This window comes from Streptomyces sp. RLA123 (assembly GCF_056270165.1).
The window spans coordinates 4,491,606-4,917,500 of the sequence record NZ_JBWDOR010000003.1; the positions used below are offsets into that span (position 1 = coordinate 4,491,606).

Here is a 425,895-nt window from a genome sequence, read left to right on the forward strand (position 1 = left end):
CACGAGCACGCTCCAGGCCTCCTCGGTCATCACCGGTGGCCTGTTCGCACTGATCCCGGGACGGGCCCTGGTGGCGGCCGTACAGGACGGCCTGACCGGCTTCTACATCACCGCCTCGGCCCGGCTGCTGGAGGTGATGTACCTCTTCACCGGCATCGTCATCGGCGTCACCCTGATCCTGTACGCCGGGGTCAGCCTGGGCGCCGAGCTGGATCCGGACCAGGCGCTGCGCGCGTACGAGAACCCGCCGCTGCAACTGGTGGCGGCGATGGTGCTGAGTCTGGCCTTCGCGGTGCTCCTGCAGTGCGAGCGCGGTGTGCTGGCGCTGGCCGCGCTGAACGGCGGGGTGGCCTGGACGGTCTACGCGGCGCTGCACCAGGAGTCCCTCGGCATCGGGATGTCGCCGGTGGCCGCGACCGCCGTCGCCGCGGGGCTGGTGGGCCTGTTCGGGCAGATGCTCTCCCGCTACCGCTTCGCCTCCGCGCTGCCGTACGTGACGGCCGCGATCGGGCCGCTGCTGCCCGGCTCGGCGACGTACTACGGACTCCTCGGGCTCACCCGGGGGCATCTGGACCAGGGTTTCGCCTCGCTCACCAAGGCTGCCGCGCTGGCGCTCGCGGTGGCCATCGGAGTGAACCTCGGCGGCGAGATGGCGCGGCTCTTCCTGCGCCTGCCCGGTGGCGCTGACCAGGCACGACGCCGTGCGGCGGCGAAGCGCACGCGCGGATTCTGAGCCCTGCGGGCCCACGGACGGCCGTTCCTGATGATGTGTCGGGAAATCTGATGTTAACTGTCCGTATCGTGGTCGTAGTTGACTGTAATCATTCCCGGGGGTTTCACTGCGTACGTGAGTGCCCGATCCGGGGCAAAACCGAACTTTCGGAGGCGAGGAGCCTTGGCTGACGAGCTGTTGAGCCCGCTGGATCTCGCCTTCTGGAATCTCGACTCACCAGGCCATCCCATGTACCTGGGCGCCGTCGCCGTCTTCGAGCGCGCTCCGGGGCACCCGGTCGACGCCGAGGGCCTGGCGGCCCTTATCGCCGCGCGCGCCGAGAAGGCCCCGCGCATGCGCCAGCGCGTACGCGACGTCTGGTACGGCGTCGGCGGCGCCGCCTGGGCCCCCGACGAGCACTTCGACGTCCGGCGCCATGTGCACGCCGTCCGGCGCGCCGACACCTCCGCGGCCGTCGCCGAGCTGATGTCCCGTCCGATGGACCGCGAGCACCCGCCGTGGGAGGTGTACGTCATCGAGGGCGCCCCCGACGCGCCCGTCTCCGTGCTCGTCAAACTGCACCACGCGCTGGCCGACGGCCTGCGCGCGGTGGAGTTCGGGGCGGTCCTGCTCGACCAGGGCGCACGCCAGGCGGCGGCCCCGGCTGCCCGGGCCACTCCGGCGCCGCCCGCGCCCCGGCAGCCGGCCGGCCTCCACCTTCCGGCCCTGCCGGGCCTGCCGGGTCTTTCAGGGCTCCCCGACCCGCGGCAGGTGGTCGCCTCCCTGCCGTCGCGGGTGCGCGAGGCGGGACGGGCGCTGGGCATCGGCTCGGCGGTGCTGCGGGCCTCGCTCGACCCCGGCGGGCCTGCCGCGCTCGGTGCCGCGCCGCGGCACGGCGGCGCGCCGCGCCGCTTCGCCGGCGCCTCGCTGGACGTGGACGACATGCACCGGGTCCGCAAGACCAGCGGCGGCACCGTCAACGACGTCGTGATGGCCGTCGTCGCCGGCGCCCTGCGGCGCTGGATGGAGTCGCGCGGCGACGACCCGGACGGGCCGGGCCCGCGCGCGCTGATCCCGGTGGCGCGCCGCCGCCGCAAGGGCGTACGCGGCGGGCGGGGCAACCGGATCTCCGGCTACCTGCTGCGGCTGCCGGTCGGCGAGGCCGACCCGCTGACCCGGCTGCGCGGTGTGCGCGAGGGCATGGACCGCAACAAGGCCGCCGGGCCCGACACCGGCCCCGGGGCGGTGGCGCTGCTCGCCGACAGCGTGCCGCCGCTCGCGCACCGCTTCGCGGCGCCGCTGCTGGCCGCCTCCGCGCGCCTGCTGTTCGACGTGCTGGTCACCAACGTGCCGATGCTCGACGTGCCGCTGACGCTGGACGGCTGCCGGATGACCGAGCTCCACCCGATCGCCCCGCTCGCCCGCGGCCAGTCGCTGGCCGTGGCCATCTCCACCTACCGCGGCCGGGTGCACATCGGGCTCTTCGCGGACGCCGCCGCCGTGCCGGACGCGGACGCGCTGGCCGCCGCGCTGCACGGCTCCCTGGCCGAACTGCTGGCGGCCTGCGGGGAGGGCGAGGACGCTACGCGACGGCAGCTCTGAGCACACACGAGGGCGGCGCGTCCCGGCAGGGAGCGCGCCGCCCTCGGTGCGGGCACGGCGTCAGTGGCCGCCGTGCTCCTTCAGGCGCTTGTAGGACGCGTCGATCTCGGCCTCGGCCTCGGCGCGGCCGACCCAGTTGGCGCCCTCGACGGACTTGCCGGGCTCCAGGTCCTTGTAGACCTCGAAGAAGTGCTGGATCTCCAGGCGGTCGAACTCGGAGACGTGGTGGATGTCGCGCAGGTGCTCCACGCGCGGGTCGGACGCCGGCACGCACAGCAGCTTGTCGTCGCCGCCGGCCTCGTCCGTCATGCGGAACATGCCGATCGTGCGGCAGCGCACCAGGACGCCGGGGAAGGTCGGCTCGTCCAGCAGGACGAGGGCGTCCAGCGGGTCGCCGTCCTCGCCGAGGGTGTTCTCCACGAAGCCGTAGTCCGCCGGGTAGACCGTCGAGGTGAACAGGTGCCTGTCCAGGCGGATACGACCGGTCTCGTGGTCCACTTCGTACTTGTTCCGGGAACCCTTCGGGATCTCGATCGTGACGTCGAACTCGAGCACAGCCTGTCCTCCATGATCAGCACATACTTCTGGTGATTAAGTGTCTCCCACGCTTGTGTGTGGTCGCGAAAGGGGCTGGTCCGGGGTGCCCGTCTCCAAAAACTGGCAGGTGGTGGCGGGGTCGACCGCCACCGGCCTCGCTGTGGCGCTGACGGTGGTGGCCCTCGCGGGACCGTGGGAGTCAGGCCAGCGTACGGCCGAACGGGTGAGGGCTGCCTCCTGGGAGGGAAAGCCCGGGGACGTGGCCGGACTCCGGCAGCCGTCCAGGAAGCCCGTGGGCGGCCGCAAGGGTGCCGCCGCGCCCGCGCCGGCGCCCGAGGTGCTCGCCGCCGCCACGGGGACGCGGGAAACCGTGCCGGCGGGCGCCGGCGGCCTCGCCGGCCGGCTCGCCCCGCTGCTCAAGGACGGGGCGCTCGGCCCGGTGACCACCGGGGCGGTCGTCGACGCGGCCACCGGTGAGGGGGTCTGGGGCCACCGGGAGGGCACCGCGGCCGTGCCCGCCTCCACCACGAAGATCGCCACGGCGGTCGCCGCGCTGTCGCTGCTCGGACCCGACCACCGGCTCACCACGGGTGTCGTCGCGGACGGCGACGCCCGCGTCGTGCTGGTCGGCGGCGGCGATCCCACCCTCACGGCCCGCAAGTCCGCCGGGGGCGGCTACGCGGCGGCCTCGCTCCGCACCCTGGCCGACGGCACCGCCCGCACCCTCAAGGCCCGCGGCACGCGCACCGTACGGCTGTCGTACGACACGTCGCTCTACAGCGGGCCCGCCGTCCACCCCATCGGGTACAACGACAACATCGCCCCGGTCGCCGCCCTCATGGCGGACGAGGGCCGCGCCGACGGCAAGAGCTGGAAGGGCCCGGCCGCCCGCGTCCGGGACCCGGCGGCCAAGGCGGCGACCGCCTTCGCGGGGATGCTCCGCGACCGGGGCGTGAAGGTCACCGGCGCGGTGGACCGGCGCTCGGCCCCCGAGGGGCACCCCGCCGACCGGCTGGCGGTGGTGCGCTCGGCGCCCCTGTCCGACCTGGTCGAGCGGATGCTGACCAACAGCGACAACGACATCGCCGAGGCCCTGGCCCGGCACACCGCCCTCGCCGCCGGACTGCCCGGCTCCTTCAGCGGCGGGGCGCAGGGCATCTCCTCCGCCCTGCGCGAGCTGGGGGTCCCGCTGAAGGGGGCCCGTTTCACCGACGGCAGCGGTCTCAACCGGGCCGACCGGCTCACCGCCGACCAGCTCGCCCGGCTCCTGGTGCTGGCCGGCGACCCCGAGTACCCCGAGCTGCGGCCCACCCTGACGGGCCTGCCGGTCGCCCACTTCACCGGCTCGCTGAAGGAACGCTTCACCGGGGACGACGCCGGGGGCGGCGGCGGCGTCATCCGCGCCAAGACCGGCACCCTCACCGGGGTCAACGCCCTGGCCGGCACCGTCGTGAACGCCGACGGCCGGCTCGTCGCCTTCGCCTTCCTCACCAACGGCACCACCAGCCCCGCGTCCGCCCAGCGCGCCCTGGACCGGCTCGCCTCCGCGGTGGCCCGGTGCGGCTGCCACGGTTGACCCGACACCCCGCGAACGCTCCCGGGCGCGGGGGACAGCACGTACCGTGAAGGAATGACGAGCATCGGTGGTGCGGAGATGGTCGACTGGAATCTCGCGGTCGCGACCGCGACCCGCTTCGTGCGGCCCGGACCCGAGGTCGGCCGGGACGAGGCGCGTGCGGTGGTCGCGGAACTGCGGGGGTACGCGAAGGAGTCGGAGGCCCACGTACGGGCGTTCACGCGGATGTTCGGGGACGAGGAGCCCACGGACGCCGGGACGCCCGTCCTGATCGTGGACCGCCCCGGATGGATCAAGGCCAATGTGGCCGGCTTCCGCGAGGTGCTGAAGCCGCTGCTGGACAAGATGCAGGCCCGCAAGCCCGGGGGTCCCGGCGGCGCCGTGCTCGGCACCGTCGGCGGCAAGGTGACCGGGGTCGAGGTCGGGATGCTGCTGAGCTTCCTGTCCTCGCGCGTCCTCGGCCAGTACGAGACGTTCGCCCCGGCGTCCCGGGACATGCCCGCCGGCCCCGCGGTGCCGGGACCGGGCGAGCCGCGGACCGGGCGGCTGCTGCTGGTGGCCCCCAACATCGTCCACGTGGAACGCGAACTCGACGTGGACCCGCACGACTTCAGGCTCTGGGTGTGTCTGCACGAGGAGACCCACCGCACGCAGTTCACGGCCGTCCCGTGGCTGCGCGACCACATCGAGCAGGAGGTCCAGGCCTTCCTCGGCGAGACCGAGATCGACCCCTCCACGCTGATCGAGCGGCTGCGCGAGGCGTTCCAGTCCTTCTCCGGCGGCCGCCCCGAGGCCGAGGAGGAGGCGATCGACTCCGGGCCCGAGGACGGCCCCAGCCTGATCGACCTCGTGCAGACCCCGAACCAGCGGGAGATCCTGGGCCGGCTGACCGCCGTGATGTCGCTGCTGGAGGGGCACGCCGACTACGTGATGGACGGCGTCGGCCCGGACGTGGTGCCGTCGGTGGCCGAGATCCGGGAGAAGTTCCAGCGCCGCCGGCAGAGCGGCGCGGGGCGGCTGGACCAGGCGCTGCGCAAGCTGCTGGGGCTGGACGCCAAGCTGCGCCAGTACCGGGACGGCGAGCGCTTCGTGCGGGCCGCGGTCGACCAGGCGGGCATGGACGGCTTCAACCGGATCTGGACCTCGCCCAACACGCTGCCGACGAAGCTGGAGATCGCCAAACCGGCGGAGTGGGTGGCGCGGGTGCACCGCAGGACCGGGACCTGACCCACGGAGGGCGTTCACGCCCCGGCTCCACCCGTTACCCCACCCCGGCCCCAGCCGTTGTTCCAGCCGCCCTTTGCCCGTCTTTTCGCCAGCCCTTTCACCCGTCCGAGGGACCGTCGGCGCAGCGTAAGCGTGCAATGCTCGGGTATTGCACGCTGTCTGTCACCATCTAGCTACCCTGCGTCACTCCACTGCCTCCACTGCTCCGCAGTGCTCTTCAGGAGGGAAACCGGACATGGGTCCCCACCCCGCGGTCGCGGCGATACGCCTCGCGGTCCGCCGCGTACTCCAGGACGTCCTGACCGACCACGCGGGCGGCAGCCCGCTGGTGCTCGCCGCCTGCAGCGGCGGCGCCGATTCCATGGCACTCGCCACCGCGCTCGCCTTCGAGGCCCCCAAGCTCGGCATGCGCGCCGGCGGTGTGACCGTCGACCACGGCCTCCAGGACGGCTCGGACGTCCGCGCCGTGGACGTGGCCGCACGCCTGCGCGGCCTGGGCCTGGACCCCGTGGACGCGGTCGCGGTGACCGTGGGCCGCCAGGGCGGCCCCGAGGCCGCGGCCCGCGACGCCCGCTACGCGGCCCTCGACGCCGCCGCGGAGCGCGCCGGAGCGTCCGCCGTGCTGCTCGGCCACACCCGCGACGACCAGGCCGAGACCGTGCTGCTGGGACTGGCGCGCGGCTCGGGCATCCGGTCGCTGTCCGGCATGCCGTCGGTCAACGGCCGCTACCGCCGGCCCTTCCTGCTGCTGGACCGGGACACGGTCCGCAAGGCCTGCCTGGCGCAGGGCATCGACGTGTGGGAGGACCCCCACAACCACGACCCGGCCTACACCCGCTCCCGCGTCCGCCACGAGGCCCTGCCCGTGCTGGAGAAGTCCCTCGGCAAGGGCGTGGTCGAGGCGCTGGCGCGTACCGCCCAGCTCTCCCGCGACGACGCGGACGCCCTCGACCAGTGGGCCGCCGAGGCGGAACGGTCCGCCGTCGCTGCCGAGGGCGGCCTGGACATCTCCCGCCTGCTCGTACTCCCCCCGGCCGTACGCCGCCGGGTCCTGCGCCGCGCGGCCGTCGCCGCGGGTTCCCCGCCCGGTTCGCTCTTCGCCCGGCACATCGAGGAGACCGACCGCCTGCTCACCGCCTGGCGCGGCCAGAAGCCGCTCAACCTGCCGGGCGGAGTCGCCGTCGGGCGGCGCAATGGCAGACTGTTCTTCCAGGCCTTGTAGACCGAGCCGGAAGTTGTACGGGTGAACGAGAACGACATGGGCACCGACCTCGAGAAGGTGCTCATCTCCAAGCAAGAGATCGACGCCAAGCTGGCGGAGCTGGCTGCGAAGATCGACCGGGACTACCAAGGCAAGGACCTGCTCATCGTCGGCGTCCTCAAGGGCGCGGTGATGGTCATGGCGGATCTCGCCCGCACCCTGTCCTCGCACGTCACGATGGACTGGATGGCCGTGTCCTCGTACGGCGCGGGGACCAAGTCGTCCGGCGTGGTGCGCATCCTCAAGGACCTGGACACCGACATCGCGGGCCGTGACGTCCTGATCGTCGAGGACATCATCGACTCCGGCCTGACCCTGTCCTGGCTGATCAGCAACCTCGGCTCGCGCCGTCCGGCCTCGCTGGAGGTCTGTACGCTGCTGCGGAAGCCCGATGCCGCCAAGGTCAAGATCGACGTCAAGTACGTCGGATTCGACATCCCGAACGAGTTCGTGGTCGGCTATGGCCTCGACTTCGCGGAGAAGTACCGGAACCTGCCGTTCATCGGCACTCTTGCGCCGCACGTGTACGGCGGCTGAGGTCTGCGGGAACCCTCACGCGCTCCGCGGCGTTGGAGGGTGGTAACGCTGTTTGTTAACGGTCTCCGGCGACTTCAGGTGACAATGCTGGGGTACCGTCCGAAGGTCGGTTCATACACCGGATGCACCGGCGGCTCACCCGCCGCTGTGCCTCACTGTGGCAGGAGGGACGGGGCCGTGATCGCCCCGCATGGATGGACGTAAAGCGCTATTTCCGTGGGCCAGTCATGTGGATCGTGCTGGCTGTCCTCGCCGTGGTCGTATTGATGCAGGTCGTCGGCTCGTCCGGCGGCTACAAGACGGTGGACACCGGCCAGGTCATCGCGGCGATCGACACCAATCAGGCCAAGTCGGCAGAGCTGACCACAGGTGACGAGAGCACCATCAAGGTCCAGCTCAAGGACGGCGCCAAGGTCAATGGCAAGGACCTCGGCTCCTCGAAGATCAAGGCGAGCTACATCGGCGACCAGGGCGTCGACATCGCGAAGACGCTGCAGACGAAGTCGGAGAACGGCCAGCTCCCGCAGGGGTACACCGTCGCTCCCTCGAAGCAGAACGCCTTCGTCGGCATCCTGCTCTCGCTGCTGCCCTTCGTACTGATCGTCGTCGTGTTCCTGTTCCTGATGAACTCGATGCAAGGCGGCGGCTCCCGGGTCATGAACTTCGGGAAGTCCAAGGCCAAGCTGATCACCAAGGACACCCCGAAGACCACCTTCTCCGACGTCGCAGGCGCGGACGAGGCGGTCGAGGAGCTCCAGGAGATCAAGGAGTTCCTCCAGGAGCCGGCCAAGTTCCAGGCCGTGGGCGCCAAGATTCCCAAGGGTGTGCTGCTGTACGGCCCGCCCGGTACCGGTAAGACGCTGCTCGCGCGTGCTGTCGCGGGCGAGGCGGGCGTGCCGTTCTACTCGATCTCGGGTTCCGACTTCGTCGAGATGTTCGTCGGTGTCGGTGCCTCCCGGGTCCGCGACCTGTTCGAGCAGGCCAAGGCGAACGCCCCGGCCATCGTCTTCGTCGACGAGATCGACGCCGTCGGCCGGCACCGCGGTGCGGGCCTCGGCGGCGGTCACGACGAGCGCGAGCAGACGCTGAACCAGCTGCTGGTCGAGATGGACGGCTTCGACGTGAAGGGTGGCGTCATCCTGATCGCCGCCACCAACCGCCCGGACATCCTGGACCCGGCGCTGCTGCGTCCCGGCCGCTTCGACCGGCAGATCGCCGTCGACCGTCCGGACCTGCAGGGCCGCCTGGAGATCCTCCAGGTGCACCAGAAGGGCAAGCCGGTCGCGCCGGACGTCGACCTCAAGGCCGTCGCCCGCCGCACCCCCGGCTTCACCGGTGCGGACCTCGCCAACGTCCTCAACGAGGCGGCGCTGCTCACCGCGCGCAGCAACAAGAAGCTGGTCGACAACTCGATGCTGGACGAGGCCATCGACCGCGTCGTGGCCGGGCCGCAGAAGCGCACCCGGATCATGTCCGAGAAGGAGAAGAAGATCACCGCGTACCACGAGGGCGGACACGCCCTGGTCGCGGCGGCTTCTCCGAACAGCGACCCGGTCCACAAGATCACGATCTTGTCGCGCGGCCGTGCGCTGGGCTACACGATGGTGCTGCCGGACGAGGACAAGTACTCCACCACCCGCAACGAGATGCTCGACCGGCTGGCCATGACCATGGGCGGCCGCGCGGCGGAGGAGCTCGTCTTCCACGACCCGACCACCGGTGCCGCGGACGACATCGACAAGGCCACCACCACGGCCCGTGCGATGGTCACCCAGTACGGCATGACCGAGCGGCTGGGCGCGATCAAGTTCGGGTCGACTGACGGCGAGCCGTTCCTCGGCCGGGAGATGTCCCACCAGCGCGACTACTCGGAAGAGGTCGCCGGGCTGGTCGACGAAGAGGTCAAGAAGCTCATCGAGACCGCGCACAACGAGGCGTGGGAGATCCTTGTCGAGAACCGCGACGTCCTCGACAACCTCGTTCTGGCCCTCCTGGAGAAGGAGACGCTGAACAAGGAGGAGATCGCCGAGGTCTTCAAGCAGATCGTCAAGCGTCCGCCGCGGCCGGCCTGGACGGGCTCCTCGCGACGTACGCCGTCGACCCGCCCGCCGGTGCTCTCGCCCAAGGAGCTCGCCCTGACCAACGGCACCCAGCCGTCGGCCAACGGCACGGCCACCACGGCCGGCTCGCTGAGCAAGTCCGCCGAGAGCGTCGAGCTCCCGGAGGAACCCGGCGCCGAGGGCTGACGCCCCCGGCGTGGGATCGCTCACGCCCAACGGAATGTCCGCCGTGCCCCCCAGGTTCCTATCCTGGGGGGCGCGGCTTTTCCCGCGCGGCACGGCGTACGAGGAACGAGGCACACCATGACCGACCCGGTGACCCTTGAGGGCGACCAGAGCCCCATCGGCGAGTTCGACGAGAAGCGTGCCGAGAACGCGATCCGCGAACTCCTCATCGCCGTGGGTGAGGACCCCGACCGCGAGGGTCTGCGCGAGACCCCGGCGCGGGTCGCGCGGTCGTACCGGGAGATCTTCGCCGGGCTCTACCAGGAGCCGGAGGACGTCCTGACGACGACCTTCGACCTCGGGCACGACGAGATGGTCCTGGTCAAGGACATCGAGGTGCTCTCCAGCTGCGAACACCACCTGGTCCCGTTCGTGGGGGTCGCGCACGTCGGTTACATCCCGTCGATGGACGGCAAGATCACCGGACTGTCGAAGCTGGCCCGGCTGGTGGACGTCTTCGCCCGCCGTCCGCAGGTGCAGGAGCGGCTGACCACCCAGATCGCGGAGTCCCTGATGCGGATACTCGAACCGCGCGGTGTGATCGTGGTCATCGAGTGCGAGCACATGTGCATGTCGATGCGAGGGGTCCGCAAGCCCGGCGCCAAGACCCTCACCTCGGCGGTGCGCGGGCAGCTGCGCGACCCCGCCACGCGGGCCGAGGCCATGAGCATGATCATGTCGCGCTGAACCGATCGCCCGCGGCGTCCGGCGAGGGTCCCCCCGGGCGGGTACGACATCCGGGGGGACACGGTTGTGCCACCGACGCAACCTGCGGGCGGGAGTTCACGTCCTACAGGGCGCACCTCTCTGTACGCGATTGGGGCGTACGGCACTTTTCCGCATCGCTGGAGCTTGGTGGGGCCATGTCTGTCGTCGCAGAGGAAGATCCCGGAGTACGGGTGTCCCGGGGAGCCGAGCGGAGGCTTCCCGCGGTGGTGCCCGCCGCGGCGTCACCTCGGGCGGTGGGGACGGCGTGTGCGCTGATCGGGCTGATGGACCTGGCGGCCGGGATCTTCCCCCGCTTCCGGAACAGCCGGATGCACGTGCTGGCGGGGGTCGTCCCCGGAACCGTCACCTCGGTGGCCGCGGCGGCGGCCGTGGTGACGGGCATCTTGATGCTGATGCTGGCGCACGGTCTCAAGCGGGGGAAGAAGCGCGCCTGGCGGGCGGCGGTGATCCTGCTGCCGATCGGCGGGGTGGCGCAGGTGCTGCACCGTCACTCCCTGGGCGGGGCGGTGCTGTCGGCGGCCCTGCTGGCCCTGCTGATCCGGTACCGGGCGGAGTTCTCGGCGCTCGGTGATCCGCGCACGCGGTGGCGGGCGGTGGCGGCGTTCGCGGGACTGAGCGGGCTCAGCGTGGTGCTGGGGCTGGTCATCGTCAGTGCGCACCCGGCGGCGGAGATGGGCGACCCGACGGCGTCGCAGCGGCTCACCGAGGTGGTGTACGGGCTGCTCGGCTTCGACGGGCCCGTCAGCTACGCCACCGACCAGGCGGCCGATGTCGTCGCGTACTCGCTGGGCGGGCTCGGCTTCCTGATCACCGCGACCACCGCGTACCTGGTGCTGCGCCCCGCCCACCCGGTCGCCGAACTGACCGAGGAGGACGAGGAGCGGCTGCGCGGCCTGCTGGTCCGGCACGGTGCCCGCGACTCGCTCGGGCACTTCGCGCTGCGCCGGGACAAGAGCGTGGTGTTCTCCCCGAGCGGCAAGGCGGCGGTCTGCTACCGCGTGGTGTCCGGGGTTATGCTGGCCAGCGGCGACCCGATCGGCGACGTCGAGGCCTGGCCGGGCGCGATACAGCGGTTCATGGCGGAGGCCCGCGCCCACGCGTGGATCCCGGCGGTGATGGGCTGCAGCGAGACCGGCGGCGAGGTGTGGACCCGGGAGACCGGGCTGGACGCGCTGGAACTGGGCGACGAGGCCGTCGTGGAGACGGCGGCGTTCTCGCTGTCCGGGCGGGCCATGCGCAATGTGCGGCAGATGGTGAAACGGATCGAGCGGGCCGGCTATGTCTGCAAGGTGCGCCGGGTGGGCGAGTTGGACGAGAGCGAGCGCGCGGCGATCCGGCGCGCGGCCGACGCGTGGCGGGGCACCGAGACCGAGCGGGGCTTCTCGATGGCGCTGGGCCGCATCGGCGACCCGTCCGACGCGGAGTGCGTGGTGGCGACGGCCTACGACGCGGAGGGCGAACTGCGGGCGGTGCTGCACTTCGTGCCCTGGGGGACCGACGGGATGTCCCTGGACCTCATGCGGCGCGACCGTGCCGCCGACCCCGGCCTGAACGAACTGCTGATCGTCGCGGCGCTGCAACGGGCGCCGGAACTCGGGGTGAAGCGGGTCTCGCTGAACTTCGCGATGTTCCGCTCGGCGCTGGCGCGCGGCGAGCGGCTCGGCGCCGGACCGGTGCTGCGCACCTGGCGCGGGCTGCTGGTCTTCCTGTCGCGCTGGTTCCAGATCGAGTCGCTGTACAAGTTCAACGCCAAGTTCCAGCCCGAGTGGCTGCCGCGCTTCCTGGTCTTCCGCGCCACGAAGGACCTGCCCCGGATCGGCCTGGCCGCGATGCAGGCCGAGGGGTTCGTCACCCTGGCCCTCCCCGCCTGGGCCTCCCGGCGTCTTCGGTGACCGCCGTCCGGCCCGCCCCATAGGCTGGCCCCATGGGTACGATGCGCGGCCACGTGGCCGGATTGCCGTCCTGGGACCGGTGCGCGGTCATGGGCGTGGTGAACGTCACGCCGGACTCGTTCTCCGACGGCGGCGAGTGGTTCGACCCGGAGCTGGCAGTGAAGCACGGGCTGGACCTGGTGGCGGCCGGGGCGGACCTGGTGGACGTGGGCGGTGAGTCGACCCGTCCGGGGGCGGCGCGCGTGGACGAGGCGGAGGAACTGCGCCGGGTCATCCCGGTGGTCAGGGAGCTGTCCGGCTCCGGGGTCGTGGTGAGCGTCGACACGATGCGGGCCGCGGTCGCGGAGAAGGCGGTCGAGGCGGGCGCGGCGCTGGTCAACGACGTCAGCGGCGGCCTCGCGGATCCGGCGATGATCCCGGTCGTGGCGGCGTCGGGCAGCCCGTTCGTGGTGATGCACTGGCGCGGCCAGAGCATCGACATGAACAACCGCGCGGTGTACGCGGACGTGGTCGGCGAGGTCACCGACGAGCTGCGGCGCCGCTTCGACGCCGCGGTGTCCGGCGGGATCGATCCGGAGCGGATCGTCCTCGATCCGGGCCTGGGCTTCGCCAAGGACGCGGAGCACGACCTCGCGCTGATCGAGCACATGGAGGACCTGCGGACGCTGGGCCGCCCGCTGCTGATCGCGGCCTCGCGCAAGCGGTTCCTCGGCAGGGTCCTGGCCGGAGAGGGCGGTGATCCGCCGCCGGCGCGCGAACGGGACGCGGCGACGGCCGCGGTGACCGCCATCGCCGCGAGCCGGGGGGCGTGGGCGGTGCGGGTGCACGAGGTGCACGACAGTGCGGACGCGGTCCGCGTGGCGCGGGCGATCGAAGGGGCGCGATGAACGAGCGGCGGCAGTGGGCTCAGCGGGGTCAGCGGAGTCGGCGGGACGCGGCGGCGCAGGGGCTGTCGCGGTGACGCCGCGCACGGCCGAGGCGGCGCAGGTCGAGCAGGCGAACCAGGCGTTCTACGACGCGGTGGAGCGCTCGGACCTGGACGCGCTGGAGGAGCTGGTACTGACCGGCCCGCTGGCGGAGACGGTGTCGGTGGTGCACCCGGGGTGGCCGGTGCTGCGCGGGCGCCGGGAGGTGATGCGCTCGTACGCGCTGATCATGGCGAACACCGAATACATCCAGTTCTTCCTCACGGACGTGGAGGTGGCGGTCGAGGGGGACACGGCGCTCGTGACGTGCACCGAGAACATCCTCACCGGCGGTCCCGCCGAGGAGGAGGGCGAGATGGGCTCGCTGGTGGGCGGTCTGGTGGTGGCCACGAATGTGTTCCGGCGCACACCGGAGGGCTGGCGGCTGTGGGTGCACCACGGTTCCCCGGTCATGGCCGGCGCCGGTGAGGACGACCCCGCCGGCGGGGACGGCGACGCCGACACCGGGGAGGGTGCGGCCTGAACGCCGCCTGGGCCACCCGTTCGTGGCAAGAAGACGACAAGGGCGGAATACGCGCCTCCGCCACGGGGTAAGCGCGGGTCGTCCGGACCCCGGAAGCCCTGGTACTGGGGGCTGTCCGTGGTCGCAGGTAGATTCGAATAAGGGCGTACTGTTACGTCCTGCCCCTTCGTCCATCCGTTCGACGACCAGCGGGAGTGCATCGTGGACAGAGTCGCGCTGCGAGGCCTGAGAGCCCGTGGGCACCACGGCGTGTTCGAGCACGAGCGCCGCGAGGGCCAGGATTTCGTCGTGGACCTCGTCCTCGGACTGGACACCGCGCCCGCCGCGGCGACGGACGACCTGACCAGGACCGTGCACTACGGGATCGTCGCCGAGGAGGTCGCGGCCGTCGTGCAGGGCGAGCCGGTGGACCTCATCGAGACCCTCGCCCAGCGGATCGCCGACCAGTGCCTCAAGCACGAGCTGGTCGAGGAGGTGGAGGTGACCGTGCACAAGCCGCAGGCACCGATCACCGTGCCCTTTGACGACGTGACCGTATCGATCATCCGGAGGCGCCCGTGAGCTACGACCCCACCGTGCAGCCCGTCCCGGCCTCCGTTGTCGCGCAGGTCGACGCGGCGGACTCCACGCTGCAGAACCCCAAGTTCGCCGTGATCTCCCTGGGAGGCAACCTCGGCAACCGCCTGGAGACCCTCCAGGGTGCGGTGGACGCGCTGGAGGACACTCCGGGCGTCCGCGTGAAGAAGGTCTCGCCCGTGTACGAGACCGAGCCCTGGGGCGTCGAACCGGGCTCCCAGCCGAACTACTTCAACGCCGTTGTCCTGATCAAGACCACCCTGCCGCCCTCCTCGCTGCTGGAGCGCGGCCGGGCCATCGAGGACGCCTTCGCCAGGACCCGCACCGAGCGGTGGGGACCTCGGACCATCGACGTCGACATCGTCGCCTACCAGGGCGTGGTCTCCGAGGACCCGGAGCTCACCCTGCCGCACCCGCGGGCGCATCAGCGGGCGTTCGTGCTCGCGCCGTGGCACGACATCGACCCCGTGGCGGAGTTGCCCGGCGCGGGCCCGGTGGCCGGGCTGCTGGCCGGTGTGGGCCGGGAGGCGGTCTGGTCCCGCGGTGACGTGGAACTCAGACTGCCCGAGTAATCGTTGACGACTTCGTCGTTGTGTCCGTTGATGTGGGGAGCGAGTACTCGGTGAAGGCGCTGCGTATCAGGACCCTGATCGGTCTTTTCGTCGTGGCCGGGGTTCTTTCCTGGGCCGGCGCCAAGCTCTGGGACTCGGTGGGCACGCTGCCCAGCGTGCCCGTGGCCGCCCCCATCGTGCTGGCGCTGATCGCGGTCGTGCTGGCCGCCACCGCGCTGTCGCTGCGGTCCCGGCTGCGGGCCCAGCGCGAGCGGCGCCCCGGTGCCAAGGGAGTGGACCCGCTGCTGGCCGCCCGCGCGGTCGTCTTCGGCCAGGCGAGCGCGCTGGTGGCCGCCCTGGTCGCCGGCATGTACGGCGGCGCGGTCGTCTTCCTGATCATGTTCGAGCTCGACAACCAGCCCCGCCGCGAGCAGGCGATCTACGGTGGCGCGGCGGTGCTCGCGGGCGTCGCGGTGTGCGCCGCGGCGATCTTCCTGGAGCGGGTCTGCCGGCTCCCCGAGGACGAGGACGACCACCGCAACGGCGTCACGGGCAGCCGCGCGTGAGCGGCCCCGGCACCGGTCGCGGCGGTCAGTAGCCGCGCCGGACGTTCTCCGCGTGGGCGTCCTCCTGCCGCCTCGCGCGGCGCAGGCGCTCGGCCGAGAGTTCGCCCACGGCGTCGTCGACGGCGGCGAGCACGCCCGCCGCTGCCGGATCTGCGGCCGGGGGCGCGCCGTCCCGCAGTCCCACGGCCGCCCCGAGGCGGGCCAGCACGGGCTCCTCCGCCGCCCAGCGCTCCGCCGCGCGGCGGCGGGCCGGGGTGTCGGCCGGCACGATCGAGGTCGTGCGCAGGACCACCCAGCGACGGTGCCGCTTCTCGACCAGTTCGCCGTCCGCCTCCAGTGCGGCCAGATAGGCCGGGGCCAGGGCCCGGCCCCGCCGCCACAGCCAGTCGGCGACCGTCTCGTACGGCGCCTGGCGGTTCAGCGCCGCCGCGGCACGGTCCAGCAGCGGGTCGGCCAGGGGGGACCGTTCTCCGGGCACCAGGCGGCCCTCCGCCAGCGTCACGGCTCCGGCGGCCAGGAGGTCGACCGCCTCGGCCCCGGCGAGCGCGAGCGACAGATCGCCCGGCTCGACGGAGCGGCCGGACGCCGGTTCGGAGGCGGTGATCAGCAAATCCCGCGGTGTGGTCATGTGACGACTCCCCGTCGGGACGCCGTCCGGCGGCCCTCCCGCCGATTGTCACGCGACCGCCGCCCACTCGCCAGTGATCTCCCCGGGGCGGGGGCGTCGATCGGCACGGCCGGTCAATGGCGATCAGCACCGGAACGGCCTCCGGTGAATTCATCGCGGCGCCGGTGCCGCCTGCTGCCGGGGCCGGAACAGCAGGTCGACGTGGAGCGGAGGAGGACAGCCGGTGTGTGGCCGCCGAATTCCCCAAGTCCGGGTTCCGGCCCTGCTGCTGGGCAAGATCGGAATTCATTCACGCAGCGCATTCGGGCAACGCATCGTATCGATACGGGTGCCCTCCGTATTTGTCGTGGGGTGTTCAGTGCGAAATCGGATGGCGGAGCCCCATGCGACTCACGGGCACGCTAAGTTCCTTGGCATGCCACGTGGACGCCACCGCCATTCCCAGCCGCTGCACAGGCTGCTGCCGCCCGTGACGGTCGCCGGTTCCGCCGCGGCCCTCGCGCTCGGTGCGCTGGCGATCGGCGATCCGGCGCTGCTCCATGTCCTCGTGTTCGCGGCGGCGGCGTCCGCCGGTGCCGGTGCCTTCCTGCTGCGCAGTTGGGACCGCTCGGCCGGCAAGCAGGTAGCCGACCTCAAGACCGCCCGCGTGCGCGACGAGTGGCGTGCCGACGAGCGCATCGCGGAGCTGGAGGTCGACCTCGAGGACTCCCGCGACCTGCGCGGCAAGCTGGAGAACAAACTGCGCGGCAAGCGCGCCGAACTGGCCCGGCTGCGCACCGAGCACGCCGATCTGCTGCGCCGTTACGCCACCGCCGAGTCCGAGCGCGCCCGCGCTTTGGAGGACGGCCGCGTCCTGGCCGGCCGGGCCGCCGGTTCCGCCCTGCCGGTGCCGGCGAACGCGGTGGGCCCCACGGCCTACCTGCGGGCCGCCTCGGCGCTCAAGGACCTGTCGCGCAATGCCGCCCGCCAGCAGGCCGCCGCCACCGTCGAGGAGGCCCGCCGCCGCGACGTGGCGGACTCCGACGAGCAGCACGGCCGGCACGCCGCCTCGGACGGTTCCGCGGCCACCGAGGGCGTTCTGGAGCTTCCCGCCGGCAACCCGGCCCTGCCGGTGCGGCAGCCCAAGGCGCTGCCGGCCGTCGCCGCGGCCGTCCTTCCGTACGCCAAGCCGCACAAGCAGGCTTCCCGGGCCCAGGGCGGGTTCGACTTCTTCGGCACGGCCAAGAACGCCAAGGGCCAGCCGAAGGAGCTCCCGCCGGGGGCGGACGGGGCCGCGGAGGCGGACCTCGCCGACGTCGTCGGGGACGAGGCGCTCGCCGCCCGCGCCGCCCTGCAGTCCGATGCCGCGGCCGAGGCGGGCGCCGAGGTCATCGACCTCACCGTGCACGACGAGACCGAGCAGTTCGACCTCAGCGAGCTGCGCGCCCAGTCCTCGTAGTCCTCCGCCCCTGATCCTGATCCTGATCCCGCGGGCCCCGGCCGATGCGGCCTGCCCGGCTCACTTGTCGATGTCGCCGACGACGAAGAACATCGAGCCGAGGATCGCCACCATGTCGGCGACCAGGGTGCCCGGCAGCAGGACGGCCAGCGCCTGGATGTTGTTGTAGGAAGCCGAGCGCAGCTTCAGCCGGTACGGCGTCTTCTCGCCCTTGGACACCAGGTAGTAGCCGTTGAGCCCGAGCGGGTTCTCCGTCCAGGCGTAGGTGTGGCCCTCCGGGGCCTTGAGCACCTTGGGCAGGCGCTGGTTGACCGGGCCGGGGGGCAGCTCGGCCAGCCGGTCCAGGCAGGCGTCCGCGAGGTCCAGCGCGTTGTGCGTCTGGTGCAGCAGCATCTCGAAGCGGGCCAGGCAGTCGCCCTCGGAGCGAGTCGCCACCTTCAGGGTGTCCTGCAACTGCCCGTAGGCCAGGTACGGTTCGTCGCGCCGCAGGTCGAAGTCGACGCCCGAGGCGCGCGCGATCGGGCCGCTGACGCCGTAGGCGTGGACGTCCCGAGCCGGCAGCACCCCGACGCCGCGGGTGCGGCCGCGGAAGATCTCGTTGCCCAGCACCAGGTCGTCGAACGTCCCCATGCGGGAGCGCACTTGGGCCACGGCGGCGCGCGCGCGTCCGTACCAGCCGTTCGGCAGATCCTCCTTGAGGCCGCCCACGCGGTTGAACATGTAGTGCATGCGGCCGCCGGAGACCTCCTCCATGACCGCCTGGAGGTCCTCGCGCTCGCGGAACGCGTAGAAGATCGGCGTGATCCCGCCCAGTTCCAGGGGATAGGAGCCGAGGAACATCAGGTGGTTGAGCACCCGGTTCAGCTCCGCGAGCAGCGTGCGGGTCCACACCGCGCGCTCCGGGACCTCCATGCCGAGCATGCGCTCCACGGCGAGGACGACGCCGAGCTCGTTGGAGAAGGCGGAGAGCCAGTCGTGGCGGTTGGCCAGCATGATGATCTGGCGGTAGTCGCGGGCCTCGAAGAGCTTCTCCGCTCCCCGGTGCATGTAGCCGATGATCGGCTCGGCCTCGCTGATCCGCTCCCCGGCCAGCTTCAGCCGCAGCCGCAGGACGCCGTGCGTCGAGGGGTGCTGGGGGCCGATGTTCAGCACCATGTCCGTGCCCTCGGTGGCGCCGCCGATCCCGATCGTGGTCTCCGTCATGCGCCTAGTTTCCCACCCGTACCGGCCGTCCGTGCGGCCCGGTTGGGCGGGACGGCCCGGCTGAGCCAGAGGAACGCGCCGAGGCCGGTGGGGGCGGTGAGTTCGGCGGCCTGGCCGGCGGCGGCCAGGGCGCGGACGTAGCCGGCGGGGTCGGTGGACGCCAGGGAGAGCGGGGGACGGGTGCCCGTGACGCCGAGGGCGTGCAGGGCCTCGCGCTGGGTGGTGAGGCGGGCCCCGGGGGCGGCGCAGGCGTCCATGGCCACGTGGGAGGTGATGTCGCTGGAGCCGTCGGGCACGGCGGGGGAGATCTCGCGGCCCTCGCGGAAGGCGGTGAGCGTCCCGTACGGCGGCCGGGCGCCGGCCGTGTGCCCGTAGTCGACCGCGACGGCGAGCCCCGCGTCGAGGCAGGCCGTCGCGTCCGCCCAGGCGGCATCCCGCCACCGGCCGATCTCCGCCCGCGTCCCCTCCTCGGCGCCCGTGAGCGGCCACCAGCGGTCGAGCCATTCGGCGTCGGCGCCGCCCACCGGGCCGCCCAGCCGCTCGGCTCCGTCACGGGCGCGGACCAGGACGTAACGGGCGACGCCCTCCGCGTCCGTCTGCGCGATGTCGGCCGGCACGTTGTCCAGCCACTCGTTCGCGAAGAGCAGCCCGCGCACGCCACGCGGCGGTTCCGCGCACCATTGGACGCGCTCGTCCAGCCCGGGCGGCCGCGGGGCCTTCTCGACCGCCCAGACCCGCAGCCGCGGCTCCCGGAAGACCTCCAGGACCCCGCTGACCAGCTCTCCGGCGCCCGCGCCGACGTCGACGAACGCGAGCTCCGGCGGGTGCCCCAGGTCGGCGTCGACGCGACGCAGCAGTTCCGCGACGGCGCCGGCGAAGAGCGGCGAGGCATGGACGGAGGTGCGGAAGTGGGCGGCCGGCCGTTCGCGCCGGAAGAAGCCGCCGGGCCCGTACAGCGCCCGATCGGTGGCCTCCCGCCACCCCGTCCACTCGTCTGCTTCCCGGGGCGCGTCTGCGCTTGTGTCTTCGGTCACGGCTCCACCGTATGGGCGCATCTCGGAGGGTTCGCGGCCCGCGGCCGCTCGTTTCGGACGGGTAGGCTACCCGGGGCAGGGATGTGTCCGCCCGTGACAGCCGCGGATGAATCGATCATGAACATTGACCATCCGGAGAGCGCAGTCCCTTATGCCGGGTCGCCCGGCACTGGTACGGCTGTGCAAGCGATAGGCAGTGGAAGGTGAAGAGCGGATGACGGCCGGCAACAACGGCGCCCCCGAGCCCGGGAACGACGACCCCTTCGGGTATCTGTACCGGCAGGACGGCGAGGACGCGGGTCAGACGTCCGTCGCGCAGCCGGGCGTGCCCCGCACGTCGTACAACCAGGTCCAGCGGGTCGGCGAGCGCCGCCAGCAGCAACAGCCCCCCGCCTACGGCTACCCGCAGCAGCAGCAACAGCAGCAGCGGCCCCAGCAGCCTGGTTACGGCCAGCAGCCCCCGCAGCAGCAGCCGGGCTACGGGCAGCAGTCGCAGGCGACCCAGGCCATGCCGCAGCCCGCCCCCGCCGGTTCCGGCGGCGGCCGCCGCGCCGCGGCCTCGCGCTCCACCGGCCCCAACAACAAGGGCCTGCTGATCGGCGCCGTCGCCGTGGTCGCGGCCGTCGCGATCGGCATCGGGATCGCCATGGCCAACGGTTCCGGCGATGATGCGCAGGCGGGGAACTCCCCTTCGGCGACCGCGTCCGCCGGCACCGGCGACGGCAACCCGGAGCCCTCCGGCAGCCAGGACGCGGGCGGTGAGCTGCCGGGCAAGACCGACGCGGCGAGCCTCCCCCTGTCGGGCGGCGCCCACATCGCGTCGGATGTGCCCGGCGCCAACGCCGCGGACGGCAAGTACGTCGCCGGGATGGAGACCGTGGGCGCCACCGCCACGTGGAAGTTCACCGCGCCCGACGACGGCGCGTACACCCTGTTCGTCGACTACTCCGTTCCCGGCGCGGACGGCAACGCGACCATAACGGTCAACGGCTCGAAGCAGGCACGGCCCATCAGCCTGTCGAACTGGTCGCACGCCAAGCCGGGTGACTACGAGCACGCCTGGACCAACTCCTTCAGCTACATCGCGCTGAAGAAGGGGGAGAACACGGTGGCGCTGTCCTGCGAGGCGGGCAACCAGTGCAACTTCTACCTCGACCGGGTGTGGGTGGAAGAGGGCCAGCACAAGAGCTGACGCGCCCGGGGCGGGTCGGCACGGACTAGCGCGGTTCTTCCTCCGCGCGGGTGACCTCGATCCGCCCGAGCAGGTCCGCGTACGTCCCGCGGTCGAACTCGCCCGCCACCGGCGCGGCCACGGTCGCCGCCGACAGCGCCACGGCGCGGGCGAGCCTGCGGGGCCAGTCGAGGCCCTCGACGAGACCGGACAGCAGGCCGGCGACGGCGGAGTCGCCCGCGCCGGCCGGGTTGCCGGAGACGGGCGCGGGCGGCCGGGCGCGCAGCACGGAGCCGTCCTCGGTGAGGACGAGGAGGCCGTCGGGGCCGAGTGAGGCCGCGACGGCGCGGGCACCGCGGCGCCGGGCGTCGCGGGCGGCGCGCAGGGGCTCCAGCGCTCCGGTGAGACCGGCCAGTTCGCCCGCGTTGGGCTTGACGAGGTCGGGCCGGGCGGCCAGTCCGCGCCGCAGCGGCTCGCCGCTGGTGTCGAGCAGCACGGGTATGCCCGCACCCCGCGCGTCCCGCACGAGGTCGGCGTAGCAGCCGACGGGCAGTCCGGGCGGCAGGCTGCCGCACAGCGCGACGGCCCGCGCACCGTCGTCCAGGAGCTTGCGGTAGGCCCCGAGGAAGGCCGTCCACTCCTCCGAAGTGATCGTCGGGCCGGGCTCGTTGAACATGGTCGTGTCACCGCCCGACACGTCCACGACGCCGACCGTGCGCCGGGTGGTGCCGGAGATCGGGACCAGGGCGTCGGTCACGCCGTCCACATCGGCCAGGTGGTCCCGCAGCAGGGCACCGGCGGGGCCGCCCGCGAAGCCGGTCGCCACGGCCTCGTGGCCGAGCGCGGCGAGCACGCGGGCGACGTTCAGCCCCTTGCCGCCGGGGCGTTCGGCGGTCTCCGACACCCGGTGGGTGGTGTACGGCCGCAGCCGGGGGACGCGGTAGGTCACGTCGAGGGCGGCGTTCAGCGTGACGGTGACGATCACCGCGTGATCCCTTCGAACAGCGGGTGCGATGGGAAGGGATCATGCCAAAGGAACGCTCCCGGGCACAGACCCCGCCCTCCGCCCGGCCGCCCTTGTTCGCGATGCCGGGCGGGGCCGTTCGGGTTGGGCGCGACGCGATCCGGCGGGCATGCCAAGCTTGGCCGGGTGGTGGTGCGCTTCCAGATCCTCGGGCCGGTCCGTTCCTGGCGGGACGGTGCCGAGATCACGCTGGGCCCGCCGAAGCAGCGGGCCCTGTTCGCACTGCTGCTGGCCCAGAGTGGGCAACCGGTGCCGTTGCACGCCATTTTGGACGCTCTGTGGGGCCAAGAGCCCCCCACGACCGCCGTCAACGTGGTCCATCGGCACATCGGCGGGCTGCGCCGGCTGCTCGAACCCGGGCTGCCGTCCGGGGCCGCCTCGCGCCGTCTGGTCCGTGACGCGGGCGGCTACCGCCTGGAGGTGGAGCCGGCGGAACTGGACCTGCTGCAGTTCCGGGCGCTGCGCACACAGGCGCGGAATCTGGCGCAGCGCGGCGACCGGGCGCGGGCCACGGGCCTGCTGGTCGAGGCGCTGGGTCTGTGGCGGGGCCCGACGGCCTCCGGTATCGCGCCCGAGGTGCGGGCGCACCCGGTCTTCGCCGCCGTGGACAACGAGCACCTGGTCGCCGTGAAGGAGGCCGCCGGGTACGCGCCGGCGGCGGGCGAGGTGCTGACGGAGCGGGTGCTGATCACCCTGCGCCAGGCCGCCGCGCACCACCCGCTGGACGAGGTGCTCCAGGCCCGGCTGATCGACGTGCTGGCCGCGACCGGGCACCAGGCGGAGGCGCTGGAGGTCTACCAGGGAGTACGGGCCCGGATCGCCGACGAGCTCGGCCTCGATCCGGGTCCCGAGCTGCGGGAGGCGCAGCACAGGGTGCTGGACGGCACGGCCGTGGACCGGCCGGCGCCGGCGGAACCGGCGCCCGCGTCCGGGGGCCCCGCCGCTGACGGAGCACACGCCGCACACGCCGCACACGCAGCGGACGTCACGGCGGACGCCCCGGGAGACACCGCGCTGCTGCGCCCGGCGCAGCTGCCCCGGGACCTCGCCGCCTTCTCCGGGCGGCGTTCGGAGCTGGAGCTGTCCCGGACGCTGCTTCCCGTCCCGGCGGAGCCGGCGCAGGCCGTGGTGATCAGCGGCATGGCGGGGGTGGGCAAGACCACCCTGGCCGTGCACTGGGCCCATCAGGTCGCCGACCGTTTCCCGGACGGCCAGCTCTATCTCGACCTGCGCGGCTTCCACCTCACGGGTGCGGCCATGGGCACGGCCGAGGCGCTGCGCGCGCTGCTCGACGCCTTCGGGACACCCGTCGGCCGTATCCCCGCGGGGCTGGAGGCGCAAGCCGCGCTCTACCGCAGCCTGCTGGCCGGCCGCCGTGTCCTGGTCGTGCTGGACAACGCCCGCGACTCCGAGCAGGTCCGTCCGCTGCTGCCGTCCGCGCCCGGCTGTCTGGCCGTCGTCACCAGCCGCCATCAGCTCCAGGGGCTGGTGGCCGCCGAGGGCGCCCGTTCGCTGACCTTGGACCTGCTCGGCGAAGGCGACGCGGAGGAACTGCTGGCCCTGCGGCTGGGTGCCGAACGGGTCGCCGCGGAACCGCAGGCCACGGCGGAGATCGTGGCGCTGTGCGGGCGGCTCCCTCTGGCGCTGGCCATCGTCAGCGCCCGCGCGGCCCTGAACCCGGGCTTCCCGCTGTCCGCCATCGCCGACGAGCTGCGGGAGAGCCACGGCAGCCTCGACGCCTTCACCGGCGAGCCGCCGCTGGGCGACGCGCGCTGCGTCTTCTCGTGGTCGTACCAGGCGCTGAGCCCGGAGGCGGCCCGGCTGTTCCGGCTGCTGGCCGTGCACCCCGGTCCCGACTGGTCGCCGGCCGCCGTGGCGAGTCTGGCGGCCCGGCGCGCCGGGCCGACGCGCGCGCTGCTCACGGAGCTGGTCCGGGCGCATCTGCTCTTCGAGAACGCGCCGTGCAGGTTCTCCTCGCACGGGCTGCTGCGGGCGTACGCGAAGGAACTGGCCGGCGAGCACGACGACCCGGCGGAGGCGGCCGCGGCCGGCGTCCGGCTGTTCGACCACTACCTGCACAGCGCGCACGCCGCCGACACCGCGCTCGCCCCGCACCGCGAACGGATCGCGCTGAGCCGCCCGGCGGCCCACACCGTTCCCGAGCGCTTCACCGACGAGCGCGCCGCGGCCGACTGGCTGGACGACGAACGGCCCGTGCTGCTGGCCGTCATCGAGCACGACGGCCGGTACGGGGACGGGGCGCACAGCTGGCGGCTGGCCGTCGTGCTGGAGCTGTACCTGGACCGCAACGGCCGCTGGCAGGAACAGAGGACGGCCCAGACCACGGCCACCACGGCCGCGCAGCGGCAGGGCGACGTCCTCGGCCAGGCCCACACCCACCGGGCGCTGGGCTTCGCGCTCGGGCGGCTCGACCGCTGGGAAGGCGCGCGCGAACATCTGCTGCGCGCCCTCCAGTTGTTCGGGGAGATCGGCGAACCCTGCGGTCAGGCCCGGGTCCACCGCTACTGGGCCTTCCTGTCCAACCGGCACGGACGGCACGCCGACGCGCTGCGACACTACGGGCTCGCCGGCGAGCTGTACCGCTCGGCAGGGCAGCTCAACGGCGAGGCCAGCGTGCACAACGAGGTCGGCTGGACGCACATGCTGCTCGGTGAGTACGACAAGGCCCTGAAGGAGTGCAGCCGTTCGCTGGCCATCCACCAGGAGACCGGCGACCGCAACGGCGAGGCCGCCGCGTGGGACAGCCTGGGCTGCGCCTACCACCAACTGCACCGTCACCAGGAGGCGCTGGACTGCTTCCGGCGGGCGCTGCTGATATTCCGGGAGATCAGGGACGCGTACCTGGAGGCCGACACCCTCGTGCACATCGCCGACACCCACATCGCCACCGGCGCCACCACCGGCGCGGCAGGCGCGCTGCGGCAGGCGCTGGCCATCCTGGACGGCATCGGCCATCCCGACGCCGAGGGGGTCCGCGAAAAATTGCGCGACACCGGACTGAACCCAGGGGTGCCACGGGTCCGTGTATAGCGGCGTAGCTCCAGCGCGGAGCGGACGTCTGGTGGACCTGAGGAAGTGCGATGAACAAGAACGCGCGGAACGCCCTGTTCCTGACCGGTACGGCCCTGGTGCTGACGGCTGTCACGGCCTGCGGTACGCAGACCGGCACGGGGGCCGCACCGGCGTCGGTGCAGCAGCCGGTGGTGAACGCGGTGTCCGGCTATCCCAGTGTGGGCGACACGGAGTCGGCCCCGCCGGTGACGGAGGCGGCGTCCGGACTGGCAGTGCGCACCGACGCCAAGCTCAAGACGATCGTCGTCGACGGCAAGGGCAGGACCGTCTACGTCTTCAACAAGGACACCACGCCCGGCACATCGAGCTGCGAGGGCGACTGCGCGGTGCAGTGGCCGCCGGTCCCCGCGGACGACACGCAGACCGCGAAGGGCCTGAACCAGGACCTGCTCGGCTCCATCACCCGCACCGACGGCTCCCAGCAGCTCACGCTCGCGGGCAAGCCGCTGTACTACTTCGCCAAGGACACCCAGGCCGGTGACACCAACGGCCAGGGCGTCAAGGGTGTTTGGTACGCCGCCGAGCCCGACGGCTGGAAGGCCGGGGTGGAGCGCCCGGCCCTCGGCGTGCTGAACGACCCGAAGCTCGGGAAGATCCTTCAGGACAAGAACGGCCACACGCTGTACCTGTTCACCAAGGACCAGCCGTGGCCGATGAAGACCGCGTGCGACGCGGCCTGCCTGCAGAAGTGGACTCCCACCGCCCCGGTCACCGCCGCCGACGCCAAGGCCGCGGGCCTCGGCGCCACGGCGCTGTTCACCTTCAACACGCCGAACGGCACCGCACAGGAGGCCTTCAACTGCTGGCCCGGTTACACCTTCAAGGGCGACAGCCGGCCCGGCGACACCAACGGCCAGAACGTCAAGGGCGTGTGGTTCGCGATCAAGAAGGACATCACGGTCGACCGCGGCAAGACCGTTCCGGCGGCCAAGGGCTGACCGCCCCGGCCCGGGCGGCGCGTCCGCGCCGGCCCGGGGGCGTGCCGGCGGCCCGCCCGGGGCAGCCGACGCCCCGGCGGGCCGTCGCCGCGTCCGGTCCCGCGGGGTTGCGGCGCCGGTCGTCAGAATCGCGTCAGCTTTTCGGCATCGGTGCCTGCCTACGATCGCGCCACGCGCTGCTTCCGCCAGGAACATCGCCGAAGCAGGCACGAACCTTCGTGCCCGTCGGGCGTCGGGCCCCACATCCGGTCCGGCCCGGCGCCCGCCCCGCCCCGTCCTTCGGCGATCCGCCGCACCGCTCAGGCCGTGCGACGGTGCCGGTACGAGAGCCGGGAGCGCTGACGGGGAACGAGCTGTGCCTTCCAGGACCGACCATGACTCATGCCGCTGCGCCGGGTGTCCGCCCCGCGGCTCGTTCCGGACATCTGCTGACCCTGCTGGTGGCCGACCACGGCAAACCGCTGCTCGCCTACGTCGAGCGCCTGCTGCGTGACCGCCACCTGGCCGAGGACGTCGTCCAGGAGACCCTGATCCGGGCCTGGCACCACACCGACCGGCTGTACGGCAGCGAGGGCTCCGTACGGGGATGGCTGCTCACGGTGGCCCGCAACCTGGCCATCGACCGCATCCGCAGCGCCCGCTCCCGTCACGAGACGGTGGGCGCGGAGCACCACGACGTGCTCCAGCCCGACCACGCCGACGCCGTCCTGGCCTCGGTCGACGCTCGGGCCCTGCTGCGGCACCTGTCGCAGGAGCACCGAGAAGTGCTGGTGCACACCTATCTGTTCGGCAGGACCGTCCAGGAGACGGCCCGGATCCTCGGGGTCCCGGCGGGCACGGTGAAGTCCCGGCAGCACTACGCGCTCAGCAGTCTGCGCAGCCGGGCCGGCGTCGCGGTGCGCTGACCGCACAGCCGGCCCGGGCCGTACACTCCGCTCGGGCCGTTCAGGCGGGGACCGTCAGCCGCAGCCCGAGCACGGGGATGTCCACGCCGCCGTCCGCGCCGGCCTGCCAGCGCCAGTGGGCGCCGCCGACGTCGCCGCAGACCAGTCCGGTCCACCCGGCCCCGCCGGGACCGCACAGCTCGGCCAGTTCGGCGGCCTCCGATCCGGTGGGCGTGCCGGCGATGACGACCAGGCCCCTGACCGGCCGGCGGGCGGCGGCGGCGCGCACCGTGCCGTGGGCCCCGGGCGCCGGAAACGCCTGCCTCCCCGCGCCCGCCTCGATGCGGACGACCTGCCGGAGACCGCCGGGCAGGGTCAGCAGCGAGGTGTCCTCGCTGCCGCGCAGGACGGTCACCGGGGTGCCGGGGCGGCTCCGGGCGACCTCTTCGAGCAGGCCGTTCACCACGTCGTGGGCGACGGCGCGGTCTCCGGTGACACTGAGGATCCCGTCGAGCCGGCTGAGGTCGTAGAAGACCGGCTCCCCGTCCGCTTCGACGCCGACGCGCACCAGGCAGGCCCGGTCGTCCGGGGCCCGGGACGCCGCCGCGGTGTCGGCGGTGCGACGCCACCGTGTGCCCTCCGGCCCGTCGAGTGCCGTCCAGGGGGCGCCCGGCACGTCTCCGGGGGTCAGCCACGCGGTCACGCCGGCGCTGTCCACGCGCAGGGCGTGCACCGGTCGCTCCGGGACGTCCCCGGGGCCGGACAGGTCGGCGGCGGCCGCGTAGGCGCGGTGCACGGAGCCGGCGTCGGCGGCGAAGCGCCGGCTCAGCGTACGGCGCAGGGCCAGCCGGCGCCGCCGGGCGACGGGATCGCCGAGCCGGCGCACCGTGCGGCCCGCGGCGGCCCACGCGGCGCGCACCCGGCGCCTGCCGACGATGCCCGCGGTCACCAGGGCGAGCAGCACCGCGCCCAGCACCGCGATCGCGGCCGGCAGCGGAATGGTGAACGCGCCGCCGGTCCCCGTCGCCGTCCCCGTGTCCGTGCCGGTGGCGGTCGGGGGCGCGGAGGCGTGCTGGGCGGCGGTGTCCCGGGCCAGCTGGACGTCGGGGCCGGAGGCGTCCTGCGGCAGGCGCAGGATCCAGCCGGGGTGCAGTTGCTCGTCCGGGCTGGTGAGGGCGGAGCCGTCGGCCTGCGCCTGCCCGCGGTTGAGGTCGAAGATCTCACCGGCGCGCGCGGGGTCGCCGAGGGTGCTCGCCGCGACGGACGACAGGGTCGCGGGGACGCCCCCGACCGTCGCGGTGTCCTGCACCACGAACACCTTCACCAGCTGGTCGTCGGCGCTCGCCGGGGCGGCGCTCGCCGCGAACAGGGCCCAGAGCGCGAGCAGTACCGCGGCCGCGGCGCGGCGTACGGCCGTCCCGTGGGCGGGTGCGGGTGCGGTCGTCGCGGCACCCGGCCGGTGCCGCCCTGTGGCGCTGACGCCGTCTCTCATCGTCTCCACCCAAGTCGTCGTGTGCGTGCCGGGCCCCCCGGTCCCCGGCTCCGTCACTTCCTACACGGAGCGCCGCGGGAAAAAGGTTCGAAAGAGATCTGAACCAAGTCCCGGTGGGTGCCGTGTGGCAAGCGACAACGAACACGGACCTGGGAGGGGCAAGGATGGGACGCCGGAACGCGAGCGACGAGGACTTCCGCCTCGTCGGGCTCGACCGCGACCCGACGCCGGGGGATCCCGATCTGATCCGGGGGGTCGTCAAGCGGTACCAGGACGTCGGCGACGCGGCGGAGAAGGCGCTGAACATCCTCAAGAAGGACGGCACCGTCTCCCGCGGCCGGGGCTCGGCCATGGACCAGCTCAAGGAGAAGATCGGCGACGACCTTCCCGACAAGCTGAACAAGACGGCGACGTCGTACCACGACGCGGCCCGCGCCTACAGCGACTACATCCCCCGCCTCCAGGACGCGCAGGACACCTTCGACCGCGCCGTCGACCAGGCCCGCTCCGCCGCGGCCAAGGCGGGCCAGACCCCCAAGGCGCTCGGCGAGAACCCCACCGACGAGGAGAAGTCGCAGGCCCGCGCGGTCCAGGACGACATCGACGCGGGCAGCAGCGAGCTCGGCGCGGCCAAGAGCCTGGCCCAGCAGGCCAAGCAGATGCGGGAGTCCGCCCAGCGCACCTGCGCCGACGTCCTGGACCGCGCGGCGTCGGAGGCGATTCCCGAGCGCAACGTCTTCCAGAAGATCGCCGACTTCTTCAAGGACTTCCCGTTCGTCCAGATCCTGCTGGCCGCGCTGATCGCCGTGGTGGCCGTGTTCTTCCCGGTGGTGGGCGCGCTGCTCGGCGGGGCGTTGTTCGTCTTCAACCAAGTGGTGGCGAGTCAGACGGGCGGCGTCAAGGCGGGCGACTTCGTCGCCGGACTGATCGGCATCATCCCCGGTGCCTCGCTGTTCCGGCTCGGCAGCAAGGCGGTCCAGGCGATCGCCCCGGGTGTGGTCGCCGCGATCAAGAACTCCGGGACCATCGCCAAGGTCTCCGGGACGATCACCAAGGTCGGCGACTCCGTCACCGCCAACAAGGCGGTCGGGGCGGTGCTGGCCAACCCGGTGGGCAAGACGGCCGTGGATGTCACCGGCAAGTTCCTGACCAACTCCGCGCTGGAGGCGGGCGCCAAGGCCGCCAACCACGACAAGATCACCGCGGCCGGCGTCTTCGCCGGGGCCGCGGCAGGCGCGGTGGCCGGGACGGCGTTCAAGGGCGGTATCGGCAGGATCGGTTCCGCGCGCGGCAATCCGCCGGTCCCTGCCGGAGGCGGCGGGCGGTTCGGCGACACCACCGATCCCGCGCTGGGCGACACGATCGGCAAGCGGGCCTCCGACCAGGTCGGCGGCTTCGTCGAGGAGGGCTCGACGCTCGGAGCGAAGATCGGTGTCGGGGTCGCCCAGGGCGGCGACCCCAACGAGGTCGCGGCCGGGGAGATCGCCAACTCCGCGCCCAAGCTGGGTTCGGGACCGGTCGGTGTCGCGGGGCTCGGACGCAAGATCGACGGTGTCGCCGACGGCATCCCCGTCAAGGGCTCCACGGGCCCGGGCGCCACCGCCCCGGCTTCCCACGCGGGCACCGGCCCGGCGCCCGCGGTGGACCCGGCGAATGTGCCGCTGCCGCCGTCGCCGACCTCGCCCACCGGGCCCGGCGCGCACACCCCGCCCGCTTCGCCGACCCCGCCCGCGGCCCCTGCCGCCCCGCACACGGGATCCGGCCCGGCGCCCGCGGTGGACCCGGCGAACGTGCCGCTGCCGCCGTCGCCGACCTCGCCCACCGGCCGACCGCCGCTGACCCCGCTGGACATCCCGCCGCAGAGCCCGGCGAGCCCGCAGGGCACCGGCGCCTCACCGGCCGGTTCCGGTTCCGGCAGCGACGGCTTGGCCACCGCGCCCACCAGCCCCGCCGGCAGCGACGGCTTCGCCACCGCGCCGAACAGTCCCGCCGGAGGCGACGGGACGACGGGCTCCGACGGCCGCTAGCGCCGCCCCGGACCCGCACCTTCACAGACCTCCGTCCCCCGGAGGGACGGATGCTTCACCCGATCACGCAAGGAGTACCGACATGCCCGACTACCGCGTCAACTCGGACGAGACCGCTTCCACCTCGCAGGCGCTGCTCAACGACTTCTCGCAGCTCCAGGACAAGCTGAGCGAGGTCAAGGGAAAGATCTCCAACCTGCTCGCCAACGGCTACAGCACCCCGGCGGCCCAGCAGAAGTTCTCGCCGTTCTTCGACGAGTTCGCCAAGGGCTTCGACCAGGTCAACCAGGGTCTGCAGGGCATCGGGCAGTACGTCCGGTCCGTCGGCGACGCATTCTCCCAGACCGACGACCAGCTCGGCTCCAACCTCGGCTGAGGCCGGTGCCCCCGTCGCCCCGTCCCGCCCCTTCGTGAGAAAGACGATGCATCGTGCGTTTGAACGTCAGCGTCCGTGACCCCCGGGTCGAGGGGGTGTCCACCACCGTCGTCGTCGAGACCGAGCCGACCGCGCGGGCCGGCGCCCTCGCGGCCGAACTCGCGCGGGCCGTCGACCACGAGGGGGCCGGCGGGACGGGGGCGGGGGATCCCGCCCTGTACACCGGGGCCGGGGAGATCGACCCGGAGGCCACGCTTCAGGCCGCCGGGGTGCGCGACGGCATGGACCTCGGGCTCGGGTCCGCCCTGCCGGCGGAGTCCGAGCCGGAGGGCCGCACCGAGATCCGGCTGGTGTCGGGGCGGGGCGCGGGCACGGTCTTCCGGCTGGTGCCCGGTGAGTACGACCTCGGCAGCGACCGCACCTGCCGCATCCGGCTGGCCGAGGACGCCCCGGCGTTCGCGGCCCGGATCCGGGTGCGGCTCGACGGCGGCGCGGAACTGCTGTCCGCCGCCGACGCGTTGCTCGACGGCAGGCCGCCGGCGGCCGGTACGGCCTGGCGCGAGGGCAGTCAGCTCGCCGTGGGCGACACCCTGCTGGAGCTGGCGTCGCGCGAGGCGGCGACCGCGCCGCTGACCCCGGCCGCCGATGGCCTGGGCCTGGAGTTCAACCGGCCGCCGCGCTTCCTGCCCGCTCGCGCGGGCGGCAAGTTCCGGCTGCCGACACCGCCCGTGCGGCCCGACAAGCGGCCCGTCCCGCTGCTGCCGATCCTGCTGCTGCCCGCGGGCAGCGCCGCGATCGCCGTCTTCGTCACCAAGAGCTGGGTCTTCGTCTTCATCGCCCTGCTCTCGCCGCTCGCCGCGCTGTTCACCCAGTTCGGCGGGCGCAAGCAGGCGATGCTGAAGTACCTGGAGAAGAAGGAGGAGTACGAGGGCACGCTGCGACGGGTCGAGGCGGACGTCGAGTCCGCCGTCCTGGAGGAGCAGCGCGGCCTGCGGCTGTCGCTGCCCGATCCGGCCTCCCTGCTGCAGATGGCCGTGCGGCCGTCCGAGCGGCTGTGGGAACGACGCTGGCAGGACCCCGACTTCCTGTCCGTGCGGGTGGGGACGGCGGATCTTCCCTCGTCGCTGAGCGTCGAGGACCCCACCCAGGACGAGCACCGGCGCATCACCGTGCCGCTCCTGGGCCAGGTGCCGGTCTCGGTGCCGCTGCGCAGGGCGGGAGTGGCAGGGCTCGCCGGTCCCGGCGCGGAGCGGCTCGCCGGGTGGATGACGGCCCAGGCCGCCGCCCTGCACAGCCCGGCCGACCTGCGGATCGTCGTGCTCGCCGGGCCCGACGGGGAATCGGCGTGGTCGTGGACCCGCTGGCTGCCGCACGCGCAGGCACAGGGCGAGGACGCCTATGCGCTGGTGGGCAGCACCGCGGAATCGCTGGCCCGCCGCATCGGCGAACTCGGCCAGATCGTCACGTCCCGTATGGCGGCGGGACCGGATCTGGTCCGCGGCGGCGTCCACGGCTACCCCGACATCCTGGTCGTGCTGGAGCAGGCCCGCAGGGCCCGCTCGCTGCCCGGCGTGATCGCCCTGCTGCGCGACGGGCCGTCGGTGGGTGTCCACACCCTGTGCATCGACCGCGAGGAGCGGCTGCTGCCCGAGGAGTGCGGCGCGGTCGTCGTCACCGGGGACGCCGCGAAGGGCGTCTCGCGGGTCCGCACCGGAACGGGCTCCGCCCTGGAGGGCGTACGCACCGACTCGCCGGAGCCGGCCTGGTACGACCGCTTCGGGCGGGCGCTGGCGCCGCTGCGTGGCGTCGGGGACGGCGACGAGAGCGCCCTGCCCGGATCGGTGCGGCTGCTGGACCTGCTGGGCATCGAACCGCCCACCGCGGAGGCGGTGGTGGCCGGCTGGTCGCTCGGCGGCCGCAGCACGCGGGCGATTCTGGGCACCGGCTACGACGGGGACTTCTCGGTCGACCTGGTCCGCGACGGACCGCACGCGCTGATCGCGGGCACCACCGGTTCGGGCAAGTCCGAGCTGCTGCAGACCCTGGTCGCCACGCTCGCGGTCGTGAACCGGCCGGACGAGATGACCTTCGTGCTCATCGACTACAAGGGCGGCAGCGCCTTCGCCGAGTGCGCCGACCTGCCGCACACCGTCGGTCTGGTCACCGACCTGGACACGCACCTGGTGGAGCGCGCCCTGGTCTCGCTCGGCGCCGAACTGCGGCGCCGGGAGACGCAGTTGGCGGGGGCCGGAGCCAAGGACATCGAGGACTACCTCGACAAGCGGTCCCGCGGCGGCGACGTGCTGCCGCCGCTGCCCCGGCTGCTCCTGGTCGTCGACGAGTTCGCGTCCATGGTGCGCGAACTGCCCGACTTCATCTCGGGCCTGGTCAACATCGCCCAGCGCGGGCGCTCGCTGGGCATCCACATGGTGCTGGCGACCCAGCGTCCCGGTGGCGCGGTCACCCCGGACATCCGGGCCAACACCAATCTGCGGATCGCGCTGCGCACCACGGACACCACCGAGAGCCGGGACATCATCGACGCCCCCGACTCCGGTGAGATCTCGCCCGCCAACCCGGGACGCGCCTACGCGCGCCTCGGACCGTCGGCGCTGCTGCCGTTCCAGTCCGGGCGGGTCGGCGGCCGGCGGCCCGGCGGTGCGGTCGCCGCGGGCACCGAGGTGCCGGTCCGGGCCCACGCGGTGACCTGGCGGGAGCTCGGCGGCCCGCTGCCCACCGGCCGCTCCCGCAAGGGCGGTTCGGGCCTGGCCCAGGCCGAGGCGGTCACGGACCTCGCGGTCCTCACCGCGGCCGTCGCCCAGGCCGCGCGACTGGCCGACGTGCCCCGGCAGCCCAGCCCCTGGCTGCCCGCGCTGCCGGAGGTGCTGGAGTGGACGGCTCCGCCCGCGCCCGGGCCGGCCGTCGACCGGGAAGCCGAACTGCCGTCCGTCGCCTACGGGACGGTGGACCTGCCCGCCCGGCAGACCCGCGCCCCGCTGGAGTTCGACATCGACCGGGCGGGCCATCTGCACCTCATCGGCTCGCCCCGCAGCGGCCGTTCCCAGTCGCTGCGCACCCTCGCCGCGGCACTGGCGCAGGCGCACGGCGCGGACGACGTCCATCTGTACGGGATCGACTGCGGCAACGGCGCGCTCAACGCGCTGACCGCGCTGCCGCACTGCGGAGCGGTCGTGGACCGCAACCAGGTGGAGCGTCTGGGCCGGCTGCTGGACCGGCTGAACGCCGAACTCACCGCCCGGCAGGGCGTGCTCGGCACCCGCGGCGCCGCCGACCTCGCCGAACTGCGCCGCAGTCAGGCCGCGGGGGAGCGACTGCCGCACATCGTGCTCCTGGTGGACCGCTTCGAGGTCTTCGAGCGCGAGTTCACCGCGTACGACAACGGCAGCCTCATGGAGCGCATGATCAGGCTCCTGCGGGACGGCGCCGGCGTCGGTGTCCACCTCGTGCTCGCGGGCGACCGGGTGCTGGGCTCCAGCCGGTTCTCCGGCACGACCGAGGACAAGATCGTCCTCAAGCTCAACGACCGCCAGGACTACTCGTCGGTCGGCGTGCCGTCCAAGTCGGCGCCGAGCGACCCGGCCCCCGGGCGCGGCATCCGCACCCTGGACCTCGCTGAGGCCCAGATCGCGGTCCTGACCGGCGACCTCTCCGGAGCGGCGCAGGGGCAGTTCCTCACCACTCTCGGCGCGGCGCTCGCCGAGCGCGAGGCCGGGGTGCCGCAGGAACGCCGGCCGCTGCGCCTGGACGTCCTGCCGGACCGGATCGCCTACCGCGACGCGATACCGCTGCACACCCGCCGCGGGCCGATGCGCCCGCTGGTGGCGGTCGGCGGCGACAGCCTCACCTCGCTGGGCCCGGACCTCGCCGACGTCCCCACGTTCGTCGTCGCCGGACCCCCGCGGACCGGCCGCAGCACGGTGCTGCTCACCGCGGCGCACTCGCTGCTGGCGGAGGGCACGGGCCTGGTCCTGCTGGTGCCGCGCCGCTCACCGCTGCGCGATCTGGAGGGCAGGCCCGGGGTGGCGGCCGTGATCACCGACGCGCAGGTGACGGTCGAGGAGTTCCGGCAGGTGCTCGGCGACATCCCGCAGGACAACGCGGTGGTCGTCGTGGACGACGCCGAGCTGTTCATGGGCGCCGACATCGACGCCGACCTGGCGCTGCTCGCCCGGGGCGGGGCGGGCAACGGCTGGGGCGTGCTGGCGGCGGGCAACGCCGAGTCGCTGGCGCTCAGCCTGGCCGGCTGGATGGGCCAGGTGAAGCGGAACCGCACCGGCATGCTGCTGTCGCCTCAGGGCCTGGCCGACGGCGAGGTCATCGGCGTCAAGCTGTCCCGCGGGGTGGTCGGCCAGGCTCCGCAGCCCGGCCGCGGTCTGCTGCACCTCGGCGACGGGTCGGTGCGGGCGGTGCAGGTGCCGCTGTCCGGCACGGAGGTCTGACGCCGGGTACGTACACGAAGGGCGGCCGGGACGCGATGTCCCGGCCGCCCTTCGTGTACGTACCCGGTCTCAGGAGGCGCGGGTCCACCAGCCCTTCGAGGAGTTGCCGGCCCGCCACTGGCGGCCGGTCTTCGAGTACGCGGAGTCGTGCGCCGTATCCGGGCACACCGCGGGCATCCTCGCGTCGGCGGCCTTCACCCGGGTCTTCGCCGGCGTCTGCGGCTGACCGGGCCGTCGGCGGCCTGGCGCCCGGAGCTCCTGGTCACCGTCCACCGCCGACGGGCACCAGCGGCTCGCCCTCCTCGGTGAGGAAGCGGAAGGTGCCGGTGATGGCGTCGAAGAGGTCGTACACCTCGTTCCTCAGCGGCAGGTTGGGGCTGGCGAGGGTGACGACCAGGAAGTCGTCGGTGCGCCCGGGGACCGGCATCATCGTGTGCATGGTCAGCAGCTCGACGTCGATGTCGCCGGTCAGCCGGGTGGTCTCGGTGCCGGTCACCCGGGCCACGGTGCCCACGTGGGGTACCTTCACGGAGCTGATCACCCGGTCCTTGGGCGCCGTCCCGTTCGCGGAGGAGACCCCCAGCTGCGCGGAGAGCACCGGGAGCGTCAGCTCCGAGCCCTCGGGTGTGGTGACGGCGAAGACCATGCCGTAGGCCATGAACAGGTCCTCGCCGTAGAGGGTCGCGGTGCCGGCGGCGAGCAGGGCGCCGTGCCGCCGCGCGGCCCGGCTCACCTCCCGCGCCTGCCGGAACATGTCGTTGATCCGGGCCTTCTCGCGGGGGTCGTCGGTGGTGGCGAGCGCCTTGGCGCGGGTCCTGGACAGCTCCTCCCCGCTGAGGTCGACGGTGTCCCACAGGTCGGGGATGTCGAGCAGGAAACGGTGCGCGGTGCTCACTGGCCACTCTTTCCGTCGTCGAGGTTCGCAGCGGCGTCCTGGTCGGTCTTGTCGAAGGAGTCCAGGATGCTCCCGATGGCGTCCCGGATCCCCTTGACCTGCTTCTGGAGCTGCTTCTTGCCGTCCTCCCACTTGTTCTCGAAGTGCTGCGCCGAGCCGTGGGAGAGCTCGGGGCCGAATGCCGCGTCGAAGTCGAACGTGTGGTGCCCGATGTCGATGAAGTCGTGGACGAAGTCCAGCATCTGCTGGGCCTCCCGCAGTTCGTCCCCCGGTATGTTGATGTCCTGGGCCATGCCGATCCCCTCGTGCTCGGCCGGTTGCGGCCTCACGGTTCACACGGGCGGGACGGGCCGCGGGGTTCAATCGGCTTCCCGGGGACGCCCGCGAAGAGGGGTGAACCGTTCCGGACGCGGCCTCGTGTACCGGGGGTGACCTCTCTCCTCCACTTCTCCGGCGCCGCCCCGCGCGGTCCCGTACGCCGCGCGGTCGTCGCCGGCGCGGTCGTCCTGTGCGGCGTGGCGGGCCTGGCCGGGTGCGGCAAGACCATCACCATCGGCGACACCTCGGCCCCGGCGGCCCCGGCCGCCTCCGCGCCTGCCGCGCCCGCCGCGACCCCGCCCGCGGCGCCCCCCGCCGCGTCGCAGCCCGCGGGCAACACCGCGCTTCAGGTCGTCGACCGCACGGCCGCCCAGGCCGGGCTGACCGGCGACGGCGGCACGGTCGTGGGGGCGGCCGTCCAGGAGAGCCCCCCGCGCTGGGTCCAGCTGTCCGCGGTCACCTCGCCGCCGGTGACGGCCCCGCACCTGATCAACATCAACCAGGCTGCGCTGTACCGCTTCGACCCGGACAGCGCCGACCCGACGCAGTCGCACTGCAACGACGCCTGCGCCGTCCAGTGGCCCGCGGTCACCATCCAGCAGGGCGGCAACGTCTACCTGGCGGGCGTGGACCGCGACCAGGTGGGCGCCATCCGCCGCCAGGACGGCCAGGTGCAGCTGACGGTGGGCGGCATGCCGGTCTACCGCTTCGCGGGGGACACCAGGCCCGGCGACCTCAACGGCCAGGGCGTCGGCGGGACATGGTTCGCCGTCGGGCCGAAGGGCGAGAAGGCCGGGCAGTGACGCCCCGCCTCCCATGACCGGGCGGGCCTCCGGCGCCGGACAGCAACGGCCGGAGGTCCGCCCGCACCACTACGGCTCGACGACCCACTGCCCCTTGCGCATGACGCCGACCAGGTCGAACGCCTCGTTCAGCACCACCAGGTCCGCGTCCTTGCCGGGCTCCAGCGAGCCGATCCGGTCGTACGCGCCCAGCAGCCGCGCCGGGTTGGCGCTCAGGGCGCGTACGGCGTCGGTGACCGGGATCCGATCCACCGTGACGGCCCGCTTGAAGGCGATGTCCAGGGTCAGGGTGGAACCGGCGATGGAGCCGCCCTCGACCAGCCGGGCGATGCCGTCGGTGACGTCGACCTCCATGGGGCCGAGCAGGTAGCGGCCGTCGCCGAAGCCGGCCGCGTCCATGGCGTCGGTGATGAAGGCCACCCGGTCGGCACCGGCGCTGCGGAAGGCCAGTTCGAGGACGGCCGGGTGCAGGTGGACGCCGTCGTTGATCAGCTCGACGGTGACCCGCTCGTCCTCCAGCAGCGCGGCGATGGGGCCGGGCGTGCGGTGCAGCAGGGTGGGCATCGCGTTGAACAGGTGCGTGGCGACGGTGGCACCGGCGTCGATGGCCTCCAAGGTGGCCTCGTACGCCGCGTCGGTGTGGCCGACGGCGGCGATGACGCCGTGCTCCGCCAGCAGCCGTACGGAGTCGAGCCCGCCCGGGAGTTCCGGCGCGAGGGTCACCATCCGCGCGGCGCCGCGGGCGGCGTCGATCAGCTTGCGGACGTCCGCGGGGTCCGGGTCGCGCAGCAGCGACGGCTTGTGGGCCCCGCAGCGGTGCGGGGAGATGAAGGGCCCCTCGAAGTGGATGCCCGCCAGGTCGCCCTGCTCGACCAGCTCGGACAGCAGCGCGGCCTGCCGGGCGAGGTCGTCCAGCTCGCCGGTGACCGTGGAGGCGACCATGGTGGTGGTGCCGTGCCGGCGGTGGGTGTCGACGCCGGTGAGGACGTCCTCCGCGCGGGCGGCAGAGAAGGACGCGCCGCCGCCGCCGTGCACATGGATGTCCACGAAGCCGGGGACGATCCAGTGCCCGGACAGATCGCGTGCGGCCACTCGCCGGCGCGGGTCGTCCGCGACGATCGAGCGGCCTTCGACCGTGATCCGGCCGCCGTCGACGACACCGTCCGGCAGCACTGCGCGGGCACCGGTCAGCACGGTTGGTTCCGCAGTCAAGCGGTCACCTCCAGGGAGAGAAGATCCCAGGCCAGCAGCCCTGCGCCCAGGCATCCGGCGGTGTCCCCGAGGGCCGCCGGCACGATGAGGGGGAGTTTCTGGAACGTCAGCCGCTCCTCGACGGCCGCGCGCAGCGGCGCGAAGAGCGTGTCACCGGCCTCGGCCAGCCCGCCGCCGATGATCAGCGTCTGCGGCGTCAGCAGGGTGATCCCGGTGACCAGGCCGTCCGCGAGGGCGGCGACCACCTCGTCCCATACGGCGACGGCCCGCGGGTCGCCCGCGGCGACGGCGGTGGCGCACTCGGCGGCCTCGGCGCCGAAGGCGCGGGCCACGCCGGAGGCGGAGGCGATGGTCTCCAGGCAGCCGTGCTGGCCGCAGCCGCAGGCCGCGCCGCCGGGACGGACGACGATGTGCCCGAGCTCGGTGGCCTCGACCCGCCCCTCGATGCCGATGGCGCCCGCGATGCCGGTGCCCAGGGCGACGAAGAGAAAGCGCTCCGCGCCGCGCCCGGTGCCGAGCCGGCCCTCGGCCAGGCCCCCGGAGCGCACGTCGTGGCCGAGGGCCACCGGCGTGCCGTCCAGGCGGCGGGAGAGCAGGTCGCGCAGCGGCAGGTCGCGCCAGCCGAGGTTCGCGGAGAACACCGCGACGCCCGCCCGCTCGTCGACCAGTCCGGGCACGGCCACGCCGGCCGCGGCGGCGGGCTCGCCGTACGCGTCCGCCCCGTACGCCCGCAGTTCCGCGGCGAAGTCCAGCACGGACGCGACGACGGCCTCGGTCCCGCGGTCCCGGCCGGTCGCACGGCGTGCCTCGTGGAGCAGCGTGCCGTCCGCCGCGACCAGAGCGGCCTTCATGCCGGTGCCGCCCACATCGAGGGCGATGACGTGTCTCACGGAGGACAGTCTCGCGTGAGACAGCGCAAAAGGTCTAGTCCACTCGGCGAAAGAGATCCCGTTCGGCTCGCCGCCAGGCACTTCGGTGCGGCCGCACAAGGGGAAGGCAGTGTGGTGCAGACCTCATATGTCCCTCACCACGGGGGCTATCGTGACGAGGTGACCCTCACCGACCAGGACCGTGCCGTCCTCGACATCGCCGGCCGCGCGTGGGCGGGCCCCGGCGCGAAGGAACGGGCGATACGGGAGCGGCTCGGGATCTCGCCGACGCGGTTCTACCAGCTCCTGAACGCGCTCCTCGACGATCCCGAGGCACTCGCCCACGCCCCCGTCACCGTCAACCGGCTCCGCCGCACGCGCGACACCCACCGCACCACCCGTTAGGCGGTGGCGGTGGGCGTCCGGCGTCCCTGACGTGCCCGCGGCTACTCCTGGGCCCTTCGGCCCAGCCGGCCGTGGGAGCGCGTGACCAGGGCGGCGAGCAGCGTCGCCCCCAGCGGCACCAGGACCAGCAGCATGCCGATGGTCGCCCACGGCACCACCACGGGTACGTCGACATGCGGGAGAAGAGCGCCGTGGCCCCCTTCCAACGCCTGCCTGGCGAGGTCCCGTTGCTGCTGCCGGTCGACGCCCCGCAGCGCGACCGCGGGCAGGATGCCCGCCGCCGTTCCCAGCAGCACGCCCATCGCCGCGACGACCCCGCACTGGAAGCCCGAGAGCGTACGCCGCACCCGGCCCGGGGCCCCCACGGCGGCCAGTGTCCTGAGGTCCGCCTCGGCGTCGGCCTGCGCCAGCCCCGTCGCGACACCCGCGGCCCCGATCGTCACCAGGCCCGCGAAGAGCGTCAGGGCGGCCAGGACGACGCCGTACCTGCCGGTGTATCCGTGTTCCAGGTAGATGTCGGACATGACGCCCAGTGTGGCGATGTCCTGGGCCAGCCCCTGCTGTTCGGCATCGGTGGGCATGCGCGAGGTGGTGAAGAGCGAGCCCAGCGGCACCGCCTTCAGCCCCAGGGACGCGGCGGCCCGCTCCGGCACCACCGCCCGCACTCCGTACGACCGGGCGCCGCTCCACCGCACCGGCAGCTTCTCGACCGTGCTCGCCGGCTTGGACACGTCCGGGGTCACCCGGAGCAGGAGGGAGCCGTGGTCGGCGTAGGTCCGGTCGAACAGCACCGTCGTCCCGCGGGCCAGCGCCCGCTGCGCGGCGGGGTCGTGGATGCCCAGCGCCTCCAGCACCTGCGGGCCGCCGACCAGGATGCTCCCCTCCGCCCAGATCGGCGGCGTGGCGCCGTCCTGCCGGCACCGCCAGTCCTTCGCGAAGTCCCGCAACTGGGCCGGGGTGAACGTCCCGGCGGCGCCCTCGGCGTCGGGCGGGCACTGGTTGGCCTCGGGCTGCACCGGCATGACGTCGCCGCAGCCCGCCTGCGCGCTGTACGCGTCGCAGATCCGTGTCCCGGTCACCAGCCGTGACACGTCCGCCCGCCGGCTGACCGGCAGGCGCTTGGTCACGCTCTGCCGCATCGCCGCGATGCCCCGGCCGCCCTCCGAGGGGAGGCTGACCGCGAGCACTCCGCGCGGCGCCCTGGCGACGTACGCGTCCCGGTTCTGCTGCTCCTGGCTCGCCGCGTACGTGGCGACGGCGACCGTACCGGCCACAGCGGCCAGCACCGCGGCCACCGCGGGCGCGGTGCGGCCGCGGTGGCGCACCGCGTCCCGCAGCGCCAGGCGCGGGGCGAACGGCAGCCACCGGCCGAGCCGGCCGAAGCCGCCGACCAGCAGGGGGGTGAGGCCGACCAGGCCCAGTTCGGCGAGAGCCGAGCCGCCGGCCACCACGTAGGTGCTGGTGCTGCGCGCCGAACCGTAGACGGCGATCAGCGCGCCCAGGCAGAGCGCCACGAGACCTGCCACCGGCAGCGCCCGTCCGGCCCGCCGTGTGTCGCGCCGCCCGGTGAGCGAGGCGAGCACGCTCTGCCGCGAGGCGGTGAACGCGGGCACGGCCGCGGCGAGCAGCCCGGTGACCACCGCGAGCGCGGCGATGCCCAGCAGCTCCGCCGGGCGCAGGGTGAATGCGCCGAACCGGCTGCCGGCGTAGTCCTCGAGCCTGGTCCGCAGCAGCAGCGTCAGCGCGATGCCGGTCACCGTGCCGGCGACCGCCGCCGCGCCCCCGATCACCAGGCCGCCGGAGAGCACGATCGCCCGGATGTGCCGGCGGTCGCCCCCGTTGGCGCCGACCAGTCCGAGCCGGCGCCGCGACCGCCGGGCGCCGACCGCGAACGCGGGGCCCGCCAGCAGGCAGACCTCCAGCAGGGCCATGCCCGCGACGGTCGCCCCTGCGGTCAGCGCCGCGTGGTCCTCGGCCGGAGCGGGCTTGCCGGAGCTCGGGAGGCGGTAGAGCGGCACCTCGGAGTCGGCGGGCGGATCGAGCATCACCGTCCGCGAATGGACCAGTACCCCGGCGGTGTTGGCGCGCCGCACCATGTCCCAGGTGAAGCCGCCGTCCACCGCGAGCAGGTACGACGACGCCGGCTCGCCCGCGTCCGAGCCGGCCGCCCTGCGGGCGGCGAGGTATCGGTCGATGAAAGCGCCCGGACGGAAGTCCAGTTGAGCGGTGTCGAGCTTGCTCGGCAGGTCGTAGGCACCGACGACACGGTAGGCGTGGTCCAGCCCGCGGGCCCGGACCTCGGACCCGACGCGCAGCCCGCTGCGCGCCAGGAACGCGTTGGTGGCGGTCACCTCGTCGGGCGAGGAGGCGAAGCGGCCCCGGGTCAGATCCATGATCCCGGCGGCGATGGGATCGGCCGCGTCCAGTTCCCTGACCTCGGTGCCCAGGATGCCGGACGCGGTCGTGACGTCGGCCCAGGAGGTCGTGTCGGGCACGGTGCGCGATCCCGCGGGCGCCGCCGTCCTGGGGTCGACGCCGGGCGGGGCCGTCTCCCCGGGACCGCCGGAGTCCTTGGCCGGTTCCGTCCGCCGCGCCGGTGCGAAGGTGTCGCCCTGGGGCGACTGGAGGATCGCCTGGCGGCCCTGGCCCGCGTCCTCGAGGCGCGCGTCGGCCGCCCCGATGTCGCGGTTGATCGTCTGCTGCGGGGTCAACTGGGAGCTGCGGATGGTGATGTCGGCGGCGCTGACTCCGATGACCGGTACGGCGATCATCGCCAGCACCATCAGGCTGCGGCCCTTGGCGCGCCAGGCGTCGCGGCGGGCGATCCGGATCGCGACCCGCCAGCTGTGGAACACGGCGGTCACTGGGCCGTCCCCCCGGTCAGCAGCGATTCGGCGGACGCCCGCAGCGTGATGTCGACCACCGAGCCGTCGCGCACGGAGACCACCCGGTCCGCCCAGGAGGCGAACCGCGACTCGTGGGTGACCAGCACACAGGCCGCTCCCGCGTCGCACCGGTTCCGCAGCAGCGCCAGCACCGCCTCACCGGTCTCCGAGTCCAGCGCGCCGGTCGGTTCGTCGGCGAGGACGAGCCGGCGGTCGCCCACCAGGGCCCGGGCGACGGCGACCCGCTGCTGCTGGCCGCCGGACATCTCGTCCGGGAAGCGGTCGGCGAGCTGCTCCAGGCCCATCTCCGACAGCAGCGCGAGCGCTTCGCGGCGGGCCGAACGGCTGCTGACGCCGTCCAGTTCACGGGGGAGCGCGACGTTCTCCGCGGCCGTGAGGGCGGGTATCAGGTTGTAGTCCTGGAAGACGTAGCCGATGCTGCGCCGGCGCAGCGCCGCCACCTGCCTGCGGCTCGCCACGGTCAGGTCGGTCCCCTCGACCACCACGCGTCCGGACGTCGGTTCGTCCAGCCCGCCGGCGAGGGTCAGCAGCGAGGACTTGCCCGATCCCGACGGGCCCATGACGGCGACGAGTTCACCCGGGCACACCGCCAGGTCGATGCCGCGCAGCGCGTGCACCTCGGTGGTTCCGGAACCGTGCACCCGGGTCAGCGCCTCGAGGAGCAGCACGGGCGCGGGCCGGGTCGGTGGCGTGGGCGGTGTGTTCTGGCTGGACATGAGCAGGTCTCTTCCCCGGTGGTGTGCGGCATGGTGGAGGTACGGAGGTACGGACGGACGGAGCCGGCGGTGCCGTCGCCGGGCCGGGAGGGCGGCACGGCCGTGCTTCGGCGGCCCCTCGGGCCAGTTCACGGTGCGATCGCCATGCGATGGCCATGGGCTCACTGTGTTCCGAAACGGCAACAGACCGCCCGCGCCCGCAGGCATCGGTGCCGCGCGGGGCCGACCCGGCCGCGCGACGTCCCCCACCGACCGGCTCACGACCGTCATCTCCGTCACCGGGACCGGGCGGTGCACCGTGGGCAACGTCGCAGAGCGCCGCCGGGCCGACTTCGCCCGCATCGTCGACGCGAGCCCCGGGCCGCCGAGCGGGACGCACGTCACGTGGGCTGGGGAGTCACCGCCCGGCGGCTCGCGGCGCGCCAGGTGAGCACACGCGAAGTGGGCGGACAGGGGAGCTGCCGGTTAATCCCCTCCTCAACTGTCACAGCGATGAAATACGCTGCGCATGCGGCCGCGCCCTTGGCGTCGTCAGGACATGGACGACGTTGGGGTGTCGCGCGGCCCGGTTCATCACCCGGTCCGTCCACGGGCTTCTTCATGGGGGTAGGAATCAACGTGCGCATGCGCACCGTGTCGACCGTGCTCGCGGTCCTCTTCAGCTCCACGGCCATAGCCGCCGGCACCATGGGTCCCGCCGCGGCGGACTCCAGCGCCGCCCTGTCGATCTCCTCGTACGGCGACATCGCCGTGGACGGGGTCCACAAGCGGGTCTACATCAGCGATCCGAACGGCAACAAGGTCGTCGTCACCGACTACGCGGGCAAACTCGTGGCGACCATTGCGAACCTCTCGGGAGTGCGGGACCTGGCGATCACGCCCGACTCCCGCACCGTCTACGCGGCCGTCCCGGGTGACGACGCCGTCGTGGCCATCGAGACGTCCACCGCGACCGCGGCGGCCCACTACTCGACCGGCGAGAACACCGACCCGCAGACCCTGGCGGTCGCGGGCGGCCGGGTCTGGTTCATGTACGGGCAGGAGACCGCGCACCACCTGGGCTCCTTCGACCCCTCGCTGGGCACCCCCGAGATCGCTCTCGACCAGCTCCCGGGCCAGTACTTCCGCGACGCCGCCGAACTGGAGGCGGCCGGGGACACCCTCGTGCTCGGCATCCACGGCACGTGGTCGGGCCTCGCCGTGTACGACGTGTCCTCCGGAGCCCCCGTGCTGTGCAAGGAGGGCATGCCACCCGAGGCCGCGAACGACATGGCCGACTTCGCGCTCAGTGCCGACGCCAAGAAGATCGTCGCCGCCTCCGCCGAATCGCCCTACGCGGCGACCGCGATCAACACCGCGGACCTCACCCGCACCGGCGCCTACCCGGTCGAGTCGAACAACCCCAACGGTGCCGCGATCGCACCGGACGGCACGGTCGCCGTGTCCACGTACAGCCCTTACGGCACGGACATCTCCGTCTTCAAGCCCGGCACGACGACGCCCTACCGGACCTACACCTACGATCTGTACGGCTCGGGCGGCGACACCATCGTCAGCCAGGGCCTCGCCTGGGCCCCCGACGGCAGCAGGCTGTTCGCCATCGCGGACGGCGGCAGCCGCGTCCAGCTGCGCGTCCTCAGCGACGCCGCCCGCTACCCGGTCAAGGTGGGCGTCTCGGCGCCGGCCAAGGCGACCCGCGCCAAAAAGCTCAGCGTCACCGGCAAGCTGACCTCCGGCAGGTCCTTCCCGTCCGGCTCGAAGGTCACCGTCACCCGCACCGACATCGACTCGCCCAAGGGCAAGTCGCTCGGCACGAAGACGGTCGGCTCCTCCGGCGCGTTCTCCTTCACCGACACGCCGCCGGCCGGCGGAAACGTCACCTACACCGCGCAGTACGCCGGTGACGCCACCCACGCCCCGGCGTCGGGCAAGGACACCGTCGCCGTGTCGCGCAACGCCACCACCCTCACGCTCAACCACAACAAGAGCGTGTACAACTACGGCACCGACGTGTCCTTCACGGCGCACATCGGTTCCACGTACAAGAACCGCACGGTCGAGATCTGGGCCGACCCCTACGGTTCGGACAAGCCGAAGAAGCTCCTCAGGACCGGCAAGGTCAATTCCCAGGGCAACCTGTCCGCCACGGTCGACATGACCCGCGACACCATCGTCACCGCGGTCTTCAAGGGCGACGCCCGCTCGGCCGGCAGGACGGTGAAGGTCACCACCTACGCCAAGGTCAAGGTCTCCACGGCGATCTCCAAGCAGTACAAGACCGCGAAGATCGGCTCGACCTCGTACGCGTACTTCCACAAGACGACGAACCCGGTCTTCACCACGACCATGACGTACTACAAGAACCGCTCGCAGCGGCTGAGCCTGGAGGTCTACTTCCGGGGCAAGTGGCTCGACGCGGGATCGCAGTACTTCGCGCTCGGCACCAACGGCAAGTCCGCCGTGACCCTGGTCGGCCCGCACGAGACCGGCTACCGGATGCGCATGCGCTCCTCGTACGTCGACCGCTCCTCCGGCGACAACATCAACTCCACTACGTACGGCGCCTGGAAGTACTTCTACTTCACCAAGTAGCACGGCCCGGCGGACACGGAAGGGCCCCGCGATGCGGGGCCCTTCCGCTTTTCCGGCGCGGCCGGGCTTGGAATGGCGCTCGGGCTCGTCCCGCGCGAACCCGTCGGCCGTCACCCTGGGTCCACTCGGTTCAAGAAGCCCACGTGGGGCTCTTGCTTGCGTGCGCGCATGGCCCGCACCAGTTGCCGCCCCTTGCAACCTCGTCGACAGCGCTGCTCAGGCGACGTCGGACAGCCCGGGCCGTCCGGGAAACCGTCCGGGGCCACGGGCGGGCGGGTGGGAGACGGCCCGCCGCAGGCGCAGCGGCGCCGCACACGGCAACGGCGGGCGGCCCCGAGCAGCGGCCCGTACCCGGTAGAGCCCCGGAGGGGCGATGCTGCCGTACGCCCGCCATGCTCCCCGTGCCGCTGGGTATGGTCGGGGCATGACCCTCAGGGATCCCAGGGACGAACTGCCCGAGCCGACGACGCCCGAGGGCGAGGACGGCCTGACCGCACTGCTGGCGGAGCCCCGCAGGGCCGTCGTGGCGCTGGACTTCGACGGGACGCTGGCCCCGATCGTGCCGGACCCGGACAGTGCGCGCGCGCATCCGGAGGCCGCGCGGGTGCTGGCCCGCCTCGCGCCGCGCATCGGCTCCGTGGTGGTCGTGACGGGCCGCCCCGCGGGGGTCGCCGTGCGGTACGGCGGGTTCGCCGGGGTGCCGGGACTGGAGCACATGGTGGTGCTCGGCCATTACGGCGCCGAGCGCTGGGACGCGCGCTCCGGTGAGGTGCGGGCGCCCGGCACGCACCCGGGGGTGGACGCGTTGCGCGCGGAGCTGCCCGGGGTGCTGGACGGGATCGGCGCGTGGCAGGGCACGTGGGTGGAGGACAAGGGCCGCGCCGTGGCGGTGCACACGCGCCGTACGGACGATCCGCAGGCCGCGTTCGAGGCGCTGCGGGGGCCGCTCGGGGATCTGGCGGAACGGCACGGCCTGATCGTGGAGCCGGGCCGGATGGTGCTGGAGATGCGTCCGCCGGGGATGGACAAGGGCGTGGCGCTGGGCGACTACCTGCGCGAGGTCGGGGCCGGACCGGTGCTCTACGCGGGTGACGACCTGGGTGATCTTGCGGCGTTCGGTGCGGTGGAGAAGCGCCGAGCGGACGGACTGCCGGGCGTGCTGGTGTGCAGCGGCAGCGCGGAGGTGGCGGAACTGGCCGCCCGCGCGGATCTGGTGGTGGACGGGCCGGAGGGCGTGGTGCGTCTGCTGGACGCCCTCGCGGCCGTACTCGAAGGTCAGGAGACCCAGGACCGCGTCATCGACTGAACGGCCGAGCCGTCGAGGTCGGCGAGCTTGGTGCCGGTGAAGGCGCGGGCGTTCGCGGACGTCTGGACGCGGAACGGCGGCTGCTCGGCCCCGAGGACGTCGACGATGGGCGCGGCGGCGTCCTCGATGCCCTGCGCGGCGTCGAAGGCCTGGGTGGCGCGGTCGAGGTAGCGCGTCACGGCGTCCGCGTACGGCCCGGCCGTGGCTGCGCGGCCGGAGCGAGCCGGTGGCGGCCTCCGACCTGGGGGCGAGGACGCTGCTCAGCCGCAGCCAGGTCTCCCGCGTCATGGACGCCCTCCAGGCGCGCGGCCTGATCGTCCGCGTGCCCTCGCCGACCGACGCCCGCTCCACCGGCGTCCGGCTGACCGAAGCCGGCCGCGAGGCATTCGACGCGGCCGACGCCACCCGCCGCGCGGCGCTGGCGGACGGTTTCGACGACCGTCTGGACGAGGCCGACATACAGGCGCTCAACGCCATCTGGGCCAAGCTCAAGGGGAAGGCCTCAGGCCCGGCCTGACCCGGCCCCGCCGGAGCCGCCGTCGGCGTCGGCATCGTGCACGATCAGGGCGATCTGCACCCGGTTGTTGAGGCCGAGCTTGCCCAGGACGCGGGAGACGTGTGTCTTGACCGTGGGCACGCTCATGTGGAGCGCCGCGGCGATCTCCGCGTTCGACCGGCCCTCCCCGACGGCGAGCGCCACCTCGTGCTCCCGCTCGCCCAGCGAGGCCAGTTGGCGGCGGGCCCGCGCGCCCGCGCTCCGCGACCGCGCCGCCCCGCCGGCGACCTGGGCGATCAACTGCCGTGTCACCGCGGGCGACAGCACCGGCTCCCCGGCGGCCACCTTCCGGACCGCCTCGACGATCTCGCGCGGCGGGGTGTCCTTGAGCACGAAGCCCGCCGCACCGGCGCGCAGCGCGCGCAGCACGTGCTCGTCGGTGTGGAACGTGGTCAGCACGATGACCTCCGGCGCCCCGGGCCGGGCCCGCAGTTCCTCCGTGGCGGCAAGACCGTCCACCGACGGCATCCGGATGTCCATCAGCACCACGTCGGGGGCGTGCGCCTCGACCAGCGCGGAGACCCCCGCCCCGTCGCCGGCCTCGGCCACGACCTCGATGTCCGGGGCCCCGCCCAGCATCAGGCGCAGGCCGGCGCGGACGAGGGGGTCGTCGTCGACGAGCATCAGACGCAGCACGGTCACGCCGCCCACCGTAGCCAGTCGGCCTGTCACGGCGTTCACCGCGCCCACGGCAGCCAGGCACGGACGCGGAAGCCGCCGCCCGCCGGGCCGTGTTCGAGCCGGCCGCCGGTGAGGGCGGCGCGTTCGGTGAGGCCGATGAGGCCCTGCCCTGCGCCGGGGATGGCCGTGGGGCGCGGGGCGCCGGGGGGCGTCGTGTCCGGCGCCGGGTTGCCGATCTCGACGGTCAGTCCGCGTGCCGGGCCGCCGGTGAGGCGTACGGTCACCTCCGCGCCGGGTGCGTGCTTGCGGGCGTTGGTCAGCCCCTCCTGCACGATGCGGTAGACGGTGCGCCCCGTGGCGGCCCCGCTCTCCTCCGCCGCGCAGTCCGTCTCCAGTACGACCCGCATGCCGGCCTCCCGCGCCTCCGCCACCAGCCGGGGCACGTCGGCGAGCGTCGGCTGCGGCCGCGCGCCCGCGCCCCGTCCGGCGGTGCCGTCCGCCCCGCCCGGCTCGCGCAGGACGCCGATGATCCCGCGCAGGTCCTCCAGCGCCTGGTGCGCGGCATCGCGGATCACGCCCGCGGCCCGTTCGATCTCGGCGGGCGAGGCACCCGGGTGGAACTCCAGCGCCCCCGCGTGGACGCTCAGCAGCGTCAGCCGGTGCGCCAGGACGTCGTGCATCTCGCGGGCGATCTCCTCGCGGGCCTGCCGCCGTCCGCGTTCGGCATGGGAGGCGAGCAACTGCCGCCGGGAGCGCACGTACAGCCCCCAGCCGATCGCCCCCGCCATGATGGCGAAGAAGGTGAGCGCGGAGCCGGTCTCCGGCAGGTCGGGGTCAGGCCCGTGGGCGAGGAACAACGGCAGCGGGGCGAAGGCGAGCGCCGCGATCCACGCCGTGGTCCGCAGCGGCCGGTACGCGGCCACCGTGAAGACGGCCACCGCCGTCGGCCCGCCCACCAGGTGCGCGAGCCATCCGGTCACCAGCAACGCCACCGCCAGATGCACCGGCCACCGCCGCCGCAGGAACAGCGCGGCGCACGCGACCGCGCTCACCGACTGCTCCACGCCCCCGGTCCCGGCGCCCGTGGGGCCCGCGGACAGCAGGGAGAAGGCCGCCGCGCCGAGGAAGATCGCGGTGTCGGCGCCGATGCCCTTCGGCAGGCGTCTCGGTATGCGTCGCATGTCCTCGAATCTACGGACCGCGGGCGCCGCCACCACCGGCCGCGTCCGAAGTCGGGACCTTCGGACGACAGGAGGGGGCGGATCGGCTACTTAGGACGACAGCCCGGCCGCGGCGCCGCTCCCTAGCCTTCGGGCATGAAGGGTCTCCGCGGGTTCATCGGCTTCATCGGGTTCATCCTGCTCTCCCAGGGCGTCGGCGGCATCGTCCACGAACTCACCGGCGGCTGGTTCCGTGTGTGGTCGCTCACCCAGCGGATCGGTTTCCTGGACGGCTACCGGATCTACGTGTGTGTCGTGCTGGTCGCATTGGGCCTGGCGGTGTGCGTGACGGCAGACTCGGTGGGCAAGGCGAAGAAGTAGTCCGCCCGTAGGTGGCCCACCCCGAGGAGCCGGTCCTGAGCACGTCGTACGCGGAGGCGCTGTCCGCCCTGCTGCTGGTGGTGGTGCTGGTCTGCGCCGTGGTGCGCCCCTGGGGCCGGCCCGAGGCGGTGTTCGCCGTCCCTGCGGCGGCCATCGTGATCGGGACCGGGGCGATCTCCCTTGAGCACGCCGGGGAGGAGGCCGCCCGGCTGGGGCCGGTGATCGGCTTCCTGGCGGCCGTGCTCGTACTGGCCCAACTCTGCGACGACGAAGGGCTGTTCCGAGCCTGCGGGGCGTGGATGGCGCGCACGGCGGCGGGCCGTCCGCGCCGGCTGCTGGCCCAGGTGTTCGTCGTCGCCTCGGTGATCACCGCGGTGCTGAGCCTGGACGCGACCGTGGTGCTGCTCACCCCCGTGGTCTTCGCGACCGCCGCGCGGCTCGGGGCGCGGGCCAAGCCGCACGTGTACGCCTGCACGCACCTGTCCAACACAGCGTCGCTGCTGCTGCCCGTCTCCAACCTCACCAATCTGCTCGCCTTCGCCTCCAGCGGGCTGTCCTTCGCCCGCTTCGCGGCGCTGATGACGCTGCCGTGGCTGGTGGCGATCGGGGTGGAGTACGTGGTGCTGCGGCGCTGGTTCGCCTCCGACCTGGACGCCTCCGCCGTCCCCGGGGCCGGGACCACCGGGGACACCCCCGAGATGCCGCTGTTCGCGCTGGTGACGGTGGTCTGCACACTCGTCGGTTTCGTCGCCACCTCCGCGTTCGGGCTGAACCCGGCATGGGCGGCGCTGGCCGGCGCGCTGGCCCTGGCGGTGCGCGCGCTGGTGCGGCGGCGGACCACGGTCCGTGCGATCGGCCGGTCCGCCGCCGTCCCCTTCCTGGCGTTCGTGCTCGCGCTCGGCGTGGTGGTCCGCGCGGTCGTCGACAACGGGCTCGCCTCGGTGCTCGCGCATGTCGTCCCCGACGGCACGGGCCTGCTCGCGCTGCTCGGGCTCGCGGCCCTGGCGGCGGTGCTGGCCAACGTCATCAACAACCTGCCCGCGGTGCTCGTGCTGCTGCCGCTGGCGGCGCCGGGCGGCCCGGGCGCGGTGCTCGCCGTCCTGCTCGGGGTGAACATCGGCCCCAACCTGACCTACGCGGGATCACTGGCCACCCTGTTGTGGCGGCGTATCGTCCACGCCCACGACGCGGCGGTGGACCTGCGGGAGTTCACGCTCCTCGGACTGCTCGTCGTGCCCGCTGCGCTGGCGCTGTCGGTGGTGGCACTGTGGGTGTCACTGCCGGTCTTCGGAGGCTGAGCCGGAAAGGGGACTGCGTTGACCGTCGTCGTCTGGACCGTCGAGGGCACCTGGCCCGCGTGTGTGGACGCCGCGCGCGCCCACGCGCCGGAGGGCGCCGACATCATGCTGCTCCACGTCAGCGGGCAGGACGTGCCGGACGCCGCCCACGGCGCGTTCGCGGGTCTGCTGGGCCGCGGGCACCCGCGCGCGCACGGCCCGGCGCACGGCTGGGGGCGCGATCCGGGGACCCGGATGGAGGAGCAGGCGACCGTCTCGGGACGGGAGTTGCTCGCGGCGGCCGCCGACCGGCTGGGCCGGGCGTGCGTCGTGCGGGAGCTGACCGGCCGGGTCGAACGGGAAGTGGTGGCGGCGGCGGAGGGCGCCGACCTGCTCGTCCTCGCCCGCGACGGCGACCGCAGCCACCTCGGCCCGCACAGCCTGGGCCCCGCCGCGCGCTTCGTCGTGGACCACGCGCCCTGCCCGGTCCTCCTCGTCTGGCCGGAACCGGCCCCGGACCTCGGCACGATCCCGCCCCCGCCGCCGCCCCAGGCATAGTGCCGGGTCGGCCCCCGCGCCGGGTGAGCAGTGAGACCTGGGCCCTGGGTCAGTCGGCGCTGCCTGCCGCGACCACCCATCGCACGGACTGACCCGTCACTCGCCCCGCGGGCCGTCGACCCGGGGCCGTGCGGATATTCCCGGGCGGCGGCGGCCGGGGGACATCGCCATCCAACGGTCACTCTCCGCTCATCGAGCGGCCGACTTCCCGCCGCTGGCTGACGAGTGCCATAAACCTTGGGCGGAGACCCGCATTCCGTTTGTCATCTGACGTATGCCCAGCCGGAGCCCCCTTCTCAGTAGCGTCGATGACGTTTGAAACCATCCAACCGGAAGGGCCCCCTTATGTGCACTCATGGTGACAATCCGTCACAGGAGTCGGCCGGGCACAGCCGACGAGGTTTTCTGCGCAACGCGGCGCTGGCCGGTGCGGGCGCGGCGGCCGTCGGCGTCGGCGGGGCCGCGCTCGGCGCGACGCCCGCGTTCGCCGCGGCGGGCGGGAACGCCGAGGACGCCGCCAGGCACGGCGGCAAGTCCGGTAAGTGGAACCCGGACCCGACCTCTCTCCAGTTCACCCTCGCGGTCATGCCGGACACCCAGTTCCTGTACTGGGGCAGCCAGGACAGCGTGAACCGGACTCCGCAGGAGGAGTCGTTCCGCTACATCATCAACAACAGCGGGAACCCCGACAACAACATCGTGTTCATGGCGCACCTCGGCGACATGACGCAGGACGCCGACCCGTCGTCCTTCGAGCAGGTCGACAAGGCGTTCGCGGTGCTGGACCAGCACGGCGCCGCGTACAGCGTGCTCGCCGGCAACCACGACGTGTCGGGCGACGACAGCCGCGGTGACACCCCGTACCTCCAGACCATGGGCCCGCGGCGGTTCCGGCACTCGAAGACCTTCGCCTCGGCGGACGAGACCGGCTACAACACCGCGCACATCTTCCAGGCCGCCGGCCGCTCGTGGCTGCTGCTGGCCCTGGACTGGCGCACCACCGACCAGGGTTACGCGTGGGCCAACAAGGTCATCAAGGCGCACCCGAACATGCCGGTGATCGTCACGTCGCACGACATCGTCGCCTCTCCGTACGATGACAACGTTTTCCCGTACGAGTCCGGCGACCCGGAGAACAACGCCGTGATCGTGGGCAACGGTCAGGTGATGTGGGACAAGCTCATCAAGGAGAACGACCAGGTCTTCCTGACCCTCAACGGCCACTACTGGCCGCCCGGGCGCATGACGCAGAAGAACGCCTCCGGCAACGACGTGCACATGCACATCACGAACTACCAGAACCGGTACTTCGGCGGCGGCGGCATGATCCGGCTGTACCACTTCGACCTGGTCCGCAACACGATCGACGTCGAGACGATCAACCCGTGGATCCTCGCCCAGGACCCGGAGTCCCGCACCGCGCTGGCCGCCGAGATCGCCCAGGTCACCGGCCCGGTCGACAACTTCTCGATGCCGATCGACTTCGACGAGCGCTTCGCGAGCTTCGCTCCGGTCGCGGTCCGGCCCGCCCGCCCGGCGAGCAAGGAGCTGGTGAAGGGCACGCTGGCGTACTGGCGCTTCGACGGGCAGGGCGCGCCCGGCACCGCGCTCACCGCGGGCCAGACGGTCCGCGACCTGTCCGGCAAGGGCAACGACCTGACGGTGGTGACCCTGCCGGGCACCGCCGCCGACGCGCTGACCTGGTCCGCCGACCACCACCCCGACCAGCCCGCGCACGCCAGCCTGAAGTTCGCCGGCGGCAGGAACCCGGTCAACGGCTCGTACCTGACCACCGGTCCGAAGGCCCCGCTGAACACCGAGACGTTCAGGAGCGGCTACACGATCGAGTCGTTCGTGATGATGCCGCTGGACTGGGACTCCGGCCGGAACGGCAACGCGTCGTTCCTCAGCCGCCGGGGTGCGTCCGGCGCGGCGGGCAAGCACGGCAAGAACACCGACCCGAACGAGCCCCTGGCCCAGTTCAACATCACGAACAACGGCCGCGAGCCGCAGTTCAACCACTACCCGACGAACACCACCTACCCGACGACCAACTGGGGTCACGGTCTGGTGGAGCTCAAGTGGTGGCACCTGGCGGTCGTCAACGACGGCCGCTACACCCGGCTGTACGTCGACGGCGCTCCCGTCGTCGACAACCCGAACCGGGTGTCGCAGGGCATCACCTCGCTCGGGCTGCCCTGGCTGGTGGGCGGCCACGAGTACGCGGGCGCCGTCGACGTCGTCTTCCACGGCAACGTCGGTGACATCCGCATAGTGAACCGTCCGCTGTCCCACGACGAGTTCCTGACCGCCGAGTAGGGCGGCCGGTCACCGTCTCCCGTCTCCGGCCCACAGCCGGAGGCGGGAGACGGTCCGTTCACAGGGCGAAGAGCCGCAGTTTGACGCCGATGGAGTCGGCGAGGTGGCTGAGATCCCCGGGATCGCTGGTGACCACTGCGGCCTGGTACTGGACGGCGGTGGCGACGACGATCGCGTCCACGACGTCGGCGGTCCCGGAGGCCGCGCGGGCGATGCCGGCGGCGCGGCCGGTGCGCTCGTCGTCAGGGCGGATGTCGCAGCCCTTGAGAACGCGCGAGATCTGGTGCTGGGGACCGCCGCGCCAAGCTTGGGCGAGGACCACCACCGGCACGATCGGCCGGATGCGCGCTGCGGTGAGTTCGTCGTGCAGCGCCAGGAAGTCGGAACTGTGCCGCTCGGCCGCCAGCAGGGCGCCGGTGTCGTAGACGATCGTGCGCACTACCCGGCCGCCCGCCACGGTTCGTCGTCGAGCAGTCCGGTTTCCCGCAGGAACTCGCGGGCACGCTGCCGGGACTCCTCGGGAAGTGTGCCGTGCTTGCTCTCGTACTCCGCGACCAGTTCCAGGGCGGCGGCACGGCCCGCCGCGTGGAGCGCCGCGACGTGCGCCTTCTCCACAGCGGCCTCGGCCAGCCACGTGGAGACCGGCTTGCCCTCTTCCGCGGCCGCTGCCTTGATCGTCTCCTCGACCTCCGGCGGTACCGAGATCGACAGTTTCCGTGCCGTCATGGTTCCACCATAGCGCGCGGTAGGAATGCGTTCCCACCGTTTGTCGGGCCCGGCTTCGGCCGCGCCCCTACAGGCGCCTGCCGGCTGCGTAGACGTCTTTGACCTCACAAGCCCCATGGCGAGGCCGTTGAGGCCCGTGCGGCCGGAACGGCGCCCGCCAGCGCCGCCCGCACCCGGTCCGCGCCGGATGGCCCGCCGGGGGCGGGCACGGGCACGGGCACGGCCCCCGTGCAGGGGGCGCACACCCCGGTGGCCTGCCCGCGCGGCAAGGGATCGCCGCAGTGCGCGCATTCGGGCAGTGGCGCGGCCGGGGCCGCCGGATCGGCGCAGGTGCGCGGCGCTGGGAGCTTGTCGCGCAGGCGGCGGGCGATGAAGCCGGCGGGGGAGTGCACGGCGGGCGGCAGCCCGGCGGTGACGGCGGTGCGCAGTTCGCGTTCGCTCGCGCCGTTGGCCAGCCAGCGCGCGGCCAGCGGCGCGAGTCCCGCCGCCTCGGCGACGCCCAGCGCGAGCCGGGCCTCCGTCCGCCCCACCCGGTGCAGCACGGCCGCCGCGCGGGCGACCAGTGGTGCGGCGGCGTGGGGGGTGTTCACCTCTTCGGTGTTCTTTCCCTTGGGTGATGTGCCGACGGCCCGTTCGGCCGGTGCGCCGACCGTCGGCATCCGCTCACCCGGCGGGGCGAAGGCGGCCTCGATCTCCTCGGGCGTCCGCAACGCGACATTGGAGACCAGCACCCGGGTCGTCCATCTCCCGGTGCTCGGGCACTGGTTGCGCCGGGTGTGGACGTAGCCCTCGGCTTCGAGTTGCTGCCGGGCCCGGCGCAGGGCGATGCGTCCTTCGGGCATCTTCTCGCCGATGGTCTGAAGGGTCTCCCGCGATCCGTCGGGCAGCGAGAGCGCCCACTGGAGCAGTCGTACGGCCGTTCCGTTCAGCCGCGGATGGCGGATGAGGTCGTTCGGCGTCTGGGAGAAGAAACGGGTCGGCGGGATAGCATGGCGCATCATTTACGGGGCTCCGTTGGCCTCGGGGATGTAGGCCCCCGGCCGGTGTTGGCGCACCACTGGGGGCCGCTCCGTGCGCAAGCACGAAGCGTGATCGGGAGGTCACTCTACCCGCACGGCGGCGGCGTGCCGCCAAGCGGCTGCGCAAGGCCGCCGAACGCCTGCGCCGGGTCACCCGGATCCTTGCCACCAGCACCTCCGTGTGGAGCGACGACGTATGGATCGTGGACTCCACACCCGTGGAATGCGGCCACTCACGGGAGACCGTGAAACGTTCCGACCTGGCCGGATGGGCCCAGTGCACGGCATGGCGCCTGAACCCAACCGCCACGGGGAACGCTTCACCACATCAATCGCGGGTCAGGGCGTAGGAAATCCGTGGACGGGCCCGCGATAGATCACCTAGCGTGTGGCTCCACGCCCTGAGATGGATGGAAGGAGGCGAGTGCCGTGCGGTTCACACCTTCCAGCGCTCCCTCTTTCCGCTGTCCCGGCGTGGTTCGTGAGTTCTGACCGGGAGCGCTCCAAGCAGCAGCCTGTATCCCGGAGGAATCCATGACCGATCCGGTCATCCGTGCGCTCTCCGCGAGCGACGCTCATCTCTTCGACGCACTCCCCGACCCCCTGGGCGCCCGTGAAGGCCATCGGCGTACCCAGTTCCGCCCCGACTGGAAGCGCGTCGCCCTGCGCGACGGCGAGGTCGTCGCACGCGGCGCGTGGTGGGGCGGCCTCGACGACTCGGAACCCGTCAACATCAACTGGTTCGACGTGGCCGAGGGCGAGGAGGAGGCCGGGGCCGAACTCCTGCGCTCCGCTCCCTGGCAGGTCGAACTCGAGATCAACCTGCCCGGCGGCTGGCGGGAAAAGACCGACCTGCGCGCCGCCGCCGAGGCGCGCTTCGCCGCCGCACGAGCCGCAGGGTACGAACTCCTGGTGGAACGCTTCCTGTACCGCTGGACCCCGGAGCGAGGTCTGCCCGAGCGGCCCGGACGCCTGCGCTTCAGCGCCGAACCCGACGACACCGTGTTCTTCGACGCGTTGCGCCGCATCCACTCCGCCACCCTGGACGCCCACGCGCTCAGGGCCATCGAGGAGGGCGGCCTCGACCAGGCCGCCCGGGAGGAACTCGACTTCTTCCACTGGTGCCCCTCCCCACGGGAGTGGTGGCAGATGGCGTACACGCCGGAGGGCCACCTGGCCGGCATCCACATCCCGGCCCACAACCCCTCCGGCCCGACCATCGGCTTCATCGGAGTCGTCCCGGAACAGCGCGGTCGCGGATACGCCTACGACCTCCTCGCGGAGTGCACCCACCTCCTCGTCGAGCAGGGCGCGGAGTTCGTCAGCGGAGCGACGGACCAGGGCAACTTCCCCATGGCCGCGAACTTTGCCAAGGCTGGCTTCCCCGTCATCAGTGAACGCATCAACTTTCACCCGGCGGGCCAAGCGGCCTAGCGAGGAGTAGCGCGCGCTGAGGGGTCCGGTCCGAGGGCAGGTCGGGACCCCTTGTCAGCGACATTCGGGATCTGCGCTGTGGCCGGCGGCCACCATATCGTCGTCAGACCACGTACCTCACGGTGATCAACGGTGGACGCACTCGTCTCTCGGACCAGCCCCCCAGCAAGATCACGATCTACAGCTGGAGTACTAGGCTGCTGCCGAGCCCGCGACCGTGCCGATCACCTCGTCCGCACCTCGTCGACGGCGACATCGCAACGCATGGGGGGATCGGCGTGAGGCGTCGATGGGTGAGGGTCCTGGCCGTCACGGTGGTCGTGCTGGCCGTGCTGTTCGTGACCGCCGACCGGCTGGCCGCGCACTTCGCGGACAAGGAGGCGCTCCAGCTCGCGAAGGAGAAGTACGGCTACGCGAACACCACGGACGGCCACATGAGCGTGGCGATCCAGGGCTTCCCGTTCGTGACCCAGGCGATCGACGGCGACTTCCGCCATGTCACGCTGGACGCCGAGCACTTCTACCTCGACACCGTCGACAACAGGCGGGGCGGCTATCTGTACGTCGCCCGTCTCCGCATCGACCTGCGCGGCGTGAGAGTGACCTCACTGACGGCGCGCAGCGCCGAGGCCGATCGCGCCACCGGCACCCTGACCCTCTCGTACGCGGACCTGTCCGGCGTGGTGACACGGCTGGCGAGGGGCGGCGGCCCGATCCAGATCTCGCAGGCCCCGGGATCGGACGGCCAGGCGGCACGCGTCCGGGTCTCGGGAACGGTCGGCGGAGCATCGCTGAACAGCAGGGGAACGCTCCTCGCGCAGGGCTCGGAGCTCACCTTGTCCGTTCCCGGCGCGGCACGCGCCGGTTGCGTGTGGAGGGTCGCCCTCCCGGTGGGCCTCGGCTTCACCGCGGCGCGTGCCACCGCTGACGGCATCGAGATCAGCCTTGTCGGGCACCAAGTGACGCTCGGCTCGTCACGCTTCGACGCCTGAAGCGCGCCGGCCCGGGGCGGGCGCGGTCACTCCACCGGTACGGCGGCGGCGAACGCGACGAACGCCGACCACTGCCCGGCCGTGAACGCGAGCACGGGCCCCGCGGGGTCCTTGGAGTCCCGGACGTGGACGGCGGCAGGACCGGCGGCGACCTCGATGCAGTCGCCACCCTCGCTGCCGCTGTAGCTGCTCTTGAACCATGCGAGTTCGGAGGTCATAGCTCCCCTGCAATCTGCTCGATCACCTTCGCGGATTCCCCGACGCTGAGGGCCTGCGACCGGATCATCGCATAGCGCTGGTTGAGCTTGCTGACCTCATGTCGTTCGCTCATCAGCACGCTGCGGCCCTGTACTTCGAGATAGGCGAGCAGCCGCAGATCGGGGGTCTCCAGCAGGGTCATGGGCCCGTCGAAACCGGCGTGTGCCTCGTGCGCGAGCGGCATGACCTGGACGGTGACGTTCCGCAGCACGCCTACCTCCAGCAGCCGTTCCAGCTGACGCCGGTTGACCTCCCGTCCGCCCACCGGGCGGCGCAGCACCCACTCCTCGATCACAAAGGCGAGCTGCGGCGCCGGCGCCCGGGTCAGCAGCGACTGCCGGGCCAGCCGGGCCCGCACCCGTCGCTCCACCTCGTCCCCCTCCAGGGTCGGGCAGTAGGCGCCGAGCACCACACGGGCGTAGTCCTCGGTCTGGAGCAGGCCGTTGACCACGTGTGCGTCGTATTTATAGAGGCACGCCGCCGTACGCTCCAGCTCCGCGTACTCCTCGAACCACGAGGGGAACTCGCCGCGCTCCAGATGCCGCGCCGCGGCCCGCAGCACCCCGCCCGCGTCACCGAGTAGCGCCTCCGCGCCCTCCACGAACGCCGGCGGAGGCATCCGCTCACCCCGCTCGATCTTGACCACCAGGGACTTCGAGTAGCCGACGCGTGCGGCCAGTTCGTCCGTCGTCAGCCCCCGTGCCTCCCGCAGCGACCGCGCGACCGAGCCGAACATCCGCATGCTGGCCGAGCCCTCGCCCTTCACCGCCGACACGGCGCCACCTCCCCGATACACAGCGCGTACACACGCACCCCGCCGCCCCGACACAGTTGACCCGGGGTCAGGTCGTCCCTGGTCAGGCTAGCCACGGCACGGAACCGTTGACCCCATGACGCAGGAATCCCCACCCGGAACGGCGATGCGCGTCGTCGCCGAGCCCGCCCGTATCGCCGCCGTGCGCACCGCCGTGCGCGAACAGCTCCGCGCCTGGGGCCGCGAGGACCTCGCGGCCGCCGCCGCGCTGTGCGTCACCGAGATACTCGCCAACGTCCACCGCCACGCGGGCTCCCCCGAGTGCGAACTGACCCTGCACGACCTCGCCGACGAGGGCGTGCGGGCCACGGTCAGCGACCGCTCGCACCGGCTGCCCGTCCCCGCTCCGCTGCCCCTCGACTGGTCGGCCGAACGCGGGCGCGGCATGCACCTGATCGCGACGGCCGCCCACCGCTGGGGCGCCCGCCCGACCCCCACCGGCAAGCAGGTCTGGGTGGTGCTGCGGTGAGGCCCGCCACCTGGGCCTGGCTCGACGACACCGCCTTCGGGCCGGTGGCCTTCCTGCTGCTGGCCCACCCGCGCGGGACCGGCGCGGCCGGGCTCGCCGCGCTGCTGGGCCTGACCGAACCGGGGCGGCGGCTGCCCGACCTGGGCGAGCGCGTCACCGCGCCCGCCCCCGGCCGGGCGGTCGTGCACGGTGACGGGGGCGGACGCCTGATCGAAGTGGCCGTCGGGGAACGGTGGTCCGCCTTCGTGGCGGACGGCGGCCCCGTCGCCCTCGTCGTCGGCCTCGAACCACTCGCCCGCCGCGCCCCGCTCGCGGAGGTCGAGCACTACCTCGCCACCGGTGCCCTGACCGCCCGCATCCGGCTGGGGATCAGCCGTGCGCGGGGGGCCGACCCACCTCGATGACCGCCTTTTCCCCGCCCGCCTTCCCTCCCCCAACCTTCGGCCGGAGGTGCCCCCAGCCCGGCGAGGTCACGCGCCCCGACGCGCGTTGTTGGGGTGTCGGGTTCGGGGCCTCCGGGCTGGCCATTCTGGACAGCACATTTCGGTGCCTCGGGTCCACCTCCCCCAGCCTTCGGCCGGGGGTGCCCCCACCTCCCCCGCCCCCTCAGGTGTGCTTTCGCGCCTGATCCCCGGTGGGGGGTGAGGGCACTCGTGCCTTGGGCATGCATCGGCGCGGCGCCAACAAGCGGCCTTTGCACGGTGCCGCTCACACCCCCCACCGGGGATCAGGCGCTTGCAACGACGGAGGGGGCGGGGTCGTAGGGGTGGATGTTCTGGACGTTCGGCATATTTGTGTGCGGTACCCGGGGCGAACAATGGTGAGGGCTGGAAACGCACGTAAATATCCAGTCCAGGACGTGCAGCCCCGGAGGCCCCGAACCCGGCCCCACACCACGTGCGCCGGGGCACCTGACTTCCTGGGGCACACGGGAGGGCGGGCGGGGGAATCAGTCCAGGGCGCGCAGCTGGTCCAGGAACCAGCGCTGCGGCGGCAGCGCGGTCGCCGCGGCCGCCAGCCGCTTGGTGGCCTCGGCGCGTTCCCCGTGGGAGACCGACAGCGCCTGGTGCAGCGCGCGGGCGGTGGCCAGGATGTCGTAGGGGTTGACCACGATGGCGTCGTCGCCCAGCTCCTCGTAGGCACCCGCCTCGCGGGACAGCACCAGGGCGACGCCGTCGTCGGTGACGACCGGGATCTCCTTGGCCACCAGGTTCATGCCGTCGCGGATCGGGTTGACCAGGGCCACGTCGGCCAGCCGGTACGCCGCGAGCGAGCGCGCGAAGTCGTCCTTGACGTGTAGGATCACCGGCTCCCAGCCCGGGGTGCCGAACTCCTCGTTGATCTCCTCGGCCAGGTCGGAGACCTCGTCGGTGTACTCGCGGTAGATCGCCAGATCGGTGCGCGAGGGGTAGGCGAACGCGACGTGCACCACGCGGCCCTGCCACTCCGGACGGTCGCGCAGCAGCTGCGCGTACGCCAGCAGGCCGCGCACGATGTTCTTCGACAGCTCGGTGCGGTCCACGCGCACGATGACCTTGCGGTCCGGTCCGCCCACGGCCTCCCGGAGCGCCGCCAGCCGCTCCTCCACGTCGGGGCGGTGCGCCCGCTCCCGCAGGAAGTCCGCGTCCGCCCCCAGCCCGTGCACCCCGATCCGGGTGGTGCGGCCCCGGTACGTCACCGACAGCGCGTCCTCGTCCCGGTTCACCGACGCGCCGAGCACGTCCGCGCAGCATGCGGCGAACGCCTCCGCCCAGCGCCGGGTCAGGAACGCCGCCCGGTCCGCGCCCAGAATGCCGCTGAGCACCTCGGCCGCCACGTCGTCCGGCAGCAGCCGGTAGTAGTCCGGCGGCGCCCACGGCGTGTGCGAGAAGTGGCCGATCCGCAGGTCGGGGCGGCGCGAGCGGAGCATCTGCGGCACCAGCGTCAGGTGGTAGTCCTGCACCAGGACGGCCGCGCCCTCCCCGGCCTCCTCCGCCAGCGCGTCCGCGAAAGCGCTGTTGTACGCCACGTACGCGGCCCACTGCTCGCGGAAGTCCTCGTCGAAGATCGGCTCCAGCGGCGTCTGGAAGAGCAGGTGGTGGACGAACCACAGCACGGAGTTCGCGATCCCGTTGTACGCGGAGGCGAACGTGTCCGCCGGGATGTCCAGCATGCGCACCCGCTGGTCGCCGGTGTCCTCCGCGGCCAGCCGCCCGCTCCCGTCCGGGGTGCGCAGCACCGCCGCGCGATCGCCGTCGCCGAGCGCGGCGCACACCCATACGGCGTCCGTGTCCGGCCCGATCGCGCTCAGCCCCGACACGAGACCGCCGCCTCCGCGGCGGGACTCCAGCGTCCCGTTCTCCCGGAGGCTGTACGAGACGGGCCCGCGATTGGACGCCACCAGAACCCGCGCGCCATGCGATGCGACCATGCGGCCAGCCTAGCCACGCATCCCCACCCGCAAACGTGTGCGCTACGCCACCCGGGCGTCCCGCCCCACCCCGCCAGCGGCGCGGGGAACTGCGCGCTCAGCCCCAACGCACCGGCAGCGTGCTCTGAAGGGGCGCGGGGACTGCGCGCTCAGCCCCAACGCACCGGCAGCGTGCCCTGAAGGGGCGCGGGGAACTGCGCGATCAGCCACAACGCACCCGCACCCGAACAAGCACCCGCACCCGGACAAGCACCCGCACCCGGACAAGCACCCGCACAACGCACCCGCACAGCGGCGCGTCACGCAACGTCGCGGCGCCGCACGTACTCCGGGATCGTGATCATGGGCGGCCGCTCCTCCGTCGTGACCTCGTGGACGCTCGGCTCGAAGCCCCCGTCCTCGGTGCGGTGGAACTGCGTGAGGACGGGCCGCACCAGGTGCCCCCGCGCCAGACGCGTCTGCGCGGTGCGGTAGATCGTCGCGGCCATGCGCCCGAGCGCCTGCCCGTCCTGGTGCCGATGGTGCCGCACGCCGACGTCGACCTGCGCGAGCGCGTCGAGCCCGGCCGCGCTGAGCGCGTCGATGAGAATCCCCAGCTCGACGCCGTACCCCACGGGAAACGGCAGCCGCTCCAGCAGCGACCGGCGCGCCGCGTACTCGCCGCCGAGGGGCTGCACGAAGCCCGCGAGCTGCGGCCAGTGCAGATTGAGCAGCGGCCGGGCGACCAGTTCCGTGACCCGTCCGCCGCCCCCCGGATCCACCGTGCCGCCGGACTCCAGGGGCCGGTCGTACATCGCCTTGACCAGCTGGAGGTCCGGGTCCGTGAGCAGCGGCCCGACGATCCCTGAGACGAAGCGCGCGTCGAACTCCCGCAGGTCGGCGTCGACGAAGCAGACGATCTCGCCGCGCGTCGCGAGCAGCGAGCGCCACAGCACCTCGCCCTTGCCGGGCACGGCCGGCAGCCGCGGCAGGATCGCGTCGCGGTGGACCACCGTCGCGCCCGCCTCCGCGGCGACCGCGGCGGTCCGGTCCGTGGAGCCCGAGTCCAGCACGAGGAGCTCGTCGACCAGCGGCACGGCCCCGGACATCAGCTCGCGGCGGATCTCCGCGACGATCGCCCCGACCGTGGCCTCCTCGTCGAGCGCGGGCAGCACCACGCTCACCGTCCCGCGCGGGCCCGCGGCCCGCTTCGCGGCGAGGAGCTGCGACAGCGGGCGGCGCTCGGCCGTCCAGGACCGCCGCCGCAGCCAGCCGGCTACCTCGTCCAGCACTGCGTTGCTCCGTTTCTGCCCCTCTTCGGCTCGTCTCGAAGGACGGACGGGCTGTGACCAGGGTCGAGGTCGTCGGTTACAGTCGTGAACACGAGGCATGACCATGGTATGTCCGCGATGATCGCGCCCCGTACGACAAATGCTCGGGCCCTGGGCCCGGTGCCATACCGCTCATCCAGAGGGGCAGAGGGAACGGCCCGTTGAAGCCCCGGCAACCCTCCCGCCGACCGCGAGGTCCAGGTGGGGAAGGTGCCAATTCCGTCTCGTGGCGAGATTCGCCGCGAGGAAGATGAGGAGAAAGGGCCTCGCCTGACATGGCTGCGCAGACTGTTGTCACCGACGTCGCGTCCACGAATTCCCCCTTCGGACCCGCTTCCGCACTGTCCTGCCGCGAGTGCGGCGAACGTTTCCCGCTGAGTCCGGTCTTCGCGTGCGAGAGCTGTTTCGGGCCGCTCGAAGTGGCCTATGACCTCCCCGCCGGCGATGCCGAGACGCTCCGCAAGCGGATCGAGTCCGGGCCGAACAACATCTGGCGCTACGCGCCGCTGCTGCCCGTCCCCGCCGACGTGGCCTCCAAGCCCAACCTGAACCCCGGGTTCACCAAGCTCGTCAAGGCCGACAACCTCGCCCGCGAGCTGGGCATCACCGGCGGCCTGCACATCAAGGACGACTCCGGCAACCCCACGCACTCCTTCAAGGACCGCGTCGTCGCCATCGCCCTGGAGGCCGCCCGCACCTTCGGCCTCACCACGCTGTCCTGCTCCTCCACCGGCAACCTCGCGGGCGCGGTCGGCGCCGCGGCGGCCCGCGCCGGCTTCCGGTCCTGCGTCTTCATCCCGCACGACCTGGAGGAGGGCAAGGTCGTCATGGCCGCCGTCTACGGCGGCGAACTGGTCGGCATCGAGGGCAACTACGACGACGTCAACCGCTTCTGCAGCGAACTGATCGGCGACCCGATCGGCGAGGGCTGGGGCTTCGTCAACGTCAACCTCCGCCCCTACTACGGCGAGGGCTCCAAGACGCTCGCGTACGAGATCTGCGAGCAGCTCGGCTGGCGTCTGCCGGACAACCTCGTCATCCCGATCGCCTCCGGCTCCCAGCTGACGAAGATCGACAAGGGACTGCAGGAGCTGATCAAGCTCGGTCTGGTGGAGGACAAGCCGTACCGCATCTACGGCGCCCAGGCCGAGGGGTGCTCCCCGGTCTCCACCGCCTACAAGGCCGGGCAGGACGTCGTGCGCCCGCAGAAGCCGAACACCATCGCCAAGTCGCTCGCCATCGGCAACCCGGCGGACGGCCCCTATGTGCTGGACATCGCCCGGCGCACCGGCGGCGCGGTCGAGGACGTCACCGACGAGCAGATCGTGGACGCCATCAAGCTGCTCGCCCGCACCGAGGGCATCTTCGCGGAGACGGCGGGCGGCGTGACCGTCGGCGTTCTGAAGAAGCTGATCGAGAGCGGGCAGTTGGACCCGGCCGCCGAGACGGTCGTCCTCAACACCGGTGACGGACTCAAGACCCTGGACGCCGTCGCCGCGACCTCCCGCCCCACGGCCACCATCCGCCCGAGCCTCGACGCGTTCCGCGCCGCCGGCCTGGCCGGCTGACGCCGTCCGCCGATCGCCGACCGTCCCGATACGAAGGTGAACCCCGCATCATGAGCGCGAACGTCCGCATCCCCACCATCCTCCGCCCCTACACCGGCGGCCGGGCCGAGGTCCCCGCCGACGGCGGCACGCTGGCCGAGGTCATCGAGTCGCTGGAGAAGGACCACCCCGGCATCTCGGCCCGTGTCCTGGACGACACGGGCAAGCTGCGCCGCTTCGTGAACGTCTATGTCAACGACGACGACGTGCGCTTCTCGGAGGGCCTTCAGACCGTCGTGGCCGAGGGCGCGTCCGTCTCCATCATCCCGGCGGTCGCCGGGGGCTGTTGAGCCGTCTGCGCCGCGGAACGCACAGGGGTGCCGGGAGTTGCTCCCGGCACCCCTGTGTGCGTGAGAGGTAGTTGAAGGGCTGTACAGTTACTTCGGAGGCTCGCAACCCCCTGCAACGCTCTGCGTAAACCCTCTTTCCGCGGCGTCCTTGTCGACGATTTATCGCCAAATTCCCGCGATGATTGTCGTGTTGGCGACATATGTCCCGCCCGACTTGCCCCGGTTTATTGGCCGTTGGAGCCGTTCTTCCCTTTTTCCGTGCCCGGATTTCTCGTCGGATTGACCTGTTGCAGACAGCGTCCGTGCAGATACATTCAGCCGCGGTCGACGCGTTCCGGCGCACGCCCCCTTGGCTGTAGGGGGTGAGGTCTGACCCGGGTCCGCGAGGTGTGGGCCTGCGAAGGGCCGGCAATAGGGGAGTAAGGAATGGCTCAGGGCACCGTCAAGTGGTTCAACGCGGAGAAGGGCTACGGCTTCATCGCGGTCGACGGTGGTGCGGACGTCTTCGTGCACTACAGCGCGATACAGATGGACGGCTACCGCACCCTCGAGGAAGGTCAGCGGGTCGAGTTCGAGATCTCGCAGGGCCAGAAGGGGCCGCAGGCGGACATGGTCCGCCTCGCTGCCGGCTGACGCCGCGCATCGGCCACGGAGCGCTTCGTACGAACGCGCTCAAACGTACATGTCAAGGCCCGCCCTCTTAACGGGGGCGGGCCTTCGTCTGTCCTCCCGCCGTCGCCCGCCACCGTCCGCCCCCGGTGGCGGGCGGGTGGATCCCCGGTAGGCGGCGGGCGACCGGCCGAGCGGCTTGCACTCTCCTAGGGCGAGTGCTAATCATTGGCGTTAGCACTCTGACGTTGAGAGTGACAAAGGACCGAGTGGGTGAGGCCCGTTCGACCGTCGGAAAGGAACCGGCGGGAGGGGGGCCGTCCGTCGCGGGCGCCGGCGCGGTCCTGGAGTAATCCTTCCCCGCAGCCGTGTGCCGCGAGGGGACCCCAAGTCCGGGAGGACCACTTCACATGGCCAAGATCATCGCGTTCAACGAGGAGGCACGGCGCGGTCTCGAGCGCGGGATGAACCAGCTCGCCGACGCCGTCAAGGTCACCCTCGGCCCCAAGGGCCGTAACGTCGTCCTCGAGAAGAAGTGGGGCGCCCCCACGATCACCAACGATGGTGTGTCCATCGCCAAGGAGATCGAGCTCGAGGACCCGTACGAGAAGATCGGCGCCGAGCTGGTCAAGGAGGTCGCGAAGAAGACGGACGACGTCGCCGGTGACGGCACGACGACCGCGACCGTCCTCGCCCAGGCGCTGGTCCGCGAGGGCCTGCGCAACGTGGCCGCGGGTGCGAACCCGATGGCCCTGAAGCGTGGCATCGAGGCGGCCGTCGAGGCCGTTTCCGCCGCCCTGCTCGAGCAGGCGAAGGATGTGGAGACCAAGGAGCAGATCGCCTCCACCGCCTCCATCTCCGCCGCTGACCCCCAGATCGGCGAGCTCATCGCCGAGGCGATGGACAAGGTCGGCAAGGAAGGCGTCATCACCGTCGAGGAGTCCCAGACCTTCGGTCTGGAGCTGGAGCTCACCGAGGGTATGCGCTTCGACAAGGGCTACATCTCGGCGTACTTCGCCACCGACCTGGAGCGTATGGAGACCGTCTTCGACGACCCGTACCTCCTGATCGTCAACTCCAAGATCTCCGCGGTCAAGGACCTGCTCCCGCTGCTCGAGAAGGTCATGCAGAGCGGCAAGGCCCTGCTGATCATCGCCGAGGACGTGGACGGCGAGGCCCTGTCGACCCTGGTCGTCAACAAGATCCGTGGCACCTTCAAGTCCGTGGCCGTCAAGGCCCCGGGCTTCGGCGACCGCCGCAAGGCCATGCTCCAGGACATCGCCATCCTCACCGGTGGCACCGTGGTGTCCGAGGAGGTCGGCCTCAAGCTGGAGAACGCCGGTCTGGAGCTGCTGGGCCGCGCCCGCAAGGTCGTCGTCACCAAGGACGAGACCACCATCGTGGACGGCTCCGGCGACGCCGACCAGATCCAGGGCCGGGTCAACCAGATCCGTGCCGAGATCGAGAACAGCGACTCGGACTACGACCGCGAGAAGCTCCAGGAGCGTCTCGCCAAGCTGGCCGGCGGCGTGGCCGTCATCAAGGCCGGCGCGGCCACCGAGGTCGAGCTCAAGGAGCGCAAGCACCGCATCGAGGACGCGGTGCGCAACGCCAAGGCCGCCGTCGAGGAGGGCATCGTCGCCGGTGGTGGCGTGGCTCTGCTCCAGGCGTCCAACGTCTTCGAGAAGCTCGAGCTCGAAGGCGACGAGGCCACCGGTGCGACGATCGTGAAGCTGGCCCTGGAGGCCCCGCTGAAGCAGATCGCGGTCAACGCCGGCCTCGAGGGCGGCGTCGTGGTGGAGAAGGTCCGCAACCTCACCCCGGGTCACGGCCTCAACGCCGCGACCGGTGAGTACGTCGACCTGATCGCCGAGGGCATCATCGACCCGGCCAAGGTGACGCGCTCCGCGCTGCAGAACGCGGCCTCCATCGCCGCGCTCTTCCTCACCACCGAGGCCGTCATCGCCGACAAGCCGGAGAAGGCTTCGGCCCCGGCCGGCGGCGGCATGCCGGGCGGTGACATGGACTTCTGATCCCGCGAGGGTTCAGCGGTACACGATCGAGGGCGGCACCCCGTGCGGGGTGCCGCCCTCGGGCGTTCCCGGGACCGCCCGGCTAGCCTGGCTCCGTGACGCAGCGAATGGGCACCGTGGTTCTCATGTGCGGCCTCCCGGGAGCGGGCAAGACCACCTACGCGATGGAACTGGTGCGTCGCGGATACGCGCGGCTCTCCATCGACGAGGCGGTCTGGCGGCGACTCGGGCAGCGCGATGCCGGCCGGGTACTGGAGGCGGAGGCGTTCGACCGCCTCAAGGAAGAGGTCCGCAGCGAGCAGCGGCAGGAGCTGGTCGAACTGATGCTGACGGGGCGGGACGTGGTGGTGGACTACAGCTTCTGGAGCCGCGCCGCACGTGATGACTACAAGACCCTGATCGAGCGGTACGGCTGCCGGTGGGAGCTGGTCCACCTCAAGGCCGACCGGGCCACGCTGGAACAGCGTCTCAAGCTCCGGAACGGCGAGGAGGGCGCCAACTCCGTCACCGTGGACGAGACGCTGCTCCTCCGCTATCTGACCGACTTCGAGGAACCGAGGGGCGAGGGCGAGCAGGTGCTCACGCAGGGACCGGCCTGAGGGCGCGGCGTGCCCGGGCCGCGTGTGTGGACGGGTTCGGTCACGGTGCCTGCGGCGGCCGGAGCGCTAGCCGACGGCGACCGGGGCGTCGAGCAGGTCGCGCCAGGTCCGCACGGCGGCCGCGTCGACGGGGCCCGCCCAGCCGCCGGGGCGGACCGCGCCGCCGACGTGGAAGGCGTCGATGCCCACGGCGAGCAGCCGGGGCAGGTGCTCGGCGCGCAGGCCGCCGCCGACCATCAGCTGCGGATCACCGGGCACGCCCTCGGCGGCCTCCGCGATCAGGACGTCCAGGCCGGTGTCGACGCCACGGGCCGATCCCGCCGTGAGGTACGTGTCGTGCCCGGGCAGTCCGCGCAGCGCCGCGCGCAGCGCCGTACGGTCCGCGCAGTGGTCGATCGCGCGGTGGAAGGTCCAGCGCGCGTCCGGGCCCACGGCGTCGGCCAGCAGCCGCACCGCCCGCAGGTCGGGGCCGCCGCCGGCGTCGAGGAAGCCGAGCACGAACTCGTCGGCGCCCTCCATGCGCAGGGCCGCCGCCGCGGCGCACAGCGCGTCGACCTCCTGGGCGTCGCCCGCCCCGAAGTCGGCCCGGCCGCGCAGCATCACGCGCACCGGTACGTCCGCGGCGGCCCGCACGGCCGCGAAGACCTCCCGGCGCGGAGTGAGTCCGTCGGCGGACATGTCGGTGACCAGTTCGAGGCGGTCCGCGCCCCCCGCCTGGGCCGCGCGGGCGTCGTCGGCGTCGAGCGCGATCACTTCGAAAATTGGTCTAGACATATATTCAGGATCCCACACGCCTCCGCTCGCCCGCGACCCCCGTGCTCCACAATGGCCCACATGGCCGCCACCGATCCCGAGCTGCTGACGCACTGGAGCGCGCTGCTGCGCCGCTGCCAGACCGAGTCCGTCGACCCGACGCCCTACGGCGAGGACCTGCTCGCCCGCTGGGCCGAGCCGCAGCGCCGCTACCACACCACCGACCACCTGGCCGCGGTGCTGGTCCACGTCGACTCCCTGGCCGAGTACGCCGAGGACATCGACGCGGTGCTGCTCGCCGCCTGGTTCCATGACGCCGTCTACCGCCCCGACCGCTCGGAGAACGAGGAGCGCAGCGCCCGCCTCGCCGAACGCGCGCTGCCCGAGGCTGCCGTCCTCGACACCATCACCGCCGAGGTCGCCCGCCTGGTCCGGCTCACCGTCACCCACCACCCCGGCGACGGCGACCGCAACGGCCAAGTGCTGTGCGACGCCGACCTCGCGGTCCTGGCCGGCGACCCTGTCGCGTACGCCGCCTACGCCGCGGCGGTCCGCGACGAGTACGGCTTCGTCCCCGACGACGCCTTCCGCGCCGGCCGCGCCGGCGTGCTGCGCCAGCTCCTCGCGCTGCCGCGGCTGTTCCGCACCACCATCGGCTACGAGCGGTGGGAGGACACGGCCCGCCGCAACCTCACCACCGAACTGGAACTGCTGCTCTCCGCCGATGACTCCGCGCCGCAAGACCGGTCTGCCCCTTGAGACATGCCGTTCCCCGCACCCACCGGAAGGGCGGAACCGCCATGACGGACGACGCCGTACTGCGCTCCGCGATCACCGCCGCGTATCTCTCCCTCGCCGACCTGCTCGACGGGGCGGGCACGGAGCGGTGGGACACCCCCTCGCTCTGCGAGGGCTGGAGGGTGCGCGAGGTCGTCGCCCACATGACCATGGCGGCGCGCTGGACCGAAGAGGAGTTCATGGCCGAACTGCGTTCCTGCGACTACGACTTCACCCGGCTGTCCAACTCCGTCGCCGGCCGCGACGCGGCGCTGCCGGAGGACTCCCTCGTCGCCGGGCTGCGCTCGCCGGTCATGCACCACTGGACCCCGCCGGGCGGCGGGGTCCGCGGCGCCCTCAACCACGTGGTGATCCACGGCCTCGACATCACCGTGCCGCTCGGCGCGGAACGCGGCGCCCCGGAGCCCGCCGTCGTCGCCGTCCTGGACGATCTGACGTACGGCGGCGGCCACGCCCACTTCGCGGTGGCGATCGACGGCCGCTCGCTGCGCGCCACCGACCTGGACTGGTCCTACGGCTCCGGCCCCGCGCTGCGCGGCGAGGCCGGCGACCTGGCGTCCGCGCTGTGCGGGCGCAGGCTCCCCGCGGGGCGGCTCCAGGGCGATCCCCTGTGACCGGCGCGGCGGGAGCGGCGGAGGAAACGGTCAGGATTCGAGAAGCCCCGGCCGCCGGTTCGCGGCTAGCGTGGCGGGCAGAGCGGTCGACGGCGGCATCGCCGCCGGTACGACCGGACCCACGACCTCAGGAGTGACCATGAGCGGCTCTTCCACCCAGGGCATCAAGACCGTGCTGCACCCCGTCTCCGACCTGGCGAAGGCCAAGGAGGTGTATGCCGCACTGCTCGGCACGGCGCCGCAGCACGACGGCGAGTACTACGTCGGTTTCGAGGCCGAGGGCCAGCACATCGGCCTGGTGCCGAACGGCGGACCGCAGGCCATGACCTCGCCGGTGACCTACTGGCACGTGGCGGACATCGAGGCGAAGCTCGCCGAGGTGACCGCCGCGGGCGGCACCGCGAAGGAGCCGGTGCACGACGTCGGCGGCGGTCGCCTGGTGGCCACCTTCACCGACCCCGACGGCAATGTCCTCGGGCTGCTCCAGGACAGCTGAGGCACCGGCCGGAAGCGAGGACAGGACGACCGGACGTACTGTTCGATGCCGGTGGGACACCCGCACCGACCCCGACACCGGCCCCGAGGGCCAGAGAGAGACACGATGAGCACGGACACGAGGACGGACCCGCGGTCGCCCGCGCTGCACGGTGCCGACAGCCACGATCTGATCCGCGTGCACGGCGCGCGTGTGAACAACCTCAAGGACGTCAGCGTCGAGATCCCGAAGCGCCGGCTGACGGTGTTCACCGGTGTCTCCGGCTCGGGCAAGAGCTCGCTCGTCTTCGGCACGGTCGCCGCGGAGTCGCAGCGGCTGATCAACGAGACCTACAGCTCCTTCGTGCAGGGCTTCATGCCGACGCTCGCCCGGCCCGAGGTCGACGTCCTCGAAGGGCTGACGACCGCGATCATCGTCGACCAGCAGCGGCTGGGTGCCGACCCCCGCTCCACGGTCGGCACCGCCACCGACGCCAACGCGATGCTGCGCATCCTCTTCAGCCGGCTCGGGCAGCCGCACATCGGCTCGCCGAACGCGTTCTCCTTCAACGTCGCCTCGGTCCGGGCGAGCGGTGCGATCACCGTCGAGCGCGGCGCCAAGAAGACGGTGAAGGCGACCTTCAACCGCCTCGGTGGCATGTGCCCGCGCTGCGAGGGCCGGGGCACGGTCACCGACATCGACCTGTCCCAGCTCTACGACGACGTCAAGTCGCTCAACGAGGGCGCGCTCACGGTCCCCGGCTACAGCATGGACGGCTGGTACGGCCGCATCTTCAAGGGCAGCGGCTTCTTCGACCCGGACAAGCCGATCCGCAAGTACACGAAGAAGGAACTGCACGACCTCCTCCACAAGGAGCCGACCAAGATCAAGGTCGAGGGGATCAACCTGACGTACGAGGGGCTGATCCCGAAGATCCAGAAGTCGATGCTCTCCAAGGACGTCGACGCGTTGCAGCCGCACGTCCGCGCGTTCGTGGAGCGGGCGATGACGTTCACCGTCTGCCCCGAGTGCGACGGGACCCGGCTGGGCGAGTCGGCCCGGTCCTCGAAGATCGGCGGGATCGGCATCGCCGACGCCTGCGCGATGCAGGTCAGCGACCTCGCAGAGTGGGTCCGGGGTCTGGACGAGCCGTCCGTCGCGCCCCTGCTGACGGCCCTGGTGGACACGTTCGACTCGTTCGCCGAGATCGGCCTCGGCTACCTCTCGCTGGACCGGCCGTCGGGCACCCTGTCGGGCGGCGAGGCGCAGCGCGTCAAGATGATCCGCCACCTCGGCTCCTCGCTCACCGACGTCACCTACGTCTTCGACGAGCCCACCGTCGGCCTGCACCCCCACGACATCCAGCGGATGAACGGCCTGCTGCTGCGGCTGCGCGACAAGGGCAACACGGTGCTCGTCGTGGAGCACAAGCCGGAGGTGATCGCGATCGCCGACCATGTCGTCGACCTCGGCCCCGGCGCCGGTACGGCGGGTGGCACCGTCTGCTTCGAGGGCACGGTCGACGGGCTGCGGGCGGCCGGCACGGTCACCGGCCGCCACTTCGACGACCGGGCCACCCTCAAGGAGAGCGTGCGCAAGCCCACCGGCACGCTGGAGATCCGCGGCGCGACGGCGCACAACCTGCACGACGTCGACGTCGACATCCCCCTCGGGGTACTGGCCGTCGTCACCGGCGTGGCAGGTTCCGGCAAGAGTTCGCTCGTGCACGGCTCGATCCCGCCCGGTGAGGGAGTGGTCTCGGTCGACCAGGGCGCCATCCGCGGCTCACGGCGCAGCAACCCGGCGACGTACACCGGGCTGCTCGACCCGATCCGCAAGGCCTTCGCGAAGGCCAACGGCGTGAAGCCCGCGCTGTTCAGCGCCAACTCCGAGGGCGCCTGCCCGGCCTGCAACGGCGCCGGCGTCATCTACACCGACCTGGCGATGATGGCCGGTGTCGCCACCCCCTGCGAGGAGTGCGAGGGCAAGCGGTTCCAGGCGGCGGTGCTGGAGTACCACCTCGGCGGCCGCGACATCAGCGAGGTGCTCGCGATGTCGGTGACCGAGGCGGAGGAGTTCTTCGGCGCGGGCGAGGCCCGCATCCCGGCCGCGCACGCCATCCTCGGCCGCCTCGCCGACGTCGGGCTCGGCTACCTCAGCCTCGGCCAGCCGCTCACCACGCTGTCGGGCGGTGAGCGGCAGCGCCTCAAGCTGGCCACGCACATGGCCGACAAGGGCGGTGTCTACGTACTCGACGAGCCGACCGCAGGGCTGCACCTCGCCGATGTCGAGCAGCTGCTCGGCCTGCTCGACCGGCTCGTGGACTCCGGCAAGTCGGTCATCGTGGTCGAGCACCACCAGGCGGTCATGGCACACGCAGACTGGATCATCGACCTCGGCCCGGGCGCGGGCCACGACGGCGGCCGCGTCGTCTTCGAGGGCACCCCCGCGGACCTCGTCGCCTCCCGCCCCACCCTCACCGGCACCCACCTCGCCCAATACGTCGGCGCCTGACCCGCAGGTGCGTGCCCCGTAGGGGCGCGGGGAACTGCGCGACCAGCACGAGGTACCCGCACTTGGGATACGGCCCTGGTGTGGTTGCGTGCCCCGTAGGGGCGCGGGGAACTGCGCGTTCAGCCACGGCGCGCCCGCACCTGGGAAACAGACCCGGCGCGGGCGCGCACCGTGAAGGGGCCGCGGGCACGCGGATGCGTGCCCCGTAGGGGCGCGGGGAACTGCGCGTTCAGCCACGAGGTACCCGCACTTGGGACACGGCCCTGGTGTGGTTGCGTGCCCCGTAGGGGCGCGGGGAACTGCGCGACCAGCCACGGCGCGCCCGCACCTGGGAAACAGACCCGGCGCGGGCGCGCACCGTGAAGGGGCCGCGGGGAACGCGCGACCAGCCCCACAGACCCGGGCCAGAAGCAGAACCTACGCCCCCGCGTCCGAAGGACGCCGCCGCTTCGGCCTGCGCAGCCCCGCCTCCGTGAGCCTGCGCAGCAGCTCCTTGCTGCCGACCTCGAACGCCCCCGCGGCCACCGCGGAGGCGTACCGCTCGCTGGGCAGGTCGTAGTGGTCGCCGTCGAAGGCCCGCCGGGGGGAGCCGATGGCCGCGGCGAAGGCGTGCAGCTCCTCGTAGGAGGCGTCGCTGACCAGGTGCGACCACAGCCGGCCGTGGCCCGGCCAGGTCGGCGGGTCGATGTAGAGGGCCACGGTCAGCGGGCCCCGCCCATCGCGGCGGCCAGCGAGCCGACGGGGGCCACGGCCTCGCCCAGTGATTCGCAGACCCAGTGCGGGTCGGGGCCGAGCTCGGGTTCGACGTCCAGGGCGTGCGGGTCCTCGCAGCGCGGGCACAGCGGCCACCGCCCCATCCGTTCCAGCAGCGCGTCCTTGACGTCCTGGGCGACCAGGCCCACGACGAACGCGGCGCCGTCCGGCCACTGCTCCACCCACCACCGGCGCTGCGCGACGGTGTCCTCGACGAGGGAGACGATCCCGGCGTCGGTCACGTCGGTGGCGGTGAGGTCGGCGAGGATGAGCGCTCGCGCTCCGTGCAGCGCGGCTTCCAGTGCGGCGGGGGCGCCCGGGGCACCGGGGACGTCGGGATCCATGCCCCCTATTGTCGCCCAGCGGCCGTCCGTACGTTCTTGACGCCGTTCGATGGCGAAAATAGCTTTCGCGGTGTGGCCGAGAAGATGAAGGAAAGTTTCAGCACCGGGGGGCTGGCCGCCAAGGTCAGGACCCTGGCCCCCTCCATGACCCGCTCCATGCAGCGCGTCGCGGAGGCCGTCGTCGCCGATCCGGGGGGCTGCTCCCGGCTCACCGTGACCGCGCTGGCCGTCCGCACCGGGACCAGCGAGGCCACGGTGGTCCGCACGGCACGGCTGCTCGGCTACTCCGGCTACCGCGATCTGCGGCTCGCCCTGGCCGCGTTCGCCGCCCGCGAGGAGGCAGGCGGCCGGCCCTCCGTCACCCCGGACATCGCTGTGGGCGACCCGCTCTCCGAGGTCGTCGCCAAGCTCGCGGAGGACGAGCAGCGCTGCCTCGCCGACACCGCCGCACAACTGGACGTCGCCCAGCTGGAGGCCGCGGTCGGCGCGCTGGCCGCCGCCCGCCGCATCGACGTCTACGGGATAGGGGCCTCCAGCCTGGTCGCCCAGGACCTCGTGCAGAAGCTGCTGCGCATCGGCCTCATCGCGCACGCGCTCGCCGATCCCCACCTCGCCGTCACCAACGCGGTGCAACTCCGGCAAGGCGACGTTGCCGTGGCCGTCACCCACTCCGGGCACACTCACGACGTGGTCGAACCGCTGCGCGCCGCCTTCGACCGGGGCGCCACCACGATCGCGATCACCGGCCGCGCCGACGGCACGGCCACGCAGTACGCCGACCATGTGCTGCTCACCTCCAGCAGCCGGGAGAGCGAGTTCCGTCCGGCGGCCATGTCCAGCCGCACCAGCCAACTGCTGGTCGTGGACTGCCTGTTCGTCGGCGTCGCACAACGGACCTACGACACCGCGGGGCCGGCCCTGGCCGCCTCGTACGAAGCCCTGGCCCACCGTCACAGCCCCCGAAGGAACCACCCGTCATGACGCACGCCGAGCTCCGCCGCGAACTGGACCGGCTGACCACCGAGGCCTTCCGCCCCGACCTCGCCGGCATCGACCGGCTCGCGACCCTCGACATCGCCCGCCTGATGAACACCGAGGACGGCTCCGTGCCGGCCGCCGTCGCCGATCAACTCCCGGCCGTCGCCGCCGCGATCGACGGCATCGCCGCCCGGATGGCCCGCGGCGGCCGCCTCGTCTACGCGGGCGCCGGCACCGCCGGACGCCTCGGCGTCCTGGACGCCAGCGAGTGCCCGCCGACCTTCAACACCACGCCCGGCCAGGTCACCGGGCTCATCGCGGGCGGCCCGCGCGCCATGTCCGACGCCGTCGAGGGGGCCGAGGACAGCCGCGAGCTGGCCGCCGCCGATCTCGACGCGCTCGCCGTGGGCCCGGACGACGCGGTCGTCGGCGTCTCCGCCTCCGGCCGCACCCCCTACGCCATCGGCGCCGTCGAGCACGCCCGCGCCCGCGGCGCCCTGACGGTCGGCCTGTCCTGCAACGCCGGCTCCCCGCTCGCCGCCGCCGCCGAGCACGGCATCGAGGTCGTCACGGGCCCGGAGTTCCTCACCGGCTCCACCCGGCTCAAGGCGGGCACCGCCCAGAAGCTCGTCCTCAACATGCTCTCGACCATCACGATGATCCGGCTGGGCAAGACCTACGGGAACCTGATGGTCGACGTCCGCGCCTCCAACGAGAAGCTGCGCGCCCGCTCCCGCAGCATCGTCGCCCAGGCCACCGGCGCCCCGGACGAGGAGATCGAGGCCGCCCTCACCGCCACTGACGGCGAGGTCAAGCACGCCGTCCTCGTCCTGCTCGCCGGCGTCGACGCGGCGACGGCCGCCCGCCTCCTCACGGACGCGGACGGCCACCTGCGGGCGGCTCTCCTCGCGGCGGCGTCCTCGCACTGAGGCCGCCGCCCCGCGAGGGGCTAGCGCAGCGCTTCCGGCAGCGGCGCGGAGTGCAGGACCGCGAGGCCGGAGACGGCGCGGGTGAGGGAGACGTACAGGCGGCGCAGGCCCGTGCGCTCGTCGGGTTCGCCGTCGACGACGGCGGCGGGCTCGTCGAGGACGACGTAGTCGTACTCCAGGCCCTTGGCCAGGGAGGCGGGGACGAGGGTCAGCCGGATGTCCGGGGTGGTCTCCTCACCGGGCGACAGGTACGTCAGCCCGGCCGCCGCCAGCGCCTCGGCCAGCACCGGGACGCGGGCGTCGGCGGCGATGAGGCCCGTGGAGCCCTCGCGCTCCAGGGCCTCGCGGCAGGCGGTGACCACGGCGCCGGTCAGCGCCTGCGCGGTCACCTCGGTGACGGAGAACGCGCCGGGGCTGTCGCGTACGGACGTGGCCTCGGTCAGGCCCGGCGCGATGGCGGGCAGCAGCCGGGAGGCGTAGGCGATGACCTCCAGCGGCACGCGGAAGCCCTGCGTCAGCTCCTCGACCTGGGAGCCCGGCTTGCCGAGGTGGGCGAGCGCCTCCTCCCAGGTCGCGGTGGCCCAGGGGGTCGTGCCCTGGGCGATGTCGCCCAGCACGGTCGCGGAACCGGTGGAGCAGCGCCGCCCGACGGCCCGGTACTGCATGGGGGACAGGTCCTGGGCCTCGTCCAGGACGACGTGGCCGAGCGAGCCGGTGCGGTGCACCAGGTCGTGGGCCTCGTCGATCAGCACGGTGTCGGCCGCCGACCACTTCGCGGAGGCGATGCCCCGGGCCGGCTTCGCCCAGAGGATCTGCTTCTGCTCGTCCTCGGTGAGCAGGCCCTCCGCGCAGCGCGCCAGGAACTCCGCGTCGGACAGCAGCCGCAGCACCGTCTTCGCCGGGTCCACCGGTGGCCAGACCTCCTTCACGGCCGCCTTGACCGCCGCGTTGCGCGCCACCGCGTCCTGCACGCGGTCGTCCGGTGCCTCCCCGGCGGCCTCCATCTGCACCAGCACGGCGTGCGCGATCCGCTGCGGCAGGGCCTCGCGGGCGGCGCCGTAGCGGATGTCGCGGTCCATCAGCTCGCGGACCAGCTCCTCCAGCGCGTAGGCGGGGACACGCCAGCGCCGCGAGCCGCGCACCACGACGATCGGCTCGGTGGGCATCCGGATGCCCGAGCGGACCGCCCGGCGCAGCACCTCCGCCATGCGCGCGTCGCCCTTCACCTGGGCGGCGGCCGCGCTGTCGGCGCCCCTGACGGGGACGTGCGCGACCAGGTCGTCGACGGTGGCCTGCTTGACGCTGAGCTCGCCGAGCGCGGGCAGCACCTGCTCGATGTAGTGCAGGAAGGACGCGTTCGGGCCGATGACGAGGGTGCCCGTGCGGGCCAGCCGTTCGCGGTGCGCGTAGAGCAGATACGCCACCCGGTGCAGACCGACGGCGGTCTTCCCGGTGCCGGGCGCGCCCTGCACGCAGACCGTGCCGCCGATCCCGGCGCGGACGATCTCGTCCTGCTCGGGCTGGATCGTGGCGACGATGTCCCGCATCGGGCCGACGCGGGGCCGCTCGATCTCCTGCTGGAGCAGCTTGCTGGAGGTCTGCGCCTCGCTCGGGTCCGTGAGGTGCTCGTCCTCGTACGCGGTCAGGTCGCCGCCCGTGTAGCCGAAGCGACGGCGCAGCGCGACGTCCTGCGGGTCCTTGCGCGAGGCGCGGTAGAAGGGCTGGGAGACCGGCGCCCGCCAGTCGATGACCATCGGGTCGCCGTCGGAGTCGTGGACATGGCGGCGGCCGATGTAGAAGCGGTGCTCCTCCTCCTCGTCGGCCCCGGCGTCGCCGGCCAAGGCGTCACCGTCCAGGTAGTCGAGGCGGCCGAAGAAGAGCGGGGTGTGGGCGAGGTCCGCGAGGGCCTTGATGCGTGCGTCGATGTTCGCCTGGAGCACCTCGGCGTTCACCCAGTTGGCGGTCACGTCCTTGATGTCGAGCGCCTCGACGTCGGCGCGCATGGCGCGCAGGGCGGAGCGGGACGCGGTGAGGTGGGCGCGTTCGCGGTCGAGCGGATTGTCGGTCGTGAGGGATTGTTCCCCGGGCACGGGTTGCCTCCGGCGGCACGTAGGGCATGGCTCAGCCGGCCCCGGACCGGCGCACGCGGTGGCGCGGGGGCGGGGCGCTGTCCTGATACGAATGCGAGTAACACCATGGACCGGCCGGTTTCCGTCCGGCCGGTGGCACCGTCCCCTCGGGGGCGGGCGGCAAGACGAAGGATCCTACGCCGCCGGGACGGACGGCGCGAATGGATTACCGGTCCCACCCGGACGCAGCTCTCCCCAAAGCATCACATGTGCGTACATTGGGGGCATGGCACGAGCCCGCACATCCCGCGTCCGGGGCAGCACCGCCTTGACGGCGGACGCGGCGCACCGCCGTCAGCGGTACCTGCTCGGCAATGCGCTGCGTGCCGCCAAGGTCTACGCGACGAGCGCCTGCCGCGTCGTCCTGCTCGGCCCTGACGGCACGCGCTACTGAAGGCCCTGGACAGCCGCCGTCAGAGCAGCTCGTCCGCGTCGACGATGCGGTACGCGTATCCCTGCTCGGCCAGGAAGCGCTGCCGGTGAGCGGCGAAGTCCTGGTCGATGGTGTCGCGCGCGACCACCGAGTAGAAGCGGGCCTCGTGACCGTCCGCCTTCGGCCGCAGCACGCGGCCGAGGCGCTGCGCCTCCTCCTGGCGGGAGCCGAAGGTGCCCGAGACCTGGATGGCGACCGTCGCCTCGGGCAGGTCGATGGAGAAGTTGGCGACCTTCGAGACCACCAGCACCGAGATCTCGCCCTGACGGAAGGCCTCGAAGAGCTTCTCGCGCTGCGTGTTGGTCGTCTCGCCCTTGATGACCGGGGCGTTCAGGTGCTCGCCCAGCTCGTCCAGCTGGTCGATGTACTGCCCGATGACCAGCGTCTGCTCGCCCTGGTGCTTGGCCACCAGGGCCTCGGTCACCTTGCGCTTGGTCGCGGTGGTGGCGCAGTAGCGGTACTTCTCCTCGGCCTCGGCGGTGGCGTACGCCAGCCGCTCGGAGTCGGTGAGGTTGACCCGCACCTCCACGCAGTCCGCGGGCGCGATGTAGCCCTGCGCCTCGATCTCCTTCCACGGCGCGTCGAAGCGCTTGGGGCCGATCAGCGAGAAGACGTCCGACTCCCGGCCGTCCTCGCGCACCAGCGTCGCGGTCAGGCCGAGTCGGCGGCGGGCCTGGAGGTCGGCGGTGAACTTGAAGACCGGAGCGGGCAGCAGGTGCACCTCGTCGTAGACGATCAGGCCCCAGTCGCGGGAGTCGAAGAGCTCCAGGTGCTGGTAGACGCCCTTCCGCCGGGTGGTCAGCACCTGGTACGTGGCGATGGTGACCGGGCGGATCTCCTTGCGCGTGCCGCTGTACTCGCCGATCTCGTCCTCGGTGAGCGAGGTCCGCTTCACCAGCTCGTGCTTCCACTGCCGGGCCGAGACGGTGTTCGTCACCAGGATCAGCGTCGTGGCCTTCGCCTCAGCCATCGCGCCCGCCCCGACCAGCGTCTTCCCTGCGCCGCAGGGCAGCACGACCACGCCCGAGCCGCCGTGCCAGAAACCCTCGACGGCCTGCTTCTGGTACGGGCGCAGCGCCCAGCCGTTCTCCGCCAGCTCGATCGGGTGCGCCTCGCCGTCCACGTACCCGGCCAGGTCCTCGGCGGGCCAGCCCAGCTTCAGCAGCACCTGCTTGATCTGGCCGCGCTCGGAGGGGTGCACGGCCACGCTGTCGGGGTCGATCCGGGCGCCCACCAGCGGGGCCACCTTCTTCGAACGGAGGATCTCCTCCAGCACCGGCCGGTCAGTGGAGCTCAGCACCAGGCCGTGCGCCGGGTGCTTGCTCAGCGTCAGGCGGCCGTACCGGCCCATGGTCTCGGCGATGTCCACCAGCAGCGCGTGCGGCACGGGGTAGCGGGAGAACTTCACCAGCGCGTCCACCACCTGCTCCGCGTCGTGCCCGGCGGCGCGCGCGTTCCACAGGCCGAGCGGCGTGAGGCGGTAGGTGTGGATGTGCTCCGGCGCGCGCTCCAGCTCGGCGAAGGGGGCGATGGCCCGGCGGCACTCGTCGGCCAGCTCGTGGTCGACCTCCAGGAGCAGGGTCTTGTCGCTCTGGACGATCAGACAGGACACACAAACCTCCGCATAGGGGCGGGCCGGGGCCGGGACCGGTGCCGGGCTGAACTACCCATGGTCCCTCATCGCCTCTCCACTAACGCTCCCCTCCCCGTTTTCCATGCCCGCGCCGTGCCGCTGCGGCTCGGCGGGCTCCGCCTTCCGCCGCACCGCTTGACAAAGCGGAACGATGTTCCGGATAGTAAGCGGAGCGGCGTTCCGCTTCGAGTCGACCGAACCGGACGCGTCCGACCACTCGCCCGCCGCCGCCCTGTCGGAACCGGCGGCGGCACAGGCCCCCGAAGGGAACCGCATCATGAGCACATCCACCGGCACCGCCGCCGGCTTCGGCCCGCCCGCTCCCGTCCTGTCGTACAGCCCGGTGGTCCTGTCCGTGCCCGGACGCCCCGTGGACCTCCAGGTCCGTGTCTCCGCCCCCGCGACCGGGACCGGCCTGCCCGTCATCCTGCTCTCCCACGGCCACGGCGGTTCCCACAACCTCTCCTCGCTGAACGGGTACGCGCCCCTCGCCAACCTCTGGGCGGCAGCCGGATTCGTGGTCGTCCAGCCCACCCACCTCAGCTCCCGGACGCTGAGCCGCCGGCTCGCCGGCACCCCAGGAGCCCCCTTCTTCTGGCGCTCGCGCGCCGAGGACATGAGCCGCGTCCTCGACCGGCTCGACGAGATCGAGAAGACCGTGCCGCAGCTCGCCGGGCGCATCGACCACGGCAGGATCGCGGTCGCCGGGCACTCCCTCGGCGGCCACACCGCCGCCCTCCTGCTGGGCGCCCGCGGTGCCGATGCCGACACCGGGGAGGAGGTGAACCTGACCGAGCAGCGGATCACGGCGGGTGTGCTGCTGGCCGCACCGGGCAGGGGCGGCGACGTCCTCAACGGACCTATGGCCGCGATGGTGCCGTTCTTCCACACCACCGACTTCTCCACGATGACCACACCCGCCCTGGTCGTCGCCGGCGACCAGGACGACTCCCGGCACTTCACCGATGCCGGCCCCGGCTGGCACGCCGACCCCTACCACCTCGCCCCCGCCCCCAAGACGCTGCTCACCCTGTTCGGCGCCGAGCACCTGCTCGGCGGCATCTCCGGATACGACGCCGAGGAGACCACCGACGAGAATCCCGGGCGGATCGCGGCCCTCGGGCGCCTCACCTCGGCCTACCTGCGCAGCCGGTTCCAGCCCGGCGACCACGCCTGGCAGACGGCGTGCGAGGCACTGACGACCGGGGCGGGCGCGGCCGGACGAGTCGAATCGAAGTAGACCGACACGGCGGGACGCCGCCGCGGTCCGCTTCGCCCGTCGGCCGCCGTCCCCGTCGGTGTCCGCATCACGATCGCCCCGCTACCGCCGATCCACGTTCCGGCACTCCCCGAGGGCCGTCTACGCGAGGTCGTCGGCGAGTTCGGAGACGCCCGTGATGCGGTGCAGCGCGAAGGTGCGGACTTCGTCGGCGGTGTGGTCGTACGCCGTCACGAAGCCGCCCTCGACGCGCACCGGTCCGATGACGCGCTGGCTGGCAGCGCCGTCCGCGTTGACGTAGCCGATCCACACCGACTCGCCGGTGAGCACCGCGGCCTGCATCGTGGCCAAAGTCTCCGCGGCGGCCGTGCGGGGCAGCCCCCGGTCGCCGCCCGTGGCGGGGCGCGGCACGTTCTCCCTGCGGACCGCCGTGGAGGCGCGGTCGCCGGCCCTTATCACCTTCACCGCGGCGCTCAGCAGCGTGCCGTCCGGGACCGGCGGGCCGTCGGTCACGGGGACGGGGGCGCTCCGCGGCGGCGTCCTGCGGGCGTCGGCGCGGGTGATCAGCACGTCCCCCTCGGCGGACTCGGCGGCCGGGGCCAGCCCCATCGCCCGCAGCCGCTCCAGCAGCGTGCCCGGGTCGGCCTGGGCGGCCAGCACGGTCGGCGCGAGGCGGCGCAGCCCGAGACCCGCCGCCCGGCGGTCCGCCAGCACCTCGCTGATCAGGGCGTCGTCGTCGCAGCGCAGATACGCCGAGGCCGCGCCGACCCGCAGCCTCCCGTGGCGGCGGGCCACGTCGTCGACGAGGTAGCTGAGCGGCTGCGGCACGGGGGTGCGCGAGTGTGCCGAGAGGAAGGCGTGCAGCTCGGCCGCCGTACGCCCGGCGTCCAGGGCGCGCCGCACGGACTCGGGCGTGAAGCGGTAGACGGTCGCGCCGCCCTTGGACTCGATGTCGGCCAGCACGTGCAGCGTCTCCGCCAGGTGCGGCTGAAGCGGGCCCGGCGCGACGGCGGTCAGGTCGGCCTGGAGCAGTACGTGGTCCAGCGGCTCGGGCAGCAGCGGCCGCAGCAGCGCGGCGGCCCGCGTGGCGCGGTCCCCGGCGGTGGACAGCAGCGCCCGGCCGTGCGCCGCCAGCGCGCCGCGTCCCGTCACGCCCAGCAGCTCCGCCTCCGAGACCGTCCACCGGACGAGGTCGGCGCGCAGCCCGTCCATCGACACCCCGCCGCGCAGCGGACGCTCCCAGCGCAGCCGCGCCAGCAGGGCGTCGGGCGTGGTGGAGGCGCCGGCCGTAGCAGCTCGGCCAGGAAGTCCAGGACCTGCCGGCGGATCTCGGGCGCGAGCGAGCGGTCCAGATCGGGGCCGAGCGCGGCCAGGGCGCGGCCTTTGGCGTCCCGGGTGCCCACCACACCGGAGGTGCGGGTGGCCGTCAGCCAGACCGTGACCAGCTCGGCCCAGCGCAGCTCGGCCGGCAGCAGCAGCCATGCGTCGTACCCGGGCGTGGGCGCGTACGCCTCGTCCAGCTCGCCGTCCGCGGCGACCAGGCCGGCGGCGTAAGCCAGTTCCAGCCAGAACGCGGCGGCCGGCTCCGTCGCGTCCAGGGCCGTCGCCACCCGCTTCAGGTCGCGCACGCTCAGCCCGCCCGCGCGCAGTATCTGCGGGCCGCCGGTCTCCCACTGCTTGACCAGTTCCTCGACCGTGCGGATGGCCGTGAACGCCTGGCCCGCCGCGGTCGCGTCCACAGCCTGTGGATCGTGCGCCCGCGATTCCACCACCGGCGGCACCGGCTCGGGCACACGGTGCGCGCGCCCGTCCCGCAGATGCAGGGCCACCTCGCGGGGGAGTACGACATTGCGGGCACCGGCGGGCAGCAGCAGCCCCCGCTCGAGCAGCCACCGCACCGGCGCCGGCGGGGCGCCGACGTCCGCCACCTCGCCGTACGGCGGACCCCACGTCAGCCTGCCCAGCACCGCGGTGGCCTCCGGCGGCGCCGCCTCCAGCAGTGCGGTCATCCGCGGCCGGTCCGCGAACAGCGCGGTCAGCGCGTCCACCGCGCTCACCGGGTCGTGCGTCGGCGGCATCCCGGCCGTCTCCAGGATCTGCTGCAAGAGGCCCGGCGACATCCCCGACGTCGCCTCCGCCACGCTCGGGCCGAGCCCGGTCGGCGAGAGGCTTCCCGCGGCCGGCGCCAGGATGTCCCGTGCGGTCCGCACCAGCCGCAGCCGGTCGTCCCCGCCCCAGAGCAGCGCCTGCGTCCGCAGCGTCTCCAGCGCCCCGGGCAGCGCGTCGGCCGCCTCCGGGCCCATCAGCGCCGGCAGCGTCCCGAGCGGCGCGCCGTCCGGCGCGATCGCGAGGGCCTCCGCGACCTGGAGCGTGAACCGGTCCAGCCGTTCCAGCGCCCGCACCACCGACGCCCGCGTCCCGGCCCGGGTCGCCAGCTGCGACAGGTCGTTCGGCACGGGACTCAGCAGATCCGGACGCGCTCTGAGCAGCGCGGACAACGCCCCGTCGCCACGGGCGCGGAGATCCTCCGCCAGCGTGCGCGGCTCCGCCGCGGGCCCTTCGGTGGTCATCTCACCCACACTAGCCGTGCCGCCCCCACCCGTGATCCCCCAGACCGCCTCGGCGGCCCTCCCTGACGCCCTCCCTGTCCCTCCCCGGGAGCCGCCGGCGGCGGGCCCGCCGCGGTCCGAGGGCGAACCCCGCTGACCGGGGCGGGTGTTGGGGCAGGGCGAGGCGGTAGTTTCGGGGGCATGGGTGCGGAGGGCGACCGGATGGTGCTGGATTACCTGAGCAGGGTGGGGGACCTGGCGCAGACGGCGCTGCCCGCCGATCGCCGGGCGGAGCTGGTGGCGCGGCTGCGGGAGGACATCGACCGGGAGCGCGGGCGGAGCGACGGTTCCGCGGCGGTGCGGCGGATCCTGAAGCGGCTGGGGTCGCCGGACGAGGTGGTGCGGGACGCCGCGGCGTTGCCGCATCAGCGCAGCGAGCCGAAGTCCGAGCCGAAGTCCGAGGCGGATTTCGAGGCGGCGCCGCGGCCCGCTGCGGAGCCGGACTGGTGGCGGCTGGCGGAGGCGCGGCAGCCGGCGCTGCGGCCGGTGGTGCCGGGGGACGAACTGGCCGGGCTGCCCGGGATGACGGGCGGGGTGACGATCCCGATGACGCCCCCCGAACCCGAAGCAGAGGCCGACGGGGAAGAAGGGCAGGAAGAGGCGCAGGAGGACCCCGGGCAGCCCGAGCGGACCCGGGCCCGGCCGAGGCGGCCGTGGCGGCCGTCGGCCGTGCTGGAGACGGCGGCCGCGCTGCTGCTGCTCGCCGGGGCGGTCCTCGGTTCCTGGATCGCCCTCCTCGCGGGGTGGGCGATCGCGTACTCCTCGCGGCGGCTGTCCCGCCGTGCGGCCCGCTTCGCCGCGCTCGGCCTGCCCGGGACGGTGGCGGCGGGGGCCCTGGTGTGGCTGTGGGGGCGGCTGGAGGGCCGTTGGGGCGAGCCCATCGCGCAGGGGCAGATGCGGGACGCGATCGGCGACGTCCTCCCCGTCGTTCTGCGTGTCGCGGCCGTGGCCTCGGCGCTGTTCCTGCTGTGGCGGGGACACCGGGCGGGCCGTTCGGGCCGGTAGCCGCTGGTTAAGGTGTCTGCTATGCCCATAACCGTCGGCTTCGACCTCGACATGACCCTGATCGACTCCCGTCCCGGCATCAAGGCCGCCTACGACCGCCTCTCCGCGGAGACCGGCGTCGCCATCGACTCCGCGCTCGCCGTGACCCGCCTCGGGCCGCCGCTGGACTGGGAGCTGGCCCAGTGGTTCCCCGCCGAGGACATCCCGGCGGTGGCCGACCGGTACCGCGCGCTCTACCCCGAGTACGCCATCGACCCCACCCCCGCCATGCCCGGTGCCCGGGAGGCCGTGGCCGCCGTGCGCGCGGCCGGTGGGCGGGTCGTCGTGGTCACCGCGAAGCACGGGCCCAACGCCCGGCTGCACCTGGACCACCTCGGCATCACCGTCGACGAACTGCGTGGCCGGCTGTGGGCCGAGGCGAAGGCGGAGGCGCTCACCGAGTACGGGGCGACCGTCTACGTCGGCGACCACGTCGGCGACGTCGTGGGAGCCCGTACGGCGGGTGCGCTGTCCGTGGCCGTCCCCACGGGGCCGGTCGGCGCGGACGAACTGCGCGCGGCCGGCGCGGACGTCGTCCTGGCCGATCTGACGGAGTTCCCCGCCTGGTTCGCCGGCTACGTCCCGGACGTCGTGGCCTGACGGCTCTGCGCCCGGGCCGACCGCAGCAGTCCGGCCAGCGCCAGCGCGAAGCCCACGCCCATCAGCATGGAGACCAGATAGGCGGCGGTCGGCAGCGGGTCCGAGCCGAGCAGCAGAGGTGCCACGGTGGCGAGTGTGGCCAGCGCTCCGACGGCGAAGACCACGCCGCCGACGCGCACCAGCACATCGCCCGGTTTCCGGGTTTCGTTACTCACCGCACCAGGGTAGATCGCGGGAGGAAGACGCAGCGCATCGGCCGGATGACGACCACCGGGGAGAGAAGCCGACGGCGTCTTGTCACACGCCCCGGGGCCATTAGCCTTGGGGGCAGCGGGTCTGCGAAGGGACCCGCTGTCTTGCTATCCAAGTGCTTTTCCTTCTACAGCGAGGACGAGGTCGGACGTGCCTACCGGCAAGGTGAAGTGGTTCAACAGCGAGAAGGGCTTCGGCTTCCTCTCCCGCGACGACGGCGGTGACGTCTTCGTCCACTCCTCCGTGCTGCCGGACGGGGTCGACGTGCTCAAGCCGGGCCAGCGCGTGGAGTTCGGGGTCGTCGCCGGGCAGCGCGGCGACCAGGCCCTCTCGGTGATCCTGCTCGATCCCGCGCCGTCCGTGGCCGCCGCCCAGCGCCGCAAGCCGGACGAACTGGCCCCGATCGTCCAGGATCTGACGACCCTGCTGGAGGACGTCGTCCGCTCGCTGCAGCGCGGCCGCTACCCGGACAAGGAGCACGGTCACAAGATCGCGTCCGTGCTGCGGGTCGTCGCCGACCAGCTCGACGTCTGAGCGACGCACGGGCCGGCCGGCCGATCTGCCGGCCGGCGACCGGCGTCAGAAGTCCAGCGCGCCGGGGCCGAGGGGCGGTACCAGTCCCTCGGCCGCCGCCCGGGTGAGCAGGCCGCGGATCGCCGCGTAGCCGTCCTCGCCGAGGGTCGAGGTGAACTCGTTGACGTACAGCCCGATGTGCTGGTCCGCCACCTTCGGGTCCATCTCCTGCGCGTGCTCCAGGACGTAGGAGCGGGAGGCGTCCGGGTCGTCCCAGGCCATGTGGACGGAGGTGTGGATCGCGTCGGCGAGTTCGCGCAGCCGGTCCTCGCCCAGCGAGCGCTTGGCGATGATCGCGCCCAGCGGGATCGGCAGGCCGGTGGTCCGCTCCCAGTGCTCGCCCATGTCGGCGAGCTTGTGCAGCCCGTAGTCCTGATAGGTGAAGCGTGCCTCGTGGATGACCAGGCCCGCGTCCACCCGGCCGTCGCGCACCGCCGGCATGATCTCGTGGAACGGCAGGACGACGATCTCGCCCACGCCGCCCGGTACTTCGGCCGCCGCCCAGAGCCGGAAGAGCAGGTAAGCCGTCGAGCGCTCGCTCGGCACCGCGACCGTACGCCCGCTGAGGTCGGCGCCCTTGCCCGAGCCCTCCCCGGCGGTCAGCACCAGCGGGCCGCAGCCCCGGCCGAGCGCGCCGCCGCCCGGCAGCAGCGCCCACTCGTCGAGGACGTACGGCAGCACGGCGTAGGACACCTTGAGCACGTCGAGTTCGCCGCGCTCGGCCATGCCGTTGGTGATGTCGATGTCCGCGAACGTCACGTCCACGTCCGGCGCGTCCGGCACGAGGCCGTGCGCCAGGGCGTGGAAGACGAACGTGTCATTGGGGCAGGGGGAGTAGGCGATGCGCAGCGCGGCGGATTCACTCATGTCGGTTCTCCAACGTCCAGCAGGTCCGGCTGCTTCCGGAGGAGCGTGAACGCCTCCGTGAGCGCGCCGAGCGCGTCGGGCACGCGCCAGGACGCGCGGTCGCGCGGCCCGACCGGATTGGCGACGGTGCGGATCTCCAGCACCGGCACGCGGTGCGCCATGGCCGCCTCGGCGACCCCGAAGCCCTCCATGGCCTCGCCCACCGCGCCGGGGTGCTGCTTGACCAGCTCGGCGGCCCGTTCGGCGGACCCGGTGACCGTGGAGACGGTCAGCAGCGGCCCGTACTCGGCGCCGAGTGCCTCCGCGACGCGCCGCGACAGTTCCGGCGGCGGCCGGTGGGCGGAGGTGCCGTACCCCAGCTCCGCGACCGGGATGAAGCCCTCCGGTCCCTCGGCGCCGAGGTCGGCCGCCACGATCGACTCGGCGACCAGGGTCGAACCGATCCGCGCGACGGGCTCGAAACCGCCGGCGATGCCGGCCGACACGACCAGGTCGTACGGGGCGCTGGCCAGCGCCGCCGCAGTCCCGGCGGCCGCGGCCGCCGGGCCCACGCCCGCGGCCAGCACCGTGGCCATCGGGGCACGCAGGGCCATCCGTCCGCCGGGCAGCGGGTGCTCGGCGGGACGACTGCTGAGGGCGCGTACGACCGCGTCCCGTTCCGCCGCTACGGCGGTGACGATCAGAAGGCGGGGAGTCATCCGCGGCGCGCCGATCAGTCCGCCATCTTCAGCTTGACCTGCCAGACACCCAGATACGCCTGGGTGCCGGACGTCTCGATGACGTTCAGCGTGACCTGCTGGGCGGTCTGCCCGGTCTGGGTGTCCGAGAACAGCGTCTCCGCGTCGAAGGAGCGGTAGGTCACGCCCTTCAGCAGGCCGGACTTGCCCGAGGTGCCGGTCGCCACGATCCAGCCCTTGTCGGCGATCGCCGGGTCGACGCCGACCCGCACCTTGTCGCCGGGGTGAACCGTGAGCGTCTTCTTCGGCGTGCCGCTGAGGCAGGCCAGGAAGACCTTCTCCGTCAGCTTGCCGCTATCGGCGTAGCAGTTGCCGGTTGCCTCGGTGGTCACGGTATCGCCGCCGACGGTCACGGTCGCCAGAGGCGTCGGCTTGTCGCAGGCGGAGAGGGCGATCAGCCCGAGGGACACGGCACCGAGGGCGGCGGCACGGCGGCGAATGCTCATGGGGGTGAGGCTACCGGGCGGGTGCGTCCACGCTGCGCGGGGGTCGGCCCGTGTCCCCGCCACCTCGGGTTTCCGTCGCCCGGCTGCCGCCCGTTTTCCCGCGGCACGGGGCCGCCGCGGGAAAACGCCGGGCCCTTTACACCGTCCGGGGGCGCGTCGCCCGGCCGCGCGAGGCGGAGACCAGGCCGCGTACGGAGAAGCAGAAGCCGACCGCGACCATGCAGGCGGCCACGGACATCCCGAGGGTGCCGTTGAGGGGGAGCACGATGCCGATGGCACCGCCGATCACCCACGCGAGTTGCAGCGCGGTCTCGGACCGGGCGAAGGCCGAGGTGCGTACCTCCTCGGGCACGTCGCGCTGGATCATCGCGTCCAGGGAGAGCTTGCTCAGCGCCTGGGCGACACCGGCCGCCGCCGCGACCAGCGCGATGGTCAGCACCCCGTACCGGGCCGCCGCGACACCCGTCGCCGTCAGCGCGCCGATCAGCGCGAACATGATGATCCGCTCAGGACCGCGGTCCTTCAGCCACGAGCCCAGGGCGGTGCCGAAGGCGTTGCCCACGCCCGCGCAGACGGCGGCGACGCCCAGCGAGACCGGGCCGGACAGGCCGCCCAGCGGGTGGTCGCGCAGCAGGAAGGCGAGGAAGAGCGTCAGGAAGCCGGACAGCGCGCGCAGCGCCGCGTTCGCCTGAAGGGCGTGCAGCACGGGACCGCCGACGCTGCCCAGTCCGGGCCGCCGCTCCTTGCCCAGGGCGGGCCCGCCGGCCGTGGCCGCCGCGCCGGCCGTGAGTTCCGCGCGCGCTTCGCCCTTGGCGGAATCCACCTTGTGCGGGAGCGAGAAGGACAGCAGCGTGCCGCAGGCGAAGACCACGAAGGCCCCGTACAGCGGCGCGCCCGGCCCCAGCAGGTGCAGCAGACCGCCGATGGGCGCGGCGGCGGCCGTGGCCAGCAGCCCGGCCAGCGTCACCCGCGAGTTCGCTTTCACCAGCGTCGTACGGGCGGGCAGCAGGCGCGGCACGACCGCGCTGCGCACCACTCCGTAGGCCTTCGAGGCGACCAGCACCCCCAGCGCGGCCGGATACAGCTCCAGTCCCGCCGTCGCCACCACGCTCGCCATCGTCCAGGCCAGGATGGCCCGCACGAGCATCGACACCGCCATCGCCGCGCGCCGCCCGTGCGGCACCCGGTCCAGCAGCGGGCCGATGACCGGCGCGAGGAGGGCGAACGGCGCCATCGTCACCAGCAGGTAGAGCGCGACCCGCCCGCGGGCCTCGCCCGTCGGCACCGAGAAAAAAATCGTGCTGGCGAGCGCGACCGTGATCAACATGTCACCCGCGCTGTTCACCGCGTGCAACTCGATCAGCTTCGCCAGGCCCGACTCGCCCGCGCCTCCGGCGTGGGTGTGACGCCGGACGCGGCGCACCACGGCGCCCGACGTACGCTGCGTGGCACGCGCGACAGCGGTCCCCGCCCTGCGGACCGGACCGGGGCCGGACGTCACTGTGCGTGCCACGCTCGCCAGTCTGCCCTACCGGGCGGCTTTCCGAACGGGGTGCGCACCGATAGCGTGCGATCGCGCAGAATGGAGTCAACAGGTGCGCCCGAGTTCGTTCGGGCCGGCAGCGTTGAAGCGGTCCTCGGGTCCGCTCCGCCACCGCCCGCGCGATCCTCGGCGGCGTACGCGTGAAACGGCGTAGGAGAGAATCGATTCTTGTGAGTGCTGCGATGCGAAGCCGTACACCTGACCGCGTGTGCGCCGAGGCGGTCGACGTCGCCTTCGGGGCGGCCGTCAAGGCCTTCGGTCCCGAGGCGGTGGGCGAGCACCTCGGAGCGGTGGCCGAGGGCGAGCGTGTCGTCACCCACCTCTTCGACTGCCGCGAGGCGGGCTACCGGGGCTGGCGGTGGGCGGTCACCCTCACCCGCGCCTCCCGGGCGAAGGCCGTCACGCTCGACGAGACCGTGCTGCTGCCCGGCCCGGACGCCGTCCTCGCGCCCGAATGGGTGCCATGGAGCGAGCGCCTGCGCCCGGGCGACCTCGGCCCCGGCGACCTCCTGCCCACCGACCAGGAGGACCTGCGCCTGGAGGTCGGCTTCTCCGGCGAGGACGCCCCGCCGCCGAACTCCCCCATCTCCGAGGAGATGGCCGAGCTCGTCGAGGCCGAGGACGCCGACGTCTCCGCCGGCCCGCCGGCCCAGCTGCCGATGGCGCCCACCTTCGGGACGATCGCCGCGGTCGCCGAGGAGATCGGCATGGGCCGCCCGCGCGTGCTCTCCCGCTACGGGCTGCACGTCGCCGCGGACCGCTGGGAGGACGAGTACGGCCCCAAGGCCCCCATGGCCCAGTCCGCCCCCGCCCAGTGCGTCTCCTGCGGCTTCCTCGTCCCCCTCGCGGGGTCCCTCCGGCAGGCCTTCGGCGTGTGCGCCAACGAGTTCGCGCCCGCCGACGGCCGCGTCGTCTCCCTCGCGTACGGCTGCGGCGCCCACTCCGAAGCCGCGATCATGCCCAAGACGCCGCGGCCCGCGCCGCCCGTCCTGGACGAGACCGCGGTCGAGCCGATGCCTCTCCACCCCGACCGTCAGGGGTCCGTCGAGGACACGACTCCCCAGGAGGAGCTGGGCCACAGCTAGGCGCTGCGCTTCGCTGTACCGGGTCTTTTCCCCGCCCGCCCGCCCTCCCGGGTGCCCTGTGAAGTCAGTGACCCCGGCGCCCGTTTACGTGGGTGCCGGGTTCGGGGCCTCCGGGGCTGGCCATTCTGGACAGCACATTTAGGTGCCTCAGGCGCCTTGTGCTGCGTACTCCGGGTTGTGCACCCAAATATGCTCCAGTGTCCAGAACGCCCACCCCTACGACCCCGCCCCCTCGGTGAGTTGTCGCGCCTGATCCCCGGTGGGGGGTGTTGAGCCGGTCCGGGGTGGTCGCGGTTGCCTGGATGCGGCCTTGCGGTGGGGGTCGGGGCGTGCAGCCGGCTGTGAGCCCATGGGGTTGCCGTCCCCTTCCGCCGTGTGTGCGGCGCCGGTGGGGGGTGTAGGGCCGCTCCGGGGTGGCCGCGGCTGCCTGGACGCGGCCTCGCAGCCGGCTGTGAGGCCATGGGGTTGCCCGGTGCCCCCTTCCGCGGTGTGTGCGGCGACGGACGCCCGATGGGGGGGTATGGAGCCGGTCCGGGGTGGTCGCGGCTGCCTGGATGCGGCCTTGCGGTGGGGGTCGGGGCGTGCAGCCGGCTGTGAGCCCATGGGGTTGCCGTCCCCTTCCGCCGTGTGTGCGGCGCCGGTGGGGGGTGTAGGGCCGCTCCGGGGTGGTCGCGGCTGCCTGGATGCGGCCCCGCGGCCGACCGTGAGCCCTCGGTGGGGGTACAGGGGGCGGTTGTGGCTCGTGTCATCGTCGGTGCAGCGCAGTCGGGTTGCGGGAATGATCACCCAGCGGCGCCGGGCTGCGGTGTGGCGGCCCCACTGTGCGGGCTGCGGTCGTCGGCCTGCGGAGTGGACGGGGTCCGGTCTGTCGAGGGGCTCCCGCGCCGTTGGCGCTGCGCCAACGGCGGCCCCAGGCACGGCGCCGCCCCCCCCCGGGGGATCAGGCGCGAACACAACGGAGGGGGCGGGGGTGTTGGGGGCACCCCCGGCCGAAGGTTGGGGGAGGGTGGGCGTTCTGGACACTGGAGCATATTTGGGTGCACAACCCCGGTGCGCAATGTGAAGGCCCTGAGGCACCTAAATGTGCTGTCCAGAATGGCCAGCCCCGGAGGCCCCGAACCCGGCACCCACCTGAACGCGCGTCGGGGCGCCCTGACTTCACAGGGCTGGGGGCACCCCCGGCCGAAGGTCGGGGGAGGGCGGGCGGGCGGGCGGGGAAAAAAACCCGGCACCGCGAAGCGCACCCCGCAGGCGCAAGCCGACCGTTGCGAGACCTTCGAACGTGGTGACCCGGTAACCGGGTCCCGGTCCGGGCGGCTCGCTCACCCGGTACCGACGGGCGGTCTGCGCGGTCAGGAGCGTCAGCATGGCCATGGCGAGTGCGGCCCCCTCACAGCCGTGCGGCCCGGTGCCGAAGGAGAGGAAGGCCCCGGGTTTCGCCGGTGAGCTCCCGTCGTCGAGCCAGCGCTCTGGCAGGAACCGGTCCGGCTCGGTGTATTCCCGTGCGTCGCGATGGGCGGTGTAGGGGCAGACGAGAACGGTGGACCCGGCGTCGATGGTGTAGCCGTCGAGCTGGGTCTCCCGGGGGGCGCGCCGGGTCAGCAGCCAGCTCGGGGGGTGCAGCCGGAGCACCTCGCGCACCAGTGCCTGGGTGTAGTGCAGGCCTTCGAGGTGGGTGCTGGTCGTCGCGGCCGGGTCCGCGGGCAGCAGGGCGGCCTCGGCCGCGACGTGGTCCGCCGCCTCGGGGTGCCGCGCCAGGTGGAGGAGGATCCATCCGGCTGCCCGTGAAGGTGTCTCGAAGGTGGCGACGACGATTCCCGGGAGGGTGTCGAGGACGGCCTCTTCCGGCAGGAGACCGTAGCGGGAGGAGGGCCGGAGCATCTGTCCCAGCATGTCGTCACCGAGCCGGCCCGACGCACGGCGCCGGGCGACGATGAGCGCCAGAGCGTCGGTGAAGGCGATTTGCTGCCGTGTGCGGAACCGCCGTGCCGGTGTGGGGATCCAGGGCGGCCATGCCCAGCGCGAGGGGCGTACGAGCATCTCCCGGGCCAGGAAGAGCTGTGCGGCCAGGGGCAGCAGTGCGGGAGCGTCGTCGGAGAAGAGGTAGCTCACGCCGATCTCCGCCAGGGCGTGCCGGACCGGGGGCAGGATCTCGATGTCCTGGCCGGGGGGCCACTGGTCGACGAATCGAGCGGTCCCGGGCGCGATCTCACCTATCCGGGCCGCGACCGCCTGTGGGCGCAGTCCGCGCATGCGGGCCACGTGGGCGCGCGCACGTTCCTCCGGGGTCGGCGCCCCGCTCGACCGCTTCAACGGCGGGAAGAGGGGCGAGGGCGCCTTGGGGAAATCCTGTGCGCGGCGCAGCACTGCTTCGCACGGCCCGGCCGCGGCGGCTACGTAGACACCTGGCTCCAACTGCCAGACGTCCCCGCACTCGTCGGCGCCACGCCGCGCCACCGACAGCCGGTCGCGGTTCCAGGTGGCGAAGCCGCCTTGGGACAACCGCGGCGGCTGGTTCGTTCGGTGCATGAGATCCAGGCCGGCGGGGCCCTGGGGCGCCCGCCGGTGGTGGGGGGTCAGACCGAGTCGTCGCCGGCGTACGCGTCCCATTCGTGGGCGCCGTACGCACCGTAGCGGCGGGTGAAGGACAGCTTTCCGAGCAGCTTTGCGATCATGATGGACTCCTCTCGCCTGTCTTCAGCAGGTCCCACGTCTCCCATGCTGCCACTTGTGCTCTCTGTGCGGATATGTCGAATCGGGGCATTGGTTCGGCATCCGGAGCGGTCGTCTCCCGAGACCCCGGCCCCGGCCGTACCGGGCCCTCGGGAGGGTGGAGGGGAAAGGCGGTAGCGTCAGGGCCACAGGCATCCGTGAGGGGAAGAGGCGACGTGAGCGGGACCGCGATGGACCGGGGCGCAGATCCGTTCGGGACGGGGCGGCTGCGGCGGGCGGTGCTGGACGCGTGGGCGGCGTCGCCCGCCCGGTTCCGTGAGGACGCCAACGCGGAGGAGGACCTCGCGCTCGGCGGCTACCGGGACCGCCTCGTCGTGGAGCTGGCCCAGAACGCCGCGGACGCCGCGATCCGCGCCGGGGTGCCGGGCCGTCTGCGGCTCACCCTCCGGGAGGGCGTGCTCGCCGCCGCCAACACCGGCGCCCATCTCGACGCCACCGGCGTGGAGTCCCTGTCGACGCTGCGCGCCAGCGCCAAGCGCGAGGCCGGTGACGCCACCGCGGTCGTGGGACGGTTCGGCGTCGGCTTCTCCGCCGTGCTCGCGGTCTCCGACGAGCCCGCGATCCTCAGCCGCACCGGCGGCGTGCGCTGGTCGCTGGCCGAGGCCCGCGACCTGGCGAACGAGACGGGCGGCGGGTCCCCCGGGCTCACCGACGAGCTGCGCCGCCGCGACGGCCACGTACCGGTGCTCCGGCTGCCGCTGCCCGCCGAGGGCACCGCGCCGGAGGGCTACGACACCGTCGTGGTGCTGCCGCTGCGCGACGGCGCCGCCGCCGACCTGGCCGGCCGCCTGCTCGCCTCGATCGACGACGCGCTGCTGCTGACCCTCCCCGGCCTCACCGAGGTCGTGGTGGAGACGCCGGAGGGCGTGCGCACGCTGACCCGCCGCACGGACGACGGCCTCACCGTGATCGAGGACAGCGCGAGCGGCACGACCCGCTGGCGCACCGTGACCGACGCCGGCGACCTGGAACCGGCGCTGCTGGCCGACCGGCCGGTCGAGGAACGGCTGCGCCCGGTCTGGTCGGTGACGTGGGCCGTGCCCGTCGGTGCGGAGGGCGAGCCGGAGCGCCCGCGCACCGCGCCGTTCGTGCACGCACCGACGCCCACGGACGAGCCGCTGGGCCTGCCCGCTCTGCTGATCGCCTCGCTTCCGCTGGACCCGACCCGGCGGCACGCCGCGCCGGGCCCGCTGACCGCCTTCCTGGTGGGCCGGGCCGCCGAGGCGTTCGTGCGGCTGCTCGGCGACTGGCGGCCGGTCGGCCCGGGCATCGTTGACCTCGTGCCCGGCCCGCTCGGCAAGGGCGAACTGGACGCGGAGCTGCGCCGCCGTGTGCTGGAACTGCTGCCCCGTACCGCCTTTCTGCCGCGCGCGGCGGACGTGCCCGCGAGCCCCGACGAGGAGGACGCCCTGCCGGCCGCGCTGCGCCCGATGGAGGCGGAGGTCGTGGAGGGCGCGGGGGCGGAGACCGTCCGCGTCCTGGCCGAGGTCTTCCCGACGTTGCTGCCTCCCGGCCTGGAGCGCCGTCCCGAGCTGCGCGTGCTCGGCGTGGCGCGGTTGCCGCTGGGCGACGCCATCGACCGTCTCGGCGGAGTGGAGCGCCCCGCGCCCTGGTGGCGGCGGCTCTACGACTCGCTGGCGGGTACCGACCCGGACCGTCTCAGCGGTCTGCCGGTGCCACTGGCGGGTGGCCGCACGGTCGTCGGCCCGCGCCAAGTGCTGCTGCCGCTGCCCGAGATGGACAGCGTGTACGGCGACGGTGACCAGGCGGCGGCCGGCACCGCCCTGCCCGCGGCCTCCGAACTGGCCCGGCTGGGCCTGAAGGTGGCCGATCCGGACGCCGCGCACCCGCTGCTGGAGAAGCTCGGCGCCGTCCCGGCGACCCCCCGCGCCGTCCTGACGACCCCTCAGGTCCGGGCGGCGGTGGCCGGCTCCCTGGAGGCCGGCGAGGTCTGGGACGAGGACGCCCTCGATCCCGAGGAACTGGCCGAGGTCGTTCTCGGTCTCGTCCGCGCCGCGAACCTCGCCCCCGGCGACGAGCCGTGGCTGGCGGCCCTCGCCCTCACCGACGACGAGGGCGAACTCGCCCCCGCCGGCGAGCTCGTGCTGCCCGGCAGCCCCTTCGAGCGGGTCATCCGGGAGGGTGAACTCGGGGCTGTGGACGAGGACCTCGCCTCCCGCTGGGGTGAGCAGCCGCTGACCGCGGTCGGCGTGCTGGCCACCTTCGCCCTGGTCCGCGCCACCGACGTGGTGCTCGACCCGGACGAGCTGGAGCCCCGGGAGAGCGACTGGGCCGAGCCGGACGACGCGGGCCTGCTCGACTCGGTCGACGTGTGGTGCGAAGACGTCCTCGACCAGCTGCCCGACACCGATGTGCCGCCGGTCGCCACCGAGATCGTCGCCGTCCGCGACCTCGACCTCGTCGACGACGACGCCTGGCCGCAGGCGCTCGCCATGCTCTCCGTGCCGCCCCTGCGCGACGCGATCACCCAGCCGGTGCGGGTGCTCCTGCCCGACGGCACGACGGAGTCCGTGAGCCCGTACACCGCCTGGTGGCTGCGGGACCACCCCGTGCTCGACGGGCGGCGCCCGGTCGGCCTGCGCGCCGCGGGCAGCGACCAGCTGCTCGCCGGGCTGTACGACGAGGCCGAGGCCGGTGCCGTGGACGACCAGGTGCTGCGCGCCCTCGGTGTGCGCACCTCCGCCGCCGCCCTGCTGGACGAACCGGGCGGCGCAGCCGAACTGCTCACCCGGCTCGTCGACCCGCGCCGCGCCGTCACCCCGGCCCAGCTGCACCGCCTCTATTCGGAGCTGGCCGCCCTCGACCCCGAGCAGGTGACGCTGCCCGACGACCTGCGCGCCGTCATCGACAGCCGGTACCCGGAGATCGTCGAGGCCTCCGACGCCCTTGTCGCCGACGCCCCCGACCTGCTGCCGCTCGCCGCGGGGCGCCCTCTGCTGCCTGTGCCGCCCATGCGCGCCGCCGCCCTCGCCGAACTTTTCCAGGTGCGCCGGCTCAGCGAGGCGTTCGCCGCCCCCGTCGTCTCCGAGGGCGAGCCCCACGACGTCGCCGAAGCGGTGCGCGAGCTCCTGCCCGGCGCGCCCCTCACGTACATCGAGCACGGGGAACTTCTCGTCGAGGGCCCCGACGGCGCCCGCGTGGAGCTCGACTGGCGCTGGATCGACGGCACCCTGCACGCCTCCACCCTGGAGGGCGTCGCCGCCGGCCTGTCCTGGGCGGCCGGCGCCTGGCAGCGCCGCTTCGAGGTCGCCGCGCTGCTGGAGGACGCGTCCCGCGCGGAGGAGCTGGCCCGCGACCGCTGGTTTGACTGATCCTTTGTCAGTGCATTCCCTCCGCTAAATCGCACGTGTATACACTGCGATCGCCATTCTCGGCTCTCACCTGGGGCTAGGCCCCTCGTTCCACAGTGTGGGGACTCATGCGTATACGAACTGCCGCTGTCGTGCTGGGCACGGCTGTGGCTCTCTCGGCCCTCGCTGTACCGGCGGCCAGCGCCGATACGGCCAAACCGGCCACGATCGGCAAGGTCGTCATCAACGGCGGCAAGCCCGTCGTCCTGGGGACAACCACCCAGACCTTCACCGCCTCGCTCACGGCGAGCGACGACTCCGGGATCAATCTCGCGGGTGTCGCTTATCTGCACCGCGGCACGAGCGCCGAACTCGACTCCCCGGACGACGACCCGGTGTGCAAGACCGTGAACAGCACGACCTCCACGTGCACCGTGACGTTCAAGGTCAACGCGAAGAGCAACATCGGCGACAGCAACGCGGCCCCGGCACCTGGTCCGCCTTCGGTGTGGTGATCCCGAACGACTTCGACGAGAACACCGGCGACGGTGTCGTCACCAAGGACAACGTCGGCACCACCAAGGTGCTGCGTGCCGCCAAGCTCACCGCCAACGCCACCCCGGAGCCGGTCAAGAAGGGTGCGACCATCACGGTCACCGGTGCCCTGACCCGCGCCGACTGGAAGACGGCCAAGTACGTCGGCTATGGCACCCAGTCCGTGGCCCTGCAGTTCCGCAAGGCGGGCACGACGAACTACGTGAACGTCAAGGGCATCAAGTCGAGCAGCACGGGTTCGCTGAAGACCACGGTCAAGGCGGCCCAGGACGGTTACTACCGCTTCGCGTACACCGGCTCCGCCACCACCGGCGCGGTCTCCGCCACCGGCGACTACGTCGACGTCAAGTAGCAGTCGGCACACTGAACAACACGTGCGGCCGGACCCCGGGAACGGGGTCCGGCCGCACGTGTGTGCGTCACATGAACGCGGCGGGAATCCCATCCACATGGGGGAGTCATACCTATGCGTATGCGCACCGTCGTCGCGGCCGTCAGCGGCGCCGCCATGCTCTCCGCCCTCGCCCTTCCGGCCGTCGCCCAGGCCGACGTGCGGACGAGCGGCCGGACCATCACCGGCTCCACGCCGAAGTCCCAGGTCCGGGCTCTGGACGAGGTGGGCGAGGACGTCATCTCGCGCGGAGTCGTCAACGGCGGCAAGGACATCGTCCTCGGCACCACGACCAAGACCTCGGTCGGCATCACCTACACCGTCACGAGCCCGAACGGTTTCGCGGGCTCCTGGGTCGCCTTGTGGCAGGGCACCGCGGTCACCGAGACGGGCATCAAGGGCGAGCTCGACGCGCCCTCGGACTCGGTCTGCAGCGCCACCTCCACCGCGACCGTCTACACCTGCAAGGCCACCCTCCCGATCGACGCCTACAAGGACCTGTACAAGAACGGCGCGGCCGGCACCTGGAAGCTGATCGCCTTCACGTTCGGCTCCGACGGCGTCGCCAAGGCCTACAACGACACGGCCGACACCATCAAGATCAAGCACATCGCGAAGGTGACGGTGAACGCCACCCCGGAGCCGGTGAAGAAGGGCAAGACCATCACGGTCACCGGCGCCCTGACCGTGGCGAACTGGGAGACGCACAAGTACGCGGGCTACGGCAAGCAGAAGGTCGCGCTCCAGTTCCGCAAGGCGGGCACGACCAACTACGTGAACGTCAAGGGCATCACCTCGAGCAGCACGGGTTCGCTGAAGACCACGGTCAAGGCGGCCCAGGACGGCTACTACCGCTTCAACTTCGCGGGTTCGCCCACCGCCGGCCCCGCCGCCGTCGCCGGCGACTACATCGACGTCAAGTAGCCCTCCACACGCGCGGTTGGCCCCTGAGGCGGGGCCGGCCGCGCGCATGTACGTCACAAGAATAAGTTTCCGAACCATGCGTATCGCGCGTACGATGCCTTCACAATTCACGATTCCCGCCGGGGGGAGACGCGGCGGGGGTCACCTTCACATGGGGGCTCATACACATGCGCATTCGCGCCACAGTGGCAGCCGTTTCGGGCGCCCTGGCTCTTTCCGCCCTGGCCGTGCCGGCCGCGCACGCCGACGGCAAGGCCCACGGTTTCTCTCTCCCGTCCTTCGCCAAGTCCTTCGCCAAGGGGACGGCCACCCCGGCTGACGACTCGGAGGGTGACACCACCATCTCCAGCGTCGTCGTCAACGCCGGCAAGCCCGTCGTGCTCGGCACGACCAGCAAGCTGACCGTCAAGGTCACGCTGACCGCCAAGGACCCGGCGGGCATCTACGACGCCGACGCGCTGCTGTACCACGGCTCCTACCCCGACACGGTCGACGGCGCGGCCGAGTCCACCAAGACGTGCGGCCTGCAGAACGTCGCGTCGTACACGTGCACGCTGAGCTACACCTTCACGTCCAAGGACACCGTCTACAAGAACGCCCTGGCGGGCACCTGGAAGGTCGCCGCGTACGCGGTGGGCCAGGACGGCGACTTCGTCGAGAAGGACGCGATCAAGACCTTCAAGGTGCTGCGCACCTCGAAGGTGACGGTCAACGCCACGCCGGAGCCGGTGAAGAAGGGCGGGACGATCACCATCGCCGGTGCCCTGACCGTCGCCAACTGGGACACCCTGAAGTACGGCGGCTACGCCAAGCAGAAGGTCGCGCTCCAGTTCCGCAAGGCGGGCACGACGAACTACGTGAACGTCAAGGGCATCACGTCCACCAGCACGGGCTCGCTGAAGACCACGGTCAAGGCGGCCCAGGACGGCTACTACCGCTTCAGCTTCGTCGGTTCGCCGACCGCTGCCGCGGCTGCCGTCGCCGGCGACTACGTCGACGTGAAGTAACCACCGCACCACGCACCACGACAGCCGGACTCCTGCATCGCGGGGTCCGGCTGTCGCGTGTGCGGCAGGCCCGCGAGGGGCGCCTGACATCAACGGCGGGTGCTGCCGTGCGGCAGATCCGGTGACGATGTCGAAGGTCGCCCTGCAGTTCCGCAAGGCGGGTACGGCGCATGACGTGAACGTGAAGGGCATCACGTCCAGCAGGGCGGGCTCGCTGAGGACCACGGTCAAGGCGGCCCAGGACGGTTACTACCGCTTCGCCGGTTCGCCGACCGGAGCCCCCGTCGCCGGTGCCGGCGACTACGTCGACGTCAAGTGACCGGGTGACAAGGGTGTTCCGGTGGACGCCTCAGGCGTCCGTCCGGGACACCCGGCGCCACACCACTTCCAGGACCGCCGACGCCGCGACCGCCACGGCGACGGCGGTCCACGGGCCCTGGGTGCCGGCGAGTCGGAGGGCGAAGAAGTCCTGGAGCCAGGGGACGACCAGGACGACGAGGAAGCCCGCCCCCATGGCGAGGACCAGGACGACCCGCCACCAGGTGTAGGGGCGGGCGACGATGGCCAGCACCCACATGGCGATCAGGAAGAGCGTCAGCGTGGCCGCGCTGGTCTCGGCGTCGAGGGCGTCCGCCCCCTGGTAGTGGTGGCGGGCGAGCATGTACGTCACAAAGGTGGCGGCGCCCGCGATCACCCCGGCGGGCAGCGAGTAGCGCATCACCCGCCGCACGAACTGCGGCTTGGCCCGCTCCGTGTTGGGGGCCAGGGCCAGGAAGAAGGCGGGGACGCCGATGGTCAGGGTGGACAGCAGCGTCAGGTGCCGGGGCAGGAACGGGTACGGCGCGTGCCAGATGACCACCAGCAGGGCGAGCAGCACCGAGTACACCGTCTTGGTGAGGAACAGCGTCGCGACGCGGGTGATGTTGCCGATGACGCGGCGGCCCTCGGCGACGACCGAGGGCAGGGTCGCGAAGCTGTTGTTCAGCAGCACGATCTGCGCGACGGCCCGGGTGGCCTCGGACCCGGACCCCATGGCGACGCCGATGTCGGCGTCCTTGAGCGCGAGCACGTCGTTGACCCCGTCGCCGGTCATCGCGACGTTGTGGCCGCGTGACTGGAGCGCCGCGACCATGTCCCGCTTCTGCTGCGGCGTGACGCGCCCGAAGACGGTGCCGCGGTCGAGGACGGCCGCCATCTCGCCGCGGTCGGCCGGCAGCCGGCGGGCGTCCACCGGGGCATGGGCGCCGGGCAGGCCGAGCTTGCCGGCGACCGCGCCGACCGAGACCGCGTTGTCGCCCGAGATGACCTTGGCCTGCACCTGCTGCTCGGCGAAGTAGCTCAGCGTCTCCCCCGCGTCGGGACGCAGCCGCTGCTCCAGCACGACGAGCGCGGCCGGGGTGACCGAGGCGGTGACCGCGGGGTCGGCCAGCCCCTTGCGGGCGCGGGCGAGCAGCAGGACGCGCAGCCCCTGGGCGTTGAGGTCGTCGATCTCGGCGAGGGCGCGGTCGCCGCCGGGGAGCAGCACGTCGGGGGCGCCGAGGAGCCAGGTGCTGCTGTCGCCGTCGGGTTCGGTGAAGGCGGCGCCGCTGTACTTGCGGGCGGAGGAGAAGGGCAGCGCCTCCGTCACGTGCCAGCCGTCGCCCGGGGCGGGGAAGGACTCGGCGACGGCGGCGAGCGTGGGGTTGGGCCGTGGGTCCGAGGCGCTGACCGCGCCGAGCACCTGCCGCACGTAGGGCTCGGGGAGGCCGTCCAGCATGCGCAGCGCGGAGACGTCCATACCGCCCTCGGTGAGCGTGCCGGTCTTGTCCAGGCACACCACGTCGACCCGGGCGAGCCCCTCGATCGCGGGCAGTTCCTGCACCAGGCACTGCTGGCGGCCCAGCCGGACCACCCCGATCGCGAAGGCCACCGAGGTCAGCAGCACCAGTCCCTCGGGCACCATCGGCACGATGCCGCCGACCATGCGGCGGACGGCCTCGCGCCAGTCGCCGTCCTCCAGCACCAGCTGGCTGACGATGAGGCCGATCGCGGTCGGCACCATCATCCAGGTCACGTACTTGAGGATCCGGCTGATGCCGCTGCGCAGTTCGGAGTGGACGAGGGTGAAGCGGCTGGCCTCCTCGGCCAGTTGCGCGGCGTAGGCCTCGCGGCCGACCTTGGTGGCGGTGAAGGCGCCGCCGCCGGCGACGACGAAGCTGCCGGACATCACCGGATCACCGGGGTGTTTGACCACCGGGTCGGCCTCCCCGGTGAGCAGGGACTCGTCGACCTCCAGGTTCTCGGCCTCGGTGACCTCGCCGTCGACCACCACCTTGTCGCCGGGCCCGAGCTCCACCAGATCGCCGAGGACGATCCCGGAGGTGGGGACGCGCGTCGCGACACCGTCCCTGCGGACGACCGGTCTGGCCTCACCGATGACGGCGAGCCCGTCCAGGGTCTTCTTGGCACGCCATTCCTGGAAGATCCCGATGCCGGTGTTGGCGATGATCACGAAGCCGAACAGCCCGTCCTGGACAGGGCCGACCACCAGGATGATCAGGAAGAGCACGCCGATGATGGCGTTGAAGCGGGTGAAGATGTTCGACCGCACGATTTCGGCCAGTGAGCGCGAGGACGTCACGGGGACGTCGTTCACCTCGCCTCGTGCCACCCGCTCCGCGACCTCGGCACCCGTCAGCCCCCGCAGTGCCGGCGGCACGGCACCCGCGGTGTGCCGCGCCTCTGCCCCCATGCGGTCCGTCATGAGTTCGACGGTACGTGCGGATCGCCGTGGACGCGTCGCGGGGTGGTGCGTCTGCGGGGCGTCTCCGGGATGCCGGGGCGGGCGTACGCCCTGAGGCGGAGGTCAGGCGTGCTCGGCGTGCTCCGGCTCGCCGGCCTGCTCGGCGGCCCGGGAGCGGGCGATCGCGTCCCGGCGGGCACGGACGTACCAGAGGCCGATCAGGCCGAGGCCGCCGCCGGCCAGGCAGGTCCAGATGATCCAGGCGTGCCCGTGGTCGGCGTACCAGCCGTAGAAGGGCAGCTGCAGGACGAAGAGCGCGAACCAGATGACGGTGCCGACGGTGACGGTCGCCACGTCGTTGGCCTCCAACGCCGCCGGTGCCTCACGCAACGCCGTGCCCTTGGCCGGAGGGGCCGTGCCGTCTGTGCCCGCGGTGTGTCGGGGGGTGCCGGGCTCGCTGCTGCTCATACCGCACAGCCTACTCATGCCCGCCAGGGGGTCTACGCGCGGAGATAGCGTTTGTTCCGCTCATATGTTCATACTGAAACCATCCGTTTCTGGCCGGATTTATTCGTAGGAACATCCAAGCGAGCTGCTCCACCGCTCCCCCCCCACGTCCGCCGCTCCCCCCACGCAAGGACCCGCATGTCCCCGTCGACCACCGCCAAGGTCGTGCCCAGCTCTCCACCCCCGCCCCCGGCGGCCGCCCGCGGCGCGCTCGACCGGTTCTTCCGGATCTCCGAGCGGGGGTCCTCGATCCCCCGCGAGATCCGCGGCGGACTGGCCACCTTCTTCGCGATGGCCTACATCATCGTCCTGAACCCGATCATCCTCAGTTCGGGCGTGGACAAGTACGGCCACCACCTCGACAACGGCCAGCTCGTCACGGCCACCGTCCTGACCGCCGCGTTCACCACGCTGCTGATGGGTGTCATCGGCAATGTGCCGATCGCGCTCGCGGCCGGCCTCGGCGTGAACACCATCGTCGCGCTGCAGCTCGCGCCGCGGATGAGCTGGCCTGACGCGATGGGCATGGTCGTCCTCGCGGGTCTGGCGATCATGGTGCTGGTCGCCACCGGACTGCGGGAGCGGGTCATGAGCGCGGTCCCGCTGGGGCTGCGCAAGGCGATCGCCATCGGCATCGGCCTGTTCATCGTGCTGATCGGCCTGGTCGACTCCGGGTTCGTGTCCCGCATCCCGGACGTCGCGCACACCACCGTGCCGTTGCAGCTCGGCGGGAACGGGCACCTGCTCGGCTGGCCGGTACTGATCTTCATCCTCGGTGTGCTGGTCACACTGGCGCTGCTCGCCCGCAAGGTCCCCGGCGCGATCCTCATCAGCATCGTGGGGATGACGGTGCTCGCGCTGATCGTGGACGCGGTCGCGAACATCAAGCCGGGCGCGTGGGGCCTGACCGTGCCGCACTGGCCGGGCAACCCCGTCTCGACCCCCGACTTCGGGCTGTTCGGCAAGGTGAGCCTGTTCGGCGGCTTCGGCGAGGTCGGCATCGTCACCGGCCTGCTCTTCGTCTTCACCGTGCTGCTGAGCTGCTTCTTCGACGCGATGGGCACCATCCTCGGCGTGAGCGACGAGGCGCACCTGCTGGACGAGAAGGGCGACCTGCCCGGGATGAGCAAGGTGCTGATGGTCGACGGCATCGGGACCGCCGCCGGCGGTCTCACGTCCTGCTCGGCCAACACCTGCTACGCGGAGTCCACCGCCGGCGCCGGAGAGGGCGCGCGCACCGGGCTCGCGTCGGTCGTCACCGGTCTGCTCTTCGTGGTGGCGCTGTTCCTCACCCCGCTGGCCACCATGGTCCCGGCCCAGGCGGCGACCCCCGCGTTGGTGGCGGTGGGCTTCCTGATCATGGCGGGCGCCGTCCGGGACATCGACTGGAGCGATGTCACGATCGCCGTCCCGGCGTTCCTGACGATGCTGCTGATGCCCTTCACCTACTCGATCACCAACGGCATCGGCATCGGTTTCATCACCTTCTGCCTGCTGCGGCTGGCGACGGGGCGTGGCCGTGAGGTGCCGGTGGCCCTGTACGGGGTGGCGGGTGTCTTCGTCTTCTACTACCTGATGCCGGCGCTGGGGCTGGCGTAGCCGTCCGCGTAGAACTGCTCGGTCTCGTCGACGGAGGCCTTGAGCCGTTCGTCGAAGTCGTCGCGAATGAGCGTCCGGACTATGTAGTCCTGGACGCTCATTCCGCGTTTCGCGGCGTGAGCCTGGAGACGGTCCAGCAGGTCCCCGTCTATGCGCATGCTGAGCACTCTCGAAGCCATGGGGTCAGGGTCCGCGCCCATCGGTCGTGCGTGCGTCGATTTCGGGGCGGAACTCACCCGGATGGGTGAGTTCGCTCACGAATGCGTTTGGCCGGGACGCCCGTTTTCTTTAGCGTGGGTAATGAGCTAGCCTAAGTAACGTGAGTGAACTGTCCGAGGACGACCGCACAGCGGTGAACACGCTGCGCGGAGCCGTGATGCGGCTGTCCCGTCGTCTGCGCCATCAGAGAGTCGACGAGACGCTGAGCCCAACGGAGATGGCGGTGCTGGCCACCCTGGCCCGCTGCGGCTCCGCCACACCCGGCGAGCTGGCCCGCAAGGAGCACGTCCAGCCGCCGTCGATGACCCGCATCGTCGCCATGCTCGAGTCCAAGGGCCTGGTCCACCGGGACCCCCACCCGGACGACCGCCGCCAGGTCGTCGTCCGGCAGAGCGAGGCCGCCGAGGCGATGCTCGAGGAGAGCCGGGCCAAAAGGAACGCCTTCCTTGCGCAGCTCATCGAAGGGCTGGACGACGACGAGCGCGCCCTGCTCAGGGCCGCGGCCCCCGTCCTGGAGAAGCTCGCTCACTCCGACATCAGCCCTCGATGAGGAGGCGAAACCCGATTGAGTTCGGCAGCCGCATCTGACGCCGCACCCGAACCGAACACCCCCGGCCCCGCGCCCGCCGGTACCGCGCCCGCCGGTACCGTGTCGCCGGCCCCGGCGTCCGGACCGGGCGGCTCTGCGGACCTCACTGGCCCGGTCGATGCCGCCGACCCCGCCGACCTGGCGAGCCCGGCGGGCGCCGACACCGCCGCGGGCGCCGCCGAGGCGTCCCGCGTCACCGGCCCGGCGGCCACCTCGCGAGGGGGCACCTTCAGTTCGCTGCGCAACCGCAACTACCGGCTCTTCGCCTCGGGCGCGCTGATCTCCAACACCGGCACGTGGATGTCCCGCATCGCGCAGGACTGGCTCGTACTGAGCCTGACCGGCTCCTCCTTCGCGGTGGGCATCACCACCGCGCTGCAGTTCCTGCCGATGCTGCTGTTCGGGCTGTACGGCGGCGTGATCGCGGACCGCTACCCCAAGCGCCGGATCCTGCTGGCCACCCAGGTGGCCATGGGCGCGCTCGGCCTGCTGCTGGCGGCGCTCACGCTGTCCGGGGCGGTGCAGGTGTGGCACGTCTACGCGATCGCCTTCGGCATGGGCATGGTCACCGTGGTCGACAACCCGACGCGGCAGGCCTTCGTGGTGGAGATGGTCGGCCCTGCCGACGTGCGCAACGCCGTCTCGCTGAACTCCGCGAACTTCCAGAGCGCCCGGCTCATCGGTCCCGCCGTCGCCGGCGTGCTGATCACCGCCGTCGGCAGCGGATGGGCCTTCCTCTTCAACGGACTGTCCTTCCTGGCGCCGCTCACCGGGCTGCTGCTGATGCGCGAGTGCGACCTGTACGCCGTGCCCACCGCCCCGCGCGGCAAGGGCCAGCTGCGCGAGGGCCTGCGCTACGTGGCCGGACGGCCCGAGCTGATCTGGCCCATCGTGCTGGTCGGTTTCATCGGCACCTTCGCGTACAACTTCCCGATCTGGCTGACCGCCTTCGCCGATCACGTCTTCCACGGCGACGCGGGCATGTACGGCCTGTTCAACTCCGTACTGGCCGTCGGCTCCGTCATCGGCGCACTGCTGGCCGCCCGGCGCGGCAGCACACGGCTGCGGCTTCTGGTGGGGGCCGCGTTCGGCTTCGGCGTGCTGGAGATGGCGGCGGCGCTGGCGCCGACGTACTGGGTGTTCCTGGTCCTCATGCTGCCGATCGGCATGTTCGGGCTGACCTTCAACACCACCGCCAATGCCAGCGTGCAGCTCGCGACGGACCCTGCCATGCGCGGTCGCGTCATGAGCCTGTTCATGATGGTCTTCGTCGGCGGCACCCCGGTCGGCGGCCCGCTCGTCGGGTGGGTGACCGACCAGTACGGCGCCAGGACCGGCTTCCTGGCCGGCGGCCTGGTCGCGGCGCTGGCGTCCGTCTCCGTGGGGCTGTTCCTGGCCCGGCTGGGCGGGCTCCGGCTCAAGATCGACCTGCACCGCGGCAAGGACCACAAGCTGATCGAGCTCGTCCCGAGGGAGTCGGTGGCCGCCTGAGCGCGGCGCCGGCCCGGGCGGGGATCAGGCCGCCACCAGGGGCCGGCGCCGACTGCGGAACTGCCGCATCAGCTCGGCCCACACCAGTAGCCCCGTGACCGGGGCGGCGGCGGCGAACAGCAGGTGCACGTAGTCCTCGCCCAGGCTCGAGGACGCCCACAGGCTCCACGCCGGCGCGGCCCCCACACCCACGGCGGTCAGGAACCACGAGGGCAGCTCGCGGCGCTCGTCGACGATGGCCGCCGCCCCGCCGAGGCCGCCACCGATCGCCAGGCCCGTGACCAGCACCGCCCGGGTCCGGTCCGGCGCCCCGATGACGTCCTGCAGGACGGGCGTCGTGTGCAGCTGGCGGTAGGTGATCAGCAGGCTCGCGACGTAGACCGTCGCCGGCGTTCCCAGGCTGAGCACTCTGACGAGCTGACCGAGCACACCGCGCTCTCCTCCGGACATGACGTTTCCCCCCCACAGTCTGAACTCGGCCGAAATGGCCGGTAATCGGGGTCTACGGAATGCCGTAAACCGGACGTACGGCACAGGGGGCAGCGGAAATCGGGCCGGGAGGGTCCCCCCGGGGGCCGTCAGGACGCGCCCGATCCGGCGTCGTGGCGCGCGGGGCCTCGAAGACCTCCGCCTCGACCAGCAGGAGCGCAGCTGCACCCTTGACGCGGAGCCGGGGGAGCCGGCTATCGGTCGGTGGACGGCCCGCACCCCTTCGGGGAGCCGCTGCCCTGCCCGAGCCGTTCGGACGGGAGCTGGACACCGCGGAGTTCAGGCTCCACTCGCCCCCCGCCCCGCTACCGCCCCGTCACAGCCCGTCGGCCAGCAGCTCCGCCAGGTGCCGGGCGGGTACGCCCGCGAGCTGGGCGATCTGGGTGCGGCAGGAGAAGCCGTCGGCGAGGACGGCGGTGCCGGGGCGGGCCGCGCGCAGCGCGGGGAGGAGCTGCTCCTCGGCGCAGGCGACGGAGACGTCGTAATGGCCGCGCTCGAAGCCGAAGTTGCCCGCGAGGCCGCAGCAGCCGGCGGAGAGCTCCCCGGTGAGGCCGGCGCGGGCGCGCAACCGGCGGTCGGCGGCGTCGCCGCCGACGGCGTGCTGGTGGCAGTGCGTCTGACCGGCGACGGGCGCGCCGAGCCGGGGCGGGGTCCAGCCGGGGGCGAACTCCTCCAGGGCTTCGGCGAAGGTGCGCACCGAGCCGGCCAGCGCGCGGGCCTCGCCGGTGCCCAGGAGTTCGGGCAGGTCGGTGCGGAGCGCGGCCGCACAGCTGGGCTCCAGGACCACCACCGGCAGCCCGGCGTCGAGGACCGGCCGCAACCGGTCCACGGTGCGCCGCATGACGGTGCGGGCCTGGTCCAGCTGTCCGGTGGTGACCCAGGTCAGGCCGCAGCAGACGGCCCGCGGGGGGAGCACCGGCCGCAGCCCCGCGGCTTCCAGGACGCGTACCGCGGCCCGGCCGACTTCGGGGGACAGCCGGTCGGTGAAGGTGTCGGGCCACAGGACGAGGTCGCCCGGGACCGGCGGGCCCGGCGGCCGGTGCGTCCGCCGCCACCAGCGGGTGAAGGACTCCTCCGCCAGTCGTGGCAGCGCCCGTTGCGGAGCGATGCCGGCCGCCCGCCGGGCCAGCGCCGCCACCGGGCGGACCCGGGCCAGCGTGTTGAGCGCGCCCGCGAAGGGGCCGGCCGCGCGCAGCCACACCGGCAGCCGGCCCATCGCGTAGTGGGCGGCGGGCCGCAGGCGCCGCCGGTAGTGGTGGTGCAGGAACTCGGCCTTGTACGTGGCCATGTCGACGCCCACCGGGCAGTCGGTGCGGCAGCCCTTGCAGGACAGGCACAGGTCGAGTGCGTCCAGGACCTCGGGCGAGCGCCAGCCGTCCGTGACGACCTCGCCCGCCAGCATCTCGTGCAGCAGGCGGGCCCGGCCCCGTGTGGAGTGCCGTTCCTCACCCGTCGCGCGGAACGAGGGGCACATCACGCCCGCGTCCTGCGGCGCCGCCGCCTCACGGCATTTGGCGACGCCGACGCAGCGGCGTACGGCCGCCGCGAAGTCCCCGCCGTCGTGCGGATACCCGAAGGCCACCTCGACGGGCTCCCTGGGCAGCACGGCGAACCGCAGGCCGGTGTCCAGCGGTTCGGGCCGCACGAGCATGCCGGGGTTGAGCCCGCCCGCCGGGTCGAGAAGGTCCTTGAACCGGCCGAACAGGCCGACCAGTTCGGGCCCGTACATGCGCGGCAGCAGTTCCGCGCGCGCCTTGCCGTCGCCGTGCTCCCCGGACAGCGAGCCGCCGTGCGCCACCACGAGATCGGCCACGTCCTGTGAGAAGCGGCGGAACCGCGCCACGCCCGCGTCCCGCACCAGGTCGAAGTCGATGCGCACGTGGATGCAGCCGTCGCCGAAATGCCCGTACGGGGCGCCGCGCAGCCCGTGTCCGGCCAGCAGGGCGCGGAAGTCGCGCAGATAGGCGCCCAGCCGGGCGGGCGGGACGGCGCAGTCCTCCCATCCGGGCCACGCCTCGGTGCTCCCGCCGGATCCCGCCGGGGAACGGTCCGGAATACGCGTCGCCGTGCCGGCCGCGTCCTCCCGCAGCCGCCACAAGGCGCGCTGCGCGGCGGGATCGGTGATCACGACGGAACCGGTGGTGCCGTCGGCGTCCGCGAGCCGGCGCAGCGCGTTCGCCTCCCCGACGCCCGGCATCTCCACGAAGAGCCAGGCCGCGCCCTCGGGCAGCAGCTCGGTACGGCTCCTCGTGGCGCTGTCCACCAGATCGGCGGCCATGCCCTCGACCGTGAGGGGCCCGTACGGCAGGAGCGCGGGAGCCGCGTCGGCCGCGGCGCCCTCGTCCGGGTACCCCAGGACGGCCAGCACCCGCACGGGCGGCGCGGGCACCAGCCGTACCTCCGCCTCCGTGACCACCGCGAGCGTGCCCTCGCTGCCGGTCAGGGCGCGCGCCAGGTCCCGGCCCCGCTCGGGCAGCAGCGCGTCCAGGGCGTAACCGGAGATGCGGCGGGGCAGGTCCTGCGGGTAGCCGGTGCGCAGCAGCGCCAGATGCGTGTCGGTGAAGGCCCGCACGTCCGCCCGGAGCGGGTCGCGGGTGCGCAGCTGGTCGCCGCCGTAGGTGAGCGCCTCCAGGCCGCGCACATTGTCCGCCGTGGTGCCCCAGGCCACCGAGTGCGCGCCGCAGGCGTTGTTGCCGATCATGCCGCCGAGGGTGCAGCGGCCGTGCGTGGACGGGTCGGGGCCGAACGTCAGCCCGTGGGCCGCGGCTTCCCGCCGCAGGTCGTCCAGGACGACGCCGGGCTGCACCCGGGCCGTCAACGCGTGCGGGTCCAGTGACACGATCCGGTGCATGTGCCGGGTGAAGTCCAGGACGACCCCCGTCCCCGTCGCCTGCCCCGCGATCGACGTGCCGCCGCCGCGCGGGACCACCGGCACGCCGTGCTCGCGGCACACCGCGAGCGCCGCCGCCACGTCCTCCGCGTCACGCGGCGCCACCACGGCCACCGGGACGCGCCGGTAGTTGGACGCGTCCATCGTGGTCAGCGCCCTGCTCTGGGCGTCGAACGCGACCTCGCCCCGTACGGCCCGCTCCAGCGCCCGGCGCAGATCCTCCGTCATGTCCCCAGCCTGCCCCACCCCGGCGCATGTCTCACCGCGTGGACTACTCCCCGAAACCGCGCCGTAACGCACTACGCTGCGAACGTGGCCGAGATCCAGATCCCCGCTGACATCAAGCCCGCCGACGGACGCTTCGGTTCGGGCCCCTCCAAGGTGCGGCCGGAGGCGCTCGACGCGCTGGCCGCGACCGGCACTTCGCTGCTGGGCACCTCTCACCGGCAGGCGCCGGTGAAGAACCTGGTCGGCCAGGTGCGCGACGGCATCAGGCAGCTGTTCTCCCTCCCCGAGGGCTACGAGGTGGTGCTCGGCAACGGCGGTTCCACCGCGTTCTGGGACATCGCCACGCACGGCCTGATCGAGCGGAAGTCCCAGCACCTCAGCTTCGGCGAGTTCTCCTCGAAGTTCGCCAAGGCCGCCAAGCTGGCGCCCTGGCTGGACGAGCCGACGGTGATCGCCGCCGACCCGGGCTCCCACCCGGACGCGGCCGCCGAGGCCGGTGTCGACGTCTACGCCCTCACCCACAACGAGACCTCCACCGGTGTCGCGATGCCGCTGCGGCGCGTCGCGGGCGCCGACGACGGCGCGCTGGTCCTGGTGGACGCCACCTCCGGTGCGGGCGGCCTGCCGGTCGACGTCACCGAGACCGACGTCTACTACTTCGCCCCGCAGAAGTCCTTCGCCGCCGACGGCGGCCTGTGGCTCGCGCTGTTCTCCCCGGCCGCGCTGGAGCGCGTCGAGCGGATCGCCGCCTCCGGCCGCCACATCCCGGCGTTCTTCGACCTGCCGACGGCGATCGACAACTCGAAGAAGAACCAGACGTACAACACCCCCGCGCTGGCCACCCTCTTCCTGCTGAACGAGCAGCTGGAGTGGATCAACGGCCAGGGCGGCCTGGAGTGGGCCGTCTCCCGCACCGCCGACTCCTCCTCGCGCCTGTACACCTGGGCCGAGAAGTCCGAGCACGCCACGCCGTTCGTCACCGACCCGGCCAAGCGCTCCCAGGTCGTCGGCACGGTCGACTTCTCCGACGGCGTCGACGCCGCCGCCATCGCCAAGGTGCTGCGCGCCAACGGCATCGTGGACACCGAGCCGTACCGCAAGCTCGGCCGCAACCAGCTGCGCGTCGCGATGTTCCCAGCCGTCGACCCGGCCGACGTGGAGGCGCTGACCGCCTGCGTCGACTACGTCGCCGAGCGGCTCTGACCCCAGCCCTACGCGAAGCCGGTGGGCGCCGCGCCCACCGGCTTTCGCGCGCTCAGGACGGCCGCCCGCCGCGGCGCAGCAGCCGGCGGGCCGCCAGGATGACCGCGGCCAGCGCGGCGATGGTCAGGGCGCCGACCGTGAACTGCCCCATCGACCGCGGCCCGCCGCCGTCCGGCGCCTGCGCCCCGCTGCCCGAGGCGGACGACGAGCCGGACGCCGGGGCGCCGGCCTTGCGGACGTCGTCGGGGCGGTCGTCCCCGGTGAGGGGGACGCGGTAGACCTCGCTGTCCTCGCCCTCGCTGCCGTACATCAGGGCGCGGCCGTCGGTGGTGAAGGTCACGGACTCGCCCTGCCGCTGCAACGGCACGTGCATCTGGTCGACGCGGTGCGGGGTGCCGTCGGACCAGCGGTACATCAGGGCGCCGAAGTAGCCGCGCAGCACCAGGCGGCTGCCGTCGGGGGAGAAGGCGCCGTCAGTGATCCACAGCGGGATGTCGGCGGTGCGCCGGAAGACGTTCGTGCCGGAGGAGCTCATCCGCGCCGGGCCCTCATAGAGCGCTCCGCCGTCCTCGTTCTTGCTGGCGATCCAGATCCGGCCGGTGCGCGGGTCGACCATCATCGCCTCGGCGTTCCGCGGCCCGGCGTCGTACTTCACGACGTACTGGGTGGCCGTCACCGTCTGGTCGGTCAGGTGCTTCGGCTCAGGGAAGCGGTAGATCCACACGTACGGCCAGGTGCCGCCGAGGTTGTCCCCGATGTCGCCGACGTAGATGTCGCCGTCCGGGCCGATGGAGATCGCCTCGACGTCGCGCGGGCGGCCGATGCCGCGCAGGGTCACCGTGGCGACGGTCTTCCCGGTCGCGGAGTCCACGGCGTAGACGTACGGGCCGTCGTCGCTGTCGTTGTGCGTCCAGTAGACGCCCTTGTGGAGCCGGCTGGCGGCCAGGCCGCTCGACTCGGTGATCCGCGGGTCCGTCATCGTGAAGGCCAGGGACTCGCCGTCGTCGGCCGCCGCACTCCCGGCGAGGCCGGGAACGCCGAGGAGCGGGACGGTGACGAGTGCGGAGGCCGCGGCCGCGGCGAGCAGAGGGCGCATGCGCATGCGCCCAGCCTGCCAGGTGAGCGGCTCAGCCGAAGTCGAGGGCGCCGGTACGGCTGTGCTTGAGTTCGAAGAAGGCGGGATACCCGGCCGGCGGCCGCACCCCCTCGAAGACCCGCAGAGCCTCCTCGCCGCGCGGCACGGAGGTCGGCACCGGCCAGAAGAACGCGACCCCGTCGATGTGGATCGTGGGGTGCCCACCTCCTCGCCGACCGGGTCCATGCCCTCGTGGTGGCCCTTGCGCGGTTCCTCGTCGTACGCGGTGCTCCCCCCGCCTCCGCGAGCGCCACCGGCAGCCCGCCTCGGCCGGCGCCTCACGCAGCAGCGCGCCGGAGACGGGCCGGTCCCGGACGTGCGGCCGGGTGCCCAGCGCTGTGTACAGGTCGCGGCGATGCACACCCGCACGGGGCCCCCGCCGGTGCGCAGCAGGCGCTCGTAGCGTTCGGGCAGTCCCTCGCGGCCCTCGTTGAGCACGGACAGGCTCATCACTCGGAAGCGCGGCCCCAGGTCGCGCTGCCGCTCGACCTCCAGGATCCAGCGCGAGGTGATCCAGGCGAAGGGGCAGACCGGATCGAACCAGAAATCCACCGAGTTCGTCACGGCCACGACGGCAGAAGCGGAACGACCCGTGCGGCAGGGCCACTTCGGCGGCAGAGCGGCGGGCCGACTCCCGGCCCGCCGGGAGTGCCTATCATCTCGTCCATGTCCCGGCTGTCCCGAGCGCCCCGCCCGCCCCGCGCCTCCCCCACCTCGTGGATGTTCGTCGGCGACTCCATGACCATCGGCAGCGCCGGCGACCTCACGTGGCGCTACCGCATGTGGCGGCACCTGAGCGCGATCGGCGAGCCGTTCGCGATCGCCGGTCCGCGCACGGCGCTGTACGACGCGGCGGCCGGCGCCGCGGTCTCCCACGCCTACGGCGACCCCGCCTTCCCGCCGGAGGCACGCCGCCACCTGGCGGGCTGGGGCGAGGGCTGGCTGCACATGGCGCCGCTGATCGAGGACGCGGTGCGCGAGCACCGGGCGGACGTGCTGCTGGTCTCCCTCGGGCTGATCGACCTCGGCTTCTACACCGACCCCGCGCAGACCGAGGAGAACCTGCGGCTGTTCGTCGAGCGGGCGCGAGCCGCCAACCCCCGTGTCGCCGCCGTGCTGTTGCCGGTCATCCCCAACACCCGCTGTGCGCAGGACCCCGGATTCGCCGCGCAGTGCGAGGAGTTCAACACCCGTACCGCCAAGGCCGTCGCCGACCTGGGCACGCCCGCCTCGCCGCTGCTGCTGGCCTCCCGCCCGGCCGGCTGGGACCTCGCCCGGCACACCTGGGACGGCACCCATCCCAACGCCGCCGGGGAGCACCTGCTGGCCGCCGCCTTCGTGGACGCGATGCACCAGGCCTGGGGAACCGGGACGCCGTACCGGGACGTCTGACGACCCCCAGGGGCGACGCTTGATTCGAGCGCACTCGAAGAGCTTGGCTTGTGGCCCATGGAGTACACACAACTCGGACGCACCGGACTCAAGGTCAGCCGGCTCGTCCTGGGGACGATGAACTTCGGCCCGCAGACGGACGAGGCCGACAGCCACGCGATCATGGACGCCGCGCTCGACGCCGGCGTCAACTTCTTCGACACCGCCAACGTCTACGGCTGGGGCGAGAACAAGGGCCGCACCGAGGAGATCATCGGCACCTGGTTCGCCAAGGGCGGCGGCCGCCGCGAGAAGACGGTCCTGGCGACCAAGGTGTACGGCAACATGGGCGCCGAGGGCGCCGCCTGGCCCAACCAGGACAAGCTCTCCGCGCTCAACATCCGCCGCGCGTGCGAGGCGAGCCTGAAGCGCCTGGGCACCGACCACATCGACGTCTACCAGTTCCACCACGTGGACCGCGCGACGCCGTGGGAGGAGATCTGGCAGGCCGTCGACGTCCTGGTGCAGCAGGGCAAGGTGCTCTACGCCGGATCGTCGAACTTCGCCGGCTGGCACATCGCCCGCGCCAACGAGGCCGCCGCGCGCCGCGGTTCGCTCGGCCTGGTCACGGAGCAGTGCCTGTACAACCTGGCCGAGCGACGTGCCGAGATGGAGGTCATCCCGGCGGCCGAGGCCTACGGTCTGGGCGTCATCCCCTGGTCGCCGCTGGGCGGCGGCCTGCTGGGCGGCGCGCTGCGCAAGGAGCGCGAGGGCGGCGGCTCCCGCTCGACCTCCGGCCGCACCGCCGACTCCCTGAAGGACGCCGCGGTGCGCGCCCAGGTCCAGTCGTACGAGGACCTGGTCGACAAGGCGGGCCTCCAGCCCGGCGACGTCGCCCTGGCCTGGCTGCTGACCCGGCCCGGCGTCACCGGCCCGATCGTCGGCCCGCGCACCCGCGAGCAACTCGACTCCGCCCTGCGCGCGGTCGAACTGGACCTGGCGGAGGAGCTGTTGGCCGACCTGGACGGCATCTTCCCGGGCACCGGCCCCTCCCCGGAGGCCTTCGCCTGGTAGCCCGGCCCCGCGGCGCGGGCGGCCCCGGCACGGACACCGTCCGGACCGGGCCGCCCCGTCCGGCGCAAGCGCCCCGGTCCGGTCGCAGATTCACCCGGTCGGGCGCACGATGAGGGTATGACGACAGCCAAAGAGATCATGCATCCAGGCGCCCGTGCGATCCCGGCGACGGAAAGCCTCGACCGGGCCGCGCAGCTCATGCGCGAACTCCACGTCGGCGCACTGCCCGTCCACGGACCGGACGACCGGATGATGGGCATCATCACGGACCGCGACATCGTCGTGAAGTGCGTGGCGGCCGGCCGTGATCCGTCGAAGGTCACCTGCGGGGACCTCTGCGAGGGCACTCCGCGGTGGATCGACGCCGGAGCGGACGTCAACGACGTGCTGAGCGAGATGGAGACCCACCGCATCAAGCGGCTGCCGGTCGTCGAGAACAAGAAGCTGATCGGGATGATCACCGAGGCCGATCTGGCCCGGCACCTCACCGATGAGCAGATCGCCGAGTTCGTCGCGAACGTCTACGCCGAGGCCTGATCCGGGATCCCGCCGTCCCCGGCCGGACGCCGCGGGCCCGCGTCAGCGGACCAGCGCGCTCACGATCACCACGATCACCAGCAGGGCGAGGGCGGCGGTCATCACTCGGGTTCGGGTCTTCGGGTCCACACACCGAGGTTAACCCCAGCGGTTCAGTGCCCCAGCGGGCAGGTCCGCAGTCTCTCGTAGCGGGGCTGGGCGCCCGGCACCCCGGGTGCGGGCGGATGGCTCCGCACGAGGGCGATGGAGTCGGCCGTCCACGGGGTCCCCCGGAAGGCGCCGAGCGCGTCCGTGAAGGGCCGCAGGCCCACGCGGCCGTGGTGGCCGCGCTGCCGGGCGAGGGTCAGATGGGCGTGGAAGCGGCCGTGCTCGTCCTCGTAGCGGACGCCGGCCCGCCGGGCCGCCGCTTGGGCGGCCTCCGCGACGCGCGCCATTTCCTGACCGTCCCGGCCGTCCTGCCCGTCCAGCCCCACCCACAGGGTGCGGTCCCCGAAGCGTCCGCCACCGGCCAGGCCGGTGCGGTACGGCTGGTGGCGCCGGGCCGCCCGGTCCAGGCGCTCGACGAGCCCGGGCACGACGTCCTCGCCGACCTCCCCGAGGAACGCCAGCGTCACGTGCCACCCGGCCCGTTCCGTCCACCTCAGCCCGTCGGCGTCCGGCAGGGCGCGCAGCGCGTCCACCGCATCGCCGAGCTCCGCCAGCGCCGCCCTGGGGGGCATGACCGCCACGAACAGCCTCATGCCCCCAGGGTGCCGCTGTGCATGCTAGTCCGCGATGTCGCCGTAGCCCTCGACGTCGCGCGGGTCGCGGGGGCCCGGGCCCATATAGCGGGCCGAGGGACGCACCAGACGCCCGGTGCGCTTCTGCTCCAGGATGTGCGCCGACCAGCCGGCGGTGCGGGCGCAGCTGAACATCGACGTGAACATGTGCGCCGGGACCTCGGCGAAGTCCAGCATGATCGCCGCCCAGAACTCCACGTTGGTCGCCAGCACGCGGTCGGGGCGCCGCGCGTGCAGCTCCTCCAGCGCGGCCTTCTCCAGCGCCTCGGCGATCTCGAAGCGGGGCGCGCCCAGCTCCCGGGCGGTGCGCCGCAGCACCCGCGCACGGGGGTCCTCTGCGCGGTAGACGCGGTGGCCGAAGCCCATCAGGCGCTCGCCCTTGTCGAGGGCCTGCTTCACGTACGCCGCGGCGTCGCCGGTGCGCTCGATCTCCTCGATCATCCCCAGCACCCGCGAGGGCGCGCCGCCGTGCAGCGGACCCGACATCGCGCCCACCGCACCCGACAGGGCGGCGGCCACGTCGGCGCCGGTCGAGGCGATGACCCGGGCGGTGAAGGTGGAGGCGTTCATGCCGTGCTCGGCGGCGGACGTCCAGTAGGCGTCCACGGCCTTGACGTGCTTGGGGTCCGGCTCGCCGCGCCAGCGGATCATGAAGCGCTCGACGACCGTCTCCGCCTTGTCGATCTCGCTCTGCGGCACCATCGGCCGCCCCTGGCCGCGGGCGGACTGCGCCACGTAGGACAGCGCCATGACCGCGGCCCGCGCCAGGTCCTCGCGCGCCTGCTCGGCGTCGATGTCCAGCAGGGGCTTCAGGCCCCACACCGGGGCCAGCATGGCCAGCGCGGACTGCACGTCGACACGGATGTCACCGGAGTGCACGGGGATCGGGAAGGGCTCGGCCGGCGGCAGTCCGGGGTTGAAGGCGCCGTCGACCAGCAGGCCCCACACGTTCCCGAAGGAGACGTGGCCCACGAGGTCCTCGATGTCCACGCCTCGGTAGCGGAGAGCGCCGCCTTCCTTGTCGGGTTCGGCGATCTCCGTTTCGAAGGCGACGACTCCCTCGAGTCCGGGTACGAAGTCGGACATCAGGCGGCTCCTCGTGATGCGGTCGACGATCGGCGGGGGCGGTGCTTGTGGCACACGGTGTGGCACGGAGTGCCCGAACGATATCTCCGGGTGTCCGTCGGCGCTGTGAGCCCACGGATACCCGGCCTGTAAGTCTGTCCCCTCCCGCTGACGGCGTGAAGCGTGAGGTGGGGCACATAGTTTGCGGCACACCGTGCCGCGGGGCCGGGCGCCGTACTGCAAGATGTGCGGGTGCAGCACCTCCACCACGATCCCGCCGCCATGCGCAAGCAGTACCGCGCCCGCGGACTGGCCGAGGCCGAGCTGGCCGCCGACCCGTACACGCAGTTCGCGCGCTGGTTCGCCGACGCCGTGAACGGCGGCATCGACGAGCCCAACGCCATGGTCGTCTCCACCGCGGACGCCGAGGGACGGCCCAGTTCCCGGACCGTCCTGCTCAAGAGCTACGACCACCGCGGCTTTGTCTTCTTCACCAACTATCGGTCCAGGAAGGGCCGCGAGCTCGGCGAGCGGCCGTACGCCTCGCTCCTCTTCCCCTGGCACCCGATCGCCCGGCAGGTCATCGCCGGCGGCCGGGTGGAGCGCGTGACGCGGGAGGAGACCGAGGCGTACTTCCGGACCCGGCCGCACGGCTCCCGCATCGGGGCCTGGGCCAGCGAGCAGTCCTCCGTGGTCGCCTCGCGGGAGGAGCTGGAGCGCCGGTACGCGGAGCTGGCCGGGCGCTGGCCCGAGGACGCGGAGGTGCCGGTGCCCCCGCACTGGGGCGGCTTCCGGGTGATCGCGCGAACCGTCGAGTTCTGGCAGGGCCGGGAGAACCGGCTCCACGACCGCCTGCTGTACGAGGCGGACGGCGGGACCCTCGCGGACGGGGACTGGACGGTACGGCGGCTGGCGCCGTAGCCCCGCCGGGGCCCGAGACGCAGGCGACCCGCGGGCTGCTCCCTGGACGGAAACCGTCCAGGCATCGGCCGGACGAATCCGACGAGCCCGCGGGTCGGGTGACTGCGATGGATTGGCCCGCGCCGCGCATCGCGCGCAGGCGAGGAGCGCGGTGCTAGCCCGCAGCCACCTCACGCGTCCGATGGGAACTCATTCTCCGGACCACCTCCCTTCGTGTGTGCCCGCCACTTTAGGAAGCGGTCCGCCGCGCCACAACCCATTTATCGCGCCCCCCTCTTAGACCGACCGGCAAATGGATCACTTGAGGCGTCGGGTGGTGGGTCGGCCGTCCCAGCGGTAGTGGCTCGTTGCTCGTCGGATCAGCATGCGGAGCGTGACGAGTGCGGCGGCGAGGTAGAGGTAGAAGTCCACGACCTCGCCGCTTCTCTCAGTGCAGCGCCGCAGCTTGCCGTAGTCGTTCATCCATGAGTGCGTGCGCTCGACGACTCGGGTGCTGCGAAACCCTCGGTGCCCATGGACGCAGTGGTGCGCCCGACCTTGGATGTGGTCCGCACCGTCGAGCGAGACGAAGGAGCTCGGCATCACCTCGAACACCGACTACCCCACCACCGGAATCACCCTTCCGCCGGGCGCCGGATGCGCTCTCTGCACCGAAGCCTCGTCGCGGTCCCCGGCACCGACATCGACGACACCACCGCCGAGGCCGGCGACCTCGCGCAGGTTGCGGTTGTTCCACGCCGGTCCGGTGTCCCGGACGATCGCCGGGGTGTCGATGCCCGGCGCGTACCAGCTGATGCCGAACCCGTCGCCGTTGGTTGTTTCGACGCCCATCCGGGAGCGCAAGCTCTGGTCGATCAGTGAGTGGGCGGGTTGGTACAGGACGTCGTCGAGCAGCGCCGGCGTCTCCGAATAGACGAGCCATCGGCACATGGAACACTCCCGCTCCGCACGCCCGGGTGAGTCGGGATTCATCTGGCCCCTGACCTCGCGAAGGGCCCTAGGGTGCCCCGAAGCGGCCCGGGACACTTCGGGGCGCATGGAGGCCGGCGAACCGCCTGGGAACGAGTCGCCGGGTCCGGGCCGCGCGAAACAATAGACGAAGGTATGAGTGCCGCCGCCGGTCGCGACTTTCGTCACCCGTGGAGCGCAGACTTTCTGCCGAAGTCCGGCGCCCGGCCCGCACCATAACTTCGTTTCCATGAACCGAACTTCGCTTACGGACACCGTCCCCCTGGCCCAGCGCCCCGCACTGCTCGCCGCCGGCCTGCTCGGTGTGGCGCTCCTCCTGCTGGGCGGTGTGCCACTGGCCGGGCGGCTGCTCGCCCATCTGACGTTGTGGGGCGCCGCCCTGACCGTCCCCGGACTGCCTCACCTGGCCCTCTTCGCCGTGGGCGCCGCGCTGCTGACCCTGTTCTGGCGCCGCCGGTACGCCGCGGCCCCGGCCCCCTCTCCGGCCGGTGAATGACCAGGACGCACAGGAAGACCACACGGGCCACCACGACATGACCGATTCCCCCAACGTCCCCGCCATCGAGACCATCGGGCTGGGCAGGCGCTACCGCCGCGGGTGGGCGCTGCGCGACACCTCCTTCCGCCTGCCCGCAGGCCGCGTCTGCGCGCTCGTCGGCCCCAACGGCGCGGGCAAGACGACCCTGCTGTCCCTGGCCGCCGACCTGATCACGCCGACCACCGGCACGATCACGCTGTCCGGGCACCGTCCCGGCAGCGCGCGGGCCCGCCAGAGCACCGCGTTCCTCAGCCAGCAGAAGGCCCTCTACCCGCGGTTCCGCGTCAGCGAGGTCCTGCGCATGGGCCAGGAGCTGAACCCCACCTGGCACCAGGAGACCGCCGAGTCCGTCATCGACGCCGGCGGGGTCCCCCTGAACGCCCGGGTCGGCACCCTCTCCGGCGGACAGGCCACCCGCGTCGCCTTCGCCCTCGCCCTGGGCAAGCGCCCCCAACTGATGCTCCTGGACGAGCCGATGGCCGACCTGGACCCCTTGGTCCGGCACCAGATGACCGACGTCCTCCAGGCCGAGGCCCGGCGGCACGGTTCGACCGTCGTGATGTCCTCGCACCTGGTCTCCGAGCTGGAGAGCGCCTGCGACTACCTCGTACTCGTCAACAACGGCACCGTCCGGCTGGCCGGCGAGGTGGAACTCCTCCTCGCCGAGCACCGGCAGCTCACCACGCGCCGACGGGAGGACCTGGACGGCCACCAGGCCATCGCGACCACCGGCAGCGACGGAGGGTTCACCTCGCTGGTGCGGATCCCCGACGCACCACCCCCGGACGCCGACCACCGCGCCCCCACCCTGGAGGAACTCGTCCTCGGGTACCTCAGGACGCCCGACGCGCCCGCGCTGCTCACCCCGAGCGCGCGGGTCACCACCGGCCGCGAGGTGGTGACGGCATGAGCACCGGCACCCGCACCGGCACGCCCATCGGCACGCGCACCGTCGTCCGCCGCGGACCGCGACTGCACGGGCTGACCTGGCTGATCTGGCGGCAGAACCGCACCGCCTTCTGGATCGGACTGGCGGCCGCGGCAGCCGTCGCCGTCTACGCCGTCGTACAGCACCAGCACATAGCCGCGGCCGTCGCCGCGCAGCACCTCGACGCATGCCACGGCCACGAGTACTCCGACTCGTGCCTCGGCCGCCTCAACATGTTCGGGCAGCGATACCAGTTCCCGATGCGGCGGCCGCTCCAGGCGATGCTGCTGCTCCCGTTCCTGTTCGGGCTGTTCCTCGGCGGGCCGCAGCTCGCGCAGGAGCTGGAATCGGGCACGTACCGCACGGTGGCCACACAGTCCGTGACCCGCATGCGCTGGTTCGCGGCGAAGCTGGGTGTGCCGCTCGCCATGACCGCGGTCGTCAGCGGCGTCATCGCCGCCGCCATGACCTGGTGGTGGCACCCCGTCGCCAAGGCCATGGGCCCCCTGTTCGACTGGCACATGTGGTACCCGTTCTACGGGGTGGGGCCCGTCGTCGTCGGCCTCAGCGTCCTGCTCTACCTCCTGGGGACGACCCTCGGCCTCGTCCTGCGCCGTACCGTCCTGGCCATGGGCGCGACCCTCGTCACCGGCGTCGGGCTGTTCGCCCTGCTGGAGGCGGTCAGGCCGGGCATCTGGCCGGTCAGGACCGCGTACGCGCAGCACACCTCGGAACCGCCGGCCCCCAGGACCGCCTGGCTGCTGGCGGACGGCCCGCTGTCCAAGGACGGGCGGCGGGTGCCCGAGGCCTGGGACTGCTACGCCGCCGGGAACGTGAAGCAGTGCCTCGCCTCACGCGGCATCACCGGCCGCTGGGCGGAGTACCACCCCGCCTCGGACATCTGGCCGCTGCAATGGTCGGCCACGGGCCTGTGCCTGGCGCTGGGCGTCGCGCTGGTCGCCCTGTCCGTGTGGTGGATCCGCCGGAACCCCGCCTGATCGGACCCGCGCTCCCGGGGCGACCCCGCTAAGGGGGACCGTCGCTCCCTGGATCGGTGATGCCTTCATCCGTGCGGCGCCCCCGCCGAACCTGTTGGTGAGCGGTCGGCCAGGGCCCCGGACCGCGGACCGAGGATGCAGGAGAGCTGAACACGATCGCGGTGATCACCAGCGGCAACCGGGGACTGGGCCGGGCCACCGCCCTCGCGCTGGACGCCGCGGGGACGGACGTCGTCCTCACCTACCGCAGCAACCGCGCCGTCTCCGGCCGCCGGATGCCACGACCGACTACGCCGGGGGGCCTTGCGCCGGCCGCGGTGGGTGGAGGCGGCGCCCCCCTCCACCCACCACTGCCCCACCTGTGCCGTCGTCATCGTCTCGAGTGCGTGGAGGAGCATCTCCAGTTCCGACTACCATGCCGCCGATGGCCCCCAGGCCGTCCGGATGGGGACTGAGACGTGCGCGACACCTCCGGTGGAGTGGGTGTTCGCGCGCCACCTGCCGGCAGAGGGCACGGGACCAGCAGGGCCGTCGACTGCGGCCGAGGACTTCCTCCGCCGCGTGTGGGCGAGGCGATCCTGCGCGGCGAGACCACTGGATGATGCGGTCGAGGCGTCCAGCCGCCACAGCGCCATGAGCAGCAGGTCGCGGACACACCGGCCTGCCCCACCGACGACTGGGGCTGCTCGACATCGTTTGCCGACTGCTGCATGTCCACCGCGACGTCGCACGGTCCGATCTGCGTTAACGTCGTACTTATTAATGCACCCGCCGCCGATGCGCACCGATTTCGGCGAACTGGCTGTGTCCTGGGTCACATCCGGGTTGAATGTTCCGACGTGCAGTCATTCGATGCGACGCCGCAGCTGCTCGCCGCGCTCCTCGACGGCATGGAGGCCGGACTCTGTGCCTTCGACCGCGACGGAGTGATCACGCACTGGAACACCGAGGCCGTGCGCATCCTGGGCTGGACGCCCGAGGAGGCCGTCGGCCGCAAGGGCTTCGCCGGGTGGGCGGCGCGCACGGCCGACGCCGAGGAGGTCCACTCCCGGCTGCTCGCCGTGATGGACGCCGCCGGGCGGCAGGTGCACGAGTTCGCCCTGCTCACCAAGGACGGCCGCCGGGTGCTGGTGCGCACCCAGTCCGCCGCCGTCCAGGGCGCCGACGGCCGGCCCGCCGGGGTCTACTGCGCGTTCTCCGAGGTGCACGCCCAGATCGACCTGGAGCGCTCGATCGCCCTGAGCGAGGCGCTGTTCGACGACGCCTCCTCCGGTGTCGTCCTGGTCGACGCGGACCTGCGCCCCGTCGTCGTCAACGCGTACGCCGCCCGCGTGCTGCACACCAGCCGGGACGCCCTGCTGGGGCGGCCGCTGGGCGACTTCCTCGACCAGGGTGTGGAGGAGCTGGAGTCCGCGATGCAGCACGTGCTCGCGGAGGGCGCCCCTCCGGCGCCGTCGGAGCTGTGGGTCGGCCTGCGCGAGGAGGGCGGCACCCGCTGCTGCTGGCGCAGCAGTTTCGTCCGGCTCGGCTCGCCGCTGGGGGAGGAGCCCGTGCCGCTGGGGGTGGGCTGGCTCTTCCACGACATCACCGGCGCCAAGCTCGCCGAGTCGGAGGCGGCGGTGCTGCGCTTCCGCTGCAACCAGTTGCAGCGGGCGGCCCGGGCGGTCGCCGAGTGCCGGGAGCCGATGGAGGCCGCCACCTGCTACGTGGACTTCGCGCTCGCGGGCTTCGCGGAGAACGCGCTGCTGGACGTGCTCACCGCGGACGGGACGCGGCTGGTGCGCGCCGCCGCCACGCCCGCCGGTGGCTCGGGCCCGTGTCTGCCCGTCGCGGGCGGCATCCCCGTGCGCTACGGGGAGGGCCACCCCGCGCTCCAGGCGGTGGCCCGCACCGGGGCCGTCCGCGCCTCCTTCGGCGCCCTCGCGGGCTCCGAGCCCGCCTCGCGCGCCCAGATCGACGCCTGGTCCGCCGCCCGCCGCTGGCCCGAGGCCACCGTGCACGGGCTGTGCGCCGTGCTGCGCAGCCGCGGCCGCACCCTGGGCACGCTCACCTTCCTGCGCGGCATGGGACGGCGCCCCTTCGACCGTGTGGACGCGGCCTTCGCGGAGGACGTGGCCCTGCGGGTGGCCGCCGCCCTGGATCTGGCGCCGCGGGAGCGGTAGGCGGGACGTGCGCTCAGCGGCGGTAGAAGATCCGGTCCCGGTACTCGTCGAAGACCGCCGCGTTCCACTCGTGACCGCCGTCCACGTTGCCCGAGCGCAGCATCGGAGGGGTGATCCCGCGCTCCGCGAGCCGCTGCGCCGCCGTCGCGACGACCGCCTGCATCAGTGCGCTGGTGACCACGGTGGAGGCCGGCCCGAAGGGCGCCGGGATCCCCTCGACGGAGAGTTCGGCGTCACCGAGGGCGATCTTGCTGTCGATGACGATGTCGCAGTGGTCCTTCAGGAACGTCCCGCTGGAGTGCCGCGACCGGGTCTCCTTCGTGTACGCGACCGAGGTGACGCCGACGACCGTGACCCCCATGGCCCGCGCGTCCCGCGCCATCTCCACGGGCAGGGAGTTGCGGCCGGACAGGGAGACGACCACCAGCACGTCGCCGGCGCGCAGCGGCGAGGTCCGCAGGACGACCCCGGCGAGACCGTCGACCTGCTCCAGGGCGCTGCCGAGCGTGGCGGGGACGACGTCCACCCCGACCGCTCCCGGCACCGCGAGCAGATTGACCAGCGCGAGACCGCCGGCGCGGTAGACGACGTCCTGGGCGGGGAGCGAGGAGTGCCCGGCCCCGTAGGCGAACACCCGCCCCTCGCCGGCCACCGCGTCCGCGACGGCGGTGGCGGCCGCCTCGATCCCCTCGGACTCCTCGTCCCTCACGCGCCGCAGGAGTGCGATGGCGGCGTCGAAATATGTGGTGGCCAGATCGGTCATGCCGAGAACCGTGGTGCGGACGGCGTCCGCCTGTCAACCGCGGGGGGCCGGTTGTCGGTCCGATGCGTCAGAATTGAGGCCAGGGCCACGCACGAGCCACCGAGGGGCACGCATGTCCGGACTCATCGACACGACGGAGATGTATCTCCGCACCATCTTGGAGCTGGAGGAGGAAGGCGTGGTCCCCATGCGCGCCCGAATCGCCGAGCGACTGGACCAGAGCGGTCCGACCGTGAGCCAGACCGTCGCGCGCATGGAGCGCGACGGCCTGGTGCACGTCGCCGGCGACCGGCATCTGGAGCTGACCTCGGAGGGCCGCCGCATCGCCACCCGCGTGATGCGCAAGCACCGGCTCGCCGAGTGCCTGCTGGTCGACGTGATCGGCCTGGAGTGGGAGCACGTGCACGCGGAGGCCTGCCGCTGGGAGCACGTGATGAGCGAGGCGGTCGAGCGCCGTGTCCTGGAGCTGCTGCGGCACCCGACGGAGTCGCCGTACGGCAACCCGATCCCGGGCCTGGAGGAGCTGGGCGACAAGGACGGCGCGGACCCGTTCCTGGACGAGGGCATGGTCAGCCTGAGCGAACTGGAGAACGACCACTCCGGCGCGAGCGTGGTGGTACGGCGGATCGGCGAGCCCATCCAGAACGACGCGCAGCTGATGTACACGCTGCGGCGGGCGGGTGTGCAGCCCGGCGCGGTGGTGTCCGTGACCCCCTCGGCGGGCGGTGTGCTGGTCGGCAGCGGCGGCGAGGCCGCGGAGCTGAGCAGCGAGACCGCCTCGCACGTCTTCGTCGCCAAGCGGTAGGTGTCCGGCGCACCGGGAGGCTGCCGTGGTGGGAGGGACTCCGGCGCCTCCCCGTGCGCCGGAATCCCCTCCTCCCCCTTTCCCCGCCCCCTCGTCCCCGTGGAGGCCACCCGGATCCCCGAGCTGTCCGGGTGGCTCCCCGCTGCCCGTCTTCCCCGCCGGGCCGCGTCCCGCTGAAGTCCTCCCCTCGGCACGCGCCGACAATCCTTGAGCGCTGTCACTCGAAAGAGCGGTGTTGCGCGTGTGAAGCTCCTTCTCGAACAGGAATTCGATAGCGTGGGGTTCTGAGAACGTCACGCACCAGGGGGCGCCACATGGCCAGGCGTAGGGAAATCACCGGAGCGGACGGCCTTCCGCTCACCGCGTGGGAGCACGCGGGCGGGCCGGGAGCGGCCTCCGGCCCCGCCGTACTGCTGCTGCACGGCCTGATGGGCCGTGCCTCCCAGTGGGCCGGCACCGCCCGGCGGCTCGTCGGCCGCCACCGCGTCGTCGCGCTGGACCAGCGTGGGCACGGACGCAGCCCCAAGCCCGAGGGGCCGTACTCGCGGGAGGCGTACGTCGGCGACGCCGCCGCCGCGATCGAACAGCTGGGGCTCGGCCCGGCCGTTGTCATCGGGCACTCGATGGGCGCCCTCACCGCGTGGCAGCTCGCCGCCAGCCGGCCTTCCCTGGTGGGCGCCGTGGTGCTGTGCGACATGCGCGCGGCAGCCGTCGGCGAGGCCGACCAGCGCTCCTGGGAGGACTGGTTCCGGGCCTGGCCGGTGCCCTTCGCCGACCTGGACGCGGTGCGCCGGTGGTTCGGCGAGGAGGACCCCTGGGTGGAGGGCCGCCGTCCGGCCCGCGGGGAGTTCTTCGCCGAGGTGATGGAGGAGGCCGGCGACGGATGGCGCCCCGTGTTCGACCGGCGTCACATGCTGCGCTCCCGCGAGCCCTGGGTCCACGACGCCCACTGGGAGGAGCTGGCCCAGGTCTCCTGCCCCGCGCTCGTGGTGCGCGGCCTGGACGGCGACCTCGGCCGCGCCGAGGCCCAGGAGATGGTCCGCGTCCTGCCCCGGGGCGCGTACGCGGAGATCCCCGACGCCGGGCACCTGGTTCCCTGGGACCAGCCCGAGGCCTGGTGCACGGCGGTCGAGACCTTCCTCGCGGACGTCGCGGAGACACCGGTCTGCCGCGCGGGGTAGGGCCCACCGGGCGGTGTTCGCCCCGCCGGACGGCGGCTGTCATGAGGCTGTGTGACGCCGTCGCGGGCAAAGGCGTGATGGGAAATCCGCTGCAATCCCCGAGATGGTGACCGCAAGGTCTGAGCCGGTTCGAGTCCGGTAGCCCGCGGCGGTGCCGCGAGGTCTGTGCCGGGTACCCGGGGACGCTCTGCCGGGGCGTCAGGCGAAGACGACCGTGCGGTGGCCGTTGAGCAGCACGCGGTGCTCGCTGTGCCACTTCACGGCTCGAGCCAGCGCCTGGCACTCCACGTCGCGGCCGACGGCGACCAGTTGATCGGGGGTCAGGTCGTGGCCGACCCGCTCGACCTCCTGCTCGATGATCGGCCCCTCGTCGAGGTCGGCGGTCACGTAGTGCGCCGTGGCGCCGATGAGCTTCACGCCGCGGGCGTGGGCCTGGTGGTAGGGGCGGGCGCCCTTGAAGCTCGGCAGGAAGGAGTGGTGGATGTTGATGATCCGCCCGGACAGCTCCTTGCACAGGTGGTCCGAGAGCACCTGCATGTAGCGGGCGAGGACGACCAGCTCCACGCCCTCCTTCTCCACCAGCGCGAGCAACTGGGCCTCGGCCTCGGCCTTGGTCTCCTTGGTCACCGGGATGTGGTGGAAGGGGATGCCGTAGGAGCCGACCAGCTCCGTGAAGTCGGTGTGGTTGGACACGACGGCGGCGATCTCCACCGGCAGCGCGCCGATGCTGGTGCGGAAGAGCAGGTCGTTGAGGCAGTGCCCGTACTTGCTGACGAGCAGCACGATCCGCATCCGCTCGCCGGACGGCGTGATCTGCCAGTCCATGCCGTAGGCGTCCGCGACGGCGGCGAAACTGGCCCGCAGCTTCTCCGCGCCGACCGGGTGGTCGGACGTGAAGTGCACCCGCATGAAGAACAGTCCCGTGTCCCGGTCACCGAACTGCTGGCTGTCCTCGATGTTGCACCCGGTCATGAAGAGGTAGCTCGACACGGCGTGCACGATGCCCGGCTTGTCGGGGCAGGACAGCGTGAGGATGTACTGCTCGGACGGCTGCGGTGACTCGTCGGCGGCGTTCACGGGCCTAGCCTCGCACACCCGGCGCCGGCTGATCCAAGACGTCCACCGGCCGGTCTCCGGGCGGTTTCCGTCAGGCGGTCCGCATGTAGATCTTGAGGACGTCCAGGGAACGCGGCGGCGTGTCCGGGTCCTCGCCGTCCGCGGCGGCCAGGCGCACGTGGGCCTCACGGGCCGCGCGGACCGCCTCGGGCCAGGCGTGGTGCTCCAGGTAGGCCGAGATCGGCGCCTCGGCGCCCACCTGGTGCAGGATCTTCAGGACGCGCAGTACGGCCACGTCGACGAGCGCGGCCTCCTGTGAGTCGCGGAAGACCGTCCCCACGTACTTCTCGGCGGACCAGTTGTCGAGCCAGGTGTCCTCGACCAGGCGATAGACGGCGTCCGTTATGTCCCCGTAGCCGGGCCGGCCGACCAGCCAGGTCTCCTGGTGGAAGACCGGGTCGCTGATCATGTGCAGCGCGGAGCGCACATTGGCGCGCCAGCGCCACCACGGCATGTCATTGAGTGGCATGTCTCCCATCGTGGAGGAGCGGACACGCCGGCGGGAAGACTTCTCGGCACTCTGCACAGTGCACGATCGTACGTGCTCCGGATAGGGGCACATTATTTTCACCCTCCCGTTGTCCTGCGTTCCCTCGCGTTCACCCTGAAGTTGCGGAACGAGCGGAATCGTCCCGTTCCATGAGTGATTGGCGTTCGCGAACGGCCGTTCCCCTTGTCAGCGCGGCGGCCGGTGTCGCTCTGCTGGTCGGCTGCGGCGTGCTCCCGGGGGGGACTGGGGGTTCGACCGGACCTCTCGTCGTGATGACGTGGGCCCCGCAAGGCACCAGTGCGACCAACATGCCGGGTATGCCGGCCATGGCGCAGACCTTCGCCAAGTACGTCAACGCCAAGGGCGGCATCGCAGGACGCGAGCTGAAGGTCATCGCCTGCAACGAGCACAACACCTCGCTGGGCGCACAGGATTGCGCGCAGCGGGCCGCGGACGAGGGCGCCGTCGCCGTCGTCGGTTCGTACAGCCAGTACGGCGCGGCGTTCACCTCCACGCTGGAGGCGGAGGGCATCCCCTACGTCGGTGGCTACGGCGTCACGCAGGACGAGTTCGAGAGCCCGCTGTCGTACCCGATCAACGGTGGTCTGACCGCGCTGATGGCCGGCAACGGCCGCCAGCTGGCCGGCAGATGCGACAAGGTGAGCCTGGTCCGGCCCGACACGGCGGCCGGCGATCTGTTCGCCCGTTCCCTCGACACGGGCCTGCAGGACGCCGGGCGTACGAAGGCTACGGACCTGCGCGCCAAGGAGGACTCCACCGACTACAACGAGATCGCCAAGCGGGCCGTCGGTGACAACAAGTCCGACGAGTGCGTCAGCGCGGCCCTCGGTGACAAGACGGCCACCTTCTTCGACGCCTTCCGCCGCACTACCACCTACAACGCGCTGACCGGCAAGGACGAGGAGCCCAAGGCCCTGATCGCCTCCGTGCTCGGCAGCGTGCAGCAGTCCACGCTCGACAGCACCGGCGGCCCGAGCAGCCCGCTGGAGGGCGCTTACGTCACCGGCTGGTACCCCCCGGCCTCCGACGCGCGCTGGGCGACGATGCGCGAGGCCATCGACAAGTACGCGTTCGGCAACAACGACATCGACCCCGACGACCCCGGCGTGCAGACGACGTGGATCGCCTACACGGCCTTCGCCGAGGTCGTCGACGAGATGGGCAAGGACACACCGGTCACCGCCGCCACGGTGAAGATCGCGTTCGACAAGGCGCACGGGATCTCCACCGGCGGGCTCACCCCGCCCCTGGGATGGCGCGAGCAGGATGCCGCCTCGATCATGGACCAGCCGCGCATGGTCAACGGCAAGGTGACCTACCAGAAGGTCGTGAAGGGCAAGCTGGTCGCCGTGAGCAAGGGCTTCGTCGACATGAAGAGCACGCTGGAGAACGCCCCGCGCGAATGACAGGGGAGTACCGGCGAAACGGGCTCCGGGCAGTGGCGAAAGTCGCAGTCCGGGGCCCGTTTCCCGTGTTGGCCAAGGGGGTGCGCCTGAGGGGGCGTTGTCCGCCGAGGGCCAGGTGTCCAGCCACGTCGTGATCTTCCGGCGGTCGGTATGGGCGACCGCGCCAGGGCACCTGTCCGGCCTCCACGCCCCGCAGCCGGCCGGCGGGGGCGCTTGTGCGGGTGGGGCGCCGCCGATCATCTGGCGTGAGCCGGTCCGTGGGAAACGACTCTGCCGACTCGATGGGATCCCCTGACCAGCGCATTTCGTCGGTGCCCCGATGAGCCGGAAACCGGCCCGGACCACGGCCGGCAGCGCAGGGAAAAGCCCCGGAGCCGTGTGCTCCGGGGCTCTTGCGCGGGCGGGCGGGACGCGCCCGGTCAGATCTGGGTGTACTGGTGCTCGGTGAGGTCGTACTTCTTGGCGATGGCGTTCCACAGGCCGACGGCCGTCTTCTTGGCCTGCGTGGCGTTGCCGCTCTCGTTGTCGCCGGCGGCGCGCTGGGGGGTGGTGCGGGCCCTGCCGTGCTTGCACATCCGCTTGCCCTGGCCCACCTGGTCGGCCCAGGCGGCGTAGTGGTTGTCGGCGGCGGCCGAGGCCGTCCACGCCTTGTTCAGCGCCTCCACCAGCCGCTGGTGATCGGGCAGCTGGTTCACGGAGAGGGTCTTCAGCCGCGCGATCAGGTCGCCGCGCTGCTTGGCGGCCGCCCGCAGGTCGGTGGCCGCCTGGCCGAGGTTGTCGCACTGGTTGATGTTCGCCACCGCGTTGATGACGGAGGTACGGCTGCCGCCGCTCTCCTTCAGCAGCGTGTCCAGCTCCCCGGCCTGCTTCTCCGCCGCGCTCGCGCCGCCGCCGGAGGTGTCCGGGGCGGTGGAGGAGGCGGGCGACTGGCTCGAGGCCGCCGCCGGACTGTCGTCGTCCCCGCCGCTCATGAGTGCTCCGGCGGCGAGGCCGGCTATCGCGCAGCCGCCCACGACGATGCCTATGACGGCCAGCGGGGAGAGCTTGCGGCTCCGGCGGGGCTCCTCGTACGCGTCGTACGTGTCGTACGCGGGGGCCTGCGGCTGCTGCTGGTAGACCGGCGGCTGGTACGCGGGCTGCTGCTGCGGCACGTTCTGCGGCTGCGACGGGCTGTCCTGGCGGTACAGGTGGCCGAAGTCGTCCTGCGGCTCCTGCTGGGGTTCCTGCGGGTAGCCGTACGCCGGCGCCGCCGGGGCCTGGGGCTGCGGCAGGTACGGCGACTGCTGAGGGGAGAGGTCCTCGTAGCGCGGCAGGTGCTGTGTCGCCTCCGCCGCGCCCGGGGCGCCCGGCCGGACGTCGAAGGACGCCTGCTGGGGCGACGCCGGGAACGGGGGCAGCAGCTGGGTGGCGTCGGCCTGGCCCTGGAACTGCGGCAGGGGCTGCCCGGCGTCGTGGGAGGCCGGGGGCTGCGCCTGCGGGTAGGGCGGGAACAGCTGCGTCGCGTCGCTGTCCGGCAGGGGCGCCTGGTGCCCGTAGTAGGGGTCCTGCTGCACCGGCTGGCCCCAGGGCCGGCCGCCGGCCGGCCCGCCGCCCCACGCCGGGGGCAGCTCGGGCTCGGGTGCGCGCCCCTGTGCGGGCAGCACCACGCCCTCGTGCACCTCCGGATACGCCTCGTCACCGCGTCCGCCGTGCATCACCGCTACCTCTGCCTTCTCCGTCGACACGGAATCGTCGGCTCACGCTACCGGGTCGGCATCACAAGGCAACACGCCGCGGGGGGTCCGCGAAGTACCCATCAGGTGCCCCGACGCAGAACAAGGTGCCCGCGGTGGTGGGTTGATGTCGTTCGCATAACGATTCGGTTCCGCCCCCCGGCAGGCCGGGGGGCGAATCCCCTTTACGCCGCCGCCTCCTGCTCCTCCGCACGGGCGTCGAACTCCCGGACCGCCGACTCCGCCGCATACGGCTGGAGGCGCATCCGCAGGTCCTCCAGATACTCCGCCCCGCGGTTGGAACGCAGCGTGGACAGCAGCTCCACGGCCTGCGCCCCGGTGTGGCAGGCCTGTTCGACCTCGCGCTGCTGCACCTGCGCCTGGGCCAGCACCAGGAGCCCGATCGCGCGCCTGCGCGCCTTCTCCGGGCCCAGGGCGGACAGCGCCTCCTCGGCGCGGCGCACCGCCTGCGGCGCCTGGTTGAGGTCGCGGTGGCAGTGCGCCAGTTCGTCGGCGAGATAAGCCTGGTTGAAGTGGGCGATCCAGTCCGGGTCGTCCTCCGGGACCGCGTGCTCCAGCGCCTCCACGGCCTGCCCGGCGACCGCGCCGCAGGCCCGCGCGTCGCCCATCAGCGCGTGGCCGCGCGCCTCGGCGGCGTAGAACATCGCCTGCGCGGTCGCGGTGACCTGGCCTCGCGCGCCTTCCTGTGCGGCACGGGCGAGTTGGGCGATCTCGCGCGGGTTGCCGAGCTGCGCGGCGAGGTGGCTCATACCGGCCGCCAGGACATAGCCCCCGTACGCACGGTCGCCGGCCGCCTGGGCCAGCCGCAGCGCCTGGATGTAATAGCGCTGGGCGAGTCCGGGCTGACCGGTGTCGACGGCCATGTAGCCGGCGAGTTCCGTCAGCCGCGCCACGGCGGAGAAGAGCTGACGGCCCGTCGCCTCGCGGTAGGAGCCAGCGAGGAGGCCGGAGACCACGCTGTTGAGGTAGTGCACCACCACCGGGCGTACGTGCCCGCTGCCGAACCGGTGGTCGAGTTCGTTCAGCGCCCGGGTCGTGGCCCGCACGGCTTCCACGTCGGACATGCCGACCCGCGGCCCGCCGGTGCGCGCCACCTGCGAGTCGGCGCGGGTGATCAGCCAGTCACGGCTCGGCTCGACCAGCGCGGAGGCGGCCACGGAGGAGCCGGTCAGGAAGTCGCGGCGGCCGACGTCGCTGCGCCACAGCTCGCAGACCTGCTCGATCGCGCCCAGGACGGTGGGCGAGAAGTGCAGGCCGACGCCGGTGGCGAGGTTCTTGCCGTTGGCCATGCCGATCTCGTCGATCGTCACGGTGCGGCCCAGCTTGCGGCCGATCGCCTCGGCGATGATCGCCGGGGCCCGGCCCCTGGGTTGCTGGCCGCGTAGCCAGCGGGCCACCGAGGTCTTGTCGTAGCGCAGGTCGAGGCCGTGCTCCGCCCCGCACATATTGACCCGGCGGGCCAATCCGGCGTTGGAGCAGCCGGCTTCCTGGATCAGTGCCTGCAGCCTCTCGTTCGGCTGACGTGCGACGAGCGGTCGTGCGGCCATGGGCTCCCCCTCATAGCTGCCGCTTGTGCGGGACCTCAAGATCCCTTGCTTGAAGATCCCTTCCCGGTACGCGCCTCTCGGATTCGCCGCAAACGACATAATTTGCGGCTGGATGCATGCCTACACACTCAAGAGTGATTACCCGGATCATGTACGACCTCCACCGCGCGCCCCCATGCGTGCATCCGTGCGCCCGTCATGACCCGCGAGGTGGACTCGTCACCGCCCGTAACCCGTGCTCAGCGCCGCAGTTGTGATGGTCGTGGAAAACACGGTGGACGACACCCTCGCAGCCCCCCGGCAGACCGCCGGCCCACTCCTCGACACCGCGGTCCGTTACGCGGAGGAGCGGCACTGGGATGTGCTCCCCGGAGCCTGGCTCATCGACGGGACCGGACCGGTGGCGGGCTCCGGCGGTCGGCGCACCGCGTTCTGCTCGTGCGGCGCGCCCCGGTGCCCGGTGCCCGGCGCGCACCCCCTCACGGCCGACTGGACCGGCCAGGCGAGCGGCAGCGCCGCCGCCGTGCGCCGGATGTGGCTGGACCAGCCGGACGCCTCCATCCTGTTGCCGACCGGTCGTACCTTCGACGCCATCGACGTCCCCGAGGTCGCCGGCTGCCTCGCGCTCGCCCGGATGGAGCGGATGGAGCTGCCGCTGGGCCCGGTGATCGGCACCCCGGACCGCCGGCTGATCTTCTTCGTGCTGCCCGGCGCCGGGGCGAAGGTGCCCGACCTGCTGCGGCGGCTCGGCTGGTCGCCGTCCTCGCTGGACCTGGTGGTACGCGGCGAGGGCGACTGGGTCCCGGCGCCGCCCACCCGGCTGGCCGGCGGCCGGAGCGTCCAGTGGGCCCGCAAGCCCACCGCGGTCAACCGCTGGCTGCCCGACACCGAGGAACTGCTCAGCCCCCTCGCCTACGCGTGCGGGCGGACCAGGTAGCCACCGGGGCGGCATAGGCTGGGCGGATGCCGAACGAACCCGCCACGCCGCCCGCCGTGCGCGTCCAAGGACTCTGGAAGCGCTTCGGGCAGCAGGCCGCTGTCGCCGGGATCGATCTGACGCTGCCCGCCGGGCACTTCGTCGGGCTCGTCGGCCCCAACGGCGCGGGCAAGACCACGACACTGTCCATGATCACCGGGCTGCTGCGGCCGGACGACGGCACGGTCGAGGTCGCCGGGGCCGACGTCTGGCGCGACCCGGTCGCCGTGAAGTCCCGGATCGGCGTGCTGCCGGAGGGACTGCGGCTCTTCGAGCGGCTCACCGGGCGCGAGCTGCTCGCGTACACCGGGCGGCTGCGCGGCATCCCGGGAGCCGAGACCGACCGCAGGGCGGCCCAGCTGCTGGACGTCCTGGACCTGGCCGGGTCCGCGAACAAACTGGTCGTCGACTACTCGACCGGCATGCGCAAGAAGGCCGGGCTTGCCGCGGCGCTGCTGCACAACCCCGAAGTGCTCTTCCTGGACGAGCCGTTCGAGGGCGTCGACCCGGTGTCGGCACAGGTGATCCGGGGCGTCCTGGAGCGCTACACGGCCTCGGGCGCGACGGTCGTCTTCTCCTCCCACGTCATGGAACTGGTGGAGAGCCTGTGCGACTGGGTCGCCGTGATGGCGGCCGGCCGGATCGTCGCGCAGGGACGGCTCGAGGAGGTCCGCGGACAGGCGTCGACGCTGCAGGACGCCTTCCTCACCCTCGTGGGGGCGCACGACCGGGCGGCGGGCGGCGAACTGGACTGGCTCGGCGGAGGCGGAACCGGCGGAACCGGTGGAGCCGGCGGCAGTGGGAAGCGCGGTCCCGGCGGGCAGGGAGCGGGACGGCCGTGACGGGGACCTTCGTACGCCTCAAGCTGTCCGTCATCCGCAACGGGCTGCGGCAGTCGACCGGCCGGACGGTGGGCTGGATCGTCGGCACGCTCGTCGCCCTGCTGTACGCGCTCGGCGTCGGCGCGGTCCTGGTCCTGCTGCACGGCAACCACTACGCGCCGGTCGCGGCCGTCGGCGCGGGGACCGTGCTCGCCGTCGCCTGGGCGGCGATGCCGCTGTTCGTCTTCGGCGGCGACGAGACCCTCGACCCCACCCGGCTGGCGATGCTGCCGCTGCGTCCGCGCCCGCTGGTCCGCGCGCTGCTGGTCTCCTCCCTGGTGGGCGTCGGACCACTGCTGACGGTGCTGGTGGCGGCCGGGGCAGCGGTGGCCGTGGCCCACGGCGCGGTGTCGGTGGTGGCGGCGTTCGTCGCCGTGCCCCTCGTGGTGGTGCTGTGCGTGGCCCTGTCGCGGGCCGTGGCGGCCGCCAACACCCGGCTGCTCACCAGCCGCAGGGGGCGCGACCTGGCGCTGCTGAGCGGCGTATTGGTGGCTGTCGGAGCCCAGTTGGTCAACCTCGGAGCCAACGCCCTCGCCTCCGGCAAGGGGCTGGAGCGGCTGGAGGGCGTCACCTCCGTGCTGCGCTGGCTGCCGCCCGCCTCCGCGCTGGACGCGGTGCGGGCGGCCGGCACGGGGGCGTACGCGCTCGCCGTCGCCGAACTCCTGTGGACGGGTGCGGTGCTGGCCGGTGTCCTGGTCTGGTGGCACCGCAGCCTGGACCGGCTGATGACCCGCCCCGACTCCTCCACGCTCCAGGCGTCGGGGCCGGCCCGGGTGCGCAGCACGCGCAGGCTGTTCCCCGAGGGCCGCGCCGGGACGGTGATGGAGCGTCAGTTCCGCTACGCCTGGCGCGACCCGCGCACCAAGGCCGCCTGGGCCACCGCGCTCGCCGTGGGACTGCTGCTGCCCGTGGTCTCGGCCGTGCAGCACGGCAGCGTGTACTCCGCGTGCTGGGCCGCCGGACTGCTCGGCCTCCAGATGTACAACCAGTTCGGCATGGACGGCTCCGCCTTCTGGACCGTCGCGGCGACGATCTCCTCCCGCGAGGACGCCTACGCCGAACTGCGGGCCCGCGCGCTGGCGATCGCGGTCGTGGCCGTCCCGTACGTCGCCGTGGTCACGGTCGGGGCGGCGCTGCTCCTGGACCGCCTCGACGCGGTGCCGGAGACGCTCGGGCTCTCCTTCGCGCTGCTCGGCGCGCTGATCGCCACGGGCGCGTGGGCCAGTGTCCGCTTCCCGTACTCCATGCCCAGGGAGAACCGCTTCGGCAGCTCCGCCGCGCCGGGCCAGGGCAGCCTGGTCTGGCTCAGCCTCGTCGGGGGCGCGGGCACGGGGACCGTGCTCACCCTCCCGGTGCTCGCCCTGCTGATCTGGCTGCACGTCGCGGACCTCCATGGCGCCCTGTGGCTCCTCCTGCCGGTCGGCTGCCTCTACGGGGCGCTGCTCGCGGCCGCGGGCGTGCGGTCGGCTGCGCCGCGCATGCACGCCCGGCTGCCGGAGATCCTCTCGGCGGTCAGCAAGGGGTAGCGCTCCGCCGCGCCGGGTGTCGTGGGCGCGGGTGTCCTGCGGCTGGTCGCGCGGTTCCCCGCGCCGCTCCGGGGGGCGTTTGGCCGGGTCGCCTGATGTCCAGGGGCGGCGCTGTACGGGTGGGCGCGGTCGGCGGTCGGCGGTCGGCGGTCGGCGGTCCCGGCGGGGACCGGCGCGGTCGGCGGTTCGGCGGGCGCCCGTTGCCTGGGGCGGGTTGGTCAGAGGCGGGACAGGGACGCGGTCGCGAACAGGACGTCGCGGATGGCGTCCGGATCGCCGCCGCGGCCCGCGGCGATGCGGGTGGGCGGCAGGTGGCCGGCGGCGAGCTGGCAGAAGTCGATCTGGTCGACGGCCAGTTCCGCGACGACGTTGTCAGGCGAGCCGAGGGCGCCCGGGGAGTCGAGGCAGATGAACCAGTGCCCGCCGCCCGCGCCCTCGACGTGCAGGTCCAGGGTGCGCCCGGGGGCGCCCGCGCGCACCAGGCGCGCCGGGGAGTCCGCCAGCCCGGCCTGGCGCAGGCCCGCGAGCGCCAGCGGGAGCATGCGTGCGGCGAGGTCGATCATGCTGTTGAGGTGCGCCGGCGCGGGCGGCCCGTACTCGGGGTAGTCCAGCGCCTGGGCGATGTCCTCGGCGTGGATCCAGCACTCGAAGGCACGGTCGATCAGGGCGTCCCGCATGGGCACCACGATGTCCGTGAAGTCGACGGGCAGGCCGCCGGTGCCCGTGCCCGCGAAGGACAGGGTGCGCACGATGTCCCGGGTCTGGTTGCGCCACTTGTTGCGCACGAAGCCGCGGGTGTGGTGGCGGCAGCGCTCTCCCGCCAGTTCGGTGCGCTCCAGGCGCGTGCGGGGCGCCCCGGGGCCGAGCGGGTCGTCGAGGCCGAGCGCGGTGGCCACGACGCCGTCCACCGAGCCGAGGTGGGCCAGGACCCCGCAGAGCGTCAGCTCGCGCTCGCCGCCGGCCCAGACGAGCTGGACCGGCAGATCCCACTCGTGGTCGCCGAGGTCGGACAGGAGCGCGTCGAGCCGGGCGGTCTCCGCGTCGTAGGGCGCGGCCCACTGGGGGACGGGGATACGGGCCGGGCGGCGCCCGAGGCAGCTCTCCAGGACGCGGGCGCGCAGCAGCGGATCGAGGTCGAGGGACTCCTCCTGGTGGAGGAGTTCGACGGCCCGGCGCAGCCGCAGCGCCTCGTCCGCGCACGGCGCGCACGAGGTGAGGTGCCCGTCGACGGCGAGCGACTCGTCGAGTGAACAGGCGGACAGCGCCCAGGCACCCAGGAGGGAGCGGAGCACGCGGTGGTCGTACCGGGGCTGTTCGGGCTGCATGGTCACGCTTTCCGGGAGCGGGCCGTCCTCGGCGGCACCGCGGGGCGTCGGCACACGGGGCGGGGTGGACCCGTGCGGGGAGGTGTCGCCGTCTCCGGCGGGTCCGGTCACAGAGCACGCCCCTCGGGGGCGGGGTCCTGCATGGCGGTGGAGAGCAGTTGCAGCCCGAGCCGCAGCCGGCGGCGGGCCTCGTCCTCGGTGACGCCGAGGTCGGCGGCGGCGGCGCGGTAGTCCATACGGCTGCGGTAGGCGAGGTCGAGCGCCTGGCGCAGGGGTTCGGGCATGGAGGTCACGATGTAGTCGGCGCGGGCGGCGGTGTTCGCCTCCCGGAGCCGGGTCTCGACCTCCTCGGGTGTGCCCTCGCCGACGCTCTCGGACAGCCGCAGCCGGTGCACGGCCTGCTTCTGCGTGAGCCCGGCGATCCAGGAGCGCAGCGAGCCCTGCTTGGGGTCGTAGGCGTCCGGGTTCTCCCAGATGTAGCCGAAGACCTCACGGGTGATCTGCGCGGCGGTCTCCTCGTCGTCCATGACGCGGTGGGCGAGGCTGTGCACGAGGGAGGCGAAGCGGTCGTACAGCTCCCCGAGGGCGGCTTCCTCGCCGCGGGCGAGCCGTTGCTGCATCTTGCGGTCCCAGCGGGGTGGTGCGGATGCCGCCATGCGTCGTCCCCCCTCTTCGCCTTTGTCGCCGTCGCCCGACTCCGGTCGTCCTGCCTCGCATCGAATGTATCCGCCCGCTGGTGTCGTGTACGCCGCCTTGAGGCAAGCTTCTGCCGAAAATGATCAATTCTGGTAACGCGTTATCCGTGTGTGACCGAAAGATTGCGAGGAAGTGGCTTGGGCAGGGCATAGGGACAACAGAATCGGTGACGGGAGAGGGGCCGGACAGTGGCGTTGAAGGTCACGCACGACGAACGGGGCGGCTGGACGATCCTGACCGTTTCCGGCGCATTGGACCTCGTGACCGCCCCCGCCGTACGCCAGCATGTGCACGATGCCGTCGCCGACGGGCGCCACAGCCTGGTACTCGACCTGGCGAGTGTGGACTTCTGCGACTCCAGCGGGGTCGGCGTGCTCATCGCCGCCCGGCGCCTGATGCGTTCCTGCGCGGGGCAGTTGCGGCTGATCCTGCCCTCCGACGTGCGGGGGAACAGTGCCGCGCACGTCAACAAGGTGCTGGCCGCACTGGGAGTGCGGCGGCTGTTCGAGGTGTTCCCCGACATCGAGGCGGCGACCGACGACGACGCGGAACCGCTGTCGGCCTGACGCGCCGGGGGCCGGGCGCCCGGCCCCCCGTGCGAGCCTCCCGCGGGAGGTCCTACGAGTCCGCGGGAGCCGGTCCCAGCGTCGTGGTGCCGATCGCGGCGCGGTGGCCGAGCCCCGTGCGGTAGGCGTCCAGCGCGGCCTCGACCCGTCCCGCCCGGCGCAGCAGATCGCCCAGCAGCCGGCAGATGTCCGCCAGGTCCCCGGCCGCGCCCGCGCGTTCCAGCAGGGCCAGGGCGGAGACGTAGTGCTCCTCCGCGGCCTCCGGGTCGCCGCGCTCCTCGGCCAGCAGCCCCAGCAACCGGTGCGCTCCGCCCGCGTGGACGGCGCCGCGCCACGGGCCGAGCTGGTCCAGCAGCCGGGTCAGCAACTCCTCGGCCTCGATGGACTTGCCGCGCCGGCGCAGCACGTCGGCGAGCTCGACCTCGACCTGCACGGTGAACAGCACCGAGCGCCCGGCCGCCAGCATGTCGCGGGCGGTGCGCAGTTCGCGCTCCGCCTGCTCCAGATCGCCGTCCTGGGAGTGGACGTAGCCGCGCATCCAGTGGCAGTGCGCCAGTTCCGTGTGCAGTTCCAGGCGCTGGAAGATCTCCTGGGCCTTGGCGAGGGAGGCCTCGGCCTCGCCGGTGCGTCCCGCCACGATCAGGGTGCGGGCGATGCTGCGGTGCATCAGCGCGACGAGGGCCGGGTCGGCCGCGTCGGGCGCGAGATTGAGCGCCTGCTCCGCGGCGTGGGCGGCGCGGGCGTAGGCACCCAGGTCGGTGTACGGGCCGATCGCCGCGACGTGCAGCATCAACAGGGCGTCGGGGTCGGGACGGCCGCCGGACGCCGCCTCCGTCTCGAGCCGCGCGATGCCCTCCTCCAGCAGGTGGGAGGCGTACCGCACCTCGCCGGCCAGCAGGTGCGAGACCGCCCGGCCGCGCAGCGCGGTGGCCCGGCGTGCCGGTACCGCCTCGGGGTCCGCCTCGAAGAGGCGCCCCGCGCTCTCGAAGTGGGCCCGGGCCTCCATGAGTTCGCCCGCGTCGAGTGCGGCCTCACCGAGGCGCAGCCGCACCTGAGGATCGTCCAGGTCCTCGTCCAGGACATCGTGCGTTCGGTCCCCGTCGTCCTGTGCGCCCACCGTGCCCCATTCCCTCCGGATCTCTTGCGGAGGAGGGTACGCGGCTTTGCACCGGCCAGGCCTCACGCTTTCGTAAAGCGTGCGGCATGCGGTACTTGCGCACCTCGCCCGGGGGTCCTTTCCCGCGCAGCCGCAGCCGCAGCCGCCGTCCGCCACCCGGATCCGGGGCGGAGGTGCATCCGCACGGGAAACGGGCATGGGTCCTGGGAGCGCGGGCGCGGGGCGGTCGGTCGCGGACGGTGGGGCGGTCCGCGCGGAGTGCCCGGCCAATGGCGCACGTTGCGGCATTTAATGAGGCATGTCGGATTCGTCCGAGATAAGTGGTGAGCGGTGTCGATATCGGGTTGTGTCCGAGGTGTGACTCGTCACGCCATGGAGTCGGGGGTCGCCTCGGGTACGCTCCATCGGGTGCGTGTGGTGCAGGAGCGCGACGTGAGCAGTCGAAGCACGGCCCAAGGGCCGGGCAGGCGACCGGTGTCGGGCTGTGCTCATTCGACCCGTGATAAGTCCCGCACAGTATGCAGCACCCCTCCCCCTTCGCGCTGGAATATGCCCGAAGCGCTTGTTGGGGTGACTGTCGGTCAATCATGCTGTGTTGCGAAGGGGTCACGCTTGGTGACCTTGCCGAGGCGCGAGGCGATGTGTCCGCCGGTTCGGATGGTGTGAGCAGTGCAGATGCTCCAGGTTCAGCTAGAGGTAGGTCCCGACCCGGCCGAGGTGGGCCGGGCCCGCAGCTGGGCGCGTTCGCGTCTGGTCGGCTCCGGCATAGGGGCCGATGAGCCCGTCGCCGAGACGCTGATCCTGCTGATCTCCGAACTGGTCACCAACGCGGTCGTGCACACGGGCTGCCCGGCGGTGCTGCGGATGCTCTTCCGGTCCTCCGGCGCCTCGCAGGGCCAGGAGCGCGACACCGTGCGGGTCGAGGTGGCCGACACCAGCGACGCCCCGCCGCGACCGCGGCACGCGGACAAGGACGAGACGGGCGGGCGCGGCCTGGAGCTCGTGGACGGCCTGGCGGACCGCTGGGGCTGGCAGCGCGAGGGCGCGGGCAAGCAGATCTGGTGCGAGATCGACCGCTGTGTCAGGGGCCAGGCGATCGTGCCGACGCAGGCGACCGGTGGACTGATCGGCCGCCCGGCGTTCTGAGCCCTACCGCCGCGTCCACGGCCACCTTCGCCGGCGCCCCCTTCCGCGCGCGCCGGGGCCTCAGCCGGTCGCCGTGTCCCGGAAGGTGCGCCGGTAGGCGGTCGGCGAGACGCCGAGCGCCGCCTGAAGGTGCTGCCGCATCGAGGCCGCGGTGCCGAACCCGGCGTCGCGGGCCACTTGGTCGACCGACAGGTCGCTGGACTCCAGTAGATGCCGGGCCCGTTCGACGCGCTGCTGCACCAGCCACTGACCGGGGCTGATACCGACCTCCTCGCGGAACCTGCGGGTGAAGGTGCGCACACTCATCGACTCCGTCCCGGCCAGCTCCCGCAGCGTCAGCGGACGGTCCAGCCGGTTCAGCGCCCACGCCCGCGCGGCCGCCGTCGTGGCCAGCTGCGGCTCAGGAACCGGCCGGTGGACGTACTGGGCCTGGCCGCCCTCGCGGTGCGGCGGGACGACGGTGCGCCGGGCGCTGGCGTTGGCGACGGCGGAGCCGTGGTCCCGGCGCAGGAGGTACAGGCACAGGTCGATGCCGGAGGCGACGCCCGCCGAGGTCAGGATGGAGCCGTTGTCGACGTACAGGACGTCCGGCTCCACCCGCACCCGGGGGTAGAGGCGCTGGAAGTGCTCGGTGCTGGACCAGTGGGTCGTGGCGCGCAGTCCGTCGAGATAGCCGGCCGCGGCGAGGAAGTACGAGCCGGTGCAGATGGAGACCAGTCGGGTGCCCGGGCGGATGCGGGCGAAGGCCGCCGCGAGGCCCGGGGAGAGCCGGCCGTCGCAGTGGGCGCTGTCGCGTTCGTGCGCCGCCGGGACGATGACGGTGTCGGCGTCCTCCAGGATCTCGGGACCGTGGGGCACGGCGATCTCGAAGTCGGCTTCTGCGCGCACGAGGCCGGGACCGCCCGGGGTGCAGGTGCGCACCTCGTACAGGTCGGTGCCGCACGCGGACCGCGCCCCGCCGAAGATGCGGTGGGGGATGCCGAGTTCGAACGGGATCACCCCGTGCTGCACCAGGACGGCGACACGGTGCGGCTTCACGGGGGCGGCGGATTCCCGGGCGGATTCACCGGTGGTCTCCAGGGGAGCGGCCATGGCCCGATCCTTGCACATCATGGCCATCCGGCCACTCGTTGCGGGCGAACCCGTGCCGGATGCTCGTCCTGTGACGCAGACTCCGGAGCTTCCCGCCCAGCCTCTGAGGGACATCGCCCTCCCCGCCCCCCGTCCGCCGCGCGGGCCGCGTGTGCACCGCGCCTGGTACGTCGCCGTCGCGGGCTTCGTCACGCTGGTCGGCGCGGCGGGCTTCGCCTCCCTGCCGGGCCTGCTGATCGAGCCGCTGCACGGCGAGTTCGGCTGGTCGCGCGGCATGATCGGGTTCGCGGTGTCGGTGAACCTGGCGCTGTACGGGCTCACCGCGCCGTTCGCGGCCGCGCTCATGGACCGCTTCGGCATGCGCCGGGTGGTCGTCGTCGCGCTCCTCACGATCGCCACGGGCGCGGGCCTGACCGTCTTCATGCGGCAGAGCTGGCAGTTGGTCCTGCTGTGGGGTGTGCTCGTCGGGCTCGGCAGCGGCTCCATGGCGCTGGCCTTCGCCACCACCGTCACCAACCGCTGGTTCGACAAGCGCCGCGGCCTGGTCACCGGCATCCTGACGGCGGCGGGGGCGGCCGGCCAACTGGTCTTCCTGCCGGGGCTGTCCGTGATCGTCGAGCACTCCGGCTGGCGGCCCGCCACGCTCACCGTCGCCGGTGCCGCGCTGCTGGTCGCGCCCTTCGTGTGGCTGCTGCTGCGCGACCACCCGGCCGACGTCGGGGTCGCCCCCTACGGCGCCGCGCAGTTCGTGCCCAAGCCGCCCCCGGTGACCGGCGCGGCCGTACGCGCGCTCAGGGCGCTGGCCAACGCCGCGAAGGGCGGGCCCTTCTGGCTGCTCGCGGGCACCTTCGCGATCTGCGGCGCGTCGACGAACGGACTGGTCAAGACCCACTTCGTCCCCGCCGCCCACGACCACGGCATGCCGGTGACGGCCGCCGCGTCGCTGCTCGCCGTCATCGGCGTCTTCGACATCGCCGGCACGATCGCCTCCGGCTGGTTCACCGACCGCTTCAGCCCGCGGCGCCTGCTCGCCACGTACTACGGGCTGCGCGGGCTGTCACTGATGTTCCTGCCGGTGCTCATGGCCGGCACCGTGCACCCGCCCATGGTGCTGTTCATCGTCTTCTACGGCCTCGACTGGGTCGCCACGGTCCCGCCGACCATCGCGTTGTGCCGCGAGTTCTACGGCGCCGACAGTGCCATCGTGTTCGGCTGGGTCCTCGCCTCCCACCAGCTCGGCGCCGCCCTGGTGGCCTTCCTCGGCGGCGCGGCACGCGACGCCTTCGGCTCCTACGACCTGGTCTGGTACGCCTCCGGGGCGCTGTGCGCGATCGCCGCGCTCATGGCGCTGGTGATCCGCCGCGGCAGTGGGACGCCCCTGGCGGCCCCGCTCGCGGCCGCCTAGGCCCCCTTGGCGGTACGTCACCCCAGGGCCCGGGAGAGGGCCGGCCGGGCACGCCGTAGCGTGGGGCGCATGGGGTGGGGGAGCGTACGCAGACAGGTGCCCGGAAGTCCCTGGGACGACGCGGGCCGGGCGGCGGCGGTCACCGCGTACTGCGCGGCCGCCGTGCTCGGGTGGACCGTCATGGCGGTCTTCGCTCTGTGGCCGGAGCCGCCCGCGGGGCAGGAGCCGGAGGACCCGGGCGCCCTCCTGATCTTCGTGCTCCCCTTCCTCTTCGCCGGTCTGTGGGCCGCCGCGGTGGCCGCGTCCCTGCTCCACGCGCTGCCCGCCGCCGTCCTGGGGCACGCCCTGGCGCGGCGCACCGGCCTGTCCCGCTACCCGTGCTGCCTGGTGGCGGAGGCGGCGCTCGCCGCCCTCTACGCCTGCGCGGCGCCCGCGATCGAACTGCCCTGGCCGACTGCGTGGCCGGCGCTCACGGCCGCCGGGGCGGCCCCGGTGCTCGCGGCCTCCTTCTACGCCGGACGGCACGACCCGCCGGGGAAGCGGGGCTGGGCGCGGCAGCGGCAAGTGGCCTTCCAGGTCTCGGTCGTCGCTCTTGCGCCGCTTGGCGCGGTCCTCGTGGCGGGCCTCCTGGCCTGAGGCGTTCGGGCGCGGTGCGAGGCGGCCCGGCCGGCTGAGGGGGAGAGGGCCGGCCGGTCCGCCGGACCGGGGGTGGTGCCGGGTCCGCGCCGGTGCGGCGCGGAGTGTGCCAGGGGTGCGCGCCGTGCACGGGGCGTGCACGCCCTGCCACTGCGGTACCCGGCGCGGCGGTCCGGCTACCGCCGGGCGATGGATTTGGCGATCCTGCGCGCATCGATGGCCATTTCGCGCAGGTTGCCGCTGATCGGGTTGGTGAAGCCGGTGAAGTACAGGCCGGGCGCGGTCTTGGGGGTCCGGCCGCCGTGCACCGAGGGCCGGCCGTGGTCGTCGAGCACGCCGAGATGGCCGACCAGCGGTTCCAGGGCCCGCCGGTAGCCGGTGGCCGCGACGACGGTGTCCGGGGTGAGCCGGGTGCCGTCGGCGAGCAGGACCTCGCGGCCGTCGAAGCCCTCGACGGCGGCCACGGGTTCGACCCTGCCCGCCTGCACGGCGGCGATCAGGCCGACGTCCTGGACCGGGATGGCGCCCTCGCGCACCCGGGAGTAGAGACCGGTCCGCGGGCGCGGCATCCCGTGGGCCGACAGGTCGGGCACCGAGATCCGCTCCACATAGGGCGCGATCCCGTCCACCAGCCGTGTCGGCAGGCGGCGGATCATGATGCCGGTGCGCTGCGCGGGCCACCCGGCCGTGGAGCGGCGCAGGATGTGCGGCGGGGTGCGCACCGCCAGGCGCACGCGGGCCGCCCCGGCCTCGACCAGGTCGACGGCGATCTCCGCACCGGTGTTGCCGACCCCGACGACGAGGACGTCCCGGCCCGCGTAGGCCTTGCCGTTGCGGTAGTCCGACGCGTGCAGCAGTTCGCCGCCGAAGGTGTCGCGGCCGGGCCAGGCCGGCAGGTGCGGGGTGTGGTTGAAGCCGGTGGCGACGACGACGCTGCGGGCGGTCAGCATGCGGCCGCCGGTGGCCGGGAGCGCCCAGCCGGTCGCGGGGTCCTCCGTGCGCTCGATGCGGGACACCTCGATCCCGGTGGCGACGTCGAGGTCGTGGAACTGCGCGTACTGCTCGAGGTAGCGCACGAGGTCGTCGCGGCCCACCCAGCGGCCGTAGGCCCGCGGGATGGCCAGGCCGGGCAGCGCGGACAGGCGTCTGGTGGTGTGCAGATGCAGCCGCTCGTAGTGGCCGCGCCAGGACGCTCCCACGGCGGCGGAGCGCTCGACGACCAGGGTGCGTACGCCGCGGTGCCGCAGTGAGGCCGCCACGGCCAGTCCGCCGGGCCCCGCGCCGACGACGATGGCGTCGGGGGCGGCCGCGCCGGGTATCGGGGCGACGGCGGAGGCGGAGGTGTCGGTCATGTCGTACTCCCGTGGCTGGCTGGGGGCGAGGTCACTCCGGAAGGTAGCGCGCTTCACCGCCCGTACCTCGCGGAGGAGCAACCGCATCCGGTCAACCGGTGTGCCGCCGACGGGACTCGGTGTGAGGTACGGGGCCGCCGGGCGTGAGCACCGACCCCCTGTCCGGGTGCCCGCGGCGGTTGGTTGAATGATGCCGTGCAGGAACCCGTGCTGGCACCCGTCGAGTTGCAGTCGTCCGGCCTGCTGCTCAGGCCCTGGCAGGACACTCCGGGCGATTTCGCCGCGGCCCTGCGCGGGCTGAGCGACCCGGACTTCCGGCGCTGGAACTCCGCGGTCGTGCCCCGGCCGGACGAGAGCGGCGCCCGCGACTTCCTGCGCCGGCGGCGGGACGGATGGGGTGCGGGCGACCTCGCGTCCTTCGCGGTGACCGAGGACGGCGCCGTGCTCGGGCAGGCCGCCATCGGCATGATCGACCGGCCGATGCGCACCGCCCGGGTCAGTTACTGGCTGCTCCCCGAGGCGCGCGGCCGCGGAGTGGCCTCCCGGGCGCTGGAGGCGGTCACCCGCTGGTCCTTCCGCGACCTCGGCCTGCACCGCCTCGAACTCGGCCACGCGGTCGGCAACGAGCCCTCCTGCGCCGTCGCCGGGCGCTGCGGCTACGTCCTGGAGGGTGTCCTGCGCGGGGCGATGGTCGACATCTCCGGCCGCCTCCGGGACGTCCACCTGCACAGCCGCCTCGCGACGGATCGCCGGCCGGCCGCCGGGGCCTGAGGCGTCCACGAGCCGCGCTGGACCGAACGGGTCTCCACGCCGCCGCGCTCCACACAGGGACCGCGGGGTGGGGAAAATGAAACGCGGGCGCCGTTCCGGCAACCTCCCCCGAGGACCGGTCGGCGCCCGCGTCATTGCAGGCAGGACTACGACGGCAAGGACATAAAAGGCCGCGAGCGGCGGGAATCAGCGGGTCGGCTTCTTTCCCGTCACTCCCAGGTGAACCAGCAGCGCCAGATTCGGCTTCAACTCGGCCTGTTTGACGCCCCAGCTCTGAAAGCCCTTTTGATGTGCGGCGACCGCCGCGAGCATGGTCACAAGAGACCCGGCGACGGCCGCCGGATTGATGTCCTTGTCGACGCGGCCCTTGCTCTGGAGCTCTTTGACCGAATCCGAAAGGGAGTTGGTGAGGGGGTTGAGGATCTTCATGCGGAGCTTGTAGAACCGCTTGTCCCCTTCCGCCGCGCCCAGATCCACGACACGCAGGATGGCGTCGTGTTTGCGCCAGAAGGAGAAGAAGCCCTCGACGAGTTCCTCCGCCGCCGTGGCACCGGCCTTTCCGGCCCAGGAACGACCGGCCACGAGGTCCGACAACGCGGCGCCCTCCTTGGCCATCTCCTCGGCCAGCTCGAGCACGGCGCCCTCGACGTCGGGGAAGTACTGGTAGAACGTTGCGGGGGAGGTACCCGCCATCCGGGCGACGTCGATGACCTTGACGTCCCGGTACGGCGACGTGCTGAGCATTTCGCTGAGGCAGTCGAGCAGCTTCTGCCGCGTCGCCTGACCCCGACGTCCTGCCACACGGCCGTCGACGGTGCGAACTTGTCCTGTCATGCCGTCAGTTTACGGGCTGGTGATCAGCGCGCGATTCGGTGCCTGCAAATGGGGAAGGCCATGTGTTCGAATTCTCCTCGGGCGGGGTTGAGGATCGGCCGATAACGTGTCAAGTCAGACACTCCGTCGATCCATGCGAATCACCGCGCGAATCACGACACGAATCGAGGACCAGATGGCCGGATACGCCGACGGCGTGCCCTGCTGGGCGGACGCCATGCTCAATGACGTGGAGGCGGGAAAACGCTTCTACGGCGAGCTGCTCGGCTGGACCTTCGGGGCGACCGATCCGGAGTGGTCCTCGTACACCCAGGCTTACGGTCCGGACGGGAAGAACGTCGCCGCGCTGGCGCCCAAGCCCGACGGCCGTATGCCGACCGTGTGGAACCTCTATCTCGCCTCGTCCGACATCCAGGACACCGCGCGCAGGATCCGCGACGCGGGCGGCCAACTCATTATGGAACCCATGCCCGTTGGGGCCTTCGGCTTCATGCTGACCGCGGCCGACCCGACCGGCGCGGTCTTCGGGGCGTGGCAGGCCGGCACCCACCCCGGCTTCGAGACGACCGACCAACCCGGCGCCTACGTCTGGGCGGAGATCTTCACCCGCGACGCGGCGAAGACCGACGCCTTCTACGAGGGGGTCTTCGGATACCGCGGCAAGGAGATCTTCGAGAAGGCCGCGGCCGCCGGGGACACCCAGAACGCCGCCGACCCCGGCACCGACTTCCGGATCTTCGCCCCCGCGGGCCGGGAGGTCACCGTCGCCGACGCCGTGCTCGGCCGCTTCCGGATGAGCGGGCGGTACCCCGAGGAGATGCCACCGCACATCCTCGTCTACTTCACCGTCGAGGACGCCGACCGGGCCGCGGAGACCGTCGTACGGCTCGGCGGCCGCGTCACACGCGGCCCGCTGGACTCGCCCTTCGGCCGGTTTGTGCTGGTGAGCGACGACCAGGGAGCCCAATTCGGGCTCATCGACACCACGACGAAGGTCGGCGAGAAGCCGTCCTGACAAACGGCCGATCCGCAAGCGAATCTCAGGTAATCGCGTGTCGACACCGCCCCGGGTTCGCAACTGATACTCATCCCAGGAAGAATCAGGGAACGGACCCCGGGATGGGGGGAACCCACGGGGAGGTGGCAGGGCAGTGGTGCAGCAGCTGACGCAGCACGATCCGAGACGGATCGGCCCTTTCGAGGTGCTGGGCCGGCTGGGCGCGGGCGGCATGGGCCTGGTCTACCTCGCCCGCTCGGCGTCCGGCCGGCGCGTGGCGATCAAGACCGTACGCGCCGAGCTCGCCGAGGACCAGCTGTTCCGCGTGCGCTTCGCCCGTGAGGTCGAGGCCGCCCGCGCGGTCAGCGGTTTCTACACGGCCGCGGTGGTCGACGCCGACCCCAGGGCCGCCGTGCCCTGGCTGGCCACGGCGTTCGTGCCGGCGCCCTCCCTCGAGGAGATCGTCAACGAGTCCGGGCCGCTGCCCGTCCAGGCCGTGCGGTGGCTGGCGGCCGGTATCGCGGAGGCGCTGCAGTCCATCCACGGGGCGGGCCTGGTCCACCGCGACATGAAGCCGTCCAACGTGCTGGTGGTCGAGGACGGCCCGCGCGTGATCGACTTCGGCATCGCCAGCGGGGTGTCCAACACCCGGCTGACGATGACGAACGTGGCCGTGGGCACGCCCGCGTACATGTCGCCGGAGCAGGCGAAGGACTCGCGCAGCGTCACCGGCTCGAGCGATGTCTTCTCGCTCGGCTCCACGCTGGTCTTCGCGGCCACCGGGCACGCGCCCTTCCACGGCGCCAACCCCGTCGAGACCGTCTTCATGCTGCTCCGGGAGGGCCCGAACCTGTCGGGGCTCCCGGCGGACCTGCGGCCGCTGATCGAGGCCTGCATGCGCATGGAGGCCGAGCGCCGGCCCAGCCCGGCGGACCTTCAGGCGCAGCTGGCGCCGCACCTGTTCTCCTCCGCCGGTGACGACACCGGCACCGCTTCCGCGTGGCTGCCGCCCGCGGCGGTGGGCCTGATAGAGGAACGGCGCAGCGGCGGCCGGGCCGGTGGCCCCGGTGGCCCCGGTGCGCCCGCCGTGCCCCCGATGCCGGCCAAGCCGCCCGTGGCCCCCGTACAGCCTCCCAGGGCCCCCGCGGAGGCTCCCGGCGGCCCGGTACAGCTCGCGGGCTCCGCGCCGATAGGACCCGGGATGCGGGTCGCGGAGCGCAAGAACCAGGCCGCCGCGGCGCCCGCCGGCGACGGACTCGGCTGGTCCGGCCGCGGCGGTGCCGCCGGCGCCCCGGCGGCCGTGCCCGGCCAGGGCCAGGGCGGCGGCGCACAGCCGCCCGCCGGGCCGCACGGGGAGTGGCGCCCATGGCGCTTCCGGATGTCCAACGACGTGTGGGGCACGCCCGTCGTCTCCGGGGGCCGGCTGTACGTCACCTCCTTCGAGGTGCACGCACTCGACGTCGCCACCGGCCGGCGGCAGTTCAAGACCCGTGACGTGGCGTGGACGATGGCCGTCTCCGAGGGCCGCATCCACGGCTCCGACGGGCCGAGCCTGTACGCCCTGGACGCCGCGGACGGCACCGAGCGGTGGCGTACCGGGGTCGACGGCTGGATCTACTCGCTGCGGGCCGAGGCGGGCACCGTCGTCACCGGTACGCGCGGCGGCGGCGTCCAGGTCTGGGACGCCGCGAGCGGGCGGCTGCGCTGGGAGCGCGGCGGCGCGCAGACGGAGTTCGAGACCCCCGAGTCGGGGCCGAGCGTCACCGGCGGCGTCGTCTACTTCCACGGCGGCGGCCGGCTGCACGCGCTGGACGTCGAGACGGGCGCCGAGCGGTGGTCCTACCCGACCGGCGACGGCGGTGCCATGCCGACCCGTCCGGTCGTCGAGGACGGCTCGGTGTTCGCGACGGCGGGCAACCGCGTGCTGGCGCTCGACGCCCGCAGCGGCGCCGAGCGGTGGCGCTTCGACGCCCCCGCGGTGATGTTCGGGCCTCCCGCGTACGTCCCCGGCCCCGGCGTCTCCGGCGGCGGCGTCTACATCGCCGACTACCTCGGCACCGTCTACGCCCTCGACCCCGCCGACGGGCGGGACCGCTGGCGCGTCGCCACCGAGCAGCGGCAGAGCGTCGAGCCCGTGCTGGTGGCCGGCGGCTCTGTCATGCTCGGCGCGGGCAGCGCGCTCTACACCCTCGACGCGGTGTCCGGCACCCCCAAGTGGCGCTTCGCGGCGCAGGGCGAGATCGTCGGCTCGCCCGTCGTCGCCGACGGGCGCGTCCACTTCGGCTCCAAGGACCACTGCCTGTACACCGTGGACGCCGGCGGCGGCCAGCTGCGCTGGAAGCTGGAGACGGGCGGCGAGATCACCGGCTCCCCGGTCGTCTCGGACGGCGTCGTCTACGCCAGCAGCAAGGACCGCTGCGTCTACGCCCTCAACGCGGTCAAGGGCACGGAAGCGGCAACCCGCCGCGCCTGAGCACTGTGTGCGGCCGGGGGCGGTTCGCCCGTCGGCCGCGTGGGGGCCCGCATCGGTTCGGGGACCGATGAGCGGCCGTCGCTGCCTCACACGGAAGGGGCGGGCGACGGCCGCCGCTATGCAACGTACGCCTTGCACGCCACAGGCGCCACGCGGGAGCGGCGAGCCCCCGGGCCGGCAGCGGAGGCAGTCGCGTTCCCGCCCCGCCCGTTACGCGCGGGTGGTGAGGGGCGTTGCTTCTTTCGGCTCCTCCTGGACGCGCGCCGCCCTGCCCGTCGGCAATCGGGCGCGTCCCGCACCGACGAAGGGACACAACGTCATGGCGACACCCCGGCAGATCGAGCACGAGCAGGCGACAGCCGGTCCGGGGCAGCAGGGCCCCGTCGTGCTCCCCCGGCGGAGGACCGCCCCCATCGACCCGGCACCCGTGATCGACGCGGGCCGCCTCGCCCGGCTCCCCCGCGGACTCGGCGACCAACTCCGGCGCACCCGCAACATCTGACGCGCCGGGGAGCGCGACGCCCCGTTCACACGGGGGGAGTTGCCCACGCGGGAGAACACGGATGTCCCTCCCGCGGGAACGGGAGGGACATCCGTGTCGGTCGGCCGAGTTCAGCTGGAGTGCCAGTTGTCCGGGGTGACGATGGTCCGGTGCCATGCGTCCGGGCTGTCCGCGGCGGCGGCCGGGGCTGCGGCGGCGAGGAATCCTGCGGCGACAACGGCGAGGACGACGGCGGCCTTGCGTACGAGCTTCACGATGCCTCCGGGAAGAGGCCGGGCGCGCGGCCCGGCGGTCATGTGCGGACAGGCGGTACCGGTGAGGGAGTGGAGCCGTTGGTGGCGGCAGGGCGATCGCGCTCGGGAGGACGTCTCCCGTCGGCGCGGCTCATGTCGCGAACGCCGCGTACGGCCCATGGCAAAGGCCGACTGCGGCGCCCCCTCCGCGTCGCAGTCGGCCCGTTGTACGTGTGCTGTCCCCCGCCGGATGACGCTCCCCCCCGGTGCGTCATCCGGTCGTGCTTCCCCCGTGTCCCCCCGTCGTGCACCCCCGTCGGCTTCGCGCTTCCCCCGAAGCAGCGGAGCCGGGAGATCAGGTCTGGTGCCAGTTGTCCGGCTTGACGACGGTGCCGTCGTCCTTGACGGTCACCTCTTCGGTGGTCTCCTCCTCGGTGGGAGTGACCTCGGGCTCCTCGACGGTGCCCGCCTCGGGTGTGGTCTCGCTCATGCTGTCTCCTCCTGCGAACTGGGCTGAGGCGAAGCCCGCCTGGCAACGACCCCCGTGCGCCACCAGGCGGGCGGCTTCGCACTGATGGAATCGTGACAGGGGACGATAATCAACTGATAAACGGAATTGTTGACGTCCTGTGCCTGGGGTGTTGCGCGGTCCGGACGTCAGACGGCGACCGCGGCCGGGTCGGCGGGATCCCCGAGCAATCGCCGTACGGACTCGGCCTCCGGGGATCCCAGGGCCGTGAACTCCGCGAGGGCGTCCCGCCAGCAGGCACGGGCCCGGTCGGGCTGTCCCATGCCGTCGAGGGACTTGCCCAGGACGGTGAGCGCGTGCGCCCGCCGCCAGGTGCCGCCCGTCTCGCGCAGGAGGTTCAGCGACTGCTCGGCGAGGGAAGCCGCCTGCCGGTGTCCACGGGAGGCGAGTTGGACTTCCGCCATCCGGAACAGCGTCATCCCCTCCCACAACTGCTGCCGCGCTTCACGGAATATGGGGAGCGCCTCGGTGAGGCACGCGTACGCCTCTTCCTCGCGGTGCGCGGCGGTCAGGGCGATGGCCAGGGCGTACAGGCCGTTGCCGAGGCGGAATCCCGCCCGCAGCCCGCGATAGATCGAGAGCGCCTCCTCGGCGGCGGCGACGGCGGCCGGGATGTCACCGAGATCGTTCCTGACCCGGGAGAGATTGCTCAGGGCCGCGGCTTCGCCGTGCTGGTTGGCGTCGGCACGGAAGCCGTCGAGGGCGTGCTGGTAATGGCCGGCCGCCTCCTCGAAGCGCTGTCCGTAGGCGGCGATCATGCCCCGCAGTATGGACGCGTAACTGCGCGTCAGCGGATCGTCGCAGGCGACGCTGAGAACGAGGGCGCGCCGGGCTTCCTGGTCGGCCGCGGGGAAGTGACCTGCCAGGCCGAGTAGTTGGCCGAGGAGGACCCGCGCCCGCGCCTCCACCAGCGGCTCGCCGCAGGCGTTCGCCGTGGCGACCAGGGCGCGTGTGGACTGCTCGAATTGGCGCGCGTAGATACCGGACTCCATCAGGTCCTGCGCGGTGAAGAGCAGGTCCACGGCCCGCCGCATCGGGCCCGCGCAGCCGCCGCCCGCGGCCTGCTGGACGGCGGCGAGCAGGCTGGGCGCCTCGTTGAAGAGCCAGTCCAGGCCCTCCTGTCTGGAGGCGAAGACCAGGCCGGGGCGGCCGACCGGGCTGAGGTGGTCCAGGACGCGGTCGCCGGGGTTCTCCAGCTCGTACGTCCGGGCGGCCGACGCGAGGTAGAAGTCGAGCAGCCGGGACAGGGCCGCGCAGCGGGCCTCGTCGCCCTCGTGGCGTTCGGCGCAGTCGCGCGCGTACAGGCGCAGGAGGTCGTGGAAGCGGTAACGGGCGGGCCCGGCCGACTCGATGAGGCTGATGTCGACCAGGGTCTCCAGCAGGTCCTCCGTGTCGTGGACGTCCATGTCGAGGACGGCCGCCCCGGCCTCCAGCGAGATGTCCGGGCCGTCGGCGAGGGCCAGCAGGCGGAAGGCGCGGGCCTGTTGCGGGGTCAGCTGGCCGTAGCCGAGTTCGAAGGTGGCCTTGACGGCGAGGTCGCCGGCCTTGAGCTCGTCCAGGCGGCGGCGTTCGTCGCTGAGCTTGCGGGCGAGGAAGGCCACGGTCCAGGTGCGGCGGGTGGCCAGGCGCGACGCGGCGATGCGGAGGGCGAGCGGCAGGAAGCCGCAGGCGGCGACGACATCGAGAGCGGCCTGGCGTTCGCCGGCGACGCGCTCGGCGCCCACGATGCGCGTGAAGAGCTGCAGCGCCTCCTCGGGGCTCATGACGTCGAGGTCGACCAGGTGCGCCCCCGCCAGACCGACCATCCGGACGCGGCTGGTGATCACGGCGGCGCAGCCGGGTGTGCCGGGCAGCAGGTGGCGGATCTGGGCGGCGTCGTGGGCGTTGTCGAGCAGGGCCAGGACGCGCCGCCCGGCGAGGGTGGAGCGGTAGAGCGCGGCGCGGTCGGCCAGGGATTCGGGGATGGCGGCATCGGTGACGCCGAGGGAGCGCAGGAAGGAGGCGAGCACCGTCTCCGGCTCGGCGGGGCGGGCGCCGGTGCCCTGGAGGTCGACGTAGAGCTGCCCGTCGGGGAAGACCCCCGCGACGGCGTGCGCCACATGGACGGCGAGCGTGGTCTTGCCGACGCCGCCGATGCCGGCGACGGCCGAGACCGCCATGACGCCGCCCTCGGCGGAGGCGCCGGCCAGGCGGTCGCCGAGTTCGCGGACGAAGGCGGCGCGCCCGGTGAAGTCGGACACGCTGGCGGGGAGCTGGGCCGGGCGCACCGGCTCCGCGGCCGACTCGGCCTGCGGTACGGGCGGCGGCAGCAGTGCCGGGTCGGCCTCCAGGATGCGCTGGTGGAGGTCGGTGAGCTCGGTGCCGGGGTCGACGCCCAGCTCGTCGTCGAGCAGTCTGCGGGTGTCGGCGAAGACGCCCAGCGCCTCGGCCTGCCGCCCTCCGCGGTACAGCGCCAGCATCAGCAGGGTGCGCAGCCGCTCGCGCAGCGGGTGCTCCGCGGAGAGCACGGTCAGCTCGGACACGGCCTCGGCGTGGCAGCCCGCCTGGAGGTCCAGGTCCAGGCAGGTCTCGGCCATCTGCAGCCGCCATTCGAGCAGCCGGACGCGCTGGGTCTCCGCGTACGGGCCGGGCAGTCCCGCCAGCGGCTCGCCGTCGAACAGGGCGAGGGCGGCCCGTAGTTCGTCACGGGTCGCCGTCAGGTCCCCGGCTGCGCGGGTCTTCTCGGCGGTGGAGCAGTGCCGTTCGGCGCGGAAGAGGTCGAAGTCGTCGCCGGGGTGCAGGACGTAACCGCCGTCGACGGTGGCCAGGGCGTCGGGGCCGAGGGCCTTGCGGAGCCGGAAGGCGTAACTGCGCAGCGCGGCCAGGGCGGTGGGCGGGGGCTCCTCGCCCCACAGGGCGCCCACCAGCTCCTGCGCGGTCGCGGTGCGGCCGCCGCGCAGCAGCAACGCGCCCAGGAGCGCTCTTTGCTGGGGTGGGCCGGCGGGGACGGGCTGTCCGCCGCGCCAGGCCCGCACCGGGCCGAGGACCGCGAAGCGCAGCGCTCCGCCAGGGTCCGTACCGCTTCCCATGTCTGCCCCCAGGTGCCGACTGCCGTCCGCGAACAGCGCGTATATCGATCGTTCATCGCGAACCGGAACAGTGTCTGCAGACGACAGTTCCGGTCTTTCGGAACCGCCGACTGTGCCAGTTTGCCGTGCCGACCTGTTCGCGGTCACCTATGGGTGATTTTCGGGGGGCGCGCTCTGAGGGGTTACGGGGAATGTTCGCCTTCTTTTCGCATGATCAGTGCTCATATGCCGTTGGCGTAGCAAGTGTTACTTCACGGGGGGTGAAGGGCCGCCGATGTGGTCACGAAGTGGACGGGAGCCTGTGAGCGGTGCCCGGGCCGGGATCGGTGGCCCCATGGTGAGCGTGTACCGCCTGCCGGGCCCCGCGCTGCGCCGCCGCGCGCTGCGGCAGCCGGACAGCCGCCCCTATGTGCCGTACGACTGCGATTTCGCCGGTCTCGATTGGCGCGCCCGCGCGGTCGCCGCGGGCCTGGGCCGCATGCTGCCGCCCGGCAGCCGCGTGCTGCTGGACTACCCCCAGGGCGCGGACCTGGCCGGCGCCTTCTACGGCTGCCTGTACGCGGGCATGGCGGCGGTGCCGCTGGTCGCCGGCGGCCCGGACGCGCCGGGCGCCGTCGCCGAGGCCGTCGAGCAGTGCCGTCCCGCGGCGGTGCTGACGGGGGCCGACGCGTGGACCGCGCTGGCGGTCGACCGCACCCGCACCCAGGTCGTGGAGGCCGACGGCCGCCGCGTAGGAGGGGAAGCGGTGCCGCGGCTGGCGGAGGAGTGGCGGCCGGTGGGGGTGCTGCGCACAGCGCCCGCCTACGAGCGGTACGTCGCCGACGGCCTCGGCGGCGGCCGCATCGAACCCGCCCTGCGCCACGGCGACCTCGCGGACGCCGTCGGCGAGCTGACCGCCGCGGCCGGCACGGGCACCCCGGAGGACAGCCTCGGCTGGATCGCCTCCGTCCACGGTCTGGAGGAGGCGGTCTGGCGCATGCTGCTGCCCGTGGAGGTCCTTCGCCGCCCCAGGCCGCTCGGCCCTGCCTGACGTGGGGACCGGCCCCGGGCCGCCGGAGTCGCGGGCCGTGGCGGGCGGGATTTCGCCCGCTGTTCGCCCGGCGGTCGAGACGCACGGAGCGGCCGACTGATGGGCTGGTCGCGCACAGCGGGAGGAGCGCGGCCGATGGGTCTGATCACCGAGTTGTGGCCGGCCGGCGAGGTCCCGGCCCACGACGGGCTGTACCGGGCGGACGGCACGGCGCTCGACGTGGACATCGACGGCCCGCGGTTGGCGGCATTCCGCATCGGCGAGCCCTTCGACGTGGCGGCGCTGCTGGCCGGGGACCCCGGGCTCATCACATCGGCCGGTCCGCACCCGCGGGGCACCGCCGAACTCCCCGACGGCACGGGATACGTGTGCTGCGGTGACGGCTCGGACGGCTCGGCGGGCTTCTTCGCCCGGCTGGACTCCGACGGCAACCTGGTGTGGGTCGTCGCGCTCGCGGACTCCGGTCCCTTCGTCCTCGCCGGGGCCGGGGGAGCGCATGCCACCTTCACCAACAACCTGGGCCGCGCCCTCACCGTGGATCTCACGGCTCCGGCGTTCGCCCTGCGGTGACACCGGGGTGGGCGCCATATCCGGGATGAGGCGTTCGCGCCGTTATCGCAGCACTGTGGGATTCCGGCCACCCAAAGGCCAACATCAGCTAACGGGCCGGAAATCGACGATTCTCTTCCGGTCGCCAGCATGCTGGCGCATGACGGTGCGGAAGGCGCGACGGCGACCTCGATCGATCTTCAGTGCCCTTCCCCGTCCCCTGCCGGGATGGCGGACCATCAGGGGCCGGGTGGCGGTCGTCATCGCCGTTCCCACCTGCCTGCTGCTCGCCTTCGTCGGGCTCGCCGTCGAGCTGCGCGCCGAGGACTACGGCGACGCCCGCACCACCCGCTCCGAGATCGAGCTGTCGCTGCGGCTGCGGTCCCTCGTCCACCAGCTCCAGCTGGAACGCGGCCTGACCAACGGCCTGCTGGGCGGTGAGGCCCGGTACGGCAAGCAGCTCACCGCCACCCGCAAGCTCGTCGACGTCCAGCTGCACGACCTGCGCGACCAGGCCGCCGTCGAGGACGTGATCCAGACGCGGCTGGGCCGGCTGGCCGGAACGCGGGCCGACGTCGACTCCGACATCGCCGGCCGGGACGCGACGATCACCTTCTACACCTATGCCATCCAGGGCCTGAACGCCGTCGACCCGGCGGCCGGTACCGCCACCCGCGGCGACCGGGAGCTGCGCGACGGCGTCGCCGCGCTCGAGGCGCTGGCCCAGGCCAAGGAGGCGCTCGCCAACGAGCGCAGCTCGCTCAACGGCGTGTTCGCCTACGGGGCCTTCCGCCGCGCGGAGTACCTGGAGTTCATCCAGGAGCGCGCCGAGCGGCTGGCCGCGATCGGCCGCTTCCGGCAGGTCGCCACGGCCGACCAGCGCCTCCTGCTGGACCAGGCCTTCGGCACCACCGCCGCCAATGACACCTTCACCTACGAGCAGCTGGCCGAGCGCGGCGTCGACGGCTCGCGCCTGAACGTCGACTCCCGGGCGTGGTGGAACGGCACCGGCGCCCTCAACGACGAGCTGTACGAGGTGCAGCGGTCGGTCGGCGCCGACGTGACGGCCCGCACCCGGTCGCTCAGCGACGAGGCCGCGGCCTCGCTCGCCCTCTACGTCGTCCTGGGCGTGCTCATCCTCGGCCTCGTCAGCGCCGCCGCGGCGCTCGCCGCCCGTTCCATCACCCGCCCCCTGGCCGCCCTCGCCGGAGGCGCGGACGACATCGCCCGCAGGCGGCTCCCCGAGGCCGTGCAGCGCATCCAGCAGGCCCGTTCCGCGGGCGCGGCCCCGCCGCCACCCGCCGAGCCGGCCGGTGTCACGGTGCGGCACGGCGCGGCCGAGATCGCCGAGGTCGCCGCCGCCCTGCGCAACGTCGAGCGCACCGCCCTCGACCTCGCCGCGGAGCAGGCGCGGCTGCGCGGCAACACCACCGAGTCGCTGGCCAACCTGGGACGCCGCAATCAGGGCCTGATCCGCCGCCAGCTGGGCCTGATCACCCGGCTGGAGAGCCGGGAGCTCGACCCGGACGAGCTCGCCGAGCTCTTCGAACTGGACCACCTGGCGACCCGCATGCGCCGCAACGCCGAGAGCCTGCTGGTCCTCGCCGGCCAGCACGCCGCCCGCCCCATCGCCCGCCCGGCGACCGCGCTGGAGGTCGTGCGGTCCGCGGTCGCCCAGGTCGAGCAGTACCGGCGGGTCATGGTCGCCCAGGTCGAACGAGGCAGCCTGCGCGGCCATGTGGTCACCGACGTCGCCCACCTGCTGGCCGAACTCATCGAGAACGGGCTGACCTTCTCCCCGCCCGAGGAGTCCGTCGACGTGCACGGCTGGCGCGACGAGCACATGGGGGAGTACTGCTTCGCCGTCGTCGACCACGGTGTCGGCATGAGCCCCGCCGACCTCCAGCGGGCCAACGCGCTGCTCGCCGACAGCGGGGACGAGATCTTCCTGTCCGCCCCGACACGCTTCCTCGGCCACCATGTCGTCGGCCGGCTCGCCCGCCGCCAGGACATCGAGGTACGCCTCTTCGACACCCCCGAAGGCGGTGTCTCCGCGCTGGTGATCCTGCCTCCCCGGCTGCTCGCCCCCGACGAGGCGGAGCCGCCGCCACCGGCCCCCAAGCCCGGGATCTCGACGCTGCTCAACGCCTTCCGGGCCGGGGTCGCCCGCGCCGAGAACGGTTCCCCCTCCGTACCCGCCCGCGAGGCCGTCCCCCAAGCGGTCCCGTACAGAACCAAAGAAGGAGCGCCATCGTGACCACCGCCGTCCAGAGCTTCGGCTGGCTCATCTCCGACTTCGTACGGACCACCGACGGTGTCACCGACGCCGTCGCGGTCTCCTCCGACGGCCTGCTGATGGCGGCCTCCGAGCGGCTGACCCGGGACCGCGCGGACCACCTGGCCGCCGTCGTCTCGGGCATCACCTCGCTGGCCCAGAACGCGGCCACCGCGCACGGGTTCCACGGCATGAAGCTGGTCATGATCGAGATGCTGGGCGGCTTCATGATGGTCGGCCGCATCCGCGACGGCAGCTGCCTCGGGGTCCTCGCCTCCGAGGGCTGCGACGTCGGCCTCGTCGGCTACGAGATGTCCGTGCTCGCCGACCGCGCCGGCGAACTGCTCACCCCCGCCCTCGTCACCGAGCTCCGCAACGCCCCGGTCGGCGCCACGCGCTGAACCGCGTACCGCGGACCGTCGTCGCGCGCCCGGTGCGCGAGCCGCGCGGCACCTTTCCCGTGCCGCGCCGAGGATTTAGGGTCGCCCCACACACGGGAGGTGCGACGACACCATGCGGATCGCCACGACGATCTTCCTGACCGACCACTCCGTCCCCGCCGTCCGGCTCGCCCGGGAGCTGGAGGAGCGCGGATTCGACGGCCTGTATCTGCCGGAGCACACCCACATCCCGGTCAGCCGGCGCACCCCGGCGCCGATGGGCGAGCCCCTGCCGCCGGAGTACGGCGGCACGCTCGACCCGTTCGTCGGCCTCGCCGCGGCGGCGGCCGTCACCCGGCGGCTCCGTCTGGGCACCGGGATCAGGCTGCGAACAGGGCTTGCGAGGTTTGCGAGGCATCGTGGCGTCCCCTCTCCTGATGGCTGCCGTCCCGGGTGGACATGTGGCACCCGGGGGGTACGTCATCAGAGGGGGGAGTCTTACGGCGTGGTGCGCGATTGAGGTTGGCCCAGTACTCCTAGCTCGGACGCCAGAGAGCATGTACCCCGGCGGTAGGTTTTGGAGGTTCACCGGCGGCGGCGTGCGGCGGGGTCGCTCTCAGCACGTGCTGGCGACCGCGTCGACGCTGGGGACGGTGGCGGGCCAGGTGTATTCGAACTCGGGAAGCTCGAATCCCTGGTCGAAGCGGCAGATGCGGGAGGCGGTACGGCGGCCTCCGTGGCGTTCGTAGAACGCGACCGCGCGGGTGTTGCCCTGCAGGACCTCCAGGTAGACGTCTTGGCCGGGGTGCGTGGTGGTGGACCAGTCCAGGGCATGCTCAAGAAGCCGACTGCCCAGCCCGCGCCCGGTGTCGCCGGGACGGGCATGCAGGTTGTCGAGCAGGATCCGGCCGTCCGGCTGCGGTTCGAGGTAGATGAAGCCGAGCAACACGCTGGTTTCCATGGCCAGGAACAGTGCCGCGCCCGGGACAGGATCGGCGAGCCGCGCCCGCCATACCTGTTGGCGTTCGGCGAGCAGCGGGCCGTCCAGGTACTGCGCAGGGAACAGGGCCGCGTAGGCTCTTCGCCAGCTGGCCGTGTGCAGCTCGGCGACGGCATCGGCATGGGTCGCCACGGCGGTTGTGATCTCCATGGCCGCATTCTCGCGGCCAACTCGTTTTGGCGTCTGTGAACTGAGGCACGCTCTCCCCACTCACTCACTCACGCAGCCGCAGTCACCCGGCTGAGCGATCACGACGTGATGCGCGATCGCTGGTACCCCAGCCTGAACATGCGAACGGCCATGCGGGACGATCATGATTGTGACGTCAGGATGGACCCGCACGGCCTTGAGTCATCGTATCTGCACCGGTATCCCGCGCCGCCGCCTGGGCAAGCTGATCGCCGAGCTCGCCGAGCCGTGGACAGCCCGCGAGGAGTCCCGGCTCCGCGAACGCCGAGGCCGTGAACGGCAGGGCGCCGCTGGAGCCGGCCCGGGCCACGGGTTGGTCTTCACCGATCGGGTGGTCGTCACCTTGGTCATCCTGTGCTTCCAACTCCCGCACGCCGCCCTCGCCCTGTTCTACGGAGTGGACCGCTCCACTCGAAGCCCCACCGCTCAAGCCGAAGAAGGACGCCCCGCCTGAAGAGGCCGCCGCCCCGGCAAGCTCGCCCACTTCCGTGATCTGGGGCTGGAGGAGGTCGTGCTGCGCACCCTGGACGACTACGCGCAGTATCTGTGAGCGGTCACAACACGCCTGGCCAGTTCCTCCCGCAACCGCCGCTTGGTGCGCGCCCCGACCCCGGACCACACCGGTTCGCCGTCGCGGAAGACCATCAGCGTCGGCACGGACAGGACGCCGTAGGTGCTCTGCGCCTGCGGATTGTGGTCCACGTCCAGCCGGACGACCTTCAGCCGCCCCTCCTCCTCCCGGGCGAGCTCCCGCAGCACGGGCTCGATCTGACGGCACGGCGGGCACCAGTCGGCGCCGAACTCCACCAGCACCGGTGTCCCGGCGCCCAGCACCTCGGCGGCGAACGTCGCGTCGGTCGCCTCGGCCAGGTGCTGCCCGGGGCCGGTCCCGGTCCCTGTCTTCGTATGGGTCATGTCGCACTCCCCTCGCACGTGAACTGACAGCGCGGTTCGGGGGTCGCCGCCGACTCGGCCCGGGCCAGCTGCCCGGCGATCCGGCCCCGCGCCTCGGTGAGCCCGGCGATGTACTCGTCCAGTTCCGCGAGCTTGCGCCGGTAGACCTCCAGCGAGGCCGGGCACGCGTCCCCCTCGGGGTGGCCGGCCCGCAGGCAGTCCACGAAGGGGCGGGTGTCCTCCAGTTCGAAGCCGACGTCCCGCAGGAGCTGGATCTGCCGCAGCAGCCTCAGGTCCGCCTCGTCGTAGGCCCGGTAGCCGTTGCCGGTGCGCCGGGCCCGCAGCAACCCGAGCGATTCGTAGTACCGCAGGGCGCGCGTGGTGGTGCCGGCCCGTTCGGCGAGTTCCCCGATCCGCATGCACCGACGGTAGACCTTGACGCCGACGTCAAGGCCAGCCCGGAAATTCCCGTCCGGCGGCAATCGCCCCGGTGATCTACCCGACAGCGCCCGCTGACGGAGGGCGCACCTATGCTCGGAGAATGACGCACACCCCGCCCACCGCCAACAGCATGCGCCGTGCGCTCAAGCGTGCCCGTGACGGCGTCGCCCTCGACACCGCCGAGGCCGCGGTGCTCCTCCAGGCCAGGGGAGACGACCTGGCCGCCCTGATGGAGAGCGCCGCCCGGGTGCGGGACGCGGGGCTGGAGGCGGCGGGGCGTCCGGGGGTCATCACGTACTCCAAAAGCGTGTTCATCCCGCTGACGCGGTTGTGCCGGGACAAGTGCCACTACTGCACGTTCGTCACGGTGCCGGGCAAGCTGCGCCGGGCGGGCCACGGCATGTTCCTGTCCCCCGACGAGGTGCTGGACATCGCCCGGCGCGGCGCGGAACTGGGCTGCAAGGAAGCGCTGATCACGCTCGGGGACAAGCCCGAGGACCGGTGGCCCGAGGCCCGGGAGTGGCTGGACGCTCATGGTTACGACGACACGCTCGCCTATGTGCGCGCGATGTCGATCCGGATCCTGGAGGAGACGGGGCTGCTGCCGCACCTCAACCCCGGGGTCATGAGCTGGACGGACTTCCAGCGGCTGAAGCCGGTGGCGCCCTCGATGGGCATGATGCTGGAGACGACGGCGACCCGGCTGTGGTCCGAGCCCGGCGGCCCGCACTACGGCTCGCCCGACAAGGAACCGGCGGTACGGCTGCGGGTGCTGGAGGACGCCGGCCGCAGTTCGGTGCCGTTCACCAGCGGGCTGCTGATCGGGATCGGCGAGACCCACGAGGAGCGCGCGGACTCGCTGTTCGCGCTGCGCCGCGTCGCGCGCTCGTACCACGGCATCCAGGAACTGATCATCCAGAACTTCCGCGCCAAGCCGGACACGGCGATGCGCGGCATGCCGGACGCCGAACTGGACGACCTGGTCGCCACGGTCGCGGTCGCCCGGCACATCATGGGGCCGTCCGCGAACCTGCAGGCCCCGCCCAATCTGGTGGACGCGGAGTACGCGCGCCTCATCGGCGCCGGCATCGACGACTGGGGCGGCGTCTCCCCGCTGACCCCGGACCACGTCAACCCCGAGCGGCCCTGGCCGCGGATCGACGAGCTCGCCGCGCATTCCGCGGCGGCCGGCTTCACGCTGCGCGAACGCCTGTGCGTCTACCCGGAGTTCGTCACCCGGGGTGAGCCGTGGCTGGACCCGCGGCTGCTGCCGCACGTCCGGGCGCTGGCCGACCCGGAGACCGGCCTGGCCCGTGAGGACGCGGTGGTGGAGGGCCGTCCGTGGCAGGAGCCCGACGAGGCCTTCACCGCCACCGGCCGCACCGACCTGCACCGCACCATCGACACAGAAGGCCGCACCGGCGACCGCCGTGACGACTTCGACGAGGTGTACGGCGACTGGGAGGCGCTGCGGGAGCAGGCCGCGCCGGGATTCGTCCCGGACCGTATCGAGGCCGATGTGCGCACCGCTCTCTCTGTCGCCGCGGACGATCCTGCGAAGCTCACCGATGCCGAGGCGCTGGCGTTGTTCCATGCCGATGGCGCGGCGCTGGACGCGTTGGCGCGGATCGCGGACGACGTGCGGCGTGACACCGTGGGCGAGGAGGTGACCTACGTCGTCACCCGCAACATCAACTTCACCAACGTCTGCTACACCGGCTGCCGGTTCTGCGCCTTCGCGCAGCGTCGCACCGATGCCGACGCCTACACCCTGTCGCTGTCCCAGGTCGCCGACCGGGCCGAGCAGGCCTGGCAGGTCGGCGCCACCGAGGTGTGCATGCAGGGCGGCATCCACCCCGACCTGCCCGGCACCGCCTACTTCGACATCGCCCGCGCGGTCAAGGAACGCGTGCCGGGCATGCACGTGCACGCGTTCTCCCCGATGGAGGTCGTCAACGGCGCCACCCGCACCGGGATGTCGATCCCCGACTGGCTGGCCGCGGCCAAGGACGCCGGCCTGGACTCCATCCCCGGCACCGCCGCGGAGATCCTCGACGACGAGGTCCGCTGGATCCTGACCAAGGGCAAACTCCCCACCGCCACCTGGATCGAGGTCGTCAAGGCCGCCCACGCCCTGGGCCTGCGCTCCTCCTCGACCATGATGTACGGCCACGTGGACCAGCCCCACCACTGGCTCGCCCACCTGCGGCTGCTCGCCTCGATCCAGCAGGAGACCGGCGGCTTCACCGAGTTCGTCACCCTGCCCTTCATCCACACCAACGCCCCCGTCTACCTCGCCGGGATCGCCCGCCCCGGCCCCACCGCACGTGACAACCGCGCCGTGACCGCGATGGCCCGCCTCCTGCTCCACCCCCACATCACCAACATCCAGACCAGCTGGGTCAAACTCGGCGCCGACGGCGCCGCCGAAATGCTGCGCTCCGGCGCCAACGACCTCGGCGGCACCCTCATGGAGGAGACCATCTCCCGCATGGCCGGCTCCGGTTACGGTTCCTACCGCTCCATCCGCGACCTCGTCGCCATCGCCGAGGCCGCCGGACGCCCCGCCCGCCAGCGCACCACCACCTACGGCGAGGTCCCCCCCGAACGCATCACCACCGGCCACACCCACGACGGCCACCTCCCCCAACTCCTGCCGGTGCTGGGGGACTGACCGGGACCGCCCCCTGCCTCCCCCGCCGGCATCTGCCCGGAACGCCGCTACGAGTGACTGGCCACATTCCGTTCGTGGCCGGTGGCTGACCCTTCGTGGTCGATTACAGTGCTGGCGGCGTCGGCGAAGGAGGCAGTGGCATGGGCGGGGCCGTATGGGGGCGTGACGAGCAGCAGGACTTCCGCAGCCGGGTCCGCGGGTGCCTGCTCGGGGGCGCGATCGGCGACGCGCTCGGCGCCGGCGTCGAGTTCGACTCCCTCGCGGCCATCCGCGGCGCGCACGGCGAGAGGGGCGTCACGGACTACGTGCCCGCCTACGGCCGGCGCGGCGCGGTCACCGACGACACCCAGATGACGCTCTTCACCACCGAGGGCCTGATCCGCGCCCAGGTGCGCCGCGACACCGGCGCCTGGCACCCGCCCACCGACATCCACCGGGCGTATCTGCGCTGGGCCGCGACCCAGAGCGACTGGGGCCCCGACGAACGCCGCAAGGACATCGGCTGGCTGGCCCGCGAGGAATGGCTCTACTCCCGCCGCGCCCCCGGCCGGGCCTGCCTGACCGGTCTCGGCGACGACCGTATGGGGACCCTGGACAAGCCGAAGAACCCCGCGTCCAAGGGCTGCGGCACCGTCATGCGTTCGGCGCCCTTCGGGCTGCTCGTCGGGTGGGAGCCGGAGCTCGTCCTGCAGCTCGCCCTCGAATGCGCCGCGCAGACCCACGGCCACCCCACGGGTGTTCTGGCCGCCGGCGCGTTCGCGGTCATCGTCCACGGGCTGGCCCGCGGCGAGTCGCTGGACGGCGCGGTGCAGCACGCGCTGGCCCTCATCACGCGGCGCCCGGGGCACGAGGAGACCTCCGCCGCCCTGCGGGCCGCGCTCGGGGCGGTGCGCCAAGGCCTGCCCGACGCCGCGCGGGTGGAGGCCCTCGGCGAGGGCTGGACCGCGGAGGAGGCACTCGCCATCGGCGTCTACTGCGCGCTGGTGGCCGAGGACATCCGGCACGGCCTGCTGCTCGCGGTCAACCACTCCGGCGACAGCGACTCCACCGGCTCGATCTGCGGCAACCTGCTGGGCGTCCAGCACGGGGAGACCGCGCTGCCGCCGGCCCTGCTCGCCGAGCTGGAGGGCCGGGGCACGATCCTCCAGCTCGCGGACGACTTCGCCATGGAGATGACGCAGGCCCCGGCCCTGCACGGGCCGGGGGGCGTCTCGGCGGCCTGGCTGGAGCGCTACCCCGCCGCCTGATACCGGGAGGGGGGAACGGGCCGGGCGCGGGACCTCAGGCCGTGGCCGGCGTCTCGGGCCGGGCCTCGGCCGCCGCGCCGTCCCCGTCGTCGTCGCCGTCGGAGTTGATCCGGGCCAGGACGGCGTCCCGCTCCGGGGTGTCCTCGGGCCTGATGAAGCCGATGAGCACGTACAGGACGAGCGAGACGGCCAGCGGCGTCACGATCTGGATCTGCAACTGCACGCCGTCCAGCCCGTAGTTGGTCAGCCAGAAGGCGAACAGGCCCGCCGCCCAGGACACCAGGGCCGCGGTCGGGCCGGACTTGCGGAACGACCGCAGCAGACCCAGCATGAACGGGATGGCGATCGGGCCCATCAGGCCGGCCACCCACTTGATGACGACGGTGATGATGTCCTTGAAGGCCGGCGAGTTGACCTGGGTGGCCACCGCCATGGACAGGGCGAGGAAGGCCACGGTGGTGACCCGGGCGGCGACCAGCCCGGCCCGCTCGTTCCAGGACCGCGCCGCCTTGGACACCGCGGGCGCGATGTCGCGGGTGAAGACCGCGGCGATCGCGTTGGCGTCGGAGGAGCACATGGCCATCGTGTGCGAGAAGAAGCCGACGACGACCAGGCCCAGCAGACCGTGCGGCAGCAACTGCTCGGTCAGCAGCGCGTAGGAGTCGGAGGCGTCCGGCTTCTGCGCCTGGACCAGCAGCGGGGCGACCCACATCGGGAAGAAGAGGACCAGCGGCCAGACGAACCACAGCAGGGCCGACAGCCGGGCCGAGCGGGTGGCCTCGCGGGCGTTGGCCGTGGCCATGTAGCGCTGGGCCTGGTTCCACATGCCGCCGTTGTACTCGAAGGTCTTGATGAACAGGTACGCCAGCAGGAACGTCAGCGTGTACGGGCCGGCCGTCGGCGCGGTGTGGTGGTCCGGCAGCTTGTCCCACACGGTCCACAGCCCGCTGATGCCGCCGATCTTCCCCAGCACCGCGATCAGCATCGCCAGACCCGCGAGCAGCTGGATGACGAACTGCCCCAGCTCGGTGAGGGCGTCGGCCCACAGGCCGCCGACCGTGCAGTAGACGGCGGTGACGGCACCGGTGATGAGGATGCCCTGGTTGAGCGAGACACCGGTGAAGACCGACAGCAAGGTGGCGATGGCCGCCCACTTCGCGCCGACGTCCACGATCTTCAGCAGGACGCCGGAGACGGCGAGTGCCTGCTGCGTGGGCACGTTGTAGCGGTTCTTCAGGTACTCCAGCGGTGAGGCCACATGGAGCCGGGAGCGCAGCCGGTTGAGCCGCGGCGCGAAGAGGCCTGGCGCCGATGGCGATGCCGATGGCGATCGGGAAGGACCAGGTCACGTACGAGGTGACGCCATAGGTGTACGCGATGCCGGCGTAGCCGGTGAACATCACCGCGCTGTAGCCGGACATGTGGTGCGAGATACCGGACAGCCACCACGGCATGCGGCCGCCGGCGGTGAAGTAGTCGCCGACGTTGTCGACACGCTTGTGGGACCACAGGCCGATACCGACCATCACGCCGAAGTACGCGACCAGTACGGCCCAGTCGAGACTGTTCATGCCTTGATGCCCCCCTTCAGGGGTCCGCCTTGTGAACGGGTGCGTACTTCGCCGGTACGTCCGTCGCGGGGCGGCGCCCCAGATTGAACCGCGCGGTGGGGGCATGGTCAAGACCAGTCGTGTTCAAGAGTATGAACCACGATCAGATGGCAGAATTGTTTTACTTGTTCTTGACCTTACTTGACGTTGTCGTGAACACGCTCGGCGGCCCACGATTGGCGGGTACTTCGCCGGAACGGCCCGTTGTCCTCCCCCGATGCCGGCACTGCAGTGCGTCGGTGCGCCCGCGTTCACCGGCGGGTACTGCCTGGTGGCGCGCACCCGGGGCAGGCCGCGACGCCGGGAAGGCCGCGGCCTCCGCCCGGGGAGGAGGGTGGAGGGTTCGGGACAGCAGTGAGCCCCCTCGGCCAGGACGGCGTGCCGGTCGAGAGGGCTCGTGCGGTTACTGCGGTGTCGCTCAGTCCAGGTCGAAGGCGCCGCGGCTGACGTCCGTGACGAACGCCGACCAGGCGTCGGGGGAGAAACCGAGGGAAGGGCCGTCGGGGTCCTTGGAGTCCCGGACGTCGACGGCGGAGAGGTTGCGGGACGCGACCTCGACGCAGGCCCCATTCCCCTGAGAGCGGGAGGACTTGACCCACGCCTTGGTGTTTCCGAGCTGAATAGCCATGATCGCTCCGAGCTTTCTCATCCGTACAGCTCTGACGTGATCGAAGCTACTCGCCAACATCACTGGCCACAGCCGCCGTTAGCTCCAACGGGTGGCATATTCCAAGTTCACCTTCCGTCTTGCGGCGGCGCGGGTGTACGCTCCGGGGCCGCCGGTACGCGAGGGTGGATTCGGCGTGCGTCCGCCCGCGCCCCACCCGTCCCGCCGGACCGTCAGCGGGCGTACTCCTTCGCGGCGTCCGCGATGAACACACGGCTCGCCTCGGCGCTCAGCGCCTGCGCCCTCAGGTGCTCGTACATGACGCTGTAGCCGTGCACGTCGGTCGGCTTCTCCAGGTAGAGGTCGCTGGTGACGCCCTCGATGTAGACCACGCTGGAGTCGGTCGCGTCGGCGAACTCCAGGACCGCGAAGTTCCCCGACATGCCCGGGTGCGCGCCGGCCTCGTAGGGCAGGACCTGCACGGTCACATGCGCCTGCGTGCTCATCTGGGCCAGGTACTCCAGTTGTTCGCGCATGACATCCCGGCTGCCGACGACGCGGCGCAGCGCGGACTCGTCCATGACGACCCAGAAGCGCAGCGGGATGTCCGGGTCCGTGACGCGCTCCTGCCGGCGGAGCCGGATCTCGATCCGCTTCTCGATCTGCTCCGCGGTGGCCTCCGGGAGGGTGCCCTCGATGACCGCGGACGCGTAGTTCCGGGTCTGCAGCAGGCCGGGTACCACCAGGGAGTCGTAGACGCGCAGCGACTCGGCCTCGGTCTCCAGGCCGATGTAGACGCTGTAGGGGACGTCGCCGAAGGCGTGCCACCAGCCCTGCTGGCGGGACTCGCGGGCCATGTTCATCAGGGAGTCGACCAGCCGGGCGTCGTCGACGCCGTACACACCGCACAGGTCGCGGACGTCGCGCTGGCTGATGCTGCGGCGGCCGTTCTCCAGGCGGCTGATCTTGGACTGCGAGACGAGCAGCCGGGCCGCGACCTCCTCGGCCGTCATGCCCTTCTGCTCGCGCAGCTTGCGCAATTCCGACCCGAGTCGGCGACGCCTGACGGTGGGATTGACGTTGGCGGCCACGGGATGCGCACCTCCGGTTGCGAGCGGCTGCGGGTGCTGTGCTGACGTGTGCTGATGTGTACTGCTGGTCAGCAGACTGCCACTATCGGTCATCCCGCCGCTGGGAAATGGTCGTATGCTGCGCTCTTCAAAAGAGCGGACAAACGGCAGCGGCGCGCGGGACGAGCGGCGTACCCGGTCCCTCGTCCCGCGCGCCGCGGCGCACCGGCTGTGCTGTTGTCGGTGCCGGGGCCCTGACCCCGGCACCGCGGGTTCAGCGTGCGCCCGCCCGCACCATTCCGTGGCCCGTCGCCTGGTCAGGTGTGGGGCGCCCCTGGACGGGGGCGCGTTTGGGCGGTGCGGCGGCGCCGTTCTGCACATCCATCACGGCGTGCGCGACGAGGCCGCCCATGGGGTCGTACCGGATCAGGTCACGCAGACGCGATCGCGAGGACCGGCCCTCGTTGCCCGGGTACAGATGCTTGCCGAGGCCCACGGCATGGGCGATCGCGGCGAGGGCCGCGGTCCGCGGGTCCGGCGGCACACCGGTGCGGATCGCGCTGTCCAGCCGGGCCCTGATCTCCCGGCTGACCTCGCTGTCGGTCGCCTGATAGCGCGTGGTCGGCAGCACCCCGCACATCTGACCCGGTACGGCATGCACCATGCCGCACCGCTCCAGGTGCGCGAGATACGTCTGGCGCAGCCCCAGGCGGGGCCCGCCGATCCAGTGGACGGCGCGCACCGGGCTGCCGCGTCGGCGCAGCAGTTCGAGCGCGGAGTCCAGGGTCGGATCTCCTGTCGGCCGTGGGTGCACCACGGCGATACGATCCCCGTCAGGGGCTATTCGTCCTGCGAGGGCCAGCTCCACTAGCTGGGCCCCGGCAAGACCGAGGTCAAGGGACTGCGGCTGCGCCGTGGTACCCGTGGCCGGGTCCAGGGCGAGCAGCAACAGCTCCTCCGGAAGTGTTCTGCGGCTCTTGCCCATCCATGCCTCCCCGCGTGGATGAATGACAGGGTGACGCCTCTCACACCGGCCTGTCGAGAGCGCCTTGCCCGTTCGTGCGGGAACCGACTCATATGTCGTTTGCGTCTTGGATCGGGGCGGCGCCGCCGTGGGGGCGGCCGAGGTGTCCCGTCGGCGGGTCCCGAGGAGGCTGTTCAGCCGGGGCCTGGAAACTGGTGTAAGGGTGAGCGGGGCGCCGCGTCGGCGCTCCGCACGACGTGTGGAGGAGGTCTGCGTGGCGGGCGAGTCCCCCGGCAGGGCGGATCAGCAGGAGTCGTCGGGGGAGGCGACCGGGCGCGGGGCGGTGGATCCGAGGCTCGCCGTCTTCCGAGGGGAGCCGGCGGAAAGGTCTCCGGACACCCCGGAGTCCGCGCCGGAGCCGCCTGCGGCGGGCGGGGAGGACACGGAGGCGGAAGCAGAGCGGCGTAGTCCGGCTACGCCGGACGGCGGATCTGACGCGGACGAAGTGGCGGACACGACTGCGCCGGACGTGGAGGAGGTCACCTCCACGGACGACGGTGAGCGGCCCGCGGAATCCCGTACCGACGCCGCAGGCGCGTCGGCCGCTCCGGCGGCCGTGCCCGAGGATGCCCGTTCCGGGCAGGACGACGACCGGGACGACACGACCGCCTCCGGTGCCGAGCCGGCCGGCGACCGAGGGGAAGCCCCTCAGGGCGTCGGTACGGAGGCGGAAGCCGCCGACGGCCCCGACGGGCCGGACGGCGCGCCCGAGGCCGCCACAGCGGCGTCTGAGGAGCCCGTTGAGGAGCCCGCGGACGAAGGGGACGGCACGGAGGACCCGGAGGGCTCGCACGAGACGGCCGAGGACGGCGAGGCGGCCGACGGAGCGGACCCCGAGGCCCCCGGCGACGTGCCAGAGGCCGGGACGGCCGAGGACGGCGAGGACGGCGAGGACGGCGGCGAGCCCGAGCCCGCGGAGGACGACACGGCCTCCGCCGGGGACGGCGACTCCGGCGACCCCTCCCAGGACGCTCCCCGCCGTGTCAACGGCGGAGGGGGCGTGTTCGGGGGTCCCGGCGCCGGTCTGCGGACCGGCGAGGGCACCATGACGCTGCGTGCGCCGCGCGTGGACGGCGCGGATGCCCCGCCCCGGGAGGGAACGCTCACCCTCCGGGCGCCCGGCGCCCCGGCCGCCGTGCCGCGAAAGGACAGGTCAGGCGAAGCCGGCGACGCCGGAAAGGCCGTCGCGCGGCCCTCCGCCGCCGCGCCCGTGGCGACGCCCGCCCGGCTGGGCGGAACGTTTGTCCCGCTGGTCGGCGACGAGCGGCCGGCGGCCGAGGACCTCGGCTCGCGCACGAAGCAGATGCCGCTCCCGCCCGAGCCGGACGAACCTCTCAAGCTGCTGGCGGAGCTGACCAACACCCCGCCGCCGGTGCAGACCCCCCTGCGCACCACCGTGCGCCGGGTGAAGATCTGGACGCCGCTGGTGCTGCTGCTGGCGCTGGTCTTCGTACTGGCGCAGGCGCTGCGTCCGCTGCCCGCGCCCCAGCTGACCCTGACGGCGAAGTCGTCGTTCACCTTCAAGGGCGACGAGCTCTCACTGCCGTGGCCCGCGCAGGGCCAGGCGGTCGTCGAGGCCGAGGGCCTGGGCCGGCTGGGCGCGTTCGGCCAGGAGAAGCCCGTGCCGATCGCCAGCGTCGCGAAGGTCATGACGACCTATGTGATCCTGCGCGACCACCCGGTCAAGGAGGGCGGCGGGGGCGAGACGGTTCCGGTCGACAAGACGGCCGAGGAGCAGTTCGTCACCGGCCAGGCGGAGCAGGAGTCCGTGGTCAAGGTGACCGCCGGGCAGAAGCTCAGCGAGTACGAGGCGCTGGAGGCGGTCATGCTGCCGTCGGCGAACAACGTCGCGCGCCTGCTGGCCCGCTGGGACGCGGGGTCGGAGAAGGCGTTCGTGAAGAAGATGAACGCCACCGCCAAGCAGCTCGGGATGACGAACACCCACTACACCGACCCCAGCGGCCTGGAGGCGACCACCGTCAGCACGGCGAGCGACCAGGTGAAGCTGGGTCACGCCGCGATGAAGGACCCGGTGTTCGCGGAGATCGCCACCAAGATCCAGTACACGGACATCAACGGCGACATCCAGAAGAACTACAACCAGCTCGCCGGCTACCACCACGTCGTCGGCATCAAGACCGGCACCAGCACCAAGGCGGGCGGCAATCTGCTCTTCGCGGCGGTCCGTGAGATCGGCGGCACGAAGCAGCTGATCATCGGCGCGATGCTGGGGCAGCACAAGGCACCCATCATCGACACGGTGCTCGAGCGCAGCAGCACCCTGCTGCAGGCCGCCCTGTCCACCCTCACCTCGGACACCGTGATCAAGAAGGGCGACGTCGTCGGCTACATCGACGACGGCCTCGGCGGCCGGACGCGTGTCGTGGCCACCAAGGACGTCACCGCGATCGGCTGGACCGGCCTGAAGGTCGACATCTCGGTGGTCGCCGCCAAGAGCGGGATCCCGCACAAGGCGCCGGCCGGAACCGCGATCGGCACCCTCACCGTCGGCAACGGCGACAGCAGCATCAAGGTCCCGGTCGCGCTCGAACGCGGCCTGACCGAGCCGTCCTTCGGCTCGAAGCTCACCCGCCTCGGCTGACGGGGCGCCCGCGAAGGCGGGCCGGCCGGACCGCTAGACGTGGTCCAGCCGGCCCGCCTTCGCCTCTTCCACCAGCGAACGGAACTGGTCCGAACTCATCCGCACGCGCTGCCCGAAGTCGTCGGTCATCACGACCCTCTGCTCGGGGGGCGCGCTGTCGTCGACGTACAGCGTGGGACAGCCGCAGTCGCAACTGCCGCAGAACACCGCCACCTGTTCCATGGGTCCACCTCCACTGTCAGTTCTGTGTACCGACCGTCGGATGCGGCATACCCGGAGTGACGGCGCTTCAGGCCGGCGGCTCGCGTTCCAGTGGCCTCCGGAAGCGGGGGTGCCGCGCGTGCCGCCCCGCCGGCCGCGCAGCCGGGCCGCCTCCGCCTCGATCGCCGCGGCCGCCTCGCGGCCGGGGCCGGGGCAGGTCGGCAGCCGGTGCGCCCCGGAGCCGTCCGCGCGCCGTGCCCAGCCGCCGACGACCCGGCCGTTCCACCGCACCGGGGGCTCCGTCACGGTCCGGCGGCGTCCGTCAGGGCGCCACGGCCTCATCCATGGCACGAAACCGACAGTGCCGCCGGTACCGTGTGACGCACATCACATCGTTCCGCCGGAAGTCGTTCCTCAATCCGCGTAAGAGGCAGGGCCGTTGACGCTCTCACCCCTCGACGGAAGGCACACCGGAACGCGGCACGGCACCCCCGGAGGACCCAGCCATGCTCACCGACATCGACCACATCGTCCGCGCCCGCCTGCGCACCCGGGAGTCCGGGCCGGAGGGCCACGAGATCACGGCGACCCTGCGCTACCACCGCGACGACCCACTCGCGGCGCGGGTGGCCTTCCCGGCCTCGGTGTCGCTCGACGGCGCGGAGGTCACCTGGGTCTTCGGCCGCGGCCTGCTCACCACGGGGCTCTACGAGCCGGCCGGCGAGGGGGACGTCCACGTCCGTCCCGCCGGCCCGGACCGCACGGCGCTGGAGTTCCGCGCCCCCGAGGGCATCGCCTTGGTGGAGGTCGCCACCACCGACCTGCGGATCTTCCTGGCACGTGTCTACGAGGCGGTTCCGCCCGGCCACGAGTTCCGCGGGGTCGACATGGACGCCGTGATCGCCTCGCTCCTCGGGGAGGAGTGAGGCGACCGCGGCGTGCGTGTGGCCGGCGGACTCAGTCCGCGAGGGGCCGGAAGCCTCGCAGCCGAAGGGAGTTGCCCACGACGAAGACCGACGAGAAGGCCATCGCGGCGCCCGCGATCATCGGGTTGAGCAGGCCCGCGGCGGCCAGCGGCAGCGCCGCCACGTTGTAGCCGAAGGCCCAGAAGAGGTTGCCCTTGATCGTGGCCAGGGTGCGGCGCGACAGCCTGATGGCGTCGGCGGCGACCCGCAGGTCGCCGCGGACCAGGGTCAGGTCGCCCGCCTCGATGGCGGCGTCCGTTCCCGTGCCCATGGCCAGGCCCAGGTCCGCCTGGGCGAGCGCGGCCGCGTCGTTGACGCCGTCGCCCACCATGGCGACCGAGCGGCCCTGTTCCTGGAGCCGCCGGACGACGGCGACCTTCTCCTCCGGCATGACCCCGGCGATGACGTCGGCCGTGTCGATGCCGACCTCGGCGGCCACGGAGCGGGCCACGGCCTCGTGGTCCCCGGTCAGCAGCACCGGGGTGAGGCCGAGTTCGCGCAGCATGGCCACGGCACGGGCGCTGGTGGGCTTCACCGCGTCCGCGACCACCAGCAGGGCGCGCGGCCGGCCGTCCCAGGAAACCGTCACCACGGTGCCGCCCAGCGCCTCGGCCTGCTCCTTGGCGAGGACGAGCTTCTCCGGCAGCGGTGCGGGCGGCGCCTGGCGGCCGACGGCCACGGCGCGGCCGTCCACCGTGCCCTGGACGCCGAGGCCGGGCAGCGCCCGGAAGTCCGCCACCGGGGGCAGGTCTCCGGCGCGTTCCCGGGCGGCGTCGGCGACGGCGCGTGCGATGGGGTGCTCCGAGGCGTGCTCCAGGGCGCCGGCCAGCCGCAGGACCTCGTCCTCCCGCTCGCCGTCGGCAAGGTGCACGCCGGTGAGGGTCATGACGCCCGTGGTGACCGTTCCGGTCTTGTCCAGCACGATGGTGTCGACCCGGCGGGTGGTCTCCAGGACCTCGGGACCCTTGATGAGGATGCCGAGCTGCGCACCGCGTCCGGTGCCGACCATCAGGGCGGTCGGCGTGGCCAGGCCGAGTGCGCACGGGCAGGCGATGATCAGGACGGCGACGGCCGCGGTGAACGCGGCGACGGCGCCCTCGCCCAGCGCAAGCCAGACGCCGAGCGTGCCCAGGGCCAGCACGATCACGACGGGCACGAAGACCGCCGAGATGCGGTCGGCCAGCCGCTGGGCGGCGGCCTTGCCGTTCTGCGCGTCCTCCACGAGCCGCGCCATGTGCGCGAGCCGGGTGTCCGCGCCGACCCGGACGGCCTCCACGACCAGCCGTCCGCCGGCGTTGACGGTGGCGCCGGTGACGGCGTCCCCGGGACCGACCTCGACGGGTACCGACTCGCCGGTGAGCATGGCGGCGTCGACGGCCGAGGTCCCCTCCCGTACGAGGCCGTCGGTGGCGATCTTCTCGCCGGGACGGACCACGAACAGGTCGCCCACCGCGAGGTCCGCGGTCGCGATCCGCACCTCGCGACCGTCGCGCAGTACGGCGACGTCCTTGGCGCCCAGCTCCATCAGGGCGCGCAGCGCGGCGCCCGCGCGGCGTTTGGAGCGGGCCTCGAAGAAGCGCCCGGCCAGGATGAAGGCGGTGACGCCGGCGGCGACCTCCAGATAGAGGTTCGCGGAGCCCTCGCCGCGGGCGACGGTCAGCTCGAAGGGGTGCTTCATGCCGGGCATCCCGGCCTCGCCGAAGAACAGCGCCCACACCGACCACCCGAAGGCGGAGAGCGTGCCGAGCGAGATCAGCGTGTCCATGGTGGTGGCGCCGTGCCGCAGATTGGTCCAGGCGGCCCGGTGGAAGGGCCAGGCGGCGTACGCGACGACCGGCGCGGCCAGGGTCAGCGAGAGCCACTGCCAGTTGGTGAACTGCAGGGCCGGGACCATCGACATGGCGATCACCGGCACGGCCAGCACGACCGCGGTCACGAGTCGCTGCCGCAGGGTGGTGAGCGCGTCGGGCGCCGGGGCGGCATCCGCGGGGTCGCCGGGCGCCGCGGCGGGGGCGGGCGGCGCGGGCAGCGCCGCGGTGTAGCCGGTGGCCTCCACGGTGGCGATCAGGTCCGGCACGCCGATGCCGCCGCCGAACGCGACCTTGGCCTTCTCGGTGGCGTAGTTGACGGTGGCCGTGACGCCGTCCATCCGGTTGAGCTTCTTCTCCACGCGGGCGGCACACGAGGCGCAGGTCATCCCGCCGATCTCGAGTTCGAGTTCGGTGACCGCGGCCGTGGCGACCGGCGGGAGGACCTGCGGGCGATCCGCGGGAGTCATGACCTGCCGACCAGCTCGTAGCCCGCCTCGTCCACGGCGGCGCGTACCGCGTCGTCGTCCAGCGGGGCCGCGGAGGTGACCGTGAGCAGACCGGTCTTGGCGTCCACCTCGATCCCGGTCACGCCGGGGAGGGCGGAGACCTCCTTGCTGACCGCGGACTCGCAGTGACCGCAGCTCATCCCGGAGACGCTGTAGGTGACAGACATGGATTCTCCTCGTGCGTTAAGTGCGTTTCCGGTGGGCGGCGAGGATCGCGCCGCCGTCCACCTGATGACCACACTATACCCCCTAGGGGTATGAACGGTGATGAGCGGGGGCTCGGGGGTATGTCTTGCGGGACGCCCACAACGTCAAGGAAAGCACCGGTGGGAAACGATCACCGGATATATGAACCGATGGCGGCCGGAATGCGGTGATCAGTGCTGACGCCGCACGATTTCGGACGGTGCGGGATCACGTATGCGGCGTATCGCTGCGCGATTCGCGCGAGAACCATTGAGTGGACGCTCGATCCCGCTGTAGCGTCGCCGGGTCGCGTCATCGGCCGCACAGGAGGCAGCGCCCATGTCCATCGACCGCACCCGGCTGCGCGAACTGCTGGACCGCGAGACCGCCGACGCCGTCGCCCGCAACCCGAAGTCGCGATCCGCCTACGAGGCGGCCGACCACCTCTTCGGGCGCGTGCCGATGACCTGGATGAACAAGAACGCCGGTGCCTTCCCCCGCTACCTCGCCGGGGCCCGCGGGGCCCGCGTCACCGACATCGACGGCCACGAGTACGTCGACTTCTGCCTCGGCGACACCGGCGCCATGGCCGGGCACTCCCCGGAGCCCGTCGCCGCCGCCGTCGAGCGCCGCTTCCGCGAGCAGGGCGGCGCCACCGCGATGCTGCCCACCGAGGACGCCGAATGGGTCGGGGCCGAACTCGCCCGCCGCTTCGGCCTGCCGCGCTGGTCGTTCACCCTCACCGCCACCGACGCCAACCGCTGGGCCGTCCGGCTCGCCCGTGCCGTCACCGGACGGCAGAAGATCCTGTTCCACAGCTACTGCTACCACGGCAGCGTCGACGAGTCGCTGATCGTCACGGGCCCTGGCGGACGCGGCGGCGTCAGCCGCCCCGGCAACGTCGGAGCGCCCTGCGACGTCACCCTGACCAGCCGCGTCGCGGAGTTCAACGACCTGGAGGGACTGGAGCGCGAACTCGGCCACGGGGACGTCGCCGCCGTCCTCATGGAGCCCGCGCTCACCAACATCGGCATCGTGCTGCCCGAGCCGGGCTACCTCGACGGGGTCCGCGCGATCACCCGCCGGCACGGCGTGCTGCTGATCAACGACGAGACGCACACCTTCTCCGCCGGACCCGGCGGCGCCACCGCCGCCTGGAACCTCGACCCGGACGTCCTCACCATCGGCAAGGCCATCGCGGGCGGCGTCCCCGCCGGCGCCTACGGCCTGTCCGCCGAGCTCGCTGCCCGGCTCCTCGGCCGCGCCGACCTCGACCTCGTCGACATGGGCGGTGTCGGCGGAACGCTCGCCGGCAACGCCCTGTCCGTCGCCGCCATGCGCGCCACCCTCGAACACGTCCTCACCGACGAGGCGTTCGAGCGGATGTCCGCTCTCGCCGCCCGGTTCGCCGGCGGCGTGGCCGACGCCGTCGCCAAGCACGGCCTGCCCTGGTCCGTCAGCACCCTCGGCGCCCGCACGGAGTACCGCTTCGCCTCGCCCGCGCCGCGCACCGGCACCGCGTCGGCGGCCGTCGCCGACCCCGAGCTGGAGGACTTCCTGCACCTGTGGACGGCCAACCGGGGCGTCCTCATGACGCCGTTCCACAACATGGCCCTGATGTGCCCGGCCACCACCCCCGCCGACGTCGACACCCACACCGGCCTCTTCGCCGAGGCGCTGGCGGAACTGGCAGGCTGACCTACGTGGACGACATCGACCGCGCGATCCTCCGCGAACTGCAGACCGACGGCCGCATCCCCTACGCCGATCTCGGCCCCAAGGTCGGGCTCTCCCCGTCGGCGGCGCGCCAGCGGCTCCAGCGGCTTGTCGACGGAAAGGTCGTGCAGGTCGTCGGCGTCACCGACCCGATGGCGATGGGCGGGCAGGCCATGGCGCTGCTGGGCCTGCGCGTCGACGGCGACCCGCGGGCGGTGGCCGACACGCTGTCCGCCCGCGAGGAGGTCGTCTACGCCGTCCTGACCGCCGGTCCCTACGCGCTCTTCGCCGAGGTCGTCTGCCCCGGGCCGCCCGAGCTGCTGGACTTCGTCAACGACGTCGTACGGCCCATCGAGGGCGTGGCGGGCGTCGAGACCTTCCCCTACTTCGGCATCCACACCCACCGCTTCCTGTGGGACGTGGGCTGACGCCGGCCGCTCAGTTCTTCGGCACGACCCGCAGCGCGCGGTAGTCGTACCCGTCCTGCCGGAAGCCGGGGGCCTCCCACTCCAGGACCACCGGCTGGCCCGCCGACAGCGTCCGGAATCCGGCCATCTCGATGTCGCTGTAGTGCGCGAAACAGCCCCCGGGGGTCTCGGCGCAGTCCAGCACACCCCAGCCCGATTCGTCGTCCCACTCCCGTACGGTCGCGTTCGCCATGACTCCGAGCGTAAACGCCCCCGCGGCACCCGGCCCGCGCTGTTCACCCGTGCCGCCGCGGCATGCTCCCGGGCTCCTGGGATGCCACCCCATCGCGCACACCGGCGGGTCCTGCTGCCAGGACCCATGCTCAGCCGAACACCCCGAACGCCGTGTTCGCTCCGGGTCCGGCGTGCACGGAGCGTGTCCGTGGTCCGGGGACGCGGGGGCGGTCACCGGGCCGGGCCTGCCCGTCAACTGCTTCTCCATAGCCCGCACGCCACGCTCCGCCACCGGAGTCGGCCACAGGGCGAACACGGTACGGAATGCGGGCCCCGCAATCCGTGACACCCGCGAATCGGGAATGCGCGCGATCACGAAATGCGGTCGCAGGGAACGTGGCTAGGCTCAAAAAGTGAATATTCGCCACGACCGGCAGATTCGTCCCGAGCCCCACGGCAATGACGCCTATCCGCACCCCGCGGCCGGCTGGGGTGCGGCGAAGAGCGTGACCCGAGTCCTGCTGCGGGAGCGCGCGTTCGTCGACGGGCCGCGCGCGATCTTCCTGATGAACCACGAGAACGGCGGCTTCGACTGCCCCGGATGCGCGTGGCCCGACGACACCAAGGGTTTGAAGCTGGACATCTGCGAGAACGGGATCAAGCACGTCACCTGGGAGATGACCCCCAAACGCGTGGACCGGGAGTTCTTCGCCGCGCACACCGTCGCCGAGCTGGACGGGTGGAGCGACTCCGCCCTGGAGGACGAGGGCCGGCTGACCGAACCGATGGTCTACGACCCGGACAGCGACACCTACGTCCCCATCTCCTGGCAGGCGGCCTTCGACCTGGTCGGACGGACGCTCCGCGATCTGGACAGCCCGCACGAGGCCGCCTTCTACACTTCCGGACGGTTGGGCAACGAGGCCACGTTCCTCTACCAGCTGATGGCCCGCGAATTCGGCACCAATAATCTGCCGGACTGTTCCAACATGTGCCACGAGGCATCCGGGCGGGCGCTGCATGCTGCCCTGGGGACCGGAAAGGGAACCGCGGACCTGGGGGACTGGGAAAGCGCCGAGGCGCTTTTCATCCTGGGCGTGAACGCGGCGTCCAACGCTCCGCGCATGCTCACGGCCCTGGCCGACGCGTACCGGCGGGGCGCCCAGATCGTGCACGTCAACCCGCTCGTCGAGGCGGCCGCGACGCGGACCATCGTCCCGCACGAGATGACCGACATGGCGCTCTTCAAGTCGACCCCGACCAGCACCCTCAACCTGCAGGTGCGCGGCGGCGGCGACATGGCGCTCCTGCGGGGCGTCGCCAAGGCCGTCCTGGAGGACTCACGGCACGACCCGAAGGCGCTCGACCGGGAGTTCATCGACCGTTACACCAGCGGGTTCGAGGAGTACGCGGCCGCCTGCGAGGCGACCTCCTGGGAGGAGCTGGAGCGCCAGTCGGGCCTTCCGCGCGCCGACATCCTCAAGGCCGCCGAGGTCTACTCCCGCTCCGACCGCACCCTCATCAGCTGGTGCCTGGGAGTGAGCCAGCACGAGCACGGTGTCGACACCGTCCGCGAGATCGTGAACGTCCTCCTCCTGCGCGGCAACCTCGGACGGGAAGGCGCCGGCCCCTCACCCGTGCGGGGCCACAGCAACGTCCAGGGCAACCGCACCTGCGGCATCGACCATCGCCCCACCGCCCACTTCCTGGACCGCCTCGGCGAGGTGTGCGCGATCGACCCGCCCCGTGAGCACGGGCTCGACGCCGTCGGCACCGTACGGGCCATGCACGAAGGCCGCGTGAAGGTCTTCGTCGGCATGGGCGGCAACTTCGCGATGGCCGCGCCGGACACCGTCCACACCCAGGAGGGACTGTCCCGCTGCGAGCTGACCGTCCACGTGAGCACCAAGCTGAACCGCAGTCATCTCACCCACGGCCGACACGCGTTGATCCTGCCCTGCCTGGGGAGGACGGAGAAGGACCTCCAGCGGCGCGGCATCCAGGCGACCTCCGTCGAGGACTCCATGAGCATGGTGCACCTGTCCGTCGGCATGAAGAATCCGGCGTCGCCGCACCTGCTGTCCGAACCGGCGATCATCGCGGGCATGGCGCGGGCCGCCCTCCCGGGCAGCGCCACCCCCTGGGAGCAGTACATCGAGGACTACGACCGCATCCGCGACACCATGGCCCAGGTCCTGGACGGCTTCGAGGACTTCAACCGCCGTGTCCGGCTGCCCCTCGGCTTCCGTATCCGCCAGCCCGCCCGTGAACTCGTCTTCCTCACCCCGAGCGGCCGTGCGGAGTTCTCCGCCGCGCCCCTGCCGGACACCGTCCCCCGGGACGGCGCCCTCGTGCTGCAGACCATGCGCTCGCACGACCAGTGGAACACCACCATCTACTCGTCCGACGACCGCTACCGCGGCATCACCGGCCTGCGCACCCTCGTTCTGATGAACGCCGACGACATGCGCGCCCGCGGCATCGAGGACAACGCCCTCGTCGACATCACCAGCACCGCCAAGGACGGCACACAACGGCGGTTGAACGGCTATCGGGCCATCGCGTACAACCTCCCCGCGGGCTGTGCCGCCGGCTACATGCCCGAGATGAACGTGCTCATCGCGGCCGGCGACTACAGCCTCCAGAGCGACCAGCCGTTGATGAAGAGCGTTCGGGCGCACATCGTCCCCTCGGTGCCGACCGGCGGCCCCTGACGGCCCCCGCTCCCACCGGCTCCGCGGTGCGCGCCGGAGCCGGACGCCCCGCGCCGCCGGAACGCCTCCCGCCGGTTGCTAGGGTGCGCGGGTGCCCGACTCCTCCCGCGACTCCCTGGCCGGCGCCGGCTGGGAGAGCCAGAAGCCCGGTTCGTACCAGGAGTTGATGCCCGCCCGGGTGGTCAACCTGTCGTGGCTGAACCCGGTCACGCTGTGGAAGGCGCGCAACGGCCCACTGGCCGCGCTGTTCGGCGACCCGACCGGCAGGGACCGGCAGCGCTGGGTCGCGGGCCAGGTGGAACGCGGGGCCGCCGGCGCGGACCCGGTGATCGAGCGGGACGACCCCGGCACGTTCTCGTTCCTCCTCCTCGGCGACACCGGCGAGGGCGACGACCCCCAGTACGCCGTGGTCCCCGGGCTGTTGAAGGCCGGTGCGGGCACGCGCTACGCCGTGATCTGCAGTGATGTCCTGTACCCCGTCGGCAGCGCCAACGAGTACGGCAGCAAGTTCTTCCGGCCCTACCGGGACTACGACGCCCCGATCTACCCCATCCCCGGCAACCACGACTGGTACGACGGCCTCACCGGCTTCATGCGGGTCTTCTGCCGCGCCCCGGCGCTCCCGCGAGCACCCCGCCCGCGCCCGCTGACCTCCGCCTGGTGGCGCACGCTGCTGTGGGCGGAGCCGGACACCCCGGACGACGCCCGCCTCGACGAGGACCGCCTCATGCGGTCCGCCCCCGCGCAGGCCGCGTCGCTGCCCGGCCCGTACTGGGCGATGGACTCCGGGCCGGTACGGATCATCGGCATCGACACCGGGCTGCTCGGCGGCATCGACCGGGAGCAGGGCGAGTGGCTGCGCCGGGTCTCCCGGGGACCCCGCCCCAAGATCCTGGTCACCGGCTCCCCGATCTACGTGGACGGCGAGCACCACCCGTGCGCGATAGAGGGCGGCGGCACGGTCGACGAGATCGTCCGCGACCCGGCCCACCGCTACGTCGCGGCGATAGGCGGCGACATCCACAACTACCAGCACTACCCGGTCGACGTGGACGGCCGCAGGATCGAGTACATCGTCTCCGGCGGCGGCGGGGCCTTCATGCACGCCACCCACACCATCCCGCGCGTGGCGGTCGGCGGCGTCACCGAGGACGACTTCCGCTGCTACCCGATGCGCGGCGACTCCCTGGCGTTCTACAGCCGGCTCTACGGCCGCCGCCTGCGCATGCGCCGCTTCTTCGACCTCACCCCGGACCAGGCGGCCGCGGCTCTCGCCGAGCGCCTGGACGTCGAGCCCACCCGTGCCACCGGCGCGGCCGTCACCGCGCGCACCCGCTTCGTCGCCGGCCTCCTGGGCGCACCGCCCCGCCCGCACCGCAAGCGGCGGCTGCGGCTCCCCGTGCGCAGGGTCCTCACCCGGCTGCTCTCCCCGGGCTCGGCCACCTACAGCCCGCCGTTCTTCAAGAGCTTCCTGCGGCTGGACGTGAGCCCGGCCGCGCTGCGCGTGCGCTGCTTCGCCGCCACCGGGCTGCGGGAGCACGAGCTGGACCCGCCCGTCGAGGACGACTTCACGATCCCCCTGCCGGGCCGCGCCTGAGCGGCGGCCCGAGGGGACACGGCGTTCTCCGCCCCCTCGGACGCGGTCCTACCTGCCCGCGTCGTCCCGCACGTCCACCACGTCCGGTACGCCGGGGAACCGCTCCTCGCCCCGCAGGACGCGGTCGTACCGCCTGTCGCCCAGCAGATGGCGTGCGAAGAAGGCGCCGACGTAGTCCCGGGTGATCAGGCGCTGCTGCCGTTCGGACAGTTCGTCCTGGTCCGGCCGCGGGTAGTCGGCGTCGGGGAACTGCGCCATGCAGGTGCCGGGCCGGCCGCCGGGAAAGGCCTCGTCCTCGGACACGGCCTGCCCGCCCGCGGGCGGGCACTGCGTGTTGTAGAAGTTGTGGACCCCGCCCGTCACCGTGAACGTGGCTATCGGCACGGTGTTGGCGTCCTCGTTCTGCTCGACGTACGTGCCGCCGTTCGTCGTGTCGCACGTCCCCCACATCACCGCGAACGGCGTCCTGGTCACGGTGACCGGGTCCCATGTCGCGGCCGGGGCCAGGGCGAACGCCGCGCGGATCGAGACGCCCCGCGGCCAGGAGGCACGGCGGGGATCCGCCGGCGTGCGAAGACGCATCCGAGCGCTTCCCTCACCTGATCGAACAGACCGGACGCCTCCTGCTCCTCGCGCCGCCCGAGGCCGGCCAGGAACGGCAGCGACGGCGTGTCCACGTCGGCGCGAGCGTCCTCAGCTGCCTGACGGCCTCGTCCTTGATCACGTCCGTACCCCCTGCCGACCGTGCCGGAACAGCCGAGGCGCGTTGAACCGATTGAACCGGCGCCGAAACTCGCCGCGATGGGACGGGTGTGGTCAGTCGACGAAATACTGGTCGTGCCTGTCGAAGAACTCGGCGCGCTCCGCCTGCGTGGCGTCGCCCATCTCCGACATCTGCTCGAAGAACGCCTCACGCGGTGCGCCCGGGGTGAAGAGCAGCAGCATCTCCGCGAGGGTGTCGGTCTCGTTGCGGAAGGCATGCAGCCCGCCCTGCGGAACGTGCAAGAAATCGCCCTCCCGCGCGTCGACCCACTGCTCGCCGTCGAAGAGGCGGACGGTTCCATTGAGGATGAAGAAGGACTCCGAGATGGTCCGGTGGAAGTGCGTCTTGGGGCCGTCCGCCCGCGCGCCCAGCATGACGCGGTAGAAGCCGAACTCGCCGCGCGTGGTGTCGCTCGTCGCGAGATAGCGGATGGCCATGGCGTCGCCGGGTCTGCCGACGTCCGGCGCGGTGCCGGACGGCAGGAAGTGCGCGTCGACCTCGCCTCCGTCGCCGAAGTACACCTGCTTCGGGTACGACATGCACACCATCCCCTCAGGCGCTCCGGAGACCGGCGCCGGAGACCGCGCCCACCTCTCCATCCTGGCCACGGCATCCGGGGCATGCCATTCGGGGACCGGTCAGCGGTCAGCGGTCACCGGCCTCTACGCGGGCGCCATTGCTCGCCGGCGGATGCCGAACACCTCGCACGCGATGTCGTTCACGAGTTGCTCGGCCAGGAGGAGGCCACGCGGTTGGCGCGCAGAGAGGCCTGCTGTCGCATTGCACGTCGTGCAGGTCACTCAGTTCAGCAGGCGCGTCGGCCGCGGGATTCGAACCTGCGACATCCACTTCAGGTGAGCCCCTGACACCCTCCTGTCTCCGGGGATGGCAGCGACGGCGAGCGAAGCGCAGCAATTCGCCGATGCAGAACACCCCGCGATGGGGCACAGTGGAACGGAGGGTGACCGGACAGCGCCTCCTCAGGGCACACCCCGAAGGTGAGCACGACACTCGCTGACGGATCCGGATTTCGTCGAGCCGTGTCGGCTGATGTCGGAACACGGAATGCTGTAGCGAATACGTACCACACCCGTGGTTTGTCGCGTGAGGAGCGCCAGGTGGACATCAATAAGACCGACACGGCGGTTGTGTTCATTGACCCACAGAACGATGTGCTGAGCGAGGACGGCGCGAACTGGGACGCGGTGGGAGCGAGCGTCACGGAGAACCGGACCGTCGAGAATATGGAGAGAATCTTCGAGGCGGCGAAGGCGGGCGGGTACGAGGTCTTCATCTCGCCCCATTATTTCTATCCGACCGACAACGGATGGCGAATGAACGGGCCGCTCGAGGCAGGCGAGTTCGAGACCCACACGTTCGCACGGGCGGGACAGCTCGATCTGACCGGATTCCGAAACTCCGGTGCGGACTGGCTGGACCGCTTCAAGCCCTATATCGAAGACGGCAGAACGGTGGTTGCCAGCCCGCACAAGGTATTCGGACCGGAAAGCAACGACTTGGCACTGCAACTGCGTAAGCGGGGAATGCAGAGGATTATCCTCGGCGGGATGCTGGCGAACATGTGTGTCGAATCCCATTTGCGTCACCTCATCGAGGAGGGATTCGAGGTCACGGTGGTCAGGGATGCGACAGCCGGACCCCGGCATCCGGTCTGGGGCGACGGCTATCAGGCGGCGATCATCAACTACCGTTACTTCGCTCATGCGTTGCTGTCGACCGACGAAGTACTCGATCGAATGCGCTGAGGACCCCTGTGTCACACGCATGCGATGTGGAGTGACCCTTGTACGCCTGATTCGCGCGTGAGGGGAGGGCCGGGGCCGTGCTGGTGGAGTTGAGCGTGGTCGAGCCTCGGTATCACGCGGTCATGGAAGTGGCCGCCGGCGCCCCGGTGGTCGAGGTCGCGGCGCGATACGGGGTCTCGCGGAACGACGCGACGTCGCGAATGCTGGGCGGCTATGCCCCGAACTGCGTCCACTGCCCTTCGGAGACCACCGTGACGGAGTCGTCGACGACCTTGATGGCCGTCTGTTCGTCGATGGCGTAGGCCGGGATGCCGATGTCGGCGGCCCACCGCTCCGCGTCAGCCAGGGTGTTGTGCGGAAAAGCGTCCAGGTGCGGGAAGATCGAGAAGTCGACGACTCCCAGCGTGCGGTCGTCCGGCGCGGACGGCCACTCGACGAAGTACGCCCCGATCCGCGGCGTCATCACCATGCTTCCGGCACTCACGCCGACCCAGACCGTGTCGGGAAGCGAAGGCAGTAGATCGGCCAGCCCGGACTCCCGCATCCAGTGGCACAGGTACGTCGCGTCGCCGCCGTCGACCAGGAGCACGTCGGCTTCCCGGACCCAGGGGACCCATCGCTCCGCGCCGATGGTGCTCAGTGCGGTGAGCTCGAGGACACCGAGCGACGCCCAGCCCAGACCGGTCAGGTGCTGCCACCTGGGCTCGGCGGCTACAAAGCCCCGCACCGATGTCGGACCGCACATCGGATGACCCCATTGAGCTGTCGGGACGCAGAGGGCACGGCACTCGGCGATCGGCTTGCCGAGAAGCTGCACGAGCGCCGAGTGAACGCTCGGATTCGTGACGCCGCCTGACGTAAGTAAGAGCTTCACGATGTCTCCAATTTCGCGCACAAAAGGTGGACGTACCTCAAGACTCGGGACCGTGCCGGAACTCATCGCAGTTCGGGCTCCCGTGCGACTCGGTCCGCCAAGCTCGCCGAGTGGCTGCCGTACTGGCTGGAGAACGTGGTCAAACCGCGCCGCAAGCTCAGTACGTACGACAAGTACGAAGCGCACGTTCGGCTCTACCTTGTACCCCGCCTCGGGTCCAAGCGGCTGGAATCCGTGGGCGTCGCCGACGTCCGCCGCTTCCTGAACGGCTTGGAGCATGACACCACGGGGCCCAACCGCCAAGGAGTCCCACCGTGTTCTCCGTACGGTGCTCTCAGCGGCCTGCCGTGAGGAACTGGTGGCCCGCAACGTGGCTGCGCTGGTCGAGCCGCCGCGGCCTCGGGCCCGTGAGTTGAGCCCTTGGACGCTGGACGAGACGCTGACCCCCCTCGCCGCCGCGCGCAAGGATCCGTTCGATGCGGCCTTCGTGCTCGCCATCGCCATGGGCATGCGCCGGGGCGAGATCATCGGATTTCGCTGGACAGACGTCGACCTGGACAAACGCGTTCTCTACGTCCGGCAGCAGACACAGCGTCGGCGCGGGGTGCTGTACGACGACGACCCCAAGGGCCGCCGTCGCCGGGCTGTGCCCATGCCTGCGCTGTGCATCGCGCCGCTGCGCTGGCATCGGATGCGGCAGACGGCCACCCAGCAGCGTGAGGGGAGAAGTGGCAGGACAACGGCGGCTACGTCTTCACCACCCGGACCGGCCGGCCGATCGAGCCCCGCAACCTCTACCGGTCACGCACTGCTTCGCGGGCCAGGTGGTGGGAGTGGACTGGTTTAGGGGCCAGGGTTTCGGCTTCGAGGAGTGCGGCTGTGGCCTCGCCGACGTGTCGCCGCTGCGCGATCGCTCGCGCCACGTCAACCAGGAAACGTGCCTGGGGCTCCGGGGACAGTCCTGCGGGGTCGACTCGTTCGGCTACGTCCAGGGTATTCCGGCGTCGCCGAGGTCGACTGCGGTGCTGACGGCGTGGATCTCGACGTTGGTGGGGCCGAACTCGGTGTCGAAGTCGTTGCGGTCGGCTCCGTTGGTGGCGGCGATGACCGCGCCGTCGTTCGGGCCGGTCCACAACCGCCTCGACACCGGCCGCTGCCGCTGTGGCACCGCCCATGGACTCGTAGCGGCACGTTGTGGCACGGCCGTGCTCACGAGAAAGGGCCAGTTCGAGGACATCTAGCCTCTGAACTGGCCCTTCATTACGTGCCCCAGGCAGGATTCGAACCTGCGACACCCGCTTCAGGAGGGGCTGTATGGCCTTCCCCGTCTGTGATGATCTTCCCTCTATTTCACCGTTATCACTGGTCAGGGCGGTATGGCCTTCCGGCCCGGTTGGATCCTTCCCGGCCCCTACTCGCCCTTCCGTTCCCCTGACGTTCCCCATGGAGGCCTCACGGACCCCGGGGGACCGCAGACCCTTTGGGCATGACGAAGGCCCCGTCCCCATCGGGGGTCGGGGCCTTCGGCCGTCTGCGCGGCTGGCGTCGACCGCTGTGCACAGGCTGGCGGTTACGCGCAGCACCGCCCAGTAGCGCCTGGCCGACGGGTCGCGTCACCGACCCCGCACCCGACAGCAGCGTCACCCGAACGGCCCAACATGACGTGCCACCCGCATGGGTGAAGATCAAGCTGGCTAGTGCCCCAACAGAGGCAATCCGTGAAAGGGGAACCACATGCGCATTCGACGAAGCCTCGCTGCCGTCATCGCCACGGCAGCCCTCGCCGGACTCGGCCTCACAGGCGCCGCCACCGCCACCGCCGCCACCCCCGCCGCCCCCACCCAAGCCGCCCCCACCGACGCCGCCCCCACCGTGGGTGAGTGCGAGGATGGTGGCGGAAGAGTCGAATGGGCGACCGGGACCTGCAGGGGCGGAAAGTACGACGGACAGAAGATCGACTGACCCTCGCAAAGCGCCCCGCGGCCACGCGCCGCGGGGCGCTCCCGAGCGAACGTAGCCGGGAGAGTCGCAGGGACCGTGCCGACTCGTCGGGCACGCCACCTGGGGCACACGCCCTGGTCAGAGGTGCGATTCAGGCGGTACAGGGTGAGACAGGCAGCCCGGAACCGGCGCCGAATCGAACAGTGGCCAGAATCGAAGAAACCCCTCTGGCCTGTCGTAGAGGCTGGCCGGAGGGGGTCTCCCTCAGCGTGGCGGCTGCAAGATTCGAACCGGGGAGGCGGAGCCGGCAGATTCCCGAGCTGATGGCTTCGATGTGCGCCCGCGGGCACCGGCAGAAGACAGCGTGCAACTTCTCTGCCAGGAGAAGTCGAGCCACCGTGCCCAGAGCGCCGTTGACGGTAACTTCGACGGCATGTTCGACCCGATCAAGCTGGAACATCCCTGTGGAATGGACCCTCAGCCGGAGGTGCCCACATGGGCTGCAGGCGTCTCCTTCCACATGCAGACTCTCTGCGCCTGGGCTGAGCTGCGGGACGAGTCCGTGCAGGATGCTGGGGCGGATCTCGGGCTGGTCGACGTAGCCGCACGCGTGCGGGCAGGGCAACCACTTCCAGGGCTGGGCGTACGGGGCGCGCAGGGACTCGCGGGAGCGGTCTGGGTCGTCGGCGGTGCGGCGGCGCTCTACGCGGCCGCGCAGTCCGCAGCCGGAGTACAGGCCGAAGGCGTCGCGGTACGGGCCGCACCGCTCCTCCTCGCTGGTGGCGAGATGATCCGCAAGGCGCGGGGTGACGGCGACTCGTAGCGGGCGTTGTGGCGCAGAAGCGGCACGGCCGTGCTCACGAGAAAGGGCCAGTTCCGGGGATCAAGCCCCTGAACTGGCCCTTCACTATGTGCCCCAGGCAGGATTCGAACCTGCGACACCCGCTTTAGGAGAGCGGTGCTCTATCCCCTGAGCTACTGAGGCCACCCCCTGCGTGGGACACGGTCCCGGCAAGGCGCTGCCGCCCCGGAGGGCAGCCGAGGACAGGGTAGCGGATCGAGGGCGGGGCGGTGCGGACGTGCGTCTGCGCTGCTGGTGACGGTCGTGTGGCCACCCGCCGGGCGGGTCCGGCGTGAACCGTCCGGCCCGCGGCACCGGTCAGGCGCCGTCGGGCTCCCCCGTGAGGTCCGCGAGGTCCGCGAGGTCGGCCGTGTCGAGCGCCGAGGTCAGCCGGTCCAGGCGGGTGCGCAGGTCGTTGATCTCGTCCAGGCCGAGCCCGGTCGCGGCGGAGATGCGGCGCGGCACCTGGAGCGCCCGCTCGCGCAGGGCGGTGCCGTCCTCGGTGAGGCGGACGGTGACCGAGCGCTCGTCGTCGGTGGAGCGCTCGCGGCGTACGAGACCGGCCGCGTCCAGGCGCTTCAGCAGCGGGGAGAGCGTGCCGGAGTCGAGGCGCAGGTACTCGCCGATCTTCTTCACCGGCAGCGCGCCGTGCTCCCACAGCACGAGCATGGCGAGGTATTGGGGGTAGGTGAGGCCGAGGTCCTTGAGGACGACCCGGTAGACACCGCCGAAGGCACGGGACGCGGCCTGCAGCGAGAAGCAGATCTGCTGCTCCAGGCGCAGGTAGTCGTCGCCGGCCCGCGCGGAAGCGGATGCGGGGGCAGAGGCAGGGGCGGTCATGAGTACAGGGTATCTCGACTGCCCGCACTTCAGTTGTGTGCAACTGAATCGTGTGCTCTACTTATCGCAACGAGTTCGTACGCGATCGAAAGAGGACGGATTCCCATGGACGCGCTGTACACCGCTGTCGCCACCGCCAACGGCCGCGACGGGCGGGCTGTGAGTTCCGACGGCCAGCTCGACCTCGCGCTGGCCATGCCCCCGGCCATGGGCGGCAACGGCCAGGGCACCAACCCCGAGCAGCTCTTCGCCGCCGGCTATGCGGCCTGCTTCGCCAGTGCGCTGGCCCTGGTCGGCCGCCAGGCCAAGGTGGACACCAAGGACATCTCGGTGACCGCCGAGGTCTCCATCGGCAAGGACGAGACGAGCTTCGGCCTGGCCGTGGTGCTCCGCGCCGAGCTGCCGCCGGAGCTGGAGAACGAGGTGGGTCACAAGCTGCTGGAGCAGGCCCACGCGGTCTGCCCGTACTCCAAGGCGACCCGCGGCAACATCCCCGTCGAGCTCGTCGTCGAGTAGCCGGGACGCCGGGCCGTGACGGTGGCCCGGGCGACGGAAGACGAAGAGGACCCCGGTCGCCACGGCGCGACCGGGGTCCTTCCCGTATGCGGCTGAACGTGAGTCAGGTCACAACAGGCTCTGAAATATCCGGGGACGGCGTCCCCGTTTACCCTTGTGTCGCGCAAGCGGGGACACTTTCCCCGGATGGCGCGGCACTGGACAACCGCCAGGCAGTACGCCCGGCACCGTGGGAGAGGGGGATCCGTCATGGCCCAGACCGCCGTGAAGCAGCGCGCGGACGCGACGCGCAATCGTGAGCGCATCATGGCCGCGGCTCGCGAAGTCCTCCTCGAGTACGGCGCCGACGCACCCCTCGACGAGGTCGCCCGCCGTGCGGGCGTCGGCAACGCGACGGTCTACCGGCACTTCGCCGACCGCCAGGAACTCGCGATCCAGGTGGCGCACTCGGTGATGAACCGGATCGCGGACCGCGCCGAGCGGCTGCTCGTCGAGGAACCGGACCCCTTCGACGCGCTGCGCGCCTTTGTGCACGAAGCCGCCGACGAACGGGTGGGGGCGCTGTGTCCCATGCTCGTTGCGAGCTTCGGCAAGGGTGATCCGCGCCTGGAGGAGGGCCGTGTCCGTCTGCACGAGGCCGTCACGGGTCTCATGGAGGCTGCACGCCGGTCCGGACGGCTCCGCGACGACATCGACGTCGGCGATCTGATGGTGGCGATCAGCCAGCTCACCCGGCCCCTGCCGGGATCGCACTGCGACATGGGCCGTTTCATCCACCGCCACCTTCAGTTGTTCGTCGACGGTCTGGAGACGCCGGCCCGTTCGGTGCTGCCCGGATCGTCCGTGACGCTCGAAGACCTTCGGGGGCTGGACTGAGCCTCCGCCGGCGGCCGCGCGCCGTGGCCGGCCGACCGGTAATTCATTAGCCGACCATTCACCCGTTACGTACTGTAGGTCCCCTTCGTCTTCTCTGGCTCCATGAGTCGCGCCCGCCCGCATCGGCGCGCGGCGCCCATGCGGTCCGCAGAGTTCACCGTCGTGCTCGCCTCTCCCCATCGTTAGTGAGTTCACCCATGTCAGAAACGGCCCACGCCCAGCGCTGGAAGGCGCTGGCCTTCATCGCGATAGCCCAGCTGATGGTCGTCCTCGACGGCACCATCGTGAACATCGCGCTTCCCACCGCCCAGGCCGACCTCGGTATCTCCGACGCCAACAAGCAGTGGGTCATCACCGCCTACGCGCTGGTGTTCGGCGGACTCCTGCTCTTCGGCGGGCGCATCGCCGACATGTGGGGCCGCCGCCGGACCTTCATCACCGGCCTCATCGGCTTCGCGGCCGCCTCGGCGCTCGGTGGCGCCGCGGCCAACGAGGCCGTGCTCTTCGGTGCCCGTGCGCTGCAGGGCGCTTTCGGCGCGCTGCTCGCGCCCGCCGCGCTGTCGCTGCTCGCGGTGATGTTCACCGAGCCCAAGGAGCGCGCCAAGGCGTTCGGCATCTTCGGCGCCATCGCCGGTGGTGGCGGCGCTGTCGGCCTGATCCTCGGCGGTGCGCTGACCGAGTACCTGAACTGGCGCTGGACGTTCTTCGTCAACATCCCCTTCGCCGCCGTCGCCGTCTTCGGTGCCCTCCGGGTCATCCGTGAGCCCGCCGGCAGCCGCAACAACAGCAGCCTCGACATCCCCGGTGCGCTGCTGGCCACCAGCGGTCTGGTCTCGCTGGTCTACGGCTTCACCGTCGCCGAGTCCGACGGCTGGGGCGCGGGCAAGACCATCGGCCTGTTCGTCGCCGCGGTCGTGCTGCTGGCGTCGTTCCTGTTCGTCGAGTCCCGCGTGAAGGCGCCGCTGCTGCCGCTGCGCGTGGTCACCGACCGCAACCGCGGTGGTGTGTACCTCTCGCTCGGCCTGGCGATCATCGCCATGTTCGGCCTCTTCCTCTTCCTCGGCTACTACCTCCAGGTCGTGCAGGGCTTCTCCGCCCTGAAGACCGGCTTCGCCTTCCTCCCGATGATCGCGGGTATGATCACCGGCTCGACGCAGATCGGCGCGCGTCTGATGAACCGCGTCCGGCCGCGGCTGCTGATGACCCCGGGCTTCCTGCTGGCGGCCCTGGGCATGCTGATCCTGACCCAGCTCGAGGTCGGCAGCTCGTACGCGGGTCTGATCCTGCCGGCGGAGATCCTGCTCGGCCTCGGCATGGGTACGGCGTTCATGCCGGCCATGAGCCTGGCCACGCACGGTGTGCAGCCGCGTGACGCGGGTGTCGCCTCCGCCATGGTCAACACCTCGCAGCAGGTCGGCGGCGCCATCGGCACCGCGATGCTCAACACCATCGCGGCCAGCGCCACCACCGCGTGGATCGCCGGCCACGCCGCCGAGTCCCGCACGCTGGGCAAGCAGGGCTTCATCAACGCGGCCGCCGTGCACGGTTACTCGACCGCGATCTGGTGGGCGGCCGGCATCCTGGCGGTGTCGGCGATCATCGCCTTCACCTTCATCACCGCCGGCCACGGTGGCAGTGTGGTGGCCGCGTCGTCCGAGGACGGCGTGGAGGGCAACGCCGAGGACATCGTCGTTCCCGTGGTCGTCCACTGACCCGGACGCCCCGGCGCAACGTCCGAAGGGCCCCGCTTCCCATGGGAGGCGGGGCCCTTCGGCCTGTGGTGGCCGACTGCCACGGGGGTGGCCGGGGCAGCGGGGGGGATCAGCCGAACTGCACGGACCGCTTGGCCAGGCCCATCCAGAAGCCCTCGATGACGCTGCGCTGGGCGCCGAGATCCCCCTCGGCCGCGCCCATGGCGACGAAGAGCGGGGCGAAGTGCTCGGTGCGCGGGTGGGCGAGCGCGCCCGCCGGGGATGTGTGCGAGAAGTCCAGCAGCGCGTCGACGTCCTGGGTGTCCAGCGCGCGCCGGCCCCAGTCGTCGAACTCGGCCGACCAGCCCGGGACGCCGCCGGCGTGCCGCAGCGCCGCCAGGTTGTGGGTGAAGAAGCCGCTGCCGACGATCAGCACCCCCTCGTCGCGGAGCGGGGCCAGCTTCCGCCCGATCTCCATCAGCTTCCGCGGGTCGAGCGTGGGCATCGAGACCTGGAGCACGGGGATGTCCGCGTCCGGGAACATCTCCACGAGCGGGACGTATGCCCCGTGGTCCAGGCCGCGGTCCGGGATGTCCTGCACCGGGATGCCCGGGCCGCGCAGCAGCTTGCGCACCGAGTCGGCCGGCCCGGGTGCGCCGGGGGCCGCGTACTGGACCTCGTAGTAGTGCCGCGGGAAGCCCCAGAAGTCGTACACCAGCGGGACGGTGGTGGTGGCGCCGAGCGCGAGCGGGGCCTCCTCCCAGTGCGCGGAGATCATCAGGATCGCCGTGGGGCGGGGGAATCCGGCGGACCAGGCGGCCAGTTCGCCGGGCCAGACGGGGTCGTCGGCCAGCGGCGGGGCGCCGTGCGACAGGTAGAGGGCGGGCATGCGCATGAGGGCCTCCTCAGGCCGGGAGGTCAAGGGTGTGGTGGGTGTGCCCGGCCCTGGCGCGCGGACAGCGGACGTCGGCCCGCGAGACGTGCACGCCGCTCGGCACGCGTTCGGCGACCGTGATGGCGGGGGCGGGCAACTGCCCCGCCTTGCCGGGGTTGTTGCTGAGCGGGCGGATCGTGTCCACGCCGAGCGCGCGGCCGGCGGCGTAGGCGTCGAGGTCCTGGTCCTGGTCCTGGAGGGCGTACGCGTCCGGCTCGGCGTACAGGCCGATGCCGCGGCCCTCCTGGAGCAGCAGGTGACCGCCCCCGGCGGCGATGCGTTCCGCCGCCCCCGCAACTGAGGCCCGCGGTTGCGGCGCTGGGAGCCGGGGACGGTTTCCGTCAGGTACTGGGGGCGTGGGCGCACGATCGGTAGCGGCCCCTCCTCGTGATCGCCGAGGCCGGGCGCGACCTGAGGGAGCGCGGGTGCGGTCGTCATGGGTTCCTTGCCCGTATCTTCCTTGAACTTTCAAGCGAGTACGATCACGGTACCCAGGTTTGCTTGAGGTTTCAAGATAACTTCGTACTATGAGGACATGACGACGAGCAGGCCCCAACCCCGCTGGCTGAGCGAGGAGGAGCAGCGCGCCTGGCGCGCGTACATGGCATCGACCCAGTTGGTCTCCGACGCCCTGGACCGGCAGCTCCAGCGCGACGCGAACATGCCCCACGCCTACTACTCGCTGCTGGTGTGGCTCTCGGAGACGCCCGACCGCCGTATGCGGATGACGGAGCTCGCGGAACGCTCGAAGATTACGCGCAGCCGGCTCTCGCATGCCATAGCGCGGCTGGAGGAGAACGGCTGGGTGCGCCGCGAGAGCTGCCCGTCCGACCGGCGCGGCCAGCTCGCCGTCCTGACCGACGAGGGCTTCGCGGCGCTCGCCGCCGCGGCGCCGGGGCACGTCGAGGCGGTGCGCGGGGCGATCTTCGACCGCCTTTCACCGGAGCAGACACAGCAACTGGGCGAGATCTGCCGGATCATCGCGGAAGGGTTGCAGCCGGACGAGGGAGCGGCGACGGACCTGCCGTGGCTGCGCTGAACGGCACCGAACGGCACCGAACGGCACTGAACAGCGCTGAACGGTGCTGGGACAGCTGAGGTGGCTGAGATGGATGAGATGGCTGAGATGTCCGGAGGGCGTGGCCCGGCCGGGGGCTGGGCTCAGCCGCCGGGGTTGAGCTCCTTCTCGTACCAGGCGACGTCCCAGTAGCGGCCGAACTTCCTGCCGACCTCGCGGAACACGCCGACCGGGCGGAAGTCGAAGCGGGCGTGCAGCCGCGCCGAGGCCTCGTTGGGCTGGGCGATGCCCGCGTAGGCGCGATGCACGTCCTCGTTCCGCAGGGCCTCGAAGAGCGCGGTGTAGAGCAGGGTGCCCACGCCCCGGCCCGCCGCGCCGGGGGCGCAGTACACGGAGGTCTCCACCGAGGTCGCGTAGGCCGCCTTCGGGCGGAACGGGCTGCTCGTCGCATAGCCGAGGAGACGCCCGGCCATGGCCCCGGTGTTCTCAGCTGCCACTGATTCGAGGGTTTCCGCGGGTTCGAGGGCAACCAAAAGGCGGTGCGGCCCGTCTTCCGGGTGGGAGAGCAGCCATGGACGGCGCTGTTCCAGGGAAAGCGGTTCCAGGTCGAAGGTGACGGGCGTCTCGCGGACGTAGTGGTTGTAGAGCTCGGTGAGGGCCTTCAGGTCCTGCTCCCGACCCGGTCTGACCTGCACTTCCGGGCGCTGCGGCAATGATCCACCTCTCGCTGTGGCCCGACAGGGTACTGCAAGATCGTAAAAAATGGGGCTGCGCATGGGAATTGTGTCCGGATTCCAGTCGTTATCTCTTTTCGAGTGGGCAGCCGAGAGGTAGTCGCGAAGCTGCTGAGAGGCAGCTCATTCGACCGACACCCGACCGAACCTTCGCAAGGGAGCACGCATGGCAACCCGTGCCGTCGCCCGCAGCACCACCGGCGGGAAGAGCAGCGCTCGCGCGCACGGCCACGGCGAGATGGCCGACCGAGACCTCGTCGGCATGTACCTCGACGAGATCGCGCGCACGCCGTTGCTCGACGCCGCGCAGGAAGTCGAGCTTTCCAGGGCGATCGAGGCCGGCGTCTACGCCGAGCAGCTCCTCGTGGGTGAGGAGCTGGGTTCGGGAGGCGGCGCCGACCGCGAGGAACTGGAGGCGATAGCCGCCGCGGGTGCGCGGGCCAAGGACGTCTTCATCCGTTCCAACCTGCGTCTTGTCGTCGCCGTCGCGCGACGTTACCCGCGCAGCGGCCTTCCGCTGCTCGACCTGATCCAGGAAGGCAACGCGGGCCTCGTCCGCGCCGTCGAGAAGTTCGACTACGCCAAGGGCTTCAAGTTCTCCACGTACGCGACATGGTGGATCCGCCAGGCGATCACCCGGTCCATCGCGGACCAGTCGCGCACGATCCGGCTTCCCGTCCACCTGGTGGAGGAGCTGGGCCGTGTACGCAGGGTGCAGCGCGAGTTCAACCGTGAGCACGGACGCGATCCTGAGCCCGCGGAGATCGCCGCCGAACTCGACTCCACGCCGGAGCGCATCGCCGACGTGCTGGACTGGGCGCGCGACCCCGTGAGCCTCAACATGTCGGTGGACGACGAGGGCGAGACCCAGTTCGGCGATCTTGTCGAGGACACCTCGGCCGCCTCGCCGGAGGACTCCGTGCTCGTCATGCTGCGGCGTGAGGAACTGGAGGACCTGATCGACCGGCTCGACGACCGGACCGCGTCCATCATCCGGGCGCGCTACGGGATCGTGGACGGCCGCGAGCGCACGCTGACCGAGGTCGGCAAGCAGCACGGCCTGACCCGTGAACGCATCCGGCAGATCGAGAAGCACGCCTTGGCCGACCTGAAGCGCATGGCGCGCCAGACCGGGCTGTCCATCGAGGCGGCCTGACCCTCTGCGGGCGCCCTCCGCGGCGCCCGCTTCGCCCCCCACCCAAGACTCGGGCTCCGGTGCCACCCCCCTGCACCGGGGCCCGACCCCTGTCCGGAGCCGGCCCGGCCGGGGATCCCCGTACCCTGGAGCCCATGAGCAGTTCCGACCCCCACCCCGCCGCGCAGTCCACACCCGGCCGGCCGCGCGAACCACGCGACCCCGCCACGGCGCTGGTCTTCGACGACCCGCTGGACCGGCAGTCGATCGACGACACCGACGCGGGCTGGGGCGATCGACCCGGGCAGGGCGGTGCGGGAGATCTCGCGCGCTTCCTCGACGAGAAGCCCCCGCACCACATCTGAGACGGACCTGCCGTGGCGTGCCTACGGGTGCGTCCGGTTCCCGCCGCCGTAGTCGTAGGGCGCCGGGATGGTGTGCCCCCCGCCGTTGCCCTGCTGGCGGGCGAGCAGGTCACGGATCTCGGTGAGCAGCTCCAGCTCGGTCGGGCCGGCGGCGGCCTCATCTTCCTTGCCCGCCTTCCGCCGCTCGTTGAGCTTGTTCATCGGAAGGATCAGCAGGAAGTACACGACCGCGGCCGTGATCAGGAAGGTCAGCGCGGCACCGGCCACGGAGCCCCACAGCAGGCCAACGCCCTTGGAGAGCTCGCCGCCGGAGGCGACGCAGGGCTTCTCGATGCAGACGATGTAGCCGTCGAGGTTCTTGGTGCCGATGGCACCGATCACCGGGTTGATGAGGCCCTTCACGAACGCATCGACGATCTTGCTGAACGCCGCGCCGACGACGACGGCGACAGCGAGCTCGACGACATTGCCACGCAGAAGGAAGGCTTTGAAGCCCTTCAAGGGACGATTTCCTTTCGAACGACCGTGCATGTTCGGCCTACGGAACCCTGGCGAAGCAGCGGGCTCCACCATGGGACGGGCGGCGGAACCCTGGGGTCCGTGAGCGGTTCGGCCTCTGAGGGTACGGGCTTGGGGCCCGCGCGACACACCCCTGTCCGACTCGCCCTGACCCGCCCCCTCCGCCGAGGAGGTCTCTCGGCACGCGGTCGGAGCGGTCACCGCAGTGCCAGCGACAGAGGGGTCTCCGCTGCGGCACCCGAGAGCGCGACCGCCGTCCCGCGCGGAACCGAGAGCACGATCAGCGCACCGCTCCCGCCGCCCCCGGCGGCCGGGCCGCCGAGACCGCCGGAGAACCCCTCGGACTCCCGCGGCACGGCTACCACGGGCGCGGCCCGCGCGACGATCCGTGCCGCGGCCATCACGTCCACCCGATCGCCGGGGCGCACGAGCCGTACCGCCTCCGCGTCCGCGATCCGGACCGGCGCGCGCACCGTGTCCCGCGCCGTGACGACCGCCGCCGGCGCGGGCCCCGCCCGGCCGGACCATGCGGGACGAGGGGCTTCCCGGGGCGCGGCGGCCGCGACCGCCGCGGCCGTCATGGCCAGACCCGCCGCCACCATCCGGCGTCGCTGCCGCAGCACCCGCCGTAAGCGGTGGCTCCCACCGCCCGCCCTGATCGGTGCGAAGTCCGGCACCGCGCACGGCGCCGGTGCCCCGGCGCCCGCCCGGGAGATCGCACCCGCTGCCGCTGCCGCTGCCGCCGCACCGCTCCCGCTGTTCATGCCTGTCACGCCGTCCACACCTTCCACGCCCGTCCTGTTCATCACTGGGACCACCCCCGTCACTCGCTCGCGCCGCCGGACCGCGCCGGACCGCGCGGGACCCTGCTTGATCCGGCGGTCCGGATCGGCACGAACCACGATGCCGCAGCGCACCGACGGCCGTTCTCGGCCTGTGGATTACTCACCGGTTGTGGATAACTTCGTCGCCTGGTCGAGGGGATCGCGGGCCCAGACCTGGCGGCACGGCCTGGGCGGTGGTGTGCTGGGTAGCGAAACGAAGCGCCTGAGCCCGACAACGGGAGGTGGTCGACGTGCCCAGGCAGACACTGAACGACGGCCTGTCCGGAAAACCCAGATCGCACCCGGGCGATGTGGCCCGCCGCGCCGCGGAGCGGCGGGAGCAGCTGGGGCTCAGCCGCGAGGAAGTGGCCGCACGGGCCGGGATGACGCCGGGCTATGTGCGTTACGTGGAGGAGCAGTGCCACCACACCATCGGCACCAGTGCCCTCCTCCGTCTCGCGGGCGCCCTGCGGACCACGGCCAGCCGGCTACTCGGGGGCGACCTCGAGAATGGCCCGGACGGCGTGGCGACCGGGCAGCCGGTGCCCTGCGACCTGGACATCGACGAGTGCTGGACTCGGCTGTCCGGGCAGGACGTCGGCAGGATCGCGCTGACTACCGCCACCGGTCATCCAGCCGTCCTGCCGGTCATCTACTCCGTTGCCGAGGGCGCCATCGTCTACCGCACGGCGCAGCAAGCCCTGCCTGCCGCCAAGCGCGGTACGGAGGTCGCCTTCGAGGTCGACCGGTTCGACGCGTCCCTCAGCGCCGGCTGGAGCGTGCTGCTCCTCGGGATCGTCGAGCACGTCACCGACTCCGACGAGGTGCGCGCACTCGCCCAGGACGCCCACCCCGACCCGTGGGCCGACGGCACCGACGACCTGTGGATACGGATCGTCCCCTCGAACGTCACGGGGTGCCTGATACGGGCCGAGTGAAGCCCGGCGCTGATCGCCGTCAGCGCGGCACGAGCACGGCCGCGCCGTTGACGCGGTCGGCGGCCAGGTCCCCCAGGGCCCGGTCCGCACGGTCCAGCGGGTACGGGGTGACGGTCACCCGGATCCCGATCCTGGCCGCCAGGGCCAGGAACTCCTGTCCGTCCTGTCTGGTGTTGGAGGTGACGCTGCGCAGATTCCGTTCCTGGAACAGATGGCGCTGATAGTTGAGCGAGGGGATATCCGTGAGGTGGATGCCGGCGACGGCCAGCGTGCCCCCGCGGTCCAGAGCCTCCAGAGCGACCGGCACCAGATCGCCGACCGGCGCGAAGAGGATCGCGGCGTCGAGCGGTTCCGGGGGGCGGGCGTCGGCGCCGGCCGCAGAGGCCGCACCGAGTTCCAGTGCGAGTTCGCGTGCCTTCGCGGACCGGGTGAGCACATGCACGGTCGCGCCCTCGTCCAGCGCGACTTGCGCGGCGATGTGTGCCGAGGCCCCGAAGCCGTAGATGCCCAGCCGTCCGCCGTGCGGCAGGTCGCTGCGGCGCAGTGCGCGGTAGCCGATGATCCCGGCGCACAGCAGGGGCGCCAGGTGCACGGCGTCTCGGCCGTCGGCGTCCTCGGGCAGCGCGTACGCATAATCCTCCGGGACGGTGGTGAAGTCCGCGAAGCCGCCGTCGGCGTCCCAGCCGGTGTAGAGGGAGTCCGGGCACAAATTCTCCCGCCCGGACCGGCAGTAGGCGCAGTTCCCGCAGGTGCCGCGCAGCCAGGCCACGCCGACCCGGTCGCCCTCGGTGAAGCGGCCGGCAAGCTCACCGGTGGCGACGACCCGCCCGACGACCTCATGCCCGGGCACGGTCTCCCGGCGGTGCGGGGGAAGGTCTCCCTCGGCCAGATGGAGATCCGTCCGGCAGACGCCGCACGCCTCGACGCGCAGCAGCAGCTCCGTCGGTCCCGGCACCGGTTTCGGCCGGGCGACGCGCACCAGTGGCTCCGTGATCATGGACCCGGGCCGGTCGACGACCCAACCGCTCAGCATGCTTCCAGTCTGTGGCCCGAGGCCATCGCCGCGCACGGCGAAACAGGTCGGGAGACGGCCGCCGCGGGACCGGCCTCGCAGGCTCCGCGATCCCCCGATCGGGCGTACGCCGAAGGCCCCGGTCGATGCCGACAGGGGGCCTTCGCCCGAAATGGGGCGCCGCTCAGGCGATCCGCGCGGGCGGGCCGCGCAAGCACTCCGCTCAGGCGGCGGAGGTGCTCGCCGAGCTCGACGAGGAGCCACCGCTGCCCGAGGACGAGCTCGTCGAAGAGGACGACGAAGACGAAGACGAAGACGAAGAGCTCTTCGACTCGGAGCCGCTGCCGGCCTTGGCCGCGGGGGCGCTGCTGGACGACGAGCTGCGGCTGTCGGTCCGGTAGAAACCGGATCCCTTGAAGACAACGCCGACCGCGGAGAAGACCTTGCGCAGGCGGCCTTGGCACGCCGGGCACTCGGTGAGCGCGTCGTCGCTGAACTTCTGCACCGCCTCGAGGCCCTCGCCGCACGCGGTGCACTGGTACTGGTAGGTCGGCACTTGCTCCTCCTGGCACTCTGACTCATTGAGTGCTAACGACGGTCAATAGTGCAGCATTCCGCGGCGTCAGTCCACCGTGACCGGCACTCGGTGACCGATACCACTGCCGTCTCCGCGTGCCGCGACCAGTCCCGCGGAGTGGGGAGAGAGCCTGCCGCGCAGTGCCAGCAAGGTGATCAGCGCCAGCGCGGTACCCGCCAGGGGCACGGCGAATCCGGCGCTCGCACCGATGCCGTCCGCGAGCCGGCCGGCGGCCGTGGCCGCCGCCGCCTGCCCGAGCGCGACCGCGCCCGTGAGCCAGGTGAACGCCTCCGTGCGGACCTGCGCGGGCACCAGCGATTCCACCAGGGTGTAGCCGGTGATCAGCGCCGGGGCGATGGCCAGCCCCACCAGCAGCCCGAGCCCGCCCAGCAGCGGGACGGTGTGTGCCGCCCAGAGCATCGAGGTGGCCGCGGTCAGCGCGGCGTAACCGACGACCAGCCGCCGCCGCGGCCCGGACTTCCACGCCACCGCGCCGCAGACGACGCCCGCCAGCATGTTGCCCGCGGCGAAGGTGCCGTACAGCAGGCCGTTGATGCCCGGCCGCCCGATCTCCTCGGTGAAGGCCGTCATCGAGACCTGCATGCCGCCGAAGACGGCGCCGATGCCGAGGAAGGCCACCGCGAGCACCCGCACACCCGGCACCGTCAGCGCCGAGGGCTGCCGCGCGCGGGCGCCGTCCGCGGCGCGGGGGGCGGGCGCGGGCGCGGTCCGTCGCTGCACCGCGAAGATCAGGCCGCCGGCCAGGGTCAGCGCGGCCTCGGCGAGCAGCCCGGCCGCCGGATGGACGCCGGTGCTCAGTGCCGTGGCCAGTACCGGGCCGATGACGAAGGTGAACTCGTCGGTCACCGACTCGAAGGCCGTGGCGGTCTGCAGCAGCGGGGACTTGTCCGGCAGGGTGGCGGCCCAGCGCGCGCGCACCATGGGCCCGATCTGCGGCACCGAGGCGCCCGCGGGCACCGCCACCGCGAGCAGCGCCCACAGCGGGGCGTGCGCGAGGGCGAGCAGCGACAGCAGTGTCACGGCCGCCGTGTGCACGATCACGCCGGGGACGAGCACCGCGCCCTGCCCGAAGCGGTCGGCGAGCTTGCCGCTCTGCGGGGCGAACAGCGCCATGGCGACGCCGGTGACGGCGGACACGGCTCCCGCGGTGCCGTAGGAGCCGGTGGTGTGCTGCACCAGCAGCACGATGCCGATCGTCAGCATCGCGAAGGGCTGCCGGGCGGTGAAGCCGGGCAGCAGGAACGTCCACGCACCGGGTGTACGCAGCAACTGTCCGTAGCCGGGGCGCCCTGTGCCGGAGGTACGGCCCCGGCGGGGCCTCAGGGGCGAGCGACGGGAGGATCGAGTGACCGTGGATGCCACGGCCCGGGCCTTTCTGCCGCCTGGTAGCGCACCCTGGACGCCTGGTCGCGTACGGTGCGCCGAGAGCTGTCCTCTCGCGCTTGACCGAGGTAGATACCGGGTGTCCGGCCGCCGGGCGGTCGCGCCAGCTCTGCGTCAGGCAGAGTTGGTGGTGACTGTCGTGCAGCCATGTTAACGGCTGGTTTCGCGGCCCGATTCCAGCCATCCGGCCAGCTTGCCGCCCCGGCCGACGGCGCGCAGCCGGGCTTCGGCCCTGTCGCGCACGGGGTCGGTCGCGACGACCAGGAGTTCGTCGCCGGTCCGCAGCACGGTCGTCGGCAGCGGCACGAAGCTCTTGCCCTCCCGGACGACGAGCGTCACCGCGGCCCCCGGTGGCAGCCGCAGTTCGTTGACCTCCACGCCGTGCATGCGGGACCGGGCGGGGATGCGCATCGACAGCAGATGGCCGCGCAGCCGTTCCAGCGGGGCCGACTCGATGCCGAGGTCCTCGGCCGCACCCAGGTCCTCGATCCGCAGTGCCTTGGCGATCCACGGCAGGGTGGGCCCCTGCAGCAGGGTGTAGACGATCACCAGGACGAAGACGATGTTGAAGATCCGCTCGCTGTGCTGGACCTTGGCCACCATCGGGATGGTGGCGAGCACGATGGGCACCGCGCCGCGCAGTCCGGCCCAGGAGACCAACACCTGTTCGCGGAAGGGCGTTCGGAACGGCAGCAGACTCGCGGTCACGGACAGGGGCCGCGCCACCATCGTCAGCACGAGCCCGACGACGATCGCCGGCACGATGTCGTCGCCCAGTTCGTGCGGGGTCACCAGCAGGCCCAGCAGCACGAACAGCCCGATCTGCGCGATCCAGGCGAGCCCCTCGGCGAAGCCACGGGTGGCCGGCCGGTGCGGCAGTTTGGCGTTGCCGAGCACGACGGAGGCGACGTAGACGGCGAGGAAGCCCGAGCCGTGCGTCATGGCTCCGCCCGCGTACGCGAGGACGGCGATGGCCATGACCGCGATCGGGTAGAGGCCGGAGGCGGGCAGCGCGACGTGGCGCAGGGCGTACGCGCCGAGCAGGCCGACCGCCAGGCCGACGACGGCGCCGATCGCCAGCTCCAGGAGGATCTCGCCCAGCAAGAGGCCCCAGTTGTGCACCGGCCAGTGCTCGGAGAAGGCGACGACCAGGATGACCACGGGCGCGTCGTTGAAGCCGGACTCGGCTTCCAGGACACCGGTCAGCCGTGTCGGCAGCGGTACCCGGCGCAGCACGGAGAAGACCGCTGCCGCGTCGGTGGAGGACACCACGGCGCCGATGATGATCGACTGCCGCCAGTCGAGTCCGACGAGGTAGTGCCCGCCTGCCGCGGTGACGCCGACGCTGACCGCGATCCCGAGGGTCGCGAGCACCGAAGCGGCCGGCATCGCCGGTTTGATCTCGCGCCACTTGGTGCCCAGACCGCCTTCGGCCAGGATCACCACAAGTGCGGCATATCCCAGCACTTGGGTCAATTCGGCGTTGTCGAATTTGACGCCGAGGCCGTCCTGCCCGATCGCGACGCCGATGCCCAGGTAGATCAGCAGGGTGGGCAGTCCGCTGCGCGAGGAGAGACGCACGGCGACCACTGCGATGAGCAGCACGGCGGCGCACACCAGCAGGAGCTCGTTGAGGCGGTCGACAGTCAGGAGCCCGTCCTTTCACCGCAGTTCATTGCCTTGCCTAATATTTTACCTGCGCTTGAGGCCGTTGCGTTCTCTGCACGCGTTCGGGAGTGGCTTCTGCACCGCTTCCGTACGGCTTCCGTCCTCGCTCCAGGCACCGCTTGGGAGGCCGCGGGACACTACGCCTAAGGTGGCCCCTAGCAATCGGTCCACCCTGCCCTCGAAGGACATCGATGCCCGCCAAGACAAAGTCCCGCCGCGTGCGCCTGATCGTGATCGGGGTCGTACTCCTGCTGGTGGCGGGCATCGCCTTCGGGTCGTACTGGAGCGTGGCCACCGTCCGCGCCTCCCTCCCGCAGACCACCGGAACGCTGCAGCTCAAGGGGCTGTCGGGGCCCGTCCAGGTCAAACGGGACGGCAACGGCATCCCGCAGATCTACGCGGACACCCCGCAGGACCTCTTCCGCGCCCAGGGGTACGTCCAGGCGCAGGACCGTTTCTACGAGATGGACGTGCGGCGGCATCTGACCGCGGGCCGTCTCTCGGAGATGTTCGGCAGCGGCCAGGTGGAGACCGACGCCTTCCTGCGCACGCTGGGCTGGCGCAAGGTCGCGCAGGCCGAGTACGACACCAAGCTCTCGCAGACCACCAAGGACTACCTCCAGGCCTATTCGGACGGCGTCAACGCCTACTTGGCGGGCCACAAGGGCGCCGACCTCTCCGTGGAGTACGCGGCCCTCGCGCTGACGAACGACTACTCCCCGGAGAAGTGGACGCCGGTCGACTCGGTCGCGTGGCTCAAGGCCATGGCCTGGGACCTGCGCGGCAACATGCAGGACGAGATCGACCGCGCGCTGCTGACCAGCCGGTTGAACAAGGGCCAGATCAACAGCCTCTACCCGGCCTACCCATACACGCGGCACCGGACGATCGTCGACGACGGAACGGTCAATACCGTCACGGGTGCGTACGAACCGGCCGATTCCGCCACGAATGGCGCGTCCGGCGACACTTCGGGCACCGGTACGGGAACAGGTACGGGAACGGGAACGGGTACGGGAACAGGCACCGACGGGGGCACGGGAACCGGCACCGGCACCGATGGGGGCACCGGCACCACCGTCGACGAAGCCGCCGGCACCCTGCAGTCGCAGCTCGCCTCGCTCACCGGCACCCTCGACCAGATCCCGGCGCTGCTCGGCCCCAACGGCAACGGCATCGGCTCCAACTCCTGGGTCGTCGACGGTGAGCACACCACCACCGGCAAGCCGCTGCTCGCCAACGACCCGCACCTGGCGCCCCAGATGCCCTCGCTCTGGTACCAGATGGGCCTGCACTGCACGACGGTCTCCAAGGCCTGCCCCTTCGACGTCGCCGGCTACACCTTCTCCGGCATGCCGGGCGTGGTCATCGGCCACAACCAGTCGATCGCCTGGGGCATGACAAACCTGGGCGCCGACGTCACCGACCTGTACCTGGAGAAGGTCTCCGACGACGGATACCTGTACGACGGCAAGACGGTCCCGTTCGACGACACCAACACCCGCCAGGAGACGATCAAGGTCGCCGGGGGAGCGGACCGCACGATCACCGTCCGCACCACCAACAACGGTCCGGTGGTCTCCGACCGCAGCTCGGAGCTGCTCAAGGTCGGTGACCGGGCGCCGGTGGACAACTCCGCGCCCGACCGTGGCGACGGCTACGCGATCTCCCTGAAGTGGACCGCCCTGGCGCCGTCCAAGACGATGGACGCGGTCTTCGAGCTGGACACGGCGACCGGCTGGGAGGAGTTCCGGACCGCGGCCCGCGACTTCGCCGTCCCCTCGCAGAACCTGATCTACGCCGACAACAAGGGCGCGCACGGCAACATCGGCTACCAGGCCCCCGGCGACGTCCCGATCCGCGCCGCCGGCTACAACGGGACCTACCCGGCACCCGGCTGGGACCCGAAGTACCAGTGGAAGGGGATGATCCCCTTCGACGCCATGCCGTGGGAGAAAAACCCGAAGCGCGGCTACGTCGTCACGGCCAACCAGGCCGTCGTCGACCAGAACAAGTACCCCTACCGGCTCACCCAGGACTGGGGCTACGGCACGCGCAGCCAGCGCATCAACGACCTGATCGCGTCCAAGATCAAGGACAGCGGCCTGGTCTCGATGGACGACATGCAGAAGATGCAGAGCGACAGCAGCAGCGAGATCGCCAAGCTGCTGGTGCCGTACCTGTTGAAGATCGACATCAAGAACGACAAGGACGACTACGTCCGCAACGCGCAGAAACTGCTGGAGAGCTGGGACTACAACCAGGACGCGGACTCCGCCGCCGCGGCCTACTTCAACGCGGTCTGGCGCAACACCCTCAAGCTCGCTTTCGGCAACAAGCTGCCCAAGGAGCTGCGGCCGAAGGGGCAGTGCCTGACCGTGCCGGCGACCGACAAGTCCGGTCCGGTCGACGACCTCAGCGGCGAGTCCAAGCTCGTGCGCGAGTGCGGCCAGCGCGACGCGGACCAGGCGCAGCCGGACGGCGGCGACCGCTGGTTCGAGGTGGTGCGGTCGATCATCAAGGACGAGGACAACCCGTGGTGGACCACGTCCCCCACGGCCTTCTACGACAAGGACAGCGGCAAGCCGCGCACGACCCGCGACGAACTGCTCGCCCAGGCCATGAAGGACGCCCGCTACGAGCTGACCGCCAAGCTCGGCAAGAACATCGACACCTGGAGCTGGGGCCGGCTGCACCAGCTGGAGCTGCGCAACCAGACGCTGGGCACGGGCGGCCCGGCGGTCGTCCGCTGGCTGCTGAACCGCGGGCCCTGGAACCTCGGCGGCGGCGAGGCGGCGGTGAACGCCACCGGCTGGAACGCGGCCGGCGGCTACGAGGTCGTCTGGGTGCCGTCGATGCGGATGGTGGTCTCGCTGGGCGACTTCGACAAGTCGCGGTGGATCAACCTCACCGGCGCCTCCGGCCACGCCTACAGCGCGCACTACTCGGACCAGACGACGAAGTGGGCCAAGGGCGAGCTCCTGCCGTGGGCGTTCACCCAGCAGTCCGTCGACGCGAGGACGGAGGACACGCTCGCGTTGACGCCGTGAGGCGCTGAGAGCGTGAGGCGCTGACGCCGCACATACGTCGAGGGGCGGGCCCGCGGGCCCGCCCCTCGCGCGTTCAGCGCCGCCCGGCCGGCCCGAACCGCAGCACGCCGTCCGCAGTCACCGCCGCGTCCACCGGCCGGTCGTGCGGCTCGGCGGGCACGCGGTCCAGCACCTCGTGCCCGTAGAGCAGGACCACCAGGGCCGGCGTCGCCCCGCACGCCGCCAGGCGGGCCAGCACGCGGTCGTAACTGCCGCCGCCGCGCCCCAGGCGCAGGCCGCGCGCGTCGACCGCGAGGCCCGGAAGCAGCACGGCGTGGGCGACCGTGACGGCGTCGGGGCCGAGGCGGGGGCCGGTGGGCTCGTACAGGCCGCGCGGTGTCCGCACGAGCGCGTCCGGGCCCTCGTAGGGCCCCCAGTCCAGATCGTTGTCGGGCAGCAGGACGGGCAGCAGGACCCGCTCGCCGCGCTCACGCAGCGCCTCCAGCAAGGCACGGGTGCCTGGTTCCGCACCCATCGAGACGTAGGCGGCCACGGTCCGGGACCCGCCGGACAGCTCGGGCAACTCCAGCGCGTGCCGCGCGATTCCCCGCTCGGACTCCGACCGGAAATCTGCTGTAAACCCGTTCCTCATCCGAAGGAGACTTTCCCGCAACCCGGCCTTGCTAGCCTGGTTGCCACTCATTTGGCCCACAATCGCCGCCTATCCCCTTCAAGCAACCGGAACTTCACCTTCACCTCATACGCAGCGGTTATTGTGCAGAGCATGACTCACGCGCGTACTCGGATCAGCAAGGCTGTCATCCCCGCAGCCGGCCTCGGCACCCGTTTCCTCCCCGCCACCAAGGCGACGCCCAAGGAAATGCTGCCGGTCGTGGACAAGCCCGCGATCCAGTACGTGGTCGAGGAGGCCGTCGCGGCCAACCTCTCCGATGTCCTCATGATCACCGGCCGCAACAAGCGCCCGCTCGAGGACCACTTCGACCGCAACTACGAGCTCGAAGAGGCGCTGACCCGCAAGGGCGACGAGTCCCGGCTGGCCAAGGTCCAGGAGTCCAGCGACCTGGCCACCATGCACTACGTCCGCCAGGGCAACCCCCGGGGCCTCGGCCACGCGGTGCTCTGCGCCGAACCGCACGTCGGCGACCAGCCCTTCGCGGTCCTGCTCGGCGACGACCTGATCGACCCCCGCGACCCGCTGCTCAGCACCATGATCGACGTGCAGGAGCAGCACGGCGGCAGCGTCGTCGCTCTGATGGAGGTCGACCCCGGCCAGATCCACCTGTACGGCAGCGCGGCGGTCGTCCCCACCGGCGACGACAACGTGGTCCGGATCACCGACCTCGTCGAGAAGCCCGCGGCGGGCGAGGCCCCTTCCTCGTACGCCATCATCGGCCGCTACGTCCTGGACCCGGCGATCTTCGGCGTGCTGGGCAAGACGCGGCCCGGCCGCGGCGGCGAGATCCAGCTGACCGACGCCCTGCGTGAACTGGCCCAGGCGGGCGGCCCGGACGGCCCCGTGCACGGCGTGATCTTCAAGGGCCGGCGCTACGACACCGGAGACCGTGCCGACTATCTGCGTGCCATTGTCCGACTGGCATGCGAACGTGAGGACCTGGGCCCGGACTTCCGGTCCTGGCTGCGTTCGTATGTCAGCGAGGAGATGCAAGCTTGAGCAGTAGCACGGCCGCCGGTGCCGATCGCGTCTGGTCCGTCTCGGAACACCTCGACAACATCCTCCGGCAGCTGAGGCCACTGGAGCCGATCGAGCTGCAACTGCTCGACGCCCAGGGGTGCGTGCTCGTCGAGGACGTCATGGTGCCGGTGTCGCTGCCTCCCTTCGAGAACAGCTCGATGGACGGCTACGCGGTCCGCACCACCGACACCCAGGGCGCCGACGACGAGCATCCGGCCGTGCTCACCGTCATCGGTGACGTGGCGGCCGGCAGCGGCGAGCCGCCGGCCGTCGGGCCGGGCGAGGCCGCGCGGATCATGACCGGCGCCCCGCTGCCGCCCGGTGCCGAGGCCGTCGTCCCGGTCGAGTGGACCGACGGCGGCAGCGGCGAACCGGGCCCCGTCAGCGGCATGTCCGCCGCGAGCCGTACGCCCGGTGCGTCGTCCGGCGAGGTCCGGGTCTACCGGCAGGTCGAGGCCGGCGCCCATGTCCGGGCCCGCGGCAGCGATGTGGCCGCCGGCGAACTGGCCCTCGCCGCGGGCACGGTACTGGGGCCGCCGCAGATCGCGCTGCTCGCCGCCGTCGGCCGTGCCGCGGTGCGGGTACGGCCCCGGCCGAGGGTCGTCGTGGTGTCCACCGGCAGCGAACTCGTCCCGCCGGGCGAGGCGCTCGGTCCCGGGCGCATCCACGACTCCAACAGCTACATGCTCACCGCCGCCGCGCGGGACGCCGGCGCCCAGGGGTACCGCGTCGGCGCGGTCGCCGACGACGCCGAGACCTTCCGCGCCACCGTCGAGGACCAGTTGATCCGCGCCGACATCGTGGTCACCAGCGGCGGCGTGAGCGTCGGCGCGTACGACGTGGTCAAGGAGGCGCTGGGCGAGGAGATCGAGTTCCGCACGCTCGCCATGCAGCCCGGCAAACCGCAGGGTTTCGGCTTCGTCGACGCGGGAGCCCGCGTCGAGACCGAGACGGCGGCGGAGGGCGGGGAGGCGCCCGCGGAGCCCGAACGCACCCCGCTGGTCGCGCTGCCGGGCAACCCGGTCAGCGCCTATGTCTCCTTCGAGTTGTTCGTGCGCCCCGCCATCCGGACGCTGATGGGCGTCGAGCCGGTCCACCGGCCGTCGGTGCGGGCGGTCTGCCCGACGGGCGTGACCTCCTCGCCGAAGGGCAAGCGCCAGTTCCTGCGCGGCCGCCACGAGGCCGCAACGGGCACGGTCACCCCTGTGGGCGGAGCGGGATCCCACCTGGTGGGGGCGCTCGCCCACGCCAACTCGCTGATCGTGGTCCCGGAGGACGTCACGGAGATCGCGGCGGGCTCCGAGGTCGACGTGGTGCTGCTCGACTGAGCGGGTAGCGTACTGCCCACGCGAGCACGCGCGAGCAGTGGGAGTGTCCGTAGCGATGACAGAACAGCAGGGTCTGACGCACATCGACCAGACGGGGGCGGCCCGCATGGTCGACGTCTCCGGGAAGGACGTCACCGCCCGCACCGCGCGCGCCACCGGCCGGGTCCAGGTCTCGCCGCGCGTCATCGAACTGCTGCGGGGCGAGGGCGTCCCCAAGGGCGATGCCCTCGCCACCGCGCGCATCGCCGGCATCATGGGCGCCAAGCGCACCCCGGACCTGATCCCGCTCTGCCACCCGCTGGCGGTCTCCGGGGTGACGGTCGATCTCGCCGTGGGCGACTCCTCCGTCGACATCACCGCCACGGTGCGGACCACCGACCGCACGGGCGTCGAGATGGAGGCCCTGACCGCGGTCAGCGTCGCCGCGCTCACCGTGGTCGACATGGTCAAGGCCGTGGACAAGGGCGCGGTCATCACGGACGTCCGGGTCGAGGAGAAGACCGGCGGCAAGTCCGGGGACTGGAGCCGCGGCGCGTGAAGGCACTCGCGATCACCGCGTCCAACCGCGCCGCCGCCGGGGTCTACGAGGACCGCGGCGGCCCTCTCGTCGTCGCCGGGCTCGCGGAGCTCGGCTTCACCGTGGACGGCCCGCGCGTCGTCCCGGACGGCGAGCCGGTCGGGCGGGCCCTGCGGCAGGCGGTGGCGGAGGGCTACGACGTCGTGGTCACCACCGGCGGCACCGGCATCTCGCCCACCGACCGCACTCCCGAGGCGACCCGCGACGTGCTGGACTACGAGGTCCCCGGAATCGCCGAGGCCATTCGCGCCGCCGGCCGCGAGAAGGTGCCCACGGCGGCACTCTCCCGTGGCGTGTCCGGCGTGGCCGGGCGCACCCTGGTGGTGAACCTCCCCGGATCGACCGGCGGCGTCAAGGACGGGCTGGCCGTACTGGCCCCCCTCCTCGTGCACGCCGTCGACCAGCTCCGCGGAGGCGACCACCCTATGTCTGGGAGACCGAGCTGAACGTGTCCTGGCCGGCGGAGCTGGCGGACGGGGACGTCCTCCTCCGCCCGATAAAGATGCGCGACCAGCGCGCCTGGCGTGAGGTCAACCGCCGCAACCGCGACTGGCTGAGGCCGTGGGAGGCCACCGTGCCGCCCGCCCCGCCCGGCCACCTCGCCCTGCGGCCCACCTACCGGCAGATGGTCCGGCACCTGCGCCACGAGGCCGTCTCCGGCCGCATGATGCCGTTCGTCATCGAGTACCAGGGGCGGCTGGCCGGGCAGCTCACCGTCGCCGGCGTCACCTGGGGCTCCATGTGCAGCGCCCACATCGGCTATTGGGTCGACGAGGCGGTCGCCGGACGCGGCGTGACGCCGACCGCCGTCGCCCTCGCGGTGGACCACTGCTTCCGCGCGGTCGGTTTGCACCGCATCGAGGTGTGCATCCGGCCGGAGAACGGGCCGAGCCGGCGCGTGGTGGAGAAACTCGGCTTCCGCGACGAAGGACTGCGCCCCCGCTATCTGCATATCGACGGGGCGTGGCGGGACCATCTCGTGTTCGCGCTGACGGCGGAGGAAGTGCCGGAGGGAATGCTCCACCGCTGGCACCAGGCACGACCTGGCACGGCTCACAAATAAGATATCTGTTCGAAATAAGTCGCCGTTCCGACTCTCGCACGAACGCAATCAGAAAAAAATTTCGGCGTATCAGCCAGATCGTGCGACACACCGCGCCAAATTGCGTATCCCCCGTCGTGAACCCCCCTACCGTGTGATGCGTGAGCAGCAGCGGCCTCATTTACGCAGTCATCGTCGGGGCCTGGGCTGCCTACTTGGTGCCGATGTGGCTCCGTAGGCAGGACGAGCTCAACGAAGCGCGCCCGACGGAACGCTTCAGCACCGCCATCCGGCTGCTGTCCGGACGCGCGGCGCTGGAGCGCAGGTACGCCAAAGAGGCGGACCCGGACGAGGAGACCGAGGGGGGAGACCCCACGGTCGACGTCCGGGACCTCGCCGTGCCCGCGCCCGAGGTGCCGGCCCAGCCCAGGCCACTGCAGGCCAAACCCCAGGCGCCGGCCGCGCAGGCCGGGGCGCAGTCCAAGGCCAAGCCCAATCCCCGGGCCAAGGTGCTCGCCGCGCGCCGGCGCACCACCACGCTGCTCTTCCTCGGCTTCACCTTCGGCATGATCGTGGCCGCGGTCGGCGGCGTCGCCTTCCTGTGGGCCCCGGGCATCCCCGCGGTGCTGCTCACGATCTACATCGCCCACCTGCGGGCGCAGGAGCGCCGCCGCTTCGAGGTCAAGATCGACCAGCGCCGCGCCGCCGAGGCCGCCAAGCGCCTGCGTGACGCCCGTACGGCCCGCGAGCACGCCCCCGAGGTCCCCGAGGTGGCCGAGCCCGCGCCACTCCCCCTGCCGGAGGAGCCGGCCACCGCCGACCGCCGCGCCCTCGTGGAGCAGACCGACCACGCGGAGTGGGTCGACCAGCAGCGCCCGCCCGCCGAGGACACCTGGGAAGTCCCGGCCCCCCGGCCCACCTTCTCCACCGCCCCCGTGGCCCCCCGCCGCACCCGCGACCGCTCCCGCACCCCCCTCTTCGACCAGCACTCCGACCGCGACCGCCCCCGCGCCGCCAACGAGTGACCGCCCCGGGGGTGAGCGGAGCACCCCTGCCGGGATGCTAGAGTTTTCCTCGTTGCAAGGGCCTGTGGCGCAGTCCGGTAGCGCACCTCGTTCGCATCGAGGGGGTCAGGGGTTCGAATCCCCTCAGGTCCACACAACAGACTGTTCTTGGCCGAGGTCGGGAACGGTTCATGAGATCCCATCCAGACCAGTGGTCTGGATGGGATTTTTTGCATTCCGGACCAGGTACGGCACGGATGCCGCTTGGGGAAGCCTCGTCGGGTGCCGAGGGCACGGAGGGCGGAGGAAGGACTCGACGGTCCTCAGGTTCCCGACCATGAGCTGGACGGCGGGCAGAAGGGTCTGAGCCACCCTTCCGCGACTCTGCCGCCTCTGGCGGGCGGGCAGAAACGTGTCGACCTGCTTTGCACGGCAATTGAGCCGCTGGCGTGGGAAGCACTGGCGGTCGCACCGTGGGACGAGCGCCGGGACGAGTGCGGCGGGCGCGCGGATTGTCCAGGTCGACGGTGTGCGGGGCGCGGCGGTTGTGTGCGGCGCGCCGCGATCGGTCGGCATCCGTGTCGCGTTCCTGGGGAGTCCCGCTGCCTCCGGGCCGGCTCAGGGAGTGAGCCGGCCCGGAGGCGGTTGCTGTCTCTTCTTTCGCCGCCGCGTCAGGGGGTGGGGCGCCGCAGATAGAGCCCGAACGCTATGTCGTAGAAGAGGAATGCGAGCAGCGTGATGCCCAGCAGGGGCAGGGCCCAGCCGAGTGCGGCGACGGCGGGGATGCCGATGATCAGTACCGGCAGGGGGAGTTGCCGCCACGTCCCTCGTGCGGGGGCCCTGCCGAGTGCCGCCGTGCGGTCGTTGCGCGTGGGGCGGCGCTGCCACCACATGCGGTAGCCCCACACGATGACGGAGATCAGGCCGACCGCGATCAGTGCCAGCAGGATCTGGTTGACGATGCCGAACAGCAGGCCCATGTGGCCCTGGACGCCGAGTTTGCTGAGCTTGGCCAGGACCGGGTAGTCGGCCCAGCGGCTCTCCGAGGTGACCTCGCCCTTGGCGGCGTCGACGGCGACCTGGTCGTAGTGGACCGGCCAGAGGTCGTCGTCCTGGGCCACGGTCCAGGCGCTCGTCGCATCGGCGGGCGGGGTCAGCTCCACCCGGCCCCCCAGGCCCGCGTCCCGTGCCACCGCGAGGACCGCGTCGAAGGCGGCCGGGTCCGTCGAGGCCGCGCCGTGTCCTGTGCCATGGCCGGCGTGCCCCGCGTGCTCGCCCTCCGTCTGCTCCGCTCCACCGGGCAGGGCGGTGACCAGTTCGGGCGCGTGCCCCTTGGCCGCGTCCAGCAGTGCTCCGAAGCGGGCGCCGGCGTAGTGGGACCAGGTCAGGCCGGTGGCGCTGAGAGCGAGCAGGCCGACGGCGAGCCACACACCGGTGGCCGCGTGCCGGGTGCGGGTACGCCGTACACCGCGAGCGGAGCGGTCCGGCAGCAGCACACCGCGTGCCGACCTGGCGCGCTGCCCGCGGGCACGCCCCAGCCACAGGACGAGCCCCCCGGCGACGATCACCCACAGCCAGCTGGCGGCGACCTCCGAGTACAGGCGACCGGTCTCACCCAGGTGCAGATTGCGGTGCAGGTCGTCCAGCCAGGTGGTCAGGGGTGTCGAGCCGTACCAGGTGGTGAGTTCGCCTTTGACCTCGGCGGTGTAGGGGTCGACGAACACCGTGCGCTGGTTCTCGCCCAGCTCCGGCAACGACAGCACCACCCGTGTGGTGTCCTCCGGGCCCGGCGGGGTGATGACCGAGGTCAGCGTGCCCTCCGGGTGGGCCTTCCGGGCCGCGGCGATCTGCTCCGCGAGCGGGCGCGGTTCGCTGCCGACCTCGGCCACGCCGAGCCGGTCGCCGTAGACGAGCTGGTCGAGTTGAGGGGTGAAGGTGTAGCCCAGCCCCGTCAGCGCGGCCACGAGCAGGAAGGGTGCGATGAACACCCCGGCGTAGAAGTGCAGCCGTACGAGGAGCGCCCGTACTCCGGTCCACGAGCGGCCTGGTTGTGCGGCACCGTCCCCCGGGGCATCAGCCTCCGTGACGGCCACCGCGGCCTCGTCGTGGTCGTCCTTCGGCGCTTGTTCCTGTGTTGAAGACATGCGTGCATCCCCAATCGGCACCCGGCGCACTGGGCGCGGGCGCTCGTGAAGTCGACGATTCGGTCCGCCTCGACGGCGGTACGGCGTGACACGCATGCCGCCCCGGAGCGCTGGAAGGCGCTGGGGGGCAGTGCTTGCGGGTACGCCGCACTGCGTCCGTCACCGCGAATGGGCGAGACGGACGGTCAGAAGCACATCGCTGACTTCGGTGGGCCCCGGCGCGTGACGCCGTGCCACAGGGCCGCCTGCCGCGACAGGCGTGAAGGGATGTCAAAGGACACCGGCCGCGCGGGGGCCGGTGGGACGACGGCGAGGTGGACGCGCGACGCCCGGCGCAGAGGAGCGAAGACGAACGCGGCCAAAGAGCGGCCGAGCTGGAAGGCGGCGGCCTCGCCGCGCCGCAGCCACAGACCGCACAGCACGGCGGCCGAGGCGTGAGCGCAGAACATGCCGGGGGACCAGCCGGCCATCGCGGCATCGCTCATGGGCATGGCATCGGCGGCGGCCGAAGCCCGATGGCCGACCGTCATCCCTCCCGCACCCGACGGGGCGGCGACGAAGGCCTGGGCGAGGCCGAACCAGCCGTGCAGGGCGAACTGAGCCACCACGGTCGCGGCCGTCACCACTGGAGCACCACGCTCGCGGCGACCTGCGAGCCACCATGCTCCGGCGGTCGTCGCGGCGAACGCGTACCCCAGCGCCCATCCCGGAACCGCCCGCGACATCAGGGCATGTCCGAGACCTGTCACCGCCACACACACGGCCGCGAACACCGCGGCACGCGTGAGGCGGAAGGCGGGCCCGGGCGTCATGAGCAGCCACGATGCCAGTCATCACCCGAATGGGGGATGGGGCGCACGGAAGCACCTACGGCGCACCCACGGCTGTGCTACGGCGTGCGGTCCGGGGGGGCCTACGGGGGCCGGGGTCGACCTGGAGCATGAACACCGTGCCGAGTCGGGCAACCCGACGTGCACCGCTCCGGTGGCGTGACAGGCTCACGCGTGCCGCCGAGCCTCCGGCGGGAGTGCCCCCTGCGTCGCGCAGCGCCACGGTGCCGGTGACCGGGCCGAGTTCCGCCGGTGCGCCGGAAGCGACGGCAGCATCCCGGATGATCTCGGCCCCGCGGCTGCATTGGTGCAGTTCAGCGGCCCGTTGTTGGTGTTGACAACGGTCACCGGTGCAGCCTTTGCGGAACCGCGTACTGGTGTGTTTCTCTGCCGTTCATCGACCGAACAGGGGAGAGCACACCATGAGCGCACACGACCATGGTCATCAGCACGGCGCCGATGACCATGAAGGCCACGCGCATGGAGTGTCCGCCGACGCCGATCGCCGTTGGCTCGGTCTCGCTCTGGGACTGATCGCCGGCTTCATGGCCATCGAGGTCGTCGTCGGCCTGATCGCCAGTTCCCTCGCGCTGCTCTCCGACGCCGCGCACATGCTCACCGACGCCGCGTCCATCGTGCTGGCCCTCATCGCCATGCGACTGGCAGCACGGCCGGCCCGGGGCGGCTTCACCTACGGCCTCAAGCGCGCCGAGATCCTTTCCGCCCAGGCCAACGGCATCACTCTCCTGCTGCTCGCCGCATGGCTGGCCTACGAGGCCGTGCGCCGCCTCATCTCACCGCCGGACGTGGAGGGCGGCCTGGTCCTGATCACCGCGCTGGCCGGCATCGTCGTCAACGTCGGCGCGGCCTGGTGCCTGTCACGAGCCAACCGAACGTCGCTCAACGTCGAGGGCGCCTTCCAGCACGTCCTCAACGACCTGTACGCCTTCATCGGCACCGCCGTGGCCGGACTCATCGTCGTGCTCACCGGCTTCGCCCGCGTCGACGCCATCGCGACGCTCGTTGTCGTCGGCCTCATGCTCAAGGCGGGCTACGGCCTGGTCCGCGCGTCCGGCCGTATCTTCCTGGAGGCGGCGCCCGCAGGCATCGACCCCGACGAGGTCGGCGACAGGCTCGTGGGCCACGACGCCGTAACCGAGGTTCACGACCTGCACATCTGGACCATCACCTCCGGCCAGCCGGCGTTGTCCGCGCACATCCTTGTCCGGCAGAACGGGGACTGCCACGCGGTCCGCCAGGACCTGGAGCACCTGCTCGCATCGGACTACGGCCTGACACACACCACTCTTCAGGTCGATCACGCCCCTGCCGAAGTGCTCACCGTGTCCGACCGCACTGACCGCACCGACCGCAAGGAGGGTCACTGCGACGACTCCCACGGCCCGGTGCACCGCGACGGTCCGCACAGCCATTGAGCGGCCGGGAGCGCCTGCACGCCCGACCGTTCCGGCACTCCGCAGGGCGGACCTACATGCCGCGGGGCTCCTGCGGTCGCGCGACGTGTCGACCTTCAGACGCGGATGCCGGCCCGTTCAGGGAACGCGGTCCGGCCCCGCTGACCGCGCCCCGCCGCGGGGGAGTTCGCCCTCCCTGCGCGGGGCTCGCCGCGCTCAGGCCTCGGCGGGCTCGGATTCCGCGCTGCGCGGCGCGGGAATGCCGGCTTCGACGGCTTCGACCGCCTCGGCTGGGCCGGCCGCCACGGCCGCCTCGGTCGCCACCGAGGGAACGAACGCCGCGTCGACGGGGTCCCCGGCGGCGAGGACGAACGGCCGCCGGTCGCGGCGGACGTCCCCGACGGTGAGGGCCACGACGGCCGCGGAACCCACGAACTCCAGCAGGTGCTGGGAACCGTCCACGAGGGTCTGCGACATCGCGTTCTGCGCGTACGCCCACAGATCGGTGAAGGCCGACGGCATCATGAACAGCGACAGGCCCGTGGAGAATCCCGTCGCGACTGGACGGCGCCTGGCGGCCAGCAGCATGCCGGCCCCGCACAGCACGGTGAGGCAGGCCCACTGGTACGGCGTGGACACTCCGAGGACCGCGCGACCGGTGCCCCTGCCGACGAGCAGGTCGCCGAGCACCGTGGGGCCCACCTGGAAGGCGGTCACCGTGTTCCGGCCGATGTAGAAGATGTTGAGCACCCCGAGCAGCACCCCGGAGGTGGTCGCCGTGACCTTCACGGGGCGGATCCTGCTGCCGGGCGTTCCGTCCGCGGCGGCGGCCTCGTACTCGATGTGCCGGGCCAGGAGCAGGAGCACGCCGAGGACCAGGGCGAGCGCCACGGCGAGAGCGGCGGTGATGCCGACGGCGGTCACCGAGGGGCCCTTGAGGGAGCCGAACCAAGGGTCGGTGGGCGAGTCGAGCAGGAAGTACCAGACCGCGGGGAGGCGGAAGCCGAGCGTCACGGCGCAGGCGGTCACCAGCAGTCCGCCGGCCCCCCGGGTACCGAGGAACGTGGCTGCCGCGGCGCCGAGTTGCAGCGCCGCCAGGCCCAGGTCCAGGGAGGACGTCGCCGACAGACCGGGGACGTAGCCGGTCGTCCACATGTCCCACGCGCCCGGCAGGCCGCGAACGGCGGCGTCGTACACGAGCCAGAACGCGGTCTGGACGAACAGCGCGAGGCTGAGCACGGCCATGGCGACACGCAACTGATGGACCGTCACGGCTGGCTGATACATGGCGCGCTGTCCCCTTTTATGTCTTCTGTGGCGTCTGCGTCGGGCGGTGGCCGATGCGGCGACGTGCCGGCGACGGAGCAGATCATAAGCCTGTTTCCGCGCGGCGCGAGAACTGAACAGGTCGTGGGAGAACGCGGCGTGACAAAGCATCAGACACAAGGGAAATGATTCGTCCGGATCGGCGCCACGCATTCCATTCCCGGGCGCCGGCGTTCCATTCGGGCGGGGGTGCCACCGGCGGCGCGACGGCACGGGGCTCGCGCGCTGCGCCGCGGACCACGGAACGGCCGGCTTTCCGCTCGGCGCCGGTACGGGGGCCCGGGGCCCGACCGGGGCTTCCCGCCCGCCGACGGCGATGGGAGCAGAGTGCCGCTCTTGTCCCGCCGGAACGGCACTCTGGCACGGCCGTTCTATTTCGTGAGCCGCGCGGTCGGCAATAATGCGGACGAGCGGCTTTCGACTCGGCCGCGGCGCGTTGTGCGCGCCGTGCCTCGCTGCGGGGGTGACCCGGCCGCGAGCGGCCTCACGGGCAATGGCGCCCGCATGATGTGGCGGTCCCCCGCGGGGCGACGTCCCGAAACCGGCGGCCGACCGCAATGGATCAAGGAATTGCCTTCACGTCCCATGACTGAGCCACTCATGACTTCCCTGCGCGCACGGACGGTGCCCGTGGTCGTACGCACGGTCCCCGCAGGGGGCGTGGTCCGGGCCTCGCGGAACGCCGCCGTCCCGGCGCCCCGGACGCGCACGCGCCGCGAACCCGCGGGTGGGCCCCGTACCGACGGACGGACGCCGTGAGCCCCGCGCCGAGCCGCGACGGTGCGATCCGGTACCGGGCCGACATGGTCCTGACCGCCGAGCAGGCGCGGACGTCCGAGCGGCATTTCATGGACTGGGAGCGCGGCCCGTTCTCCCACCTCACACGGCTTGCCGTTCCGCACTTCGCCGTCCCCCGCGGATTCCGTTTCGTCGCGAACGGTCATCTCATCGACGGGCTGCTGTCCGCCCAGGTGTACTGCGACACGCTGACAGGGGTGTCGGGAAATCATCTCGACGGGGATCCGGTGGTTGCCGACCTGGTCACCTCGGGCTGGATCGAGTTCGCGGAGGGGAAGAAAAAGCACTCGGTGCGGCCCGGGCAGATATGCATTCGCGACACGAAGACATCCTGGGAGTTCGCCTGCGCGCCGGCGACGACCGCGCACGTGATTTCTGTTCCGCGGCACCTGGTGCTGCCGCACATCGGTTCGCGGAAATCCCTCGGGGGAGCCCAGATATCGGACATTGACGTCCCCGAGGTCCGCTTCTTCGTCAATTTCCTGGAAGCGATCGAAAAAAGCAGCAGCGACCTGGAGAGATCGGCCGTCGCGCGGAAGATGGCCAGGGACGCCTGTGCGGCGCTGTTCTCGCACATTATCTCGGAGCGACCCGGATCGGCGCCCAGTGACCATCCTCAGGCCGTGGTGGCGGCCGCCAAGAGCGTCATGGAGAAGCATCTCGAAAGCGGCGACCTCTCTCCGCCGATGGTCGCCAGGAGCGTCGGGGTGTCCCTGCGCACGCTCCACCGGTGCTTCTCGGCGTCCGGTGACTCGGTCATGGCGTTCGCGCGGCGGCGGCGTCTGCAGAAGGCGCACGACGAACTCATGACCCTGGGCAGCGCGGCCGGGATGTCCGAGATCGCGGCGCGCTGGCATTTCTCGGACGCGAGTCACTTCATCCGGCACTTCAGATCCGCCTACGGGGCCACGCCCGCCGCGTACTTGAGAGATCAAAGAAAGTGAGTTCCTCATGACGACCCGAGAGCACGACCCGCTCGAGCCGATCGCCACGGCGTATGCCGGCCTCCTGGGGAACCTCGCGTCCCTGACCACGGGGCGCACGCGCAGAGGCCCGGGTGGCGCCGTGCTGGCCGTCACCGGGGCACCGGTCGCCTCGATGAACGGGATCCTCGCTCCCGGCCTGGAGCCGGATCCGGACGAGATAGCCGCGCTGGCGGCCTCCGAGCCCTGGGACCTTCCGTGGAGCGTCCACGTCCGCGGGGTGCCGGGCTCCGGCGTCACCGAGGTGGCGGCGCGGAACGGACTCACCCGCATCCACCGCTCGCCGCTCATGGTCCGGCGCCCCGACCGGGGAATGCCGGAGGAACCGGCGATCGGCTCGCTGAAGATACGGGCGATGGACAGCGGTGAATCCGGCCTGTACGCCGCGGTCATGGCGGAGGGCTTCGAGGTGCCGCCCGAGGTGTTCCGGATCTTCGCCGATCCCGCGCTGGAACGCATGGACGGTGCGACGTTCTTCCTGGCCGAGGCGGACGGTGTTCCCGTGGGGACCGGCATGGCCGTCGTGACCGGCGCTCTGACCGGGATCTTCAACATCTGCACACTCCCGGGCCACCGGCGTCGCGGCTACGGCATGGCCGTCACCATGGAGATGGTCCGGGCCGGCTATGCCCTGGGCGCCACCACCGCCTATCTCTACGCGAGCGAGATGGGCGAACCCGTCTACGCCTCGGCGGGCTTTTGCACCGAGGAGTACCTGACGACGATCTCGGCTCCGTCACCGGAGTGACGAGCGGTGTCCCGCACGCCCGGCCGGGTGGCGCGATGCTCGAACGGTACGTGTGACCCGGCCGGCCGTCGGGGGTCAGCGCAGCGGGTTGGGGAGGCGGGCCCATCGGTCGCCCGGGGCGGGGGACTCCAGGCGCATCAACGTCAGGGCCTTGACGGGCAGTTCGGGGGCGAACAGGGCGGCCCGGTCGGTGCGGGTGTCCGGGGTGTCCGGGAGGGCGTCGCAGGCGCGTACGGCCTCCGCCGCGACGGCGCCCCACAGGCCGGCCTCGGTGGGGCGGTGCGCCTCGCCGAGCGCGGAGACCATACTGCCGAAGGTGGTGGCCACCAGGGAGCCGTACACCTTGGCGTGCAGGACGGCCGGGTCGTCGCTCAGCCCGCGGCCCAGGGACGGCGTCCCGAAGCCGTTGCGGGCCAGCCGGGCCGGGCTGATCCGCACGTCGGCCAGGTCGCGGTAGACCAGCCGCAGCGGCCGGGCCCGCCGGTCCAGGACGACCAGCAGGTTCTGGCCGTGCGCTTCCAGCGCGACGCCCCAGGACAGCAGGCGGAGCACGGGCGGCAGCGCGAGCCGCGCGAACGCGGTGAGCCAGGCGGCGCCGTCCTGACCGGGTCCCGCCGCGGACAGCAGGGAGCGGACCAGCGGCGGGCCGCCGTCGGCGGGGCGCGCGATGAGCGCCGCCACCGGCAGCACGGTCTCCCCTTCCGCGGGGTCCGCGAAGTCTTCGGGGGACTCCCGTACCAGCGCGGCCAGATCGGGGCTCGGCGTGCCGTCGAGGACCGCCGAGGCCGCCGCCAGGTTGCGCGTCACGCGCAGCCGGCCGCCCTCCAGCCGCCGGGTCAGCCCGTCCAGCAGCTCCGACAGCCGGGCGCTGTCCACGACCGACTGGGCCGAGATGTCCCGCACCGCGGAGGTCATCCGCATGCTGAGCGCCGTCTTCAGGTGCGGTCCGCCGTCGAGCGGCGCGAAGGTGCGCACGGACATCAGCGGACGCGCGTCGATCGCCGCGGTGGCGTGGGGGCGTACGCCGAGGCCCGGCAGGACGTGCCGGGTCTGCCAGGGGTGCACGGGCAGCAGCAGCCGGTCGCCGTCCCGCAGCCGGTCCGGCCAGTCGCCCGACACCACGGCCCCGGCGGCGGGTACGGCGACCAGGTCGAGGGCCACGACCGGCCGGTGCTCGGGCCCGTAGGCCAGTTGCTCGTCGAGCGAGAAGCCGGGGCGGCTGCGGCAGCAGGGGTGGTACGGGTGCCCGTCGACCACGCCCTGCTCGAAGCCGGTCAAGCCGGCCGAGGCGGTGGTGGGGCTGTCGGTTCGAGGTGCGCCGGCCCGCGAGAGGGCCAACGAGGCGACGCTGTCCTCCAGTTCGTCCCGCAGCGGCCCGGAGCCGGGCAGCTCCAGCGCCTCCAGCAGGGCGGCCGGATGGTCGTACGGGCGGCCGTCCAGACGCAGGACCAACTCCTCGTGCGCGGCGCCCAGATCGTGCGGCAGGCGCGGCGGCCCGGTCAGCAGCCGGCCGTCGCCGAGACGCACCTGCCCGGGCCCGCAGGCGGTCAGTCCGGGCAGCGGTTCCAGCAGCAGGGCGCGCCAGAGGCGGCCGAGGACGGCCGCGCGGGCGCCCGGCAACGCGGACGCCCAGGCATCGGCCAGGCCGGGACGCAGGGCGGTCAGCCCGGTGGCGAACGCCGCCTCCAAGGGGCGCCGCGTCGCGGTCGTCGAATCGGGGTGCATGATGGATCCCTAGCCTACGCAGGAGGACGCCGCACCGTGGAGCGAGCAGCGGGAGCAGCGGGAGCACCGGCGCGGATCCGCCGCCGGGCCGACGAACTGGCCGCCGTGGCCCTGCTGAACTGCCTTGTCCGCGAAGTCGCCGAACCCGCCGGGCCCGTCGAGTCCGGCGCACCCGCCGGGCCGTCCGTCCACCGGCTGCCCGCGACGGGCCGGCTCCTGCGGGTGCGCCCCGGCCGCCACCCCTCCCGCCCCGAACTGCTCGGCCCGGACGGCGACTGGCGCCCCCTGACGTTCGACGGGCTCGTCGACCTCACCGCAGGGGAACTGACAGCCCGCACGGGCACGGTCAACGCCACGCTGCCGGCGGAGATCCGCGACAGCCGCGATGTGCTGGCCGCGCTGCTGGGCGCCCGGGAGGACGCGCCGCCGCCCGCCGATCCGTATCTGCGGTCCGAGCAGGCCCTCGTCGCCGGGCACCGCTACCACCCCGCACCCAAGGCCCGCGGCGGGGGCGCCCCGGCGGGCTGGCTGCCGTACGCCCCCGAGGCGCACACCGCCTTCCCGCTGACGCTGCTCGCCGTGCGCGCGGACCTGCTGGCGGGGGAGGGCGACACCTCCGCCGTCGACCGCCTCCACGACGACGTGCCCGACGGCTACCGGCTGCTGCCCGCCCACCCGTGGCAACGGGAACTCCTCGGCGACCTGCCCGCTCTGCACGACGGCCGCCTGCTGCGGCTCGGCCGCACGACCGTCCCCGCCGTGCCCACGGCGTCGCTGCGCACGGTGTACCTGCCGGACGCCGACCTCTTCCTCAAGTTCAGCCTGGACGTGCGGATCACCAACGACATCCGCCGGCTGTGGAAGCACGACCTGCGCTGGCTCGGCCCGGTGGACGGGGTCCTGCGGACCGTCACCGAGGCAGGGATCCTCTCCGACCGCGGCTACCGCACGGCCGATCTCGGCGGCCGGGACGCGTACGAGGCGCTGGCGGTCCTGGTCCGCGACGGCCTCGGCGGCCGCGTCCGGCCCGGCCTCACCCCGCTGCTGGCGGCGGCGGTCGCCGAGGGCGGTTTCGAGGGCGACCCCCTGGAGGCCGCGCGGCGCGACGAGCACACCGCCCTGGCCTGGTGGCAGGCATATCTGGAGAGCGTCGTGCCGCCCGTGCTCGCGGCGTGGTTCGGGCACGGCGTGGTGCTGGAGGCCCATCTGCAGAACGTCGTGATCGCCGTGGACGGCGACGGCCTGCCCGCGCAGGCGGTCTTCCGCGACCACGAGGGCGTGAAGCTCGACGAGGAGCGGCACCGCGAACTGCTGCGCCGCCACACGCGGGGCGACGATCCGACGCCCGGTGTGAGCCCCGCCCACGGCTGGCAGCGGCTGGTCTACTGCCTCGTCACCAACAACCTGCTGGAGATCGCCGGAGCCGTCGCCGACGGCCGCCCGGAACTCGCCCCCGTGCTGTGGGCCCGCGCGCGCGCCTTCCTCGACGGCTGGGCCCGTGCCCACGGCGACCCGGCGCCGGTGCGGGACCTCCTCACCGCACCGCACATCCCGGCGAAGACCAACCTCCTGCTGCGCTGGACGGCCGCGGACGGCGCCGCCGCGCGCTACGTGCCCCTGGCCAATCCCCTGCTGCCCCGGAACGCGGCCGTGCCTGCGGGGCAGTTGCCGTAACGGGCGCCGGTCACACCTCCATGACGGTGACGCGTCCCGCGCACAGTGGGGCGGGGTCCTCGGGGGCGGCCGGAGCCGTGGCGCCGAGCGTCGCGTCGACGGCGTATGGGCGGCCGTGCAGACCGGCGTCGGTCCGGTGTCGGTCCGGCGTCCGGCGGGGGAGGCTCAGCGCTCCTCGCCCGCCTGGTCGGGGACCAGGCGTTCCAGGACGTTCTGGAACTCCTCGCCGACGGTGATGAGGAGCCCTTCGCCGTCCTTCTCACTGAGCTGGGTGAGCACCCCGTCGCGCCACCAGTAGACGTACGGGCTGATCGGCCCGACCGCCTCCTCGTGGCCGGCGGCCGCGAAGCCCGCCATGCCGTTGAGGGCCGGGATGACCGCGCTGTCGCGGATGGCGTGGAAGGCCAGCTGGTGGCGGAACGGCATGGCGACGAGCGCGCCGTCGTCGGTGAGCGGCGCTCCGGTGACGCGTTCGACGAGCTCGTCGAGGGCGAGGACCCGGGCGGCGGTGAAGAAGGAGTCGCCGACGACGACGTCGAAGCGCACATCGGCGTGGCGGACGACCTCGTGCCGCTCCACGGGCAGATCGCGGAGGTTGAGCAGGGCCCGGCCGCGCAGCTCCCGGATGTCGCCCAGCGGGGTGAGCGCGTGGTCGGCGAGCGTCATGACGCTCTCGGGGAGGTCGAGCGCGAGCACTTCCAGCAGCCCGGGGGCGGCGATCCGGGCGTACCGGAACGTCTCGGGGTCGATCATGTCGGGGGTGACCAGACGCGGGTAGAGCCGCTCGCGGATCTCCTCGGCCGGCATCGTCTCCAGCGGGGAGGGGCCGTCGAGGGTCCGCAGCACGGCGCCGACGTGCTCCCGGGCCAGCTGCGGCCACACCCGCGGGCCGCGCCGGTCGTTGTGGCACAGCGCCGCCAGGTTTCCGGTGCCGAACTTGCGGCCGGAGCTGTCGGTCACGAGGTCCGCGAAGACGGTGACCTCCAGGCCGAGTTCGGCGAAGGCCTCACGCACATGGGCGCGAAAGCGCGCGCCCTCGTCCACGGAGAAGAAGGCGTACTCGGGGTCGCGAGGCGCGTCCCGCTGGTCGCGCTTCGGCCCGCGCCGGAAAATCCCCACCTCTGCAGCTCCCTGGACCTGGACTCGACGGGCAGGGCGCGATCCTATCGGCCGGTCGCGCCTTCCCGGGGGCGAAGCGTCCTCCGCGCGGAGGACCGCGCTGTTCGTCGGCTAACGGTCCCGGTACGTCTCCAGCAGCCGCAGCCAGATTTCGCTGATCGTCGGGAACGACGGAACGGCGTGCCACAGCCGCTCCATGGGCACCTGGCCGGCGATCGCGATGGTGGCCGAGTGCAGCAGCTCGCCCACGCCCGGCCCGACGAAGGTGACGCCGATCAGATGGCCCCGGTCGAGGTCCACGACGGCGCGGGCGTGGCCGCGGTAGTTCTCGGCGTGCAGATAGGCGCCGGAGACATTGCCGATCTCGTAGTCGACGACCTTGACGCGGCGGCCCGCGCGCTCGGCCTCCTCGGCGGTGACGCCGACCGCGGCGGCCTCGGGCTCGCTGAAGACCACCTGGGGGACGGCCTCGTGGTCGGCGGTCGCCGCGTGCGCGCCCCAGGGGGCGGTGTCGAGCGGCTCGCCCTTGGCCCGGGCGGCGATGGCGGCGCCGGCGATGCGCGCCTGGTACTTGCCCTGGTGGGTGAGGAGGGCGCGGTGGTTGGTGTCGCCCGCGCAGTACAGCCAGCCGTCGTCGACGCCACGGACCTGGCAGGTGTCGTCCACCTCCAGCCAGGAGCCGGGGGTCAGGCCGACCGTGTCCAGGCCGAGGTCGTCGGTCTGCGGCACCCGGCCGGTGGCGCAGAGGAACTCGTCGGCGGTGAGTTCGGAGCCGTCGGACAGCGTCGCGGTCACCGGGCCGGAGTCGCCGTCGCGGCGCACGGCGGTGACGGACACCCCGGTCCGCAGGTCGACGCCGGCCGCCCGCAGCCCCTCCGCGACGAGGTCGCGGGCGAAGGGTTCCCAGCGCGGCAGCACGTCGGAGCCCCGGACGAGCACGGTCACCTGCGAGCCGAGCGACTGCCAGGCGGTCGCCATCTCCACGGCCACGACGCCGCCGCCGACCACCAGCAGACTCCCCGGCACCTCGTGGGCGCTGGTCGCCTCACGGCTGGTCCAGGGGCGCGCCTCGGCGAGCCCGGGCAGGTCGGGCAGGAGCGCGCGCGTGCCGGTGCACACCGCGACCGCGTGGCGGGCGGTCAGCACCCGCTCGCCGCCCTCCGGGGTCTGCACGACGACGCGCCGCGGCCCGTCGAGCCGGCCGAGGCCGCGCACCAGGTCGACGTGGGCCGACTCCAGCCAGGCGACCTGTCCGTCGTCCTTCCAGCCCGCTGTGGACCAGTCGCGCCGGGCCAGGACGGCGGCCGTGTCCATCCGTCCGCCGGAGGCCTCGCGCGCGCCGGGGACCGCGCGGGCGGCTCCCAGGGCGGCCTGCGGGCGCAGCAGCGCCTTACTGGGGATGCACGCCCAGTACGAGCACTCACCGCCCACCAGTTCGGACTCGACGATCACGGTGCTCAGCCCGGCCGCCTGGGTGCGGTCGGCGACGTTCTCGCCGGTCGGTCCCGCCCCGATGACGATGACGTCGTAGGTGTCCGTGCTGCTGTCTGCGCTGGTCCGCGCCGCGGTGCTCATGGTCCCACCGTAGGCAACACCGGGCCGTCGCACAGCCGGAACGGGCAGCCTCGTACGCCGTCGCCCGGCGAGGCCACCGCGCGGCCGGCGCCGCCGTGCTGCCGGGCGGGCGCCTCGCCACGTGGCCGGGCGGGCCCGGAGCGGGCGTCGCGGGCTGCGCCGTACGGGCGTAGGCGGGAGCCGGACGGCGGGCCGCGGCGGGGCGGGCGCGAGGGGCGATGGTCACGCGGGCAGTTGCTGTTCGGTCCAGATGACCTTGCCCTGCTCGGTGAAGCGGGTGCCCCAGCGGCGGCAGAGCTGGGCGACCATGAAGATGCCGCGGCCGCCCTCGTCGGTGGTGGCGGCGCGGCGCAGCCGGGGGGAGGTGCCGCTGGCGTCGGCGACCTCGAAGACCAGGGCCCGGTCGCGCACCAGGCGTGCCTGGACCGGGCCCTGGGCGTGCCGCAGGGCGTTGGTGATGAGCTCACTGGCGATCAGTTCGGTGGTGAAGGTGAGTTCGTCCAGGTCCCAGGAGCGCAGCCGGCGGGTGATCGCGCAGCGCAGCGCCGAGACGGCGGCCGGGTCGTCCGGCACGTCCCAGCAGGCGACCTGCCCGCCGTCGAGGGCGCGGGTACGGGCGACCAGCAGCACGATGTCGTCGGCCGAGGGCACCGGGCGCAGCGCGGACTCCACGGCCGCGCACAGCTCCTCCGGTGTCCCGTCCCTGGGCGCGGCGGCCAGCGCCCGGCCGAGTCTGCGCATGCCGGCCTCGGGGTCGGCGTGCGGGCCCTCGATGAGGCCGTCGGTGTAGAGGACCAGCCCGGTGCCTTCGGGAAGGTCGAACTCCGTCGTCTCGAAGGGGATCCGGCCGAGCCCGAGAGGCGGTCCCGCGGGCAGTTCGGGGAAGCGCACGTCGCCGTCCGGGCCGAGCAGCGCGGGCGGCAGGTGCCCGGCGCGGGCGAGCTGGCAGCGCCGGGCGACGGGGTCGTACACCACGTACAGGCAGGTCGCACCGGTCAGTCCGGAGTGCGCGCCGCCCTCCTCGTCGAGCCGTACGGCCAGGTCGTCCAGGCGGCCGAGCAATTCGTCGGGGGGCAGGTCGAGGGCGGAGAAGTTGTGGACCGCGGTGCGCAGCCGGCCCATCGCGGCGGCCGCGTGGATGCCGTGGCCCACGACATCGCCGACGACGAGGGCGACCCGCGCCCCGGAGAGCGGGATGACGTCGAACCAGTCGCCGCCGACGCGGCCCGGGGCGGGCAGATAGCGGTGGGCGACGTCCACGGCGTGCTGCGCGGGCAGGCCGTGCGGGAGCAGGCTGCGCTGGAGCTCCAGGGCGAGGTGGTGCTCGCGGGTGAACAGCCGGGCGTTGTCGACGCAGACGGCCGCGCGGGCGGCCAGTTCGCGGGCGAGGGTGAGGTCGTCCTCCGCGAAGGGCGTGCTGTCGGCGGTCCGGTGGAAGGTGGCCACCCCGAGCGGGGTGTCCCGGGCGCGCAGCGGGACGGCGATGAGGGCGTTCCCGGCCCGCACCGGGCCGTCGCCCGCGAGTGCCCGTGCCTGCGGGCCGTCCGGCGCGGCCGGGGCGGACGGGACGGGTTCCGCGGGCGGCGCGAGCGGCTCCGCGGCGCCCGTCCCGGTGTCCGCCACGCGGCACAGGACGGGCGCGGTGGTGTCGGTGGGGTGCGGGGTGCCGCCCAGGACGACGGGGGCGAGGAGGTCCACGGTGGCCCGGTCGGCGAAGCGCGGGACGGCGGCCTCGCACAGTTCCGCGGCGGTGCGGACGACGTCGAGCGTGGTGCCGATGTGCAGGGCGGCGTCGCTGAGCAGTTCCAGCCGCAGCCGGGCGGCGACGGCGAGCCGGCCGACTCCTGCCTCGCCGACGAGCAGGGGCCGGCGCACGGTCCGCGGTCCGGCGTCGTCGGGAAGGCTCACCTCGACCACCGAGCCCTCCGCGAGCGGGCGGCACAGCAGCACGGCGGTGCGCCCCCGGGAGAGTGGCAGTTCGACGGCGTCGCGCCGTCCGGTGGCGATGAGGCCGGTGGCGGTCTCGGCGAGGGACGCCTCGTCGCCGGGGGTGAGTCCGGGCGGAGGACCCACGGGCTGGATGCGGCCGTCGCCGTCGAGCCGCAGCGAGGCAGGGCTCGGCATGCGGCGTTCTGCCGCCAAGTACGCGTGCAGCATGGCGCGTTCGCGGCGCCCGGAGTCCTCCAGCAGCCGGTGCTCGATGGCGAGGGCGGACCCGCGGGCGAGTTGAGGCATGAGCGGGTGGGCCTCGCCCTGGAGGCTGGTGAGGTCCAGGACGCCTTCGACGCGTCCGCTGACGGGGTGCCGCACGGGCACGCCGTAACAGGTGAAGCGGCGCAGCGCGGCGCAGTAGTGCTCCTCGCCGCTGACCCGGACGGGGCGCCGGGCGGCGAGCGCGGTGCCGATGCCGTTGGTACCGGCGACGCGCTCGTGGTAGGTGAAGCCGGGGGCGAGGCCGGCGTCGTCGAGGGCGGGCAGCAGCGGCGGCCGGGCGGCCCTGCGGTCCAGTACGAGCCCGCTGCCGTCGGTGAGGAGGACGGCCGTGCCGGACCCGGCGAGGGCGTCGGCGAGCCGGTCGAGGACCGGCCGGGCGGCTCTGGCGAGCGGACCGGCGAGGTCGATGTCCCGGGTGTACGGGACGTCGAGGCGTTCGGGATCGAGGCCGACGGCCTGGCAGCGTTCCCATGACGCAAGGATCGGTACCCGTACGGATTCCTCCACCTGGCTCACTCCTTGACGTCCGCGTCCTCTTGCCGAACGTAGGACCGGCGGCGACCGGCCGGGGGCGGGACCGTGAAATCCCTGCGTAGAGCCACCCTTGTGGGTGACGATCCGTTTGACGCGGGCAACACGTCCCCGGAACGCGCCCGGCGATCACGTCGCGAAGCGGCGCCCGGTGGTGGAGACTTGGACGCGCCGCAGGCCGGCGCCCAGGTGCCGGAGCGCCCCGGAGGCGAACCGAGCCACAAACCGGAAGGATCCACCATGACCACGCCCAGCGAGACGACGCGCGTCGCCCACACCGTGTGGGACGGCTCCCTCATCGAGGGCAGCGGAGTCGTCACCCTCGACTCCTCCGGGATCGGCGAGTACCCGGTCACGTGGGTCGCCCGCTCGCAGGAGCCGGGCGGGAAGACCAGCCCGGAGGAGCTCATCGCCGCCGCGCACTCCAGCTGCTTCTCCATGGCCCTGTCCGCGGGGCTGTCCCGGGCCAAGACCCCGCCGACGCAGCTGCGCACGCAGGCCGACGTCACCTTCAAGCCGGGCACCGGCATCACCGGTATCCACCTGACCGTGGTCGGCGAGGTGCCCGGTCTCGACGAGGCGGAGTTCATCAAGGCCGCCGAGGACGCCAAGGCGAACTGCCCGGTGAGCCAGGCCCTGGCGGGTACCGCGATCACCCTCACCGCGTCCCTGGCCTGAGCCGCCCGGGCCGTGCCCGCCGGCGCGGCCCGGACGCATGCCACCGCCCATCGAAACGTTTCGGTTTCGGTGGGCGGTGCCATATTGTCTTTGAATACGAAACCGTTTCGCAGGGGACGAGAGACGGAGAGTCGAGATGACCACGGACGCGAGCGTCCCGGCGCGGCGTACCCGCCTGACGCCCGAGCGTGAACAGGAGCTCTACGGGGCGGTGATCGAGCTGCTCCGTGAGGTCGGTTACGAGGCACTGACCATGGACGCGGTCGCCTCCCGCACCCGGTCCAGCAAGGCCACCTTGTACCGGCAGTGGAAGAGCAAGCCGGAACTGGTGGTCACCGCGCTGCGCTGCACCAAGCCGGCGCACGCCCCGGTCGACACCGGTTCCCTCGACGGCGATCTGCACGCGATGGCCGCCGGGTTCGGCGACGGCTCCGAGGTGGACACCTCGCTGATACGGGGGCTGGCGCACGCCTCCGCCACCAGCCCCGACCTCGCCGAGGCGATGCGCGAGCACCTCATCGACCCCGAACTCGCCGGGCTGCGGCAGTTGCTGGCCCGGGCCGCCGACCGCGGGGAGATCCCGGGGGACAACCCGGCGGCCGTCTTCATGCCGCACATGATGCTGGGCGCCGTCATCACCCGGCGCCTGCTGGAGGACGTGGAGGTCGACGCGGGGTTCATGCACCGCTACATCGACGCGGTCGTGCTGCCGGCCCTGGGCTTCCGCCGCTGAGGCCACGGGTCCCGCGGTCGGCCGGCGTCAGTCGCTGACGGCGCTGCGGGGCGTGTACTCCAGGTCCTGGTAGTCGGGGTGGTGGGCGATCCAGCCCGCGATGAAGGGGCATGCCGCCAGTACGCTCTGCCCGCGCTCCCGGGCCTCGTCCAGCGCCTGCCGGGCGAGCGCGGAACCCACACCGCGGCCCTCGAACTCCGGGTCGACCTCGGTGTGCAGGAAGGCGATCATCTCGGGCGTGCGGATGTACGCCGAGAATCCGGCCAGCCTGCCGTCCATGTGCGCCTCGTAGCGGCGGGTCCCCGGGGAGTCGGTGATCTTCGGCTCGGCCCTCACGACTCGTAGCCCTCCACCGTGCCGGAGGGCCGCACGCGGGCCTGGCCCGGGTCCTCCCCGATCTCGGTCTTGGCGCGGCGCTGGCGCAACAGGTCCCAGCACTGGTCGAGTTCGCGCTCCAGGGTGTCGAGCCGGTCCCGCTCGGTCTCGCCGTCGATCCGCCCCGCTGCGAGCAGTTCGCGCAGCGTCCGCTCGTCGGAGACCATCGCGCTGATCCGTTGCAGTATCGCCTGTTCCGGGCGAGCTCCCGTGTGCTGTTCGGCCACGGCACGCACCTCCTCGTTCGCTCCGCACCCACTCTAGGCAGCGCGCCGCGACCAGGCGATCGAAACTCTTGCGTTTCGATGGGCCGGAGCTTAGGCTTCATGCGTACGAAACGGTTTCGTATCGATCGTACCCCGCGACCACCCCTGTCCAACGCCTCTTCCGAAACGACGGGAGCACGTCCCCATGTCCCAGAGCACCGCCGAGCCCCGCGCCGGCGTCGCCGCACCCCCCGCCAGGGGGACGCAGGGCGATCACGACGACCACACCAGGCGCTGGTGGGTCCTGGCCGTCATCGGCGTCGCCCAGCTGATGGTCGTGCTGGACGCGACCATCGTGAACATCGCGCTGCCCTCCGCCCAGGCCGACCTCGGCTTCACCGACGGCAACCGGCAGTGGATCGTCACCGCGTACGCCCTCGCCTTCGGCAGCCTGCTGCTGCTCGGCGGCCGGATCGCCGACCTCTTCGGCCGCAAGACCGCCTTCCTCATCGGGGTCGCCGGCTTCGCCGGGGCCTCCGCGCTCGGCGGCGCGGCAGGCAGCTTCGAGATGCTGGTCACCGCGCGCGCCCTCCAGGGCGGATTCGGCGCCCTGCTGGCGCCCGCCGCGCTGTCGCTGCTGACGACGACCTTCACCGAGGCCAGGGAACGGGCGCGCGCGTTCGGCATCTACGGCGCCATCGCCGGATCCGGCGCGGCCGTCGGCCTGTTGCTCGGCGGCGTGCTGACCGAGTACCTGAACTGGCGCTGGACCCTGTACGTCAACCTGGCCTTCGCCGTCGTCGCCTTCCTCGGCGGCATGACCATGTTGCGGCGCGGCCACCGCCGCCCCGGCGCCAGCATCGACCTGCCCGGCACGCTGCTGGTCACCACCGGTCTGTTCGCTCTGGTCTACGGCTTCTCCAACGCCGAGAGCCACGACTGGAGCTCCCCGCAGACCTGGGGCTACCTGGTCGCCGGCGCGCTGCTCCTGACCGCCTTCACCTGGTGGCAGACCCGGGCCGCGCACCCGCTGCTGCCGATGCGCGTGCTGCTGGACCGCAACCGCGGCGCCTCCTTCGCCGCCTCCCTGGTCTCCAGCGCCGGCATGTTCGCGGTCTTCCTGTTCCTGACCTACTACCTGCGGCTCACCCTCGGCTTCTCGGCGGTCAGGACCGGCCTGGCCTTCCTGCCGCTGGTCGCCGCGCTGATGGTGGGCGCGCAGGTCGCCACCGTCGTGCTGGTGCCCCGCATCGGCCCCAAGCCGGTGGTCCCGGTGGGCTTCGGGCTCGCCGCCGCCGGTCTGGTCTGGCTGACCGGCCTCGGCCTGGACAGCGGCTACGTCACCGACGTGCTGCCGCCGCTGCTGGTGATCGGCCTCGGCATGGGCCTGATCTTCCCGCCCGCCATGAACCTGGCCACCACCGGTGTCGGCGCCGAGGACGCGGGCGTCGCGTCGGCGGCCGTCAACGCCATGCAGCAGATCGGCGGCTCGATCGGCACGGCCCTGCTCAACACCCTGGCCACGAGCGCCGCCACCGGCTACCTCGCCGGCAGGAACCCGGCCGACCCGCTGGTGAAGGCGAACGCCGCGCTGGAGAGCTACTCGACCGCCTACGGGTGGGCGGCGGCCTTCTTCGTGGCCGGCCTGGTGATCAGCTTCCTGCTCTACCGGCGCGGCGCGCCGCAACAGGACGCCGGCGCGGCACCCGTCGTCCACATGTGACGTCGGCGCTCCCGGTCACGGGACCTCCCCGGAGCGGTGGGACGGTCCCGTGCGCGCCCACCCGTGGGGACGGGGTACGGCGCGATGAACGGCCCGGTGACGGCCTCCGTAGAAGGTTGACGGAGGACGGAACCGGGCCGTTCGTATGGCTTTTCGGGCAGACAGTGCGTGCGGTGTGACACAAAAGGGAACCGATGGTCGGTTAATGTGCGTTTTTACTGGTCCATGCGGTTTCGGGAAAGGCCTCTCGGTTGAACCTGCTCGACCTGCTGCTGCTCGTGCTGACGGTCGCCTACGCGGTCGCCGGTTACCGGCGCGGACTGGTCGCGGGCACCATCTCGCTCGCGGGCTTCCTCGGCGGGGCCGTGATCGGCGTGTGGCTGCTGCCGTACGTGCTCCAGTACGTCGAGCCAGGCACTCCCCGCGCCACGCTCGTCGCCCTGCTCACCGTCCTCATCCCGGCGGCCGCGGGCCACGCCGTCGCCTCCGGGGTCGCCTGGAAGGTGCGCACCGGCCTGGACTGGGGGCCGCTGCGCTGGCTCGACGGCGCCGGCGGGGCGGCGGCGAACGCGGTGGCAGTGCTGCTGGTCGCCTGGGTGTCCGCGAGCGTCCTGGTGACCGCCTCCTCCAGCGTGCTCGCCCAGTCGATCCGCGGCTCCGAGGTGCTCGGCGCGGTCCAGGACACCATGCCGCGGCAGGCGCCCAGCTGGTTCAGCAGGGCGACCAGTGCCCTGGCCCAGGCGGGCTTCCCGCAGGTCTTCAACCCCTTCGAGTCCGAGCCCGTCAACGGGGTGCCCGCACCGTCCGGCGACAGCGTCACCGACGCCGCCTCGCGGGCCGCCACCCGCAGCACGGTGAAGATCGAGGGCATCGCCTTCGTGGACGGCCGGCGCCAGGGTCAGGAGGGCACGGGCTTCGTCTACGCCGACGAGCACGTCATGACCAACGCCCACGTCGTCGCGGGCGTCGACACCCCCGCCGTCCAGATCGGCGGCGCCGGGCGCGCGTACCGGGCCACGGTCGTGCTCTTCGACCCCGGCAAGGACGTCGCGGTCCTGAACGTGCCGGGACTGCGCGCCCCCACGCTGGACTTCACCGACGCGGCCGAGCGCGGCGACGGCGCGGTCGTGGCCGGATACCCCGAGGACGGCGGCCTGGACCTGCGCGCGGCGACCGTGGCCGGCCGTATCCGCGCCACCGGCCAGGACATCTACGGGGACGGCATCGTCACCCGCGACATCTACCAGGTGCGCTCGGTGGTGCGCCCCGGCAACTCCGGCGGCCCGCTGCTGGACACCGCGGGCCATGTCTTCGGGGTCGTCTTCGCACGCTCCACCACCGACGCCACCACGGGCTATGTGCTCACCGCCGACGAGGTCCGCGACGACGCGCGCCGCGCGGCGGCGGCCACCCAAGCCGTGGACACGGGCAGCCGCGCCGCCCTGTGAGGCCGGGCGGTGCCCGCGCGGACGACGTTAGACTGATCCTTTGATCGGACATTCCGGGCACAGTGAACTTCAGGGATTTCGCGGACACCGCGAGGATTCCCGGAGTCCCCGGGGCCGTGGCCCACACGGTCCCGTGCCGGACAGGGACGAACCAGCGGAGGCACGGGAGTGGTGCAGCCGACATGATCCTGTCGGTCCTCTTCGCCGTGATCGCGGCGTGCAGCAACGCGCTGGGTACGGTGCTGCAACGGCAGGCGGTGCTCAAGGTCCCCGCCTCCACCTCGTTGCGCCTCGGGCTCATGCGCGACCTGCTGCGCACCCCGGTCTGGCTCGCCGGCATCACCGCGGTCATCGGCGCCGCGGTCTTCCAGGCGCTCGCCCTCGGCACCGGCTCGCTCGCCACCGTGCAGCCGGTCTTCATCCTCGAACTGCCGCTGGCCCTGGTGATCGGCGGCGCCGTCTTCCACGTCGACCTCTCGAACAAGGCGTGGCTCTGCGTCGGGTGCATCGCCGTGGGCCTGGGTGTCTTCCTGTTCTCCCTGGCGCCCAGCGGGGGACGCGAACAGGTGCCGGGGATCTGGTGGGTGCCGACGCTGCTCATCGTCGGCGGGCTCGGCGCGGCGCTGGTGGTGGCCGGGCTGCGGCGTCCCCTCGGCCTGACCCGCGCGGCCTGCCTCGGCGCGGCGGCGGCCGTGGGCAACGCGCTGACGGCCGCGCTGATCAAGTCGTCCATGGACATCCTGGGTCACCAGGGCATCGGAGCGTGGCTGCTGTCCTGGCAGACGTACGCCTTCGCCGCCACGGGCGGCTTCTCCCTCTTCCTGCTCGGCACCGCCATGCAGGGCGGCCCGCTCATCGCCTCCCAGCCCGCACTGACCCTCTGCGACGCCGTGGCGGGCTTCGCCCTCGGGTTGATCCTCTACGGGGAGCAGCCGCGCACCGGACTGTGGCTGCTGCCCGCGGTGCTGGGTTTCGGCGTGCTCACCTACGGCGTCTTCGCGCTCTCCCGCACGCAGTGCCTGTACAAGTGCGTCCACCCCGAGGAGAACGCGCCGATGGCCGCGGGGCAGCCGGCCGGGTCGCCCATGTGAGCGCGCGTACGCCCCCGGAACCGCGAGGTTCCGGGGGCGCACACGTGCCCGGGGCGGCCGTCGTCAGTGACGGGGCGCCTTGTAGGCGCGGGGCAGGCGCATGCCGCGCTCGGCCATGATGTCGCGGACCCGGTTGGGGTAGTCCGTGATGATGCCGTCGATGTTCATGTCGAGCAGCGCCTTGATGGTGGCGGGGTCGTCACAGGTCCACGGGATGACCCGCAGGCCGCGCCAGTGGGCGTCGTCCACCATCTTCTTGTTGACGTAGAACGTGAAGTTCGGGTCGGCGACCGTGCCGTTCTGCGGCAGGCCGTATACAGGCGAGAGCGCCGTGACACCGGGGATGGCGGCGGCGGCCTTGACGAAGTCGCCGTCGTAGTCGTCGGCGTCGATGCCGCCGAGCCACGGGGAGGCGCCGGGCTTGCCGACCTGGAGGAAGTCGAAGTTGGTGAGCGCCACCAGCGGGTACGTCGGCGCGAGCTTGTGCATCTCGTTCAGCGAGCCCCAGTCGAACGACTGGATGGTGACCTGCTTCTCGATGCCCGAACGGTGGATCTCCTCGAAGACACGGCGCACGAACAGCTCGCGCGGCGCGGTCTGCGTGGGCGAGCCGGCCTCCACCTTGGTCTCGATGTTGAGCGTGACCTTGTTGGCCCGGTAGCTCTTGACCAGGTTCAGGACGTCCTTGAGCTCCACCATGCGGAAGCCCTTGATCTGCTCCTGCTGGGGGAAGCCGGGCAGCTGCTGGTAGCCGCAGTCCATGGACTTGATCTGCGCCAGGGTCAGGTCCTTGATGTACTTCCCGACGTACGGGTACATCGGGTCGCCCGCCGTCACCGGGGCGGTGTCCTTGCACTTCTGGGCGCTGATCTGCCGGTCGTGGTTGACCACGACCTTCTCGTCCTTGGTGACGTGGGTGTCCAGCTCCAGAGTGCTCACGCCGAGGCGCAGTGCCTTGCCGAAGCCCTCCAGGGACTCCTCGGTGGTCATGCCGAGGCCGCCGCGGTGGGCCTGAAGGTCGAAGTGGCTCTTCTGGGAAGGAACATGGTGGTGATGGTGGTCCGTGGCCGCCTGGGCGGTCGCGGGGACCACCAGCGCGGGCACCACGGCCAGGGCGGCGACTGCATGCCGGAGGGACATTTATACCTCGTCTACTTCGGGCGAACTGAACTTCGTGAAGGTAGGACGCAGGTAAAGCCCGCACCAAGCATCGGTATGAGGACATGGTGAACGCCCGGGGAACGGACGGGCCCCGGGCGTCGGCGGAGGGCGGATTTCGCGGACCAGCCGGCCTTGCCGCGGGAAGAACGGCATGTGTGACGTGACGGGGAAAGTTCGAAGCCCGGTCCGGTCCGTGATCGCCAGGGCAGTGCCTACGTGGCTTCCTGGCCGGCCGCGACGGCGAACGCGATGAACGCGGCCCACGTGTCGGGCGTGAACGTCAGCACGGGGCCCGTCCGGTCCTTGGAGTCCCGCACGTGCACGGCCGCCGGGCATGAGGCGACCTCGACGCAGTCGCCGCCGTCGCTGCCGCTGTGGGTCGACTTGCGCCAGTCGAGGGCGATTTCGACGCACTGCCCGCCGTCGTTGCTGCTGTAGCTGGACTTGAACCACATGAGTGTGTTCACAGCTCGCCCGCAATCTGCTCGATCAGCTTTGCCGAGTGCTCGGGGGTCAGGGCCTGCGCTCGGATCGTGCCGTAGCGCTGGTGAAGGAGACTGACCCGTTCCGGGTCGTCGGTGAGCAACCCCCCGACCTGACTCTCAGCGTAAGCGAGGAATTGGCGGTCCGGGCTCTCCAGGAACGTGAAAGGGCCGTCGAAGCCGGCGTGCGCCTCGTAGTGGGACGGCATGATCTGGATCTGCACATTGCGGCGCTCGCCCACTGCCATCAGATGTCCCAACTGGTCCTTCATCACGGCAGGTCCGCCGACCGGACGCCGCAGGATGCCCTCCTCCAGGACGAACGACAGCATGCATACGGGCTTGCGGGTGAACAGCGCTCGGCGGGCGAGCCGGTCCTCGGTCCAGCGGTCGATCTCGTCCTCTTCGAGTGCGGGGCAGCGTGCCTGGAAGACGGCGCGCATGTACGCCTCGGTTTGCAGCAACCCCTTGATCACATGAGTGTCGTAGGCGCCAAGGCACGTCGCCCGCGCCTCCTCGTCCGCGTACTCGCCGTACCCCGCGGGCAGCTTCTCCCGGGACAGGTGCGGCGCGACCGCCTGCAACGCCCCTGCGGAGCCGAGCAGTTCCTCCGCCTTGTCGATGAACGCCTTGCTCGCGAGACGTTCGCCGGACTCGATCTTGACGGCAAGTGATTTCGAGTAGCCCGTGTGCGCGGCCAAGGCGTCGAGCGTGATGCCCCGGCCCTCGCGGAGGGCTTTCAGCAGGTCACCGAAGATCGCCATGCTCACGGACCGCTTGTCATGGGACACCGCGACACCAACCCCTGTCCGTGAAGCACCAATCACTCTGGGTAACGGTAGCTTCCCGGGGCCCCGGCGCGCGGGCTATCCCTTGAGTTCCTCGCGCAGCCTGCGGTCCATCGCCAGGGCGAGTTCCACCTCGACGACGGCCTTCACCAGCGGGCGCAGCCGCGCTATCGCCTCGGTGAGACGGGTGGTGTCGCCGGCCTGGAGGTCGGCCTCCGCGTCGGGGAGGACGTGGGTGCGGGCGAGTTCCACGAAGAGCTCGGCCAGTAGGTCCATGCGGTCGCGCATGTCGCGGCCGGCGGACAGCACCTCGGCGAGCGGGATGCCCTCCTTGACCAGCGCGGACGAGGCCTCCAGCAGGCGGCGGCTGACGTGCACGACGTCGTCGCCGTCGACGGCGATGTAGCCGATGTCCAGGGCGGTGGCCAGGTTCTCCGCGGTCGCCTGCTCCCCGTAGAAGTCGGCCAGCCCCTCGGGGGTCAGCCGCAGGGGCTCCTCCTCCGACCACGGGGTGGGCAGGCCCGGGTCCAGGCCCAGCAGTTCGCCGACGTCGTGGCGGCCGCTCTCCCAGGCGTCCATCAGTTCGGCGATGCCGCCGAGGGTGTGGCCGCGTTCCAGCAGGGCCGTGATGGTGCGGAGCCGGGCGAGGTGGTGCCCGTTGTACCAGGCGATGCGGCCCTCGCGGCGTGGGGCGGAGAGCAGTTTGCGCTCCCGGTAGAAGCGGACGGTGCGGACGGGCACTCCGGCGGCCTCGGCCAGTTCGTCCATCCGGTACTCGCGCTCGTGCGTCGCCACGTCCGCCAGCCTAGGCGGTGCGCCGGGGCAACTCGCGCGCTCCGGCCTCTACCGCTGGTAACGCGTTCTGGTCTACGCTCCGGACCATGCCAGTGAACACTGGCGCGATCAGGTTCGAGGGCGGCACCGAGAGGCGGCGGTATGGCCGGGCGCAGCGAACACGTACGGGTGGCGGTCATCGGATCCGGCTTCGGCGGGCTCGGCGCGGCCGTGCGGCTGCGGCGTGAGGGGGTCACCGACTTCGTGGTGCTGGAGCGGCGCGACTCCGTCGGCGGCACCTGGCGCGACAACAGCTATCCGGGGTGCGCGTGCGACGTGCCCTCGCACCTGTACTCCTTCTCGTTCGCGCCCAACCCGAAGTGGCCGCGCACCTTCTCCGGCCAGCCGCACATCCGGGCCTATCTGGAACACGTCGCCGACACCTTCGGCCTCCGTCCCCATCTGCGGCTGGACACCGAGGTCCGCCAGGCCCGCTGGGACACCGAGGCGAAGCACTGGCACGTCACCACCTCGCGCGGCGAGCTGACCGCCGACGTCCTGATCTCGGCGGGCGGCCCGCTCTCCGACCCCAGGCTGCCGGACATCCCGGGCCTCGACGCCTTCCCGGGCGCGGTCTTCCACACCTCGCGGTGGGACCACGACTACGAGATCAAGGGCAAGCGCGTCGCGGTGATCGGCACCGGCGCCTCCGCCATCCAGATCGTCCCGGCGATCCAGCCCGAGGTGGAGAGCCTGACCGTGGTGCAGCGGACCCCGCCGTGGGTGATGCCGCGCATGGACCGGGACATCACGGCGGCCGAGCGGTGGCTGCACGCCAAGGTCCCGGCGACCGCCAAGGCACGGCGCGGACTCCTGTGGCTGCTGCGGGAGGTGCAGGTCGGCGCCTTCACCAAGCGTCCGGCGCTGCTGCGCGGCGTGCAGCGGATCGCCGCGTCGCACCTGGCCAAGGCGGTCAAGGACCCGGCGCTGCGCGCGAAGCTCACCCCGGACTACCGGATCGGCTGCAAGCGCATCCTGCTGTCCAGCGACTACTACCCGGCGCTCACCAGGCCCAATACCGAGGTGGTGGCCTCCGCGCTCAAGGAGGTGCGCGGCTCGACCATCGTCATGGCCGACGGCACCGAGCGCGAGGTCGACGCCATCGTCTTCGGCACCGGCTTCCATGTCACCGACATGCCCATCGGCGACCGGGTCCTCGGCGCCGACGGGCGGACGCTGGCCGAGCACTGGAAGAACGGGATGGCCGCGCTGCGCGGCTCCAGCGTCGACGGCTTCCCCAACCTGCTGTTCGTCATCGGGCCCAACACCGGCCTCGGGAACAGCTCGATGATCCTGATGATCGAGTCCTCGCTCAACTACATCGCCGACTACCTGCGGACCCTGGACACCACCGGCGCCGCCGCGCTGGACGCCAGGGCGGAGGCGGTGTGCTCGTGGAACGAGGAGGTGCAGCGCCGCATGGTCCGCACCGTGTGGAACACCGGCGGCTGCGTCAGCTGGTACCTGGACGACCAGGGCCGCAACACCACCGTCTGGCCGGGCACGACCGCCGAGTTCCGGCGTGCCACCCGCCAAGTGCGACTCGACGAGTACACGATCATGACCGCCGGCGCCCCCGAGCAGCGCCCGGCCCCTGTGGAGGTGGCTTCTTGACCAGCGGCGTCTTCGACCTGCCGAAGGCCCGGCACGCGCACGTCGTGCGCTCCGCCGACGGCACCTCGATCAACGTGGAGGAGTACGGCCCCGAACCGGGCACGGCGCCGACCGTCGTGCTGATCCACGGCTGGACCTGCAACACCCGGTTCTGGGCACCGCTCATCCATGAACTGGCCGGTGAGTACCGGGTCGTGACGTACGACCAGCGAGGCCACGGCCGCAGCGGGACCCCGCACCGCGGCGGCTACAGCACCGACGCGCTCGCCGACGACCTGACCGCGGTCATGGAGTCCGTGCTCCCCTCCGACGAGAGGGCGGTGCTGATCGGCCACTCCATGGGCGGCATGACGGCGATGGCGGCCGGCGACCGGCCCGCGATCCAGTCCCGCACCGCCGCGGTGCTGCTGGCCAGCACGGGCAGCGGGCGGCTGCTCGCCGAGACGCTGGTGCTGCCGCCGCGGGTGCGCGCCCAGCGCGTGCGCGACGGCTTCCACCGCTTCCTGCTGGTCAGCGCGGCTCCGCTGGGCCCGCAGTCCGCGGTGACCCGGGCCGCCCTCAAGTACGGGATCCTGGGCCCGGATTCGAGCCCGGAACTGGTGGCCGCGACGGCACGCATCGTGCACGCCTGCGGGCGCAGGCAGCGCGCGGCGTGGGGGCGGGTACTGGCCGGGCTCAACCTGGACGCGGGGGTGGCGGCGCTGCGCGTGCCGACCGCGGTGCTGGTGGGCACCGACGACAAGCTCACCCCGCCGGTGCACGCCCGGGGGCTGGCCGCCCGGCTCTCCCACTTCGCCGGGCTCACGGAACTTCCGGGCCTCGGCCACATGACGCCGCTGGAGGCCCCCGCCGCGGTCGCAGGTGTCGTCCGCGCCCTGGTCAAGGACCATCTGCGGCCGCAGGCGCAGGTCAAGGAGGGGACGGCATGAGCAGGTCGCTGAACGGCCAGGTCGTGGTGGTGACCGGTGCCGCACGCGGGGTCGGCGCGCTGCTCGCCCGCACACTCGCCGCGCGCGGCGCCCGCCTGGCGCTCGTCGGGCTGGAGCCGGACGAACTGGGGGCCGTCGCCGCGGAGATCGGCTCCGGCACCGGGTACTGGACGGCCGACGTCACCGACCGGGAGGCGATGGCGCGCGTCGCCGAGGAGGTCGTGGAGCGCTACGGACGGGTGGACGCCGTGGTCGCCAACGCCGGTGTGGCGACCGGCGGTCCGTTCCTCGACACGGACCCGGGCGACTTCGACCGGGTCATCCAGGTCAACCTGCTGGGCGGGGTCGTCACCGCCCGCGCGTTCCTGCCGGCGCTCATCGCCTCGCGCGGCTACCTGCTGCAGATCGCCTCGCTCGCCGCGATCGCCCCCGCGCCGCTGATGACCGCGTACTGCGCGAGCAAGGCGGGTGTCGAGGCGTTCGCGCACTGCCTGCGCGCCGAGGTGGGCTTCAAGGGCGTGAAGGTCGGCGTGGGGTATCTGAGCTGGACCGACACCGACATGGTGCGCGGCGCCGACGAGGACGACGTGATGCGCGAGGCCCGCCGCCGGCTGCCGTGGCCCGCCAACCGCACCTATCCGGCGGCGCCGGCCGTGGAGCGCATAGCGGACGGCATCGCGCGCCGTTCGCCGCACGTCTACGCCCAGTGGTGGCTGCGCGGCATGCAGTCCGTACGCGGTTACCTGCCGGGGCTGATCGGCGGTGCGATCGGGCAGCGCGAAATGCGCCGCCTGGCACCGAAGATCGCGGCGGCGGGCGGCGTCCGGCACGGGCTGGTGGGCCCCGGCGGCGCGGCCGATGAGCGGTCCCGGTCCGAAAAGGCCCTCTGACCAGCACCGTTCACGCAGCGCGTTCGTCCGACATGCGGAGCGTGTCCGGACGTGTCAGCCTGGTCGAGGCCCAGTCCACACATCACGAAGGAGTGATCATGGGCAAGAACGACCCCACGCGAAGCAAGGCCGGTCAGCAGCGCCAGCAGGACCGCCCGCAGGAGCGGATCGGTCAGACCCGGGACAAGTCCCAGGACATGACCGACGAGCAGAGGCGCCAGCAGGGCGAGCAGGGCAGGACGCAGGAGCGGCAGCCCGGCCAGGGTCAGTCCGGCAAGCAGTCCCCGCCGTCGGGCCCGAAGGGCACCGGTCGCGAGCAGTCCGGCTCGTCGCGGGACGAGCGGCAGCACCGGGACCACTGACCCGCGTGGTGCAGGCGTGAACGCCATGGCGTGAACACCGAGGGGCGCGTCCGCAAGGGCGCGCCCCTTCCCATGCCCGGCGTGCACGGCCCGCGATGTGGGGATGCCGGGTTGTCTTGTGCGACGCACTGACGCGGTGGGGGCCCCGGCCCGGCCCGGGGGAGAGTCGGTCGGCGTCATGCGGCCCGTGCCCGACTTGTGTGGCTCGCGACGCGGGGACGGCCGGGTGGTTCGGTGCGCAGGTCTGGCGGAGAGCGGGTTGACGGCGTGCGGCCCGTGCCCGACTTGTGCGGCTCGCGACGCGGGGACGGCCGGGTGGTTCGGTGCGCAGGTCTGGCGGAGAGCGGGTTGACGGCGTGCGGTCTGCGCGGCCCGTGCGGCTCGCGACGCGGGGACGGCCGGGTGGTTCGGTGCGCAGGTCTGGCGGAGAGCGGGTTGACGGCGTGCGGTCTGCGCGGCCCGTGCGGCTCGCGACGCGGGGACGGCCGGGTGGTTCGGTGCGCAGGTCTGGCGGAGAGCGGGTTGACGGCGTGCGGTCTGCGCGGCCCGTGCGGCTCGCGACGCGGGGACGGCCGGGTGGTTCGGTGCGCAGGTCTGGCGGAGAGCGGGTTGACGGCGTGCGGTCTGCGCGGCCCGTGCGGCTCGCGACGCGGGGACGGCCGGGTGGTTCGGTGCGCAGGTCTGGCGGAGAGCGGGTTGACGGCGTGCGGTCTGCGCGGCCCGTGCGGCCTGCGCGGCTCGCGACGCGGGGATGTCGGGTTGTCTTGTGCGACGCACTGACGCGGTGGGCTTCGGTTGTCCGGTCCGGCCCGGCGGAGAGCCGGTCCGGCCTTCTTCCCGTCGACCGCCCCGGCCGCGGCGGGCACTTCGGCCGGAACACACCGCCGGAGTCGTCGCTCAGCGGCGCGGCGGCAAGGGCGGCCGCCGCCGGTCCGGGCGGTCGGACAGGTCGGGCGGCGTGGCGGCGGGATGCTTCTCCAGCAGGTCCAACGCGGTCTGCACCGCCAGCTCCAGGTCGGTGCGCCGGCCCTCCGCCCAGTCCAGCGGGGTGCGGATGCAGGGGATGTCCGGCTCCACGCCGTGGTTCTCCACCGACCAGCCGTACGCCTCGAACCAGGCGGCGTTCATCGGCACCGTGATCACCGTGCCGTCGCCCAGCCGGTGCCGCCCGGTCATGCCGACCACGCCGCCCCAGGTGCGGTGGCCCACCACCGGGCCGATCGACAGCAGCCGGAACGTCGCCGTGATCATGTCGCCGTCGGAGGCGGTCGCCTCGTCGGCCAGCGCCACGATCGGTCCGCGCGGCGCGTTGCCCGCGTAACTCACCGGCTGCGCGTCGCGGATCCAGTCCCAGCCGAGGATCTTGCGGGTGAGGCTCTCCACGACCAGGTCGCTGATGTTGCCGCCCGCGTTGCCGCGCACGTCGACGATGAGGGCCGGGCGCACGACCTCCATGCGCAGATCGCGGTTGAACTGCGCCCAGCCGGAGCCGCCCAGGTCGGGGATGTGCAGATAGCCGCATTGACCGTCGCTCAACTCCCTGACGACAAGGCGCCGTTTGGCCACCCAGTCCTGGTAGCGCAGCGGGCGCTCGTCCACCAGCGGTACGACCGCGACCCGGCGCGGAGGGCCGCCGCCGGGCGGTGTGAACGTCAGCTCCACGGTGGTGCCGCCCGCCGCGGACAGCAGCGGCCCGGGACCGGCGACCGGGTCCACCGCACGGCCGTCGACATGGGTGAGTGCCGCCCCCTCCTGGATGCCGGTGCCGGCCAGCGGTGAACGCGCCCTGGAGTCCGAGGACTCGCCGGGCAGGATGCGGCCCACCAGCCACCGGCCGTCCTTGGTGTGGGCGAAGTTGACGCCCAGCATCCCGATCGGCCGCTGGTAGTGCGGCGGCCCCTCGTTGCGCCGGGCCGGGGCGACGTACGCATGGGAGGTGCCGAGCTCGCCCAGGACCTCGCGCAGCAGGTCCGCGAACTCGTCCGGGGTGGAGACCTGTTCCACCAGGGGACGGTACTGGGCGAGCACCGCGGGCCAGTCGATGCCGCACATGTCCGGGGCCCAGAAGTAGTCGCGGATGATCCGCCCGGCCTCCGCGTACGCCTGGCGCCACTCGGCGGGCGGATCGGCCTCGTGCAGCACGCGCCGCATGTCGATGTAGACGGTGGAGTCCAGGTCGCCCGGCTCGTAGGCGGGCACGACGGTCAGCTCGCCCTCGTCGAAGACGACCAGTTGCGTGCCGTCGCCGCTGACCCGGTACCAGTCCATGTGCCGCACCAGCTCGACCCGCTTGGACTTGGCGAGGCCGAAGTACTCCAGCGTCGGCCGGGCCGAGGGATCGGTCGGATTGACGAACGTCTCGCCGAGCGCGCCGGAGATCGGCCAGCGCAGCCACGTCAGCCCGCCGCGCACCGCCTCCAGGGAGCTGTACTTGGAGGCGGGCACCGGGAACGGCGTCACGCGCATCGGCAGCCCTGCGGCCTCCACCGCCGGCGGGCCCTCGGCGAAGCCCGCCGGGTCCAGCCCGCCGCCGGGCGGCCGGCCCTCCACGGGCAGCGCGAAGGGCGACGGCGTCGCCGAGTGCAGCGGGACCAGGTGCGGGCGGCAGCCCAGCGGGAAGGACAGATCGCCGGTGTGCACGTCGTACACCGGGTCGAAACCGCGCCAGGACAGGAAGGCCAGGTAGCGGCCGTCACGGGTGAAGACCGGCTGCTCGTCCTCGAAACGGCCGTTGGTGACGTCGATGACCGTGCGCTCGCCGTCCTCGGGGTCCGGCGCCAGCCGGGAGATCCGGATCTTGCGCAGCGAGCGGCCGACCACCGGGTGGGACCAGGCGATCCACGCCGAGTCCGGGGAGAAGGCCAGGTCGCGCACGGGACCGTTGTCCGAGCGGACGAGTTCGGTGACCGCGCCCGTCTCCGCGGAGACCATGAGCAGCCGCCCGTCGTGGGCCGCGATCGCCATCGTCTCGCCGTCGGGGGAGGGGACCAGCTCCTGCACCCGGCCGATCTCCCCGCACGCCAGGCGCGCGCCGCCACTGCGGCACGGGGCGCGCGCGCCCTCGCCGGCCGCTCCGTCCTGCCCTTCCGCACCCTCCGGCCCGAGCTCTTGTGCCTCGTCGGCCGCCCGCAGCGCCTGCGCCACCGCGTCGTCCTCGTCGGCGATCTCCGCCACCGCCAGCGCGGCCGGCCGGCCCGGCAGCGCCGCGATCTCGATCGCGTCCTCGCCGTCGGCGTCCGTGACGAACGCGATCCGGCCGGTCTCGCCCAGCATCGCCGGCAGCCGGACCCGTGAGCCGGGCTCGTCGGAAATGGTGCGGGCCGGGCCGTCGCGATGCGTGAGCCAGTACAGGCTGCCGCGCACGCACACCGCGCTCGCCCGGCCCGTGCGGTCCACGGCGAGACCGTCCAGATAGGCCGCGGCCGGGACCTGGTAGGGGCGCCGCCCGGCCCGCGTACCGCCGAGGTCGATGTCCAGGCGCCGCGGCACCGAGTCCGCGGTCAGCTCCCCGACCATCCACAGCGCACCCGCGCACTGGTAGACCACACGCCGGCCGTCGGTGGCCGCGTGGCGGGCGTAGAAGTCGGCGTGGTCGGTGTGCCGCCGCAGGTCCGTGCCGTCGGGCCGGCAGGAGTAGAGGTTGCCGATGCCCTCGTGGTCGCTGAGGAAGGCGATCCGGTCGCCCACGAACATCGGGGACTCCAGATGCCCGCCGATGTCCGGCACCAGCAGCTCGCCCTGGAGCCACAGCCGGCCCGTCGCCCCGCCCCGGTACCGCTTCCACGAGGCGGGCTCGTGCGGCGCGGTCGCCGACAGCAGCAGCGTCTGGTGCTCCCCGGCGGCGCTGTCCCGCACGGCGATGTCGGACACCGGCCCCCATGGCAGCCGGCTGCCCGGGCCGCCGTCGTCGGAGACGGCATAGGCCCACGTGTAGTGCGAGAACGGCTCACCGTGCGAGGAGACGGCCAGGATCCGGCCGTCCGGCGTCCAGGACCGTACGCGGGTGTCGGGACTGCCCCAGTAGGTGAGCCGGCTCGCCTGCCCGCCCTCCACCGGCGCGAGATGGACCTCGGGGTCCAGCGACCGCCAGCTGTTGAAGGCGATCGCCGAACCGTCCGGCGAGAAACGGGGATGGCCCACCCGGGTCCGGTCAGCCGTCACCCGCCACGCGCGCCCCTCGTGCAGGGGCGCGACCCAGATGTCGTCCTCGGCGACGAAGCACAGCCGTTCGCCGTGGACATGCGGAAACCGGAGGTACGCGGCGTCGCTCACCCATCCATCGTTCGCGGGTCCCGGAGAGCGGGCAACTTTTGCCGGGGTCCGCCGGGGGTCACCGGCCTCTTCCGCCCGGCGTCAGCGCAGGCACGCCCGTACCGCCCGCACCAGCGCCTGTGCGCGCGGGTCGGCGGTGACGTTCTTCTGCATGCCGTTGGTGACGTAGCCGAAGCCGATCCCGGCGTCCGGGTCGGCGAAGCCCAGCGACCCGCCCCGTCCCGGATGCCCGAAGGAAGCGGGGGACAGGAAGGGCGAGGACGGGCCGTGCAGCATGTAGCCCAGGCCGAAGCGGGTGTTCACCACCAGGACCCGGTCGGGGCCCTCGGACTCGGCCGTGCGCGCCGAGGTGAGCGTCGCCGGGGCGAACAGCCGTGGGCCGCCGTCCTCCAGGCCGCCGACCAGAGCGGCGTAGAAGCGGGCCAGCGAGCGCGCGGTGGCGATCCCCGCGGACGCCGCGAGCTCCGCGGCACGGTAGGCGGGGTCGTTCTCGTCCGGCAGCGGGTCGATGGCGCCGAACGCCTGGCGGGTCAGCGACCGCGGGTCGTCGTAGGCCTCGCTCACGCTGCGCTTGGGACGCGCGCGCAGCCCCGCCGCCGGCGGCGCCTGCGGGGCCACGATCGCGGCGATCCGGCCGACCCGCGCCGCCTGCGCGGCCGGCAGACCCACCCACAGGTCCAGGCCCAGCGGACGGGAGATCTCCTCCGCCACATAGCGGCCGATCGACCGGCCGCCGCTCGCGCGCAGCACCAGCTCGCCTATCAGCCAGCTGTAGGTCATCGCGTGGTAGCCGTGGTCGCTCCCGGGCGCCCAGAACGGCGCCTGTGCCGCGAGCGCGCGCGGGCCGCTGACACCGTCCGTCGCCTGCGCCGGGGTGAGCGGGGTGTCCAGCGCGGGCACGCCCGCACGGTGCGCGAGGGCGTCGCGCACGGTCACCCGCTCCTTGCCGGCCGTCTTGAACTCGGGCCAGTACGACCCGACCGGGGCGTCCAGATCCAGCTGCCCGCGCTGGTGCAGCAGCAGCAGGCACGCCGCCGCCACACCCTTGGTCGCCGAGCGGACCACCTGCGCGGTGTCCCTGGCCCAGGGGCTCCCGGCCCCGTCGCCGTCCGCGGCACCGGCCCACAGGTCCACGACCTTCCGGCCGTCCCGGTACACCGTCACCGCCGCGCCGAGCTCCCCGCGCTCCTCGAAGTTCCGGACGAAAGCCTCCCGGACCGGCTCGAAACCGTCCGCCACCGCACCCAGGACGTCCACCACTGCCCGTACTCCCGCCTTGCGCCGCCGCTACTGCTCTCCTCCATGGTGCCTCCCGCGCGCGGCGTCCCCGGACCGGGGTCGTACACCGGTACGGCCGGGCAAGGGGAAAAGCGCGCCGCCGCTCAGGCGGTGGCCGCGGCCGCCGCGCGGCCGGCGGTGCGACCGGAGAAGATGCAGCCGCCGAGGAACGTCCCCTCCAGCGAGCGGTAGCCGTGCACCCCGCCGCCGCCGAAGCCGGCCGCCTCGCCCGCCGAGTACAGACCCGGCAGCGGCTGCCCGTCGGCCCGCAGCACCCGGCTGTCCAGATCCGTCTCCAGGCCGCCGAGCGACTTGCGGGTCAGGATGTTCAGCCGCACCGCGATCAGCGGTCCGGCCTTCGGGTCCAGCAGGCGGTGCGGGGCCGCGGTGCGGCTCAGTTTGTCGCCGAGGTAGTTGCGGGCCCCGCGGATCGCGGTGACCTGGAGATCCTTGGTGAAGGTGTGGGTGATCTCCCGGTCGCGGGCCACGATCTCGCGCCGCAGCGCGTCCTCGTCGATCAGATCGTCCTTCGTGACCGCGTTCATTCCGCGCACCAGGGCCGCCAGGTCGTTCTCGACGACGAAGTCCACGCCGTGCTCCTTGAACGCCTCCACCGGGCCGGGCGCGCCCGGCAGCACACGGCGCAGCACCTCGCGCACGCTCTTGCCGGTCAGGTCCGGGTTCTGCTCGGAGCCCGACAGCGCGAACTCCTTCTCGATGATCTTCTGGGTGAGGACGAACCACGTGTACTCGTGGCCGGTCCGCATGATGTGCTCCAGCGTCCCGAGCGTGTCGAAGCCCGGGAACAGCGGCACCGGCAGCCGCCGGCCCGTCGCGTCCAGCCACAGCGAGGACGGGCCGGGCAGGATGCGGATGCCGTGCCGGGCCCAGATCGGGTTCCAGTTCTCGATGCCCTCGGTGTAGTGCCACATCCGGTCGCCGTTGATGAGATGGCCGCCCGCCTCCTCGGCGACGCCCAGCATCAGTCCGTCCACGTGCGCCGGGACGCCGGAGAGCAGCTTGCCCGGCGGCGTGCCGAGCCGCTCCGGCCACGCCTTGCGCACCAGGTCGTGGTTGCCGCCGATGCCGCCCGAGGTGACGATCACCGCCTGGGCCCCGAGCCGGAACTCCGAGCGGACCTCCCGCGAACTCGGCCGGCCGCGCTCGGCGTCGCTGTCCACCAGCACCTCGCCCGCCACGCCGTCCACGGCGCCGCCGGTCGTCGTCAGCGCCGTCACGCGGTGCCGGAAGCGCAGTTCGACCAGGCCCTTGGCGACGGCCTCCCGCACGCGGCGCGCGAACGGCGCCACCACCCCCGGCCCGGTGCCCCACGTGATGTGGAAGCGCGGCACCGAATTGCCGTGCCCGGTGGCCAGGTAGCCGCCGCGCTCCGCCCAGCCGACCAGCGGGAAGAAGCGCAGACCTTGCGCGTGCAGCCATGCGCGCTTCTCGCCGGCCGCGAAGTCCACGTAAGCCTCGGCCCACTTGCGCGGCCAGTCGTCCTCGGGGCGGTCGAAGCCGGCGGTGCCCATCCAGTCCTGGAGGGCCAGTTCGCGGGTGTCCTTGATGCGCATCCTGCGCTGCTCGGGCGAGTCCACGAGGAAGAGGCCGCCGAACGACCAGAACGCCTGCCCCCCGAAGTTGGACTCCGGCTCCTGGTCGAGCAGGATCACCTTCCTGCCCGCGTCGGCCAGTTCAGCGGTGGCGACCAGCCCGGCCAGTCCCGCTCCGACGACGACGACGTCCGCGTCCAGCGCCATGGGTGTGCCTCTCCGCTCCCTTTTGGTGTGCGTGCACGTTACGCTACGCGCGAGTAGGGGGGCGAGAGGGAGCGCGTGACGAAATGCGGTCCCTCGAGCGGCGGAAGGATGCGCGCATGCGCAGGTTCGAAGGACACGTCGCCGTCGTCACCGGAGGCGGCCAGGGCATCGGCGCGGCCACCGCACGGCGGCTGATGTCCGAGGGCGCCTCGGTCGTCCTCGCCGACCTCGACGGGGAGCGCGCCGCCGCCACGGCGGCCGCGCTCACGGAACAGACGGACGGCGACGGTGTGGCCGACGCGGTCGCCTGCGACGTCGCCGACCAGGCCGCGGTCGACGCGGCCATGGCCCACGCCGTCGAGCGCTTCGGGCGGCTCGACGTCCTGGTCAACAACGCCTACGCGTGCCACGTGGACCCCACACTGTTCGAGGACCTCCTCGACGCGGACTGGTACGAGGACATCGAGGTCACCCTCACCGGCGCGATGCGCTGCGCGCGGGCGGCCCTGCCGTACCTGGCGGAGGCCGGCGGGCGCGGCGCGATCGTGAGCATCGGCTCCGTCAACGGGCACATGAACTTCGGCAACCACGCCTACAGCGCCGCCAAGGCGGGCCTCGCGTCCCTCACCCGCACCCTCGCGGTGCACGCCGCGCCGCGCGGCGTCCGCGTCAACCTCGTCGCCCCGGGCACGGTCCGCACTCCCGCGTGGGCCGGCCGCGAGGACGACCTCGACCGCATCGCGGAGAACTACCCCATGGGGCGGGTCGGCGAGCCGGACGACATCGCCTCGGCGGTGGCGTTCCTCGCGTCGGCGGACGCGGCATGGGTGACGGGGATCGTGCTGCCGGTGGACGGGGGCGTCCTCATCCAGAACGCCGGCTTCCGGCGTGTGCTGGACCGGGAGCCCGGGTGAGGTTCTTTCCCCGTTCCCCGTGACCCGTGCCCCGGGCGCCCTGACGCGCGTTTCGTGGATGCGAATTCGGGGCCTCCGGGGCCGGTCATTTCGGACAGCACATGCAGGTGCCCCACCTCCCCCGCCCCCGATCCCCGGTGGGAGCGCAGAGGACGGCCGTGCCTCGGACACCCGTCCAGCCCGGCCGGGCCGCACCCCGAAACTCAGATGTGGCTCAGAGGAATGACGAACCTTGGCCAACCACCCGCCGCCGATGGCGTACCCCGTCGTCTCGCGCACCAGATCGGCGTCGGCGCGCCGGACGGCCGCCGCGCCCAGTTCGGCCCGGACCAGGTCGACGTCGACCCGGGAGGCGCCGTCCATGAGGACGAGCACGGGGGCGCCGTCCGCCTGGAAGATCAGCGACTTGACGATCTGGCTGAGTTCGCAGCCGATCGCCTCGGCGGCCTGCGCCGCGGTGCGGGTCGCGTCCGGGAAGGAGCGCACGGGGACCTGGAGCCCCAGTCCGGCGAGGGCTTCGGCGAACCGGGGGTGGGCAGCGGCTGGGGTCGGCATGCGCGGAACGCCGGCCCGAGGCGGGGGCCGGACGTCAAACCATCACGAAGAGGCCCTGAGCACGGCCGCCACGATCGGCCCCGCGGAGTCGCCGCCGTGGCCGCCCTCCAGCACCATGCCGGCGGCGGCGATGTCGTTGCGGTAGGCGAGGAACCACCCGTTCGGCTTCTCCTGGCCGCCGACCTCCGCCGAACCGGTCTTCGCGCCGACGTCCCCGTATACGCCGCTCATCGCCCCGGCGGCGGTGCCGCTCGACGCGGTGAGCCGCATCATCGACTTGAGGCTGCCGCGCACGCCGTACGGGAGCGAGCTGCCGGCCTTGGCGAGCGGCTCGCCGATCAGGCTCTTGGAGACCAGCCGGGGCTGGTGGAAGGTGCCGGTGTCCGCGGTCGCGGCCACGGCGGCCATGTTGAGGGGGCTCATCTGGATCTGGCCCTGGCCGATCATCTCCTCGGTCATCTCGTCGCCGCTGCCGCCGGGCACGCGGCCGTCCCAGGCGGGGACGCCGACGTTCCAGGTCTGGCCGAAACCGTAGTAGCGCTGGGCGACGGTGGGCACGGAGGACTCGCTGAGGTTGCCCGCGAGCTTGATGAACCCGGTGTTGCAGGAGATGGCGAAGTCCCGCTGGAAGGTCGCCGAGGGATCGGACGAACTCTCCACGTTGTGGAACATCTTGCCGTTGTTGTAGTTGGCGGTCGCCGGGCACGGCGCGGCGGTGCCGGGGCTGACGCCCTTCTCCAGCAGGGCCGTCGCCGTGAGGACCTTGAAGGTGGAGCCGGGTGCCACCTGGGCGTTGAACGCGTTGTTGTTGTCGGTGGGCGGGTTGTTGGCGAACGCCAGGATCTCGCCCGTGCTCGCCTGCACCGCCGCGACCGACGACTGGGGTTTGTTCTTGACGGCCTGCTCCGCGGTCGCCTGGAGGCCCGCGTCGAGCGTGGTGTGCAGCTTGGCGGGGGTGCCGGCGGCGATGGTGTGCAGGGTCTGGCCGGGACCGTCGGGGCCGTTCGCCCAGGTCTCGATGCCGGGCTTGCCGCCGCTCAGCCTGCTGCCGTACCGCTCGCGCAGTTGCGGCAGCACGGAGGCCAGCGAGGGGAGCTTGGCGGCGTCCAGGGTCTTGCCGGAACGGTCCACCACGACCACCTGCGGGGAGGCGGCCTCACCGGTCGCCAGTGACTGACCTGCCGTCAGTTTCGGGTGGACGACCGACGGTTCCCAGTCCACCAGCGGCTTGTGCGTGGTCTCGCCGCGGAAGACCGTGAGCGAGGAGCCGTACTTCCATGTGGAGGTCTTGCCGCCGTAGGAGAGCGTGGCGACGACATTGAACGGAACCACTCGGTCCACCGGTGTGCCGGGCGTCAGCTTCACCCGGGTCACATGGGCCTCGGTGCGGTAGCCGGCCAGTGCGTCCCTCGCCGTCGTGGCGTCGTTGGTCAGGCTCGCCGCCGCTGCGGCGTCGCCCTTGGCCCAGGCCGCCAGGAAGGCGGTCGCCGTCTGCCGTACCTCGGCCGCGGACGGCGGCCCCGTTTCCACGGGTGCGGCCTGGGTCGTGAAGCCCCCGCCCCCGCTGCCGTTCAACCCCTGGTAGACGTTGTAGGCACCGTAGCCCGCGGCTCCCAGCATGCCCGCGAACACCGTGCTGATGATCCCCACTTTGACGCCTCGGCGCATGGCCGACCCTCCCCGTGATCCCCCTGAACGCGTTCAAAAAGCTGTGCAGCAAGCGCACTCTACGCTTCACGGGTGACAACGGGGGCTTTTCTCGGTCACGGCTGCACCATCCGTCACCGGCAGGTACGGCCCTCAGCACGACGGGCCGGTGTACCCGGCAGGCAACTCCAGCTCCGCCCACACGCTCTTGCCCTCCGGGAAACTGCGGACGCCGAAGCGTGAGGACAGCGCCGCCGCGAGGGCCACGCCGCGTCCCGCCTCGTCGGCGGACGACGACTTGTGCCGCCGCGGCATGGAGCACCCGTTGTCGAAGACCTCGCAGACCAGTACCCGGTCGCGGATCAGCCGCAGCTGTATCGGCGCCAGTCCGTGGAGCACGGCGTTGGCGAGCAGTTCGCCGACGATCTGCTCCGCGGCGGGCACCAGGCGTTCCAGGCCCCAGGCGGTGAGGGTCCGCGATGCCGCGGCGCGCAGGCCCGCGACCGCCGCGGCGTCCCGCGGCATCGCCCAGGTGGCGAATCGGCTGGGACACAGCGTCCGGGTGCGGGCGATCAGCACCGCCACGTCGTCGTCCTGGCGGTGATCGCCGAGTGTGCCGACCGCCAGGGCGCTCAGCTCCTCCAGGCCGGTCCCCGGTGGCCGGGTGAGCGCCTGGCGCAGGCGCTCCAGACCGTGGTCGATGTCGTGCTCGCGGGTCTCCACCAGGCCGTCGGTGTACAGGACGAGGACGCTGCCCTCGGGCAGGTGGTGCGTGACCGGCTGGAACGACCGGGTGCCGATGCCCAGCGGCGCTCCGGAGGGGATGTCGAGGAAGGACACCTCGCCCGACACCGGGTCGATGAGCGCGGGCGGCGGATGGCCCGCCCGCGCCCCGACGCAGCACCGGGTCACCGGGTCGTAGACCATGTACAGACAGGTCGCCCCCATGAGCGCGGTGGGCAGCGCCCGGCCGTCGGACTCCTCGCTGAGGCGCACGAACAGCTCGTCGAGGTTCGTCAGCAGTTCGTCGGGCGGCTGGTCCAGGGCGGCGAGGGTGATCACGGCGGTGCGGAGCCGGCCCATGGTCGCCGCCGCGTTGATGCCGTGCCCGACGACGTCCCCCACCACCAGGGCCACCCGGGCGCCGGACACCGGGATCACGTCGAACCAGTCGCCGCCGACGCCGCCCTCCGCGTCCGAGGGCAGGTAGCGCGACACCACGTCGACGGCGTTGCCGCCGTCCGGGTCGCTCGGCAGCAGGTCCCGCTGGAGGGCGAGAGCGGCGGTGTGCTCGCGCGTGTAGCGGCGGGCGTTGTCGAGGCTCAGCGCCGCCCGGCTGACCAGCTCCTCGGCGAGCGTCCGGTCGTTCTCGTCGAAGGGCAGCGGGTTCTCGGTGCGGATCATCACCGCGATGCCCAGGATCTCGTCGCGGGCGTGGATGGGCAGGATCAGCAACGTGTGCATGCCCAGGGTCAGGATGCGCTCCCGGCGCGGCGGGTCGTGGTCGAGCCAGTTGCCCGGGCCGGTCTCCAGGACGGTCTCCAGATGGGACCGGCCCGAGGACAGGACGTTGAGGAAGGGGGAGTCCGGCGGGACGAAGACGGCGCTCCCGCGCGGCCAGAGGGCTTCCCGGAAATCCTCGTGGATCGACATCTGCCCGGCGCGGAAGAACGCCGGGACGGCTCCTTGCGCCGAGCCGAGCCGGGCGAGCGGGGCGTCGCCGAGTTCGACGGCCTCCGCCAGGTCGACGGTGACGTAGTCCGCGAGCACCGGCACCAGCACGTCGGCGAGGTCCTGTGCGGTCTGCATGATGTCCAGGTGCGCGCCGATGCGGCGGCTCGCCCGGCTCAGCAGGGTCATCCGCTCCCGGGTGCGCCGGCTGCTGGTGACGTCCACATTGAGGGAGCACACCCCCGGCCGTCCGTCGCGGGCGTTGGCGACGGGGAACACCGACAGGGCGTAGGCCCGGTGGCGGTAGTGGTCGAGCTGCTCCAGCTCGTGGTCGATCTCGGGGACCCCGGTGTCCAGCACCTTGCGCAGCAGCCGGGTGACCTCGCGGGTGTTCCGGTACAGCGGCGACTCGTCCAGCCGGCGCCCGAGCCGCTGCTCGCGGGGCATCCCGTAGGCCCGCGCCAAAGCGTCGTTGAGCCAGGTGATGCGCAGGTCGGCGTCCCAGACGGCCATCGGGAAGGGGCAGGCCTCGCCGACCGACTCCAGCACCGCGGCGTCCGGTGGTGTCATCGACACCAGCCAGTCCATCTCCCCGTCGCGCCCGGGCAGGGCGGAGACCCGCAGTCCCACCGGGAACGGCAGGCCCTCGTGGTGCCGCAGCCCGACCGTCCCCGACCACTCGCCGGTGAAGCCGTGGGGCAGGTCGCCCGCCGCGGCGAGCAGGCCGGTGGCGGGGGTGCTCAGCACCTCCTCCGCCCGGTAACCCAGCAGCCGTCTCGCGCTGTCGGTCCACCGGGTCAGACGTCCCGCGGCGTCGACCAGCGCCAGCGTTGTACCGCCGCCGGCGTCGGCAGCGGCCGCATCGATTGCCTTGTCGTCGGGGCTGGTCATATGAGGTGTTCCCCGTGAGGGGGTGAGCGTTTCCACGCTAGGGCGCGTGCGGAGAGGCCGCAAAACGGCCCGGCACTGACCCGCCGGAGTGGGCGGGGGTCCGCTCCCGGTGTGGGAGATCAGTAAGACAGTCGGATTGTCGTACGTTCCCGGTCTCGATGGACGCGCGAGGGGCGCGCCGGTGTGACGGGAGTGGGCATGCGGACCAGGCGGTCTTTGACGTGGGCACGCAGGGCGGACGTGGCGGCCCCCCTGGTGGTGGGGGCGCTGCTCTCGGCGTTCGTGCCGGGCACGGCGGGCGCGGCGGAAGGACCGGCCTCGCAGTGGATCGTGATGCTCAGGGACTCGGCGGGCGACGTCCGTACGCTGGCCGCCGAACACGCCCGCCCGCACCACGCCACCGTCGGCCGGGTCTACGACGTCGCCGCCGGCGGCCGCACGCTGAAGGCGTACACGATCCGGGCGACCGCGGCCCAGGCCGCCGCCCTCCGCGGGAACCGCCTGGTCAGCGCCGTCGTGCGGGACGCGATCGTGCACGCCCCCGAGCGTGCGGAGCGGGTCGCGGTGATCCCGCCGCTGAAGCCCGGCGGCGCGGCACGGCCCACGCCCGGCAAGGACGGCGTCCCGCCAGGCAAGGACCGCGTGCCCTTCGCGGGGGCGGTGGGCGCCTGCGTGCCGAACGATCCCTTCTACACCCCCGACCGCCAATGGGGTCTGTTCGCGGTCAGGGCCCCTACCTGCGGCGCCCGCAACGACGTCGCCGTGGCCGTCCTGGACACCGGCATCGACGCCCAGCACGAGGACCTGGCCGGCGTGGTCGCCGGGGCCGTCAACTTCTCCGACAGCGCCACCACGGACGACCACTACGGCCACGGCACCCACCTGGCCGGGATCATCGGGGCCGTCACCGACAACGGCATCGGTATCGCCAGCGAGGCCCTGGGCACGCGGCTGTGGAACGTCAAGGTCCTCGACGACGACGGCACCGGCACCGTCTCCCAGGTCGCCGAGGGCCTGCTGTGGGTGGCCGCCAACGCGGCGACGCACCACATCGGCGTCGTCAACATGAGCCTGACCTCGCCCGACGACAGCCCGCTGCTGCACGCGGCGGTGCAGATCGCCGCCGCCTCCGGGGTCACCCTCGTCGGGGCCGCGGGCAACGACGGCACGACGGCGCGGCAGTACCCGTCCGGCTACCCCGAGGTGATCTCGGTCGCCGCGACCTCCCCCGACAACTCCCTGGCGTACTTCTCCACCCGCGGCGACTGGGTCGACGTGGCCGCCCCCGGCGACGACATCATCTCGACGTACCCCGACAACACCTACGCGTCCCTGTCCGGCACCAGCATGGCCACCGGCTTCGTCAGCGCCACCGCCGCCCTGTGCCGCAGCAGCGGCGTGTGCACCGGCGCGCCCGGGCAGACCCTCGCCCGGCTCGGCGCGTGCTCCCAGCCCATTCCCGCGACCGGCAGCGGTGTCCGCTTCGGCCTCGTCCGGGCCGACCGCGCCGGCCTGGACTGCGGCGGCGGGTCCGCCGCCGCGCCGCGCGACCGCTCGGGCGCGGTCGCGCACCGGCCCGCGGGTCCGGCGGGCGGGCCCGCCCGCCCGGAGCCGGCCGTGAACGGGACCAAGGACGCGAACGGCGGGGACGGCGCGAACGGCGGCGACGGCCGGGACGGCGAGGACGCGGGCACCGCGCCCATGGACACCTTCACCGCCGTCCGCCCGGGGCGATCGGGCCATGCCGACGATGCCGCCGACCCCGTCGGGGAGTTCGTCGCCGCCCTGGTCGAGGACACCGTCCGCGACCTCGGCCCCTGGCTCACCGGGCCCGGCTGCTGACCGCGCGGGCGGCTCAGATCCAGGTGTCGAGCCACATCCGGTGCCGCCAGGCGTCGATCGGGATCGTCTGCCCGGTGTAGAGCGGCCAGAAGTAGATGAAGTTGAAGACGATCAGCAGCACGAGCGTGCCGGCGCCCACCGCGCCCCACAGGCGGCGCTGCTCGCCCGCCCCCGGCGGGCCGAGGACGGCGCCCAGCATCATGGCCAGGGCGAGACACAGGAAGGGCAGGAAGACGACCGCGTAGAAGAGGAAGATCGTGCGGTCCTGGTAGAGGAACCAGGGCAGGTAGCCGGCCGCGACACCGCACGCGATGCCCCCGGCCCGCCAGTCGCGGCGGAACGCCCAGCGGTACAGCACGTACAGCAGGGCGAAGCACGCGGCCCACCACAGCAGGGGTGTGCCGATGCCCAGTACCTCGCGCGCACAGCCGCCGACGGCGGTGCAGCCGTCCTGGCCCTCCTTGGGGGACTCGTAGAAGTACGAGACGGGCCGGCCCAGCACCAGCCAGCTCCAGGGGTTGGACTGGTAGGTGTGCGGCGAGTGCAGATTGACGTGGAAGTCGTAGACCTGCGTCTCGTAGTGCCACAGGCTGCGCAGTGCCGCCCAGGAGTCGGAGAGGAACCCGCCGTCGCCCTTGGCCCAGTTCCGGTCGTAGCCCTTGTCCGTGGTGAACCAGCCCAGCCAGGACAGCAGGTAGGTGCCGACGGCGACGGCCACCATGGAGAAGCCCGCCCACAGGCCGTCCAGCCAGAAGGCGGTCAGCCAGGGGTGGCGGGCGCCGGCCACACGGCGGGCGCCGGCGTCCCACAGCACGGTGAGGACGCCGAAGGCGGCCAGTACGTACAGGCCGTTCCACTTGGTGCCGGCGGCCAGGCCCAGGCAGACCGCGGCCGCGATCCGCCACGGCCGCACCCCCAGCCACGCGAAGGACGCGACGTGGTCGTCCGCGCGCCCCTCCGGCAGCGCTGCCGCGAGCCGGGCGCGGGCCTTGTCGCGGTCGATGAGCAGGCAGCCGAAGGCGGCCAGCACCCAGAACATGACGACGAGGTCCAGCAGGGCCGTGCGGCTCATCACGAAGTGCAGGCCGTCCACCGCCATCAGGCCGCCGGCCAGGCAGCCCAGCGCGGTGGAGCGGAACAGCCGCCGCCCGATGCGGCACAGCATGAGCACCGACAAGGTGCCCAGGACGGCCATCGCGAACCGCCAGCCGAAGGGGTTCAGCCCGAAGATCCACTCGCCGGAGGCGATGACCCACTTGCCGACGGGCGGGTGGACGACATAGGACGGCGCCTCCGACAGCGGGATCGTCGGGGGGCGGGACAGGATCTGGCCGTTGGCCTTGTCGGGCCAGCTGCCCTCGTAGCCGTACTGCAGCAGTGACCAGGCGTCCTTGGCGTAGTACGTCTCGTCGAATATCACCGCGTGCGGGCTGCCCAGGTTCCAGAACCGCATCAGGCCCGCGAAGAGCGCCACCAGCAGCGGACCGCCCCAGGCGGACCAGCGGGCCAGCCGGTTCGCGAGCACCGGGCCCACCCGCAGCGCCGACCAGGCGCGCGTCCCCGGCTCGGGGAAGGGCGGGACCAGCCGCTCGCGCAGGCTCGTACGCGGACGGTCCACATGGCCGAAGCGGCGCAGCCGCCGCTGCCAGGAGTCCTGCTCCGCCGGCTCGGGGGAGGCGTTCTCGGCGTCCTCGGCCGGGCATGCCTGCGTAGCCGTGTCACTCGTCACCGGGCCATCGTAGGGAAGCGGCTTGCGGATGCGCTGAGGACCGGGCCATCCGAGGGTCCGGCCGTGTCCGACCGGGTGGGAGACTGGGGCGGTGACCACATCGACAGGACCGGCGGACGCAGGCGTACTCGTGCTGGCGGGCACCCCCATCGGAGACGTCACCGACGCACCGCCCCGGCTGTCGGCCGAACTGGTCGCCGCGGACGTCATCGCCGCCGAGGACACCCGGCGGCTGCGCCGGCTCACCCAGGCGCTCGGCGTGACGACCACCGCGCGGGTCGTGTCCTACTTCGAGGGCAACGAGTCGGCCCGGACGCCGGAGCTGGTCCGCGCCCTGGAGGACGGCTCGCGTGTGCTGCTGGTGACCGACGCGGGGATGCCCTCGGTGTCCGACCCGGGCTACCGGCTGGTCGCCGCCGCCGTCGAACGGGACCTGCGGGTCACCGCGGTGCCGGGGCCGTCCGCCGTGCTCACCGCGCTGGCGCTCAGCGGCCTGCCCGTCGACCGCTTCTGCTTCGAGGGCTTCCCGCCCCGCAAGGCGGGCGAGCGCCGGGCCCGGCTGGCCGAGACCGCGGCCGAGCGGCGCACGCTGGTCTGGTTCGAGGCGCCGCACCGCCTCGCGGAGACCCTGAACGCGATGGCCGAGGTCTTCGGCGCGGACCGCCGCGCGGCCGTCTGCCGCGAGCTGACCAAGACGTACGAGGAGGTCCGGCGCGGGCCGCTGAAGGAACTGGCGGCCTGGGCCGCCGACGGTGTGCGCGGGGAGATCACGATCGTCGTCGAGGGCGCCCCGGAGACCGGCCCGCAGGAGCTGGACCCGGCAGAACTGGTGCGCCGCGTGCAGGTGCGCGAGGAGGCGGGGGAGCCGCGCAAGGAGGCGATCGCCGCCGTGGCCGCCGACGCGGGGCTGCCCAAGCGCGAGGTCTTCGACGCCGTGGTGTCCGCCAAGCACGCGGCGACGAACCCACCCACAAAGGGCTAAACACGGCGCTTCGCAAAGTCCTATCGTAGGGGAGGGAAAGCTTCCGGGCCGTAGATCGGCCCTGTGCCACATACACCCCAAAACTGGCTCAAGAAAGGGCACCCCCGCTGTCACCGGCGCCTTCGTGGGCGTTCTCTGTAGTGGGAAGTCCCGCTCCGGACGCCTCGTCCGGAGGGCAACAGGAGCTGCCATGAGCGAGACCATCGGAACCGATGGCACGGTTCGTGAGGCGTACGCCTTCGTCTGCATCAGCTGCGGTCGCGGCTGGGAGCAGGCGTACGAGATAGAGCACCACGTTGACGCCCAGGGCCGCGAACTCGTCTGGTACATGGTGGAGGGCAAGCGGGTCCCGTCCCCGCTGACCCGCCCCACGTGCGTCGGGTGCGAGGGCCACAAGGTCCGCATCATGCGGGCCGGACAGGTGTCCGATGTGACCGGCACATGGTCGAGCACCGCGACGGCCGGCCCCCTTCCCTGCGCCGCCCCCCGGCGCCCGGTCGCCGCCTCCGCCCCCTCCGAGGGCGCCGAGCGCCGCGGCCGGCACTGGTCGCCGCTGCACCTGCTCCACCGCAGGCGGGACCCGGCGTAGCCGTCACGGCCGCCGCCTAGGATCTGGGGCATGCCCCAGAAGCCCGAACGCCAGCAGAAGGACCAGCGCAAGGACGGGTCCGCCGCCCCTCCCCTCCCGGAGCCGCTCGCGGTCCCGGTGGCGGACTCGCACACCCACCTCGACATGCAGGAGGGCAGCGTCGAGGACGCGCTGGCCAAGGCGGCCTCCGTCGGTGTCACCACCGTCGTGCAGGTCGGCTGTGACGTGAAGGGTTCCCACTGGGCGGCCCGCGCGGCCGCGGCCCATGACACCGTCTGGGCGGCCGTCGCGCTGCACCCCAACGAGGCGCCGCGGATCGTGCACGGGGAGCCTGCCGGAGGGTGGTCGCGCCAGGGCTCCCGTGAGGCGGGCGGCACCGCCGCGCTGGACGCCGCGCTCGCCGAGATCGACACGCTGGCCGCGCTGCCGCACGTCCGCGGAGTCGGCGAGACCGGCCTGGACTACTACCGCACCGGGCCCGAGGGCGTCGAGGCCCAGCACTACTCCTTCCGCCGCCACATCGACATCGCCAAGCGGCACGGCAAGGCCCTGGTCATCCACGACCGCGAGGCCCACGCCGACGTGCTGCGCATCCTCGACGAGGAGGGCGCGCCGGACACCGTGGTCTTCCACTGCTACTCCGGCGACGCGGAGATGGCCCGGACCTGCGCGGACAAGGGCTACTACATGTCCTTCGCCGGCAACCTCACCTACAAGTCCGCCCAGAACCTGCGCGACGCGGTGGCGGTGGCCCCTTCCGAACTGCTTCTGGTCGAGACCGACGCGCCTTTTCTGACCCCGGTGCCGTACCGCGGTCGGCCTAACGCTCCGTATCTCGTTCCGATCACGGTGCGTGCCATGGCGGAGGTGCGGAAGGCGGCAGAGGACGAGGTCGCGGCGGCGATCGGCGCCAACACGGCGCGTGCCTTCGGCTACTGATCCGCGACACGACGTGACCGCGCAGCCACGGATCGCGACGAATGTCGGCTATGGTCCCGGTTCGGTTCCGACCGGACCGCCGGAGGTACGTCGTGAGTCATTCGTATGCCGAAGCCGGGCTGTACGACAGCGGGCTGCCCCTGCAGCGCCCGGCGCCCGCCGTGGGCGGCCGCGCGGCCGCGCGCATCGCCGCACGTGCGGAGGCCCGCAGGCGGCGCGCGGCCGAGCGTCCCGACGTGCTGGCCAGGCTGCTGCCGCGCGCGCTGGTCGTCGCCGTGCTCGCGGGCGGCACCGGCGCCTACGTGACGGGCGGCAAGGCGGTCCAGCTCTCCGTCGACGGCCAGGTGCGCACCCTGCACACCTACGCGGGAGACGTCGGCGAGCTGCTGCGCCGGCAGGGCGTCCGGGTCGGCGACCACGACATCGTCGCTCCCGGCCGGCAAGCCGAGCTGCGCGACGGGGACAGCGTCGCCGTCCGCTACGGCCGCCCCGTCACGCTCACCCTGGACGGCCGCCCGAAGCGGATGTGGACCACCGCCCGCACCGTCGACGAGGCCCTGGGCCGGCTCGGCGTGCGCGCTGACGGCGCGTATGTCTCCACCTCGCGCTCCGAGCCGATCGGGCGCCGCGGCCTGGCCCTGGACGTGCGCACGGAGCGGCAGCTGACGTTCCTCGTGGACGGCAAGGAACGCACCGTCCAGACCAACGCCGCCACCATCGGCGAGGCCGTGCGCGACGCGGGCATCCGGCTGAGCGGCGAGGACACCACCTCCGCCGCCTCCGACAGCTTCCCCCGGGACGGCCAGACCATCTCCGTCATGCGCATCCGCGGCCGCGAGGAGACCCGCGAGCAGCCGGTCCCCTACGAGGTCCTGCGGCGCGACGACCCCGAGCTCTTCGAGGGCACCACCGCCGTCGACGCCCGGGGCCGCAACGGACTCCGGCGCGTCACGTACGCCTACCGCACGATCAACGGCGTCCGCCAGAAACCCGAGCCCATCGCCGAGGAGCTGGTACGCGAACCGGTCCATGAGATCGTCCGCGTCGGCACCAAGCGCCTGCCCGAGTCCGTCAAGGGCACCGACCACCTCAACTGGCGGGCCCTGGGCAAGTGCGAGGCAGGCGGCCGCCCCACCGCCGTCGACTCCAGCGGCACCTACGGCGGCCTCTACCAGTTCGACCGCCGCACCTGGCACGCCCTCGGCGGCAGCGGCCGCCCCCAGGACGCTCCCGCCAAGGAGCAGACCTACCGCGCCAAGCGCCTCTACATCCAGCGGGGCGCCACGCCTTGGCCGGTGTGCGGCCGCAAGCTGTACCGCTGACGCGGGCTGTGCGGGGAAGGACCTGGTCGGGCGGGCCGTCAGGCCCGGGGGTGGGGCGCGGATACCCTGGAGCGGTGAGCGAGACCGACCGAACCGATCATCAGGACGACGCGCTGCTGGGGCCCGGGGACGTGAGGGCGCTGGCCGCGAGGCTGGGCGTGCGCCCGACCAAGCAACGCGGGCAGAACTTCGTGATCGACGCCAACACCGTCCGCCGTATCGTCCGGACCGCGGACGTGCGTCCGCAGGATGTGGTGGTGGAGGTCGGGCCGGGCCTGGGCTCGCTGACGCTGGCGCTGCTGGAGGCCGCCGACCGCGTGACCGCCGTGGAGATCGACGACGTGCTGGCCGCGGCGCTCCCTGGCACCGTCGCCGACCGCCTGCCCGGCCGCGCGGACCGCTTCACGCTGGTGCACAGCGACGCGCTGCGCGTGGCGGAGCTGCCGGGGCCGCCGCCGACCGCGCTGGTGGCGAACCTGCCGTACAACGTGGCCGTGCCGGTGCTGCTGCACATGCTCGCCACCTTCCCCACCATCGACCGCTCGCTGGTGATGGTGCAGGCGGAGGTCGCCGACCGCCTCGCCGCGAGCCCCGGCTCCAAGGTGTACGGCGTGCCGTCGGTCAAGGCCGCCTGGTACGCCGAGGTCAAGCGGGCCGGCGCGATCGGCCGCACGGTGTTCTGGCCCGCGCCGAACGTTGACTCCGGTCTCGTCTCGCTCGTGCGCCGCACCGAGCCGCTGAGGACGACCGCGACCCGCCAGCAGGTCTTCGCCGTCGTGGACGCCGCGTTCGCGCAGCGCCGCAAGACCCTGCGGGCCGCCCTGTCCGGGTGGGCGGGCTCGGCGGCCGCCGCCGAGGAGGCCCTGGTGGCCGCCGGAGTGTCGCCGCAGGCCCGCGGGGAGTCGCTGACGGTGGAGGAGTTCGCGGCGATCGCCGAGCAGGGCGTCCAGCGGTAGCAGAAGGCACAATGGGGCCGCCGCCGTGCGGTCCCGACCCGTTCCCCGAGGAGAACCACGCCCGTGACCAGCCGATCCGTGACCGTCCGCGTCCCCGCCAAGGTCAACGTCCAGCTCGCGGTGGGCGGTCCGCGTCCGGACGGTTTCCACGACCTGGCCAACGTCTTCCTGGCCGTGGGCCTGTACGACGAGGTCACCGTCACCCCGGCCGGCGAGCTCCGGATCACCGTCGAGGGCCGCGACGCGGACCAGGTGCCGGCCGACGCGAGCAACCTCGCCGCCCGCGCGGCGACCGCGCTGGCCGCACGGCGCGAGGGCGTGACGCCGGACGTGCACATCCACATCCGCAAGGACATCCCCGTCGCGGGCGGCATGGCGGGCGGCAGCGCCGACGCCGCCGCCGCCCTGCTGGCGTGCGACGCGCTGTGGGGCACCGGGGCCGGCCGCGAGGAACTGCTGGAGATCTGCGCGGAGCTCGGCAGCGACGTGCCGTTCAGTCTGGTCGGCGGCGCCGCCCTCGGCCGGGGCCGCGGCGAGCTGCTCACCGCGCTGCCGGTCGGCGGCGCCTTCCACTGGGTCTTCGCGGTCGCCGACGGCGGCCTGTCGACCCCGGCCGTCTACCGCGAGTGCGACCGCCTGCGCGGCGACGCCGCGGTGCCGGACCCCGAGCCAGCCCCGGCCCTGCTGGACGCGCTGCGCACCGGCGACCCCGTCGCGCTGGCCGCCTCGCTCGCCAACGATCTCCAGGCCGCCGCGGTGTCCCTGCGCCCCTCCCTCGCGGCCACCTTGGCCGCCGGCACCGAGGCGGGGGCGCTGGCCGGCCTCGTCTCCGGCTCCGGTCCCACGTGTGCCTTCCTCGCCAAGGACGCCGAGTCCGCGCGGGCCGTCGCCGCCGCGCTCACCGCCTCCGGCACCTGCCGCGAGGTGCGCGTCACCACCGGCCCGGCCGAGGGCGCGACCGTCGTCCGGCAGCCGTAGGTACGCGTACTCAGCCTTCCGGTAAGGGAGTTGAGTAGTCCGGCGCTGCCGGGCCCCGGCCGCCCGGCGGGATCGTGGCGGCATGGTGGAGACGAACGCCGCGGCACTGGCCGCGGCCACGCCCGCGAGCCGGGACCGGTACGTGGACTTCCTGAGGGTGGCGTCGCTGGCCACGGTCGTGCTGGGGCACTGGCTGATGGCCGCGGTGAGCACCCGTGACGGCGGCGGCATCGAGGTCGGCAACCTGCTGGCCGTACGCCCCGCACTCCAGCCGCTGACCTGGGTGCTCCAGGTCATGCCGGTCTTCTTCTTCGTCGGGGGCTTCTCGCACGCGCTGTCGTACCGCTCGGTGGTGCGCGCGGGCGGCGGCTACGCGGCGTTCCTGCGCGCCCGGCTGCGCCGGCTGCTGCTGCCGACGGCGGTCTTCACCGTCGCCTGGGGCGCGGCGGCACTGCTGCTGCCCGTGCCGGACGCCGCGGCGCGGCTGGTGGCGCAGCCCCTGTGGTTCATCGGGGTCCACCTCGGGATGGCGGCCTTCACGCCGCCGCTGCTGCGGCTGCACGACCGGTACGGATGGGGCGCGTTCGCGGCCCTGTGCGGCGCGGCCGCGGTGGTGGACGTGCTGCGCTTCGCCGCGGGGGTGCCGTTCGTGCCGTTCCTGAACTTCGCCTTCGTGTGGCTGGCGGTGCACCAGCTGGGCTTCCTGCGGGCGGACGGCAGGCTGCGCCGGCCCGCGGCGCCGGCTGTGATGGCGGCGGGCGGACTGGTGGCGGCTGCGGCGCTGGTGGCCCTCGGCCCGTACCCGCTGTCCATGGTCGGGATGCCCGGCGAGCGGATCTCCAACATGGCGCCGCCCACGCTGGCGCTGCTCTGCCACGGTGCGTGGCTGGTCGGCGCCGTCGAGCTGCTACGCGGCCCCGCCGGGCGGTGGCTGCGGCGGCCGCGGGTGTGGCGGGGCGTGGTGGCCGCGAACGGCATCGCCATGACCGCCTTCCTGTGGCACCTCACGGCCATGCTCGCGGTCTACGGCGCGCTGATCGCCCTCGGCCGGGACCTGCCCGTACCGGCGTCCGCCGCGTGGTGGGCCCAGGTGCCGCTGCGGATCGCCGCGGCGGCGGCGCTGACCGCGGCCCTGGTCGCGGTCTTCCGCCGGGCCGAACGCCCGCCCGCCCCGCGTCCGCCGGCGGCTCCCGGCCGGCTCGCCGCCCCCGGCGCCGCGCTGGGCGTCGCCCTCGCCCTCCTCGGCGTCCTCGGCCTGTCCACGGTCGGCTTCGGAGGCCTCCTCGACGGGCACTCCGCCGTCCTGATCGCCGTCCGCCTCACCGCCCCGGCCGCGATCCTCATGGCCGCCGCGGGCTGGGCCCTCGTCGAACGCGCGGGCCGCACCCCGCGGTGAGCGGGCCTCATCTCACGCGGCCGGCCTTGAGGACGATCACGGTGACGGTCTCGGCGTCCGGCCGGTACAGGACGCGCCAATCCCCCGCCGGCAGCCGCCAGTAGCCGGATTCCCCCAACTGTCGTGCCGCCGCGGGACGTGGATCCGCGACCAGATCACGAACGGCGGCCGCGCACGCCTTGGCACCGACCGGGTCGAGGCGGCGTAGACGCCGGAATTCGTCCATGGCCTGGTGCTGCCACACGACTGTACGGGTCACGAGGCCTCCGCTTCGCGGTCCTCGTCCTCCAGCGCGGCCATGAATGCGTCATGTGTCATCGAGGGGCCGGTGGGAGCCGCTTCTCGGGCGGCTCCTTCTGTCGCGTCCGCCGCGTCACGTAGGCGCTGGAGTTCCTCCAGTTCGCTTATCGGGATCAGGGCGGCGGCGGGTTTGCCGTATTCGCTGATGAGGATGTGTTCGTGCCCGTGCCGGACTCGGCCGACGAGCTGCCCGAGCTGGTTGCGGGCTTCGACGAGCGGATACGTCTCCATGGGGAAACTGTACAGACCAGCGGCTGCGTACTGTGCCGGACATGCCGAATTCGGCCGCCAGGGGCGGGGAGTGGGCGGCCGCGGCGTGCGGGAGGGCGCTTGAGCTCGATGGGCGTATCCGGGGTGACATGCGGCAGCACTACTCTGGGAGGTCGTTCTTCCGTATCGACAGGAGTCCCATGGCCGTCAATCTGGTCAACGTCGAGTCCGTCAGCAAGGTGTATGGCACCCGTACCCTGCTGGACGGGATCTCGCTCGGCGTATCGGAGGGCGACCGCATCGGCGTCGTCGGCCGCAACGGGGACGGCAAGACGACCCTGATCCGGATGCTGGCCAAGCTGGAGGGCCCGGACAGCGGGCGCGTGACCCACACCTCCGGGCTGCGGCTGGGCGTGCTGACCCAGCACGACAGCCTGGACCCGGCGGCGACCGTCCGCCACGAGGTGATCGGGGACCGGCCCGACCACGACTGGGCCGGGGACGCGAAGATCCGGGACGTGCTGACCGGCCTGTTCGGCGGGCTGGACCTGCCCGGCTTCCCGCAGGGCCTGGATACGGTGATCGCGCCGCTCTCCGGCGGCGAGCGCCGCCGTATCGCGCTGGCGAAGCTGCTGATCGCCGAGCAGGACCTGGTCGTACTCGACGAGCCCACCAACCATCTGGACGTCGAGGGCATCTCGTGGCTCGCGGGCCACCTGCGGGTGCGCCGTTCGGCGCTGGTGTGCGTCACCCACGACCGCTGGTTCCTGGACCAGGTCTGCACGCGGATGTGGGACGTGCAGCGCGGTGACGTCCACGACTACGAGGGCGGCTACAGCGACTACGTCTTCGCCCGTGCCGAGCGCGAGCGGATCGCCGCGACCGAGGAGGTCAAGCGGCAGAACCTGATGCGCAAGGAGCTGGCGTGGCTGCGCCGCGGCGCCCCGGCGCGCACCAGCAAGCCGCGCTTCCGCATCGAGGCGGCCAACGAGCTCATCGCCGACGTGCCGCCGCCGCGCGACAACGCCGAGCTGATGAAGTTCGCCACGACCCGGCTGGGCAAGACGGTCTTCGACCTGGAGAACGTGACCGTGCAGGCCGGTCCCAAGGTGCTGCTGAAGCATCTGACCTGGCAGCTCGGCCCCGGTGACCGGGTCGGCCTGGTCGGCGTCAACGGCGCGGGCAAGACCTCGCTGCTGCGGGCACTGGCCGACGCCGCCACGAGCGACGGCGAGAAGCAGCCCGTGGCCGGCAAGGTCGCGGTCGGCAGGACCGTGCGCCTGGCCTATCTCTCGCAGGAGGTCGCGGAACTCGACCCGGCGATCCGCGTGCTGCAGGCCGTGGAGTCGGTGCGCGGCCGTGTGGATCTCGGCAAGGGCCGGGAACTGACGGCGGGTCAGCTGTGCGAGAAGTTCGGTTTCACCAACGAGAAGCAGTGGACGCCGGTCGGCGACCTCTCCGGCGGTGAGCGCCGCAGGCTCCAGCTGCTGCGGCTGCTGATGGACGAGCCGAACGTGCTCTTCCTCGACGAGCCCACCAACGACCTGGACATCGAGACACTGACCCAGCTGGAGGACCTGCTCGACGGCTGGCCGGGCTCGATGGTCGTCATCTCCCACGACCGCTACTTCCTGGAGCGGACCACCGACCGCACCTTCGCCCTGCTCGGCGACGCGACGCTGCGCATGCTGCCGCGCGGCATCGACGAGTACCTGGAGCGGCGTCGCGCCGTGGTGGAGGCCGCGGCCCCCGCGCCCGCCGCGGCCAAGCCCAAGGGCGGCGGCGACAGCCGCGCCGCCAAGAAGGAACTGCAGCGCATCGAGCGGCAGCTGGACAAGGCCGGCCAGCGGGAGTCGAAGCTGCACGCCGCCATCGCCGAGAACGCGACCGACTTCGAGAAGGTCGCCGAACTCGACATGGAGCTGCGCTCGCTGGCCGCGGAGCGCGAGGAACTGGAGATGCGCTGGCTGGAGTTGGCCGACCAGGCGGAGGCGTAGCCGTCGGTGCGGCCGTGCGTGCCGTGGGTGTAGCAGTGCCGTAACGGTCGCCGGGCGCGGACTCGGAACGGTGTGTCACCGGTGGTACAAAGAGGGTCACCGTCCGCCCTCGCACGCTTGTGCCCGAAAGGTGCCCGCTGATGTCGCAGCCGCCGCCCCCGCCCGGCAACCAGCCCGGATTCGGGCCGAAGCCGCCTCAGTACGGTTACCCGCCCGCGCAGCCGGGCCCGTATGCCGCCCCGGTCCCGCCGCCTCCGGGACCGGGCCCGTACGGCCCCAACCCGTACGCGCAGGCCCCGACCCAGCCCGTCCCGCCGTACGGCTACCCGCAGTTCCCGCCACCGCCGTCGCCCCCGAGGGGCAACGGCAAGCTGGCGGCCGTCGTGGCGGCGGCGGTCGCGGCCGTGCTCGTCGTCGGCGGCGGTGTGTTCGTGCTGCTCGACTCCGGCGGCGCTCCGGACACACCCGGTACTCCGTCGCAGAGCCGCGGCGGCGATGGCACCGGCGGTCAGGACGGCCGCGGCGGCGTGATCCAGGCGAAGGCGCTGTGGGACAAGGACGGGGCGCGCCCGCCCAAGTCGGAGATCCTGGCGGCGATTCCGGACGCCTGGTTCACCGGCAACGCGGTGGTGAAGACGACGCCGGACGCGGTGCGCTCCTTCGACATCGACAGCGGCAAGGAGAACTGGTCGGTCCCGCTGTCCGGCGAGTCCTGCCCGGCTTCGCGCGAGGCGTCCGGGGACCGTGTGGTCGTCACGTACGGCACGGACTGCGGTCAGGTGATGGCGATCGACATCGCCAAGGGCAGGAAGCTGTGGGCCGGGCAACTGCCGGACCAGAACGGCCAGACCTCGCACGACTACACGCAGGTCGCCGTCACCGGTGACACCGCCGCCCTGGCCTGGCTCGGCGGTTCGGTCGGCTACCGGATCGGCACCGGCGAGGTCCTGTGGACCCCGAAGAGCGGTTCCGACTGCAACGACAAGGGCTACAAGGGCGGTTCCCACCTGGTCGCCGTCGTCCAGTGCGGCGGCTACAACGGCGACACTTACGTCCAGGGGCTGAGCGAGAGCGGCCGCAAGCAGTGGTCCTGGCAGGTCCCGACCGGCAGCGACGTGCAGAACGTCCTGTCCACCGACCCGGTCGTGGTCGGGCTGTCGGCCGGTGCGAGCGGTCTGATGACCGACCTCGCCTACCTCGAGGACGGCAGGATGAAGAGCCGCGTCTCCCTGGGCGCGGGCGGCTACCAGGGCACATACGCGGTCACCTGCCCGCCCAACGGCGAGGCGCACTGCTCGAACTTCGCGATCGACGGCACCACGATCTACCTGCCCACCAAGAGCCACGCCGGCAGCGGCGACTCGTACACGCAGACCAACGAGATCGCGGCGCTCGACCTGCGGACCGGCAAGCCCGAGTGGCTGGCGGAGCCCGGCGAGGAGCGCGAGGTGAAGATCGTCGGCATGCGGGACGGCAAGGTCATCGCCTACCAGCGCAACACCTACGACAAGCCGGGCCGGCTGATCGCCCTGGACCCCGGCACGCGCAGGACAGCGGACTTCATGGAACTCCCCGCCGGCGGCAAGGAGCTGGAGAACCAGTTCCTGGACGGCAGCTCCTACTACTGGCTCTACAAGGACCACTTCTTCGTCAACCCCGCCAGCATCTCCGCCAACACCAGCCTCACCGGCAAGGCGATCGCGGCCTTCGGCTGAGTGGTCGATTCCGGGGTATGTACGGTACGGAACGAGCGGTTTCGGGTGAGAAGCAGCCAGGAATGCCGGTCATTTCGGAATTGCTGGAGGCTTCTGCCCGGTTGGGGGCGCGCCGCGTCGAACAAGCGTGTACCTTCCCGGGCATGACCCCGGGCCCGCTGTGGGCCACTGTGGGTGCACGCGCGGGACGCCGGGCCGTGGCCGCGCTACGGCATGTGAGGGGGGACCGGCTTGGACGCGGTGGGCAGGCCAGCACCGGTCCATGGGGGGATGAGGGGGACGCCCATGGGCGTACGGCTCGTCGTCGTCGACGACCACCGTCTGCTGGCCGAGGCGCTCGCCTCGGCACTGAAACTGCGCGGGCACCGGGTGCTCGCCGCGGCCGCGCCCGCCTCGAGCGCGGCCGATCTGGTCCTGAGCCGGGCACCCGAGGTGTGCCTGATCGGCACCGCCGCCCCGGCCGAGCCGGGCGCGTTCGACGCCGTCGCGCGGATCAAGCGCGAGCGGCCGGGGGTGGCCGTGCTGATCCTGGGCCCGGTGCCCAACCCCCGGGGGATCGCCGCCGCGTTCGCCGCCGGCGCCTCGGGCTACGTACGGCACGACGAGCGGATCGAGGGCGTCGAGCGGGCGATGGCCAAGGCTCGGGCGGGCGAGGTCGCCGTGGCCCCCGCCCTGCTCCAGGGCGCTTTCGCGGAACTGCTCAACCCCGTGGTGGAGCCGGACGACGAGGGCACCCGGCTGCTGCAGATGCTCACGCCGCGCGAGGTCGAGGTGCTGATGCGGGTCGCGGAGGGGGAGGACACCCGGCTGATCGCCGCGGGGATGGCGATCGCGCCGAGTACCGCCCGTACGCATGTGCAGCGGGTGCTGATGAAGCTCGGCGTCGGGTCGCGGCTGGAGGCGGCCGCGCTGGCCGCCCGTACCGGACTGCTGGACCGCGTCATGCACCGCCCGCAGGGCGCGGCCCTGATTCCTCCGCAGGCGTCTCCTCCGGGGACGGCGGGGGAGGGGACGGGCTGAGCCCGTGCCGACTCACGTCACGTCTCGCGCGCACGCACAGCGAGAAGGGGATGTGACGTCCTCGCCTCCGTGAACGGGGGCGGTCCCCGGCCACCGCGCTGTTGAGGGCTCGCTGTTGAGGGCTGCGGTGTCGGCTGGGTTCCCGCTGCGCTGCGCGGTGCCGGGACGAGTCCTGGTCCTGCCTGCGCTCACCAGGCTGTCACCGCCGGTCCGGCGGCCTTGGCGACGTTGACCGCCGTGTTGCGTTGCCCACACGGACGTGCCGCGGGTGCCGTCCTTGACGCCGTCCGCGAGCACACCTGGCTGGTGGGCTCGACGCGCCCGATCCTCACGGAGGTCCGCCCGTAGCGGGAGGCCTCGTACGCCCGCATGGTCACGGACGCCGCCCATCCGGCGCCACGGACGGACCGGGCAGGGCGCGTGCGGGCGAGCCCCTCACCCCGGGCCCTCCACAGCGACCGCCTGGTTCTCGCGGATCATCACGTGCGATGTGATCGGCGCCGCTTTCGTTGACGTTGCTGTTTCATTGTGGTTCATTGTGTTCGGTTCTGTTGGTTGGGGTGCGTGTGAGGAGCCCGCAGGTGAAGAAGACATCGACCCGGCTCGCCGACGGGCGTGAGCTGATCTACTACGACACCGCGGACGACGCGGTGCACGACGCCGTCGACCGGCGCCCGCTGGACCCGGTGTCCACGGCCTCCGAGATCCGTCACGACGACCTGCTGGGCGACTCCGTCGCCATCGCCTCGCACCGCCAGGCCCGCACGTACCACCCGCCCGCGGACCAGTGCCCGCTGTGTCCCACGCGGGAAGGCCACCTCACCGAGATCCCCGACGACCACTACGAGGTCGCCGTCTTCGAGAACCGCTTTCCCTCGCTTTCCGGGGAACACGGCCGTTGCGAGGTGGTCGTCTTCACCGACCACCACGACACGTCCTTCGCGGGTCTGAGCCCCGAGCGGGCGCGGCTGGTGCTCGACGCCTGGACCGACCGCACCCGCGAGCTGTCCCAGCTCGCCGGTGTCGAGCAGGTCTACTGCTTCGAGAACCGCGGCGAGGAGATCGGTGTCACCCTCGGCCACCCGCACGGCCAGATCTACGGCTATCCCTTCGCCACACCGCGCACCGAGCTGATGCTGCGCTCGCTGGAGCGGCACAGCGAGGCCACCGGCGGGCGCAACCTCTTCGACGACATCGTGGAACGCGAGCGCGAGGACGGCTCGCGGATCGTCCTTGAGGGTGAACACTGGACCGCCTTCGTCCCCTACGCCGCCCACTGGCCGTACGAGGTGCACCTCTACCCGCGCCGCCGGGTCCCGGACCTGCTCGGACTGGACGAGGAGGCGCGGGCGGAGTTCCCGAAGATCTACCTGGAACTGCTGCGCCGCTTCGACCTGATCTTCGGTACGCAGGAGCCGCCGACCCCCTACATCTCGGGCTGGCACCAGGCGCCCTTCAGCAGTCCGCTGCGCGGGGAGTTCGCGCTGCACCTGGAGCTGTTCACGATCCGCCGCACCAAGGGGAAGCTGAAGTTCCTGGCGGGGTCGGAGTCCGGCATGAGTGTCTTCATCAACGACGTGCCGCCGGAGGCCGCGGCGGCCCGCCTGCGCGAGGTAGCCACCGCATGAGACCGTCCACGGCACGCGCACGGCACGGCCTCGGCCGTCCCCACTACGGTTGCTCCGAGACGGACCCGAGAAAGGCTGAGACCTCATGAGCAACACCCCGACCTCCCGTGCGGCCCAGACCGGCGGGAAGAAGGTCCTGGTGACCGGCGGTGCCGGTTACGTCGGCAGCGTCGTGGCGGCCCACCTGCTGGAGGCCGGGCACCGGGTGACCGTGCTGGACGACCTGTCCACCGGCTTCCGGGCCGGCGTGCCCGGCGGCGCCGAGTTCGTCGAGGGCCGCGTACAGGACGCCGGCAAGGTGCTCGACGCCTCGTACGACGCCGTCCTGCACTTCGCGGCCAGCTCCCAGGTCGGCGAGTCCGTGGTCAACCCGGAGAAGTACTGGCGCAACAACGTCGCGGGCACCCTGGAACTGCTGGGCGCCATGCGCGAGGCGGGGGTGCGCCGGCTGGTCTTCTCCTCCACCGCGGCCACCTACGGCGAGCCGAAGTCCGTCCCCATCACCGAGGACGACCCGACCCTGCCGACCAACCCGTACGGCGCGTCCAAGCTCGCCGTCGACCACATGATCACCAGCGAGGCGGTGGCGCACGGCCTGGCCGCGGTGTCCCTGCGCTACTTCAACGTGGCGGGCGCCTACGGGGAGTTCGGCGAGCGGCACGACCCCGAGTCGCACCTGATCCCGCTGGTCCTGCAGGTGGCCCAGGGCCGCCGCGAGGCCATCTCGGTCTTCGGCGACGACTACCCGACGCCCGACGGCACCTGCATCCGCGACTACATCCACGTCGCCGACCTCGCCGAGGCGCACCTGCTCGCCGTCGACGCCGCCACCCCGGGCGAGCACCTGATCTGCAACCTGGGCAACGGCAACGGCTTCTCGGTGCGCGAGGTCGTCGAGACCGTCCGGCAGGTCACCGGCCACCCCGTCCCCGAGGTCGTCGCCCCGCGCCGGGCCGGCGACCCCGCGGTCCTCGTCGCCTCCGCCGAGCGCGCCAAGGAGCGGCTGGGCTGGCGGCCCTCGCGCACCGACCTCGCGGAGATCGTCCGCGACGCCTGGACCTTCACGCAGGCCCTGCAGAACCGGGAGTAGAGCGACAGTGACAGCGGACGCCTTCCAAGCGACGTACGGCACCGGGCCCGAGGGCGTGTGGGCCGCCCCCGGGCGGGTCAACCTCATCGGCGAGCACACCGATTACAACGACGGCTTCGTGATGCCCTTCGCGCTGCCGCACACCACCGTCGCGGCGGTCGCCCGCCGCGCCGACGGACGGCTGCGGCTGCACAGCGCGTCGCCCGACATCGACGGCGGCGTGGTCGAGCTCCACGTGGACGAACTGGAGCCCGGTGGCGGCGCGGGCTGGGCCGACTACCCCGCAGGGGTGGTGTGGGCGCTGCGCGACGCCGGCCATGTGATCACCGGCGCCGACATCCACTTCGAGAGCACCGTTCCGACCGGCGCGGGGCTGTCGTCGTCGGCGGCGCTGGAGGTGGTGACGGCCGTCGCGCTCAACGAGCTGTACGGGCTGGGACTGGAGCCCTGGCGGCTGGCCCGGCTGTGCCAGCGCGCCGAGAACGTCTACGTGGGCGCTCCCACCGGGATCATGGACCAGACGGCCTCGGCGTGCTGCACCGAGGGCCACGCGCTGTGGCTGGACACCCGTGACCTGGCGCAGCGTCAGATCCCGTTCGACATGGCGGCGCAGGGCCTGCGGCTGCTCGTCGTCGACACCCGGGTCACGCACGCCCACAGCGAGGGCGAGTACGGCAAGCGCCGGGCCGGCTGCGAGCGGGCGGCGGCCGTGCTGGGCGTCGAGGCGCTGCGCGACATCCCGGTCGACGGTCTCGACGCGGCCCTGGAGCAGCTGGCCGGCGAGCCCGAACTGCTCCCGCTGGTACGGCACGTGGTGACCGAGGACCGCCGCGTGGAGCGGGTCGTCGAACTGCTGGAGGCGGGCAATGCCCGCGCCATCGGTCCCGTGCTGACCGAGGGGCACGCCTCGCTCCGCGACGACTTCCGCGTCTCCTGCCCCGAACTCGACCTCGTGGTCTCCGCGGGCACCGGGGCCGGGGCGCTCGGCGCCCGCATGACGGGCGGCGGGTTCGGCGGCTCGGCCATCGTGCTGGTCGAGGAGGCGGCCGCGGAGAAGGTCGCCGAGTCGGTCGTGGCCGCCTTCGCCGACGCGGGCTACCGCGAGCCCCGCGTCTTCACGGCGGTGCCCTCCGCGGGCGCGCGGCGGCTCTCGTAGCGGAGCGACCCCCGGCGCACGGGCCACGCCGCGCACCGGGGGTCACACCCGCGGAAGCGGGACGGCAACTCCGCCCGCCCAGTTTTTCCATTCGGGCGCCTTTGTCTGCTCCTGCCCCTACGCTCTTGAACAGCGCCGGTGGGGGCCGGCGGCATCAGGGGGCGAGACACAAGGGTTCGGCACCTGGCGGAGGACGACGGCTAGCCCGGCGGCATGCGGCGTCCGCTCCAGGTGCCGGGCCTCAGTGCACCTCAACCTCGTCCGTTGGGGGGAACGCCTAATGCCGGGAGTGGGGCCCGTGGGACGAATTCGTGTTCTCGTCGTGGACGACCACCGCATCTTCGCCGAGTCGCTTGCCGCGGCCTTGGCCGCGGAACCCGATGTGGACGTGTCGGCGGCCGGCAGCGGAGCGGCCGCCCACCGCTGCCTCGAACGCGCGGCGGCGGACGGCCGCCGCTACGACGTACTGCTGGTGGACGCCGACCTCGGGTCGGCCGCGGGCGCGGCGGGTGCCGTGAGCGCCGCGGGCGTGCGCACGTTGAACGCCGTGGACGCCGGCGGATCCTCCGCCTTCGCCACATCCGGCGGCACGCCGCCCGGTGTGGACGGCATCGCCCTGGTGGAACGCGTCAGGAGCGAACACCCCGCCACCCGCACGGTGGTGCTCGCGGAGCGTGACGACGCCCGCCGTGCCGCCCGCGCGTTGCAGGCCGGTGCGTCGGGCTGGGTGGCCAAGGACTGCTCGCTGTCCCGGCTGCTGGCCGTCATGCGCGGGGTGCTGCGGGACGAGACGCATCTGCCGCCCGCCCTGCTCACGGGCGTGCTGCGGGAGTTGACCGCCGCCCGCCGCCACCGCACCGAGAGCGAACAGCTGGTGGAGTCGCTCACCCCGCGCGAACAGGAGGTCCTGCGCTGCATGGTGGCGGGGCTGGGCCGCAAGGCGGTGGCCGAACGGCTGTATCTGTCCCCGCACACGGTCCGCACCCATATGCAGAACGTGCTGGGCAAGTTGGGCGTGCACTCGACGCTGGCCGCCGTGGCGCTGGCCCGGCGGGCGGGGGTGCCCCCGGTGGAGGGCGACGGCGGCCGGGTGGGCTCGGCGGCCCCGGCATGACGCGACGGCGGCCCGCCCTCCCCGGAACCGGGAGGACGGGCCGCCGGATCATCGCGATGTCCTAGCGACCGCCGCCGTCGCCGCTACGGCCTCCGCCGTCGCCACCGCGACCGCCTCCGTCGCCGCCACGGCCTCCGCCGTCGCCACCGCGACCGCCTCCGTCGCCGCCACGGCCTCCGCCGTCGCCACCGCGACCGCCTCCGTCGCCGCCACGGCCTCCGCCGTCGCCACCGCGACCGCCTCCGTCGCCGCCACGGCCTCCGCCGTCGCCGTAGTTGCCGCCGCCGCCACCGCGGCCGTCGTCGCGGCCGCCGCCGCCACCGCCGCAGCCGCCTCCGCCGCCGCCGTAGTTGCTGCCGCCGCCTTCGCCACCGCGGCCCCCGCCTCCGCCGTTGCCACCGCGGCCTCCGCCTTCACCGCCACGGCCGCCGTTGTCGCCGTAGTCACTCACGCTGAAGCCACGGCTACCGCCGCCACCGCCGCCGCCACCACCGTTGCCGCCGCCGCCACCGCGGCCGCCGCCCTCGCCGCCACGGCCGCCGCCTTCACCGCCACGGCCGCCGCCTTCACCGCCGCGACCGCCACCGCCTCCGCGGCCGTCGTCACGGCCACCTCCGCCGCCGCCGTAGCAGCCGCCGCCCCCACCGATGCCGCCACCGCCGATACCGCCGATGCCGCCACCGCCGATGCCGCCGATGCCGCCACCGCCGATACCGCCGCCGCCACCGCCACCGCCACCGCCACCGCCACCGCTGAGTTCACTGGCGTTGCAGACGCGCGGCGACGGGCCGACGTTGGCGATGTAGCGGCCCGCCGACCATGCGTAGAGGTTCTGGGCCAGGCGGTACCAACGCGGGTTCCCACTGATGTCCTGGCCATTGGTCTTGCAGACAATCGAGACCAGAGCGTTGTACGGGAGCACGCCCACCGAGCTGAACTGCGTGCCCGGGCCGCTGCGGACGCGGAGACCGATACGGGCGATGACACGGCCCTGGTAGAAGGCGCTGTTGGGGAGGTCCGCCGATGCGGACGCGATCTCACCGGACAGGTCCGGGAGGTCCTCACCGGCCCCCACGCTCTCCGTGTTCCCCGAGGGAGCCGGTGCGGCCTTCGGCGCGCCGGGTGCAGCCATCTCGTCGGCGAACGCGGTGCCCATCGTGCCGAAGGCAAGGGTGCCGGCCAAGGCGCCGGTCACCGCTGTCGCGGCCATCTTGCTTGCGCGGGTGTGCAGAGTCATCTGCATCTCCAAGGTGGAGCGGGACCCGACAGGGTCCAGGGAATGGAAGCCGGCGCGGCTCGGCGCCTTCCAAAAAATGGCGCCGGTGCTCGGGTGCGCCGGCAGCCGCAAAGGTGGCCATCCGGGCCTTTATGCGGCGTTCACGTAGATCACGCTAAATCTGCCACTTTGGGTGCGCAACCGGTGGCAGAGCGTGGCCGTTTGTGATCTTCCCTGGCCGATTACGCCGGGTAATCGGCCTCAGCTCGGGATGTTGTCGAAGGGCGCGGTCAACTGACGCAGAAGATCAGCGAGTTCCCCGCGCTGCCGGCCGGAGAGTTCGCCGAGGATGGCTCGTTCCTGCGCCAGCAGCCCTGCCAGGGCCTGGTCGGCCCGGTCCCGGCCCTCCGGGGTGAGCCGCACGAGGACACCGCGCCGGTCCGAGGGGTCGGGGAGTCGTTCCACCAGACCCTTCTTGGTGAGCCGGTCGATGCGGTTGGTCATCGTCCCGGACGTCACGAGCGTCTGGGTGAGCAGTTGTCCGGGGGAGAGCTGATAGGGCGCGCCCGCGCGGCGCAGCGACGTGAGGACGTCGAACTCCCAGGGCTCCAGGCCGTGCTCGGAGAACGCCAGACGGCGGGCCCGGTCCAGGTGCCGCGCGAGCCGGCTGACCCGGCTGAGCACCTCGAGCGGTTCGACGTCGAGGTCGGGGCGCTCCCGGCGCCACGCCGCGACCAGCCGGTCGACCTCGTCCTCCATGGGGATCAGTGTAGTGGTTCTGTCGACGTGAAGTCTCTTGACATCAAGAGATTAGGTCCGCAACCTTGTGGGCAAGGTCGGCGGCAGGAAGAGATCCAACTTTCGCCAGGGAGCGCGAGACATGCCAGCAGCATCGTGGGACCCGCAGCAGTACCTCCGGCATTCCACCCACAGGACCCGTCCCTTCCACGACCTCCTGGCCCGGATACCGGAGCTCCCCGGCCCGTCCCCGCGCATCGCCGACATCGGCTGCGGCCCCGGCAACGTCACGGCCCTGCTCGCGGACCGCTGGCCCGCCGCGCGGATCACCGGCTTCGACAGCTCCGCCGAGATGCTGGAGGCCGCGCAGGCCCACGCGGGACCCACGCCCGGGGGCGGCAGCCTGGACTTCAGGGCCGCGGACGCCGAGCACTGGGTGCCCGGCGAGGACTACGACCTGATCGTCTCCAACGCCGCCCTCCAATGGGTCGAGGGCCACGCCGAACGCTTCCCCGAGTGGACCGGGCACCTGGTGCCCGGCGGGGTGCTCGCCTTCCAGGTGCCGGGCAACTTCACCTCCCCCAGCCACGCGCTGCTGGGCGAGCTGTGCGACTCCCCTGCCTGGCGCCACCGGCTCGGTGACGGCCACGGCCGCCGTTACGTCCACATCCTCGAACCCGCCGCCTACCTGGAACGCCTCATCGACATCCCGGACATCGACGTGGACGTCGACGTCTGGGAGACCACCTACGTCCAGCTGCTCCAGGGCGAGGACCCGGTCCTGGAGTGGACCAAGGGCACCGCCCTACGGCCGGTTCTCACCGAACTCGCCGACGACCCCGCGGCCGCCAAGGAGTTCCTCGGCCAGTACCGCGATCTGCTGCGCAAGGCCTACCCCCCGGGTCCGCACGGCACCGTCTTCCCGTTCCGGCGGATCTTCGCCATCGCACGAAAGGCCCGGTGATCCCCGTGATAGCCGCGCTCGACCACGTCCAGCTCGCCGCCCCGCCAGGCTCCGAGGAGCGACTGCGTTCGTACTACGCCGGCGTCCTCGGCATGACCGAGGTGCCCAAGCCGCCCGTGCCGGCCGGTCGCGGCGGATGCTGGTTCAGCTCCGGCACCGCCCAGGTGCACATCGGGGTGGAGAAGGACTTCCGCCCCGCGCGCAAGGCCCACCCGGGCCTGCGGGTGCGGGGCATCGGCGGGTACGCGGAACTGCTGGAGTCCCGGGGCGCCACGGTCGTCTGGGACCACGACCTGCCGGGCCACCGCCGCTTCTACTCGGAGGACCCGGTCGGCAACCGCCTGGAGTTCCTGGAGCCCGACCCGGCCTGACCTGGCCCGGGCGATCCGGGATCCGAACGGACCGGAGGGCGGGGGCGGGGCGGCGGGCCTACAGCGTGAGGAACGCCGCCCCCAGCAGCGCCACCCCGGCGATTCCCGCCACCCAGGCGGTGCGGTTCCACCGCAGCCCGCCCGCCAGCACGAGTGCCGCCAGCAACAGGGCGCCCCCGAACGGGATCCAGGTGTGCAGCACGCCGGCCGTGCCGACGCGCACCACCGTGTCGGTGCCGGGCTCGACGGCGACGGGGATCCGCTCGCCGACACGGTGCGTGACCGCCTTGTCGATCGTCACTTTCGCCCGGATGGAGCCGAGGCCCTCCGGCGCGAAGGGCCCCGTGCAGGTGTCGGCGGCGCAGGCGGAGACCGTCATCGTCCCCCGCTCGCGCCCCTTGGTGAGCATCGCGTGCTGCGCGGTCTTCCACGAGGTCCACACCCCGGCCGCCAGGATCAGCAGGACCAGTGCGCTCAGCACCACGATCCGCGCGACCAGCAGCAGACCCCACGTGCTCTCGGCAGTGCGGCGGGCAAGACTCCGTTTGGCCATGCGGGCGATCCTTGGCCATCGCCTGGCCCTGGGTCAACCTCGCAGGTGGTTCAGCTGTTGTACGTGCCCTGCGCCCGCTCCAGGCCCTCGCAGATCAGCGCCTCCACGGCGTCGGCCGCCCGGTCCACGAACCAGTCGAGCTCCTTGCGCTCGGTGCCGGAGAAGTCCTTGAGCACGAAGTCCGCCACCTGCATCCGCCCCGGCGGGCGTCCGATGCCGCAGCGCACCCGCAGATAGTCAGGACCGAGCGACTTGGTGATCGACTTCAGGCCGTTGTGCCCGTTGTCGCCGCCGCCCTTCTTCAGCCGCAGCGTCGGGTAGTCGATGTCCAGTTCGTCGTGGACGGCGATGATGTTGCCGAGCGGCACCTTGTAGAAGTCGCGCAGCGCGGTCACCGGCCCGCCCGAGAGGTTCATGAACGTCATCGGCTTGGCCAGGACCACCCGGTGCCCGCTGACGCGTCCCTCCACCACCTGCGAGCGGCTCTTGTGGGTCTTGAAGCGCCCGCCGATCCGGTCGGCGAGCAGATCGGCCACCATGAAGCCGATGTTGTGCCGGTTGCCGGTGTACTCCGGTCCGGGGTTGCCCAGTCCGGCCACCAGCCAGGGCCCCTCGGGGGCGCTTTCCGCTGCGCTCATGCTCATGGCGTCCATTCAACAGGACCGCCGTCCCACTCCTGACGGAGTGGGACGGCGGTCGTGAAAAGCGTTCTGCGTGCCGCTGGTTACTCGGCGGAGGCGCCCTCGGCGGCCTCGCCGTCCTCACCCTCGGCGGGGGCCTCGACCTGGGCGGCGACGACCTGCAGGACGACGGTGTCCCCGTCGACGGCCAGGGTGGTGCCCTTGGGGAGCGGGATGTCCTTGGCGAGGATGGAGGTACCGGCCTCCAGGCCCTGGACGGAGACGGTGACGCCGTCGGGGATGTGGGTCGCCTCGGCCTCGACCGGCAGCGCGTTGAGCACGTGCTCCAGCAGGTTGCCGCCGGGGGCGAGCTCGCCCTCGGTGCTGACCACGATCTCGACGGTGACCTTCTCGCCGCGCTTGACCGTGAGCAGGTCGACGTGCTCCAGGTAGCCCCGCAGCGGGTTGCGCGTCACGGCCTTGGGGATCACCAGCTCCTTGCCCTCGCCCTCGATGTCCAGGCTGATCAGGACGTTCGGGGTGCGCAGGGCGAGCAGCAGCTCGTGACCCGGCAGGGAGACGTGCTTGGGCGCCTGGCCGTGGCCGTAGATGACACCGGGAACCTGGTTCGCGCGGCGGGTGCGGCGGGCAGCGCCCTTGCCGAACTCGGTGCGCAGCTGGGCGGCGATCTTCACCTCGGACATGGGAATCACACTCCTCGTAGTGACGACGAAACTTCTGTCTGGTCGCCCAGCCCACGACGGGCCGTTCCACTTGCGAGGAGCGCGCCGATAACGGAGTCCGCCGCCGAAGCGGAACGGCCTCCCTCGCCGAGCAACTCGGTGAGTCTACCCGGCGGGGAGGCCGCCCCGGAAATCGATCAGCGCGTGGTCAGTGCGAGTCCTCGAAGAGGCTCGTCACGGAACCGTCCTCGAAGACCTCGCGGACCGCGTTGGCGAGGGTCGGCGCGATCGACAGCACCGTGATCTTGTCCAGTTCCAGCTCGCCCGGTGTCGGCAGGGTGTCCGTGAAGACGAATTCGCTGACCTGGGAGTTCTTCAGCCGGTCCGCGGCCGGGCCGGAGAGCACACCGTGCGTGGCGGTCACGATGACGTCCTCCGCGCCGTTGGCGAACAGGGCGTCCGCCGCGGCGCAGATGGTGCCACCGGTGTCGATCATGTCGTCCACCAGGACGCAGATGCGGCCGCGCACATCACCGACGACCTCGTGCACGGTGACCTGGTTGGCGACGTCCGGGTCGCGCCGCTTGTGGACGATCGCCAGCGGCGCGCCGAGCCGGTCGCACCAGCGGTCGGCCACCCGGACGCGGCCGGCGTCGGGGGAGACCACGGTGAGCTTGGAGCGGTCGACCTTGGCGCCCACGTAGTCGGCCAGCAGCGGAAGCGCGAACAGGTGGTCCACCGGCCCGTCGAAGAAGCCCTGGATCTGGTCGGTGTGCAGGTCGACCGTGAGGATGCGGTCGGCACCGGCGGTCTTGAGCACGTCCGCGATGAGCCGCGCCGAGATGGGCTCGCGGCCGCGGTGCTTCTTGTCCTGCCGGGCGTAGCCGTAGAAGGGCACGACCACGGTGATGCGCTTGGCGGAGGCCCGCTTCAGCGCGTCGATCATGATCAGTTGCTCCATGATCCACTTGTTGATGGGGGCGGTGTGGCTCTGGATGACGAAGGCGTCCGAGCCGCGTGCCGACTCCTCGAAACGGACGTAGATCTCACCGTTCGCGAAGTCGAAGGCCTTGGTCGGCACGAGGGACACGCCCAGCTCGCGTGCCACCTCCTCCGCAAGCTCGGGGTGTGCGCGGCCGGAGAAGAGCATCAGCTTCTTCTCACCGGTCGTCTTGATCCCGGTCACTGCACCGTCTCCTCGATGTTCAACGCAGCTTCGCCCACGGTCGGCTAGCCGGCGGAATTGTGTGCACCTCACACGGTACGCGCTGCTGAAGGCACCCGCGCACGTGAGAAGTGCCTCTTCCGCCCGCCCCGGGTCCTGCCGGACGTCCCGCTAGACGTTCTGCTCGTCCTGCTGGGCGCGTTCCGCGGCGTGCGCCGCGGCGCTGCCCGGGCGCTTCCGGGCCACCCAGCCCTCGATGTTGCGCTGCTGGCCGCGTGCGACGGCCAGCGAACCGGCGGGCACGTCCTTGGTGATGACCGAGCCCGCGGCGGTGTAGGCGCCGTCCCCGACTGTGACGGGCGCCACGAACATGTTGTCCGAGCCGGTGCGGCAGTGGGAGCCGATGGTGGTGTGGTGCTTGGTCTGACCGTCGTAGTTGACGAAGACGCTGGCCGCGCCGATGTTGCTGTACTCGCCGATGGTCGCGTCGCCGACGTACGACAGGTGCGGCACCTTGGTGCCCTCGCCGACCGTGGCGTTCTTCATCTCCACATACGTGCCCGCCTTGGACTTCAGGCCGAGCCGCGTGCCGGGGCGCAGGTAGGCGAACGGGCCCACGCTGGCCGCCTCGCCGATCTCGGCGCCGTCGCAGACCGCGTTGACCACGCGGGCGCCGGGGCCGACCACGGTGTCGGTCAGGGTGCAGTTGGGGCCGACCTCGGCGCCCGCGGCGAGCCGGGTGGCTCCGTACAGCTGGGTGTTCGGCAGCACGACCGTGTCGGGCTCGAACTCCACCGTGACGTCCACCCACGTGGAGGCCGGGTCCATGATCGTCGCGCCTGCGAGCATCGCCCGTTCCAGCAGGCGGTCGTTGAGGAGGCGGCGCGCCTCGGCGAGCTGCACGCGGTTGTTGATCCCGGCGATCTCGCGGTGGTCGGCGGCGACGGAGGCGCCGACACGGTGGCCGGCCTCGCGCAGGATGCCGAGGGTGTCGGTCAGGTACTCCTCGCCCTGGGCGTTGTCGGTGGTCACCTTGGCCAGGGTCTCGGCCAGCAGTGCCGCGTCGAACGCGAACACCCCGGAGTTGATCTCGCAGATGGAGCGCTGCTCGACGCTCGCGTCCTTCTGCTCCACGATCGCCAGTACCGAGCCGTCGTCGCCGCGCACGATGCGGCCGTAGCCCGTCGGGTCGGGGACCTCGGCGGTCAGCACGGTCACCGCGTTGGCGTCGGCTGCGTGAGCGGCGACCAGGGCGCGCAGGGTGTCGGGGGTGAGCAGCGGGGTGTCGCCGGCGGCGATCACCACCGTGCCGCTGAGCTCGGGGAGTTCCGCGAGCCCGACGCGGACCGCGTGGCCCGTGCCGTTCTGCTCGTGCTGGACCGCGGTGCGGATCGACGGGTCGATCTCGCCGAGGTGCGCCGTCACCCGGTCGCGGGCGTGACCGACGACGACGAGCAGGTGCTCGGGTTCCAGGGCGTGCGCGGCGGCGACGACATGCCCCACCAGGGAGCGGCCACTGATCGCGTGCAGGACTTTGGGGGTTGCCGACTTCATGCGGGTGCCCTCACCCGCGGCAAGGACGATGACGGCAGCCGGGCGGTGGGCGCTCACGGAACGGGCTCCTCGGCGTGGGGTGACAGACACCCGCAGGATACCGGGGCGTAACGCGCCGGTGACGCGGAAGGGTCGCGAAAGCAGGGGTGATCCCGTAGAGGCGCTCCGCTGCCAGGATTCGAACCCGGACTTAAGGGACCAAAACCCTTAGTGCTGCCGTTACACCACAGCGGATGGCACATGCCGTCGTACCGGACACCTCTGTCGGGGTGCCCGTTCGGCCTCCCCCACTATGCCGCACCGGGCCCCCCAATGCGACGACAAAGATCGGCACTTCTCCCTCCCCGATCGCGGGTACACGTGCCGAGAGCCGTATTCCGTCCGACACGCGCGCTCGGTTCGGCCGTCACTTGGAGTTGCCGGAGCTACGGCACCGTAGGTTACGGTTGCGTAGCTCCCCGACATCGTGAGGGACCCCCATGACCACACAGACCGACGTGATCACCGAGTCCCCGGAACCCGGGCCCGGCGACGACGCCTCGCTGCCCCGCGCCACCCTCGGCGCGGACAGGAAGCAGTCACTCGAGCAGATCACCCTCGGGCTCTTCATCGGCATCCCCTTCCTCGCGCTCGTCGCGGCGATCCCGTTCGCGTGGGGCTGGGGCTTGAGCTGGCTCGACCTCGGCCTGATGGTCGGGATGTACTTCCTGGGCTGCCACGGCGTCACCATCGGCTTCCACCGCCACTTCACCCACGGCTCGTTCAAGGCCAACCGCCCGCTCAAGATCGCCCTGGCGATCGCGGGCTCCATGGCCGTCGAGGGTCCGGTCGTGCGCTGGGTCGCCGACCACCGCAAGCACCACAGGTTCTCCGACGCCGAGGGCGACCCGCACAGCCCGTGGCGCTACGGGGAGACCCTGCCGGCCCTGCTGAAGGGCCTGTGGTGGGCGCACATGGGCTGGCTCTTCAACGAGGAGCAGACCTCGCAGCAGAAGTACGCCCCGGACCTGGTCAAGGACCCGGCGATCCGTCGCGTCAGCCGCGACTTCTGGCTCTGGACGACCGTCTCGCTGGCACTGCCGCCGCTCGTCGGCGGCCTGGTCACGATGGACTGGACGGGCGCCGCCACCGCCTTCTTCTGGGGTTCCCTGGTGCGTGTCGCGCTGCTGCACCACGTCACGTGGTCGATCAACTCGATCTGCCACGCGGTCGGCAAGCGCCCCTTCCGCTCCCGCGACAAGTCCGGCAACGTCTGGTGGCTGGCCGTCCTGTCCTGCGGCGAGTCCTGGCACAACCTCCACCACGCCGATCCGACCAGCGCCCGGCACGGTGTGCTGCGCGGCCAGATCGACTCCAGCGCCCGCATCATCCGCTGGTTCGAGATGCTCGGCTGGGCCACGGACGTGCGCTGGCCGACCGCTGACCGTATCGCGGACCGGCGTAAGGAAAGTGTCAGCGAAGCGGCATGATTGACGGGTGAGTGACGGCAGCAGTAGCAGCAGAGGGAGCGAGGGCACGTCGTCCCGGCGTACCCGCCGGGTGCGCATGACGGGCAAGGAGCGCCGCGAGCAGCTTCTCGACGTGGGGCGCACGCTCTTCGCCGAACGCGGCTTCGAGGCCACCTCCGTCGAGGAGATCGCGCACAAAGCGGGGGTGTCCAAGCCCGTCGTGTACGAGCACTTCGGCGGCAAGGAGGGCCTCTACGCCGTCGTCGTGGACCGCGAGATGCGCCAGCTGCTGGACATGGTCACCGGGGCCCTCACCGGCGGGCATCCGCGCGAACTGCTGGAGCAGGCCGCCTTCGCCCTCCTGGACTACATCGAGCAGTTCACCGACGGCTTCCGGATCCTCGTACGCGACTCCCCGGTCGCGCAGTCGACCGGCACCTTCGCCTCGCTGATCAGCGACATCGCCACCCAGGTGGAAGACATTCTGGGGATGGAGTTCAAGCAGCGCGGCTTCGACCCCAAGCTGGCCCCGATGTACGCGCAGGCACTGGTCGGCATGGTCGCGCTCACCGGGCAGTGGTGGCTGGACGCCCAGAAGCCGAAGAAGGCCGAGGTCGCCGCGCATCTGGTCAACCTCTCCTGGAACGGGCTGTCCGGCCTGGAGCCCAAGCCCCGGCTGATCGGCCACCGCAGGAACTGAGCCGCGGACCCGGTACGGCGAGGTGCCCGGTACGGCGAAGGCGCCGCCCCCCTGCTCGGGGGCGGCGCCTTCCTCCTGTTGCGCTGTGGTGCGGAACCCGATCAGCCGGTGTTGCGCAGACCGGCCGCCACACCGTTGACGGTCAGCAGCAGCGCCCGGGCCAGCAGCGGGTCGGGCTCCTCGCCGCGGGCGGCGGCGTCCCGCTGCCGGTGCAGCAGTGCGACCTGGAGGTAGGAGATCGGGTCCAGGTAGGCGTCCCGGATGTGGAAGGTCTGCCGCAGCGCCGGCTGCGCGTCCAGCATCTCCGCCTCACCGGTGATCCGCAGCACCTCGGCGACCGTCAGCTCGTGCTCCGCCCGGATGACGTCGAAGACGTGCTTCAGCTCGTCCGGCACCAGGGTGTCCACGTAGTGCCGGGCGATCCGCAGATCCGTCTTGGCCAGCGTCATCTCGACGTTGGACAGGAAGTTGCGGAAGAAGTGCCACCGTTCGTACGCCTCGGCGATGTCCGCCTCCCGGCCCGCCTCCCGCGCGGCCTTCAGCCCCGAGCCGACACCGAACCAGCCGGGCACGATCTGCCGCGACTGCGTCCAGCCGAACACCCACGGGATGGCCCGCAGGCCGTCCAGGCCCGCGCCGCTGTCCGGGCGGCGGGACGGCCGGGACCCCAGATGCAGCTCGGCGAGCTGGTCGACCGGCGTGGAGGCGAAGAAGTACGCCGGCAGGTCCGGGTCCTCCACCAGCCGCCGGTACGCGGCGTGCGCGGCGTCGGAGACCACGTCCATGGCGGCGTCCCAGCGGGCCAGCGCCGCGTCGGACTGACGCGGGGCGGTGTGCAGGGCCGAGGCCTGCAGCGTCGCCGCCACCGTCAGCTCCAGGTTCTCCCGGGCCAGCGACGGGATGAGGTACTTGTCGGAGATGACTTCGCCCTGCTCGGTCACCTTGATCTCGCCCTCCAGCGTGCCCCACGGCTGCGCCAGGATCGCGTCGTGGGTGGGGCCGCCGCCCCGGCCCACCGTGCCGCCGCGGCCGTGGAACAGCCGCAGCCGCACCCCGTGCCGGTGCGCCACGTCGCGCAGCCGCCGCTGCGCGCGGTGGATCTCCCACTGCGAGGTGGTGATGCCGCCGAACTTCGAGCTGTCGCTGTAGCCGAGCATGACCTCCTGCACGTCCCCGCGCAGCGACACGAGCTTGCGGTAGGAGGGGTCGGAGAGCATCTCGTCGAGCAGCTTGTCGGCGACCTTCAGCTCGTCGGTCGTCTCCAGCAGCGGCACGATGCCGATCCTGGCGACATCCCCGTGCAGATCGATCAGCCCGGCCTCGCGAGCCAGCACCGCCGCCGCGAAGACATCGTCCGAGCCGAGGCACATCGAGATGATGTACGACTCCACGACCTCCGGCCCGAAGCGCTCGAAAGCCTCGGCGATGGTGTGGAAGACGCCCAGCGTCTTCGCCCCCGCCGCGTCCAGCGGCGCCGGGGTGGGCGCCAGCGGGCGGCGCGAGCGCAGCTCCTTGGCGAGCAGCTTGCGGCGGTACTCGCGCGGCATGTCCGCGTACCGCCAGGACTCCTCGCCGAGGCGGTCGAAGAGCTGGCCCAGGGCGTGGTGGTGGGCGTCGGCGTGCTCGCGGACGTCCATCGTGGCCAGTTGCAGACCGAAGGCCGACAGCGTGCGGATCGTGCGGTCCAGGCGGCCGTCGGCGATCAGCTCGCCGCGGTTGGAACGCAGCGATTCCTGGATCAGGCGCAGGTCGGCCAGGAGCCCGGAGGCGCCCAGGTAGTCCTTGCCGGGGATGTGCGGAGTGCCGGTGGCCAGCCGCTCGCGCGTGTTGAGCAGCTTCTGCCGGATGCAGGTGGCCTTGAGCCGGTACGGCTCCTCCGCGTTCAGCCGCTTGTAGCGCGGGCTGATCCCCGAGAGCCGCTTGAGGTCCTCCTCCAGATCGGCGAGCAGCTCCGGGCTGGCCCCGGAGTTGCGGATGGAGTTCGACAGCATCGCCCGCAGGTCGTCGACGAGCTCCAGGGCGTCGGTGATGCCGTGCTCGTGCTGAAGGATCAGCACGTCCCAGGTGACCTGCGGCGTGACGTTCGGATTGCCGTCGCGGTCGCCGCCGATCCACGTGCCGAAGGTCAGCGGGCGGGTCTCCGGAGGCAGCGGCACACCCACCCGCTCCAGCTCGGCGGCCAGGTCCTCCAGGACGTCGCCCACAGCGCGCGCGTGCAGCTCGTCCAGGTAGTAGATGGCGTTGCGCGCCTCGTCCGCGGGCTCGGGACGCACCACGCGCAGCTCGTCGGTCTGCCACAACAGGTCGATGTTCTCCGCCAGCCGCACATCGGTGCGGCGGCGGTCGGTGTCCTGCGCCTTGTCCAGCAGGGCGGCGATGCGGCGCAGCTTGTTCAGCACGCTGCGGCGGGCCGCCTCGGTCGGGTGGGCGGTGAAGACCGGCCGCACGTTGAGGTTGCGCACGGACTGGCGCAGGTGCTCGGGGTCGGCGTCCTTCAGCAGGTCCGCCGTACGGGCCAGCAAGCCCCCGTCGGTGGCCCGGCGGGCCCGCAGCTCACGGCCGCGGTGCACCTGCTCGGTGACATTGGCCAGGTGGAAGTAGGTGGAGAAAGCGCGCACCAGTTTGGCGGCGGTCTGCAGATCCGTGTCGCCGAGAAGGGCGGCGGCGGCCTCGCCGTCGCTGCGGGTCAGCGCCCGCACCTTCTCCACGAGGTCGAGGAGTTCCTGGCCTTCCTGCCGTACGAGCGTCCCGCCGAGGAGGTCTCCCAGGCGGCGGATGTCCGCGCGCAGGGGTGCGCTCTCGGTGGTGTTGTCGGCGCTGCTCACAGGTGCGGCTCCTAGTGCAGTGGTATGGATCGCGGCAAGAAACGCATTGGTGCCCCGCTCGGCGGGTCGTCCGGTGGTGAGGGGGACGGGTGGGGCGGACCGCGCTGTCCGACGCCACCAGGATAGAAGGGCCGCCCGCTCGTGACCGGGGCTGACCGCCAGGCGGACAGCTCCGCGTCTAGGCTGGGCCGCATGAGTACGACGGGGGAGTACGTACCGGACGGAGCTGGAGGACGGAGCCGGGGGGCCGCCGGACCGTGGTGGTGGGCCCGGCGGCGCAGCATGGTCCTCGACGTGGTGCTGGCCGGCGTCTCGGCGCTGGAGTGCCTCGTGGAGGGCGTGGCCTTCGCGGAGAAGACCGGGGTGTCCCCGGTCGTCGCGGGCGCCTTCGGTCTGCTGGTGGGCTCCCTGCTGGTGCTGCGCAGGCGGTGGCCGGTGGCGGTGGTCCTCGTGTCCATCGCGGTCACGCCCGCCCAGATGGGCATCCTGCTCAGCGTCGTGGGCCTCTACACCCTGGCCGCCTCCGACGTGCCCCGGCGCATCATCGCGGTGCTGTCCGGGATGACCATGCTCGGCACGCTGATCGTCACCTTCCTCCAGATGCACGGCGACCTCAGCTCCGGCACCTACCGCGCGCCGCTGGCGGCGGTCGCCCTCACCTCCGTGCTCGCGGCACTCGGCGTGACCGCGCCGCCGGTGCTGCTCGGGCTCTACGCCGGCGCCCGGCGGCGGCTGGTGGAGTCGCTGCGCGAGCGGGCGGACGGTCTGGAACGGGAACTGTCGCTGCTGGCGGAGAAGGCGTCCGAGCGGGCCGAGCGGGCCCGCATGGAGGAGCGCACCCGCATCGCCCGCGAGATGCACGACGTGGTCGCCCACCGGGTGAGCCTCATGGTCGTCCACGCGGCGGCGCTCCAGTCGATCGCGGTCAAGGACCCCCAGAAGGCCTCGGCGAGCGCGCAGCTGCTCGGCGACATGGGACGGCAGGCGCTCAACGAACTCCGCGAGATGCTGGGCGTCCTGCGTACGGTACCGGGACCGGCGGTGCCGGCCGTGACGGCGCTGGTTGTGGAGCCCGCCCCTGCGGAAGTGTCCGCGATCCCGGACGACTCCGACGACTCCGGGCCCTGCCTCGCGGAACTGCACGGCCTCGTCGAGGAGTCGCGGGCTGCGGGCATGTACGTGGAGTTCACCGTCGAGGGGACGGAACGGCGGCTGGCCGCGCGACTGGAGATCACGGTCTACCGCGTGGTGCAGGAAGCCCTCACCAACGTCCACAAGCACGCCCCGGGCGCCCGCGCCCGCATCCGCCTGGCGTACCGCGAGGCGGAGATAGCCGTCCTCGTCCAGAACGGGCCCTCCGACGGGGCGCCGGCGATCGCTCTGCCGAGCGGGGGGAACGGGCTCATCGGGATGAAGGAACGTGTCACCGCGCTCGGCGGCGGTTTCGCCGCGGGCGTCACGGGGGAAGGCGGCTTCCGCGTCTCGGCCCTCCTCCCGACGTGACGCTGCGCTTCGCTGTACCGGGTTTTTTTCCCCGCCCGCCCGCCCGTGTGCCCTGTGAAGTCAGTGACCCCGGCGCCGGTTTACGTGGGTGCCGGGTTCGGGGCCTCCGGGGCTGGCCATTCTGGACAGCACATTTAGGTGCCTCAGGCGCTTTGTGCTGCGTACTCCGGGTTGTGCACCCAAATATGCTCCAGTGTCCAGAACGCCCACCCCTACGACCCCGCCCCCTCCGTTGTGTTCGCGCCTGATCCCCGGTGGGGGGTGTGGAGGCGGTCCGGGGTGGTCGCGGTTGCTTGGATGCGGCCTCGCGGTGGCGGTCGGGGCGTGCAGCGGGCTGTGAGCCCATGGGGTTGGCATCCCCTCCTGTCGTGTGTGTGGCGACGGACGCCGGATGGGGGTGGGGGTGGTCGCGGTTGCCTGGATGCGGCCTCGCGGTGGCGGTCGGGGCGTGCAGCCGGCTGTGAGCCCATGGGGTTGCGCGGTGTCCCCTCCCGCCGTGTGTGTGGCGACGGACGCCGGATGGGGGTGGGGGTGGTCGCGGTTGCCTGGATGCGGCCTCGCGGCGGCGGTCGGGGCGTGCAGTCGGCTGTGAGCCCATGGGGTTGCCGTCCCCTTCCGCCGTGTGTGTGGCGACGGACGCCGGATGGGGGTGGGGGTGGTCGCGGTTGCTTGGATGCGGCCTCGCGGCTGGCCGTGACCCGCCGGTGGGGGCGCAGGGCGCAGGGCGCGGTTGTGGCTCGTGTCATCGTCGGTGCAGCGCAGTCGGGTTGGGGGAATGATCACCCAGAGGCGCTGAGCTGCGGTGTGGCGGGTGGTGGTGGTCGATCTTGCCGACGCTGCGATGGATGCTGTGGCCCGGCGCAGTTGGCGGCCCCGCTGTGCTGGCTGCGGTTGTCGCGGAGTGGACGCAGTCCGGTCTCTTGAGGGGTTCCCGCGGGTTGGCGCTGCGTCAACGGGTGCCCCAGGCACGGCGCCGCCTCTACCCCCCACCGGGGATCAGGCGCGAACACAACGGAGGGGGCGGGGTCGTAGGGGTGGGCGTTCTGGACACTGGAGCATATTTGGGTGCACAACCCCGGTGCGCAATGTGAAGGCCCTGAGGCACCTAAATGTGCTGTCCAGAATGGCCAGCCCCGGAGGCCCCGAACCCGACCCCCACACGACGGGCGCCGGGGTTACTGACTTCACAGGGCACCCGGGAGGGCGGGCGGGGAAAAAACCCCGGGGCTCACACCGTGAGGCGGTGCGGCCGCACCCCCGCCGTGACCGTGCACAGCGCAGCGTCGATCGTCGGCCCCAGGTAGTAGTCCCCGGTGTGGTCCACGCAGTAGACGCGCCCGAGCGCGTCGATCGCCAGGTGCCCCTGGCCGGTGGATTCCGCGCCGAGGGGGGCGACCTCGGTGTCGAGGGCGGAGCCGAGATCGCCCCAGGTGCGGGCGAGGTGCAGGCCCTGGAGGGGGTCGATGAGGACCCCGCTCGGCGCGACCTGGGGGCGGCCGGGGGCCGAGACCGCGGGGACGGTCAGGCCGCCGAACTCGGCCCAGGCCTCGACGGCGGCCGGGAAGACGCTGTGCCGGTGGCCGCCGGGGGAGACGTACGCGCGCAGGGTGTCGGCCCAGACCTCGGCCTGGCGGATGTCCCACTGGCCGGGCTTCCAGCCGGCCGAGCGCAGCGCGGCGTCCACGCCGACGGGAAAGCGCGTCGAGGTGGTCCGGGCGTTGAGGGCGTCGCTCGCGCTCACTCGGCCTCGGCCCCCGGGTCGAAGGGGCGTACGCCGAAGTGCGCGAGCAGCGGCATGCAGGAGCGGCACGGCGGCGCGTAGCCGCCGTGCTCGGGGTCGCCGTCCTCACGTATGTGGCGCGCCGTCAGTTTCGCGCCCTTGAGTGCCTTGCGGGCCTCGGCGGGGGTGAGCGGCTTGCGGGCGGCGCGCTTGCTGCGTCCGGTGTCGGCCTCGGTCAGCCAGCGCGACAGCAGCACGGGCTCCGGGCACCGCCCGGTGAAACGCTCACGCTGTGCTACCGGCAGCGTGTCGAGTGCGTCCTGGACCAAGGGGTGCAGCTCGGGTGGCTGTTCGCCCTTGCTCCCGGTGCAGGTGAGCACCTCGTCCTTCACCGACAGCGCCGCGGCGACCGCCGGCAGGATGCCGTCGCGGCGGTGGCGCAGCGCGGGCGGCGGCGGCGCTTCCTCACTTCCCCAGGTCAGCCGCGGGTCCGCGGCACCTCTCGTCAGCATGTTCCTACGGCCCTCCGATCCGTCCTTCGAGAAGGACGTCCCCCTTATCTGCGCAAGACTGTCAAGTGATCGCGCGTTACGGAAGTCGGTTGTGAGGTGAGAGGTTTATTTTGTGCCGGATATCACGGCACTGGGGGGAGATGGGTACCGCAGTCCGATGTGCCACCGCTCTCGTCGTCCGGGTGTTGGCCACTGGTTGTACGGATAGTAGCGCCGGGTCGCACATGAAGGGCGGAAAGGCCGCCGATCCGGGTGGCTTGCACAGGCAAGTGCCGCTGCTGACAGAAGAGTTCCCGGCGCCGCGCCCGCGTGGAGCAGTGACCGGAACCAGCCGAAGCACCTGTTGCCCCACCCCCTAGGCTGTGCCCAACACCAGATCCAGCATGGGGGCATCCGCAATGACGACAGGTCGGCTCGGGCACCGGGCCGCGCCACCGAACGCGGCCTACGCCGGTCAGATCGTGCACTTTCCCGACCCGGTGCGCCGCGCCCGCCATCCGCAGGGCGTCCGTGTGGACGACCACGGCTACCCCGACTTCACGCCCTACGCCCGTGCCGCCGCCGAGATCGCCGAGCCGCCGGACGGCTTCGGCATCGACGAACTGCGGCTCACCGACCATGTGTCGGCCAACGCCGCCCAGCACGCCGCCGGTCACGAGCTGTGGGGCAGCCTGTCGCCGGTCGCCACCCCGCACGGCTGGACGTGGCACCACGTCGCCGGCTCGCGCCGCCTGGAACTGATTCCCGCCGAGGTCAAGGCACTGCTGCGGCACCACGGCGGTCTCGCCACGACCGCCTCCGCGGACCACGACAAGCGCGGCACGCGACCGCTCCAGGACACCCGGCCCGCGCACTTCGCCGTGGGCACGGGCCGGCACGGTGCCGCGGCCGTCACCGAGCAGCAGGTGCGCGACGTCGAGGAGGAACTCGGCTACCGACTGCCCGGCGCGTACCGCAGCTTCCTCAAGGCCGCCGGCGGCTGCGCCCCGCGCGGCGTCGCCCTGCTGCCGCTGCTGGGACTCCTGGTCGACCAGCCCTTCTTCACGGTGCGCGACGAGTCCGCGGTCAACGACCTCGGCTACGTCAACAAGTGCCTGCGCGACCACCTGACCAAGGACTATCTCGCGATCTCCTACGTGCAGGGCGGGGTGCTCGCGGTCAAGGCGCGCGGCGCCGACCTCGGATCGATGTGGCTGTGCGCCTACGACGACGTGCGGGACACCGACGGTGCCTTCGCCTCCACCGAGGAGCGGGTGGCCGCGCTGCTGCTGCCCTGCGGCGAGGACTTCGACGCCTTCCTCGCCGCGCTCGCCGGCGATCCGCCGGAGCTGGACACGGTCGCGAACCTGATGGTGGACGGCGGCTTCGCCCGCGCCGTCCCGGTGGAGGGGTGAGACTGCAGATGGTCACGTTCGCGGAGGCGCAGGAGAGCGCCGAGCGGTGGATCAACGCGGGTGTCCCGGCGTACCTCGTCCGCGAGGTGCGGGTGCGCGAGTTCGGCCAGGGTTTCGTGGTGTGGTCCGAGCCCCGCGACGGGGGGCCCACCGGCGACGAGGGCGAGGCCCGCGTCGTCATCGCCAAGGACAGCGGGGAGGCCACGCTGTGGCCGGCGCTGCCGGTCGGCGAGATCATCCGCCACTGGGAGGAGGCGTACGGGGGCGCCGCCGACGCGGTCTCCGACGCCGTCCCGGAGCCGCCGAAACGGCTCGACCTGGAGGCGACCTCCTTCCTGCTCAGCCCGCCCCAGTGGCTCCAGGACGCGGCCGACCGCCTCGGCATCCCCGACCGCCGACCGCCCGCCGAGCCGCCGTCCGACGCCGTCACGGTGGCGGACGCGGAACCCGCCGCGACCGCGGGCGCTCCCTCGGCCTTCGACCGGCCGCCGGCGCCGTTCGTCCCCACGCCGACGCCGACGCCGACGCCGACGCCGGTGATGCCGCTGCCGTACGACCGGTCGCCGACGCCGCCGCCCTCGGCGTGGCGGGACACCAACAACGGCGACGCGGGCCGGGCCGTGCCCCCGCCCGCGACGGTCTACGCGCCGCCGATCACCGACTCCGACGACGCGCACACGCCCCCGCCCAGGAACAGCGCAGAGGCCAGCACCGAGCGGCTGCCCGGCGTGCCGGAGACCGGCACCCCGCTGCCGCCCGGCGGTTACGGCTACCCGGGCGGCCCGGCCACGCCGTTGCCCCCGCCGCCGGGGCTCCCGGCCCCGGACGCGCACCGTGCCGCGACGATGCTGTCGCGTCCCGACGCCCCCGCCCCGCCACCCCCGCCCGGAGTGCCGGGTGCCGGGGCGCAGCGGGCGGGCGCCGCGGACCTGGCCGGCGCCGAGACCTCCAAGGCCGGACCACCGCCGCCCCCGCCCCCGCCGCCGCCAGGTCCCGGCGTGCCCGGGACCCCGGGCGCGGGCTATGTGCCGACGCAGCTGGTGCAGGCCCTGCCCGCGCACCAGCCGCCGCCCGCGCGGCCGGGGCCCCCGGCCCCGGACGTGCACCACGCCGCGACGATGCTCTCCCGCCCCGACGGCCCGCCGCCCCCGCCCGCTCCCGCGCCGGTGGCCCAGCCGCAGCCCCAGGCCGCGTACGGCTACCCGCAGCCCCCGGCGCCGCCGCAGCCACCGCCGCCGGCGGGTGTGCCCACGATCGGCCCGGGCTACATGGCCGTGCTCCGCTATCGCGCGCAGGACGGTTCCGAGCAGCAGCTCATCCGCCGCTCGGCGCCGGGCACCCCGCATCCGGAATGGCAGATCCTGCACGAGCTGCGCGCCCTCGGCGTGCCCCCGCAGGCGGTGCTGGAGCTGCACACCGAGCTGGAGTCGTGCGACCTGCCCGGCGGTTACTGCGCCCGCATGATCCGGGAGACCTGGCCCCAGGTCCGGATCAGCAGCACCGCCCCGTACGGAAAGGACCGGGCGGGCCGCCGCGCGGGTGTGGAGCACCTGCTGACGCACCTCGGCGAGCTGCACCAGGTGGCGAGCGCCCCGGCGCCCGGCCGTCCGCACCGCGTGCCGATGCCCGAGCCGCACCAGATCCAGCGGGTCCCGGCGATCCCGCTGGACGCGATCGGGCACGAGCTCGCCCAGTCCTTCGGGCCGCAGGGCGTCTTCCGCTTCGAGCAGCGCGCGGTCGCCCGTCAGGGCGTGCCGGAGATCGTGGCGCAGACCCTGACGTGGTCCGGGCTGCCGGTGGACTTCGGGCCGTTCTTCTGGGCGCAGGCCCAGCCGGGCCGGCCGGTGCCGACCCTCGCCGAGCTGGCCGCCGAGCGAGGCGTGCAGCCGGCGCCGGACGCCGGCTCGTACCTGGTCATGGGCAACGACTTCGGCCGCCATCTGTGCGTGCAGTACGGCACGGCGCACATCGTCGCGATCCCTCTGGAGGCGGGTCCTGGCGGTGGGGCGGCGGTGCCGCAGTTCGTCAACTCCAGCCTGCCGGAGTTCGTCCGCTGCCTGGCGCTGCTGGGCAAGATGTGGCGCTGGCGGATGGGGCTGACGCCGGACCAGGCGGGCCGCTGGACGGCGGACTTCCAGGCGCAGATCGCCGCGCTCGACCCGGCGGCCGTGGCGTCGCCCGAGCACTGGTGGTCCGTGCTGATCGAACAGATGTGGGACGGGATGCTGTAGTCGCCGCGGCACTCCGGTCGGCCGCGGCCGGAGTGTCGCATGATGTGCAAATAGGGCAAACCCATGAATATAGGGGTATGAGCACGGCATACCCCTACGGCTTCGCCACGGTCCGCGGCCGCGGCTACCACACCGACCAGGTGGACCGCTTCCTCGAGGAGCTGTCCGAGGACCGCGACGCCGCCTGGGAGCGTGCCGCACGGCTCACGGTCCTCGCCAATGAGATGGACGCCGAGTGCGCCGCCCTCCGGGACGTCGTCGCCGGCCTCGCCCCACCGACCTTCGAGTCGCTCGGCGGCGGCGCGGAGGAACTGCTGCGCCTGGTGGAGGAGGAGGCCGCCGCCGTGCGCGACCGCGCAGAGGAGGAGGCCCGGAACGCGCACGACGCCGCCGAGGCCGCCCGGCGCACCCTGCTGGACGAATCCCGTGCCGCCGCGCACGCCCGCCGTACCGGTGCCGACGTCCAGGCCTCCGCCACCCTCGACGAGGCCCGCTCCACCGCCTCCGAACTCCTCGGCGTGGCCCGTCGCGAGGCCGCCCACCTGCGCGACGACGCCACGCGGCGCCTCGACGCGCTGCGCCAGGACACCGAACGCGCCGTCGCCGCCCAGGAGAAGGAGCGGCGCGAGCGCCTCGACGCCCAGGAGCACGAACTCGCCGAGCGCGAGGCCGGACTGGACGCCCGCCTGGCCGAACTCACGCACTACGCCGAGAACATGGTCGAGGAGGCCCGCCGCGCCCTGGCCGCCACCGAGGAGGCCGCCCGCCGCCGGGACCAGGACGCGGAAGCGGCCGCCGCCGAACTGCTCGCCCAGGCCCGCGTCCGCGAGGAGCGCATCCGGCTGGCCGCCGAGCGCGAACTGCGCCAGCACGAGGTCCGCCGCGACGAGATCCGCGAGCACCTCGCGCACGTCCGCAGCAGCCTGGTCGCCCTCACCGGCGGCGAGGTGCCCGTCGCGGACGGGACGGACGCCGCGGCCGCGGAACCCGGTACCGCCGAAGTGCCGCCGCCGGCCGCCGCCGAGGACGCCAGGGACGCGGAGCCCACCGAGGGCACCGGGGACGACGGGCGGCAGGAGCCGTAGCCCCGGCCGGCGCCCGCGGGCTCACCGCGGCTGCGGGTCCTCCTCCAGGACCGGGAAGCGGCGCGGCGCCACCAGGAGCACGGCGAGCAGCGCCAGGACGGCGGCCAGCGCCGCACCCGCGTAGACGTGGTTGACCGCGGCGGCGACCGCGCGCCGGACCGGCTCGCTCAGGTGCGCGGAACCGGTGACCGCGTCGAGGTCGGTGCCGGAGCCGTGCAGGCGCGAGGCGAGGGTCGAGTTGGCGACGGCGCCGAAGACGGCGGCCCCGACGCTCTGCCCCACCTGGCGGCAGAAGAGGATGGACGAGGTCGCGGTGGCGCGCTCGCGCCAGGGCACCATGGACTGCACGCCGACGATGAGCGGCAGCTGGAAGAGGCCCAGGGCCCCGCCCAGCAGCAGCATGACGAGCGTGGGCTGCCAGGCCGGGCCGGCGTACGGGAGCATCACCGGCGCGACGAGGACCACGACGGCCGCCGCCATGCCGAGCGCCGCGGTGTCGCGGAACCCGATGCGCAGATAGACGCGGTTGCTCAGGGCGGCCGAGAGGGGCCAGCTGAGCGTCATCACCGACAGCACGAAGCCCGCCTGTATCGGCCCGAGACCGAGCACGGTCTGGGCGTACGTCGGCAGGAAGACCGTCGGCGCCACCATCAGCACGCCGAGCATGCCGAGGGCGAGGTTCACCGCGACGATCGCGCGCCGCCGCCACACCCAGCCGGGGATGATCGGCTCGGCCGCGCGGCGTTCGATCAGATACGTCATGACGCCGAGGACGACGCTGCCGCCGAGCAGCCAGGGCCGGAGCGGGCCGCCCTGGACGAGGCCGCTGATGAGCAGCCCGCCGGAGAGGAACAGGCCGAGCGCGCCGGGCCAGTCGACGCGGTGCCGGGCGCGGCGGGTGACCGACTCGCGCAGATGGCGCGAGATGAGCAGCAGCGCGATGGCACCGATGGGCAGGTTGATCAGGAAGATCCAGCGCCAGCTGGCATAGCCCGACAGCAGCCCGCCGCACAGCGGGCCGACGACGGCGGAGACCGCCCACACCGTGGAGATGGCCGCCTGGATGCGGCCGCGCTCCTTGAGCCCGTACAGATCGGCCGCCACGGTCTGCACCGTGCTCTGGATGGCGCCGCCGCCGAGCCCCTGCACGATGCGGAAGGCGATCAGGCCGGCCATGTTCCACGAGCCCGCGCAGAGCAGTGACCCCAGCAGGAAGATCGCGATCCCGACGAGCAGCACCGGCTTGCGGCCGAAGGTGTCGGCGAGCTTGCCGTACACCGGCAGCGTCACCGTGACCGCGAGCAGATAGCCGGAGAACAGCCAGGAGAAGACGGAGAAGCCGCCGAGGTCGCCGACGATCTGCGGGACGGCGGTGGAGATGATCGTGGAGTCCATCGCCGCCAGCGCCATGGCCAGCATCAGCGCGGCCACCACCGGGCCGCGTCGGATCGGCGGCGCGGCAGCGGCAGCGACTGTCGTGGTCTGATCGGTGCCCTGCACGGACGAACCCCCTGGATCTGTGTACGACACACTTTTTCATGCCCGTACCGCCGCCGCACAGGGGGTTCTCGCAGGCCGGACACCCGCGCTTGATCCTCCCGCCGCGGGAGGGTGCAGCATCGACCCCGAGCCGGGTCACCCGAAAGTCGCAGTTCCCCTAGGGGGCGTACCGATATTTCTCCTACCCCCGGTTCGTACCGGCGGAGGACGAACCACCCCTCCCCTGCTCCCTAGCCTTCTCGGTGGGGCTAGCCCCCGGGCCGATACGGAGACCCGCACCATCGTCCAGGCCCCGTCCGGCAGCCACTCTGTTAGGGCGACGGCGCGCGTCCGCACCAGCCGGGACATCCACGAGGAAAGCAGGAGAGACAGTGACAACGGCAGTAACGATTCCCAAGTCCGGGGGCAGCGGAGAACGTACGGCCGTTGCCGCCAGTGCCCGCGGCGTGACCAAGGCGTACGGCTCCGGAGAGACCCGGGTCGTGGCCCTCGACGCGGTCGACGTCGACATCGAGCGCGGTCGCTTCACCGCGATCATGGGGCCGTCCGGCTCCGGCAAGTCGACCCTGATGCACTGCCTCGCCGGCCTCGACACCGTCACCGAGGGGCAGATCCTCGTCGGTGACATCGAGATCACCAGGCTCAAGGACAAGAAGCTCACGCAGCTGCGCCGGGACAAGATCGGCTTCATCTTCCAGGCCTTCAACCTGCTGCCGACCCTGAACGCGGCCGAGAACATCACGCTGCCCATGGACATCGCCGGCCGCAAGGCCGACCAGAAGTGGCTGCAGCGCGTCGTGGAGACCGTGGGCCTGGCCGACCGCCTGAGGCACCGGCCCGGCCAGCTCTCCGGCGGTCAGCAGCAGCGCGTCGCCGTGGCCCGCGCGCTCGCCGCCCGTCCCGAGATCATCTTCGGTGACGAGCCCACCGGCAACCTCGACTCCCGCGCCGGCGCCGAGATCCTCGGCTTCCTGCGCCGCTCGGTCGACGAACTCGGCCAGACCATCGTCATGGTGACCCACGACCCGGTCGCCGCCTCCTACGCCGACCGCGTCCTCTACCTCGCCGACGGCCGGATCGTGGACGAGATGCGGAACCCGACCGCCGACTCCGTCCTGGAGCGCATGAAGGACTTCGACGCGCGCGGGAGGACGTCATGACCGTCGTCAAGACATCCCTGCGCAACTTCGTCGCGCACAAGGGCCGCATGGCGCTCTCCGCCATCGCCGTCCTGCTGTCGGTGGGCTTCGTCTGCGGCACGCTCGTCTTCACCGACACGATGACCTCCACCTTCGACAAGCTCTTCGCGGCCACCGCCTCCGACGTCACCGTCACGCCCAAGGGCGCGCCCGGCAACGACGACATGCAGATGACGACGAAGGCCGCCACCGTGCCGGCCTCCGTGGTCCAGCGGCTCAAGGGCGTCGACGGCGTCAAGGAGGCGACGGGCGAGGCCGGCAGCCAGACCCTGACCGTCACCGACAGCTCCAACGACAGCCTCAGCCCCAGCTCCGGCGCCCCCACCATCGCCACCAACTGGGACTCCACCGAGGAGCGTTCGGTCGACCTCACCTCCGGCCACGCCCCGCGCGGCCCCACCGAGGTCATGGTCGACGCCGACACCGCCGACAAGCACCACCTGAAGATCGGCGACACGGTCCGCGTCATCGCCATCCCGGGCGAGTTCCGCGCCGCGATCACCGGCATCGTGACCTTCAAGGTCACCAACCCCGGCGCGGCCGTCTTCTACTTCGACACCGCCACCACCCAGACCAGGATCCTCGGCGCCAAGGGCGTCTTCAGCAGCGTCGGCCTGACCGCCGCACCCGGCGTCAGCGACGACCAGCTCAAGAAGAACGTCGCCGCCGCGCTCGCCGGCTCCGGCACCTACAAGGTCCAGACCCAGGCCGAGTGGACCGCCGAGAACAAGAAGGACATCGCCGGCTTCCTCGACGTCATCAAGTACGCGATGCTCGGCTTCGCCGGGATCGCCGTCCTCGTCGGCGTCTTCCTGATCGTCAACACCTTCTCCATGCTGGTCGCCCAGCGCACCCGCGAGATCGGCCTCATGCGGGCCATCGGCGCCAGCCGCCGCCAGGTCAACCGCTCCGTGCTCATCGAGGCGCTGCTCCTCGGTGTCGTCGGCTCCGTCCTCGGCATCGGGGGCGGTGTCGGGCTCGCCGTGCTGCTGATGAAGCTCATGGGCAACCTGGGCATGAACCTCGACACCTCCTCGCTGACCGTCAAGGCCTCCACGCCCGTCGCCGGTCTGGTCCTCGGCGTCGTCGTGACCGTCCTCGCCGCCTACCTGCCCGCCCGCCGGGCCGGCAAGGTCTCCCCGATGGCCGCCCTCCGCGACGCGGGCATCCCGGCCGACGGCCGGGCCGGCAGGGTGCGGGCCGTGATCGGCGTGGTGCTCACCCTGGCCGGCGCCGCCGCGCTCCTGCTCGCCGCACGGGCCACCAAGGCAGCCGACGGCGCGGCCTTCCTCGGCCTCGGCGTCCTGCTGACCCTGGTCGGCTTCGTCGTCGTCGGACCCCTGCTCGCCGGCTTCGTCGTCCGCGTCATCAGCGCCGGCGTCCTGCGGGTCTTCGGTCCCGTCGGCCGCCTCGCCGAGCGCAACGCGCTCCGCAACCCCCGGCGCACCGGCGCCACCGCCGCCGCCCTCATGATCGGCCTCGCCCTCGTCGCGGGCCTGTCCGTGGTCGGCTCCTCCATGGTGGCTTCGGCCGGCGACCAGCTCGACAAGTCGGTCGGCGCGGACTTCATCATCGCCTCCGACAGCGGCCAGCCCATCACCCCGCAGATCGAGAAAGCGATCAAGGCCGCGCCCGACCTCGCGCACGTCACGGACTACAAGTCCCTCGACGTGAGGATCACCTCCCCCGACGGCGCGGTCTCCGACACGAGCATCTCCGCCGCCGACCCCACCTACGCCCAGGACCTCCAGGTCAAGACCGTCGCCGGCGAACTCTCCGCCGCCTACGGGGCCGGCGCGATGTCGGTCGGCGAGAACTTCGCCGACAAGCACCACGTCACGCTCGGCGACACCCTCACCGTCCGCTTCTCGGCGGGTGGTACCGCGAAACTGAAGGTCACCGCGATCACGACGAAGGACACCGCCTTCGACGGCGGCGCGATGTACACCAGCATCGCGACCGCGGCCCACTACATCCCCGCCGACCGGATGCCGATCAACGACATCATGTTCGCGGCCGCCAAGGACGGGCAGCAGGACGCCGCGTACGCCGGACTCAAGAAGGCCCTGCACGACTTCCCGCAGGTCCAGGTCCGCAACCAGGCCGACTACAAGCAGCTGCTCAAGGACCAGATCGGCCAGCTGCTCAACCTGATCTACGGCCTCCTCGCCCTCGCGATCATCGTCGCGATCCTGGGCGTCGTGAACACGCTCGCCCTGTCGGTCGTCGAACGCACCCGGGAGATCGGCCTCATGCGGGCGATCGGCATGTCCCGCCGGCAGCTGCGCCGCATGATCCGGCTGGAGTCCATCGTCATCGCCCTCTTCGGCGCGATCCTCGGCCTCGGCCTGGGCATGGGCTGGGGCGCCACGGCGCAGAAGCTGCTCGCCCTCCAGGGCCTCGGCATTCTCGAGATCCCCTGGCCGACGATCATCACGGTCTTCATCGGCTCCGCCTTCGTCGGCCTCGTCGCCGCGCTGGTCCCGGCGTTCCGGGCGGCCCGCATGAACGTCCTCAACGCGATTGCCACGGACTAGCGTGGCGGCACCCGGGGGGGGCGGGGTTTCCCCGCCCTCCCGCCCGTGTGCCCCGTGAAGTCAGGCGCCTTGACGCACGTTCCATTGGGTGTCGGGTTCGGGGCCTCCGGGGCTGCACGTCCTGGACTGGATATTTGCGTGCGTTTCCAGTGCTTTCCACCGTTCAGCGCGGATACCGTACACAAATATGCCGAACGTCCAGAACATCCACCCTCCCCAACCCCCGGCCGAAGGTTGGGGGAGGGTGGGTGTTCTGGACACTGGAGCATATGTGGGTGCACAACCCGGGGTGCTCAACGGAGGCGCCTGAGGCATCTAAATGTGCTGTCCAGAATGGCCGGCCCCGGAGGCCCCGAACCCGAACCCGAACCCACGAAAACGGGCGCCGGGGTCACTGACTTCACGGGGCACACGGGCGGGCGGGCGGGGAGGGGACCCAGGGGGCGCCGGCGCAGCACGCGACACCGGGTGTCAGCGCGGCGTCGTAGGCTTGGAGAACCCCGGCCCGTTCCACGCGTCGGGCTGTTCGCGTTGCCTGCCTGCCTTGGGACGGAAAGCCTCATGAGCCTGAACGGTCTGCTGGACATCGTCGTGAGCGACCCCGCGCTCGCGGAGGCCGTACGTGCCGCCGCCGACGGCAATCGCCCGCATGTCGACCTCGTGGGACCGCCGGCGGCCCGCCCGCTGGCGGTGGCCGCGCTCGCGGCCCGTACGGGCCGCACCGTGCTGGCGGTGACGGCCACCGGCCGCGAGGCCGAGGATCTGACGGCCGCCGTGCGGTCGCTGCTGCCCGCGGACTCCGTCGTGGAGTACCCCGCATGGGAGACGCTGCCGCACGAGCGGCTGTCCCCGCGCTCGGACACCGTCGGCCGCCGCCTGGCCGTGCTGCGCCGTCTGGCGCACCCCAGCACGGACGACCCGACCGCCGGGCCCGTGCGGGTCGTGGTCGCGCCGATCCGCTCGGTGCTCCAGCCGCAGGTCAAGGGCCTGGGCGACCTCGTCCCCGTGGCGCTGCGCACCGGGCAGACCGCCGATCTGAACGCGATCGTGGACGGCCTCGCGGCCGCCGCGTACGCCCGGGTGGAGCTGGTGGAGAAGCGCGGCGAGTTCGCGGTGCGCGGCGGCATCCTGGACGTCTTCCCGCCGACCGAGGAGCACCCGCTCCGGATCGAGTTCTGGGGCGACGACGTCGAGGAGATCCGCTACTTCAAGGTGGCCGACCAGCGTTCGCTGGAGGTCGCCGAGCACGGTCTGTGGGCGCCGCCGTGCCGGGAGCTGCTGCTCACCGAGGAGGTGCGGGCCCGAGCGGCCGCGCTCGCCGAGGAGCACCCGCAACTGCGCGAGCTGCTGGACAAGATCGCCCAGGGCATCGCGGTGGAGGGCATGGAGTCCCTCGCCCCCGTCCTGGTGGACGACATGGAACTGCTGCTGGACGTGCTGCCCGCCGGGGCGATGGCGGTGGTGTGCGACCCGGAGCGGGTGCGTGCCCGCGCCGCGGACCTCGTGGCGACCAGCCGGGAGTTCCTGGAGGCCTCGTGGGCCGCGTCCGCGGGCGGCGGGGAGGCGCCGATCGACCTGGGCGCGGCCTCGCTGTGGGGCATCGCCGACGTCCGCGACCGGGCCCGTGAGCTGGGCACCCCGTGGTGGTCGGTCAGCCCCTTCGGGGCCGACGAGGACGTCTCGGACGGTGGGGCCGACACCCTGAAGCTCGGCATGCACGCCCCCGAGGTCTACCGCGGCGACACCGCCCGCGCGCTGGCCGACACCAAGGGCTGGCTCGCCGAGGGCTGGCGCACGGTCTATGTGACCGAGGGCCACGGTCCGGCCGCCCGCATCGTGGAGGTGCTCGGCAACGAGGGCATCGCCGCCCGCCTCGACACCGAGCTGGCCGGGCCGGTGGAGCCCGCCGTCGTCCATGTCGCCTGCGGCTCGATCGAGAGCGGCTTCGTGGACCCGGCGCTGAAGATCGCCGTCCTCACCGAGACCGACCTGTCGGGCCAGCGCTCGTCCACCAAGGACATGGGCCGGATGCCGTCCCGGCGCCGCAAGACGATCGACCCGCTGACGCTCCAGGCGGGCGACTTCATCGTGCACGAGCAGCACGGCGTCGGCCGCTACGTGGAGATGGTGCAGCGCACCGTCCAGGGCGCCACCCGCGAGTACCTGCTCGTGGAGTACGCGCCGGCCAAGAAGGGCCAGCCGGGCGACCGGCTGTTCGTGCCGACCGACCAGCTGGAGCAGATCACCAAGTACGTCGGTGGCGAGGCGCCCTCCCTGCACCGCCTGGGCGGCGCGGACTGGACGAAGACCAAGGCGCGCGCCAAGAAGGCGGTCAAGGAGATCGCCGCGGACCTGATCCGGCTCTACTCCGCGCGCATGGCCGCCCCCGGCCACACCTTCGCGCCGGACACCCCGTGGCAGCGGGAGCTGGAGGACGCGTTCCCGTACGCGGAGACCCCCGATCAGCTCACGACGATCGCCGAGGTCAAGGAGGACATGGAGAAGTCGGTCCCGATGGACCGGCTGATCTGCGGCGACGTCGGCTACGGCAAGACCGAGATCGCGGTGCGGGCGGCCTTCAAGGCCGTCCAGGACGGCAAGCAGGTCGCCGTCCTGGTGCCGACGACGCTGCTGGTCCAGCAGCACTTCGGGACCTTCTCCGAGCGCTACTCGCAGTTCCCGGTCGTGGTGAAGGCACTGTCCCGGTTCCAGAGCGACAGCCAGGCCAAGGCGGTCCTGGAGGGGCTGCACGAGGGCTCGGTGGACGTGGTCATCGGCACGCACCGGCTCTTCTCGTCGGAGACCAGGTTCAAGGACCTGGGCCTGGTGATCGTGGACGAGGAGCAGCGCTTCGGCGTCGAGCACAAGGAGCAGCTGAAGAAGCTGCGGGCCAACGTCGACGTGCTGACGATGTCCGCCACCCCCATCCCGCGCACCCTGGAGATGGCGGTCACCGGCATCCGCGAGATGTCGACGATCACCACTCCGCCGGAGGAGCGGCACCCGGTGCTGACCTTCGTCGGGCCGTACGAGGACCGGCAGATCGCGGCCGCGATCCGGCGCGAGCTGCTGCGTGAGGGCCAGGCCTTCTACATCCACAACCGGGTGGAGAGCATCGACAAGGCCGCGGCGCGGCTGCGCGACCTGGTCCCGGAGGCGCGGATCGCCACCGCGCACGGGCAGATGGGCGAGTCGCGGCTGGAGCAGGTCGTCGTCGACTTCTGGGAGAAGAAGTTCGACGTGCTGGTCTCCACGACGATCGTCGAGTCCGGCATCGACATCTCCAACGCCAACACCCTCATCGTGGAGCGCGGCGACACCTTCGGTCTGTCCCAGCTGCACCAGCTGCGCGGCCGGGTGGGCCGCAGCCGCGAGCGGGGCTACGCGTACTTCCTGTACCCGCCGGAGAAGCCGCTCACCGAGACCGCGCACGAGCGGCTGGCGACCATCGCCCAGCACACCGAGATGGGCGCGGGCATGTACGTCGCGATGAAGGACCTGGAGATCCGCGGCGCGGGCAACCTGCTCGGCGGCGAGCAGTCCGGGCACATCGCCGGTGTCGGCTTCGATCTGTACATCCGCATGGTCGGCGAGGCCGTCGCCGACTACCGGGCGGCCCTGGAGGAGGGCGGCGGCGAGGCCGAGGAGGCCCCGCTGGATGTCAAGATCGAGCTGCCGGTCGACGCGCACGTCCCGCACGACTACGCGCCCGGCGAGCGGCTGCGCCTCCAGGCCTACCGCGCGATCGCCTCCGTCAACTCCGAGGAGGACATCAAGGCCGTACGCGAGGAGCTCACCGACCGGTACGGCAAGCTCCCCGAGCCGGTGGAGAACCTGCTGCTGGTCGCCGGGCTGCGGCTGCTGGCCCGCAAGGTCGGTGTCGCCGACATCACCCTCCAGGGCGCCAACGTGCGCTTCTCGCCGGTCGAGCTGCGCGAGTCCCAGGAACTGCGGCTGAACCGGCTCTACCCGCGCACGGTCGTCAAGGCCGGCACCAAGCAGATTCTCGTTCCCCGCCCGAGCACATCGCGTATCGGCGGCAAGCCGGTCGTGGGGCGCGAACTGCTCACGTGGACTGCGGAGTTGCTGACGGCGGTGCTCGGCAACTGAGGCCTCGCGCCCCGGTCGTGCCGGCATCCGGATGCGGCAGGGCCCCGTCCCCGCGAGTTCTTCGGCTCGCGGGGGCGGGGTCGTGCCGTACCCCGGGTGTGTTCCGCGGGTCAGCCCAGGAGGCGCCTGAGGTTCAGCCGGCCCCACAGCAGACTGGCGGAGAACGACAGCGCCATCACCGTGGCCACCAGCCCGACCAGCGTCAGCCCCGCCACCCATCCGCCCAGGTCCGGCGACACCAGGCGGTGGACGAGTTCCTCGACGAAGAGCACGTGCACCATGTAGGCGCCCAGCGCCGCGCCGGCCAGTTGCTTCAGGCGCGGCCGGAACCGCTCCGGGATGTGGATCCGGCTGACCAGCAGCAGGACGCAGACGCTCATCGCGGCGACGAACAGGTGGGCGTTGGGGATCACGTAGTGGACCTGCGTGTTGTACCAGAGGCACGCGGCCATCGTGACCGGCAGCAGGACGGCCAGCGGCCGGCGCCACCGGACGGCCCCGGCGGGCAGGGCGAACAGCATGGCGCCGCCGACCGCGTACACCATGGAGAAGGTGCTGAAGCCCCAGGCCACGGTGGGCAGCTCACGGTCGGTGAACTGTGAGGCGGTGGAGAGCACGCTCGGCAGGACGGCGATCCCGAGCAGCACGGCACCCAGACCCCAGGGCCGCTTGCCGGCCTTGATCAGCATCGCGAAGGCGAGCAGTGCGATGATCGGGATGTAGTTGTACATGAACCACAGGTGGTACGCGGGCTCCACGGAGCCGAAGAGCGAGTTCACCGCCAACTCGGCCATGGGCCTGTCGTTGCGGTTCCGGAGCCAGGCCCACACCAGGTAGATCCCCGTCCACGCGAAGAGCGGAACGGTGTTGCGGACGATCCGCTGCCACATCCGGGCGCTGTCCTTCGGGGGCGCACCGACCAGTACGGCCCAGCCGGCGATGGCGAAGTACATCGGGACGGCGAACGGATTGATGGCTTCGGCCACATGCCCCGCCCAGTACGAACCGGCACCGCTGGAGGCGTCGTTCCCGGTCGAGCGAATGAACTGGGAGCCCACGTGTCCCAGCATGACCGTGCCGGAGCACAGCAGCCGCATCAGGTCGATGTCGTAGCGGTGTTCCCGCACGTCGGTGGAGTGTCCGGAGGACGAGGCGCTGCGCTGCGGCGGTATTCCCACGGCTGTTTGATTCGGCACTGCGCGATGCTTGGGCAATGAGATGTCGCGAAGATGAACGGTCCGCGAAATTCGCGGGGATCAAGGATTTCGGAAAGTCCCCCGACCTTCCGGTTTCCGGACATCCCCTCCCAGCGGCGGCCCGTCCCCCTGGTTCTTCACTTCCCCTTCGCCCCGGGAGCGTGTATGACAGCAACCCTGTCGCGCTACTCGATGGCAGCGAGGGCATGTGAGCTGTATGCACGTCATGGTATTCACCGAGAGCCCCGCCGCCGTAGGAGTCGCCACCGCGTTGCGTGGCGCGGACCGGGCCGGGCAGCACACCGTCACGCTCGTCCTGTCCGAGGCCGCCGGCCGGGCGGAATGGGCGGACGGGTGCGAGACGCCGCCGCACCGGCTGTTCCGGCCGGGGGAACCGGTGGGCCGGGCGGACCTGGCCCATGAGACCGGCGCCCGGCTGCGCCGGTACGCCGAGGACAACGCGGTGGACCGGGTCGTCCTGCTCGACGACCTGACCCCCTGCGGCGCGCAGATCGTGCGCACCGTGGGCGATCTGCTGCCCGTGGCGCTCGTGCAGGACCGGCCGCTCGACTTCCGTTACCGCGACCTGTTCGCGGCCCGCCGCGAGGCCGCGCTGAACTGGGGCGGCAGCAAGCCCTCGGTGGTGTGCGTGTGGGGGCCGTCCGCGCGGCGCGCGCTGGTCCACCGGACCCGGTCGAACGGCATCCCCGCCGTTGTCACCGGCGCGCCCGGCCTCAGCGACGACCCGGAGCTGATCCGCGTCGCCCGCTCCCGCGAGTACCGCCGCGCCGCGAAGCCCGGCGCGCCCCTGCGGACGCTCGTCCTGGACGAACTCCACGACGTCGCCGAGGCGTTGCTGCCGCTGGGTGAGGTGGTGACGGCCGACCGGCTGCCGGACCGCGCCGAGCTGGCCACGTACGACCTCGTGATCGCCGCCCGCAGTGCCGTCTGGCCGTCCGTCCTGCGCGCGGGAGTACCGTTGATCCAGCACATGCCGGACGACCTCAACGCGGTGCTGCCGTGCGTCAAGCACGTTCTGGTCCGCAACACCACTTCCCTGGACGACGTGGTGCGGGCCGCGACCCGGCTGCACGTCGACGGACTCCACGACGGCAACCCGTCGGGCGAGCCGGTCGAGCACTTCCTCCACCTCGGCGACGACTGCGGTGAACGCCTGTTGACCGCGGTCCTCGAGGCCGCGCCCGCCGCTCCGCGGAAGGAGCCCGGCGGCCCGCCGCCTTCCGCCCCCGCCCCCGTCCCCGCCCCCGTCCCCGTGGTACCCGTGCCCCCCGCCGAGCGGGCGCTGGCGGACATCACCGGCCGGATGTGGAAGCCGCGTTCGCTGGCCGTCCTCGGCACCGACTTCGGATACGTCACCGGAGTGGCGCTGCCCGTGCTCACCTACACCCAGGACCTCGTATCCCGCGGTCCGGTGGACGTCCGCTACCTCGACATCGGGGCGTTCAACGGCCTCGGCGCGGTGCTGGACGCCCTCAAGGGGACCGAGCGCGTCCTGGTCAACAGCTTCGGCTTCTTCTGGCGCCACCGGCTCGGCCCCCGAGTGGTCCGCGCCCTGCTGGACGCGGGCATTGCGGTGTCGGTCTACGTCCACGTCACGCGGTACGTCTTCGAGAAGGAGGCCGCCGCCCACGCCGAGCGGCACGCGGAACTGCTGGAACTCCTGCCGCGGCTGCGGCTGCTGTGCGTCTCGCGGGCGCAGGCGGACTACTACCGCGGACAGGGCGCCGTGGACCCGCTGGTCGTCTACAACACGGTGCCGCGCGACCCCGGTGTGCGCCGGGCCCGTCCGGAGGTCTCCGCCGAGCCGCGGATCGTCATGGTCGGAACGGTGCAGGACCGCAAGGGCGTGGACCTGTTCTCGCGGGTCGCGGAGCGGGCGGCACTGCTCGGGCTGCCCTGGCGCTTCAGCTGGCTGGGGCACCGCATGGGCGCGATGTCCGGCGACACGCTGCTGTCCGACCGGGTCGAGTGGCGCGGTGCCCTGCCACGCAAGCGGATACGCGAGGAACTGGCCGACTCCGACGTGTTGTTCCTGTCCAGCGAGGACGACCCGATGCCGCTGGCCGCGGTCGAGGCCGTGCAGCAGCGGCTCCGGGTCGTCAGCCACCACGACGTCGGTACCCACGAGATGCTCTGCGGCGTCCGGGGTTACCGCGGCTTCGCCGAGTACGTCCCGCAGGCCGCGCTGACCGCGCTCACCGAGGTGCTCGCGGACGCGGTGGACGAGCAGGGGTATGCGCAGGTCCAGGAGCTCTTCGACATCACCCGCTTCGCCGAGCGCATGGACGCCGCGCTCGGCGTCGCCGGCACCGGCAAATCGGCCGCGCCGCCCAGCGTGCCGCTCCCCGGCGTCCCGTCGATGGTCGACCGCACTCCCGGAGCGCATCTCGCGCACGTACGGGAACTCGCCGCCGCCGGACGGATCGAGGACGCCCTCCGCTACGGCGACGCGGTGCTGCGGGGACATCCCGTCCTCGAACTGGAGCGAACGGTGGCCGATTTGCGTGAACAGAACGGAATGTGAGCGGATGTCCACGCCCCCGATAGTTCCCGCCGCTCCCACCGGTTCCCCCGGTCCGACCCGTCTCGCGGGTGCGGGCGCACCCGGGGACACCCCGCCGCGTGAGCACCGGTACGACATCGATCTGCTCCGCGTCCTCGCCTCGGTCGGTGTCATCGTCTGCCACTCGGCGGCCGAGCTGATGAACGCCGTCCACCGGACCTCCGGCGAGGGCCGTGCCGTCTACTGGACCGCGCTGGTCGCCGACGGTCTCAGCCGCTGCGCCGTGCCGCTGTTCTTCGCCATGGCGGGCTGGGTCGTCCTGTCCGGGGCGCCGCCCCGCGACAGCCGCCAGATCCGGACGCGGCTGGTGCGCATCATGGTGCCGTTCGCGGTGTGGACGGCTGTGTACCTGCTCTGGGAGTGGGCGCGCGGTGCGAACACCGACCCGACACGGAAGGTGGCCTTCGAGGCGCTCTTCGGGTCCGTTCAGCCCGCCTTCCACCTGTGGTACCTGTACTCGTACGTGCCGGTGATCCTGCTGCTGTCGGTCGCCGCGCTGATCCGGACCGGCAAACGGCCGTGGGGGCCGGCCGCGGTGCTGCTCGCCCTGGCCCTCCTCCCGACGCTGCTCGGCGCCGTCCGTTCCGTATGCGGCATCGACCTGCCGCGCTCCGCCTGGGACTTCGGTGCCTACCAGGTGGTCTACGCCGTCGCCGGCGCCCTGCTGCTGTCTCTGCCGGGGACGGCCTCCACCGGCCGCCGGCGCCGACTGCTCTGGCTCGCCGCCGCCGGCTGCGCCTGGGCAGGCACCGTCGCGCAGGAGCACTACGTCCACTTCCCGGCGCCGTACGCGAGCCTTTCCGTCGCCCTGCTCGCCGGCAGCCTGCTGACGGCGTTCAACCGGCTGACGATCCCTGAGGGGCTGAGGCCCCATGTCACGCGGCTGGGCGGCGCCGCCTTCGGCGCGTACCTGGTCCACGTGGTCTTCCTCAAGGCGCTGTCCCCGCACCTCGTCTCCGCGGACGCCGGCTTCCTGCGGGCCCCCGTCAGCCTGGTGGCCCTCACCGTCGCGACCGTCGCGCTCTCCTTTGCCGCCAGTCTGCTGTGGACGCGGCTGCGGCTGTCGCGCTGGCTGGGCTGACGCCCACGGCGGGTACGAGGAGCGCCCCCGGCACCGGCGGCACACCGGTCTGCCGGACGGCCGCTCCCTTGCAGTCGGCTCCCTCTGCTGCCGGCCGCTGCGGGCCGGTCGGGGTTCTCTGCCCGCGGCGCGGGGGAGGAGAGCGCGGTGCGGGCGCGGCGTAGGCAAAGGGGCGTCGTGTCATCGACACGACGCCCCGTTATGTACCGCGGATTCCCTGGGGAAGGGCTCAGCCCAGGAGGGTGTGCAGCTTCGCCACGTTCTCCTGCGTCACCTTCCACAGCGCCTCCTGGCGCCCGTGGACGTCGGCGACGGTCGCCTGGAGGTTGTTCAGCATACCGATCGCGCGCTCCGACAGGACGGAGCCCAGCTCGCGGTCGTGGACCGAGACGCCCCACTCGGGGCGCTCGATGTCGGCCAGGAAGTACGCCATCTTCGGGTGCGAGATCAGGCTGATGATGGGCGTGCCGCAGCCGAACGGGATCATGCCCGCGTGGCCGCGCATGCCGATCACGAGCTTGGTGCGCGCGAAGGCGGTGCGGAGCTGGTCGGTGTCGAAGTCGTACATCGGCTCGATCGGCAGCGAGATGCCGTACTCGCGGCGGAGGTCGAAGACGAAGCGCTCGTCGTCCAGGGCGTGGGCGGCGTAGCGGACCTCGGCGTGCTTGCCGATGGCGCGGACGGCGGTGGCCATCTCCCGCAGGAAGTGGTCGTAGTCGTGGCCGAAGCGCAGCCCCGCGCGGTCGTAGGCGCAGTTGATGAGCACCGTGTCGTCGCGCCTGATCGGGTCCTGCCAGCCGGGGACCAGCTGCCGGGAGACCGTGGTCGGGCACGGCTGGAAGATCACTCGGTCCTGCAGCTCGGCGGGGAGCAGCGCGCGGACCTTCTCCACCGAACCGTGGTTGCGCAGGCCGAAGAAGGACGACTTGGAGACCAGCAGACGCAGGCTCTCCTCGAAACGGCGGCGGGCGTACGACTGGCCGTCGAACGCGTTGTAGCCGACAGCGAAGATCGCCAGCGGAACGTCGATCTTCTCCAGCAACTGGTCCGGCACGTTCCACTGCCAGGCGCTGTTGCCGTTCGGGGAGGTGTCAGGGATGAACAGGCCGCCGCCGCCGATGACCAGGCCGCGCCGGGCGTTGACCCGCTCCAGGGCCGCCTCGTCGAAGAGCTTGTGGGCGTGAATGGAGTGCCAGGTGCGGTCGCCGGTGTCGGGACCGAAGGACAGGCGGACCGTCTCCGGGAGGATCTTGTCGCCCGCGTTGCCCTGCCGGTCCATGTAGAACGCCACGTGGGCTATCTGCTCGGCCGGGTTACCCGACTCGACGGGCTTGCGCGACTCGGGGCGGGAGCGCTCGTAGGCGATCCGGCAGGCGCGGTCGACGACATCGGCGTTGAGGCCGGCGAGGGCGTACTGCAGGGAGCCCTCGTCGTCTCCCAGGATCCACGACATGTTCGCCAGCCGGCCGAAGACACGGGCGGAGGCGGGGGCGTGGGCGCCGGCGAGCAGCAGGTGAGCTTCGGCTTCGTCGTAGCGCGAGGTGGCCATCAGGGCCGTGCCGAGCAGTTCGTGCAGGCGGCTCTCGTGCGCCGGGATGCGGCTGCGGCTGAGGATCTCCACCGTGTTCTCGTACCAGCCCTTGGCCAGGTACGCCTCGGCGACCTGGCGCAGCGCGTCGTAGCCGTCCTCGTCGGCGACGAGGTCACGGCCGAAGTGCGTGAGCAGGTCCGGGTGCTTCTCGCCCCGCAGGGCGAGGAACTGGCGGACGAACTCGGCGTGGCCGATGTTGTAGGCCTCCCACGCCTCCTGCGCCGCGGTGTAGCCGGCCTCGCCGCCGTTCCACGGCTTGTGCCGGCCCGTGAAGTGCAGGATCGCGACACCCTCGTCGACGGCGCGGTCGCCGGACAGGCGGCGCTTGACGAAGTTGTACTTCGCGTCGAGCTGGATGAACTTGCCGACCAGCAGGGCGTTCAGGATGCCCTGGTCGTGCTTGTCGAGCTCGTACGTGCCCGCGCGGCCGACCTCGTCGAGCTGCGCGCAGAACTCGTCCGACAGGTATTCCTTCTGGATGACCAGCAGACCGCTGTTGAGCTTCGACTGGTCCAGCAGGAACTGCGGCACCGCGCCGACGCCGTGGCGCATCTGCAGCAGTTCGCTCAGGTCGCCCAGGACCACCATGTCGGTGTCGAGGGTGATGATCGTGTCGTAGTCGCGGATGCGGAAGACATCGAGAATGAAGTAGGCCTTGCGGACCAGGTAGTTCTCGGGGTCGCCCTTGACGAAGTCGTCGTACCGCTCGGGGACCACGCGACGCATGACGATGCGCGGGTGCAGCTTGCGGATCGCCGTGATCGAGGACGGCTGCAGGTCGTCGTAGAGGACGATGAAGTCCTCGCAGATCGTCTGGTTGGTCAGGGCGAGGCTGCGCAGCAGGGTCAGGAAGCCCGGCAGGTAGTTCTCGTCGACGTAGCTGGCGAAGGCGATGCGGCGCTTGCCGGTCAGCGTCTCGCTCCGCACTGCCGAAACCGGGAGAGAGGCGGTCATCGGAGCGATATCCTCATTTCGGTCACTTCCTGGGCGCGGGCCATGACCCACTCCTTCTCCTCTGAATAGCCGTGCACCTTGGCGATGGGAAGCTTCATGGCTTCCTGCAGCCGGTAGGCACCGCTGTCGTAGAAGTCGAACCCGATGAGGTCGATCTTCGGGTTGACATCCAAAAAGTCCAGCAGCCACAGCATGTTGAAACCGCTGGTGGGAATGGACTTCCACTGGTCTTCGCCGACCTGGCCGATGTCGCGCAGCGGCCAGCGCAGCGTGCGGTCGCCGACGTAGCGCTGGGCGCCGGGGACGAGACGGCGGCGGACCGAGTTGCGCCACTGGTGGTGGCTGCCGCTGAAGATCAGCCGCGTCTCGACCTTCTTGTCCCAGTTGAAGTCGTGCATGTGGATCGTCGCGTGGATGTCGGTCTTGGAACCGGTGGCCGGCGCGTCGATCTTGTAGGAGTTGAAGCGGACGACGAGATCGTAGGAGTCGATCTCCTTGCCCATGGTGCTGGTGCCGACGCGCTGGGAGTTCGCGATCAGGCAGATGGTCTTGCCGGCGATGAGGTTGCGGAAGTCGCTGAGGCCGACGACCTTGGAACCGGTCATCGCCGGGTCGGCGATCGGGTCGAGGTCCCGCAGCCGGCGGTCGTCCGCGTAAAGCTTGAACAGCTCGCGGGACTCGCCCGCGCGGCCCTTCTCCTGCTCCAGCCGGAAGTTGACCAGATCGGCGACCGCGGCACGCACCTGCGGGCCGGGGCGGTCCTGCTCGTCCATGGCGACGAGGGCGGCCACCAGGCGCGGCTTGGCGCGCTCCCAGTCGCCGGCGTCCTTGAGGGCCAGGCCCTCGGACCACAGCTCGGTGTCGGCGCCGCGCAGACCCTGGGCACCCGGGGTTTCCTCCTGCAGCAGGCGGATCGTGTCGGCCAGACGCTCGCCGCTCTCCTTGAGCTTGCTGATCCGGCCCGCGACACCGAGGTCGTCCTTGGTCGTCAGCGCCAGGTATCGCTCGTACGCCTCGACGGTGGCGGCGTCGTCGCCGATCGCCTCCATCACGCGCGCCCGCAGCCGCCAGCCGGCCCGGGACTGCTTGCGGATGCCGAGGACGCAGTCGGTGATACGCAGCGCGAGCTGCAGCTCGTCGCCGCCGCGTACCTCGATGGCCTTGTGGCCGACCTCGAGCAGGGCGTCGAAGAGCTCCGGGTTGGACTTGGGCCACGTGCTCTTGGAGCCGGCGATCGCCGCCGCGTTCCCCGTGTCGGTCATCGCGGCCGCGTAGACCGACAGCAGTTCCCGGATGGTCTCGCTGAGCTGGATCCTCTTGTAGTCCAGGTTCTTGACGAGCTTGCCCCCGTGCACAGCACAGGACCGGACACATTCCGCGACGGAAACGGATGCGATCGGACCGTCCGCCCCTGCGGCGCCGTCCAATCTTTTCTCGAGCCATCCAGCCCGGATCTTGACCATGCTGCTCCCAACAATGACACGGCCGCTGGGGAAGAACTGAATGGGTTTCCCGCGCGGATCAACTGGCAGTCCGCCTGCGCGGACGCATGGTGAACACACGAGCAGCACGCGAGCGGAGCTGATCACGATAGGGACCGGATGTGACGTCGAGGTGAACACGGCTCTACGTGGACGAGAACGGGGCTTCCCGGGGTTGCGTCGATCCGGGCCGGGTGGCGGGTCCGTCGGCAGGTCCGGCCGGGTTCCGTGGGGCGGATCACGCCGGGTGGCGTGAGTTCGGCGCCCGTACGCCCTCCGTTAACCCTTCGGTAGGGGTCTCGACTTCTTGGATGGATCTAGTCCGATAAGCTTGCCTTCCGGCGGGAAACCGGGAAACCGGGGCCGGATTTCCGTGCATGGCCTCGAGATCGTCTGGAATCCCTGGTGCCCAAACTGTCGGTAATCGTACCCTTCCGCAATATTCAGGCATTCGCGCACGATATGTTGTGCGGTCTTGCCAACAACGCGGGAGCGGACACCGAGTTCCTTCTTGTCGACGATCATTCGACGGACGGGACGCCCGATGTCCTCGATCACTGGAAGCGGCGGCTGCCGCAGATGACGGTGATCCGGCACGAGGAGAACAAGGGCATAGCCCAGGCACGCAACACCGGGATCGACGCCGCCACGGGGGAGTACCTGACCTTCCTCGACGGCGACGACTGGTACGACCGCGGCTACCTGGACAAGCTGGTCTCCGGCATCGAGGGCCTCGGCTGCGACTTCGTGCGCACCGGCCACATCAAGGCCACCGGCCGCGAGCGCGTCGTCCACCGTCCCCCGGCCAAGATCTGGGACACCGTGCTGCACCCGCGCGACGCGATCGCGCCCGCGCACGTGGAGACCATGGTCGACTACCCCTTCGTGTGGGCCGGGATCTACCACCGACGGCTCTTCGCGGACGGCGCCATGCGCTACAGCACCAGCCTGCGCACCGCCGAGGACCGCGAGTGGATCTGGCGGCTCCACCTGACGGCCGAGTCCTTCGCCGTCATCCGCCCGATCGGCGTCTTCTACCGGCGCGGGGTGACCACCTCGCTCACGCAGATCGGCGACGGCCGTCAGCTGGACTTCATACCCGCGCACGACGCGATCATGGATGACGTGCGGGGCGACCGGGAGGCCGAGCGCTTCCTGCCGAAGATCGTCCGCACGTACTGCGCGCTCATCGCCTACCACATGTCCAACGCCCGCCGCTACGACTCCGAGACCAGCCGCGAGCTCAAGCGCCGCTCCGCCGCCGTCCTGGGCCGCATGCCCCAGGACGTGCTGGACCGCACCCTCACGGAGATGGACGAGCAGCGTGCCGACGTGCTGCGCCGGCTGCGCGCCGACGCACGAAAGGCGGCCTGACGATGGACAGCGAGTTCACGAACGACGAGGGCATGGACGAGCGGCGCATGAAGCACGACCGGGCCCAGATATTCGAGGCCTCCACGCTCTACGGCGCCGCGACGCTGGCCGCCGCACTGGACGCCGGCCTCTTCGGCCCGCATACCGGCACCCGCCGCATCCTGCTGGTCAGCAACAACGCCTCGGTGCCCGAGTCGGCCGTCCAGCTCTCCGAGATGTACGGCTACGAGCGCATCGCCTCCCGCTTCGACGAGGTCATCTCCTGGAACGCGGTGATCCACCCGCACCACCCCAGCGAGTGGGAGCCCGAGGAGGACGAGAGCCCCATCTGGCAGCGGCTGTTCCGGCACGCCTGGGGCCTCGGCGACGCACCGGTCGAACTCGCGGTGGAGTCGATCCAGGTCAACCCGGCGCGGGCACTGGTCACGATCTTCGCCGAGAGCGCCGTCCATGTGTACGCGGACGGCCTGATGAGCTACGGCCCCACCCGTGACAAGCTGCCCGGGCCCCTCGGCAGCCGCGTCCAGCGCGTCCTGCACCTCGACCTCGTCCCCGGGCTGCGTCCGCTGCTGCTCACCGAGACCGGCGCCGAGCCCGAACTCGTCCCGGACGACGCCTTCACCGCCGTGCTCAAGGAGATCGCCGTCGAGGCCGCGGACGACCCCCGGCTCGCCGCGCTGGCCGACGAGCCGCCCACCGCGGTGCTCCTGGGCCAGTACCTGGCGGCGCTGCGCATCCTCTCCCCGCAGGAGGAAGAGGAACTGCACGTCACCATGTTGCGCGGCGCCATCGCGGCCGGGCACCGCTCGATCGTCTTCAAGCCCCACCCCACCGCGCCGGCCGACTACTCCCGGGCGCTGGACGAGGTGGCCGCGGCAGAGGGCGTGCGGCTGCGCGTCCTGGACGGCCCGCTGCTCGCCGAGACGCTCTACGAGAGCTGCCGGCCGAGCCTGGTCGTCGGCTGCTTCTCCACGGCGATGCTGACCGCGCGCGCCTACTTCGGTGTGGCGATCGCCCGTACCGGCACCCGCCTGGTGCTGGACCGGCTGACGCCGTATCAGAACAGCAACCGTATGCCGCTCACCATCGTCGACCACCTCGTGCCCGATGTCGCCGTCCCCGGCGCGAAGGGCGGCGACCCCGGCGAACTCACCGCGCTGGTGCGGACGGTGGGCTTCTGCATGCAGCCCAAGATGCACCCCGGGCTGCGGGCGGAGGCCGCCGCGTGGCTGCGGGCCAACATCGGCCCGGACACCGAGTACTACTTCCGCCGCCGCCGGCTCAGCTCCCTGCGCCTGCCCGGCGGGGACCCGCTCAGCACCGCCCAGCGCCTGAAGGGCAATCCCACGGTGCGCCGCGTGGTGCGCGCGGCACGGCGGCGGCTGCGGACCTGAGGCGGCGACGACCGCGGGCGGCCCGCCGCTCCGCGAACGCCCGTCCGGGCCGGTGTCCTCTCCCTTGAGGGCACCGGCCCTTCGTCTTTCCTTGCCTTTCTTCTTGTCTCCTTCTCCCACGAGGGAGTTCAACCAGTCGGGCCGCTCGTGCAAGAAATGGCGCGGCGTCAAATCCTGTTCAAGTCCGCAAAGAATTGCACAAGGAATAAGTGTGAGGCACCGGCCGCTGGGACCGCCGAGTCCGCGCACCTCACCGCCGATCGGTGACGGACGGCTCCGAAAAATCGAACGGACCGGCGCCCGGCTTACTGGATACTCCTGGCGCACCGCCACTGCCCGCGGGAGTTCTGGATCTTCGGGTCCGCACCGCAGGCCCGTTGCCCGACGCGTCTTTCCTCACATCTGGCTGGGCGCCTGCCGACTCGGCAGGGAGCCTCAACACATGGACGGTTCATGAACCCCTTCATAGCGACGGCCGGCGCCGGCCTCCTCGCCTACGCGATCGTCACCATCCCCCGCAACGCGAGGAAGGCACGCGCCAAGCGAGCCGAGGCGAAGGCCAAGAAGCCTTTGACCATCGATCCGGCCCAGTACGGGCTGGTGCCGGCGTCGCAGCTGGACACAGGGCGCGCGCAGCCGGATCCGGAGGCGGACGCCGTGGTGGCGGCGGCGCGGGCGGGGGACTGGCGGCGGCCCGCCGCGTACCTGGCGGACGCGGGGCGCGACTGGGACCTGCGCTGGTACCGGCTGGGGCACATCGGGGAGGCCGCCGCGGAGGACGACACATGGCTCCGCGCCTGGCATGCCGAGCGCCCGGGCGACCCGGACGCCGCGCTCGTGTACGCCGACATGCTCATCTCCATGGCCGGCAGGGCGCGTGGTGCCAAGCGGGCCAAGTACACGACCAGCGAGCAGTTCCAGGGCTTCCACCAGCTTCTGGCGGAGGCGCTGCCGGCGTGCCGTGAGGCGGCGCGGCTGGCGGTGCCGGAGGACCCGACCCCGTGGGTCTCCCAGATCACCATCGCGTTCGGCCAGGGCTGGTCGCACGAGGACTTCCGGTTGCTGTGGACGCAGATCGTCCTGCGCGACCCGCACCACTTCGGCGCGCATGTCGGCGCCCTGCAGTACTGGTGCGCGAAGTGGCGCGGCTCGAAGGAGCTGATGTTCGAGTTCGCGGAGCAGGCGGCTGCCTCCGCGCCACGGGGCAGCCTGCTGCCTGCCCTGCGCTTGTACGCGATCTTCGAGCACGCCTATCGGGAGCCGGAAGCGAAGGTCTACGGCGAACCCTTTGTGACCGCGGCTGTGGACGCCACCCTCGACGCGGTGGCCCAGGTCCCCGCCGGCCACCACCGGCTGCCGACCGCACGCCACCTTCTCGCGGACACCTTGTTCCAGACGAAGCGGCACACGGAGGCGGTCGAGCAGTTCCGGGCGGTCGGCGGCCACATCGGCAGCGTGCCGTGGACGTATTTCGGCGACCCCGTCAAGGAGTTCGTGCACGCCCGCACCAACAGCTTCGTCGCCTGGGAACGAGCGGGCCGCCCCGTGCCGACGCCGCGCGCCCGGGCGTGAGGGTCTCGGACTTTGCCGCCGCTTGGGCGAGTCTTGTGACGGATGCGGTGCCCGCTTTTCCGATCTTGGGACAACCGGCGGATAGGGTGCCAGGCGCCTCGCATGCTGAGGCCCGCGCCCCCGCGTCACGGCGGGTCGGAGCGCGCGGCCCGTGGGGGCTCTCAACGGCTTGAGTCGGCACACCTCGTGTGCCGTCCATCATGAATGGGGTGGGGTTGTCCGGTCACCGGATGTCGAAGAAGCGTCGTTACATCGCCTGGGCGGTCGCGGGGGTCGCCGTGCTGGCGGGGGCCGGTGTCGCGGCGGAGGCGTCGATGGCGACCACGACGGCCCGTCCCGCTGCGAAGGTGTACACGGGCCGGGCGTTCGACACCTGCACCGCGCCGTCCTCGTCGGCGATGAAGGCGTGGAAGGCCTCGAACTTCTACGGCGCGGCCGCCGTCTACGTGGGCGGCAAGAACCGCGGCTGCGCGCAGCCGAACCTGACCGCTTCATGGGTGAAGTCCGTGAGCGCGTCCGGCTGGAAGCTGATCCCGCTGTACGTCGGCGCGCAGCCGCCGTGCCAGACCAGCCACAACCCCGAGAAGCTGACCGCCACTACGGCGGCCTCGCTCGGGGCCACGGACGGCGCGGACGCGGTGGCCAAGGCCTCGGCGCTCGGGATGAAGGCCGGCAGCGCGCTGTACCTGGACATGGAGTCCTACGACACCAAGAACACCGCGTGCAACACGGCGGTGCTCACGTACATCCGGGCCTGGGACAAGGCCGTCCACGCCAAGAACTACTGGGCCGGCTTCTACGGGTTCAAGAGCAGCAGCGCCGCCGCCGTCGCGGGCGCCAAGGACCGCACCGACCTGCCCGACGCCCTCTGGTACGCGCTGTGGGACCAGAAGAAGACGACGACCTCCGACTGGCCGTTCTCCTCGACGCTGTGGACCGCGCACCGCCGCGGCCACCAGTACATGGTCAACAGCAAGGAGAGCCGGGGCGGTTACACCATCACCGTGGACCGCGACGACTGGGACGCCCCGGTCGCCGTCACCGGCTGACGGGCGGTGAGCGAGGAGACGGGCCCGGACCCCGGGCGGACGTCGCTCCTGCCCGTGCGGCTCGCCGCCCGGGCAGGAGCCGCGGCGCTCCCGGTCGTGAGCCAGGGACTGCCACGCCCCTGCCCTCGTTGCTGATCGCCCTGCGCTGTCCGGGGCCGACGGGGGGACTGGACGGCCTTCGCCGTCTTCTCCCTGGGGCTGGCGGCGTGGGTGCTGGACCTCACGCTGACGCCGGGAGTCCACGCACGGGCCGGAGTTCGCGGTCGACCTCCTGCTGATCCTGCTGATCCTGCTGATCCTGCTGTCGATGGTGGTGGCCCCGGGTGTGTGTGCCTGGACGTTCTGGCCGTCGGCCGGGGTGGCGGCCGCCGTGGTGCGGGTCGTGCGGTCACGGGACGGTGCCCGCTCCCGACACCCGGGCCCGGCACTACGAGGACGTCGACGCGTGTCTGCTCACCGGTGGCAAGGGCATCACCGCCGGGACCACCGCGGCCACCCCGCGGCAGCGCATGCGGGACGCGTCGGTCAAGACCCGGGCCGGGTGAGCTGCCGTGTCCGTGACGGGCGAGCAGTCCGAGGCCGGGACGCGGTGCCGTACCTCAACGGCCTGCTGCGGCGCTCGTGCGACGTGGCCGTCACCGCGGGCACGCCCGCGGTGACGGCCGCCGAGCAGACGGCCCCCCACTACGGCAAGGTCGGCTTCGTCCTGGTCGGCGCGGACGCCCACGGCAAGCGGCGGGCGAACGTCACCGTCACCGGCGCCGGTGACGGGCTTCGCTCCGAGGTCGCGTCAGCCGTGACGCACGCGGTGGACTCCCGGAGCTGAGAGGCCCCCTGCCGGTCGCCGCCCCCCAACCCCTACAGTGCCAAGGTGGTCACAACCAGGGCGGGTTCAAGGGCGGTAACGGCAGCGGCGGTGCTCGCGGTGCTCCTCGGCGTCGCCGGCTGCAAGGGCGACGGCATCGGAGGACAGGGCAGCGACGCGGCGGCGCCGGCGGGTTCGGCGCTCAAGGCGGTCGGCGACCTGACGGTCAAGGGCCGCGCGCCCAAGACCGGCTACGCGCGCGACCAGTTCGGCAGTTCCTGGGTGGACACCGACCACAACGGCTGCGACACCCGCGACGACATACTGCAGCGCGACCTGACCAGCGAGTCCTTCCGGTCCGACGACGGCGGCGACTGCATCATCACCTCCGGCAAGCTCGACGACCCGTACACCGGCAAGGGGATCAGCTTCACCCGCGGCCGCAGCACCATCGACATCGACCATGTCGTGGCGCTCAGCGACGCGTGGCAGAAGGGCGCCAAGTACTGGGACCGCGACAAACGGATACAGGTCGCCAACGACCCGCTGAACCTCCTCGCCGTCGACGGCCCCGCCAACCGCGGCAAGGGCGACGGCGACGCGGCGACCTGGCTGCCGCCCAACAAGGCGTTCCGCTGCCCCTACGTCGCCCGCCAGGTGGCGGTGAAGAAGAAGTACGGCCTGTGGGTCACCGCGGCCGAGAAGGACGCCATGACCGAGGTCCTGCGCACCTGCCCGGACGAGCGGCTGCCCGGCTCCGGCAAGCCGGACGTGCCCGGCGCGGCACCCTCCGCCAAGGACGACGGCAAGGGCGGTGACAAGCCCGGCTCCGGCGCCACCACGTACGCCAACTGCGCCGCGGCCCGGAAGGCGGGCGCCGCCCCGCTCCATCGCGGCGACCCCGGCTACTCGCGCGACCTGGACCGGGACGGCGACGGAGTCGCCTGCGACACCTGACCGGCCCCGGGATCGTTTGTGCAGAGTGCTGGATATTGCGGGTCCCCGCTCCATATCCTCGATCATGCATCTGCCAGATCGTGCACCGTCGCCCGATCCCTTGCCGGGAGGCAAAATGCTCCGCCGCAGGACTGCGCTCTCCGCCCTCGCCACCGCCGCCGTGCTGTTCGCCGCGCCACTGCTGACCTCCTGCGGAACACCGCACGCCGGTGCCGCGGCCGTCGTCGGGGGTCGGCAGATCACCGTGAACACGGTGCAGGCGAGGGTCGCGGCGGTGCGCGCCGCCCAGGAGAAGTCGCCGCAGGCCGACCAGCTCATCGAGGCCAGCAGCGACCTCCAGCGCAACACCGTGCACAGCCTCGTCCAGGCCCGGGTCATCGAGCGCGCCGCCAAGGACGCCGGTGTCTCCGTCACCCCGCGCGAGGTGCAGCAGGCCCGCCGCGCCGCCGAAATGCAGGCCGGCGGCAAGGAGCAGCTGGAGGCGCAGGTCCTCCAGACGTACGCGATGATCCCCGCCGACATCGACGAGAGCATCCGCACCGACCTGCTCATGCAAAAGGTCGCCGCCCACCACGGCGCGGACGTGCAGACCCCGGACGGCCAGGCCGCCCTGCTCACGGTGCTGCGCCGCACCGCCGACCGGCTCGACATCGACGTGAACCCGCGCTACGGCAAGTGGAACGCGCAGAAGCTCACCCTCGACACCACCAAGGACCCGTGGCTGACCGAGGTGAGCGCCACCAAGGCCGGTGCCTGAGCGAGGCCCGGGCGAGGTAGTTTCGTCGGGTGGACCACTTGGATGACTCCGCCCGCCCGGGCCGCCTGGTACTGCTGACCACCACCCACCGTGTCGCCCCCGGCCTGCTGTCCTGGCCCGCGTGGGAGCTGCTGCGCGGTGCCGACCGGGTCGTCTGCCCCGACCCCGGGCACCCGCAGCTGCCCTACCTGCGCGAGGCCGGCGTCACCGTGGAGCACGCGGCGCCCACCGGCCGTGACCTGGTCGACCTCACCGGGGACGGCCGCACGGTGGTCTACCTCGCCGGCGGCGAGGGCGACGCGGCCGTCACCGACGAACTGGCCCGGCTCGGCGGCTCGGGCCGGGTGGACATGCCCGACCTGGAACTGCTCCCCGGCTCGTACGACCTGCCGGGCGCCCGGCTGCTCGACCTGGTCCAGGTGATGGACCGGATCCGCCGCGAATGCCCCTGGAGCAGCGTGCAGACCAGCGAGGAGCTGGTGAAGTACGGCATCGAGGAGATCTACGAACTCGTCGAGGCGGCCGAGGAGGGCGACCGGGACGCGCTGCGCGAGGAACTCGGCGACGTGCTGCTGCAGGTGGTCTTCCACGCGCGGATCGCGCAGGACGACCCCGAGGAGCCGTTCTCCATCGACGACGTCGCCGCGACCATCGTCGACAAGCTCATCCACCGCCACCCGCACGTCTTCGGTGACGAGACCGCCGAGACGCCGGAGGAGGTCCAGGCCCACTGGCTGCGGATGAAGGAGCAGGAGAAGCAGCGCACGTCGGTCACGGAGGGCGTCCCGCTCGGCCAGCCCGCCCTGGCGCTGGCGGCCAAGCTCGGCGCCCGCGCGGACCGGGCGGGCCTCGGGGTCCCGGTGCCGGACGCGGATGCCGCGGACACCGGTGACCGGCTGCTGGCGCTGGCGCTGGCCGCGCAGGCGGCGGGCATCGACCCGGAGTCGGCCCTGCGGGGCGCTGCGCGCCGCTACCGGGATGCGATTGTCGCGGCGGAGCGCTCCCGGACCGCGTGAGTTTTTTCCCCGCCCTCCCGCCCGTGTGCCCCAGGAAGTCACGCACCCCGGCGCCGGTTTTGGTGGGTGCCGGGTTCGGGGCCTCCGGGGCTGGGCATTCTGGACAGCACATTTAGGCGCCTCGGGTGCCTGCGTTGAGTACTCCGGGTTGTGCACCCACATATGCTCCAGTGTCCAGAACGCCCACCCTCCCCCAACCTTCGGCCGGGGGTGCCCCCAACACCCCCGCCCCTCGGTGAGTTGTCGCGCCTGATCCCCGGTGGGGGGTGTGGAGCCGGGCCGGGGTGGTCGCGGTTGCCTGGACGCGGCCCCGCGGTGGCGGTCGGGGCGTGCAGCCGGCTGTGAGCCCATGGGGTCGCCTGGTGCTCCCTCCCGCCGTGCGTGCGGCGACGGACGCCCGATGGGGGGGTATGGCGCCGGTCCGGGGTGGTCGCGGCTGCCTGAATGCGGACCCGCGGTGGCGGTCGGGGCGTGCAGCCGGCCGTGAGCCCATGGGGTTGCCGTCCCCTTCCGCCGTGTGTGCGGCGTCGGTCCGGGGTGGCCGCGGTTGCCTGGATACGGCTCCGCAGCCGGCTGTGAGCCCATGGGGTTGCCCGGCGCCCCCTCCCGCTGTGTGCCGACACCGGATGCCCGGTGGGGCGGCCATCGTGGGCGCGAGCGCAGTCGGGTTGCGGGAATGATCGCCCAGCGACGTCGACCCCCGACGCTGCGAAGGATGCTGTGGCCCAGCGCGGTGGCGGCCCCGGGGCGGTGGTGGTGCAGCCCCGGAGGCCCCGGACCCGGTCCAGCCCCGCACACGCGCCGGGGCGCCGTGACTGCGCAGGGCGCGCGGGTGGGCGTGATTCGGGGCGAATGGGGTAAATGGGTGACATGCGAGCACTGGAGCAAATCCAGCTGGCCGTGCCGCACGACTATCTCGTCGGCATCGCCCCGCTGGTAGTGGGCATATTCCTCGTCGGGCTGCTGATCGGCGCCGTGTCGATCGGCCTGTACGCCCGGTCCAAGGAGCCGCCTCCCGAGCAGCGGCCACAGCCCCGCGGCGGGGCGTGGCACACGCGGCAGGAGTACGGCCGCGAGACCCCGGCCGACCACGGCCCCGGTCACCAGGACGGGGAGCGGCACCCCCTGACCGAGTGGCGCGATTACGACGAGTGGCCGCAGGACGGCATCCGTCACCTTCCGCACTCCCTCAAGGGCTTCGGCAACTGGGGTTCCCACGGGGTCGCCACCCCGCCGGAGGGCGTGTCCGCCCCGAGGGCCCACGCCGGCCGGAACCGCACCTCCGGGCCGGACCGCGGCAACGGCAACGGCAAGGACGAGCGGGGCAGACAGCCCTGACCAGGACCGGCCGCGGGGCCGTAGTCTCCCGGCCATGCACATAGACGTCCCCCACGCGTGGCCGAGCGACGAGGCCGGGGCCCTGGCCCTTCAGGACCGGCTCCGGCCGCTGGCCGACCACCGCGGGCCCGGCCCGCAGCGGCCGCGGTACGTCGCGGGGCTGGACGTCGCGTACGGCGGGGGCCACGGTGCCGCGGACGACATCGTGGCCGCCGCCGTCGTCGTGGTCGACGCGGCCACGCTCGCCCCGGTCGACCAGGCCACCGCGACGGCCCGGGCCGGTTTTCCGTACGTGCCGGGGCTCTTCGCCTTCCGGGAGCTTCCCGTGCTGATCGAGGCCCTGCGGGGCCTGACGGTCACGCCCGACCTGCTGCTCTGCGACGGCCAGGGGCTGGCGCACCCGCGCCGCTTCGGCCTGGCCTGCCACCTCGGGGTGATCACCGGGCTGCCGGCGGCCGGGGTGGCGAAGACCCCGTTCGTCGGCACGTACGACGCGGCGGCGCTCGGCGGGGAGCGCGGGGCCTCGGCGCCGCTGGTCGACGCGGGCGAGACGGTGGGCCGGGCGCTGCGCACCCGGAGCGGGGTCCGCCCGGTGTACGTGTCGACCGGCCACGCCATCGACCTGGACACCGCGTGCCGCCATGTCCTCGCCCTCTCCCCCTCCTACCGCATCCCGGAGACGACCCGGCTGGCCGACCGGCTCAGCCGCGAGCGGCTAACGTCATGGGGTGCATGACAGCGTGACCCCTGAACCCCCCGGCCCGTCGACCGCCCCCGAGCTGTTCACCTGGCAGTTCGCCACCGATCCGTACCCCGCGTACGCCTGGCTGCGCGAGCACTCACCGGTGCACCGCACCACGCTCCCCAGCGGTGTGGACGCCTGGCTGGTGACCCGGTACGCGGACGCCCGGCAGGCGCTGGCCGATCCGCGGCTCAGCAAGAACCCGGTCCATCACTCCGAACGGGCCCACGCGAGGGGGAAGATCGGCATTCCCGGCGAGCGCAGCGCCGACCTGATGACGCACCTGCTCAACATCGACCCGCCGGACCACACCCGGCTGCGCCGCCTGGTCTCCAAGGCCTTCACCCCGCGCCGCGTCGCCGAGTTCGCCCCGCGGGTGCAGGAGCTGACCGACCGGCTCATCGACGGCTTCGCCGCCAAGGGGGAGGCCGATCTCATCCATGAGTTCGCCTTCCCGCTGCCCATCTACGCGATCTGCGACCTGCTCGGCGTCCCCGCCGAGGACCAGGACGACTTCCGTGACTGGGCCGGGATGATGATCCGGCACGGCGGCGGCCCGCGCGGCGGCGTCGCACGGTCGGTGAAGAAAATGCGCGCTTATCTGCTGGAGCTGATCCACCGCAAACGCGCGGACCTCGGCGACGACCTGATCTCCGGTCTGATCCGGGCCAGTGACCACGGCGAGCACCTCACCGAGAACGAGGCCGCCGCGATGGCGTTCATCCTGCTCTTCGCGGGGTTCGAGACCACCGTCAACCTCATCGGCAACGGTATGTACACGCTGCTGCGCAACCCCGGCCCGCGCCGGCGGCTGCAGGACGCACTGGTGCGTGACGAGCGCGAACTGCTCGGCACGGCGGTGGAGGAACTCCTGCGCTACGACGGGCCGGTGGAGCTGGCGACCTGGCGGTTCGCGAAGGAACCGCTCACCGTGGGCGGCCAGGGGATCGCGACCGGAGACCCCGTCCTGGTGGTGCTCGCCGCCGCCGACCGCGACCCCGCGCGCTTCAACGAGCCGGATACCCTGGACCTTTCGCGCCGTGACAACCAGCACCTCGGCTACGGTCACGGCATCCACTACTGCCTGGGTGCGCCACTGGCCCGGCTCGAGGCGCAGTCCGCGCTCGCGACGCTGCTGACCCGGCTGCCCGACCTGCGGCTCGCCGCCGATCCCGCCGAGCTGCGCTGGCGCGGCGGCCTCATCATGCGAGGTTTGCGCACTCTGCCCGTCTCCTTCGCACCGGAACGTGACTGACTGAGCGTCATGGCGTGATCTTCACGTGATCTGCGAGACATCGACTTGTGATGCGTGGGCCAAGGCCACTACGGTCAGGCGCCATCGCGATATTCGAATGTGAAAGGCGATAGTGCATGCTGAAGTCCGGGAACGGCCGACACCGCAAGCCGCGTCAGGCCCCGACCGCCATGATCGCGGTCGCGGCGACCGGGGCGGGCCTCACGCTCCCCCTCTTCGCAGCGAGCGGCGCGAGCGCCGCGGACGCCGGCACCAGCTGGAACGCCGTCGCCTCGTGCGAGAGCGGCGGGCTGTGGAGCTCCAACACGGGCAACGGGTTCTACGGCGGCCTGCAGATCACCGAGGAGACCTGGCAGCAGTACGGCGGCACGGCCTACGCTGAGCGCCCCGACCTCGCCAGCCGCAATGAGCAGATAACCGTCGCGGAGAAGATCCTCGGCGTGCTCGGCCCCGAGGCATGGTCCGGCTGTGCCGACCAGGCAGGGCTGGGCGAGGTGCTGCAGAACCTCCTCGGCGGCTCCGGCGACAACGACGACGACAACGGAACCGGTAACGGCGACGGCACGGACTCCGGGACGGGCACCGGCACGGACCACGGCGGCGACCAGGGCACCACCAGCGGCTCCGCCGACGGCAAGGGCTCCGGAACCGGTACGGACTCCGGCACGGACGAGTCCACCGGATCCTCCGGCGGCGGCGACGACTCCACCGGCGTCCCGGACGCCACCGCCACGCCCGACCCGGACGTCTCCACGGGCACGGCCGGCAAGATCCCGGGCAAGCACCGCAAGCCCGAGGCCGGCGTCACCTCCCAGGTGCCCGGCGGCTCGACGGACACCGGCAGCGGCACGTCCGGCCGGACCACGGCGCCGTCCCAGGTCGTCGAGGGCGAGGCCGCCTGGGGCAGCATCACCCGTGGCGCCACCCGCGGCGCGGACGACCGCTCGGACCGCGGCACGGACCGTGACGCGGCGAAGGACACCTCGGCCAAGACCACCGGCGGCGACCGCTACGTGGTGCAGGAGGGCGACTCGCTGTGCGGGATCGCCATGGAGCAGGGCCTGCCGGGCGGATGGCGCGGACTGTACGCGGCCAACAAGGACGTCATCGGTGAGGACCCGGACCAGATCGTGGCCGGCGAGTCCCTGGAGCTCGGCCGACGCTGACCCGGTGCCGGACGTCGCGGGCGCCCCGCGGGGCGGCCCGCGCGCCGGACCGGATACGGCCCGGCACGGGCCCGTGCGCGCACGGCCGTGTCGTGCCGGTCGGCGGGCGCCCGTCCCCGATCGTTCTTCTCGGTGCCCCTTTCCGTTTCCGGTCCGGTGCGGACTTCCCCGGAGCGTGCCCGGCCGGGGCTTTTCGGGTCGGTTAGGCTCATGCCCGAAACGAAGAGACATCAGAAGGAGACTCACGTGCCGTCGATCGACGTCGTCGTAGCCCGGGAAATCCTCGACTCGCGAGGCAACCCCACCGTGGAGGTCGAGGTCGGCCTCGACGACGGCAGCACGGGCCGTGCAGCCGTGCCCTCCGGAGCGTCCACCGGAGCGTTCGAGGCCCTTGAGCTCCGTGACGGTGACAAGAGCCGTTACCAGGGCAAGGGTGTGGAGAAGGCGGTGCTCGCCGTCATCGAGCAGATCGGCCCGGAGCTGGTCGGCTACGACGCCACCGAGCAGCGGCTGATCGACCAGGCGATGTTCGACCTGGACGCCACCCCGGACAAGTCCTCCCTCGGCGCCAACGCCATCCTCGGTGTCTCGCTGGCCGTCGCGCACGCCGCGTCCGAGGCTTCCGACCTCCCGCTCTTCCGCTACCTCGGTGGCCCGAACGCCCACGTGCTGCCGGTCCCGATGATGAACATCCTGAACGGCGGCTCGCACGCCGACTCCAACGTGGACATCCAGGAGTTCATGATCGCCCCGATCGGCGCGGAGTCCTTCTCCGAGGCCCTGCGCTGGGGCGCCGAGGTCTACCACACCCTCAAGGGGGTCCTGAAGGAGCGCGGCCTGTCCACCGGCCTCGGCGACGAGGGCGGCTTCGCCCCCGACCTGCCGAGCAACCGCGACGCCCTCGACCTGATCGTCGAGGCCATCAAGAAGGCCGGCTACCAGCCGGGCCAGGACATCGCGCTGGCGCTCGACGTGGCCGCCACCGAGTTCTACAAGGACGGCAGTTACTCCTTCGAGGGCAAGTCCCTCTCGGCGGCCGAGATGACCGCGTACTACGCCGAGCTGGTCGCGGCGTACCCGCTGATCTCCATCGAGGACCCGCTGAACGAGGAGGACTGGGACGGCTGGAAGACCATCACCGACGAGCTCGGTGAGAAGGTCCAGCTCGTCGGCGACGACCTGTTCGTCACCAACCCCGAGCGCCTGCAGCGCGGCATCGACAACGGCACCGCCAACGCCCTGCTGGTCAAGGTCAACCAGATCGGCTCGCTGACCGAGACGCTGGACGCGGTCGAGCTGGCGCAGCGCAACGGCTACAAGTGCATGATGTCGCACCGCTCCGGCGAGACCGAGGACGTCACCATCGCCGACCTGGCCGTCGCCACCAACTGCGGCCAGATCAAGACCGGCGCCCCCGCCCGCAGCGAGCGCGTCGCGAAGTACAACCAGCTCCTGCGCATCGAGGAGATCCTCGACGACGCGGCCGTGTACGCCGGCCGCTCGGCGTTCCCGCGCTTCAAGGGCTGACGCCTCGCCGCTGCCGCCCGCCGCGCCCGCGGCGGGCGGCAGCGGTTCACGGTCACCGGTTCACCGGTCCTCCCGAGGCAACGACGAACGCGAACCCCCCACCGGAGGTGCACGTGCCGGATCGCTTCTCCACCGCGACGCGCATCCGTGCCCTCGGGGCACAGGCGCAGGCCCGGGTCTACCGTGCGACCGGCCGCCCGCGGCGGCCCTCGCTGCCGCGCGGGCGCAACCGGCTGACCGGGCGGGCCGCGCTGCTCGCCCTCGTCGTGTGCGGGCTGGTGGTCGCCCTCGCCTACCCCACGCGCCAGTACGTGGCGCAGCGCTCGCAGATCGCCGACCAGCGCAAGCAGGCCGAACAGGCCCGCAAGCGGGTCGAGGAACTGCGGGAGGAGAAGGCGCGCTGGCAGGATCCCGAGTACGTCAAGGCGCAGGCCCGCGCCCGGCTCCACTACATCCTGCCCGGAGAGACGGCGTATACGGTGGTAAGGCCCTCCGGAGCTCCCGCACGGGGTGACGACGCCGCCGGCCCGCGCCGCGGCGACAGCGACAACGCCGCCCGCCGCCCCTGGTACGCCAACCTGTGGGACGGCGTCGACCACGCCGACGCCGCCGCCCCCGCACACCGCTGAAAGAGACACACGCAGGCATGGAAACGCCCCCGCCGCCCACCGAGCACGCCCCGCCGACGGAGCGCGATGTCGCCGCCATCGGGGAGCAGTTGGGCCGCGTCCCGCGCGGTCTGCGGGCCGTCGCGCACCGCTGCCCCTGCGGCAACCCGGACGTCGTCGAGACGGCCCCGCGACTGGAGGACGGCACGCCGTTCCCGACGCTGTACTACCTGACCTGCCCGCGCGCCGCGTCCGCGATCGGCACCCTGGAGGCCGAGGGGGTCATGAAGGACATGACCGCCCGGCTCGCCGAGGACGAGGATCTCGCCGCCGGCTACCGGGCCGCGCACGAGGACTACCTCGCCCGCCGCGACGCGATCGAGGTGCTCCAGGGCTTCCCCAGCGCGGGCGGCATGCCCGACCGGGTCAAGTGCCTGCACGTGCTGGTCGGCCACTCCCTCGCGGCCGGCCCCGGGGTCAACCCGCTCGGCGACGAGGCCATCGCGCTGCTGCCGGAGTGGTGGCGCAAGGGGCCGTGTGCGAACCCGGCGGGTCCGCCGTGCGGAGACGGATGGCGGACGGAGACCTCGGAGTCGGGCTGGTTCGCCACCAAGCCTGTCGAGGGCACCGATGACAGCACTGACGCGAAGGAGGACGGCGAGTGACCCGCGTCGCCGCCGTCGACTGCGGCACCAACTCGATCCGCCTGCTGGTCGCCGACGCGGACCCCGCGACCGGTGCCATCAAGGACCTGGACCGCCGGATGACCATCGTCCGGCTGGGCCAGGGCGTGGACCGCACCGGCCGGCTCGCCCCCGAGGCGCTGGAGCGCACCTTCGCGGCCTGCCGCGTGTACGCCGGCGTCATCGGCGAACTGGGCGCCGACGCGGTCCGCTTCGTGGCCACCTCCGCCTCCCGCGACGCCTCCAACCGCGAGGACTTCGTGCGCGGCGTGGTGGACATCCTCGGTGTGGAGCCCGAGGTGATCAGCGGTGACCAGGAAGCCGAGTTCTCCTTCACCGGCGCCACCCGGGAACTGGCCGGCCGCGCCGACCTGGCGCGCCCCTTCCTCGTCACCGACATCGGCGGCGGTTCGACGGAGTTCGTCGTCGGCGACACCGCGGTCGCCGCCGCCCGCTCGGTCGACATCGGCTGCGTGCGGATGACCGAGCGGCACCTGGTGCACGACGGCGTCGTGACCGACCCGCCGACCCCCGAGGCGATCGCCGCGATGACGCGGGACATCGACGCCGCGCTGGACCTGGCCGAGAGCACCGTGCCGCTGCGCGAGGCGCGCACGCTCGTCGGGCTCGCCGGTTCGGTGACCTCCGTCGCCGCGATCGCGCTGGGCCTGCCCGCGTACGACCCGGTGGCGATCCACCGCGCCCGCATCCCGGTGGAGCAGGTGCGCGAGGTCACCGCCCGGCTGCTGGCGGCCACGCACGCCGAGCGCGCGGCGATCCCGGTGCTGCATCCGGGGCGGGTCGACGTGATCGGCGCGGGGGCGCTCGTGCTGCTGCGGATCATGGAGCGGACGGGTGCTGCGGAGGTCGTGGTGAGCGAGCACGACATCCTCGACGGCATCGCCTACAAAGTGGCAGAGGACTACGAGCGGGACCACCCCAAGGGCTGACCTGCGATAACGCACAGAACAGGGCCCCCGCCGGATCGGCAACCGGCGGGGGCCCTTCATCTGCGGTGCGGCGCTACAGGCTGTACCTGCGCACGTCCGGACCCTTGCGCTTGTTGCAGATGCGGACGTCAGCACAGACCAGGACGCGGCCACCCGGACCGGACCCGGTCTCGATCAGGTGAACGACGCCGTCGTTCGTGTGGTGCTCGCACCGGGCGCACGTGCCCGTGTCCCGGATCGGCTGGTCGTCGATGATCGTCACTGCGCCACCCCTCGTGCCTCGCGCCAGATGTGGAGCAGGTCGGCGCCGACGCGACAGTCGTCGGCGTGGCACGCAGCGCACCCGTGTGCGTGGTCGATGTAGTCCCGGTATGCAGCCTGAACGCCACCCTCGGCGACCGCCAGGAGGCGAGGCATCCGCGGTCGTTCGTCTATGGCAGTGACGGCCGTTGTCTTACGCTGTGGCATGTCGACCCCTTCAAAGGCTCGGTCGGCCAGCCCCCGGACCGTTCGCGCGGTCGCGGGGGTCTTTTCGTCAGCCAGGGTACGCGGAACTACGTATCTCTGCACCCCTATACGCATCACTACGTACCTCCGCGGTGCGCCGCGCTGCCCAGAAGCGCCCCGCGGCGGCATGCGTGACCATGCGGACATGAGCGACGATTCACACGACGTCACGTACGAGTACGTGCGGATTGCCGACGTCATCGCGGCCGACATCGCGGCCGGGACGATCCCTGTCGGTGCCCGCCTGCCTGGCGAACAGGAGATGGCGGATATGCACGGCGTGAGCGTCAGTACATCCCGACGTGTCCGCCGCGAGCTGACACGCCGCGGACTCGTCCGAGCGTTGCCTGCGAAAGGCACGTACGTCATCCGTATGGAGCGCAACGACGTCGCACCCCCGGAGTAGTCACCCGGTCGGCGACTGGTCGAGCGGGGCGGCGCCGCCTACAGTCGAACATGTGAGCGGGTTGCCCCCGGACGTCGAGCGGCTACGGGTGATCCGCATGTATTTGCAGCTCCAGCTCGACGCGGTCGACGCGCGCATCGCGCAGGCCGAGCAGGGCGCGGCGCGGTCGAGGTCGGCGCGCCTGGCGCGGCCGACGGTGGCGCGGCCCCTGGCGGCGCGGTCGGCGGCGACGCCCGCGCGGCGCGAGGCGCCAGTCGCCCGTGGTGCCCGGTGGCGGTTGCAGAGCATCCCTGATCCGAGCGGCGACGGCACGGGGCGCGGTGTGCTGCACCGGGCCGACTGCACGGTGCCGGGCGGCGGATGGCTGAGCCGTCAGGAATTCGAGATCGCCCTCGACATGCCCGATGTCATCCGGTGCGGCCGGTGCCAGCCCGAGGAGTGACGCCCCCAATACGCCAAAGGCGCCCCGGGCGGCGACACAGTACGAAGAACCCTTACCTTACGTTTGCACTTTCAACAGCGGACTCTCCGCTCGATCAAGGGGGCCGGTAAGGGTATGTTCGGACAACTGGCGGCCGGAAACGATCTCGTCCCACCTACTCTCGCCTCGGGTCCGGGAGCCCCTGCAAGCTTGATGCAGCGCTCAGCGGCTATTGTTATCGATCTTGCGATCGCCGTACCCGTCATCCTTGTACCTCTGCTGGCCTTCGACAGGATCGTCCTTGCCGGGGTCGGAGATGAGGGCGACCGCATCTGGCAGCTGGTTGCCGTCCTGTGGGTCGCGGCTTTCTTGCTGACGTACTCGCCCCTGAGTACGTACCGCTGGGGCCGTACGTTCGGGAAGCGAGTCGTGGGGCTGAAGGTGGTCAGAGTCGGAAGCGACAGCCGGATTAGTTACTGGCGGGCGTTGATACGTCACCTCGCCAACGTAGGGATCGGGCTCGTCCCAGTGATCCTCATCGCGAGCATCTCCTCGATCAGCACGAATGCGCAGCGACAGGGGATGCACGATCGGCTCGCCCGCAGCGCAGTAGTGCGTACCCGTTGAATCACACCCAAGCCTCGGTGGGACTGAGATGACGCCTGCGTACGCCAAAGGCGCCCCCCGTACGGCCATGTGCGGCCGTACGGGAGGCGTTCGTGGTGCTAGCTGAGGAACTGGACGACGTAGCCTGCGGCGGTCCCCAGAACGGCGGCGGCGCCCGATGCGGCCCATACGCGGCGCTCGATGGCGGCGAGGCGGGCCTCGACGGCGTCGATGTCGTCGCGCTGGTCGGCGAGGGCCTGGTCGGTCTGCCCGGCGCGCTGGACGAGCAGGGCGAGTGAGCCCTTGATCTCGGCGAGGCCGGTGCCGAGCTCGCCGCGGATGGTGGCGAGCTCGAATGCGACCGACACGGGGTCGTCGGGCGGGAGGGTCGGCGGGGTCACTCGGCGTCGGTCCCGTCGACCAGGCCGAGGCCGACGCGGTCGAGCAGGGCCTCGACGGCGGGCAGGGCCATCACGCGGGCGAGGCCACCGGCGACGGCGAGGGCGCCGGCGACGTACGGCAGGGATGCGGGGACGCCGGACGCGTCGACGATCGCGGGCAGGGCGACGGCGAGGCCGACGGCGCCCTGTATGACGGTGCGGATGGTGCGGCGGGCGGCGGTGCTCATGGCGGGGCCTCCGGGGTGCGGGGGGATGGGTGGGGCGGCCCGCCCGGCGCGGTGCCGGGCGGGCGAGGGGGCGGGGCGGTGTGGCTACTTGCCGTAGGCGAGGCGGTGCAGTGGCGCCCAACCCTTCGGGCCGATGGCGGGGTCGGACTTCACGCCCTTGGCGCGGTACTGCGGGTTGGCGTTGTGGAAGCGGACGACACCGGCCTGCGTCTGGGGGCCGTAGTTCGGCGACTCCTTGATGCTCTTGGGCATGTATCCGGCGGCCTTGAGCGCGCGCTGTAGGGCGACGGCGGACGGCTTCGCCTTGTTGGGGGCGAGTCCCTTTGGGAACGCGGGCGGGGTGTAGGTCTTCCCGCCGTTGCCGTGGTCGTCGTCCTACGTCCTGGTGGTCGTCGACGTTCGCCCACGCGCGGAACGCGGCCGGGGACAGGTACGCGAGGTTGCAGTCGACACGGTCGGCGCCGGCCGGGTCGGAAGTGAACTGCCAGATGAGCGGCGACTTACCCGACGGCTTGGGCTTGGCGGCCTTCTCGGCCTCGGCCCACGTGTCGACCTTCGTCCCGGGGTACGCGGGGTACCACAGGGAGACACCGGCGGGCAGGTGGCCGTGCGCGATGTCGTCGCCGCTGGTGTAGACGATGACGCGCTGCCCGGGGAACGCTTTCTCGACCAGGTCGACCCATCGGGCGGCCCATGCGGCGATCTGCGCGTGCGTGCGGCCGGCGTAGTTGCGGCCGTCGCTGTACCGCTCTAGGTCGAGGGCGTGCACGAATCCGCGGCCCGCGTGCGCCTTGACGGCGGCGATGGATCGAAGATCTTGACGCCACCGGGCGCAACTTCAAACGCAAGATCATGGGGGGCATCGAGCGCGTCGAGGCTGGCGTCGCCCGCGGCATCGCCGTGTGGAAGTACAGCCGCTTCGGCCGCAACGACCTGGGCATCGCCGTCAACCTCGCCCGGCTGGAGAACGTCGGCGGGCAGCTCGAATCGGCGACCGAGGAAATCGACGCCCGCACAGCGGTCGGGCGCTTCAACCGCGCGATCTTGTTCGACCTCGCGGTTTTCGAGTCCGACCGCGCCGGCGAGCAGTGGAAGGAGACGCACGAACATCGCCTCGGCCTGCTGCTGCCCTCGGCCGGTCGCCCGCGCTTCGGCTACATCTGGCACCCGCGACGCCTGCCCGACGCGACCGCGCCGGGCGGATTCCGACTGCAAGAGGAGTGGTACGAGCCTCACCCGGAGCAGGCGGCGGCCCTCGCCGAGTGCTACCTCGCGTACATCAACGGCACCGGCTTCATCGAGCTCGCCCGCACGCTCAACGACGCGGGATTCACCACCACCCGCGGCAAGGTGTGGCGGCACGACACGCTGCTGCGCTACATGGACAGCGGCTTTCCCGCCGGCCTGCTCCAAGTGCGCGACAACTGCAAGTGCCCGGCACGGCAAGAAGTCGTCGTGCCGCCACTGGCGACGGTTCCGAGGCGCCCACGAGCCCGTGATTCACACCGGCCTCGACCGCGACGCCGACGAACTGTGGGAGGAGTACCAGGAACGGCGCGCATCCATAGCCAAGATGCCGCCGCGGGCCCGCGTCGCGACTTACGACCTGACGGGGCTTGTGCGGTGCGTCCGGTGCCAGGGGTCGATGACCGGACACCAGAGCAGGGGAGGCGGTATCTACTGGCGGTGCGCGAAAGCGGACGCCGGCGGCGACTGCAAGGGCGCCACTGCCACCTATGCCGACCTGCTCGGCATCGTCGACGACTTCCTGCACGACGTCGCCGACGGCATCGACCGCGCGCAGGGCGCCCCGATCACCGCGCCGACCCTGCGGGCCGGGCCCGACCCAGCCGAGGCCCGCGCACGGCTCACGGCCGACGCGACCCGCTTGCAAGACGCGATCACGCGACTGATCACGGACTACGCGCTGCATCCCGAGCGGTACCCGGCCGACGCTTACGACACGTCAGTCAAGCGACTGGAGGCCGACCGTAACCGCGTGCTGGCCGAGCTCGCGCCGCTGGACAAGGAAGCACAAGATATGAAGGAGCGTCCCACCGTCGGAGACTTCCGGCCCATGGTGGTCGGCGTCCTTCCCGAGTGGCCGACGTTCACGCCGCTGTCCCGCAATCTGATCTTGCGGCAACTGATGCGGCACGTCCTCGTCTCCCCCCGTCCGTCACGCTACGTGACTCAGGCTAGGGTGGTGCCTGTATGGGAGCCGGAAGAGACGCAGTGGATTGGGGCCCCCGATATCGCCCCGAATAGGACGGCCCCCGAGGGCCCGCTCGCGAGTGCCGGTTTGGAGGCATTGCCCGACGGCATCGCCTGGAGCATCGCCTGAGCAGGGCGCTTGTCAGGTGAGCGGGGTCCCTGTGGCGGACCCGACACGCCTGCCGAAGAAGGTTCGTGAATTTCTTCACATGAAACTTCCCGCCGGACGGCCCAAGTGCCTGGGGCAGGGGCCCCCTGGGGCCCCAAAAGCCCTTGGCCGGCCCGTGTTTCACCCGTGTTGCGGGGGCGTTGTGCGGGTCCCCCGGATGCCGATCGCCGCTGGTCGGACCGGGCTCTCAACGCCTGTGGCCTGCACCGGGTTCCCCCGGGCCACTGTGGTCCTGATCACGAAGCGGCGCAGTGTAGCAGAGGGGCCGGGAAACCTTGTGAAGGGGCTCACGAGGTACCCCCCGGGTCGTGGTGAATACTCGAAGCATGAGCACCACGGAGCGTCCCAGGATCCTCGTAGTAGGCGGTGGGTACGTCGGCCTGTACGCGGCCCGGCGCATCCTCAAGAAGATGCGCTATGCGGAGGCGACCGTCACGGTCGTCGACCCGCGTTCGTACATGACGTACCAGCCCTTCCTGCCGGAGGCCGCGGCCGGCAGCATCTCCCCCCGCCATGTCGTGGTGCCGCTGCGCCGCGTGCTGCCCCAGGCGGAGGTTCTGACCGGCCGGGTCACGACCATCGACCAGGACCGCAAGGTCGCGGTCGTCGAACCGCTCGTGGGCGAGGCCTACGAACTGCCCTTCGACTACCTGGTCGTCGCGCTCGGCGCCGTCTCCCGCACCTTCCCGATCCCCGGCCTGGCCGAGAACGGCATCGGCATGAAGGGCGTCGAGGAGGCCATCGGCCTGCGCAACCACGTGCTGGAGCAGCTGGACAAGGCCGCCTCCACGACGGACGAGGACATCCGCCGCAAGGCCCTCACGTTCGTCTTCGTCGGCGGCGGCTTCGCCGGTGCCGAGACCATCGGCGAGGTCGAGGACATGGCCCGCGACGCGGCCAAGTACTACGCGAACGTCAAGCGCGAGGACATGCGCTTCATCCTGGTCGACGCCGCCGACAAGATCCTCCCCGAGGTCGGCCCGGAGCTCGGCACCTGGGGCCTTGAGCACCTGCGCGAGCGCGGTATCGAGGTCTACCTCAGCACGTCGATGAAGTCCTGCGTCGACAAGCACGTGGTGCTCGCCAACGGCCTTGAGGTCGACGCCTCCACCATCGTGTGGACCGCCGGCGTCAAGCCCAACCCGGTCCTGGCCAAGTACGGCCTGCCGCTCGGCCCGCGCGGCCACGTCGACACCGCCCCGACCCTCCAGGTCCAGGGCACCGACTACATCTGGTCCGCCGGCGACAACGCCCAGGTCCCCGATCTGGCTTCCGGCCCCGGCGCCTGGTGCCCGCCCAACGCCCAGCACGCGCTGCGCCAGGCCAAGGTCCTCGGCGACAACGTGGTCTCCGGCATGCGGGGCTTCCCGCAGCAGGAGTACAAGCACGCCAACAAGGGCGCCGTCGCCGGCCTCGGCCTGCACAAGGGTGTCGCCCTGGTCCGCTTCGGCAAGATGAAGCTGAAGTTCAAGGGCCGCCTGGCCTGGTACATGCACCGTGGCTACCACGGCATGGCGGTGCCGACCTTCAACCGCAAGATCCGGGTCCTCGCGGACTGGACGCTGGCGGTGTTCCTCAAGCGCGAGGTCGTCTCGCTCGGCGCCATCGAGAACCCCCGCGAGGAGTTCTACGAGGCCGCCAAGCCGCTGCCGGCCCCCGTGGTCGCGGCCGAGGCTTCCCCGGCCGAGGCGAAGGCCTAGCCGCCGGCGGGCCGAAGGGCTCGTTCACCCGTTACAGCCGAAGGGCGTCCGCCATCCGTGGGGCGGGCGCCCTTCGGCATGCCCGTGTCCTGGCCGTGCGGACTCCAAACGTGAGATGGGTAGGAGTAGAACGACGATCCCGGGAATGTGGTTGTAGCCCACATCTGTTTTCCCTGCGCAATGGACCCGTCTTCATGGAGGCACGGAGGTACGCGCCATGGCCGATACGGCCGGACGACTGACCGCTCTCGCCAAGCAGGCGCTCGGCGTTCCCTTCCCGCTGCGCATCCGCGCGTGGGACGGCAGCGAGACCGGGCCCCCGGACACGCCGACCCTCATCGTCAGGCACCGCAGGGCGCTGCGCCGGATGCTGTTCAAGCCCGGCGAGCTGGGCCTGGTGCGCGCGTGGGTGTCGGGTGAACTCGACATCGACGGCGACCTGTACGACGCGCTGCACCGGCTGTCCGGCGTCGTCTGGGGGCGTCCGCCGGAGGAGGGCGAGCCGGCCTACCGCCGGCTGCTCGCCCGGCTGCGCGACCCGGGGACCGCCCTGATCGCCCGCGAGGTGCTCTCCCTCGCCGGACCCGGACTGCCCCCGCCCCCGCCGCCGGAGGAGGTCCGCCGGCGCGGCGGCGTCCTGCACAGCCCGATCCGCGACCGGCAGGCCATCAGCCACCACTACGACGTCGGCAACGACTTCTATGAGCTCGTGCTCGGCCCGTCCATGGTCTACTCCTGCGCCTACTGGGAGGGGCCGGACGCGACGCTGGAGGGCGCCCAGGAGGCCAAACTCGACCTGATCTGCCGCAAGCTGGACCTGCGGGCCGGACAGCGGCTGCTGGACGTCGGCTGCGGCTGGGGCTCGATGGTGATGCACGCCGCCGAGCGCTACGGGGTGCACGCCACCGGCGTCACCCTCTCCACCGAGCAGGCCGCGTACGCCCGCAAGCGGGTCGCCGAGGCCGGGCTCACCGACCGCGTCGAGATCCGCGTCCAGGACTACCGGGCGGTCAACGACGGCCCCTACGACGCGATTTCGTCGATCGGCATGGCCGAGCACGTGGGCCGCGAGCGCTACCTCCAGTACGCGGGGGTCCTGTACGGGCTGCTGCGGCCCGGCGGGCGGCTGCTCAACCACCAGATCGCCCGCCGCCCGTGGGAGGACGAGGACGCCTACCACGTCGACGAGTTCATCGACCGGTACGTCTTCCCGGACGGCGAACTGGCCGCCGTCGGCTCCACCGTCGCCCGGCTGGAGGACGCGGGCCTGGAGGTCCGCGACGTGGAGGCGATCCGTGAGCACTACGCCCTGACGCTGCGCGAGTGGGTCGTCAACCTGGAGGCGCACTGGGACGAGGCCGTGCGCCTCGCGGGCGCCGGACGGGCAAGGGTCTGGCGGCTGTACATGGCGGCCTCCGCGCTGGCCTTCGAGCACAACCGCATCGGGGTCAACCAGATCCTCGCGGTCCGCACCCGGGAGACGGGCGTCTCCGGGATGCCGCCGACCCGGTCCGCATGGCTGGGTCCCGGCGGCAAGGCGTGACACGGCGGGGCGGGGGCCGCAGCGGCCCCCGCCCCGTGTCCCGTCCCGGCCGGTCCCGACGGCCCGTCACTCGGCCTTGATGGACTCCAGCATGTCCAGCCGGGCCGCCCGGCGGGCCGGCCACAGCGCGGCCAGCACGCCCACCACGGCGGCCAGCGCGAGGAACACCCCGATCCGGTCCCAGGGCAGCACCATCACGTAGCTCGGCAGGCTCGGCCTGATCAGGCCGCCGACGGCCCAGGCGAGGAACACCCCGAGGCCGAGGCCGAGCACCGCGCCGAACAGCGAGATCACCAGCGACTCCAGCCGGATCATCCGCTTGACCGCGGCACGGTCCAGGCCGATCGCCCGCAGCATGCCGATCTCGTGCTTGCGCTCGAAGACCGACATCGCCAGCGTGTTGATCACACCCAGCACGGCGACCAGCACGGCCATCGCGAGCAGTCCGTAGAGGATGTTCAGCATCAGGTCGATCGTGGAGCTGAGCTCGCGGGAGATGGCCGCCTTGTCCTGGACCTTGATCACCGGGTTCTCGCCGAGCGCCTTCACCAGCGCGTCCTCGTTCGCCTGGTCGGCGCCACCGGCCATCCTCACCAGGATGCGCATGTCATCGGCCTTCGGGGTGTGCGGGGTCACCGTGGCGTTGTCCATGATCACGCCGTTGATGAGGTCGCCGCCCTCGAAGACGCCGCCGATCGTCAACCGCCCCTTGGTGCCGTCGTCGTAGCGCACCGGCAGGCTCTGCCCGGCGTGCCAGCCGCGCCGCTCGGCGGTGTCGGAGTCCACGACCATGGAGTCGCCGTGCACCGCGGCCATGGAGCCCCGGCTGAAGTCCATGGTGAGCAACCGCCTGATCTGCGGCGCGTCGACGCCGGTGACCCACTCGTCCTCGCCGCCCAGCTCGGTGTGCGCGTCGCGCACCGCGCTGGAGTCGCTGACGCCGTCGGTGCCGGCGACCTGCTCGGCCACCTCGGGGGAGAGGTTCCGGCCGGTGGCCATGGTGATCTGGTAATCGGCCTTCAGATGGGCGGCCGCCAGCTCGTCCACCGTCGTCTTCACCGAGATGGCCACCACCGTGAGGGTGGTGATCAGGGTGAGACCGATCATCAGGGCGGAGGCGGTGGCGGCGGTGCGCCGCGGGTTGCGCACCGAGTTCTGCCGGGCGAGCTTGCCCGTGACCCCGAAGGGCCGCAGCAGCGGCGCCGCCGCGGCGACCACCGGCCGGGACAGCAACGGGGTGAGGACGAACACCCCGATCAGCTGCAGTCCCGCGCCGCCGCCGAGCACCATGTTGCCGTCGTGCTTCATCCCCGAGCCGGCCAGCACCAGGACGACACCGGCCGCCGACAGCAGCGCGCCGAGCGTGTTGCGCACGAGCAGGCCCTTGACGGTGGCCGGGGCGTGCACGCTGCTCATCGCGGCGACCGGCGGGATCCTGGCGGCGCGGCGGGCCGGCAGCCACGCGGCGAGCATGGTGACGCCCACCCCGACCGCGAGCGCCGCCCCCGCCGTGCCGGGCTGCACGGACAGGGCGCCCTCGGGCAGTTCCGCCCCCGCCGAGCCGAGCACCGCCCGCATGACGGCCGCGATGCCGATGCCCAGCAGGAACCCGGTCGCACCGGCCACCGTGCCCACGACGAGGGCCTCGACCAGCACCGACCGGGTCACCTGCCGGCGGCTGGCGCCGACCGCGCGCAGCAGCGCCAGTTCCTTGGTGCGCTGGGCGACGAGCATGGTGAAGGTGTTGGCGATGATGAAGATGCCGACGAAGAGCGCGATGCCGGCGAAGCTGAGCAGGGTGGTGTTGAAGTTGCTGAGGTCCGAGGCGATCTGCCGGGCCTCGTCGTCCGCCAGCTTCTGCCCGGTGGTCGCGGTGGCGTCCTTGGCGTACCGCGGCAGGAGCTTTTCGATCTCGGTCCTCAGCGTGGCCTGCGCGGTGCCGGGGGCCGCCTTGACGTCGATCTCCTCGTACGTGCCCGGCCTGCCGAAGAGCTTCTGGGCGGTGGCGGTGTCGAAGAGCGTCAGGCTGCCGCCCGCGGCGACGTTGCCGTCGTCGGTGGCGAAGACGCCGGTCACGGTCTGCCGCATCACCGGGCCGTCGATGGACATCCGGACGGTGTCGCCGACGGTGTAGCCCGTCCGCTCGGCGGTCCTGGAGTCCAGCGCGATCTCGGAGGAGGTCCGCGGGGCGCGTCCCTCCCGTATCGGATAGCGGTCCGCACCGGCGTAGTTGCCGCCGCGGGTGGACCAGCCGTCCCCGACCAGCCGGCCCTTCTTGTCGGCGAGCGCGGTGAAGCCGGTGACGGTCGCGGTGGTGGACCCGGCACCGGGCAGGCGGCCGATCTCGTCCACCAGCCGCTGGGGGAGCCGGTGGTCGGGGTCCCCGTAGGTGACGGCGACCGACACATCGGCGTAGCTCCTGGCGGACGCCTTGCGGAGGGCGTCGCCGATGGAGTCGGTGAAGACCAGGGTGCCGGAGACGAAGGACACGCCGAGCATCACGGCGAGCACGGTCATCAGCAGTCTGGCCTTGTGCGCGAGGACGTTGCGCAGGGCGGTACGGAACATGGCAGGAGTGGTCTCTCGGTGGTCTCGGTGGTCGCGGTGGCGTCGGACGGTCAGCTCGTACGGCCCTTGGCGTCGAAGCGCTTCATGCGCTCCAGCACCGTGTCCGCGGTCGGGCCGTGCAACTCGTCGACGATGCGGCCGTCGGCCAGGAAGACGACGCGGTCGGCGTAGGAGGCGGCGACCGGGTCGTGGGTGACCATGACGACCGTCTGGCCGAGCTCCCGCACGGAGTTGCGCAGGAAGCCCAGGATCTCCGCGCCGGAACGGGAGTCGAGGTTGCCGGTCGGCTCGTCCGCGAAGATGATCGCGGGCCGGCTCGCGAGTGCCCGCGCGACCGCGACGCGCTGCTGCTGTCCGCCGGACAGCTGCGACGGCCGGTGCTTGAGGCGGTCGCTCAGGCCCACCGTCTCCACGACCCGGTTCAGCCACTCCTGGTCGGCCTTGCGGCCGGCGATGTCCATCGGCAGCGTGATGTTCTCGGCGGCGGTGAGCGTCGGCAGCAGGTTGAACGCCTGGAAGATGAACCCGATCTTGTCGCGGCGCAACGTGGTGAGCTGTTTGTCCTTCAGCGAGGACAGTTCGGTGTCGCCGATCCGCGCCGAGCCCGCGGAGACAGTGTCCAGCCCCGCCATGCAGTGCATCAGTGTGGACTTGCCCGAGCCCGAGGGGCCCATGATCGCGGTGAACTCGCCGCTGCGGAACTCGACGGAGACCGCGTCGAGCGCGACCACACGGGTCTCGCCCTCGCCGTACACCTTGCTCAGATCGGTGGCCCGCGCGGCCGTGGCCGTGGCATTCGGGGGTGCGGTGGTGGTGGTCACGGCAGGCTGCTCCTGTCGGGAAACGCTGGGGGAGTTCGGACTCCGTCCATCGTTCCGGCGCGAACGGCCGTTGGAATCCGTCCCTGACCTGGTTCCGGGGGCAGTCGCAAGAGGTATCCGGAAACCCCCGGGTCATACCAGGGGATGACGCCCACCCTGAGGCGCCCGTCCTGCGGCGGAACTATTTCGCGTCATATGCAGGGGACGCCGAACGCGGCGGGGACCGCCCCGGGCCTGTGGTTTCGGCATGCGCGACGTGATCTGATGGGTCGTCAGGAAGCAATGGAATCAGACAACATGACGAATGCCGGGCCGCTTCCCACCCACCTTCCCGGATAGGCTCGTGCTGCGCTCTGGCGCCGCCCTGCCCGGATGGTGGAAAGCAGACACGGCGAGCTTAAACCTCGCTGCCCCTTGCGGGCGTACCGGTTCGAGTCCGGTTCCGGGCACCACAACTCCCCGCGGCGCCGACCGGCGAAAACGAGGGGCAAGCGCCGCACCTTCTTCGTGGTGGGAACCCGGGGGGCGGCCGCACATCATCCGCGCCGCGCCGCGCGAGGGATTCGCGCTCCGGGACCGGTGGGCCCGAGGTCTTCGCCGCGTACGCACGCCGTCCGGGGACGCGGCCTCGTACGACCGGATCCACTGGTGGGGAGGGCGTTCCGCCACGAGGACGAGGGCATGATGCGCCCCTTCGTGATCATGCCGCCCGCCGTGCACGACATCCACCACATGATCACGGAGATGAACGGCGGAATGGGCATGCGCGACATGAAGGGCATGAAGATGTAGCCCCGTCCCGGCGCTCCTGCCGCTTCGAGGAGCGGCCCCCGCCGCGACGGTGCGGCGGGGGCCCGCTCATGGCGACGAGGGTCCGGCGGGCTCCGTGGCGCCGCCTTCTGCCGTGGCCAGGATGGGACTTCTTCGCCGCGGGCGCACGCGGGGAGCCACCGTCCGGGTGACGGGGACGGCCGGCGGCTCCCCGCATGCGCCGGTTCCACCGCGTACCTACGCTTTTGGTAGGGATTGCATCGATGAGGCCAGGAGGTGGGCTTGATGGCGACGGTGCTCTTCATCGTGAGCGGTGCGACGTACTGGGTGCTCAAGGACGGCAGCAGGTATGCGACCGGCTACTGGGCCGAAGAGTTCGCGGTGCCGTACAAGAAGGTCACGGAAGCCGGCCACGCGGTGGTCGTGGCGACGCCGGGCGGTGTCGTCGCGAACGTCGACATGATGAGCCTGCGCCCCTCGATGGCGGGTGGCGAGGACGGCGCCCTGGAACTCGAAAAGATCATTCGCTCCGCGGAGGTGATGCGGCGGCCGCTGGCGCTGGCGAACGTCCGGCTCGAGGACTACGACGCGGTGTACCTGCCGGGCGGCCACGGCCCGATGGCGGACCTGGCGTGGGACGCCGACGTCGGACGGCTGCTGACGGCGCAACTCGCCTCCGGCAAGCCGCTCTTCATCGTGTGCCATGCGCCCGCCTCGTTGCTGGCCACCCGCATCCACGGTGAATCGCCCTTCAAGGGCTACCGGGTCACCGGCTTCACCAACGAGGAGGAGGAAGCCGTCGGACTGGCCCCCCGGGCCCCGTGGCTGCTGGAGACGGACCTCAAGGAGAAGGTCGGCGTGGACTACAGCCGCGGCCCGATCTGGGAGCCCTACATGGTCGAGGACCGCAACCTGGTGACCGGCCAGAATCCCCACTCCGCCGGGGTGCTGGCCGACCGGCTCCTGGAAGTCCTCACATGACATCCTCCCCGGCCGGAAGGCCCCGGCATCCTGCGGGGCACCAGGTGAGCTGACCCGGCGGGACGGCCGGTCGGTCCAGGATGTGCCCATCGATGCCCGTAAATGCGCCTCGGGAATCGCAAGTTGAACGGTCCTGAGCGCAACCATGCGCGTGACTCGTGTGTCTGAACCGATGTCCCGGGGTGTCCGGGCATCGCTACGGACGACGATCAAGCGCCAGGGGGCGGTGCCGCGGGCGCGGACGGAGGGCCCGAACAACCGTGGACACTCAGGACGGCCGACCCATCGACCCCGCGGACCAGTGGGTCCTCGACCCGCAGACCGGTACCTACCGGCTGCGGCTGGACCCCGGGGACTCCCCGGCAGCCACCGTGCCGCCGCAGGGCGGGCACAGGGCGCGCCGCGAGGAACAGCGCTCCGCAGCGGCCCCGGCCGCGGCGCCCGGCGGCCGTCGCCGCGCCGGGGCGAGACCGTCCCGGAAGGCCAAGCGGCCCACGAGGCGCAGGGTTTTGATGTGGACCGCGGGCACGCTCGGTTTCGTGCTGCTCGCGGGCAGTGGCGGCGCGTACCTCCTGTACCGGCACTTCGACCGCAACATCTCCACCGTCGACGTCGGCACGGCGGGCAACAAGAACGCCACCAGCCACGACGCGGTGAACATCCTGGTCATCGGAACCGACAGCCGGGTCGGCCTCGGGGGGAAGTACGGGGACGACGACAACGTCGGCCACGCCGACACCACGCTCCTCTTCCACGTGGCGAAGGACCGGTCGAACGCGACCGTCATGAGCATCCCGCGCGACATGGTCGTCGGCATCCCCGACTGCCCCACCAAGCAGAAGGACGGCTCCACCAAGACGATCCCCGCCACGGCCCAGGCCAAGTTCTCTCCGCGCTTCAACGAGAGCCTCGGCCAGGAGGGCCGCGACCCGGGCTGCACGATGCGGACCGTCACCGAGATCACCGGCCTGCCGATCGACCACTTCATGATGGTCAATTTCGAGGCCGTGAAGACCCTGTCCACGGCCGTGGGCGGAGTCCCGGTCTGCCTCACCCACGCCATCAACGACACGGACTCCAAGGGCGAGGGCTCGCACCTGAAGCTGAGCGCGGGACCGCACAGGGTCCAGGGCGAGCAGGCCCTCCAGTTCGTCAGGACCCGCCACGCGCTGAAGAACGGCAGCGACCTGGACCGCATCCAGCTCCAGCAGCAGTTCCTGGGTTCGATGATCCGTGAGATGAAGTCCGGCGACACGCTCACGGACCCGACGAAGCTCTTCAAACTGGCCAACGCCGCGACCAAGGCACTCACCGTGGACACGGGCATCGGCAGCGTCTCGAAGCTCACCGGCCTCGCCAAGGACCTGAGCAAGGTCGACCCCAAGCACATCACCTTCACGACGCTGCCGGTCAAGGACAACCCGTACGAGATCGGGTTCCACGCGACGGTCATGGTCGACGAGACCAGGGCACCCCAGGTCTTCTCGGCGATCAAGGGCGACGTCTCGCTGTCCGGCGGGACGAAGAAGAAGCCCACGGCCGCCGACGCCAAGCTCAAGGGCCCCAAGGCCGGCCCGACGCAGGTCCGGGTCGAGGTCTACAACGGGGGCGGCCCGCAGGGCGCGGCGCAGACGACGCTGGAGTGGCTCCAGAACACCAAGGGCGTCAGCCACTCCACCAACGGCGGCAACGCGCCCGCCGGGAAGCAGGCCCGTACGACCCTGGTCTACGGGCCCGACCAGGCCGCCCAGGCCCGGGCCCTGGCCGCGATGATGGGCCTGCCCGCCTCGGCGCTGCGTCCGGGCGCGGACGACGCGGGCCCCGGTGCGAACATGACGCTCACCCTCGGCGCCGACTACCAGGGCGCGGGCGTCCCGCTCGCCGGACCGGACAAGCCCCCGGCCGACATCCAGAAGGCGCAGGCCGACAAGAATGAGTGCGTCGGCTGAGCCCAGGGAGGGTGCGGCGCCGCCGGTCCCGGGAACGGCCGAATACCCGGCACCGGGGGCGTCGTCACCTACCGTGTATCGCCACACAACCGGACGAATAATCCCAGGGTGATGCATGGTGACAGTCCACCGGCGGGGTCCGTCATGACCCTTGTGCTCGATGCCGTGCGGAGCCTCGCCGCCGCGGGGGACCCCGACCAGCTCCTGCCGGCGCGTCAGCAGATGGCCTTCACCCTGGGCTTCCACATCATCCTGGTGCCGTTCGGGGTCGCGCTCACCACACTGATGCTCGTCGCGAACCACCGCGGTCTGCGCCGCGGCGACCAGGACGCACTGCTCCTGGCCCGGCGCTGGTCCAAGGTGGCCGCGGTGCTCTTCGCCGTGGGCGCGATCACCGGCACGGTGCTCTCCTTCGAACTCGGCATCCTGTGGCCCGGCCTGATGGGCCGCTACGGGGCCGCGTTCGGCTTTCCCTTCGCGATCGAGGGTCTCTTCTTCTTCCTCGAGGCGATCTTCGTGTCGATCTACATCTACGGCTGGGACCGTATGCCGCCGTGGGCCCACTTCTGGACCGGCGTGCCGGTGGCGCTCTCCAGCATCGGCGGCGCGGCCGCCGTCATCGCCGCGAACAGCTGGATGAACCAGCCCGGCGGGTTCACCCTGCGCGACGGCCGCGTGGTCGCCGTCCGCCCCGCCGAGGTCTTCTTCAACGGGGCCTTCTGGTGGGAGATGCTGCACATGCTGCTCGCCGCCTACATCGTGGCCGGCTTCGCGGTGGCGAGCGTCTACGCGGTGGGCATGCTGCGCGGCCGGACCTCCCGCTACCACCGGCTGGGGTTCCTCATCGGCTTCGTCACGGCGGCGGTCGTCCTGCCCTTCCAGATGGTCGTCGGGGACACGATCGCCCGGTACGTCTTCGAGGCGGAGCCCGCCAAGTTCGCGGCGATCGAACTCCTGCCGTCCACCGGCACCCACGTCCCCGAGACCCTCGGCGGCATCCTCGTCGACGGCGAGGTCCGCTACGGCCTCCCCCTTCCCGACGTGGCCTCCCTGCTGGCGGGGTTCCGCCCGTCCACGAGGATCAGCGGGCTGGATGCCATCCCGCCGGACGTGCGCCCCTCCGACCAGGCCGTCAGCACCGTGCACCTGGCCTTCGACGTCATGGTCGGGCTGTCCTCCGTCCTGATGCTGCTGGTCCTCTGGTTCGCCTGGCTGTGGTGGCGGCACCGCAGCGTCGACGGCCGGCGCTGGTTCCTGCGGTGCTGCGCGGTCAGCGGCCTGGCCGCGGTGGCCTGCCTGGAGACCGGATGGATCGTCACGGAGGTGGGCCGTCAGCCCTGGACGGTCGTCGGACACCTCCTCACCCGGGACGCGGTCACCACCCAGGGGAACCTGTGGCCGTTCTTCGGGGCCGTCCTGGCCGTCTACGCGGCCGTCGGGGTGAGCGCCGTGGGGGTGCTGCTGTCGATGAAGCGCCGTTGGCAGGCCGAGGGCGGCGACGCGGTGGACGTGCCCTACGGGCCCGGCTCCGGCCCGGACCGCGCGGACGTACCCGTGGGATCGGGGCACTGATGCCCGAACTCGTCGCCGTCTTCCTGTTCATCGGTGTCATCGCGTACGCCCTGTTCGGAGGTGCCGACTTCGGCGCGGGCTTCTGGGACCTCACGGCGGGCGGTGCCGACCGGGGCAGGCATCCGCGCCACCTGATCGACACCTCGCTCGGGCCGGTGTGGGAGGCCAACCACACCTGGCTCGTGTACTGCCTGGTGTTCCTCTGGTCGGGCTTCCCCACCGCGTACACCGCCATCACCACGACCCTCTACCTGCCGCTGGGGCTCGCCGCGCTCGGCATCGTGCTGCGCGGCGCGGGGTTCGCCTTCCGCAAGGCCTCCCTGCGCACGCCCGAACAGCGGGTGTACGGAGCCGCCTTCGCGCTGTCGTCCGTGCTGGCCCCGTACTGCTTCGGTTCCATCGCCGGAGGCATCGCCTCGGGCCGGGTGCCCACCGGCGGCAACGGGGACGCGATCAGCGGCTGGCTCAACCCCACCTCCGTCCTCGGCGGCGTCCTGGCCGTCCTGGTCTGCGCCTACCTGGCCGCCGTCTACCTCCATGTGGCCGCCGGGCGGCAGCACGAGCCCGGCCTGGCGCGGTACTTCCGGGACCGGGCCCTGCTCGCGGGCCTGCTGACCGGGGTCGTCAGCATCGTGGGGATCTTCGTGCTCCGGCACGACGCCCCCCGGCTCTTCCACCAGCTCAGCCACCGCGCGCTGCCCCTGGTCCTGGCCGCCGCCCTCTGCGGCGCGGCCGGCATGGTGCTGCTGCGCGGCACCCGGATCTCGGGCCTGCGGGCGCTGGCCGCCGCCGCGGTCGCCCTGATCGTCCTCGGCTGGGGCGTCGCCCAGTACCCCTATCTGCTCGGCACCCACCTGGAGATCCCCGAAGCGGCGGCGCCGGAGGCCACGTTGTGGGTGACGGTCGGCGTGGCGATCGTGGCGGGGCTGCTGATCCTTCCCTCCCTCGTCCTGCTCTACCGCCTGGCCGGCCGCGGCCGGCTCATCCCGGCCGACCACGCCCCCCAGGACCCTTCCGGCCCATGAGCTGCCCCGCCGCCGGTATGCGGCGGGCAACGCCGGGGCAAAGGCCCGGGCGGCCGCCGCGACCGGCGAATTCCGCCCGGCCGGGTCCCTCCCGGGTCTCGCGGGCCGTGCGCGCCTGTACGCAGTTCCGGCCGGGGGCCGGGCTCGCGCACCAGGGCGTTCCGAGGGGCGCGGATGTGCCCGGCGCCCGTCCCGCGCACCCGGTGACCGGCTCCCGGAGGCCTCATGCCGGGTCCCCGCCGCGGTGATGACCCACGGGGCCGGCCGGACTTGGGCGTGCTCGGCCCGTGCGCCGGGCACGCGGCCCCGGGTTCGGAGTCCGTCCTCGCGCGACCTGTCCGGACAAGTGGCGGGCCTGCGCCTTTACCTCTCCCTGAAGATCTCGTTGCGTACTGGCCATCTGCTTTTGGTCAACCTCCCCCCGAAGGCTCCTATGGTCGCGGTCAAGTGATGGGCAAGAACTACAACGGAGGACGTTGTGTCCCTGGATGCTCGTAGGGCCCGGCGGTTCGCCGCTCCCGCAGTCGCTGCCATAGCCGCTGCGGTCGTGACGATGGTGGTCAACCCGACGCTGGGCGCTTCCGCCTCCGCGCCGCAGTCGGCCAAGGCCAAGACCCCGACCGCCAAGAACGTCATCTTCATCAACGGCGACGGCATGGGCCCGGCTCTGCGCCAGGCCGCCCGCCTGCACTTCACGGGCCTGAACGGCCAGCTCGCCATGGACAAGCTCCCCGTCTCGGGCCAGCTGACCACCGATCCGGACGACCCGAAGGCCGTCATCACCGACTCGGCCGCCGCGGCGACCGCGTGGGCGACGGGCGAGAAGACCTACAACGGCGCGATCAGCGTCGACGTGGACGGCAACCCGCTGGCCACCCTCGGCCAGCAGGCCAAGGCGGCCGGCAAGGCCACCGGCCTGGTCACCACCGCGCAGGTCACCGACGCCTCGCCGGCGGCGTTCTTCTCGAACACCGTCAACCGTTCGGCGCAGGACGAGATCGCGCGCCAGTACATCGAGGTCAGCAAGCCCGACGTCATCCTCGGTGGTGGCGAGGACTGGTGGCTGCCCGCGGGCAGCGCCGGCGCGTTCAAGGACCAGCCCGCCGAGGACCCGTCCGAGGCGAGCAAGGGCACCAAGGGCGACCTCATCAAGAAGGCCAAGAAGGCCGGTTACTCCTACGTCACCAGCGCGGACCAGCTCAGCCGCGCCAAGGGCGGCAAGCTGCTCGGTCTCTTCGCCAACGAGGAGCTGTTCCAGCAGCGTCCCGAGGGCCAGGGCGACGTGTACAGCCCGGTGGTCGGTCTCTCCACGATGACCAGCAAGGCCCTGAGCACGCTGGACAAGAACAAGAAGGGCTTCTTCCTCATGGTTGAGGAGGAGGGCACCGACGAGTTCGCGCACTCCAACAACGCCACCCGCACCCTGCAGTCCATGCAGGAGCTGGAGAAGGCCGTGGCCGTGGCCCGTGCGTACGTCGCCACCCACTCCGACACCCTGCTGGTCATCACCGGTGACCACGAGACCGGCGGCCTGGCCGTCGAGGAGGCCGACGCCGCCGACGAGTCCGGCGACGCCATCTCCGCCGAGGACGGTCCGTTCAGCATCCGCGGCAGCGAGAAGAGCTTCTACATGGACTGGACCACCTCCGGTCACACCGGTGTGGACGTCCCCGTGACCGCGGCCGGCCCGCTGTCCGACCGCTTCACCGGCAAGCACGCCAACACCTACGTCTACGACGTGCTGCGCCAGGCCCTGACGCGCCACTGAGCGACGCGCTGAAGCGCTGACGCGCTGACGCACCGACGACGGAGCCCCGGGGCGATACCGCCCCGGGGCTCCGTCGTCGTGACGGCGCGCGGTTCATCCGTCCGGCTCATGCCCGGGGGCGGCATCGGGGTGAAGAACGGAAGAAGATCCTCCTTGAGGACTAGACCGCCTGCTTTGCCATGCCATTACTCTTGGTGCGGAGTCGTGTCACGCGGCCCATGGAGGAGTGAAAGATGAGGAGCAGCAACCCGGTCTTCTCCCGGCGGGGGTTCTCCCGCGGGGAGGGCTACGCGGGCTTCGGCGGTGCGCAGACGCAGGGCACCCCGTACGCGGGCGGAAACCCGTACGCCGGGACCAACCCCTACGACACGGCGACCCACCAGGCCCCGCCCACTGCCCCGGTGCAGACCGGGCGGATGACGATGGACGACGTCGTCACCAAGACGGCGATCACCCTGGGCACGGTCGTGGTCGGCGCGCTGCTGGCATGGTTCATCCTGCCGGTCAGCCCGACCAGCTACGCCCTCGCGGGCGGCGCCGGGCTGGTGGCCCTGGTCCTCTATGTGGTCCTGATGTTCAAGCGCCGGCCGGTCCCGGGCCTCATCCTGGGCTACGCGGCGTTCGAGGGCATCGCGCTCGGCATCATCAGCGAGATGTACAACACGGCCTGGAACGGCGCCCCCGTGCAGGCGGTGCTCGGCACCATGGCGGTCTTCGCGGGCATGCTGGTGGCGTACCGGACCCGGCTCATCCGGGTCACCCGGCGCTACTACCGGATCGGTATGGGGATCGCCATCGGCTTCCTCATCCTGATCGTCATCAACCTGATCGCCTCCGCGATCGGCGGCGGCGACGGCCTGGGGCTGCGCAGCGGCGGCCTGGGCATCGCGGTCGGCATCATCGGTGTGCTGCTCGGCGCCTTCTTCCTCTCGCTCAACTTCAAGGAGATCGAGGACGGCGTGCGCTACGGCGCCCCGGCCAACGAGGCGTGGTGGGCGGCCTTCGGCCTGACCCTCTCCCTCATCTGGATCTACCTGGAGCTGCTGCGCCTCATCGCCATCCTGCGCGGCGACGACTGACAAGCGGGCATTCAACGGGCCCCGGAGGCATTGCCTTTCGGGGCCCGTTCGCATGCGCGGGGGAGGTCGCTAGCCCAGTCTCCGGGCGGCGCGCCTCAGGTCGTACTCGTGGACGATCGCCTTGGCGTGTCCGTAGGACAGATCGTGCTCGCTACGGAGCCAGCTGACTTTCTCGTCGAAGCGGAGGAAAGCGGGCCCGTCGTCGACCGTGCGAAGCCATTCGCCGATCTCGCGGCCGGTGCAGTTCGGGATGTGAGAGAGCAGGTTCCGGTGGGTCTCTTCAGAGAAGGTCTGGGACATCGGCGCCTCCGGTATGCGTTCCGGTCACCCCACCGTGCCTGAGGCTTCTCCCGATGGCAACAGTGCAACGCGCTCGGTTCTGTGTACGTACCGGTAAGATCCCGGCCGTGCTGGACTGTACGACGCTTCGCGAAGCCGCCGGGATCCTGGCCGGACGCTACCGCTCCCTGCCCCAGAGCAGGCTGCGCGGTGAGGTGGCTGCGGCGGGGCTCGCGCTGGCCCGGGAGCTGGCCGTGCGGGCGCAGCGGATCGAGTTCCCCGCGCGGGAGCCGCTGACGATGCCGGACGACGGGATCTTCGCCGTCGGCGACCAGATCGCGGTGGCCGCCCACGAGCTGGCCGCGGCGCTGGAGCCCTGCCCGGACCTGGCCCCTGTACGCGACGAGGCCGTGTCCCGGATCCGGGACACGGCCTCGCGCTGCGGTCTGTAGGGGGGAACCGGCGGCACCGCCGGTCAGAGGGAGGCGACCACCCGGTCGGCCAGGACGTACACCGACTCCTCGCCGAAGGTGAAGGTGAGCGCGTAGCCGCCGGCCACCGCGGAGCCGCCCAGCAGGACCGGGGACTCGCCGCGGTCCAGGGCGTCGCAGAGCCGGTCCGCGGTCTCGCGGTCGCCCGGGGTCATGCAGAGCGTGGTGCCGTCGGCGAAGACGTAGACGTCCAGCGTGCCGAGCGGGCCGGGCCGTACGTCGGCCAGCGGCATCCGCAGGTCGGCGAGTTCGCCGAGGCGCTCGGCGGTCTGCTCCTGGTTGGCAACGACCGGGGCCGGCGCGGCGAAGTCCGGGTCGGAGGGGTGCCGGAAGGGCACCGGGCCGACGGGGCCGGACTCCAGTCCGGTCAGGTCCGCCTGGCGGGGCAGGAACGGGCCGTACGGCAGGACCTCGTAGTCCGCCCCCGCGGCGCCCGTACCGGAACCGGTGCCGCCGAAGATCTGGACGTCGAGCTGGGCGTCGGCGACGGCGTCGCCCGCCTCGCCGGTGCCGTAGGCCAGGGGAGCCTCCTGCGCGGCCCAGAAGGCCCGCGCCTCGGCGAGCTCCCGCTCGCGCTCGTCGGCGAGGGCGTCCGCGACAGCAGTGCGTATGGCCTCGACGCCCGGGGTCTCCGTGGCCGCACGCGCGGCCGGCACGGCGGCATGTGCGGCAGTGGCCGCCGCCAGGTCCGCGCGCAGGGCGGCGACGTCGCGACGAACGCCGCGCGTGGCGAACAGCGCGGCGGAGCCGGCGGCCACGGCGGTTGCCGCACCCGTCAGCAGGACGAGGAACATGGCGCTCACTGGCGTACTCCCGACTGTGCTTTCCCGAGCCTGGCCCCCTGTACACACCACTGTGCACTCAAATCCATGGCCTCTGCAGTGCGGAACGTCACGATATGAGTAGGTCCAAAGTCTTGGGCCGGTCGGGTGGTGCACTCCTGACCTGGGCAAACGACCGCCCCCGGGGGAAGGTCACATCCCGGGGGCGGTTGCATTGCGACTTAGGACACGCGCACGGGTGTTACGACAGACGTTCGATGACCATGGCCATGCCCTGGCCGCCGCCGACGCACATCGTCTCCAGGCCGAACTGCTTGTCGTGCCACTGCAGCGAGTTGATCAGCGTCGTGGTGATGCGGGCGCCGGTCATGCCGAAGGGGTGGCCCACGGCGATCGCGCCGCCGTTGACGTTGAGGCGGTCGATGTCGACGCCCAGGTCCCGGTAGGAGGGGATGACCTGCGCGGCGAAGGCCTCGTTCATCTCGACCAGGTCGATGTCGCCGATGGCCAGCCCGGCCCGCTTGAGCGCCTGGCGGGAGGCCTCGACCGGGCCGTGGCCCATGATCTCCGGGGACAGGGCGGACACGCCGGTGGACACCACGCGGGCGAGCGGTGTGATGCCGAGTTCGCGGGCCTTGGTGTCGCTCATGACGACCAGCGCGGCCGCGCCGTCGTTCAGCGGGCAGCAGTTGGCGGCGGTGACGGTGCCGTCGGGCCGGAAGACCGGCTTCAGCCCCTGCACGCCCTCCAGGGTGACGCCGGCGCGCGGGCCGTCGTCCTTGGTGACCACGGTGCCGTCGGGCAGCGTCACGGGCGTGATCTCGCGCTCCCAGAACCCCTTCTTGACGGCCTCCTCGGCCAGGTTCTGCGAGCGCACGCCGAACTCGTCCTGCTCGGCGCGGGTGATGCCCTTCAGTGCGGCGAGGTTCTCCGCGGTCTGTCCCATCGCGATGTACGCGTCCGGGACCAGGCCGTCCTCGCGCGGGTCGTGCCACACGCCCCCGCCCTGCTCGGCGCGGGACGCGGTGCGTGCCTCGGCCTCCGCGAAGAGCGGGTTGTGGGTGCCGGGCATGCCGTCGGAGCTGCCCTTGACGAACCGCGACACCGTCTCGACACCCGCCGAGATGAAGACGTCGCCCTCGCCCGCCTTGATGGCGTGCAGCGCCATCCGGGTGGTCTGCAGCGAGGAGGAGCAGTAGCGCGTCACGGTGCAGCCCGGGAGGTGGTCCATGCCCATCTGCACGGCCACGATGCGGCCCAGGTTGTGGCCCTGCTCGCCGCCGGGCAGACCGCAGCCGAGCATCAGGTCGTCGATGTCCCGCGGGTCGAGCTGCGGGACCTTGGCCAGCGCCGCCTGGATGATGGTGGCGGTGAGGTCGTCGGGGCGCAGGTCCTTCATGGACCCCTTCATGGCCCGGCCGATGGGGGAGCGGGCGGCAGAGACGATCACGGCTTCGGGCATCGCGACTCCTCGTCGAGGCGGCGTCGGAAACGGCTGTACTCCTGGGGAAGTTACCTGTACGTAGCGCACCCAGTCACGTCTTGCGCGCTGTGACTCGGGCCTCTTTCTGAGCGCCCGCTTAGCCCGCGGCGGGCATGCGATGCTGCCCGGGTGAACATCGAGGACCTGGTGCGGCTGCGGCAGGCGCGGGACGCGATCGACCGCGACTACGCGGAGCCCCTGGACGTGCCCGAGCTGGCCCGCGGGGCGCTGATGTCGACCGGTCACTTCGCGCGCAGCTTCCGGGCCGCGTTCGGCGAGACGCCGTACAGCTACCTCATGACGCGCCGGATCGAGCGCGCCAAAGCACTGCTGCGGCGCGGCGACCTGTCGGTCACCGAGGTGTGCTTCGCGGTCGGCTGTACCTCGCTGGGCTCCTTCAGCTCCCGCTTCACGGAACTGGTCGGCGAGACCCCGAGCGCGTACCGGGCACGCGACCACGAGCACGGCGCGGCGATCCCGGCGTGCGTGGCCAAGATGTTCACCCGCCCCGTCAGGAACGGAGCGGCGGGGAACCCCACCCGGCCCTAGCGTGTGGCCATGGACATCACGCTTTCGCAGTGCTTCATCGCCGTCGACGACCACGACAAGGCACTCGCCTTCTACCGCGACGTCCTGGGCCTGGAGGTCCGCAACGACGTCGGCTTCGAGGGCATGCGCTGGGTCACCGTCGGCTCTCCCGCGCAGCCGGACGTCGACATCGTCCTGGAACCGCCGCTCGCCAATCCCAACGCCTCGCCCGCCGACAAGCAGGCGATGGCCGAGCTGATGGCCAAGGGCATGCTCCGCGGCGTCATCTTCTCGACGCCCGACTGCGACGCGACCTTCGAACGCATCAGCGCGGCGGGCGCCGAAGTCCTCCAGGAGCCGATGGACCAGCCCTACGGCGTCCGCGACTGCGCCTTCCGCGACCCCTCGGGCAACCTCCTGCGCTTCAACCAGCCCCGCTGAGGCACGCCCCAGGGGGGCGCCCGTGCGGGGCGGGCGTCAGTTCTGGGCGGCTTCGGCCGCTGCCGCGGCGGCCTCGGCCGCCTCGGCCGCCAGGGTGGGATCGTCGGTGTCGGGCAGTCGGCGGCGACGGCGGCGCTTGAGGAGGGCCCAGCGGCCGCGGGGGCCGGAGACGCTGCCGGAGGCGGCCACGACCTCGGTGCCCGCCTCGCCCGCCGCCTCGGCGGCGGCCTGGGCGACCGGCATGAAGCCCTCGCCGCGACGCGCGTCCGGCCGCTCGTCCTCCTCGGGCCACAGCCCGAGCGCCGAGCAGAGGGTCGGCAGCATCGCCATGGCGGCGGTCGCGTACCCCTCGGCGGAGGGGTGGTAGTTGTCCGGGCCGAACATCTCGCGCGGCCGCGACTCGAACTCGGGCCCCAGGAGGTCGCCGAGCGACACGGTACGGCCGCCCATCCCGACGACCGCGATGGTCTGCGCGGCGGCCAGTTGCCGGCTCTGGCGGCGGGCGATCCACCGCAGCGGCTGGTACACCAGCTCGATCGTGCCGAGGTCCGGGCAGGTGCCCACGATCACCTCGACGCCCGCCTCGCGCAGCCGCCCCACCGCGTCGGACAGCATCCGCACCGAGATCGCCAGCGGCATCCGCCGGGTCACGTCGTTCGCGCCGATCATCACCACGCACAGGTCGGGCGCCGGGCCCGCGTCCTTCGCCAGCAGAAGATCGACCTGGCGGGCCAGGTCGTCGGACTTCGCACCGGGGTTCGCCACATTGACCAGCCGCACCGGCCGTTCCGCCACCGCGGCCAGGCCGGACGCGAGCAACGCGCCGACCGTCTGACTCGCCCGGTGGACGCCCTGACCCGCCGCCGTCGAATCGCCCGTGAGGGCCAGCACGATGGGCCGTTCGCTGCTGCTCAGCGCGAAGGCGGCGCCGTAGTGGCCCCCCGCGCGCGGGGGGATGGCGTCCGAGCCGCCGACGACGCGGCGGGCGAGCGCGGCCTCGGTCAGCACCAGGCCGACCGCAGCCCCGCCCAGGAGCCCGATCCCGCCTCCTCCGTACGCGGCGGCCGTCGCGATCCGCCGTGCCACCCTTGCCCTGGACAAGTCCACCTCCGTGCCGCGCACGGGCCCCCGTCGGCCCGCAATGGTTACAACACCTTGTTGCCCCGTCCGATGCCCGGCGCAACCGTCGTCAGGTCAGGCGCTCCTGCGCGACGAACCAGGCCAGCTGGGTGCGGTTCGCGGTGCCCGTGGACTCCATGAGCGACCGGATCCTGCGCTGCAGCGTGCGCAGCGATATGCCGAGCTGGGAGGCGATCGCCTTGTCGGGCAGCCCCGACATCAGCAGGGAGAGCAGCTGCTCGTCGAGCTCGGGGGAGCCGGGGAACCCCGGGTCCTCCTCCGCGTCGCCCACGGCCGGCATCCGCAGCGGCGTGCCGCGCAGCCAGCGGTCCTCGAACAGCTCCAGGAGGGCGTCCACCAGCACCGACGGGTGCAGCAGCAACAGCCCGGCGGAGGAGACCACCGACCGGTCGCGGCCGCCGGACAGCGGCAGCAGGGCCCGTTCCGCGTCGACGATCATCAGCTTCATGGGGATGGTCGGCGCGGCCCGTGCCAGCTCGCCCGGCTCGACGAAGCCGGGCATGTCGGCGGCGCCCGGGTAGACCAGTGCGGTCGTCTCGTACAGCGAGCGGTACTCGACCCCGGAGGCCAGCCGCTCCTTCTGCACGAAGTTGCCCGCGGAGGAGACGTAGGGCGGCCGTACGAACGTCAGTACCTCCTTGCGCGCCTCGCGCTGGAGCTGTTCGATGATGTGCTGCTGCTCGGCCTCGCCGTGGACCACCTCGGCGATGCCGCCGGGCATCACCGGTTCGGCCGGTCGCGACGGGCGGGCGGTGGCGAGTGCGGTGAGCCGCGCCCGCACGGCGGCGAGGCCGGACTCCACCGCGGCCAGACCGCTGAGCGCGGCGGCGTAGTCGGCGGTGTCCGTGCCGGCCCCGGTGCGGTTCGGGTGTCGCTCGGTCATGGCCCACCCCCCGGTTGTACTGGCCCGGTGTCGTAGGTGCGACGTGTCGTGATCGCGCCACGATGCGACTCTACATCCGGACCTACCGGGGCGTACGTAACACCAAGGTGAAGCGTGCGGTGACCGCCTCCCCCGGGAGCGGCCCGGCGCACGAAAACCGCTTACCCTGGCCTCACAATCTCGGAGAACCCGGAGACAATGGTGCAGTTCCACGACTCGATGATCAGCCTCGTCGGCAACACCCCGCTCGTGAGGCTCAACAGCGTGACCGCAGGGATCCAGGCCACCGTCCTGGCCAAGGTCGAGTACTTCAACCCGGGCGGCTCGGTGAAGGACCGGATCGCGCTGCGCATGATCGAGGCCGCGGAGAAGAGCGGCGAGCTCAAGCCGGGCGGCACGATCGTGGAGCCGACCTCGGGCAACACGGGCGTGGGACTGGCGATCGTGGCCCAGCAGAAGGGCTACAAGTGCGTCTTCGTCTGCCCCGACAAGGTGTCCACCGACAAGATCAACGTGTTGCGCGCCTACGGGGCCGAGGTCGTGGTCTGCCCCACCGCCGTGGACCCCGAGCACCCCGACTCCTACTACAACGTCTCCGACCGCCTGGTGCGCGAGATCCCCAACGCCTGGAAGCCGGACCAGTACAGCAATCCCAACAACCCGGCCTCGCACTACCACTCCACCGGCCCTGAGCTGTGGGACCAGACCGAGGGGCGGATCACGCACTTCGTGGCGGGCGTCGGCACCGGCGGCACCATCTCCGGCACCGGCCGCTATCTCAAGGACGCCTCCGACGGCGCGGTCCGTGTCGTCGGCGCCGACCCCGAGGGCTCCGTCTACAGCGGCGGCAGCGGCCGCCCGTACCTGATCGAGGGCGTCGGCGAGGACTTCTGGCCCACCGCGTACGACCGCACGGTGGCCGACGAGATCGTGGCCGTCTCCGACAAGGACGCCTTCCAGATGACCCGGCGCCTGGCCAAGGAGGAGGGCCTGCTGGTCGGCGGCTCCTGCGGCATGGCCGTCGTCGCGGCGCTGCGGGTGGCCGAGCGCCTCGGCCCGGACGACGTGGTCGTCGTGCTGCTGCCGGACTCCGGCCGCGGCTACCTGTCGAAGATCTTCAACGACGAGTGGATGGCCGACTACGGCTTCCTGGAGGAGGGCACCGGCCAGGCCCGCGTGGCCGACGTCCTGGACCGCAAGGACCGCGGCCTGCCGCACCTGGTGCACATGCACCCCGAGGAGACCGTCGGCCAGGCCATCGAGGTGCTGCGCGAGTACGGCGTCTCGCAGATGCCGATCGTCAAGCCGGGCGCCGGCCACCCCGACGTCATGGCCGCCGAGGTCATCGGCTCCGTCGTGGAGCGCGAGCTGCTGGACGCGCTGTTCACCCAGCGCGCCACCCTCGGCGACCCGCTGGAGCGGCACATGTGCGCGCCGCTGCCGCAGGTCGGCTCGGGCGAGCCGGTCGCCGACCTGATGGCCGTCCTCGGCACCGCCGACGCGGCCGTCGTGCTGGTCGAGGGCAAGCCCACGGGCGTCGTGAGCAGGCAGGACCTGCTGGCCTTCCTGGCCGAGACCGCCAAGTAGCCGGCACGCGGAGGACTGCGGCGGGAGCGGCGAGGGTTTCGCAGAAGTGGTACATCCGCGTCACGTCCGCGCAGCACGGTCTTAACACGGCTCCGGCACATTGGTCGGTGTCAGCAGGACGGGCGGGAAGTCCCGGACCGGCCGGCTGACAGCGTGGATGTGGCGCCAAGGACCTCCGGAGCGGCTCCCGGACCTCCATGGTGACCCCAGGACGTGAGGCCAGGCCCTGACCCGGCCCGCGTCCCTCGCGGGGACCGCCGTCGTCCCGCCCCCCGGGCGACCGGGGGTGCGGCGGTCCCCGCGCAAGGCGTCGGAGAGCGGCCCGCGTATCAACGCGGGCCGCTCTTCTGATAAAGAGACCGCGTGATCAACGCACAGGTGTTCGCCGCCGTCGAGGAATCCGTACGCGCCATCGCCGACGAGGAGGCGCTCTCCCGCTTCGGCAGGCTCGCCGCGGGCGACATCAGCGAGAAGAAGGGGCCGCGGGACCTGGTCACGGTCGCGGACCACCGGGTCGAGGAACGCCTCACGCGGACGCTCACCGCACTGCTCCCCGGCTCCGCGGTGATCGGCGAGGAGGCCGTGCACGGCGACCCCGGACTGCTGGACGCCTGGCTGGGCGAGGCCCCGGTCTGGATCATCGACCCGGTCGACGGCACCTCCAACTTCGTCCGCGGCGACGCCTCCTTCGTCACCCAGGTCGCGCTGGCCGCCCGCGGCGAACTGCTGGCGTGCTGGGTGTACCGGCCGGTGGACGGCGTCCTCGCCACCGCGCGGCGCGGCGCGGGCGCACGGTCCGGCGGGCGCCCGCTGCGACTGCCGGCCGTCGGGAGCGGCCCGGACGAGGTCCTGCTGGTCGCCGGGGCCCGCCCGGCGAACCTCACCCCCCACCAGCATCGCGCCCTGTACGACCTCGGCCCCGGGCAGGGGATCAAGCCCTGCGCGAGCGGTTCGGCCGGCTGCGACTACCTCGACGTGGCCCTGGGCCGGCTGGACGCGGCCACGTACGCCTACGACAACCCCTGGGACCACTCCCCGGGCGTGCTCCTCGTCGCCGAGGCGGGCGGCACGGTCCTGTCCGCGGACGGGCTGCCCTTCCGTATGACGGGCGGGCCGCAGCAGTTCGCGGCGGCCCGTGACGAGGCGGCGGCGCGGCGCGTCGTGGCGCTGCTCGCGGGCTGACGCCGGGCGTCAGTCCTCCCAGGCGTCCGGGTCCCTGCGGCGGGCGCGCTCCCGCTCGCGGTCGGTGAACAGCCACCCCATGGACTGGGCGACGTTGACGCCCACGATCCCGGCCCAGGCGATGAGCAGGCCCGGCAGATGCTCGTTCGCGCCGATGGCGGAGAGCGGGATGGCCATGATGAGGGAGAAGCCGGCGAAGCCGTAGCGGGCGCCGAAGCGGCTGCGGCTCTCGTCGCCCCGCGGCCCGACCTGGCGGCCGGCACGGGCGAACGCCGTCTGGTGCTGGGCCAGTTCACGGCGCACGCGCCGCTCGACCTGTGCGTCGATGCGCTGGTCGATCTTCTCCAGGAAGGAGTCGACGAGTGCGGACTCGTACTCCTCCCCGAGGTCCTTGCGCGCCTGAAGGGTGGCGGCGAATTCCTTCTTGAGCTCTGGGTCGCGGGCGTCCATGACGCCACCGTACGGACGGCGACACGGCGTGGCACTGGGGGAAACCCCCGAACCTTCTCAGGGGCGCTCCCCCCTCCCCAGTAGGGTCGGGCCGTGACCGCTACCCAGCCCCTGCTGACCGCGCTGTACGACGACCACGGCGACCGCCCCGACGCGCTCGTCGTCGCGGGGGCCGCCAGTTCCCGCGAACGGCTGCTGGCCGCGGCCGGGGCCGTGGCACGCCGGATCGCCGGGGCGCCCGCGGTGGCCGTGCACGCCACGGCGACGCTGGAGACGGTGGTCGCGGTCGTCGGCGGGCTGCTCGCGGGCGTGCCGGTGGTGCCGGTGCCGCCCGACGCGGGCCCGGCCGAGCGCGGGCACATCATCGAGGACTCCGGGGCGGTCGCGGCGCCCCCGGTCGACCTCGCGGAAAGCGCCGCCTTCGAGGGCGCGGAGCCGGGACCGGACACCACCGCCCTCGTGCTGTACACCTCCGGTACGACCGGTGCCCCCAAGGGCGTCCTCGTGCCGCGCCGCGCCATCGCCGCCGACCTGGACGCGCTCGCCGGGGCCTGGGAGTGGACCGCGCAGGACACGCTCGTCCACGGCCTGCCGCTGTTCCATGTGCACGGGCTCGTGCTCGGCGTGCTGGGCGCCCTGCGTACCGGCAGCCGCCTGGTCCACACCGGGCGCCCGGCCCCGGGGGCGTACGCGCGGGCGGGCGGCAGCCTGTACTTCGGCGTCCCCACCGTCTGGGGCCGCGTGGCCGCCGACCCGGAGGCCGCCAAGGCGCTCCGCGGCGCCCGGCTGCTGGTGTCCGGCAGCGCGCCGCTGCCCGCGCCGGTCTTCCGGGACCTGGAGGCGCTGACCGGGCAGCGCCCCGTCGAGCGCTACGGCATGACGGAGACCCTGATCACGGTGAGCACCCGCGCCTCCGGGGAGCGGCGGCCCGGTTCCGTCGGCCTGCCGCTGCCGGGCATCCGCACCCGGATCGCGGCCCAGCCCGGCGAGGAGATCGGGGAACTGCAGCTCACCGGGTCGACGCTCTTCGACGGCTACCTCGGACGGCCCGAGGCCACCACCGCGTCGTACACCGAGGACGGCTGGTTCCGCACCGGGGACATCGCGGCGGTCGACCCGGACGGCATGCACCGCATCGTCGGCCGGGCCTCCACCGACCTGATCAAGTCCGGCGGCTACCGGATCGGCGCCGGCGAGGTCGAGAACGCCCTGCTGGACCACCCCGCGGTGCGGGAGGCGGCGGTGGTCGGCTCACCGCACGCGGATCTCGGCCAGGAGATCGTGGCGTACGTCGTCGCCGACGGGGTGACCGAGCGGGAACTGATCGACTTCGTCGCCGGGCACCTGTCGGTGCACAAGCGCCCCCGCAAGGTGCGCTTCCTGGCCGAACTGCCGCGCAACGCGATGGGCAAGCCCCAGAAGAAGCTGCTGCCGCCCGCGTAGGCCCGCGGGCGGGCGGCCATGGCAGGCTTGCCGCAGAAGCAGGAACCGTGGGAACAGCGGGAACGGGACGGGGAGAGGCCAGATGTCGACGGACAACGACACCGCGTCGGCGCGCCTGATGAAGCTGTTCGAGGCCCATCGCCTCACTCCCACCCAGCGCCGGATCGCCCACTGCCTCGTGCGGCGTGCCGCCGACGCGCCCTTCCTGTCCAGCGTCGAGGTCGCCGAACTGGCCGGTGTCAGCCAGCCTTCCGTGACGCGCTTCGCCGTCGCCCTCGGCTTCGACGGCTACCCGGCGCTCCGCCGCCACCTGCGGGAGGTCGTGCCCGCCGCGATGCCCGAGGGCCGGCCGGCCGGCGACACGTACAACGAGTACCAGGAGGCCGTCCAGGCCGAGATCGAGAACCTGCGGCACCTCGCGGCACTCCTCGCCGACCCGGGCCCCGTCGCCCGGGCCGGGGCGCTGCTGGCCGGGTCCCGCCCGCTGCTCGTGCTCGGCCTGCGCGCGGCCGCCGCCCAGGCGCGCGGCTTCGGCTACTTCGCGGGCAAGGTGCACCCCGACGTGCGCCTGCTCGACGAGGGCGGCAGCATGCTCGCCGACCGCGTCGACGCCGCGGTGCTGGCCGGGGCGAGCGCGCTGCTGTGCTTCGCCCTGCCGCGGCACCCGCGCGAGGTGGTCGAGGCGCTCGCCTACGCCCGCGGGGCGGGGCTGACCGTCGTCACGGTGGCCGACAGCGCCTTCGCGCCGGTCGCGGCGCACTCCGACATCCTGCTCCCGGCGGCGGTGGGCACCGGGCTCGCCTTCGACACCGCGTGCGCGCCGATGCTGCTCGGGCGGGTGCTGCTGGAGGCCATGTGCGACGGCCTGCCCGACGCGCAGGCCCGGCTGGAGGAGTTCGACGCGAAGGCGGCGGCCGCGGGCCTGTTCGTGGAGTGACCAGGCCCCAGGGCCCGGCCCCCGTTCTCCTCACGGAATTCTGATGTTCGCCGAGTAATCTCCCCCCTCGACATGTGACGGAGCGCGAGGGAGGGGCAGGACGTGGTACGCGGAACATATGTGCTGGCAAGGGTCGCGGTTCTGGTGCGGGCGGCGGCGTGCCGGCTGTGGTGGCTCGGAGTCGTCGCGGCGGGGATCGGGGTCCTCGTCCCCGGCCTGACCGGGCGGCGCATCGGCGTCCTCGGCGGCGCCGCCCTGTTCGTCGTGGGCGCTTTCGTCGCGTTCTTCGCGCGGCGCCGGCGGTACGCGGTCCTGGCCGGGCGGGCGGAGCGTGCCCCCAAGTCCGTGTTCCTCCAGGACCGTCGCGTCACGGCCCGCGGCTGGGCGCGCTCGCGCCGCTGGTGGCTGCTGGGCGCCTTCGCCGTCGCCCTGGCCTCCGGCGTCGCCGTCCCCGCGGCGGCCGGGATGCTGCTCGCGGGACTCGGCGCGGGCCTGTGGGCCAAGGCGGTCGGCATAGGCCGCTGGGAGCGTGCGCACGACGAACTGCTCTGGGTCCGCCCCGAGCACGCCGGCCGTGGCCCCGCCGCGCCGTCCGTCCCCTCGTACGAGGCCACCGGCCCCGTCGCAGGCGACGCTGGCCCCGGCGGCACCCGTCGCCGCCTCCCCGCAGCCACCCGCTGAGCGGGCGGGCCCCGCGCCCGGGCCCGGTCGCGCGGCGCCCCGCGCCGCTCAGCCGCCCGACTCGGTGACGAGTTCCGCGAGGGTCTGGGCGCGGCGCAGGGTGCGGAAGCGCGGGGGGTCGCCGGTGTGGCCGTGGACGGCGGGGCGGGGCAGGGAGTTGTAGGCGAAGTGTGTGGAGAAGTAGTAGGCGCCGGTGTCGAGGAGGGCGACGAGGTCGCCCTCCTCCAGCAGGGGGAGGGCCCGCGCGGAGGCGACGAGGTCGCCCGCGAAGCAGCAGGGGCCGGCGATGTCCTGGAGGACGGGGTCGCCCCGCTTCGCGCGGCCCTTGCCGTCGAGCGCCAGTACGCGCAGCGGCCAGGCCCCGGGGGCGAAGACGGTGCGCGTGGCGACCTGCGCGCCGGCGTGGGTGACCGCGATGGCCCGACCGCCCGCGGACTTGGTGTACTCCACGCGTGCGAGGACCGTGCCGTGCCGGGCCAGCAGTGAGCGGCCGAACTCGGTGACGAGTCCGTAGCGCCCGTCGAAGAGCCCGGGGACGGCTGCCCGCAGCACCCCGGCGTACTCGGCGAAGGTGGGCCTCATGTCGTCGGAGGTGAAGTCGACCGGCAGGCCGCCGCCGATGTCGATGACGTGGACCCGCTGCCGTCCGGCCTCGTGGTTGACGCGCTCGGCGAGTTCGTACGTGGCGCGGACGCCGGCCGCCATGAGTTCCAGGGGGACGCCCTGGGAGCCGGTGTGCGTGTGGAGGCGCGTCAGCCACGGGCGGTCGAGGAAGGCCCGGACGACCTGGTCGGCGGCGCCCTCGTCGCGCAGCGCGACGCCGAATTTCGAGGTGGCGGTCGCGGTGCTCATCGCGCCGATGCTGCCTCCGCCGACCTGCGGGTTGACGCGGAGCCCGAGGGGCGCGGCCGTCCCGGACCGCACGAGCCGGTCCAGCCGGGCGAGTTCCTGGAAGTTGTCGGCGTTGACGGCGATGCCGAGGGCGAGGGCCTCGGCGAGTTCGGCGGGCGTCTTGGCGGGGGAGTCCAGCACGATGCGGTCCGCGGGCACGCCCGCCGCCCGCGCCAGCGCGAGTTCCCCGGGACTGGCGACCTCGGCCCCGATGCCCTCCTCCGCCAGCAGCCGCAGCACCGGTACGAGCGAGGCGGCCTTGACGGCGAAGGTGTGCGTGACCTCGACACCGGGTGTCGCGAAGCCGTCCCGCAGGGCCGCAGCGGAGGCGCGGATCCCGTCCAGGTCCAGCAGGCCGGCCACCGGCTGCTCCGGTCCGACCAGTCCCTGTTCCACGGCGGCGCTCAGGACGTCGCCTCGTCGGCTCATGCCTCCATGGTGGCGCGGGCGGACAATTCCCTCAGGGGAACAGACCCGGTTGACTGGGGCTATTCACCAGGCAAGGATGTGAATGATTCAATCCAGTCGCGAGGAGGCAGGGGTATGACCGCACCCGGCAGCGGACCGAGGACCGTGCGCGCACCGCGCGGCAGCGCGCTCACGACACAGGGCTGGCAGCAGGAAGCAGCGCTGCGCATGCTGCAGAACAACCTCGACCCCGAGGTCGCCGAGCACCCCGAGAAGCTCGTCGTGTACGGCGGCACCGGCAAGGCCGCCCGCGACTGGCGCTCCTTCGACGCGATGGTCCGCACCCTTCAGGGGCTGAAGCAGGACGAGACGATGCTCGTCCAGTCCGGCCGCCCGGTCGGCGTGATGCAGACCCACGAGTGGGCGCCGCGCGTGCTCATCGCCAACTCCAACCTGGTCGGCGACTGGGCCAACTGGGAGGAGTTCCGGCGCCTGGAGGCGCTGGGCCTGACCATGTACGGCCAGATGACGGCCGGTTCGTGGATCTACATCGGCACCCAGGGCATCCTCCAGGGCACGTACGAGACCTTCGCCGCCGTCGCCGAGAAGAAGTTCGGCGGCAGCCTGTCCGGCACCATCACGCTCACCGCCGGGCTCGGCGGAATGGGCGGCGCCCAGCCGCTCGCCGTCACCATGAACGGCGGCGTCGTCATCTGCATCGATGTCGACCCGCGCGCCATCGAGCGCCGTATCGAGCACCGCTACCTGGACGTGCGCGCCGACTCCCTGGACCACGCCCTCGCCCTGGCCACCGAGGCCCGCGACCGGCGCAAGGCGCTCAGCATCGGCGTGCTGGGCAACGCCGCCGAGCTGGTGCCGCAGCTGCTGGCCATGGACGCGCCCATCGACATCGTCACCGACCAGACCTCTGCGCACGACCCGCTGGCCTATCTGCCGATCGGCGTCGACTTCGAGGACATGGCCTCCTACGCGGCCGAGAAGCCCGCCGAGTTCACCCAGCGGGCCCGCGAGGCGATGGCGAAGCACGTCGAGGCCATGGTCGGCTTCATGGACGCCGGCGCCGAGGTCTTCGACTACGGCAACTCCATCCGCGGCGAGGCCCAGCTCGCGGGCTACGAGCGCGCGTTCGCCTTCCCCGGCTTCGTCCCCGCCTACATCCGCCCGCTGTTCTGCGAGGGCAAGGGCCCCTTCCGCTGGGCGGCGCTGTCCGGCGACCCGGCCGACATCGCCAAGACCGACAGGGCGATCCTGGAGCTCTTCCCGGAGAACGAGTCCCTGGCCCGCTGGATCAAGCTGGCCGGTGAGCGCGTCCACTTCCAGGGCCTGCCCGCGCGCATCTGCTGGCTCGGCTACGGCGAGCGCGACAAGGCCGGTGAGCGCTTCAACGAGATGGTCGCCGACGGCACCCTGGCCGCCCCGGTGGTCATCGGCCGCGACCACCTCGACGCGGGCTCGGTGGCCTCCCCGTACCGCGAGACCGAGGCCATGCTCGACGGCTCCGACGCCATCGCCGACTGGCCGTTGCTCAACGCCATGGTCAACGTCGCCTCCGGCGCCTCCTGGGTCTCCATCCACCACGGCGGCGGCGTCGGCATCGGCCGCTCGATCCACGCCGGCCAGGTCACCGTCGCCGACGGCACCAAGCTCGCGGGCGAGAAGATCCGCCGCGTGCTCACCAACGACCCCGGCATGGGTGTCATCCGGCACGTCGACGCGGGCTACGACCGCGCGGACGAGGTCGCGGCCGAGCGCGGGGTGCGCGTCCCGATGCGCGAGGACGGAACCGCGTGACCTCCTCGTTCCACGAGATGTGGAAGGAGTTGCGGCCGATCGGCCGCAACTCCGGCTCCGGCGGCTACCGCCGCTACGCCTGGTCCGGCGCGGACACCGACTGCCGCGCCTGGTTCCGGGCGCAGGCCGAGAGCCGGGGACTGGCCTACGAACTGGACCGCAACGGCAACCAGTGGGCCTGGCTCGGCGACGCCACGGCCGGGGACGCCGTCGTCACCGGTTCGCACCTGGACTCGGTGCCGGACGGCGGCGCCTTCGACGGCCCGCTCGGCGTCGTGTCCTCCTTCGCGGCGCTGGACGAACTGCGCGCCCGCGGCGCCCGCCCGGGCAGGCCGCTGGCGATCGTCAACTTCGGCGACGAGGAGGGCGCGCGCTTCGGACTGGCCTGCGTCGGCTCCCGGCTGACCGCCGGGCAGCTCACCCCGGACAAGGCCCGGCAACTGCGCGACGGCGACGGCGTCACCCTCGCGCAGGCCATGGAGCGCGCCGGCCACGACCCGCAGGCCATCGGCCCGGATCCCGAACGCCTCGCCCGGATCGGCGCGTTCGTCGAACTCCACGTGGAGCAGGGCCGGGCGCTCGCCGACACCCCGCACGCGGTGGGCGTCGCCTCCGCAATCTGGCCGCACGGCCGCTGGCGGTTCGACTTCCACGGCGAGGCCAACCACGCGGGCACCACCCGTCTGGACGACCGCCACGACCCGATGCTGACGTACGCCGGCACCGTGCTCGCGGCCCGCGAGCGGGCCCGGCTGGCGGGGGCGCTGGCCACCTTCGGCAAGGTCGGCGTCGAGCCCAACGGTGTCAACGCCATCGCCTCCCTGGTCCGCGGCTGGCTGGACTCGCGCGCGGCCGACGAGGCGACCCTCGCCGGGCTCGTCGGGGAGATCGAGCGGGCCGCGGTGGAGCGGGGCGAGCGCGACGGCGTCGCGGTCAGCGTGACCCGCGAGTCGTTCACCCCGGTCGTGGAGTTCGCCCACGACCTGCGCGACGAACTCGCCGGGCTGCTCGGTGGGGGTGCCACCGCCGGAGGCGGCGGGAGTGTCCCCGTGCTGCCGACCGGCGCGGGACACGACGCCGGCATCCTCTCGGAGGCGGTCCCGACCGCCATGCTGTTCGTACGGAACCCCACCGGGGTGTCGCACTCCCCGGCGGAGACCGCGACCGAGGACGACTGCCTGGCCGGGGTGACCGCACTCACCGACGTACTGGAGGGCCTGGCGTGTCACTGACCCCGCAGAGCTACTGGGCCGAGCACGCCTGGACCGGCGGCCGGGTCCGGTCGGGCGTGGTCGTGGAGACCACCGCCGACGGCCGGATCGGCGCGGTGCGCACCGGCGTCCCGGCGGCGCCGGTGGGCGCGGTCACGCTGCGCGGGCTGACCCTGCCGGGCCTGGCCAACGCCCACAGCCACGCCTTCCACCGGGCGCTGCGCGGCACCGTGCAGGCGGGCGCGGGCACGTTCTGGACCTGGCGCGAGGTGATGTACGCGGTCGCCGGGCGGCTCACGCCCGAGAACTACTTCGCCCTCGCCAAGGCCGCGTACGCGGAGATGGCGCTGGCCGGCATCACCTGCGTCGGCGAGTTCCACTACGTGCACCACCGGCCGGGGGGCGCGCCGTACGCCGACCCCAACGCGATGGGGGAGGCCCTGATCGCCGCCGCCCACGAGGCCGGCATCCGCATCACGCTGCTGGACACCGTCTACCTCTCCTCCGGTTTCGGCGCTGCCCCCGAGTCGCACCAACTGCGCTTCAGCGACGGCGACGCGGAGTCCTGGGCCGAGCGTGCTGCCGGCCTGCGCGACGGCTCGCAGGTGCGGATCGGCGCCGCCGTGCACTCGGTGCGGGCGGTCCCCGCGGGGGAGTTGGGCACCGTCGTGCGCTGGGCGCGGGACCGGCAGGCCCCGCTGCACGTGCATCTGTCGGAGCAGCCCGCGGAGAACGAGGCCTGCCAGGCCGCGTACGGCGTCAGCCCCACCCGGCTGCTCGCCGACCACGGCGTGCTCGGCCCGCGCACCTCGGCCGTCCACGCCACGCATCTCACCCCCGAGGACATCGCGCTGCTCGGCGGCTCCGGGACGACGATCTGCATGTGCCCCACCACCGAACGCGACCTCGCCGACGGCATCGGCCCCGCCCGGGCGCTCCAGGAGGCGGGCAGCGCGCTCAGCCTCGGCAGCGACAGCCACGCGGTGATCGACCTGTTCGAGGAGGCGCGCGCGATGGAGCTCGACGAGCGCCTGCGCACCCGCACCCGAGGCCACTGGACGGCCGCCGCACTGCTGAGCGCGGCCACCGCCGACGGCCACGCCTCGCTCGGCTGGGCGGACGGCGGCCGGCTGGAGCCGGGCGCGCTCGCCGACTTCAGCACCGTCGCGCTGGACTCCGCCCGCACCGCGGGACCGCCTCCCGGGCTCGGGGTGGAGACGGCGGTCTTCGCCGCCACCAACGCCGATGTCCGGCACACCGTGGTCGGCGGCCGCCACATCGTCCGCGACGGAGCCCACCAGTTCGTGCGCGACGTGGGCGGCGCGCTCGCCGCCGCGATCGCCGAGCTCTCCGCCGATTCCTCCGCCGATCAGGGAAGGCCCTCATGAGCAGCAGCGTCATCACCGGCATCGGCAGCCTGGTCACCAACGACCCGGCACTCGGCGAAGGGCCGCTCGGCCTGCTGGAGGACGCCGCCGTCGTCATCGACGGGGAGCATGTCGCCTGGGTCGGTCCCAGCGCGCAGGCGCCCGCCGCCGACGAGGCGTTCGACGCGGCCGGACGGGCCGTGCTCCCCGGCTTCGTCGACTCCCACTCCCACCTGGTCTTCGCCGGCGACCGCACCCGCGAGTTCAACGCCCGTATGTCCGGCCAGGCGTACACCGCGGGCGGGATCCGCACCACGGTCGCCGCCACCCGGGCCGCGAGCGACGAGGAACTGCACGCCAACGTCGCCCGCTACGTCGCCGAGGCGCTGCGCCAGGGCACCACGACCATCGAGACCAAGTCCGGCTACGGTCTGACCCCGCACGACGAGGCCCGCGCGCTGCGCATCGCCGGCGCCCACGCCGACGAGGTGACCTACCTGGGCGCGCACATCGTCGCCCCCGAGTACGCCGACGACCCGGCCGGGTACGTCGATCTCGTCACCGGCCCGATGCTCGACGCCTGCGCCCCGTACGCCCGCTGGGTCGACGTGTTCTGCGAGCGCGGCGCCTTCGACGGCGACCAGGCCCGGGCGATCCTCACCGCGGGCGCCGCCCGCGGCCTGGTCCCGCGCGTCCACGCCAACCAGCTCGGCCACGGCCCCGGCGTCCAGCTCGCCGTGGAGCTGGGCGCGGCCTCGGCCGACCACTGCACGCACCTCACCGACGCCGACGTCGACGCCCTCGCGAACGGCCGCACGGTGGCGACCCTGCTGCCCGGCGCCGAGTTCTCCACCCGCGCGGTCTACCCCGACGCCCGCCGGCTGATCGACGCGGGCGTCACGGTCGCGGTGTCCACGGACTGCAACCCCGGCTCCTCCTTCACCAGTTCGATGCCCTTCTGCGTGGCCGTGGCCGTGCGCGACATGCGGATGACCCCGGACGAGGCGGTGCGCGCGGCCACGTGGGGCGGGGCGCGGGCGCTGCGGCGGGAGGACGTCGGGCATCTCGCGCCGGGCGCGCGGGCGGACCTGGTGCTGCTGGACGCGCCCTCGCACGTCCACCTCGCCTACCGTCCCGGAGTCCCGCTGGTGTCCTCCGTATGGCGTCGCGGAGTGCGCGTCCCGGCCGCGTGACGGGGACGCCCGCCGCGGGCGCGAAAGGCGCCCGCCGCCCCGGCCCGCGGACACAAACGGCCCCCGCACCTGGTGAGAGGTGCCGGGGCCGTCCCTGAAGGGGAGGAGCGGAAGGTGCGGCGCGTCACTCCTCCACGAGCAGGCCGCGCCGGAGACGCCCGAGCGTGCGGGTCAGCAGGCGCGAGACGTGCATCTGCGAGATGCCCAGCTCCTGGCCGATCTCGGACTGCGTCATGTTGCCCACGAAGCGCAGCGACAGGATCTGCCGGTCGCGGTAGGGGAGCTCGGCGATCAGCGGCCTGAGGGACTCCACGTACTCGATGCCCTCCAGACCGTGGTCCTCGTACCCGATCCGGTCCGCGAGCGCGCCCTCCGAGTCGTCCTCCTCGGGCTGGGCGTCCAGCGAGCTCGCGGTGTACGCGTTGCTGGCGCTCATCCCCTCGACGACCTCGGTCTCGCTGATCTGGAGCCGCTCCGCGAGTTCCGCGACGGTCGGCGCCCGGTCCAGCTTCTGGGCCAGTTCGTCACCGGCCTTGGCCAGGTCCAGGCGCAGCTCCTGCAGTCGGCGCGGGACGCGCACGGACCAGGAGGTGTCGCGGAAGAACCGCTTGATCTCGCCGATGATCGTCGGCATCGCGAAGGTGGGGAACTCGACGCCGCGGCTCATCTCGAAGCGGTCGATGGCCTTGATCAGCCCGATCGTGCCGACCTGGACGATGTCCTCGACCGGCTCGCTGCGGGAGCGGAACCGGGAAGCCGCGAACTTCACCAGGGCGAGATTGAGCTCGACCAGGGTGTTGCGCACGTAGCTGTACTCATGCGTGCCCTCCTCCAGCGTCTCCAGCCGCTGGAAGAGCGTTTTGGACAGCGCCCGTGCGTCCACCGGCCCCACCTGGTCGTAAGGCGGGATCTCCGGCAGGTCCTCCAGGCCCTCCGGGGTCCCGTACTCCTGGTGAACCGTGGTCTCCGTTGTCGTCGACGCGTCGCGCGCTTCGAGCCGGAATGCCATGCTCTCCTCCCTCGGTGCGGTGACGGGGGCATGCGGAACCATAAATTCAGCCCACACTCCACGCCTACCCCGTTCGGCGCGGTTATTGCAACCCGGATCGGTCCGTTCTCCGCGCGGGCCGCCGCTCCCCGGGAGCGACTACCACCCAGGTCAGGAAAGCGCGTAGGGTGCGAGATGCGCATGGCCGATTCATCCGGGAGGAGTGCGCATGGACCGCGAAATGGTCGGTACGACCGGCCGGGACCGGCTGCGTGTCGCTGTGAGCCGGTCGGGCACGAGCGCGGTCGTCGCGCCCACAGGTGAGCTCGATCACCACACGGCCGATCTGCTGCGCGAGCCGCTGGACCAGCTCGTCGAGGACGGCTGCAGCACTTTCGTCGTGGACTGCACCGGTCTGGAGTTCTGCGACTCCACCGGACTGAACGTACTGCTCGGCGCGCGTCTGAAGGCCGAGGCGGCCGGCGGTTCCGTGCACCTCGCGGGGATGCGGCCGGCCGTGGCGAAGGTCTTCTCGATCACCGGTGCCGAGGCCGTGTTCACCGTGCACGACACGCTGGACGACGCGCTCAAGGAGTGATCCTCCGGCGGGCCCCGAGCGGGGGACGCGAGGCACGCCCTGATCGCCCCGCAATCCGGATGTGTTCCCCGGAGAGGGCCGGGCAGGAGAACCTCGGGATCACATCTGTCACTGGCGGACATCGGTGAGTGGAGGCGCTGATGAGCACCACGCGGCCCCCTGCGGCGGACGACCGCGACTCGGGCGGCGCGGACGCGCTGCCCACCGGACCGGGGGAGGCCCAGGTGCGCACACTCCATCTGTCGGGGGTGCCGGGTGCCGTACCCATGGCACGTGACTTCACCCGGCAGGCCCTGCACGACTGGGGCTGGCTCCCGGCCGACTCCGCCGATCGCAGAGCCGCGGCCGAGGACGTACTGCTGGTCGTCTCCGAACTGGTGACCAACGCCTGCCTGCACGCGGGCGGCCCCGAGGAGCTGCGGCTGCACCGGCAGCCCAAGTCGCTCCGTCTGGAGGTCGCCGACGGCGGCGTGGGCGACCCCGCGCCGCGGACCCCGCACCGCGCGGGGCGCCCGGGCGGGCACGGCATGTTCATCGTGCAGCGGCTGTGCCTGGACTGGGGCGTCCTGCGCACCATGGACGGACAGCCCGGCAAGACGGTCTGGGCCGAGGTCGCGGCCCCCGCGTAGCCGGCCCGCCTCCCGGCCGCGCTGGTGCGGGCTCCGCCCGCGCCGGTGGGCCGACGGTCAGCCCCCGGCCGCGCCGGTGTCCGGTCCGTCCAGTTCCTCGATCGAGGCGTTGGACGGACCCCGCTTGCCCCGCAGGTCCGCCGCCACCGATTCCGCGTCCCGCAGGACGCGTACCGCGTTGCGCCATGCCAGCTTCGCCAGGTCCTCGTCCGACCAGCCGCGGCGCAGCAGTTCGGCGGCGAGCCGGGGGTAGCAGGACACGTCTCCGAGGCCCTCCGGAAGGAAGGAGACCCCGTCGTAGTCGCCGCCGAGGCCGATGTGGTCGACGCCGGCGGCCTCGCGCATGTGGTCCAGGTGGTCGGCGACGGTGCCGATGGTCGCGACCGGCCGGGGGTGGGTGCCCTCGTAGGCCCGCTGGACCGCCAGCGCCTCGGGCGTCTGGTCCAGCGGGTGCAGGCCGTGCGCCGTCATCTCGGCGTTGGCGCCGACGATCCACTCGGCCGCGGCGGGCAGGATGAACTGCGGTACGAAGGTCGCCATGGCGACCCCGCCGTTGACCGGCAGGCGCTCCAGGACGTCGTCGGGGATGTTGCGGACGTGGTCGCAGACCGCCCGCGCGGAGGAGTGCGAGAACAGCACCGGCGCCTGCGACACCCGCAGCGCCGCGCGCATCGTGTCGGGCGAGACGTGCGAGAGGTCGACGAGCATGCCGAGGCGGTTCATCTCACGGACGACCTCCTCGCCGAAGGGGGTCAGGCCGCCGTGCCGGGGCGCGTCGGTGGCCGAGTCCGCCCAGTCGATGGTGTCGTTGTGGGTGAGCGTCATGTAGCGCACCCCCAGTGCGTACAACGTGCGCAGCACACCGAGGGAGTTGGCGATGGAGTGCCCGCCCTCGGCGCCCATCAGCGAGGCGATGCGGCCCTCGGCGCGGGCGGACTCCATGTCGTCGGCGGTGAAAGCGGCCCGCAGGTCGCCGGGGTACCGCTCGACCAGGCGCCGTACGCAGTCGATCTGCTCCAGCACAGCGGCGACGGCGTCCCCGCCGGCGAGGCTGCTGCGCACGTACACCGACCAGAACTGCGCACCGACCCGCCCGGCCCGCAGCCGGGGGAGGTCGGTGTGCAGGTGCGCCGACTGGTCGGCGGCGATGTCCCGCCGGTCGAGGTCGTAGCGCACCTGCTCGCGCAGCCGCCAGGGGAGGTCGTTGTGCCCGTCCACGACGGGATGGGCGGTGAGCACCTCCCGCGCCCGGGCGATCAGTTCGTCCTCGGCGCCCATGTGGCTCATATGACTACTTCCCTCCGAAACCGAAGCCGGCCGACCCCTCCACCTTGGCACGCAGGCGCTTGCCCTTGTCGGTCGCCTGCTGGTTCAGCTCCTCCTGGAAATGCCGCATCCGCTCCAGGAGTTCGCCGTCGTGCGCGGCGAGCATCCGCACCGCGAGCAGGCCCGCGTTGCGCGCGCCGGCCACCGAGACCGTGGCGACCGGCACGCCCGCCGGCATCTGCACGATGGACAGCAGCGAGTCCATGCCGTCCAGGTACTTCAGCGGAACCGGCACGCCGATCACCGGCAGCGGCGTCACGGAAGCCAGCATGCCCGGCAGATGGGCGGCGCCACCGGCGCCCGCGATGATCGCCTTGAGGCCGCGCTCGGCGGCCTGCTCGCCGTACGCGACCATCTCGCGCGGCATGCGGTGCGCGGAGACCACATCGACCTCGTACCGCACCTCGAACTCGTCCAGCGCCTGGGCGGCGGCCTCCATGACCGGCCAGTCGGAGTCCGAACCCATCACGATGCCGATCAGGGGGCTGCTCATTCGGTGATCGTCCCTCGCAGGTAGTCGGCGGCGTGCCGGGCGCGCTCGCGCACGTCGGCCAGGTCGGCGCCATAGGTGTTGACGTGGCCGACCTTGCGGCCGGGCTTCACGTCCTTGCCGTACATGTGGATCTTCAGCTGCGGGTCCCGGGCCATGCAGTGCAGATAGCCCTGGTACATGTCGGGGTAGTCGCCGCCGAGGACGTTGGCCATCACCGTCCACGGCTGCCGCGGGCGCGGGTCGCCGAGCGGCAGGTCCAGCACCGCCCGCAGGTGGTTGGCGAACTGCGAGGTCACAGCGCCGTCCTGGGTCCAGTGGCCGCTGTTGTGCGGGCGCATGGCCAGCTCGTTGACGAGGATCCGGCCGTCCCGGGTCTCGAACAGCTCGACGGCCAGGTGACCGACGACGCCCAGCTCCTTGGCGATGGTCAGTGCCAGTTGCTGAGCCTGTGCCGACAGCGCCTCAGGGAGGCCGGGGGCGGGCGCGATCACGGTGTCGCACACACCGCCGACCTGGATCGACTCCACCACCGGGTAGGCGACCGCCTGCCCGTGCGGGGACCGCACGACGTTGGCCGCCAGCTCCCGCGCGAAGTCGACCTTCTCCTCCGCGAGCACCGGCACGCCGGCCCGGAACGGTTCTGCGGCGCCCGCCTCGTCGCGGACCACCCACACGCCCTTGCCGTCGTAGCCGCCGCGCACGGTCTTGAGCACCACCGGGTAACCGGAGCCCTCACCGGCGAAGCGCGTCACGTCCGCCGGGTCGGCCACGATGCGGTGCCGCGGGCAGGGGACGCCGAGGGAGTCCAGCTTCGCCCGCATCACGCCCTTGTCCTGGGCGTGCACCAGGGCGTCCGGCCCCGGGCGTACGGCGATGCCGTCGGCCTCCAGGACCCGCAGGTGCTCGGTGGGCACGTGCTCGTGGTCGAAGGTGATCACGTCGCAGCCCGCCGCGAACGCGCGCAGCGTCCCGAGGTCGCGGTAGTCACCCACCACGACCTCCCCGGCGACCAGCGCCGCGGAATCCACGGGGGTGTCGCTGAGGAGCTTGAATCTGATGCCGAGGGGGATACCCGCCTCGTGGGTCATACGGGCGAGCTGGCCGCCGCCGATCATGCCGACTACCGGGAATGTCACAGTCACCAGGATATCTGGGTACGAATGACGCCCCGACCCCTGTCCTACCGGACCCCCGGCTAGCATGAAGGCACTCTGACCGAAGACAGACGGGACCGGGCGATCACATGGGCGAAGTGACGGGGCACAACGCTCGGCCGGCGGTGCTCAGCGACCGCCTGAGGGGGATAGCTCGCGAGGTCGCCAAGTTCGGCGCGGTCGGCGGTGCGGGCGTGCTGGTCAACATCGGCGTCTTCAACCTCGTCCGGCACCTCACGGACCTCCAGGTGGTGCGCGCCAGCGTCATCGCGACCGTCGTGGCCATCGTCTTCAACTACGTCGGCTTCCGCTACTTCACCTACCGCGACCGCGACAAGGGCGGCCGCACCCGTGAGCTGGGGCTCTTCCTGCTCTTCAGCGCGATCGGCCTGGTGATCGAGAACGGTCTGCTCTACATGGCGACGTACGGCTTCGGCTGGGACAGCCCGCTGCAGAGCAACGTCTTCAAGTTCATCGGCATCGGGGTCGCCACCCTCTTCCGCTTCTGGTCCTACCGCAGCTGGGTCTTCAAGGCCCTGCCGAGCCACGGGGCCGTGCGGCAGGCAGAATCGTTCCTGGTCGGCGCCGAAGGCGAAGCCGCGAGCGACGTCCCCGGCGCCCCCGTGGGCCGCGCCGGCTAGCCGCCGCGGCGAACGTCACACCCGCGGTTCCTGCCGGGCCAGGAACAGCGCGAAGACCGGCGGGCGCTGCTGGAGCAGTTCCAGACGGCCGCCGTCCGCCTCGGCCAGGTCCCGCGCCACCGCGAGGCCGATGCCCGTGGAGTTGCGCCCGCTGACCGTGCGCTCGAAGACCCGGGCCCCCAGTTCCGGCGGCACGCCCTGGCCCTCGTCCGTCACCTCCACCACCACCTGGTTGCCGGTGACGCGGGTGGAGATGGCGACCGTGCCCGCGCCGTGCATCAGCCCGTTCTCCAGCAAGGTGGCCAGCACCTGTGCGACCGCGCCCGGCGTGCCCACCGCGCGCATCCGGTCGGAACCGGTGGTGATGCCCCGCCCCGCGCTGCGGTAGGCCGGGCGCCACTCCTCCACCTGCTGCTTGATCACGTCGTCGATGTCGAAGACCACCGCGGAACCGGTCCGCGGGTCCCGCGCGTTGGTGAGCAGCCGCTGCACGACGTCGGTCAGCCGCTCGACCTGGCCGAGCGCGATCGTCGCCTCCTCCTTGACCGTCTCCTGGTCGTCGGCGGTGGCGATGATCTCCTCCAGCCGCATCGACAGCGCGGTCAGCGGGGTACGCAGCTGGTGCGAGGCGTCCGCGGCCAGCCGCCGTTCGGCGGTCAGCATGCGGGCGATCCGCTCGGCGCTGCGGTCCAGCACGTCGGCGACGCGGTCCAGCTCCGGCACTCCGTAGCGGCGGTGCCGGGGCCGCGGGTCGCCCGAGCCGAGCCGTTCCGCGGTCTCGGCCAGATCGGTCAGCGGGCTGCCCAGCCGCCTCGCCTGCCGCACGGCCAGCACCACGGCGGCCAGCACCGCCAGCAGCGCCACCGCGAGGATGATCAGCAGCGTGCGGCCGATCTCCTGGCTGACCTTGCTGCGCGACTCCTGGACGACGACGGTCTCGCCGTGCTCGCCCTTCTGCTGCGAGGAGATCACCTTGCCGGTCGGCCGCGTGCCGATGGCGATCGGGGTCTCACCCGGGATCGTGACCAGCGCGTAGCGGTCGGGAGTGATCTGCTGGGACAGCACCTGGCGGCTGATCCGCTCGTCGCCGATGATCCGGCTCTCGACGATGCCGATCAGCCGCACCGCTTCCGAGTCCACGCTCTCCCTGGCGCTGTTCTCGATCGTCCGGGTCTCCACGATCACCAGGGAGACGCCGAAGACGGCGATGACGACGAGCACCACGGCGAGCGTGGACTGGATGAGACGGCGGCGCATGGTTGAAGCGTCTCAGCTTTCCGGGGCGGACAGGTCCGCGGACCCCGGGTTCAGTTCTTCTCGAACCGGAACCCGACGCCGCGGACGGTGGAGATGTAGCGCGGGGCGGCCGCGTCGTCGCCGAGCTTCTTGCGCAGCCACGAGATGTGCATGTCGAGCGTCTTGGTGGAGGACCACCACGTGGTGTCCCAGACCTCACGCATCAGCTGCTCACGGGTGACCACCCGCCCGGCGTCCCGCACCAGCACGCGCAGGAGGTCGAACTCCTTCGCCGTGAGCTGCAGCTCCTCGTCGCCCATCCAGGCGCGGTGCGACTCGACGTCGATCCGCACCCCCTGGGTCGAGGGATGCTGCGCCTCGGTCGTGCCACGCCGCAGCAGGGCCCGCACGCGGGCCAGTAGCTCGGCCAGCCGGAAGGGCTTGGTCACATAGTCGTCGGCGCCGGCGTCGAGGCCGACCACCGTGTCCACCTCGTCGGCGCGGGCGGTCAGCACCAGCACCGGGAATCCATGGCCCTCGGTGCGCAGCCTCCTGCACACCTCGAGCCCGTCCATTCCGGGCAGCCCCAGGTCGAGCACCAACAGATCGAAGGAGCCGAGCAGGGCGGCTTCGAGCGCCGCCGGTCCGTCTTCACGCACCTCGACCTCGTACCCTTCGCGGCGCAACGCGCGTGCGAGCGGTTCCGAGATGGATGCGTCGTCCTCGGCGAGCAGTACGCGGGTCATGCGCTGATGGTAGTCCGCCCGGAGAAACCGCACGCCGGGCGGGCCGCACGTGCTGTGAGGAGCGTCTCAAGTCGCCCCATATAACACATGTGAAGCTGCCATAAAGTAACGAAAAGCCCGTAATGGTTCCCCCTGGGACCTTTGGCGTTCATGTGATGTCGAGGGGCCTTCTGTTACGGGGCTGGTCCCCACACCAGCATCAGTCATTGATCTGCCGGCCGGGGCCGCCGCCTGTGAAGGCGGTGGCCGTGGATCCCGGCACGCGTTCGCGCGCGCCGGTGCCGGTCCCCCCACCCGGGCGCGCTCCGTTCGCGCGGCGCGCCCCGAGCAGCAAGGAAACCCCATGGCGTCCAGCCTGACTGAGGGCCTCGCCGCCCGGAAGCACGGATCCGGCGGCAGTCTCCTCGGCCACCCTCGAGGTCTGGCCACACTTTTCCTGACCGAGATGTGGGAGCGTTTCAGCTACTACGGCATGAGGGCGTTGCTCGTCCTCTACCTGACGGCCTCGGTCGCGAACGGCGGGCTCGGCATGAAGGCCGCCACCGCCGGCGCCATCTACAGCGTCTACACCGCCACCGTGTACCTGCTGGCCATGCCGGGCGGCTGGTTCGCCGACCGCCTGTGGGGCCCGCGCCGCACGGTCGCCATCGGCGGCACGATCATCATGATCGGCCACTTCCTGCTGGCGGTGCCGGTCACTGCCTCGTTCTTCGTCGGCCTGGTCTTCATCGCCGTGGGCTCCGGCCTGCTGAAGTCCAACATCTCCACGATGGTGGGCCAGCTCTACCCGGACCGGAACGACCCGCGCCGCGACGGCGGCTTCACGATCTTCTACATCGGCATCAACCTCGGTGCCTTCCTCGCGCCGCTGATCATCGGCACCGTCGGCCAGAAGGTCGACTGGCACCTGGGCTTCGCCCTCGCCGGCGTCGGCATGGGCTTCGGCCTGGCCCAGTTCCTCCTGGGCACCAAGCGCCTCGCGCCGGTCTCCAGCGTGGTCCCCACGCCCCTGGACGCAGCCGAGCGCGCCGGCCTGATGAAGAAGGCGCTGCTGTGGCTGGCCGCGGCGGTCGTCTGCTACGGCGTGATCACCTTCACCGGCCACTTCACGATCAACTGGGTGCTGTGGCCGCTCTCGCTACTGGGCCTGGTCCTGCCGGCGTACTACTTCACGCGCATCCGCCGCGACCAGGAACTCACCTCGGACGAGAAGACCAAGGTGACCGGCTACATCTGGTTCTTCGTGGTCGCCGCCGTGTTCTGGATGATCTACGACCAGTCCGGCTCGACCCTGACGGTCTTCGCCTCGGAGCACACCGCCTCGAAGCTGTGGGGCTTCCACTTCCCCGAGAGCTGGTTCCAGTCACTCAACCCGCTCTTCGTGATGGCCCTGGCCCCGGTCTTCGCCCTGCTGTGGGTGACGCTGCGCCGGAAGAACCCCAGCACGACCGTGAAGTTCGCGCTCGGCCTCGTCGGCATCGGCGTGTCCTTCATCGTGATGATGCTGGCGCAGGCCGCGGCCTCGGGCGACGTCAAGGTCACACCGCTGTGGCTGGCCGTGGTCTACCTCATCCAGACCACCGCCGAGCTGTGCCTGTCCCCGGTGGGGCTGTCGGTCACCACCAAGCTGGCCCCGGTCAAGTACGCCAGCCAGATGATGGGCCTGTGGTTCCTCGCCGTGACGGCGGGCGACTGCGTGGCGGCCATCCTCCAACTGGTCATCGGCAACGCGTTCCTGTCGGAGACGTCCTTCGCGATCCAGGGCGGTGTGGCGCTGGCGGCCGGTGTCGCCTTCGTCCTGTACCGCAAGCGGGTCATCTCCCTCATGGGCGACGTCCACTAGCCGCTGCGCCGGCTGCCTGGGTGTCGCGCCTGATCCCCGGTGGGTGGCGGTGAGCGGCACCGTGCAGAGGCCGCTTGTGGGCGCCGCGCCAACGACCGCCTCCGGCACGACCGCCCCTTACCCCCCTCCGGGGATCAGGCGCATGACGAGACCCGAGGGGGCGGGGGTGCAGGGGTGGGTGTTCTGGACACTGGAGCATATTTGGGTGCACCACCCCAGTGCGCAGATCAGGGACCTGAGGCACCGAAATGTGCTGTCCAGAATGGCCGGCCCCGGAGGCCCCGAACCCGGCACCCACCAGAACGGGCGCCGGGGCGCCCAGACTTCACATGGCGCACGGGAGGGCGGGCGGGGAAAACAACCCGGTACAGCGAAGCGCAGCGCTACGCGTTGGGGCGTCCCATCGCCCGGAACGTCCACCCCGTGTCCCTCCACGCCGCCGCGTCCAGCGCGTTGCGCCCGTCGATGATGTGCCGCTGCCCCGCCACGGCCCCCAGGGCCTCCGTGTCGAGCTCGCGGAACTCCTGCCACTCGGTCAGGTGCAGCACGACCTGGGCGCCGCGTACGGCCTCCAGGGCGCCGGACGCGTAGCCGAGGGTCGGGAAGAGGCGGCGGGCGTTGTCCATCGCCTTGGGGTCGTAGACGGTGACCTGGCCGCCCTGGAGGTGGATCTGGCCGGCGACGTTGAGCGCGGGGGAGTCCCGCACGTCGTCCGAGTCCGGCTTGAAGGCCGCGCCGAGCACCGCCACGCGCTTGCCGAGGAAGCCGCCGCTGCCGCAGGCCTCGCGGGCCAGCTCGACCATGTGGGCCCGGCGCCGCATGTTGATGGAGTCGACCTCGCGCAGGAAGGTCAGCGCCTGGTCGGCGCCCAGTTCGCCGGCGCGGGCCATGAAGGCCCGGATGTCCTTGGGCAGGCAGCCGCCGCCGAAGCCGATGCCGGCGCGGAGGAACTTCTTGCCGATCCGCTCGTCGTGGCCGATGGCCTCGGCGAGCTTCATCACGTCGCCGCCCGCGGCCTCGCTGACCTCGGCCATGGCGTTGATGAACGAGATCTTGGTGGCGAGGAAGGCGTTCGCCGCCGTCTTCACCAGCTCGGCGGTCGGGTAGTCCGCGACGACGAACGGGGTGCCCTCGGAGACCGGGGTCGCGTAGATCTCGCGCAGCAGCTTCTCGGCGTGGTCGGAGGCGACGCCGACCACGATCCGGTCGGGGTGCAGGGTGTCCTCGACGGCGAAGCCCTCGCGCAGGAATTCCGGGTTCCACGCGAGTTCCGCCTGCCGGCCCACCGGGGCGAGCTCGGCCAGCCGCTCGGCCAGCCGCGCCGCGCTGCCGACCGGCACCGTCGACTTGCCGACGACCAGGGCGGGACGGGTCAGGTGCGGGGCGAGCAGGTCGAAGGCGGACTCGACGTGGCTCATGTCGCAGGCGTACTCGCCGTGCTTCTGCGGGGTGTTGACGCAGACGAAGTGGACGTCGCCGAAGGCGGCGACCTCCTCCCAGGAAGTGGTGAAGCGCAGCCGGCCGCTCGCGCCGGGCAGGCCCGCGACATGGCGGCCCAGCAGTTCCTCCAGGCCCGGCTCGTACATGGGGACCCGGCCCGCCGACAGGGTCTCGATCTTGGCGGGGTCGATGTCCAGCCCCAGTACCTCGAAGCCCAGCTCCGCCATCGCGGCGGCGTGCGTGGCGCCCAGATAGCCGGTGCCGATCACGGTGAGCTTGAGGGCCATGGAGGCTCCCTCCCTGGTGGTGGCCGGTCTGTGCTGCCGAGCATAACGGCGGGGGATGACGTCCTCCCGTCCGCCCGGTGCGTCACGGTTGGCCGGTCCGTGGTGTCCGTGTGACGGGACGGGCGCCGTGGGCATGGCCATGGACGGCCTTCCCGCGCCACAATGCCCCCTACGCACGCGTGGGGAGCGGGTGCACAGTGTGGGGGTGGGGCGTGACGACGACGGATCCGGTCGGTCACAAGGACACGACTGTTGAGGAAACGCCGGGGGACGAGGCCGCGCGTTCGCGCAAGCGGCGCCGGCGCACCCGCAGAGTCCTGCTGGGGGCGCTGACGCTGCTGACGGCGGCCGTGCTCGCGGTGGCGGGGACGCTGTGGTGGGCGGTGGACCACTACACCGGCAAGGTGAGCCGTATCCCGAACGCCTTTCCCACCAATGTGCCCGAGAGTGAGCAGCCGGCCCCCGCCAAGGGCGGCGAAACGTTCCTCCTGGTCGGGGTGGACGCCCGCTCCGACCTGCCGACCACCGGCGAGAACGCGCAGGCGCCGGAGTGGAAGCGCGGCGCCCAGCGCAGCGACACGATGATGCTGGTCCACCTGCCCGCCGACCACCGGCACGCCTATGTGGTCTCGCTGCCCCGCGACAGCTGGGTCACCGTCCCCGGCAACGGCAAGGCCAAGCTCAACGCCGCCTTCTCCTGGGGCGGTCCGCCGCTGCTCATCGACACCGTGCAGCGGCTGACCGACGTCAAGGTCGACCACCTCGCCGTCATCGACTGGAGCGGCTTTCGCACCCTGACCGACGCGATCGGCGGCGTCGACCTCGCGGGCCGGCACATGAACGGCGACCAGGCCCTGACCTATGTCCGCGAGCGCTACCACCTGCCCCGCGGCGATCTGGACCGCACCCACCGCCAGCAGGCCTTCCTGCGCGCGGTGATCGCCAAGACGCTCACCCCGTCCACGATGAGCAGCCCGCTCAAGGCCAAGCACCTGCTGGACCAGGTCACCGGGGTGGTCAGTGTCGACGACCGGCTCTCCGACGGCGACCTGCGCGACCTGATGTGGAAGATGCGCGACGTCCGGGCGTCCGACATGGTCTTCATGAACGCGCCCGTGGGCGGGCTCGACATGATCAAGGGGCAGTCGGTCGTCCTGCTCGACGAGAGCGGCAGCTCCCAGCTCTGGGAGGCCCTGCGCAACGACACGATGGCCGACTACGTGGCGGACCACTCCCTGGACCGGCTCGGCGCCAGCACCCCGTGAGGGCCGGGAGGCGTGAAGGCCCGGAAGCGCCCGCCTCCCGGCCCTCACGACGTCCTGCGCGGCTCACGAGTCGGGGGTGACGGTGACCTTCTCGTCGTTCTTCAGCTCGGAGATCAGCTGCTTCACCTTCGGCATGTCCCACTTGAGGGAGCTGCCCGCGCTGGTGTTGATCGAGCCGGCGGTCGGCATGTTCATCGACAGCCCGTCACCGCCGGAGACGCCCTTCATCGCCCAGAACATCGAGACCAGGTTCCACAGGCTCATGTCCTTGTCGACGACCAGGGTGTCCAGGCCCGAGCCCATGACCGGGTAGAGCTTGAACGGGTTGAGCACCGTGCCCGGCGTCGCGGTCTGGGACGCGAGGGCGGCCAGGAACTTCTGCTGGTTCTTGGTCCGGCCGAGGTCGCCCTCCGCCTCCTGGTAGCGCTGGCGGACGAAGGCGAGCGCCTCGTCGCCGGTGAGGGTCTGGTCGCCCTTCTTGATGTGCAGACCGGAGTTCTTGTCGTCGATGTTGCGCGGGATGTTCATCTCGACACCGCCGACCGCGTCCACGATGTTCGCGAAGCCGGCGAAGCCGATCTCCGCGTAGTGGTCGATGTGCAGGCCGGTGTTGTACTCGATGGTCCGCACCAGCAGCGTCGGGCCGTCGATCGAGTAGGCGGCGTTCAGCTTGTTCTGGCCGGGGGACTTGAACGTCTTGCCCGACTCCGAGCCCTTGAAGTCAGGGATCGTGACGTAGGAGTCACGGGGGAGCGAGATCAGCGAGTTCCCGTTGTCGCCGACGTGCAGGATCATCATGGAGTCCGTGCGCTTGCCCGCGGCGGAGCCGGTGTGCAGCTGCTTCTTCTGGTCGCCGGACAGGCCCTCGCGGCTGTCGGACCCCACGATCAGGTAGTTGGTGCCCTTGCCGGTCTCGGGACGGTCGATCACCGTGCCGAGGTCGACCTCGCGGCGCACCTTGCCGTCGGCCCATATGTAGGTGCCGATGGACCAGGCGAGCACGACGACCACCAGCGCCAGCAGGGTCACCTTGACCCGGCGTGCCCGGCTGCCCGGACGGGGCGGCCGCCCGGTGGTCGTGGGCGGCCCGTAGGAGCCTCCGTCGCCGCCGTTCCCGTACCCACCGCCACCACCGTGGCCGGGCGCGGGGACGGGGCTGCCGTACCCCTGCTGGCGCGGGACGCTGCCGGGGCCCGCCGCCGCGCGGCGCGGGGAGAGCTCGGGGGGCAGCGGGGGCTCGGGTGTCTGCTGCTGCCGCTGGTTCCTGTTGTTGTCGGACCAGCCGTCGGGCCATGCGTTCATGTACGGCAGTGTGCCCGTTCGGCGGGCCGAGCAGGAGATCGGTTCCGCTTCTGCAGCAGAGCTGATGCAAAGGTCACAGGACTGCCGCTTCGCCGTGACCCAATGCGCCCGAACCGCCTCATCCCGTGAGGTGGGTGGGCAGGTCGGTGCGCCTCTCGATCATCCCGGCCGCCTGCTCCAGCAGTTCGTGCGCCAGGTTCGAGCAGGCCCGGGACGCGGCCACGTCCTCGCCGATGCGCAGATCCGGTTCGTCGCCGGGATTGCGCCGCGAGTACCCGTGCCCCACGACTCCCGGGGCGCCGTCGCCGGCCAGTGACGCGGTGCAGGCGGTGCGGTTGCCGTCCTCCTCCAGGGTCAGCTTGATCGTCCAGGTCTTGTCCATGGCGCTCACCTCAAGGACACGCTCGGATGGCCGGTTTCGATGAGAAATTCCCCCTTTGCCAGCATCCGCCCGCCCCCGGTCCCGGGCAAGGTGTGCCGGACGGAGAGCGCCGCGGGCCACTGCTTAGGGTGGAGCCATGTTCGAAGAGCCTCCCCCGCACCCCATCGCCGCCAAGCCGACCTCCGCCTCGCGGATCGCGCTGGCGCACATCATGACCCAGAACGACACGAACCTCCTGGGCACCGTGCACGGCGGTGTGGTCATGAAGCTGGTGGACGACGCGGCGGGGGCCGTCGCGGGCCGCCACTCCGAGGGCCCGGCGGTGACCGGCGCGATGGACGAGATGGCGTTCCTGGAGCCGGTGCGGGTCGGCGACCTGCTCAAGGTGCAGGCGCAGGTGAACTGGACCGGCCGGTCCTCCATGGAGGTCGGCGTGCGGGTGGTCGCCGAACGCTGGAACGAGTCCGGGCCGGGCACCCAGGTGGCCAGCGCCTATCTGGTCTTCGTCGCCGTCGACGCCGAGGGCAAGCCGCGCTCGGTGCCGCAGCTGCTCCTGGAGACCGATCGCGACCGCCGCCGCAACCAGGAGGCCCAGATCCGGCGGACGCACCGGCTGGCCCGCCGCCGGGCGATCATGGAGCTGCGCCGGAAGCGGGTCGCCGAGGGTCTGGACGGCTGACCGCGGTCAGCCGCACAGCATGCGGTCGCCCCGGACCGGCTTGATGTCCACCGGCTGCGGCTGGGGCTGCGGCGCCGGGGCGGGCTCCCCGGCCCGTACCGGCGTGACGCCGCGGTAGTCGGCGCCCACGATCACCCGCAGCACCGGCCCGAGCCCGGGCACGGCCTGCAGGTCCGCGTACGGCAGCGCGGTGCCGAGGACGGCCGCGGAGCGGTCCCACCCGGGGTCGTAGTGGATCACCGTGTACTCCGCGTCGTGCCGCGTGGTGTTGCCCGGCATCCCCGTGGTCCGGAAGCCGGTGCCCCGCAGGTCCTTGTCGGCGCGGGCGCCGAGGCCCGTCACGGCGGTGCCGTTGTCGACCTGGACGTGGACCGAGCCCGGCGGCACGTCCACCTGCTCGGGACGGCGGGTGGGCGTGGGCGTCCCGCTCGCGGGGGCGGTGGCCGGGCCGACCAGCGGCCGGTCCTCGCGGAGGGCGCCGAAGAGCCGCTGGGCGCCCTTTGCGGACCAGCGCACGGTCATGCCGACCCCCTGGACCCGGAAGGGCGTCGGCTCCACCGGTACCGTCGCGAACTCCAGCGATCCCACCCCGAAGCCGCCGCGCAACCCGGTGGCCAGCGAGATCAGGTCGTCCGGTGTGGTCTGCCGGTCGGTGCGCACCGAGCCGAGCGCGGCCCCGGCGACCTGGCGGAGTTTGACCGGGTTGCTCAGCAGCCCGGTCTCGCTCACCCGGCGCACCAGGGCCGCCAGGAAGCGCTGCTGGCGTCCCATGCGGGTCAGGTCCATGGCGTCCTGCCCGTACCCGGAGCGGACGTACTGGAGCGCGGCGCCGCCGTTCATGCGGACGGTGCCCGCGGGCAGGGTGAGCCCCGTCCAGCGGTCGCTCAGCGGGTGCGCGGTGCACACGTCGACTCCGCCGACGAGGTCGACCGCCTTCATGAAGCGCCCGAAGTCGATCTCGGCGTAGTGGTCGACCGGCAGCCCGGTCAGCTTCTCGACGGCGCTGACGGTCAGCGCGGGCCCGCCGTCCCCGTACGCCCACTTCAGTTTGCCGGGGCGGGGAAGCTCGGCGTAGGAGTCCCGCGGCAGGCCGACCACGCTGATCCGGCGGCCGTCGCGCGAGACGTGCGCGAGCATCATCGTGTCCGCGCAGTCGCAGGGCTGGCCGCCCAGGTGCCAGCGGGTGCGCTGGGCGGCGGTGAGGCCGCGGCGGAGGTCGGTGCCGACGATCAGGAAGTTGGTCCCCCTGGTGGATCCGGCGCGGTCCCTCGGTCCTCCGAGGGCGTCCACGTGCGCGAGACGGCTGTCCATGTGCGCGACGACGGCGTGCCCGATCCCGCTGGCGGTCACGATGGCCAGCGAGACCGCGCCGAGGAGGCGCATCCTGCGGCGCACCGGGGGCCGGCGGGCGGCGGGCGTCGGCGGGCGGCGGCGAGCGGCGGTCATGAAGGCACGTTAAGCAGTCATACCGTCCTACGGTATGAGCCTCGCCCGGACCTGCGTACCGCTGTCATCCGTTCGCGGTAACGTGTGCGGCTGTGAACGCTGCGACCCCCCACCTGCCGCCCGCCGTTTCCGTGATCATGCCCGTGCTCGACGAGGAGCGCCATCTGCGCGCGTCCGTCCGGCACATCCTGGAGCAGGACTACGCGGGTGAGCTGGAGGTCGTCATCGCCCTCGGGCCCTCCAGGGACCGCACCGACGAGATCGCCGCCGAGCTGGTGCGCGAGGACCCCCGGGTGCACACCGTGCCCAACCCCACGGGCCGCACGCCCGCGGCTCTGAACGCCGCCATCAAGGCCTCCCGGCACCCCGTCGTGGTCCGCGTCGACGGCCACGGCATGCTCTCCCCGGACTACATCAAGACCGCGGTGCGGCTGCTGGACGAGACGGGCGCGGCCAACGTCGGCGGCATCATGCACGCCGAGGGCGAGAACGACTGGGAGCGCGCCGTCGCCGCCGCCATGACCTCGAAGATCGGCGTCGGCAACGCGGCCTTCCACACCGGCGGCCAGGCGGCCCCCGCCGACACCGTCTACCTGGGCGTCTTCCGCCGAGAGGTGCTGGAGCAGCAGGGCGGCTACAACGAGGAGTTCATCCGCGCCCAGGACTGGGAGCTGAACTACCGCATCCGCGAGGCCGGCGGCCTGATCTGGTTCTCGCCCGAGCTGCGGGTCTCCTACCGGCCCAGGCCGAGCGTGCGGGCGCTGGCCAAGCAGTACAAGGACTACGGCCGGTGGCGCCGCGTCGTCACCCGCTACCACCAGGGGTCGGTCAATCTGCGCTACCTGGCCGCCCCCGGCGCCGTCCTGGCGATCGCGGCGGGTGTCGTCGTCGGCGCGGCCGTCACCCCGCTGGGCTTCGTGGTCCCCGGTGGCTATCTGGCCGCCATCGCGCTGGGCTCACTGCCGGCCGGCAAGGGGCTGTCCGTCCCGGCGCGGGCGCAGATCCCGGTGGCGCTGGCCACGATGCACATGGCGTGGGGCTTCGGCTTCCTCACCAGCCCGCGCTCGCTCGCCCGGCGGGTCATCGCCAGCCGCCGTCCCGCGGTGCGGGCGACAACCGACGCCGACGCGTAGCGCCGGCGGCCGGGCCCCGCGGGGCCCGGCCCGTGCGTGCTACCAGATGTAGTACGGGTTGACCTTCATGCACGCCGACTTGTCGGAGGCGTTGAGCGCGTTCGCGCTGTCCAACACTTCCTTGGTGTCGGACGAGCTCTGCTTCGGGTAGCTCGTGCCGGTCGTCCAGTCGGCGCCGACCACCAGCGTGATCCCCGAGGCCGCGTCGGACTTCTTCACCGCGCTCGTCGGCAGGCCCAGCGACTTCGCGACCGCCAGGGCGTTCGCCTTCTGGTCGTCGGACGGGTACGTGACCGTCGAGCCGGACTGCGACTGGGGTGTGCTCTCGGCCTCCGTCTGCGTGTAGCCGAGCGCGATGAGCCGGTCGGAGATCGCCTTGGCCCGCCCGGGGACGGCGGCCTGGGAGGCCGTTCCGGTGCCGTTCTCGACGGTGACGGCGATGTCCGCCTTGGCGTCGGCCTTGGCGGCCGGGGCCGTCGTCGCCGGCTTCTTCTTCCGGCTCGCCTTGCCGTCGACCGCCTGGTCGTTGCGGAGCAGCGTGAAGAGCTTGGTCGCCGCGGAGGTCGGCACGACGTGGGCGTTCGGGTCCTGCGGGTCGGCACCCCACGGCATGGTGGTCATGGTGATCCGGCCGGTGGGGACGCTCTTGAGGTCCATGCCGAGGTCGTAGAGCTTCGTGACCTTGCCGAGGCCGGTGTCGACCGTCAGCGCCTTCGTGGCGCTCTCCGCGAGGCCCGTCAGCGCCCCGGGGTCGGTGAGCTTGGTGCCGCCCTTCAGCTGGCGCACCATCGCGTTCATGTACATGTGCTGGGCGTGGGTACGGCCGATGTCGCTGCCGTCCTCGAAGCCGTGCCGGGTGCGCAGCCACTGGAGCGCCTGCTGGCCCTTGATGACGTGGTCGCCCGCGGTGAGCTTCAGTCCGGACTTCTTGTCCCAGACGTTGCTCTTCACGCAGACCGGGACGCCGCCGACCGCGTCGGCCATCGACACCACGCCGGCGAAGTCGATCATCATGAAATGGTCGATGGATATGCCGGTCAGGTTCTCCCAGGTGGCGACGGTGCAGCCCGGCCCGCCGTGCTGGAGGCTGGCGTTGATCGTCTCCGAGCTGGTCTCGGGGTAGACCGTGCCGTCGTCGGGGTCCGTGCACTTGGGGATGGTGACCCGGGTGTCGCGCGGGACGCTGACCACGGTCATGTTGCTGCGGTCGGCCGAGACGTGCAGCAGCATCTGGACGTCGGCCAGCGGCTTGCGGGTCGCGTCGGCCTTGGCGCCGCCGAGCTTCTGGTTCTCCTTGGAGGCCCGGCTGTCCGAGCCCAGCAGCAGGATGTTGAGCGGGGTCTGTCCTGCCGCGTTCGCCTTGCTCTTGTCGACCTTGCTGTCGCCGAGGTTGAGAGCGTCCTTGCGGATGTTCGCGTTCAGGTGCTCGTAGTAGGCATAGGCGGCGCCGGCCGACCCGACTATCGCGAGCGATGTGACGATCGCCACCCAGCGCAGAGCGCGTCGTTTGCCCTTTTTGCGACGGCGGTTGCCGCGCCGCCCCGGACCGTCGGGGCCCCCGGCGTCGTCGCCACCGCCGCTCGGCCCGCCGCTCTGCGGGTCGGTGGAGGCGGAGGTGTCGTCGTACTCGTCCGCGGGTGCGTACGGGTCGGGCGCGTACGCCTCGTTGTCGAAGGCCGAGGGCTGGTACGCCGCGGTGTCGTAGGGGGCGTACTGCTGCCCCTGCGGAGGTCCCTGCGGCGGTCCCTGCGGATGTGGCTGCGGCTGGTAGCCGTCGCCGTACGAGGGTTGCTGCGGAACGTACGGCGCCCCGTCACCGCCCCTGTACGGAGCGTTGCCCCACCCGGGTTCATGAGGTTCGCGAGGGGCGTTGAGCCCCCCAGGGGCGCTGCCGTGGCGCATTCAGGCCTCCCAAGGCGCGCTGGACACTCCCGGTCGACCGCGGCGCCGAGGCGCCGCGCATCGTGGGTGATTCTCAGCTGCGCGACTGTCAAAGCCCTGTGGGGTCCGACAGAGATGCTCGCGGATGGTTGGAGGTCACGATACATAACGACGACAAGTGTCCAGGCCTCGGCTTCTTATCGGTCATGTAAAACGATTGCCCCCTATCTCAAAAAGGGGGGTGTTTCCTACTACCACCGATACGGCGCATACACCGGCATGCACGTTGATTTGTCCGAGCCGTTGAGGGCACCGGCGCTCTCGGGGAGCTTCGCGTCGGGGTCGGCGCCACCCGTGTAAACGGTCCCCTCGCGCCAGTCCGCACCGACCACGAGTGTGACGGAGGCAACGTGTGAGGACTCCTTCACCATGCCGGCCGGCAGCTTGAGGGCCTTCGCCACGGCGAGTGCGTCCGACCGCGCCTGGGCCCCCTGGGCGGCGGGGTAGTCGATCGCGGTGGTGGCCGACGGCCGCGCCTCCTCCGCCTTCACGGCACCCGTGAAGCCATGGCCGGCCAGGAGGCCCGCCACGACACCCGCGCGGCCGTTGACGGGGGTGCCCGTGCTGTCGCCGGCGGTGCCGTTGACCACGGACACCGGGATGTCGGCGGCCGGCCGCGCGGGAGGTCCCGACTCGGCGGGCTTCTTCGCCTTCTTCCCGCCGTTGTCGTCGAACGCCACGTCGTTCACGAGCTTCGCCCACACCTTGGGCGCGTCCGCCGCGTCCGGGATGTAGTGCTGGTCGTTCTCCGGGTCCGTGGCCGGCGGCATGGTGAGCATCGTGATCCGCTTCGACGGGACGCTCTTGAGTTCCATGCCGAGGTCGTACAGCTTCTTGGGGGTGCCGATCTCCTCGGAGACCTGGAGCGCCTTGGTCGCCGCCTCGGCGAGGTTCCGCAGCCGGCCGCTGTCGGTGAAGACGTTCTGCGAGCGCAGCTCCCGCACCATCGAGTTCATGTACATGTGCTGGGCCTCGGCCCGGCCGAGGTCGCTCTCGAAGGCGTGCCGGGTGCGCAGCCACTGCAGGGCGGTCTTCCCGGCGATCTTCTGCCGGCCCGCCTTGAGCTTCAGGCCGGAGCCGCCGGGCTGGTCCGGGGTGGGGTGGTCCCACACGTTCTGCCGCACGCACACCTCGACACCCCCGACGGCGTCGGCCATCTTCACCACACCCGCGAAGTCGATCATCATCCAGTGGTCGATGTAGACCTTGGTGAGGTTCTGGACGGTGGCCAGGGTGCAGCCGGGACCGCCGTGCGTGAGGCTCTCGTTGATGATCGCGTGCGTGGTGGCGGGGAACTTCTCGCCCGTCTTGGGATCGGTGCACTCCGGGATCGGCACCCGGGTGTCGCGCGGGATGCTCACCACTGACATGTTGCTGCGGTCGGCGGAGACGTGCACGAGCATGATCACGTCGGCGCGCGGCTTGTCCCCGCGGGTGTACTTGGCGCCGCCCAGCTTCAGGTTGGCGTCCGTGTTGCGGCTGTCGGAGCCCAGCAGAAGGATGTTGAGCGCGTTCGTGGGCGCCTTGTGCACGTTGCTGGCGCCACTGCTGCGCTTGCCCTTGCGGATGTTGTGGCTCAAGTGTTGGTAGTACGCGTAACCGGCCCCCGCCGTACCGAGTATCAGCAGGGCCAGGACGATCGCTGTCCAGCGCAGCGCACGCCGCCCGCGCCGCCGGGGGGTCCCCGCCGCGTGCTGCACACGGCCGTCGTCCGGTGCCGCGGGCGTCCCACCCGCCGCGGGCGCCGTGCGCGATGTGTCCGCCTCACGCTTCGGACGTGTCTCGTACAGGCTGTCGTCCCACCCGAGATCGCGTACGCCACGGTCGGTCATGTCTGGTCCCCACCCCTGAAACCCCGTTGATTTATCCGTAGATGTGTTCTCGCTGTGTTCTGCGCGAGCCGGCATCGCTGCCCGGCTGTTCGACTACTTGGCGCAGACGCTCTCGTCGTCCGCCTCGACCTTCTGGATTCCCTCGGGCGCCTTCGTGGGCGCGGTGATCGGCGTCCCCGCGGCGGTGAAGTCCTTGCCGAGGGTGAGCGTCATGTTGGCGCGCGGTGCCGCGTTCTCGGTGCCCTGCGTGAGCGCGGAGGCGGGCAGCCCCATCATGTCGGCCAGCCGCCGTGCCTGGTCGGCCTGGTTGGGGGCGTACTCCAGCGTCGTCTTCTTCGCTTCCGCGGGCGCGTTGCCGCCGTTGGTGGAACGGGTGACGCCCTGCGCGTTCTGGAGCCAGTTGACGGTGTCCTGGGCCGCGCCGAAGATCCCGCTGCCGTTGAAGACCTCGACCCGCACATTGATCGCGTCGGCCTTCGGGCCCTTGAGCTTGCCCTCGGCCGCGTCCTTCGCCTTCTTCTTCACCTCGGTGAGCGAGATGTCCTGGCGCACCATGGTGAACAGTTGCGGCGCCCTGGTCTTGTCCAGGACGACGGTCGTGTGCACCTTCTCGGCGGGGTTGTCTATGACCGGGACGGTGGCGAAGGTGATGTTCTTGGTGTTCACCCGGCTCAGGTCCTTGGCCAGGTCGGCGAGCTTCGGCACGCTGCCGATGCCGGTGTCCACGGTGAGCGCCTTGGTCGCGGTGTTCGCCAGCTTCAGCAGCTTCGTCGGACTGCTCAGCGTGTCGCCCGACTTCATCTCCCGCACCATCGAGCCCAGGAACTGCTGCTGGAGCTGGATACGGCTCAGGTCGCCGCCGAAGCCGACGCTGTGCCGGGTCCTGACGAACGCCAGCGCCTGCTCGCCCTGCACCTTGTGCCTGCCCTTGGGCAGCTTGAGATGCGAGTCCGGGTCGTCGATGTCCTTGGCCAGACAGACCTCGACACCGCCCACCGCCGTGGACAGGTCCTTGACGGCGTCGAAGTTGGCCATCATGAAGTGGTCCGGCGTGATCCCGGTCAGCGCCTGGACCGTGCGCATCGTGCAGCCGGGGTCGCGCCCGTACTGCCCCAGGCTGGTGTTGAAGCGGACCCCCTCCTCGCCCGGGATGAGCTTCGTGGAGCCGTTCGCCTGCTTCGTCGGGCAGTCCGGGATGTCGGTGATGATGTCGCGCGGAATGCTCAAGGCGGTCGCGTTGGAGCGGTCCTTGGAGACATGGAAGAGGATCGTGGTGTCCGCGTGGCCGACGTTCGCCGCGTCGCCGTACTTGCCCTTCAGGCCCTGCCGGCTGTCGGTGCCGATCACGAGGATGTTGACCGGGCCGTCGGTAGTGGCGCTGCTGGAGCCGATGCCGGTGTCCACCGTGTTGATGTTGCCGTTGAGCTGCTGGTACAGCGCGTAGACACCGATGCTCGCGACCACGACGACGAAGCCGAGCGCGCCGGCCGTCCAGAGCAGGGCCTTCTTCCGGCCCGACTTGCGCGACTGCGCCTTGCGCCGGCCGGCGCGGGTCGCCGCGCGGCCCCCGGCGCTCTCCGGGCCGGCGCCCCGCCGCCCGCCCTGCCCCGCGCGCTGTCCCTGGCGGCGCGGCCCGGGTGGCTGCGCCTGGCCGCCCTGGCCTGGCCGCCCCTTGGTCTGCCCCTGCTGACGGTTCGGACTCTGCTGGGGGTCGCGCTGCGGCGCCCGGCGGCCGCCCTGGGAGGGAACGGCGCGGTCCGTCGGCGTTCCCGGGTCCAGCCGCAGCTGGTAGCTGCCCGTCTCGGGATCGAACACCCACTGGTCCGCCGGGTCGACGTGCTGCCTACGGCCTTGCGTGTCCACGGTCGATCGAGTCCTCCGTCTCGGCCGCTGCGTCAGGCCGGATCGCCCACACTAACCCCACAGTTCAGCGTCCAGGAGCGCAGCTGACAAATTTCGGTCCCTACAACTGGACAAACTGTTCAATCCCCACTGCCACCGCAGACATCGCGGTCCGCGGTCGTGCCGCGATAGGAAGGGGCGTTCGTCGCGGTCCCCGTCGCAGAGGGAGATGCGGACGCGGTGGATGCGGTTTTGCCGGGGGTTTGGCTGTCGCCCGGGCCGGAGCTCGAACCGTTCTCCTGCACCGCCACGGTGCCGTCCTCGCGCAGCGTGGTGAAGAGCTTCTCGGCCTCGGGTTGCACGAGTTCGTCGCGGTTCGGGTCCTGGACGTAGGGCTGGCGCGGCACGGTCAGGAAGCGCACCTGCCCCGCGGGCGTCCGGCGCAGGGTCTGGGTGAGGTCGTACAGCTCGCGCAGCGAGTCCAGCCCGGGGTCGGCGGTCAGTGAGGACGTCGCCGCGTCCAGCAGCGGATAGAGCTTGGCGGGATTGAGCAGCACGCCCGTGCTGTCGATCTCCTTCACCAGCGAGGCCAGGAACTCCTGCTGCCGGTCGATGCGCTGGGTGTCGCTGCCGTCGCCGATGCCGTGCCGCGCGCGGACATAGCCGAGAGCGTCCTCGCCGTGCAGCACGTGGCGGCCGGCCTTCAGATCCAGGTGCGCGTCCCGGTCGTGCACATCGTGCGGGACGCAGACCTCGACGCCGCCGACCGCGTCGACCATCTTCTTGAACCCGCTGAAGTCCACGACGAGATGGTGGTCGACCCTGACCCCGGTCAGCTTCTCGACGGTACGGATGGTGCACGCCGCCCCGCCGAACTCGAAAGCCCAGTTGAACTGGGCGAACTGGGCCTCGGACATGCTGCCGTCGGGTCGCCGGCAGGAGGGGATGTGCACCATCAGGTCGCGCGGCAGGCTGACCGCCGTCGCGGTCTTCCGGTCGGCGGCCAGGTGCAGCAGTATCGCGGTGTCCGAGCGCTGGGTGCCGGTGTCCTGTCCGTACTTGCCGTTGCCGTCGCCCCGGTTGTCGGAGCCGAGCAGCAGGATGTTCTCGGCGGAGGTCGCCTGTGGCAGCGTGCTGGGCCGCTCGGACTGGACACGCAGCAGCTCACGCGAGGTGTCGGTGTCCGTGTGGATGTTCCCGTCCAGCTGCCGGTACAGATGCCAGGCGAGGCCCGCGCCCGACAGCAGGGCCAGCGCGATGACGCCGGCCAGGACGCGCGCCCACCGGCGGCGGCGCTGCTGGGGCGGCGGCGGCACCGCGCCGGTAGAGGTGTCCTTCGACTCCGGCGAATCGGCTGGCGTGGTCACGTGCAGTCCCGTCCTTCGGATGCTGTTGCTTTCTTCTCACCCGTACAGACAGTTGAATTCCGCACTCGGTTGTGTCGAGTTGTTCACTTGTGTGTTCGACCTTTTAGCATCGCGCGGTGCCGCCGGGGCCGCCTCCGGAGAGCGGCGGCCCCGGCTCTGCTTACGCCATGTGGGTGACGCGCTCGCTCTCCCGGCGTTTGTCCAGGTCGGAGGCGGCCAGCCGGTCCAGGTGGCGGCAGAGCACCACGGAGCCGCCGGCCGCCAGCGGCGCCAGCAGCCCGGCCGCGAGCCCGTCCCAGTCGCCGTAGGACCGGCCCGACAGCAGCCGGGAGCCCGCCGTCAGGCCGAGCGACGACGCCGACGCGGCCGCCCGCTCCACCACCTCGGCGCCGCTCAGCTCCTCGCCGCCCGGCAGCTCCAGCGCCGGGGCGCCGGGGTCCACGGGCGCGTAGGGGGCGAAGCGGTCGCCCTGCGTCGGCACCTCCACCGCGTAGTCCGCGAACCCGGCCGGCGGCTGCGGGAAGCGGGCGCCCAGCGGACGCAGCGCCAGCGCGACCCGCTCTCCGGGGCAGGCCAGGGCCGCTTCCAGGGTGTCCGGGCCGGAGACGGCGAAGTCGGCGCCGGCCGGGTCCCCGCCGGGCACGGCCACCACGCCGGTCGAGAAGCAGGCGAGCAGCCACACCGCGGTCTGCCAGTGGGCGGGCAGCAGCAGCGCGGCCCGGTCACCCGGCTGGGCGCCGAGTTCGTCCTGGATGAGGTTGGCGGTCTTCGCCACCCAGTTGCCGAAGGTGGCCACCGACAGTTCGACGCGCTCACCGGTGGCGTCGTCGTAGAAGGTGACCAGGGGGCGGGCGGGGTCCGTCGCGAGTGCGGAACGCAGCAGGTCGGCGGGCGTACGGGCAGTCGATGTCACGCGGCCCAGGCTACGTCAGGTGCCCCGCGCAGGGGCGTTGCTGAGGGAGCGGCAGGCCACCGCCCGGTATCGGAACATCCGTCAGATCCCGGCTGCGGGTTTTTGGGGCTTATGTAAGTGTTTTTCTCATGCGTGCCCTTATCGCCACTTCCGTCGGCTGCGCGTGCATGGCGGCTCTTGCCCTCCCGCTCGCGCTCCCCTCCGGTGCCACCGCGACGATCCCCTCCCCGTACCGGGCCGCCGCTCCCGGCACCCCGTCGGGGAGCACCCACACCCTGATGCTGGCCCCGCTCGCGACGTCCGGCCGCGCCCTCGGCTCGCCCCTGGCCGAAGGGCTCTCCGAACGGTCCGTCAAGCCGTTCTCCCTGCTGGGCGTGACCTGGGACGACGCCCGCACCGACCTGGAGGGCACGGTCCAGGTGCGCACGCGTGCCGTCGGCACCGGTGCGTGGTCGGCCTGGCGGGACGTCGAGTCGCACTCCGAGGACGCCCCCGACGCCGGCTCCGCCGAGGCGACCGAGGCGGGCGTGCGCGGCGCCACCGCCCCGCTGTGGGTCGGCCGCTGCGACGGGGTCGAGGTGCGCGTCGTACCCAAGCGGACCGGTGGCGTGCGCGGCACGCTGCCCGCCCTGCCCAAGGGGCTGCGGCTGGACATGGTCGACCCGGCGGACGATCCGCCGGGGACGCCCTCGGCGCCGTCCACCGAGGGCGCGCCGCCGTCCGGCGCCGACCCCACCGACGCGGTCGCGCCCCCCGGTCCGGCGGACCCGGTCAACGCCCCCGGGCGGCCCGGGAATCACGACCGGCCCGGGGACCAGAGCTCTCCGGGCGGCGACGCCGGCGATCCGGCGGACGCCGGCGATCCGGCGGACGCCGGCGATACGGCGGACACCGGCGATACGGGTGACGAGTCCGGAAACCCCGTCAAGACCGACCCGACCGACACCTCGGGCACCGACGACGAGCTCCCCGTCGTCCCCGCCCTCACCCGCTCCGAGACCGAGGCCCTCACCGGCCGCCAGTACATCGGCGCCCGCCCCCGCATCGTCACCCGGGCCGGCTGGAAGGCCGACGAGTCCCTGCGCACCGAGGACTTCCTCTTCACCGAGAACGTCGACGCGGTCTTCGTCCACCACAGCGCCACCGGCAACGACTACGACTGCTCCGACGCGCCGTCGCTGATCCGCAGCATCTACCGCTACCACATCAACAGCAGTGGGTGGCGCGACATCGGCTACAACTTCCTCGTCGACAAGTGCGGAACCATCTACGAGGGCCGGGGCGGCGGGGTCGCCAAGGCCGTGTTCGGCGCGCACACCCTCGGCTTCAACGCCGACAGCCTGGGCGTCGCGGTGCTCGGCACGTTCAGCGACGAGGAGCCCTCCGAGGAGGCACTCGACGCGGTCGCCCGCCTCGCCGCATGGAAACTCGGCATCTACGGGCACAATCCGGCCGGTACGGCATATCTCTTGTCAGGAGGGAGCAACAAGTACAGGAAGGGTGTCCGGGTCAGCTTCAATACCGTCTCCGGGCACCGCGACGGCTTCGCGACCGAGTGCCCAGGAACGGTGCTGTACGACGATCTCGGCTACATCCGCCGCAAGGCGGCGGCCCTCCAGGGGCGCTGATGGGAGCCGCGACGAGACCCGCATAGGATTGGCCGCTCGCAGGTTCGGCCCCGCCAGGAAGCGGAGACAACACAGGTGACTGAAGCGATCCTCTTGGTCGGCGGCAAGGGCACGCGGCTGCGGCCCCTGACGGTGCACACCCCCAAGCCGATGGTCCCCGCGGCGGGTGTCCCCTTCCTCACCCACCAGTTGGCCAGGGCCCGCGCCGCGGGCGTCGAGCACATCGTTCTCGCCACCTCCTACCTCGCCGAGGTCTTCGAGCCCTGGTTCGGCGACGGCTCCGACCTCGGACTGCGCCTGGAGTACGTCACCGAGGACGAGCCCATGGGCACCGGCGGCGCCATCCGCAACGTCGCGGCTCGCCTCGACTCCGCGCCCGGCGACCCCGTCCTGGTCTTCAACGGCGACATCCTCACCGGCCTCGACATCGCCGGCCTGGTCACCACCCACCGCCGCAGCGGCGCGGACGTCTCCCTCCACCTCACCCGGGTCGACGACCCGCGCGCCTACGGGCTGGTGCCGACCGACGCCGACGGCCGTGTCACCGCCTTCCTGGAGAAGCCGGAGACCCCCGAGGAGATCGTCACCGACCAGATCAACGCGGGCGCCTATGTCTTCAACCGCTCCGTCATCGACACCATCCCCGCCGGCCGCCCGGTCTCCGTCGAGCGGGAGACCTTCCCCGGCCTGCTCGCCGCCGGCGCGCACCTCCAGGGCATGGTCGACTCCACGTACTGGCTCGACCTCGGTACGCCGCACGCCTTCGTGCGCGGCTCCGCCGACCTCGTCCTCGGCCGCGCCCCGTCCCCGGCCGTGCCGGGACGCTGCGGCGAACGCCTCGTCCTGGAGGGCGCCCGCGTCGCCGACGACGCCAAGCTCACCGGCGGCACCGCCGTGTCCGCCGGCGCGGTCATCGGCTCCGGGGCCGTCGTCGAGGGCAGCACCATCCTGGCCGGGGCCGTCGTCCGCCCCGGCGCGGTCATCACCGACTCCCTCGTCGGCGCGGGCGCGGTCATCGGCGAACGCACCGTCCTCAACACCGCGGTCATCGGCGACGCGGCCCAGGTCGGCGCGGACAACGAACTGCGGTACGGCGCGCGGGTCTGGTGCGGGGCGGTCATCCCGGACGGGGCGCTGCGCTTCTCGTCCGACCAGTAGAGCCGGGCCCCGGCGCGTAGGCTCGTCGGGTGCATCCCGAGCAGACCCGACTCCTCCGCGGTACGACGGCACGCGTGCCCGGCCCGCGCACCGCGGGCCGGATCCGCCGGTGGACCCCGCGCGGCCCGCTGGACCTGGGCCTGACTCTCGGACCCCTGCGCCGCGGCCCCGGCGACCCCGCCTTCCGGGTGGGTCCCGACGGCGCGGTCCACCGCGCCTCGCGCACCCCCGAGGGCCCGGGCACGCTCCGCATCGCCCGCCCCGCGGGCGGTGAGGTCGAGGCGCAGGCGTGGGGGCCCGGCGCCGACTGGCTGCTCGACCGCCTGCCGGAACTGCTCGGCGACGCCGACGAGCCCGCCGCGTTCACCGCCCGCCACCGCGTCGTCCACGAGGCCCACCGCCGCAACCCCGGCCTCCGCCTGACCCGCACCGGCCTGGTCCTGGAATCGCTCGTGCCCGCGATCCTGGAGCAGAAGGTCACCTCCGACGAGGCCTACCGCTCCTGGCGCCTCCTGCTGTGGCGCTTCGGCGAGCCCGCCCCCGGTCCCGGCGAGGAACTGCGCATGCGCGTCATGCCCGACGCCCGCGGCTGGGCCATGATCCCCTCCTGGGAGTGGCACCGCGCCAACGTCGACGGCAAGCGCTCCGCGGCCGCCGTGCGCGCCGCCCGCGCCGCCGCCCGCATGGAGCAGGCCACCGCCCTCGGCCCCGCCGAGGCCTCCGCCCGCCTCCAGGCGATCCCGGGCATCGGCCCCTGGACAGCCGCCGAGACCCTCCAGCGCAGCAACGGCGACCCCGACGCCGTCACCGTCGGCGACCTCCACCTGCCCCACACCGTCGGCTACGCCCTCACCGGCGCCCACCGCACGGACGACGCGACCATGCTGGAACTCCTGGAGCCCTACGCCGGCCAGCGCCACCGCGCCGCCCGCCTCATCCTCCTGACCGGCCGCCGCCCCCCGCGCCGCGCCCCCCGCCTGGCACCGGGCAACATCGTTCCGCTCTGAAGGCCGTTGTCGGTGCCCGGTCGTAATGTGCCGGGCAGGGACTTCGAGGGGAGCCGCAGTGGGGTATTCGCGCAATCTGATCGTCGCTCGCAGTGAGCGGCCGCTGCTGGACACACCGCTGTTCGACGCGGTGCGGGACGACCGCGACTCCGCCGCCGCTCTGTGGCCGAGGCCCGGGGGCTGGCAGACCCTGGAGTTCCACCACGAGGTGCTGGACGACGTGGACGAGGTCCTGCGCGAGGTCGTCGACTGGACCGGGGCGCCCGCCTGCGTCGCCTCGGTCTTCGACAGCGACGTGGCATGGGTGATCGGGCTCGCGCCGGGCGCCGCGCGCTGGGAGACGTGGCTGAACCTGGGGACGGCGGCCGCGCTGTTGACGCACGTCCCCGACGACGTCGACGACACCGCTGAGTACGCGGGCACTGCGGAGTTCGAGGCGGCGGTGGCCCTGACGCGTGCCGGGATGGAGGCCGGCATCCCCGACGCCTCCCGCGCCGCCCTGGCCTGGGCCCGGTCCGCCGGGTTCGGGAAGGGCGTGACGGCGGAGGCCGTCGAGGACGTCCTGCGGTCGAAGGAGACGTTCGCGGAGGAGCTCTTCGACATCCTCCTGGAACGGCTCGGCTTCCCGGCGCCGGTCGACCCGGAGCGGACCCGCGTCGGGTGAATGCCGGCCCGGGGGCAGTACGGGGCGGCCGCCTCAGGTCCCGAACAGGTCCCGGCACCGCTCCAGCCCGTGGATCTCGACGGGAACGCTACGGTGCGCCTCCCAGTCCGCGCGGTCCAGGCGCAGCCGGTGAAGGGTCCGGGCGGAGCCCCGTACGGCCGCCACGTCCATGCCGTCGAACCGGTACCCGAGCTTGTCGGAGACCCGGCGGGAAGCCGGGTTGTCCGTCATCGCCGCCGATGTGACGCAGCGTGCGCCGAGCCCTTCGAAAGCCAGGTGCAGTACCGCGGCCCGCATCTCCGTGCCGATGCCCCGGCCCTGGTGCGTCAGCCCCAGCCACGAGCCCGTCCGGGCCTCGCGGGTGACGGCGAAGTCGTTCGCGCTCAGGTCCTGCCGCCCGACGACCTCACCCTCGCACCGCACCGACAGGCTCAGCGTCCAGTCCTCCGGCCGCCAGGTGGCGACCGTCCCCAGCACGTGCCGGAACGTGGCCTGTTCGCGTTCGCGCGGACTCGCGTCGGTCCACGGGACGGTGAACGGCATACGGTCCGCGTCGTGGACGCCGGCCGCGGCGACGCCCGCCAGTTCCGCGAGTCCCGTCAGGTCGGGCAGGCCCAACTCCAGCCGCGGGGTGGTGATCCGGAGTGCGTACAGGGGCCACACGAGTTCTTCCACACCGGGATCCTGCCCTCGCGCCCGACCGGCCGTCGACCGGATTTCCCGCCCGCCGGTCCCCACGGAATCCGCTTACGGGGGTGCCGCGTCCGCCGGGCACACTGCGGCGGTGAGCAGATTCGCCCAAGTCGTCGTGATCGCCCAGGACGCCGCCGAGGTCATGCACCCGTTGACCCTGCCCGACGAGGAACGGGAATGGCACCAGTGCTTCGAGCGGGTCCGGTCCGACCTGTTCGGCATCCAGATGTGGGTCGTGGAGTTCTGGCGCCTGAACTGGACCGGCCTGTTGGCGCGCCTGGAGTCGCTGCCATGGCCGGTCCCCCAGTCCGTGCAGGTGCTGATCCACGACGAGGAGGGCGACTGCTGCGGGATGTGGATGATGTACGACGGCAGGCTCACCGAGGTGTCCCTGCCCCGCACACGGCGGGAGCCGTACAGGGGCAGCGTCACCGGGTACCTCAGCCGAACCGACCGCCGCGACGCCTAGCGCACCTCGATGAACGCCTCCGCGCTCCGCGCCGGCCGGTCCTTCGGCGGCACCGCGGGGCGGCCGATCGCGACGGTGCCCATCGGGTCCCAGTCCTCCGGCAGGTCCAGTACCTCGCGCACCACGTCGCGGCAGAACATCGTGGACGACACCCAGGCGGAGCCGAGTTGCTCGCCCGCGAGGGCGACCAGGAAGTTCTCCACGGCCGCGCCCATCGCGACCACGAACATCTCGCGCTCGGCCGCCGACCGCCGGGGGTCGGGGTAGTCGTGCGCCCCGTCCGCGACCAGGCACGGAACCACCAGGTAGGGCGCCCGGCGCAGGACGTCGCCGCGCCGTACGCGCTTGGCGATCGACTCCTCGCTGCGGCCGTCGCGGCGCAGGTCGGCGATCCACGCGTCACGCATCGCGTCCAGCAGCCGCACCCGGGCGGCCTCGGTCTCCAGCAGCACGAAGCGCCACGGCGTCGTGTGGTGCGGCGCCGGGGCGGTGACGGCGAGTGCCACGGCCCGCCGCACCGCGCCCCCGTCGACGGGCGCGTCGGAGAAGTCGCGGATCGTGCGGCGCAGGGAGACGGCCTCGCGCACCGCCTCCGACGTGCCCAGCCGGAACATGTCCTCTGCGGCCGGCCGCAGCAGTGCCCGGGCGCCGGTGCCGCTCTCCTCGGCCGGGAGCACCAGGCGATCCAGGCCGCGCACCACGGCCACCGGGGTGCCGCCCGCCTTGCCCTTGACGAGGTCGCCGGCCGCGGCCAGCTCGTCGCCCAGCGCCGTGACGGTGACGGCGAGTTGGTTGCCGTGCGAATCGGTCGCGCCCCGCAGGTCGTCGACGACGCGGATTCCGGCCGCGCCGATGGCGACATCGGTGAGGCCCTCGCGCCAGGGGCGCCCGAAGGTGTCGGTGACGACGACACCGACATTGACGCCGAGTGCCTCGCGCACCCCCGCGCGGATCGTCCGCGCCGAGGCGTCCGGGTCCTCGGGCAGCAGCAGCACCGTGCCGGGCGCCGTGTTGGAGGCGTCGACGCCCGCCGCCGCCATGACGAGGCCGTGCCGGGTCTCCACGATCCGCGTCGGGCCGCGCCGGGCGACCAGCCGGACCGTCTCCGCGTCGATGGCGGCCTCGCGGTCGTCGGCGTGGACGACGCGGCCCTCCGCCTTGCTGACGATCTTCGACGTGACGACGAGGACGTCGCCGTCCTCCAGGTAGCCGGTGGCCGTGGCGACGAGCTTCGCCAGGTCGTCACCGGCCGTGATCTCCGGCAGTCCCCCGACCGCCCACACCCGGTAGGAGGTGGAAGCGTTCACGCCCGCACCTCCTCTGCCAGCGTCAGCGCCTCGCGCGCCATGGCGGTGGTGGCGTCGAGGTCCGTCATCATCAGCGGCACCGAGCGGCAGCGGATGCCCGCCGCCTCGACCTCGTCCACCGTGCCCGCGTCGACGGTGTCGACGAGCCAGCCGTCGAGCAGCCCGGAGCCGTAGTGCGCGGCGACCGCCGCGGCCGTGGACTCCACGCCGACGGCGGCCAGGACCTTGTCGGCCATGCCCCGCACCGGAGCCCCGCCGACGATGGGGGAGAGGCCCACCACCGGCACGCCCGCCTCGGCGATGGCCTCGCGGATGCCGGGTACGGCCAGGATCGTGCCGACCGACACCACCGGGTTCGACGGCGGGAAGAGGATGACGTCCGCCTCGGCGATGGCCTCCAGCACGCCGGGCGCAGGCTTCGCGCCCTCCGCGCCGACCGGCAGTATCGCGTACGCCTCGGCGGAGGCCCGCAGCCGCACCCAGTACTCCTGGAAGTGCACGGCCTTGCGGCCGCCCCCGCCGTCCGGGTCGTCGATCACGACGTGCGTCTCGATGCGGTCGTCGGTCATAGGGATGAGCCGTACGCCGGGCTTCCAGCGTGCGCACAGTGCCTCGGTGACCGCGCTCAGCGGGTAGCCGGCGCCGATCATCTGGGTGCGCACGATGTGGGTGGCGAAGTCGCGGTCGCCGAGGCCGAACCACTCGGGGCCGACCCCGTACGCGGCCAGCTCCTCCTTCACGGTGAAGGTCTCGTCCGCGCGGCCCCAGCCCTGGGCCTCGTGGATTCCGCCACCCAGCGTGTACATGACGGTGTCGAGGTCGGGGCAGACCTTCAGCCCGAACAGGTGGATGTCGTCGCCGGTGTTGCCGACCACGGTGATCTCCGCGTCCGGCGCCGCTTCCTTGAGACCGCGCAGGAAGCGGGCGCCTCCGATGCCGCCGGCCAGTACCACGATTCGCATGCGGACAGTCTGGCAGCCGCGGCTGTCAGCCTGCGAACGTGCCCTCGGCGGCCGGGGTCCGCGAGGTGCAGGCGTACGGCGTCATCTCGGTCAGGCCCGGGAAGTAGACGTGCAGGCTGACCGCCGGTTCCAGGGAGTCGTTGACGACCTCGTGGACGTAGCCCGGGGCGAACACCCGCTGGTGCCCCGTGGAGAGTGAACGGCGCACCTCGCCGTTGCCGCCGAGGGCCCGCTCGGTCAGCGCGCCCTCCAGGACGGTCAGCACACCGCTGGAGCGGCCGTGGTCGTGCAGCCCGCTGCCCTGGCCGGGGACCCAGCTCAGCAGCCAGATCTCATAGCCGGGTCCGGTCCGCAGCCGGTCGTACCAACGCGTGACGGTGTCGTAGCGCACGCGCGGCGCCCAGTGGGCACGGTCCTCGGCGATGCGCCGGGCCAGCCCGGCGAACTCCGCCACGGTGACGGGGTGGGCGGGCACGGGCGGCAGGAGGTGGGGGACGGCGAGCGGATCGCCGGCGATCGAGACGTCGCTGTTCATGGGTGCGGGAGTTCCTACGGGAAGTGAGGAGCGTCAGGCAGGGCGCATGAGGCTGTGCAGGCTGACGATGAAGATCGTCAGCGGCAACAGCTGGAACAGCGACAGTGAGCTTCCACGGCACGACGGAAGTCGCCGAGGCGGCGGATCCGGGAAGGCGCGTGGGTCACTGGCATGCGCTCAGCACACCGGCTCTTCGGGTGCCTGTCAACCTGACATCCGGTTTGTCGTGAATCTTTCACCTGATCCGGCTATTCGACCAGGTGAAAGGTTTGTGCAGCCTGGCCCCGGGAAGGTGCGGACGCAACCACACGGGTACGCAGGAACGTCTCCCCGGGAAACGTCGTTGTGTTTTCGTGATCTCATCGTGATCGCCGGTCCTCCCTGGATGTCGATCACGATTGACGTATGCGGACGTTTGGACTGATTTGAACACTTTCCGTCAGACCTTGGTTCCGCAGGGTGAATAACGGGCCCAATAGCAGATCTCGGCTTGACTGGCCCGTATCGGCACACTTGTAATTTCACTCGTGTCGTTCGACCGTCACAGGTAAACGGCAACATGCACGGGGAAGCGAAAACAGACGAGGGGCGCGCATGACCGAGCTGTTCCAGCTGTTGCTGGCCGAAGAGGCCGACGAAGAGCTCGGGTGGCAGGAGCGCGCGCTGTGCGCGCAGACCGATCCCGAGTCGTTCTTCCCCGAGAAGGGCGGTTCCACCCGCGAGGCCAAGAAGGTCTGCCTCGCTTGTGAGGTCCGCTCCGACTGCCTGGACTACGCACTCGCCAACGACGAGCGCTTCGGCATCTGGGGCGGTCTGTCCGAGCGTGAGCGGCGCCGCCTGAAGAAGGGCGTCGTCTGAGCGCACGCCCGGCACGTCGTGTTCGTGCGTATATGTGCTCCGGACCCGGAAGGGCGGCCTCCCGCAAGCGTTAGTGTGGGGGCCCGTCCGAGACGCCTGAGGCGTCGTCCGAAGTCCAGCGAACCGGGGCCCGAACCTCGATGTCCGTGAACAGTTCAGCAGGGACTCAATACGCCGCCCAGGCTCCGGAGTTCCCGCGCCACGTCGTCACCGCCGTGCTGGTCGCCCACGACGGTGCCCGGTGGCTGCCCAACGCGCTCGCGGGCCTGGTCTCCCAGGACCGCCCGGTCCAGGACGTCGTCGCCGCCGACACCGGCAGCTCCGACGACTCCGCCCGGCTGCTCGCCGAGTCGCTCGGCGACCATCGCGTCCTGCATCTCGCCCGGCGCAGCGGCTTCGGCGCCGCCGTCGAGGAGTGCGTCCGCGCCGCGCCCCCGATGACCGCCGAGCAACTGCCGTACCTTCAGCGCCGCAGCGGCTGGGACCCGGTCGCCCGCGCCTGGGACGACGACGCCCACGACGAGCCCGAGCAGCCGCACGGCGAGCCGGTGCACTGGCTCTGGCTGCTCCACGACGACTGCGAGCCCGCCCCCGACGCCCTGCGCGGCCTGCTGAAGGTCGCCGACTCCGCGCCCTCCGCCGGGGTCATCGGCCCCAAGCTGCGCAGCTGGTACGACCGCCGCCAGCTCCTCGAGGTCGGCGTCTCCATCGCCCGCAGCGGCCGCCGCTGGACCGGGCTGGAGCGCCGCGAGCAGGACCAGGGCCAGCACGACCAGGTGCGCCAGGTGCTCTCGGTGTCCAGCGCCGGCATGCTCGTGCGCCGCGACGTGTGGGAGGAGCTCGGCGGCTTCGACCGCCGGCTGCCCCTCATGCGTGACGACGTGGACTTCTGCTGGCGCGCCCAGTCCGCGGGGCACACCGTGCTCATCGCCCCCGACGCCGTCCTGCGGCACGCGGAGGCCGCCTCCCGCGAACGCCGCCCGGTCGACTGCGCCGGCCGCTCCGCGGTCGACCCGCACCGCGTCGACAAGGCCGGCGCCGTCTACACCCTGCTGGCGAACACCCGCGGCGCCCAGCTGCCCTATGTCTTCGCGCGCCTGGTGCTCGGCACCGTCCTGCGCACGCTGGCCTACCTGGTCGGCAAGGTCCCCAAGCAGGCCGTCGACGAGATCACCGGCCTGCTGTCGGTGCTGCTGCGGCCCGGCCGCGTCCTCAGTGCCCGCAGACAGCGCTCCCGGCCCGCCGTAGAGGCCGCGGAACTGCGGCCGCTCTTCCCGTCGCCCGGCGCGACCGTGCGTGCCACCGTCGAGCAGGTCGTCAGCAACATCTCCGGCCGCGCCGAGGCCGACGCCACCTCCGCCGGCCGCCATGGCGGGGGCATCGACTCCGGCCCCAGCGGCGGCGACGACGACGGCGAGTACCTGGAGATCGAGCAGTTCGCCCTGCTCAAGCGGATCGCCCGGCAGCCCGCGCCCGTGCTCTTCGCGGTCCTGCTGCTGTTCTCCCTCATCGCCTGCCGCCAGCTCCTCGGCGGCGGCGCACTGTCCGGCGGCGCGCTGCTGCCCGCCCCGGACCGGGCCAACGACCTGTGGGGCTCCTACCTCGGCGCCTGGCACGCCCTCGGCACCGGCAGCACCGCCAGCGCGCCGCCGTACCTGGCGATCGTGGCGGCGATGTCGAACGTGCTGTTCGGCAGCACCGGCCTCGCCCTGACCATGCTCCTGGTGGCCTCCGTCCCGCTCGCCGGACTGAGCGCGTACTTCGCCTCCCGGCCGCTGGTCGAGTCCCGGCTGCTGCGGGCCTGGGCGGCCGTCGCCTACGCCTTCCTGCCCGCCGCAACCGGCGCCCTGGCGGGCGGGCGGCTCGGCACCGCGGTGCTGGCCATCGTGCTGCCGCTGATGGCGCGTGCCGCCGTCTCGGCCGCCGGCCTGCGGCTGTCCCGCGAGGCCGTCGACCGCGGCGTCCGCCCCGGCTGGCGTGCCGCCTGGGCCTTCGCGCTGCTGCTGACGCTCACCACCGCCTTCACCCCTATCACCTGGCCCATCGCGCTGGTGCTCATCGGCGTCGCCGTCGCGCTGCGCCTGGTGCGCGGGCAGGGACACCTCGTCGTGCCCCTGGCGATGCGGGCAATCGCGATCCTCGGCGCCCCCATGGTGGTGCTCGCGCCCTGGTCGCTGGACCTGCTCACGCAGCCCAAGCGCTTCCTGTACGAGGCGGGGCTGCCCTACGGCCCCCGCGCCGCCTCCGCCACCGACCTCGTCCTGGTCAATCCCGGCGGCCCCGGCGCGGCCGGTGGGTTGCTGCTCGCCGGCATCGTGCTGGCCGCCCTCGCGGCCCTGATGCGCGGCGAGCGCCGGCTGAGCATCGTCAGCGCCTGGGCGGCCGCCCTGACCGGACTGGTGTTCGCAGTCGCCGCCAACAACTCCGCCTGGGCGGGACCCGCGACCCTCGTGTACGGCCTCGCCCTGCTCGCCGCAGCCGCGGTCGGCGCGGAGAACGCACAGGAACGCCTCGCCGCCTCCGGATTCGGCTGGCGCCAGCCCGCCGCCGCCCTCGTCGCCCTGGCCGCCGTCCTCGCCCCGCTGTCCGCCGCGGTCGGCTGGATGGCCGGCGGCGCCGACGGTCCCGTGGAGCGCCGCGACCCGACACAGGTCCCGGCGTTCGTCGCCGAGGAGGGATCCACCCGCGACCAGGCCCGCACCCTGGTGCTGTCGGGCACGCCCGCCCGTGTCTCGTACGCCTTGGTGCGGGGCGCGGGAGCGCGGCTCGGCGACGCCGAGATCGCGGCCTCCGAGGGTGGCGACTCCAGGCTGGACAAGATCGTCTCCAACCTCGTCGCCGGTTCCGGCGCGGACCAGGCCACCCAGCTCGGCGGCTACGCGGTGCGCTACGTCCTCGTCCAGCAGGGTGCCCCGCGCGAGATGGGCCGCACCCTCGACAGCACCCCCGGCCTGTCCCGGCTCAGCCAGGCCGACGGCAGCGCGCTGTGGCGGGTCGACAACGACGTGGCCCGGCTCGTCATCGTCCCCAAGCCCGCCGCCTCCGGTGACACGGGGGGCCCGGCAGGGGGCGCGAGCACCCAGCCGGTCATGGTCGCCTCCGGCAAGGTCGAGGCGCACACCACGATCCCCACCGGTCCCGAGGGACGCGTCCTGCGCCTGGCGGACAACGTCGCTCCCGGCTGGAACGCCACCCTCGACGGCCGGTCGCTCACCTCGACCACCGTCGACGGCTGGGCCCAGGGCTTCGAACTCCCCGCCACCGGCGGCCGCCTGGACCTCACCTACGACGACCCCTTCACCCACGTCGTGTGGGTGTGGGCCCAGGGCTTCCTCGCCCTGGTCCTGGTCGTCATGGCGCTTCCCGGACGCCGCCGCGAGATCGACGACGACCTGCCGGAGACCGAACCCGTCCCGGCCGGCGCCACCGCGACCGCGACCGCCGACATCCCGGCCCAGGCGACCGGCGACGGCCGCCGCGCCCGCAGGCTGCGCGCCGCGGCCGAGGCGGAGGGCGACGACACCGACCCGGACGGTCGGGAGCGCCCCGAAGGCGCCCCCGAGGAGCAGGCGGCGGAGTACACCGAGTACCCGGAGTACGACCCCTACGCCGCCGGGCCCCAGCAGAACGACCCGTACGGCCAGGAGCAGTGGGCCGCCGACTACCAGAGCACCTACGGCTACGAGCAGCCCGCCCAGCAGCCGCAGGAGCAGCAGGAGCAGCAGGCGCCGGTCTACGACCCCTACGGCTACGGCGAGCAGGAACAGCCCCAGCCCGGCTACGACCAGCAGGGCTACGAGCAGCAGCCCGGCTACGACCAGCAACAGGGTTACGAGCAGCAGCAGGGGTACGGGCAGCAGGGCTACGAGCAGCAGCCCCACGACCCCTCCTACGCCCCCTACGACCCGACGGCGTACGACTCGGACGGTTACCGCCGCGACGGGAGCAACCAGCAGTGAACCGCAGCGTCCTGTCCCTGATCGGCGTCACCGCCGCCCTCGCCGCCGTCACCGGTATCGCCACCCTCAGCGGCGCGGGAACCCCCGAAGCCGCGCCCGCCGCCAGTGCGGCCCGGTTGCCCGTCGAACGATCGACGCTGACCTGCCCCGCGCCGTCCGACTCGGACTTCGCGACGACGACGTACACGTCGTTCACGCCGAAGGGCGACTCGGCCGGCGGCACCGGAAACGCCGACCTGCTGCCCGCCGCCGGGCAGGACGGCAAGGCACCCAAGGGCAAGGCCAAACCGGTCGCCCCCCTCAAGGAGGCGGGCAAGCCCGTCACCGCGACCACCGAGCGCACCGACGCCCCGGCCCTCATCGGCACCGCCGACGGTGCCCTGGCCCCCGGCTGGACCGTGCAGCAGACCACGGTCATCGACGCCGGCCCGGCACGCGCGGTGCTCGGCACCTCCTGTGCCGTGCCGGACAGCGAGTTCTGGTTCCCCGCCGTCAGCACCGCCGGAAACCGTCAGGACTACGTCCACCTGACCAACCCCGACGACAACTCGGCCGTCGTCGACCTGGAGCTCTACGGCCCCAAGGGCGAGATCAAGACCGAGACCGGCGACGGCATCACCGTGCCGCCCGGCGCCTCCGTCCCGGTGCTGCTGTCGACCCTCACCTCCGAGAAGACCGACGGCCTCACCCTCCACGTCAGCGCGCGCAGCGGCCGGGTCGGCGCCACCGTCGAGGCCGGCGACAGCAAGGCCGGCGGAGACTGGCTCGCCGCCTCCACCGACCCGTCCGACACCCTCGTGATGCCGGGCATCCCGGCCGACGCCACCGCGGTGCGGCTGGTCGTCTTCGCGACCGGCGACGACGATGCCGACCTCAAGCTGCGGCTGGCGGCCTCCGGCGGCGAGATCACGCCGGCCGGCCACGACACCGTCCACGTCAAGAGCGGCATGACCAGCACCGTCGACCTCGGCGACGTCACCAAGGGGGAGGCGGGCTCGCTCATCCTCGCCCCCAGCGGCACCACGGGCTCGGCGCCGGTCGTCGCGGCCCTCCAGATCACCCGCGGCAAGGGCGGCAACCAGGAGACCGCCTTCCTGCCGGCCACCGCGCCCGTCGGCGACCGCTCCACCGTCGCCGACAACCGCACCAAGGGCTCCACCCTGGCCCTCACCGCTCTCAGGTCGGACGCCACGGTCAAGGTCACGACCTCGGCCTCCACCTCGGGCGGCGAGCCGGTCAGCAAGACGGTCTCCGTGAAGGCCGGGACGACCGTCGTGCTCTCCCCGCCCGACCCGTCGTCGGGGAAGGGCACCTACGCGGTCACGGTCCAGCCGTCCTCCGGTGGGCCGGTCTATGCCTCGCGCACGCTGGAGCTGCCGAAGGACGGCGTCCCGATGTTCACCGTCCAGACGATGCCGGACGACCGGGGGCTGGTGGCGGTGCCGGCGTCACGGGAAGACCTCTCGATCCTCAACTGACGGCACCCGCAGGTGACTCGGGCCCGGGGCGCGGTCTGCGCCCCGGGCCCTTGCCGTCGGTCGGGACGCCCTGAGGCGACCCGCCCCGCGCGCTATCCCTCGCCGTAGCGGGGGTCGACGTTCTCCGGGGAGAGCCCCAGCAGCTCGGCCACCTGTTCCACGACCACGTCGTGCACCAGCAGCGCGCGCTCCTCCCGGGTCTTGGCCCGGATCTCCACCGGCCGCCGGTACACCACGATCCGGTGCGGGCTGCCCTTGCGGCCCCCGAGCAGCCGTCCGAGCGGGACCGCGTCCTCGGATGTCCCCGCCCCCCCGGCCGCCTCGTCGTCGGACCCGCCGGCCGGCCACGGCACCTCCTGCACGGCGAACTCCACCTCCGACAGTTGCGGCCACCTCCGCTCCAGGCGGTCGGCGGCGTCCCGGACGAGGTCGTCGAAGGCGTCGGCGCGGCTGCGCGCCAGCGGCACCTGCGGTGGCGCGATGGGGCCGCGCATGCCGCGTCCGTGTCGGTCGCGGCGGCGCTGGCGGGGTGCGGGCGAAGGGGTGTCCATCACCTCTGAGAGTAGCCGCCGGGAGCCCCGGTTATGCGGGCCGGTGACCGGTGCCATCACCACGGGGTACGAGGACCGGACATCCGGCGTGATGTCGCGGAATGTACGGTCGCGCACTGGTGTCGTTACGGCAATTCCCCACCTCTGACTGTTCGGCTGCCGTCAAATGACGCCATTTGGCGTGTTTGGTGACGGCAGTCATCGCCGGGCGGCCCGTTCATTTCCGGCCCTTTGCAGGTCAGCGGCGCGGGTCGCAGGTCGGGCCATCCCGGCGAACCGGGACGACACGACGGAGTGGTGTCCCGGGGAGTCGTCGCGGCCCGCTCAAGAGTGCGGTACCGTCCAACGTCGTGAGCCCTGTACGTCGCTGTTCGCGCACCGCGTGTGGCCGTCCCGCCGTCGCGACGCTGACGTACGTCTACGCGGACTCCACCGCCGTGCTCGGCCCACTCGCGACCTACGCCGAACCCCACTGCTACGACCTGTGCTCCGAGCACTCCGAGCGCCTCACCGCCCCGCGCGGCTGGGAGGTCGTCCGCCTCGCCACCGACACCGGCCCCACCCGCCCCAGCAGTGACGACTTGGAAGCGCTCGCCAACGCCGTGCGCGAGGCCGCCCGCCCCCCGGAGCGCGACGGCGGCAAGCCGGCCGGCGGCCGGGGCGGCGACCCGATGGGGATCGCCCGGCGCGGCCACCTGCGCGTGCTGCGCTCGCCCGACTCCTGACCCGGTCCACGCCCGTCCCGGGCCCGCCCGGGAGCCGTGTCCACCGTGACGGGTACCCTTCGTCCGGATGTTCAGGTATGCCCGGTAGGTTGGTCGGCAGGCCATGACCGGCAACCGGACAGAGTGGAGCACACGCGGTGACCGACCTCTCGCAGCTCGTGAAAGCGTATGACGTCCGTGGAGTTGTCCCCGACCAATGGGGCGAGCCGCTCGCCGAACTCTTCGGCGCGGCCTTCGTCACCGTGACCGGCGCCGACGCGATCGTGACCGGCCACGACATGCGCCCGTCCTCGCCCGGCCTGTCCCGGGCCTTCGCCCGCGGCGCCGCCGCCCGCGGCGCTTCGGTGACCGAGATCGGGCTCTGCTCGACCGACCAGCTCTACTTCGCCAGCGGCCAACTCGGCCTGCCCGGCGCGATGTTCACCGCCAGCCACAACCCGGCCCGGTACAACGGCATCAAGATGTGCCGCGCGGGTGCCGCGCCGGTCGGCCAGGAGACCGGTCTCGCGGAGATCCGCGAACTCGTCGAGCAGTGGTCGGAGACCGGCCTTCCGGCGAGCGACGCCACCCCCGGCGGGATCACCCAGCAGGACCTGCTCAGCGACTACGCCGCCTACCTGCGCGCCCTCGTCGACCTCACGACGATCCGGCCCCTGAAGGTCGTCGTCGACGCCGGCAACGGCATGGGCGGCCACACCGTCCCGACCGTGTTCGACGGGCTGCCCCTCGACCTCGTCCCGATGTACTTCGAGCTCGACGGCACCTTCCCCAACCACGAGGCGAACCCGCTCGACCCCAAGAACATCGTCGACCTCCAGGCCAAGGTCAAGGAGACCGGCGCCGACATCGGCATCGCCTTCGACGGCGACGCCGACCGCTGCTTCGTCGTGGACGAGCGCGGCGAGCCCGTCACCCCCTCCGCCATCACCGCGCTCGTCGCGGCGCGCGAGCTGGCCAAGCACCCGGGCTCCACCGTCATCCACAACCTGATCACCTCGTGGTCCGTCCCCGAGGTGGTCAAGGAGCACGGCGGCACCCCCGTCCGCACCCGCGTCGGCCACTCCTTCATCAAGCAGGAAATGGCCCGCACCGGCGCCGTGTTCGGCGGCGAGCACTCGGCGCACTACTACTTCCGCGACTTCTGGAACGCCGACACGGGCATGCTCGCCGCCCTTCACGTCCTCGCCGCCCTCGGCGGCCAGGACGGGACGCTGTCCGGGCTCGTCGCCGAGTACGACCGGTACGCCGCCTCCGGCGAGATCAACACCGCCGTCGACGACCAGGCCGGCCGCACCGCCGCCGTCCGCACGGCCTTCGCCGACCGCCCGGGGGTCACGACCGACGAGCTCGACGGGCTCACGGTCACCTCCGGCGACTGGTGGTTCAACCTCCGCCCGTCCAACACCGAGCCGCTGCTGCGCCTGAACGTCGAGGCCCGCACCGCCGACCTCGTCGCCGAGGTCCGCGACGAGGTACTGGCGATCGTCCGCGCCTGAGGTACCCGGCGCGGGGCTCCCCGCGGCCCGGCATGTCCGCCGATTCCCGGCGCCCCGCACGGGGCGCCGGGAATGCGCGCACCCGAGCGGGACGTGCTCCCCGCGCCGCCAACGCCCCGGCGATACGCTGAAACGGCCAACCGGCCCGACAGCCGGGAAGCCGCCCCGCACGCCCCGCACGGGTGGTGCGACCGCCCGCCCCGCCCGGACACCACGGGCACCGACCCGAAGGAAGTCGCGCCACCATGCCGCTCGTCGAAGCCAGCCTCCTCGAAATCCTCGCCTGCCCCGCCTGCCACGCCCCCCTCCGCGAGGACGCCGACGCCGGCGAACTCGCCTGCACCTCCGCCGACTGCGGCCTGGCGTACCCCGTCCGCGACGACATCCCCGTCCTGCTCGTCGACGAGGCCCGCCGCCCGGCGTAACGCCCGCACCGACCGACAGACCAGGACCCGGGAGGTCACGCACCGATGCTGGACGAGACGCTGCTCGACGACCCCGAGGGCCTCGCCCGCGCCGACACCCGGGGCCTGCTCCTGGGTGTCGCGGCCGCGGGGGCCCGCGTGCGCACCGCCGCCCGCCTGGCGCAGGAGGCCGGCATAGGGGAACTGAAGCCGGACGGCCGCCCCCGCAGCCTCCTCGTCGCGGGCCCCGGCGCGGCCACCGCTGCCACCGTCGCCGAACTGCTGGCGGCCCTCGGCAGCGGCAGCGCCCCCGTCCTGCCGCTGCGCCCCACCGGCCCCGCGCCGTACGACCTGCACTGGACCCTGCCCGGCTGGGCCGGCCCCCTGGACCTGCTGCTCATCGCCAGCCCCATGGGCACCGAGGCCGGTCTGGCCGACCTCATCGAACAGGCCTACCGTCGCGGCTGCACCGCCGCCGCCGTCGTACCCGCCGGGTCGCCCATCGCCGAGGCCATCGCCCAAGTGCGCGGCCTGGTCCTCCCCTACGCCGCCGCTCCCGAGTCCGCCGCTCCCGCGTCCGGTGCGCCCGACGCCGCCGACCCCGACGAGGACCTCGGCGCCTTCTGGGCCCTGCTCACCCCGCTGCTCGCCCTCGGCGACCGGATCGGGCTGCTGTCCGCGCCCGCCGACGCCATCGAGAGTGTGGCCGACCGCCTCGACGAGGTCGCCGCCCGCTGCGGCCCCGCCATCGCGACCTACAGCAACCCCGCCAAGGCACTCGCCTCCGAACTCGCCGAGTCCCTGCCCGTGCTGTGGAGCGAGGGCCCCCTGTCCGCCGTCGCCGCCCGCCGTTTCGCCGCGACCATCGCCTCCCGCGCCGGACGCCCCGCCCTGCACGGCGAGCTCCCCGAGGCCGTCGACACCCACGGCGCGCTGCTCGCCGGCGCCCTCGCCGGCGCCCTGGACCCCGACGACTTCTTCCGCGACCGCGTCGAGGAACCCGTGGACCTGCGGCTGCGCGTCGTCCTCCTGCACCGCCCCGGCAACGGCACCCAGGCTCCCGCCACCAGCGCCGCCGCCGTCGCCCGGGAGTTCACCACCACCCACGACACCCCGCTCAGCGAGCTCGCCGCCGGCCCCGACAGCACTCCGCTGGAAGCCGCCGTCGAACTGCTCGCCGTCACTGATTTCGCCTCCGTTTACCTTGCCGTCACCTCTGCCGGGAGATCATGAGCCCATGGATCGGCTGACCAACACCATTCGCCCGTACGCCTGGGGCTCCACGACCGCCATCCCGGAGCTTCTGGGCACCGGCCCCACGGGCGAGCCGCAGGCCGAACTGTGGATGGGCGCCCACCCCGGCGCCCCCTCCCGCGTCGACCGCGGCAGCGGCCCGCTCCCGCTCGACCAGGTCATCGCCGCCGATCCGCGCGCCGAACTCGGCTCCGCCGCCGTCGAGCGCTTCGGCCCCCGGCTGCCGTTCCTGCTCAAGGTGCTGGCCGCCGGCTCCCCGCTGTCGCTCCAGGTCCACCCCGACCTCGCACAAGCCGCCGCCGGCTATGCCGACGAGGAGGCCCGCGGCATCCCCGTGGACGCCCCGCACCGCAACTACAAGGACGCCAACCACAAGCCGGAGATGATCGTCGCGCTCACGCCCTTCGAGGGCCTGTGCGGCTTCCGGCACCCCCAGGAGACCGCCGACCTCCTCTCCGGCCTCGGCGTCGACTCCCTCAAGCCCTACATCGACATCCTGCACGCGCATCCCGAGGACGCCGCCCTGCGCGAAGTCCTCACCGCCGTACTCGGCGCCGAGCGCCACGCGATCGCCGGCACCGTGAACGAGGCGGCCGAGGCAGCCGGCCGGCTCGCCGGTGACGGGGGCCCGTACGCCGACGCCTACGCCGCGTACGCGTCCATCGCCCACACCTATCCGGGCGACCCCGGCGTCATCGCCGCCATGCTGCTCAACCACATACGCCTCCAGCCCGGCGAAGCCCTCTTCCTCGGCGCCGGCATCCCGCACGCCTACCTCAGCGGCCTCGGCGTCGAGATCATGGCCAACTCCGACAACGTCCTGCGCTGCGGCCTCACCCCCAAGCACGTCGACGTCCCCGAACTCCTGCGCATCGTCCGCTTCGAGTCGGCCGACCCCGGCGTGCTGCGCCCCGAGGCCTCCCCGGACGGCGAGGAGCTCTACACCACCCCCATCGAGGAGTTCCGCCTCTCCCGCTACGCCCTGGCCGCCGGCGGCGCCCCGCGCGCCCTCGACGACCGCACCGCGCAGATCCTGCTCTGCACCGACGGCACGGCCACCGTCCGCGCCCCCGGTACCGCCGACGCGCAGCAGCGGGAACTCGCCCTGGCGCCAGGTCAGTCGGCCTACGTGCCCGCGGGCGAACCGGTCCAACTCGTCGGTGAGGGAACCGTCTTCCGTGCCACCGTGGTGGCCTGACGAACCTGTGCGATCGCGGCCTGCAAGAATGTTCCGCCGTAGTGCCGTAAAGACCGGGCAAAGACCGGTGGCCGACGGAAGGGATACCCAGCACCTATGAGCGCGTCAGGCGGAACCAAGGCGATCGTCGCCGCATTGGGCGCCAACCTTGCCATCGCGGTGAGCAAGTTCGTGGCGTTCGCCTTCAGCGGCTCCTCCTCCATGCTCGCCGAAGGCGTCCACTCGGTCGCCGACTCGGGCAACCAGGCGCTGCTCCTGCTGGGCGGCAAGAAGGCCAAGAAGGCCGCCACCGAGGAACACCCCTTCGGCTACGGGCGTGAGCGGTACATCTACGGATTCCTCGTCTCCATCGTCCTGTTCACCATCGGTGGCGTCTTCGCGCTGTACGAGGGCTACGAGAAGGTCCAGCACCCGCACGAGGTCGAGCACTGGTACTGGCCCATCGGCGTCCTCCTCTTCGCGATCGTCGCCGAGGGCTTCTCCTTCCGCACCGCCATCCAGGAGTCCAACCAACTGCGCGGCCGGCAGACCTGGGCCCAGTTCATTCGCACCGCCAAGGCCCCCGAACTGCCCGTCGTCCTGTTGGAGGACTTCGGCGCCCTCGTCGGCCTCGTACTCGCCCTCGCCGGCGTCGGCGTGTCCCTGCTCACCGGCAACGGTGTCTGGGACGGCGTCGGCACCCTGTGCATCGGCGCCCTGCTCGTCGTCATCGCCCTCGTCCTCGCCTCCGAGACCAAGTCCCTCCTGCTCGGTGAGTCCGCCGGCCCGGAGACCGTCGCGCGTATCCGCGAGGCCATCGTCGACGGCGACACCGTCACCGGTGTGATCCACATGCGCACCCTCCACCTCGGCCCCGAGGAACTCCTCGTCGCCGCCAAGATCGCCGTCCAGCACGACGACACGGCCGCCGTGGTCGCCCGCGCCATCGACGCCGCCGAGGCACGCATCCGCGTGGCCGTCCCCATCGCCCGGGCGATCTACCTGGAACCCGACATCTACCGCGAGCAGAAGGCGGCCCCCGAGGCGCCGGCCGCTCCGGAAACGGCCTGATCCCTCCCCGCCACCTCCACCGTCGGCCCGGTTCCGGCCGGGCACTCGGTGTAGATTCATGGGTAACCAGACGTCGCTGCTGATGGCGGTCGGGCGCTCCGCTCTCCGGACCGTCCGAGGGAGAGAGGGCCTCCGACGGGCTGAGCTGCGGTAGAGGGAGACGTATGTCCGCATGCCTCCCACGCCCCGCAGCGGAAAAGCCGATGTCCGCTCTCGAACCACCCCACGAGGAGACTGCATGTCCCCCGTCAACAACGACTTCAAGGTCGCCGACCTCTCGCTGGCCGAGTTCGGCCGCAAGGAGATCACCCTCGCCGAGCACGAGATGCCCGGCCTGATGGCGATCCGCGCGGAGTTCGCCGCCACCCAGCCGCTCGCCGGCGCCCGCATCACCGGCTCCCTGCACATGACCGTGCAGACCGCCGTCCTCATCGAGACCCTCGCCGCCCTCGGCGCCCGGGTCCGCTGGGCCTCCTGCAACATCTTCTCCACGCAGGACCACGCCGCCGCGGCGATCGCCGTCGGCCCCGAGGGCACCGTCGACAACCCCAGGGGCATCCCGGTCTTCGCCTGGAAGGGCGAGACCCTCGCCGAGTACTGGTGGTGCACGGAGCAGGCCCTCGTCTGGGCCGACGCCCCCACCGGCGGCCCGAACATGATCCTCGACGACGGCGGCGACGCCACTCTCCTGGTCCACAAGGGCGTCGAGTTCGAGAAGGCCGGCGCGGCCCCGGACCCCGCCACCGCCGACAGCGACGAGTACCGCGAGATCCTCACGGTGCTCAACCGCACCCTCGGCGAGAACCCGCAGAAGTGGACCCAGCTCGCCTCCGAGATCCGCGGCGTCACCGAGGAGACGACCACCGGCGTCCACCGCCTGTACGAGATGCAGCGCGACGGCAGCCTGCTCTTCCCGGCGATCAACGTCAACGACGCCGTCACCAAGTCGAAGTTCGACAACAAGTACGGCTGCCGCCACTCCCTCATCGACGGCATCAACCGTGCGACCGACGTCCTCATCGGCGGCAAGGTCGCCGTGGTCTGCGGCTACGGCGACGTCGGCAAGGGCTGCGCCGAGTCCCTGCGCGGCCAGGGCGCCCGCGTCATCGTCACCGAGATCGACCCCATCAACGCCCTCCAGGCCGCGATGGACGGTTACCAGGTCACCGTGCTCGAGGATGTCGTCGAGACCGCCGACATCTTCGTCACCACCACCGGCAACCGCGACATCATCCTCGCCGAGCACATGCAGCGCATGAAGCACCAGGCGATCGTCGGCAACATCGGCCACTTCGACAACGAGATCGACATGGCCGGCCTCGCCAAGATCCCCGGCATCGTCAAGGACGAGGTCAAGCCCCAGGTCCACACCTGGACCTTCCCCGACGGCCGGGTCCTCATCGTGCTGTCCGAGGGCCGCCTGCTGAACCTGGGCAACGCCACCGGCCACCCCTCGTTCGTGATGTCCAACTCCTTCTCGGACCAGACCCTGGCCCAGATCGAGCTGTTCACCAAGCCCGAGGAGTACCCGATCGGCGTCTACGTCCTGCCCAAGCAGCTCGACGAGAAGGTCGCCCGGCTCCACCTCGACGCCCTGGGCGTCAAGCTCACCACCCTGCGCCCCGAGCAGGCCTCGTACATCGGCGTCCCGGTGGAGGGCCCGTACAAGCCGGACCACTACCGCTACTGAGGCCACCGCCGACGCCGCGACCACCGCGGCGCCCCGGCACCACCTCAGCCGGCCCGCAGGCCCCCGCCCCCGGCGGGGGCCTGCCCCGTACCACCGGCACCGCCCCCGTAAGGTCGACCCATGCCCCGCGGCCGCTACTCGTTCCACGACACGCACGACCACACCCCCCTCGGCGAAGAACACTTCCACTGCGCCACCGGCCCCTCCGGCTGGCGCTACACCGCGCAGACCACGCACGCCGACGGCAGCCACGCAGGCTCCATCGACCTCACCGTCGACGAACTCGGCCGCCCCATCCGCCTGGAACTCAACGCCGCGAGCTGGCAGGTCCGCGGCGCCGCCCTCGAAGGCGTCACCTGGGTACGCACCGATCCCTCCGGCGAACACGCCCAGGAGGGAAACGTCCGGGCACACGCCTTCAGCGGCGTATCCCCTGCCTTCTACATCGCGACGGCGCGCATGCTGCGCCTGCGTGCGGGCGCCCCGGCCACGCGCGTTCGTCTCGTCGCATTCCAGCCCCCCGTGCTCGCTCCCCGCACCCTCGACCAGTCGTGGGCCCTGGTGAAGAGCGAAGCACACCCCACTGACAGCGGCCCCCTGACCGTGGACGAATACCAGGTCAGCGCCCTCGACACCGGTGAACAGCACACCGTGCACATCGCCGGCGACGTCGTGCTCGCGGCCCCCGGCATCGAACTCGAGGACCTCGAATCACCCCCGTCGCAATTCCCCGCGACGGACTGACCGTTCAGGCCGGCGGCGCGAACCCGGTCGACGGCCCGGAGGACGGCGCGTGCGGCGCGGGCGGAACGGGCGGGGCGGCGGGTGCCGGGGGAGCAGAGGGAAGGACCGGGCGAACAGCGGAGCCCGACGGACCTGCCGCAGGCGACGGAGGCACAGCCGCCCCCTCCCCGGGCACGCCCCAGCCCCCCGCCGGCGCCTGCGCGGGTGTGGACGCCGCCGCGCCGAAGACCCGCCGCGCCTCCCGTACCTGCCGCTCGGCCACCACCGCCGTCAGATACGCCACCGCAGGAGTGCCCGGCGGCACCGGCGTCCCCGTGCACGCCGACACTTCCGCCGCGAGCCGCTCCGCCATCGACCACCCGACCTGCGGATCCAACTGGTGCATGCGCGTCAGGTACTGCCGCACCGCCAGCCACAGCCCCTCGGGCACCGCGGAAAGATCCACCCCGGCCACCTGATCCACCAGCCACTGCGGTGCCGGCGGCATCGCCTGCGGGGCCGACGGCACCGGGATCCGCTCACGCACCACCAGTGTCCCCGCGAAAACGTCCCCGAGACGGCGTCCCCGTGCGGAGACCAACGAGGCGATACAGGCGATCACTCCGAGGAACGCCTGGATCTCGACCACACCCACCGCCCCCCGCACCAGCGCGTGCCGGAACCGGATCGGCCCGCCGTCGTCGCGGACCACCCGCAGCCCGCACGCCAGCTTCCCCAGCGAACGCCCCCGCGACAGCGTCTCCACCGCGATCGGCACCCCGATCAGCACAAGGACCAGCGACGCCACGTACACCGCGGCCAGCGCGGCATCGTCCAGCGACGCCGTCGCCGCGAGCAGCCCCAGCGAGACGATCGCGTACCCGCCGAAATAGACGACGGCGTCCAGCGCCGCCGCCAGCGCCCGGCTCGGCAACCGCGCCGGCTGCAGCCCCAACTCCACCGCCTCGCCTGTCACCAGCCGGCCGGAACCACCCGCCCCGTAGGCCGCACTGCCGCCCGCCGCACCGCTCGTACCGATCGCACCACTCATACGGGCACCCTCCTCGATCCCACCCCGGAACCCGGCCCGACCAGTCTGCCCCGTCTGCCAAGCTGGGACCTCCCGTCCAGCCAGGAGCAGCGACCATGGACCTCGACGTCTTCGCAGCCGCGCACCGCGACGAGTGGGA

The 425,895-nt window shown here is 72.4% G+C and carries 374 protein-coding genes, 4 tRNA genes, 13 pseudogenes and 1 riboswitch (2 of these 392 running past the window's edge); of the genes and pseudogenes, 231 read left to right on the top strand and 160 right to left on the bottom strand.

Going from position 1 to position 425,895, the window contains the following annotated elements; all coding sequences use genetic code 11:
• Positions 1-733: the 3' end of a threonine/serine exporter family protein gene (locus RV983_RS20460; protein WP_475987205.1), read on the top strand. Its footprint begins 908 nt before the window's first position; only the last 733 of its 1,641 coding nucleotides appear in the window; its start codon lies beyond the left edge, outside the window; its stop codon occupies positions 731-733.
• Between the two features lie 162 nt (positions 734-895).
• On the top strand, positions 896-2,314 hold the full coding sequence (locus RV983_RS20465; RefSeq protein ID WP_475987206.1) for a wax ester/triacylglycerol synthase family O-acyltransferase: 1,419 nt from the start codon (positions 896-898) through the stop codon (positions 2,312-2,314).
• 60 nt (positions 2,315-2,374) lie between these two features.
• On the opposite strand, the gene RV983_RS20470 is transcribed toward RV983_RS20465, so the two are convergent.
• Entirely contained in the window at positions 2,375-2,869 is a 495-nt protein-coding gene (locus RV983_RS20470) for an inorganic diphosphatase (protein ID WP_475987207.1), read from the bottom strand.
• Between the two features lie 85 nt (positions 2,870-2,954).
• Between RV983_RS20470 and dacB the strand changes: the two genes are divergently transcribed.
• From dacB to RV983_RS20530, 12 genes are all read left to right on the top strand, one after another.
• The gene (dacB, locus tag RV983_RS20475) at positions 2,955-4,427 is read left to right on the top strand and encodes a D-alanyl-D-alanine carboxypeptidase/D-alanyl-D-alanine endopeptidase (protein ID WP_475987208.1); all 1,473 of its coding nucleotides are present in this window, start codon (positions 2,955-2,957) and stop codon (positions 4,425-4,427) included.
• Between the two features lie 54 nt (positions 4,428-4,481).
• Positions 4,482-5,654, top strand: a complete 1,173-nt coding sequence (locus tag RV983_RS20480; protein ID WP_475987209.1) for a zinc-dependent metalloprotease — start codon at positions 4,482-4,484, stop codon at positions 5,652-5,654.
• A gap of 235 nt (positions 5,655-5,889) precedes the next feature.
• Positions 5,890-6,876: a tRNA lysidine(34) synthetase TilS gene (tilS, locus tag RV983_RS20485; protein ID WP_475987210.1), complete on the top strand. Its 987-nt coding sequence runs from the start codon at positions 5,890-5,892 to the stop codon at positions 6,874-6,876.
• 36 nt (positions 6,877-6,912) lie between these two features.
• Entirely contained in the window at positions 6,913-7,452 is a 540-nt protein-coding gene (hpt, locus tag RV983_RS20490) for a hypoxanthine phosphoribosyltransferase (RefSeq protein ID WP_401592575.1), read from the top strand.
• A gap of 194 nt (positions 7,453-7,646) precedes the next feature.
• Positions 7,647-9,698 carry an ATP-dependent zinc metalloprotease FtsH gene (gene ftsH / locus RV983_RS20495; RefSeq protein WP_475987211.1) on the top strand — a complete coding sequence of 684 codons (2,052 nt, stop codon included), beginning with the start codon at positions 7,647-7,649 and terminating at the stop codon, positions 9,696-9,698.
• Positions 9,699-9,815: 117 nt separating this feature from the next.
• Positions 9,816-10,424, top strand: a complete 609-nt coding sequence (gene folE / locus RV983_RS20500) for a GTP cyclohydrolase I FolE (RefSeq protein WP_475987212.1) — start codon at positions 9,816-9,818, stop codon at positions 10,422-10,424.
• A 176-nt stretch (positions 10,425-10,600) separates the two neighbouring features.
• Positions 10,601-12,358: a phosphatidylglycerol lysyltransferase domain-containing protein gene (locus tag RV983_RS20505; protein WP_475987213.1), complete on the top strand. Its 1,758-nt coding sequence runs from the start codon at positions 10,601-10,603 to the stop codon at positions 12,356-12,358.
• A gap of 32 nt (positions 12,359-12,390) precedes the next feature.
• Positions 12,391-13,245, top strand: coding sequence for a dihydropteroate synthase (gene folP / locus RV983_RS20510; protein ID WP_475987214.1), 855 nt, complete (start codon positions 12,391-12,393; stop codon positions 13,243-13,245).
• Between the two features lie 70 nt (positions 13,246-13,315).
• On the top strand, positions 13,316-13,807 hold the full coding sequence (locus tag RV983_RS20515) for a nuclear transport factor 2 family protein (protein WP_475987215.1): 492 nt from the start codon (positions 13,316-13,318) through the stop codon (positions 13,805-13,807).
• A gap of 201 nt (positions 13,808-14,008) precedes the next feature.
• A complete protein-coding gene (folB, locus tag RV983_RS20520; RefSeq protein ID WP_475987216.1) occupies positions 14,009-14,368 on the top strand; it encodes a dihydroneopterin aldolase in 360 nt (119 codons plus the stop codon).
• Complete coding sequence (gene folK / locus RV983_RS20525; RefSeq protein ID WP_475987217.1) at positions 14,365-14,955, top strand: 2-amino-4-hydroxy-6-hydroxymethyldihydropteridine diphosphokinase; 591 nt, start codon at positions 14,365-14,367, stop codon at positions 14,953-14,955. The genes folB and folK overlap by 4 nt, the downstream gene beginning before the upstream one ends.
• A 50-nt stretch (positions 14,956-15,005) precedes the next feature.
• A complete protein-coding gene (locus RV983_RS20530) occupies positions 15,006-15,500 on the top strand; it encodes a DUF3180 domain-containing protein (RefSeq protein WP_475987218.1) in 495 nt (164 codons plus the stop codon).
• 25 nt (positions 15,501-15,525) lie between these two features.
• Here RV983_RS20530 and RV983_RS20535 read toward each other — a convergent pair whose 3' ends face one another.
• Positions 15,526-16,128, bottom strand: coding sequence for a GPP34 family phosphoprotein (locus tag RV983_RS20535; protein ID WP_475987219.1), 603 nt, complete (start codon positions 16,126-16,128; stop codon positions 15,526-15,528).
• 415 nt (positions 16,129-16,543) lie between these two features.
• Between RV983_RS20535 and RV983_RS20540 the strand changes: the two genes are divergently transcribed.
• Positions 16,544-17,566, top strand: coding sequence for a hypothetical protein (locus RV983_RS20540; RefSeq protein ID WP_475987220.1), 1,023 nt, complete (start codon positions 16,544-16,546; stop codon positions 17,564-17,566).
• Between the two features lie 60 nt (positions 17,567-17,626).
• Here the strand turns inward: RV983_RS20540 and RV983_RS20545 are convergent, their stop codons facing one another.
• Both RV983_RS20545 and RV983_RS20550 read right to left on the bottom strand, forming a co-directional pair.
• A complete protein-coding gene (locus RV983_RS20545) occupies positions 17,627-18,769 on the bottom strand; it encodes an NADH-quinone oxidoreductase subunit D (protein WP_475987221.1) in 1,143 nt (380 codons plus the stop codon).
• Positions 18,766-19,803, bottom strand: coding sequence for an SAM-dependent methyltransferase (locus tag RV983_RS20550; protein WP_475987222.1), 1,038 nt, complete (start codon positions 19,801-19,803; stop codon positions 18,766-18,768). Before RV983_RS20550 ends, RV983_RS20545 begins: the two co-directional genes overlap by 4 nt.
• A gap of 214 nt (positions 19,804-20,017) precedes the next feature.
• Here RV983_RS20550 and RV983_RS20555 point away from each other — a divergent pair, with 214 nt between their 5' ends.
• Positions 20,018-20,995, top strand: coding sequence for a carbohydrate-binding protein (locus RV983_RS20555; protein WP_475987223.1), 978 nt, complete (start codon positions 20,018-20,020; stop codon positions 20,993-20,995).
• A 25-nt stretch (positions 20,996-21,020) separates the two neighbouring features.
• On the opposite strand, the gene RV983_RS20560 is transcribed toward RV983_RS20555, so the two are convergent.
• Entirely contained in the window at positions 21,021-21,959 is a 939-nt protein-coding gene (locus RV983_RS20560) for a 1-phosphofructokinase family hexose kinase (protein ID WP_475987224.1), read from the bottom strand.
• A gap of 165 nt (positions 21,960-22,124) precedes the next feature.
• On the opposite strand from RV983_RS20560, the gene RV983_RS20565 reads away from it, so the two are divergent.
• The 3 genes from RV983_RS20565 (at position 22,125) to RV983_RS20575 (ending at position 26,934) form a co-directional block, all read left to right on the top strand.
• Positions 22,125-25,049, top strand: a complete 2,925-nt coding sequence (locus RV983_RS20565; RefSeq protein ID WP_475987225.1) for an AfsR/SARP family transcriptional regulator — start codon at positions 22,125-22,127, stop codon at positions 25,047-25,049.
• A 50-nt stretch (positions 25,050-25,099) separates the two neighbouring features.
• On the top strand, positions 25,100-26,029 hold the full coding sequence (locus RV983_RS20570) for an SCO0930 family lipoprotein (protein WP_475987226.1): 930 nt from the start codon (positions 25,100-25,102) through the stop codon (positions 26,027-26,029).
• Positions 26,030-26,403: 374 nt separating this feature from the next.
• The gene (locus RV983_RS20575) at positions 26,404-26,934 is read left to right on the top strand and encodes a sigma-70 family RNA polymerase sigma factor (protein WP_475987227.1); all 531 of its coding nucleotides are present in this window, start codon (positions 26,404-26,406) and stop codon (positions 26,932-26,934) included.
• 40 nt (positions 26,935-26,974) lie between these two features.
• Here the strand turns inward: RV983_RS20575 and RV983_RS20580 are convergent, their stop codons facing one another.
• Complete coding sequence (locus RV983_RS20580) at positions 26,975-28,414, bottom strand: hypothetical protein (RefSeq protein ID WP_475987228.1); 1,440 nt, start codon at positions 28,412-28,414, stop codon at positions 26,975-26,977.
• Positions 28,415-28,569: 155 nt separating this feature from the next.
• Here RV983_RS20580 and RV983_RS20585 point away from each other — a divergent pair, with 155 nt between their 5' ends.
• From RV983_RS20585 to RV983_RS20600, 4 genes are all read left to right on the top strand, one after another.
• Positions 28,570-30,432, top strand: a complete 1,863-nt coding sequence (locus RV983_RS20585) for an ATP synthase subunit B family protein (protein ID WP_475987229.1) — start codon at positions 28,570-28,572, stop codon at positions 30,430-30,432.
• Positions 30,433-30,514: 82 nt separating this feature from the next.
• Positions 30,515-30,808 (top strand): WXG100 family type VII secretion target, encoded by a 294-nt coding sequence (locus RV983_RS20590; protein ID WP_319662927.1) that lies wholly within the window; start codon positions 30,515-30,517, stop codon positions 30,806-30,808.
• 59 nt (positions 30,809-30,867) lie between these two features.
• Positions 30,868-35,268 carry an FtsK/SpoIIIE domain-containing protein gene (locus RV983_RS20595; protein WP_475990388.1) on the top strand — a complete coding sequence of 1,467 codons (4,401 nt, stop codon included), beginning with the start codon at positions 30,868-30,870 and terminating at the stop codon, positions 35,266-35,268.
• A gap of 103 nt (positions 35,269-35,371) precedes the next feature.
• Entirely contained in the window at positions 35,372-35,494 is a 123-nt protein-coding gene (locus RV983_RS20600; RefSeq protein WP_475987230.1) for a hypothetical protein, read from the top strand.
• Between the two features lie 36 nt (positions 35,495-35,530).
• Here the strand turns inward: RV983_RS20600 and RV983_RS20605 are convergent, their stop codons facing one another.
• Both RV983_RS20605 and RV983_RS20610 read right to left on the bottom strand, forming a co-directional pair.
• On the bottom strand, positions 35,531-36,163 hold the full coding sequence (locus RV983_RS20605) for a hypothetical protein (RefSeq protein ID WP_475987231.1): 633 nt from the start codon (positions 36,161-36,163) through the stop codon (positions 35,531-35,533).
• Entirely contained in the window at positions 36,160-36,492 is a 333-nt protein-coding gene (locus RV983_RS20610; RefSeq protein ID WP_475987232.1) for a hypothetical protein, read from the bottom strand. Before RV983_RS20610 ends, RV983_RS20605 begins: the two co-directional genes overlap by 4 nt.
• A gap of 99 nt (positions 36,493-36,591) precedes the next feature.
• Between RV983_RS20610 and RV983_RS20615 the strand changes: the two genes are divergently transcribed.
• Positions 36,592-37,284: a hypothetical protein gene (locus tag RV983_RS20615; RefSeq protein ID WP_475987233.1), complete on the top strand. Its 693-nt coding sequence runs from the start codon at positions 36,592-36,594 to the stop codon at positions 37,282-37,284.
• A 69-nt stretch (positions 37,285-37,353) separates the two neighbouring features.
• Here RV983_RS20615 and nagA read toward each other — a convergent pair whose 3' ends face one another.
• A complete protein-coding gene (gene nagA / locus RV983_RS20620) occupies positions 37,354-38,550 on the bottom strand; it encodes an N-acetylglucosamine-6-phosphate deacetylase (protein WP_475987234.1) in 1,197 nt (398 codons plus the stop codon).
• Positions 38,493-39,386, bottom strand: coding sequence for an ROK family protein (locus RV983_RS20625; protein ID WP_475987235.1), 894 nt, complete (start codon positions 39,384-39,386; stop codon positions 38,493-38,495). Before RV983_RS20625 ends, nagA begins: the two co-directional genes overlap by 58 nt.
• A 114-nt stretch (positions 39,387-39,500) precedes the next feature.
• On the opposite strand from RV983_RS20625, the gene RV983_RS20630 reads away from it, so the two are divergent.
• Complete coding sequence (locus tag RV983_RS20630; protein ID WP_475990389.1) at positions 39,501-39,770, top strand: DUF3263 domain-containing protein; 270 nt, start codon at positions 39,501-39,503, stop codon at positions 39,768-39,770.
• A 41-nt stretch (positions 39,771-39,811) separates the two neighbouring features.
• Here the strand turns inward: RV983_RS20630 and RV983_RS20635 are convergent, their stop codons facing one another.
• On the bottom strand, positions 39,812-42,634 hold the full coding sequence (locus RV983_RS20635) for an FtsX-like permease family protein (RefSeq protein ID WP_475987236.1): 2,823 nt from the start codon (positions 42,632-42,634) through the stop codon (positions 39,812-39,814).
• Positions 42,631-43,392, bottom strand: coding sequence for an ABC transporter ATP-binding protein (locus RV983_RS20640; RefSeq protein ID WP_475987237.1), 762 nt, complete (start codon positions 43,390-43,392; stop codon positions 42,631-42,633). Before RV983_RS20640 ends, RV983_RS20635 begins: the two co-directional genes overlap by 4 nt.
• 624 nt (positions 43,393-44,016) lie before the next feature.
• Here RV983_RS20640 and RV983_RS20645 point away from each other — a divergent pair.
• Positions 44,017-45,984 (top strand): Ig-like domain repeat protein, encoded by a 1,968-nt coding sequence (locus tag RV983_RS20645; RefSeq protein ID WP_475987238.1) that lies wholly within the window; start codon positions 44,017-44,019, stop codon positions 45,982-45,984.
• 424 nt (positions 45,985-46,408) lie between these two features.
• Complete coding sequence (otsB, locus tag RV983_RS20650) at positions 46,409-47,290, top strand: trehalose-phosphatase (protein WP_475987239.1); 882 nt, start codon at positions 46,409-46,411, stop codon at positions 47,288-47,290.
• Here the strand turns inward: otsB and RV983_RS20655 are convergent.
• A complete protein-coding gene (locus RV983_RS20655) occupies positions 47,260-47,469 on the bottom strand; it encodes a hypothetical protein (RefSeq protein ID WP_475987240.1) in 210 nt (69 codons plus the stop codon). The two genes, otsB and RV983_RS20655, sit on opposite strands and share 31 nt — an antisense overlap.
• A 26-nt stretch (positions 47,470-47,495) precedes the next feature.
• Between RV983_RS20655 and RV983_RS20660 the strand changes: the two genes are divergently transcribed.
• A complete protein-coding gene (locus RV983_RS20660; RefSeq protein ID WP_475990390.1) occupies positions 47,496-47,807 on the top strand; it encodes a MarR family winged helix-turn-helix transcriptional regulator in 312 nt (103 codons plus the stop codon).
• Here the strand turns inward: RV983_RS20660 and RV983_RS20665 are convergent.
• Together RV983_RS20665 and RV983_RS20670 are read right to left on the bottom strand one after the other, a co-directional pair.
• Positions 47,793-48,470 (bottom strand): response regulator transcription factor, encoded by a 678-nt coding sequence (locus RV983_RS20665; protein ID WP_475990391.1) that lies wholly within the window; start codon positions 48,468-48,470, stop codon positions 47,793-47,795. The two genes, RV983_RS20660 and RV983_RS20665, sit on opposite strands and share 15 nt — an antisense overlap.
• Before the next feature lie 53 nt (positions 48,471-48,523).
• Positions 48,524-49,648, bottom strand: a complete 1,125-nt coding sequence (locus RV983_RS20670; RefSeq protein WP_475987241.1) for a sensor histidine kinase — start codon at positions 49,646-49,648, stop codon at positions 48,524-48,526.
• A gap of 135 nt (positions 49,649-49,783) precedes the next feature.
• Here RV983_RS20670 and RV983_RS20675 point away from each other — a divergent pair, with 135 nt between their 5' ends.
• The 4 genes from RV983_RS20675 (at position 49,784) to RV983_RS20690 (ending at position 54,162) form a co-directional block, all read left to right on the top strand.
• Entirely contained in the window at positions 49,784-50,008 is a 225-nt protein-coding gene (locus tag RV983_RS20675) for a hypothetical protein (RefSeq protein ID WP_475987242.1), read from the top strand.
• Positions 50,009-50,043: 35 nt separating this feature from the next.
• Entirely contained in the window at positions 50,044-51,306 is a 1,263-nt protein-coding gene (locus RV983_RS20680) for an SLC13 family permease (RefSeq protein WP_475990392.1), read from the top strand.
• Positions 51,307-51,324: 18 nt separating this feature from the next.
• Positions 51,325-51,843, top strand: a complete 519-nt coding sequence (locus tag RV983_RS20685; protein WP_475987243.1) for a universal stress protein — start codon at positions 51,325-51,327, stop codon at positions 51,841-51,843.
• Positions 51,844-52,188: 345 nt separating this feature from the next.
• A complete protein-coding gene (locus tag RV983_RS20690; RefSeq protein WP_475987244.1) occupies positions 52,189-54,162 on the top strand; it encodes a LamG-like jellyroll fold domain-containing protein in 1,974 nt (657 codons plus the stop codon).
• A 58-nt stretch (positions 54,163-54,220) separates the two neighbouring features.
• On the opposite strand, the gene RV983_RS20695 is transcribed toward RV983_RS20690, so the two are convergent.
• The 3 genes from RV983_RS20695 to RV983_RS20705 form a co-directional block, all read right to left on the bottom strand.
• A complete protein-coding gene (locus tag RV983_RS20695; RefSeq protein WP_475987245.1) occupies positions 54,221-54,601 on the bottom strand; it encodes a PIN domain-containing protein in 381 nt (126 codons plus the stop codon).
• Positions 54,601-54,888 (bottom strand): hypothetical protein, encoded by a 288-nt coding sequence (locus RV983_RS20700; protein WP_475987246.1) that lies wholly within the window; start codon positions 54,886-54,888, stop codon positions 54,601-54,603. Before RV983_RS20700 ends, RV983_RS20695 begins: the two co-directional genes overlap by 1 nt.
• Positions 54,889-54,992: 104 nt before the next feature.
• Positions 54,993-55,889, bottom strand: coding sequence for a hypothetical protein (locus RV983_RS20705; protein WP_475987247.1), 897 nt, complete (start codon positions 55,887-55,889; stop codon positions 54,993-54,995).
• A gap of 131 nt (positions 55,890-56,020) precedes the next feature.
• On the opposite strand from RV983_RS20705, the pseudogene RV983_RS20710 reads away from it, so the two are divergent.
• The 3 genes and pseudogenes from RV983_RS20710 to RV983_RS20720 form a co-directional block, all read left to right on the top strand.
• Positions 56,021-56,185: pseudogene (locus tag RV983_RS20710) on the top strand (IS982 family transposase); the annotation flags it as partial.
• A 256-nt stretch (positions 56,186-56,441) separates the two neighbouring features.
• Positions 56,442-57,341 carry a GNAT family N-acetyltransferase gene (locus RV983_RS20715; RefSeq protein ID WP_475987248.1) on the top strand — a complete coding sequence of 300 codons (900 nt, stop codon included), beginning with the start codon at positions 56,442-56,444 and terminating at the stop codon, positions 57,339-57,341.
• Positions 57,342-57,634: 293 nt separating this feature from the next.
• Positions 57,635-58,333: an LmeA family phospholipid-binding protein gene (locus RV983_RS20720; protein ID WP_475987249.1), complete on the top strand. Its 699-nt coding sequence runs from the start codon at positions 57,635-57,637 to the stop codon at positions 58,331-58,333.
• Between the two features lie 26 nt (positions 58,334-58,359).
• Here RV983_RS20720 and RV983_RS20725 read toward each other — a convergent pair whose 3' ends face one another.
• Both RV983_RS20725 and RV983_RS20730 read right to left on the bottom strand, forming a co-directional pair.
• Positions 58,360-58,551: a DUF397 domain-containing protein gene (locus RV983_RS20725; protein ID WP_475987250.1), complete on the bottom strand. Its 192-nt coding sequence runs from the start codon at positions 58,549-58,551 to the stop codon at positions 58,360-58,362.
• Positions 58,548-59,366 carry a helix-turn-helix domain-containing protein gene (locus tag RV983_RS20730; protein WP_475987251.1) on the bottom strand — a complete coding sequence of 273 codons (819 nt, stop codon included), beginning with the start codon at positions 59,364-59,366 and terminating at the stop codon, positions 58,548-58,550. The genes RV983_RS20725 and RV983_RS20730 overlap by 4 nt, the downstream gene beginning before the upstream one ends.
• 115 nt (positions 59,367-59,481) lie before the next feature.
• Between RV983_RS20730 and RV983_RS20735 the strand changes: the two genes are divergently transcribed.
• Both RV983_RS20735 and RV983_RS20740 read left to right on the top strand, forming a co-directional pair.
• Positions 59,482-59,874, top strand: coding sequence for an ATP-binding protein (locus tag RV983_RS20735; RefSeq protein WP_475987252.1), 393 nt, complete (start codon positions 59,482-59,484; stop codon positions 59,872-59,874).
• Positions 59,871-60,278, top strand: coding sequence for a hypothetical protein (locus tag RV983_RS20740; protein WP_475987253.1), 408 nt, complete (start codon positions 59,871-59,873; stop codon positions 60,276-60,278). Before RV983_RS20735 ends, RV983_RS20740 begins: the two co-directional genes overlap by 4 nt.
• 545 nt (positions 60,279-60,823) lie before the next feature.
• On the opposite strand, the gene RV983_RS20745 is transcribed toward RV983_RS20740, so the two are convergent.
• Both RV983_RS20745 and RV983_RS20750 read right to left on the bottom strand, forming a co-directional pair.
• Positions 60,824-62,284: an alpha,alpha-trehalose-phosphate synthase (UDP-forming) gene (locus RV983_RS20745; RefSeq protein ID WP_475987254.1), complete on the bottom strand. Its 1,461-nt coding sequence runs from the start codon at positions 62,282-62,284 to the stop codon at positions 60,824-60,826.
• A 299-nt stretch (positions 62,285-62,583) separates the two neighbouring features.
• Positions 62,584-63,555: a glucosyl-3-phosphoglycerate synthase gene (locus RV983_RS20750; RefSeq protein ID WP_475987255.1), complete on the bottom strand. Its 972-nt coding sequence runs from the start codon at positions 63,553-63,555 to the stop codon at positions 62,584-62,586.
• A gap of 168 nt (positions 63,556-63,723) precedes the next feature.
• Positions 63,724-63,851, top strand: a riboswitch (SAM riboswitch).
• A gap of 18 nt (positions 63,852-63,869) precedes the next feature.
• On the opposite strand from RV983_RS20750, the gene thrC reads away from it, so the two are divergent.
• From thrC to RV983_RS20775, 5 genes are all read left to right on the top strand, one after another.
• A complete protein-coding gene (thrC, locus tag RV983_RS20755) occupies positions 63,870-65,162 on the top strand; it encodes a threonine synthase (RefSeq protein WP_475987256.1) in 1,293 nt (430 codons plus the stop codon).
• A gap of 50 nt (positions 65,163-65,212) precedes the next feature.
• Entirely contained in the window at positions 65,213-65,491 is a 279-nt protein-coding gene (locus RV983_RS20760; RefSeq protein WP_475987257.1) for a ubiquitin-like small modifier protein 1, read from the top strand.
• Between the two features lie 426 nt (positions 65,492-65,917).
• Positions 65,918-66,124, top strand: coding sequence for a cold-shock protein (locus RV983_RS20765; protein ID WP_005486335.1), 207 nt, complete (start codon positions 65,918-65,920; stop codon positions 66,122-66,124).
• A 386-nt stretch (positions 66,125-66,510) separates the two neighbouring features.
• Positions 66,511-68,133, top strand: a complete 1,623-nt coding sequence (gene groL / locus RV983_RS20770) for a chaperonin GroEL (protein WP_475987258.1) — start codon at positions 66,511-66,513, stop codon at positions 68,131-68,133.
• Positions 68,134-68,228: 95 nt separating this feature from the next.
• Complete coding sequence (locus RV983_RS20775; protein WP_475987259.1) at positions 68,229-68,732, top strand: P-loop nucleotide/nucleoside kinase family protein; 504 nt, start codon at positions 68,229-68,231, stop codon at positions 68,730-68,732.
• A 66-nt stretch (positions 68,733-68,798) separates the two neighbouring features.
• Here the strand turns inward: RV983_RS20775 and RV983_RS20780 are convergent, their stop codons facing one another.
• On the bottom strand, positions 68,799-69,506 hold the full coding sequence (locus RV983_RS20780) for a copper homeostasis protein CutC (RefSeq protein WP_475987260.1): 708 nt from the start codon (positions 69,504-69,506) through the stop codon (positions 68,799-68,801).
• A 51-nt stretch (positions 69,507-69,557) separates the two neighbouring features.
• On the opposite strand from RV983_RS20780, the gene RV983_RS20785 reads away from it, so the two are divergent.
• The 4 genes from RV983_RS20785 to RV983_RS20800 all read left to right on the top strand — a co-directional run bounded on the left by RV983_RS20785 (position 69,558) and on the right by RV983_RS20800 (position 73,886).
• Complete coding sequence (locus RV983_RS20785) at positions 69,558-70,244, top strand: HD domain-containing protein (RefSeq protein ID WP_475987261.1); 687 nt, start codon at positions 69,558-69,560, stop codon at positions 70,242-70,244.
• Between the two features lie 41 nt (positions 70,245-70,285).
• Positions 70,286-70,897, top strand: a complete 612-nt coding sequence (locus tag RV983_RS20790) for a maleylpyruvate isomerase family mycothiol-dependent enzyme (RefSeq protein WP_475987262.1) — start codon at positions 70,286-70,288, stop codon at positions 70,895-70,897.
• Between the two features lie 139 nt (positions 70,898-71,036).
• Positions 71,037-71,393 carry a VOC family protein gene (locus tag RV983_RS20795; RefSeq protein ID WP_475987263.1) on the top strand — a complete coding sequence of 119 codons (357 nt, stop codon included), beginning with the start codon at positions 71,037-71,039 and terminating at the stop codon, positions 71,391-71,393.
• Positions 71,394-71,498: 105 nt separating this feature from the next.
• Positions 71,499-73,886 (top strand): ATP-binding cassette domain-containing protein, encoded by a 2,388-nt coding sequence (locus RV983_RS20800; RefSeq protein ID WP_475987264.1) that lies wholly within the window; start codon positions 71,499-71,501, stop codon positions 73,884-73,886.
• Between the two features lie 417 nt (positions 73,887-74,303).
• Here RV983_RS20800 and RV983_RS20805 read toward each other — a convergent pair whose 3' ends face one another.
• Both RV983_RS20805 and RV983_RS20810 read right to left on the bottom strand, forming a co-directional pair.
• The gene (locus RV983_RS20805) at positions 74,304-74,585 is read right to left on the bottom strand and encodes a DUF4031 domain-containing protein (RefSeq protein ID WP_475987265.1); all 282 of its coding nucleotides are present in this window, start codon (positions 74,583-74,585) and stop codon (positions 74,304-74,306) included.
• A gap of 2 nt (positions 74,586-74,587) precedes the next feature.
• The gene (locus RV983_RS20810; RefSeq protein WP_475987266.1) at positions 74,588-74,983 is read right to left on the bottom strand and encodes a hypothetical protein; all 396 of its coding nucleotides are present in this window, start codon (positions 74,981-74,983) and stop codon (positions 74,588-74,590) included.
• 84 nt (positions 74,984-75,067) lie between these two features.
• Here RV983_RS20810 and RV983_RS20815 point away from each other — a divergent pair, with 84 nt between their 5' ends.
• Both RV983_RS20815 and murQ read left to right on the top strand, forming a co-directional pair.
• Positions 75,068-75,964, top strand: coding sequence for a MurR/RpiR family transcriptional regulator (locus RV983_RS20815; RefSeq protein WP_475990393.1), 897 nt, complete (start codon positions 75,068-75,070; stop codon positions 75,962-75,964).
• Positions 75,961-76,890, top strand: coding sequence for an N-acetylmuramic acid 6-phosphate etherase (murQ, locus tag RV983_RS20820; protein WP_475987267.1), 930 nt, complete (start codon positions 75,961-75,963; stop codon positions 76,888-76,890). Before RV983_RS20815 ends, murQ begins: the two co-directional genes overlap by 4 nt.
• Positions 76,891-76,910: 20 nt before the next feature.
• Here murQ and RV983_RS20825 read toward each other — a convergent pair whose 3' ends face one another.
• Entirely contained in the window at positions 76,911-78,980 is a 2,070-nt protein-coding gene (locus RV983_RS20825) for a HelD family protein (RefSeq protein WP_475987268.1), read from the bottom strand.
• 265 nt (positions 78,981-79,245) lie between these two features.
• On the opposite strand from RV983_RS20825, the gene RV983_RS20830 reads away from it, so the two are divergent.
• Positions 79,246-79,413 (top strand): hypothetical protein, encoded by a 168-nt coding sequence (locus tag RV983_RS20830; RefSeq protein ID WP_475987269.1) that lies wholly within the window; start codon positions 79,246-79,248, stop codon positions 79,411-79,413.
• Positions 79,414-79,432: 19 nt separating this feature from the next.
• On the opposite strand, the gene RV983_RS20835 is transcribed toward RV983_RS20830, so the two are convergent.
• Entirely contained in the window at positions 79,433-81,064 is a 1,632-nt protein-coding gene (locus RV983_RS20835) for a DNA repair helicase XPB (RefSeq protein ID WP_475987270.1), read from the bottom strand.
• Positions 81,065-81,362: 298 nt separating this feature from the next.
• Here RV983_RS20835 and RV983_RS20840 point away from each other — a divergent pair, with 298 nt between their 5' ends.
• Complete coding sequence (locus RV983_RS20840; protein ID WP_475987271.1) at positions 81,363-82,325, top strand: alpha/beta hydrolase family protein; 963 nt, start codon at positions 81,363-81,365, stop codon at positions 82,323-82,325.
• Between the two features lie 120 nt (positions 82,326-82,445).
• Here RV983_RS20840 and RV983_RS20845 read toward each other — a convergent pair.
• Positions 82,446-84,874, bottom strand: a pseudogene (locus RV983_RS20845) (helicase-associated domain-containing protein).
• 180 nt (positions 84,875-85,054) lie between these two features.
• Between RV983_RS20845 and RV983_RS20850 the strand changes: the two are divergent.
• Together RV983_RS20850 and RV983_RS20855 are read left to right on the top strand one after the other, a co-directional pair.
• Positions 85,055-85,918, top strand: coding sequence for an HAAS signaling domain-containing protein (locus RV983_RS20850; RefSeq protein ID WP_475987272.1), 864 nt, complete (start codon positions 85,055-85,057; stop codon positions 85,916-85,918).
• A gap of 21 nt (positions 85,919-85,939) precedes the next feature.
• Positions 85,940-86,557: an HAD family hydrolase gene (locus RV983_RS20855; protein ID WP_475987273.1), complete on the top strand. Its 618-nt coding sequence runs from the start codon at positions 85,940-85,942 to the stop codon at positions 86,555-86,557.
• On the opposite strand, the gene RV983_RS20860 is transcribed toward RV983_RS20855, so the two are convergent.
• Positions 86,533-86,772 (bottom strand): hypothetical protein, encoded by a 240-nt coding sequence (locus RV983_RS20860; protein WP_319662973.1) that lies wholly within the window; start codon positions 86,770-86,772, stop codon positions 86,533-86,535. The genes RV983_RS20855 and RV983_RS20860 overlap by 25 nt on opposite strands.
• Before the next feature lie 187 nt (positions 86,773-86,959).
• Here RV983_RS20860 and RV983_RS20865 point away from each other — a divergent pair, with 187 nt between their 5' ends.
• Complete coding sequence (locus tag RV983_RS20865; RefSeq protein ID WP_475987274.1) at positions 86,960-87,343, top strand: cold-shock protein; 384 nt, start codon at positions 86,960-86,962, stop codon at positions 87,341-87,343.
• A gap of 45 nt (positions 87,344-87,388) precedes the next feature.
• Here RV983_RS20865 and RV983_RS20870 read toward each other — a convergent pair whose 3' ends face one another.
• The 4 genes from RV983_RS20870 to RV983_RS20885 form a co-directional block, all read right to left on the bottom strand.
• Complete coding sequence (locus tag RV983_RS20870) at positions 87,389-88,249, bottom strand: 1,4-dihydroxy-6-naphthoate synthase (protein ID WP_475987275.1); 861 nt, start codon at positions 88,247-88,249, stop codon at positions 87,389-87,391.
• Positions 88,246-88,947 (bottom strand): futalosine hydrolase, encoded by a 702-nt coding sequence (locus RV983_RS20875; protein ID WP_475987276.1) that lies wholly within the window; start codon positions 88,945-88,947, stop codon positions 88,246-88,248. Before RV983_RS20875 ends, RV983_RS20870 begins: the two co-directional genes overlap by 4 nt.
• Before the next feature lie 14 nt (positions 88,948-88,961).
• The gene (locus RV983_RS20880; protein WP_475987277.1) at positions 88,962-89,432 is read right to left on the bottom strand and encodes a hypothetical protein; all 471 of its coding nucleotides are present in this window, start codon (positions 89,430-89,432) and stop codon (positions 88,962-88,964) included.
• A 136-nt stretch (positions 89,433-89,568) separates the two neighbouring features.
• The gene (locus RV983_RS20885) at positions 89,569-90,945 is read right to left on the bottom strand and encodes an MFS transporter (protein WP_475987278.1); all 1,377 of its coding nucleotides are present in this window, start codon (positions 90,943-90,945) and stop codon (positions 89,569-89,571) included.
• A 212-nt stretch (positions 90,946-91,157) separates the two neighbouring features.
• Between RV983_RS20885 and RV983_RS20890 the strand changes: the two genes are divergently transcribed.
• A complete protein-coding gene (locus RV983_RS20890) occupies positions 91,158-92,060 on the top strand; it encodes a DUF3027 domain-containing protein (protein WP_475987279.1) in 903 nt (300 codons plus the stop codon).
• Between the two features lie 1,158 nt (positions 92,061-93,218).
• On the opposite strand, the gene RV983_RS20895 is transcribed toward RV983_RS20890, so the two are convergent.
• Positions 93,219-94,589: a cytochrome P450 gene (locus RV983_RS20895; protein WP_475987280.1), complete on the bottom strand. Its 1,371-nt coding sequence runs from the start codon at positions 94,587-94,589 to the stop codon at positions 93,219-93,221.
• Between the two features lie 374 nt (positions 94,590-94,963).
• Here RV983_RS20895 and RV983_RS20900 point away from each other — a divergent pair, with 374 nt between their 5' ends.
• The 6 genes from RV983_RS20900 to RV983_RS20925 all read left to right on the top strand — a co-directional run bounded on the left by RV983_RS20900 (position 94,964) and on the right by RV983_RS20925 (position 101,300).
• Positions 94,964-98,125 carry a sacsin N-terminal ATP-binding-like domain-containing protein gene (locus RV983_RS20900; RefSeq protein WP_475990394.1) on the top strand — a complete coding sequence of 1,054 codons (3,162 nt, stop codon included), beginning with the start codon at positions 94,964-94,966 and terminating at the stop codon, positions 98,123-98,125.
• A 107-nt stretch (positions 98,126-98,232) separates the two neighbouring features.
• A complete protein-coding gene (locus RV983_RS20905) occupies positions 98,233-98,619 on the top strand; it encodes a hypothetical protein (RefSeq protein ID WP_475987281.1) in 387 nt (128 codons plus the stop codon).
• Positions 98,613-99,011 (top strand): hypothetical protein, encoded by a 399-nt coding sequence (locus RV983_RS20910; RefSeq protein WP_475987282.1) that lies wholly within the window; start codon positions 98,613-98,615, stop codon positions 99,009-99,011. The genes RV983_RS20905 and RV983_RS20910 overlap by 7 nt, the downstream gene beginning before the upstream one ends.
• 114 nt (positions 99,012-99,125) lie before the next feature.
• Positions 99,126-99,974 (top strand): hypothetical protein, encoded by an 849-nt coding sequence (locus tag RV983_RS20915; RefSeq protein ID WP_475987283.1) that lies wholly within the window; start codon positions 99,126-99,128, stop codon positions 99,972-99,974.
• A 167-nt stretch (positions 99,975-100,141) separates the two neighbouring features.
• Positions 100,142-100,981 carry a calcium-binding protein gene (locus RV983_RS20920; RefSeq protein ID WP_475987284.1) on the top strand — a complete coding sequence of 280 codons (840 nt, stop codon included), beginning with the start codon at positions 100,142-100,144 and terminating at the stop codon, positions 100,979-100,981.
• 121 nt (positions 100,982-101,102) lie between these two features.
• Entirely contained in the window at positions 101,103-101,300 is a 198-nt protein-coding gene (locus tag RV983_RS20925; RefSeq protein ID WP_475987285.1) for a hypothetical protein, read from the top strand.
• Positions 101,301-101,330: 30 nt separating this feature from the next.
• Here RV983_RS20925 and RV983_RS20930 read toward each other — a convergent pair whose 3' ends face one another.
• The gene (locus tag RV983_RS20930) at positions 101,331-103,724 is read right to left on the bottom strand and encodes an HAD-IC family P-type ATPase (protein WP_475987286.1); all 2,394 of its coding nucleotides are present in this window, start codon (positions 103,722-103,724) and stop codon (positions 101,331-101,333) included.
• Between the two features lie 102 nt (positions 103,725-103,826).
• Positions 103,827-104,171, bottom strand: coding sequence for a DUF2530 domain-containing protein (locus RV983_RS20935; RefSeq protein ID WP_475987287.1), 345 nt, complete (start codon positions 104,169-104,171; stop codon positions 103,827-103,829).
• Positions 104,172-104,348: 177 nt separating this feature from the next.
• Here RV983_RS20935 and RV983_RS20940 point away from each other — a divergent pair, with 177 nt between their 5' ends.
• Positions 104,349-105,809: an NCS2 family permease gene (locus RV983_RS20940; protein ID WP_475987288.1), complete on the top strand. Its 1,461-nt coding sequence runs from the start codon at positions 104,349-104,351 to the stop codon at positions 105,807-105,809.
• On the opposite strand, the gene RV983_RS20945 is transcribed toward RV983_RS20940, so the two are convergent.
• Positions 105,779-105,988, bottom strand: a complete 210-nt coding sequence (locus RV983_RS20945; protein ID WP_360901066.1) for a ribbon-helix-helix protein, CopG family — start codon at positions 105,986-105,988, stop codon at positions 105,779-105,781. The genes RV983_RS20940 and RV983_RS20945 overlap by 31 nt on opposite strands.
• Before the next feature lie 197 nt (positions 105,989-106,185).
• Between RV983_RS20945 and RV983_RS20950 the strand changes: the two genes are divergently transcribed.
• Both RV983_RS20950 and RV983_RS20955 read left to right on the top strand, forming a co-directional pair.
• Positions 106,186-106,578, top strand: a complete 393-nt coding sequence (locus RV983_RS20950; protein WP_475990395.1) for a MarR family winged helix-turn-helix transcriptional regulator — start codon at positions 106,186-106,188, stop codon at positions 106,576-106,578.
• A gap of 177 nt (positions 106,579-106,755) precedes the next feature.
• Positions 106,756-108,108, top strand: a complete 1,353-nt coding sequence (locus tag RV983_RS20955; RefSeq protein WP_475990396.1) for an MFS transporter — start codon at positions 106,756-106,758, stop codon at positions 108,106-108,108.
• Between the two features lie 24 nt (positions 108,109-108,132).
• On the opposite strand, the gene RV983_RS20960 is transcribed toward RV983_RS20955, so the two are convergent.
• Complete coding sequence (locus RV983_RS20960) at positions 108,133-108,558, bottom strand: hypothetical protein (RefSeq protein WP_475987289.1); 426 nt, start codon at positions 108,556-108,558, stop codon at positions 108,133-108,135.
• A gap of 355 nt (positions 108,559-108,913) precedes the next feature.
• The gene (locus RV983_RS20965) at positions 108,914-111,715 is read right to left on the bottom strand and encodes an FAD-binding and (Fe-S)-binding domain-containing protein (RefSeq protein ID WP_475987290.1); all 2,802 of its coding nucleotides are present in this window, start codon (positions 111,713-111,715) and stop codon (positions 108,914-108,916) included.
• A gap of 84 nt (positions 111,716-111,799) precedes the next feature.
• Between RV983_RS20965 and serC the strand changes: the two genes are divergently transcribed.
• Positions 111,800-112,918, top strand: a complete 1,119-nt coding sequence (serC, locus tag RV983_RS20970) for a phosphoserine transaminase (protein ID WP_475987291.1) — start codon at positions 111,800-111,802, stop codon at positions 112,916-112,918.
• Between the two features lie 52 nt (positions 112,919-112,970).
• Here serC and RV983_RS20975 read toward each other — a convergent pair whose 3' ends face one another.
• Entirely contained in the window at positions 112,971-114,014 is a 1,044-nt protein-coding gene (locus RV983_RS20975) for an SdiA-regulated/phytase-like domain-containing protein (RefSeq protein WP_475990397.1), read from the bottom strand.
• Between the two features lie 31 nt (positions 114,015-114,045).
• Positions 114,046-114,845 (bottom strand): annotated as a pseudogene (locus RV983_RS20980) (mycothiol-dependent nitroreductase Rv2466c family protein).
• Between RV983_RS20980 and RV983_RS20985 the strand changes: the two are divergent.
• From RV983_RS20985 to RV983_RS20995, 3 genes are all read left to right on the top strand, one after another.
• Positions 114,774-115,445, top strand: a complete 672-nt coding sequence (locus RV983_RS20985; protein WP_475987292.1) for a GDSL-type esterase/lipase family protein — start codon at positions 114,774-114,776, stop codon at positions 115,443-115,445. The pseudogene RV983_RS20980 and the gene RV983_RS20985 sit on opposite strands and share 72 nt — an antisense overlap.
• Positions 115,446-115,502: 57 nt before the next feature.
• Entirely contained in the window at positions 115,503-116,498 is a 996-nt protein-coding gene (locus RV983_RS20990) for an aldo/keto reductase (RefSeq protein WP_475987293.1), read from the top strand.
• Between the two features lie 117 nt (positions 116,499-116,615).
• The gene (locus RV983_RS20995) at positions 116,616-117,035 is read left to right on the top strand and encodes a CBS domain-containing protein (RefSeq protein ID WP_475987294.1); all 420 of its coding nucleotides are present in this window, start codon (positions 116,616-116,618) and stop codon (positions 117,033-117,035) included.
• A gap of 152 nt (positions 117,036-117,187) precedes the next feature.
• Here the strand turns inward: RV983_RS20995 and thpR are convergent, their stop codons facing one another.
• A complete protein-coding gene (thpR, locus tag RV983_RS21000; RefSeq protein ID WP_475987295.1) occupies positions 117,188-117,775 on the bottom strand; it encodes an RNA 2',3'-cyclic phosphodiesterase in 588 nt (195 codons plus the stop codon).
• Positions 117,776-117,799: 24 nt separating this feature from the next.
• Entirely contained in the window at positions 117,800-118,900 is a 1,101-nt protein-coding gene (locus RV983_RS21005; protein ID WP_475987296.1) for a citrate synthase 2, read from the bottom strand.
• A 261-nt stretch (positions 118,901-119,161) separates the two neighbouring features.
• On the opposite strand from RV983_RS21005, the gene pdxH reads away from it, so the two are divergent.
• Positions 119,162-119,800, top strand: a complete 639-nt coding sequence (gene pdxH / locus RV983_RS21010; protein WP_475990398.1) for a pyridoxamine 5'-phosphate oxidase — start codon at positions 119,162-119,164, stop codon at positions 119,798-119,800.
• Between the two features lie 297 nt (positions 119,801-120,097).
• Here the strand turns inward: pdxH and RV983_RS21015 are convergent.
• Positions 120,098-120,286, bottom strand: a pseudogene (locus RV983_RS21015) (IS5/IS1182 family transposase); the annotation flags it as partial.
• A gap of 219 nt (positions 120,287-120,505) precedes the next feature.
• Positions 120,506-120,730 (bottom strand): annotated as a pseudogene (locus tag RV983_RS21020) (class II glutamine amidotransferase); the annotation flags it as partial.
• A gap of 268 nt (positions 120,731-120,998) precedes the next feature.
• On the opposite strand from RV983_RS21020, the gene RV983_RS21025 reads away from it, so the two are divergent.
• The 4 genes from RV983_RS21025 (at position 120,999) to RV983_RS21040 (ending at position 125,395) form a co-directional block, all read left to right on the top strand.
• Positions 120,999-121,265, top strand: a complete 267-nt coding sequence (locus tag RV983_RS21025; protein WP_475987297.1) for a hypothetical protein — start codon at positions 120,999-121,001, stop codon at positions 121,263-121,265.
• Between the two features lie 37 nt (positions 121,266-121,302).
• Entirely contained in the window at positions 121,303-122,217 is a 915-nt protein-coding gene (locus tag RV983_RS21030; protein ID WP_475990399.1) for an ABC transporter ATP-binding protein, read from the top strand.
• Complete coding sequence (locus RV983_RS21035) at positions 122,214-123,233, top strand: ABC transporter permease (protein WP_475987298.1); 1,020 nt, start codon at positions 122,214-122,216, stop codon at positions 123,231-123,233. The genes RV983_RS21030 and RV983_RS21035 overlap by 4 nt, the downstream gene beginning before the upstream one ends.
• Positions 123,234-124,072: 839 nt before the next feature.
• Complete coding sequence (locus tag RV983_RS21040) at positions 124,073-125,395, top strand: PAS domain-containing protein (RefSeq protein ID WP_475987299.1); 1,323 nt, start codon at positions 124,073-124,075, stop codon at positions 125,393-125,395.
• Positions 125,396-125,408: 13 nt separating this feature from the next.
• Here the strand turns inward: RV983_RS21040 and RV983_RS21045 are convergent, their stop codons facing one another.
• Positions 125,409-126,158, bottom strand: a complete 750-nt coding sequence (locus tag RV983_RS21045; RefSeq protein ID WP_475987300.1) for an SIS domain-containing protein — start codon at positions 126,156-126,158, stop codon at positions 125,409-125,411.
• Positions 126,159-126,270: 112 nt separating this feature from the next.
• Here RV983_RS21045 and RV983_RS21050 point away from each other — a divergent pair, with 112 nt between their 5' ends.
• Together RV983_RS21050 and RV983_RS21055 are read left to right on the top strand one after the other, a co-directional pair.
• The gene (locus RV983_RS21050) at positions 126,271-126,963 is read left to right on the top strand and encodes an iron-dependent transcriptional repressor DtxR (protein ID WP_475987301.1); all 693 of its coding nucleotides are present in this window, start codon (positions 126,271-126,273) and stop codon (positions 126,961-126,963) included.
• 314 nt (positions 126,964-127,277) lie between these two features.
• Positions 127,278-128,144, top strand: a complete 867-nt coding sequence (locus RV983_RS21055) for an alpha/beta fold hydrolase (RefSeq protein ID WP_475987302.1) — start codon at positions 127,278-127,280, stop codon at positions 128,142-128,144.
• Positions 128,145-128,342: 198 nt separating this feature from the next.
• Here the strand turns inward: RV983_RS21055 and purU are convergent, their stop codons facing one another.
• Both purU and RV983_RS21065 read right to left on the bottom strand, forming a co-directional pair.
• On the bottom strand, positions 128,343-129,221 hold the full coding sequence (purU, locus tag RV983_RS21060) for a formyltetrahydrofolate deformylase (protein ID WP_475987303.1): 879 nt from the start codon (positions 129,219-129,221) through the stop codon (positions 128,343-128,345).
• A gap of 70 nt (positions 129,222-129,291) precedes the next feature.
• Entirely contained in the window at positions 129,292-129,738 is a 447-nt protein-coding gene (locus RV983_RS21065; protein ID WP_475987304.1) for an SCO4402 family protein, read from the bottom strand.
• A gap of 161 nt (positions 129,739-129,899) precedes the next feature.
• On the opposite strand from RV983_RS21065, the gene RV983_RS21070 reads away from it, so the two are divergent.
• Positions 129,900-131,177 carry an ABC transporter substrate-binding protein gene (locus RV983_RS21070; protein ID WP_475987305.1) on the top strand — a complete coding sequence of 426 codons (1,278 nt, stop codon included), beginning with the start codon at positions 129,900-129,902 and terminating at the stop codon, positions 131,175-131,177.
• A gap of 419 nt (positions 131,178-131,596) precedes the next feature.
• Here RV983_RS21070 and RV983_RS21075 read toward each other — a convergent pair whose 3' ends face one another.
• Together RV983_RS21075 and RV983_RS21080 are read right to left on the bottom strand one after the other, a co-directional pair.
• Positions 131,597-132,901, bottom strand: coding sequence for a hypothetical protein (locus tag RV983_RS21075; RefSeq protein ID WP_475987306.1), 1,305 nt, complete (start codon positions 132,899-132,901; stop codon positions 131,597-131,599).
• A 173-nt stretch (positions 132,902-133,074) separates the two neighbouring features.
• The gene (locus RV983_RS21080) at positions 133,075-134,457 is read right to left on the bottom strand and encodes a transcriptional regulator (protein ID WP_475987307.1); all 1,383 of its coding nucleotides are present in this window, start codon (positions 134,455-134,457) and stop codon (positions 133,075-133,077) included.
• Positions 134,458-134,719: 262 nt separating this feature from the next.
• Between RV983_RS21080 and RV983_RS21085 the strand changes: the two genes are divergently transcribed.
• The 3 genes from RV983_RS21085 to RV983_RS21095 are packed head-to-tail and all read left to right on the top strand — an operon-like array spanning position 134,720 to position 137,840.
• A complete protein-coding gene (locus RV983_RS21085; protein WP_475987308.1) occupies positions 134,720-135,394 on the top strand; it encodes a bifunctional DNA primase/polymerase in 675 nt (224 codons plus the stop codon).
• 26 nt (positions 135,395-135,420) lie between these two features.
• Positions 135,421-136,275: an ABC transporter ATP-binding protein gene (locus RV983_RS21090; RefSeq protein ID WP_475987309.1), complete on the top strand. Its 855-nt coding sequence runs from the start codon at positions 135,421-135,423 to the stop codon at positions 136,273-136,275.
• On the top strand, positions 136,272-137,840 hold the full coding sequence (locus RV983_RS21095) for a transporter (protein WP_475987310.1): 1,569 nt from the start codon (positions 136,272-136,274) through the stop codon (positions 137,838-137,840). The genes RV983_RS21090 and RV983_RS21095 overlap by 4 nt, the downstream gene beginning before the upstream one ends.
• 218 nt (positions 137,841-138,058) lie before the next feature.
• Here the strand turns inward: RV983_RS21095 and RV983_RS21100 are convergent, their stop codons facing one another.
• Positions 138,059-139,276, bottom strand: a complete 1,218-nt coding sequence (locus RV983_RS21100; protein WP_475987311.1) for a maleylpyruvate isomerase N-terminal domain-containing protein — start codon at positions 139,274-139,276, stop codon at positions 138,059-138,061.
• A complete protein-coding gene (locus RV983_RS21105) occupies positions 139,273-139,821 on the bottom strand; it encodes a sigma-70 family RNA polymerase sigma factor (RefSeq protein WP_475987312.1) in 549 nt (182 codons plus the stop codon). Before RV983_RS21105 ends, RV983_RS21100 begins: the two co-directional genes overlap by 4 nt.
• 228 nt (positions 139,822-140,049) lie before the next feature.
• On the opposite strand from RV983_RS21105, the gene RV983_RS21110 reads away from it, so the two are divergent.
• A complete protein-coding gene (locus RV983_RS21110; RefSeq protein ID WP_475987313.1) occupies positions 140,050-140,427 on the top strand; it encodes an STAS domain-containing protein in 378 nt (125 codons plus the stop codon).
• A gap of 52 nt (positions 140,428-140,479) precedes the next feature.
• Here RV983_RS21110 and RV983_RS21115 read toward each other — a convergent pair whose 3' ends face one another.
• The gene (locus RV983_RS21115) at positions 140,480-141,544 is read right to left on the bottom strand and encodes a tetratricopeptide repeat protein (RefSeq protein ID WP_475987314.1); all 1,065 of its coding nucleotides are present in this window, start codon (positions 141,542-141,544) and stop codon (positions 140,480-140,482) included.
• 669 nt (positions 141,545-142,213) lie between these two features.
• Between RV983_RS21115 and RV983_RS21120 the strand changes: the two genes are divergently transcribed.
• The gene (locus RV983_RS21120) at positions 142,214-142,690 is read left to right on the top strand and encodes an ATP-binding protein (protein ID WP_475987315.1); all 477 of its coding nucleotides are present in this window, start codon (positions 142,214-142,216) and stop codon (positions 142,688-142,690) included.
• A 60-nt stretch (positions 142,691-142,750) separates the two neighbouring features.
• On the opposite strand, the gene RV983_RS21125 is transcribed toward RV983_RS21120, so the two are convergent.
• Positions 142,751-143,782 carry a GlxA family transcriptional regulator gene (locus tag RV983_RS21125; RefSeq protein ID WP_475987316.1) on the bottom strand — a complete coding sequence of 344 codons (1,032 nt, stop codon included), beginning with the start codon at positions 143,780-143,782 and terminating at the stop codon, positions 142,751-142,753.
• A 70-nt stretch (positions 143,783-143,852) separates the two neighbouring features.
• On the opposite strand from RV983_RS21125, the gene RV983_RS21130 reads away from it, so the two are divergent.
• Complete coding sequence (locus tag RV983_RS21130; protein ID WP_475987317.1) at positions 143,853-145,187, top strand: MFS transporter; 1,335 nt, start codon at positions 143,853-143,855, stop codon at positions 145,185-145,187.
• A 69-nt stretch (positions 145,188-145,256) separates the two neighbouring features.
• A complete protein-coding gene (locus tag RV983_RS21135) occupies positions 145,257-145,823 on the top strand; it encodes a hypothetical protein (RefSeq protein WP_475987318.1) in 567 nt (188 codons plus the stop codon).
• A gap of 176 nt (positions 145,824-145,999) precedes the next feature.
• Here the strand turns inward: RV983_RS21135 and RV983_RS21140 are convergent, their stop codons facing one another.
• Positions 146,000-147,175, bottom strand: a complete 1,176-nt coding sequence (locus RV983_RS21140; RefSeq protein WP_475987319.1) for a flavin-containing monooxygenase — start codon at positions 147,173-147,175, stop codon at positions 146,000-146,002.
• 195 nt (positions 147,176-147,370) lie between these two features.
• Here RV983_RS21140 and RV983_RS21145 point away from each other — a divergent pair, with 195 nt between their 5' ends.
• Positions 147,371-147,946, top strand: a complete 576-nt coding sequence (locus RV983_RS21145; protein ID WP_475987320.1) for a GNAT family N-acetyltransferase — start codon at positions 147,371-147,373, stop codon at positions 147,944-147,946.
• 186 nt (positions 147,947-148,132) lie between these two features.
• On the opposite strand, the gene RV983_RS21150 is transcribed toward RV983_RS21145, so the two are convergent.
• Positions 148,133-148,780 (bottom strand): TetR/AcrR family transcriptional regulator, encoded by a 648-nt coding sequence (locus tag RV983_RS21150; protein WP_475987321.1) that lies wholly within the window; start codon positions 148,778-148,780, stop codon positions 148,133-148,135.
• A gap of 175 nt (positions 148,781-148,955) precedes the next feature.
• On the opposite strand from RV983_RS21150, the gene RV983_RS21155 reads away from it, so the two are divergent.
• The 3 genes from RV983_RS21155 (at position 148,956) to RV983_RS21165 (ending at position 152,752) form a co-directional block, all read left to right on the top strand.
• Positions 148,956-149,795 carry a VOC family protein gene (locus RV983_RS21155; protein ID WP_475987322.1) on the top strand — a complete coding sequence of 280 codons (840 nt, stop codon included), beginning with the start codon at positions 148,956-148,958 and terminating at the stop codon, positions 149,793-149,795.
• 136 nt (positions 149,796-149,931) lie between these two features.
• Entirely contained in the window at positions 149,932-152,250 is a 2,319-nt protein-coding gene (locus RV983_RS21160) for a serine/threonine-protein kinase (RefSeq protein WP_475987323.1), read from the top strand.
• 319 nt (positions 152,251-152,569) lie between these two features.
• Entirely contained in the window at positions 152,570-152,752 is a 183-nt protein-coding gene (locus RV983_RS21165; RefSeq protein WP_475987324.1) for a hypothetical protein, read from the top strand.
• A 110-nt stretch (positions 152,753-152,862) separates the two neighbouring features.
• Here the strand turns inward: RV983_RS21165 and RV983_RS21170 are convergent, their stop codons facing one another.
• The 3 genes from RV983_RS21170 to afsR form a co-directional block, all read right to left on the bottom strand.
• Entirely contained in the window at positions 152,863-153,006 is a 144-nt protein-coding gene (locus RV983_RS21170) for a hypothetical protein (RefSeq protein WP_475987325.1), read from the bottom strand.
• 334 nt (positions 153,007-153,340) lie between these two features.
• A complete protein-coding gene (locus tag RV983_RS21175) occupies positions 153,341-153,475 on the bottom strand; it encodes a hypothetical protein (protein ID WP_475987326.1) in 135 nt (44 codons plus the stop codon).
• 167 nt (positions 153,476-153,642) lie between these two features.
• Positions 153,643-156,582: an SARP-family global regulator AfsR gene (afsR, locus tag RV983_RS21180; RefSeq protein WP_475987327.1), complete on the bottom strand. Its 2,940-nt coding sequence runs from the start codon at positions 156,580-156,582 to the stop codon at positions 153,643-153,645.
• Positions 156,583-156,916: 334 nt separating this feature from the next.
• Between afsR and RV983_RS21185 the strand changes: the two genes are divergently transcribed.
• From RV983_RS21185 to RV983_RS21205, 5 genes and pseudogenes are all read left to right on the top strand, one after another.
• On the top strand, positions 156,917-157,612 hold the full coding sequence (locus RV983_RS21185; protein WP_475987328.1) for an AMP-binding protein: 696 nt from the start codon (positions 156,917-156,919) through the stop codon (positions 157,610-157,612).
• Between the two features lie 135 nt (positions 157,613-157,747).
• Positions 157,748-158,182, top strand: coding sequence for a hypothetical protein (locus RV983_RS21190; protein WP_475987329.1), 435 nt, complete (start codon positions 157,748-157,750; stop codon positions 158,180-158,182).
• A 229-nt stretch (positions 158,183-158,411) separates the two neighbouring features.
• Positions 158,412-160,418 carry a sensor histidine kinase gene (locus RV983_RS21195; RefSeq protein ID WP_475987330.1) on the top strand — a complete coding sequence of 669 codons (2,007 nt, stop codon included), beginning with the start codon at positions 158,412-158,414 and terminating at the stop codon, positions 160,416-160,418.
• A complete protein-coding gene (locus RV983_RS21200; protein ID WP_475987331.1) occupies positions 160,415-160,837 on the top strand; it encodes a roadblock/LC7 domain-containing protein in 423 nt (140 codons plus the stop codon). The genes RV983_RS21195 and RV983_RS21200 overlap by 4 nt, the downstream gene beginning before the upstream one ends.
• 112 nt (positions 160,838-160,949) lie before the next feature.
• Positions 160,950-161,204 (top strand): annotated as a pseudogene (locus RV983_RS21205) (LLM class flavin-dependent oxidoreductase); the annotation flags it as partial.
• Between the two features lie 228 nt (positions 161,205-161,432).
• Here the strand turns inward: RV983_RS21205 and RV983_RS21210 are convergent.
• Entirely contained in the window at positions 161,433-161,966 is a 534-nt protein-coding gene (locus RV983_RS21210) for an N-acetyltransferase family protein (RefSeq protein WP_475987332.1), read from the bottom strand.
• 196 nt (positions 161,967-162,162) lie between these two features.
• On the opposite strand from RV983_RS21210, the gene RV983_RS21215 reads away from it, so the two are divergent.
• Positions 162,163-162,459 carry a hypothetical protein gene (locus tag RV983_RS21215; RefSeq protein WP_475987333.1) on the top strand — a complete coding sequence of 99 codons (297 nt, stop codon included), beginning with the start codon at positions 162,163-162,165 and terminating at the stop codon, positions 162,457-162,459.
• A gap of 77 nt (positions 162,460-162,536) precedes the next feature.
• On the opposite strand, the gene RV983_RS21220 is transcribed toward RV983_RS21215, so the two are convergent.
• Together RV983_RS21220 and RV983_RS21225 are read right to left on the bottom strand one after the other, a co-directional pair.
• Positions 162,537-162,920, bottom strand: a complete 384-nt coding sequence (locus tag RV983_RS21220; RefSeq protein WP_475987334.1) for a thioredoxin family protein — start codon at positions 162,918-162,920, stop codon at positions 162,537-162,539.
• A complete protein-coding gene (locus RV983_RS21225; RefSeq protein ID WP_475987335.1) occupies positions 162,917-163,318 on the bottom strand; it encodes a MerR family transcriptional regulator in 402 nt (133 codons plus the stop codon). The genes RV983_RS21220 and RV983_RS21225 overlap by 4 nt, the downstream gene beginning before the upstream one ends.
• 122 nt (positions 163,319-163,440) lie before the next feature.
• Between RV983_RS21225 and RV983_RS21230 the strand changes: the two genes are divergently transcribed.
• Both RV983_RS21230 and RV983_RS21235 read left to right on the top strand, forming a co-directional pair.
• A complete protein-coding gene (locus tag RV983_RS21230) occupies positions 163,441-166,014 on the top strand; it encodes a bifunctional FO biosynthesis protein CofGH (RefSeq protein ID WP_475987336.1) in 2,574 nt (857 codons plus the stop codon).
• Between the two features lie 140 nt (positions 166,015-166,154).
• Positions 166,155-167,261, top strand: a complete 1,107-nt coding sequence (locus RV983_RS21235; RefSeq protein ID WP_475987337.1) for an ADP-ribosylglycohydrolase family protein — start codon at positions 166,155-166,157, stop codon at positions 167,259-167,261.
• 34 nt (positions 167,262-167,295) lie between these two features.
• Here the strand turns inward: RV983_RS21235 and RV983_RS21240 are convergent.
• From RV983_RS21240 to RV983_RS21255, 4 genes and pseudogenes are all read right to left on the bottom strand, one after another.
• Positions 167,296-168,832: pseudogene (locus RV983_RS21240) on the bottom strand (sodium:solute symporter family protein).
• Between the two features lie 457 nt (positions 168,833-169,289).
• Entirely contained in the window at positions 169,290-169,499 is a 210-nt protein-coding gene (locus RV983_RS21245) for a DUF397 domain-containing protein (protein ID WP_475987338.1), read from the bottom strand.
• A gap of 212 nt (positions 169,500-169,711) precedes the next feature.
• The gene (locus RV983_RS21250; RefSeq protein WP_475987339.1) at positions 169,712-170,569 is read right to left on the bottom strand and encodes a helix-turn-helix domain-containing protein; all 858 of its coding nucleotides are present in this window, start codon (positions 170,567-170,569) and stop codon (positions 169,712-169,714) included.
• Between the two features lie 253 nt (positions 170,570-170,822).
• Positions 170,823-171,533, bottom strand: a complete 711-nt coding sequence (locus RV983_RS21255) for a GOLPH3/VPS74 family protein (protein WP_475987340.1) — start codon at positions 171,531-171,533, stop codon at positions 170,823-170,825.
• A 484-nt stretch (positions 171,534-172,017) separates the two neighbouring features.
• Between RV983_RS21255 and RV983_RS21260 the strand changes: the two genes are divergently transcribed.
• A complete protein-coding gene (locus RV983_RS21260) occupies positions 172,018-174,174 on the top strand; it encodes a D-alanyl-D-alanine carboxypeptidase (protein ID WP_475987341.1) in 2,157 nt (718 codons plus the stop codon).
• Positions 174,175-174,207: 33 nt separating this feature from the next.
• Here RV983_RS21260 and RV983_RS21265 read toward each other — a convergent pair whose 3' ends face one another.
• Both RV983_RS21265 and RV983_RS21270 read right to left on the bottom strand, forming a co-directional pair.
• Positions 174,208-174,396, bottom strand: coding sequence for a hypothetical protein (locus RV983_RS21265; protein WP_475990400.1), 189 nt, complete (start codon positions 174,394-174,396; stop codon positions 174,208-174,210).
• 198 nt (positions 174,397-174,594) lie between these two features.
• Positions 174,595-174,717 (bottom strand): annotated as a pseudogene (locus RV983_RS21270) (hypothetical protein); the annotation flags it as partial.
• 164 nt (positions 174,718-174,881) lie between these two features.
• Between RV983_RS21270 and RV983_RS21275 the strand changes: the two are divergent.
• Positions 174,882-175,301 carry an SsgA family sporulation/cell division regulator gene (locus tag RV983_RS21275; RefSeq protein WP_475987342.1) on the top strand — a complete coding sequence of 140 codons (420 nt, stop codon included), beginning with the start codon at positions 174,882-174,884 and terminating at the stop codon, positions 175,299-175,301.
• A 31-nt stretch (positions 175,302-175,332) separates the two neighbouring features.
• Here RV983_RS21275 and RV983_RS21280 read toward each other — a convergent pair whose 3' ends face one another.
• Positions 175,333-177,618 carry a heavy metal translocating P-type ATPase gene (locus tag RV983_RS21280; protein ID WP_475987343.1) on the bottom strand — a complete coding sequence of 762 codons (2,286 nt, stop codon included), beginning with the start codon at positions 177,616-177,618 and terminating at the stop codon, positions 175,333-175,335.
• Positions 177,615-177,824 (bottom strand): heavy-metal-associated domain-containing protein, encoded by a 210-nt coding sequence (locus RV983_RS21285; RefSeq protein WP_475987344.1) that lies wholly within the window; start codon positions 177,822-177,824, stop codon positions 177,615-177,617. The genes RV983_RS21280 and RV983_RS21285 overlap by 4 nt, the downstream gene beginning before the upstream one ends.
• Positions 177,825-178,182: 358 nt before the next feature.
• Here RV983_RS21285 and RV983_RS21290 point away from each other — a divergent pair, with 358 nt between their 5' ends.
• Positions 178,183-179,541, top strand: coding sequence for a transaminase (locus RV983_RS21290; RefSeq protein WP_475987345.1), 1,359 nt, complete (start codon positions 178,183-178,185; stop codon positions 179,539-179,541).
• A 5-nt stretch (positions 179,542-179,546) separates the two neighbouring features.
• On the top strand, positions 179,547-179,987 hold the full coding sequence (locus RV983_RS21295; protein ID WP_475987346.1) for an Lrp/AsnC family transcriptional regulator: 441 nt from the start codon (positions 179,547-179,549) through the stop codon (positions 179,985-179,987).
• 10 nt (positions 179,988-179,997) lie between these two features.
• Here RV983_RS21295 and RV983_RS21300 read toward each other — a convergent pair whose 3' ends face one another.
• A complete protein-coding gene (locus RV983_RS21300) occupies positions 179,998-180,219 on the bottom strand; it encodes a cold-shock protein (protein ID WP_475987347.1) in 222 nt (73 codons plus the stop codon).
• 394 nt (positions 180,220-180,613) lie between these two features.
• Here RV983_RS21300 and RV983_RS21305 point away from each other — a divergent pair, with 394 nt between their 5' ends.
• Together RV983_RS21305 and RV983_RS21310 are read left to right on the top strand one after the other, a co-directional pair.
• On the top strand, positions 180,614-182,914 hold the full coding sequence (locus tag RV983_RS21305) for an FdhF/YdeP family oxidoreductase (protein ID WP_475987348.1): 2,301 nt from the start codon (positions 180,614-180,616) through the stop codon (positions 182,912-182,914).
• Between the two features lie 91 nt (positions 182,915-183,005).
• The gene (locus tag RV983_RS21310; RefSeq protein WP_475987349.1) at positions 183,006-184,511 is read left to right on the top strand and encodes a metallophosphoesterase family protein; all 1,506 of its coding nucleotides are present in this window, start codon (positions 183,006-183,008) and stop codon (positions 184,509-184,511) included.
• Between the two features lie 48 nt (positions 184,512-184,559).
• On the opposite strand, the gene RV983_RS21315 is transcribed toward RV983_RS21310, so the two are convergent.
• Entirely contained in the window at positions 184,560-185,093 is a 534-nt protein-coding gene (locus RV983_RS21315; RefSeq protein WP_475987350.1) for a hypothetical protein, read from the bottom strand.
• Between the two features lie 234 nt (positions 185,094-185,327).
• Positions 185,328-185,813, bottom strand: coding sequence for a cupin domain-containing protein (locus RV983_RS21320; RefSeq protein WP_475987351.1), 486 nt, complete (start codon positions 185,811-185,813; stop codon positions 185,328-185,330).
• 579 nt (positions 185,814-186,392) lie between these two features.
• On the opposite strand from RV983_RS21320, the gene RV983_RS21325 reads away from it, so the two are divergent.
• A complete protein-coding gene (locus tag RV983_RS21325) occupies positions 186,393-187,040 on the top strand; it encodes a cysteine hydrolase family protein (protein ID WP_475987352.1) in 648 nt (215 codons plus the stop codon).
• A gap of 211 nt (positions 187,041-187,251) precedes the next feature.
• Here RV983_RS21325 and RV983_RS21330 read toward each other — a convergent pair whose 3' ends face one another.
• Entirely contained in the window at positions 187,252-187,935 is a 684-nt protein-coding gene (locus tag RV983_RS21330; RefSeq protein WP_475990401.1) for a Type 1 glutamine amidotransferase-like domain-containing protein, read from the bottom strand.
• Positions 187,936-188,001: 66 nt separating this feature from the next.
• Between RV983_RS21330 and RV983_RS21335 the strand changes: the two are divergent.
• Positions 188,002-188,724: pseudogene (locus RV983_RS21335) on the top strand (site-specific integrase); the annotation flags it as partial.
• A gap of 172 nt (positions 188,725-188,896) precedes the next feature.
• Here the strand turns inward: RV983_RS21335 and RV983_RS21340 are convergent.
• The gene (locus RV983_RS21340; RefSeq protein ID WP_475987353.1) at positions 188,897-189,061 is read right to left on the bottom strand and encodes a hypothetical protein; all 165 of its coding nucleotides are present in this window, start codon (positions 189,059-189,061) and stop codon (positions 188,897-188,899) included.
• A 587-nt stretch (positions 189,062-189,648) separates the two neighbouring features.
• Between RV983_RS21340 and RV983_RS21345 the strand changes: the two genes are divergently transcribed.
• Positions 189,649-189,876: a hypothetical protein gene (locus tag RV983_RS21345; protein ID WP_475987354.1), complete on the top strand. Its 228-nt coding sequence runs from the start codon at positions 189,649-189,651 to the stop codon at positions 189,874-189,876.
• Between the two features lie 499 nt (positions 189,877-190,375).
• Positions 190,376-190,678 (top strand): hypothetical protein, encoded by a 303-nt coding sequence (locus RV983_RS21350; RefSeq protein ID WP_475987355.1) that lies wholly within the window; start codon positions 190,376-190,378, stop codon positions 190,676-190,678.
• Between the two features lie 89 nt (positions 190,679-190,767).
• On the opposite strand, the gene RV983_RS21355 is transcribed toward RV983_RS21350, so the two are convergent.
• Positions 190,768-190,840: transfer RNA gene (locus tag RV983_RS21355), tRNA-Arg, on the bottom strand.
• Positions 190,841-191,014: 174 nt separating this feature from the next.
• Positions 191,015-191,536 (bottom strand): MarR family winged helix-turn-helix transcriptional regulator, encoded by a 522-nt coding sequence (locus RV983_RS21360; protein WP_475987356.1) that lies wholly within the window; start codon positions 191,534-191,536, stop codon positions 191,015-191,017.
• A 105-nt stretch (positions 191,537-191,641) separates the two neighbouring features.
• On the opposite strand from RV983_RS21360, the gene RV983_RS21365 reads away from it, so the two are divergent.
• The 3 genes from RV983_RS21365 (at position 191,642) to RV983_RS21375 (ending at position 194,640) form a co-directional block, all read left to right on the top strand.
• Positions 191,642-192,052 carry an organic hydroperoxide resistance protein gene (locus RV983_RS21365; protein WP_475987357.1) on the top strand — a complete coding sequence of 137 codons (411 nt, stop codon included), beginning with the start codon at positions 191,642-191,644 and terminating at the stop codon, positions 192,050-192,052.
• 249 nt (positions 192,053-192,301) lie between these two features.
• Positions 192,302-192,928, top strand: a complete 627-nt coding sequence (locus tag RV983_RS21370; protein WP_475987358.1) for a TetR/AcrR family transcriptional regulator — start codon at positions 192,302-192,304, stop codon at positions 192,926-192,928.
• Positions 192,929-193,125: 197 nt separating this feature from the next.
• Positions 193,126-194,640: an MFS transporter gene (locus RV983_RS21375; protein ID WP_475987359.1), complete on the top strand. Its 1,515-nt coding sequence runs from the start codon at positions 193,126-193,128 to the stop codon at positions 194,638-194,640.
• Positions 194,641-194,749: 109 nt separating this feature from the next.
• Here RV983_RS21375 and RV983_RS21380 read toward each other — a convergent pair whose 3' ends face one another.
• Positions 194,750-195,508, bottom strand: a complete 759-nt coding sequence (locus RV983_RS21380; RefSeq protein ID WP_475990402.1) for a dioxygenase family protein — start codon at positions 195,506-195,508, stop codon at positions 194,750-194,752.
• 16 nt (positions 195,509-195,524) lie between these two features.
• Positions 195,525-196,109 (bottom strand): GTP cyclohydrolase II, encoded by a 585-nt coding sequence (locus tag RV983_RS21385; protein ID WP_475987360.1) that lies wholly within the window; start codon positions 196,107-196,109, stop codon positions 195,525-195,527.
• Here RV983_RS21385 and RV983_RS21390 point away from each other — a divergent pair.
• Positions 196,089-196,592, top strand: a complete 504-nt coding sequence (locus RV983_RS21390) for a MarR family winged helix-turn-helix transcriptional regulator (protein ID WP_475987361.1) — start codon at positions 196,089-196,091, stop codon at positions 196,590-196,592. The two genes, RV983_RS21385 and RV983_RS21390, sit on opposite strands and share 21 nt — an antisense overlap.
• A 122-nt stretch (positions 196,593-196,714) precedes the next feature.
• On the opposite strand, the gene RV983_RS21395 is transcribed toward RV983_RS21390, so the two are convergent.
• Positions 196,715-197,284 (bottom strand): N-acetyltransferase family protein, encoded by a 570-nt coding sequence (locus RV983_RS21395; RefSeq protein ID WP_475987362.1) that lies wholly within the window; start codon positions 197,282-197,284, stop codon positions 196,715-196,717.
• A 187-nt stretch (positions 197,285-197,471) separates the two neighbouring features.
• Here RV983_RS21395 and RV983_RS21400 point away from each other — a divergent pair, with 187 nt between their 5' ends.
• Positions 197,472-198,461 (top strand): sigma-70 family RNA polymerase sigma factor, encoded by a 990-nt coding sequence (locus RV983_RS21400; RefSeq protein ID WP_475987363.1) that lies wholly within the window; start codon positions 197,472-197,474, stop codon positions 198,459-198,461.
• A 134-nt stretch (positions 198,462-198,595) separates the two neighbouring features.
• Positions 198,596-198,805, top strand: coding sequence for a hypothetical protein (locus RV983_RS21405; protein ID WP_475987364.1), 210 nt, complete (start codon positions 198,596-198,598; stop codon positions 198,803-198,805).
• Between the two features lie 21 nt (positions 198,806-198,826).
• On the opposite strand, the gene mscL is transcribed toward RV983_RS21405, so the two are convergent.
• Together mscL and RV983_RS21415 are read right to left on the bottom strand one after the other, a co-directional pair.
• Positions 198,827-199,306: a large conductance mechanosensitive channel protein MscL gene (mscL, locus tag RV983_RS21410; RefSeq protein ID WP_475987365.1), complete on the bottom strand. Its 480-nt coding sequence runs from the start codon at positions 199,304-199,306 to the stop codon at positions 198,827-198,829.
• 215 nt (positions 199,307-199,521) lie between these two features.
• On the bottom strand, positions 199,522-200,088 hold the full coding sequence (locus RV983_RS21415; RefSeq protein ID WP_475990403.1) for a hypothetical protein: 567 nt from the start codon (positions 200,086-200,088) through the stop codon (positions 199,522-199,524).
• Positions 200,089-200,399: 311 nt separating this feature from the next.
• Here RV983_RS21415 and RV983_RS21420 point away from each other — a divergent pair, with 311 nt between their 5' ends.
• Positions 200,400-201,086, top strand: a complete 687-nt coding sequence (locus RV983_RS21420; RefSeq protein ID WP_475987366.1) for a helix-turn-helix domain-containing protein — start codon at positions 200,400-200,402, stop codon at positions 201,084-201,086.
• A gap of 19 nt (positions 201,087-201,105) precedes the next feature.
• On the opposite strand, the gene RV983_RS21425 is transcribed toward RV983_RS21420, so the two are convergent.
• The 4 genes from RV983_RS21425 to RV983_RS21440 all read right to left on the bottom strand — a co-directional run bounded on the left by RV983_RS21425 (position 201,106) and on the right by RV983_RS21440 (position 205,729).
• Positions 201,106-202,116, bottom strand: a complete 1,011-nt coding sequence (locus RV983_RS21425; protein ID WP_475990404.1) for a zinc-dependent alcohol dehydrogenase family protein — start codon at positions 202,114-202,116, stop codon at positions 201,106-201,108.
• Positions 202,117-202,321: 205 nt separating this feature from the next.
• A complete protein-coding gene (locus RV983_RS21430; protein WP_475987367.1) occupies positions 202,322-202,654 on the bottom strand; it encodes an FmdB family zinc ribbon protein in 333 nt (110 codons plus the stop codon).
• Positions 202,655-202,720: 66 nt separating this feature from the next.
• A complete protein-coding gene (locus RV983_RS21435) occupies positions 202,721-204,019 on the bottom strand; it encodes an MFS transporter (RefSeq protein ID WP_475990405.1) in 1,299 nt (432 codons plus the stop codon).
• 210 nt (positions 204,020-204,229) lie between these two features.
• Positions 204,230-205,729, bottom strand: coding sequence for a potassium/proton antiporter (locus tag RV983_RS21440; RefSeq protein WP_475990406.1), 1,500 nt, complete (start codon positions 205,727-205,729; stop codon positions 204,230-204,232).
• 209 nt (positions 205,730-205,938) lie between these two features.
• Here RV983_RS21440 and RV983_RS21445 point away from each other — a divergent pair, with 209 nt between their 5' ends.
• Positions 205,939-208,797 (top strand): penicillin acylase family protein, encoded by a 2,859-nt coding sequence (locus RV983_RS21445; protein ID WP_475987368.1) that lies wholly within the window; start codon positions 205,939-205,941, stop codon positions 208,795-208,797.
• A 73-nt stretch (positions 208,798-208,870) separates the two neighbouring features.
• On the opposite strand, the gene RV983_RS21450 is transcribed toward RV983_RS21445, so the two are convergent.
• Entirely contained in the window at positions 208,871-209,479 is a 609-nt protein-coding gene (locus RV983_RS21450) for a 5-formyltetrahydrofolate cyclo-ligase (RefSeq protein WP_475987369.1), read from the bottom strand.
• Positions 209,480-209,560: 81 nt separating this feature from the next.
• Between RV983_RS21450 and galU the strand changes: the two genes are divergently transcribed.
• The 7 genes from galU to RV983_RS21485 all read left to right on the top strand — a co-directional run bounded on the left by galU (position 209,561) and on the right by RV983_RS21485 (position 214,594).
• On the top strand, positions 209,561-210,469 hold the full coding sequence (galU, locus tag RV983_RS21455; RefSeq protein ID WP_475987370.1) for a UTP--glucose-1-phosphate uridylyltransferase GalU: 909 nt from the start codon (positions 209,561-209,563) through the stop codon (positions 210,467-210,469).
• Complete coding sequence (gene glp, locus RV983_RS21460; RefSeq protein ID WP_475987371.1) at positions 210,466-211,818, top strand: molybdotransferase-like divisome protein Glp; 1,353 nt, start codon at positions 210,466-210,468, stop codon at positions 211,816-211,818. The genes galU and glp overlap by 4 nt, the downstream gene beginning before the upstream one ends.
• Before the next feature lie 55 nt (positions 211,819-211,873).
• Positions 211,874-212,356, top strand: coding sequence for a cyclic pyranopterin monophosphate synthase MoaC (gene moaC, locus RV983_RS21465; protein WP_475987372.1), 483 nt, complete (start codon positions 211,874-211,876; stop codon positions 212,354-212,356).
• Positions 212,338-212,841, top strand: a complete 504-nt coding sequence (locus RV983_RS21470; RefSeq protein WP_475990407.1) for a MogA/MoaB family molybdenum cofactor biosynthesis protein — start codon at positions 212,338-212,340, stop codon at positions 212,839-212,841. Before moaC ends, RV983_RS21470 begins: the two co-directional genes overlap by 19 nt.
• Complete coding sequence (locus RV983_RS21475) at positions 212,838-213,458, top strand: GNAT family N-acetyltransferase (RefSeq protein ID WP_475990408.1); 621 nt, start codon at positions 212,838-212,840, stop codon at positions 213,456-213,458. Before RV983_RS21470 ends, RV983_RS21475 begins: the two co-directional genes overlap by 4 nt.
• 140 nt (positions 213,459-213,598) lie before the next feature.
• Positions 213,599-214,462, top strand: a complete 864-nt coding sequence (gene sepX / locus RV983_RS21480) for a divisome protein SepX/GlpR (protein WP_475987373.1) — start codon at positions 213,599-213,601, stop codon at positions 214,460-214,462.
• A 58-nt stretch (positions 214,463-214,520) separates the two neighbouring features.
• A tRNA-Ala gene (locus RV983_RS21485) sits at positions 214,521-214,594 on the top strand.
• 518 nt (positions 214,595-215,112) lie between these two features.
• On the opposite strand, the gene RV983_RS21490 is transcribed toward RV983_RS21485, so the two are convergent.
• Both RV983_RS21490 and RV983_RS21495 read right to left on the bottom strand, forming a co-directional pair.
• Complete coding sequence (locus RV983_RS21490; RefSeq protein ID WP_475987374.1) at positions 215,113-216,585, bottom strand: PepSY-associated TM helix domain-containing protein; 1,473 nt, start codon at positions 216,583-216,585, stop codon at positions 215,113-215,115.
• 185 nt (positions 216,586-216,770) lie between these two features.
• Complete coding sequence (locus RV983_RS21495) at positions 216,771-217,208, bottom strand: hypothetical protein (RefSeq protein WP_475987375.1); 438 nt, start codon at positions 217,206-217,208, stop codon at positions 216,771-216,773.
• 629 nt (positions 217,209-217,837) lie between these two features.
• Between RV983_RS21495 and RV983_RS21500 the strand changes: the two genes are divergently transcribed.
• Positions 217,838-218,851, top strand: coding sequence for a cation diffusion facilitator family transporter (locus tag RV983_RS21500; RefSeq protein WP_475987376.1), 1,014 nt, complete (start codon positions 217,838-217,840; stop codon positions 218,849-218,851).
• 195 nt (positions 218,852-219,046) lie between these two features.
• Here RV983_RS21500 and RV983_RS21505 read toward each other — a convergent pair whose 3' ends face one another.
• Positions 219,047-220,117, bottom strand: a complete 1,071-nt coding sequence (locus RV983_RS21505; protein WP_475987377.1) for a hypothetical protein — start codon at positions 220,115-220,117, stop codon at positions 219,047-219,049.
• Between the two features lie 842 nt (positions 220,118-220,959).
• On the opposite strand from RV983_RS21505, the gene RV983_RS21510 reads away from it, so the two are divergent.
• Together RV983_RS21510 and RV983_RS21515 are read left to right on the top strand one after the other, a co-directional pair.
• The gene (locus tag RV983_RS21510; protein WP_475987378.1) at positions 220,960-221,898 is read left to right on the top strand and encodes a helix-turn-helix transcriptional regulator; all 939 of its coding nucleotides are present in this window, start codon (positions 220,960-220,962) and stop codon (positions 221,896-221,898) included.
• A gap of 7 nt (positions 221,899-221,905) precedes the next feature.
• Entirely contained in the window at positions 221,906-222,685 is a 780-nt protein-coding gene (locus RV983_RS21515) for a GNAT family N-acetyltransferase (protein ID WP_475987379.1), read from the top strand.
• Between the two features lie 75 nt (positions 222,686-222,760).
• On the opposite strand, the gene RV983_RS21520 is transcribed toward RV983_RS21515, so the two are convergent.
• Positions 222,761-224,410, bottom strand: a complete 1,650-nt coding sequence (locus RV983_RS21520; protein ID WP_475987380.1) for an IucA/IucC family protein — start codon at positions 224,408-224,410, stop codon at positions 222,761-222,763.
• Positions 224,411-224,446: 36 nt separating this feature from the next.
• Between RV983_RS21520 and RV983_RS21525 the strand changes: the two genes are divergently transcribed.
• Complete coding sequence (locus RV983_RS21525) at positions 224,447-226,084, top strand: IucA/IucC family protein (RefSeq protein ID WP_475987381.1); 1,638 nt, start codon at positions 224,447-224,449, stop codon at positions 226,082-226,084.
• 165 nt (positions 226,085-226,249) lie between these two features.
• On the opposite strand, the gene RV983_RS21530 is transcribed toward RV983_RS21525, so the two are convergent.
• The 3 genes from RV983_RS21530 to RV983_RS21540 form a co-directional block, all read right to left on the bottom strand.
• Entirely contained in the window at positions 226,250-227,203 is a 954-nt protein-coding gene (locus RV983_RS21530; RefSeq protein ID WP_475987382.1) for a hypothetical protein, read from the bottom strand.
• A gap of 111 nt (positions 227,204-227,314) precedes the next feature.
• Positions 227,315-228,778, bottom strand: a complete 1,464-nt coding sequence (locus tag RV983_RS21535; RefSeq protein WP_475987383.1) for a dihydrolipoyl dehydrogenase family protein — start codon at positions 228,776-228,778, stop codon at positions 227,315-227,317.
• Between the two features lie 222 nt (positions 228,779-229,000).
• On the bottom strand, positions 229,001-231,499 hold the full coding sequence (locus RV983_RS21540; protein ID WP_475987384.1) for a SpoIIE family protein phosphatase: 2,499 nt from the start codon (positions 231,497-231,499) through the stop codon (positions 229,001-229,003).
• Positions 231,500-231,763: 264 nt separating this feature from the next.
• On the opposite strand from RV983_RS21540, the gene RV983_RS21545 reads away from it, so the two are divergent.
• Together RV983_RS21545 and RV983_RS21550 are read left to right on the top strand one after the other, a co-directional pair.
• Positions 231,764-232,201 (top strand): OsmC family protein, encoded by a 438-nt coding sequence (locus RV983_RS21545; protein WP_384282053.1) that lies wholly within the window; start codon positions 231,764-231,766, stop codon positions 232,199-232,201.
• A 136-nt stretch (positions 232,202-232,337) separates the two neighbouring features.
• On the top strand, positions 232,338-232,934 hold the full coding sequence (locus RV983_RS21550; RefSeq protein ID WP_475987385.1) for a TetR/AcrR family transcriptional regulator: 597 nt from the start codon (positions 232,338-232,340) through the stop codon (positions 232,932-232,934).
• 27 nt (positions 232,935-232,961) lie between these two features.
• Here the strand turns inward: RV983_RS21550 and RV983_RS21555 are convergent, their stop codons facing one another.
• Positions 232,962-233,270, bottom strand: coding sequence for a GNAT family N-acetyltransferase (locus RV983_RS21555; protein WP_475987386.1), 309 nt, complete (start codon positions 233,268-233,270; stop codon positions 232,962-232,964).
• Positions 233,267-233,536 carry a DUF2630 family protein gene (locus tag RV983_RS21560; RefSeq protein ID WP_475987387.1) on the bottom strand — a complete coding sequence of 90 codons (270 nt, stop codon included), beginning with the start codon at positions 233,534-233,536 and terminating at the stop codon, positions 233,267-233,269. The genes RV983_RS21555 and RV983_RS21560 overlap by 4 nt, the downstream gene beginning before the upstream one ends.
• Positions 233,537-233,720: 184 nt before the next feature.
• Between RV983_RS21560 and RV983_RS21565 the strand changes: the two genes are divergently transcribed.
• From RV983_RS21565 to RV983_RS21575, 3 genes are all read left to right on the top strand, one after another.
• A complete protein-coding gene (locus RV983_RS21565) occupies positions 233,721-235,238 on the top strand; it encodes an MFS transporter (RefSeq protein ID WP_475987388.1) in 1,518 nt (505 codons plus the stop codon).
• A gap of 251 nt (positions 235,239-235,489) precedes the next feature.
• Complete coding sequence (locus RV983_RS21570; protein WP_475987389.1) at positions 235,490-236,686, top strand: MarP family serine protease; 1,197 nt, start codon at positions 235,490-235,492, stop codon at positions 236,684-236,686.
• Between the two features lie 182 nt (positions 236,687-236,868).
• Positions 236,869-237,777, top strand: a complete 909-nt coding sequence (locus RV983_RS21575; RefSeq protein ID WP_475987390.1) for a DMT family transporter — start codon at positions 236,869-236,871, stop codon at positions 237,775-237,777.
• A 63-nt stretch (positions 237,778-237,840) separates the two neighbouring features.
• Here the strand turns inward: RV983_RS21575 and RV983_RS21580 are convergent, their stop codons facing one another.
• From RV983_RS21580 to RV983_RS21595, 4 genes are all read right to left on the bottom strand, one after another.
• Positions 237,841-238,917: a glycerophosphodiester phosphodiesterase family protein gene (locus RV983_RS21580; protein WP_475987391.1), complete on the bottom strand. Its 1,077-nt coding sequence runs from the start codon at positions 238,915-238,917 to the stop codon at positions 237,841-237,843.
• 233 nt (positions 238,918-239,150) lie between these two features.
• A complete protein-coding gene (locus RV983_RS21585) occupies positions 239,151-239,393 on the bottom strand; it encodes a DUF397 domain-containing protein (RefSeq protein WP_475990409.1) in 243 nt (80 codons plus the stop codon).
• Positions 239,394-239,401: 8 nt separating this feature from the next.
• Positions 239,402-240,184, bottom strand: a complete 783-nt coding sequence (locus RV983_RS21590; RefSeq protein WP_475990410.1) for a helix-turn-helix domain-containing protein — start codon at positions 240,182-240,184, stop codon at positions 239,402-239,404.
• A gap of 102 nt (positions 240,185-240,286) precedes the next feature.
• Positions 240,287-240,976 carry a MerR family transcriptional regulator gene (locus tag RV983_RS21595; protein WP_475990411.1) on the bottom strand — a complete coding sequence of 230 codons (690 nt, stop codon included), beginning with the start codon at positions 240,974-240,976 and terminating at the stop codon, positions 240,287-240,289.
• Between the two features lie 168 nt (positions 240,977-241,144).
• On the opposite strand from RV983_RS21595, the gene RV983_RS21600 reads away from it, so the two are divergent.
• The 4 genes from RV983_RS21600 (at position 241,145) to RV983_RS21615 (ending at position 244,837) form a co-directional block, all read left to right on the top strand.
• Positions 241,145-242,656: a flavin-containing monooxygenase gene (locus RV983_RS21600; protein ID WP_475987392.1), complete on the top strand. Its 1,512-nt coding sequence runs from the start codon at positions 241,145-241,147 to the stop codon at positions 242,654-242,656.
• Entirely contained in the window at positions 242,653-243,585 is a 933-nt protein-coding gene (locus RV983_RS21605) for an alpha/beta fold hydrolase (RefSeq protein WP_475987393.1), read from the top strand. The genes RV983_RS21600 and RV983_RS21605 overlap by 4 nt, the downstream gene beginning before the upstream one ends.
• The gene (locus tag RV983_RS21610; protein WP_475987394.1) at positions 243,582-244,475 is read left to right on the top strand and encodes an SDR family oxidoreductase; all 894 of its coding nucleotides are present in this window, start codon (positions 243,582-243,584) and stop codon (positions 244,473-244,475) included. Before RV983_RS21605 ends, RV983_RS21610 begins: the two co-directional genes overlap by 4 nt.
• Before the next feature lie 98 nt (positions 244,476-244,573).
• The gene (locus tag RV983_RS21615) at positions 244,574-244,837 is read left to right on the top strand and encodes a hypothetical protein (protein WP_475987395.1); all 264 of its coding nucleotides are present in this window, start codon (positions 244,574-244,576) and stop codon (positions 244,835-244,837) included.
• An 897-nt stretch (positions 244,838-245,734) separates the two neighbouring features.
• Here the strand turns inward: RV983_RS21615 and RV983_RS21620 are convergent.
• The 3 genes from RV983_RS21620 to RV983_RS21630 all read right to left on the bottom strand — a co-directional run bounded on the left by RV983_RS21620 (position 245,735) and on the right by RV983_RS21630 (position 252,147).
• Entirely contained in the window at positions 245,735-249,109 is a 3,375-nt protein-coding gene (locus tag RV983_RS21620; RefSeq protein ID WP_475987396.1) for a S41 family peptidase, read from the bottom strand.
• A gap of 81 nt (positions 249,110-249,190) precedes the next feature.
• A complete protein-coding gene (locus RV983_RS21625; RefSeq protein ID WP_475987397.1) occupies positions 249,191-250,369 on the bottom strand; it encodes a serine hydrolase domain-containing protein in 1,179 nt (392 codons plus the stop codon).
• A 122-nt stretch (positions 250,370-250,491) separates the two neighbouring features.
• The gene (locus tag RV983_RS21630; RefSeq protein ID WP_475987398.1) at positions 250,492-252,147 is read right to left on the bottom strand and encodes an FAD-binding dehydrogenase; all 1,656 of its coding nucleotides are present in this window, start codon (positions 252,145-252,147) and stop codon (positions 250,492-250,494) included.
• A 116-nt stretch (positions 252,148-252,263) separates the two neighbouring features.
• Here RV983_RS21630 and RV983_RS21635 point away from each other — a divergent pair, with 116 nt between their 5' ends.
• A complete protein-coding gene (locus RV983_RS21635; protein ID WP_475987399.1) occupies positions 252,264-253,061 on the top strand; it encodes an SDR family NAD(P)-dependent oxidoreductase in 798 nt (265 codons plus the stop codon).
• A gap of 246 nt (positions 253,062-253,307) precedes the next feature.
• Here the strand turns inward: RV983_RS21635 and RV983_RS21640 are convergent.
• The 3 genes and pseudogenes from RV983_RS21640 to RV983_RS21650 form a co-directional block, all read right to left on the bottom strand.
• Positions 253,308-253,616, bottom strand: a pseudogene (locus RV983_RS21640) (YbaK/EbsC family protein); the annotation flags it as partial.
• Positions 253,617-253,658: 42 nt separating this feature from the next.
• Positions 253,659-255,284 (bottom strand): penicillin-binding transpeptidase domain-containing protein, encoded by a 1,626-nt coding sequence (locus RV983_RS21645; RefSeq protein WP_475987400.1) that lies wholly within the window; start codon positions 255,282-255,284, stop codon positions 253,659-253,661.
• A gap of 132 nt (positions 255,285-255,416) precedes the next feature.
• Positions 255,417-257,825 (bottom strand): ATP-binding SpoIIE family protein phosphatase, encoded by a 2,409-nt coding sequence (locus tag RV983_RS21650; protein ID WP_475987401.1) that lies wholly within the window; start codon positions 257,823-257,825, stop codon positions 255,417-255,419.
• Between the two features lie 198 nt (positions 257,826-258,023).
• On the opposite strand from RV983_RS21650, the gene RV983_RS21655 reads away from it, so the two are divergent.
• Complete coding sequence (locus RV983_RS21655; protein WP_475987402.1) at positions 258,024-259,667, top strand: S8 family serine peptidase; 1,644 nt, start codon at positions 258,024-258,026, stop codon at positions 259,665-259,667.
• Between the two features lie 13 nt (positions 259,668-259,680).
• Here RV983_RS21655 and RV983_RS21660 read toward each other — a convergent pair whose 3' ends face one another.
• Positions 259,681-261,396 carry a dolichyl-phosphate-mannose--protein mannosyltransferase gene (locus RV983_RS21660; RefSeq protein WP_475987403.1) on the bottom strand — a complete coding sequence of 572 codons (1,716 nt, stop codon included), beginning with the start codon at positions 261,394-261,396 and terminating at the stop codon, positions 259,681-259,683.
• A gap of 91 nt (positions 261,397-261,487) precedes the next feature.
• Here RV983_RS21660 and rsmI point away from each other — a divergent pair, with 91 nt between their 5' ends.
• From rsmI to RV983_RS21695, 7 genes are all read left to right on the top strand, one after another.
• Positions 261,488-262,378, top strand: coding sequence for a 16S rRNA (cytidine(1402)-2'-O)-methyltransferase (rsmI, locus tag RV983_RS21665; RefSeq protein ID WP_475987404.1), 891 nt, complete (start codon positions 261,488-261,490; stop codon positions 262,376-262,378).
• A 190-nt stretch (positions 262,379-262,568) separates the two neighbouring features.
• Positions 262,569-262,967, top strand: a complete 399-nt coding sequence (locus RV983_RS21670; protein ID WP_475987405.1) for a hypothetical protein — start codon at positions 262,569-262,571, stop codon at positions 262,965-262,967.
• Positions 262,968-262,997: 30 nt separating this feature from the next.
• Positions 262,998-263,906, top strand: a complete 909-nt coding sequence (locus RV983_RS21675; RefSeq protein ID WP_475987406.1) for a TatD family hydrolase — start codon at positions 262,998-263,000, stop codon at positions 263,904-263,906.
• Positions 263,907-263,947: 41 nt separating this feature from the next.
• Positions 263,948-265,228 carry a ubiquitin-like domain-containing protein gene (locus tag RV983_RS21680; RefSeq protein ID WP_475987407.1) on the top strand — a complete coding sequence of 427 codons (1,281 nt, stop codon included), beginning with the start codon at positions 263,948-263,950 and terminating at the stop codon, positions 265,226-265,228.
• A gap of 74 nt (positions 265,229-265,302) precedes the next feature.
• Positions 265,303-266,184, top strand: coding sequence for a 16S rRNA (adenine(1518)-N(6)/adenine(1519)-N(6))-dimethyltransferase RsmA (gene rsmA / locus RV983_RS21685; RefSeq protein WP_475987408.1), 882 nt, complete (start codon positions 265,303-265,305; stop codon positions 266,182-266,184).
• Between the two features lie 63 nt (positions 266,185-266,247).
• Positions 266,248-267,162, top strand: a complete 915-nt coding sequence (locus RV983_RS21690; protein ID WP_475987409.1) for a 4-(cytidine 5'-diphospho)-2-C-methyl-D-erythritol kinase — start codon at positions 266,248-266,250, stop codon at positions 267,160-267,162.
• 82 nt (positions 267,163-267,244) lie between these two features.
• Complete coding sequence (locus tag RV983_RS21695; protein WP_475987410.1) at positions 267,245-268,558, top strand: acyltransferase family protein; 1,314 nt, start codon at positions 267,245-267,247, stop codon at positions 268,556-268,558.
• A gap of 7 nt (positions 268,559-268,565) precedes the next feature.
• Here RV983_RS21695 and RV983_RS21700 read toward each other — a convergent pair whose 3' ends face one another.
• Together RV983_RS21700 and RV983_RS21705 are read right to left on the bottom strand one after the other, a co-directional pair.
• Positions 268,566-268,817 carry a type II toxin-antitoxin system RelE family toxin gene (locus tag RV983_RS21700; RefSeq protein WP_475987411.1) on the bottom strand — a complete coding sequence of 84 codons (252 nt, stop codon included), beginning with the start codon at positions 268,815-268,817 and terminating at the stop codon, positions 268,566-268,568.
• Positions 268,814-269,089: a type II toxin-antitoxin system Phd/YefM family antitoxin gene (locus RV983_RS21705; protein WP_475987412.1), complete on the bottom strand. Its 276-nt coding sequence runs from the start codon at positions 269,087-269,089 to the stop codon at positions 268,814-268,816. The genes RV983_RS21700 and RV983_RS21705 overlap by 4 nt, the downstream gene beginning before the upstream one ends.
• 179 nt (positions 269,090-269,268) lie before the next feature.
• Between RV983_RS21705 and RV983_RS21710 the strand changes: the two genes are divergently transcribed.
• The 7 genes from RV983_RS21710 (at position 269,269) to RV983_RS21740 (ending at position 278,788) form a co-directional block, all read left to right on the top strand.
• Positions 269,269-271,065: an ABC-F family ATP-binding cassette domain-containing protein gene (locus tag RV983_RS21710; protein ID WP_475987413.1), complete on the top strand. Its 1,797-nt coding sequence runs from the start codon at positions 269,269-269,271 to the stop codon at positions 271,063-271,065.
• Between the two features lie 140 nt (positions 271,066-271,205).
• Positions 271,206-272,780 (top strand): outer membrane protein assembly factor BamB family protein, encoded by a 1,575-nt coding sequence (locus RV983_RS21715; RefSeq protein ID WP_475987414.1) that lies wholly within the window; start codon positions 271,206-271,208, stop codon positions 272,778-272,780.
• A gap of 285 nt (positions 272,781-273,065) precedes the next feature.
• Positions 273,066-273,800, top strand: coding sequence for a response regulator transcription factor (locus tag RV983_RS21720; protein WP_475987415.1), 735 nt, complete (start codon positions 273,066-273,068; stop codon positions 273,798-273,800).
• A 581-nt stretch (positions 273,801-274,381) separates the two neighbouring features.
• Entirely contained in the window at positions 274,382-275,428 is a 1,047-nt protein-coding gene (galT, locus tag RV983_RS21725) for a galactose-1-phosphate uridylyltransferase (RefSeq protein WP_475987416.1), read from the top strand.
• 85 nt (positions 275,429-275,513) lie between these two features.
• Positions 275,514-276,518: a UDP-glucose 4-epimerase GalE gene (gene galE / locus RV983_RS21730; protein WP_475987417.1), complete on the top strand. Its 1,005-nt coding sequence runs from the start codon at positions 275,514-275,516 to the stop codon at positions 276,516-276,518.
• Positions 276,519-276,525: 7 nt separating this feature from the next.
• Complete coding sequence (gene galK / locus RV983_RS21735; RefSeq protein WP_475987418.1) at positions 276,526-277,674, top strand: galactokinase; 1,149 nt, start codon at positions 276,526-276,528, stop codon at positions 277,672-277,674.
• 298 nt (positions 277,675-277,972) lie between these two features.
• Positions 277,973-278,788, top strand: a complete 816-nt coding sequence (locus tag RV983_RS21740) for a LuxR C-terminal-related transcriptional regulator (protein ID WP_475987419.1) — start codon at positions 277,973-277,975, stop codon at positions 278,786-278,788.
• Between the two features lie 48 nt (positions 278,789-278,836).
• On the opposite strand, the gene RV983_RS21745 is transcribed toward RV983_RS21740, so the two are convergent.
• From RV983_RS21745 to RV983_RS21755, 3 genes and pseudogenes are all read right to left on the bottom strand, one after another.
• Entirely contained in the window at positions 278,837-279,235 is a 399-nt protein-coding gene (locus RV983_RS21745; protein WP_475990586.1) for a hypothetical protein, read from the bottom strand.
• Positions 279,236-279,538, bottom strand: a complete 303-nt coding sequence (locus RV983_RS21750; RefSeq protein WP_475990587.1) for a hypothetical protein — start codon at positions 279,536-279,538, stop codon at positions 279,236-279,238. It abuts the gene before it with no gap.
• 61 nt (positions 279,539-279,599) lie between these two features.
• Positions 279,600-279,944, bottom strand: a pseudogene (locus RV983_RS21755) (SH3 domain-containing protein); the annotation flags it as partial.
• On the opposite strand from RV983_RS21755, the gene RV983_RS21760 reads away from it, so the two are divergent.
• On the top strand, positions 279,871-280,173 hold the full coding sequence (locus RV983_RS21760) for a hypothetical protein (RefSeq protein ID WP_475990588.1): 303 nt from the start codon (positions 279,871-279,873) through the stop codon (positions 280,171-280,173). The pseudogene RV983_RS21755 and the gene RV983_RS21760 overlap by 74 nt on opposite strands.
• Positions 280,174-280,265: 92 nt before the next feature.
• Here RV983_RS21760 and RV983_RS21765 read toward each other — a convergent pair whose 3' ends face one another.
• On the bottom strand, positions 280,266-280,763 hold the full coding sequence (locus RV983_RS21765) for a MarR family winged helix-turn-helix transcriptional regulator (protein WP_475987420.1): 498 nt from the start codon (positions 280,761-280,763) through the stop codon (positions 280,266-280,268).
• Between the two features lie 121 nt (positions 280,764-280,884).
• On the opposite strand from RV983_RS21765, the gene RV983_RS21770 reads away from it, so the two are divergent.
• Together RV983_RS21770 and RV983_RS21775 are read left to right on the top strand one after the other, a co-directional pair.
• The gene (locus tag RV983_RS21770; protein ID WP_475987421.1) at positions 280,885-281,706 is read left to right on the top strand and encodes a trans-aconitate 2-methyltransferase; all 822 of its coding nucleotides are present in this window, start codon (positions 280,885-280,887) and stop codon (positions 281,704-281,706) included.
• 5 nt (positions 281,707-281,711) lie between these two features.
• Entirely contained in the window at positions 281,712-282,077 is a 366-nt protein-coding gene (locus tag RV983_RS21775; RefSeq protein ID WP_475990412.1) for a VOC family protein, read from the top strand.
• A gap of 58 nt (positions 282,078-282,135) precedes the next feature.
• On the opposite strand, the gene RV983_RS21780 is transcribed toward RV983_RS21775, so the two are convergent.
• The 6 genes from RV983_RS21780 to RV983_RS21805 all read right to left on the bottom strand — a co-directional run bounded on the left by RV983_RS21780 (position 282,136) and on the right by RV983_RS21805 (position 286,886).
• Positions 282,136-282,630 (bottom strand): hypothetical protein, encoded by a 495-nt coding sequence (locus RV983_RS21780; protein WP_475987422.1) that lies wholly within the window; start codon positions 282,628-282,630, stop codon positions 282,136-282,138.
• A gap of 50 nt (positions 282,631-282,680) precedes the next feature.
• Positions 282,681-283,283, bottom strand: coding sequence for an aminoacyl-tRNA hydrolase (gene pth / locus RV983_RS21785; RefSeq protein ID WP_475987423.1), 603 nt, complete (start codon positions 283,281-283,283; stop codon positions 282,681-282,683).
• Positions 283,284-283,354: 71 nt separating this feature from the next.
• A complete protein-coding gene (locus RV983_RS21790; RefSeq protein ID WP_475987424.1) occupies positions 283,355-283,954 on the bottom strand; it encodes a 50S ribosomal protein L25/general stress protein Ctc in 600 nt (199 codons plus the stop codon).
• Between the two features lie 187 nt (positions 283,955-284,141).
• Positions 284,142-285,119 carry a ribose-phosphate diphosphokinase gene (locus tag RV983_RS21795; protein ID WP_475987425.1) on the bottom strand — a complete coding sequence of 326 codons (978 nt, stop codon included), beginning with the start codon at positions 285,117-285,119 and terminating at the stop codon, positions 284,142-284,144.
• A 150-nt stretch (positions 285,120-285,269) separates the two neighbouring features.
• Positions 285,270-286,709, bottom strand: a complete 1,440-nt coding sequence (gene glmU / locus RV983_RS21800; protein ID WP_475987426.1) for a bifunctional UDP-N-acetylglucosamine diphosphorylase/glucosamine-1-phosphate N-acetyltransferase GlmU — start codon at positions 286,707-286,709, stop codon at positions 285,270-285,272.
• A gap of 106 nt (positions 286,710-286,815) precedes the next feature.
• A tRNA-Gln gene (locus RV983_RS21805) sits at positions 286,816-286,886 on the bottom strand.
• A 245-nt stretch (positions 286,887-287,131) separates the two neighbouring features.
• Here RV983_RS21805 and RV983_RS21810 point away from each other — a divergent pair.
• Positions 287,132-288,121 (top strand): acyl-CoA desaturase, encoded by a 990-nt coding sequence (locus RV983_RS21810; protein WP_475987427.1) that lies wholly within the window; start codon positions 287,132-287,134, stop codon positions 288,119-288,121.
• 76 nt (positions 288,122-288,197) lie between these two features.
• Entirely contained in the window at positions 288,198-288,800 is a 603-nt protein-coding gene (locus RV983_RS21815; protein WP_475990413.1) for a TetR family transcriptional regulator, read from the top strand.
• A gap of 101 nt (positions 288,801-288,901) precedes the next feature.
• Here the strand turns inward: RV983_RS21815 and ppc are convergent, their stop codons facing one another.
• Positions 288,902-291,625: a phosphoenolpyruvate carboxylase gene (gene ppc / locus RV983_RS21820; RefSeq protein WP_475987428.1), complete on the bottom strand. Its 2,724-nt coding sequence runs from the start codon at positions 291,623-291,625 to the stop codon at positions 288,902-288,904.
• Positions 291,626-291,817: 192 nt separating this feature from the next.
• Between ppc and RV983_RS21825 the strand changes: the two genes are divergently transcribed.
• A complete protein-coding gene (locus RV983_RS21825; RefSeq protein WP_475987429.1) occupies positions 291,818-293,128 on the top strand; it encodes a sensor histidine kinase in 1,311 nt (436 codons plus the stop codon).
• Between the two features lie 1,228 nt (positions 293,129-294,356).
• Here the strand turns inward: RV983_RS21825 and RV983_RS21830 are convergent.
• Positions 294,357-294,869, bottom strand: coding sequence for an SUKH-3 domain-containing protein (locus RV983_RS21830; RefSeq protein WP_475987430.1), 513 nt, complete (start codon positions 294,867-294,869; stop codon positions 294,357-294,359).
• The gene (locus RV983_RS21835) at positions 294,866-295,360 is read right to left on the bottom strand and encodes a YwqJ-related putative deaminase (protein WP_475987431.1); all 495 of its coding nucleotides are present in this window, start codon (positions 295,358-295,360) and stop codon (positions 294,866-294,868) included. The genes RV983_RS21830 and RV983_RS21835 overlap by 4 nt, the downstream gene beginning before the upstream one ends.
• Positions 295,361-295,758: 398 nt before the next feature.
• On the opposite strand from RV983_RS21835, the gene RV983_RS21840 reads away from it, so the two are divergent.
• From RV983_RS21840 to RV983_RS21850, 3 genes are all read left to right on the top strand, one after another.
• Positions 295,759-296,754: an HNH endonuclease gene (locus RV983_RS21840; RefSeq protein WP_475987432.1), complete on the top strand. Its 996-nt coding sequence runs from the start codon at positions 295,759-295,761 to the stop codon at positions 296,752-296,754.
• A gap of 8 nt (positions 296,755-296,762) precedes the next feature.
• Positions 296,763-298,985: an SUKH-4 family immunity protein gene (locus RV983_RS21845; protein ID WP_475990414.1), complete on the top strand. Its 2,223-nt coding sequence runs from the start codon at positions 296,763-296,765 to the stop codon at positions 298,983-298,985.
• 77 nt (positions 298,986-299,062) lie between these two features.
• On the top strand, positions 299,063-300,070 hold the full coding sequence (locus tag RV983_RS21850; protein ID WP_475987433.1) for a DivIVA domain-containing protein: 1,008 nt from the start codon (positions 299,063-299,065) through the stop codon (positions 300,068-300,070).
• Positions 300,071-300,091: 21 nt separating this feature from the next.
• Here the strand turns inward: RV983_RS21850 and RV983_RS21855 are convergent, their stop codons facing one another.
• The gene (locus RV983_RS21855; RefSeq protein WP_475987434.1) at positions 300,092-301,570 is read right to left on the bottom strand and encodes an MFS transporter; all 1,479 of its coding nucleotides are present in this window, start codon (positions 301,568-301,570) and stop codon (positions 300,092-300,094) included.
• A 371-nt stretch (positions 301,571-301,941) separates the two neighbouring features.
• On the opposite strand from RV983_RS21855, the gene RV983_RS21860 reads away from it, so the two are divergent.
• From RV983_RS21860 to mfd, 3 genes are all read left to right on the top strand, one after another.
• Complete coding sequence (locus tag RV983_RS21860) at positions 301,942-302,730, top strand: ABC transporter ATP-binding protein (protein ID WP_475987435.1); 789 nt, start codon at positions 301,942-301,944, stop codon at positions 302,728-302,730.
• On the top strand, positions 302,727-305,306 hold the full coding sequence (locus RV983_RS21865) for an ABC transporter permease (RefSeq protein ID WP_475987436.1): 2,580 nt from the start codon (positions 302,727-302,729) through the stop codon (positions 305,304-305,306). The genes RV983_RS21860 and RV983_RS21865 overlap by 4 nt, the downstream gene beginning before the upstream one ends.
• 561 nt (positions 305,307-305,867) lie before the next feature.
• Entirely contained in the window at positions 305,868-309,416 is a 3,549-nt protein-coding gene (mfd, locus tag RV983_RS21870; RefSeq protein ID WP_475987437.1) for a transcription-repair coupling factor, read from the top strand.
• A gap of 110 nt (positions 309,417-309,526) precedes the next feature.
• Here the strand turns inward: mfd and RV983_RS21875 are convergent, their stop codons facing one another.
• A complete protein-coding gene (locus tag RV983_RS21875) occupies positions 309,527-310,594 on the bottom strand; it encodes an acyltransferase (protein WP_475987438.1) in 1,068 nt (355 codons plus the stop codon).
• A gap of 235 nt (positions 310,595-310,829) precedes the next feature.
• Between RV983_RS21875 and RV983_RS21880 the strand changes: the two genes are divergently transcribed.
• Both RV983_RS21880 and RV983_RS21885 read left to right on the top strand, forming a co-directional pair.
• Complete coding sequence (locus RV983_RS21880) at positions 310,830-313,157, top strand: glycosyltransferase family 4 protein (protein WP_475987439.1); 2,328 nt, start codon at positions 310,830-310,832, stop codon at positions 313,155-313,157.
• A 4-nt stretch (positions 313,158-313,161) separates the two neighbouring features.
• Positions 313,162-314,277, top strand: a complete 1,116-nt coding sequence (locus RV983_RS21885) for an acyltransferase (protein ID WP_475987440.1) — start codon at positions 313,162-313,164, stop codon at positions 314,275-314,277.
• Between the two features lie 229 nt (positions 314,278-314,506).
• On the opposite strand, the gene RV983_RS21890 is transcribed toward RV983_RS21885, so the two are convergent.
• Positions 314,507-316,822, bottom strand: a complete 2,316-nt coding sequence (locus RV983_RS21890; protein WP_475987441.1) for a glycosyltransferase — start codon at positions 316,820-316,822, stop codon at positions 314,507-314,509.
• Positions 316,819-318,177, bottom strand: coding sequence for a glycosyltransferase family 29 protein (locus RV983_RS21895; protein ID WP_475987442.1), 1,359 nt, complete (start codon positions 318,175-318,177; stop codon positions 316,819-316,821). Before RV983_RS21895 ends, RV983_RS21890 begins: the two co-directional genes overlap by 4 nt.
• Before the next feature lie 531 nt (positions 318,178-318,708).
• On the opposite strand from RV983_RS21895, the gene RV983_RS21900 reads away from it, so the two are divergent.
• The 18 genes and pseudogenes from RV983_RS21900 (at position 318,709) to RV983_RS21985 (ending at position 335,496) form a co-directional block, all read left to right on the top strand.
• Positions 318,709-319,677: a glycosyltransferase family 2 protein gene (locus tag RV983_RS21900; protein ID WP_475987443.1), complete on the top strand. Its 969-nt coding sequence runs from the start codon at positions 318,709-318,711 to the stop codon at positions 319,675-319,677.
• Positions 319,678-319,679: 2 nt separating this feature from the next.
• Entirely contained in the window at positions 319,680-321,071 is a 1,392-nt protein-coding gene (locus RV983_RS21905) for a polysialyltransferase family glycosyltransferase (RefSeq protein WP_475987444.1), read from the top strand.
• Positions 321,072-321,524: 453 nt separating this feature from the next.
• A complete protein-coding gene (locus RV983_RS21910) occupies positions 321,525-322,643 on the top strand; it encodes a hypothetical protein (protein WP_475987445.1) in 1,119 nt (372 codons plus the stop codon).
• 215 nt (positions 322,644-322,858) lie between these two features.
• Entirely contained in the window at positions 322,859-323,692 is an 834-nt protein-coding gene (locus RV983_RS21915; RefSeq protein WP_475990415.1) for a glycoside hydrolase domain-containing protein, read from the top strand.
• A 398-nt stretch (positions 323,693-324,090) separates the two neighbouring features.
• Positions 324,091-324,237: a hypothetical protein gene (locus tag RV983_RS21920; RefSeq protein WP_475987446.1), complete on the top strand. Its 147-nt coding sequence runs from the start codon at positions 324,091-324,093 to the stop codon at positions 324,235-324,237.
• Between the two features lie 44 nt (positions 324,238-324,281).
• Positions 324,282-324,518, top strand: coding sequence for a hypothetical protein (locus RV983_RS21925; RefSeq protein ID WP_475987447.1), 237 nt, complete (start codon positions 324,282-324,284; stop codon positions 324,516-324,518).
• A gap of 45 nt (positions 324,519-324,563) precedes the next feature.
• Positions 324,564-325,265: pseudogene (locus tag RV983_RS21930) on the top strand (HNH endonuclease family protein); the annotation flags it as partial.
• A 3-nt stretch (positions 325,266-325,268) separates the two neighbouring features.
• Positions 325,269-325,454 carry an excalibur calcium-binding domain-containing protein gene (locus tag RV983_RS21935; protein WP_475990416.1) on the top strand — a complete coding sequence of 62 codons (186 nt, stop codon included), beginning with the start codon at positions 325,269-325,271 and terminating at the stop codon, positions 325,452-325,454.
• A 115-nt stretch (positions 325,455-325,569) separates the two neighbouring features.
• Positions 325,570-326,211: a SurA N-terminal domain-containing protein gene (locus RV983_RS21940; RefSeq protein ID WP_475987448.1), complete on the top strand. Its 642-nt coding sequence runs from the start codon at positions 325,570-325,572 to the stop codon at positions 326,209-326,211.
• A 29-nt stretch (positions 326,212-326,240) separates the two neighbouring features.
• Positions 326,241-327,227, top strand: a complete 987-nt coding sequence (locus tag RV983_RS21945; RefSeq protein ID WP_475987449.1) for a nucleoside triphosphate pyrophosphohydrolase — start codon at positions 326,241-326,243, stop codon at positions 327,225-327,227.
• Positions 327,228-328,088: 861 nt separating this feature from the next.
• A complete protein-coding gene (locus tag RV983_RS21950; protein WP_475987450.1) occupies positions 328,089-328,565 on the top strand; it encodes a DUF6479 family protein in 477 nt (158 codons plus the stop codon).
• A gap of 34 nt (positions 328,566-328,599) precedes the next feature.
• Entirely contained in the window at positions 328,600-329,301 is a 702-nt protein-coding gene (locus RV983_RS21955) for an endonuclease V (protein WP_475987451.1), read from the top strand.
• A 4-nt stretch (positions 329,302-329,305) separates the two neighbouring features.
• Positions 329,306-330,562: a cytochrome P450 family protein gene (locus tag RV983_RS21960; protein ID WP_475987452.1), complete on the top strand. Its 1,257-nt coding sequence runs from the start codon at positions 329,306-329,308 to the stop codon at positions 330,560-330,562.
• 116 nt (positions 330,563-330,678) lie between these two features.
• Positions 330,679-331,728, top strand: coding sequence for a transglycosylase family protein (locus RV983_RS21965; RefSeq protein WP_475987453.1), 1,050 nt, complete (start codon positions 330,679-330,681; stop codon positions 331,726-331,728).
• Positions 331,729-331,974: 246 nt separating this feature from the next.
• Entirely contained in the window at positions 331,975-333,255 is a 1,281-nt protein-coding gene (gene eno / locus RV983_RS21970) for a phosphopyruvate hydratase (protein ID WP_475987454.1), read from the top strand.
• A gap of 113 nt (positions 333,256-333,368) precedes the next feature.
• A complete protein-coding gene (locus RV983_RS21975) occupies positions 333,369-333,884 on the top strand; it encodes an FtsB family cell division protein (protein WP_475987455.1) in 516 nt (171 codons plus the stop codon).
• A 17-nt stretch (positions 333,885-333,901) separates the two neighbouring features.
• On the top strand, positions 333,902-334,528 hold the full coding sequence (locus RV983_RS21980; RefSeq protein WP_475987456.1) for a DUF501 domain-containing protein: 627 nt from the start codon (positions 333,902-333,904) through the stop codon (positions 334,526-334,528).
• Positions 334,525-335,496 carry a Ppx/GppA phosphatase family protein gene (locus tag RV983_RS21985; RefSeq protein WP_475987457.1) on the top strand — a complete coding sequence of 324 codons (972 nt, stop codon included), beginning with the start codon at positions 334,525-334,527 and terminating at the stop codon, positions 335,494-335,496. The genes RV983_RS21980 and RV983_RS21985 overlap by 4 nt, the downstream gene beginning before the upstream one ends.
• 73 nt (positions 335,497-335,569) lie before the next feature.
• On the opposite strand, the gene RV983_RS21990 is transcribed toward RV983_RS21985, so the two are convergent.
• On the bottom strand, positions 335,570-335,758 hold the full coding sequence (locus tag RV983_RS21990; RefSeq protein ID WP_475987458.1) for a hypothetical protein: 189 nt from the start codon (positions 335,756-335,758) through the stop codon (positions 335,570-335,572).
• A gap of 390 nt (positions 335,759-336,148) precedes the next feature.
• Here RV983_RS21990 and RV983_RS21995 point away from each other — a divergent pair, with 390 nt between their 5' ends.
• The 3 genes from RV983_RS21995 (at position 336,149) to RV983_RS22005 (ending at position 337,457) form a co-directional block, all read left to right on the top strand.
• The gene (locus tag RV983_RS21995) at positions 336,149-336,409 is read left to right on the top strand and encodes a GntR family transcriptional regulator (RefSeq protein WP_475987459.1); all 261 of its coding nucleotides are present in this window, start codon (positions 336,149-336,151) and stop codon (positions 336,407-336,409) included.
• 52 nt (positions 336,410-336,461) lie between these two features.
• Entirely contained in the window at positions 336,462-336,851 is a 390-nt protein-coding gene (locus tag RV983_RS22000) for a hypothetical protein (protein ID WP_475987460.1), read from the top strand.
• A gap of 192 nt (positions 336,852-337,043) precedes the next feature.
• Positions 337,044-337,457 (top strand): RDD family protein, encoded by a 414-nt coding sequence (locus RV983_RS22005; RefSeq protein WP_475987461.1) that lies wholly within the window; start codon positions 337,044-337,046, stop codon positions 337,455-337,457.
• 98 nt (positions 337,458-337,555) lie between these two features.
• On the opposite strand, the gene RV983_RS22010 is transcribed toward RV983_RS22005, so the two are convergent.
• The 3 genes from RV983_RS22010 to RV983_RS22020 form a co-directional block, all read right to left on the bottom strand.
• Entirely contained in the window at positions 337,556-337,837 is a 282-nt protein-coding gene (locus RV983_RS22010; RefSeq protein WP_475987462.1) for a hypothetical protein, read from the bottom strand.
• The gene (locus RV983_RS22015; RefSeq protein WP_475987463.1) at positions 337,834-338,064 is read right to left on the bottom strand and encodes a hypothetical protein; all 231 of its coding nucleotides are present in this window, start codon (positions 338,062-338,064) and stop codon (positions 337,834-337,836) included. The genes RV983_RS22010 and RV983_RS22015 overlap by 4 nt, the downstream gene beginning before the upstream one ends.
• Positions 338,065-338,148: 84 nt before the next feature.
• Positions 338,149-338,316 carry a hypothetical protein gene (locus RV983_RS22020; RefSeq protein WP_475987464.1) on the bottom strand — a complete coding sequence of 56 codons (168 nt, stop codon included), beginning with the start codon at positions 338,314-338,316 and terminating at the stop codon, positions 338,149-338,151.
• Positions 338,317-338,916: 600 nt separating this feature from the next.
• Between RV983_RS22020 and RV983_RS22025 the strand changes: the two are divergent.
• The 4 genes and pseudogenes from RV983_RS22025 to RV983_RS22040 all read left to right on the top strand — a co-directional run.
• A pseudogene (locus RV983_RS22025) lies at positions 338,917-339,420 on the top strand (recombinase family protein); the annotation flags it as partial.
• Positions 339,421-339,559: 139 nt separating this feature from the next.
• Entirely contained in the window at positions 339,560-340,408 is an 849-nt protein-coding gene (locus RV983_RS22030) for a recombinase zinc ribbon domain-containing protein (RefSeq protein ID WP_475987465.1), read from the top strand.
• A gap of 365 nt (positions 340,409-340,773) precedes the next feature.
• Positions 340,774-342,147 (top strand): NAD(P)/FAD-dependent oxidoreductase, encoded by a 1,374-nt coding sequence (locus RV983_RS22035; RefSeq protein ID WP_475987466.1) that lies wholly within the window; start codon positions 340,774-340,776, stop codon positions 342,145-342,147.
• Between the two features lie 217 nt (positions 342,148-342,364).
• Positions 342,365-343,690, top strand: a complete 1,326-nt coding sequence (locus tag RV983_RS22040) for a class I SAM-dependent methyltransferase (RefSeq protein ID WP_475987467.1) — start codon at positions 342,365-342,367, stop codon at positions 343,688-343,690.
• Between the two features lie 66 nt (positions 343,691-343,756).
• Here RV983_RS22040 and RV983_RS22045 read toward each other — a convergent pair whose 3' ends face one another.
• Positions 343,757-346,258, bottom strand: coding sequence for an ABC transporter permease (locus RV983_RS22045; RefSeq protein WP_475987468.1), 2,502 nt, complete (start codon positions 346,256-346,258; stop codon positions 343,757-343,759).
• A 50-nt stretch (positions 346,259-346,308) separates the two neighbouring features.
• A complete protein-coding gene (locus RV983_RS22050) occupies positions 346,309-347,079 on the bottom strand; it encodes an ABC transporter ATP-binding protein (protein ID WP_475987469.1) in 771 nt (256 codons plus the stop codon).
• Between the two features lie 366 nt (positions 347,080-347,445).
• On the opposite strand from RV983_RS22050, the gene RV983_RS22055 reads away from it, so the two are divergent.
• The 8 genes from RV983_RS22055 to RV983_RS22090 all read left to right on the top strand — a co-directional run bounded on the left by RV983_RS22055 (position 347,446) and on the right by RV983_RS22090 (position 356,224).
• Positions 347,446-347,531 (top strand) — tRNA-Leu (locus RV983_RS22055).
• A gap of 196 nt (positions 347,532-347,727) precedes the next feature.
• A complete protein-coding gene (locus RV983_RS22060) occupies positions 347,728-347,871 on the top strand; it encodes a hypothetical protein (protein ID WP_475987470.1) in 144 nt (47 codons plus the stop codon).
• Positions 347,872-348,135: 264 nt separating this feature from the next.
• Positions 348,136-348,831, top strand: a complete 696-nt coding sequence (locus RV983_RS22065) for a type 1 glutamine amidotransferase domain-containing protein (protein WP_475987471.1) — start codon at positions 348,136-348,138, stop codon at positions 348,829-348,831.
• Between the two features lie 260 nt (positions 348,832-349,091).
• Positions 349,092-350,780, top strand: coding sequence for an LCP family protein (locus tag RV983_RS22070; RefSeq protein WP_475987472.1), 1,689 nt, complete (start codon positions 349,092-349,094; stop codon positions 350,778-350,780).
• 144 nt (positions 350,781-350,924) lie between these two features.
• A complete protein-coding gene (locus tag RV983_RS22075) occupies positions 350,925-352,352 on the top strand; it encodes a cytochrome ubiquinol oxidase subunit I (protein WP_475987473.1) in 1,428 nt (475 codons plus the stop codon).
• The gene (locus RV983_RS22080; RefSeq protein WP_475987474.1) at positions 352,352-353,377 is read left to right on the top strand and encodes a cytochrome d ubiquinol oxidase subunit II; all 1,026 of its coding nucleotides are present in this window, start codon (positions 352,352-352,354) and stop codon (positions 353,375-353,377) included. Before RV983_RS22075 ends, RV983_RS22080 begins: the two co-directional genes overlap by 1 nt.
• A gap of 553 nt (positions 353,378-353,930) precedes the next feature.
• Positions 353,931-355,145: an alkaline phosphatase gene (locus tag RV983_RS22085; RefSeq protein ID WP_475990417.1), complete on the top strand. Its 1,215-nt coding sequence runs from the start codon at positions 353,931-353,933 to the stop codon at positions 355,143-355,145.
• A 233-nt stretch (positions 355,146-355,378) separates the two neighbouring features.
• Positions 355,379-356,224 carry a Bax inhibitor-1/YccA family protein gene (locus RV983_RS22090; RefSeq protein WP_475987475.1) on the top strand — a complete coding sequence of 282 codons (846 nt, stop codon included), beginning with the start codon at positions 355,379-355,381 and terminating at the stop codon, positions 356,222-356,224.
• A gap of 69 nt (positions 356,225-356,293) precedes the next feature.
• Here RV983_RS22090 and RV983_RS22095 read toward each other — a convergent pair whose 3' ends face one another.
• Positions 356,294-356,524: a DUF4287 domain-containing protein gene (locus RV983_RS22095; RefSeq protein WP_384289941.1), complete on the bottom strand. Its 231-nt coding sequence runs from the start codon at positions 356,522-356,524 to the stop codon at positions 356,294-356,296.
• A 107-nt stretch (positions 356,525-356,631) separates the two neighbouring features.
• On the opposite strand from RV983_RS22095, the gene RV983_RS22100 reads away from it, so the two are divergent.
• On the top strand, positions 356,632-356,955 hold the full coding sequence (locus tag RV983_RS22100) for a hypothetical protein (protein ID WP_475987476.1): 324 nt from the start codon (positions 356,632-356,634) through the stop codon (positions 356,953-356,955).
• A gap of 23 nt (positions 356,956-356,978) precedes the next feature.
• Here RV983_RS22100 and RV983_RS22105 read toward each other — a convergent pair whose 3' ends face one another.
• Positions 356,979-357,788 carry a hypothetical protein gene (locus tag RV983_RS22105; RefSeq protein ID WP_475990418.1) on the bottom strand — a complete coding sequence of 270 codons (810 nt, stop codon included), beginning with the start codon at positions 357,786-357,788 and terminating at the stop codon, positions 356,979-356,981.
• Between the two features lie 229 nt (positions 357,789-358,017).
• The gene (locus tag RV983_RS22110) at positions 358,018-359,238 is read right to left on the bottom strand and encodes an acetyl-CoA C-acetyltransferase (RefSeq protein ID WP_475987477.1); all 1,221 of its coding nucleotides are present in this window, start codon (positions 359,236-359,238) and stop codon (positions 358,018-358,020) included.
• A gap of 150 nt (positions 359,239-359,388) precedes the next feature.
• On the opposite strand from RV983_RS22110, the gene RV983_RS22115 reads away from it, so the two are divergent.
• Complete coding sequence (locus RV983_RS22115) at positions 359,389-359,808, top strand: helix-turn-helix transcriptional regulator (protein WP_475987478.1); 420 nt, start codon at positions 359,389-359,391, stop codon at positions 359,806-359,808.
• Positions 359,809-359,817: 9 nt separating this feature from the next.
• Positions 359,818-360,228: a VOC family protein gene (locus RV983_RS22120; RefSeq protein ID WP_475987479.1), complete on the top strand. Its 411-nt coding sequence runs from the start codon at positions 359,818-359,820 to the stop codon at positions 360,226-360,228.
• A gap of 36 nt (positions 360,229-360,264) precedes the next feature.
• Here RV983_RS22120 and RV983_RS22125 read toward each other — a convergent pair whose 3' ends face one another.
• Entirely contained in the window at positions 360,265-361,335 is a 1,071-nt protein-coding gene (locus RV983_RS22125) for an SGNH/GDSL hydrolase family protein (RefSeq protein WP_475987480.1), read from the bottom strand.
• A gap of 82 nt (positions 361,336-361,417) precedes the next feature.
• Positions 361,418-362,251 (bottom strand): helix-turn-helix transcriptional regulator, encoded by an 834-nt coding sequence (locus tag RV983_RS22130; protein ID WP_475987481.1) that lies wholly within the window; start codon positions 362,249-362,251, stop codon positions 361,418-361,420.
• A 201-nt stretch (positions 362,252-362,452) separates the two neighbouring features.
• Between RV983_RS22130 and RV983_RS22135 the strand changes: the two genes are divergently transcribed.
• Positions 362,453-363,838: a cystathionine beta-synthase gene (locus tag RV983_RS22135; protein WP_475990419.1), complete on the top strand. Its 1,386-nt coding sequence runs from the start codon at positions 362,453-362,455 to the stop codon at positions 363,836-363,838.
• Positions 363,839-364,201: 363 nt separating this feature from the next.
• Positions 364,202-365,020 carry an inositol monophosphatase family protein gene (locus RV983_RS22140; RefSeq protein WP_475987482.1) on the top strand — a complete coding sequence of 273 codons (819 nt, stop codon included), beginning with the start codon at positions 364,202-364,204 and terminating at the stop codon, positions 365,018-365,020.
• A gap of 9 nt (positions 365,021-365,029) precedes the next feature.
• Here RV983_RS22140 and RV983_RS22145 read toward each other — a convergent pair whose 3' ends face one another.
• Complete coding sequence (locus RV983_RS22145; RefSeq protein ID WP_475987483.1) at positions 365,030-365,470, bottom strand: hypothetical protein; 441 nt, start codon at positions 365,468-365,470, stop codon at positions 365,030-365,032.
• A 111-nt stretch (positions 365,471-365,581) separates the two neighbouring features.
• On the opposite strand from RV983_RS22145, the gene RV983_RS22150 reads away from it, so the two are divergent.
• The 3 genes from RV983_RS22150 (at position 365,582) to RV983_RS22160 (ending at position 368,531) form a co-directional block, all read left to right on the top strand.
• On the top strand, positions 365,582-366,913 hold the full coding sequence (locus tag RV983_RS22150) for an acyl-CoA synthetase (protein ID WP_475990420.1): 1,332 nt from the start codon (positions 365,582-365,584) through the stop codon (positions 366,911-366,913).
• Between the two features lie 82 nt (positions 366,914-366,995).
• Positions 366,996-367,850, top strand: a complete 855-nt coding sequence (locus RV983_RS22155) for a MurR/RpiR family transcriptional regulator (RefSeq protein WP_475987484.1) — start codon at positions 366,996-366,998, stop codon at positions 367,848-367,850.
• A gap of 102 nt (positions 367,851-367,952) precedes the next feature.
• Complete coding sequence (locus RV983_RS22160; protein ID WP_475987485.1) at positions 367,953-368,531, top strand: hypothetical protein; 579 nt, start codon at positions 367,953-367,955, stop codon at positions 368,529-368,531.
• Positions 368,532-368,579: 48 nt separating this feature from the next.
• Here RV983_RS22160 and RV983_RS22165 read toward each other — a convergent pair whose 3' ends face one another.
• A complete protein-coding gene (locus RV983_RS22165) occupies positions 368,580-369,851 on the bottom strand; it encodes a type III PLP-dependent enzyme domain-containing protein (protein WP_475987486.1) in 1,272 nt (423 codons plus the stop codon).
• A 114-nt stretch (positions 369,852-369,965) separates the two neighbouring features.
• Between RV983_RS22165 and hutU the strand changes: the two genes are divergently transcribed.
• From hutU to hutI, 4 genes are read left to right on the top strand one after another with little or no spacing between them, the layout of a single operon-like run.
• Entirely contained in the window at positions 369,966-371,642 is a 1,677-nt protein-coding gene (hutU, locus tag RV983_RS22170; protein ID WP_475987487.1) for a urocanate hydratase, read from the top strand.
• Positions 371,639-372,874, top strand: a complete 1,236-nt coding sequence (locus tag RV983_RS22175) for an allantoate amidohydrolase (RefSeq protein WP_475987488.1) — start codon at positions 371,639-371,641, stop codon at positions 372,872-372,874. The genes hutU and RV983_RS22175 overlap by 4 nt, the downstream gene beginning before the upstream one ends.
• Positions 372,871-374,241 carry a formimidoylglutamate deiminase gene (locus RV983_RS22180; protein ID WP_475990421.1) on the top strand — a complete coding sequence of 457 codons (1,371 nt, stop codon included), beginning with the start codon at positions 372,871-372,873 and terminating at the stop codon, positions 374,239-374,241. The genes RV983_RS22175 and RV983_RS22180 overlap by 4 nt, the downstream gene beginning before the upstream one ends.
• A complete protein-coding gene (hutI, locus tag RV983_RS22185; protein ID WP_475987489.1) occupies positions 374,238-375,413 on the top strand; it encodes an imidazolonepropionase in 1,176 nt (391 codons plus the stop codon). Before RV983_RS22180 ends, hutI begins: the two co-directional genes overlap by 4 nt.
• Before the next feature lie 124 nt (positions 375,414-375,537).
• Here hutI and RV983_RS22190 read toward each other — a convergent pair whose 3' ends face one another.
• Positions 375,538-376,422 carry an RNA polymerase sigma factor SigF gene (locus RV983_RS22190; RefSeq protein WP_475987490.1) on the bottom strand — a complete coding sequence of 295 codons (885 nt, stop codon included), beginning with the start codon at positions 376,420-376,422 and terminating at the stop codon, positions 375,538-375,540.
• A 208-nt stretch (positions 376,423-376,630) separates the two neighbouring features.
• Here RV983_RS22190 and RV983_RS22195 point away from each other — a divergent pair, with 208 nt between their 5' ends.
• Complete coding sequence (locus RV983_RS22195) at positions 376,631-376,999, top strand: STAS domain-containing protein (protein WP_475987491.1); 369 nt, start codon at positions 376,631-376,633, stop codon at positions 376,997-376,999.
• Between the two features lie 140 nt (positions 377,000-377,139).
• A complete protein-coding gene (locus RV983_RS22200; RefSeq protein WP_475987492.1) occupies positions 377,140-377,628 on the top strand; it encodes an ATP-binding protein in 489 nt (162 codons plus the stop codon).
• A 57-nt stretch (positions 377,629-377,685) separates the two neighbouring features.
• On the opposite strand, the gene RV983_RS22205 is transcribed toward RV983_RS22200, so the two are convergent.
• Genes RV983_RS22205 through RV983_RS22215 form a run of 3 tightly spaced genes read right to left on the bottom strand, consistent with a single transcriptional unit; the run spans position 377,686 to position 380,583 of the window.
• Entirely contained in the window at positions 377,686-378,915 is a 1,230-nt protein-coding gene (locus RV983_RS22205) for a dipeptidase (RefSeq protein ID WP_475987493.1), read from the bottom strand.
• Positions 378,916-378,919: 4 nt separating this feature from the next.
• Positions 378,920-379,447: a 5-(carboxyamino)imidazole ribonucleotide mutase gene (gene purE / locus RV983_RS22210; protein WP_475987494.1), complete on the bottom strand. Its 528-nt coding sequence runs from the start codon at positions 379,445-379,447 to the stop codon at positions 378,920-378,922.
• Positions 379,444-380,583: a 5-(carboxyamino)imidazole ribonucleotide synthase gene (locus RV983_RS22215; RefSeq protein WP_475987495.1), complete on the bottom strand. Its 1,140-nt coding sequence runs from the start codon at positions 380,581-380,583 to the stop codon at positions 379,444-379,446. Before RV983_RS22215 ends, purE begins: the two co-directional genes overlap by 4 nt.
• A gap of 107 nt (positions 380,584-380,690) precedes the next feature.
• Between RV983_RS22215 and RV983_RS22220 the strand changes: the two genes are divergently transcribed.
• Positions 380,691-381,242 (top strand): GtrA family protein, encoded by a 552-nt coding sequence (locus RV983_RS22220; protein WP_475987496.1) that lies wholly within the window; start codon positions 380,691-380,693, stop codon positions 381,240-381,242.
• A 15-nt stretch (positions 381,243-381,257) separates the two neighbouring features.
• On the opposite strand, the gene RV983_RS22225 is transcribed toward RV983_RS22220, so the two are convergent.
• On the bottom strand, positions 381,258-382,499 hold the full coding sequence (locus RV983_RS22225; RefSeq protein ID WP_475987497.1) for an ATP-binding protein: 1,242 nt from the start codon (positions 382,497-382,499) through the stop codon (positions 381,258-381,260).
• A gap of 50 nt (positions 382,500-382,549) precedes the next feature.
• Positions 382,550-383,224, bottom strand: a complete 675-nt coding sequence (locus RV983_RS22230; protein WP_389256499.1) for a response regulator transcription factor — start codon at positions 383,222-383,224, stop codon at positions 382,550-382,552.
• A gap of 343 nt (positions 383,225-383,567) precedes the next feature.
• Between RV983_RS22230 and RV983_RS22235 the strand changes: the two genes are divergently transcribed.
• Positions 383,568-385,067 (top strand): peptide MFS transporter, encoded by a 1,500-nt coding sequence (locus RV983_RS22235; protein WP_475987498.1) that lies wholly within the window; start codon positions 383,568-383,570, stop codon positions 385,065-385,067.
• Positions 385,068-385,450: 383 nt separating this feature from the next.
• Here the strand turns inward: RV983_RS22235 and RV983_RS22240 are convergent, their stop codons facing one another.
• Complete coding sequence (locus RV983_RS22240) at positions 385,451-386,794, bottom strand: UDP-glucose dehydrogenase family protein (protein ID WP_475987499.1); 1,344 nt, start codon at positions 386,792-386,794, stop codon at positions 385,451-385,453.
• A 212-nt stretch (positions 386,795-387,006) separates the two neighbouring features.
• Between RV983_RS22240 and RV983_RS22245 the strand changes: the two genes are divergently transcribed.
• Positions 387,007-388,059: an LCP family protein gene (locus RV983_RS22245; protein ID WP_475987500.1), complete on the top strand. Its 1,053-nt coding sequence runs from the start codon at positions 387,007-387,009 to the stop codon at positions 388,057-388,059.
• A gap of 63 nt (positions 388,060-388,122) precedes the next feature.
• Here RV983_RS22245 and RV983_RS22250 read toward each other — a convergent pair whose 3' ends face one another.
• On the bottom strand, positions 388,123-389,361 hold the full coding sequence (locus RV983_RS22250) for an LCP family protein (protein WP_475987501.1): 1,239 nt from the start codon (positions 389,359-389,361) through the stop codon (positions 388,123-388,125).
• A 118-nt stretch (positions 389,362-389,479) separates the two neighbouring features.
• The gene (locus tag RV983_RS22255; protein WP_475987502.1) at positions 389,480-389,743 is read right to left on the bottom strand and encodes a DUF1876 domain-containing protein; all 264 of its coding nucleotides are present in this window, start codon (positions 389,741-389,743) and stop codon (positions 389,480-389,482) included.
• A 136-nt stretch (positions 389,744-389,879) separates the two neighbouring features.
• On the opposite strand from RV983_RS22255, the gene RV983_RS22260 reads away from it, so the two are divergent.
• Entirely contained in the window at positions 389,880-390,422 is a 543-nt protein-coding gene (locus tag RV983_RS22260) for an acyl-CoA thioesterase (protein WP_475987503.1), read from the top strand.
• A gap of 6 nt (positions 390,423-390,428) precedes the next feature.
• Here RV983_RS22260 and RV983_RS22265 read toward each other — a convergent pair whose 3' ends face one another.
• A complete protein-coding gene (locus RV983_RS22265) occupies positions 390,429-391,868 on the bottom strand; it encodes an LCP family protein (protein WP_475987504.1) in 1,440 nt (479 codons plus the stop codon).
• 92 nt (positions 391,869-391,960) lie between these two features.
• Between RV983_RS22265 and RV983_RS22270 the strand changes: the two genes are divergently transcribed.
• Positions 391,961-393,001 (top strand): glycosyltransferase family 2 protein, encoded by a 1,041-nt coding sequence (locus RV983_RS22270; protein WP_475987505.1) that lies wholly within the window; start codon positions 391,961-391,963, stop codon positions 392,999-393,001.
• Between the two features lie 39 nt (positions 393,002-393,040).
• Here the strand turns inward: RV983_RS22270 and RV983_RS22275 are convergent, their stop codons facing one another.
• The 5 genes from RV983_RS22275 to RV983_RS22295 form a co-directional block, all read right to left on the bottom strand.
• The gene (locus tag RV983_RS22275) at positions 393,041-394,903 is read right to left on the bottom strand and encodes an LCP family protein (RefSeq protein WP_475987506.1); all 1,863 of its coding nucleotides are present in this window, start codon (positions 394,901-394,903) and stop codon (positions 393,041-393,043) included.
• A gap of 230 nt (positions 394,904-395,133) precedes the next feature.
• Positions 395,134-396,774, bottom strand: coding sequence for an LCP family protein (locus RV983_RS22280; RefSeq protein ID WP_475987507.1), 1,641 nt, complete (start codon positions 396,772-396,774; stop codon positions 395,134-395,136).
• Positions 396,775-396,867: 93 nt separating this feature from the next.
• The gene (locus tag RV983_RS22285) at positions 396,868-398,637 is read right to left on the bottom strand and encodes an LCP family glycopolymer transferase (protein ID WP_475987508.1); all 1,770 of its coding nucleotides are present in this window, start codon (positions 398,635-398,637) and stop codon (positions 396,868-396,870) included.
• Positions 398,638-398,756: 119 nt separating this feature from the next.
• A complete protein-coding gene (locus RV983_RS22290; protein WP_475987509.1) occupies positions 398,757-399,983 on the bottom strand; it encodes an LCP family protein in 1,227 nt (408 codons plus the stop codon).
• A gap of 160 nt (positions 399,984-400,143) precedes the next feature.
• Positions 400,144-400,896 carry a TIGR03089 family protein gene (locus RV983_RS22295; RefSeq protein ID WP_475987510.1) on the bottom strand — a complete coding sequence of 251 codons (753 nt, stop codon included), beginning with the start codon at positions 400,894-400,896 and terminating at the stop codon, positions 400,144-400,146.
• A 128-nt stretch (positions 400,897-401,024) separates the two neighbouring features.
• On the opposite strand from RV983_RS22295, the gene RV983_RS22300 reads away from it, so the two are divergent.
• From RV983_RS22300 to RV983_RS22315, 4 genes are all read left to right on the top strand, one after another.
• Entirely contained in the window at positions 401,025-402,524 is a 1,500-nt protein-coding gene (locus tag RV983_RS22300) for a peptidoglycan recognition protein family protein (RefSeq protein ID WP_475987511.1), read from the top strand.
• Positions 402,525-402,599: 75 nt separating this feature from the next.
• The gene (gene manB / locus RV983_RS22305; protein WP_475987512.1) at positions 402,600-403,682 is read left to right on the top strand and encodes a mannose-1-phosphate guanylyltransferase; all 1,083 of its coding nucleotides are present in this window, start codon (positions 402,600-402,602) and stop codon (positions 403,680-403,682) included.
• A gap of 74 nt (positions 403,683-403,756) precedes the next feature.
• Positions 403,757-404,689 (top strand): DNA-3-methyladenine glycosylase family protein, encoded by a 933-nt coding sequence (locus tag RV983_RS22310; protein WP_475990422.1) that lies wholly within the window; start codon positions 403,757-403,759, stop codon positions 404,687-404,689.
• A 58-nt stretch (positions 404,690-404,747) separates the two neighbouring features.
• Positions 404,748-405,353: a hypothetical protein gene (locus tag RV983_RS22315; RefSeq protein ID WP_475987513.1), complete on the top strand. Its 606-nt coding sequence runs from the start codon at positions 404,748-404,750 to the stop codon at positions 405,351-405,353.
• A gap of 33 nt (positions 405,354-405,386) precedes the next feature.
• Here the strand turns inward: RV983_RS22315 and RV983_RS22320 are convergent, their stop codons facing one another.
• Complete coding sequence (locus RV983_RS22320; RefSeq protein ID WP_475987514.1) at positions 405,387-406,028, bottom strand: GNAT family N-acetyltransferase; 642 nt, start codon at positions 406,026-406,028, stop codon at positions 405,387-405,389.
• A 109-nt stretch (positions 406,029-406,137) separates the two neighbouring features.
• Here RV983_RS22320 and RV983_RS22325 point away from each other — a divergent pair, with 109 nt between their 5' ends.
• Positions 406,138-406,515 (top strand): hypothetical protein, encoded by a 378-nt coding sequence (locus RV983_RS22325; protein ID WP_475987515.1) that lies wholly within the window; start codon positions 406,138-406,140, stop codon positions 406,513-406,515.
• Here RV983_RS22325 and RV983_RS22330 read toward each other — a convergent pair.
• The 3 genes from RV983_RS22330 to RV983_RS22340 are packed head-to-tail and all read right to left on the bottom strand — an operon-like array spanning position 406,512 to position 409,319.
• Entirely contained in the window at positions 406,512-407,822 is a 1,311-nt protein-coding gene (locus tag RV983_RS22330) for a coenzyme F420-0:L-glutamate ligase (protein WP_475987516.1), read from the bottom strand. The two genes, RV983_RS22325 and RV983_RS22330, sit on opposite strands and share 4 nt — an antisense overlap.
• The gene (gene cofD / locus RV983_RS22335; RefSeq protein ID WP_475987517.1) at positions 407,819-408,784 is read right to left on the bottom strand and encodes a 2-phospho-L-lactate transferase; all 966 of its coding nucleotides are present in this window, start codon (positions 408,782-408,784) and stop codon (positions 407,819-407,821) included. Before cofD ends, RV983_RS22330 begins: the two co-directional genes overlap by 4 nt.
• Before the next feature lie 25 nt (positions 408,785-408,809).
• Positions 408,810-409,319, bottom strand: coding sequence for a cysteine dioxygenase (locus RV983_RS22340; protein WP_475987518.1), 510 nt, complete (start codon positions 409,317-409,319; stop codon positions 408,810-408,812).
• 594 nt (positions 409,320-409,913) lie between these two features.
• On the opposite strand from RV983_RS22340, the gene RV983_RS22345 reads away from it, so the two are divergent.
• The 3 genes from RV983_RS22345 (at position 409,914) to RV983_RS22355 (ending at position 415,614) form a co-directional block, all read left to right on the top strand.
• Complete coding sequence (locus RV983_RS22345) at positions 409,914-410,177, top strand: WhiB family transcriptional regulator (RefSeq protein ID WP_018559705.1); 264 nt, start codon at positions 409,914-409,916, stop codon at positions 410,175-410,177.
• A 140-nt stretch (positions 410,178-410,317) separates the two neighbouring features.
• On the top strand, positions 410,318-414,136 hold the full coding sequence (locus RV983_RS22350; protein ID WP_475987519.1) for a glycosyltransferase: 3,819 nt from the start codon (positions 410,318-410,320) through the stop codon (positions 414,134-414,136).
• Positions 414,133-415,614 carry a DUF5719 family protein gene (locus RV983_RS22355; protein ID WP_475987520.1) on the top strand — a complete coding sequence of 494 codons (1,482 nt, stop codon included), beginning with the start codon at positions 414,133-414,135 and terminating at the stop codon, positions 415,612-415,614. The genes RV983_RS22350 and RV983_RS22355 overlap by 4 nt, the downstream gene beginning before the upstream one ends.
• A 92-nt stretch (positions 415,615-415,706) precedes the next feature.
• Here the strand turns inward: RV983_RS22355 and RV983_RS22360 are convergent, their stop codons facing one another.
• Complete coding sequence (locus RV983_RS22360; RefSeq protein WP_475987521.1) at positions 415,707-416,165, bottom strand: metallopeptidase family protein; 459 nt, start codon at positions 416,163-416,165, stop codon at positions 415,707-415,709.
• A 350-nt stretch (positions 416,166-416,515) separates the two neighbouring features.
• Here RV983_RS22360 and RV983_RS22365 point away from each other — a divergent pair, with 350 nt between their 5' ends.
• From RV983_RS22365 to RV983_RS22400, 8 genes are all read left to right on the top strand, one after another.
• Complete coding sequence (locus RV983_RS22365) at positions 416,516-416,890, top strand: DUF3499 domain-containing protein (RefSeq protein ID WP_475987522.1); 375 nt, start codon at positions 416,516-416,518, stop codon at positions 416,888-416,890.
• A gap of 137 nt (positions 416,891-417,027) precedes the next feature.
• Positions 417,028-418,386, top strand: a complete 1,359-nt coding sequence (locus RV983_RS22370) for a phosphomannomutase/phosphoglucomutase (RefSeq protein ID WP_475987523.1) — start codon at positions 417,028-417,030, stop codon at positions 418,384-418,386.
• A 245-nt stretch (positions 418,387-418,631) separates the two neighbouring features.
• The gene (locus RV983_RS22375) at positions 418,632-418,811 is read left to right on the top strand and encodes a Trm112 family protein (protein ID WP_475987524.1); all 180 of its coding nucleotides are present in this window, start codon (positions 418,632-418,634) and stop codon (positions 418,809-418,811) included.
• A gap of 45 nt (positions 418,812-418,856) precedes the next feature.
• Positions 418,857-420,023, top strand: coding sequence for an SIS domain-containing protein (locus RV983_RS22380; RefSeq protein ID WP_475987525.1), 1,167 nt, complete (start codon positions 418,857-418,859; stop codon positions 420,021-420,023).
• 4 nt (positions 420,024-420,027) lie between these two features.
• Complete coding sequence (manA, locus tag RV983_RS22385; protein ID WP_475987526.1) at positions 420,028-421,242, top strand: mannose-6-phosphate isomerase, class I; 1,215 nt, start codon at positions 420,028-420,030, stop codon at positions 421,240-421,242.
• A gap of 96 nt (positions 421,243-421,338) precedes the next feature.
• Positions 421,339-422,292 carry a cation diffusion facilitator family transporter gene (locus tag RV983_RS22390; RefSeq protein ID WP_475987527.1) on the top strand — a complete coding sequence of 318 codons (954 nt, stop codon included), beginning with the start codon at positions 421,339-421,341 and terminating at the stop codon, positions 422,290-422,292.
• Positions 422,293-422,530: 238 nt separating this feature from the next.
• On the top strand, positions 422,531-423,982 hold the full coding sequence (gene ahcY / locus RV983_RS22395) for an adenosylhomocysteinase (protein ID WP_475987528.1): 1,452 nt from the start codon (positions 422,531-422,533) through the stop codon (positions 423,980-423,982).
• Positions 423,983-424,102: 120 nt separating this feature from the next.
• Positions 424,103-424,726 carry a hypothetical protein gene (locus tag RV983_RS22400; RefSeq protein WP_475987529.1) on the top strand — a complete coding sequence of 208 codons (624 nt, stop codon included), beginning with the start codon at positions 424,103-424,105 and terminating at the stop codon, positions 424,724-424,726.
• A 4-nt stretch (positions 424,727-424,730) separates the two neighbouring features.
• Here RV983_RS22400 and RV983_RS22405 read toward each other — a convergent pair whose 3' ends face one another.
• Positions 424,731-425,756, bottom strand: coding sequence for an RDD family protein (locus RV983_RS22405; RefSeq protein WP_475987530.1), 1,026 nt, complete (start codon positions 425,754-425,756; stop codon positions 424,731-424,733).
• 95 nt (positions 425,757-425,851) lie between these two features.
• On the opposite strand from RV983_RS22405, the gene RV983_RS22410 reads away from it, so the two are divergent.
• Positions 425,852-425,895, top strand: the beginning of a protein-coding gene (locus RV983_RS22410; RefSeq protein ID WP_475987531.1) for a stage II sporulation protein M. It continues 964 nt past the right edge of the window; 44 of the gene's 1,008 nt are visible here — the first part of the coding sequence; the start codon lies at positions 425,852-425,854; its stop codon lies off the right edge, out of view.

What these genes read in the sequence shown, in the direction of transcription:
- RV983_RS20480 (WP_475987209.1), top strand. Translation starts at nt 4,482, where the DNA reads ATGACGAGCATCGGTGGTGCGGAGATGGTCGACTGGAATCTCGCGGTC.
- tilS (WP_475987210.1), top strand. Translation starts at nt 5,890, where the DNA reads ATGGGTCCCCACCCCGCGGTCGCGGCGATACGCCTCGCGGTCCGCCGC.
- hpt (WP_401592575.1), top strand. Translation starts at nt 6,913, where the DNA reads ATGGGCACCGACCTCGAGAAGGTGCTCATCTCCAAGCAAGAGATCGAC.
- ftsH (WP_475987211.1), top strand. Translation starts at nt 7,647, where the DNA reads ATGGACGTAAAGCGCTATTTCCGTGGGCCAGTCATGTGGATCGTGCTG.
- folE (WP_475987212.1), top strand. Translation starts at nt 9,816, where the DNA reads ATGACCGACCCGGTGACCCTTGAGGGCGACCAGAGCCCCATCGGCGAG.
- RV983_RS20505 (WP_475987213.1), top strand. Translation starts at nt 10,601, where the DNA reads ATGTCTGTCGTCGCAGAGGAAGATCCCGGAGTACGGGTGTCCCGGGGA.
- folP (WP_475987214.1), top strand. Translation starts at nt 12,391, where the DNA reads ATGGGTACGATGCGCGGCCACGTGGCCGGATTGCCGTCCTGGGACCGG.
- RV983_RS20535 (WP_475987219.1), bottom strand. Translation starts at nt 16,128, where the DNA reads ATGACCACACCGCGGGATTTGCTGATCACCGCCTCCGAACCGGCGTCC.
- RV983_RS20540 (WP_475987220.1), top strand. Translation starts at nt 16,544, where the DNA reads ATGCCACGTGGACGCCACCGCCATTCCCAGCCGCTGCACAGGCTGCTG.
- RV983_RS20545 (WP_475987221.1), bottom strand. Translation starts at nt 18,769, where the DNA reads ATGACGGAGACCACGATCGGGATCGGCGGCGCCACCGAGGGCACGGAC.
- RV983_RS20555 (WP_475987223.1), top strand. Translation starts at nt 20,018, where the DNA reads ATGACGGCCGGCAACAACGGCGCCCCCGAGCCCGGGAACGACGACCCC.
- RV983_RS20570 (WP_475987226.1), top strand. Translation starts at nt 25,100, where the DNA reads ATGAACAAGAACGCGCGGAACGCCCTGTTCCTGACCGGTACGGCCCTG.
- RV983_RS20575 (WP_475987227.1), top strand. Translation starts at nt 26,404, where the DNA reads ATGACTCATGCCGCTGCGCCGGGTGTCCGCCCCGCGGCTCGTTCCGGA.
- RV983_RS20585 (WP_475987229.1), top strand. Translation starts at nt 28,570, where the DNA reads ATGGGACGCCGGAACGCGAGCGACGAGGACTTCCGCCTCGTCGGGCTC.
- RV983_RS20590 (WP_319662927.1), top strand. Translation starts at nt 30,515, where the DNA reads ATGCCCGACTACCGCGTCAACTCGGACGAGACCGCTTCCACCTCGCAG.
- nagA (WP_475987234.1), bottom strand. Translation starts at nt 38,550, where the DNA reads ATGCCTGGGCGCAGGGCTGCTGGCCTGGGATCTTCTCTCCCTGGAGGT.
- RV983_RS20640 (WP_475987237.1), bottom strand. Translation starts at nt 43,392, where the DNA reads ATGTCCAGCCAGAACACACCGCCCACGCCACCGACCCGGCCCGCGCCC.
- RV983_RS20645 (WP_475987238.1), top strand. Translation starts at nt 44,017, where the DNA reads ATGCGCACCGTGTCGACCGTGCTCGCGGTCCTCTTCAGCTCCACGGCC.
- otsB (WP_475987239.1), top strand. Translation starts at nt 46,409, where the DNA reads ATGACCCTCAGGGATCCCAGGGACGAACTGCCCGAGCCGACGACGCCC.
- RV983_RS20665 (WP_475990391.1), bottom strand. Translation starts at nt 48,470, where the DNA reads ATGCTCGTCGACGACGACCCCCTCGTCCGCGCCGGCCTGCGCCTGATG.
- RV983_RS20670 (WP_475987241.1), bottom strand. Translation starts at nt 49,648, where the DNA reads ATGCGACGCATACCGAGACGCCTGCCGAAGGGCATCGGCGCCGACACC.
- RV983_RS20675 (WP_475987242.1), top strand. Translation starts at nt 49,784, where the DNA reads ATGAAGGGTCTCCGCGGGTTCATCGGCTTCATCGGGTTCATCCTGCTC.
- RV983_RS20690 (WP_475987244.1), top strand. Translation starts at nt 52,189, where the DNA reads ATGTGCACTCATGGTGACAATCCGTCACAGGAGTCGGCCGGGCACAGC.
- RV983_RS20700 (WP_475987246.1), bottom strand. Translation starts at nt 54,888, where the DNA reads ATGACGGCACGGAAACTGTCGATCTCGGTACCGCCGGAGGTCGAGGAG.
- RV983_RS20705 (WP_475987247.1), bottom strand. Translation starts at nt 55,889, where the DNA reads ATGATGCGCCATGCTATCCCGCCGACCCGTTTCTTCTCCCAGACGCCG.
- RV983_RS20715 (WP_475987248.1), top strand. Translation starts at nt 56,442, where the DNA reads ATGACCGATCCGGTCATCCGTGCGCTCTCCGCGAGCGACGCTCATCTC.
- RV983_RS20725 (WP_475987250.1), bottom strand. Translation starts at nt 58,551, where the DNA reads ATGACCTCCGAACTCGCATGGTTCAAGAGCAGCTACAGCGGCAGCGAG.
- RV983_RS20735 (WP_475987252.1), top strand. Translation starts at nt 59,482, where the DNA reads ATGACGCAGGAATCCCCACCCGGAACGGCGATGCGCGTCGTCGCCGAG.
- RV983_RS20745 (WP_475987254.1), bottom strand. Translation starts at nt 62,284, where the DNA reads ATGGTCGCATCGCATGGCGCGCGGGTTCTGGTGGCGTCCAATCGCGGG.
- thrC (WP_475987256.1), top strand. Translation starts at nt 63,870, where the DNA reads ATGGCTGCGCAGACTGTTGTCACCGACGTCGCGTCCACGAATTCCCCC.
- RV983_RS20760 (WP_475987257.1), top strand. Translation starts at nt 65,213, where the DNA reads ATGAGCGCGAACGTCCGCATCCCCACCATCCTCCGCCCCTACACCGGC.
- RV983_RS20765 (WP_005486335.1), top strand. Translation starts at nt 65,918, where the DNA reads ATGGCTCAGGGCACCGTCAAGTGGTTCAACGCGGAGAAGGGCTACGGC.
- groL (WP_475987258.1), top strand. Translation starts at nt 66,511, where the DNA reads ATGGCCAAGATCATCGCGTTCAACGAGGAGGCACGGCGCGGTCTCGAG.
- RV983_RS20780 (WP_475987260.1), bottom strand. Translation starts at nt 69,506, where the DNA reads ATGTCTAGACCAATTTTCGAAGTGATCGCGCTCGACGCCGACGACGCC.
- RV983_RS20785 (WP_475987261.1), top strand. Translation starts at nt 69,558, where the DNA reads ATGGCCCACATGGCCGCCACCGATCCCGAGCTGCTGACGCACTGGAGC.
- RV983_RS20790 (WP_475987262.1), top strand. Translation starts at nt 70,286, where the DNA reads ATGACGGACGACGCCGTACTGCGCTCCGCGATCACCGCCGCGTATCTC.
- RV983_RS20795 (WP_475987263.1), top strand. Translation starts at nt 71,037, where the DNA reads ATGAGCGGCTCTTCCACCCAGGGCATCAAGACCGTGCTGCACCCCGTC.
- RV983_RS20800 (WP_475987264.1), top strand. Translation starts at nt 71,499, where the DNA reads ATGAGCACGGACACGAGGACGGACCCGCGGTCGCCCGCGCTGCACGGT.
- RV983_RS20810 (WP_475987266.1), bottom strand. Translation starts at nt 74,983, where the DNA reads ATGGATCCCGACGTCCCCGGTGCCCCGGGCGCCCCCGCCGCACTGGAA.
- RV983_RS20815 (WP_475990393.1), top strand. Translation starts at nt 75,068, where the DNA reads ATGAAGGAAAGTTTCAGCACCGGGGGGCTGGCCGCCAAGGTCAGGACC.
- murQ (WP_475987267.1), top strand. Translation starts at nt 75,961, where the DNA reads ATGACGCACGCCGAGCTCCGCCGCGAACTGGACCGGCTGACCACCGAG.
- RV983_RS20830 (WP_475987269.1), top strand. Translation starts at nt 79,246, where the DNA reads ATGGCACGAGCCCGCACATCCCGCGTCCGGGGCAGCACCGCCTTGACG.
- RV983_RS20840 (WP_475987271.1), top strand. Translation starts at nt 81,363, where the DNA reads ATGAGCACATCCACCGGCACCGCCGCCGGCTTCGGCCCGCCCGCTCCC.
- RV983_RS20850 (WP_475987272.1), top strand. Translation starts at nt 85,055, where the DNA reads ATGGGTGCGGAGGGCGACCGGATGGTGCTGGATTACCTGAGCAGGGTG.
- RV983_RS20855 (WP_475987273.1), top strand. Translation starts at nt 85,940, where the DNA reads ATGCCCATAACCGTCGGCTTCGACCTCGACATGACCCTGATCGACTCC.
- RV983_RS20870 (WP_475987275.1), bottom strand. Translation starts at nt 88,249, where the DNA reads ATGAGTGAATCCGCCGCGCTGCGCATCGCCTACTCCCCCTGCCCCAAT.
- RV983_RS20875 (WP_475987276.1), bottom strand. Translation starts at nt 88,947, where the DNA reads ATGACTCCCCGCCTTCTGATCGTCACCGCCGTAGCGGCGGAACGGGAC.
- RV983_RS20880 (WP_475987277.1), bottom strand. Translation starts at nt 89,432, where the DNA reads ATGAGCATTCGCCGCCGTGCCGCCGCCCTCGGTGCCGTGTCCCTCGGG.
- RV983_RS20890 (WP_475987279.1), top strand. Translation starts at nt 91,158, where the DNA reads ATGCGAAGCCGTACACCTGACCGCGTGTGCGCCGAGGCGGTCGACGTC.
- RV983_RS20895 (WP_475987280.1), bottom strand. Translation starts at nt 94,589, where the DNA reads ATGCACCGAACGAACCAGCCGCCGCGGTTGTCCCAAGGCGGCTTCGCC.
- RV983_RS20900 (WP_475990394.1), top strand. Translation starts at nt 94,964, where the DNA reads ATGGACCGGGGCGCAGATCCGTTCGGGACGGGGCGGCTGCGGCGGGCG.
- RV983_RS20905 (WP_475987281.1), top strand. Translation starts at nt 98,233, where the DNA reads ATGCGTATACGAACTGCCGCTGTCGTGCTGGGCACGGCTGTGGCTCTC.
- RV983_RS20915 (WP_475987283.1), top strand. Translation starts at nt 99,126, where the DNA reads ATGCGTATGCGCACCGTCGTCGCGGCCGTCAGCGGCGCCGCCATGCTC.
- RV983_RS20920 (WP_475987284.1), top strand. Translation starts at nt 100,142, where the DNA reads ATGCGCATTCGCGCCACAGTGGCAGCCGTTTCGGGCGCCCTGGCTCTT.
- RV983_RS20930 (WP_475987286.1), bottom strand. Translation starts at nt 103,724, where the DNA reads ATGACGGACCGCATGGGGGCAGAGGCGCGGCACACCGCGGGTGCCGTG.
- RV983_RS20935 (WP_475987287.1), bottom strand. Translation starts at nt 104,171, where the DNA reads ATGAGCAGCAGCGAGCCCGGCACCCCCCGACACACCGCGGGCACAGAC.
- RV983_RS20940 (WP_475987288.1), top strand. Translation starts at nt 104,349, where the DNA reads ATGTCCCCGTCGACCACCGCCAAGGTCGTGCCCAGCTCTCCACCCCCG.
- RV983_RS20945 (WP_360901066.1), bottom strand. Translation starts at nt 105,988, where the DNA reads ATGGCTTCGAGAGTGCTCAGCATGCGCATAGACGGGGACCTGCTGGAC.
- RV983_RS20950 (WP_475990395.1), top strand. Translation starts at nt 106,186, where the DNA reads ATGCGGCTGTCCCGTCGTCTGCGCCATCAGAGAGTCGACGAGACGCTG.
- RV983_RS20960 (WP_475987289.1), bottom strand. Translation starts at nt 108,558, where the DNA reads ATGTCCGGAGGAGAGCGCGGTGTGCTCGGTCAGCTCGTCAGAGTGCTC.
- RV983_RS20965 (WP_475987290.1), bottom strand. Translation starts at nt 111,715, where the DNA reads ATGACGGAGGATCTGCGCCGGGCGCTGGAGCGGGCCGTACGGGGCGAG.
- RV983_RS20975 (WP_475990397.1), bottom strand. Translation starts at nt 114,014, where the DNA reads ATGCGCCCTCTGCTCGCCGCGGCCGCGGCCTCCGCACTCGTCACCGTC.
- RV983_RS20985 (WP_475987292.1), top strand. Translation starts at nt 114,774, where the DNA reads ATGTTCGTCGGCGACTCCATGACCATCGGCAGCGCCGGCGACCTCACG.
- RV983_RS20990 (WP_475987293.1), top strand. Translation starts at nt 115,503, where the DNA reads ATGGAGTACACACAACTCGGACGCACCGGACTCAAGGTCAGCCGGCTC.
- RV983_RS20995 (WP_475987294.1), top strand. Translation starts at nt 116,616, where the DNA reads ATGACGACAGCCAAAGAGATCATGCATCCAGGCGCCCGTGCGATCCCG.
- thpR (WP_475987295.1), bottom strand. Translation starts at nt 117,775, where the DNA reads ATGAGGCTGTTCGTGGCGGTCATGCCCCCCAGGGCGGCGCTGGCGGAG.
- RV983_RS21005 (WP_475987296.1), bottom strand. Translation starts at nt 118,900, where the DNA reads ATGTCCGACTTCGTACCCGGACTCGAGGGAGTCGTCGCCTTCGAAACG.
- pdxH (WP_475990398.1), top strand. Translation starts at nt 119,162, where the DNA reads ATGCGCAAGCAGTACCGCGCCCGCGGACTGGCCGAGGCCGAGCTGGCC.
- RV983_RS21025 (WP_475987297.1), top strand. Translation starts at nt 120,999, where the DNA reads ATGAACCGAACTTCGCTTACGGACACCGTCCCCCTGGCCCAGCGCCCC.
- RV983_RS21030 (WP_475990399.1), top strand. Translation starts at nt 121,303, where the DNA reads ATGACCGATTCCCCCAACGTCCCCGCCATCGAGACCATCGGGCTGGGC.
- RV983_RS21035 (WP_475987298.1), top strand. Translation starts at nt 122,214, where the DNA reads ATGAGCACCGGCACCCGCACCGGCACGCCCATCGGCACGCGCACCGTC.
- RV983_RS21045 (WP_475987300.1), bottom strand. Translation starts at nt 126,158, where the DNA reads ATGACCGATCTGGCCACCACATATTTCGACGCCGCCATCGCACTCCTG.
- RV983_RS21050 (WP_475987301.1), top strand. Translation starts at nt 126,271, where the DNA reads ATGTCCGGACTCATCGACACGACGGAGATGTATCTCCGCACCATCTTG.
- RV983_RS21055 (WP_475987302.1), top strand. Translation starts at nt 127,278, where the DNA reads ATGGCCAGGCGTAGGGAAATCACCGGAGCGGACGGCCTTCCGCTCACC.
- RV983_RS21065 (WP_475987304.1), bottom strand. Translation starts at nt 129,738, where the DNA reads ATGGGAGACATGCCACTCAATGACATGCCGTGGTGGCGCTGGCGCGCC.
- RV983_RS21070 (WP_475987305.1), top strand. Translation starts at nt 129,900, where the DNA reads ATGAGTGATTGGCGTTCGCGAACGGCCGTTCCCCTTGTCAGCGCGGCG.
- RV983_RS21080 (WP_475987307.1), bottom strand. Translation starts at nt 134,457, where the DNA reads ATGGCCGCACGACCGCTCGTCGCACGTCAGCCGAACGAGAGGCTGCAG.
- RV983_RS21090 (WP_475987309.1), top strand. Translation starts at nt 135,421, where the DNA reads ATGCCGAACGAACCCGCCACGCCGCCCGCCGTGCGCGTCCAAGGACTC.
- RV983_RS21105 (WP_475987312.1), bottom strand. Translation starts at nt 139,821, where the DNA reads ATGGCGGCATCCGCACCACCCCGCTGGGACCGCAAGATGCAGCAACGG.
- RV983_RS21125 (WP_475987316.1), bottom strand. Translation starts at nt 143,782, where the DNA reads ATGGCCGCTCCCCTGGAGACCACCGGTGAATCCGCCCGGGAATCCGCC.
- RV983_RS21135 (WP_475987318.1), top strand. Translation starts at nt 145,257, where the DNA reads ATGGGGTGGGGGAGCGTACGCAGACAGGTGCCCGGAAGTCCCTGGGAC.
- RV983_RS21140 (WP_475987319.1), bottom strand. Translation starts at nt 147,175, where the DNA reads ATGACCGACACCTCCGCCTCCGCCGTCGCCCCGATACCCGGCGCGGCC.
- RV983_RS21150 (WP_475987321.1), bottom strand. Translation starts at nt 148,780, where the DNA reads ATGACAGGACAAGTTCGCACCGTCGACGGCCGTGTGGCAGGACGTCGG.
- RV983_RS21155 (WP_475987322.1), top strand. Translation starts at nt 148,956, where the DNA reads ATGGCCGGATACGCCGACGGCGTGCCCTGCTGGGCGGACGCCATGCTC.
- RV983_RS21165 (WP_475987324.1), top strand. Translation starts at nt 152,570, where the DNA reads ATGGCGACACCCCGGCAGATCGAGCACGAGCAGGCGACAGCCGGTCCG.
- RV983_RS21175 (WP_475987326.1), bottom strand. Translation starts at nt 153,475, where the DNA reads ATGAGCGAGACCACACCCGAGGCGGGCACCGTCGAGGAGCCCGAGGTC.
- afsR (WP_475987327.1), bottom strand. Translation starts at nt 156,582, where the DNA reads ATGGGAAGCGGTACGGACCCTGGCGGAGCGCTGCGCTTCGCGGTCCTC.
- RV983_RS21185 (WP_475987328.1), top strand. Translation starts at nt 156,917, where the DNA reads ATGGTGAGCGTGTACCGCCTGCCGGGCCCCGCGCTGCGCCGCCGCGCG.
- RV983_RS21190 (WP_475987329.1), top strand. Translation starts at nt 157,748, where the DNA reads ATGGGTCTGATCACCGAGTTGTGGCCGGCCGGCGAGGTCCCGGCCCAC.
- RV983_RS21210 (WP_475987332.1), bottom strand. Translation starts at nt 161,966, where the DNA reads ATGGAGATCACAACCGCCGTGGCGACCCATGCCGATGCCGTCGCCGAG.
- RV983_RS21220 (WP_475987334.1), bottom strand. Translation starts at nt 162,920, where the DNA reads ATGACCCATACGAAGACAGGGACCGGGACCGGCCCCGGGCAGCACCTG.
- RV983_RS21225 (WP_475987335.1), bottom strand. Translation starts at nt 163,318, where the DNA reads ATGCGGATCGGGGAACTCGCCGAACGGGCCGGCACCACCACGCGCGCC.
- RV983_RS21230 (WP_475987336.1), top strand. Translation starts at nt 163,441, where the DNA reads ATGACGCACACCCCGCCCACCGCCAACAGCATGCGCCGTGCGCTCAAG.
- RV983_RS21235 (WP_475987337.1), top strand. Translation starts at nt 166,155, where the DNA reads ATGGGCGGGGCCGTATGGGGGCGTGACGAGCAGCAGGACTTCCGCAGC.
- RV983_RS21245 (WP_475987338.1), bottom strand. Translation starts at nt 169,499, where the DNA reads ATGGCTATTCAGCTCGGAAACACCAAGGCGTGGGTCAAGTCCTCCCGC.
- RV983_RS21255 (WP_475987340.1), bottom strand. Translation starts at nt 171,533, where the DNA reads ATGGGCAAGAGCCGCAGAACACTTCCGGAGGAGCTGTTGCTGCTCGCC.
- RV983_RS21265 (WP_475990400.1), bottom strand. Translation starts at nt 174,396, where the DNA reads ATGGAACAGGTGGCGGTGTTCTGCGGCAGTTGCGACTGCGGCTGTCCC.
- RV983_RS21275 (WP_475987342.1), top strand. Translation starts at nt 174,882, where the DNA reads ATGCTCACCGACATCGACCACATCGTCCGCGCCCGCCTGCGCACCCGG.
- RV983_RS21280 (WP_475987343.1), bottom strand. Translation starts at nt 177,618, where the DNA reads ATGACTCCCGCGGATCGCCCGCAGGTCCTCCCGCCGGTCGCCACGGCC.
- RV983_RS21285 (WP_475987344.1), bottom strand. Translation starts at nt 177,824, where the DNA reads ATGTCTGTCACCTACAGCGTCTCCGGGATGAGCTGCGGTCACTGCGAG.
- RV983_RS21290 (WP_475987345.1), top strand. Translation starts at nt 178,183, where the DNA reads ATGTCCATCGACCGCACCCGGCTGCGCGAACTGCTGGACCGCGAGACC.
- RV983_RS21300 (WP_475987347.1), bottom strand. Translation starts at nt 180,219, where the DNA reads ATGGCGAACGCGACCGTACGGGAGTGGGACGACGAATCGGGCTGGGGT.
- RV983_RS21315 (WP_475987350.1), bottom strand. Translation starts at nt 185,093, where the DNA reads ATGCGTCTTCGCACGCCGGCGGATCCCCGCCGTGCCTCCTGGCCGCGG.
- RV983_RS21320 (WP_475987351.1), bottom strand. Translation starts at nt 185,813, where the DNA reads ATGTCGTACCCGAAGCAGGTGTACTTCGGCGACGGAGGCGAGGTCGAC.
- RV983_RS21345 (WP_475987354.1), top strand. Translation starts at nt 189,649, where the DNA reads ATGCGCATTCGACGAAGCCTCGCTGCCGTCATCGCCACGGCAGCCCTC.
- RV983_RS21350 (WP_475987355.1), top strand. Translation starts at nt 190,376, where the DNA reads ATGCAGACTCTCTGCGCCTGGGCTGAGCTGCGGGACGAGTCCGTGCAG.
- RV983_RS21360 (WP_475987356.1), bottom strand. Translation starts at nt 191,536, where the DNA reads ATGACCGCCCCTGCCTCTGCCCCCGCATCCGCTTCCGCGCGGGCCGGC.
- RV983_RS21365 (WP_475987357.1), top strand. Translation starts at nt 191,642, where the DNA reads ATGGACGCGCTGTACACCGCTGTCGCCACCGCCAACGGCCGCGACGGG.
- RV983_RS21370 (WP_475987358.1), top strand. Translation starts at nt 192,302, where the DNA reads ATGGCCCAGACCGCCGTGAAGCAGCGCGCGGACGCGACGCGCAATCGT.
- RV983_RS21375 (WP_475987359.1), top strand. Translation starts at nt 193,126, where the DNA reads ATGTCAGAAACGGCCCACGCCCAGCGCTGGAAGGCGCTGGCCTTCATC.
- RV983_RS21380 (WP_475990402.1), bottom strand. Translation starts at nt 195,508, where the DNA reads ATGCCCGCCCTCTACCTGTCGCACGGCGCCCCGCCGCTGGCCGACGAC.
- RV983_RS21390 (WP_475987361.1), top strand. Translation starts at nt 196,089, where the DNA reads ATGACGACGAGCAGGCCCCAACCCCGCTGGCTGAGCGAGGAGGAGCAG.
- RV983_RS21400 (WP_475987363.1), top strand. Translation starts at nt 197,472, where the DNA reads ATGGCAACCCGTGCCGTCGCCCGCAGCACCACCGGCGGGAAGAGCAGC.
- RV983_RS21405 (WP_475987364.1), top strand. Translation starts at nt 198,596, where the DNA reads ATGAGCAGTTCCGACCCCCACCCCGCCGCGCAGTCCACACCCGGCCGG.
- RV983_RS21415 (WP_475990403.1), bottom strand. Translation starts at nt 200,088, where the DNA reads ATGAACAGCGGGAGCGGTGCGGCGGCAGCGGCAGCGGCAGCGGGTGCG.
- RV983_RS21445 (WP_475987368.1), top strand. Translation starts at nt 205,939, where the DNA reads ATGCCCGCCAAGACAAAGTCCCGCCGCGTGCGCCTGATCGTGATCGGG.
- RV983_RS21450 (WP_475987369.1), bottom strand. Translation starts at nt 209,479, where the DNA reads ATGAGTGGCAACCAGGCTAGCAAGGCCGGGTTGCGGGAAAGTCTCCTT.
- galU (WP_475987370.1), top strand. Translation starts at nt 209,561, where the DNA reads ATGACTCACGCGCGTACTCGGATCAGCAAGGCTGTCATCCCCGCAGCC.
- moaC (WP_475987372.1), top strand. Translation starts at nt 211,874, where the DNA reads ATGACAGAACAGCAGGGTCTGACGCACATCGACCAGACGGGGGCGGCC.
- RV983_RS21490 (WP_475987374.1), bottom strand. Translation starts at nt 216,585, where the DNA reads ATGTCTTCAACACAGGAACAAGCGCCGAAGGACGACCACGACGAGGCC.
- RV983_RS21500 (WP_475987376.1), top strand. Translation starts at nt 217,838, where the DNA reads ATGAGCGCACACGACCATGGTCATCAGCACGGCGCCGATGACCATGAA.
- RV983_RS21505 (WP_475987377.1), bottom strand. Translation starts at nt 220,117, where the DNA reads ATGTATCAGCCAGCCGTGACGGTCCATCAGTTGCGTGTCGCCATGGCC.
- RV983_RS21510 (WP_475987378.1), top strand. Translation starts at nt 220,960, where the DNA reads ATGGTCCTGACCGCCGAGCAGGCGCGGACGTCCGAGCGGCATTTCATG.
- RV983_RS21515 (WP_475987379.1), top strand. Translation starts at nt 221,906, where the DNA reads ATGACGACCCGAGAGCACGACCCGCTCGAGCCGATCGCCACGGCGTAT.
- RV983_RS21520 (WP_475987380.1), bottom strand. Translation starts at nt 224,410, where the DNA reads ATGCACCCCGATTCGACGACCGCGACGCGGCGCCCCTTGGAGGCGGCG.
- RV983_RS21535 (WP_475987383.1), bottom strand. Translation starts at nt 228,778, where the DNA reads ATGAGCACCGCGGCGCGGACCAGCGCAGACAGCAGCACGGACACCTAC.
- RV983_RS21545 (WP_384282053.1), top strand. Translation starts at nt 231,764, where the DNA reads ATGACCACGCCCAGCGAGACGACGCGCGTCGCCCACACCGTGTGGGAC.
- RV983_RS21550 (WP_475987385.1), top strand. Translation starts at nt 232,338, where the DNA reads ATGACCACGGACGCGAGCGTCCCGGCGCGGCGTACCCGCCTGACGCCC.
- RV983_RS21565 (WP_475987388.1), top strand. Translation starts at nt 233,721, where the DNA reads ATGTCCCAGAGCACCGCCGAGCCCCGCGCCGGCGTCGCCGCACCCCCC.
- RV983_RS21575 (WP_475987390.1), top strand. Translation starts at nt 236,869, where the DNA reads ATGATCCTGTCGGTCCTCTTCGCCGTGATCGCGGCGTGCAGCAACGCG.
- RV983_RS21580 (WP_475987391.1), bottom strand. Translation starts at nt 238,917, where the DNA reads ATGTCCCTCCGGCATGCAGTCGCCGCCCTGGCCGTGGTGCCCGCGCTG.
- RV983_RS21585 (WP_475990409.1), bottom strand. Translation starts at nt 239,393, where the DNA reads ATGTGGTTCAAGTCCAGCTACAGCAGCAACGACGGCGGGCAGTGCGTC.
- RV983_RS21590 (WP_475990410.1), bottom strand. Translation starts at nt 240,184, where the DNA reads ATGGCGATCTTCGGTGACCTGCTGAAAGCCCTCCGCGAGGGCCGGGGC.
- RV983_RS21595 (WP_475990411.1), bottom strand. Translation starts at nt 240,976, where the DNA reads ATGGACGAACTGGCCGAGGCCGCCGGAGTGCCCGTCCGCACCGTCCGC.
- RV983_RS21600 (WP_475987392.1), top strand. Translation starts at nt 241,145, where the DNA reads ATGGCCGGGCGCAGCGAACACGTACGGGTGGCGGTCATCGGATCCGGC.
- RV983_RS21610 (WP_475987394.1), top strand. Translation starts at nt 243,582, where the DNA reads ATGAGCAGGTCGCTGAACGGCCAGGTCGTGGTGGTGACCGGTGCCGCA.
- RV983_RS21615 (WP_475987395.1), top strand. Translation starts at nt 244,574, where the DNA reads ATGGGCAAGAACGACCCCACGCGAAGCAAGGCCGGTCAGCAGCGCCAG.
- RV983_RS21630 (WP_475987398.1), bottom strand. Translation starts at nt 252,147, where the DNA reads ATGGCGCTGGACGCGGACGTCGTCGTCGTCGGAGCGGGACTGGCCGGG.
- RV983_RS21635 (WP_475987399.1), top strand. Translation starts at nt 252,264, where the DNA reads ATGCGCAGGTTCGAAGGACACGTCGCCGTCGTCACCGGAGGCGGCCAG.
- RV983_RS21645 (WP_475987400.1), bottom strand. Translation starts at nt 255,284, where the DNA reads ATGCGCCGAGGCGTCAAAGTGGGGATCATCAGCACGGTGTTCGCGGGC.
- RV983_RS21650 (WP_475987401.1), bottom strand. Translation starts at nt 257,825, where the DNA reads ATGACCAGCCCCGACGACAAGGCAATCGATGCGGCCGCTGCCGACGCC.
- RV983_RS21655 (WP_475987402.1), top strand. Translation starts at nt 258,024, where the DNA reads ATGCGGACCAGGCGGTCTTTGACGTGGGCACGCAGGGCGGACGTGGCG.
- RV983_RS21670 (WP_475987405.1), top strand. Translation starts at nt 262,569, where the DNA reads ATGAGCGAGACCATCGGAACCGATGGCACGGTTCGTGAGGCGTACGCC.
- RV983_RS21675 (WP_475987406.1), top strand. Translation starts at nt 262,998, where the DNA reads ATGCCCCAGAAGCCCGAACGCCAGCAGAAGGACCAGCGCAAGGACGGG.
- RV983_RS21680 (WP_475987407.1), top strand. Translation starts at nt 263,948, where the DNA reads ATGTCGGCTATGGTCCCGGTTCGGTTCCGACCGGACCGCCGGAGGTAC.
- RV983_RS21695 (WP_475987410.1), top strand. Translation starts at nt 267,245, where the DNA reads ATGGTGGAGACGAACGCCGCGGCACTGGCCGCGGCCACGCCCGCGAGC.
- RV983_RS21705 (WP_475987412.1), bottom strand. Translation starts at nt 269,089, where the DNA reads ATGGAGACGTATCCGCTCGTCGAAGCCCGCAACCAGCTCGGGCAGCTC.
- RV983_RS21710 (WP_475987413.1), top strand. Translation starts at nt 269,269, where the DNA reads ATGGCCGTCAATCTGGTCAACGTCGAGTCCGTCAGCAAGGTGTATGGC.
- RV983_RS21715 (WP_475987414.1), top strand. Translation starts at nt 271,206, where the DNA reads ATGTCGCAGCCGCCGCCCCCGCCCGGCAACCAGCCCGGATTCGGGCCG.
- RV983_RS21720 (WP_475987415.1), top strand. Translation starts at nt 273,066, where the DNA reads ATGGGCGTACGGCTCGTCGTCGTCGACGACCACCGTCTGCTGGCCGAG.
- galE (WP_475987417.1), top strand. Translation starts at nt 275,514, where the DNA reads ATGAGCAACACCCCGACCTCCCGTGCGGCCCAGACCGGCGGGAAGAAG.
- RV983_RS21765 (WP_475987420.1), bottom strand. Translation starts at nt 280,763, where the DNA reads ATGGAGGACGAGGTCGACCGGCTGGTCGCGGCGTGGCGCCGGGAGCGC.
- RV983_RS21770 (WP_475987421.1), top strand. Translation starts at nt 280,885, where the DNA reads ATGCCAGCAGCATCGTGGGACCCGCAGCAGTACCTCCGGCATTCCACC.
- RV983_RS21780 (WP_475987422.1), bottom strand. Translation starts at nt 282,630, where the DNA reads ATGGCCAAACGGAGTCTTGCCCGCCGCACTGCCGAGAGCACGTGGGGT.
- pth (WP_475987423.1), bottom strand. Translation starts at nt 283,283, where the DNA reads ATGGACGCCATGAGCATGAGCGCAGCGGAAAGCGCCCCCGAGGGGCCC.
- RV983_RS21790 (WP_475987424.1), bottom strand. Translation starts at nt 283,954, where the DNA reads ATGTCCGAGGTGAAGATCGCCGCCCAGCTGCGCACCGAGTTCGGCAAG.
- RV983_RS21810 (WP_475987427.1), top strand. Translation starts at nt 287,132, where the DNA reads ATGACCACACAGACCGACGTGATCACCGAGTCCCCGGAACCCGGGCCC.
- RV983_RS21815 (WP_475990413.1), top strand. Translation starts at nt 288,198, where the DNA reads ATGACGGGCAAGGAGCGCCGCGAGCAGCTTCTCGACGTGGGGCGCACG.
- RV983_RS21825 (WP_475987429.1), top strand. Translation starts at nt 291,818, where the DNA reads ATGAGTACGACGGGGGAGTACGTACCGGACGGAGCTGGAGGACGGAGC.
- RV983_RS21835 (WP_475987431.1), bottom strand. Translation starts at nt 295,360, where the DNA reads ATGCTGACGAGAGGTGCCGCGGACCCGCGGCTGACCTGGGGAAGTGAG.
- RV983_RS21840 (WP_475987432.1), top strand. Translation starts at nt 295,759, where the DNA reads ATGACGACAGGTCGGCTCGGGCACCGGGCCGCGCCACCGAACGCGGCC.
- RV983_RS21845 (WP_475990414.1), top strand. Translation starts at nt 296,763, where the DNA reads ATGGTCACGTTCGCGGAGGCGCAGGAGAGCGCCGAGCGGTGGATCAAC.
- RV983_RS21850 (WP_475987433.1), top strand. Translation starts at nt 299,063, where the DNA reads ATGAGCACGGCATACCCCTACGGCTTCGCCACGGTCCGCGGCCGCGGC.
- RV983_RS21865 (WP_475987436.1), top strand. Translation starts at nt 302,727, where the DNA reads ATGACCGTCGTCAAGACATCCCTGCGCAACTTCGTCGCGCACAAGGGC.
- mfd (WP_475987437.1), top strand. Translation starts at nt 305,868, where the DNA reads ATGAGCCTGAACGGTCTGCTGGACATCGTCGTGAGCGACCCCGCGCTC.
- RV983_RS21880 (WP_475987439.1), top strand. Translation starts at nt 310,830, where the DNA reads ATGCACGTCATGGTATTCACCGAGAGCCCCGCCGCCGTAGGAGTCGCC.
- RV983_RS21885 (WP_475987440.1), top strand. Translation starts at nt 313,162, where the DNA reads ATGTCCACGCCCCCGATAGTTCCCGCCGCTCCCACCGGTTCCCCCGGT.
- RV983_RS21890 (WP_475987441.1), bottom strand. Translation starts at nt 316,822, where the DNA reads ATGACCGCCTCTCTCCCGGTTTCGGCAGTGCGGAGCGAGACGCTGACC.
- RV983_RS21905 (WP_475987444.1), top strand. Translation starts at nt 319,680, where the DNA reads ATGGACAGCGAGTTCACGAACGACGAGGGCATGGACGAGCGGCGCATG.
- RV983_RS21910 (WP_475987445.1), top strand. Translation starts at nt 321,525, where the DNA reads ATGAACCCCTTCATAGCGACGGCCGGCGCCGGCCTCCTCGCCTACGCG.
- RV983_RS21940 (WP_475987448.1), top strand. Translation starts at nt 325,570, where the DNA reads ATGCTCCGCCGCAGGACTGCGCTCTCCGCCCTCGCCACCGCCGCCGTG.
- RV983_RS21950 (WP_475987450.1), top strand. Translation starts at nt 328,089, where the DNA reads ATGGGTGACATGCGAGCACTGGAGCAAATCCAGCTGGCCGTGCCGCAC.
- RV983_RS21955 (WP_475987451.1), top strand. Translation starts at nt 328,600, where the DNA reads ATGCACATAGACGTCCCCCACGCGTGGCCGAGCGACGAGGCCGGGGCC.
- RV983_RS21965 (WP_475987453.1), top strand. Translation starts at nt 330,679, where the DNA reads ATGCTGAAGTCCGGGAACGGCCGACACCGCAAGCCGCGTCAGGCCCCG.
- RV983_RS21980 (WP_475987456.1), top strand. Translation starts at nt 333,902, where the DNA reads ATGGAAACGCCCCCGCCGCCCACCGAGCACGCCCCGCCGACGGAGCGC.
- RV983_RS21995 (WP_475987459.1), top strand. Translation starts at nt 336,149, where the DNA reads ATGAGCGACGATTCACACGACGTCACGTACGAGTACGTGCGGATTGCC.
- RV983_RS22005 (WP_475987461.1), top strand. Translation starts at nt 337,044, where the DNA reads ATGCAGCGCTCAGCGGCTATTGTTATCGATCTTGCGATCGCCGTACCC.
- RV983_RS22015 (WP_475987463.1), bottom strand. Translation starts at nt 338,064, where the DNA reads ATGAGCACCGCCGCCCGCCGCACCATCCGCACCGTCATACAGGGCGCC.
- RV983_RS22020 (WP_475987464.1), bottom strand. Translation starts at nt 338,316, where the DNA reads ATGCCCAAGAGCATCAAGGAGTCGCCGAACTACGGCCCCCAGACGCAG.
- RV983_RS22035 (WP_475987466.1), top strand. Translation starts at nt 340,774, where the DNA reads ATGAGCACCACGGAGCGTCCCAGGATCCTCGTAGTAGGCGGTGGGTAC.
- RV983_RS22040 (WP_475987467.1), top strand. Translation starts at nt 342,365, where the DNA reads ATGGCCGATACGGCCGGACGACTGACCGCTCTCGCCAAGCAGGCGCTC.
- RV983_RS22045 (WP_475987468.1), bottom strand. Translation starts at nt 346,258, where the DNA reads ATGTTCCGTACCGCCCTGCGCAACGTCCTCGCGCACAAGGCCAGACTG.
- RV983_RS22065 (WP_475987471.1), top strand. Translation starts at nt 348,136, where the DNA reads ATGGCGACGGTGCTCTTCATCGTGAGCGGTGCGACGTACTGGGTGCTC.
- RV983_RS22075 (WP_475987473.1), top strand. Translation starts at nt 350,925, where the DNA reads ATGACCCTTGTGCTCGATGCCGTGCGGAGCCTCGCCGCCGCGGGGGAC.
- RV983_RS22080 (WP_475987474.1), top strand. Translation starts at nt 352,352, where the DNA reads ATGCCCGAACTCGTCGCCGTCTTCCTGTTCATCGGTGTCATCGCGTAC.
- RV983_RS22085 (WP_475990417.1), top strand. Translation starts at nt 353,931, where the DNA reads ATGGTGGTCAACCCGACGCTGGGCGCTTCCGCCTCCGCGCCGCAGTCG.
- RV983_RS22090 (WP_475987475.1), top strand. Translation starts at nt 355,379, where the DNA reads ATGAGGAGCAGCAACCCGGTCTTCTCCCGGCGGGGGTTCTCCCGCGGG.
- RV983_RS22095 (WP_384289941.1), bottom strand. Translation starts at nt 356,524, where the DNA reads ATGTCCCAGACCTTCTCTGAAGAGACCCACCGGAACCTGCTCTCTCAC.
- RV983_RS22105 (WP_475990418.1), bottom strand. Translation starts at nt 357,788, where the DNA reads ATGTTCCTCGTCCTGCTGACGGGTGCGGCAACCGCCGTGGCCGCCGGC.
- RV983_RS22110 (WP_475987477.1), bottom strand. Translation starts at nt 359,238, where the DNA reads ATGCCCGAAGCCGTGATCGTCTCTGCCGCCCGCTCCCCCATCGGCCGG.
- RV983_RS22120 (WP_475987479.1), top strand. Translation starts at nt 359,818, where the DNA reads ATGGACATCACGCTTTCGCAGTGCTTCATCGCCGTCGACGACCACGAC.
- RV983_RS22130 (WP_475987481.1), bottom strand. Translation starts at nt 362,251, where the DNA reads ATGACCGAGCGACACCCGAACCGCACCGGGGCCGGCACGGACACCGCC.
- RV983_RS22145 (WP_475987483.1), bottom strand. Translation starts at nt 365,470, where the DNA reads ATGGACGCCCGCGACCCAGAGCTCAAGAAGGAATTCGCCGCCACCCTT.
- RV983_RS22155 (WP_475987484.1), top strand. Translation starts at nt 366,996, where the DNA reads ATGTCGACGGACAACGACACCGCGTCGGCGCGCCTGATGAAGCTGTTC.
- RV983_RS22165 (WP_475987486.1), bottom strand. Translation starts at nt 369,851, where the DNA reads ATGAGCCGACGAGGCGACGTCCTGAGCGCCGCCGTGGAACAGGGACTG.
- hutU (WP_475987487.1), top strand. Translation starts at nt 369,966, where the DNA reads ATGACCGCACCCGGCAGCGGACCGAGGACCGTGCGCGCACCGCGCGGC.
- hutI (WP_475987489.1), top strand. Translation starts at nt 374,238, where the DNA reads ATGAGCAGCAGCGTCATCACCGGCATCGGCAGCCTGGTCACCAACGAC.
- RV983_RS22190 (WP_475987490.1), bottom strand. Translation starts at nt 376,422, where the DNA reads ATGGCATTCCGGCTCGAAGCGCGCGACGCGTCGACGACAACGGAGACC.
- RV983_RS22195 (WP_475987491.1), top strand. Translation starts at nt 376,631, where the DNA reads ATGGACCGCGAAATGGTCGGTACGACCGGCCGGGACCGGCTGCGTGTC.
- RV983_RS22200 (WP_475987492.1), top strand. Translation starts at nt 377,140, where the DNA reads ATGAGCACCACGCGGCCCCCTGCGGCGGACGACCGCGACTCGGGCGGC.
- RV983_RS22205 (WP_475987493.1), bottom strand. Translation starts at nt 378,915, where the DNA reads ATGAGCCACATGGGCGCCGAGGACGAACTGATCGCCCGGGCGCGGGAG.
- purE (WP_475987494.1), bottom strand. Translation starts at nt 379,447, where the DNA reads ATGAGCAGCCCCCTGATCGGCATCGTGATGGGTTCGGACTCCGACTGG.
- RV983_RS22220 (WP_475987496.1), top strand. Translation starts at nt 380,691, where the DNA reads ATGGGCGAAGTGACGGGGCACAACGCTCGGCCGGCGGTGCTCAGCGAC.
- RV983_RS22225 (WP_475987497.1), bottom strand. Translation starts at nt 382,499, where the DNA reads ATGCGCCGCCGTCTCATCCAGTCCACGCTCGCCGTGGTGCTCGTCGTC.
- RV983_RS22230 (WP_389256499.1), bottom strand. Translation starts at nt 383,224, where the DNA reads ATGACCCGCGTACTGCTCGCCGAGGACGACGCATCCATCTCGGAACCG.
- RV983_RS22235 (WP_475987498.1), top strand. Translation starts at nt 383,568, where the DNA reads ATGGCGTCCAGCCTGACTGAGGGCCTCGCCGCCCGGAAGCACGGATCC.
- RV983_RS22240 (WP_475987499.1), bottom strand. Translation starts at nt 386,794, where the DNA reads ATGGCCCTCAAGCTCACCGTGATCGGCACCGGCTATCTGGGCGCCACG.
- RV983_RS22250 (WP_475987501.1), bottom strand. Translation starts at nt 389,361, where the DNA reads ATGAACGCATGGCCCGACGGCTGGTCCGACAACAACAGGAACCAGCGG.
- RV983_RS22255 (WP_475987502.1), bottom strand. Translation starts at nt 389,743, where the DNA reads ATGGACAAGACCTGGACGATCAAGCTGACCCTGGAGGAGGACGGCAAC.
- RV983_RS22260 (WP_475987503.1), top strand. Translation starts at nt 389,880, where the DNA reads ATGTTCGAAGAGCCTCCCCCGCACCCCATCGCCGCCAAGCCGACCTCC.
- RV983_RS22265 (WP_475987504.1), bottom strand. Translation starts at nt 391,868, where the DNA reads ATGACCGCCGCTCGCCGCCGCCCGCCGACGCCCGCCGCCCGCCGGCCC.
- RV983_RS22275 (WP_475987506.1), bottom strand. Translation starts at nt 394,903, where the DNA reads ATGCGCCACGGCAGCGCCCCTGGGGGGCTCAACGCCCCTCGCGAACCT.
- RV983_RS22280 (WP_475987507.1), bottom strand. Translation starts at nt 396,774, where the DNA reads ATGACCGACCGTGGCGTACGCGATCTCGGGTGGGACGACAGCCTGTAC.
- RV983_RS22300 (WP_475987511.1), top strand. Translation starts at nt 401,025, where the DNA reads ATGCGTGCCCTTATCGCCACTTCCGTCGGCTGCGCGTGCATGGCGGCT.
- cofD (WP_475987517.1), bottom strand. Translation starts at nt 408,784, where the DNA reads ATGCGAATCGTGGTACTGGCCGGCGGCATCGGAGGCGCCCGCTTCCTG.
- RV983_RS22340 (WP_475987518.1), bottom strand. Translation starts at nt 409,319, where the DNA reads ATGAACAGCGACGTCTCGATCGCCGGCGATCCGCTCGCCGTCCCCCAC.
- RV983_RS22345 (WP_018559705.1), top strand. Translation starts at nt 409,914, where the DNA reads ATGACCGAGCTGTTCCAGCTGTTGCTGGCCGAAGAGGCCGACGAAGAG.
- RV983_RS22350 (WP_475987519.1), top strand. Translation starts at nt 410,318, where the DNA reads ATGTCCGTGAACAGTTCAGCAGGGACTCAATACGCCGCCCAGGCTCCG.
- RV983_RS22360 (WP_475987521.1), bottom strand. Translation starts at nt 416,165, where the DNA reads ATGGACACCCCTTCGCCCGCACCCCGCCAGCGCCGCCGCGACCGACAC.
- RV983_RS22375 (WP_475987524.1), top strand. Translation starts at nt 418,632, where the DNA reads ATGCCGCTCGTCGAAGCCAGCCTCCTCGAAATCCTCGCCTGCCCCGCC.
- RV983_RS22380 (WP_475987525.1), top strand. Translation starts at nt 418,857, where the DNA reads ATGCTGGACGAGACGCTGCTCGACGACCCCGAGGGCCTCGCCCGCGCC.
- manA (WP_475987526.1), top strand. Translation starts at nt 420,028, where the DNA reads ATGGATCGGCTGACCAACACCATTCGCCCGTACGCCTGGGGCTCCACG.
- RV983_RS22390 (WP_475987527.1), top strand. Translation starts at nt 421,339, where the DNA reads ATGAGCGCGTCAGGCGGAACCAAGGCGATCGTCGCCGCATTGGGCGCC.
- ahcY (WP_475987528.1), top strand. Translation starts at nt 422,531, where the DNA reads ATGTCCCCCGTCAACAACGACTTCAAGGTCGCCGACCTCTCGCTGGCC.
- RV983_RS22400 (WP_475987529.1), top strand. Translation starts at nt 424,103, where the DNA reads ATGCCCCGCGGCCGCTACTCGTTCCACGACACGCACGACCACACCCCC.
- RV983_RS22405 (WP_475987530.1), bottom strand. Translation starts at nt 425,756, where the DNA reads ATGAGTGGTGCGATCGGTACGAGCGGTGCGGCGGGCGGCAGTGCGGCC.